This is a genomic window from Chryseobacterium sp. AC405b, from assembly GCF_979258685.1.
Map to the genome: position 1 here is coordinate 3,171,053 of NZ_OZ409877.1, position 360,431 is coordinate 3,531,483.

Genomic DNA, 360,431 nt, shown 5'->3' on the forward strand with positions numbered 1-360,431 from the left:
CATTTTGCTCCGAAAGACTTACGAGATAACTTTTGCAAGCGCCTGATATAGGGTCGTAGGTTTGGTAATGCTGGTAATTCAAAACATCGAAATCGGCTTCCAGTTCGCGATTCATTCTGATGAGAAGATTCAGGTTGAAAGATGATGTAATGCCTGTCTCATCATTATAGGCATTGAGAATTGTATGCGGGTTTTTTTTAAGGTCGAAACCAACCAGAAGAATATCGCCACGATTGAGTTTTCTCCTCAATTCTCTGCAGAAATGAGAGGACTCTTCCAAATCCATATTTCCGATATTTCCACCTAAAAAAAGAACTACTTTCCTTCTTTGCGATATGGTCATTGCCTTGTCCAGCATATCAAAATATTCGCCCTCTAAAGAAACGACCTCTAATTCTGGCAACTGTGTCGTAAATTTATGATTTATTTCCGAAAGAATATTTCCAGAAATATCGATTGGCATATAAGTGAAATCTATATTTTCTTTTGTCAGATATTCCAGCAGATAACGTGATTTCATTGCATCGCCTGCGCCTAATTCAATTAAGTCGAAAGGTGAATGATCAGAAATAATACTATCTGCCAACGCCTTGGTTTTATTTTTAAAAATATCCAGTTCACAATCGGTCAGATAATATTCAGGCATATTCATTATCTGTTGAAAAAGTTGGTCGCCCGCTTTATCGTAAAAATATTTTGATGACAATCGTTTCGAACTGCTTTTCAAACCATCGAGAACGTCTGAGAGAAAAATTTGTTTTGAATCTTTTTGTGTCTGAAACTCTGTTTCCACCTGTGAATTCATAAATATTGTTTTTTTGATTTTTAGAGAACTACAACTATCTTGCCGACACTAAAATTACTTCCTATAAAAGTATGAGCTTTTGCAATTTCATCTAATTTAAAGACTTTTAATTTCAGGATGAATATCTCCATTTTCAATTTGATTTAATAAAATCCTGAAAAATATTACAAAATTTTTATTTAAACAGATTACATCAACATCTAAACAAAGTTAAATAGTTCTAAAACGTCAAACAAGACGGTTGAAAATCAACAGTTTATTAGCTATTCAAAACATTTTTGCTAATTCTCATGCAAGATTTTCATAAAATCGGATTTATATAAATGAGTACTCAAAGAAAACGTTAAATAGCATAATGTAGAATAATGAAGAAATTAATAAGGATACAATTTTTTATGATCGCCTGGGTTGCTCTTTCAGGACTTTCTTTAATCTCATGCAATAATGACGGCTACGAATCTCCTGCCGTAAAACCGGAGGATGTCAACGGAAATTACAAAGCAAGACTTGTGACTTCGCAAGGAAATAAATACAATGAGAAAATGATAGATTTTACCGCTAAAGATACCGTCATTACTTTTAAGGATTTTCCTGTAAGAGAAGTTGTCAGAACGATTATTACAGATCCCGTAAAGGCAGACTCTGTTCTATCTAAAGTTGGAAAAATTCAATATCAACTTCACTTTACACCGAAGATCAATACAAGTCAGAATGTTGTAGAATTATCGTTTACACCTGAAAATCTGGTCTTTCAGATGCCAGTGGATGGTATGACCAAAAATGTAACTGTAAAAATGAAAGCTGTGCAGAAAGGTTTTTTTGTGGGGTACGATCATTCATTGAGATTTGGCTTTGTTGCAGATACAATAAATGTTGACGGAATAGATCTTAACCCGTATCAGCCTTTAAAGTATGATGTACCCATCAGTCTAAAAATTAAATAATTGTTGCCATAAATCAGGATAAGCCTCCATCCGGGGCTTTCCTATCTTTGTAGGATATTAAATTGATAGTCAGAAGGTGCATCACCGTTGATTAATGAAAAATAAAGAACAGAAATTGGCTGATCGCCTTGTAAAAAAGGAAGAAATGGCTTGGAAAGAGTTTTTCGAGGCTTATTCGGGCAATCTTACTTATATATGTTCCAGATACATCATTGACAAAGAAGATATTAATGATGTTTTACAAAACAGTTTTGTAAAGATGTTCAGTTCGATTTCTACATTCGAATATAGAGGTGAGGGTTCTTTGAAAGCGTGGATTACTAAAATTGTAGTCAATGAATCATTACAACAGATCAAAAAAAAGCTGAATTTCAAAGAAGTATTTGAAGATTTTGAAATTCTTAATGAAGAGAAAGACGAAGATTCAGATTTTGAAGAAATTTCCCAAAAGATAATCATGGAAATGATACGTGCTCTTCCGGACGGCTACAGAACGGTTTTCAATCTCTATGTTTTTGAGAAAAAAAGTCATAAAGAGATCGCAGATATTTTAAATATCGCAGAAAACTCATCAGCATCACAGTTTCACAGAGCGAAATCAATTCTCGCAAAAAAAATAAAAGAGTACAAATTATCTAAAATGGTACCGTATGGATAATTATTGGTTAAACAATCTGCGCAATAAAATGGAAAATCATACACAAGAGGTTCCTGATGACTTGTGGGAAGATATCAGATACAAACTCTTTGAAGAAAAAGAATCAAAAGCACCGATCATTCCTTTTCAGATGAACGATGATTTCAACGTAGAAAAAAATGGGATTAAAGATCATACCCGGAAAAATCTGTGGTATCGTGTCGGAGGTATTGCTGCTGCAATTTTGTTGTTTTTCACTCTTGGCAGATTCATGGATTTTAATGGCAAAAAAGAAAATTTAAAAACAGAAAAATTTGCTACTAAATCCGGAGAAAAATTCGGAGAAAAAATTTCTGATCCGCAAAAATTATCAACTGCTCGGGAAAGATATTCCAGTGATGATTTTTTAAGAAAAAAAACAGACGAAAGTTCATTTAATTTTGATCGGGAAAAAAAATCTAATCAATTCTTAGTCGATCATACTTTGACCAATGATGCCAGTTCTGCAACTTTTTTTTGGAAGAAAGAAGCTTTTGAAGTCCAAAAGGAATATGATGAAAAGATCGCCTGGCAGAATACGCAAAGTGCCTCACAGAAGCAGGAGCGGATTCCATTTAAAGATTTAAAACACACAGAGGAAGTACCAACTCATGAACTGCTAACAAAAGAAGAACAGGAATTAAAGAAAAAACTTCAGAACGAATCAGAGTCGAAGCTGGCAACCGATAGATCTAATAAAAAATGGATGGTGGGAGTACTTACTGGGAATACTTCTTCAAATTCTACAGATCAGTTTCCCGGATATGCAACTTTAAACGGAACTACCCTGAGTCTTCCCGAAATCTGGAGTGTAGGATTTGAAGACGATCCTCTGATGCAGATTCTTCTCGCCAATCAGGATAAAAAAGTAGATGCAAAAATTAAACATAAAGCACCAGTAACTTTTGGAGCTTCAGTATATCATAATATTGGAAAAAAATGGGGAATTGCAACAGGAATTAATTACACAAAGCTTTCAGCGGAGGTCGTATCAGGTAGCAATGACAACTATATCAGAAGTGAGCAGCAAATTCATTATCTGGGTCTTCCGGTGCAGATGAGTTATAATATGATTCAGAAAGGTGCATTCACAGGTTATGTTATAGGTGGAGGGGTTCTGGAAAAAGCAATTTCTTCCCAAATTAAAACCAGATATTTTGTAGATGGTATTTCAAAAGAAGAAACACTGGAAGAGACTGATGAGAAACCTGTACAAATTTCCGTCAATACCGCGTTAGGATTTCAGCTGAAAGTGCTAAAACATGTCGGTGTATATGCCGAACCCGGGATTGGTTACCACTTTAATGACAACAGCAATTTAAAAACTATTTATAAAGAAAAACCTGTGAATTTCAATCTGAGATTCGGAATCAGGGTATTGCTAGATTAAAACATCAAATCAAATATATTTATGAAAACAAGATTAATTTTTTGGAGTCTTTTATTGTTATGTGCTTTTAATATAAAAGCACAACAGTGTAATCCTATGATTACAAGTTCGAGGTTGGGAACGATGTTTCCTGATAAAGTAGTGTTTTGTAATTCGGAAAACGAAACGCTGTCTACCACACAAACTTACTCAACTTATCAATGGTATAAGCAAGAGTGGGATTGGCAGACACCTAATCCCAACCCTTGGGTCGCCATCCCCGGTGCGACAATGCAGACTCTTACAATCAATGGAAGCAGTGACGTGCTGTATTATTTTAAAGTACTGGTTACAGAAAATGGTTGTACTGCCGAAAGCGCTCCAATCATGGCAGACGGTTACGTATATGGACTTCCGTATATGATAATAAATCTTCAGCCGGGAACATATGAAGAAATAAATGGAGAATATAATGTATGTAATGGGGCTTCTGTCGAGCTAAATAATGGTTTTCCGCAGGTTTATGGAGATCATACCTGGTTCAAGTGTATTCCTGGAAGTAATCCTCCACAACCTACAGATGCCTGCATCATTCCCGGTGCAACAGGAGATTCTTATACTGCAACAGAATCAGGGCTGTATGGTTTTTATGCCTGCACAGAATACTGTCCAGACCAATGTGAAATGTTAGCAACATTTGCCTTTCTACAGCTGAATTTCGGAAATTGGAATTTCTGTCAAAACCTTTCTACCGGCGAAACTACTACGCAGGAAAATAATTTAAATGTTTATCCCAATCCTACTGCTCAATTTTTATATATCGGTAAAGAATCTCATAAGAAATATACTGAAGTATCAATTATCGATATGACCGGAAAGCTCATAAAGCAGAAAAAAGAACATCAATTTATCGAAGCTATCGACGTAAGCAGTCTTGTTCCGGGTACTTACATGATTGTATGTAAAAGCGCAGAAGGTAAAATGTTCAGAAACAAATTCATAAAAAAATAATGAACTGAAAAATCATAGTTAGTTTTTTTATACTTATTAAGAGAAGCCGGTAGATTTTTCTAACCGGCTTTTTTATATAATTTCAAAAAAAGTCTCTCTTCAAAGTTCAATAATGTTGTTGCTGAAGGTGTAAAAAGTGAATTGAATATCTTGTTCATTTCGTTTAACTTTTGAGATTTAAAATTAAACCTTAGCAAAAACTTATCACAAGATATTCAGTTGCTGAAATAGCTCCTGAAAAGGGTTTATCTGAATTCAGTGATCTTCTTAAACCTCTTTCAACTGGTCACTGAACAGGTCACTTTCAAATTGTCCTTTTAGTTCTCTTTGAACAGATATAAAACAAAAAAAGCTTTAAAACATATGTTTTAAAGCTTTTTGCACTACTATGATATTGTAGTTGCGATCCGGACGGGACTCGAACCCGCGACCTCCGCCGTGACAGGGCGGCATTCTAACCAGCTGAACTACCGGATCTTTTTAAGTGCTAAAATTTTAAAATGGAAAAGAATTTTAAAAACTAACTCTACTCATTTATTCAAGCTAATATATGTTTTAAATTACTGTGATAGTGAATTTCAAGACATTTGAAAAGCTTAATTTTAACTGGTGCAAATATATAGTTTTTTTTGGTTTTCACAAAATAAGTCATCTTTTTTACCCCTTATAACAACCTAAAATCCACATTTTCAGATACAAAAATTTTTAATTTAATGACTTTAAGATGCATAATAAATACCAAAATACCACGTCCAGATAATTAAAATTATCTGCATCGGAACCCGCTGTGTGTATAAATAATTCATTCCCGGACCAGAATAATCGCCTTTAAAAATGTTGACCTTTTTTTTAGATGAATTGACATTGGCTATAAAAACCAAAACATAAAAGATAATAAGTAAAACTGCTGTGAATTCACGTATTGAAGGAATCATTAAACCAATTCCGGCTGCAATTTCTAAAATTCCTGTAAAATATACCCAGAATAATTTGCCAGGAATAAAATCAGGAATCATCAAAGCCATTCCTTTTTGAAATTTAAAATGTGAAAAACCTGTAAAAACAATGAAAACAGCCATCCCTAAATTTCCGGCAAACAAGAAATCCCAATTTCCCTGAAAGATTTTACTTCCCAGTAATGCCAGAATGAATGTTATAAAAAGGATGCTTAATAATTTCATGAGTCAGGTAAATTTCCGCAGATTACAATTGCAAAATTATAATAAAATATAAGCTCTTTTCGCAATGTATGGTGTGAAATAATATTCAGAACTTATCAATTATTCTCAGCAAGATTTTTCACAACTTCTAAACCTTTTGTAAAACCATGATCAATGTGCTCCTGCCAGTCTTTGTCAACCTGCACTTCTGTATGAAGCTTTGTTTTTCCATCAAAATCGATCAGAAAATATTTTTCAAAACATCCGCTCCATTGCTTGATCTCCATACTTTCTGTATCTTCTACTCCATCTTTATCAACCATACCGAGATGTTTGAAGATGATTTGATCAGGTTCTTCTAAACTATCAATAGTAGATACCATTCCTGCGCCTTCTGGATTAAGAAAATACGTTTTACCATCTACTTTCCAGTCTGATTTCATTTGAGAGCCCGAACCAAAAAATTGTGTCCACTCGCTGTACGTTTCAGTTCCCCAAAGAATGTCCCATACTCTCTGTTTAGGAGCATTGATAATAATTTCGTGTGATAATGTTTCCATAATGTTGATTTTGTTGATTATATAAAAATCAATAAGATTTTATACTTGAATATTGGTATTTCACTACAGTTGATTTTCAGACAAATATTTAACATTCTGAAGTGCCTGAGGAAATTTTTCTTCAAAAAATACTTTAAATTCTTCTGAAGTTTTAATTTTTGCAGTTAATTTTGTGCCGTTTTCTGTATCTTCCAAAAGATAAGATTCTGTTGCATCTCCCCACTCCTGAGGAACTTCTACACCATCATAAATTTCTCCCAAATGCAGAAAAACCATCTCTTTATTGGGATCATTTTTAAGAACTTTGCTATACATTCCGTTGTTACTCGGGTCAAAAAATTTCATGATGCTTTCTTCTTCCCAGGTTCCCACGTAAAATGAACCTTTGGTGAAAGCAGAAGTCCATTGTCTGTAACTCATATCGTCCCAAAGAACCGTCCAGACTTTTTCTGATGGTGCATCAATCTGAATTTCGTATTGTAAAATTTCCATAGTTTTAATTTTAATGATTACATAAACTTAAAGTCAAAAAAATTGAGAATTTATTTTTAAAGCTTTAAGACCTGATTTTACATCAAACTGCAAGCCGAAAAATTTAAGAATGATAAGCCTGTTCCAAATCTTTAATGACGATTTTCTGCATTTTCATCATTGCCTGTACCACTTTTTGAGCTTTCACCAAATCAGCATCGCTCATCAATTCAATTAATTTTTTTGGGACGATCTGCCAACTCATTCCGAACTTATCTTTCAGCCAGCCGCACATACTTTCTCTGCCTCCGTTCTCCGTTAAAGAATTCCAGAGATGATCTGTTTCTTCCTGATTATCGGTCATAATGACCATAGAAATCCCTTCATTAAAATCAAATTGATGATCGTAAGAATTATCCATGCAGAAGAACGAATAATGATCAATCTCAAAGTGAGCGTGTTGTACATTATCAGGAATTTCATGACTTTCATTCCCTACACCTTCTCCGTATTTCAGCACGCTTTCTATTTTAGAATTCGGAAATATGTTGGTGTATAATTCCATCGCTTCTACAGCCTTTCCGTTATTTTGGTGAATAAACATCAAGGTCGGAATTATTCTTTGTTCGCCCTGTTTTTCACCCAGATAAAGCTGCCATGTCACACCAAACTGATCACGCACCCAACCGTATTTTTTACTCCATGGGTAAGAATCCAAAGGCATCAAAACAATTCCGCCATCTGATAACTGATCCCAATAATTCTGAACCTCATCTTCAGTTTCGCACATGATCATAAACGAAACCGAAGCATTTTTTTCAAACTGCGGACCGCCATTCAAAAGCATTAATTTTTGACCCAACAGCTCAATATTCATCACAACCGGTGTATCTGCCGTAATTTTTCCGTTAAATATTTTACAATAAAAATCTGCTGACTGTTTTGCGTCTTCGTTATACCAGAGACATGGAAAAATATTGTTATTCATGATTTTATTTTTTTAATGGAAACTCTTAATTGTTTTCCACGTATTTATGAAAGTTGTTGAGTATCGCATACCAACCGTCACGCTGCATTTCGGCGGAGTTTTGTTTTTCAGGATCAAATATTTCTGTTACTTTGGTGGTGCTTTCGTCAATTTTTTCAAAAATCACTTCTACGCTTCTGCCGTCTTCCAGATGATATTTAATCAATTCATTCTGAATAATTTCATCATAAATACCAATCAAATTAAACCCGAAACTTCCATCTTTTGCCTGCATTCTGTTATTGAATTTTCCACCGACTCTAAGATCATTTTCTGAAGATGGGCATTCCCAGCTTTCGTGAGCAAAATTCCATTGGGTAATGTGTTCCGGCTTATTAAAATAATCCCAGACCTTTTCTACCGGTGACAAAATCGTAATGTCTATTTTTATTTTATCCATAATTTTTTTATTTAATTGTGTAAAAGGAAGGGTAACCAAAACAGCTACCCTTGTATTCATTAAATATAAAACTATTTTATATATTCTTCATTATAATTCACCATCCAATAGACACCATATTTATCTTGGAAACTTCCAAAATAATCTCCCCAAAACTGATCTTCAAGGGGCATTTCTATGTTTCCTCCTTCAGAAAGTCCTTTGAAAAGTTTTTCTGCGTCTTCTCTGGAATCCGGGAAAATCGAAACGTAATTACTGTTTCCCACTGATAATGTCTGTCCGAATGAAGGAACAATATCAGAAGCCATCAAAAGATCACCACCAACCGGAAGTGCAATATGCATTACTCTGTTTTTTTCTTCATCTGATAAATTTTCTGTTCCCGGAGCATTGCCCATTTTGTGGATTTCGCCTACGAATTCTCCGCCAAAAACAGATTTATAAAATGTGAAAGCCTCTTCTGCTTTACCGTCAAAATTGAGGTATGGATTTAATTTTGCCATGATTTTTAGGTTTAGATTTAATTAATAATTTTTAAAGAATTTAGTATTTCATATTTTCATCAAAGTCATATTTCATGCCTTCATACCCTAGAATTCTGCGCATCAGACCGATCTGTCCGCATAGATAATCTTCACGACCGATGCACATCCCAACGAAGTTGAGCACATTTTCCGGGAAAAATTCAATGTTCATTCCCATCGGAAATGCTTTTTCCAATTCTTCATCAGAAACATTTAATAATTTCTCATAAACTAAAGGTGATATTTGATGAAAATTATCTTTCAGCTGTTGTAAAGTTGGATACGATAAGTTTTCATCCAAAGCTCTGCCCTGAAAGAAAAAATCTTTGAATTCAAATTCTTCGCTCAGACCGAGTACATTTCCTAAAGCATACCGCATATCGAGAAAATTTCCGACCATCCAGATAATGTGATTGGTTCTGCCTTCAATTCTCTTCAAAGCGTCATCTTCAGAAATTCCGTCAAGAACCATAAGAAAACTTTGGCTGTGCCCACGAAATGCGGGAATGATGATGTCTAATTTTTTTGATGTTGGTGTGTCCATAATTTTATATTTGAAAATTTAAAATCTAAGGCTGAGCAGGTAATTGAGAAATGTCGCCGTACATCACTTCCCACTGATGGCCATAAAGGTCTGCAAAAGCGCTTTGATACATCCATCCATGATCTCTTGTTTCGCTGTAGACAGAACCGCCGTTTTCAACTGCAGTTTGTACCATGGCATCCACTTCGTCACGACTTCCTACACCAATAGCGAGAAGCGTCTGTGTAGTATCATTCTTCGAGATAGCTCTGTTTGTAAAAGTCTGAAAAAACTCCTCCTGTAAAAACATTGTGTAAATATGGTCTTCTTTCATGACCACACAAATTGCTTTATCATCAGAGAATTGCTCGTTTATCTCAAATCCTAGCTTCGTCCAAAATTCTCTTGTTTTGTGAACATCTTTTACGTGAAGATTTACATAAATATCGGTGATCTGCATATTGTAATTTTTTTTAAGGTTAAACTTTTAACCAAAATTACTTCGTATATGCTATATTCAACTTGCCATAAGACAAGATTTAATCTTTCTTTGGATGCGAAACCAATTCTTTACGAATTCTGCTTAATGAAGTGTCTGTAATTCCCAGATAGGAAGCAATTTGTTTTAAAGGTGCAAACTGTATAACTTGTGGTTTTTGTTCTAAAAGTTGAAGATAACGTTTGGTGGCAGATAGCGTGAACATCTCTACAGAACGCTGTTTGTAAAGAAAAAGCTGTTGCGACATCCAGGCTCTTCCCCATTCTCTGAGGTTTGGAATTTTATGAAACAGCTCCTGAAAAACCTCAAAATCCATTTTCCAACATTCGCAATCGGTGATGCAGACGATGTTTTCCTGTGTTGGGATTCTTTGGAAGAGTGAAGATACTTCGATGATAATTTCATTTTCTGCAAAAAAGTTGGTGGTCACTTCGTTTCCGTTGAAATCATTGACAAACGAACGCGCCAAGCCTTTTTCCAGAATATAATATTCATTAGCTGTTTTGCTTTCACGAAGAATAATTTCTCCTTTTTGGAAAACAACTTTTTCATGAGCATTAATAATTTCATCCAGTTCTTCCTGAAAGAAAAATGGAAAATCGTAGTAAACTTCAAAGGATTTATTTTTCATCAATCACTGTTTTAAAAAATTTAAAATTAAATGATTTACGGGAATTGACGAAAAAAAATTTCTCTAAATTATCAATGAGTACAACTTAGCTTATAATTGTTTGTGAAAGTGTTTTGGAAAAGCGTCTTCAGGTTTCATTCTGACAACATTCAGCAGAAACCAGGACTTCAGAAAACCGTAACCATAAGAAAACATCTGAATATAAGTAGAAATAACAGCCATTCCTGCAATGGCTATATTCTTTGTAACCACCATCGCATGAATTAAAACCATAAATGTATACAACCCGTAAAATGCGAGAATAACCCCTCTTCCCAAAACAAAATATTCTATAAATCCTAAAATATATCCCAACAAAAACAGCGTAGGAAATGCAAATGAGATTTTTACATATTTCGGGTGTCTTTGATTCAGAATAGGTCTTGCACAACCAAACTGATAGACTTGTTTTGAAAACTTTCCAAAGTCTACACGGCGTTTGTGATAGACCGCAATATCATCAAAAAAAGCTGTTGTAAAGCCGTTTTCCCAAAGTGTCATCGACAAATCCGGATCTTCACCAATTCTCATTTCTGAAAAACCACCAACTTTCTCGAAAACCTCTTTTTTCACTCCCATATTAAAACTTCTGGGCTGAAACTTGGAAACCGCTTTTTTATTTCCTCTGATTCCTCCGGTTGTAAAAACAGAAGTCATCGAGTAGGAAATCGCTTTCTGCATCAGATTAAAACCTTTATGCGCCTTATCTGCACCTCCAAAAGCATCACAAGGAATCGTGAGAATATCTTTTTTTATGTTCTGAATATAATATTTCTCCACAATCACGTCGCTGTCTACAAAAACAAGCCAATCGTTCGAAGCTCTTTTTGAACCGTAATTTCTTGACAAACCGGGACCTGAATTTTCTTTCCTGAAATATTTAATATCTAAAATCCCGTCAAAACTATGAATGGTCGGTTTCAAATCGATGAGAGAACCATCATCTACAATAATGATTTCAAACGCTTTGTCAGTCTGAAAAGCGAGCGAATTAAGAAGTTCAAAAAGCTCGTCTCTTCGATTAAATATGGCAACGACAATGGAGATGGTAGGATTCAAATGGATTTTTTTTCAAAATTAATTATTCAGAAATGATTTCGCAAACAAGTTGTCATAATTAACATCAACCTTTGGAAAATGCCAAATATTCGGTGCAATATTTCAATATATTATTATGGGAAAATTAATGACAGCGATCAAAGAATTTACAATCATCTTTTTAGTTAAATATTAAATCCAATAACTAAAATATTCCCGATTTAAAATAAATCAGCAACAACACGGCAATCGAACATACAATGAAGGATCCACTAAACAACAGTAATTTAAAAAGACTTTTAAAGTAATAAAGTCCTGCATGAAAAAGTATAAAGAAAACAACAAAAGAAATAACAAATCCTAAGATTGCGCAGATAATCAAAGTCTGCGTGAAATTTTCTGATGGTAAAGGATCTTTAATAATGAAAAAAAATAGAATGGAAGTTAAAAAAATTAAACTTCCACTCCACATTTCTACTGTATATTTCGATTTTTTCTTAGACTTTTCTTTTTCATTAACAGATACTGAATCTGAACTGTTTCCTAAAAAACTCAACAGATCACCAATAAATCCTAAACCGTCAAAAAAGTCAAAAGGCATAATCTATTCTTCTTTATTCTCCAGTTTATGCAACTTCTTCGTTCCTTCATACATTTCATACTGCAAAAACCGGGTTTCCAGTTTTCCGTTGAAGAGTTTGATTTTTCTTGAAGGTCGCAATCCTATTTTCTTCGGGGCATCCAGATCTGAAGAAATCAGCCACGCCAAAGTGTTAGGATAATTCGTTTTGAACGTATCTCCTATCTTTTTGTAAAAATCATCATCATTAATCGAAATTCTCTCGTCATAAGGCGGATTGAAAACCATTAATAAAGGAAACATATCTTTTTTAGTATCAAAGAAATCTTCTCTTCTTACTTCGATGACGTCTTCCATTTCTGCAGATTCTACATTGGTTCTCGCAGCATCAAGCATTCTACCATCGATATCATAACCCACGATTTTTCCGTGAAATTCTCTGATTCTGTCTACGCGATGCTGTTTTATTGTTGCAAACAAATCTTCATCATAATTTTTCCAGTTTTGGAAAGCAAATCCTCTTCTGTACAATTGTGCAGGCAAATCCATCGCAATCATCGCAGCTTCAATTAATAGCGTTCCCGAACCGCACATCGGGTCAAGGAAATTTCCTTTTCCGTCCCAACCTGCCAGTTGCAGCATTCCGCTAGCTAAAACTTCGTTGATCGGTGCTTCACCCTGTTCTCTTCTGTAGCCTCTTTTGAATAATGCATCACCTGAAGAATCGAGAGAAATTGTTACCAATTCTCTGTCGATGTGAAGGTGAAATTTGATATTAGGAGATTTCGTTTCGATGTTGGGTCTCTTTCCATATTTATTCTGGAAATAATCTACAATCGCATCTTTCATTTTGAAAGTCATGAACTGAGAATGACTGAATCTTTCAGAATTCACCGTAGAATCTATGGCAAAAGTCTGATCGACATCCATGAACTGATCCCACTCAAATTTGAAGAGCCTGTCGTAATATTTTGTTTCGTTATACGCTTTAAACTCATCAATCGGAACCAGGATTTTCAAAGCTGTTCTTGCAGAATAATTGATTTTATAAAGAAAACCTAAATCTCCTTCGCAATTCACTGCACGATTTTTAAGTTCAACATTTCTTCCACCCAGTTTTTTGATCTCTTCACCCAAAACGGTTTCTAATCCGAAGAATGTTTTTATCTGAATTTTAATATTTTCTGTATCCATAAATTATAATTAAAAGATTTAACTATTTAAAAATGAAAGAATTACCATTTCAATTTCTCAATTAATTGAACTTTTCACTCTTTTAATATTTAAAATACTTTTCTTTCAACACCGCAAATTTAGTTATTTTTGCATTATGGAATGGTTTGAATCTTGGTTTGATACACCTTATTATCATTTGCTTTACAGTAACAGAGATTACACAGAAGCAGAAAACTTCATCACAAAACTCACTCAGGAGCTTCAGCTGCCTCAATCTTCAAAAATAATTGACCTCGCTTGCGGAAAAGGAAGACATTCTGTTTTTCTTAATAAATTGGGCTACGATGTGCTTGGTTTAGACCTTTCTCAACAAAGTATTGAGTTTGACAAACAGTTTGAAAATGAAAATCTGGCTTTCAAAGTGCATGATATGAGAAATCCTATCGATTCTCAACCTGTCAATGCGGTTTTTAATCTTTTTACGAGCTTTGGGTATTTTGATAACGAAGCTGATGACAGAAACGTTTTCCAGTCTGTTTACAATGTCTTAAAACCAGAAGGCTTTTTTGTTTTAGATTATCTGAACGAAGAATATGTAACCGGAAATTTAGTTCCGGAAACTACCGTTCAGAGAGAAGGAGTTGATTTTCATATTTCTAAAAAAATTGAAGGCAGACATATTATTAAAGATATTCGCTTTGAAATTGACGGAGAGTCTAAACATTTTTTCGAAAAAGTAAAACTTCATACCCTAGAAACTATCGAAAACTACGCTTCAGAATGTGGTTTTGAAAGAATAAAAATTTGGGGAGATTATCAGCTGAATGATTTTCAGAAAGAAATTTCGCCACGTTGCATCAATTTGTTTAAAAAGAAATAATGATTCTCATTCTATTAATTCTAAGCGTCATCACCGGAGTTTTTCTTGGAAAATTCTTTGGTAAAAAAGAGCAGTTTGCAAAAAACCTTTTGATTTTGAGTGCCGGTTTCCTGATTACCATTTGCTTAAATGAAGTTTTCCCGCTGGTTTATACGTCAGAAGTAAGTGAAAATTTAGGAATTTTCGTTATTGGTGGTGTTCTACTTCAAATGATTTTGGAAGCATTAACAAAAGGTTTTGAGCATGGGCATTTCCATCATCATAATGAAAGTGGTAATATTTTACCCGCCGCATTGATGGTCGGACTGTTTATTCATGCGTTTATCGAAGGAATTCCTTTGGCAAATGAAACGAATCCCTGGTCACCTTATCTTTTAGGAATTTTGTTTCACAATCTTCCTATTTCGTTTATTTTGGGAGCATTTTTGTTTAACAGATCGGGCTCAAAAGCATCGTATCCTTCTCTTTTAATTGTTGCATTGTTTGCTTTAGCTTCACCAATGGGAATGTTGCTCGGAAATTATTTCAATCCTGAATGGCAACCCTATTTTCTTGCGATTGTGGGTGGTATTTTCCTGCATATTTCATCCGTTATTATTTTTGAAAGCAATAAAAATCACAACATCAACTGGTCAAAGATTGGCTTGGTTATATTGGGGGTTTCGTTAGCTTTAATCATGCATTTATTTCATTCTCATCCTCACGATCATCATTGATATCAGGTTCAAATAAATAAACAAAGGCTTCGAAAATATTCGTAGCCTTTGTTTATTTAAGTAAAAATCTGATTAAAATTTCCAGCCTATTGTAAGGAAGAAATTGTTTCGGATATTTTTTACATCTGATACTACTGAAGATGGAGTGGTTACATCAAAATCTCCGGAGTAATATCCTGTATTGTAATTATCAAATTCATATCCCGCCAAAAACGGGTTTTTGTATTCTGAACTTACGTTTTGGTAAGCTGCATCAACATAAAACTTCCCGAAATCATATCCGATACCTGCACCAATTGTACTTCTGTCTCCTAAAATATAATTGCTGAAGCTGCTGTCGCCCACTGTACCTGCATTAGAAAATGCACTGATTGTTGTGGTATCAAAAGGACTTGATGCATAAGAATAACCTCCTCTCAATCTCAGAGATTTGATTCTGTACTCTGCCCCAACTTTTACTTCAGATAAATTTTTGTAGTTATCATTGAAAAAAGCGTTTAATTCAGTTTCTGCTGAACCTTGTACTTTATATCTTGGCTTTGTCAAACCTAAAGTGTAGTCAACATTTATCGCAAAGTTTTTGCTTGGAACAAATGCACCACTTAAGGTTGCTTTCATAGGAGATCTAAAGGTTCTGTCTTCTACAAAATTATCATAATAAATTCCATCTGCACCGTCATAATAGTCTCTATAAGCTCTGTCAATGGTTCACCAAGTAGGAGTCTCAATCGATGCACCCAATCTTAATTGATTGCTTACTTTACCAATTACCCCTAAACTTCCTGAGAATCCGCTTGAATTTTCAGAATAAGGAGTAAATTGTTTGTCGAAAGTAGTAACCGAATTATCTAAGTCTAATCCGAAAACTGCGCTGTCAAACTGCTCCATATCTACTCCATGCATATTAAGACTTGCACCAAAATATAATGAATTGTTATAATTTGCACCTACCCCAACATTAAATTTTGTTTGCGTTCCGTATCTGTTGTATGCATGACCTAAATACGACATATTTCCTACAACATTATTTCCACCCTGATCTACAAGATTTTTCGCAATAGAAACATTAGAGTTACCTGGTGATTCTACATAGTCTTCTATAGAAGTTGTCGAAATATTTGCTGCTACATTAATAAATTTCCAAGGCGTTTCTGTCATCAATTGGAATGTAGCGACACCGTTGACGTTTCCTATATTAACCTTGTCGATATTGTAATCAATAGAAGAACCCGCTAATGAAGCCGTATTTTTGTTATTAATTACAGACAGCGTTCCTGAAACATCACCTGCAATGGCAACTCCTATACCTGCAGGATTCGTCATCAGCGAAGTAGCGTCACCTCCTAAAGCTCCGTTTGAACCTACCATCGCATTAAACTTTGAAGATCCTACCATTGGAGTGTTTGAATATACATCCACGGAGTTTCTGATTACTGAAATATCCTGAGCCTGCACAAAAAATGCTGCAGAAATACTCATTATTACTAAAGATTTTTTTAACATTATTTTATTAATAGTTATTGAGTTTAATATTATCTACCTCCGGATCTGAAACCGCCGCCTCCGCCGCCTGATCTCATTCCACCACCGCCAGAAGATCCTCCAGATCTGAAACCGCCTCCGCTACTGCCAGAGTTATATCCTCCCGATCTGAAACCACCGTTATCACTTGGTCTTGATCCGCTGTCGTTTCTGTATCTTGGTTGAGACTGCTGTTGTTGTGGTCTGTAATTATAATTGGGTCTTTGCTGAGCATTTGGATTTCTCATACCAGATTGATTTCTAAAACCTCCATTGGTTGTTCCCTGACGGAAACCACCGTTTGAATTTCCTTGTCTGAAACCACCATTATTTCCTTGGCTATTTCTGAAACCAGAACCACTGTTGCCGTTTCTAAATCCGCTTGAATTAGATTTATTGATCCCTTTTGTACTGTTTACAAATCCTCCTCCGTTCGCTCCGCTTCTTCTGTAAGCTGGTCTGTAATAATTACCTCCCCAGTAGCCGTTTCCGTAACCCCAATTTCCAAAACCATATCCACCGCCCCAGTAAGGATTGTACATTCCCCAATAAGGTGAGTTCCATCCCATTCCCCAGTAAGGGTTAAATCCTCCCCATCCCCAAGAATTTCCCCAGCCGAATGACATTCCCATGCCCCATCCGCCGTTCCATCCCCAAGGCGAGCCCCATCCCCATGGTGAACCCCAACCCATTCCCCAACCCCAAGAGTTGTCATAGATGTTGGTTTCATTTCCTGCAAAATTACCCCAGTCAGAGTCTGTTGCATTGTTATTCACATTGCTCCATTCATTGTATCTGTTGTCGTATTCTTGAGAGTTGATCTGAGAATTTTCTACAATACTAGATTGTGGATAGTAATCGTAATAATCTCCTACTCTATTTCCCTGATCTCCGTTAATAATAACCCCTTCAGGAAGAGTATCTTTATTGGGATCATAATATACTCCGTCGGTCTCACTGTAACCGCCAACCTGGGCACCGCAAGACATTAATAATAAACCACTTGCAACTGCTAAAACCCCTCTGGATTTTAGAATTCCAAATAAATTTTTATATATATTTCTTTTCATGATAATGGATAAATTTTTAATTTAAATTATATTTGCATCTTGTACCAAAAATATACCAAATTATTGGTAACAAGCAACTATCAAAAATAGATTTTTATTTTTAGATTACAATAATATACAAAAGTTAAAATATTAAAAAAAAATTAATGGCAAAATTAACTTCAAGAAGCGAAGATTACAGCAAATGGTATAATGAGTTGGTAGTAAAAGCAGATTTGGCTGAAAACTCCGGCGTGAGAGGATCCATGGTTATCAAACCTTACGGATATGCAATCTGGGAGAAGATGCGTGACGAGATGGACAAAAGATTCAAGGAAACAGGTCACGTTAATGCTTATTTCCCGCTTTTTGTTCCGAAAAGTTTATTTGAAGCTGAAGAAAAAAACGCGGAAGGTTTTGCTAAAGAGTGTGCGATTGTTACCCACTACCGTTTAAAAAATGATCCGGATAATCCGGGGAAACTGATGGTTGATCCGGAGGCAAAATTAGAAGAAGAATTAATTGTGCGCCCAACTTCTGAAGCAATCATCTGGAATACATATAAAGGATGGATTCAGTCTTACAGAGATTTACCGATTTTGATCAATCAGTGGGCAAATGTTGTTCGTTGGGAAATGCGAACCCGTTTGTTTTTGAGGACTTCAGAATTTTTATGGCAGGAAGGTCACACTGCTCATGCTACAAAAGACGAAGCATTGGAAGAAGCGGAAAAAATGAATAATGTGTATGCAGATTTTGCAGAAAAATTCATGGCAATGCCGGTTGTAATGGGTGTAAAAACACCGTCTGAAAGATTTGCAGGAGCCGATGATACGTATTGCATTGAAGCTCTGATGCAGGATGGAAAAGCTCTTCAGGCAGGAACTTCTCATTTCCTGGGACAGAATTTCGCAAAAGCATTCGATGTGAAATTTACCAACAAAGAAGGGAAAATAGAACATGCCTGGGCGACATCATGGGGAACTTCAACCCGTTTGATGGGTGCTTTGATTATGACCCATTCCGATGATTTCGGTTTGGTTTTACCTCCTACTCTTGCTCCGATTCAAGTGGTGATTGTACCTATCTTTAAAGGTGAAGAACAATTAAATCAAATCAGCGAAGTCGCTTTAGAGATTCAGAATAAATTAAAAGCAAAAGGAATTTCCGTAAAATTTGATGATGATACCCATAACAAACCGGGTTGGAAATTTGCCGAATACGAATTAAAAGGTGTGCCTTTGAGAATTGCTATGGGACAGAGAGATTTAGAAAATAAATCCGTAGAAATTGCAAGAAGAGATAATCTTACGAAAGAAACCCGTCCGCTGGAAGGTTTAGATACATACATTGAAGATTTATTGAAAACCATTCAAAATGACCTGTATACTAAAGCCTTAAATTTCAGAAAGGAAAACATCACAAAAGTTGACTCGTATGAAGAATTTAAAAAGGTTTTAGAAGAAAAAGGAGGTTTTATCTATGCACATTGGGACGGAACTGATGAGGAAGAAGCGCAGATAAAAGAAGAAACCAAGGCTACAATCAGATGTATCCCGATGGATGATGACATTGAAGAAGGAATTTCTATGATTTCCGGAAAGCCATCTAAGAGACGTGTTTTATATGCGAAAGCCTATTAATACTTAACATAATATTATCAAATCTTCAAAAAATAGTTAATTTTTTGAAGATTTTTTTTAAAAAATCAACGTTTGGAGAGATTTTTGTTTAATTTTATAATACATTAATATCAAATAATACATTATGTCATTAAACATCATCGATTTAATTAAAGGACAGCTAGGTTCTGCATTAGTAACACAGGCTGCATCGCAATTGGGCGAAAGTGAATCCGGTATTTCAAAAGCTATCGGAGGTTTATTACCAGCAGTTGTTGGAGGATTGGCTAACAATTCAGACAATCCAGCTGTTCTGGATGCGATTTCAAATGCTCCTTCTCAAGGATTGCTTGGAAATCTAATGGGAACGATTACCAATAACTCTTGGGTTGCAGGTTTATTAACATCAATTTTTGGTGACAAACTAGGAGGTCTGGTTAATTCTATTGCAACTTATGCAGGAATCAGCAATAACTCGTCAGCTTCTTTACTTAATCTGGTAACTGGGGCAACAGTAGGTTCTGTAGGAAAATATGCAGCTGATAATAATCTTGATCAGTCAGGCATTTCAAGTTTACTGAATGATCAGAAAGGTATAGTTTCATCATTACTGCCTGCAGGTCTTTCTTTAGCATCTTTAAATGTAGGAGACTGGGCGAAAGGTTACAAGTTTGATAACGATAATGATACCATCAGAACCACACCAACAACACCGCTTCCTAACCCAACACATCACGAAGAAAAGAAAATTGAAGTAACAAAAAGTGTTGCAGATGGCGGAACTTTCCCCGACAGAGCGACCACTACATCGGACAGTGGATCTATATGGAAATGGCTTTTACCTTTGCTATTATTAATTGCTGCAGCATATTTTATATGGAAGCAGTGTGAGAAAAAAGAAACAACAACTACAACCACTGTTGCCGGTGATTCTTTAAATACTGTAAATGATTCATCATCAATGCAAAATGATACTGCAACAACAATGACAACAACAAAAGTTGATGAAAACATTGATCTGAACGGTACAGCATTGAAAGGTTACAAAGGAGGAATGGAAGATAATATGATTACTTTCTTGAAAAGCGGGTCGTATGCAAGTGCAGCTGACGATGCTGCTTTAAAAGATACTTGGTACAGTTTTGATCATGTGAACTTCAAAATAGGTTCTGCTACAGAATTAGAAGCTGGTTCTCAGGGTCAAATTGATAACTTGGTAGCAATTTTGAAAGCATTCCCGGATGCAAAAATCAAAATTGGTGGTTATACCGACAAAACCGGTGTTGAAGCAGACAATGTAAAACTTTCTACTGCAAGAGCAAACTTCATCAAAACTGCATTAACCAATGCTGGTGTTGGTACTCAGATTCTAGGAGCTGAAGGTTACGGAAGTAAATTTGCAACCGTTGATGCTTCTGCAACTAACGAAGAAAGAGCAGTTGACAGAAAAATGGCTGTAAGATTTACAAAATAATTTTATTTTTAAACATAATTTAAATCCCGGAATAATATTTCGGGATTTTTTATATGAATATCATCATCATTTCATTTATTTAATTACATTTGTTAGTCATTTCTAACAATTATGAATTTTAAACTTAATAGCGCTTGGCGAAAAGAGAAAACTTCAAACTCATTATCAGAAGTTTACTCATCTATAAAAATCCCCAGAAACGGTAGTTTTTGGAGGAAATATCTTGCATTTGCCGGACCCGGATTGATGGTCGCTGTAGGTTATATGGATCCCGGAAATTGGGCAACGGATATTGCCGGCGGTTCACAATTCGGTTATACTCTACTATCTGTAATATTAATATCGAATATCTTCGCAATGGTTTTACAGCATTTGTCTGTAAAATTAGGTATTGTTGCGGAGAGAGATCTTGCACAGGCGTGCAGAGATCATTTTAAACCTACTACAAATTTCATGTTGTGGATATTTTGTGAAATTGCCATTGCTGCCTGCGATCTTGCAGAAGTAATAGGTTCTGCAATTGCTTTAAATTTACTTTTTGGAATTCCTTTGACTTGGGGAATTGTGATTACAACTGTTGATGTCTTGATTATTTTATTGCTTCAGGCAAAAGGCTTCCGCTGGATAGAAAGTATTGTTGCAGGATTGATGTTTATCATTTTAGTGTGTTTTGGGTATGAAATTATTATTTCTAAACCTGAAATCAATGCCATTTTGGGAGGATTAATTCCTCAAAAAGAGATCATCACCAATCCCGCAATGCTCTACATTGGTATCGGAATTTTAGGAGCCACCGTCATGCCGCACAACTTATATCTTCACAGCAGCATCGTACAAACCAGAGATTACACCCGTGACAAAGAAGGAAAAAAAGAGGCTATAAAATTTGCAACTTTAGACAGCACAGTATCATTACTACTAGCGTTTTTCATTAATGCTGCTATTTTAATATTAGCTGCAGCAACTTTTCATACAACAGGAAATGAACATATTGCAGATATTCATGATGCGTACAAAATGCTGACTCCTATTTTAGGTGCATCGATGGCGAGTATTGCTTTTGCAGTTGCTCTTTTGGCATCCGGACAAAATTCTACATTAACGGGAACCCTTGCCGGGCAAATTGTAATGGAAGGTTTTTTAAACATCAGATTAAAACCCTGGTTGCGAAGACTGATTACAAGATTAATTGCCGTAATCCCTGCATTGATTGTGACCATTATATATGGTGAGAAAGGAACAACAGATCTTTTGGTTTTAAGTCAGGTAATTTTATCAATGCAGTTGAGTTTTGCAGTGGTTCCGCTGGTGATGTTTACAAGTGATAAAGCAAAAATGGGTGAGTTTGTCAATAAGCCCTTTTTGAAAACCTGTGTCTGGGTGATTACTTTTGTTATTATCATTCTCAATCTCTATCTTTTATATCAAACATTTTTCGGGGAATAGGTAGATGATAAATTAACCTTCTCTACACAAACCTGCCTAAATGTCCTGTTTTTTTTCTTTGGCAAAATCTTTGACAATCATGCTTTATAAAAAGTTATTGAAACATGGAAAATCAGGATATCAACGAAGAAAATATCAATAATCAAGAAGAAAACATCACTCAGGAAGAAGTTACAACAGAAGAAAATGTGACAGAAATTCCTACTGCAGAAGAACTTTTGGCAGTAGAAAAAGACCGTTATATCAGATTGTATGCTGAGTTTGAAAACTATAAAAAAAGAACTTCAAAAGAGAAGATGGAATTCTTCACCTATGCCAATCAGGAAATGATGGTTTCTATGTTGGGTGTTTTGGATGATTTTGAAAGAGCCTTAAAAGAAATTGGTAAAAATGGAAACGCTACAGACATTCAGGGTATTGAGCTGATCTATCAGAAATTCAAAAGTAAATTAACCGAGAAAGGTTTAAAAATAATGGAAGTAAGAGCGGGTGACAGTTTCAATGTAGATTATCACGAGGCAATTACTCAGATCCCTTCTCCTTCTGAAGATTTGAAAGGTAAAATTGTAGACGTTATAGAAACAGGATATACTTTAGGTGATAAAGTGATTCGTTTTGCAAAAGTTGTAACAGGAAATTAATTATCAGTAATGGGTAATAAGTAATTAATATTGCTCATTACCCATTGTTTATTACTTATAAATATATGTCAAAGAGAGATTATTACGAGGTTCTTGAGGTCAGCAAATCTGCGAGTGCCGACGAAATAAAGAAAGCATACAGAAAAATGGCGATCAAATATCACCCGGATAAAAACCCGGGAGATAAGGAAGCTGAAGATCAATTTAAAGAAGCTGCAGAAGCCTATGAAGTCCTGAGTGATGACCAAAAACGTGCAAGATACGACCAATATGGTCATGCAGGAGTGGGCGGTGGTGGCTATGGCGGAGGTGGTTTCGGCGGAGGCGGAATGAATATGGAAGACATCTTCAGCCAGTTCGGTGATATTTTCGGAGGTGGTTTTGGAGGATTTAGCGGTGGTGGCGGTCGTCAGCAGGTGAAAGGTTCTAATTTAAGAATCAGAATCAAGCTGAATCTTGAAGAAATGGTAAACGGAACTCAAAAAACTCTTAAAGTAAAAAAAATGAAGATGGCAGAAGGTGCCACTTCAAAAACCTGCCCTACCTGTAACGGAGCCGGAGTTCAGATGAAAGTGATGAACACAATGTTCGGACAGATGCAGACACAAACTACTTGTGGAACCTGTCAGGGAATCGGGAAAGTTGCCGATAAAATTCCTACAGGTGCAAACGCACAAGGTTTAATAAAAGATGAAGAGGAAATCTCAATCAACATTCCTGCAGGAGCGAGAGACGGCATCCAGCTGAATGTGAGAGGCAAAGGAAATGATGCGCCGTTTGGTGGAATTCCCGGAGACCTACTTGTAATTGTAGAAGAAGAAGTAGATCAGACTATCAAAAGAGAAGGAGACAATCTTCATCAGGAATTGTATATTTCTTTTGCAGAAGCAGCTCTGGGAACAAAAAAAGAAATTCCAACCGTTGGCGGAAAAGTAAAAATTACCGTTGATGCAGGAACTCAATCCGGAAAAATTTTAAGATTAGCCGGAAAAGGTTTGCCAAGTATCGACAGCTACGGTAAAGGTGATATGTTTATCCATATCAATGTATGGACTCCTCAGACACTGAATAAAGAGCAAAGAGATTTCTTTGAAAAGCAAATGTCTAGCGGTGACATGGTAGCAGAACCTTCAGGAAAAGAAAAAACTTTCTTTGACAAAGTGAAAGACTTATTCAACTAAAAAAGATAATAAAAGAGGCTTTATAAAAAAAGTCTCTTTTTTAGCTTCAATTTTTTATTTAATTTTATACCTTATTAAAAGGTAGCAATTCAAAATGAACTATCAACTTCACCTTCGCACACCAGATTCTAAAGCCAATCTTGTTTTTAACACGATAGTCTTTGATGCTTTCAAAGTAAATATTGTAGAAAGATACTACGGTCTTGTTCCTAAATCTTGCGACGTTTTATTCAAAGTCAGAACTTTAGATGATAAACTTATCAAAAGAAAAGACGGACATGTAAAAATCAGAATTAAAGACGAAGATTATAACACTTACAAAACTTTATTGAAAGTTTTGGGTTCTTACGAATACAAAAACAAACTTATCAGCAGAAATGATGCACAACAGGATTTTGTTCATTTTATTCTGAGGCTTGTTATTATGAATTATGATTTAAATTAAATTCTCTCTATTTTATTGAATACAAATTTTCGGGCAGTATAATTCATCAAATTAATAGTTTTTTTTGATGATTTTATTTTGTAGATGAATGCTGAAAATTAAAGTTTAAAGCAAATATTTGAATTTCTTATTGAGGTAAACCAAAGCAAAACTTAAAGGAATTAAAATTGCCAGAAAAATCAAAATCTGAAAAGATTGAATTTCCTTGTAAAAGGTTGACTTCATAATCAGCGGATGAACAACATATATTGCTGTGGATAGACTTGCCAAAATTTTTGAAGTAGTTTTGATGTATATTTTCTGGCAGTATAAAAACACCAGCGGACAGGCAAAAATCAAAGAAAATAAGATGTCTGTGCTTTCTGAACTGATTGTGTGATAATTAAAAATCGCTTCTGCAATAACACACAAAACAGACAAAATCATCCATAGAAATGGCTTTTTATATTTTGAGATATCAATTTCGTGCTTGTTAATCAAAAAGCCCATCGTTAAAAATGGAAAACATACGAAAAGGAAATTTCGGTAAAGCAGATAATCATTCAAAATGATATCATGATTTTGTTGAAAATAATGCAAATTTCCCAAAACCTGAATGATATAACCTGTCAAAAATAAAAAAAGAGTCAGTACAATCAATAGTGTAGAACTTTGATTTCTTAAAAAATAAAGAATAAAGCCTGAAAAAAAAGTTCCGATTAAATACCATAAATGATGATAACCAAATAGAACAGTCAGGAAAATCGGTTCGTTATCCTTCCAATACGACACATAAATAAGCATCCAGATTGCATAAAGCAAAAACGTTCTGAAAAGCCATTTTTTCAGCTTTTTTTTGTTGTCAATGTGAAAGAAATAAAATCCTGTAATAATTAAAAAAACGGGAACTGCGATTCTGAACAATCCGTTGACCAAGACGTAACTTAAAGTTGGATAAGAATCTTTCAAAAAATTCATGTGCAGGAACACGACAAAAAATGCCAGTACAATTTTTAAAACATCAATTGACAAATTTCTACCCATAATTAGTCAGTAACAATAAGAACTAAACATTCAATTTTCGCAAAATAAATAAAACTTTGCATTAAAAATCCTGCCGTGATCATTCAAAGCAGGATTTTCTATTAAGATATACCAATTATTTTTTTTTAGCTAATGAATATACTTTCTTTCCGCCGGTAATCAAAAACAAAGCAACTAATCCTCCAACTATACCGAAAATAATTTGTTTCAACGTTTCGTTCCATGTTGGAAGTGAGTGATGAAGATAATCAATGTTGTGATCAAAAATTCCGCCTGCTACCAAAATCAAAGCAATTGTACCGATCACTCCCAGAGCTTTTATTACAAAAGGAAGAGCTTTTACAAGTAGATGTCCCAATTTAGCAAAGAAACCTTTATCATTGCTTTTCTTAATTAACTTGAAGCCTGCATCATCCATTCTTACAATTAATGCTACAATTCCGTAAACTCCTACGGTAGCAATTATCGAGACTACCGAAACGGTAACAATTTCTACAAGCAACGGATTAAACTGTGATTTTAAAGCTTCGTAGCCATCTTTTGCTGCAGCCAATGAGATAATTACAATTTCAAGGGATAAAATAAAATCAGTGGTTACGGCCGATTTTACTTTAACTTTCTCAGCTTCTTCACCATTCTGAATCACATCGTCTGCTTCTTCAATTACTTCATGTCCCTTTTTTTCTCTGTGAAATAAAAATTCTACAATTTTCTCGACCCCTTCATAAGCCAGATAAAATCCACCAATAATCAGGATAATTTTTATCGCAGGCGAATACAGCCATTCTAGGAGGAAAACAAAAGGTACAATAATCAGCTTATTGATGAATGACCCTTTCATTATTTTCATTAATACAGGAATTTCTCTTGATGAAAGAAAACCAGTCGCTTTTTCTGCGTTTACCGCTAAGTCATCACCCAAAATACCTGCTGTTTTCTGAGTCGCAATTTTACTCGTAACCGCAACATCATCCATCAAAGCAGCGATATCATCTAAAATCGCAAAAAAACCAGAAGCCATATTGTTTTAATATTTTTAATTAATGCTAAGTCCTGCAAAAATATAGATTTAATTTGATTTTGAAGATAGTTTTTGAACAGTTCTTAATCATCCGGCGTTTCAAATGCTGAAAGGTTATTAAATTTTGCATTCATTTAGAGAGAAACTATTTTCTTCTTACCTTTACTCTATGAAAAAGCTGATTCTCAATTACCATTTCTTTGTTTTAGGATTGATAGGCTTTGTATTCAATTCTTGTAATTCTAAATTTCGGGTTTGGGTGGGAAATAAAGAACAAAAAATTTACAATTTAAATTACGGAGAACACAAACGCCAGAAAATGGATATTTTCCTTCCTGCAGATTATGCTGCTAATTCTCCTGTCGTTGTAATTCTCCATGGCGGTGCCTGGAAATACGGCAGAAAAGAGCACATGATTAAAATTCAGAAAATGCTTTTTGAAAACAATATTCCGAGCGTTAATATGAATTACCGTTTGGTTTCAAAACATTTAACTTACAGAGAGCAGCTTGAAGACATCAGTTTAGCAATTGAAAAGTTCAATTCTTTATCTGAAAAAGCAGAACTTTTTCCCAATAATTATATTCTTTTGGGCGAAAGCGCAGGCGGACATTTGGCATTGCTTTACGGTTATCAGAATTCAGACAAAATAAAAAAAATCATCTCCCTAAGTGAACCTACAGATTTTTATTCTCAGGAATATTTACATTCATTCTATTCAAAATATACATCGGGAACCGTTCAGAAAATGGTAGGAATACAATTTGACCGAAAGAATTTATCTGAAGAATTTAAAAAAGCCAGCCCTATTGCAAACATCACGAATGTTCCGACCCTATTATTTCAGGGGAATCAGGATTTTCTGGTTAATCAGAAGCAGGGTTTAGCATTAGATTCAGCATTAACTGCGTTGAATGTTCCGCACAAATTTGTTTTTATGGATAAAACAGGTCACGCTCCGAGATTTTTTAATAAGAAGAAAAGAGACAGCATCATTTACCCAAACATTCTCGACTGGATCAAAAAATAACCTGCTCAAGAAAGCAGGTTATATAATTTATTTAAAGTTAGTTATTTTTCTTTGTCGATCAAATCATCTAAAACCTCATCCTCCAATTTCGGGTTTTCTTTTGGAGCTCCAAGGACAAATTTAAGGATGACAGGAACTGTAGTTACCAGAACAATAATGATGATGATGAATTCAAGCTTTTCTTTCAGATTAATCCCAAATTGATCCATGAACAACTTATCTAAATAATGCCCTGCAAAGATCAAACTGAAAGACCAGAGTATACCACCAATGATATTATCTCGTAGAAATGCCTTTTTATCCATCTTCACGATACCGGCTACAATTGGCATAAACGTTCTTACCACAGGTAAAAATCTTGCCATAATTACAGCTAATGCACCATTTTTTTCAAAAAAATCATGAGCTTGGTATAAATATTTTTTCTTGAAAAGAAAAGTATCCTGTTTTTTATAAAGAGCAGGTCCTGTTTTGCTGCCAAACCAATATCCTACCTGGTTACCTACAATAGCAGCAATCGCCACAGCACTTGCCAAAAGAGTAGTGTCTAAAAAATCACTTCCTGTAGACCCAAAAGTCTGAGAAATAATATCTACCGCATAAATACCAGAAACAAAAAGCAAAGAATCTCCCGGAAGAAAAAACCCTACAAACAAACCTGTTTCGGCAAAAATGATAAACAATATAACCCAAAACCCACCCATATTGATATAGAATTCGGGGTTTAGTAAATCTCTCCAGCTATTGTAATCTTCCATAAGTAATGATGATGAACAAAAATAAGCTTAATAAAATTATGCTGAAAATATATTAGCATATTTTAACGAAAATTCAAACATGATATTTTATAGGTCGAGGTCATCATCAGAAACCGAAGTTCCGTCTGCCATTAAGAAGGCTTTAAGAAATGGGGTTAAATTTCCGTTCATTACACCGTCTACATCAGAAGTTTCGTGTCCGGAACGTACATCTTTTACCAATTTGTATGGGTGCATCACGTAATTTCTTATCTGACTTCCCCATTCGATTTTCATCTTTCCGGCTTCAATTTCGTTTCGGGCTTTCATTCTTTCTGCCAATTCCATTTCATACAAACGGGATTTCAAAAGCTGCATTGCTTTTTCTTTATTTTGTAGCTGAGAACGGCTTTCAGAATTTTCAATAATAATTCCGGAAGATGCGTGACGAAGACGAACAGCTGTTTCCACTTTGTTGACGTTCTGCCCTCCTGCCCCACTCGAACGCATGGTTTCAAAGGAAATATCGGCAGGATTGATATTGATTTCAATCGTATCATCAACCAAAGGATATACATAAACCGAAACAAAACTCGTATGCCTTTTCGCATTAGAATCAAACGGAGATATTCTTACCAAACGATGAACACCATTTTCCCCACGCAAATATCCGAAGGCAAATTCGCCGTCTATTTCCAGAGTTACCGTTTTTACACCTGCAACTTCACCTTCCTGAAAATTCAGTTCCCGTAGTTTATAACCTTGCTTTTCTGCCCACATCGTATACATTCTCATGAGCATTGCAGCCCAATCGCAAGATTCGGTTCCTCCTGCTCCTGCTGTGATTTGTAAGACAGCAGAAAGTTCGTCGCCCTCATTAGACAACATATTTTTAAACTCCAGATCTTCAATTTTTTCTACAAGAGCCGGAAAAGATTCGTCTAATTCTTTTTCAGAATCCGGATCTTCTTTAGCAAATTCCATTAAGACCTGAATATCTTCAAATCTTGTAAAAATTTCCTCATAATCATTCACCCACTTTTTCTTGGAGCGCATTTGCTTCATGAAAATTTCTGCTTCTTTGGGATTGTCCCAAAATTCCGGAGCAAGTGTTTTTTCTTCATCGTTTGCAATCTCAATTTTCTTTTTCTCGATTTGCAAAAATTTATATAAATCCTGAATCCTGGATTGGGTTTCTTTTATCTGGTCGTTGTTAATCAAAACTATAAAATTTGAGGTGTAAATTTACGGATAAATCATGAGTAAAGGTATTTTGAAATGGGTAATATTTAAAGCTGTAATTTCTTCAATACTCCAACGCTCAATCTATTTCACTTATACCTTATCTTCATCATTATGCTGAAAACCTATTTCTCTTCTTGGTATTTCCACAGCTTTGTAAGATTCTAATTCGGTTTTTAAAGCATGAATTCTCATCTGGAAATCATCTAAATTATTAACGATCACATCACTTAAAAACTGGGCAATCTGGTTGAGATATTCTTCAGTCAGTTTTGCTCCGGCATCCCGTAAAGCGCCGTTTAAAAGTGTTTCATCAATGATGAGTTTTTCGTTTTTAGTTTTGTCATAACGGTTTTTAATCCGTTTTTTTAAACTTTGGGTAAAATCAATTAGCATGGTATTGCTAAAAACTTTCATTTTAGAAGCAATTCCGCTCCAGAAAGGAATTTTATCAGCTTTGTTGTTTTTAAGAATCCTGAAAAGCAAAGAATCTTTATCTAGATTTCTGGTCATTGAATAGAGAATGATTTCCGACCGCTCCGCCGCATTGGGAGGAAAAACAGGTATTACGACATCAAATCTTCCGGGTGCCAGAATTTCTTCATCAATATCGGCGACTGAATTGGCTGAACCAACCATTAAAACATCCTCGCTTTCAAATTTTGATATATAATGAAGAATAACTTCCTGAGATTCTAGATTGCAGGTCGCAACATTTGTCTCAGCACTTCTCGCCATCATAATTTCATCAAAATCTTCCAAAAAAAGCAAAACTTTTTCTTCTTTCATCATTTTTAAAAGAAAATCATTAAAGTTGGTCTGATTTCCATCTACAAAAGAGGTTCCCAGATAATGTTTCTTGACTTCTTTAAATTGATAACTAATTATTTCCGCAATTTTGTTTGCCCAAAAAATCTTACCGCTTCCCGGAGGACACGATATAAAATGATTCCAACAGGTTTGTTGATACCCCAGTCTCTGATCTGTTGAGGATTTAAAAACGGTTCCAAAATGCTAGAAATATAAAAAAACAAATCTCTGTAACCTATAAAATCTCGCTGTTGCAGCCTGGTTTTATTTCCAAAATAATTATAGACAAATTGATAATTGCCTCCTAGCTTATTGTCAATGCCATAACTTGAAACCGAAGAACGGAAAAATCCGTTATCAAAAATATTGGATTGATCTTCCTCAATTGCCTTTTCAATTTTTTCTTTCGGCTGATTGATGGTTTCGGCTATCTGTTCGATAGTTTTATTTTCGTCTAAATCTTTCTCATATTGTTTCAAAAAATCCACATTTTCCCGGGCAAACTTTTCAAAATCTTGTTTCACTTCAAATTGAGTGGTGATACAATCAATAAGATCCAGATCAAAATCCTGAATAAACTGCTTGATAGCCTCTGCGGAAACATTCAATTCCTTTGCCAGTTCTATTAACTTCATAAATCATCTTTGAATCAAATGTAATAAAAAATATGATAGATTAATGGTTACTCGTTCTTTGTCGTTTGATGTTGGATAAAAATTTAGTTCTTATCAATAAACTTATTAACGTATTAACTTTCTAATAATATTTGAACTTCATTGTAACATTTTACGAAAAAGAGAAACCTATTGCATATAGAATTAAAAACATGGAAAAAGTTTTATCGGTCAAAAATCTGACTAAAAAATTCAAGAGAGTTGTTGTCAACAATATTTCCTTTGACGTAGAAAGAGGCAATGTATATGGACTTTCTCGGTCCCAACGGAAGCGGAAAATCAACTACTTTCGGAATGCTGCTTTCAACCATTAACCCTACAAGTGGCGACTGGTTTTGGTTTGGCAAAAAAGGAACTGATCCTGAAACACTGAAAAGAATAGGTGCCATCATTGAACAGCCGAATTTTTATCCTTATTTAAATGCCGAAACCAATCTTAAAATCGTTGCAGAAATAAAAGGAACACCGTTCTCAAGAATTGATGAAGTATTGCAAACCGTAAAACTTTTAGATAGAAAAAAAGACGCTTTTAAGACCTATTCTTTGGGTATGAAACAACGTTTGGCAATTGCTTCTGCTTTGCTGAATAATCCGGAAGTCTTGATTTTAGACGAGCCTACAAATGGTTTAGATCCTGAAGGAATCATTCAGATCAGAGAGATTATCGGGAGTATCGCAAAACAGGGAATCACCATCATCATTGCGAGTCACCTTTTGGATGAGATTGAAAAAATATGCAGCCACGTAATCGTTTTGAAAGAAGGAAATGCGATCTACTCCGGAAGAGTGAACGAAATAACGAATAACAAAGGATATTTTGAATTGAAAGCTGATAATAACACCGCATTGATGACTGTTCTGGAAGAACTTCAATGGTTCGGTTCTATCAATATTGACGGCGATGTTATCAAAGCACAGATACTTGAAGATGTATCTGTCTCTGCGTCTGCTCTAAATCAGAAATTATCAGAAAAAGGCATTTTCTTATCTCATCTTGCAAAAAGAAAACAATCGCTTGAAAATCAATTCCTTGAACTTGTAAAAAACACCAACTAATCATGATAAAATTATTAAAACTTGAATACTACAAGAACCTGAATTACACACCGTTTAAGGTTTTTACGATACTTTACTTTGCAATATTGGTAATTTTTTTACTAATTGGTTTGGTTGATATAAAACTTTTCGGAAATCCTATTAATTTAAAAGAACAGGGAATCTATAATTTTCCGGAAATCTGGAATTTCACCACATGGATAGTTGCTTTACTGAAGATTTTCTTAGGATTAATCATTGTATTCTCCATCTGTCAGGAATTCAGCAACAGAATGTTTAAACAGAATACGATAGATGGTTTAAGCAGAGAAGAATTTATCGGTTCAAAACTGATTACCATTACGATTTTTACGGTGATTTCCACTGTACTTGTTTTGGCAATTACAATGTTTTTAGGATTTCAATATTCTAAAGATACAGAATCATCAAAGGTTTATGCAGAAATATTTTTCATTGGAAATTACTTTTTAAAGCTGTTTACATTTTTCTGCTTCTTAATGTTTCTTTCTATTTTGTTGAGAAAATCAATCTTTGTATTTCTTGCGTTTTTTGTGCTTTGGGTAGGCGAATCGATTCTTGGAGGTATTGAAACCTATTCGAAAGTTAGCGGAATGCAGGGACCACAGAGAAATGAGATTCTTCAAAACGACTTTTTCTTCAGCAAACTTTTACCGTTGGAAAGTATGTCGAGTTTAATTCCAAACCCGATGATGAGACTTAATATGGCAAAAGCGATGGGTATGAAATATGAATTTACCTATCCTACGGAAAGCCTGATTGCCTGTATCGTTTGGTGTACAATTTTCATTCTGGGTTCTTATCTGATCTTGAAAAAGAGAGATTGGTAGTTTTTATTTCAAGATTTAACATTATTCAAATATAAAAGTGATTCATTTTTTGAGTCACTTTTTTTTATTTACATTTGAACCGATGGTTTCAGGAAAGAAAATATACTACGTTCCGGGATTGATAAGCGCATTATTGATTCCTGTTTTGTTTTGGTATTTGGGAAATCGGAAACTAAACGAACCTATTCCCAATATTATGGATTTTGGAATTCCGGCAAAATATGATCCTAAAGTTCCGGTTGATCAGCAAAATACACTTGAACATATCAGAAATTGGAACTATCAAAAAATAGAGGTAAAACCTAATGAAGCAAGAAGAAATTCTAAATTCTATATTTCAGAAATTAAAAAACTACAACGGGAAAACAAAAAAGAATCCGGAATTGAATTCATTTTAAATAAAGAAAATTCTTACGATGATTTTATTTCTTTAATTAATGATATGCATATTTCCAAACAGGAACATTACGGTCTTGACTTAGAAAAGACCGGTCATTTCTTTGTTGTCCATTATTATAAAAACTCCAATGCAAAGGAAATTGGATATGAATGTTTACTTTGTAACGATGTCATTCGTGATGAATATAAGCCAACATTTTTCGATGATACGAAATTTTTCATAAAGCAACTTCCTAAACAGGCTTTTTATTTAATTTTTGGCTTCTTAATCTTCCTAAACATTACTATGTTCAGCATCAAAGAAAGATTTTTAAACTAAAAAAGTTGCCTTTCGACAACTTTTCAATTTTATTTTTTCGCTTTTGGCGGGTTTGCTTTTCTCGCTTCTTCAAAAAGTCCCGGTTCGATATGACAGTAACCTCCCGGATTTGCGTTCAGATAATCCTGATGATAATCTTCCGCTTTATAGAAATTTTTCAAAGTTTCAACCTCTACGACAACCGGTTTAGAATAATTTTTGGCTAATTTTTCAACTTCTGCTTTTACAATTTTTTCTGTATTGGCATCCGTAAAATAAATTCCGCTGCGGTAATTATCTCCTACATCATTTCCCTGTCTGTTTAAAGTCGTGGGATCGATTGATTTAAAATAAAGTTCAATCAACAGTTTTAAATCTACCTCATCTGCATCGTACTTCACTTTTACCGCTTCCGCAAAACCTGTAGTATGGCTCACCACTTCTTCATACGTTGGATTTTTAGTTTTCCCGTTGGCATATCCTACTTCAGTTCCTACAACGCCTCTTACCTGCTGAAAAAGATGTTCGGTTCCCCAAAAACATCCGCCTGCAAAATAAACTTCTTTTACATTTCCTGCTTCCATAATTTTTTGATTTTCTTCTTTAGTTTCTGTTGGTTTTACTTTTTTAGAATCTCCGCAGCTTGCTGCAAAAACAGCAATTCCAAGAAACATTCCCAGTAATATGAATATGTTTTTCATTTTTTGTTTATTATGCTTAATCATTTTGTTGATATAATTTTTAGAACACTTAAGTTAGATGCAAATTTCACGCTAAAATTAAATTTGATTTAGTTTAATTTTCAACGATCAATTTCTTTAATATGATATACGAAAAAACGAATCAGAACGGTTTTAATTTAAAAGTTAATTGAAAAATTTTGATCTTTTTTTTCAAAGTTTGTCATTCCGGAGGAATCTAAACATTTGAATTTCACGGCGAGATTCCTGTGGAATGACAAAGATAACGCTGAACAACCAACTTAACTTCAGTAAAAACAATTCAAAACATCTATAAATTCCCAATAACAATATCTTACAATCACTTAAAAATATTAAATTTGCAACCTTATCAATTTTTTTGATATTAAAAGCTATAAAAAATGACTTCACAGGAAATACGCCAACAGTTTTTAGACTATTTTAAAAGTAAAAACCACCTTATAGTTCCTTCAGCGCCTATCGTGTTGAAAGACGATCCAACGCTGATGTTTTCCAACTCTGGAATGACACAGTTCAAAGATTTTTTCTTAGGATATAAAACTCCGACGGCGCCAAGAATTGCAGATACCCAAAAATGTTTAAGAGTTTCCGGAAAGCATAACGATTTGGATGATGTGGGTCGTGATACCTATCACCACACCATGTTTGAAATGTTGGGAAACTGGTCTTTTGGCGACTATTTCAAAAAAGAAGCCATTTCCTGGGCTTGGGAATTGTTGACGGAAGTCTACGGAATTCCAAAAGAAAATCTGTACGTAACCATTTTTGAAGGTGACGAAAAGGAAAATCTGGAAAGAGATACTGAAGCTTATGATCTTTGGAAGCAATTTGTTTCTGCAGACAGAATCATCAACGGAAACAAAAAAGATAACTTCTGGGAAATGGGTGCAAGCGGACCTTGCGAACCTTGCTCAGAAATCCATGTAGATTTGAGAACTCCCGAAGAAAAAGCTAAAATTTCCGGACTTGAACTAGTAAACAACGACCATCCTCAGGTTGTCGAAATCTGGAACCTGGTTTTCATGCAGTTCAACAGAAAGGCAGACGGATCACTGGAAAACCTTCCTGCAAGACACATCGATACAGGAATGGGATTCGAACGTCTTTGTATGGCTTTGCAACAGAAAGAATCGAATTATGATACTGATGTTTTCACGCCTCTGATTGCTAAAGTTGAAGAACTTTCAGGAAAAAAATATACAGGAATTTTAACGGACGAAAAAGATATTGCGATCCGCGTTGTAGTAGATCACATCAGAGCAGTTTCGTTTGCGATTGCTGACGGACAGTTACCTTCAAACGGCGGTGCAGGTTACGTAATCAGAAGAATTTTAAGAAGAGCAATCTCTTATTCTTATCGATTTTTAGATCGAAAAGAACCATTCCTTTTTGAATTGGTAGCTGTTCTTCAAAATCAAATGGGTACATTCTTCCCGGAATTGGAAAAGCAAGGAAAATTAGTCACTGAAGTCATCAAAAGTGAAGAAGAATCTTTTTTAAAAACTATTGAAACAGGTTTATTAAGAGTTGAAAAATTAATTCAGCAGACGATTTCAGAAAATTCTAAAGTTCTATCAAGTGTAGAAGTTTTTGAATTATATGATACCTACGGTTTCCCTGATGATTTGACGAGAATTATTGCCGAAGAAAAAGGTTTGACGATTGATGAAGCTGGTTTCGAAGCTGAAATGTTAAAACAAAAGCAACGATCTAAAAAAGATTCTGCTTCTAAAGTGTACGACTGGGTGGTTTTAGAAGAAAAGCCTGAAACTTTTGTTGGTTATGACCAAATCGAAGCGGAAACGTATATTACAAGATACAGAAAAGTAGAAAATAAAGACGGCGAATTTTATCAGGTGGTGTTGAGCAACTCCCCGTTCTATCCTGAAGGAGGAGGACAGATCGGTGATAAAGGTGTTTTGGAAAATGCGGTTGAAAGCTTTGAAGTTATTGAAACTAAAAAGGAAAACGGATTGATTATTTCGTTAATCAACGGACTTCCGAAAGATGCAGGAGCGGTTTTCTATGCAAAAGTCAATGCAAACGAAAGAAAAAATTCTCAGGCAAACCACTCTGTAACGCATTTATTGCACGAGGCTCTGAGAGAAGTTCTGGGAACTCACGTTGAGCAGAAAGGTTCATTCGTTGGTCCTGATTATCTGCGTTTTGACTTCTCGCATTTCAGTAAAATGACGGAAGAAGAGTTGGCTTTGATTGAAGAAAAAGTCAATGCAAAAATTAAAGAAAATATTGCTCTGCAAGAGTTTAGAAACATTCCGATTCAGGAAGCGATTGACAAAGGTGCGATGGCATTGTTTGGTGAAAAATATGGCGACAGCGTGAGAATGATCCAGTTTGGAACTTCAAAAGAATTGTGCGGTGGAACTCACGTACAACATACAAGCGAGATCGGTCATTTTAAAATCAACTCTGAAAGTTCTGCTGCGGCTGGAATCAGAAGAATTGAAGCCATTTCAGGAGACAAATCTGAAGAATATTTCAAGAATTTGGAAAAACAAGTTGCTGAACTTTCACATTTGTTAAAATCTAAAGATATTGTAAAATCAATTGAGAAATTAATGGATGAAAATTCAGCATTAAAATCTGAAGTTGAATCTCTGAAAAAAGAAAAAGCAAAAAGTGAAATCGGCGACTGGAAAACTTCTTACGAACATAAAGGCGACAAGCAGCTACTGGTAAAGAAAACTTCTCTGGATGCAGCTTCTGTGAAAGATATCGTATTTCAACTGAAGAAAGAAATTCCGACTTCTGTAACGATTGTTTTATCCGATTATGACGGAAAACCAATGATTACGGTTGGGATTTCTGATGATTTGGCGGCAAGTTATCAGGCAGGAACGATTATAAAAGATTTAGCAAAAGAAATCCAAGGCGGCGGTGGCGGAAACCCGGGTTTTGCCACAGCAGGCGGTAAAAATCTTGATGGCCTGGAAAATGCGTATCAGAAAGCTTTGAATATTTAATTCTTATTAACATATCACTACTTATGGTTCTGTAAGATTTTATTGTACGGAAGTAGTTTAAACAATCCCTTTCAAAACTGAAAGGGATTGTTTATGTTATAAGATTAATCCTCTTTTCACTTCTTAAGCCGAGATTAAATTTTAAAATTAAATAACACAAACACATATCTAAAGTTTATGTTTTTGATTATCTTTCCTGAAATATTATTTATGAAAAAACTACTTTTTATGGTAATGGCTTCAATGCTGTTAATGGCTTGTAAAACAAAAGAAGACAAGACCCAGGAATTTGTGGATATGTATAATCGGTCTTCGAGTATGATCACCAACAACAAAATTAAATCTACAAAAGCCACAACATCCAGTCCGGATTCGGTTAATATTTCCGTAGAGACTGATTACGAAGGCAGCGGAATGGAAAGCGATCTGGTAACAGCTGCTCTCCCCGATCTTATCGGACAGGCTATTAAAAGTGAAAAATTAGGTCAGGAACTTTTCGATAGCGGAGTAAAATTTAATCTAAAAGTATATGGTCTTAATTCTAAATTGATTTTAGATAAAACCATCGACAACAAAACCCTTGCGAAAGATGTTGATTTTAAATCTATAGCTAAAGGAAACCAACCAAACAATCAACAACTGAACAGTATTCTTGAATCATTCAACAAGAATCTTCCCGTTGAGGATCCTTCAACAGGAACAAAAATCACAAATATTAAAGCGGATGCTGATAATAATTTAGTGTACACCTGCGAAGTTCCTGATAGCTTTAAGAAGGCATTGGCAATTGAAGGAACAGAGGTAGCCATGAAAGAAGCGATGCTGAAATCTGGTCAGATCAGACAAGTGTTTTCACAGATTTCTGTTTTGGGAATCAATCATATCAAATATATCTATACTGATAAAAGCGGTAAAGTATTGAAAGAAATTACCATCACGAAGGAAGAAGCAATGTAATACAACTTTCATTTAACAACAATATAATTCCCGATAATGGACGGTTCCGAAGAGTTCAACACTTTTTAGACAGTTCATGATCGGGAATTTTGTTTATCAGAGCTTAATTGAACATAAACTTCACCTCAAAAACTTTATTACCCAAAGAAATATCAGTAATTTTGGGGCAGATTTTTTTCATGAAAAAAGGGCTTGTTTTTATGTTTCTGTTACTATTCATTTTTGGTTATTCACAATCAAAACTTACAGTAATAAACGAAGCCAAAGGCACTCCAATTTCTAATGCTATTATTTTATGTGACGGTAAAATTCTCGGTAAAACAGATCCTGACGGATTTTTAGAATTTAAATCTAAGTGTAAAAGTATTCAGATTTCTGCACCCAATTATTTCAAAGAGAGTGCATTGGTTGAAGATGAAATGACCGTTACTCTTATCCATACGTCATCAAAAACACAATCTATAGAAACCGTAATTCTTGAAGATAAAAGTGATCCGCAGGCATTAGAAGTTCTGAGAAAAGTAGATCAGCTTTTTAAAAGCAACTCGCCACAAAGCTTAGATTCTTACACCTACAAATCTTACGATAAGATCTCATTAGATATTGATCAGGACAGTATTTCAGCGTTCAACGAAGTTTTCAATGAGAATTTTAATCTATTCAAAAAGCAGAAAACAAAAGATTCTATCAATGATGTTTCGGCAAGGAGAATATTCTCGAAAAGCAAATTATTTCTTTGGGAAAGGGCTCAGGAATATTTGTACTCACAAAAATTTGGTGAAAAGGTAAATATTCTTGATAACCGGATTTCCGGATTGAAGCAGCCCATTTACGAACTGATTGCAATGCAGGGAAACAGGGATAAAATTCCAGACCAGATCAAGCCGGAGAATCGTGGTCTGTACAGATTTTATCTTACAGACACCATTGAAGTTGACGGGAGAAAAAACTTTGTCATCCGTTTTCGTGAGGCGAGCTATAAAAAATCGGTTAAAAGAAGAAAATTCAGCGGGTATCTTTACATTGATATTGATACCTATGGCATCAAAAAAATAGAAAGCATCAGCAAAGAAAAAAACGAAGGAAACATTACCAGTACATGGATATTTTTTGCCAACAAATGGTTTCTGAATGAAGAAACTGTAAAGCTGAGAATGAGCAGGATGATGATGAACAGTTCTGACGAATCAGCAGTAAATAATGAACACCATCAGAAAAGTCATAAGAAAAGCTTCGGAACATATGCTTATCTGAGCTCAAAATATTTTGATTATCAATCACCAATCACAGAAGACCCGAAAGATTTTAAAGGATATACTTTCACAGTAAAAAATGCTGACGGAAAAACACTGGAAAAATACCGTACAGATCCTTTGTCTGAAAGAGAAAAAAACACATATTTTGTTATTGACAGCTTGGGAAAAAAATACAATGTTGATCGTAAGGCAAGGATTTTAACAGGTCTGATTAACGGACAGATAAGAGTAAAAAGTTTTGATTTTGATATTGGTGAAGTGATCAATTACAATCTCTACGAAGGTTTTCGATTAGGTTTAAAAGTAAAACTCAATGAAAATTTTAATCCGTATTTTTCGCCCGATTATTATTTTGCGTATGGTTTGAATGACGATCAGTTAAAATACGGAATTGGGCTTGACATTAAAACGACACTTGATAAAAACTCTTTTTTCCGATTTGAATATTATGATGATGTAAATTCATCAGGAGAATTTTATCGCAGACTCTGGACGTTCAGAATGAGGATGATGAATTATGGTAACAATATCAATAATGACAAATATTACCGTTACGAAGGTGCTTCTTTATCTTATTTAAATGATGTTACCAATGGTTTGACCTTAGCTTTTGCCACACGAAGAAATACGGAAGAAGCAAAATTTGATTATAATTTCAGAAACAGTGGCGCAACCTTTGAAAACTTCAACACACTCGTCACCTTAAAATATTCTCCAAATTCTACCAACATTATGACACCGCAGGGAAAGTCTGTGGTTGATCAAAAATATCCTGAACTGTATCTTAATTTTGAACAAAGTTTCAAAGCTTTAGGCGGAGATTTTAATTATACCCGTTTTGATGCCCTTTTTGTGCAGGATTTTAAAACTCATTTAGGAACAACAGGAGTCAGATTATATGGTGGCTTGGTTTTGGGTGAGGCTCCTATCTGGAAACACTTTACGATGAACGGTCTTGCTTCGCCAAGTCGGGATCTTAATTTTAACTTAACCTCTTACCTTGGATTTGCTACCTTGGAAGGTGGAAAATTTTATAACGACAGATTTGTAGCCTACTATCTGACACATAAACTTCCATGGTATTTTAAAAGTATCGGACAAAATGTTTCAAGTTTTGATTTTGTTTTAAGAGGAACCATCGGAGATATGAAACACCCGGAATATCACGATTTCAGATTCAGAAAATTAGATCATCTGTATCAGGAAGTAGGTCTGGAATGGAACAATTTCCTTTCTTCATACTTTAATCTGGGCATATTTTACAGAGTCGGATATTACACAACCTACAGTTTTAAACAGAATTTTGCCTTTCAGTTTAAGCTTAAATTATTAGAATTTTAAAAATTGCCTTCTCAGAAGATGGCAAAAACTAGCAGAATTTTGTGACGGGGTTTAAAAAATGTTGTTAAATAATTAAAAAAATAAATCAATGAAAAAAATAGAAATAAAAGCAGAACAGTTTTTTGAATTATTAAGATTAAAAGACACTTCAATGTGGGTGATTTTCTCACAGATGATCGATGGGGAAGAAAAAGAAATGATCTTTTTAGACAACGAAGAAAAAATTTTATTCAATTACATTTTGCCCGGTAATCAGGAAAAACTGGAAGAAGACAGGATAAAATTTGCCAAAGAATTTGCAGAAAAACAAGCTCTTCTCAATTGACAAATCATTTGTATTAAGAATTTTTAACATCTACGGCACTTTTTTTGCCATAGCTGTTTGATTACACATTTTCAATAAAATGGAAAAGCTGTGTAGTCAAAAATCTAAAACCATTACTTAGTAGTTCTTTATGAAAAAATTATTTATTCTGCTGTTGTCATTCGGGTATATCAGCATTTTCTCGCAGTCGAAAATTATCATCAAAAATTCCGGAGACAATACGGCAGTTCCTAATGCTACAGTAACCTGCAACAATAAATTTGTCGGAAAAACTGATGCAGCAGGAATTCTCAATTTTAGAACAAAGTGTAAAAAAGTGGAAGTTTCTGCTAAAGGTTTTTATGAGGATGATGTGGTTGTTGATAAAGTAATGGAAGTTTTTCTAAGTAAAACCGATCCAAAAACCAGGAATATCGAAACGGTAATTTTAGAAGACAAAAGTGATCCAAGAGCTTTAGAAATTCTGAGAAAAATTAACGAAAATTACAAGCAGAATTCACCGCTAAGCTTAGATTCTTATTCTTTCAAATCGTACGAAAAAATCTCTTTAGATTTTGATGAAGACAGCATTAAAGCATACAACACTTACATTGCCAACCGAATTGACTCTTTAAAAAAACTTCCGCAGCAGCCCATGAAAGCTCAGGAAAGAAAAGATTCTCTGGAATCTGTAAACCTGATGAAACTGGTGGGTGAAAGTAAAATGTTCCTCTGGGAAAGAGCATCGCAAAGTTTATATTCAAAAAAGTACGGTGAAAAAACAAATATTCTAGACAATAAAATCGCAGGTTTAAAAGAGCCTATCTATGAACTGATGGCGTTCCGGTCTAACAGAAATGTAATTCCAAAAGAAATAAAAGAAGAAAACAGAAATCTTTACAGATTCTTTCTTACTGATTCAATTGAAATTGACGGCCGAAAAAACTATGTAATTCGCTTTCGTCAGGTTGATTATAAACAAGCGGTTAACAAAAGAAAATTTAACGGATACCTTTACGTTGACACAGAAACTTATGCTCTGAAAAAGATTGAAAGCAACAGCAAGATAAAAAGTGAAGGAAGCATTACCAGCATTTGGAAACCTGTTGAGAATAAATGGTTTTTGGTAAAAGAAAACTATAAAATAAAAATGGGTTCTACTTCTTTTGACACCGATGATAAATCAGATAAAGATAAAACCAAAGAAGAAAAAGAGGCCGATAAAAACAATAGACAGAAATTTGGAAGCTATGCTTTTGCTACTGCAGATTATTTCGATTTTAAAACTCCAATCGAGGAAAAACCTGAGGATTTCAGAGGATATACGATTGATGTAAAAAATTCAGACGGTAATTTGATTGATCAATACCGTACAGAAAATCTAACTGACCGTGAAGTTACCACGTATACCAAAATTGACAGTCTTAGCAGTAAATATAAGCTAGACCAAAAAGCGAAAGCATTGACGGGTCTTTTAAAAGGCAAAATAAGAGTCGGTATCGTAGATTTTGATTTGGCAAAAATCATTGGCTACAATAAATATGAGCATTTCCGTTTCGGAGCCGGAGCAAAACTGAACGAAAAATTCAACAGATACATTTCTCCCGATGCCTATTTTGCTTATGGTATTTATGATAAAAAAATCAAATACGGAGCCGGAGTTGACGTTCGTACGACTTTAGAAAAAAATTCATTCTTCAGAGTTGAGTACTTTAATGACGTAATGGCAGCCGGCCGATTCTCAGAAAATTTGTGGAACTTCAGAATGAAAATTATGAATTCCGGGGTTGCCTTGAATAATGAAGTTTTCTTTGGTTATGAAGGTTTTAAACTAAGTTACGAGAATGATATTACCAATGCTTTGACGATTAATGTTTCGGCAAAAAAAACTGAGGAAGAATCTAAATTTGCCTATAACTATAAAGGTTTGGGAAGTCAGTTTGATGTAACTTCATCTACAATTACACTGAAATATTCTCCCAATTCGAAAAATATCATGACTCCCACAGGAAAATACACCTATGAGCAGAGTCTTCCCGAAGTCTACTTAAATTACGAACAGGGGTTTAAAACTTTAGACGGAGATTTTAATTTCAGCAGATTTGATGCCTTGTTTGTTCATAATTTTAAAACCAAATTAGGGGTTACAGGAATCAGAGCTTACGGCGGAATCATCACCGGCGACGCTCCTATCTGGAAAAATTTCACCATGAATGGCTTAGGAAAAGGAAACGGCGGGCTTAATTTTAACTTAACTTCTTATCTTGGTTTTGCCACAATGGAAGGCGGAAAATATTATAATGATAAATTTGTAGGCGCTTATCTTACCCACAGACTTCCTTGGTATTTCAAAAGTTTCGGGAAGAATGTTTCAAGTTTTGATTTTATCTACCGAGGAACAATTGGTGATATGAAAAATCCGGAATTTCATCAGTTTGAATTTAAAAAACTAGATCATTTATACAACGAATTAGGATTGGAATGGAATAATTTCCTTTCATCACAATTTAACCTGGGATTTTTCTACAGAGTCGGACATTACAATACGCCGAAGTTTAAAGATAATTTTGCCATTCAGTTTAAACTGAAATTACTTGGCTTTTAAATATGAGAAATTACTAATGGGTAATGAATCAATGAAGATTGTTATTTAAAATTAAACCTCTCAAGATGTAATTCTGAGAGGTTTTTTTATGCTACATTTTATAATTTAAAAATTCATCAACAGTTTTCTTCGCTTCAGCAACATCATGTACACGCAGAATTTTCGCACCTTGCTTCAAAACCTTTATGTGCAGCTTTTGAGTTTCTTCATTAATATCCAAAGCAGATTTCCCTAAAGGCTTATATATAAATGATTTTCTCGAAATTCCTATCAGTAAAGGGAAATTTTCGAAACCCAAAAATTCCACTTCATGTATCATCTTCATCTGATCTTCCACTGTTTTCCCAAAACCAAATCCGGGATCCAAAATAATATCTTTGATTCCTTTTTTTAAAAGTTCATCTGTTTTCTTTGAAAAATATTGATTGACTGATAAGGTAATATCTGAAAAAGGAGTTTTCTCATGCATCGTTTCGTATGACGGATTGACGTGCATTAAAATATAAGGAAGTTTTGTTTCTGCAACTGCATCAAGCAATTCAGAATCAAATTGTCCGCCAGAAATATCGTTAACCATATCAACCCCTTCATTACAACCAAATTTCACTGTTTCAGCATAGAAAGTATCGAGTGAAATTAAAGCTTCAGGGAATTCTTTTTTTATTAAAGAAATTACATTTCCAAGTCGTCTGATTTCTTCGTTACTGGTCAAAAATTCGGCATTCGGACGTGTAGATTGCGCACCAATATCAATAATGGATGCTCCTTCATTCAATAATTTTTCGGTATGCTGAAGTGCAGATTTTTCATTATTAAATTTTCCGCCATCCGAAAAAGAATCCGGTGTAAGATTTAAAATCCCCATCATTCTGGGCGAACTTAAATCAACCAATCGTCCGTTACAGTTGATAGAGTGAGAATGTTTGAGTGTTTGAGTATTATATGATGAGCTTTTATTGGACATTGGAATTATGTATTGAAATTTATTTACAAAAATATGACAAAAAAGAATTGTAAGATTCGTAAAAAGTAAAACTCTATTTCACAAATCAAAACCTTACCACTTATAGACACTCTAACCTCAAACCCAAACTAAAACACAAAATTTTGTATATTTGAACTATTAAGAGAATGTATGTTAAAAACTTCAATACAGTTCGAGAAAATCATCAGTGAATGTCGTGATCTTTTCAGTAAAAAATTACAGGATTATGGTGCAGCTTGGAGGGTTTTGCGACCGAGCTCAATAACAGATCAAATTTATATAAAAGTCAACAGAATCCGCACGTTGCAGATGACGGATGTAAAAATGGTTGATGAAAGTGAAGAAGGTGAATTCATCGCTGTGGTCAACTACTCCATCATCGGATTGATACAATTAGAGAAAGGTCTTTCGAATGATTTTAACGAAAATAAAGAGGAAATTCTGCGTCTTTATGACAAATATGCCCACGAAGCCAAATCTTTGATGGAAAGAAAAAATCATGACTACGGCGAAGCCTGGAGAGATATGAGAATTTCATCTATAACCGATTTGATTTATCAGAAAGTTCTACGCACAAAACAAATAGAAGACAATCAAGGCGTTACCATCGTTTCAGAAGGTCTGGATGCCAATTATTTTGATATGCTGAATTACGCAGTGTTCTGCCTGATTAAATTCTCGGAAAAAGAAAACAACTTAGAACATCAAATTATTTAATATGATAAAAAGTTTATTACGTTGCATCATCGCTTTGATCTTCATCCTTTCAGGATTTGTAAAAGCGGTAGATTTAGTAGGTTTTTCATTTAAAATGGAAGAATATTTTTCACCTTCTGTTTTCAATATGCCGTTTTTTGAGAAATTCGCTTTGCTTTTTTCGATTATTGTTGTGGTTTTAGAACTCTGGTTAGGGTTTATGCTTTTGTTGAAATTCAAACTGAAATTCACACTTTCCGCATTGATTGCACTTTGTGTTTTCTTCGGATTTCTGACTTTTTATTCCGCATATTTTAATGTGGTGACAGATTGTGGATGTTTCGGAGATGCCATTAAATTTACACCCTGGGAAAGCTTTGTGAAAGATATTGTTCTGTTGATCGGACTTTTAATTCTGTTCATTTTATATCGTAAAGAATTCAACAGAAAAGATGATCTTACAGATAGACCTAAAAATAATAAATTCTTGTCACTTGCATTTGGACTTTTCTCAGGAATCATGATTTTCATTATGGCTCAGGGAATAATCAACGAGCCGATTATTGATTTCCGTGATTATAAGATAGGAACTGATCTGAAAGCTGAGAAAGAAAAAATCAGTAAAAATCCTTCAGAATATAAAACTTTTTATTCGCTGAAAAATTCAAAAACAGGAGAAGTTTTAAAAGTTAATCAGGATGATTATATCAACCAGACAAAATACTGGGAAGAAGGCTCGCTCTGGAAGATTGAGGAAGGAAAAAACGAGTCAAAATTAATTAAGGAAGGGTATAAATCTGAAATTGTAAAGTTTAAAATCGAAGATCCCACAGGAATTGATTTAACAGATAAGATCATCAATGCTCCGAAAGCAATTTTAGTTTTCGCTTATCATCCTCAAGACGTTTCTTCTGATTTACTCAAGAAAGTGGAAGCTAAAGTAAATACTGATAAAACCGCAGTTATATATGGAATTTCTACCATCCCGACGACATTTAAAACCATTAAAAATGCAATGATGGACGGAACTGCTATTAAAACTATTGCCAGAAGTAATCCTTTTGTTTTAATTTTGGAAAATGGAAAAATTGTAGACAAACAACCTGCAAAAAATTACGTTGATTAGTCAACTTTATACTAAACTTAAACATATTTAAATGCAAAAATCAAATAAATCAATCGCCGGCTATCACTTATTAATGATTCTTTCATCTGTGGACGGAGAATTTGCTCCCGAAGAAGGAATGTTGGTGCAGCAATATCTGGCTGACGAGTTTCCTTTTAAAATAAATTTAGATAACGAATTGGAAGCCATCGCATTGCTTCAGCCGGAAGAATGGAAAGACCATTTTGAATTTCACGGGCGTTGTTTCTTAGACGATTCTACAGAAGAAGAGCGTCTAAACTTTATTCAGTTTGCTAAAACACTGATTAAAGCTGATGATATTGTTACTGATGAGGAACATACTTTTTATATGCTTCTGAAAAATCTTTGGAATCTGGCTTAAACTTAAAAATATAACCATGAAGAAAATTCATTTAGGATTATTAGCTATGAGTATTTCTGCGACATTTCAATCTCAAAAATTCCCCGACTTAAAAGCACCTGTTGCAGAAAAAAAGGAACACATCAGAGAGATTCATTCAGATAAGGTAAACGATCCTTATTACTGGATGATCGACTATTTTAAAAAAGCAAAAGATTCTTCAAAAGTAGTTGATTATCTGAAGGCTGAAAATTCTTATTGGGAAGGAATGATGAAAGACACAGAGCCTTTCAGAGATCAGCTTTTTAAGGAAATGAAAGCCCGAATTAAAGAAAAAGATGAAACCGTTCCAACTTTTAAAAACGGTTATTATTACTACAGCCGCACAGAAACCGGAAAACAGTATTTTAAATATTGCAGAAAAAAAGGAAGTCTTACTGCTCCCGAAGAAGTTCTCCTGGATGTAGATCAAATGGCAGAAGGTCACGCCTACTATTCAGCATCAGGTTTCAGCATCAGTCCAGATAATACCCGATTGATTTTCGGAGTAGATGATGTTTCTAGAAGGCAGTACAAATTATTTTTAAAAGATCTTACAACAGGCAAGACGACAGATCTTGGTATTAAAAACACCACCGGCTCTGCAACATGGGCGAATGATAATAAAACAATTTTCTACACATCAAAAAATCCTGAAACACTTCTTACCGAGAAAATTTTCAGACACTTTTTAGGAACTGATGTATCAAAAGATGTTTTGGTGTACGAAGAAAAAGATAAAACTAATTACATTGGTGTCGGAAAATCTAAGAACGAAAAGTTCATTATGATCTATTCCGGAGCAACAACGTCTTCAGAAACAAGGTATCTGGATGCCAACAAACCGAACGAAACATTCAAAGTTTTTCAACCAAGAATGAAAGATGTTTTGTATGACGTTACTCCTTTAGAAGACCGTTTTTTAATTACAACCAATAAAGACGCTCTAAACTTTAAAGTCGTTGAAACACCTTTAGACAAAACAGGCGTTGAAAACTGGAAAGATTTTGTTTCCCACAGGAAAGATGTTTTGATGGAAGGGATCAGTGAGTTCAAAAATTATTTGGTTTTCAGTGAAAGACAAAACGGACTTTCACAATTGGTCATTTATGACAGAAAAACAGGTAAAAAAGATTTTCTGAAATTTGATGAACCTGCTTATACCGTTTATCCATCGGGTAATCCTGAATACAATACGGATAATTTCCGTTTTGGTTATACATCAATGGTTACTCCGAGCTCTCAGTTTGAGCAAAATTTAAAAACAGGCAAAAGAGTTTTACTGAAAGAGCAGGAAGTTTTAGGCGGTTACAACAAAGCAAATTACATCACAGAAAGACTTTTTGTAACTGCTAAAGACGGCACAAAAATTCCGATTTCCATTGTGTATAAAAAAGGGTATAAGAAAGATGGAAACAGTCCGCTTCTGCTATATGCTTACGGATCTTACGGAAATTCGATTGATGCCACTTTCAGCAGTACAAGACTAAGTCTTTTAGACAGAGGTTTTGCGTATGCTATTGCCCACATCCGTGGAGGTCAGGAAATGGGAAGACAGTGGTACGAAGATGGTAAAATGATGAAAAAGAAAAATACTTTTACAGATTTTATCGATGCCGGGGAATATTTAGTGAAAGAAAAATATACTTCACCAAAACATTTGTATGCTCAAGGAGGAAGTGCGGGTGGTTTGTTAATGGGAGCTATCGTGAACATGAAACCTGATTTATGGAATGGTATCATATCACAAGTTCCTTTTGTAGATGTTGTGAACACCATGATGGATGAAAGCATTCCGTTAACCACCAATGAGTACGACGAATGGGGAAATCCTAATAATAAAGATGCTTACTTTTATATGAAGTCTTATTCTCCGTATGAAAACATCGAAAAGAAAAACTACCCGAATATTTTGGTTACCACAGGTTTACACGATTCTCAGGTACAATATTTTGAACCTGCAAAATGGGTTGCAAAACTAAGAGATTTAAAAACCGACAAAAATATATTGTTATTAAAAACAGATATGGCTTACGGTCACGGCGGTGCTTCGGGAAGATTTGATTACCTCAAAGATACAGCCTTGGTGTATGCTTTTATGTTTAAATTGGAAGGAATTAATAAATAAAATAAACTATGAGAAGAAAAATAGTTGCAGGAAACTGGAAAATGAACAAAAATGTAATTGAAGCACAGCAGTTGATGATTCAGTTATTAGGTTATAAAAATGACAACAATACCAATTGTGAGGTTTGGATTGCGCCACCTTCATTATACTTAATGATGGCAAAAGACATCTTCGAAAAAAATGAGATCGGAGTTTTTTCTCAGGATATGAGCGAATTTGAAAGTGGTGCTTACACCGGTGAACTTTCTGTTGATATGCTGGAATCTATTGATGTAAACGGTTCATTAATCGGTCATTCTGAAAGAAGACAGTATCACGGTGAAAATGATGAGAGCTGCAACAAAAAAGTGAAATTAGCTTTAGATAAAGGTTTAATTCCTGTTTACTGTAATGGTGAAACGCTTGAACAAAGAAAAGCAGGACAACATTTAGACGTTGTAAAAACTCAGACCGAAACTGCACTTTTCACGCTTTCTGCTGAAGAAATCAAAAAGGTGGTAATTGCTTACGAACCAGTTTGGGCAATCGGAACAGGAGAAACGGCAAGTCCGGAACAGGCACAGGAAATTCACGCTCACATCAGAGGAATTATTGCTGAAAAATACGGACAGGAAGTTGCTGACGAAGTGTCAATACTTTACGGTGGTTCTGTAAAACCGGATAATGCCAAAGAAATTTTCTCTCAACCGGACATTGACGGTGGATTAATTGGTGGAGCTGCTTTGAAACTGGAAGATTTTTCTAAAATTATTGAAGGTTTTAATTCATAGGATTTGGCTAAAGCCAAAGGAATTAATCATAACAATATCGTTTTAAACCGGCTAAAGCCCGTTTGTATTGAAACAAAAAAACACGTCAATCGACGTGTTTTTCTTTATACTATTTCGAAAAAATTACTTCTTTTCTTTTGATCTCTGCAAAACTTCGTCTACCATTCCAAACTCTTTAGCTTCGGTAGAAGTCATCCAGTAATCTCTGTCAGACGCTTTTTCTACCCATTCGTAAGTCTGTCCGGAATGTTCAGAAATAATGTCGTACAATTCTTTTTTCAGCTTCAACATCTCTCTCAAGTTGATTTCCATATCAGAAGCCACACCTTGTGCACCTCCAGAAGGCTGGTGAATCATCACTCTAGAGTGCTTCAACGCAGAACGCTTTCCTTTCTCCCCTGCAACCAATAATACAGCTCCCATTGAAGCGGCAATACCTGTACAGATTGTTGCAACGTCTGGCTTAATAATCTGCATCGTGTCATAAATTCCTAAACCTGCATAAACACTTCCACCTGGAGAGTTAATGTAAATCTGAATATCTTTTGAAGGGTCTGCACTTTCTAAGAACAAAAGCTGAGCAGTAACAATATTGGCAACATGATCATCAATACCTGTTCCCAAAAAGATAATTCTATCCATCATCAGACGAGAAAAAACGTCCATCTGGGCTACGTTCATTCTTCTTTCTTCCATGATATAAGGAGTAAGATTGGTATGGACCATACATTCCCATATACTGATCGGTAACAAGACCACTGTTTCCTAAGTGTTTTACAGAGAAATCTCTGAATTCTTTTTTAATGTCCATATTTCTATTGGTATATTTTTAAATTAATTAAGATGTAATTTACAATTTTTATTCCTAAAATTTTATAGGACTTTTTGGCAGAATTACAATTCCAAGTTGAATGTAAAACACTTTACAAATTGTAACATTGTAGCTAAATTGCTACCTTTTCACATAAATTGCTTTTATCGGAGAGTATCCTAAAATCTCCGACAGTTGCATGGAAGCCTGCTTCAGCAAAGTTATTTTTTTGATGCTTTCAAAATATTTTGTTTCGTCATCTTTATTCAATTCAAGGTTTTTTGCAGTTTCTTTAATTAAATAATCGATGTATCTGAATTTATGAATCAAAATATCACCTTCCACCTGGCTGTTGATTTTATCGCCATAATTGGGCGGAAAAATATTTCTTGAGGCCCAGTTTTCCAAATCATTTAAAGGCATGATGGCATCCACTACTTTTGAAGTAATATTTTCATCCATAAATGTGACGAAAAAGTTTCCTTTTCTTAGTTCTTCATTCTGAATTCCTTCTTTGATGCTGTCGATGATAATTTTGTTGAGCTCAACCTGAAACTCATAATTTTCTTCTTCAAAATGATGAAGAATTTCTTCAATGACTGTAATATCGTATTTTTCGTGTGCTTCGTTTTCTCGCTGAAGAACAACATCTCCGAAATTTAACATTAGATTGACCAGATTATTTTCCTGTTTTAAAAGATCAAACATAATCGGATCTACTTGTTCTACACTATCAGGAACGATTTCCAGTTTAGGCTGAACATTTTCTTTCGGTGGAGTTCTCGGTGTCTGATTTTGAGTAATCTGCTTCTGAATATCCAGTTCATTAAATAGACTCTGCTCAGAAAGTCCGAATTTATTGGAAACTTCTTTCAGATAAACCTCTCTTTTCAGCGCATTTTGCACAAAACCAACAGACTTTACAATATTTCTGATGGCTTCTGCCTTTTTTATAGGATCGGTTCCTGCTTCTTTTAAAAGAATTTCAGCTTTAAAATCAATAAAATCAGTCGCTTCAGTTTCGATGAACTTTTCAACGTATTCCTGCGGATGTTTTCTTGCAAAAGAATCGGGGTCGTCACCTTCCGGGAAAAGCAAAACACGAATATTCATGCCTTCCGTCAGCAACATATCAATGCTTCGGAAACTCGCTTTAATTCCTGCGTTATCACCGTCAAAAAGAATGGTTACATTCTCCGTAAGTCTTTTAATTAACTTAATTTGTTCGTTCGTAAGAGAAGTTCCGGAACTCGCCACCACATTTTCAATTCCTGAAAGATGAAGCGAAATAACATCCATATAACCTTCTACCAAAAGACAGATATTTTTTCTCGAAATCGCCTGTTTACCTTGGTATAATCCATATAAAACATTTGATTTGTGATAAATCTCTGTTTCAGGAGAATTGAGATATTTAGCAGTTTTAATATTGTTTTTAAGGATTCTTGCGCCAAATCCTAAAACCCTTCCCGAAAAACTATGGATCGGGAACATTACCCGCTCCCGGAAACGGTCAATTCCTGCCGGAGAATTTTCAGGAAAAATAGACAGTCCCGATTTTTCTAAAATTTCTTTGGAATAGCCTTTCTCTAAAGCAAATTCTGTAAAAGCATTTTTCTTTTCGGGAGAATATCCTAACTGGAATTTTTTGATGATATCATCTTTCAGTTCACGCTCTCTGAAATATGACAGGCCAATCGATCTTCCTTCTTCATTTTCCCATAAAATATTTTGGAAATAGTCATTAGCAATCTCATGAATTTTATAGAGAATATCTCTTTCAGACTGGGCATTTTTTGCTTCTTCAGAAAATTCACGCTGGTCTTCTTCAATTTCGATTCCGTATTTTTTTGCGGCATGTCGCAGTGCTTCAGGATACGTGAAATTCTCTATTTCCATTAAAAAAGAAATCGCAGTTCCTCCTTTCCCTGTCGAGAAATCTTTCCAGATCTGTTTACTTGGGGAGACAACAAAACTCGGCGATTTTTCATCATGAAACGGACTCAGACCTTTGAAGTTGGATCCTGCTCTTTTCAACTGCACATATTCGCCCACAATCTCTTCTACCCGGATTGTGGAAAATATTTTATCGATCGTCTGCTTGGAAATCATCGTGTAAAATAAAATAAAATTCTAATACGTTACAAATATATGCATATACTGTATGTATTTGTAATGTTTGAGTATTTTTGCTAAAATTTTAAGATGAATATCAACATTACAAAATTAGACGACTGGCAAAAAGTTGTAGAAGAAATTCTTCCCCAACTTCAACATCCCATTTTATTATTAAAAGGAAATTTAGGAGCCGGAAAAACTACATTTACACAATTCTTACTTAAAAAATTAGGCAGTCAAGATGAAGTAAACTCTCCTACCTACTCTATTGTGAATGAATACAATACGTCCAAAGGAAAAGTCTATCATTTTGACCTTTACCGTCTGAAAAACATTGAGGAAGTTTTCGATATTGGCATTGAAGAATATCTTGACAACGCTTTTTTGTGCATCATAGAATGGCCGGAAGTTTACGAAGAAGAATTGTATGGACTAAAATATCACACGATGAGCATTCACAATAACGGTGAAAGCAGAGAAATCAGTTTCGAGTAAATATTATGTATCTTTGTTCGAAGAAATCGATTGTTTTTTAATTTTCTGTAAGTCATAATTGAATTTAAAATGAGTACCACAAATATTTTTACTCCTTTTTCCGAGGAAGAATTAATGCCAAAGGAGGAAAAGTTGGAAATTGTTAAAAAAGGCAAGCAATTCAGCATAGGAATCCCTAAAGAAACCTGTCTCAATGAAAGACGTACTTGTATAACGCCCGATGCAGTGCAGGTTTTGGTACAGCACGGTCATGAGATTATTGTAGAATCGGGTGCAGGACAAGGATCTTTTTTTACAGACCTTCAGTACTCAGAATCGGGAGCGATTATTACAAATGATCCGAAAGAAGCTTTCAGCCAGGATTTAATTTTAAAAGTCAATCCGCCTACAGAAGAAGAAATTGATTTTTTCAAACCCAATACATATCTCGTTTCTGCATTACAAATCAATTTGAGAGATAAAGAATACTTTTTCAAATTAGCAGAGAAAAAAATCAACGCCATTGCCTTTGAATTTATTGTTGATGAATACAAACAATTAGCTCTGGTACGTTTAATCGGAGAAATTGCAGGTACAGTTTCCATTTTATACGCTTCAGAATTATTAGCTCTTTCTAACGGATTAATGCTTGGCGGAATTACGGGAGTAAGACCCACAGAAGTTGTCGTTTTAGGTGCAGGAATCGTAGGTGAATTTGCTACAAAAGCCGCTATCGGTTTGGGAGCAAGTGTAAAAGTTTTCGACAACTCACTTTCTAAACTTAGAAGACTTCACACTTTGGTTGACAGCCGTGTTCCGACATCTATTATCGATCCTAAAGAATTAAGTAAAAGTCTGAGACGTGCCGATGTTGTCATTGGCGCCCTTCCAAGATTGAATATGCAGCCGATTGTTACCGAAGAAATGGTTTGCAAAATGAAGAAAGGGAGTGTCATCATTGATATTGCGATAGACAATGGAAAAGTGATTGAGACTTCAGAATTGACCACAATGGATGATCCTTATATCGTCAAACATGGCGTAATTCACTGCGGACTTCCGAATCTAACCTCAAAAATGCCGAGAACCACAACCAAAGCAATCTCAAATTTTTTCCTTTCATATATCTTAAACTATGATCTGGAAGGTGGTTTTGAAAATATGCTGATTCGCAAAAACGAAATGAAACAGAGTCTTTACATGTACAAAGGCAGACATACCAAAAAGGTGATCTGCGACCGTTTCGGACTTACTTATCATGACATCAATCTTTTAATTTTTTAGCAGAAACGCTAATCTTCACATGAAAAAAATTAAATTCTTTCTAATTGGTCTTATTCCGGGACTTGCTATTGTATTTTTTGTTCTCAATAAAAAAGGTGCAAGCTGCAGCGGATATTTACCGAACAGCCGTGTTATCGCCGAAACTCTTTCCAAAGATTTTAAATATTCCGATCAATTTAAAACTGAAATGACTGCTTTAAAAATGGACGAAAAATTCATAAAAGACAGCATCATTACGGAAGGAAAAGTAGATTTTGACCGAAGTCACGCTCAAAAAAAACCGTGTCCTGATTATCTTATTTCTTACCCGAAAGACCATCCGCGTTATGAAATTACCTTCGAAAAATGTGCGGAAGAAACACAGTTATTGAGCTTAAAGAAAATAAAATAAAAGATGGAGGGCAATTACTATATGATTCATGATTATCTGATCTTCATAGGGGTTTTTGCTATTTTTTTTCTGCTTGCTTTGTGTATCTATTTTTTCAGTAAAAATCAAAAACTGAAGAATGAAAATATAAAACTGTCTGAAACCAATCAATTGATAGAGCAGAAATTAAATGAGGTGCAGCTAGAGCATATCGGCACCAAATTAAATCCTCATCTTTTCAAAAATATTCTAAATTCTGTACAATCTCATGCGTACCAAACGTATGTGTCTCTGGATAAACTGTCAAACGTTCTGGATTATATTTTGTACGAAAGCAACAACAAATTCGTAAGTCCCAAAGAAGAATTTAACTTTGCTTTGAGCTTAATCGAAATTAATAAAATCAAGATCAATCCGCTTTTTGATTTCAGAATAAAATCTAAAATTGATAAGTCAGATGCAATTTATGAAGAAAAAGTTTTTGCCCCGTTGATTTCTGTTGACCTGATTGAAAATGCCTTTAAGCATACCGATTTCCTGGCTTCTGATTCTTTCATTGCGGTACATCTTGAATTGGAAAACAGAATTTTTACGATGAAAGTAAGCAACAAAGCATCCCTGAAAAATGTTTTGGAAAAAGAGAAAAGCGGCTTCGGAAGCCAGTCTCTGGATCAACGTTTAAAAATGATCTATAACAACTCCTACGATCTCAACAGAAGTTCGAAAAATGGTATCTTCACAGCAGAATTAAAAATAAATTTAGGTGAGTTCTACGATAAAATGCGTTATACTAGATGACGAATTACTGGCGATAAGCTATCTGAAGCTTCTGTGTGAGCAAATAGAAAACGTAGAAGTTATCAAGGCTTTTAACGATCCTAAAATTTTCCTGAGCGAAATAAATAACCTCGACTGCAACGTCTGCATTTTAGATATCGAAATGCCCGGAATGAATGGTCTTCAGGTGGCAGAATTACTCTCAGATTCAAAAAAAATCATCTTTACAACCGCTTACAAAGAATATGCTGCGGAAGCTTTTGACCTTAATGTGGTTGATTATGTGAGAAAACCTATTAAAAAAGAAAGACTCGTTCAGGCATTTGATAAAGTCAAAGAAATCAACGCCAATTTTCATAAAAAAGATTTTATCGAATGGAATACAAATATCGGTAAAACACTTATTTTCACAGAGCAGATTTCTTATATCAAAACTTCTGAAATTGACAGTCGTGACAAAGAAATCATCCTCAAAGATCATTCAACGATTGTTTTGAAAAATCTTAATTTCAAATCTCTTTTAGAAATGCTAACTCCAAATGATTTTGCCCAGATCAATAAAAAGGAGATTATAGCCATTTCGGCAATCAAAGCTTTTTCGACCAACGAAATTATTACAAATTTGTCTCTGGACGGAGAAAATTTTCTTAAACTTCAGATTGGTGACACGTATAAAACTCATCTGATGGAAATCTTCGGAAAGTAAATCTTTTAAAATATTACTTTTTTGCGCAGGAAAATTCATCTGAAATTAAAGCATCTGGTGTTGCAAATTCCACTTTATTACAAAAACAAAAACAATACAAAGAACGAAACCGGAAATTGGTTGTAGGATTGAGCTACAGCTTCAAATAGTTTCATTACATTATTCAAACTATTCATTACATTTAAATTTAAAAAGCATTTATCATCCAATATTTCTATGGAGATTTGCAATCTAAATAGGGAATCATGAATTTGGCTAAATACAGAAATATCATCTTTTACATCGTCACCATCGCAGTTTTTTCAAGCCTCATATATTGGTTTATGATACAGGGACAGACGCTGGAAGTGGGAGAAAACATCATTGTTAAAACACATAACGGTTCTTCCTGGGATAATTTTTCAGAATCATTCAAAACTAATCTTCATCATCCTTTGGCTCTTTTGCTGGCACAGATTGTCACCATCATTATGGCAGCAAGATTTTTGGGATGGATTTGCATTAAACTTAAGCAGCCCAGCGTAATTGGTGAAATGATCGCCGGTATTATTTTAGGACCTTCACTTTTGGGAATGTATTTCCCGGAATTTTCCGCTTTTCTTTTCCCTAAAGAATCATTAGGAAATCTTCAGTTTCTAAGTCAGATCGGGCTCATCTTATTCATGTACATTGTAGGAATGGAGCTCGATTTGAGTGTATTAAGAAAAAAAGCACACGATGCTGTGGTGATCAGTCATGCAAGTATCATCATTCCTTTTGCATTAGGAATTGGTCTTTCATACTTTGTCTATCGTGAATTTGCGCCAGACGGCGTTCAGTTTACTTCATTCGCTTTGTTCATCGCAATTGCGATGAGCATAACAGCATTTCCGGTTTTGGCGAGAATTGTTCAGGAGAGAAATCTCCAAAAAACAAAATTAGGAACTATTGTTATCACTTGCGCAGCAGCAGACGATATTACGGCGTGGTGTATTTTGGCAGCGGTGATTGCGATTGTAAAGGCCGGCTCATTTGCAAGTTCTATCTATGTGATTTTGATGGCAATAGGCTACGTATTTTTAATGATTAAAATCGTTAGACCTTTCCTGAAAAGAATAGGAGATCTACAGGCAGGAAAAAACACCATCAACAAACCGATGGTAGCTATTTTCTTTCTGACGTTGATTTTATCGGCATACGCGACAGAAGTTATCGGAATTCACGCTTTGTTCGGAGCATTTATGGCGGGAGCTATTATGCCGGAAAATGCAAAATTCAGAACATTGTTTATTGATAAAGTGGAAGATGTTGCTCTTGTATTATTATTGCCTCTTTTCTTTGTATTCACAGGACTTCGTACACAAATTGGTTTATTGAACGAAGGACATTTGTGGATGACGGCAGGTGCAATCATTTTGGTCGCTGTAGTGGGGAAATTTGCGGGAAGTGCCTTAACTGCGAAATTTCTCGGTATTAATTGGAAGGAAAGTCTGACCATTGGTGCCCTGATGAATACCAGAGGTTTAATGGAGCTTATTGTTTTAAATATAGGATATGATCTGGGTGTTTTAAGTCCTGAAATTTTTGCGATGATGGTAATAATGGCATTATTTACTACTTTTATGACAGGACCTGCTTTAGATCTCATTAATTATATGTTTAAATCTAAAAAAGACGAAGACAAAAATAACGAAGAAAATGACTCAAAATACCGCGTTTTGCTCTCATTTGACAATCCGGAATCCGGAAGTACCCTTCTGAAACTGGCAAACGATTTCACACACAAAATGAACGGCAACAAAAGCATTACCGCCATGAATATTGCTCCGGTTGACGAAATGCACACGTATGAAATGGAGGACTACGAAAATGAGCAATTTAAAAACGTCATAGAAACTTCAAATGATCTTCAGGTAGAAGTTAATACTCTTTTTAAGGCTTCTACAGACATTGAAAGTGACCTTACAAGCATCTCAAACAAAGGAAATTACGATTTGTTGCTTATCATGCTCGGTAAATCGATGTATGAAGGAAGCTTATTGGGAAGACTTTTAGGTTTCACCACAAAGATTATTAATCCTGAAAAATTACTGAATACGGTAAAAGGGAAAAGCAATATTTTCAACAGTTCGCCTTTTGACGATTTTACCCTGCAGATTTTAGATAAAACCAACATTCCTGTTGGAGTTTTGGTGGAAAAAGGTTTTACCTCAGCAGAAAAAGTATTTGTACCTATTTTTAATTTAAGCGACTTTTATCTGCTTGAATATGCGAAAAGACTGATTAATAACAACAATTCTCAGATTATTATTTTGGATGTTGCCGGACAGATCAGAAGTAATATTGAAGTGAAAGAACTCATTAGAAGTATCGAGCAGGTTGCGCCCAATCACATTACGTTGTATAACGAGAAGAAAATTGAGAAAGAATTTCTTGTCGGTCAGGATTTAATGCTTATCAGTAAAAAAAGCTGGCGTGGATTGATTGATTCAAAAAGTCTATGGCTTTCGGATATTCCTTCCACACTGATTATTAGCAATCCGTAATTGATGGATAGTGAATTACCTGCAAGTCAATTTCATTCGAAAGTAAATTTAATAGATGTATTTTAATTGACTATTCACCAGCAAAGCAAAATTCATCATTCACGTTTTAAATAAATTAAAAACACTATCTTCGCTTGGTGATTAACAAAAACGGAACATATTATTATAGAATTTTCAGCTCAGATTTGGGATAGAGATTCTTGTTACATAACTTCAAACCTCGTCCTCGGACGGGGTTTTTTATTTTTAAATTGAAAGAAAATGAAATTAAGCATTCTTGGTGTCGGATTGATTGGAGGCTCAATCGCATTAAAATTAAAAGAGAAAAAAATGGTAGATATCGTCTACGGAATCGATAACAACCAGGATCATTTAAATGAAGCATTTGATTTAAATATTATTGATGAAAAGATGGATTTAGAATCTGCAGTCAAAAATTCTGATCTCATCATCATCGCCATTCCTGTAGATGCTGCAAGAAAGATATTACCCAAAGTTTTAAATTTAATTACAGACACGCAAACAGTGATGGATGTTGGTTCTACTAAAGCAGAAATTGTAAACTCGGTAAAAAACCATCCGAAAAGAGAAAGATTTGTTGCTTTTCACCCGATGTGGGGAACGGAAAACAATGGTCCGAAATCTGCCATTGCCGAAAGTTTTTCCGCTAAAGCAGGAGTGATTTGTGATCGTGAAGATTCTGCTCAAGATGCTTTAGAATTGGTTCAAAATCTTGTAGAAAAATTAGATATGCATCTGATTTACATGAATGCTGAAGCGCACGATGTTCATACCGCTTATATTTCTCACATTTCTCACATCACATCTTATGCATTAGCCAATACGGTTTTGGAGAAAGAAAAAGAAGAAGAAACCATTTTTCAACTGGCAAGTTCAGGTTTTTCAAGCACAGTACGTCTGGCAAAATCTCACCCGGAAATGTGGGTTCCTATTTTTAAACAAAACAAAGAAAATGTCTTGGATGTTTTGAACGAACATATTTCTCAACTCAGAAAATTCAAATCTGCTCTGGAAAAAGAAAATTTTGAATATTTGGGTGAACTGATCGAAAATGCCAATAAAATAAGAGAAATTTTAGATAAGTAAAAAAGGAGTTGGTCTTTTGGTAAAAGCTCTATCTTTTATCAAAAACGTCCTGATGTTTTGAGTATAACAGCAGGACGTTTTTTACATCAAGTTTTAATTTTAAATTTAACATTCCGACACATTCACTGCAATTGCCAAACCACCTTCGGAAGTTTCCTTGAAACGGTCATTCATCGACAAAGCAGTTTCCCACATGGTTTGGATAACCTGGTCTAAACTTACTTTTGCTTTTGCGGGATTACTCTCAAGAGCGATATTGGCTGCTGTGATTGCTTTTATCGCACCCATCGTATTTCTTTCTATACAGGGAATCTGAACTAAACCTCTGATCGGATCACATGTTAAACCCAAATGATGTTCCATTGCGATTTCTGCCGCCATCAAAACCTGACCTACACTTCCACCCAGAATTTCCGTTAAGCCTGCCGCAGCCATTGCTGATGACACGCCAATCTCTGCCTGACAACCACCCATCGCTGCAGAAATTGTCGCATTTTTTTTAAATAAAGTACCTATTTCTCCTGCGACCAGTAAAAATCTTACAATATCATCATCACTTTTAAACGGAGTAAAAGCCTGTGCATACATTAAAACTGCAGGTATCACACCACTTGCTCCATTAGTTGGCGCAGTGATAATTCTTCCGAAACTAGCATTCTCTTCGTTTACAGCGAGCGCAAAACACGCAATCCATTTATTGATATTGGTGAAATTTTCTTCGGCGTCAACGACTTGTTGAAACCATTCGTCTTTATTCTTATAAATCTGTTCGCCCAGTAATTTTCGGTTCATTCCGGCTGCACGGCGTGTAACATTGAGCCCTCCCGGTAAAATACCTTCTTTATTAACTCCTTTATAAATGCATTCTTTGATGTTTTCCCAGATATTAAGAGCTTCCGATCTTGTTTCTTCCTGCGTTCTCCAGCTTTCTTCATTGATTAAAATTAAGTCTGAAATTTTATCAAAACCTAATTTCTCGCAATATTTTGAAATATCTGAACCGTGATGGCAAGGATATAAAGTGCGGACGCATTGTTTTTCTATAGAGTTTTTTTCCTGGCTTGCAATGAAACCACCACCAACGGAGTAGAAATCCTGAACCAGCTCTGTACCATCTTCGAAAACAGCTTTGAAGATCATTCCATTCGGGTGAAAGTCTAAAGACTGAGCCTTATTCAAAACCAAATGATGTCCGTAAACAAAAGGAATTTCTTTTTCTCCGCCTAAATTAAGAATCTGGCTTTCTTTGATGTGACTGACAATATCATCAATTTTTGAAGTATTGATTGTTTTAAAATCTTCCCCATTTAATCCCAACATTCCGGCGATATCTGTACCGTGACCGATTCCTGTTTTGGCAAGTGAACCAAAGAATTCCAAAAAAACTTCTTTTACTTCAGCAATTGATCTTTCTCTTTTTATAATTCTGATAAATGCCGAAGCTGCGTTCCAGGGTCCCATGGTGTGCGAACTGGAAGGACCAATTCCAACTTTGATAATCTCAAAAACCGATATAGATTCCATACGTAATTTTCCTTTTCATGAAACGCAAATATACAGGATAAATTCTAAAAAAATGAAGGATACGAAAGGCTTAATGTAGAGATAATCATGTTTACATTTTAAACACAGAATTGTTGCAGCCCGACCTGAGTGGAGCTCTTTTTTTGTCATTGCGATTGCTGAAAAGTTCTGGAGATTGCTTCACTTCGTTCGCAATGCCAAAAAAAAGCGGGAACGGAGGGCGGATAAAGCTGCCCCAATACAAATTGCTGATGATTTTATGACCATATTACCATTTCAGGCTTTCTTCATGCTGAGACATATCTAATCCCATATTCTCCGACTCTTCAGAAACACGAAGCGTAATAATGCGGTTGGTAATTTTGTACAAAAGTAATGAACCGAAAAATGTGAATACGGAAACCAAAACCAGAGCAATCATGTGGTGTGCAAAAACTCCTATTCCGCCGTGAAGCAAACTGGCATTTTCGCCATGTGCAAAAATAGCGGTGAGAATCATTCCCATAATTCCTCCTACTCCATGGCAGGCAAAAACATCCAGAGTATCATCGATTTTCTTTAAAGCTTTCCAGTTGAGCATGAGGTTAGAAACAATGGAAGCGACAAATCCTATAAACAGACTTTCCTGAATAGAAACAAATCCGCATGCAGGAGTGATTGCCACTAAACCAACGACAGCACCAATGCAGGCTCCTAAAGCAGAAACTTTTCTTCCGTTAATCCGATCAAAGAATATCCAGGTTATCATAGCGGAAGCTGAAGCAATTGTGGTGGTACCAAAAGCAATCGCAGCTGTGGCATTTGCACTTAAAGCTGAACCTGCATTAAAACCAAACCAACCAAACCAAAGCATTCCTGTTCCTAAAATAACATAAGGAATATTAGAAGGTTCATGATGCGGATTTTTTCTTCTTCCTAAAACAATTGCACCCGCCAAAGCAGCAAAACCTGCACTCATATGAACAACCGTACCGCCGGCAAAATCTTTAATCCTGAAAAATTTGTTTAAAAGACCTTCCGGATGCCAAACCATATGACAAAGCGGCGTATAAATGAAAAGACTGAAAAGTACCATGAATAAGAGATAGGAAATAAACCGAACGCGCTCAGCAAATGAACCCGTTATCAAAGCAGGCGTAATCACGGCAAATTTCATCTGAAACAAAGCAAATAAAATAAATGGAATGGTGGAAGCCATCGTTTTATGCGGATATACGCTCACATGATTAAAAAAAGGATAGGTAAACGGATTACCGATAATTCCGTAATGCTCGCCGTTTATTTCAAACCCTAAAGAATCTCCAAAAGACAGCGAAAAACCCACAACGATCCACAAGATAGATATCACACCTAATGCAATAAAGCTCTGCAACATTGTAGAAATCATATTTTTCTTGCCTACCATTCCGCCGTAAAAAAATGAAAGCCCGGGTGTCATAAGAAGAACGAGTCCCGCTGCGGCTAAAATCCAGGCGACATCAGCTCCCACGATATTTTCTTCACCCAAAAAATCCCCTGTATCTGGCAAATCGACACTTGGTTTCCAGAATAATCCGCCAATTGCTATTAAAGAAATTATTACAAATGAAATTTTCCATTTCAAGCCAACTTTCATATATTTTTATTTATAACCCCATCAAAATTATAAATAAATTTTTATAAAACAGTATTAAACACAAATAAACCCTAATTAATTTAGGGCTAATTTATATTTTTAAACAAAAATCTCATGTAACAGATTTGAAACTTCTTTGTGTTTTGTCGCCGGAAAAAGATGAGTACCTCCTTTAATGATGTAATTGGGTTTAGAATTTTTTATTGGAAAAACAATATCCCGATCACCTAAAATCTGAATAACATCTGGATTTTCTTCAAACTTCCACTCTGAAATTCTTTCGACTGACCACTTCAGATAATAAGGATCCCGTACCTGGAAATACTCAATAACTTTGGGATTTTTAGGATCAAAAAACTTTCTCAGCCTTGTATAAAAAACAGAAGTCTGATCATTAAAAAAACGAACAGGTAAATATTTTGGGATCTTTGTGACCTCGCCCATCTTGATCAAACGGGATTTTTCTCTGTCTGATTTGATGCTTCCCATGATTACAACTTTTTCAGCCGGTTTTAAGGTGTTTAATTCCTGCACCATAATTCCGCCAAAAGAATAACCCAAAAGATAAAAAGGTTCGGTTGTATCGATTTTCTCAGCCATTCTAGCTACGTAATCTGCAAAACTTTCATCTAAATCAGGAATCATCCAATCTATAAAAATGATTTCGTGCTGTTCAGGGAATTTCAGTTTCTCCAGAACCTTAAAATCTGCTCCCAAACCACTTACTACATATATTTTCATCTGTATTATAAATGCGTCAAGCTTTATTAAAGCCGATAAGCTTTAGTTTAAATAAATTTTAATCGCTATAAGTTCTAAAAAGATTTTTTACCAAATCCATTTCGCACTACTAAAATAAAAAAAATGGACAACTTAAAAAAAGCTGCCCATAATGATTTATGAAATTTTAACCTTATCTAGGTCTTTCGTTATCAATTTTCTGAGTAGATAATTTGAACTGAATATCCATCTCATCCTTAATGAAATAATCTTTCAGTGAACTCTGATAGAAAACCTTAAAATCTTTTCTGTTTAAAGAAAATCTGGAAGATTCAATTTCCACTGTGAATTGCGTTATATGAGCATTTGCAGGAAACGAAATCGTTTTTCTTACTCCTTTGATGGTAATATCACCAACGATGGTAGAATTGTACTCGCTGTTAGCCAAAGGAATTATTTTTTTCAAATGAAATTTAGCGGTAGGAAATTTTTTAACTTCAAAAAAAGTCGGTCCTTTCAGATCATTGGTTAATTTCACCTGATCAGCACCAGACAAATCTGCAACAACAAGACTTCTCATATCAATCACAAATTCACCGTCTACCAATACCGTCTTATCAAAAGTAAACTTTCCGCTTTTCAGTTTCAGGGTGCCGTAATGTGACGTTGGTACTGTTTTTACAACCTTGTGACCCCACCATTTGATCTCAGATGTAACGACTTTTGAAATTTTATCTCCTTTCTTTTGAGCAAATGCAAATGAAATGCTCGCACACATCATCACAAACAATAATAATCTTTTCATTCTTTTTTATTTACAATTCAACAAAAATAAAAAAAAGTGTAGAACTTCTACACTTTTAACAATATTTTTTTGATTAATTTATTTAGCGCTCACTTTTACAAGCATATCCACCTCATCTTTCACAAAAACATCTTTCATTGAAGATTTGTAAACCACATCAAATTTTTGTCTGTCGAAAGAGAATTTTTTAGACTCCAAATTTACAGTACCATTGGTATTGGTAATTTTTGCAGGGAAGGATACCGGATTTGTTTTTCCTTTCACCGTAAGATTTCCTGATACCAGACGATTGTAAACTTTATCGCTGTTTTTCTTCACAGAAGTTATTTTGAAACTTGCTGTCGGGAATTTTTCAACTTCGAAGAAATCTCCGTTTTTAAGATGACCGTTCAATTTTCCCTGATATTCTCCTGACAGATCCGTAGCGTTGATAGAGTTCATATCTAAAACGAAATCGCCTCCTACAACCTCATTTCCTTTCATGATGATGTTTCCTGATTTTACTTTTACAGTTCCGTCGTGAGAACTAGACTCTGTTTTAGCAACTTTATAACCCCACCAGTGAACATCAGATGTTACTACTTTTTTTGACTGTCCGAAAGCCAGACCACCAGCTAAAACCGCTAATAAAAACATTTTTTTCATGAATACAATTATTTTAATTATTATTTGCTGCAAATGTAATTATCTTATCTGTTAGTTGATCTTGATGTACATCAATAACACAAAATATTTTTATGAATGAAATCATTCAAAGAAAAAGCTCCGAATTTCTCCGGAGCTGTTTTTTATTCTTTATAATAAGCTGCATAGAGAGCAGCGCCGTCAATACTCGTACTATCCGTATTGATCAGATAAATAGGAATGTTCTTCAGCATGTCTTCCATTTTATCGCTTATTTTAAATTTTTCGTAAAATTTATCTTTATTGATGTAGCTTCTGATGATCTGCGGAATGTCTCCTGTGATCAATAAACCACCGGTCGCTTTTAGTTTTAACGTAAGATTGTTTGCCTCTCTTGCTAAAAATTCAATAAATGTATCCAATGCTATTCTGCAAATCATTGCATCTTCTTCTGCCGCTGCCTTGAAGATTTCTTCGGTGAAATTTCCGTTGGCTAATCTTTCTGATAGCCATTCCGGCTCAGGATGTCTTTTTACGTCTCTTAAGAATCTGTAAATATTAAAAAGTCCTGTTTTAGACAATACATTTTCCCAGCTTACAATTCCATAGATGTTATTTAAGAATTGATAAAACTCAACCTCAACATTTGTTCTTGGAGAAAATTCTGAATGACCGCCTTCTGTAGCAAAAGGTCTTAAATATTTTCCGTCAAAGAAATATCCGGCTTCCCCTAAACCATTTCCTGGAGCCAAAATCGCTACATTACCTTTTTCGAGATGACCACTGCTGTAAATAGCATCAAGATCACTGTCTTGTAAAAGAGCAATACCGTAAGCAGAAGCTTCCTGGTCGTTCAGCATAATGACATCTTCAAATCCGAATGTGTTTTTATATTCTTCAATATCAAAACTCCAGCCCAATCTTGCCGGGCTGCTTTTCCCGTTTAAAACTGGTCCCGGAACAGAAATTCCAAGACGTTTCACATTTTGTAGCTGCTCTTCATTGATAAACTGTGTAAGGATCTCAGAAAATGCAGAATATTCTTTAGTAGGATAATTTTTTTGAATTTTAGTTTCAATTCCACCGTTATCAGAAATATAATAAGCGATTGTAGTAACATCTTCACGTAGGTTTACACCAATGATCGAAACATTATCATTACTGTTGTTTTTTACTCCCGGTAAAAAAAGTGGAAATTTTGGATTTAAGTTCATAATCACTAATTTTATCAAATATAATAATTGTTTTGGTAATTCTTGCTAGGTAGAACAAAACCTTTTCAGAAAATCGAAAAGGTTTGGTTAATAACTAATTATATAGGTTTTAATTATTTTCCTAAAGGAATGTTGTAAGAAAATCCTGCTCCGATGCTTCCCACATTATAGTCCTGATTGGCTACATCACCATTACTTCCTGAGAATACTTTCTGATATTGAAGGAAGAAATTCCAGTCTTGATTGTGATATCCGATCTCCGGTTTTAAATAGAAACCACCATCTGGTCTGTCTGCTGTTGAGTTGTTTGCGACCTTGTCATCTCCCACTAAAAATCCGTAACCAAGATCTGCTCCGAAGTAGAAACCTGTCTGCTTAGGATAAATTCTGAATAGTGCTGCAACCGGGACTACACCCACATCATTATTATCATATCCGTTATTTTCTTTTCCAAAATAATGAGTATAACCTGTTGCAATACCCAAACCAAATCCCGGAGTGATCAGGTTTTGATACGCTACATCTACACCTACCGCTGCAGAAAGGTTATCAGAAGGAACAGCAATACCTGCAGTTGCCCCAACTTTAATCATGTTATTCATACTTACACTCTGTGCACTCACTAATCCTGCTGTTAAAATTCCTGCTCCTAAAATAGCTTGCTTAAACATTTTCATAACTCTGATTTTTATAATTTTACTAAATGTGGATGAGGAAAAATCATGCCAAAATAATTCACAAAACAGTTTTAAACCCTTATTAAATATGATAAATAAATGATTATCAGTATATTAAATTTGGTATTAATTAAATAGTTGTTTAACTTTATACAATATCCAATATTAAATTTCGTTTTAATCTGTCATTATTCTTTAACTTCTATTACATTTAGAGATCAAAAAAATAAAACAGAACGTATGGCAGCTTCTTCTCTGACTGAAAATAAACATCTCCTTTCAAGAGCCGGTTTCGGAATAGCAACCGAGCAAGTGAGAGATTTAAAAACAAGAGATAAAAAAATAATTTTAAAAGAATTATTCACAGAAGAAGTCTTTTCACCTATACAATATCAATCTCCGGATATTGAACCCATACCATATGATGATCCCAAAGCTAATGCAATGCAGAAAAGGGAAATTCAAAAAGTCAATCAGAAGCAAAATACAGAACTGAATCTCAATTTTCTGAAAAAAATGACGGAAAGCAAAGAACAGCTGAGAGAAAAAATGGCTTTTTTCTGGCACGGACATTTTGCCACGAGAATCAACAATCCCAAATTCAATCGGCAACTTCTCAATGTGATTCGTGAAAAGGCTTTAGGAAATTTCAAAGATTTATTGTTTGAAGTCAGTCGCTCTCCCGCAATGCTTAGCTTTCTGAATAATCAGCAAAATAAAAAAGATCATCCCAACGAAAATTTTGCCCGTGAAGTGATGGAACTTTTTACAATGGGAAGAGGAAATTATACCGAAAAAGATATTCGGGAAGCTGCAAGAGCATTTACAGGTTGGGGTTATGATAAGGAAGGGAATTTTAATGAAAGAAAAAAACTTCACGACACCGGTACAAAAACTTTTCTCGGGAAAACAGGAAACTTCACGGGTGATGATGTTTTAAATATTATTTTGGAACAAAAAGAAACAGCAGAATTTATCACGACAAAAATTTACACTTTTTTTGTGAATGAAAAACCGGATGCAACCATTATTAAAAAACTCAGCCAAAACTTTTATGAATCCGGGTACGACATCAAAAAACTGATGAACGATATTTTTTCCAGTTCGTGGTTTTATGACAGGAAAAATATCGGAAACAGAATAAAATCACCAACAGAACTTCTTGTCGGAATGATGCGAATTTTACCCATGGAAATTCAGAATCCTGAGAACATTACCGTTTATCAGAAACTTCTGGGACAAATGTTGCTTTATCCGCCCAATGTAGCAGGCTGGCCAAACGGAAAATCATGGATTGACAGTTCTACTCTGATGTTGCGACTTCAGATTCCGCAGATTTGGTTAGGTTTAAGACCAATGGAATATTCAGCAAAAGAAGATGACGACATGGATATGGGAATGAAATCCCGGGAAGCTTTAAATAAAAGTTTTAAAAATCCAAATATCACCATTGACTGGGCCAAAGTGGATCAGGTTCTGGATGGTAAAAAAGCTGAAGATTATTTGATTATCAATCCAGAATCTTTGGATATGAAGATCGTGAAACAGTTTTCTGACCAGAGTCTGAAAATGAATGTCATCAATCTGATGTCGACACCGGAATATCAATTGATGTAAAGCTCACTGTAAACTTTTAAACAAAATCATTATGATTATCAAAAGAAGAGAATTTTTAAAAATAAGTTCGTTAGCAACGGCTTCGTTATTTGTACCTAACTTTCTGCAGTCGATGACGTTGGACAATGCGCTGAATCCTAATCAGAAAATTTTAATTGTACTTCAGTTTACAGGTGGAAATGATGGCTTAAATACGATTATTCCTACTAAAAATGACATCTATTTTAAAGAAAGAAGCAATATTGCTGTTACAGATTCTTTAGCATTAAATGACGAAACAGGAATCAATCCGGCTCTGTCTTATTTTAAAGAATTACATGACAGTGGCGAACTATCATTGATGAATAATGTAGGGTATCCCAATCCTGATAAATCGCATTTCAGAAGTATGGATATTTGGCATTCTGCAAGCAAAAGCGACGAATTTCTGGAAACAGGATGGCTCGGAAGATTCCTGGATGAAGAATGTTATAAATGCGAACATCCAACGCAGGCTCTGGAAGTTGATGATATGTTGAGTCTGGCTTTAAAAGGTGAAAACAACAAAGCTTTTGCCTTTAAAGATCCTAAAAAATTATATCAGACCAGTCAGGAAAAATATTTTAAATCTCTTTATGAAAACGACCATCACCATGAGGAGGAAACAGTTTCTTATTTATACAAAACCTTAGGTTCAACGATCAATAATGCTGATTATATCTTTGAAAAAAGCAAGGCAAAAAAATCGACACAGGAATATCCTAATTCTAAGTTGGGCAAAGACTTTAAAACAGTTGCTTCATTGATTAAATCGGATATCAATACCCAGGTTTATTATCTTTCGATAGGAAGTTTTGACACCCACGTCAATCAAAATGAAAGACAGCAGAAATTGTTTGGAGAAATCAACGATGCTGTGAAATCTTTCGTTGCAGATATGAAAGCCAACGGATTGTTTAATGATATTTTACTGATGACTTTCTCAGAATTCGGAAGACGTGTTGCCCAAAACGCAAGCAAAGGGACTGATCACGGAACCGCCAACCAAATGTTTTTCATCAGTGGTGGATTAAAAAAGAAAGGTATTTTAAATGCCCTACCCGATTTGCAGAATTTAAATGAAGGAGATTTAATTTACACCGAAGATTTCAGAAAAGTCTACGCCACAATTCTCAAAAACTGGCTGAATGCCGATTCATCAAAAGTTTTGGGCTGGAAAAACGGGGTGTATGATTTCGTATAAAATGAAAAAGCCTTACACAGTGTAAGGCTAAATTATTAAAGTTGTTTTGTTAATGAGGCGAAGGAATCTGCTTATTAGGATCTTTCACTACATCTTTCTTTTCTGTAAATTTCTTGATCAGAAATTCGATAACCAGTGGCGCAACGAGCGTAAGTATTGTTTTAAAAAGTCTTGATCTCATACTATTTATTTTTCCTGATAATTACAATATCTGCGCCAAAATTTTTACTCCTAAAAAAATTACATTTTGAAGTCGTTCTGATAATTTGCATTGGCAATCCTCAGACTTTTGGCAATCCTTTGCTTTAACTTCCTGGGTGCTAAAACAGTTAAAAATTCTCCCATTCCCAGGATCATTCTTTCCAGTTCAAAATTGAGCTGCACACAAATTTTAAAAGTTGTGCCGTTTTCATCTTCACTCATAATCTCCTGAGAGTGATGAAATGGTTTTGTTTTTACATAAGGTGCGTGTTTTGAATTCACTACAAAAATAACATTTTGCGGTCGTTGGGTTTCAGAAACCGTTGCACCGATCACTTCTCCGAAATAACGGTCTGCATCAAAATCTTTATCAATATATTCACTGTTTTCATCGATCTTAATATCTTCCATTCGGTCCAGAGCCAGATTGAAAATCGCATTTTTGTACCAACAAATCAAAAACCAGCGATTGTTATATTCTTTCAATAATTGAGGATGAACCGTCAGAATATTTTCTTCTTTCGCTTTAAAACTTTTATAGGTAATTTTCAAAACCTTTTTATTTAAAACACTTTCGTACAAAATATCGATATGCTCCAGACCTTTCAGCCGTTCATTTTTATCTAAATGAATGATTGATTTTTGATTGGTTGAATGAATCGAGTCTTCCAGTTTCTGAATGACACCGTTCATGTCTTTAAACATTGAAAAATCTTTAAACTGCTTTAAAATCTGCACCGCATTATTCATTGCTTTGAGATCATTTTCGTTCACAGAAATCTGGTGAATGCTGTAATCCGGGTCGCTGTATCGGTAGTATTTTCTTTCATAAACTTCAATGGGAGCTTCATACCCGAATTTTTCACTGCGCATATTCTGCAGATCAAGCTGCACCGTTCTTTTGCTTACAAAAGATTCTTTGCCTTCAAATTCAAACAACGCTTCGGAACATTCTTCAATCAAATCTTCTAAAGTGTATTGCTTGTATTTATTTTTAAGGCATTTATCCAAAGTTTTATATCGTATAAGAGCATTTTTGTTGGATGACATAGCTAAAGGCAAAGATTAAGGCTGAATTTAAAACTAAAGCGACTGAAATTCCCATCCTCTGGAGGGGTGGCGAAAATTTAAAGAATTTTTGACGGGGTGGTTATAAAGAATAACACTTTGTCATTCTGTAGGAATCTCAACAATTAAGGAAAATACTATTTTCTCTTCAAAGCTTCCCCTTGAAAAGAAATTCCATCCCAGCCAAATTCTATAAAATTCCTGATATTCTGATGATCTGTTCCTTCGGGATTTTTCAAAACATCTTCCCGGTAAAAAGAGCCGAAAAGAGAAAGTGTATCTTCTTTTGACAAATCATTCAGCCTTCCAAAACTGAAAACTTTGCATGAACCGTTATTCTGATCTGCTTCGTTCACCATATTTCCGTTGGTGAATTTTGTCGGAGTAAAATCATAGTGCTCATCGATGTATGCAATAACATCGTTAAATTGAATCGTTTCAGAAGAAGTTTTTAATTGTTCTAACATTTTTTAAAATTTATCAAAAATAATTAAAATTAAATCATCTGCGCAAAAAGATTACGCAACAAGCCCATTACTTTGCATCATCAAATAACGAACAAATGAATACAACTAAAACAATCAACGGAAACGATTTAATCGAATTAGGATTCAGACCTGGAAAATGGTTTAATGAAGCAATACAATATATTAATGAAAATCAATTAGACGAAAATGATCTGGCAACTTATCTTGAACAGTTCAGATCACCGGATCCGATTCCACTACATGAAGAGCCTAAAGATTTTATCATCAACATCCGTCCGGAACATGACAATGAAATCGACAATGTAGAAAAAGTCATCAACACGATGAAAGTTTTAATGAAAACTCCAACATTAATCAATGGAGCCATTATGCCCGATGCGTGTCCTACAGGTCCCGAAGGTCACATTCCGGTTGGCGGAGTGGTCGTTGCGAAAAATGCAATTCATCCCGGATTTCATAGCGCAGATATCTGCTGTTCGGTCATGTTGACAGACTTTGGAAAAGCTGATCCTAAAGAAATTCTGGATGCCGCCCATTCTATCACCCATTTCGGATATGGAGGAAGACCGAGAGGTGAACAAATGGAAATGTCGCAGGAATTGATGGATGCTTTCAGAGACAATTTCTTTTTGAATGACGAACGATTAATCAGCATTGCAAGATCCCACATGGGAACTCAGGGCGATGGAAACCATTTTCTTTTTGTAGGAACTTCAAAAAACACAGGAAACACAATGATGGTGACGCACCACGGATCACGAGCTCCGGGAGCAGCTTTGTACGACAAAGGAATGAAAATTGCCAACCGTTTCAGAATGGAAATTTCCCCGGAAACTTTAAAAGAAAACGCATGGATTCCTTTTGAAACTGAAGAAGGAAAATCATATTGGGAAGCTTTGCAATTGATCAGAGCATGGACGAAGGAAAACCATGAAGCTATTCATAACGCAGTTTTAGAGAAATTAAAGATCGAAAAACAAAACAGATACTGGAACGAGCATAACTTCGTTTTCAAGGATGGAGATTTATTTTACCACGCAAAAGGAGCAACTCCGTTGGATGACAAATTTATGCCCGATATTACCGGACCAAGATTGATTCCGTTGAATATGGCAGAACCTGTTTTAATCGTTCAGGGGAAAACCAATGACAGAAACTTAGGTTTTGCGCCGCATGGAGCAGGAAGAAATTTCAGCAGAACACAGCATAAAAAATCATTGGCTCATAAAACCATTGAAGAAGTTTTTGAAGAAGAAACGCAAGGATTAGACATCCGTTTCTTTACAAACGACATTGATATTTCCGAACTTCCGACCGCTTATAAAAGTGCCAAAAACGTCAGAGCACAAATTGAAGAATACGGATTGTGCGAAGTCCTGGATGAAGTGATGCCTTATGGATGTATTATGGCGGGAGATGTGCAGAAAAATGCGCCCTGGAAGAGGAAGAAGTTTAATAAAAATTAGAACTAAAAACCGCTTGTCATGTGCAAGCGGTTTTTAATAATTTGACAAACATTATTTTCAAAATTTCTTGATTATTTCTTGATAAATTACTCATAAGATTTACAATTCATGCATGGTCATTTACTAACATAGTGGGATAATTCTTTAAAGGCTTCCTTATACAATTCTCTACGTTTAGACATCTCATATGGTATAATATAATTGGTTTTAATATACTTTTTAAAAAGTTCATTTAGAATATTTCCCTCTTTTGTGGTAAAGGACAAATTTGTAATCTCTTGAATAGAAGCTGCTCTATTCAAAAGGTTTTTATTAATATCATTTAATCCTGTTAATATTTTTGGATTGGTATGATTGTAATCATACATTGTATAAAGGACGTACTTCTGATTTTGATCAATTATATTAACATTATCTAAAACATATCTATTAAGTCTTTTAACTTTATCTTGAAATAACGATACATATTTATTTTTCTCCAGTAATATTAAGCCTCCACCAAGGGGAGCAACATTACCCTCTTGATAAGTAAGATTAATTTTAGTATTCAATTTAAAGTCAAATAAACACTTTTCATATCCTGAAATATCAACTTCAATTTGTTTATCATCACTAATGATTCGTATAAATTGAAAATCATCTTTTACGCCATTAATAAAATATTCTGAATCAATAATGAACCCCTCAGATCCAAATAAAAAATGAGGACTATGAATGATTTCGGGATCAGTAAAGGATTTGGTATTAATTTCTCTGAACAATAATTGAGCAATAAAATGCTTAGCAGTTTCTATCTTTAACTCATTTTCGAATGGAAATTCATCGCAATCAATATCATTTCTATCAAGTTTAACTGGAAATACACCCTCCTTATCAACAATAAGTAAACTTGGTTTCCGATCAATAAGCATTTGTTGATAGTATCCATAAGGAGAAGTTTGATAACTTTCTGGATATCTAAAACGACGGGAATTGTAATCTTCCATTATTATAATTCCATTGCAAGCAATTAAATTTGAATTTCTATTTCTAATTTTCAGATCATATGTCCAAGATACTTTTTCAAAGTCGCTTGTAGAAAAATCAAAAAATTGAATATTTTCTATAATATTTTTACGACTTACGCTTTCTTGATCTACAGAAAAGTTTGTTTTAGGTTCATCATACAAGTACCAATTGGTCCATTTTATAGAGTTATCTCGATAGTCCCATTTGTGATTAATAAGTTTATTTCTGTCCTCATTATTAATTACAACAGATATTTTAGTGCCAAAATCATCTTCTGAATTTCCTTTATTTATATTTATATATGGTGCATCAATAGTCGCTGCAAAAAAATGGTATTCGCTATTGTGAATATTCTTAGTCTCGACTTTAATTTCTTTACCTAGTAGAAAGGATGCTAAAACACCGATGCCAAATTTTCCATTACGATTTATTTTAGTTTTACCATCTTCATTAACAAATTGTTTCTTCCATTCCATACTTTTACGAAACGAATTCCCAACGTTTAAAAAATAATTAATAATTTCATCAGAAGACATACCTTTTCCATTATCCTCAATTTTAAAGATACTTTCATCATCATTTAACCTATCAATTGAAATTTCTATTTTTGGAAGATAATTATAATTCTTATTTTGATACTCAATCTCTTTCCTTTCGAAACATGCATCAATTGAATTTTGCAATAATTCGCGGACACCGAACGTTGGATTATCACCATATAGTGGAGCTACAAGCAATTTTGACAAATTGTTGTCGGCATTAAAAGTTATTTTTTTAGGTACATATTCTAGTTTACTTAGAAACTTTTTATTATCCAAATTTGATAAAATTCTTCTAAACTTTATCGATGGTTTGTTTTGAGGAATGAATCCGTAAACTTCACCTAAAACTGCCCAAGATTTATCTAATTCATTTTGTATATCTGCTATAAGCGTTTTGATTTTAACAAACATTTCACTATCATTCGGACTACAGTCTACATAAATACTTTCCTCATCCACATTATTGAAGTTTATTGAATTTACAGCTAAATGACTTTGATTTTCTAACTGTGATATTGGACTATTAAATGTTTTTAGTTTTAATAGATATGTATTAACACGAGAATTATCTATTTGTATATAGTCTGCAATTCTCAAGATGACCATCAAATAGATTATATTAACTCCATGTGGATTCCTCCAACTATCATGACCTATATCCATTAAGTAAGCAAAAGTGTCTCGAATATTCATACCATGACTTCTTGCCAATATTCCTGCTAACTCTTTCGTTTGTACATTTAATTTATCTGTCCCAAAATTAATAAGACCTTTCTCGCTTTTTAGACCTCCTAATGAAACTTCCTGAGCAAATCTACAATGATGTCTACGAATGAATTCTCCGATCAATTTTTTATCATAGCCCGTTAAATTATCTTTGTTATCAAGATTAGGATTTAAAAAAGGTATTGAGCTATCTCCAAAAACATTTTGTTTTTGTACACTACTAAATCTTTTTACTTCTGTTAAGTATTCATTCCATAACTGGATCCAAGTTTTATCATCTATAATATTGTTTTTACATTTATCATAGTCACCATTAAGCATACCTTTAAAAGTAGCTAACTCAACATGCATTCCTATATCATGTAAAACAATTGAAAGTATTAAAATTGAAATTTCAGTAGCTGTAATATTTTTAAAAGAATCAATAGAAATAATAAATTCTGCAGACTCTAAAACCTTTTCAATATGGTCAATACCATGATCTGTATATTCTTCAAAAAAATATAATTTATTATCTTTAAATATTGGTTCAAAAGAAGAAATAACATCTAGCACAACCGAATTAGCAATTTGATTTTTTGATAGGATATCTGTAAACTTGTCAGGTATTTTCATTAGAAATTTAATAATTTATAAATAAGCTAATCACATTTCATCTTTTGTCTTAAACTGTACACAAATATATCTATATTTCGCAACAATAATCATATTGATAAAGATTTATATATAATACCTCACTCATATCTTAGCATCATAGCACTCCAACAAAATCAGATTGCACCCATTAAATTTCCGTGTTATCTCCTCTCGCGCCAAAGAAAACAAACCTCAGTTTCCGAGCCGGGGTTTTATATTTGGAAAACTAATTTAAAAACACAAATATTATGTCAAGTGCCTCTGAAGTTGGACACGCTAAAAATGTAGCGAACCTTCAAAAATCACACAACAAGTTACCACTTACAATCTTTACAGTCATCCGGTAGAGCGTTCTAAAAGAATAATCTTATATCCGGAAATTATAAAACAAAAAACCGCTTCATCACTGAAGCGGTTTGTTTTTATGTATAGTGTAAAACTATCTGATGATTTTGATATTGATCGCAGAAAAACCTTTTGGTGATCTTTCTTTTTCGAAAGATACCTTGTTTCCTTTTTTAATGATATCCACACAGTTGTTACTGTGAAAGAATACATTTTCTTTAGAATTATCTTCTGTGATAAATCCGTACCCTTTGTCGCTGAAAAATGTAACGATACCAGACTTGATTGGATCTTCTTCCTGAATAGGAGCTGCACCCAACTGAATGTTATCCAAATTGATAGCCTCTGCATTAGAGTTATCAGGAGGTGTACTTGTTAACTGACCGTTTGCATCTACATACATGATCATATCATCAAGACTTTTCCCTTTGTCATTGGTGTTCTTTCGGTCCTCGCGACGTATCGCTTTTTCCTTTTGCTTCTGTAATTTTTTCTTAAAGTTTTCTTTTTTTGAGAAAGAATCCGCCATATATTATTGTATATTAATTGTTATTCTTGAGTTATTTTTCAATGATTTTATCTTATTTCACCTGATAAATACATCGAAAAGGTCGTACTGATTACTATGAAAAGATGATGTTAAAATCTCTTCGTAGTTTTACTGCATTAAGATAATAATTTTTTTTGAATTTAAAATCGTTATCAGGGATTTTTTTATTCCTAAACTTTCTTATCCTGAACAGAGATAAAAAGGTATTCTAAAATTGATCAGTAATGGTGATTCAAATTGCCTGCTCAAATATTATTTCTGAAATAAGTAAAATTGGCACTTGGAATAATGTAAACTGAGGAAAAATGAGTATTCTAAACTGTAAATAGTTATGAAAAGCAGAAACCTTCTTATTAATTATACTGCAAATATACGACAAATCCTCGAAATAATCATAATTATTTAAATTATTGATTTTCAGTTTTGTTTTCAAACAACCCTTCTTCAAATTTCATCTCGAAAGTCAATCGGGATTTTTCGAAAAAAACTTAAATTCTTTTCATTATTCAAATAGTTGCAGAAAACAAAAATCCCTCTTTTTGAGGGATTTAATATGATTAAGAATCAATTCTTAAGCTTCGTTCAAAGGTTTGTGTTCTCCCGGTTGGTCTCTGCCTTTAGGATTTACGTTCTCTTCATTTCTAGGTTTCGGAGCCGGTCTTTCTGGTCTTGGCAACAAAACTTTTCTTGAAAGCTTCATCTTTTTACGGTCATCATAACCCATAAATTTCACCTCAACTTCGTCACCTTCTTTATAAGGAACTTTATCCAGACGAGCCCATTCGATTTCAGAAATATGAAGTAATCCTTCAGTTCCTTTTGCAATCGCTACGAAAGCTCCGAAATCCATTACTTTCACTACTTTACCCTGGTAAACTTCACCTACAGTTGGTACAAAAGTGATCTCGTTGATTTTGGCAATCGCTTCGTTGATTTTATCTCTGCTCACACCAGAAATCTCTATTCTTCCGATTTCGCCAACTTCTTCAATTGCGATAACGGTGTCTGTATCTTTCTGCATCTGCTGAATGATTTTTCCTCCAGGTCCGATAATCGCACCGATGAAATCTTTAGAAATCTCCAGCATGACCATTTTCGGCGCGTGAGGTTTCACGTCTTCTCTTGGTGCAGAAATCGTTTCATTTAATTTATCAAGAATATGTAATCTTCCGTCTCTAGCCTGTAGAAGCGCTTTCTCCATAATTTCCATAGACAATCCCTGAACTTTAATGTCCATCTGGCAAGCCGTGATTCCGTCTGCAGTTCCGGTTACTTTAAAGTCCATATCTCCTAAGTGATCTTCATCACCCAAGATATCAGAAAGTACAGTGAATTTACCAGATTTTACATCAGTTACCAATCCCATTGCGATCCCGGAAACCGGTTTTTTGATTTGTACACCTGCATCCATCAATGCTAAAGTTCCTGCACAAACAGTTGCCATAGAAGATGAACCGTTTGATTCCAAAATATCAGAAACAATACGGATGGTGTAAGGATTTTCTTCCGGGATCATATTTGCCAAAGCTCTCTGAGCTAAGTTTCCGTGACCCACTTCTCTTCTTGAAGTTCCTCTCAAAGGACGAGCTTCACCCGTTGAGAACGGCGGGAAGTTATAATGTAAGAAGAATCTTTCGTCGTAGTTGACCATTACGCTGTCTACCATGTTCGCATCTTTTACTGAACCTAAAGTTACAGCAGTTAAAGATTGCGTTTCACCTCTTGTGAAAATGGCAGAACCGTGCGCTCCCGGTAAATAATCTATTTCGCTCCAGATCGGACGAATCGTTTGCGGATCACGACCATCAAGACGGATTTTATCATTCAAAATCATCTGACGCATCGCTTCTTTTTCCACATCGTGGAAATATACTTTTGCGAAAGGCGTTACTCTTTCTAATTCGTCTGCGTGTTCAACATACTGAGCTAAAAACTCAGCCAAAACAGCTTTGAATTTTTCGTGTCTTTCCTCTTTTCCTGAAGGAATTTTTGCTACCTCGTATACTTTATCGTATGTTTCTTTCCACACTTTCTCACGAATTGCTTCGTCGTGATTTTCGTGGCTGTATTCTCTTTTTGGTAAAGATTTGCCTACTTTTTCAGCCAATCTTTCCTGAGCTTCTACCTGTTTTTTGATTTCAACGTGAGCGAACTGGATTGCTTCAAGCATTTCTGCCTCAGAAATTTCTTTCATTTCACCTTCTACCATTACGATAGAATCTTTCGTTGCTCCTACCATAATATCAAGGTCGGCCAATTTAAGATCTGCGTAATTAGGATTAACTGATAATTTTCCGTCAATTCTTACTACTCTTACTTCAGACATTGGTCCGTTGAAAGGAATATCAGTGATTGCAATCGCTGCAGAAGCTGCAAGACCTGCCAAATCATCAGGAATTGAAACTCCGTCATAAGAAATTAATGAAATCATTACCTGAACTTCCGCATGGAAATCTTCCGGGAATAATGGTCTCAAAACTCTGTCTACCAAACGCATCGTCAGGATTTCCTGATCTGAAGGTCTGGCTTCTCTTCTGAAAAAGTTTCCGGGGATTTTTCCGCCTGCGTAGAATTTTTCTCTGTAATCTACTGTTAAGGGTAGAAAATCTACACCTTCTTTTGCTTCTTTGCTGGCAACAACAGTTGCTAAAAGCATTGTTCCGCCGATTTTTACGACTACAGAACCATCAGCTTGTTTTGCTAATTTTCCTGTTTCGATTGTGATCTCTCTGCCGTCTGCAAGAATGATCGTTTCTGTAATTGCTTGAGGTATACTCATAAATTGTTTTGTGTTGCACTCCGTATTGAGCGCTTTAATTATTATAATTTCGTCTAAAAATGTGGTGCAAATTTACTGTTTTTGTTTTAAATAGAATATTTAAAATTTCAGCGGAGAAAAATTGTAATTTAAAACGGACCATTATGTATTTTTCTTGTTGAATATCCTGTAACCGAGTCTCCATTCTATATAATCAGCTTTGTGAAACTTATAAGATCTCAAAGCAATTCCTAACAGTAAATTTCTCCCGACTGTATATTGGAACCCCACCCGCTGATAAAAAATAGTTTTATCATAGCGACGGTCGATTTCTTTTTTAAATAAATGAAATCCAGGCTGAAGCTGAATATCGAATTTTGAAATAGAAAGCCGGTAAGAAGGGAAAATATTGAGCAGAAGATTGTCTTTTTTAAATCTTTTTTCAGTTTGGATTGCTCCACTTTCGTCCTGATAAAACCTGTTATTATAATCTTCATCATACAACAGACCCACTCCTAATCCTAAAGAAGATTTGTACGTGATTTGCCTGTGGTAAACCGTTTCAATACCCCAATTTTGATAATATTCACCTTGGAATTTCTTGACCATATCTACATCAAAATCTGCAAAACCCGGATCTTTACCAATAAAAATAGCATGTCTCACTCCTCCGAAAACATTGACATCTAATGTTGAGTATTTATCAAAAGCAGACAAAGAATCTTTTTTGGGAATAAACCGTTCATTAAAATTATACGTCAGCGAAATTTTAGGAGAAAGAATATTCATTCCCTTATTGGGATGTTTTAAAGCACCATTTGAAAAGTGGTTAAAATTAAGACCCAGACCCAAATCAAAGTGTTTTCCCAAATAATATTTGTAACTCGCACCTAAGTTAATATAAATACTGACCGATGAACCTAAAGTCTGATTGAGATAACCTTTTTGCAGATCATAAGGATTCCAGCCAAATGCAAAGCCTGCGCTCGTTTCATAATTCCAGGAATGATTTGTAGCGCGCTTCATGGTTCCGCCGAATGTTCCGTAAACTGTAAACGGACTTCCCATATCGTTATTTCCCGGGAAATTTAAAGCCAAAATACCTCCGCCATAATATGGCAGACCAAATCTTTTGTGCCACTCTTTGCTTCCGTCTGTCTGTACGGTAAGTTCTGCAGAAGCACCGATTACCGTTCGATGATCCAGCGCCTTCAGATAATCATTTGTACCTAAAAATTTGCCTAACTGTAAACTGACCGTACCCTGAAGATTATTTTCAGAAATAGAATCCTGATCCTGAGAATATAAGAAGGATGGTATCAATATCAACAAATAGTAATAAAACTGTTTCAAATCTTTCAATTAAATTAAAAGAAGCAAAAGTAAATATTCTTGTCCGAAAACAGGTAAAAGTTAATAAGTCGATTGAAAATTTCTGATTATCAGAGCATAAAAAAAGCAACCTCTTGCGAAGTTGCTTCTTATTTTTTGGAAATCTTATAGATTATTTTCTTAAACCAAGTTCAGCAATAATTGCTCTATATCTTGTGATATCTTTGTTTTTAAGATAATCTAACAAACTTTTTCTCTTACCTACTAATTTCACCAAAGATCTTTCAGTAGCAAAGTCATGACGGTTAGTCTTCAAATGCTGAGATAAGTGGTTGATTCTGAAAGTAAAAAGTGCAACTTGTCCTTCAGCACTTCCTGTGTCTTGTGCAGATTTTCCATGTTTTGCGAAAATTTCTGCTTTTTTTTCTGTTGTTAAGTACATTCCAATATTGTTTAATGATTATTATGTAACGGGTGCAAAATTACAACTATTTTTCTACGCAGCAAAACATTATTGATGATGTTTATTAAACTGGATAGAAAAATATGTTAAAAATTTCTTAATAAAATTATGCCATTTCATTAAAAGACAGTACTTTTGCTGTGTTCAAAATCATGAAAAAAATCTTATTTTATACGCTTGTTTCTATTGTATTTATCGCAGGTATTTCTTCTGTAAAAGCACAGAAAACCCACCATCATGATAAAATAAAGAAAATCTTATATTTCAATCCCGAAGTAGAGCCTGATCTTGAAGAAATCAAAGAACCTACCAACCACGCATTTTTCAGTGCGGTTTCAGATAAAGTAAGTGCATTCAGAAAAAATAAAATGCTGAGATCTGAGGTTCAGATTTCTTACGACAGCATCGATTCTAAAACAATTGTTGAATACAGCAAAAACAACGATGCCGATTTTGTGATTGTTCCTAAAGTAAAATATTTCAAAGTAGGATTAGGAAAATATGTTTTTTCCAGCCAGGTTGTTGTAAGCATGAAACTCTTTGATGCAGAAGGCAATTTTATAGCATCTTCCGATTATGATACCTATCGTAAAAATATGCGTCTTTTGGGTTCAGCAGAGAATTCGATAAAAATCGGTACTAATGGTGCAATGAAAAGCATCATCAAAGAACTCAGGAAACAAAAGCCTTCTTCTGAAGCAGGTTTCTAAGCTTTAATAAATCCTTAAATTTACGTTATCGTTATTGTTTGTTGATATTTTGGATTATTTTTGCATATCCAAAAATTCAGGTTTTGAATCACACAGACGAGCTTACCTTCAACCCAGCAGATATTGCCGAAAGACTTAGCGAACTTCATGCTGATGAAAGGTTATTGGCATTTTTAAAAGTTCCGAAAGAATACAAAGCTGATGTTTTTTCTCATCTTGATCCTGATTTTCAGGAAGAAACCATCAGAAGTATCGGTAGTGAAGAGGTTTCAGAAATTCTGAATGCGATGACTCCCGATGACAGAACTGCCCTGTTTGAAGATTTTCCGGATGAATTAATTAAATATTCCATCAATCATCTGAATCCGCAGGAAAGAAGGATTGCATTAAAACTTCTGGGTTACGATTCTGATTCTATTGCGCGATTGATGACTCCTTATTACATTCAAATCAGGAAAGAATGGACGGTAAAAAGATGTCTTCAGCAGATCAAAAAAGTAGGAAAAAGAGTAGAAACCATCAATCATCTGTATGTAGTGGATGAGAGAAACCGCCTGATTGACGATTTGGCACTCGGAAGTTTATTATTGGTAGAAGATGACACATTAGTTTCTGATCTTACTGACGATCAATTTGTTGCCATTAAAACAACAACTTCCAAAGAAGCTGCTGTAACGTATTTTGAAAAATATGACCGCACTGCACTTCCGATTATCACCGAAGCCGGAGTTTTGGTGGGAATTGTAACCATCGATGACATTTTAGATCAAATTGAATCTCAAAACACCGAAGATATTCAGAAGTTTGGGGGTGTTGAAGCTTTGGATGATCCTTATATTCAGACGCACTGGTTTGAAATGATCAAAAAAAGAGGTCTTTGGCTGATTGTTTTGTTTTTCCTGCAATTGATCACCGCTTCTGTAATGGGATATTATGAAAACGAAATTGAAAAAGCAGTTGTACTTGCCCTTTTTATTCCATTAATTATATCAAGTGGCGGAAATTCCGGATCTCAGGCTGCTACTTTGATAATCCGTGCGATGGCGCTTCAGGAAATCACCATCAAAGACTGGTGGACTGTGATGAAAAAAGAATTATTAACAGGCGCTATTTTAGGTACTTTTCTTGGAGTCATCGGTTTTTTCAGAATTATGATTTGGCACGAGATGGGCTGGTTCGATTATGGTGACTATTGGTTCTTTATCGCACTCAGCGCAGGAATATCACTGTCTATGATCGTACTTTGGGGAACTTTATCGGGATCCATGGTTCCTTTTATTCTTAAAAAATTCAATCTTGACCCGGCAACTTCTTCTGCCCCGTTTGTTGCAACATTGGTTGATGTAACAGGTTTGATTATTTACTTTACGATTGCCGGACTTTTCTTAACCGGAAAACTTTTGTAATTTTAGAGAAAGTCTACAATCTAGTCATGAAAGTTATTTCTCTCGTTCCATCAATTACCGAAGCTTTATTTGATCTGGGATTAACCGAAAAAGAAGTCATCGGAAGAACAAAATTCTGCATTCATCCTGCAGATAAGGTAAAAAATATTGAAATCATCGGTGGTACAAAAAACTTGAATCTGGAGAAAATAAAAAGTCTTCATCCCGATATAATTTTAGCCAACAAAGAAGAAAATGTAAAAGAACAGGTTGAAACTTTAATGAAAGATTTCAAAGTGGTTGTGTATAATACGGAGACGATTGAAGACAATTACTATTTAGTTAAAAACTTAGGCCTGATGTTTAATGCAGAAGAAAAAGCCCAAATTTTTAATCTGAAAATATATGATGTTCTTAATCAATCGAAAATATATTCTAAAATAAAAGTTGCATATTTAATTTGGAAAAACCCTTACATGACGGTGGGTTCAGACACTTTTATTCATCATATTCTTAGTGAAATTGGTTTTGAAAATATTTTTAAAAATCAAACCCGTTATCCTGAAATTCAGGTTGAAGATTTAGCGGAAGCGGATGTGGTTATGCTTTCTTCAGAACCATTTCCTTTCAAAGAAAAACATATTGCAGAATTAAAAGAATTTTATCCTGACAAGAAGATGATGATTGTTGATGGTGAAGCTTTTTCGTGGTACGGAACGCATATTGCGAAGTGCGAAGATTATTTTAAGGAATTAATTGCTGAATTTAACCATTAAGTTTTGGCTAAAGCCAAATGATTTTTTAATTTTTAAACGGGCTAAAGCCCGTTTCTATCGATATTCAAGCACAAAAAAACTCCGATTTTCACCGGAGATTATATTTTTAAATTTAAATAAGATTACAAGATTTTTGAAACTTCATTACAAAGCCATTCCAGCAATTCTAAATCTTCTTTTGTAAAAGGATCAATCGTGTGAGAATCAATATCAATCTGACCAATATTTTCTCCATTTTTAAAAATCGGAACTACGATCTCAGCTTTTGTATCAATCGAACAGCTCAGATAATTATCCTGTAATTGCACGTCCGGAACAACGAAAGTTTCGTTTGAAACCGCAACCTGTCCACAAATTCCCTTTCCGTAAGGAATGATAATGTGATCTGTTTCTGCGCCAACGTACGGACCTAATTTCAGTTCGTCTTTATCTCCGTTTTTGAAATAGAAACCCGTCCAGTTGAAATAAGAAATTTCCTGATCCAGTAAATGGCAAACTTTCTCAAGTTTCTCATTGGTATTATGCTTTGGACTTTCAAGAATAAACGAAAGTCTTTTTTTTAATTCAGACATTTTAATTTGTTTTTAAGAAAATTGTTTTAGAGAAAGCTCCTGTTTATAACCGAACATTCCTCTTTCTTTTATCATTTCAGCAACACCTTCCGGTACCTGATTTTCCCAACCGCTTACGTTGCAGGCTATTTTTCTCAGTATCTCTCTCGAATAAATTTCCAAAAACTCCGGATCATAGTTTTTAATGTCTACAATACGGTTATTCAATTTGAAATATTTATACAATTCTTTCAGACTTTCTTCTACTTTAAGATTTTCAGAATTTAAAAGCTCATGAGTTTCAGGATCTTTGTAAGGATAAAGGTAAACTCTCATTCCATTTCGGAAGAATTTACCAAAAGCTTCCAAAATTCCTCCGGAAAGATCTTTATAATATTTCTCATCAAACACCATTAACATATTGTTTACTCCCATTGCAACGCCAATATCGCCATTGGTATAATGAGAGAAATAATCGATTAATCTGTAATATTCTGAGAAATTTGAAATGATTACCGTATAACCCAGTTTACCAAGAACGTCTACTCTATCTAAGAAATCACGCTCATCAATATCTCCGTCTGCACGCAGGTTTGAGATGGTAATTTCAATTAAAACCTCAGTTTCTTCTTGTGTACAGATGGCATCTTTCAGGAACATATCCATTCCGTTGCGCAGCATATCAATATTTACTCTCGTAACCGGTCTGAAACTTCCCCGTACAGCGAAAATGTTTTTTTTGTACAAAACATCCGCTGGAAGCATATTATTCCCTTGAGAATTAAAAATTACTGCATCCGTCATGTTATTTTTCACCAACTGCAAAGACATCAGTCTGTTATCAACGTAAGCGAAAGCCTGGACCGCTGAAATCGATCATATCAATTTCAAGATTGTCGGTAGCCACATCGTCATACAAAGATTCAATGAGTCTTCTGGGATTATCAAAATAAGTAAATGCTCCGAAAATAAGATTCACACCCAAATTACCAAGAGTTTCCTGCTGTAAAGTAGCGTCATTTTCTTTGAATTTTACATGAATGACAACTTCATTATAATCTTCATTTTCTTTTACCTGAAAACGGATTCCTACCCAGCCGTGACCTTTTAAAGTTTTGTCAAAATTAATGGTTGTTACGGTATTTGCGTAAGAAAAAAACTTCCTGTTTGGGCTGTTTTCTCTTGAAATCCTCTCTTCGATCAATGAAACTTCGTAGCGAAGCATTTTTCGAAGTCTGTTCTGGGTTACATATCTGTTTTTAACTTCTTTTCCGTAGATGGCATCACTAAAATCTTTGTCGTAAGCCGACATCGCCTTAGCGATCGTACCGGAAGCTCCTCCTGCTCTAAAAAAGTGTCGTACAGTTTCCTGTCCTGCTCCAATTTCTGCGAAAGTACCATAAATAGTAGGATCTAGATTAATTGTTAATGCTTTTTGTTTAGGAGTTAGTTTCTGATACATTAGGACATTAAATTTTTCGTAAATTTACCAAAATTAAACCAACCTCAAAACAAAATGAAGTTGAAATTTTTAGGAACCGGAACTTCTCAGGGTGTTCCCGTTATTGGTTGTACTTGTGAGGTTTGTATGTCCCAAAACTCAAAAGACAATCGTTTTAGAGCATCTGCAATGGTAACAACCGATGAAAATAAAAAAATTCTCATCGATTGCGGCCCCGATTTCCGTCTGCAAATGCTCATTAATAAAGAAAATCACATCGACATTGCACTTCTCACTCACGAGCACAACGATCATGTAATTGGTCTTGATGATATGCGGCCTTTGATTTTTAAAAGCGGAAAAAATATACCTCTTTACTGTAGCGAGAGAGTGGGAAATGAAGTAAGAAATCGTTTTCCGTATGCATTTGCTGATGAGCGTTATCCCGGAGCTCCTGCTTTTGATTTGCATACTATTGAAAATAATGCATTTGAAATTTTAGATATAAAAATCACTCCCATTGAGGTAACCCATTACAAAATTTCCGTTTTTGGATATAAATTTAAAAACTTAGCTTACATAACTGATGCCGGTTTTATTTCTGAACAGGAAAAAGAAAAGTTGTACAATCTGGATGTTCTTATTTTAAACTGCATTCGGAAATCTGATCCTCATCCTGCTCATTTTATATTGCCTGATGTGATTAAACTGTATGAAGAGTTAAAACCAAAAAAATTATTTTTAACACATTTGAGTCACCATTTTGGCTTACATGATGTTGAAGATAAGTTACTTCCCCACGGAATACACCTTGCCTACGATGGTTTGGAGATTAGTTTTTAATGAAAACTTAAAAAAAAGTTTTTGAACATTAAAAAAAGTTCTTATATTTGCACACCAATTTAAACGATGCCCAGTTGGCGGAATTGGTAGACGCGCTAGACTCAAACTCTAGTATCGAAAGATGTACCAGTTCGATTCTGGTACTGGGTACAAGACCGGAAAGAGGTGATAATTCACTTTCTTTCCGGTTTTTTTTAGCTCCTAACTCATAATCTGATAGATATAAGACAGCAAAACGTTGGGTACTACAAATAATGACTAGGATGGATACAGAGAAATTACATTTTCTAATCAGATTGAGGTTTTAAAAAATATTCCAAAAGAACAATATTTATTTTACGTCTTGTGCTCGTTAACTACGAACTGAATTGAGATAAGTAAGTTATTCCACATTCACTTCAACTTGTGTAATGCTTTAGGGAAAGTTTTTTAAGAATTTCCGCACTCTGCTCCGGTGTAATATCTCGTTGTGGCTCAGCCAGCATTTCGTATCCAACCATAAATTTTTTGATTTGTGCATTTCTCAGCAAAGGTGGATAAAAATGCATATGGAAATGCCATTCAGGATGCGGTTCTCCGTCTGTTGGCGACTGATGAATACCTGCAGAATAAGGAAATGAAATCTCAAAAAGATTATCGTATTTAGTGGTCAGATTTTTAATAATTTCGGATAAAGAAATTTTTTTAGAATCTGAAAATTGCGAGATATTTTCGGCTTTTCTTTTACTGACAATCATCGATTCATAAGGCCAAACTGCCCAGAATGGAACCAGCGCAACAAAATCTTCGTTCTCCAGAATAACTCTTTCATCAACCTCTAATTCTTTTTGAATGTAATCTTCCAGAAGTGAAGTTCCGTTTTTGTCAAAATATTTTTTTAGATTTTCCTGAGTCTTTAAAACAGTTGACGGAATGGAAGATTGTGCCCAGATTTGTCCGTGCGGATGCGGGTTGCTGCATCCCATAACACTTCCTTTATTTTCAAAAATCTGAACGTGGTTGATGTAATCCAAATTTCCAAGTTCTTCATATTGATTTTGCCAAACGTCCACAACTTTTTTAATGTCATCCACTTCCATCTGAGGTAAAGTGAGGCTGTGATTTTCCGAAAAACAGATTACACGGTTGATGCCTCTTTCAGGTTTTAAAGAAAAAAAATCCGAAGTTTCATCCTCAAATTCCACTTCATCTTTCATCAAAGAACCAAAGTCATTCTCGAAAACGAAAACACCTTCGTAATCAGGATTTCTTTCACCGTTCACCCGAATATTTCCGGAACATAAGTAGCAATTCGGATCGTGTGCAGGCAGTTTTTTTTCGACAACATCTTCGGTTTGTCCTTGCCAAGGCCGGTTCGAACGTTGAGGAGAAACCAAAATCCATTCATCCAAAAGCGGATTATATCTTCTGTGAGGATGTTTTTTTTGATTAAATTCCGAATTCATTTTGTTTGTATTCTCTAATTCCATCCGATATTTTTACTTTGTACACTTTCATTTCGATACCGAAAGATTCTTTATATTTTGTGCTGATATTTTCAATCACGGCATCCACATTTTCATCTTTTATCAGATTAATACTGCATCCGCCAAAACCTCCACCCATCATTCTTGCGCCCAGAACTCCGTTTTCTTTTAAAGTTTTCTCTACCATAAAATCGAGTTCGTCACAACTCACTTGAAATTCCGTTGAAAGTCCGGAATGAGTTTCGTTTAAAAGTTTGCCTAAATATTCCGCATCACCTTCCGATAAAGCTTTTGCAGCCTTCTCTACTCTTTTTATTTCTTTTAAAAGATAAAGGCATCTTTTGTAAGATGTCTCTCCTATTTCTGCTCTCACTTGATCCAACATTTCAATGGAGAAATCTCTGAATTTCTCAATTTCAGGAAATTTTTGCCACAATATTTTTTTACCGTTATCGACATCATTTCTTCGATCATTATAACCGGAAGTCAGGTGCGTATGCTTCACGCAACTGTCAAACAAAACCAGACTGTGACCTTCAAGATTAGCCTCAAAATACTGATGCTCGAGAGAATTGCAATCCAGCATTATCACCTGATGTTCTTTTCCGAAAACAGAGGCAAACTGATCCATAATGCCACACTTTACGCCGGCAAAAGTATGCTCTGCTTTCTGACCAATCAATGTCAGTTCTTTTTTGGTTAAATTTAAATCGAAAAGTTCATTGAGAATATAAGCAAATCCACATTCCAAAGCTGCTGATGACGACAAACCTGAACCCATCGGAATCGTACTGCTGAAAGCAATTTCCAAGCCTCCAATTTCCTTTCCAGATTCCTGAATAGCATTGAAAACACCTAACAAATAATTAGCCCACATTTGCTCAACCGGTGTCTGTTTCTGATTGATATTAAAACTGAAAGATTCATTAAAATCTTTGGCGTAAAATGTACAGATTTCAGAATCGTTCAACTTTTTTACTGCAAAACAAATATGTTTATCGATAGCAGCAGGAAGCACGAAACCATCGCTGTAATCAACGTGCTCACCGATGATATTGATTCTTCCGGGTGCCAGAAAAATCCGTTTCGGCTCCGATTCAAAAGCCGACCGAAAGGCTTCTTTCGTATAATTGATTAAATTCTCCTGCATAAAATCAACAAATTATTGGGATGAGAAGTTTAAGGTTAAAATTTTAATGAAAGTTACGCTTTTCTGTTCAGGTTACCGTCCTGCTCCATCGGAAAAACGATTCCTGAAAGACGTCTGATTCTATCTATAGTCTGCATCAGCAAAATACTGTCGGAGTGCGGAACAACCGTACTTTCAGTCATTCCGTTGAGCAGACAGTTGGTGACGTGGCGGGCTTCATATTGATACCCAAGACCTTCCTCTTTTTCTGTTTTAATAACCGTCTTTTTTCCATCAACATAATGCTGTAAAACCGAAGTTGAATCGTAAAAAGGGGTTGTTAGTTTTAATCTTCCAAGTGTTCCGGAAATTTCAATTTCGGTCCCTAAATTCGCTGAAATTGAAGAAAATAGGTTTGCCATTGCTCCGTCACTGTACTTAAAGATAACTGCACATTGCTCATCAATTCCCTGTTCTGTGGAATTGATACTTACATTGATTTCATCTGGTTTGCCTAAAATATCCAAAGCTGTGAATACATTATAAATCCCAATATCCATTAAAGATCCGCCGCCTAATTCAGGATTTAGCAAACGGGAATTTGGTTTTGCGTTCGCCTGAAATCCGAAATTTGCCAACACCACTTTGATTTCACCCAAACTTCCACTTTTCACAATTTCCATCATTTTCTGATAATGCGGAAGGAATTTCGTCCACAGAGCGTCCATCAAAAATAAATTTCTCTGACTGGCTAAATCTATCATTTCTAAAACCTGTTTTTCGTTCAGCGCCAATGGTTTTTCGCAGAGAACGGCTTTATCATTATTCAGGCAGAGTAAAGTGTTCGGATGATGGAGATTATTGGGTGTTGCAATGTAGACGATGTCAATTTCGTCACATTCTGCGAGTGCATCATAGCTTCCGAGACTTAACCGAATACCAAATTCTGTGGCAAAAACTTCTGCATTTTCAAGCGAACGGGATCCGACAGCGACCAGTTCGGCATTTTCTACAAACTGCAGGTCTGATGCAAACTTATGCGCAATTGTTCCCGTTCCCAGAATTCCCCAGCGTATTTTTTTCATATTCTTTTGATGAAAATTTGATATATGTAAAAAGTCTTTTTGTCATTCTGTAAGAATCTAATTTATTATTAAAAAGAGATTTAGATTCTTACAGAATGACAAAGACACTGCTTATTTTTTGGTTAATAGGTTCTTTATAAAATTTTTTAAACTCTATAACTATTTCCTTTTCATTACTTTCTTTACTGCTGCAACGATGTTATTGGCCGTTAAACCGTATTTTTCCATCAGTTGGTCAGGCGTTCCGCTTTCTCCGAAACTGTCGTTCACAGCAACATATTCTTGCGGCACAAGATGTTCCGTAATAAGAAGCTGCGCAACGCTGTCACCTAAACCGCCTAATCTGTTGTGTTCTTCAGCAGTTACAACGCAACCAGTTTTCTTTATAGATTTTAAAATCGCTTCAGAATCTAATGGTTTTATGGTGTGAATATTGATAATTTCTGCGTCAATTCCCTGCTCTTCCAAAATTTCTCCGGCCTTTATCGCTTCCCAGACCAGATGTCCGGTTGCGATAATCGAAACATCTTTTCCTTCGTTGACCATCCAGGCTTTACCGATTTCAAATGTTTGATTTCCGTCGGTGAAAACTGGAATTACCGGACGCCCGAATCTTAAATAAACCGGTCCGTCGTAATCTGCAATGGCGATGGTGGCGGCTTTGGTTTGGTTGTAATCACAGGTATTAATGACCGTCATTCCGGGAAGCATTTTCATCAAACCAATATCTTCCAGAATCTGATGTGTTGCGCCATCTTCGCCCAGTGTTAAACCGGCATGAGAAGCGCAAATCTTCACATTTTTCCCTGAATACGCCACCGACTGACGGATTTGGTCGTACACTCTTCCGGTAGAAAAGTTGGCGAACGTTCCGGTAAATGGAATTTTACCTTCGATCGCCAAACCTGCAGCGATGCCGATCATATTAGCTTCGGCAATTCCGATCTGGAAAAAACGTTCGGGTGCTTTTTCGATAAATTTTTCCATTTTCAGAGATCCGATAAGGTCGGCGCAAAGTGCTACAACATCTGGATTTTTATCTGCCAATTCTGCAAGACCGGCTCCGAAACCGCTTCGGGTGTCTTTTTTTTCTGTGTAAGTATATTTTTTCATTGATTAATGATTGATGGTTGAACGCAAAGTGCGCAAAGATTTTTTTTATCTTATTGAGAATATTTTTCGGTCGCAAAGTCACTTCTACAAGCTCAGTGTAAACTTCAACTCAGCAAAGAAATTTGATATTTGGACTTGATATTTAATTGATTTGTTTTAAACAGCGAATCGCTCGCAGCCCGGCTTGAGTGGAGCTCTTTTTGCAAATTTCGGCGGTGTGAAAAGCCATGGGGAATTTGCAAAAAAGCGGGAACGGAAGACGGATAAAGCTGCCTAAATTATTCTCAAATTAATAATCGCCCAAGGTTTCTTCAAGTTGGTTTAATGCTGTCTGGAGTTGCTCGTCATTCGGTGCTTTTCCATGCCACGCGTGGCTTCCCATCATATAATCTACGCCGTGACCCATCCCTGTTTTCAGGAGAATACAAATCGGTTGTCCCAGTCCGGTTAATGATTTTGCTTCGTCGAGAACGTTCAGAATTTCCTGCATATCGTTTCCATTTTCTACTTCCAGAACTTTCCAGCCGAAGGCTTCGAATTTGGTTTTCAGGTTGCCTAAAGAAAGGACTTTTGAAGTCGGACCGTCGATCTGCTGACCGTTGTAATCAATGGTCGCAATCAGGTTATCGACCTTGTTGTGAGAGGCGTACATTATGGCTTCCCAGTTCTGACCTTCCTGCAACTCACCGTCGCCGTGAAGTGTAAAAACCAGATTTTCATCATTATCTAACTTTTTTCCGACCGCGTGACCGATGGCTACTGACATTCCCTGACCCAAAGAGCCCGATGCAATGCGAATTCCCGGCAAACCCTCGTGCGTGGTTGGGTGGCCCTGAAGTCTGGAATTGAGTTTTCTGAAAGTGACCAGTTCGGACTTGTCAAAATAGCCTGCGTGCGCCAAAACGCTGTAAAAAACCGGCGAAATGTGACCGTTGGAAAGATAAAATACATCTTCGCCTTTGCCTTTCATATCAAAGCCTTCTTTCCTCTTCATCACATCAAAATACAGAGCGACAAGAAAATCTGCGCAACCAAGCGAACCGCCTGGATGACCTGACTGACACGAATGTACCATTCTTACAATATCCCGGCGAACCTGAGAAGCGATATGATTGAGTTTTGAAATATCGTGTTCCATAAATTACTGCATTTTTTGTGAATCTTTGATGAACTGCTCCAAACCAGAATCTGTCAACGGATGTTTTAACAGAGAAAGAATCGGCTGAATTGGACAAGTCACGACATCGGCACCAATTTTTGCGCAGTTGATGATGTGCATTGAGTGACGGACGGACGCTGCTAAAATTTCAGTTTCATACATATAATTGTCAAATATCAATCTGATTTCCTGAATTAGATTCAGACTGTCTGTTGAAATATCATCCAGTCTTCCAAGGAATGGTGAAACATAGGTTGCTCCGGCTTTTGCGGCTAAAAGTGCCTGTCCGGAAGAGAAAATCAGGGTACAGTTGGTTTTGATTCCTTTATCAGAAAAATATTTTAAGGCTTTGATACCGTCTTTGATCATCGGGATTTTCACAACGATATTGGGGTGAATCGCCGCCAAAATATCGCCTTCTGCAATCATTTCTTCGTAGGTTGTAGAAAGTACTTCTGCAGAAATATCACCGTCAACAATGTTGCAAATGTCTCTGTAATGTTGGATGATTGCTTCTTTTCCGCTGATTCCTTCTTTTGCCATTAGCGATGGATTGGTGGTAACGCCATCCAGAATTCCCAAATCGTTGGCTTCTCTTATCTGCTCTAAATTGGCAGTGTCAATAAAAAATTTCATAGGTTTTATATTTTAATTTTTATTTAAATGTTAAAACTACACTTAATTTATTTAGCCAACAACTTCCTGTCTTAAAAAGATTCAGAAAGTTATTGTTTAGTTTTTAAATTATTTATTTAATTGTGATGACCCATATTGAGTTTGATTTTCTTCAAATCTTCCAGGTTATGAACTGGTTTTTCAATGTCAGATGGGATCGGCTGTTTAGAAAAAGTCTGAAAATAAAGCAGACAGGCATCTTTCCACCAAACGGCATCTTCAGCCTGAATTTTAAGTTTAGACTGAACGTCTGTGAACCTTTCGTTATCAATATAAGGTTGAATCTTATCCCAGATTTTCTGATAATCTTTCACTCCGCGAACGCCCGAATCATATTTGTAACACAATTCTTCCCACATTGTTTTTCCATCTTTCATTTTATAATTCCAAGGAACATGATGGAACCAAAGAATAAGATTTTCAGGAGTCGTCTTAATGTTTCCGTAAATCTCGTTCAGTGGCGAAAAATATTGTGAAACAGCATTGCTTCCGGTTTTTGTTCTGTTGAAACCAAGTCCTTCTGCATTTGCCTGATGGTAATACACAGGTGACCAGTCGGGTCTTCCGCCTTTGTAGTCGCCCCAAGGTTCCGGGCCATAATGATGTCCTGATGCAAAAATATGATGGAGACCCAAAGGCATCATATAATCTACAGCAGTTTCACGGGAAGTGAGCATCATTCCTTTTATAGGATTCACAAATTTTTTATTATCCGTAAAAGTCATTTTGATCCACTCATCGGCAATCTGTTCTGACGTCAAATCGTGATTCCATGCCAGACGTCCGAAAGCGTACCAGTTCGCCTGTGCGAAGTGATGGCCTGTCCAGTTTTTATCTTCACCAATGTTGGCAACAGCAGAAATCGCAGTGAATTTTGCCGGTCTTAAAGTTCCGTCCGTGATTTTGGCAATCGTAGAACCTCTTCCGTCAGAATAAGTGTCGCTGTCTAAAGTCTCTTTAAATAAAGGTGCAAGAAATACGAGATGATTTGAGAAACCAAAATATTCCTGCGTAATCTGGAATTCAACCATTTCAGGTGTTTTCTTCAAAGCTCCAAACAATGGATTAAATGCTTCACGAGGCTGGAAATCAACAGGTCCGTTTTTAATCTGAACAATCACATTATCATTGAATTTCCCATCGAGTGGAACGAACTCCAGATAAGCTTGTTTCGCACGGTCTTCTTTGCTCGGGCTGTACACAAATGCTCTCCACATCACCATTCCACCGTAAGGTTTCAATACGTCTGCCATCATATTGGCACCGTCTGCGTGGGTTCTTCCGTAATCCTGTGGTTCAGGTTGACCTTCGGAATTGGCTTTCACCAAAAATCCACCGAAGTCAGGAATTATTTTATAAATTTCAGAAGCTTTGTCTTTCCACCATTTCTGAACATCTTTGTTTAATGGATCTGAGTTTTCCAATCCGCCTAAAACTTTTGGTGATGAGAAATTGACCGATAAATACACTTTGATTCCGTAAGGTCTGAAAATATCTGCCAGAACTTTTACTTTTTGAAGATAATCTTTACGGAGCATATTCGGAGAAGCATTCACATTGTTAAGAACGGTCGCATTAATCCCGATGGAGGCATTTGCTCTTGCATATTCTTCGTATCTGGGCGAAATTTCATTAGGTAAATCTTCCCATTTCCAAAGTGAATGTCCTGCATAACCACGCTCAATCGTCCCATCCAGATTATCCCAATGGTTGAGAATTCTGATATCGTAGGAAGGTTTTTCGGTGATATTTAAGTTAGTCAATGCAGATTTTGTCTGCTGTAACCGAAGAATATGATAAACCCCATACAGCAATCCCGTATCTTTTTCTGCAGAAATGATCAGTTTATTCTGAACCGATTTGATCGTGTAACCGCCTTTCAGATTTTTCAATGACTTGTCGGTTCGAAGCTCAATTTCCTGACCCTGCCAATGATTCATTAATTCTTTTTTGGCAATTTTTAAAGTCGGATTGTTGCTTTTCGAAATGATTTTATAGGCCGAAATTCCATTTTTTGCAGGGAATCGAAGCCAAAGCTGACTGCCGTCTTCCGCAAAAATAATAAGCGGAACCAGTAGAAATAATATGATGTACAATCGGAAATAGCGCATTAGATTTTCTTTTAATTTTATTTAAATAAGTTTTGGCTAAAGCCAAATTGTTTCTCTTCATCTTTAAACGGGCTAAAGCCCGTTTCTATTGATTTTAAATCGTTCCTTCGGGACTTTTTATAGATTATTCATTCAAACCTTCAATGGTTGTTATTTTACCATTTTCATCGTATTCAAGTTCTACTACCTTCATACTTCTGAGCCAGGTTTTTCCTTCGCTCGGAACAGAATCGTGGAAGAACAGGTACCAATTTCCTTTAAATTCAACAATGCTGTGATGGGTTGTCCAGCCCACAACAGGTGTAAGAATTTCTCCCTGGAAAGTAAATGGGCCATAAGGATTGTCGCCAATGGCATAACAGATGAGATGTGTATCTCCCGTTGAGTAAGAAAAATAATATTTGCCGTTGTATTTGTGCATCCAGGACGCTTCGAAAAAACGGTGCTTGTCGCTGTGAAGTAAAGGATTTCCGTTTTCGTCAAGAATTAAAACGTCTTTAGGCTCTTCTCCAAATTCCAACATATCATCGCTTAATAAAGCTACTTTTGAAGGAATTGCGGGCTCATTATCATTTGGAATTACTGCACACTCCAGTGCTTTGTTGTCTCTGTAACGCTGCAACTGTCCGCCCCAGATTCCTCCGAAATACATATAATGTTTGCCTTCATCCTCAAAAAGACAAGGGTCGATGCTGTAACTTCCCAACATCGGATGTTTTTCAGGAATGAAAGGTCCAGAAGGTTTATCGCTAACTGCAACACCGATTCTGAAGATGTCATTTTTATCTTTTAAAGGAAAATACATATAATATTTGCCATTTTTGAACGCCACATCACAATCCCACAACTGTCTTCCAGACCAGGGAATATCTTTTACCGAAAGTACAACGCCGTGGTCTGTCACTTCGCCATTTTCAACATCATCCAAAGAAAAAACGTGATAATCATTCATATCGAAATGATCGCCATTGTCATTTTCTTCAATGCCGCTTTCACGGTCGTGGGAAGGATAAATATAGATTTTACCTTCGAAAACGTGAACAGATGGGTCTGCCATATAATCTTTCGGGAAAAGGTATTTTGATTTGTTCATTTTATTATAGATGCTAGATTTTAGACTTATTATTCTTTTGTTAATTGAATGATTTTTTGTACCACAGGTTTTACCTGATTATTCCTGTCGAAAAGCAGCGGATAATCGGTTCTCCCTTTTACAGGGAAATCGTTTTTCCAGGATTGGGCATCGGTAGTTCCCCATAAAGTCACTCTTCTTATTTTGTCCTGATGTTTCAGGAATAATCTGAAAAAATCCAGATAGCGGTTTTCCCACTCTGTTTTTACATTCTCCGGAAGTCCGGCGGTGTAAGGATTCATTTTTGCTTCATATTCTACCTTATCGGAAACGTTGGCAGAAGTTCCCCACGGTGACGGAAGTGCGCTGATTTCCATTTCGGTAACATTTATTTTTACACCATTTGCTGCATAGTCAAGAATTGCTTTTTCATATTCGGCAAGAGTTGGTGTGTCAAGACCGACGTGGGTCTGCATTCCTACACCATCGATTCTGATTCCTCTGGATTTTAAAGTCTGAACCATTTTATTTACAGTTTTTACTTTTCCGGGATGCCATTCGTTGTAATCGTTGTAGTATAATTCTGCATTCGGATCTGCTTCCTGAGCGTACTGAAATGCCAATGGAATAAATTCTTCACCCAAAATCTCATAGAATTTACTTTTACGGTAAGTTCCGTCTTCCATAATGGCTTCGTTCACTACATCCCAACCTTTCACACGGTCTTTGTATCTTGTGACAACAGTGGTAATGTGACTTTTCATTCTCTGTTTTAAGACTTCGGCAGAAACATCTTTCCCTTCTTTGTCTACGAAAAACCATTTTGGTAACTGAGAATGCCAAATCAACGTATGACCGATGATGAACATTTTATTTTTTTCGCCGAACGCGACAAATTTATCAGCATCATCAAAAAAGAATTTCCCTTCTTCAGGTTGCAGAAACATTGATTTCATACAGTTTTCTGCAACAATTGAACTGAACTCATTTTTGATAATCTCTACGGACTTTACATCCGTTTCGTGAATCTGTGGAAGACTCATCGCGGTTCCGATGTAGAATTTGTTTTTGAATGCGCCTTTCAGAGAATCGTTGGAAGTTGTTGTGTTGGCTGTCTTGCAGGAGACGGTCAAGGTTAAAATTCCTAATAATGCGACTATTTTTTTCATAATTATTTTTTTTAGTTTAAACGCAAAGCGCGCAAAGATTTTTTTGACTACTATACTTTTTTTAAAGTTCACAAAGGCGTAAACTCAGCGAAGAAATACAAAAAATTCACATAAAGTTCATTTTTTAAGCCTTGTCAAGGTTTTTCGATTGCGAATCACTCACAGCCCGGCTTGAACGGAGCTCTTTTTGTGGAGCAAAGCGGAACAAAAAAGCGGGAGTGGAAGACGGAAAAGCTGCCCAAATTGTCACCAAAATCTTAGTCCTCCGTTTTTCTCCTTTCTTTAAGGTCGTGCTCGATTTCGATTTCTTTTTTCTTGTTGATTTCATAGAATATCAGCAATCCGCACGCTAAAAAGAATGGTATTGCCGGAAATATACTGACCAACATTTTGGCGCCGTCGGAAACCGTTTCGGGTTGTAAAACACTGACTGCGCCTTCAGAAGAAATGTAACCGTACTGACCGATAATGTATGCCACCAGCGAACTTCCGATGCTGAGACCGACCTTCAAACCGACCATCATTGCAGAGAAGATAATGGCTGTTGCACGCCTGTTGTTTTTCCATTCTGAATAGTCGGCAACGTCGGCAATCATCGCCCAAAGCAGCGGCGTTCCTATTCCGTAGAAGAAACCGTGCAGAATCTGTGATAAAAACATTAATCCAACCGATTTTGGCGGATAAAATATAAATGCCAACACAAATAATGTTGATATAAAAAGTGAAGTAATGAACGCATCTCTTTTGCCATATTTGTCTGCAAAACTTTTGGAGAAAGCGATTCCGACAATCATCATAATGATTCCACCCGCATTGAAGAGTCCAAAACCTGCGGAACGGGCATCTTCTCCGAAGAAATTCATCCCGATGGAATCAAAGAAACCGGTAATTGGTGATATAAACTGCTGAAGGGATGCTTCATCCACATAATTGTTGAAATAGTAAACGTATGAACCGCCTTTCATTGCCAGAGTAATGAAAATCAATGTGGTAACGCCTAAGATTATGATCCAGGGTTTATTATTTTTGAGGTCTTTTAAATCTGCACTTAAAGAAGATTCCTGTTCCGGTTTTGGAATCACTCTTTCTTTTGTGGTGAGAAATGTGATCAAAAGCATTACCGTTCCGATGACGGCAAGCCAGGTCATTACCACTTCGATCCCAACTGCTTTATCCCCGTGTCCGGCAGATAAAATAATAGGAAGCATAAATACCTGAACAAAAAACTGTGCAAACATCACAGCAACAAAACGATAGGAAGAAATACTGTTTCTCTCACTCATATCGCCGGTAATCACGCCGCTGAGCGCCGAATACGGTAAATTGTTTGCAGCGTACAGTAATAAAAGGATGGTGTAAGTCGCTGCTGCGTAAATCATTTTTCCTTTGTAAGAAAAATCGGGTGTACTGAATGCAAAGAGTGCCGCTGCTCCCAATGGAATGGCAGTGAGGAGAATCCACGGACGGAATTTCCCCCATTTTGTGCGGGTTCTGTCTGCCAAAGCCCCGATTAACGGATTGAAGACGAAACCTGCCAACAAACCGACAGTAAGGGTAATGATGGAGGCATCTTCCGGTTTCAGTCCGTAAATATCTGTGTAGAAATAAGCTAAATACGTCACCAAAGTCTGGAAAACCAGATTGGCGGCTAAATCTCCTAAACTGTAGCCGATTTTTTCAACGACAGATATTTTTTGAGATGAGTTGTTCATAAGGAATTAGATATTAGATGACAGACAAACAGATGATAGATTAAAATCTTCCTGCCTTTATTTTTATACGTTTAGTTTGATAATTATTCTGTTGTAAAAGGCGATGCGGGAAGTCCGGTTTTATTTTTGAGATTTCCGTCGGGATTGTCTGCCCAATCGTAGCGAACTGCAACCGGATTTTTTACAGAATCATTCCAGACAATGATTTTTTTACCTTCGATTTTTGCGGTTGCCCAAAACCATTTTCCATCTGAATTTTTAATAGCAAAGCTTTTCAGTTCTGAAACATTTTCTAAATCATCGGTTCCATTTTTAAAGGAAAGAATGATTTTGTTTTTCTCAATTTTCATCGACTGATAAACCGAGCCGTCTGCAATGATACTCTTTTTGTCAGCTACTTTCAAAGCCTGCAAAGCCAGTCTGTCTCCAACGGTTTTCTTGTTTAAAGGATGAATGTCATTCCACTCTCCGATGTCGATGATTACAGCCAATCCGGTATTTGGAACTTTTAGCGAAACCTGTCTTTGCTGGTCTCTGAGTTCTGCCCAATTACTTTCCACAGGTTCCGTCTTCGATTCCATAAAATTGGCCAGCTGTACGGTAAAGAATGGTAAATCTTTCCGGTTCCATTTGTTTCGCCAATCGGTAATCATCGTGGTCAGCAAATCACCGTATTCTTTGGGTTTTCCGGTATTGCTTTCACCCTGATACCAAAGTGCGCCCTTGATATTATAATTGATGAGCGGATTAATCATTGCATTGTACAGTCCGGTTGGTTTCCATCGGATAAAAGTGGTTCCGGGAGCCGTTTTTTCCATTTTTGCACCGATTTTATATTTCCATTCTGTTTTTAAATCGATTTTTTGTCCGTCAATTTCTAAGTAATAAGGCTTATCTGCAATGAACTGGCCTTTACCGCTTCCGTTGGAGATTCTTACAGCAATGATATTTTTACCCTCTTTCAAAACTCCAGAAGGAACGTCGTACCAACGTGGCGGATATTCATAAGTCACGTTTCCTACTTTTGTTCCGTTGATGTAGGTTACATCCGCATCTTTTATTCTTCCTAAGTTTAAAAAAGCAGCTTTTCCTGCCTGATTTTTATTTAAATTAATTTCCTTTCTGAGCCAAACTGAACCGTCAAATAAGCCTTCTTTATCTTCCCAAGAACCGGGAATTTGAATTGTTTTCCAGTCAGAATCATTTAGATCAAACTTTTCCCAATGTTTGTTTAATCCTATATCTCTTTGGTCGAGTTCTGCATACCACGCTTTGCTTAATGCCTGTTCGCTGGATTCAGTTGATTTAATTAAGTCATCATTTTGCCATTTCTTAGCCTCATCAAGGTATTCCGGATATTTTTTCAGAGAATTTTCATCCATCCAGGCCTGAATTGGAGAACCGCCCAAACTTGCATGGATAATTCCAACGGCCACATTATTTTTCTGACTTACTTCTTTTGCGAAAAAATATGCAACTCCCGAGAAATTAAGAATAGTCTGCGGATTTGTTGCTTCCCATTTTCCGCCATCAAGCTCAGTCTGAGGCGATTTAAAATTATATTTTTGAGGAACCGTATAAAATCTGATGTTCTGATTATTTGCATTTTTGATTTCATCGGCATAAAGCGGAGTCAGTCTGCGCATTGGCAATTCCATATTCGACTGTCCGGAAGCAAGATATACATCGCCGATAAGAATATCTTTCAGTATAATTTCATTGATGGTCATTGTGTAAGGTTCGCCTGCTTTTTGCTCAGGAATAACGATTTTCCAGTTTCCGGTCTCGTCGGCTGAAGTTTTATAATTTTTATTGAGGAATTTCACTTCCACTTTTTCGTTGGCATCGGCTTTTCCCCAAATGTTCAACTTTTGATCTCTCTGCAAAACCATTCCGTCTGAGACCAAAGCGGGAAGCTTAATTTTCGCATTCAACAAAGAAATGCACAGGGAGCCAACGAGTAAAATTAATATTTTAAAAAAAAGTTTATGTCTCATTTCAAATTTGATTCTGCAGTTATTTTTAGTTTTTATCCGGCATCTGATTCAGCATTCTCACTTCGATGATTTTCGGAGTCAATGATTTTTCACCTGAATTAAACCTGATGTTCAGGATTTCTTTACGGATTTCAGAATCAGGAATCGGAATAAGTAAAGTTTGTGGCGAGTTGCCCATTTTTCCTTCGAAATTTTTGGAATACGTTTTAATTCCGTTGATTTCTGCATTCAAAGTACGGTTGTTATTGGCATCAAAATACGTGATGTAAAGATATTTTGCATTCTTCTCCTTATTTTTCATCTGATAACTGAACCAGCCCTTTGCTTCACGGAAATGGCGGTCTTCCATATATCCGGTGCTGGAATCTTTGCTGTCAAAATTATGGTCAGATTCCGGTTGCTGCTCACCGAGTTGTATTTTATCATTCGTAATATTGTCAAGCTTTCGGATTTCCTGTTCTTCTTTGGCTTTCTGTTTCTGAATCATTTCTATTTTATCCTGAGTCGCCTGCGGAAAATAAATGATATACCGTTGCTGATGAATTTTGTAAAACGGAACCAATTTCAGTCCTTCAGCAAATTTATTCTGAGGATATAAACCTTTCAGTTTAAATGTTAAATCTTCACCATTCACGGTTTCCAAATGACTTAACACCAAATCTGAACTTCCCAAAATGGTAGGAATTTCATTAAGAGGAATTTGCGGTCCGTGCGCAATATGTCCGCCACGACTGTCATCAGCAAACATTCCGTCCTGATTTTCTGTTCCGTAAGTTGCGGCTAAAACAATCGGACCATATTTAAAGGCAAAATAATCTGATTTGTCAGGAAGCTGCTCTGCGGAAAGATGCATTGGTATTCTCAGTTCGATAACATCGCCTTTTTTCCATTTTTTATTTATATTAAAATAACCTTCGGCATCAACCGGAACATTTATATTTTTACCGTTCATTGAAATGGTAATTTCAGAAGTTTTTGCCCATTCCGGTGCTCTCAATTTTAAATTTAAATTGGACTGCGGAGTAACATCAAAGATCAGTTTTGTGGATGGATTTTCAGGGAAATTATTTTTCTGTCTCAAAACGACTTTCTTTTCAGACCATTTCAAAATGGACGGAATAAACAGATTGACATACAGATCATTATCGGTATGTGCATAAATCATTTCGCCATATTTGGCGTGATTTTCCATTCCCGAACCTACGCAGCACCAAAAGCTGGTTTCCGGCTGGGAATAAACCCGATAATGACCGGGACGCATCGGTGTAAAATAGACAAAGCCACCTCTACCAGGATTTTGCGTAGAAAGAATGTGGTTGTACAAAGCTTTTTCGTAATAATCTACGTATGTCGATTTTGGATTGGTAGCGTACAATTCCTTCGAAAGTTTGAGCATATTATACGTATTGCAGGTTTCGGGACCTTCGATGCTTTTAATCATTCCGCTGAAATCATTGATGGAATTAAAATGTTCGCTCACACTGTTTCCACCGATTACTGCAGAACGTTTTTGGGTAACATTTGCCCAGAAAAAATCTGCTGCATTGCTCCACTCTTTATTATGTTCTAAATCGGCAATTCTTTTAAAACCGATCACTTTCGGAATCTGTGTATTGGCGTGAATTCCGGTCAGTTTATCTTCATGAACCAACAACGGATTAAGGATTGCGAGGTGAGAAAAACGTCGGGCAAGCTTTAAATATTTTTCGTTTTTGGTAATGTCATAAACGTCGGCAAAAACTTCATTTAAACCGCCGTGTTCGCTCTTCAACATTTCCTGAATCTGATCATCAGAAAGTCCGGAAACTTCATCAGCCATCCAATCAGTAAGTTTGATGAGCATTTTTTTTGCTTTCTCACTGTCTGCGTACCAATAGGCATCTCGCAGACCCGAATAAATTTTGTGTATGTTATATAAAGGAACCCAACGATCGTTCAGTCCGAAAGTTGCAGCCCTGATATTACCGTCTGCAATTTCCTTCCATATCTTTTTACCGTTCGGAACGCCTGATAAATAGCCATTTCCTGAAAGATTCTGGCAACGTTCCAGCTCATCAATCATATAATCCAGACGTTGTTTGACTTTTGAATCGCCGGTTGAAGCGTACATCAAAGCCAAAGCAGAAATATAATGTCCGCCAACGTGGCCGTCCAATCCTGTATTTTCCCAGTTGGGGTAATTTTCTTTTTTAGGTTTTAGTCCTGCTTCTTTTAAATATGGAGCAAGCAAACGGTCAGCATCCATCGACATTATGTAATTTTCGTCAGTCTGCATTGCTTTGCTGAAAATACTTTCACTTAAGTGAACTTTATTAAGCGGGAAGTAGCTGAACTTTTTCTTCACCTGCGAAAAAGCAAGTGAGCTAAGGCTTACAAATATTACCAGCGAATTTTTGATCATTAATAAATGTTATTTCTACATTTATAAAAATAAAGGAAACTATTCACATTACAAAAGATTTTGAACTTGTAGCACGAATAATTTTTTAAACTACCGGTTAAGGTCCTAAAATTTAAAGTTCATCCGTCATATCTTATCATAAAATTTAGGATTACCTTATCATCATTTACAAAATTTCGCAAGATTTATTCTGCGTTTTAAAAATAGGAATCAGCACTTTTAATTGAATATCATAGATATATTATAGTACTTATCGTATAATAAACAACATAATTTAAAACACAAAAAAGTGAATACGATATTTCTTTTTAACATTTTTTTAACATTTCAATTCAGGTTTAGTAGTACATATTTAATTATTAAATGACAGAAACGTTAACAATTATGCCCCAAAATCTTCAATCATGTTACTAAATCTCCAAATTTCTCACATTTCCTATTTAAAGTGTAAGTATCACATTTAATAATTTTTCCCGCAATTAATCTACTAAAAGACTTAACTTTGTAGTAAAATATATTTTAACTGTGAAAGAATATCTAAGATATCCGAAACACTATGTGGCTGTAGACTGTATCATCTTTGGATTTGACGGTGAAAATCTGAAAATTCTTTTAGTGAAGCGGGATTTAGAGCCAAGAAAAGGCGAATGGTCGCTGATGGGTGGGTTTGTTGATGACAAAGAAAGTTCCGACGAGGCAGCCTCCCGTGTTTTATATAAATTAACAGGTTTGAAAGACATTTATCTTGAACAACTTAACACGTATACGGAGATAGATCGTGAGCCGACCGTCAGAATAATGTCTATATCATACTATGCTCTAATCAACATTGCCAAGAATATACATATCAATGAACAATACAGTGCTAAATGGTTTGATCTTAAAGAAATTCCGGAACTTATTTTTGATCACGATGCAATGGTTCGAGATGCTGTCTTGCGATTAAGAAGAAGAGCCACAACAAGACCCATTGGTTTTGAACTACTGCCTGAAAAATTTTCAATGAAAGATCTTCAGAATCTTTATGAAGCTATATTTGATGAAAAATATGATAAACGTAATTTCACTAACAAGATTAATGCATTAGATGTTTTAGTTAAAACCAGCGAAAAAGACAGGAGCTCATCTAAAAAAGGATCTTTTCTGTATACTTTTGATGAAGAAAAATACAACAGGAAAATCGCAGAAGGATTTATGTTTAAGATTTAAAAAGTTCCGGTAAATTTCATTTTGATTCCGATCTGGAAATTGGCTATAGTTTTAAAAATTTCGACTAATGTCACTTTCTGAATCTTCGTAAGTTCATCAATCTGAATATAATTATTGGGCTTAATTTTCTCAATTCTTATTTGATCAGATTGATTTTTTAATCTTAAAGACATTAGATAATAGTACGACTGATATAATTCGTTGTACTGAAGTTGTGTAAAAACATCCAACTCTTTCAATTTTTTCATCCGTTCACCAGTATTTTCAAGATCAAGTTGGTTTTTGAGAGAGTAAACTCTTATTAAATCAACAATGGTGGAGATCGCTGTTTTCACATCGAAAACCTCAGAATTCCCTACGGTCTGCGTTTTAATTCTTTTTAAAAAAGTAAGCGGCGGCTCATACTGCAATGCATTCTTTGCAATATGAGCAAAGAAAATCTGATTAGGCGAAACCAATTTTTGTCTGATAAACTCCTTCAAATCACTTACAATAAATTCATCACCGTATATCAGGCGAAAATCAAAAAATGTAGAAAATTTCATCGCATTTTCGGGCATACTTCTTTCGATCCATTCCTCATAGTTTCTTTTCCAGTGAGAAAGAGAATGAGTCCATTTCGGGTTGCTTGCCATAAAATTACCTTTACAGTATTCGAAACCAATCATATTGAGGTCGTCTGAAACTTTTCTAGCAAAATTTAAAAAATACTCCCTCACATAATCCCTATCTTTCTTAGCTTTATCCTCATAGATGATCCCGCTGTCCTGGTCTGTACTAAGAGTCTGCTCCTTTCTACCTTCACTGCCTGTAACAATGAAAGCAAATTTTGCCGGTGGCTTCCCTATCTGGTGAATAACTTTATCTATTACCTTACCTGTAATTGTATCAGCAATTGTAGTAATCACCTTGCTGGCAATTTCACCGTGAACTCCTCTTCCTAAAAGCTGACTAATTATAGCAGGAACCTGTTGCCATTTATTTTGAAATTCATCGAGACTTTCTGCAAGTTTGACCGACTGAATAAAGACAAGTGGACTTTGAGCCTGCTCGCTCAGTAACCGGTTTCTGCTTAAAAAACCGATGTATTCTCCCGCTTTTTGAACCAGCAGGTATCTTGACTTCGTTTGAAACATCAACAAAATGGCCTCGTATAAATATGAATTGCTGGAAATACTGACGATTGGATTATCCATCACATTTACAATAGCAGACTTCGGATCCAGACAGCTTGCAATCACATTATCCCGCAGCGTAATATCAGTAGCATAACCAACAATTTCATCTGTTTCAGCATTGCGTATAAATATACAGCTTACTTTATTTGATGCCATTATTTTGGCAGCCTCAAAAATTGGGGTATTCCCGTCGCATGAGACAATGTTTTTATAAGTAATTCCTTCTATTTTCCTTGAATACAATTGGTCTGCTGCAAAATAACTTTCTTCAAAGGTAGCAGGCGTTTTTACAAAATGTGAAAACTCATCATCGAGCATTTTTTTACCAAAATCTGAGGTAAAGAAGTGAAAAAAAACTTCGTAGCCTGTACATAATTCAGAAAACTCTTTTTTAGGTAAAGTATAAATCACAGTGCCTTTTTTGGCTATGGCCGATTTTAATGCTCGCACTCTGTTGAGAACAACTGAAATACCTCCGAAACAATAAGGTGAATGATGAGTCGTAATGCATCTCTTATTTTCTGACCTGTCGAAAAAAAAAGTTTCATATTCTCCTGAAAAAATAAGATCCACACCAGTCATTTCTGTGACTTCCTGACGGTATACCAAAGTTTCTTTTAAAAATTCTTTTCTGGTTAATGTTTCTGAAATTTCGATAAGAACTGTTTCAGGTAACACATTAAATGGTTCCGTAACCTTTAAAAGTGAAATAATTTTCTCATCCATAATAGTCATTCAATACTTGCAAAGTAAGATTATAAAATCTATACATAATAACTTAGAACTTCAATTTACAAATAATTTTCTGATGTATCTGGTCAAAACTTTCTTCTGCTATTTCTCCGCGTCTGTACATTTCGAAAAAACACTTGGAAGTCATTTCTGCGTCAATGAGTGCGTCATGAGAATTTTCCATTTTTGAATCAAACAGGAATTGATAAAGTTGAGGCAAACGCAAATACTTTATTGCGGGATTCAGGACGTACTTTTCGCTTTTCAGCATTGTGCAGTAAAATCGACTTTGATAAAAAGGATTTTCTAAACCGGCTCTGTAATAGTCGCAACTTAACGTATGAATATCAAATTCTGTAAAATGGCCGATAACTAGAGGTTGATATTGAACAATATCTTTTCTGAGCTTATTTAAAACAAATATCCGATCTCTCCCGTTTATGCTTAAAAACTCGTTTGTAATTCCATGAACCGTAAGAGACTGTGAACTGATTTTTAAATCTTCAATATCAATAAAGAAATTTTCTCTTTTTACTTCAATACGATTTTCATCAGTCAAAATCCATGCAAGCTGAACTGTGGAAGGCCAATTGTCTGTAGCAGAATAGGGCAGGTTCCACCGTTTTGGTATTCCGCTAGTTTCAGTGTCTATAAAAAGGAGATATTTTTTCAAGATATATTAATGAAAAATTATAATAAAAAAAGACAGAATGTCAACAGATGACATCCTGTCTTTTATATTATTTTAAACTACCAGAATTTAACATACAATGCAGTCAATAAAAGAATTGTAACTACGATCATCATTAACGTTCTGTTGTCCACTTTGAACATGGTTGCATCTATCTCAAACGCTTTTGGATTCACCTTCGGACCTGCTAAACTTATCATTACCATTACGGCAACCGTGATGAAGAATGACCATCCCATATTAATCAAAAACGGAATTTCTGTAATTGTTTTAACTACTCCACCTTCTAATTTTTCATAGGTGAAAGCGGTGTATAACCAAGTTTCTTTCCCGAAAATATCTACTGCAAAACTGTTGAAGAAAATGGCCATTAAAAAGCCAAGTAAAACTCCCACAAGAGCTGCTGTTCCTGTGGTTCTTTTCCAGAACATTCCCAAAAGGAACATTGCAAAAACTCCCGGACTGATAAAACCTGTATATTTTTGAATAAATGTGAAACCGCCTTCGCCGCCAATTCCCAGAACGTCCGTCCAGGTAAATGCCAGTGCCAAAGCCATTGCAATGATAATTGCCCATCTTCCGGTTCTTACCATTTCAATTTCTGTTGCATCTGCTTTCAGATATTTTTTATAGATATCTAAAGTAAATATTGTCGAAATACTGTTGACTTTACCTGCTAAAGATGCTACAATTGCCGCTGTAAGAGCTGCAACCGCAAGTCCTTTTAAACCTGACGGTAAAAATCCTAGAATGGCTGAATAGGCACCATCTTTTACTCCATTATAGCCTGGCAAATGTCCTTTTGTGTACAAAACATACGCTGCAATTCCTGGAAGCATAACGATAATCGGCATAAATAATTTCAGAAATCCTGCGAATAAAATACCAGTTCGGGCAGTTTTCAAATCTGCTCCTAAAGCTCGCTGAGTAATGTATTGATTACACCCCCAATAATTAAGATTTACAATCCACTGACCTGCAAAATACATCGCCAAACCTGGCAGAACCACGTATTTCTGAACACTTAGATTTTCCGGCATTGCCAATGTTGTTGTAGTAACTGTCGGCTTATCAAGCATTAATTTGAAATGTTGTGGTGCTTCACTCATCAAAGTCTGAAAACCTGCAAAAGCGTTTCCTACCGCTGCACCATTAATTCTCTGGTCAACAATCTGAAGCGCCATATAAACTGTGGCAAAACCTCCGATGATTAAAACAGCTACCTGAATCACATCCGTATAACCAATTACCTTCATACCTCCGAGACCGATTAATAAAGCCATCAGAAGTAATCCAATCATAATGATATGAAGATTATCTCCACCCAGTAAAGTATCAATTGCCAGAGCTCCCAAATAAAGAATCGAAGTAAGGTTTACAACTATATACAAAAACAGCCAGAAAACTGCCATTATCAGTGAAACCGACTTGTTGTAACGGGTTTCTAGAAATTGTGGCATCGTGTAAATCTTATTCTTAAGATAAATCGGAATAAACCAAACGGCAATAATAATCAATGCGATAGCAGCAATCCATTCGTAAGCCGCAACAGCAATTCCTACAAAAAAACCTTCGCCACTCATCCCAATAAACTGTTCCGCCGAAATATTGGAAGCTATTAAACTGGCTCCAATTGCCCACCAGGTAAGAGATCCTTCGGCCAGAAAATAATCTTTACTGCCTGTTGTTGCAGATTTTTTTCTGTTATAAATCCAAATTCCATAACCGGCTACTACCACAAAGTAAACCAGGAAAATGACAATATCAATAGTTGCTAAATTTCCCATAACTATTTTTTAACTGAAAATTTGTAAATCGTTTTTGTCTGATACTTTTGTCCCGGCTTCAGCTCCGTTGAAGGAAATGATGGTTGATTCGGGGAATCCGGAAAGTGCTGCGTTTCCAGGCAAAAACCGGTTCGGTATTCATTTTTTCCACTGGTTTTGGTATCAAATTTTCCATCCAAAAAATTTCCTGAATAGAACTGAACGCCAGGTTCGTCTGTTAAAACTTCCATCATCCTACCTGATTCAGGATGAAATACTTTTGCGATGCTTCTCATTCCGCTTCCATTCAGAATCCAGTTGTGGTCGTAGCCTCTTCCTTTTTTAAGCTGATCATCTTCTGAATTGATGTCTTTCCCGATTGGTTTTGAAACTGTAAAGTCAAAGGGAGTTCCTTTTACAGCTTTCTGTTCGCCTGTAGGAATCAATGATCCGTTTACAGGTAAGAATTTATCTGCATTGATCTGCAATTCGTGGTCGGTTACTGTTTTATTAAATTTCCCTGAAAGATTAAAGTAAGAATGTTGTGTAAGATTTACAACTGTTGCCTTATTTGTAGTTGCTTCGTAAGAAATTTCCAGAGAATTATCGTCAGTCAACGTGTACAAAACAGTAGCTGCTAATTTTCCGGGATATCCTTCTTCACCGTCTGCACTGGTATATGTGAGTTTCAACGTGGGGAATTTTGCATCTTTTACAGGTTCAACAGTCCAGAATTTAGTATGAAATCCTTCTTTACCGCCGTGTAAACTGTTTGTTCCGTCATTTTGATCGATGCTGTACGTTTTTCCTTCCAGAGTAAAGTTGGCATTAGCAATTCTGTTTCCGAAACGGCCAATTAAGGCTCCAAAATAATAGGAATTTCCAGTGAAATAATCTTCAGGCTTTGTGAAGCCTAAAACCACATCTTCATATTTTCCGTTTTTGTCGGGTGCAGTAAGTGATGTGATAATTCCTCCAAAATTGATGACTTCCGCCTTCATTCCGTTTTTGTTGGTCAGGGTATATTTTTTAATGGAATCGCCTTTCGCCGTCACCCCATAATCTGAAACCTGTATATTCTCCATATTCTCTTTTTGAGACTGATTATTATTTTCTTTTTTACTGCATCCGAAAATACTCAAAAGCGCAACAATAATCAGGTTATAACTTATTTTTTTCATAGTCTGAATGATTTGCAAGATTAACGATAATAAATTTCATTCCAGCGAAGTGTATTTTTGAAATCGCGGATTTTGGTATCTTCATCAATAACAAGAGATTCAATCCCTGCCATTTCTGCAAAATCTTCCAACATCTCTGCACTAATGTTCTCACTGTAACACGTGTGGTGCGCTCCACCCGCTAAAATCCACGCTTCAGCAGCAGTGAACAAATCCGGAAGCGGTTTCCAAAGGACTCTTGCTACAGGAAGTTTTGGTAATTCTTCAGTTATTTCCAATGCTTTTGTTTTGTTGATGAGTAGTCTGAAATGATTTCCGAAATCCATTAAAGCAGCATTGAGAGAATCGATATTTCCTCTTGAATTGAAAACCAAACGAACCGGGTCAGCTTTCCCGCCAATTCCCAGCGGATGGATTTCACAAGATGGTTTGTCTGTCGCCAAAACAGGGTCAACTTCCAGCATATGTGAACCTAAAACTGAAGGATTTGAAGGATTAAGATGATAAGTATAATCTTCCATAAAAGCATTTCCGCCTTCCAGACCTTGTCCCATTGTCTTCATTGCTCGAACCAAAGCTGCTGTTTTCCAGTCACCTTCCCCGGCAAATCCGTAACCTTTTTCCATTAATCTCTGAACAGCAATTCCAGGAAGTTGCTCCAGACCGTGAAGATCTTCAAAAGTATCTGAAAAACCTTTAAAGTTTCCATCTTTCAGAAATTTTTCTAAGCCTAATTCTATTCTTGCCGCCGCTTCCAGAGATTTTCTGTTACTTCCGCCTGAAAGAAGAGATTCGGCCATTTTATATGACGTTTCATATTCCTCCATCAAAGTTTTGATTTCGCCATCGCCAATAGAATTGACAACGCTAACCAAATCACCAATTCCCCAAGTATTTACTGAAAATCCAAATTTAGTTTCTGCTTCTACTTTGTCGCCATCTGTCACAGCAACATATCTCATATTATCCCCGAAACGAGCAAATTTTGCACCCTGCCAGTCGTCCCAACCTGCCGCTACACGAGACCAGTCGCCAATTTGTTTCTGAACTCTTTCGTCAGACCAATGACCAACCACCACTTTTCTGTTTTTGCGGAGACGGCTTACCATAAATCCGAATTCACGGTCACCGTGAGCAGCCTGATTCAAATTCATAAAATCCATATCCATCGTAGACCACGGAATATCCTGATTGAACTGCGTATGCAGATGCAGCATTGGTTTTTGCAAAGCCGTCAGTCCACGAATCCACATTTTTGCAGGTGAAAAGGTGTGCATCCAGGTTACAATTCCGATGCAGTCTTTTGCAAAATTGGCGGCTGTAAGTGTTTCGAAAATTTCTTCCGTCGTTTTTACGGTTGGTTTTAAAACCACTTTTACAGGAATTGATGAAGAAGCATTCAGGGCTTCGACAATTTTCTGTGAATGTTCGGCGACCTGAGCCAATGTTTCAGGTCCATATAAATGCTGACTTCCGGTGATGAACCAGATTTCTTTTGTATTGAGAGGTGTTAACATATTTTTAGTTGATGGTTGTTAGTTGTTTATTTGTTGATAGTTATTTATTGATAGTTTATTGTAATTTTTTATTATTCAAGTTCTTTACAATATTTAAATTGAGGTGCCAATTGCCAGAAGCCGTTTATTGACCGTAATAGGCGTCTTTGCCGTGTTTTCTTTCGTAATGTTTTTTGATGAGAGAATCTTTCAGACGGGGGGCATTTGGGTTGATTTGTCTGGTGCGATACGCCATTTCGGCAATCGTTTCGAGGACTTTGCTGTTGTAAACGGCTTTGTCCGCATTCTTTCCCCAAGTGAATGGTCCGTGATTTCCGATGAGAACCATCTCCACTTCTTCGTAAGACAGTTCTTTTTCTTTAAAGCAATCGAGAATCTGGATTCCGGTGTTGTATTCGTAATTTCCTTCGATTAAATCATCACGCATTGGTGGAGCGCAGGGAATATCTTTTGTTAAGTGGTCGGCGTGAGTAGTTCCGAAAATTGGAATATCCATCTGAGCCTGCGCCCAAGCGACAGAGTAAATGGCGTGGGTGTGAGAAATCCCACCAATATTTTCCCAGTTTTTGTAAAGGTAAGCGTGGGTTTTGGTGTCTGACGACGGTCTTAATTTTCCTTCAACCACATTAGCATCGTAATCTAAAATCACAATATCTTCTGGTTTTAAAAGTTCGTAAGGAACGCCGCTTGGCTTGATGGCAAAAATTCCTTTTTCACGGTCGACGGCACTTACATTTCCGAAAGTGTAAACGACCAGCTTCAAGGCATCGAGCTGCATATTGGCTTCATAACATTCTCTCTGGAGTTCTTTATAGATGCTCATTTTATTTTTATTAAATGATTGAAAGATTAAAATTATTTGACCGTTTCTAATTTTAGGTGTTAGTTTTTGGTTGATGGTTGTTGGTTTATTTGTTGTGAATATTTAACAGGTCGCTTCTACGAGGCTTGTATTATTTATCTATTGGTTTGCTATTAACAGAGGCACTTCTATGGAGCTGGCAAAAGCCTATTTGAATTTTCTATCAACTACAAACTGTCAACCGTCAACTTCTTCTTTGACTTGATATTATTTTCATTGAAATCAGCAAGAACCTGATATTGATTCATTAATTCTGCATATTTCTCTACGTTTTCTGTCTGTGGGAAATATTCGGCTTCGAAATCGGAACCCATTTTCTGACTTGCTTCCTGAACATTCGGGTAAATTCCTGCGGCAACGGCGGCATAAATTGCTGCTCCTAAAGCCGGAGCCTGATCGGAAGCGGCTACTACAATCGGCATATTCAGGACGTTTGCTAAGGTCTGCATTATGAAAGGTGATTTTCTGGCAACACCGCCAATTCCTATTACTTTTTCGATTTTCACGCCTTCTTCTTCGAAACGGTCGACAATTTTTTTGGAACCGAAACAAATGGCATTCACTAAAGCTTTAAAAATATGCGGAGCTTTTGTGCCGAGTGAAAGATTGCTGATCGCCGCTTTCAACTCCTGATTGGCATCGGGTGTTCTTCGGCCATTAATCCAGTCCAGAGCAATTGGAACGGCTTCGGATAGAGGAATTTTTTCTGCTTCCAAAGTGAGATTTCGGATGAGATTGTGTTCTATTTCTTCTTTTAGAAGTTGTTTTTGATTTTCATCAATGATATGGGATTTCATCAAAATATTTTGTGTCGGCCACAACAGAATATCTTTGTACCACGCCAATAAATCGCCGAACGCTGACTGACCAGCCTCCAAACCAATCAATCCCGGAATAACCGAACCATCTACCTGTCCGCAGATTCCTTTGACGGTTTTCTCTTGGATAATTTCATGTGGTGCTACCATAATATCGCAGGTGGAAGTTCCCATAATTCTGATGAGTGTATTTTCCTCGACTTTTGCTCCGACTGCTCCTGAGTGCGCATCAAAGGTTCCGACTGCAATCACGGTGTTGGTTGTTAATCCCAATTTTGCAGCCCACTCTTCGTTTAAATTCCCTGCAATCTCATCGGAAGTGTAAGTTTTATCGTACAATCTGTCACGAAGTTCGGCTAAAGACGGGTCTAATTGAGATAGAAAATCTTTGGAAGGCAATCCGTTCCACGACTCGTGCCACATTGCTTTGTGACCCGCTGCACAACGGCTTCTTTTGAAAGTCGCCAAATCCTGATGGTCGGAAAGAAGAAAAGTGATGTAATCACAATGCTCCATCCAGCTGTGAGCTGCATTTTTTACATTTTCATCAACTCTGTTGATGTGAAGAATTTTTGCCCAAAACCACTCAGAAGAATAGATTCCGCCTTCAAATTTGGTGTAATCTTCTCCGCCCCAGTTTCTTGCCAAATGGTTAATTTCTTCCGCTTCATCAATGGATGTATGATCTTTCCACAAAACCATCATCGAGTTCGAATTCTGTTCGAATCCGGGAGTCAGAGCCAGTGCAATTCCGTCTTTATTGACAGGAAGCGGTGATGAGCCGGTAGTATCAATACAGATGCTGACGATATGTTCCGGTACTACTCCACTTTCTTTTACAATGGTGGAAATGGTTTGTTCCAATCCTTCAATATGGTCCAACGGATGCTGGCGAAACTGATTGACTTCGGGCTTACAGAATTTTCCGTCTTTCCATCTCTGGTAGTAACTAACGGAAGTGGCGAGTTCTGCGCCGTTTTCTGTGTCAATCAAAACGGCACGAACGGAATCTGTTCCGTAGTCTAAGCCGATAACGTATTTTTTCATTAACGAAAGAGATTTATTCGATTATTGTAACAGTCAGCAAAGATTTGGCGGTAAGTTTTCGTAATACTTAAAGATATCTTCACATTTCTGCTTTTGAGATAAAACAAATATAAGATTCTATTTTAAATAAATGTAATATTTACACTTATTTTTAATATTTCCTTTATTGATGGTAGTTCTGCGCTATTTAATCTTTAAAACAACTAAAGAATTGGCCGGAATATCCACCGAAATTTTCCCCTTTTTTAATACCGTTGTTCCTTCAATAAGTTTAATATTTTCGGTTTGGAAATTATTTTCATCATTAAGAGCCGGAGCAGTCAGGATAATTTTGATCATCATACTGCCTGGCTTTATATTTTTCGGAGTGATTTCAACTGAAGTCTGCTGTGCATCTGAATTAACAATTTTGACGATGGTTTCACCGCTTTTACTGTCTTTTACTGCCGATGCGTAGAGATTATTCTGGCCAGTTAATGCTTTTCCGTTGTCCGAGATTTTAATTAAATCAGTTCCTTTATTGTTGGAAAATAATTTCTGAACATAGTAATTCGGAGTGGCATAAGATTTCAGATTATTAAACCAAATTAAATCCGGTGTCCATTGCCAACCGTCTGCGTGTGCCAAAAGCGGTGCGTAGGAAGTCATCGTAACGACGTCTGCATTTCTCTCCAAACCAGTCATAAAAGCGGCTTCCGAAAGCGCAGTCTGCCAGTTGTTTTTGTTGTCAGGTTTCACAACACCGACTGATTGTGCGGCATATTCTCCGGCAAAAACTTTTGGCCCTCTCCTATCGTATTTATCGTATCTGTCGGCGTTTTTTAAAAACCAATCGGGAGAATTGTAGTAATGTTCATCTACGATTTGTGCATTGAGTTTTTTGAGCTCTTTCCATCCGTATTCAAAGAATTCGCCGTCGGGCGACGGTCCGCTTCCTGAGATGATTTGGATATTCGGATATTTGTCGTGAATGGCTTTTTCAAAAACTTTGTACCGTTCAATATAATCTTCGCCCCACTGTTCGTTTCCAACGCCGATGTATTTCATATTAAATGGTTCGGGATGTCCCATTTCAGTACGTACTTTACCCCATTTTGTGTTCGAGTCTCCATTGGCAAATTCAATTAAATCTAAAGCATCCTGAACGTAAGGATTTAAATCTTCCATTTTCACCAGTTCTGCAGTATTGAACTGACACGCCATTCCGCAACTTAAAATTGGAAGAGGTTCTGCTCCCAGATCCTCCGAAAGCTGGAAATATTCATAAAAACCTAATCCGAAAGACTGCCAGTAATCCGGAGTAAGACGGTGGGCAAATCCGTTGTTCCATTTATTGATGAGATTTTCACGGTCTTCCACTTTTCCTACAGTTTTTTTCCATTGGTAGCGTTCTGCCAAAGTTCTTCCTTCAACAATACATCCTCCCGGAAAACGTAAAAATCCTGGTTGCAAATCATATAATTTCTGAACCAGATCTTTTCTTAAACCGCCTTTTCTTCCTTTCCAGGTATCCTGTGGGAAGAGCGAAATCATATCCATATTGACCACACCTTTTCCTGTAAATGTTATTTGTAATTTTGCTTTTTCAACCGTCGATTTTGGAGCGAAAACCAAACTGTATTTTTGCCATTCGGCGCCTTTAATAATTGTTGAAACGGTCGATATCACTTTCCCATTTTCATCAACTAAACTTGCATTGACTGCAGAGATGTTTCCTGAAATGTTGTTTAAATTAAAACTGAAATCATATTTTTCGCCCTGATGTAGCCCGATTCCCCTGAAACCTTCGTTGTCCAGAATATAATTTTTGTCATTGTAAACCGTGATTCTTGCGTAGTTTTTGTTGGTTTTAGACTTGTCTGTTATAATCGTCAGAAAACCTGAATCTAAATTAGGAGAAAGTGTTTTTGTATTTTGCTGTTTCCAACCCATCAACGATTCGTCAAATTCAAAACTTCTGTTTTTGATCAGTTCTGCATAAATTCCACCATCTGCTGCAAAATTGATGTCTTCGAAGAAAATCCCATACATCGTTGGCTGAATTTTGATGTTGGTGGAAGTTCCGTCTAAATCAAGAAAGTGCTTTGTGACATTACCTTTTTGAGCGGAAAAGAAGGCTAAGCTTAAAGAAAATGCGGTTGCGAATATTTTGGATTTTGTTTTCATTGATAGATTAATTTAGACGACATTTACTCTCGCAGATTTTTTTGATTTTGCAGATTTTAAATTCATAATTTGCGCTAAAAGGTTTTTATTAAATTTCAGAAGTTATTTAACCTGTAATTTGAAACTTTTTAAACCTGATTCATCCGAAGTTCCCCCGTAGAAAATCGTGTAATCTCCAGGTTTTGAAGCCAAATCATCAGCTTTTTCATCATAAAACTTGAATGACTCCTGAGAAATCGTGAGTTGGATGTTTTTTGTTTCATTTGATTTAATCAAAACCCTTTCAAAGGCTCTCAAAGTCTTTACAGGCGCGGTAGCATCATTGTTTCTTTTCACATAAACCTGCACTACTTCTTCACCGTCTCTTTTTGAAATGTTGGTAACCGGAATCGTAATCGTAAGATTTTCATTAGAATTGATGCTGTTTTTACTCAATTTTGCATCTCCGAAATTAAATTTTGAATAGCTCAACCCGTGGCCGAAAGCGTACAGAGGTTTTTCTTTCATATAACGGTAGGTTCTTCCCTGCATATCGTAGTTTTCAAAACCCTGATGTTTGCTTGTTTTCGATAAATTATTATCGAGCTGTTCCAGATTTTTATAAAATGTAACCGGCAGTTTTCCTGAAGGATTGTAATCTCCCGCCAAAACATCTGCAACAGCAGTTCCGCTGGCTTGTCCGCCATACCAGGCATTCAATAAAACGTCATAATTTTTTTCGTCCTGCTCCAAACCTAGAGAACTTCCTGTACACAATACAAAAACAACTGGTTTTCCGGTTTTTTTCAATTCTATCAACAGTTCACGCTGAACTTTCGGAAGTTCTATCGAAGTTTTATCGCCACCTTTAAAACCTTCCGCACTAACCAGCATTTCTTCGCCTTCAAGACTTGGAGAAAGCCCGCCTGCAAAAACTATAACATCAGCATCTTTTACTTTCTGTTTCAGCGCAACAAAATCGACCGGATCTTTTTTATAGACTTCAAAAACAATACTCACATACTTTCCTTTTTGGGAATGTCTGAGTTCGACCAGATATTCTTTTCCTTTCTGCACTTTCACAGGAAATTCTGAAGGATGTCTTGCATCGGGACCTTTTCTGGTCGCAATTTCTTTTCCGTCAACAGAAAGTGTGTAGACATCTGATGTAGCTGCGGAAAAAATGACCTCGCCGGTAAAATTACTTTTAAAAACTCCGGAAATTTTCGCAGATGTATTTTCTCTTGCAACGCCTGCAGCAAGCTGTGTTCCTCCAAAACTGTTGTACGTTATTGCAGTATTGTTAACCGAAGTATTGACTGGCTCACCTTTGAATTCATTATTGTTAAAGAATTCTACTTTCATTCCGTTCTGTCCGTTTTTCTGACTGATAAAATTCTGATAGAGGGAAGTTTTTGCGGTAGGATCAGCGACTTCACTTCCTTTTTCATAGATAATTTCAGCATTCGGAAATTTGGTTTTAATGCCATCTAAAATCGTGACTGTAGAAGAAGGTGTTCCGTTGTAATTTCCCAACTGCATTATTCCATCGTCTGCATTTGGGCCAACTACGGCGATTTTTTTTATATTTTTGTTTAAAGGCAGAATGTTCTTCTCATTTTTCATTAACACGATTGACTTTTGAGCCATTTTCAAAGCCTGTTTCTTATGTTCATCCGAATCTACCACCGAGTATGGAATTTGGTTCCAGTGAACTGAAGATTTTGGATCCAGCATTCCCAGTTCAAACCAGCCTTTCAAAATTCTGCGCATCGAAATATCGAGATCTTTTTCTGTGATTAATCCGTTGGCTAAAGATTTATTCAAATTATTGTAGGTGTCTCCGCATTCCAGATCTGTAGAATGTTTCAACGCATCTGCTGCGGTTGTTTTTTCATCAGGATGCGTTCCATGGTATTTTTCCTGATAGAAATCTGCCAGAGCCCAACAGTCGGAAACGACCATTCCGTCATACTTCCATTTTCCGCGGAGAATCTCTGTGAGCAAGGTATTGTTGGCGCAACACGGCTGTCCGTCGAAAGCGTTGTATGCGCACATCACTTCTCTCACATTTCCTTCCAAAACCAATGCTTTAAAGGCCGGAAGATAGGTTTCGTACAAATCTCTTTTGGAAACTTCCGCATTGTAAGAATGACGGTTCCACTCGGGACCGCTGTGAACGGCAAAATGTTTGGCGCAGGCGTGTGTTTTAAAATACTTCGGGTCATTTCCCTGCAAACCTTTTACGGCAGCAACACCAAGAACAGAGGTTAAATAGGGATCTTCTCCATACGTTTCCTGGCCTCTTCCCCATCTTGGATCACGGAAAATATTAATGTTTGGTGTCCAGAATGTCAATCCTTCATAACGTCCGGTTTTACTGGATTCGTCAAAAGATTTATTGTATTTTGCTCTGGCTTCATCAGAAATCATTTCAAAAGTTGTGAGATGTTCCGGAACATCCCAGGTTGCCGCCAAACCAATGGCTTGCGGAAAAACCGTTGCTGTTCCTGCCCTTGCAACGCCGTGAAGCGCCTCATTCCACCATCCATAACCTGGAATTTCAAGTCGTGGAACTGCTTTGGAATTATCCATCATCATTCCTATTTTTTCGTCAACCGATAATAATCCGAGAAGATTCTCGATTCTATGCTCGACAGGAAGTTTTGGATTTTGGAAAGGATATTTAAAAGTTTGCGCTGATGAGAAGGCACAGACAAATAATGACATACTGACGATTAGCTTTTTCATGAAATAAGTGAAACTTTTGATGTTAATTTTTGTAGATAATCAAATTTTATCTACATTCTTTGAAATATAAACAAAGATAAGATTCTTTTAATATAAATGTAAATTCAACACTTATTATTTTAATAATTGTTTGAAATCTCACAAAAAATAAAGCCATCAAACTAAATTGATGGCTTTGGAATTAACTTATTTAAGTATTACTGTTTGATAAAGTTCTGTGAAAGTATTTTAGTTCCTTTAGATGAAACTTCAATAAAGTAAACACCAGCAGAAAGTTCACTGATGTCGAGACGGTTTTTCCCCGCTGTCATTTTAAATCCGGATTTAATTAATCCACCTCTTAAATCGAAAATCTTTGCTGTTGCATCTGTTGCTTTTAATTCAACAAAAATTTCTGATTTTGCAGGATTTGGATATACTTTGATCTCTTCTTTCTGCAGCGCGTTATTCTGAACTGCCAATACAGAAAAATCTAAAGGAAGCATAGCTGCTGTATAAGTATTTTCTTCGGTAAGATAGGCACGGAACGGATTGATCATCGGCTCACTTCCCGAAACAACTTTATAAAATCCTGTAACACCGTTTTCTGTTTTTAATATATAACTGTTTGCAGGAACCTTGATGGTATGATATACTCCGTTCATCTGATTTACGGTAATTGCTTTCGGAGTAGAAACATTTCCTGTTCCTGTGAAAGTGATATTACCTGTTGCATTGATGAGAACCGGTGTGTTTGCAGGAATTATTCCGTTGGTAATCGTACTGCAAGAAATACTGGCAGCACCCGGAACCATTAAAAATGCATTAACTCCCGTTGGTACCGAAGCTTCGAAGGGCAAAAGTACTACTTCATAACCATTAAAAATTCTGCTGTAAGTAGCTGACGTGGCCGAAAAATTAAACGGAACCTGGAAATCTTTACCCTGATCAGACAGCGTAAGTGTGTTGCAAACTGTACCTGATACTACATTTGTATTGCTGTTGGGGACAGAACTGTTGACATAAAATAAGCTGTTCAGGTTTTGAGAACCACTCATCCAGCTAGATGATGAATTAATACCGGTAACCGTTCTAAAATCCAACGAAGTGTAATATTCATTTTCAAGTGCATCCATAAGATTGCTGTCTGTAGAAGTGTAGGCTGCATCGAACTTAGCGGCTCTTTCATTTCCTACATTAAAGTAAACATCTCCAAGGTTTAAATTTAAAATTGAACTGAAATTTCCGCTTCTTAAACCTATAATTCCTTTACATCCAAAAGGCAGTGTGGAACGGGAAAGATCAAAAACAAGATTGAAGCTTCCTGATCCTGGTGCCGGAAATGCAATACTGCCGTAGTTATGTGATCGAACCACGTTACTTTTATCTACATAATAAAGCGTTGTATTTGATGAAGACTGACTTAGATTTGTAGTGTAGCTCAGAACATTAATAATCAATTTGTTATAACGGTCATTTAATACCAAATACCCATTTGAATCTGTTGTATTTGCACTGATAAGGGGTGTCGAATTGTAGAAAGTAACCGTTGTACCTGATAACTGATATCCAATTCCAAAAGCTGGATTTGTAGTAGTCATCGTTTCGATTTTGTTGTAATGAACCTCAGTTCCCGTCATTGTTGAGACAGGTCTGTCTCCGCTTTTATTAAATACAAAAGTCATTACGCTTGAAGGAGCCACAGTAATCTGCGGTCTGAAAGTATCTGTTGTAAAGGCAAATGGAGCAGAAACCATATTTAAAGTTTGTGATGTGGTCGTACTGGTTCCGGAATTGGTATAGAACGGCAAGTCAGCTTTCAGATTGTACGAATTGGCAGATGAATTGATCACCACCAAAGTGATCTGATTTCCATCCTGTGAAATATAAGATGAACCTTCCAATGTCCCGTTAGATACTTCCCATTTGGCATCAATTCTTCTTTTACCAGTTGTAGTTTTTGCAAATTGCGATAAAATGTATCCTCTTTTTGTCAGTTCACCGGCAACAGTTCCGTTGGTACCGTCACCCATCATTCCGTAATATCTTTTTGATGCATAATGAACCCAGGCGTTGATGTTGCCAAGCATTGCATTGTTCACACTTCTTGCAAAAGTGAAACCGTCAATTGCCCAGCTAAAATCTCTTGCAGGAACGCTGGTATTTGAGTTCCAGTTGATCAGATATTCGGTCTGCCAGATTTGCTTGTTATTGTTTTGAAACTGCTTGTAAGCAGACTGCATGCTGCCATACTGATGACCTCCATACACCTCAAAATTGGCCATTGTTGCTGTATTCAGAAATGCATTGGCAAAATTATCGGTGAAACCGACACTTTCAGGAGCAATAACATTGCAGTTAATCAACTGACCGTAATCTCTCACAAAATTTGCGATCTGAGTTGGCGTCCAGATGCAACCAGCATATTGCGCCATTTCGTCGGGTTCATTTTGAATTGAAATATAATCAAGCGTTACTCCGTTTGTCGCAAGATAGGTTACGAAACTGTTCAGGTGTAAAGCATAATCCTGATAGTGTTCAGGTTTCAGATACCCAATTTGCTGTACACCATTGGCATCAGTAAAAACTGCATTCGAATTGTTATTGGTCTTCCATGCCGCCGGCATTGTCCATGGGCTTGCAAAAACAATAAGTCCCATCGATTTTGCCTGCTGTGCCGTAGCTAATGCTTGAGACCAGTTGGCAGGATCTTCCGGAATATACAGCCTCAACATGTTGTAACCCGCATCAGTAGCACCGGTTCCCCAAAGTTTCTGAATTTCTGCGGGCGTCATGTGATTGTAGGCAAACTGCGGACTGCAGACAAAACCTCCGAATCCTGTAATGTTCTGATAAGTAATGTTCTTATCAATCTTCACTTTTGCGGTCTGTGTACTCTGAGCATTGAAATACCCTGTAAATACAATACCGGTCATAGCAGCCAGTACTAAATTGACGATTTTTCTCATAATAATTTGATTTAAATTTGACATTCATTGAATTCAATATGTTATAATTGTTTTTTTGTGATATGGTTATAAATTTTTTATTTAACTTCTGAAAACTCACTTTCAGGTGCGCCCAAATAATTGGGCTTCATTCCGCCCGTATTGATTAAAATCTTCTCTAAAACAATTCCGGGTTCTAAAACTCTGAAACGTAACGTGTGTTTTCCGGGTTCTAAAATCTGATGCTTCGTAATTGATCTTATAATGTGCTCAGCTTGCCATCTTCCTAGTTCGCCTTTGTAATGACCGTTGAAGTTCATCGTTTGTGGCGATTGTCCGTCAAAAGAAATCTCGTAGCGGAGTCCTTTGTTGTGATTGAAATTTAAAGTTGGAGCTAATAATAACTGAACCTCAAACTCACCTTTAGACTCAAAATTAATATCGAATTCCAGATAGATATTTTCGTCAGATGTTGGATAGGCATTTTGTGGAAAAGTCGTTATTCCAGATTTAGTTTTTCCAAAATCAGGAATCACTTCCCAATGAATCTTGTCTGAATTGTTCATTCGGGCAAAATTTTCCGCTTCGATAGAAACATAACCGTCTTTCTCCTGAAACACTTTCTTTTTCGGAACATTTGCTTCAGAGACATAAATTACCTCAGGCATTATATTTTCCTTTCCGTCTGCCCAGCTTTTGTATCCTATTTTCATCTGATCCATCATATGCGTCCACTTTCCGCTGGCTATTTCATTGTTGTATTTATGGTCGAGGTATGAGTTTCTTTCGAAACATTCTTTCACTTTATCGGCATAATAATTAGCTTTAAGATCATTTTTAGCCGCCAATTGTTTGTTTTTAGCTACGGAATAATACATTTCGTACAAATTGCTGCAGGCATCTATTGGATAAAGCACAAGCTGATAATACGCATCCTGATATTCTGCCGGAATATGTTCTTTCAGACGCAATGCATCTACTACCAACGCTCTGTAATCATTCAGAACGTTTTCAAATTCATTGTAATTTTCGAGGCTGAATGTTTTGCTGTCCAGCGTTTCCGGCGTTACTCTGCGGTTGTATTTGGCATAAAGATTAATCATTCTGGCAATTTCCTTTGAATGTTTTTCGCCAAATTGCTGTGCAGACCATTTTTCAGTATATTCCAAAAGATTTTTAGAATTAAACTGTTTCGGGTTCCAGGCCATTTCTAAGAAAAAACTGATTGGAAATTCCATCGGTTTTAAATCGCCAACGTTAACCACCCAAACTTTATCTACTTTATGCTCGTAAGAAAGATTCATCTGTTCCCAAACTCTCTGAATGGGATTGATGTTGATCCATTTAGAATTTCTTGGTTCGCCCACGTAGTCAAAATGATAATACATTCCGTAACCGCCCTTGTGTAAAGGTTTTGAAAGATCCGGAAGCTTTCTCACATTGCCCCAGTTGTCATCACAAAACAGCAGAATAACATCATCCGGAACGCGCATTCCTTTGTCATAATAATCCTGAACTTCTTTATATAAAGCCCAAACCTGCGGCGTTTTATTCGAATTTCTACCTGTCACATTCTGAATAATTTTACGCTGATCTCTAACGATGTTTTCGAGCAAAGAAATATTGGTTCCTTCTCCCATCGCCTCATCGCCATCGCCACGCATTCCCACTGTCACAAGCTTTTCCCAGTTTTTGCTCCGTTCCAGTCCTGATTTCCAGAATTCCTGTAAAACTTTACCGTTTTTAGAATAATCCCAAACGTTCGGGAGATTATTTTTCTTGATATACCGGTGCCAATCGGTCTGCGCCAAAGCCATCGGTTCGTGGTGTGAAGTTCCCATTATGATTCCCATTTCGTTGGCTAATGATCCGCTCAAAGCATCATCGTCATAAAATGCTTTTCCCCACATTGCAGGCCACAGATAATTGGCTTTGGAACGAAGAAGCAGCTCAAACACTTTCTCGTAAAATTTAGAATTGATGCCGCCAAAAGTTGCTCTTGCCCATCCGCCAAGCGAAGGTTCTTCGTCATTCAGGAAAATTCCGCGGTATGCTACAGCCGGTTCTCCATCTGTATAAACTCCTTTTTTGAAATATAAATTTTCCTTTGCCACAACGGGAACATCTGCCCAGTAATGCCACGGCGAAACCCCAATCTGCTGAGAAACTTCATAAATCCCGTAGATCGTCCCTCTTTTATCACTTCCTGCAATGACAATAGCTTCGGAAACTCCGGGAAACGGATTGCTGATATTCTGAATAATATATTTCTCTTTTTTTCCTGCTAAAGATTTTCCGTCGATCTTTTTCTGTTTGATTAAATCATCAATAACCGATTTTGTTCCGACGGTTCCGATGATGATTAATGGAGAATTCATTGTGGAAATCTGATTTAAAAGCGTTGGCTGATTTCCTGTTACTTTCTGGAAATCTGACTGCAGATTTTTTACAGCTCTCATAATTCCATTGTCGATTCCTGAGTTGGTGAAAATGGAAAGTTGGACTGATTTTTCTTTTAAAACAATGTTTTCTGATTTTTTTTCTGTGCTGATGAATGGTTCTGTTGCAGTGATCTGCAGACAACATCCAAACAATGCGACAAGAAAAAATATTTTTATTCTATTCATATGTAAATATTTATTGTTGTTTAATGGTCATATGCAAACCTAACGAAGTGGTTCGACGAAGTCAATCGCATCATCTTCATTGGCGTTTGGGTTTCTAAATGGTAGCGATTTCATAATCTTTTATTTTATTAATACTGAAATCCTGCTGTTTTATGTCATTGAACCCTTTCAGGGTTCAGATTTTATCTAAATTTATTTTCCATAGGCTGCACCTACGGCTATTGATATTGAATCCTGCGGATTCTTCTATTGCAGCGAATCTCCCGCAGCCCGACCTGAGTGGAGCTCTTTTTGTGAGGAGGAACGACGAGCAAAAAAGCGGGAACGGAGGGCGGATTAAGCTGCCCAAAAAATATTTTAATTCCTCAAAACAAACCCTCCATTTGGCTGAATTTCTACGCTATAATCTCCTTTTGCATTAATCTTCACTTCTTTTTCAGATGAATTTCCCTGAGCATCGTCATTGATGAGTTTCACCATTTTACCGGCAAACATTGGGAGCTTAATTTTCAGTTTTTTCACCGTTTTTTCTGCATTGATTCCAGCAACAAACCATTGATTATGATGTCCTCTTGCGATCACAGAATATTTTCCGGGATAGCCATCGATGAAAACCGTTTCGTCCCAAAGCGTGGGAACTTCTTTCATAAAATCAATCTGGAATTTTTGAACATCCGAAAGATTATTCGGCATCACAGCAAACATCTGAATGGGATTCTGAAAAAGAACGGCCGTTGCCAGTTGAAATCCGTCTGTAGTATGTCTTTTATTCTTTTCCGTATTGGATTTTGTAAGGTATTTATTGAGGAAAGTTCCGCCAAATTCCATACTTCCGACCGTGTTGCGGATGACTGGATGCAAAGTGGCAAAAAACGCTTCCTGCTTGCGGACATCTTCTGAAAAATACAGCATTTCTGAGGCTAAAACAGCTTCACTGCCTGCATAATTCGGATACATCACCTCCCAACCTCTCGGCAAAGTAGCTCCGTGGAAAATAATGGTGAGCCCAAAATCATTGGCGTCAGAAAGAATATCTTCATACAGCCGCATCGTTTCCTGCTTGTCGCCACCGAAGAAATCAACTTTCAAACCCTTTACGCCAATTTCTTTGAGCCATTTCATTTCTTTTTTCCGTTCAACCGAACTGCTCATTTTGTTTCTCGGGCCCATCGGAGCGTCGTTGGCTGAACCGTTGGAATTGTACCAAAGCAAAACTCCTACATTTTTCAATTTCGCATATTGGATGAGCTCTTTCATCCTTTCTTTACCTATATTTTTATCCCAAAGCGCATCGATCAGAATGAATTCATAACCGAGTTTTTCTGCTAAATCAATAAATTTTGTCTGATCATCATAATTCATACTGTTGTCCTGCCAGAGAATCCAGCTCCAGGTAGATTTTCCGAACTGGTATTTTTGAGAAGGCTCATAAAGTTGGTCGACCACATCAAACGGAATGGTAGTTTCCACAATAGATTTCAGAGAATCGCCAATTGTTATGGTTCTCCAAGGCGTTTTTCCGGGAAGCGAAATGGATGCTCCTGTACTTCCAAAACCATTGTTTTCCGCCATATTAGGATAGGCAACTTGGTAAAGATTTTTATCTGAAGTGGTGTTAAGATGGGAAGCGCAGTACAAACTGTTCACGCCTGTTTCAGACAGTAAAATCCAACCATCGTTTCCAGTGTGAAACAGTCCGGGGAAAACGTAACCATAATCTGCTTTTGCTCCTAATTCTGCATCGGCTTTGTAACCACTTTCGTAGCTTGGCGCTGTTCGTGCAAAGCCTGTCATTGGCTTCATCATTGGTGAAAGGAAAGTTTTGGTCTGAGACGGAAATTTATATCCTGTAATTTCTGACTGTACCACAATGCTGAAACGTTCTTTCATTGGTTCAATATTATAGCGAAAAGCAATATTGTTATCACTTACCTGAAATTCTATGCCGAGGTCAAATTGGTCTGCGTTTTTAAAATTGACAGTCAGTACATTAGCATTATAGTCAACCTTTGATTTTTTGATTTTTTCGTTGGAATACGTTTTAGAAAAAACATCTTTTTTGCTGTTGATGAATTTTAAATTTTTAGAAAAATCAGATTCATTGGTGATTAAACCTAACGGCGATTTTTCCAGCATCGTTTTTCCCTGAAAAGTGACGGAGTACAAAGCAATTCCGTTCTCTGAAAAAACATTTAGTTTCAGTTTTCCATCGGGACTTGAAACTTCTGCAACCTGCGCTGACAAAGTGTTTAGAAAAAGAACACTTATAATGAATGATAGTTTTAAAATAAATTGATTCATAATTAATTATTTTCAAGAAATGTCCAGGAATCGAAAAACATAATATCTTTTTCTGCCTTTCCGTTAAACACAAAATACACATCGTGAACGCCACTGATTTTTTCCTTTAATTCAGCTTTCTCATTTTGCCATCGGTCGTCTCCACCAGTCAGCGGAACTTTTACCGTTGCAATTGTTTTTCCGTTCAGACTGCCTAAACGAACATCCATCGTCACTTCGCTGTTATGAGTGGTTCCTACTCTTGCAGAAAAGCCTGCCGCACCTTTTTTACCGAAATCAACATTTTTCACGGTCGTATAAGCACCGTTCTTTTTGGCTTTTATGAAGACGCCGGCTTCTTTATTCTGATATGATTTTACATTTTCCGACCACGCCATCATTTCTGCCTGATTGAAAGCGTAAGGATTGACCGTCGCAATGGCTTCTGTAATACCGTTGGTCATTTTGAATGGCGAAATGGAACCATCTTTGTTAAATTCCATTTCCTGGACGCTAACCGATCTTGTGAAACCGCTTCCACCCGGCAAAGCTCCGTTGTGGTAGAAAAAATAGGTTTTGCCTTTAAAATCAACTACTCCGGGATGATTGGTAAAAGATTTTCCTTCCGAAGGCATCACAATTCCGCCATATTTCCACGGACCTTGCGGATTTTTGCTGGTAGAATATCCTATGAATTCAGGAAGCGGACCGCCCGGCCAGAAAAGGTAATAGAGATTTTTACGTTTGTAAAGCCACGGTCCTTCTTCATATTTGGTCGGTCTTTCAGGGTTTTCTTTTCCGTCTCTTTTTCCGAAAGATTCTGCAGTCATCGGAACCTCAACAATATCGCCGGAATAGGAAATCATATCCTTATTCAGCTTTACATATTTCAGTTTTGGATTTCCCCAGTACAGATGAGCCTGTCCGTCATCATCCACGAAAATAGTCGGATCGATATCGCCCCATTCGCTCTGTACCAAAGGTTTTCCCAGCGGATCGTGAAAGGGCCGAACGGACTGTCGGCAACCGCAACGCCAATTGCGCCTTTATTATTGGTTTTCGAAATCATCGGCACGTACATAAAAAATTTGCCGTTCCTTTCTACACATTGCGCCGCCCACGCATCCCGCTTTGCCCAGTCGAAATCTTTGTAGGAAAGAATTGTCCCGTGATCGGTCCAGTTCACCATATCGTTGGTGGAATACACTTTCCAGTCGTTCATCGTAAACCAAGTGGAATCGTCTTCATCGTGCGTGGTATAAAGAAACAGCCTGTCATTATAAACCATTGGTGCGGGGTCTGCGGTGTAATTGGTTTGAATAATGGGATTCTGAGAAAATAACATTCCAGAATACCCTATTATACAGATATTTATGATTGATTTTATTGTTTTTTTCATATTTAATTTTTATTGAATACAAAGTGCACAAAGTTTTTTTAATTATGGATGTTTTTAGTTTCACAAAGCTGCTGAAGCTTATAGAAGTTCAGGATAAACCACCCCGTCAAAAAATCTTTGATTTTTTGCCACCCCTCCAATAGATGGGATTTTTTCCTTCTTACTCTACTTTTTCTGAAAACTCCAGTGGTCGAAATTGAAAAGCTTTCTTCCTGCCGTGATATTTTTTCCTTTAAATACAAAATAAATATCGTGGACACCGGAAACGGATTCTGCTAATTTTGAAGTCAGCGTTTTAAATTCTTCCCAACCGCCAGTTCGCAGAACTTCGATCTCAGCTATTTTATTTCCGTCTAATTTATCAAGTCTGACTTCTAAAATTCCGCCATCAAGTCCTGCTGCCACAGAAGCTGAGAATTCCGAAGCCCCTTTTCCAAAATCTACCGCACGAACTTTTAAATGACCTCCAACTCTGATATCAGAAACAAAAACGCCGTTTTTTTTGTTCTCGGATGTGCTGCATTTCTCCGACCAAGCCATTGTTTCCGCTTCGTTTCGTTGAAAAGGATTGAATGTTCCGACAGGATTTACGCCTTCTTTCGTCATTGAGATTGTAGGAATGGTTCCGTCGGCATTGTATTTAAATTCTTCAATGGAAGTCGATCTGCCATAACTTCCCGCACCGGGCAGCAAACCTGTGTGATAGAACAGATAGGATTTGCCTTTGAAATCAATGATTCCGCCGTGGTTGGTAAAGCTGTTGGTTGGCTGGTCTGTCATTATTTTTCCCTGATACTTCCAAGGACCAATAGGTGATGAGCTTGTTGAATAGGAAAGACATTCCGTGCGGTCTGTCATCCCTGCGTACATCAGATAATATTGATTTTTGCGCTTGTACAACCAAGGTCCTTCTACATAAACATCATTGAATTTTTCCTGTTTCTGCAAAACTTCCTCACTTTTTCCCGGACGTCTCAATCCTCCGAAAGCTTCCACCGATTGCGGAACTTCTGTAATTTTATCATCATAAGAAATCATATTTTTATTGAGCTTCACATAAAATAATTTACTGTTTCCCCAATAAAGATAGGCCTGTCCGTCGTCATCAATAAAAACGGTCGGGTCGATATTATCCCAGGTTCCCGTTGTCACCAAAGGTTTTCCCAAAGCATCTTTGAATGGGCCAGTCGGACTGTCAGAAACTGCAACGCCGATCGCCATATTGTTATCAACAGTCTGTGCACAGATGTACCAGTAAAATTTACCGTCACGCTGTACACATTGCGCTGCCCAAGCACGGTCGCGAGCCCAACTGAAAGATTCCAGAGAAATCGGAACGCCGTGATCGGTCCAGTTGACCATATCTTCGGATGAATGTACTCTCCATTTGGTCATATAATAAAAGTCATATCCCGGAATATCGTCGCCTGTGTAAACGTACATTTTATCTTTATAAACCATTGGCGCAGGATCTGGTGAAAAATGCGTCTGGATCACAGGATTCTGGGCAAAAGCATTTGCACTTAAACTGCAAAAAGCAAGACCGATTATTATTTTTATCTTTTTCATATTCAATTTATTGCATTAAAATTTTGACACAACAGCACGACCATCATATAGAATTTTTCTGCTGATTATTTTACCATTCAAACCGATTAAGCTGATATTGAAAGTTCTTTTTTCTGTAATTCCTTCATATAAACCTTTCCGTTCGGCAATTTTCAAAGTTTTGTTTTTTTCGTTCCAGGAAAATGGAATCAGACTATAATCTCCTTTTTCATAATTGTAATTATCGCCTTCATCTTCATAAAGTTCAAAAAAACCGTTTTGTCCGGCATATACTTTAATGGTCATTGTTTCATTTGATTTTTCGGAAGAATATTGCATTATCGGTCCGGAAGGAATGATAGAACCCGATTTGATGAACAGGGGAATTTTGTTTCCAGAAGCATCAGTGGTTATATTTTGTCCGCCATCATAACTTTTATCCGTCCAGAAGTCATACCACGAAGTTCCTTTTGGAAGATAGACTTGCCAGTTTTTTGCTTCAGGCATTGTGACAGGAGCAACCAAAATTGATTTTCCAAACATATACTGATATGCCTGTTTCACTGCTTTCGGATCATCTTTGAAATCCATTACCATCGGACGCATTATTGTAGAATTATTGTGAGAAACTTCCCAAGATTGAGAATAGATATAAGGCAATAACTGATACCGAAGATTAATCAATTCCCGCATTTCGTCTTCCACTTTATCACCATATTTCCAGGGTTCAGTTTCGGACTGGTAACCGTGAGTCCTGAAAATAGGACAAAAGACACCCCACTGAAACCAGCGCATTAAAATGTCGTGGTATTTTGGATCTGTATATTGAGAAGATCCGGGACGGAAAAAGCCACCGATATCGGTTGTCCAGTACGGCATTCCGGTTAAAGAATAATTAAGTCCGGCAACAATCTGTCTTTTGTAAGTATCCCAATCCCAGCCGATGTCTCCCGACCAGTTGATGGTTCCGTATCGCTGCTGACCCGGGAACGCAGACCGTGTTAAAATCACTACTCTTTTATCAGGATTTGTTTTCCTCTGTCCGTCATAAACCGCCTTGCTCACAAACAAAGGATAAGTTAATCTGTAAAATTCTCCGGCTCCGAAATAGGTTTTTTTGCCTGCCAACGCATCATTTTCCGGTTCTGTAGCGTCCATCCACCAGGAATCAACACCGAATTTAAAAAGGTTATCATTTAAAGCACTCCAATGAACGTTTTGTGTTTTTGGATTATAAATATCAATCCACGGACTGTCAGGAATATAAAGTCCTTCATAATCTTTCGCAACATCCGATTTTTTATCTAAATTTTCCCAAACAGATACTGAAAATTTTGAGTTTAACTGATGTAGTTCTTCAATAAACTTTTCAGGGTCCGGATAATGTTGTTCATCAAATTTCGGAACGCCCCATCCGTATTTTCCCCAATACTGCCAATCCTGAACGATAACATCCATTGGTAATTTTCTTTTTCTGAATTCTTTCACGGTCTCCACAAGATGCGAAGCCGAAGTATACCGTTCGCGGCACTGCCAATATCCAAAAGCCCATTTTGGAAGCATCGGAACCTCACCTGAAAGTTCTCTGTAAGCTTCTATTACTTCATCCGTATCATTTCCGGCAAAAAAAACATAATCCAGAGTTTTGCTGTTGGGGGAACGGAAGGTCGTCACATTCCTAGCCTCATTCCATTTCAAAACAGGTGTGTTTGAGGCTTTACAAACAACCTGAATCTGATGTTCACCTGCGGTTAAACGAATTTTTGTGCTAACAGCCGGAGGCAGCCAAAGGTTGGATTGGTCAATTACCGGTTTGCCGTCAATAACCAAAAGATGCCGGTTATCCATATCGCCCAGATCGAGCATAAAAGTATATTCGGAATCTTTATTTAAATATAATTTGCCTTTGTAAGAAGCCTGCTGCTGGGAAACTTTCACCGTTCCGCTGGTCGTGGTCACTTCTTTTTCTTCACCTTTGGAAGACGAATCTTTTTTCAGTTCCACATTATTGTCCGCCGGATTGAACCACGATAAGCCGTACTGATGCCACAAAATACCGTATCCTTTCGAAGAATAAAGGAAAGGCAACGAAATCTGGCTGTTCACCTGAATCAGTTTTCTGCTAATATTTTTCAGATTATAATGACCGTCCTGAAACTGACCCAACCCGAACAGATTTTCATCAGAAGTTGTTTCAAAACCTTGTTCTGCGATGTAGCAAGGCTCGGAAAAAACGGTGTTGTCGATTAATTTTCGACTGTTTATTGCTTCGGACAGCAACACTTTTCCTTTTTTATCAAGAAAGGTTAGCCTGGAAGTTTTTTTATTGAACAAAACCGTAACATTTCCGGATTTAAGCTTTAAAAAATCTTTATTTTCAGACCATTTGAATTTCGGAATTTCCAACTTGTTGACTAATACAAACTCACGTTCTTCTACCGGCAAGTCTTTTATCCATTGTATTCTCACAGCATTTTTATGAACAGGATTTAGTTTCAAAATACCTTCTGATAGTTTCACCGTCACACCATCTTTACTGACCGTATGATTAACGTAAGTTTGTCCGCTTCCCATCAAAGGAAACAGAATAAAAAGGCAAATGATCGTTTTCCAATTCATATTAAAAAATATTTAAAATGTGATTATTTATTTCCGATAAACTTATAATAAGCCACGCCGTGCGCTGCTATTTCCAATGGCAGATTATCATGTACGGTATTTAATTTTGTAATGTCTTTTTGTCTCCAAAGATCACGGATGATTTGTTTGCCCGATATTCCAAGTTTTGAAAAATCTGTATAATTCATAGTCACTTTTTCTCTTCCGAAATTGGCAAAAGCAACCGCTCTGGTTCCGTCTTCCATTTCTTTCACATAGATTTTAAGCTCGCCAATCGTCTGAAGGCAAACGCCCTGCTTCCCCAAAGCATCCTGATTCACTGCGATCACCTCATCATTCGTTAAAAGATTTAAGGTAAAATCGTCCAGTTTTTCAAGGTCGCAACCAATAAGAAGCGGCGCTGAAAATATGCTCCAAAGACTGATATGCAAATATTGCTCATCGGGTTTCAAACGGCTCTGGTGCGGATTTCCCCAACCGACAATGCCTACAACCAACATATCGGGATCGTTCCAATTACCAGGTTTTGCAAAAGTTGCTGATTTATCCTGTGCCAACGCAATATTTTTAACGCTCGCCCAGGTATCAGTAATGTCATTGGTAGTTCGCCACGATTGCGCATCGGTTTCATCGCCCCATTTCCAGACATCGCCCATTCCGTATTGGCAAAGGTTGTAGACGATATCTCTCGATTGCTGTTTCAAAAGACTGCCCATCAGTTTGAATGGTTTTACGCCTTTATCCAAATCGCCACCGCCGTTGAAAGCCAGTGACGGAACCTTGTTTGGGTCGTTATCGGGCAAACCGTCAATTACGCCGCCATAGCTGCACCAGTCGTATTTCAGGTAATCGACACCCCATTTCGCATAACTTTCTGCGTCCTGTTTTTCGTAACCGTAACTTCCGGCGCATCCACCGCAAGTCCACGGACCGGGCGAAGAATAGATTCCCATTTTCAAACCGTTTCCGTGAATGTAATCGCCTAGATTTTTCATATCCGGAAATTTGGAATTGGTTAAAATATAACCTTTGTCATCCCGCATTTTTCCTATAAATGAAGGATCTTTTCCGTCTCTGTTAAACTGCCACGAATCATCAACATTGATGTAATTCCAACCGTGATTCACCAGTCCAGATTTAATTAAAGCATCAGTTGCACGTTTTACTTTGTCAGCAGAAACCTCGTGTCCGAAACAGTTCCAGCTATTCCAACCCATTGTTGGTGTGAGTGCAATCCGGTCGCCGATTTCTATCTTTAATTTTTTTGAAGCAGAGCCTTTTGCATTTTTTGCATTCAAAATCACGTCATAGGTTCCCTTCGTATCAATTTTTCCGCTAATAATACCGGTTTCCGAATCGATCTTTAAGCCTTTCGGAAGATTTTTGGCCGAGAAAGTCATTGGTCTGTCCCCCGTAGCAGGAATTCTGAAAAGAAAAGGCGAGCCGGGACGAGTACCGTAAACACCTGCCGAATTAATTTTTGGTGTTGGAGCAGGTTTTGGCGTTAAAATATAAGGTTCCGAAGAAATTGGATTGAAAGTTTCCAAAGTTGTAACTCCGATGGTTTCAAATTTTGCGTTGACCCAATCTGCGTGGTCGTAATACGGACCGTTTCCGCCATCAGCAACGACTAATTCCAGTTGTTTCACACCTTCCAGCGAAACAGAAAGAGGTTTTGCCTTGTCGCCCAATTTCATCATACCGCTTGACCAGAGCTTTTTGTTGTCGCCATAAATCTCGAATTCTGCGGCTGGATTTTGTCCTTTTATTTCGTCGTCAATTCCTACCAAAGCTGAGAATTTTTGGACGTTACCATTTAATTTAATCAACAAAGAACTTTCGGCGTGCGTTCCGAAGCCTCTGTCGAAAGTTTCACCTGCAATCGTCAGTTTTTTTCCGTCAACAGAAGTATTGATTCCCGGTTTGCCGTGACCCTGCGTGGAAACACTGAGGTCGAGCTCATCCAGCCAAACGACATTCTGCGCATTTAACCAACATCCGGTGACAAAAAAACTTAAAATAAAAAGTTTAAATCTGTACATTTTTAAAATTTTAAGCGAAATAAGAAATTGTTTAAATTTTAAATAAACCGTTATTAAGAACCGAATTTCCACCAGTCAAAATAGAAAAGATCTTTGTTTCCTTTGAATACAAAGTATAAATCGTGCACACCTTTAATATTTTTTACAGGAGATTTAATGTTTTTAAAAAGATCACCTTCTGCTTTTCCCACAATCTCAACCGTTCCCACAAGTTTTCCATCCAGTGAATCGGTATGGATGTCTATAGTTCCCCCATTTATCGAAGCGACAGAAATTTCTAAAAATTGGGTTCCTTTGGAAAAATCAACACCCTGAATTTTGAGGTAATCGCCATTGTTAATCGATGACACAACCATACGGTCTGTAATTTTTTTGCCTGTGTCGTAGGGATTATTTCTTTCCCATTCGGTCATTTTTTCTGTTTTCAAGCCTTCACTGTAAGAAATGGTTTCAGCTTCAACTCTATTATAAGGATTCAGTGTTGCTATTCTTTTTACGCCTTCAGGATTCCAAAAAGGTAATTTTTGAATCGTGCCATCGGCATTGTAAACCAGTTCGCTCACACAGATGGAGCGGCGCTCGTAATGCTTGCTGACCGACTGTTTTCCAAGATTATAATTGAAACCGAAAACATACGATTTACCCTTAAAATCAATGATTCCCGGGTGATTTCCGTTGGAACGTTTGTCACTGTCCATAATCATTCCCTTGAATTCCCACGGACCGGTTGCCGACTTCCCCATCGCATAACCAATCCCTTCCGGACAGCAAGTTGAAGCATATGCCATATAATAATTTCCGTTTCGTTTCCAGACCCACGGACCTTCCTGATAATGAAATGGGTCAGCAAAATCTTTAACTTTGGCAATTGAAGGATCTTTCACCACAGGTCCATCCACAGAAATCATATCTTTATTGAGCTTTACGTACCATAAATTCGGATTTCCCCAATAGAGGTAAGCCTGACCATCATCATCTATCAGAACGGTGGGGTCGATATCATCACTCGAATTTTTAACCAATGGTTTGCCGATTGGATCTTTGAAAGTGACCGTACGGACTGTTGGCTACCAGAACACCGATTCCTCTCTGTCCGGGCATCGGGCAATACATATAAAATTTACCGTTTCTTTCTATGACTTGAGGAGCCCATGCTCCGTTTTCCGGATCGGTCCATTTGAAATCCTTGAGAGAAGCCACAACGCCGTGATCAGTCCAGTTGACCATATCGGTTGAAGTATAGAGCAACCAGTCTTTCATTTTGAATCCGAAAGCATCGTCTTCGTCATGACTCGTGTACAAAAAAACAGTATCCTTGTACACCATCGGTGCAGGATCAGCAGTAAATTTTGTCTGAATGATGGGATTTTGTGCAGAAAGCGATATTCCCGTCAGGACTAAGCTTACATTTAAAATATTTTTTAAAATCTCTTTCATAGAAGTATTTTATTGAATGGTTGTCGGATGAGCCTGATGTTCAGGTTAGTTGTTAACTGGACTTTGTCATTACTTAAAAAGCAACTGTGCAAACTGGTAGAGATTATTTCTCCAAACGGGCCAGGTATGACCACCGGGATATTCAGAATAGGAATATTTAATGCCCAATTCATCCAGTTTCTTCATCATTATCTGATTATTCTGATACGCAATATCATTTTCCCCGCCCATCGCAATCCAGAAATTTTTAATATTTGAATTGAATTTTGATGTATTGTCAGTTAAAAATTGATACTCATCATCCGCCACTTTCTGAAGAGTCGGCAACATCCATCCCGAACTGAAAACGCCCAAAGAAGAAAACATTTCCGAGTTCTGAATTCCTGTATAAAGCGTGTAGATTCCTCCCATTGAAAGTCCTGCCAAAGCTCTGTTTGACTCATCTTTTTTAACTCTGAAACCTGACTCTGTAAATGGAATCACAGATTCTTTCAGTTCTTTTTCAAACATCTGAAGATTTCTAACCCCAAAATTTCCGAATCCGGCAGGACCGATATTCGCATCCGGCATTATTAAAATCATTGGTTTTGCTTTGCCTTCTGCAATCAGATTATCAAGGATTAAATTGGCTTTTCCCTGAGTTGCCCAACCACTTTCATCCTCGCCGCCGCCGTGAAGAATGTATAGCACGGGATAACTTTCACTCACATTTTTGTCGTAGCCAGGCGGAGTGTAGATAAAAACTCTTCTCCACGAATTGGTCACTTTTGAAAAGAAATTCTGAATTCTGATATCACCGTGCGGAACGTCTTTTAATGCATAATAATTGTCGCCCGCAAAAGGAATTTCGATTCCGCTGGCAAATCCTCCCATTCCGTAAAATGATTTGCTTGATGGGTCTGCAATGGCAACATTATCAATCAGTAAAGAATAATAATGAAAACCTTCACTCAAAGAATCTGTGGTTGCTGTCCACGAACCATCCAATTCTTTTTTGAGGTCGTATTTTTTGCCTAAATCTATCTGAACTTTCTGCGCATCGGGAGCTTTCACTTTAAACATTGCTTTTCCATTGCGAAGAATTTGCGGAAACTGTGCATTTCTGATGTTGGATTCGGCTGGACTTCCAAACACGGTAAATTCAGAAAATTTAGTTTTGTCGACAGGTTTAAAAATTAATTGCGAAAAGATGTACAAATCGTTTTTCCAGACTTTGAAATCGTGACCGCCCGGTTCTATGTAAAATATGTGCGGAATTTTATTTTCTGCCAGATAATCGCTTGTTCTCTTGCTGAAAGGCATCAAACCGTCCTGATCGCCACAGGATATGAATATCAGTTTCAGTTTTTTAGCTTTTTGCGGATCCGGAAGCAACTGTTGAGGTTCTTTGGTGTTTGGAGCCGATGAAAAACCGCCAACCCAGGCGAATTTGTCGATATTTCCCAGTCCGAAATTCAGGGTTTGTCCGCCACCCATTGAAAGTCCTGCAATCGCCCGGTTTTCTCTGTCTTTTTTAACGGGATATTTTTTTTCGATAAAAGGAATAAGGTCGTTCAGCAAATCTTTTTCAAAAGTTGCGAAAGCTTCCACTTTATCTTTTGCCATAATATTTCCGGTGGCGCGGTCGTCTTTCATTGCTCTGCCGTTTGGTAAAACGACAATCATCGGCGCAAGTTTTCCCTGAGCGTAAAGATTGTCCAGAATAATTTGTGGCGTTCCGTTTTTGTACCATTCTTTTTCGTCACCGCCAATACCGTGAAGGAGATATAAAACTGGATATTGAGTCCCTTTTTTGAAACCTGGCGGCGTATAAATCAAAGCTTTTCTCTGAGTTCCTACCGTTTTTGATTCGTATCTAATAGTATCAATTTTCCCATGGGGAATTTCTTTCTTTTCAACATCAAAACCTTGTGGAGCCTGTTTTTCAAATGTTTGCCCAGAAGCAGACATTCCCGACAAGATAAAACCTAAAACCAATATCATTGACTTACTCATATTTTTTATTTGTATTTTTTACACTTATTAATTTAGATAAAAAAATAATATTCAACGGAACTATTTTTCTTCTTTTATTAATATAAAAATTTTTATTTTATGGTTGAAGAATCTATTATTCGAAAAAAATCAACATCTACAAAACCTCCTGTACTTTTCGTTGCATAATTGAAAATCGCAAATTTTGATCCCATAAACAATCTTCTGTAATCGAAAATCATTTTGTAATTCTTTGCCATTTCCGTCCAGTTTTTCTGATCGGTACTATATGAGAAATTTGCCAGATCTTTACCAAGATTAAAATCGGCATCAATACGGAGATAAATTTTATCTGAAGTTAGGAGAATGCGCTTTTTCTCTTTCTTTTTTAACATCCAAAATGGCTTTCGTTTTACTGTCAAGACTGACTTCATTGGTAGAAAAAGTCAAAAATTTCTGATTGCCTTCTTTTATAACCGATAATAATCCTGAATCACCATTAAATGCACTGAAACCTGTAACATCACCGTTTTTCATTCCTTTCAAATCTAACGCAACAACAGCACTTGATTTCGGACCGGTCATTCTTTGGGTGATTGTGTTTGGAGCCAAATAAATATTATCAACAATTCTATTGGTTTTCAGTCTCATAAATCCTTTTCTGTCGGATAAAGACCAGGCTTCATTCACAGGATTATGGTTCCATTGCCATTGGATTTTTAGTTTTTTATCTGAAAATTCATCACTTTCTACGATATTATTTTTCGGTTTAAACGGCGGAAGCGGAACCTCGCCATTTAAAGGAATCTTGCCATTATCTCCCAAAACAGGCCAGTCGTTTTCCCATTTTACAGGAATCAAAATCGGGACACGCCCAACTCCATTTCTGTCCTGAAAAATCAGCGAATACCAATTTCCGTTTTTATCATCAATTAAAGCGCCTTGTCCTGCATAAGAAAATCCGAGAAAATTGTCTTCCAGAATCACTTTTTTCTCGAAAGGTCCTGTAACTTTATTGGCTCTATACACTTCCTGACGGCGTTTTCCGTCTCTTGGCCAGGAGATCATCATCATATAATATTTTCCTTCTTTTTTAATGATCTGATTGCCTTCCAGAAGCCCGGTTTCTGAAGAATCTTTTTCAAAAACCACCGTTCCGTCGGGATTCCCGATGACTTCTTTAAAATCAGGACTTAGTTCAAAAACCTTGTTGGAAGTGAAAACATAAACCCTGTTATCATCATCGAAAAGCAACGAAGCATCGTGAAAATGTCTCGTTCTTGTAATCAGTTTCCAGTTTCCTTTTTCGGGATTGTCGGAAACATAAAAATAAGATTTGAAAGGCTCATCATTCGGGGAAAACAAAACGTAATATTTCCCTCTGTGGTAACGAATGGATGAAGCCCATTGTCCGCGACCGTAAACGGTTCCATTGACTAAATCGTATTTAGAATTGTCATTCAGGCTTTCAAAAACATAGCTTGCCATTTCCCAATGGACGAGATCTCTGGAATGCATCACCGGAGCGCCCGGCATCAGGTGCATAGTGGTGCTGATGAGATAAAAATCATCGCCATTTCTTGTGATCGATAAATCCGGAGCATCTGCCCAAATGATAGGATTTGTAAATGCTGTCGTCTGCTGTTTCTGAGGAGGATTTACCTGGGCCGAAAGGAAATTCAGCCCGATAAATCCAAAAAAAGAAACTATATAAAATGGTTTATTAATTTTCAAAATTTAAATATTTTGGTTGGTAATTTAATTCTTTAATCCAATTTTAAAAGATACTTCGATAAGCTTAGTGTGACATTGCTGATACTAACCGTTTTATTTTTAAGCGTTGCAAGCTCACCTGTCAAAACCTGCATTTGTATAGGTTTTGGCTAAAGCCAATTTGATTTTCTTTTTAATGAATGGGCTAAAGCCCATTGCTATTGATAATAATTTCTTTAATTCGGTACAATATCGTTAGATAACGTGCTGTATAAACCAATCAAGCTTCCTGTGAAACCTCCTGCAACATCGGTAGAAAGGATATCTCCGGAAACCGAACCGCCAAGATTTTTAAAGTTTTTACCGTCCAGAGAGTAATTGAAATTAAGGTCATCTTTTTCGCCCACTACCTGCAATTTAACCGACTTTGAAAGTGCAATCTTTTCGCTGGCAATCAGTTTTGATGCTCCTTTTTCTGTTCTTTCCAAAACGATGTAAAAGTCTTTGTTTTTTTTGGTAATTCCAAAGACGTAATTGAATCTTTCGCTTTGGTAGCAGGTGATTCCGGCTAATTCTTTTTCAGATTTAGGTTTGAAATCAAGTGTTACCGAAGTTTTGAAATCTTCGTGCTGTAATCTGTGGAATAATGCCGAAACAGGAGCCAAAGCTTTGATATTCGTTTCCATAGGATTCACCTTTACGCCATTTTTAGCAGCCGTGATGAAGTTTTCACGAGGTCCACGCATTGCAATCCATCGGAAATCAAGATTTTTGTCGGTCAGTTTATCATTGTACGTGAAGTTCCCGTTCGGGAAAAAACCATTTTGTCCGGTTTGATTTTTTACGCCTTCCGGCAGTTTTAATTTTGGTTTCATCGGAACTAAACCGTTTTCAAAAACAGGATACTTTCCGCTCCAGTCTACTGGAAGAATGAAAGTTTCTCTTCCGTGATTCACACGCCCTTTTTCGTTGGGACGAATGGCCAAAAATACGCCGTAATATTTTCCGTCAGGAGTTTCTACCAAATCCGCGTGACCCGCCCAATCTACTTTATCTTTTCGGTCTTTCGGGAAATACCGTTGTGTCAAAATTGGATTATTCGTTGCAGGAACAAAGGGACCTTTTGGAGAATCCGACATAAAAATAACTTCGCTGTGATTACCGCCAGTTCCGCCTTCTGCACACATCAGAAAATATTTTCCGTTCTTTTTATATAAGTGCGGACCTTCTATCCAGATTGGTTTTTGAGAAAGATCAACACCACCGTTTACAATAATTCTGTCTGAACCTGCAACAACCTGATCTTTTTCCAAATCATAATCCCACATTTTGATGACACGGTGACCATTGTACTGCTCAGTTCCTTTCGGAGGCGCATCATTGTGAACAATGTAGGCTTTACCATCGTCATCAAAGAAAATGGCAGGATCGATGCCGTCGAAATTCAGTTTCTGTACTTCACTCCAGCCTTTTGCTGGGTCTTTGGTTTTCACGACCATATTTCCAATTCCACCAGCAATCTGCGTGGTGATCATATAAAAAGTGTCGTTAAATTTGTTGTATTTGATGTCCGGAGCATATATTCCCTGAGAAACACCGCCTTTTTCTACTTTAAGCTGAGAAGGCCTGTCCAGAACGTGACCAACCTGCTTCCAGTTTACCAAATCTTTGGAAGTAAAAATCGGAACACCCGGAAACATTGAAAATGAAGAATTGACCAAATAATAATCGTCTCCTTTTCTGGTAATACTTGGGTCGGGATAACAACCCTGAAGAATCGGAGAGTAAAATTCGTTCTCTTTCAGTGGATTATTTGTGTATATTTTATCATTTCCACGGTAGGAAAAGTCTGAAAAAGTCTGTGCTGAAACGTTACTTAAAGAAAGTAAAGAAACTGCTGCCACCAAAGTGAGTTTATTTCTTAAAAAAATCGAATGCATTATTCTCTGTTTCATTGTTATATTTTTTAGATTATTATTTAATTTTTAATGTATAAGTTTTTCCTGCTTCTGTCGGAAAATCATAAGTGAATTTTTCTTTCATTTTCACTGGATTTAATTGTGCTTCCGACGAAATCAAAGGCTCTTTAATTCTCGGAATTTCAAAATATGAATTTTGATTATTTCCTGATGCCAACTTTAAAGTGTTTTTTCCTTTTAATTCTAATTCATTAGATGCACTGATTCTGCAGTTTCCACCCAGATTTGATTTGATGACAACTTCTTTAGTCTGACTATCTTTCCAAACAATACTGACTTCAAAACCGCCATACGTTTTCAGTCCGGAAATATTTCCATTTTTCCATTCGTCGGGAAGTGCGGGTAAAATGTCAATGCTCCCGTTTTGGGTCTGCAAAAGCATTTCGGTAATTCCGGAAGTACAGCCGAAATTTCCATCAATCTGAAACGGCGGATGCGCATCAAACAAATTCGGATAAGTCCCTCCTTTTTCGCCCCAACCGTCTTTTTCCACCAAAGTTAACTGGTCTTTTATTAATTTATTGGCGTGGTTTCCGTCTAACAATTTAGCCCAAAGATTGATCTTCCAGCCCATCGACCAGCCTGTGGAAACATCGCCACGATGAATTAAAACTGTTTTTGAAGCATCAAAAAGTTCAGGTGTTGTGACAGGATTAATCTGATTTCCCGGAAACAATCCATATAAATGCGAAACGTGTCTGTGATTGTCTTTCGGGTTGTCCCAGTCTTCCATCCATTCCTGCAACTGTCCGTAATGACCGATTTTCATTGGTGGTAATTTTGAAATGATATTGTTCCAAACCGGAATTTTATCTGAATCTACATTTAAAATTTGTGCTGCTTTTTTTGTTTTGCTGAACAGGTCAAACATCAACTGGTTATCCATCGTATTCCCTGCCGCCAAAGCACTTCCCTTGTTTCCCTGCGGAATATTTTCGGGAGACATAGACGGACTTACGACCAACCATTTGTGAGTAGGTTCTTCAATCAGGAAATCTTCATAGAACTGTGTCGCAGATTTCAGAACGGAATAAATGGATTTGAGATAATTTTTGTCTCCGCTGTATAAATATTTTTCCCAAAGATGCTGAGAAAGCCATGCGCTTCCCATTGGCCATTGTCCGGCGTTGGCAAAGTCTACTACCCCTGTAATTCTCCAGATATCTGTGTTGTGATGCGCTACCCAGCCTCGGCTTTTGTACATTATTTTTGCCGTTTCTGCTCCGGTTTCACTTAAATCTTTGATCATTTGAATCAACGGTTCGTGCATTTCCGATAGGTTGGTTTTTTCTGCAGGCCAATAATTCATTTCCGTATTGATGTTGATGGTGTATTTGCTGTCCCACGCCGGTTTGTTGGAATTATTCCAAATCCCTTGGAGATTCGCTGGCTGACCGCCCGGTTGCGATGATGAAATCAAGAGATAACGCCCGAACTGATAATACAATGAAACGAGTTCAGGATCGTAGGTATTTGCGAAATTCTTAACACGAATATCCGTTGGAAATTGTGAGGCAGGAGAAGTTCCGAGGTTGAAATCTACCCTTTTAAAATAATTCTGATAATCTTTGAGATGTTTTTTAATTAAAGTATTAAAATTTTTAGTTTCTGATTGTGAAATATATTTTTTGCTTTTTGAAACTTCATCCGTATTCAAAGTTTTGTAGTCTGTGAAATTGGTGGCGATTGAAATAAGAATCATTACTTCATCTGCATTGGCAATCGAAATTCTGCTTCCTGAAACTGAATTTTTTCCACCTTTGGTAATGAATTTCGCCAGCGTATTGAATTTCACCTGACCCTGAACGCCGTCTAATGTAGAAGAAAGTCCGTCCATTTGCAAGGTATTGGCATCAATCGCATTTGCATTTTTTTTGAGTTCACTGTTAAATCCCGCAGTGAAACTCAGCGCATTTTTTTTATCTGAACTCAGTTTTATCACAATGACCTGATCCGGAATTGACGCGAAAACTTCTCTTTTATAATGAATTCCGTTGGAAGAAAACTTGGTTGTTATGATTGCTTTTTCAATATCAAGTTCGCGGTAATAATCTTCGACATCGCCAAGATTATTAAAATCAAGATTTAAATCACCGATATTCTGAAATGCCGAACCGTGAAGTGTTTTCGCCGTTAAGCCTTTATTAGAAAGGATTTCCGCTCTTTTGTAATTTCCATTAAATAAATAATACCGGATAGAATCCAACAATTTTGGACCATCAGGATTGTCATTCCGGGAAGGACTGCCCGACCAAAAAGTTGCTTCGTTCATCTGAAGCTTTTCCTTGTAAGGATCTCCAAAAACCATTGCCGCCAATCTGCCGTTTCCAACAGGCAACGCTTCCACCCACTGTTTTGCAGGTTTGTCGTACCAAAGCTTATATTTCCCTCCCTTTTGAGCAAAGAAAAATCCGCTGATGAAAATATGGATGGTTAATATGCAATGCTTTAAGCTCATTTCACGTATTATTTTCTTTAATTTTAAATAGAAATTTCAGTCTTTTTCCTGTTGATCAACCAGATAATTCCCCAAGCTGCAATGTAAGAAACGCCGGCAATGAAAAATATAATGTTGTATCCGCCGTTGATGTTTCCAGCTTTTTTGAATGTGTCTAGGATAATTCCGATAAATAGGGGAAAAATAATGCCTGCGGCAGAACCCAACATTCCACCAAATCCGATCACAGAACTTACATAATTATTGGGTAATTTGTCGCCGACCGTCGTCATCAGATTGGCTCCCCAACCTTGATGAGCTGCGGTTGCAAAAGCAATGATAATGGTAATCAACCACATATTGTCTACATATTTTGAGAACATCACGGGAACTACCATCAATGCAAACAAGAGCATAGTCACACTTCTGGCTCTCCCGATTGCCCAGCCTTTTTTAATTAAAAATGAAGAAAGATAACCGCCGCCGATGCTTCCAATCGTAGTTCCGCTATAGATAATAATCAACGGGAGAGAAGGTTTAGTCATATCCATTTTAAATACGTCAGAAAAATAAGCAGGAAGCCAGAACATAAAGAAATACCAGATCGGGTCAGTCAGCATTTTCCCAATGGCAAAAGACCAGGTCACTTTGTATTTTAATATTTCGGACAATGGTACTTTGGACTGTTCCTGCGTTTTACCGTCCTGATCACTTTTGATGTACTGTAACTCTTCTTTGCTGAGTTTTTTTGTTTTTTCCGGAATGGTGTAGAATCTCCACCAAAGGACAATCCATAATAAACCTAATGCTCCAATCCAGACGAAAGTTTCCCGCCAACCGTAATGTCCTAAAATAAACGGCACAAGAAGCGGTGCTAAAATAGCTCCAACCGTTGCTCCGGAGTTAAAAATCCCCGTTGCTAATGCTCTTTCTTTTTTAGGAAACCATTCTGCAACAGATTTTATCGCTGCCGGAAAATTTCCTGCTTCGCTGATTCCCAATGTGCTTCTTGCAATCAAAAATCCAACGGTGCTTTTTACAAAACCGTGTCCAATAGAAGCGAGACTCCAGACAATGAGTGAAACGGCATAACCAATTTTGGTTCCTACTCTATCGATAAACCTTCCCATCGCAAGATATCCGATCGCATAAGTCGTCGTAAATGCCATCACGATATAGCTGTAATCTTTCTCGTCCCAGCTGAACTCTTTTTCAAGAACAGGTTTCAGCAAACCCATTACCTGACGGTCGAGGTAATTGATGGTAGTGGCGAGGAAAACCAATGACAGCATAAACCATCTGATATTGTGATTTTTAGGAGCCTGCATTTAGTTTTGATTAAGTTGTTGTAATAAATTCTGAACTTTTTCAGTTAACTGTTCAGCAGTAAAATCTGTTTTGATAAGCGAACTTCCCAATCCAACAGCAATTGCACCACCTTTCAACCATTCTGTAATGTCTTCAACATCAGCATTGATTCCTCCGGTCGGCATAAAATTCATTCCCGGAAAAACGGGCTGAATAGATTTGATATAAGTTTTGCCCAAAGCATCTGCGGGGAAAATTTTCACCAATCGAAGTCCGTTTTGAAAAGCCAAATTGACATCGGAAGGGGTGAAACAGCCCGGAATTAAAATAATATTTTTTTTAACAGAATGTTTCACAAGTTCTTCGTTAATGACAGGCGTAATAATGAAATCCGCTTTTGCATCGGCATAATCATCCATTTCTTTTATATTTTTCACGGTTCCGATTCCTAGTAAAAGTTCCGGAAATTCGAAGGCGGAAATTTCTTTAAGTTTAGTAAAATTCTCTAATGCCTCAATGCCTCTGTTGGTGTATTCTATCACACGAATTCCAGCTTCGTACAAAGCTTTTACGGTATTTTTTGAAACCTCGAATGATTCGTTATAAAACAACGGAATAATTTTCTGGTCTTTTATCTTTTGTAGTATTACATTCATAATTTTTCAATATTAATACTGTCATTAATGGTATCGCCTTTTACAAACAATTTTTTGAAAGCGACTTTCGTAGCATCTTCCAAAATTTGCTGAGAAGAATTTTCTTTTAAAGCCCCGTGAATCAAAGCTGCCATAAAAGAATCGCCGCTGCCTACTCTTTCTTCAATTTTGTTTGAATAATATTTCTCTGAAACCAAAAGCTTATCATCAGCAAATAAAGTCGCATAGTAATTGACTTCTTCACCGTTCGTAAACCGGAATGTATTGGCAACCAACTTTACATTAGGAAATTGTTTCTGAATTTCTAATGCTGATTTTTCTGACTGTTTTAAAAGGTTTTTATCATCAAAATTTCCATTTAACTCATATTCTATCGGAATGTTCAAAAACTGTTGGATTGACCAGATATTTCCCATCAAAACATTCACAAAAGGCATTAGTTTTTTGATTTTATCAAAAGGATTTCTGCCTTCCCAAAGTGATGCACGATAATTCAAATCGAGAGAAACCGTGATGTTTCTGGACGCCGCTTCTTTCATTAAATTCAGACATTTCTGGTAAGCATTTTCACTTAAGGCCGACGTAATTGTAGTTATATGAAGCCATTTTACTTCTGAAAAAATCTCATCAAAACTAAAACTGTTAAAATCAGATTCAGTAAAAACCGAAGGAAAGCGGTCATAAATCACTGACGTATTCTGCATATCACCTTCTGAAGAAAGATAAAATGTACCGATTCTTCCTTGGTTTTTCTCGGCAAGAATTTCGATTCCTTTATTTGTTAGCTGTAATTTTAATTGACTTCCTATAAAATTTTCAGGCAAAGCTGATAATAATTTTACCGGATTTTTCCATTGTGCAAGCGCATAAGCCACATTGTATTCTGCGCCTCCAACATAGATTTTCAAAGACTGATCATTTAACCAGTTTCCGTGCGCATCCGGAGCGAAATGCAGAAGCAATTCCCCGAAACAAAATATTTTATTGGAAGATGAATCTTGCATTATTAAAATTCAAAATAATTTTTAGTGTTATAATAACAAATGTCCTGAATGATTTTGCCGACCCATTCCTCATCATTGGGAAGCAATCCTCTTTCCATCTCGCTGGCGAACATATTGCACAAAAGTCTTCTGAAATATTCGTGTCTTGAGAATGACAATAGACTTCGGGAATCGGTTAACATTCCTACAAACGTGCTGATCAAACCAATGTTAGAAAGCGTATTCATCTGTTTTTTCATCCCGTCAAGCTGATCTAAAAACCACCAGGCGGCACCGAATTGTACTTTAGATTTGATTCCGCCCTCATTAAAATTTCCGGCAAGTGTCGCTAAAACCTCATTGAAAGTAGGATTAAGATTATAAATAATGGTTTTGGTAAGTTGTCCGCTTGAATTTAATTCATCCAAAAGCACGCTCAATCGTGGGGCAAAATATTGCTCGCTGATGGCATCATAACCAGCATTGATTCCGATTTTTTTCAGCATTTCGGAATTATTATTTCTGGTTGCGCCAACGTGGAACTGCTGCACCCAACCTTTTTCAGCGTACATTTTGCAAAGTTCCTTCAGCAGATAACCACATAACACTTCCGGATTGGAGAATGTTGGATTATTTCCCTTTAAAAATTCTGAGAATTCGGCCTCCAATTCCAGATTCCATTTTGTGGTATCAGGAAAATATTCGAAGCCGTGATCGGCAACTTTTGCCCCTGCTTCTGCAAAATAATTAATTCTTAATTGAAGCGCATTGAGTAAATCAGAAACTGACTGAATTGAGATTTCGCTAATATTCTCCAATTTTTTAATATCTGCAAGATATTTTTCAGGATTGATGATATTGATGTAAGAATCGGGACGAAAAGCAGGTAAAACCTGAGTCTCGAAACTGCTGCTTTTTAATTTTTTGTGACAGGAAAGATCATCAGAAGGGTCATCTGTGGTACACAAGGCTTCTACTTTGAAATTTTGAATGATGGACTGAGGCAAAAATTCAGAAGTCTGCAGAAGTTCAGTCATCTGATGATAAACTGAATCTGCATTTTTCGGGGAAAGGTATTCTTTGATTCCAAAAGGATTTTTAAGTTCCAGATGCGTCCAGTGAAACAATGGATTTCGAAGTGTAAAAGGTACGACTTCTGACCATTTCCTGAATTTTTCCAGATCTGGAGCCTGGCCGGAAATGAATTTTTCATCAATTCCGAAATTGCGCATTGCACGCCATTTATAATGATCGCCATCCAGCCAAATTGCTGTGGGAGAAAGGAAATTCTGATTAGAAGAGACAACATCTGGTTGCAGATGATTGTGGTAATCTATAATCGGCATTTCTTTCGCATAGCCAAAATACAGATTTTCAGCCTTTGCCGATTCCAGCAAAAATGATTCTCCGAAAACTTCTTTATTTCCTTTAAAAGTGATCATTGTTAAAAAAGATTGAAGATTTTGTCTTAGGTTAGATTTTTTAAAAACAAGACCTTATTGAAAGAAATCTGTAAGGTCTTGTAAACTATATGAAGAAAAATAATATGTATTTATACCCCACTGAAAGCACTGAAACCACCATCAATAGGAAGTAAAGCACCTGTAATAAAACTTGCGGCATCTGAACAGAGGAATTGTACAGCGCCGTTGAGTTCGTCTGAATTCCCAAATCGTCCCATTGGCGTCTTGGCAATGACTTTTTTGCTTCGATCAGTCAAAGAACCATCCGGATTCAATAAAATTGCTCGGTTTTGGTCTCCGATGAAAAATCCGGGAGCAATGGCATTGACACGAATTTTGTCTCCAAATTTTAAAGCGACATCCGAAGCCAGCCATTGCGTGAAATTTGTAATTGCTGATTTGGCTGCAGAATATCCTGCAACTCTTGTGATTGCGGAATATGCTGCCATTGATGAGATATTCACAATGCTTCCGCTTCCATGATCTGCCATTACTTTTCCGAAAACATAGCTTGGATAAACAGTTCCGTTGATATTGAGATCGGTCACCTCATTCCAGGCTTCCATTTTCAGATCAAAAAACGACTGGTCCTGAGACAATGTTGCGGCAGGGATATTTCCTCCTGCAATGTTGAGAAGAATATCTATCTGACCGTATTTTTCTATGATTTTTTTTGAAGCGGATTCAAGACTTTCAACATTCATTACGTTGGCTTCTACAGCAAAAGCCTCACCTCCGGATTCTGTGAGTTCTTTAACGCGAATATCAAGCGTTTCCTGATTTCTTCCTAAAGCAATTACTTTTGCTCCGGCTTCGATGAAACTTTTAGCCAGACTTCCGCCCAACACGCCTGAAGCCCCAGTAATGACGGCTACTTTATCTTTTATACTGAATATTTCGTTCATTGTAATGTAAATAATGATTGTGAGTCGATAAATGAACCTCTAAGTTCTATTTTAATTTATTTTACGTAAGAATTCACGGCTGCCATTACGCCTTCGATTTGTCCTAGGGCGAGCATTCTTCCTAAAAATGAATAGCCAGGATTGTAGCCTTTGTCGATATCATCAGTTAATAATCTTCCGTGATCTACACGCATTGGTAAATCCGGGTTTTCTTTTTCAAAAATTTTGATTACTTCGATTAATTGTCCTCTTCCTCCTAAATGATGAGCCTCAATAAAATCACCGTTCTCAAAGACATTGGTGCTTCTTAAATGGACAAATTTTGTTCGGTGAGCAAATTTCTGAGCCAATTTCGGAACATCATTCTGAAGGTTGGCGCTCAAAGAACCTGTGCAGAATGTAAGGCCATTGTGCGGATTGTCAACTTCATGTAAAATCCAGTCGATATCTTCTTCGTTGGTTACGATTCTTGGTAAACCCAATAATGCAAATGGCGGATCATCGGGATGTACGCACATTTGGATGTTCCACTTTCCACATACCGGCATTATTTTCTCCAGAAAATATTTCATATTCTGGCGAAGCTGATCTTTATTAATCCCATCATACAATGATAATAAGCTTTTGAATAGCTGTACCGGGTTTTTGTCTCCTTCCTTAATATTTCCGTTAACGAAACCTTGTGTTTTTACGATGACAGAATCTATCAAAGTGTTATTATCTTCTTCTGTCAGTGTATTCTTTAACTCTTCTACTTTTTGAAGAATATCTGAATTATAGTCGTTTTCTGCATCCTTTCTCTGCAGAATATGAATTTCAAAGTAGGCAAATTTGGCTTTATTAAAGTATAATGAGGACGAGCCGTCTTCCCATTGATAAAACAAATCTGTACGAGCCCAATCCAAAACCGGCATAAAGTTGTAACAAACTGTTGTTACGCCTGCCTTTCCAAGATTTTCGAGACTCTGAATGTAATTTTCTATTAACTGATCTCTGTTTTCGCCTCCATATTTTATGGCTTCACTTACTGCCAGACTTTCTACAACAGACCAGCGAAGTCCGAAACTTTCTATGTAATTTTTATAATCGCTAATTGCTTCCAACGACCACACTTCTCCGTTTGGCATATTGTGCAGCGCAGAAACAATGCCTTCTACTCCGATTTGACGAAGCATATTTAATTGAATTTTATCATTCTTCCCAAACCAACGCCATGTTTTTTCCATAATCTTTATTTTTTCTTAAAACAAAGCAGGTGCAGTAATCACACCTACTTTGTTGCTGTTAATAAGAATGTGTTATAAATTAATAACCAGGATTCTGGTATTTTGCTTTGATATCAGAAGATACTTCCATTGCATCCAACTGTCCCTGAGGAATTGGTCTCAGATAGTGGAATGGCTGTATTATTCTTGATACAGTTTGCGGAGTGTGATTTCCATAGTTAACACCTCCAATAGAATACGTTGCAGATTTTTGAGTCCAAGTCTGAGTTCTTACTAAATCGTACCATCTGTAACCTTCTCCATAATATTCTCTAGATCTTTCTGCTAAAAGATAATCTAAAGTTATGGTTGCAGGAGTAGCAGCAATCATTGCTGCGCTGTTGTCCTGCAATTTAGGAGCGTTTGCGCTAACACTGTATACCCATTTTCCAGCTCTTGCACGAAGCACATTAATTAAATCTCTTGCAGATTGTGATCCTGAAGCACCTTTAATTGCAGCTTCAGCAGCAAGAAAATAAAATTCTGAGAATTTAGCTATTACAAAAGGACGCGTTAAACTTGGGTTTGGATACCCTAAACCGTTACCATTATCTGTACGGTAAGTACCAATTTTCCAAACTCCCGGGTATACGATTCTGCTTACTCCGCTTGGTGCAACTACCCAGTCTGCTCTACCGGGCAATACTCCTGCTCCAACACCGCTTTGTCCGCCATTTGAAGGGTAAGTTGGTGTTTGAGAATCGTTATCAAGGAATGAAAGCACCGCATCCCCTGGTTGAATTGGTAAATTATTTGCGTTATACAAAGTTGATACAGTCGTTAGTCCTGTTCCCTCCTTATTCCAGTTTCCTCTATATGTCGTAACAAATGTACCGTCATAACGTGAGTCATTGGTTTTATCTGCAAAAGTATTTTTTAATAGTTCGATGGTTGGGGCCATACGTACCCAAGGTCTGCCTAAGGACTGCGTTGCTGCACGCTGAACTGAACTTGCGTTTGTAAAGGTTGTATTGGATAAGCTGCTTTTCAGGTTGGTATAATTAAAAGTAAACATCCAAGCTGCAAAATTGTTGGGAGACCACCCATCACCATAACTTGCCTGAATTACACCTTCATTAAAGTAAGCACTTGTTTCTGTATGATCAGCGTAAAGCATGCATTCCTTATTTCTATCATTGTCGCCTCTGTGAATATCGTAATATGTAGGCATAAGAGCATAAGGACCAGGCGCGTTGATTCCTTCTAAAGCTACATCGTAAGCTTTCTGAAAATAATATTGTGCATTATGACCAGCAGGATCTGTTCTTGGCGTTTCAGGATATGTTGGGATACTGTTGGGATTTTGTAACCACCATGCGTATGTTAAATATGCTTTGGAAAGAAATAATCTCGCAACATTTTTAGTAACACCACCTGTAACCCGCGGATTTGTAGGGAGGTTTTCAACAGCTTTGATTAAATCCGGAAAGATTGCTTTAGTGTACACCTCTGTAACTGTATTTCGGGTCGAGGTCGTTTTAGGATTAATGTTAAATTTCAACTCACCAGATCCTAAATCAAGAGGCACCCCTCCGTAAGTCTGTACTAATAAAAAATAGTTAAAAGAACGGAAAAATCTAGCCTCTGAAATCAAAGATTCGGCTATACCTGCTCCTGAACCATTTTCGATAATTCCATTTGCTGTATTGATGGATGGAAAAACAGATCCCCAGATCATACTCGTAGGAAATGTATTGGAATTGATACTTCCAGTTCCTCCTGTCATATCAAGATCCTTAAAATTGCCATCTGCACTCTGCGCCCAGGTGGCTTCATCGGTACCTGTCATATTTGCATTCAGGAAATATCCGTTGCCATAAAGCATTCTGGTTTGTCTGTATAAAGATGTAACTCCCTGAGAAATTCCTCTTTCTGTAGTAAAATCCTCAGGTGTATAGATACCTCGTGGCTGCTCATCCAGGATTTCGTTACAGCCAGTAGTGAACGTTAATGATGCTAAAAATAGAGCAGCAATAAATTTTTTATTTAAATTAAGCATAGTTTCTGATTTTAAAAAGTTAAATTTAATCCAATCATATAATTTCTGGTAGAAGGGTTATTTGTCCCTATAACCAACTGATTTGCTTTGTAAGAATTCACAGCCTGATTTTCATTTCCTCTTGAATTCGGCTCAGGATCCATTCCAGAATATCTGTAATATGGAGAACCAAATACAAATGGATTCTGAACTGTAACATACAATCGCAGATTACTTACCCCCAAATCATCAATTGCATTTTTATCAAAATTATAACCCAATGTTATTGTTCTGATTTTAACAAATGAACCATCAAACAGAGCAAGCGTAGATCCATATTTCGGGTTGTCTCCGCTCATTAATCCACCCGGTTTCGGGTTTCTTACATCGGTATTTTCGGGAGACCAGTAATCAACGTCTACGTTATTTCCTCTTCCGGTCAATCTGTTAAGATAACCTGATGAGCCATAAATTGTGCTGACTAACACCCCACCTTTTTGAAATGCACCTACAACACTCAAATCCAACCCTTTATACGCAAGTCTGGTATTAAAACCACCAATAAAATCTGGATTTGTATTGATAATTTGTCTGTCAGCCTCGCCAATTGGTCTTGAAGGTGTACCGTCGGCATTATAGCCTCCTGTGTAAAGAACTTTAATCATCCCAGGTGCAGCACCTGTCTGAGGCTCAAGAATATTTAAGTAAGGATCACCTTGCTGCCATAATCCTATATATTGATAATCATAGATTGCATTAATATTATATCCTACAAACCACAAGTTAGCTACATTTCTGTCCTGTCCTGAAGCAAGTGCAGTAATTTTATTTCTGTTTGCAGCTAAATTACCCCCAACTTCCCAGCTGAAACCGTCTGGATTGTTAAAAATAGTAGCATTAAGAGAAACTTCAACACCTTTATTCTGTGAAGCGCCCACATTTTCTGTCACCAATCCCAGACCACTGGATGCAGGAAGACCTTTGCCTAACAACAATCTTTCAGTATCGGTAATATAGTATTCTACAGTACCACTTATTCTTCTGTTAAATATTGTGAAATCAACACCGTAATTGTATGTTTTTGAAAATTCCCATCCTAATGATGCGTTTGGAGCTTCGCTTACAAAATTTCCTATGGCATTTCCACTTCCAAAATTATAAGGTGTTGTACTCAACCTTCCAAAAGTTGTGTAAGGAGCAATTGCCTGATTAGAGGTCTTTCCGTAACCCGCTCTCAACTTTAAAACATTAATAAATTTTGAATCGCGAAGAAAACTTTCATTAGCTACATTCCATCCTACTGAAACTGCAGGATAGGTATACCACTGATATCCTTTTGCTAAAACTGAAGACCCGTCCGATCTTAGTGTGGCTGTTAACATGTAACGGTTATCAAACTGATACATTGCTCTTCCCATAAACGACATAAGGCCTCTTCTGTAATATCCCTGGTTAGCTGGGTTTATAGTTATCTCGCCCTGAGCCTGCCCTAAGTTGAAATACTGAAAAGCATCGATCGGCACATCACGTGCTGCTATTGAAGAACTATTGAATCTTGTCTGCTCGGTGGAATAGAGACCTGTTGCGTTAATCTTGTGCTTACCAAAAGTTCTGTCATATGTGATTAGATTTTCAAGTACCCATTGTGTCGTCAAAGAATTTCCAATACTTGCAGAAGATTGCGTTGAAGCATTATAATTTAAAGCACCAGTACCCAAATAATATCCGCTGTTAGAATTTCTATAGGTAAGACCGACATTTAATCTATATTTTAAGCCTTCAACACTTGGTATTTTAATTTCTCCATACATATTATTGTAGGAACTGAATGCGTTGGTACGATCTGCATAAGCGTCTCCCAAATTTTCTAAGATTGATCTCGTCTGTAATGCCGTCTGATCAAGATTTGCAAATACAGTTCTCAGTCTCGGTGATCCGTCGGCAAGATATGGTGTGGTTAATGGTGAATATCCCAATGTTGGAGCTCCACTCACACTGTTAAAGTCATTAATTGAAAAATTTGAATTTGTAGAGAAACCCACTTTTAGCCAGTTATTAACCTCCTGATCCAAAGCTCCTCTGATTGAAAGCCTTTTATAACTCTGTAATGGCACTACTCCGTTTTGCTGGAAATACGATACGCCGAAGTTGTAACCACCTTTGTCTGTACCACCACTTACAGCAACATCATGATTCATCATAAGACCCAAACCATAAAACTGATCTTGCCAGTCTGTATTATTAGTATTTAACTCGTCCGAACCATTAACAACCATATTTGCATCTGCTCTCAGTTTTGCTAACTTCGGCCCATCCATCACGGGATATTTTGAAAATATACTTTGATATCCTGTGTAACCGTTGTAGGTAAATCTAGGCCTTTGACCTTTACCTCCTCTGTTTGTAGTCACGAGAATTACCCCATTCGCTCCACGAGATCCATAAATTGCTGTGGCTGAGGCATCTTTTAGCACATCAAGACTTTTAATATCTGAGGGACTTATATCTGCTAACGATCCTATAAATGGAATTCCGTCTAATACGATTAGAGGATCATTGGAGCCTGTAAGTGAACGTTCTCCTCTGATTCGAATCTGTTGCACGGCACCCGGTTTGGTTGAGGTTCTACCGATATCAACCCCTGGAAGACGGCCTTGTATTGCATCTGTTATATTTGCAGACGGAACTTCCTTTAAAGCATTTCCACTTAGAGAAGATACAGAACCTGTCACCGCTTCTTTTTTCTGAGTTCCGTACCCGATTACGATTACCTCCTCAATTTTTTTTTCTGTAGGAATGGTATCTTTATCAGTCTGAGAATAAACCAAGCTTGAAGGTAATAAGGTCATCGCAAAGAAAAGTGCTGCCTTATTGCTTTTACTTAAATAAAATAGGTTCATAATTATTATATTGTTTTTATATTAGGGTAACAAAAAATTAAATTTCCGCTTTTTAGATATACATATTTACTAAAGCTTCAAACAATTCCTGTTTACCGCTTTTCGGCTGAGGTTCACCGGTCTCGTAGGCAATCTTTCTTAAATCTTCCAAAGTAAGAGCACCATTTTCGAAAGCTTTACCATTTCCGCTGTCAAAAGACGAATATCTTTCTGTTCTCAGTTTCTTGTAATCTGAATTTTCAAGAATGTCGGCAGCCACAGATAATCCTTTTGCAAATGCATCCATTCCTGAAACATGTGCAATAAACAAATCATCGGCATCTATTGAATTACGACGGATTTTCGCATCGAAATTTACCCCTCCGGAACCTAAGCCACCGCCTTCAAGAATAACCAGCCACGCCTGTGCAAGATCAAAATAATCTACAGGAAACTGATCAGTATCCCACCCATTCTGATTGTCACCTCTGTTTGCATCAATACTTCCGAGCATTCCGGCATCAACAGCAACCTGCAATTCGTGCTCAAAAGTATGACCTGCCAAAGTTGCATGATTCACTTCAAGGTTCAATTTGAAATCTTTGTCTAATCCGTAATTTTTTAAAAATCCTATTACGGTTTCCGCATCGTAGTCATACTGATGTTTCGTAGGTTCCATCGGTTTCGGTTCAATTAAAAAAGTACCGTTAAAACCCTGCTGTCTTGCATAATCACGCGACATTGTAAGGAAACGGGCAAGATGTTCTTTTTCACGTTTCATATCGGTATTCAGCAAACTCATATAACCTTCTCTTCCTCCCCAGAATACATAATTTTCTCCTCCTAATGCGATAGTAGCATCAATTGAATTTTTCACTTGAGTTCCTGCACATGCTACCACATTAAAATTCGGGTTGGTAGAAGCTCCGTTCATATATCTTTCGTGAGTAAATACATTTGCAGTTCCCCATAAAAGCTTAATACCTGTTTCACTTTGTTTTTCTTTAGCATAATCAACTACTGTCTGTAAGTTCTTTTCATAATCTCTCCAGTTATCGGCGGGATCAACCAGGTCAATATCATGAAAACAATAGTAACCAAAGCCCATTTTTTGCATAAATTCGAATCCTGCATCCATTTTATATTTTGCTCTGGAAACTGCATCTGTTGATTTTGACCATGGATGGTGGATAGTAGGTTCGCCAAATGGATCACTTCCATCTGCACACAGGGTATGCCACCATGCCATTGCAAATCTCATCCATTCTTTCATCGGCTTGCCCATGATTATTTTATCTGCATCGTAATATCTGAATGCCAAAGGATTTCGGCTTTCCTTACCTTCAAATTTAATCTGATCTATTCCTGAAAAAAATTGTTTTGTTGAGTTTAAAACGTTCATATATGTTTGATTTTATTAATTGAAATTTTCGTTTAGATGTGGGAATTTCCTGCTCACTGATAATTTCTATGCAGTAAGTCTGTGTACTTTTAATATTTTTTTTGATTAAATAATCGCCTGAAGATGGTCTTGCCACCCGGAATAAGCCTCTAAATACTGATCGCGTTTTTCATGTTCAGGTTCTATGACTGCTATTTTTTCAAGTGATGCAAATGCTTCTGATGAATCTGAATAAAAACCTATTCCCATTCCAGCAGCTCTTGCTGCACCTACTGCACCATCAGTGTCATAAAGCTCGATTACCGCATTGCTCACGCTGGCAAGGGACTGCCTGAAAATTGAACTTAAAAACATATTGGCGTTACCAGCACGAATTACATTGATATTCATCCCGATCCCTCTCATAATATTCATGCCGTATTCGTAAGAAAAAACGATCGCTTCCTGTGCTGCTCTCAGAACATCTCCTTTGGAATGTATATTGAAATTGATCCCGTGAATTGAACATCTTGTATCTTTATTTTCCAAAACTCTTTCTGCACCGTTACCGAACGGAATAATGCTTAAACCTTTTGATCCGATTGGTGAAAGTGAGGCAAGCTCATTCATATCTCCATAAGAAGAAAGTGACGTTGCAAAATTATGTTTCAGCCAAGAGTTTAAAATACCTGTTCCATTAATGCAAAGTAAAACTCCTAATCTCATTTGCTCTTCGGAGTGATTAACGTGTGCAAAAGTATTCACCCTGGATAGTTTATCGTAGTCCAAGTGATCCAGTACTCCATAAACTACGCCCGAAGTTCCTGCTGTAGAAGCAATTTCTCCAGGATTAAAAACATTTAAAGACAAAGCATTATTAGGTTGGTCTCCTGCTCTATACGATATTGGGGTTCCTTCTTTTAAACCTAATTCCGCGGCAGCTGCTGCAGAAACAGTGGACTGAATACCAAAAGTAGGAACAATATCAGGGAAAAAGCTTTCAGAAATACCAAAATGCTCAGTGACATCTTTAGAAATGCAGTTATTTTTAAAATCCCAAAAAATTCCTTCAGAAAGCCCTTCAATCGTTATCCCGATCTCTCCCGACAGTTTCATTGCAATATAGTCTCCCGGCAACATTATTTTATCGATTTTCTCAAATATCTCAGGTTCATTTTCCTTCACCCATGCAAGTTTAGAAGCCGTAAAATTTCCCGGAGAATTTAACAGATGGGAAAGACATTTTTCAGCACCAATCTGCTTGAATGCTCTTTCGCCATATTCCACAGCACGGCTGTCGCACCAGATAATTGACGGTCTTAAAAGATTTTGATCTTTATCCACCAATATCAATCCGTGCATTTGCCATGTAATCCCAATACCTTTGATATCTTCAGCATTTATTCCTGCCTGATGCATCACAGACTCGTGTGCAAGCCTCAAATTGGTCCACCAGTCTGCCGGGTTTTGTTCTGCCCATCCGGCCTGAAGAGCAATAATCTTCATTTCTTTCTTTGGCGAAAAATCAGAAGCCACTACCTTTCCACTGGATGCCTCAACGAGACAAACTTTTACAGAAGAACTACCGATATCGTATCCTAATAAATACATACTAATGAAAATTATTTATTTAATTAATTTTGAATTATTTTTTTTGTAAGCTTTTCTGTCAAATTTGTAAAATCTTGCTGCACGGTGCGAAACGTTCTCTTCAATTTGATCCAGTGGTATAATGAAGTTAAATGACTGAACTTTTTTATGAAAGTTTTTTATATCAATATTCTTTTCACTCAAAGCACAATAGAGCTGATAGAATTGTCTTATCGTAAATTTTTTAGGTAACAGTTCAAAAATAATTTTAAAATCGAGGTCAATCCATCTTCTGATTTCCACGAGCGATTCTTGTATAATAACATTGTGATCAAATGGTAATGACGGTATTTTGCCGATAGGATGCCAATCAACATTGCTATACTTTGAACTGTTGATTTTATGATCAATCTTACAAAGTGACAGGTAAGCCACAGTAATGATTCTATCAATTTTATGGTGGTATTCTTTGTCCATCCATTTAATATCGTTTTGACTGCTTGCACGCTTGGGGTCGGCATAACATTTAAATTGCTTCAAAATCATTTTTTTGATCCCTGTAAGTTCATGTAAGACACGGCTTGCCGCATCATCAACATCTTCATCACTGAAAATTAAACTTCCGGGAAGTTTTTTCTGCAATTCAGAAGGTGAATCGTCAGAACGACGTTGTACCAGCAATATATTTAATTTGTTATCAGAATCGAATCCGAAAACAACGCAGTCTACTGAAACATATGTATGTATAAATTCTGGAGCCATTGATTAAATTAACATTTACGTAACATGACAAATATAAAAATTCAATCCATAAAAAAAAATAAAATTACATTATATATTAAATATCAAACGGTTACATAGCTACTTTTAATGATAAGAAATGTATTTATATGATGATAAGCTTATCATGATTTAAATGATAACAACGACTCAATTATCTTATATTAAACGTATTAAATGTTAATCACACACTTATTAAGTTAATTTTTGTTAATTTCAGGAATATGATAACGATACTGCTGGATCGTAACTATATTTATTGTCAATAAGTCAACAAACTTGAAATTTCAGTGCAAAAAAACTAAAAAATTCGAACATATTTTCACCAAAACCTGTCATTAATCATGAAAACATAATCTAATATTGAATTTTCTTTGATTATTAAGAGGTAATAAATGCATGATTATAGTCATAACATTTTTTTATCTTTTCTTTCTCTCCTTTAGATATGCGTTATGAAATAAATGTATATATTATCATATTAAATGCAGAATTGCGACCTTTACTTAAAATTTAACGATTGTAATTGTTTAATTAAAACATCTGTCAATTGTACATATTATCTCATTGACTACAGCATCTTTCTTAGTTCCCGATTAGAATTTTATAATTTATAAATCCATTTACATAAAAATGAGATTTTAACTCAGGCTGAGCATCCGTAAAAATCTATAGAATTGATTGATGTCTCCAAAAAATTTAATATATCAATGATTAAACTCGTTCAAGTAAATTAATTAAATTAACACAGCATTTGCAATTGAAACTTCATCATCACAATTTTAATACAACTATAAAAAATTTAAGTGTAGACACAATTAGAAAAATATCTTAAAGCAAGAACTGAAATTGACGATAAGACAGTTTTATTTATTTCGTCCTATTCAAGTCGTTTTAATGTGTGTTGAAAATTATTGATTTAAGCTTTGAAAAATGATCATCATTAACTTTAATACATTTACAAAAATATTGAGGGAGATTTATCTGTAAATCCACATCAGGACTGGTTTCTGAGATTGATCAATCATCGGATCAATCTCTCTCATCGCATTATTGGAAATGGTAGGACAACCCCATCCTTCCGGAGAACCTTTCGGATATACTTCTTCATCATTCATCTTTTCCCAGGAATGAAAAACGATAAATCTTTTTAAAGCATTGTTGTTTGTTTCTTCCAGACCGTGCATCAGATATTTTACGTTGATTCCCCAATCGCTCCTGCCTCTTTCGCCCAATTTATATTTCCCTAAAGCTGAAAGATGACTTCCGTCTTCATTGCTGAATGTGGGACTTTCTTTCGATTCATCCCGACTCCAGGAATTGCTTCCGCAGCCGTGGCCTACGAGATATTTTTTTGAAATTTTATTTTCCTTAAAATCCCATACCACAAAACGATTGATTCCGGAATGGAGACTCATATCTATCAAAATACAGAAATCGGTATTCATTTTTTTACTTTGGCAAAACTCCAGCGCTTCCTGTGCTTTCTTTTTTGTTTTGATTACATCTAAATGAGGCTTTTGTTCTTCAACAGTATTTTCGTTTTCAGAAAGAATGGTATCAAAAGAAATCTTCGACTCGTTTTTACAAGACGAAAAAATAAGAACTGAAAATAGTAAGTAAAATAACTTCATCTTACTGATAATGCAAGAAAATTCCGTAGTCGGTAGGTGTCCACCATGCTGCTTTTTGTCCGGCAGACTTCAGGGCATCGTTTGCCCAGGTATTGCAAGTATTCAGGAAACTATAGCTTCCCTGTGCATCATAAAATGCATCATTATCGCCGTAAACAGCTTTGGTAGGAATCAGTAGATAATTCCCATTGGTATCTTTATCAAATTTAGCATCAATAAATTTCACCAAATCCTGATATTGTTTTTTGCTGATCATAATTTTTTTGCAGTCAGAAGCCTCTGTCATAGTTTTGTAAAATGAAGTATGCATCGCAGATTCGCTCATCCAAAACGCCGCTTTCACAGCAGTAGAAAATTTAAGATCTGCCCAGGTTGGCGTATCAAGATAAAAACCTTTATCACCCCACCCGATTCCTATATAATTGTAATCAGTTCTTTTTGACTTCGTATTCGCAAAAGGGATTGTGGAACTCCAGTCATGAAGATCGTTTTTCACAGGCATCACAATGTCGGTATGCACTCCGTTTGTATAAATGTAAATGGGAATTTCCTTTTTTTCGCCATCATCTTTTGCTGAAACCTGAATAAACGGAAGTAAAAACCCTAAAAGAGCATACACTACTACTATTCCTACAAGGATTCCGATAGTTTTCAGGATAAAAATCAGTATAATTTTTGCGCTCATCTTTAAGATTTATATTAACAGAATTTAATTTTTAATTTTTCGTAAAAGTATTTGTTTTATTCCGAAATATCAGTAAATTTAGTCATCAAACACTCACAAATATGCACAAAAACACGAAATCTCAAAAAAGATTAAAAGTAAGAGTAAAAACAGCTCCTAAAAGAACTCAGAAAAAACGTTGATTTTCTTAAAGACCTTATCTTTTTGAAAGTCATTTTTTCTTTTGTAGAAAAGGCTTTTTTTAATTTTTACCATTTAAAAATTTTTTTCTTTAAAATTAATATTTTAAGGAATGATAAAAAACCCACTTTATTTTTGGAAAGCACAATTTCCGAACAGATATTTTCTCCTTTACACCTCACTTCAATTTCTCTGAAGATTGGTTCAAAAAATCAATATTTCTTTTTAGACCCGCAAATTTTGTTCGTTTGACCGGAGATTTTCTGAAAATTTCTGAGAATATTTCCTGAGTCAATTCTTTCCATTCTGTTTTTTTGAAATTTTTTAATGCTTCATTCGGTTTAAATTTAGCCTGAAGATTCGGTACAGAAAAACGATTCCACGGACAAACATCCTGACAAATATCGCAGCCAAAAATCCAGTCTTCCATTTTATCTTTAAAATAATACGGAATCTGATCTTTCAATTCAATAGTTGCATAAGAAATACATTTGCTTCCGTCCACTATTTTATCCGAAACAATGGCATCTGTAGGACAAGCGTCGATACATTTTGTGCAGCTTCCGCAATGATCTGTCGTCTCGTGATCCGCAACTAAATCCAGATCACAAATAATTTCGGCCAGAAAATAAAACGAACCGCTTTGTTTGGTGATTAAATTGGCATTTTTTCCTACCCATCCTATTCCTGATTTCTTTGCCCAACTTCGCTCTAAAATTGGTGCAGAATCTACAAAAACGCGAAAACCAAAATCGCCGATTTCCTTCTGCAATTCAGAAACCATATCACGAAGAATGTCTTTTATCACCTCATGATAATCTTCTGCGTAAGCATATTTTGAAATTTTAAAATTTTCAAATGTTGAAATTTTCTCTTCAGGAAAGTAATTGTAGGACAATGAAATCACAGATTTTGAGCCTTCTACCAAACGCCTCGGATCAAGCCTTTTATCGAAATGATTTTCCATGTATTTCATTTCGCCATGGTAGTTATTATTCAGCCATTTTTCTAAACTGCGGGCATCTTCTTCCAAAAAATCAGCCTTTGAAATTCCACAATTTTGAAAACCAAAACTTTTAGCTTTGGCTTTTATCAATTGAGAATGTTTTTCGGCAGCAGTATTCATGATTTTGCATTGCAAAACTAAGATTATTTTATAAATTTGTTGAGGTTTGAGGATGTAAAAAGATTCCCTTACTTTATCATTTAACACTAAATAATTTAGATTATGTCATTAGCAGAAGTTTTAAAATCAGGAAATTATCAATTAATCGACGTTCGCGAACCCATGGAACTGGAAATGGACGGAAATATAGAAGGTGCTCAGAATATCCCTTTGGGTGAAGTAGAAGACAGAAAAGAAGAGATTTTGTCAATCGACAAGCCAGTTGTTTTATTCTGCAGAAGTGGAAACAGAAGCGGAAAAGCTTTGGATTTTCTTGAATCTGAAGGTTTAAAAAATGGTTACAATGGCGGCGGATGGGCCGAGTTGAAAGCGCATTTAGGAGCAAATCAGGGAACTTTTTAAGTTCCTTTTTTTATATCTACCATATGAATTTAAAAGAAAGATTCTTTCAGCTATTTTTTCAGCTGAATCAGGATAACTCTCTTATTGAAATTCTGTGGAGTGAAATTGAGAGAAAATATTCTGAAAAAGGGAGACATTATCACAACCTGAACCATCTGGAAAATATGTTTTCTGAACTGGAATTGGTGAAAGATAAAATTGTAAACTTTAACAATATTTCGTTCTCAGTGTTCTATCATGATGTAATTTATGATGCAACTTCAAAATTTAATGAAGAGAAAAGTGCCGAATTTGCCAACCAAAAAATAGAAAAATTAGGTTTAAGCAAAGTGGATATTGAAGAAGTTTCGGAACAGATTTTAGCGACAAAATCACATCAGAAGTCTGAAAATAATGATATCAATTATTTATTAGATGCTGATTTGTCGGTTTTGGGGAAAGAACCTGAAACTTATTTAGATTACACCAAAAAAATCAGAAAAGAATATGCTGTTTATCCTGATTTTCTTTATAAACCAGGAAGGAAGAAAGTTTTACACCATTTTTTGGAACTTGAAAGTATTTTTAAAACTGAATATTTCAGATCTAAATATGAAGTTCAGGCGAGGAGAAATATAGAATCTGAAATCGGGCAACTATAAACTTTGGCTAAAGCCGATTAACCTTAAACTAATAAAAGCGGACTAAAGTCCGCTCCTACTGATAATTTTTTAATCTTTTGAAAATAAGAACCACCCGTCTAAATTTTCTTTGAAAATTTATCCACCCCTGCAGAGGAGGGGAATTTTTCAAATTTGCTCATTTGATATATTAAAATTTGGGCATTTTAGCTTCTTCAAACTCTTTTAAGAGATTCGAAAAAACCATTTCCACAGGAAGAATTTCATCAATTAAAGCTGAGACCTGACCAATTTCCAGTTCGCCTTCTTCCATATCGCCTTCAAACATTCCCTGTTTGGCTCTGGCTCTTCCTAAAGCTGCGACCAAAGATTCAGAATTTCTGCCAACATTATAGATAGCTTCCAGATCATTGAAAAATTTATTTTTAACCATTCTTACAGGAGCAAGTTCTTTTAAAGTCAGATGCGTATCACCTTCATTCAGTTCGGTAATTTTTTTCTTCCAGTTTTCGTGAGAGCTTGCTTCAACGGTTGCGGCAAAACGACTTCCGATCTGCACTCCGTCTGCACCCAAAATCATGGCAGCTTTCATCTGTGAACCTAATGCAATACCTCCAGCAGCAATTAAAGGTGTAGAGATATGTTTTTTCACATTGGGAATCAGACAGAAGGTTGTGGTTTCATCTCTTCCGTTGTGACCGCCTGCCTCAAATCCTTCAGCAACAATGGCGTCAACTCCTGCGTCTTCACACTTCATGGCAAATTTGGTAGATGACACTACGTGAGCAACTTTCAATCCTTCTTTTTGCAAGGTTTCTGTATAGGTTTTCGGACTTCCGGCAGATGTGAAAACAATTTTCACTTTTTCTTCTAAAATAATATTGATGATTTCTTCTAAATTGGGATATAATAAAGCGATATTGACCCCAAAAGGTTTGTCGGTAGCCTTCTTACATTTCTGAATGTTTTCGCGCAGAATATCGGGATACATGCTCGCAGAACCAATTAATCCCAATCCGCCACAGTTTGAAACAGCAGAAGCCAATTTCCATCCGGAATGCCAGATCATCCCGCCCTGAATGATGGGATACTGAATATTAAATAGTTCTGTAATTCTATTTCTGCTTTCCTGGATCTCGTGAAGTTTTTTTGCTGAATTGAAATCTATAAAATTGCTCATGCTGTAAAAATACTAAAAACACAGATTCTATGAGATATTCAAAAACATTTTTGCAAAAAAAACCTCCAGATTAGTCTGAAGGTTTTGATTTTATTTTTTGATGGATTCTTTTTTCCAGTTTCCTTTGAAAGCACAATCGTCATAACGACCATCGATGGATATAAAGGTTGTTGAAAGTTTTGAATTTACAAATTTCTCAACCATCTCTGCCTGTTTTTTTCGCAGCGCCATTTGTTTGATTCTGTCGTAATCCGTTTCTAAAGTAATCTGGTGTGCAGGAATTACATCTTCGATTTTCACAATCTTTACCACTTTTCTTTTTCTGTCATCTTCATCCTCAAAAGCAGCCGTAATATCTCCTTTATTTAAACCAGCCAATTCATAACTGATTGTTCCCGGAACACTTTCTCTTTCAATTTTATTTGAACCGTCACCACCAGGAATAACTCCTGCATTGAATTTTGTTCTTTTATCATCAGAGAATTTGAAAGAAGCATCTTTGAAAGTTATTTTTTCAGCTGTAATTAAACCTCTGATGCTGTCTAACTTCTTTTTTGCGGTTGCAATTTCTTCAGTGGTTGGTGTTGCCATCAGAAGAATGTGTCTTGCATCATAAGCTTTCCCTGATTTTTTCACCAACTGAATGATGTGATATCCAAATTCAGACTCAATAGGTTCAGAAATTTCTCCTTCCTGAAGATTTAAAGCTGCTGCTTCAAACGGTTTTACCATCTGACCTTTGAATACATTTTTCATCAAACCACCATTAGGAGCAGAACCCGGATCTTCAGAATAAATTCTTGCCTGGCTTTCAAAGCTTTCTCCGCCAACAATATCCTGTTTGATTTTCTTTAATTTATTGATCAACTCATCTTTGTGAGCTTCTGTCAATTTCGGATTCATTACGATTTGAGAAAGAGATACCTCATCTTTAATTTCAGGTAGCTGAGATTTGTACAAGTTATAAAAATCTGTTACTTCATTGGGTGTAACGTCAGCTTTTTCTGTAATTCTCTGATATTTTGCCTGACCGTAATAGGTATCTGTATCGATCTTCTCGATCGCATTCTTCATCTCATATCCGGTTCTGAATTTATAAGCCGTCAACATCGACTTCTCATCGGGAAACTGAGAAAGCAACTGGTTGTATTTTGCATTTGCCTGATCTTTAATTGCCGCAGAACGGTTCTCAATAAGCGTATCTTTTTTAGCTTCAAAAACAAGAAATTTGTTGTTGATCAGATTTTCCAGGAACTCACATTTGTCTGTTGTTCCGGCTCCTTGCTGCTTAGCATAATTCATCTGTTCTTCAACATCAGATTCCAGAACAATTTCATTGCCTATCACTGCCGCAATGCCGTCGATTAATTGACCCGGCCTTAGCTGAGCATTCGCTTTTGTTGAAAACAACAAAGTGAAAATCCCAAAAAGAAAAGCAATTTTTAATTTATTTATCATTGTACTATTTTAAACGAGTTGCAAATTTATAATTCTTAACGAATTACACTCAATTTTTTATTATAAATATTTCTTAAAAAGCCTGATTATCTACAGTTCGATATTAAAAGTCGTCAATTCTTTGAATTGATCTAATCTTGCCAACATATCTGCTTCTGTAATTTCCTCAAGTCTCTCGGTTCCGAATTTCTCTACAGTGAATGATGCCATCGCAGAACCTACGATCAATGCAGACTTCATGGTTTCAAAATCAAACTTACCTTTTTTAGCTAAATATGCTGCAAAACCACCTGCAAAAGTATCTCCTGCACCAGTCGGATCAAAAACCTCTTCTAGCGGAAGCGCCGGAATTGCAAATATTTTACCATCATGGAAAAGTATTGCACCATGCTCACCTTTTTTGATGATAACAAACTTTGGTCCCATAGTGTGAATCTTCTTCGCTGCTTTTACCAAAGAGTATTCTCCTGAAAGCTGTCTGGCTTCTTCATCATTGATGCTGATGACATCAGTTTTTGCAATCATATCTTTAAGAATATCCATCGCAGAATCCATCCAGAAATTCATGGTATCCAAAATAACCAATTTCGGACGCTGATTCATTTTTTCCAAAACTGATAACTGAACGCCAGGATGAAGATTTCCTAAAAGTAAAATCTCGGCATCCTGCATAGATTCAGGAATCTTCGGGTCGAAATTTTCAAGAACATTAACTTCTGTTGCTAACGTATCTCTTGTATTTAAATCATTATGATATTTTCCGGACCAGAAAAATGTTTTTCCTTCTTTTACAATTTCCAACCCTTCAATGTTGATATCTCTTTTTGTAAACATATCAAGATGCTCCTGCGGGAAATCTCCTCCCACCACAGAAACAATCCCGGATTTTACTCCCATCACTGATGCAGTAATCCCGATATACGTGGCAGCTCCTCCTAAAATTTTATCTGTTTTGCCAAAAGGCGTTTCTATTGCGTCGAATGCAACACTTCCTACAACTAAAAGTTTCATATGTATTTTATATTTTTTTTAAGGTCATATGCTATTGTATCAATGTCATATGTATTTTATATTTTATTTAAATCTTGCTGATAAGAGATTATGATCAATGTATTTCCAAGTATTAATTTTTCCATTCAAAAGTATCCAGCAAATGCATTAAATCTTTTTTAATGTAATCAACTGCCGGTGCAAGAGAATCTGGTTTTGGTCTTGTATCGAAATATAAATAGGCAGTTACAAAATGTTTTGTACTGTCTGTAGCGTAAAACTGAAGATTAGATGCTGTCTGACCTTTCAGTTCATAAAAATTTCCGTAAACTTTTCTTTCGGGATACTGAAAAGATTTGGCATCAATAGAACTCGCTTTTATGGTGTGTTCGTACACCATTTTTTCAGATTCTCTCACATGATCTGCAAAATCGCCGTTTACCGGAAAATAGGTTAAAAAAACTTTGGCTTTCATTTTCGGGTACGTCATGTAGTACCAACAAGGCTTTTTTGCATCAATAACTCTGGCAAAATCTGAGTATTCAAAGGTATATGAACAGTTTTTATCAAATTTCTGATATTTCGGTGTGGGATATTCTAATCTCAAATCACCGTAAGGTTTTGGCTGAGTCTCTTTCTCACAAGAAAATAAAAGCAGTGAAGCAAAAATAAAAATGACTTTTCTAATCATTTTGCAAAAATACAAATTACATTTTAGATTTTAGGGCACAAATTTCAGCATTTCAATGAGTTTTGAATCTTAGCTTAGTTTTTCTGTAAAGTTTTTATTTAACGTCTGATGTATCATTTAGCAAATGAACAGTTTATCCTTAAAGAATTCTGTAGGCTGTCTGATAACTTTGAATATAATTTTCTAAAGGTTTCGGAAAAGACCTTTCGTGAGAACGTTCAACATTGGTGATCATATAGTTATTTTCTACAGTAAAATTTTCCCATATCTCTTCTGAATCAACCTCAACATTAAAAATTTCTATGCTCAGGTTCTTGTGAGTCAATTTATGATGAACGGTTTTGGCACTCTTAATAAAAGGGATTAATTCATCAGAAATCTCAAGTGGAAATTCAAACAGTTTTTTCCAGATGAAATCATCTTTTCTCTGTTGAATTAAAAACTCTCCGTTTCTATGAACGAAATAGTATTTTAATCCTAAATCAGTCGCTTTTACTTTTTTAGTTTTAACAGGAAATTCTGAAATTTTATTTAATGAAAAAGCCAAACAGTCATCATTCAGCGGACACTCTCCACACAAAGGATTTCTTGGTTTACAGATTTCCGAACCTAAATCCATCATTGCCTGATTAAAATCTCCCACATTTTCCGGCATAATCAAATGTGCCAATTGTGAAAAATAACTGAAAGCTCTGGAATTTGAAACATCAAAATCATCTGCAAAAATTCTGCTTAAAACTCTGTAGAAATTACCATCCACTGCAGGCATTTTTCCATTAAAACAAATGCTTGAAACCGCTGCAGCTGTATATTTACCAACACCTTTCAGCTTTAAAATTTCTTCGTAATCAGAAGGGAAAACTCCGTGGTAATCATGAATGATTTGTTGTGCAGCTTTGTGAATATTAATTGCTCTCGAATAATATCCTAATCCTTTCCAATATAATAAAACCTCATTTTCTTCAGCATTAGCCAAAGTCTGGACATCAGGAAATCTTTTGATGAAATTATTGTAGTGATTTAAACCCTGAGCAATTCTTGTCTGTTGGAAAACAATCTCACAAATCCAGATTTTGTAGGGGTCTTTTGTATTTCTGAAAGGTAAATCTCTTGCATTTTTATCATACCACTTCAAAAGTTTAGTTCCGATATGAAGAAAGTCTGATGTTTTGTTTTTATTTTCCAAAAAGCCGTCTTATTTTACTTTCACAAAGATAATTTATTATTTGGCGTGTTTTGATTATTTTAAATAGTGAAAATGAAATTGCAATTGAAATTAAAAGTATCTGTAAAGTATCGCTCCTACGGAGCTCAGTTTATTTTGTTACTAAGTTTTTACAAACTTTCCGCTCCTACGGAGCTGTTTTTAAATGATTTTAAAATAAAAAAACCGATGCTTTACAACATCGGTTTCTGATATAATTTTAAAATGATTAATCCTGAATGTATTCAGCATCCCATTCGTTACCGTCATCACCTTTGTGACCATCCAGTTTAATTACAAAACTTTTTGTCGGGAAGTAAGGCGTTAAACGAATGTCTAACCAAACTCTGTCTTTATTTACTTTATCCTGTTCGAAACGAACGATTTTAAATTTCTCAATCAATTTATCTGCACCTTTAATACCATCTAAGAATGTCACAATCTGTTTTCTTAAATCGTCTTCATTTTTTGCATTCCAGTTTTCGAAGGCTCTTCTGTTTAGGAAATCTAATAAAACTTTGGTTACATAATCGAAAACGCGAACAACAGAATATGTCTGAAGACCAATATTATCTCCTGTAAATAAAGTTTTTGCAGAGAATGCCATGATTTTTCCATATTCATTTACCATCGGAACCAGACCCATTTTTTCTAACTGAGAAATTTCGCTTTTCTTCAATTCGAATTTCACTGCGTCAACTTCATTGATATTACCGTGTTTTTTACCTGCTGCAACCTGAGACATTAAAGTCTTATGAATTTTACCTGCTAATGAAGTTGAAGGCGGAAGTTCCACGTTTTCCTCTTCACCCACTTCTTCAGCTTTGCCACGACCAACTAACCAGTTACATGTCATGATGACATTACTTCTGTGCAATTCGCCGCCTGTGAGATTTGCCGAGTGAAATAAATCTACTACATCATCCGGTTTATCAAGATTGGCAAAATCGGTGACCATCATCACTTTGTTTTCATTACAGATTTTCGCCCACTTTTCAATTACTTTATTGGATCCCAAATATCCCGGAATCGCAAGGATTGAGTAATTATCTCTCAAATCTAAACGGTCATAATATTGTTTAAACTCTTCTGCAACAGCATCGATAAACAGAGGATTGTCTAAATCTGAAACCTGTTCCAAGGTAGCATTCACGATGCTTACGTTATCTACTTTATCTAATTCTGTATTTTTGTAAAATTGAGCAACCGTTCTGTAAGAAGTTTCCAGCTGTCGAACGGCATCAAGTGTATTTTTTAAATTTGTTTTTAAATTCTGATCTGCTGACTGTGCTTTTGCTTTGCACGTATCTGCCATTTTTTCTGCAGATTCGTTACTGCTTAAAAGCTCAACCCAAAGATTGATTTTCTGCAACAATTCTTTTCTTTCTTCGGTTTTATTAGCATCGTTTAAGAAGATTTCTTTTCTCGCTTTTCTGGTTGGGTTCATGTTGGCAATTCCGTCTACGACAGATTCTATAAAGCCAAAACCACCGATTTTATTTAATTCTTCAACGGGATTTCCTTTTGGTTTACCGTTTTGTTGCTGTTGATTATGTTGTTGGCTTTCTGCAGCCTGTAGTTTGCTATCCATAATATTGGTGTAGGTGTTTAATTATTTTTCCAGTTCTTGTGCGACATCCTTCAAAGCTTCAATAAAAGCAGCTCTTGTCTGCTCATTTTCGAGCATATTACGCAGAATTTTATTGGTTTTCAGCTGACGTACAATTTTATTGTACTGCTCCTGCTCCATGCTGAGCTGCTGAAGATAATCTGATTTCTGAACAAGAGTTTTGGGGGTAAAGTCTGCAAGATTCTGAAAACGGAATTCTTCTTCTACTACATTGCCATCTTCTGTTTCGTGCTGTACAGCAACAGAAGGCTGAAAATGCCTGAAAACATCATCCACGGTTTTTAATCCTGTAACAATTTCGGGAACATATGTTTCGTCGGTGGTAAGCTGGCTTACGATGAGCGATTTATTTTCCTGGATTTCCTGAATAGCTTCATTGGCGTCTACCTTGACTTCGTTACCGCCAACGCCATAATTAAACATTGCCATATTATTATTTTTTTGTGATTGTTGATTTTGGTTTGGATTAGCAAAATATTGACCAATCCAATGTTTAAATTTATAAAAAAACTGTAACATACAAAATTTTGCAGTGATTTTTATTCAAATAAAATAATATCATTACAGATAATGAAATACTGATTACTATTTTTTACTGTGACTAATCTATGGAAAATAAATAAAAAAACGCATCTATTGATGCGTTTTATATATTAAGGATTTGTTATATTTTACCAGATTTTAATTCTCTCACTTGGTGCCTTGTACAGCTTGTCACCAGGTTTTATATCAAAAGCTTTTATGAAAGAATCCTGATTGATCAGAGGTCCGAATGCTCTGAAATATCCCGGTGAATGCGAATCCGTTTTCACCTGATTCATCATATACTGATCCGTAGACTTGGTTCTCCACACTGTAGCCCAGCTCATAAAAAATCTCTGATCCTGATTAAATCCGCTGATTAATCCAGGATTTCCTTTGTCTTTAAGGTACATTTGAAGTGCATCGTAAGCTACAGCTACTCCGCCTAAGTCGCCAATATTTTCTCCACTTGTGAATTTACCGTTAATAAAACTTCCTTTTACGGGTTCGTAAGCATTGTATTGCGCCGCTAACTGACCCACTTTTGCGTCAAAATTCTTACGATCCTGCTCTGTCCACCAGTTATTCAAATTTCCGTCTCCGTCAAATCTTGAACCGCTGTCGTCGAAACCGTGAGAAATTTCATGACCGATTACCGCTCCAATACCACCAAAATTAACAGCTGCATCCGCTTTTGGATTATAAAAAGGCGGCTGAAGAATTGCGGCAGGGAAAACAATTTCGTTGTTTGAACCACTGTAATACGCATTCACTGTTTGAGGAGACATTCCCCACTCTGTTTTATCGACAGATTTTCCTACTTTTTCAAGACTTTTCTGATATTGCCAAGCAGAAACATTCTGTAAGTTCGAGTATAAGGTTGCGCCCTGAGCCGGAGCTTCTACTTTCAGCTTAGAATAATCTTTCCACTGATCCGGGTAAGCGATTTTCACAGTAAATTTAGAAAGTTTTTCCTGAGCTTTCACCTTGGTTTCAGCAGACATCCAGTCTATTTCATTGATATGGTTTTTGAATGATTTTAACAGGTAACCGATATACATTTCCATTTGCTGTTTAGATTCAGGTGTGAAGTATTCATCTACATACAATTTCCCGAAAGCTTCACCCAAAACACCATTCACTAAAGCCAAACCTCGTTTATCCATCGCACGTTGTTCTTTTTGACCCTGAAGATATTTAGAATAGAAATCGAAACGGATATTGTCTAAACTTTCACCCAAATTACTAGCGTTGCCATTTATTACATGATATTTAAGGTAATCTTTCAGCAACGGAAGGTTTTTCTGATTGATAAACTGATCCATATTCTGGTAATATTTCAGCTCACCAACAATCACTTTATCTGTATTTACACCTGCATCCTTAAGATATTTTGCAAGGTTTACATTTTTCACCAAGCCGGATAATTCAGAAACATTTTTAGGATTATATCTTAAATTGGCATCCCTGTTTTGCTCTAAAGTCAGTAGGTAATTTGCCAGTTGTTTTTCGAAATCAACAACATTCTTTGCTGAATTATCTGCATTTTTATAGCCTAAAACTCCAAACAATTGGGCAACATATTTTTGGTATTCCGATAAAGTTTTGGTGTTTGCTTCGTTCACTTTCTGATAATAATCTCTTCCTAAACCGAGATCCGGACCGCCAAGATAAACGGCGTTCATATTAGAATTTTTCATATCGGCACCAACTCTCCAGCCGTAGAAAGAATTGTCGCCCAATTTTGTGGCTTCCAAAAGATATTTTTGCAGATCGTTTACATTTTTGATTGCATCAATTTTTGTCAGATCTTTCTTTTATCGGCTTTATACCATCAGCATTTCTTTTACTGACATCCATAAAAGAAGCATACAGATTCTGGATCTTCTGACCTTCAGAACCATCTGCATATTTTTCGGTTAAAATCTTATTTAAAATACTTAAAGAAGCATCATCTACATTTTCTCTCAATGCATTGAAAGACCCCCAACTCGCTTTATCAGACGGAATCTGAGTGGTTTTTACCCAATTTCCGTTGACATAATTAAAGAAATCATCTTGTGGACGAACAGTGGTGTCCATATATGAAAGGTTGATTCCTTCTTCTTTTATTTCTTCCTTCACGGGTTCGGCAGTTGTTGTTACAGTTGTTTCAACTTTAGGAGTCTCCACAGTTTTTCTTGTTCCACAAGAGTTTAGAAACACAATACCTGAGAATGCAAGTGCTGCAATATTTAGTTTTTTCATTGAATTAATTTTGAATTGTAATCAGTTTGATCAAATATAAGAAATTATGTTAAATGAGTTTTCGTGATTATTTAATATTGCTCAATAATAATTGCTATTTTTATATGTAACTAAAAATTATAGCCTTTTCAAAGATGAATATCACCGTACCAGCAAAATCAATTCTATTGATCTTCATTTTATCCTTCCAATATACTTATTCACAGTCTTATAGCGAGAATTCAATGATTAGTAAAGATGAAAAAGATTATTTGAAAAAATTCGTTTATCCTTTACAATCTTATGAACCTGAAATAGGTTTTAAGGAAGATTCATTAGTTTTTAATCGATTTTTTTCTACTTCCAGGATTGTAGGATTGGGTGAGGCATCGCATGGTTCAAGCGAAATTTTTAAAATAAAAGATAAACTTACCCGATATATTTTACAGAAAAATAATGGCGGAGTTTTCTCAATTGAAGCAGCAATGCCGGAATCTTTCCTGATGAATGAGTACATAATCAAAGAAAACAGAACCGGAAAAGACTATTTAATGAATATCAAATCGTGGATTTATCAGACAGATGAAATTCTGCGTATGGTAGAATGGATGAAGGGGTACAACGATAGAAATAATCAAAAAATACAGTTCACAGGATTTGACATGATGAGTTACACAGGCTCTGTAGTTCAGCTTAAAATACTCATGGACAAATATCAAATTCCAACCCATAATTTAATGGGTTTGACCCAGAATATCTACAATTTCAGTCAATTAAAACTTAATCAAATTTCAGAAAAGAAGCGTATAAAAAATGAGGTTTTAGTAGACTTAAATAAAATAAAAGATTTCTCTTCATCGATTTCTGATCCGGAAGATAATTTATGGTTTCTACAATATATAACTCTTTTAGACCAATATATTAACAAAACCTACTCAGACAGAAATCTTTTTATGGCCAAAAATATTTTCTGGCTCAAAAATAAATACCCTGATTCGGCTTTTGTATTATGGGCACACAATGAACATTTAAAGAAAACGGAAGATGAGACAGGAAGATTTTTAAAGGAAAAATTTAATGATGATTACGTTGCCTGCGGAACATTTTTTTATGAAGGTTCTCATTCGGTATTCGATCTGGATGATGAAAAAATAAAACCCGTTTATCTGAAAAAAAATCCTGATAAATCATTTGAAGAACTGCTCAACACGTTTAATATTCCAATATTCATTTTAGACCTCAAAACGATCAAGAAAGAAAACAACAAGCTTGGAAAGGTTATTTTAAATAAAATTAATTATCGAACGATAGGTTCGGCGCAGAGTAAAAATGACTTCAAATCGGGAAATATTTCTCAAGATTTTGATTATATCATCTTTATCAAAAAATCTACAGCATCTATGGTTATTAAATAAAAAAAACCGCTCATTTCTGAACGGTTTCGATATTTTTTTACTGATTACCAGATTTTAATTCTGTCTTCCGGTTTTTTGTATAATTTGTCACCAGGTTTTACGTCAAAAGCTTTGTAGAAAGCATCAACATTAGTCAGCGGACCAAAACTTCTGAAATATCCAGGAGAGTGAGGATCTGTTTTCACTTGGTTTACCATATATTTCTCACTTGATAAAGTTCTCCAAACTGTTGCCCAGCTTAAGAAGAATCTCTGATCTTGTGTGTAACCGCTGATAACACCGGGATTTCCTTTATCTTTTAAATACATTTGCAATGCATCGTAAGCAATATTTACACCGCCTAAATCTGCAATGTTTTCACCGTTTGTGAAAGTACCGTTAACGAAGGTTCCTTTTACAGGTTCGTACTTATCATATTGAGCAGCAAGAGCTTTAGTTGCTTTTTCAAAGTTAGCTTTATCTTCAGGAGTCCACCAGTCTACCAAGTTTCCTTCTGCATCAAACTGAGCACCAGAATCGTCAAATCCGTGGCTGATCTCATGACCGATAACTGCACCAATTCCACCAAAATTCACCGCAGCATCAGCTTTAGGATTAAAGAAAGGAGGCTGAAGAATCGCAGCAGGGAAAACGATCTCGTTGTATACCGGATTGTAATATGCATTGACAGTCTGCGGAGTCATTCCCCATTCTGTTTTATCAACCGGTTTTCCGATTTTTGCCAAATCTTTATTGTACTGCCATTCTGCAATATTCTGAAGATTTGAGTATAGATTCCCACCTTTAGATTCCGGTGTGATATTTAATTTAGAATAATCTTTCCAAGTGTCCGGATAAGCAACTTTTACTGTAAATTTATTCAGCTTGGTCATCGCTTTTTCTTTCGTTGTTGAAGACATCCACGTCAATCCGTTGATATGAACTGCGAAACTTTTCTTTAAGTAATCAATCAATTCAACCATTTGAGCTTTTGCTTCTGCCGGGAAATATTTTTCAACATATAATTTACCGAAAGCTTCACCCAAAGAACCGTTGATCAACTCATACCCTCTTTTGTTTAAAGCTCTCTGCTCCTGCTGACCTCTCAAATATTTACCATAAAAAGCAAATTTTGTATCTCCTAATTTTTCGCTTAAATATGAAGCTCCACCGTTGATCATGTGAAATTTCAGATAATCTTTAATTACCGGAAGATTTTTTTCATTCACCAACTGATCGAAATTTTTGTAGTAACCCAGCTCACCGATAATCACTCTGTCTGTATTTACTCCAGCTTTTTTAAGATAAGCCGGAAGATCTACGTTTTTCACCAATGTCTTCAGCTCAGCGATTGTTTTCGGATTATACTGAAGTGTGTTATCACGACTTTGCTCATTAGTAAGTAAATTCTTAGCAATGCTTCTCTCGTAATCTAACACTCCTTTTGCAGCTGCGTCTGCATTTTTGTACCCTAATTCTTTCAACATAGAAGCAATATACTTTTGGTATTCTGCAAGAGCCTCTGTATTTTTTACATCTACTTTTTGGTAGTAATCTCTCCCCATTCCCAATGCAGCGTCACCAAGATAAACTGCATTCATATTAGAATCTTTCAAATCTGAGTAAACTCCCCAACTGTAAAATGTATTGTCGCCGTCTTTAGTAACAGAAGCTAAATAATTCTGTAAATCTGTAAGATTTTTGATCGCATCGATTTTATTGATGTTTGCCTGAATAGGTTTGATACCGTCTGCATTTCTTTTCTCCATATTCATATACGTCGCATACAAATCCTGGATTTTTTTTCCTTCACTTCCGTCTGCAAATTTATCTTTCAGAAGAGAATTTAAAATCGTCATCGAATTGTTGTCTGTATCATCTGCCAATTTGTTGAAACTTCCCCAAGTTGGTTTGTCAGAAGGTATTTTAGCGGTTTTCATCCAGGTTCCGCTCACATAATTATAGAAATCATCTTGTGGACGAACCGATTTATCCATCAGGCTGATGTCTAAACCTAGATCTGTTGCAGTAGCTATTTTTGTTGATTTTGTCTGTGCACTTAAGGTATTTTGTGAACAAACTCCAGCTAATAAAAACAAAGAAAGGGTTAATTTTTTCATATAGAAACTTTTTATTTTTTTAAAGATTACATTCAATCGCCTAATCTTCACTCTTTTTCTTCAGTAGAAAATATGGCGACTTCATTATAACTATTTATACAATAAGTATAATTAATTTAAAAATTGTTACGCTAAAGTTAATTTATTTTACGAATAGAGTTTTGATAGAATTTTCACCACGAAAGAATATAGTATTAATTGTATGCTGAACTTTTTATTTACGAATTAAAATCCCGACCAAATCCTGAATAATTTTCTGCGAAACAAAATAAATAAAATCTTTTCTTTCTAAATGAGGAAGATGCAGTTTGAACGTTTCAGATTCATTATTCACTTTTATCGTGTAATAAACCAAACCTACATCTTTGCCATCCTCCCCTTTTCCGGGACCTGCAACTCCTGTTGTGGATAAAGAAATATCGGTGTTAAATAAATTCTGGCAACCTTCTGCCATTTCTCCTGAAACCTCCTCGCTTACAACCGTAAATGTTTTTATTGTATTTTCAGATACATTCAGAATATCAATTTTCTTCTGAGTTTCGTAGGGGATAATTCCGCCGACAAAATATTTTGAACTTCCCGGATTTGAGGTCAACAATTGAGACAATCCTCCTCCTGTACAGCTTTCTGCAGTAGAAATTGTTAATCCTTTTTCGATTAAAATTTCACCTAATATTTTTTCAATTTTATCTTCTGTGGTGGCGATAATATTTTCACCAATGATGGGAAATAACTTTTGAATCTCATTTTCCAGCTGAATCTGCAAAACTTGATCATCTGTACCTGTTGCAGTAAGTCTCAACTTCACTCTTGTTCCTACCGGAAGATAAGACAAAGCGAGATTTTCCGGCAAAGCGAGTTCCCAATCTTCAATTTGGTCAGCCAGAATACTTTCGGGAATTCCCACCACGGAAACAATTCTTGTAGAAATATAATTGAGATTAAATTTATCTTTTAAATAAGGAATGATTTGATTTTTAATCAAAGGTTTTACTTCATAAGGAACGCCTGGTAAACTGAAAGACAATTTTCCGTCCTGCTCCATCATCATACACGGTGCGGTACCGTAATGGTTCTGAAAAACAGTTGATTTTGTTGGTACAAAAGCTTGTTCACGGTTTCTTTCTAAAATTTCTATGCGTCCTCGTCTTTGCATATAAGCTTTAAGATGTTCAAAAGTAGCTTCATCCAGAGCAATTTCATCATTAAAATATTCGGCTAAAGCTTTTTTGGTTTTATCATCTCTTGTTGGTCCCAAACCTCCTGTGGTAATGACTATATTTCCAATTTCGAAGGCAGATTTCAAAGTATTTTTAATAATTTCGATTTCATCTGAGATCGTGAAAATCTGTACAACCTTAATTCCGATATTTTTGAGTTCGGTGGCAATAAAATTTGAATTGGTGTCTATGGTATTTCCTGAAAGAATTTCGTCGCCAATGGTGACAAGAACTGCGTTTTGCATACGTTTAATTTTGAATAAAAATTCAATACAAATGACGTGAAAATCTCTGTAGTGTACAAAAGAAAATGATTTTTTATACCTTTGATTGGCAATGTCTACCACTATAATAAATATTATGACTAAATATGATGATGCTTCGTGGCATTATGGCGGAGATTTCCCCCAAGAACTTCCGAAAAAAAACAGCGCAACCCACACCGGAATGTTTCTCAACTGGTGTATTAATACCAATTTACATTCTGAAGAACTGAAAAATGACTGCGAAAATGAAATCGAAAGTTTAAAAAAACGTGAAATCACCGGTGCAGACTTTGTCATTGACGCTTTAGACGGAAAATTTTCTGAATATGATCTGAATGATTTGGGAAATAGTTTTGCCAAAGATTATTATGCAGATGAAACAGATTTTGGTAATAAATACAGTTCATTCGCAACAGATTATATCAATATTTTTGACAGTATAGCTGAAGAAAGCGATTTTGAATATGAAACTTTTTATCATATTGAAGACACTTATGCAAACTATGATATGATGGAACAGGTTATCGACCACCGCTTTAAGGAATGGAAGGAATATAAAGGTATCTAAAAGAGAAAGGCAAAATTCACAAGTGAATTTTGTCTTTTGTTTTAATTATGCTTTACCCAAATTAGTTCATTGGTATTAAAACCTAATTTTTGTGCTTTTGCTAAAAATCTTTCTCTGATGCTATTGGAAACTTCTTTGTTTCGGGATAAAATCCACATGTATTTTGTGCTGTTTCCTACAACCAAAGCATTTTGGTAATCATCATCAATATCAATCACATTATAACCAGCCCAAATCGGTTTGAAAAATGAAACTTTCAATCTCGCTTCAGATTGATCATTAACGAATCTTGCTTCACCGATTGATTCTTTCCATTCTTTTTTAACGTAATTATAGCCTCTGTTCTGAACTCTTATTGATCCATCAGGATTTAAAGAATAATTGGCTGTCACATTATCCATGTTTTTTTCAAATTTGAAATCAAAACGGGCAATTTCGTACCATTTTCCGAGATATTTATCTGAATTAAAATTTTTAACTGCCGTTGCTCCCTTCGGAATTCCTACCGAACACGAATTGACAATTAATAATCCGACAATACCTAAAGAAACTGCAGCAGCTATTTTCTGAAAAGTTTTCATAATGCTTTATTTGTATTTGGAAATTCAAAAATGATGCCTTACCTGGCTTTTGGCGAATTATAAAAAGCTACAAACGGATAAACCAACTATGAAAAAATTTTCAAAAACTGCTCTTTAAAACTGCCGGAAACTTCTATTTCAGTGTTATCAGACAACGTTGCCGTTCCGCTTTTGTGGTAAGATTTTACAAAATTGGTATTGATGATATGCGAACGGTGAACTCTCACAAAAGGATTTTCAAGCAAATCATCGAAATGTTTTAAGAATCTGCAAACCATTTTTTTTGAATGATCGGTAAGATAAACCTGAGTGAAATTTCCGTCTGCCTGAAGTCTTACAATATCTTCGGTCTTTACCACATCAAAACCCTGCAAAGTCGGGAGAATCAACTGTTGTTTTTCTGGTTTTAATTTTAAATTTTCAAGAAGAATTTTGTTACGGTTAAGCTCTTCATTCTTTTCTAAACTTTCTGCGACTTTATTGACCGCCAAAATTAACTCCTGAATATCAATCGGTTTGAGAATATAATAACTCGCAGATTTGTTTAAAGCCTGAAGAGAATAATGCGAAAATGCTGTGATAAAAATCGTTTCGTAAGAAAATTCTTTAGTAGCTTCCAGCACATCAAAAGCGTTCCCGAAAGGCATTTCAACATCCAAAAAAACCAACTGTGGCTGCAATTCTGCAATCAACGGAACGGCATCTTTGATATTTTCTGCCTCGCCTAAAATCTCAATTTGCGGACAGTATTTTGTGAGATAATTTCTTAAAACTTCTCTTGCAATTTTTTCGTCATCTACGATTACAGATTTTATTTTCATGAGTGTCAGGAATTAAGTTTTAATTTGCCGGAGTTAGTTTACAGTCATCCTTAAGAGATCTCAACATTATTTATAACTTATATTTAATTTCAACCAAAACACCATTTTCAGAATCTTTTACAGTACAAACAATATCTTTTTTGTACAAATCGTTGAGCAATCTGATTCTTTCCAAAGTATTCTTCATTCCACGGCCTTCACGGTTTTTCTGGTGAGTTGTTTTCTGTTTTTTACTTTCTTCAATACCAATTCCGTTGTCTTGTATGGTGATTTTTAAATACTGGTTTTCGTTTGTGAAATGAAGTTTCAAAAATCCTCTTTCTGTTCTGTAACGCAATCCGTGCCAGATTGCATTTTCTAAAAAAGGCTGAACCATCATTCCCGGAATCTGAAGATTTTGTTGGTTTATATTTTCATCAACCACAATTTCGTAATCAAATTTATCTGTAAAACGAGTTTTTTCCAAAGCCAGATAATTCTGAAGCAAATCAAGTTCCTGGTGAAACGGGATAAAGTCTTCAGCAGAATTTTCCATCACTCCACGCATCAGTTTAGAGAATTTTGTAAGATATTGATTGGCTTCCAGCTCATTATTGGTAGCGATAAAATGATTGACAGAATTTAAACTGTTAAAAATAAAATGCGGATTCATCTCACGCCTCAATGACTGTAAAGCAATTTTTTTATTTTTGATCTGAACTTTTTTCAACGTTCTGAAAATAAAAAATATTAAAACAGATAAAACTGCCAGTGCTGCAATCAGGCTGTAGTTGAAGATATTTTTCTTACGGATCAGCTCATCTTTCAGCTGTTTTTCTTTTTCAAGCTGTGAAATGCGCTGTTCGGTATCTTCCAGAATTTTATTATCAACCAGGCTTCGGTCTTTGGAAACCAAATCGGGCAACTGTCCCAGGAAGTCACGATACAACTGTACCGAAGCATCTGTATTTTGTGAAATTGAATACAGACTGTCGAGTTTTTTGACGCTTTTTTGCGCTTCCAAAGTGTGTCCTTTATTTAAAGCAATATCATAAGCATTTCTGAGTAAGATAATTGCTTCCTTCGGGTCATTTTTCTTAATATAAATCTCGGCAAGTTCCTGAATTTGCTCTACTTTTTTCTGCGAATTATCATTTACAAAGTCTTCTTTTAATACTGCTTTTTTGGCTTTAATAGCTTTATCAAAATTCTTATTTTCTACATAAAAATCTGTAAGTTTCTGGTTGATTGCCAACGCCTGTTGGGGTTCAATATCTTTCGAAATTTTGTAAGCATTATTGAAGTTTTCTTCAGCTTTAGGAATATTTTTTTGTTCTGCATTCACTTCTGCCATCTGGCTGTAACTGGCTGCAAGATTTTCTTTATTATTTTCTTTCTCACTGAGCTGAATATTGTTTTGAATGGCTTCAGCTCTGTCTTCTGCAACCGGTGATGAAAGTCTGGAAGCATCATTGGCATTTAAGACCTTTCTTGATTTTGAATATCCGATATTTGAAGCACTCTCGTAGTTTTTTACAGCTGATTTTAGTTTGTTCTGATTTTCCTGTGACTGAGCGAGTTTGCGGGTAACTTTTTCAAGGTTTTGCTTATCATTCAGCTTTTCATAAATGTTTTTAGACTTAATAAAATACTCTTCGCTTTTAGAGAAATTTCCGTTGTTGTAAAAAGTTTCTCCGATGTTGTAATAAGAATTGGCTTCGGCAGATTCATCTTTGTTATCGACTGCTTTTTTGAGTTTGGCGGTTTCTGCAACAACTTCCTGCGTAGTTCTGTTCTGTGAATACAAACTACTCACAGAAATCATCAGAATCAATACAAAAATCCGGATCCAATTCATCAAACAAATATATACATATAAAGTAGTATCCAAAAACTATTCACCAAGTGGAAAACGGGTTTTACCAAGTTTCGGAATAATCTTTAAGCTCTTAATGAATAAACAAAAAAACCTGCATTACTGCAGGTTTGTGATATAAAATTGTCAATTCAAAACAGATAATCCGTACTCAAAAAATTAGAATCATGATCTCTTACAATCGTATTCAAAAGATTTTTGTTGGACTCCGTAGACTTTGCAGCTACCAGTGATCTGATGGAGAACGAACGAAGCGCATCAAACACTGAAAGTGTACCTTCTGCGCTGTCTTTTCTTCCGGTAAAAGGAAAAACATCCGGACCACGTTGCGCCTGACAGTTGATATTTACACGGCTCACCAAGTTTACAAAAGGATCAATCAGTTTTGAAACTTCCTGTGCATCTTCACTGAAAATACTCACCTGCATTCCATGAGAAGCATTGACCTGATAATCGATCGGCTCTTCAATCGTTTCAAAAGGAACAACAGGAATAATTGGCCCGAACTGTTCTTCATGATACAGTTTCATATCACTGTTTACCGGATAAACGACGGCAGGAAATACAAAAGATTTCTCATTGTAACCCCCATTATCATTCAAAACTTTTGCGCCTTTTGACAACGCATCTTCGATACATTCACGAAGATATGGCGGTTTGTTGACTTCAGGAAGCGGTGTGATTTTCACATCTTTTTCCCACGGTAATCCGGGTTTTAATTCGGAAACGGCTTTGTTTAATTTAGCAGTAAATTCTTCAGCAACATCTTTTTGTACGAAGATTAATTTTAAAGCTGTACAACGCTGTCCGTTAAAAGAAAGCGCTCCGAGAATAATTTCGCTCACTGCAATATCAAGATTGGCATTTTTGGTTACAATCGCAGCATTTTTGGCATCTAAACTCAGAATAGCTCTCAATCTGTTGACTTTCGGGTGTAGTTTTTTCAGTCCGTTTGCAACTTTACTTGATCCGATGAATGCGAGAACATTTACTTTTCCGCTTTCCATAATCGGGGTGATAATTTCTGCACCTTTGCCGTATAGTGTATTTACTGTTCCCTTCGGAAAAGCTTCTTTGAAAGCATTTAATAATGGATAATGCGCTAAAACACCATGCTTGGGAAGTTTAAAAATAATCGTATTTCCCATAATCAACGCGGGAATCAATGTGGTGAAAATCTCGTTTAAAGGATAATTGAACGGTCCCATGCTCAAAACCACTCCAAGTGGTGCTCTCCTGATTTGTGCAATCGTTCCTTCCGCCTGCTGGAAACGGGATGATTCTCGATCCAGATCTTTTAACGCATCAATAGTTTGGTTGATGTAATCTACGGTACGGTCAAATTCTTTCGTAGAATCCGGCAAAGTTTTTCCGATTTCCCACATCAGTAATTTGATGATAAGATCACGTTCTTTAATCATCAGATATACAAACTTTTGCATACATTTGATGCGACCTTCCACAGACATGGTTGGCCATTCGCCAAGACCGTTATTGTAGGCTTTTACTGATGCATCAAGCACTTCCATCGCTTCCTGTTGACCGATGTTTGGGATGCTTCCCAGTAGTTTTCTTTCCAGACCATTTTCTGTACGAATGCAGACTGGCGAATAAATTTCGGTAACATCGCCTTTCCATTCTACCAATTCGCCATTTAACAAATAAACTCTCTGGTGAATTTCCTGAACTTTGTACTCTTCGGGGATTTCGTTTTCGCTTTTAAAAATTTCCTGAAATGATCGTGTATCTGCTGCGCTCATAAATTTTTTCTTTTTAATAATTGGAATTTGAAGTTTTAAAAGAATAAAGTTAGAGTTTAAGATCGACTTTCGGAATAGCAAACTTATTGATTTGCTCTATTTAAAAGGTTTTTGAATGAAATTTAATATGGTTTTATTGAAATTGGAAAACTTAGTGACTAATGAGTTTTTTTGTTATTCATTAATAGATTTGTAATTATCTTCTGGATCTTGGAAGTTTTGGAGAATTCTAATGATTTTCAAAACATCATTTTCAATAATATAAACAAGCGTATTATGCCTTGTTATAAGCATTTTTTGGTAATCTGTATCTTCATAATTTTGAAATATTGCAACGCCGTCTAAAATGATTTGCAAGCAGTTGTCAAATTTAGAATTGAAATCTTCCAGTACTTTGTCATTCCACCTTCTTAAAAGATAGTTTTCAATTTTATCCAGATCATCAAAGGCTTCCTTACTTAATTGAATTTCCATTTCTATAGTCTTCTAATCTTTTTCTGGAACGCTCTTTCACTTGGTCGTAGGTGTAAATTTTTCCGTTTTTAAAATCTTCTTCAGCTCTTACAAAAGATTCCAGAATTTCTTCTTTAGTTTCATTTCTCCATTCTTTAGGTTCAATGGTTTTTGAAATGACTAAAAGTTCTTCCGGTGTAAATCTTTTTTCTTTTAATTTCTTAAAAAAAGTAGGTTTTTTGATTCCTGATTTCTCTATAATATATGACATTTTGAAGGGAGAATTTTTAAGAATCTCATCAATATTGTTTTGTATTTCTATAAATTTTTCTATTTCTGCTATCATTATTTTATCTTTTTTGATATCATTTTATGAGACAAATATAATCATAATTTTCTTTTACCTATAAAAATGAATGTTAGATCACCTTAAAATTCTTGAAATATTGTTATTAAAAGCCGTCAGTTCGAGTAAAATTCTGAAAGAATAATTCTGCTTTAGTTTAAAACATTTTGTGGGGAATGCAGTTGCAGGAGGGTTGTTTTATAGGAGGTTGGGAGGTTTGTGTGCGGTGAGTTTGAATTGTGATGAACTGAGAACTTAAAAATTAACTGATAATTTCCATAAAATTAATTATTTGAGTTATCTTATATAAACTATTGAATAAAATATTATATTTACTCACATTAATTTAATCAAAAAACTAAAATACTAATAATTTCAAAAACTAATATAAACAATGGAAACAGATTTAAAACTAAAATTACAGCAACTACATGAAAGAGTTGATGCCCTAAAAGATCAAATAAATACAGAAGAAGCAACAAAAAATGCCTTTGTAATGCCATTTATCCAGATATTGGGATATGATATATTTAATCCGACTGAAGTTATTCCAGAACATATTTGTGATATCGGAACAAAAAAAGGTGAGAAAATAGATTATGTGATTAAAAAAGATAACGAACCAATTCTTATTATTGAGTGTAAGCATTGGAAAGAAAAAGTTGATGCACATAATTCTCAATTACACAGATATTATCATGTATCAAAATCAAAATTTGGAGTTCTAACAAATGGTCATGTATATAACTTTTATGCAGATTTAGAAAAGCCAAATATTATGGATGAAAAGCCATTCTTTACATTAGATTTATCAAATTTAAAAGATTCAAGTTTAAGAATACTGGAAAATTTTACTAAAAATGGGTATAATTTGGAACAGATTTTAGATTCTGCTGAAGATTTAAAATATATTAAAGCTATACGAAATGAGTTTGAAAAAGAATTACAAGAACCAACTGATGAAATGGTAAAACTATTGGTCAATAGATTTTTTGAAAAACCACTTATCGCATCTAGAATGGTTGCTTTTAAAGAGTATACCAAAAAAGCATTTTCAAATTCTATCAATGAATCAATTAATTTCAGATTGAAGAATGCATTAAATATTACTGAAACAGTTCCTTCCAAAACACAAGATCAAATCCCTTCGGTAGATAGTAATATTGAAACTGCTAAATTTATTACCACTGAAGAAGAGGTTGAAGGATCTCAGATTGTAAAAGCAATTTTAAGAGAAGTTTTATCATCACCCCGTATAGCTTTCAGAGATACACAATCTTATTTCGGAGTATTGCTTGATGACAATAACAGAAAACCAATTTGCCGATTGCATTTTAACTCGTCAAATAAATATATTGAGTTATTCAACAACGGTAAAGATAATGGCGAAAAAAAGCTTCTGGGTTCACTGGATGAAATTTATAATTACAAAGCGGAGATTCTCTCAACAGTAACAAATTATGAGTAGAAAACTTCATAAAAAACCTGCCTTACAGCAGGTTTTCTTATTTTCTACAAAAGTTATGAACTAAGGCAACCTTTTCAGAATTCTAAAGTCTTATTAATAAAGAGTGATGATAAAATCTTTCTCAGAAATTATTTTTCCATTCTTATGAGTTTAACCTTAAAATTCTTTGTCATGAAAAAAGCACTTTATATTCTGGTATTTTTACTCAGCTGTCAAATGTATTTTGCACAAAAAGATAAGATTGCATTTTTTGGAGGAATAGAATGGCAGCCAGCGATCCGGACATATCAACCTGCATTACACCTCAACGCAAGATCTTACATTAGTGACCGTGTTTCATTGGGAGGAGCATTGAGTTTTACCCGCGAAAAACATTCTGAAAATTTCGGGTATTTAGCCAACAGAACACGATCCAATCATATCATTCTTAATGTTCTGGCGCAAAACGACCTTGTTAATACGGAAAAGATTTTTTTCAGCACGTATCTTTCAACAGGGGTGTATTTTTTAAATCTTGTGAATCCCGACGAAAAAACTACTGAAATATCATACAGTGAAATTGACGGCATCTGGTTAGTAAATGAATACGAAGTTCCCCGAAGACTCAACCGTGATCTTTTTTACAGTATTCAGGGTGGAGTTGATTTTTCATTGAAATTAGGAACCATGACTAAGGAGAATATATCGGTGTATATTACCACACGAGCCGGTTATCAGTTCGTTTTCGGAAATGGAGATGTTGCCAACGGAAATCAGTTTACAAAACCTGTGGTTTCTCTTGGGGTAACTTTTAAGGGAAATAGATAGTCATCTTTTTAATACAAAAAACCTGCTTTTCGGCAGGTTTTTATATGTTCAGTCATTGCGAGCAAAGAGAAGCAATCCTTTCAAAATGGTAAACTAATTCAACAGATTGCTTCGTCATTCTTCCTCGCAATGACGGTGCTAAAACAAACTCTCATCCACAAAATTCGGCAGCGTCACTTTTAAATTCGGCTCTGCTTCCATTGCTCTTTTGATGGCGAAAACTGCGCCTTCATTTCTTGCCCAGCTTCTTCGGGAAATTCCGTTGTTGACGTCCCAGAAAAGCATAGATTTTAATCTTCTGTCGGCATCATCGCTTCCATCGAGCAACATCCCGAAACCACCGTTGATCACTTCTCCCCAACCAACGCCGCCTCCGTTGTGAATACTCACCCAAGTCGCCCCACGGAAACTGTCACCAATTACATTCTGGATCGCCATGTCAGCCGTAAATCTTGAACCGTCATAAATGTTGGAAGTCTCTCTGTACGGAGAATCCGTTCCCGAAACATCGTGATGGTCTCTTCCCAAAACTACCGCTCCGATTTCTCCGTTTTTAATAGCATTGTTGAAAGCTTCTGCAATTTTCATTCTTCCTTCTGCATCGGCGTATAGAATTCTCGCTTGCGAACCAACCACCAATTTATTTTCCTGAGCACCTTTAATCCAAGTGATATTGTCTTTCATCTGCTGTTGAATTTCTTCGGGTGACGATTTAATCATTTCCTCCAAAACCTGACAGGCAATTTCATCTGTTTTCTGTAAATCTTCCGGTTTTCCGCTTGCGCAAACCCAACGGAACGGCCCGAAACCATAATCAAAACACATCGGTCCCATAATATCCTGAACATAAGATGCGTATCTGAATTCTCTCCCAATCGTCGGATTGTCTGACATGACATCGGCTCCGGCTCTTGAAGCTTCGAGTAAAAAGGCATTTCCGTAATCGAAGAAATACGTTCCTTTTTCGGTGTGTTTATTGATGGCTGCAGCGTGTCTTTTCAACGTTTCCTGCACTTTTTCCTTGAATAATTCAGGATTTTCTGCCATCATCGTATTGGATTCCTCAAAGGTTTGTCCGGCCGGATAATAACCTCCCGCCCAAGGATTGTGAAGCGAAGTCTGATCTGAACCGATATCGATTCGTAAATTTTCTTCATCAAACTTCTCCCAAACCTCAACGATATTTCCAAGATAAGCTAACGAAACTGCTTCTTTGTTTTCCTGTGCTTTTCTCACTCTTTCTACCAGCTCATCCAGATTTTCGTGGATTTCATTCACCCATTTTTGTTCGTGACGAATCTTTGTAATTTTAGGATTCACTTCTGCACAAACTGTAACGCAACCTGCAATATTTCCTGCCTTGGGCTGCGCTCCGGACATTCCGCCTAAACCCGAGGTAACGAATAATCCGCCTTTCGGTTCTTTATTTATTTTTCTGAAAGCATTCAAAACCGTAATGGTCGTTCCGTGAACAATTCCCTGCGGACCGATGTACATATAACTTCCTGCGGTCATTTGTCCATACTGAGAAACACCCAATGCATTGAATTTTTCCCAATCATCCGGTTTGGAATAATTGGGGATCATCATTCCATTCGTCACTACAACTCTCGGAGCATCTTTGTGAGAAGGAAACAATCCCATCGGATGACCGGAATACATGGTCAACGTTTGTTCGTCGGTCATTTCTGACAGATATTTCATGGTCAGAAGATATTGAGCCCAGTTTGAAAATACCGCACCATTTCCACCGTAAGTAATCAATTCGTGCGGATGTTGAGCCACCGCATAATCCAGGTTGTTCTGGATCATCAGCATGATTGCTTTTGCCTGTTCAGATTTTCCGGGATATTCTGCAATATCTCTTGCTTTCATCTCGTAATCCGGACGAAAGCGATACATGTAAATTCTGCCGTATTTTTCCAATTCCTCTTTAAATTCCGGCAACAATTCTGCATGAAACTGAGGTTCGAAATAACGCAAAGCATTCTTTAAGGCTAATATTTTCTCTTCTTCCGTTAAAATTTCTTTACGTTTCGGAGCATGATTGATATTATTATCGTATGGTTTGGACTGAGGTAATTCTGCGGGAATTCCCTGCTGTATCTGTTGTTGGAAAGTCATTTATAGTTGAGTATTACTGGTTGATTGTTGTTGGCTTTTTTGTGGTTTTAAAGATATTCAAATTAGAAAATTCCTGCAACTCAAATGAGAAAATATACCTGGTGATGAATTTCATTCTTGACGCAGAGCCTTCCATAACATGAATTCCCCTCCTCTGGAGGGGTGGATAAATTTTCCTTAAAAATTTAGACGGGGTAGTTTATAAATAAAGAATAATAAAATCTTGAAGTTTGATTCCGTTTTTAAACCACCCCGTCAAAAATTCCTTTGGAATTTTCGCCACCCCTCCAGAGGAGGGGAATTTTTGTGCTGCTGATAATTAATTTAAACATAAAAAACCTCACTGAAATCAATGAGGTTTTGTTGTCAATTATTTAAGATTAATTAGTGTTTTTTACGAGAATCCATCCGGTAAATGATCTTCCATCCGGAAGCGTGATTACATACCAATAACTTGAGGTCGGGATTGGTCTTCCGGCGATGGTTCCGTCCCAGATGATTTGAGTATTCGTATTTTGCTCGAAAATCAGATATTGATATCTGTCAAATACCTTTACATTGGTCATTTTAGTTCCGAATACATGAAGATTCTTGACAATCCATTTATCATTCACACCGTCACCATTTGGTGTGATTGCATTTTTAATATCTAAAATCACTCCATCCTGTTTGATGATACATTTACCTTCCACATATTTCACATAGAACGTGGTAATTCCGGTAGGTAAATTGTAGAAAACATTACTTGACTGCCATGTGATTCCGTCTATAGAATACAAAATCGGTTGTGAACCTGTAGCCGTGACGGTGAAGCTATTTCCACTGGCAACAAGCTGCTGAATAACCGGAACATCATAATATTTCGCCTCAAAAGTTACCGTATAAGTACAGCCGTTATCTGACGTAACAGTTAAAGAATAATTTCCAACCATATTTCCTGTAACTGTATTGGTGTTTGAAACTACTTGCCCTGAAGGATTTGTCCATACATAACTTATGATGATATGCCCTTCAACTTTTACGGTATGGGTGAAGCTTTCTCCCGGACAGAAATATTGTGTCGGAATTTCAAATATCGGTACTTTCTTTAAAGAAATTTTGATCGTGCTCACTTCAGCACAGAACCCAGGAACACTCACTTTTACATAAATGATATTCGAACCTGAATTTTGGTTAAAAGAATAACTTCCCGGATTGGCAATAACATTGGTTCCCGCATTTAAATCTGACAGAGACGGATAATATGAAAACACCACGTTACTGCCAGAATACATCTGTTGTTGAAACTGAGTCAGATTTACATTTTCAATTCCGTCATTACCATTATCACAGACGTTATTTAAATTAAACGGTCCTGCATTCTGAAGCACAACTTTATTTCCGATCGTAAAATTGATTATGGCAATATCATCACAACCAGGAATATTCTGAATTTTCACCCAAATCTGAGTCGGGAAAGGCTGAGCCGTAAAATTAGCAGGATTTGCAATTGCATTTACTCCATTTTGAGCATCCTGCAGATTCAGATAAAAACTGAATGTATTGATCTGATTTGGGATATCAACATATAAATTGGTGTAATTCAAAAGGTTTACTTCATAGGTTCCGTCTAAATTATCGTCACAAATTATGATGGATGAGTTGATCGCTTTTGGAGGAAAATAGGTGTTTAACTGAATGGATGCTACAGAAAAGCAACCTGTCGTAGTTGACTGAAATCTTACCCAAACCTGTAATGTAGAAACATTTGCCGTAAAAGAACTGCCAATCTGATTCGCTGAATTTCCTGCATTTGCTTCGGCTGATGTGAGATAATACGAAATGTTCATATCAGAAAGCGCATAGGTATTCTGAGCTGGTAAAAACAGTTGTGGAACCGCATCATTCAACTGAAAATTTTCGCTTAAGTTAAAATCTTCATCACACTTGTTCAAAACAGCATTTGACAATACAACTGCAGGTAAAAACGTCATTTGAATATTCAGCTGAGACACTGAGAAACATTCGCTATTATTAAATTTTACTTTTACAAAAACCGTAGCACTTCCCTGCACCGGAAATTGTGCCGGATTGGTGATTTCACCTGAAAACGTATGAGTAGCGGGATCATAAGCTGTGTAATAAGTAAAAGCAACATTTGATGATCCGTTATAAATCTGTGGTTGCGAAAGGGTAAGGTTATAATTTTCTACCCCATCATTATTGTTATCACAGATATTATTTAATGAAACATTTACAGTAGAATTCACGGCTGGAGTGGAAACCAGCGAGAAGTTTACCGGATAAATCTGGGAGCAGTTATAAGAGGTAATTTTTACAAAAACCTGAGTATTTCCGGAGATTGTGGCATTCGTCACAGGATTATTTCCTGACTGAGCATCCGAAAGATTCAGATAAAATAAAACACTTGCATTCTGGCTACCGATTATCGCACCGGAAAATGGTGTGAGCAAAGCGTTTTCTGAATTATCATTATTAAAATCACAAATACTGAAATTTGACGAAACGATCACCGGATGAACCAAATTAACATTGATGGCTCTTATGGTATAACATTCATTCGACTGTTCAAAACGAATATAATAGGTCTGTGTTACAAAATTACCGTTGGTCGTTATGGTCTGGTTGGGAGCAATAGGATTATTCTCCAGTTCTGCATCACCATACGTTGCATAAAACGCTGTGACCGGAACTGTAGCGGGTTGTATAAGCATATTGGCAGAAAGCGTCTGCAAATTAAAACTCACATCTTCGGTCCCGTTGAAACAGATGTATTCATTTTTTTCATTGGCTTTAATCTGCGTAAAAGTTACATTCATGTTCACAGAAATTACTGTAAAACATCCTCCCGGAATTTGCACTCTGATAAAAACTGTTTGTAACCCATCCTTGATGGTTCCGAGCAATGGACCTGTTCCGCTAAATGCTCCAGCAAAAGTACTATAGGTCGTAAAAACTGCTCCCGGTTGAGTGGAAATTAAAGGTCCAAGGTTCAATGCAAAATCAAAAGGCTCTAAATTATTATCATTGATATCACACACCGTGTACGAATAAATACCAATAGAATTGGCATTAACACCCGGTTTGAAAAGGAAATTCAAAGGTCCTAAAACATACACACAATTTGCTTCCTGTAATCTAACCCAAATTTTTGTAGTAGACGTAATATTAGCAGTTACGATAGCATTGTTATTATTCTGAGCATCATTTTGGGTTGCATGATACGTAATTCCGGTAGTTCCCGGTGCAAGAATCAGGTTGTTTAATAAAGTCAGATCATACGAATTTTCAACACCGTCATTATTCGTATCACAAAGCGAAATAATATCTGTAATCAGATTTTTACTTAAAAAATTAAGGGTAAGAACGGCAACTCTAAAACAACCCGGAACATTCGGATTCTGAATTCTTACATAAAATATTGAATTAGAAGTCAAACTATAATTTGATGGTAATGCATTCTGGTTGGTCTGTGCATCCTGCAACGTGGAATGATAGGTAAAATTGAAGTTGGCAGGGTTTTGTGAGGTTACATTTGGTTTAAAATCATTCAGGTTAATATTGATCGGAGCATTTCCGCAAAAATTCTGGCTGTAATTTTTTGCAACAGGATAACTTGCATCAAAACTAAGGATAAAATCGTCTGTAAAATTAAGAAAACTGCTTCCACAAACATTAAATTTAACTGTTGCGGTGTATGTTTCATTTTGGGTCGGGCAAATATTGGTTTGTACACCGTTTGCTACAACCTGCCCTGCAGAATTAGTCCAGGCAACTTCCGGCTGAATGGCATTTCCTGTTGGGGTAAACTTGTAAGCTTCCTGCAACGACTCCCAATTTCCTGTATTTCTTGAAGGTGGAGAATAGCCTAAAGTGCCGTCATTATTCATGATTCCTATCAAAGCATTTTCAAATTTTCTCGTTGCGCAAGGGGTCAGTTTTTTATCAACAAAAACTTCAACAATATTGGTGGTCTCATGCAGGACAATCTGTGATGAAGAACGGTCTGTACAGCCTGCTACTCTACCGTCATAAAAATTAATGACAAATTTTCTGTAGGGTACAGTTCCTACCGTAGAATAATAAATTTCTGAACTGTCACCATTTGCAAAAACCATATCATGATAAACCCCGAAGATTGAATTTTTAGGAAGACTCGGGTTTGGGTTTTGCCAGAAAACATTGGGATAATTAATATTTCCGAGCTGAGCGAGATCAAAAGTAACCATCCCGTTTGAGCCAACAACAAGAGCATTAAAATTCTGATTAAAAAAACAAAAAGAAAACGGGAGATCCAATTTTACGGCAAACAAGTCATCAAAGCTCGCATTGAGAGATGTACCTTGATTGAGAGGAATTGCAGGATTATAAACTTCCGGAGTCACTGCATATGTGTTTGTCTCTTTTAATACAGGAAATTCCACATGAAGTTGAAGACAGCCACTGGCATCAAGATCATTAGTACAGGTTACATGATAGTTTTCATTACCTGCAGCATCTTTAATCTTTACCTGAATTGGATTTTGAGAAAAGACTGATACAAAGATTACTAAAAATATAATGGATAGATATTTTTTCATATTGGACAGATTTGCAATTAACATACAATTAAACAATAATCGTTTATTGTTTAACACTTAACAAAAGTAAAATATTTTTAATGTTAAATCAACAATATAAAATATTTATTTACTATAATTTAATATATATTAACGAAAAAAAACCATCTCATAGAGACAGTTTTATTTTTTTATTAAAATTATGTATTTTATTCTATAATATCATCATTATCTTCCTCATTTTCATCCTCATCTTCACTTAAATTATAAAAATCATTTTCCTCATCCGGCAGCTGACTGGTTATCTGCTCAAAATTATCGTCATCTTCAGCACCGGGAACATCTAATCCGAAAGGCATTCCGTCATTAACGTGATCAGGATTCATAATTGGATTCCCATCGCCGTCTAAAGGGATATGCTCTTCTTTGTTAAAAATATCTTCGCCCGGATTGTAATCCATCTCTGCAAGTTTTCTTTGTTGCTCTTCAGCATTGTCTTGTGTGCTCATAATCATATTTTTTAGTGTTGCTGTAATTATGTCAAAAATGATTCCAACCTATCTTTTAATTTTTATAAACTTCGGGATTAGCACAGTGAGGCATTTTTTCATCTTTAGAGAAAGCGATGATATTTTCAGCGGCTAATTTTGCCATCCCGTTTCTGGCTTCAATAGTTGCCGAGCCGATATGCGGCAAAATACAAACATTTGAAAGTTTCAGAATAGGATCATCTACTTCAATCGGCTCCGGATTTGTGACATCCAAACCAGCTCCCCAGATTTTTTCTGAAATCAAGGCATTATACAAATCTTTCTGATTATGAAAACCGCCTCTTGCTGTATTGATAAAGATTGCATTTGGTTTCATTTTTTCGAAAACAGATTGATTAAAAAGCTCTGAATGTTCCTCAGTAAAATTAGCATGAATACTTAAAACATCTGATTCACTCACCAATTCTTCAAACGAAACATATTTTGCTCCAAGTTCTTTTTCAGCTTCATCATGATGACTTCTGTTATGATAAATAATATTCATATCAAAAGCTTTTTTACATTTTTCAGCCATCTCAAAACCGATTCTTCCCAACCCGAAAACACCCAGAGTTTTTCCGTATAACTCCTGACCTAATTCGTGAAGCGGATCAAACTCTCCCCAATTTCCATCTTTTACCTTTTGTAAATAATAACCTGCTCTTCTGGCAACAGATTGCATCAGGAGAAATGCGACATCTGAAGTTGCTCTGCTTAATACTTCCGGTGTATTTCCTACAGGAATATTTCTCTGAATCGCTTCCTGGATGTCAACATGATCAAAACCTACTGAATACAATGCAATCGCTTTTACATTAGGAAATTCTTCAAAAAATTCTTTATCGTATTTATTTTGTCCAACGTTAAGAATTACGTCTGTATTTTTACAATATTTCAGCCATTCTTCCTGAACTAATTCAGGGTTTTCTGAAACGGTTACTTCTAATCCTGCTTCTTTCAGCATGGTAATTCCTATTTGGGGAATTCTTTTATTGATGAAAACTTTCATGTGATGGGTTGATGTATTAGGTGATTATTTAAAAACAAAAAACCTCACAACTTTTACAAGTGAGGTTTCTATTATTTATTTTTAAATCTTTAATTTCATTTAAACTGAAGTTCAATTTTCGTTCCGAAAATATCATTTCAGTCTGATTAGCTCACCCTTTCTTTTTACAATATTTTTATAATCCCACTGAATTTCTACTGATTTTTTCAGCCATCTTTTTATATCCTCTTCATCAATTTCACTTTTATCATTGAAAAACACCGAAGCATCCTGAAATTTCCCTCCTTCTACATTCAGTTTTTCTTCATAAAAAGATTTTCCGCTCCAAAACATAAGGCGGATTCCTTTTTTCTGCTTACTGTACCCAACAATCGGGTTTCCGTCTAAAAACCAAACGGGATGAGCGTGCCAGATTTTATTTTCTGCACCGCTTATTTCACCATCAATTATTGCAGAAAGCAATACGCAGATTTCTTTATCTGAATCTGAATGTAAATTGTTATAATCGAGGATTTCCGGATTGATCATGATTTATTGGTTTGTATTATTTAACATCGGAACAAATTTGTATGCACCGAACTCTTCTTTTTCAATTTCTGTAGGTGAGACTTTAGTAAATCTAAATAAAACCTGCTCGTCTGTGGGTCCCAAAGGAATCACCATTTTTCCGCCAACTTTTAATTGTTTTAATAATTCGATAGGTAAAACTGCCGCTCCACAAGTCACAATAATTTTATCGAAAGGGGCGAAAGTCGGCAATCCCGCAAAACCGTCTCCAAAACTCTGAAACTTCGGGTGCAAATGCAGTTCTCTGAATTTTTTCTTCGAATAATCAAACAAATCTTTCTGTCTTTCAACTGTATATACCAATCCTTTCATTGCCAGTAAAACGGCAGTTTGATAACCACAGCCGGTTCCAATTTCAAGCACTTTTTCGCCTGCTTTCAATTGCAGAAGTTCAGACTGCTCGGCAACCGTTGAAGGATGCGAAATCGTCTGATGTGCCAAAATAGGAAATGCACGGTCTTCATAAGCAAAATCTTCAAAAATACTTTCTATAAAAAGATGTCTCGGAACTTCATTCATCGCCGAAAGTACATTTTCGTCTGAGATACCGATTCTCTGACGAAGATATTCAACCAAAATTTTTCTTTTTCCTTTATGTGCGAATGAATCCTGCATTATTATTGAGTAATTTTTAGAGTCTTGATAATAGAGTTCTCACAAAAATAGCAAAACAATCGCTATTGATCAACCTAAAACCTATCATCTGTTTCCGAATACCTAAAATTACTATATTTACAAAAATTAAAAACTATGTTGAAAGCAGGTTTGGTGGGAGCCGGACATTTGGGAAAAATACATTTACGACTTCTGAATCAGTCTGATAAATACGAACTTATAGGTTTCCATGATAAAGATGCGGAAAACGGTAAAAAACTGGAAGCCGAATTTGGTTACAAATATTTTGAAAATCTGGAAGAGTTGCTGAGTAAGATTGAAATGCTGGATATTGTGACTCCAACGCTTTATCATTACGATTATGCTTTGAAAGCCATTGAAAAAGGTCTTCACTTTTTTATTGAAAAACCAATTACGCAAACGCTTCAACAGGCAGAAGAAATTCTTTACAAATGCCGTGAATTTGGGATAAAAGCACAAGTAGGACACGTTGAAAGATACAATCCGGCTTTTATTGGGGCAAAAGATTATATTCAGAATCCGATGTTTATTGAAATTCACCGTTTGGCAGAATTTAATCCGCGCGGAACAGACGTTTCTGTAGTTTTGGATTTAATGATACATGATCTGGATATTTTATTAAGTGTTGTAAAATCTAAAGTGAAAAACATCCATGCAAGCGGCGTTTGTGTGGTAAGTAAAAGTCCGGATATTGCCAATGCAAGAATCGAGTTTGAAAATGGATGTGTTGCTAATCTTACGACGTCAAGAATCTCTATGAAAGCGATGAGAAAAAGCAGATTTTTCCAGAAAGATGCTTATGTTTCTGTAGATTTCTTAGAGAAAAAAGCAGAAGTGATCAGGATGAAAGATGCTCCGGAAAATCCTACTCCGTTTGACATGATTATCGAAAATGCGGAAGGTGAGAAAAATCAGATTTTATTTGAATATCCAAATATTCAGCCTAATAATGCGATTTTAGACGAGCTTAATTCTTTTGCAGAGGCCATTTTAGAAGACAAAAACGTTGAAGTTTCTTTGGAAGACGGGACTGAAGCGTTGAAAGTTGCTTTGGAGATCATGAAATTAATCAGCTGATTCATTATAATTTAGAGTAGCAATTCAATCTTATGTAAAATAAATTCTTCTTTGATATTCAGAGAAGAATTTTTATTTTTAATTTAATAATATTTAAATACATTTGTGTTTACATTAAAAATTCAACCTTAAAAATCCCCTTAATATTTAAAATATAAAACCTATGAAAAAAGTAATTCTAACGTCTGCACTTTTATTGTCTCAATTTGGGACATCACAATTACTAAAGACTGAAGGAAAAAAGATTGTTAATGATAAAGGTGAAAATATTCAGTTAAGAGGGTTAGGACTTGGAGGCTGGATGTTACAGGAAGGCTATATGCTGAAAACTGCAGATTTTGCCGGGCCTCAATTTAAAATTAAAGAAAAAATTGCAGAACTGATTGGTCAGGAAGGAATGGAAAATTTCTACAAAGCATATCTCAGAAACGGAGTTACGAAAGCCGATATTGATTTTTTGGCAAAGTCAGGGTTCAATTCTGTAAGACTTCCCATGCACTATAATCTCTATACTTTACCCATTGAAAAAGAACCGGTAAAAGGTCAGAATACATGGCTGGAAGAAGGTTTTAAAATGACTGATGATTTATTGAAATGGTGTAAAGATAATAAGATATATTTGATTCTGGATCTCCACGCTGCTCCAGGTGGACAGGGAAATGATGCCAATATTTCTGACAATGACAAGTCTAAACCGTCACTTTGGGACAACGAAGAAAATCAGAAAAAAACCATTGCTCTTTGGAAGAAACTAGCAGAAAGATACAAAGATGAGCCATGGATTGGTGGTTATGATTTAATCAACGAACCGAATATCAACTTCACCGGAAAGAACCCGAACGGAACCGATGAAATGTCTAATGCTCCGCTTTGGAAATTGCAGAAAGAAATTACACAGACCATTCGTGAAGTCGACAAAAAACATATTATTTTTCTTGAAGGAAACGGGTGGGGAAATAATTATAACGGACTGATCCCGATTTGGGATAACAATATGGCATTCAGTTTCCACAAATATTGGAATTACAATAATGATGAAACATTACAATTTGCTTTAAACCTCAGAGAAAAATCCAATATGCCAATCTGGTTGGGCGAAACAGGGGAAAATTCAAACGTCTGGTTTACAGAATTAATCCAGCTTCTGGATCAGCATAATATCGGTTACGCCTTTTGGCCAATGAAAAAAATCGACAATATTGCAGGAGTAACCAATGTAAAAATCAGCCCTGAATATCAAAAACTTTTAGACTACTGGAAAAACGGAGGCGAAAAACCCTCAAAAGAATTTGCTGCAAAAGCACTGATGAATATCGCTGAGAATTATAAATTCAGCAAGGTCGAAATAAAAAATGATGTTATTGATGCGATGTTCAGACAAACAACTGATGCATCAACAAAACCATTCAAAAATCATCAGATTCCGGGGAAAATCTATGCAACAGATTATGATTTGGGCAGAATAGGTTCTGCTTATCAGGATAAAGATTTCATTAATCTTTGGGTGAGTGATCCCGCAAAAAGATCAGAATGGAATTCTGGAAATCAGTTCAGAAATGACGGTGTTGATATTTATAAAACAAAAGATAACCAATATTATGTTGGAAAAACAGAAAGTGGAGAATGGCTTCAGTATACCATCAATTCAAAAACAGATAAAGCCTATAGTTTAAACATACAATATGCAAACAGTAAAGACGGAAAAATCAGGATTGAAGATACCTCAGGAAAGCAATTAGCAACACTATCGTTAAAGTCCACAGGAGGAAATGAAAATTGGAAAACCGCTTCTACAAAAGGAATTAATTTAAAAAAAGGTGAAAATAAAATCAGGATTTATTTCGAAAACGATGGTATTAACATCAATTCTTTTGAATTGAAATAAATACTTTAAATGTGAACTCGATTTATTTTTCTAAAACTCATATCACACCTTGCAGAATTTAAATTATTTTAAGTATTTTTCCTGAAAAATTAATATTACATGGAAACAAAATCTCCTTTTGAACAATTTGATGAATTAAGAATCAGTAATGCCGGAAAACTTTTTCTTAAAGAAGCTGCAAAATGGACTGCTTTTTTAGCAATTCTAGGTTATATCGGTATTGGTTTTATGGTGCTTGCAGCTATTTTTATGCTGATTTCCGGAGCTTCTATGAGCTCTTACAACAGCATGCTACCAATGGGCGGAGGAGCTTTTTTTGCGCTTTTCTATTTAATTTTTGCGGCACTGTATTTCATCCCTATCAATTATCTTTATAAATTCAGCTCAAATATGAAATTTGCTATCGAAGCAAATAATCAGGCAAATCTTACAAAATCTTTTGAATATTTAAAATCTCATTACAAGTTTATCGGGATTCTGACGATCATAGTCTTTGGTATTTATATTCTGATATTCTTAGGTATAATGATTATGGGTATGGGCAGGATGGTGTAAATTTAACCTTTAAAATAATTCAAAATCCTTCTCTTTCCAGAAGGATTTTTTAAACGCTTAATATGAAAAAAACAGGACTTATTTTTCTTTTGATTTCAATCTTCAGTTTTGGTCAAAAATTGAACTTACATAATAAAATCAATGTAATTCTTTTCAATAAAAAAGCAACTGTCGGAGTCTCGGTTTTAGGCTTTGAAAACAACTTTATTTATAATAGAAATGCAGACAGAAAACTTCCTATGCAGAGTGTTTTTAAATTTCATATTGCAGCAGCAGTTCTTGATTTTGTTGATCAGGGAAAACTTTCATTAGACCAAAAAATTTACCTTGACAAATCTGATTTGCTTGAAAACACCTGGTCTCCGCTTCGGGATCAATATCCCAACGGTGGCGTTGAGGTTCCTTTGAGTGAAATTCTGGAATTTACTGTTGCCAAAAGTGATAACAATGGCTGTGATATTATGCTGAAATTGCTGGGTGGAACGAAAACTGTTCAGAAATTTATGGATTCTAAAGGGATAAAAGGATTTAAAATCAAATACAATGAAGCAGAAATGCACAAAGACTGGAAAGTACAGTATGAAAATTACAGCACAACACAATCTGCCGTAGATGTTTTAAAAAAATTCTATGACGGAAAATTGCTTGCTAAAAAATCAACAGATTATCTGATGAAAGTAATGCTCTCGACATCCACAGGAAAAAACAAATTGGTAGAGCAGCTTCCAAAAAACACACCCGTAGCCAGAAAAACGGGAGCTTCAGGTAAAAACGATGCGGGATTGACGGGTGCAGAAAACGAAATTGCCATTGTAACCTTACCCAACGGAAAACATTACGCAATTGCCGTATTTGTAAGCAATTCCACAGAATCTGATGCAGTAAACTGTAAAATAATCTCAGACATTTCGAAAGCAGTTTGGGATGATTTTAATAAGTAAATTTTAAAGCTTATTTTTAGGCTATGAAATCACATAACTGAATTCTTCATCAACAATACATTCATCTATGAAAAATATAATTTCAATACTCCTTTTATTCTGCAGCACTTTTCTTCTGGCTCAGAAAAATGATCATTACCTGCAGGTAAGTTATTCAAGCATTTGTTGCGGAACACCCTCAACTGCGCCGGTTATGAGCTATATTTCACAGTTTCAAAAAAAGAACAAAACAAAAACTCTTGAAGTTCTTCAACAACCGGGATTAGGAAGAGAAGGTGAATTTAACCTGTACATCGGACTTGATCCCCTTTCAAAAACTCAAAAAACCAGTTTTATAAAAGGACTTAAGACAGCTATTGCTTCACAAAATACCAAAAGAAACCAAGGCAGTGACGGAATGGTGAATGTGGATTCTTCGATTCTCGTTACCAAAGCAAAATTGTCGTCAATTAAAAACCTGACTGTTTATAAATATAATTTAATTAAATAATAAAAATGATCAAAAACATTGTAGTTATCGGAGCCGGAACCATGGGAAATGGTATTGCACACACCTTCGCACAAAGCGGTTATAGTGTACATTTAGTAGATGTTTCTCAGGATGCTCTCGACAAAGGAGTGAAAACCATTACCACCAACCTTGACAGAATAATTGCAAAGGGAAACCTTACTGAAGAACAAAAAACAGAAACTTTAGGCAACATAAAAACTTTTACCGAGCTGAAAGATGCTGTAACCAATGCAGATTTAGTGGTAGAAGCGGCAACAGAAAATCAAGACCTGAAGCTGAAAATATTTGCTCAGATGGATGAGTTTGCACCTGAGAACTGTATTTTATCTACAAATACTTCTTCAATTTCTATTACCAGAATTGCTGCAGCCACCAAAAGAGCAGATAAAGTGATCGGAATGCATTTTATGAATCCTGTTCCGATTATGAAACTGGTTGAGATCATCAAAGGCTACTCTACTTCAAAAGAAACTTTTGATACTATTTATGAAATGAGTAAAAATCTGGGTAAAGTTCCTGTTGAAGTAAACGATTATCCGGGATTTGTTGCCAATAGAATTTTGATGCCCATGATCAACGAATCCATCGAAACGCTTTATAACGGCGTTGCAGGAGTGGAAGAAATTGACACTGTTATGAAATTAGGCATGGCTCATCCGATGGGACCTCTTCAGTTAGCCGATTTTATTGGTTTGGATGTTTGTCTGGCGATTTTAAATGTAATGCACGATGGTTTTAAAAATCCAAAATATGCTCCAAATCCATTGTTGGTCAACATGGTTATGGCAGGAAAATTAGGCGTAAAGTCAGGAGAAGGTTTTTACGATTATTCTGAAAGTAAAAAAGCTGAAAAAGTAGCAAAAATGTTTTCAAAATAAACTTGTCTGCGTTTGAGTTATAAATTTGAAAAACCCATGCAATCTATCAGATAATGTCTTCAAACTTAATAAGATTTAAAGAAAAACACATCCAAATAACAATGGTCATCATCACTTTAATGATGACCATTTTACGTTTTTTATTGAATGAAAAAGGTCGTGTGAATCCCGATTCTATACGTTTTTTAAGATTTGCTCATGTTTTTCCGGAAATAGATAATACGACAACTCCGGCAGGATATCCTTTGAGTATAAAGTTTTTTACTTTTCTGGGAACTGATGAATTTTGGAGCAGCAAAATTGTTGGGATTTTAGGATTTCTTTTGATCATTTTTATCACATGGAAGCAAAAATTTTATTTCAGAGAATCGGTCATCGTATGTTCTCTTTTCAGCTTCTTGTCGATATTTTCATTTACAATGAGTGAAGCGCTCATATTGCCTTTCGTTGTGATATTTTTATTTGCATCTCATTTGGTTTTGACAGAAAAATTATCAAAATGGAAAGGGATATTTTATCTCTCCCTTTTGCTCATTATTCTCTACAATATCCGCTACAGTTCTCTATTCATCATCGGTGCGACTGGTTTGTTCGGGTTGGTTTTCTGGAAGAAAAGATACAGTTCAGTATTTATTATTTCCGGAACTTTAGGTTTTGCATTTGTCGTTTTATTTAAATTTTTCTACATAGATTATTTCAACGAAAATTATATAAAAGACTCACTCATTATCGGCTTATATCCTACTTCTAAACTGTTGACTGAATTCTTTCAGGGATTATCCACTACTTTTAATCCATTCATTCATATTTCAGATCCTAACGGCGGAAAAATTAATTACGCAATTTATGGAATCGGATTTTTAAACATACTGATGATCGTTTATATTTTTATCAAATATAAATTATCAGAAACTGAAATCTTTTACATATTCATTGGAATTTGCGGAATTGTATGTTCTTATTTTGTACAATATTTCTATCCCGTAAATCCCTTGGATTATAGATTATTAGCACCATTCATTATCGGATTATGGCTGATCTATTTTAGTAAATTATTTAACATTTTCGGTGAAAAAGTTTATCTGATCGGAATTTTGAGTCTCTGCTCAGGAGCACTTTTTACATGGTTATCCACAGGAAATTATCTTGAAAACAGAAAAATAGTTACCGAATATCTAAAGAAGGAAAAGCTGTATAACATTCCGCTAAAATTCTATGTGATCGAAGAAAAAAATTTAGAAAAAGTACAGATTGCAGAGCTCATCAGCACCGTAAATTCTAATATAACACTGACTTCTAAACCTTCAGATACTTTACAAAAAACGACCCTGACAAAGCATAAAGTTTTACAAAAAATTAAAATTGACAAGAACAAATACCAATAATTTTATTTATCTTTGAGAAAGTTTAAACATTAAAAAAATGAAATTACCAAAGTTTTTATTAGCAGACAATTCGGAATTTCCTGAAGATTTATTTGTAGTTCATACAGAATATCCAAGATTCATATTGAATGTTGAGGAAGAAGAAGTTGAGTGGTTGGATGATTTAGAAGGCGACGATGAAGAAACCATGGCAGATGAGGCTACAAAAGTAGTGGAAGCGGCGTTCAAATGGTGTGATGAAGAGTTGGCAAAATACGACGACGAAGAGGACGAAGAATAAGAATTTTTTACTCATAAAAAAAGGAACTCAATTTTGAGTTCCTTTTTTTATTTTATTCAGCTTTATTAAATTTCAATAATAAAAGATTATCCTGATACAATTCTAAAGTATTTCCGGAAACCACATATTTATTTACTTTCCCCATCATACTCATGAAATTCTGCTCTACACTCATATTCTCACAAGCCATTTTGGTAGAACCCAATTGAGATGCTGTAAAAGTTCCTGAAGCAGCATCTGTAGATAATGTTCCGAAATAACTGTTGCATCCTCCGTTTCCGTTTACTTTCGCTCCATCAATATTCAACGTTGGTGTTTTACCTTTCACATTATCCGCTAAAGTCCATTTTGTATTGGCAATTGATGGCTGAGATTTCCCCACTTTTGAAGCAGTAGTATTTGACATTGTTCCGCACGATGCCAAAACTGCAACCGTACACAAACTTAAAAAGATCTTTTTCATTTTAGATTTCATTTTTAAAAGAAGAATTTAACATCCGTTTTATTCTGCTTTTCTGATTTAAACCAAATTTACGGAAATTATATTATTAAAAAATATTTTTAATAAATATCCAATAAAAAAACGAACCGAAGCCCGTTTTATGTTCATATAAATGATTTATGTAACAATAAATTTAAGATCTCAGTTCAGCATTGAATTCTTTCTGAAAAGATTTAATCAAAGAATCCATTACTGCAGAAATTTCCTTTTCTTCCAGTGTTTTTTCCTCATTTAATAATTCAAAACTCATCGCATAAGACTTTTTGCCTTCAGGAAGATTTTTGCCTTCATAAACATCAAATAAATTGATATTTTTGATGAATGGAGATTTGTTCTTCTTTGCCGTATGATACAATTCCTGATACGTGATATTTTTGTCTATCAACAACGCCAAATCTCTTCTTATTTTGTTGAATTTCGGAATATCATTAAATTTCAACTCTTTATTGAAACGTAATTTCTGAGCTAATTCCAATTCGATTTCCGCATAGAAACAATCTTGCTCAATATCAAAATCTTTCAGCATCTGAGGGGCAACTTTCCCGATTCTTACTAACGTTTCACCTTCAGATTCGTATGCTAAAGCATCAGAAAACCTGTCATCAGACAAGGCAACTTCTTTGTAGTTAACAGATAATTTTTCTAATAAAACTTTTACAAATGCTTTTAAGTTGTAGAAATCTGTTGTAGATTTTGGCTGTAACCAGTTTTCAGAAACATTTCTTCCGCTTACTAAAATAGCCAATTGCTTTCTTTCTTCGTACTTCTCTTTTTTATGGTAAATCTTTCCAAATTCGAAGAATTTGATATCCTGATTTTTTCTGTTGATGTTATAGATTGCATTCTGTAAAAGTCCTTCCAATAAAGACTTTCTCATGAATGCCAAATCATTGCTTAACGGATTCAACAATTTTACGGCGTCAGTTTCATCTTTAACCGAAGTTAATGAGTTGTTCATTACTTCATTGAAACCTAAGCCCTGCAATGTTCTCGCCCAATTGTTTTCCAGCTCGTCCTGATCCTTTGCATTCAATTTCACAGGCGTGAAAGAAATCTTTTGCGGAGCTTCAATTTTATTGTATCCGTAAATTCTTAAAATCTCTTCAATGACATCGATTTCTCTTGTCACATCAGCTCGGTAAGCAGGAACTGAAATCTCAAAACCATTCTGAATTTCATTAAGAACCTGAATTTCAAGTGCTTTTAAAATCTCTTTTACTTTCTCTCTGTGGATTTTCGTTCCTAAAATCTGCTCGATTTTCGAGAATCTGATGATGACATAATTATCTTCAATTTTCTTAGGATATTCTTCCAAAAGATCTCCAACCAATTGTCCTTCAGCTAAATCCTGAATCATTTTGATCGCATGAGTAATGGCAGTTCTCGTAATATTAGGATCTACTCCTCTTTCAAATCTGAAAGAAGCATCGGTATTCAGACCGTGAGCTTTAGCTGCTTTTCTTACTGCAACCGGATTAAAATAAGCACTTTCCAGGAAAATAGTTTTTGTTTCGCCTGAAACTCCGGAATTCGCACCTCCAAAAACTCCGGCGATACACATAGGATTGTCTTGTCCATCCTTAATAATGATTTCAGAACCGTTCAGCGTTCTTTCAACGCCATCTAAAGTCGTGAATTTTGTTCCTTCAGCAACAGTTCCTACTTTCACTTTTTTGTCTGCAATTTTATCGGCATCAAAAGCGTGAAGCGGCTGACCAAAACCGTGAAGAATATAGTTGGTAATATCTACAATATTGTTAATCGGGCTCAAGCCTATGGCTTTCAATCTGTCTTTCAACCAAGATGGAGATTCTGAAACTTTTACATTTTCAATGACCGCTCCGATATATCTTGGCGTTAATTCAGCATCTTCAACCTCTAATGTAAATTCGTGTGTACCTTCATTATTTAAAGTTACAGAAGCTATTTTTTCAAAGTCACCTTTCTGCTGATTAGTGGAAAGAAAAGCGTACAAATCTCTGGCAACACCATAATGAGACATTGCATCGGTTCTGTTTGGGGTTAAACCAATTTCAAAAACTTCGTCATTTGTTAATTCAAAATAATCTGAAAAATTCTTTCCAACTTCATATTTGGTTTCATCCAGAATCATAATTCCGCCGTGATCGTCACTTAATCCCAATTCGTCTTCAGCGCAGATCATTCCTTGCGAAACTTCACCTCTTATTTTAGCTTCCTTGATTTCAAAAAAGTTTCCGGTTTTATCATAGATTTTTGTACCAACAACAGCAACGGGAACAGTTTGTCCTGCTTCAACATTCGGAGCACCACAAACGATATTCAAAATTTTTCCGTTTCCAACGTCTACGGTGGTTTTATTTAATTTATCGGCATTCGGATGCTTTTCGCAGGTTAAAACTTTCCCTACCACTACACCTTCCAGACTCCCTTTGATGCTTTCAAATTTTTCTATTCCTTCTACCTCAAGACCTATGTCTGTAAGAAACTCTCCTATTCTTTCAGATTTCAGCTCTGTTTTGATATAATCTTTCAGCCAGTTATTTGATATTTTCATCCTTTAATTTTGAAAATTTATTTTGAATTTTTTCAAGTTACAAATGTCGTGTTTTTTTGAGAAACAGAGAAATTTTTAACCTTTCAACTGAGTTTAAAAAACAAAAAAGAGGCTGAAAAACAACCTCTTTTAATATTTATTTAAATTAAATATTATAATCCGATTACCGGCATTGATAACATTAAGATATTTTCATTTTCTTCAAGACCGTCAAGAGGTTCGATGATTCCCGGTCTGTTTGGCTGAGACATTTTCATTGTAATATCGTCTGCACTTAAAATACCCAACATTTCTGTCAGAAATTTAGAACTGAATCCGATATTGATATCTTCACCGTTATAGTCACAAGGAATTTGCATATCTGCTTTGTTTGCATATTCTGTATCTTCTGCATGAAGATGTAGAATGTTTGCAGATAATTTAAATCTAACCTGATTTGTTGATTTATTAGACATAATAGAAGCTCTTCTGATTGCTCCTAGCAACAAATTTCTGTTGATCGTCAAAACATTCGGGTTTTCCTTAGGAATTACTGCCGTATAATTTGGGTATTTTCCATCAATTAATCTACAAATCCAGATATGTTTACCAAAAGTAAACTTAGCCATATTCTCATTGAAGTCGATTGTGATGTCTTCATTTGAACTTGCCAAAATATTTTTAAAAATATTCAACGGTTTTTTAGGCATGATGAATTCCATTGGCTCTGCATTCATCAAATCTGTTCTTTTATACACGACCAATCTGTGAGAATCTGTGGAAACAAAGTTGGTTTCGTTTTCTCCAAACTGGAATAGAACTCCCGTCATTACAGGACGAAGTGAATCATTGCTTGTAGCAAAAAGTGTGTTGGTTAAAGCTTCGGATAAAACTCCTGCAGGCATGGTTACGCTTTGTGCAGCATCAAATTCCGGAAGCTCAGGATAATCGTCTGCATTGTCTAGTGCAACGGCGAAATTATCTTTCTCATCTAAAATCTCCAACTGACTCCCTGTACCTTCTGCGTTGTCTTTTACAACAAGCGTAAGAGGCTGTTCACCATATGTTTTAATAAAATCCTGAAAAATTTTAGCAGGAACAGCAAATTTGCCCGCATCATCAGACTTCACCTCCAAAGAAGTTATTAAAGTTGTTTCGCCATCAGAAGCTGTAATGGTCAAATCATTTTGATTAAGGTCAAAAAGATAATTTTCTAAAATCGGTCTCGATTGAGAGCTTGATATTACGCCACTTACAGTTTGCAATGCTTTCTGAAGTTCACCACTTGAAATAATAAATTTCATAGATTTAAAAATAAGTTTTTACAAATATAACAAATAGAAAACAGATAGAAAAGAATAATAGAGCGAGTTATTAACAACTATCAAAAAAGAATTTTATTTTTCGTGAAATTATTTATTCCGACTATCTTTGCCGAACATCTTTTTAAAATGAGAAAACCTCCTGTTTATAAAAGTTTCATGAACGCTTTTCGTGGTATTTTCATGATGCTGAAATCTGAAAGAAATTTCCAGATTGAGGTGGTAGCTTTACTGGTAAATGTTTTTTTAATTTTTTATTTAAATCTTTCCAGCATTGATACTGTTTTGGTTTTAACGGTTTCTATTGGAGTTTTAAGTGCTGAAATTTTCAACACAGCAATCGAGAAGATTTGCGACATTATTCAACCGGAATTTGATAAAAGAATTGGATTTATCAAGGATATTTCTGCAGGAGCCGTCACTTTGATTGCTATAACATCTATCGTTGTGGGAGTTTTTGTATATTGGAAATACATTAGGCTGATTTTTTAAAAACAAACTTACTCCAAAACCAAGATAATATTTTTGTGTGACTGTATGATTTCGATTAAAATATCAAACAAAGTTTGTCCTTTTCCAGCAATCAATTCATCCAATTTTTGCTGAATGAGCTCTATGTTGAAAGGTTTCCCTTGCTTTACTTTATTTTCGTAAAATTCATTCGTCGCTTCAAATCCTAAATCTTTTCTAGATTTTTGAGAATCTTTCCAAATAATTTCTCCTTGAAACCCGTAAAGGATATCGTCAAAACCATCTAAAGTTCCAACTTTCCAATCGGTATCTTTCATCAAAACATTCGAAACTTCTTCGTAAAATCCTGATAAATCAGAAAAATGGCTGCCATTGATGACAGCCATTTCATTGTTATTTTTATTTGAAGTATTCAACTCCGTTTTTGAATATGTTGTGGTAATTTGCAGTGGGGATGTTTTTCATCAAGCCTTCGGCAAAACGTTCCGGATGTCCCATTCTGCCATAGATTTTTCCATCAGGACTCGTTATTCCTTCAATTCCGAACAAAGAATTATTTGGATTGAATGGCATTCCGTGAGCGATGTTTCCATCTAAATCCAGATATTGAGTAGCAATCTGTCCGTTTTCATATAACTTCTGGATTTCTTCTTCCGAAGCCATAAAACGACCTTCACCGTGAGAAATAGGAATGGTGAAAACCTGATCTTTCATTCCTTTTAACCAAGGTGATTCGTCATTCAGCACTTTTACATTAACCATCTGAGAAATATGTCTTCTGATCGCATTGTGAGCTAAAGTAGGAGAATTTTCATCCAAATCTTTGATTCTTCCGTAAGGCAGCAAACCTGACTTTACCAACGCCTGGAAACCGTTACAAATCCCGATGATCATTCCGTCTCTGTCGAGCAATTCGTGAACGGCATTTCTCATCTTCTCATTCTTCAAGACATTCACGATAAACTTAGCAGAACCGTCCGGTTCATCACCTGCGGAAAACCCTCCTGAGAATGCTAAAATCTGTGACTGTTTAATTTCTTTCACCCATGCATCGATGCTTTCGTCAAGCAAATGATGATTGATATTGATTAACGGCAAACTGCTTACCAATGCACCTTCTTTTTGGAAAGCATTGAGTGTATCATATTCACAGTTTGTTCCCGGGAAAACAGGTGCAAAAACTCTTGGCTGAGCAATTCCGTGTTTTTTAATAGTGATATTTCTTGGGTTGATTGAGTTCAGTTCTGAATCCAATTCAACGGTTATTTTTTCTTTTTCAATGGTTGAAAAAAGATTTTCAAATGTTTTGGTATTTGCTTCAAGTAATTTTTCAATTTCGAAACTCAAATTATTGATTTTCAAAATATCATGATCTTTAACTTCACCAATTAATTGAAGATCAACAGAGCTTAATTCTTCAGTAGCTTCGATGATTAAGCTACCAATATTTTTAGTTAATAAAGTTTTTTCATCAACTGTAATTTCAGCTCCCAATCTGTTCCCGAAACTCATTTTTGCCAGCGCAACAGCAACCCCGCCTTCTTTCATTGTCTTTACAGAAACAATTTTTCCGGCTTTTATATTTTCGAAAATCAATTCAAAAACAGCTTTCAGATTTTCATAATTTGGAAGTCCGTTTTCCTGAGGAATATGATTGAAGAAATACAGTTTATTTCCAGCCTGTTTAAATTCTGGGGAGATCACATTTTTCTTTTCTCCATTAGCACAAGCAAACGAAATCAATGTTGGCGGAACATTCAGATCCTGATACGTTCCACTCATCGAATCCTTACCTCCGATAGCGGCTAAACCAAGGTTCATCTGAGCATCATAAGCTCCCAAAAGAGAAGCCAAAGGTTTGCCCCATTTTTCAGGGTTCTGACCTAATTTCTCAAAATATTCCTGAAAACTTAACCTGATATTTTTGTGATCGCCACCCATTGCTACGATTTTCGCTACGCTTTCAACCACTGCATAAGAAGCTCCTAAAAGTGAGTTTTGCTTTGAAATTTCCGCATCAAATCCCCAACTTGCGAAAGAAACCGTTTCAATATTTTTCGCTCCTAAAATTGGTAATGTCTGAGCACTTCCTTCCATTAAAGTCTGCTGATATTTTCCCCCTAAAGGCATCGCAACCGTAGTCGCACCAATGGATGAATCAAACATTTCCAATAGACCTTTTTGAGAAGCAACGTTTTTATCAGCTAAGATTTTCAAGAAATTTTCTTCGTTAAAAGTCTGAGTTTCTTCATTCACTTCATTAAGATGGGTAATCTTAACTTCCTGGCTTTTAGAACAGCCATTGGTATCAAGAAATTCTCTTGAAAGATCAACAATTTTATCACCTTTCCAGAACATCTGCATTCTTCCGGAATCTGTCACTTTTGCAACTTCCACAGCTACAATGTTTTCAGTTTCACAGAATTTAATGAACTGCTCTTTATCTTTTGGCTCAACTACAACCGCCATTCTTTCCTGAGATTCAGAAATAGCAAGCTCGGTTCCGTTCAGACCTTCATATTTTAATGGCAAAACATCCAGATTAACTTCCAAAGAATCAGCGATTTCACCAATGGCGACAGAAACTCCACCAGCTCCGAAATCGTTTGATTTTTTAATCAGTCTGGTCACTTCAGGATTTCTGAATAATCTCTGGATTTTACGTTCTTCAACGGCATTTCCTTTCTGAACTTCAGAACTCATCGTGTGGATAGAGGTTTCGTCCTGTTCTTTTGAACTTCCGCTTGCTCCGCCAACACCATCACGACCTGTTGCACCTCCTAAAATAATAATAGAATCCCCTGTTGAAGGTTTTTCACGTCTTACCCAATCCACAGGAACAGCACCGGTAACGAAACCTACTTCCATTCTTTTTGCCTTGTAACCTTCATCATAGATTTCGGAAACCATTGTAGTTGCCAAACCGATTTGGTTACCGTAAGAAGAATATCCGTTTGCCGCCTGTTTTGTGATGGTTTTTTGAGGCAATTTCCCCGGTAATGTTTGATCTACAGGTTCCAAAACATCAGCAGCACCCGTTAATCTCATCGCCTGAAAAACGTAAGAACGTCCGGACAAAGGATCTCTGATTGCTCCGCCTAAACAAGTAGAAGCACCACCAAAAGGTTCAATTTCCGTCGGGTGATTGTGGGTTTCATTTTTGAATAATAAATACCACGGCTCTTTTTTACCATCATATTCAGCTTCGATCTGGATGGTACAAGCGTTAATTTCATCTGAAACCACCAAGTTCTCCAGATTGCCTGTCTTGTGGAAATATCTTCCGCAAACAGTCGCCAAATCCATTAAGGAAATTGGTTTCAATTCGCGTCCTAAGAATTTTCTTTTTTCGATATAATCATTGAAAATAGTTTCCAATGTATGTTTAAACTGTCCTTCAAACTCAATATTTGACAATTCTGTCTCAAACGTTGTATGACGGCAGTGATCACTCCAATACGTGTCCAAAACTTTAAGTTCCGTTTCTGTAGGATTTCTCTGTTCGGTTTTAAAATATTCCTGAATAAATTTTAAATCGTCTAACCCCAATGCAAAACCGTGAGAATTATAAAAGCTGGTAAGCTCTTCAGTTGTATAGCTAATAAAGTTATCGTGAATTAAAACTTTAGAAGGAGTTTCATCAGCAGGAATATTTAAAATGGTTAAATCTTTTTCCTGAGATTCAACCTTATTGATGAGAAGATCTTTGATTTTCGCCAAATCAGATTCAGAAACTCCTTCAAATTCGATGAGCTTACCGCTTCTTACTTTAGACTTCTCATTTTCAGTTAGCAGAGCAATACATTGCTGTGCAGAATCTGCACGTTGGTCGTATTGTCCAGGTAAAAATTCCATTGCAAAACAGATTCCTTTGCCCGGATTTTCTTCGTGCAAAATGTCGGTAACCGGATCTACGAAAGTGCTGTTGACCACCTTTTCGAATTCACCATTATTCAAATTGAAAATATCGTACACATTGTACACTTTCACATTTTTGACCGACGAAACCACCGCTTTTACTTCATCAAAAATTTTTGGACTTTCTACATCGAAAATTCCTCTCTTTTCTACGAAAATTCTTTTGTTTTGAGACATTAGATGTCAGTTTTATTTAGATTTATTTTTCTTATAAAGACAGCATTCCTAAGAAATGCGTATTTATAGCGATATATTTTCTACACAGATTTTATTCCTACGGAATATTATTTATTTAAAGTTTCAAATAAAATATGCAGCCCAAAGACTGCATAAAATTTACACTTTAAGATCAGCTTTTAATCCTATCAAATCTTTATTTGCATCCAGAATTGGCTGCACTTCATTGGCGATGAATTCCTCCGTTTGAATGGGTGCAAAACCAATAAAGTTTTTAGGATCCAAAACTTCCATTAATTTTGATTTATCAAGCTTTAAAGAATGATCATTTAAGATTCTTTCGATCAGATCGTTTTCTTTACCTTTCTTCTTTCACCTGTTTAGAAGCTTCCATCGAGTGAAGTCTGATTACTTCGTGGATTTCCTGACGGTCGCCACCAGCTTTCACTTCTTCCATAATGATGTATTCTGTCGCCATAAAAGGAAGTTCTTCTTCTATATGTTTATTGATTCTGTTCGGATATACGACGATACCGTTCATGATATTATTCCAAATCAATAGAATTGCATCAACAGCCAGAAATGCCTGTGGAATTGTCAATCTCTTGTTTGCAGAATCGTCCAATGTTCTTTCAAACCATTGTGTAGAAGCAACCATTGCGGAACTTGTCGTCAAAGACATGACGTATTTTGCCAAAGCCCCGATTCTTTCGCTTCTCATTGGATTACGCTTGTAAGCCATTGCTGATGAACCGATTTGGTTTTTTTCGAATGGTTCTTCAACTTCTTTAAGATTTTGAAGAAGACGTAAATCGTTTGTAAATTTATGGGCAGATTGAGCGATGTTTCCTAATAAAGCCACCACTTTTGCATCGATTTTTCTGTCATAAGTCTGTCCGGAAACTCCGAAAACTTTTTCGAAACCGAATCTTTTTGATAATTCTTTATCTAAATGTTTAACTTTAGAATAATCTCCGTTGAAAAGTTCTAAGAAACTTGCAGCCGTTCCGGTAGTTCCTTTTACCCCTCTGAATCTTAATGTTTCTAAAAAGAAATCAAGCTCTTCGATGTCCAAAACCAAACTCTGTAACCAAAGTGTCGCTCTTTTTCCAACGGTTGTTAACTGAGCGGGTTGGAAGTGAGTGAATCCTAAAGTCGGTAAATCTTTATATTGAATAGAAAAATCAGCAAGATTTTTCATTACGTTGACTAATTTTTTCTTTAGAATTAATAGTCCGTCACGGATTTGAATTAAATCTGTGTTGTCTCCTACAAACGCCGAAGTCGCTCCTAAATGGATAATTCCTTTTGCTGAAGGCGCCACATCACCATATGTGTGAACGTGAGCCATTACATCGTGGCGAAATTTCTTCTCGTACTCTGCTGCTTTATCATAATCGATGTTTTCGGCATTGGCTTTCAACTCTGCAATCTGCTCGTCTGTGATGTCAAGACCAAGGTCTTTTTCAATTTCAGCCAAAGCGATCCAAAGCTTTCTCCATGTACGGAATTTGTTGTTATGAGAAAAGTTAAATAACATTTCTTCACTGGAATAGCGCTCTTCCAATGGATTTTTGTAGGAATTCATTTCTTTCATATACTTTTTAGATGCACAAAAATACGGATTTTGATTGAGAGAGAAAAATTGTGTGACCGGTTTTAGATTTTACTCAAAATATGACAGTTTACTTCAATTTAGATTTTAATGTTGTTATTTCATCGGCATTTGCAAAAGCACCACCATCTGTAATCGCAGAAGAATGGAAATATTCTGCTTTGGTAAATTCCCTGAGTTCTTCAACATTTGTGGAACGCAGACCGCCGCCTACAAGAATTTCAATTCTTCCGTTTGATAATTCTACCAGTTTTTTCAAATTTTCTTTTCCTTCTGAAACGTTGGGCTTCTGACCGGAAGTCAGAATCGTTTTAAAGCCACATTCTATGACTTTTTCTAAGGTTATTTCTAAATCTTTTGTACGATCGAAAGCTCTGTGAAATGTACATGGATAGGGTTTTGCCAATTCAACCAATTCTTTATTTTGTTGTGCGTTAACCTCATCATTTTCGTTTAAAATTCCAAAAACGAAACCGTCAACTTTTAAAGTTTTTAATTGAATTAAATCTGATTTCATCTGTCCAAATTCTTCATCAGAATACGTAAAATTTCCACCACGCGGACGAATCATCACAAAAATTGGGATATTTATTTTTTCTCTAAGTTCTTTCGTAATGTTAAAATCCGGGGTTGTTCCTCCTTCGCTAAGTCCGTCACAAAGTTCTATTCTGTCGGCTCCGTTTTCGAAGGCTATAATGGCTGATTCTTGATTAAAGCAAGCGATTTCTATTTTTGACATTGTAATACTGATTATAATTTTGAGATATGTTTTCTTGGATTTTTTATTTAGTGCAAATTAATAATTCCTAAAAATCATGCGTGTGCTTTTCTTAATTTAGTGATACTTAAAATTATAAGGCCTAAAATTCCCAAAACGAAATATCCTTCCGCCACCTGAAGCTGAATTTCCGGTTTGATGATTGCGACAATTCCGTAGCTGATTGCTGATGTGATGATGAACGCTACTCCACCTGTTAAGCCCCCTGCAACACCTGCAGAATTTGGAAATCTTCCGATGCAGTACGCAAAATAATTATTAAAAATGAAACCTGCCGTCACATGAATAACGAATGCAAATGCGACTAAAGTGTAAATATTATTCAGAAAGAAAGAGCAGAAAATCATCATTAAAATTAAAAAGATCTGAATAAAATTAGCATAACGAATTTTGGGTAAAAATGCTTTTTCAATGAGAGCTTTTCCTAAAAAGCCACCGGTCATCCATGCAAAACCAAGAATCAAGGAGACGTAACCGGCAACCACCTCAGAATACCCCATTTTATGTTCGATGATGAACGCGCCGCAGAGATTAAAGAAAATTACCATTGCATAACTTACTCCGCACATCAACATTCCGTAGAAAAAATCTTTGGTTCTGAACATCAAATCGTATTCTTTGAGTACTGCATTAAATTGGAAAGGCTTTTTAACTTTTAAGGTTTCACCTGAAAATATTAATTCTAAAATCAATAATATTAAGCTGTAGCCTGCTAAAACATAAAAATTAGATTGCCATCCGAATAATTTCTGAAGATAACCACCAATAAATGGTGCAATGATAGGCCCGACTGACCAAACAATGGTCATGATACTTAAATAGTGTTTTCGTTTTTCGCCATCATATACATCAACAAAAAATGCCCGCTTCGAAACGACTGCAAATCCTGATAAAATACCCTGTAAAACACGCATAGCATAAATCACCATAATATCTTTGGTAAGAGCAGTTATCAGAAAACTCACTACAAACAACGCTAAAGAAATCGCTGAAACTCTAAACCTCCCGAATGAATCTACAACACTACCAGCAAAAAACTGGGTAAGACCATAACTGATTAAAAATATAGAAAGCGTAAGCTGAATGCTGCTCTCCGGCTGATGCAGTTCTGTAGCCATACTCGGCATAGAAGGTAAGTAAATATCTGTTGCCAGACCCGACATCGGAATTACGGCAAAGGCCAATATGGTAGCAATAAACTGATTTTTTGACTGAAGAATTTTCATGGTAAGTATGCCCATCTACAGGCTGATTTTATCTTTGCAAAGGTAAAATGATAACTTAATATAAAAAACAAAAAATGACTGAACTTTCGAACAATCATTTCATTTTAATAATATTTATACGGATATGAGTTTACTTATTTTTATGGGCTTTACCATTTGATTTGTAGTTTTTAGACTTTTTCTCCATGTGCTTATATCTTTTATCGTTGTTTTTATTACGATTGTAGACTGCTACAGGATTTTTTCCTTTGTAATATTTAGTTTTAAATTTTACATATTTGTCACGTCCCATGATTCTTTCCAACTCAGAATAACGATCTATAGTCCATCTGTCAGGATTATTTGCATATACTCTATTCCAACCGTTATAATCATTATATCTGCTATTCAGAGCGTTCAGCTGATTGGCTTGTGTTGTTGAAAGTAACAAATCGGAAACTACTGTTTGCCAATTAACGTCTGTTACACTTCTTCTATAATCGTTGTAGTAATCTGACTGCGCATATCCCAAACTAAATGTTCCGATGAATAATGCTGTTATTAATATTTTTTTCATTTTTTCACTTTTAAAGATTTCTTACTTATACAGTTTCAATATTAATGCCAAATCAAAAACAGATGTCCGAAAAACTTGTTAGAGTAATTAAATGTGTGGTAATTTTTTAAAACATTTCATAAAATTTCAGGCTTATAGTGGTGATTTTATTATGATGAACTTCAATATATTTAATTATTGATTTTTCAATTTTTAATAAATATAAATTATATTAAAAACAATATAACACAATCATCTTATTATTATAATTCGTAATTTTAGAATTGATAATATCACATCTATATAAAAACTCAAAAATTATGGAGAATATAAAATTTGAAATATCACCTTATCAGGACGAACTGCAGATATTATTAGATGATAAAAAAGCGGGTTATATGTCGATTTCTATTGACGGAAGACTGCTTAATGTTTACTACACCAAAATTGATAAAGATTTTGAAGGTCACGGATATGCCAAGCTCTTATTGGATAGATTGGTTAGTTATGCCGAAGAAAAAGATTTAATGATCGACCCGGAATGCGATTTTGTAAGACAGCAACTGGAAAATCATCCTAAACGATATAAAGGAATCTGGCACGATTAACTACTCCCACCAGATTGGAAAATGGTTATTGCTTTTATTTAAATCTAAAATTTCCCCGATTCTTGGTGTGAGAATCTGTAAGTTTTTTTCTTTTCCTAAACTCGTTACTTTTTGAAGTGGCTCATTCCAAGGATGAAGAGCCAAAGCAAATTTCCCTGAGTGAACAGGAATAATATTTTTCGCCTGAATATCTATACTTGCCTGAATAACGTCTTCCGGCAATGCGTGAATGTATTTCCAGGCGGGATTGTATTGTCCGTTTTCCATAATTGCATAGTCGAATGGTCCGTATTTTTCACCAATCATTTTAAAATGCGTGTCATAGCCACTATCACCACCAAGAAATATTTTTTTTGTCGGAGTTTCCAGCACATAAGAAGTCCACAATGTATTATTTCTATGGAATTTTCTTCCAGAAAAATGTCTTGCCGGCGTAAAAGTGATCTTAATATCATTTTTAAGCTCAAGTGAAGCACCCCACTCTTCTTCAATCAACTGATTTTCATTGTAGTCCCATCTTTCAAAATGTGCTCCGACTCCCAAAGGCATGATTACTTTTTCAACTTTTGATCTGATTGCTTTGACAGTGGGATAATCTAAATGGTCATAATGATCATGCGTAATTACGAGATAATCAATATCAGGAATATCTTCCGGTTTAAATAAATCTGAACCAGCAAAAGCTTTATTAAAAAACCTGAAGGGTGAGCCGTAACTGCTTAGAACCGGATCTATCAAAAAAGAAACTCCGTCAGATTGTATAAAATAAGAAGAATGTCCCATCCAAATAAATACATCTTCGTTTTTCGGAAGATTTTTTAAATCAGTGTGAATTGCAGGAACCTTGTAATGAGGTTTGAGAAAAGGATCTTTTTTACCAAAAAGAAAATCAAACATCACTTTGGGCATGCTGTATCCTTCCGCTAATGATGGTGTTAAGCTCAAATTCTGAAACTGTTTATTTGTATAATGTTCAGACTGAAGCATTCTTTCCAGACGTTTTCCATTGGGTTCTGCACCAAAAACCTGTTGTGAAGTTATGATGAATGTGAGCGCAACAATTAGTGCAATAATGAAGATAAAATAAATCATTTTTTAATAGTATGTAATTTCAAATGTATCAATTTCTGCACGTTTTATGGTGACCTGATTTTAATATGACGATTAGCATTAAACATTACTTTTTTTTAATTAATTTTTTTAATAATTAATTAAAAAAATAAGTCAATTAAAATATAGAATTAGATTGGATAAAAAGTAAATTCCAAAGAAATAAAGTCTGTAAATTGCGGGAAGATGAAACATTTATTTAAATCTCTAAAAATTATTATAGCTCTGATCATCTTTTGGTTTTTAGCTCACACGATTTACATCTTCACTGATGGATTGTCTGATAGTGGTAAAAATGCGGACATTGCTGTAATCCTTGGAAGTAAAGTAAACGATGACGGAACATTGTCTGAAAGGCTTAAACAGCGTCTGGAAACCGGAATTGAACTTTACAGAAATCATCGTATCAAAAAAATTCTTGTTAGTGGAGGTTTAGGTAAAGAAGGATTTTTTGAAGGTTCTAAAATGAAGGAATATCTGATCAAAAGTGAAATTCCTGATTCTGTAATTTTAGTTGATAACCATGGAGATAACACCAGATTAACCGTCGAAAATACTTTAAAATTCCAGAAGAAATATAAATTTAACCACATCCTCGTTGTTTCACAATATTTTCATGTGACGCGGACAAAAAAACTTTTTAAAGATCAGGGTTTTGAAAATGTGAAAAGTGCAGCTCCGAGATATTTCGAATGGCGGGATTTGTATTCTATCATGAGAGAATTTCCAGCGTATTATACGCAGTGATTTTGGGAGGTTCGGCGAGCCAAAGGCTCGCCGAACCTCCCAAAATCAAACTCAAAATTTATTTTTTAAGCTCAATCAAAAGATTTTCAATCTGCTGAACATATTTTCCATAAAAAATTCTGTACCAGTATTTTCCGAGTAAATAAAGTCCGAAAAGTCCCACTGCAAGCATAGAAATAATCGTTGTTGCCGTTTGCAAATTGCTTAAAGGTTTGCGGTGAGGAATAAATTCGATTACAATAATCAGTTCACACACCAAAAATGGTATGAAAGAGAGTATAAACGAAAGATAATACTGTTTATTCAGATCAAACTGATACATTAAATCCTTCAGAGAATCATACGTTTTCAGCATGGGGCTGCCAATATCTTTGTATAGTTTAAAAAACTTACTAAAGAAAAATGACACGACAATTAGCATTGAAAACAGCAATACGGTCAAATAAAACTTAAATTTAAACGGGGCTTCCGGAACGGAAATCCAGACAAGAGCGAACCCAAAAATGAGTATTGCTATTGTTGACCAAAATTCCATTCTCATATTTTTTCTGATTTTCTCTAGCGGAAGATTGATTTTATTTTTATGTTCGATGCTGATTTCGGGTGTTTCGTCTGAAACATCGTCATTCCATGTATTTTTGAGATCATCTATATTCATTGTCTTGATTTTAAAAATTGCTCATTATTTTGAGTTTAAGATATCTTTCAGTTTGTTTTTGGCGCGGTTCATTTTCACCCGTACATTTCCTTCAGAAATTCCCATTTGATCAGCGATTTCTCTGCCCGAAAAATCTTCCAGATAGTAGAACATAAAAGCCTTATCAATAGGATTTAATTGATTGATGGCTTTGTACATATCAGAAAGTTTTTCTTCCTTTTCGTGATCGTACTCATCCTGAACAATTTTATAATCTGTAAAATCTTCGTTGTTGATAAAGCTTCTTTTCTTTTCCGATTTTAAGAAAACGATTGCCGTATTCAAAGCGATCCTGTACAGCCAGGTAGAAAATTCACTTTCTCCTCTGAAACCTGAATATGCTTTCCAGACCTGATAAGTTATTTCCTGAAAAAGATCATCGCGGTCGTTTTTATCATCCATATACATTTTAGAAATCTTAAAAATGATTCCTTTATGTTTTTCGATTTTATGTAAAAATTCCTGTTCTGAGGTCATGGTTTCAACTCTATAGAGTTAGTAGTAATTCAGAAAAATTGTTACAGTTAAATTTAAAAATATTGCTGACTATTTTGCTAAATCTATGTAAGCATATTGAAAATAGATTGACATTTTTGAAATATTTTTTTCACCAAGTGAAAATTATACTCCACCAAGTAGACTGCAAATCCGGTTCAGGAGAAGACTAAGTTTGCCCTATAATTTAAAACTTAATTATCATGAAAAGTATTTCAATTTTAAACAAATCAATAAGTACCGTTTTCTTTTTACTAATTTCATTATTCACTTTCACCAAAGCTCAAATGTCCGGAAACCGTGTTTACAGAGAACAAAACTCTTATAATGAGATCACCAGCTATTTTCCTGAGTCTAAACATTTTTATGCGACAGATTCTACCTTAACAATCACTGCTAGTGTTTTGCTTAATCAGAAAGCAGATCGGTTTAAAATTACTTTAGGATTAAACGAAGAGGCAGATACTTCAAAAAGAGCAATTGAAAACATCAACTTACGAATCGGAAATTTTCTTAAAAAACTTCTTTCATTAGGAATAAAAAAAGAAGATGTATATGTAGATTTTATATCTCAAACGAAGGTTTATGATTTTAATGTTGAAAATAATCAAAAAATTGTGAGTCAGAAAATTAAAGGATTTGAGATTAAGAAAAACATCATAATCAATACGAACAATCATGCGAAAATTGAAAAAATTATTTATGAAGCATCTGATTTTCAAATCTATGATGTTATTAAAATTGATTACTTCAACAACAATATTGAAGACATTCACCAAAATCTCCTTAAAGAAGCTCATGCAATTATCAACAGGAAAAAAGATGATTATTTTGGAAGATTTCATCGTGAACTGATCGGAACTCCAATTGCCAACTCCAATTTTTCTTATGTATTCCCAAATACTCAATATCAGCAATATACAGCTTATGAAAGTTCAGATTTTGACGTTGTACGAGGAAACTACAACAATGATTCTTATATAAAAAAGCTCGAAAGAAAGGGTAAAACTTTTTATTATGAAGGGGTAAAATATTCTGGTTATGACAAGGTTATCAACGATGAAAATCCAGAAATCGGAATTCAGTATATGATCAATCTGAGTGTAAAATACGACTTTAAGAAAAACAGATAAATCTCACCAAGTGAAAACCACAATTCACCAAGTCTGCCCAATTTCAGTTTTAAATCTGGCTAATTTTACTTTAGAATTTAAAACAGGAAATTATGAAATCGCCTTCGTTTGAAAACACAAATACTCATAAAGAAGAAGCGATAACATATGACAAATAAAGAACAATAAATAATTACATATGAAACTGAAACATCTTTTATTAGTCGGAGTCTTTGCAGCAGGAAGTTTAATGAATGCGCAGGAAGTAAAGAAAAATGCAATTGAAGTAACCGGAGTTGCGGAAATGGAAATAGAACCAGATGAAATCATCTTCAACATCGGAATCAAAGCCGATAACAAAAATCAACTGGCAGAATACGAAAAACTCTTATTTGAAACTCTAAAAAATGATGGCGTAAAAAATGAGGACATCAAATTTCAGTCGATGAATCAGAATTTGTACTCAAAAACTGTCAAATTCACCAAAAGTTTTCAGTTTAAAGCAAGTGCTAAAACTAATGTGAACAAGCTCTTCGAGGATCTTAACCAAAAATGGGTAGGCAATCTGAATATTGCTGAAATTAAAAATACAAAAATTGCAGATTTCAGAAAAACAGTTAAGATCAATGCTCTGAAAGCAGCCAAAGAAAAAGCAGATTATCTTTTGGAAAGTATCGGTAAAAAAGTTGGAAACCCCATCGAAATTATTGAGATCGAAGATTACATGAGTGATTCTGTTCTTCCGGTTGCCTACAGAAGCAAAGTGGCCAATGTACAGATGGAAGCTGCAGAACAAAGTGCAGATTATTCTTTTAATAACATTGAAAACATCAAGCTGAAATACAGCATTAAAACTAAATACGAAATCCTTTAAAATCTTAGAATCATGACAACTTTTAAAATCTTAACATTAGCAATCGGTGCTGCATCTTTTTTAAATTTCAGCAACCCTTCAGACATCCGTTGCAGCAATAAAACCAACAACAGAGAAGTTGTAGAAAGTAATATTTCTTCTCCCCCACAAATGATGGTTTCTAAAGATAATAAAATTCAGGTAGCGTTGCTTCTGGATACGTCAAATAGTATGGACGGGTTAATTGACCAGGCAAAATCAAGACTTTGGAATATCGTAAATACTTTAACGACTTTAAAGTATAACGGACAAGCTCCTCAAGTTGAAATTGCGCTTTACGAATACGGAAATGACGGTTTAATAGATGAAAATTTCATCAGACAGGTGACTCCGCTGACGCAGGATTTAGATTTAATTTCTGAAAAACTCTTTTCCCTGCGAACCAACGGCGGAAGCGAATATTGCGGTGCAGTCATACGTGATGCCTCGATGAAACTGAATTGGGATGGAAACGAAAAAAGCATGAAACTGATTTATATTGCAGGCAATGAAGCATTTGACCAAGGAAAAACCAATTATAAAGATGTGATTTCTAAAGCGAAAAGTAAAAACATTTATACAAATACTATTTTCTGCGGAAGCCGTGATGAAGGAATTCAAACCTTCTGGCAAAACGGAGCCAGCCTGGGAAATGGGAAATTCTTTAATATTGATAGTGACCGAAAAGTCATTTATATTGAAACGCCTTATGATGTGAAAATATCTCAATATAATTCTAAACTGAATGATACATATATTTCTTACGGAAATCGCGGTTCTGAAATGAAAAGCAAACAGACTGCACAAGATTCTAATGCAGAAATGCAGTCGGCTTCCAATGCTGTTGAAAGAGCAGTTAGTAAATCAAAGAAAAATGCCTACAAAAATGACCATTGGGATTTGGTGGATAAGGTTGAAAAAGACAAAAGTTACATTTCATCAATCAGAGAAGAGGAATTGCCCTCTGAGCTAAAAGGGAAAAGTAAAGATGAAATTAACAGAATAGTTGCTCAAAAATCTGCAGACCGGGAAAAAATTCAGAAAGAAATTGAAATTCTAGCCAAACAGAGACAAACCTACATTGATGCTGAAATGAAAAAACGTGGAAGTTCTGAAGGTGACGACTTAGGAAAAGCGATTGAAAAATCTATTTTGGAATTGGGTACGAAAAACGGTTATAGTTTTTAGCTTGAGTCTTAACGAGTTTGAGTGTTAATATTGTTTATGAGTTTCGTGGGGTTCGGCTTTGCCGAACCCCACGAAACATTTTAACTCATCATTTAAACTTAAAATCTACAGTAAAATTATCTTCCAAATTTAAAATATTCAGTGAGTTGATGTTTTTTATTTTTCATAAAATCAGAGGTCATTTCCATTCCGGTGACAGAAAAAGTAATTCCGTTTCCGCCAAAACCCAGAACAAAATAAGAGTTTTTAAACTGATCATGAGTTCCGATATATGGAAGTCCGTCTTTGGTTTCTCCAAAAGTTCCTGCCCAGACAAAATCTGTGTAAAAATGATAGTCAGGCTTTATTCTTTTTAGATTTTTGAGAATTTCCTTTTCTTTTTTGTTGAGTAAAGCATCCCGCTTCTCGGGATCTGAAAAATCTTCATCGCCGCCGCCGATCAGAAGTCGCCCATCATCAGTTGATCTCATATAAATATAGGGATCATCAGTATTCCAGACGAGAGTATTTTCAATATTTTTAAATTTTTCATGATCGATCTCAGAAACGATGGCAAATGTGCTTTTGAGATCAACAAAATGTTCTTTAATCATTGTTTTACTTTCGTAACCTACACAATAAATAATCTTTTTTGCTTTTATACTAGAGCCTTCTTTCGTTAAAGCCAGGTTGTGATCTCGAAGATATTTGACCGATTTCATTTCTGTTTTATCAAAAATTTTCAGTCCTTTTTTTTCATTAAACTTTAATAATTCATGGGCAAACTTAAAGGCATCGATGCTTGCGCCTTGCTTAGACAAAATAGCACCATACGTATTTTGAAGCCCAAATCTTTCTTCTACCTCTTCGGGTCCAAGCCACGAAACATCAAATCCGGCTTTTTTTCTTGCATCGTATTCTTTCTCAAGCCAGACTGCATCTTTCTTCTTTGAAGCAAAATATAAAGATTGTTTTCTTTTAAAACCGGATCTCGCCTTTATCTCTTTCGTAAGTTTTTCAAGATTGTCAATCGATTTTGAGCAGGCTTTATAACTTTCTACCGCACCTTTTTCGCCAATCATTTCAATCAATTCATAAAGCGGAGTATCAATTTCGTATTGCAACATCGAGGTCGTTGCCGAGGTGCTTCCATTACAGATTTCACGTTTATCAATTAAGATTGTCTGGTATCCGTCTTTTATCATTTGATGGGCAATGAGACTTCCTGTGATTCCTCCGCCGATGATGAGAACATCACATTCTTCATCAGATTTCAGGGAAGGATAAGAAGAAACAAGTCCGTTTTTCAAAAGCCAGAAAGGTTCGTTAGATTTCAAGTCCATAGAAAATATTTTTCAAATCATTATCAATAATTGCGCCTTTCGTAGCACGATTCTATAATTATGGTTTAATTATTGATAAATTAAATCACCAAATCATTTAAAAATAAAAATATGATCACAATCATTAATGACGCTCCCGAAAATGTAGCAGCTTTTAATGCTACAGGCGAAGTTACCAAAGAAGATTTCGAAAATTTAGTCATTCCTCATGTTAAAAATAAAGTAGAACAATTTGAAGAATTGAATTATCTCTTGTACCTAGATACAGATTTAAGCAATTTTACTATGGGAGCTTGGTTGCAGGATGCACTTTTAGGTATAAAAAATCTTTCGAAATGGAACCGGGCAGCAATTGTAACAGACAAAGAAGGCGTTCAAAATTTCACGGATATTTTCAGTGTCCTGATGCCGGGAGAATTTAAATCTTTCCCGAAAGAGAATCTTTACAACGCCTTATACTGGTGTCAAAACGGTAATGAGGTTGAAGAATAAATATTTCTTTTTTTTTAATGTAATATTGATGCAAAAAATCAATTTTATTTAAGTAGAAAAAACAAGATTCAAACTGAACTAAAAATAAATCGCTCCAAAATTGAAGCGATTTATTTTTTAATGAATATGTTTTTCTGCGTGATAAGAACTTCTTACAAGAGGCGAACTTTCAACGTGTCTAAAGCCTAAGTTTCTGGCAAAATCTCCAAATTCATCAAACTCTTCAGGAGTGATAAATTTTTTAACAGGTAAATGTTTCTTGCTGGGTTGCAGATATTGCCCCATCGTAATAATGTCAACATTTGCATTTCTGATGTCTTCAATCGTCTGAAAAACCTCATCTTTATTTTCACCTAAACCAAGCATCAAACCTGTTTTTATTCTTCTTTGCCCTGCTTCTTTTAAATATCTCAAAACTTCAAGACTTCTTTCATATTTTGCCTGAATTCTAACTTCTCTGGTCAAACGTTTTACAGTTTCCATATTGTGAGAGATCACTTCCGGAGATACATTGACCATTCTGTCGAGATGTTTTGTCAATCCCTGGAAGTCGGGAATCAAGGTTTCCATTGTGGTTCCCGGCGAAATTCTTCGCACTGCATTTACCGTTTCACCCCAAAGAATGGAACCCATATCTTTTAAATCGTCACGGTCAACCGAAGTCAGAACTGCGTGCTTGATTTTCATTAATTTAATAGAGCGTGCAACCTTTTCCGGTTCGTCCCAGTTTACATCCATTGGTTTTCCGGTTTTTACACCACAAAAACCGCAGCTTCTGGTACAGATATTTCCCAAAATCATGAAGGTCGCCGTGCCTTCTCCCCAACATTCACCCATATTCGGGCAACTTCCGCTTTGGCAGATCGTGTTTAATTTATATTTATCAACCAAAGTTCTGAGTTCTCTGTAATTTTTTCCTGTGGGAAGTTTTACACGAATCCATTTTGGCTTTTGAACGGTAGTTTCTTGAACTAAATTCTCCATTTATCTCTAAAATTGACTTCAAAGTTAAGGAATTTTTTATCGAAACAATCAAAGACAGGCATTGATGAAAATGATAATTAAACTCCGATTATCTCAATCCTGTAGTCTTTGTGGGCAAAATGTAAACAGATTTTGAGGCAGTAATGAATAATACATTATTTTTTTCTCCTCCAAAAGTCACATTTCCAGTCCAGTCTTCCGGAATTTTAATGTGATTAATTTTTTCTCCATTTTTGTTAAAAACCGTCACTCCATCTCCGGTAAGATAAAGGTTTTGGTCTTTGTCAAGGGTCATTCCGTCTGAACCCATTTCACAAAAAAGTTTCTTTGCTGAAAGTTTTCCGTCTCCTAAAATATCGTAAACATATGTTTTTCCGGCATCAATATCAGAAACGTAAAGCTTGTTTAAATCAATGCTTCCAATGATTCCGTTGGGTTGGGTGAAGGTTTCCAATTTTGAAATTTTGCCATCTTTATGTCTGTAATACAAATTTTTCTCAGGAATTTCTATTTTGAAATTTTCCCAGTAATCTCTTTTGTATAAAGGATCTGTAAAGTAAATCCCGCCATTTCCATCGAGCCAGAGATCGTTGGGACCATTGAGTCTTTTCCCTTCAAAACCTCTAGATAAAACCTCGACTGATCTGTCTTTGCTAATCTTCCAGATTTCACCCTCATTATCTGAACAGGTAATCAGATGATCGTTTTCGTCAAAATAAGTTCCGTTGGCTCTTCCTGTTTTATCCAAAAAAAGTTCTACTTTATTAGTTTTCCAGTTCCAGATATAAATTTTATCATTAGGCTGATCGGTAAAGTAAACATTCCCTTCTTTATCGGTTGCAGGACCTTCTGTAAACGTGAATTGATCTGAAACTAGTTGAGGTTCGGTATTTTCAAACATAACATTGTAATTTGATGATTTGCAACTGAGAAATGCCAAAACCAAACCAACAAGACCCGCATTTAATATCTTTTTCATTCTTTTAAATTTCAAGCTGACAATTTACGATTTGGGAAGTAGTTTAAAAAATAATTATCTTTGAATTTTCAGGATCAGCTACAATGAAGACAAATTTACCCGACAAACTGTATTATTCGATAGGAGAAGTTGCCAAAGCTTTCGACGTAAATGCTTCATTGATAAGATATTGGGAACAGGAATTTCCGATCATCAAACCTAAAAAAAACAAAAAAGGCAATCGCTACTTCACACCGGAAGACATCAAAAACCTGAAAATCATTTATCATTTGGTAAAAGAAAAAGGATATACGCTTGACGGAGCCAGAATTGCGCTCACCACCAACTCTAAAATTTCTGAAACGGTCACTCTAATTGACCGACTGGAATTTGTAAAAGCAGAACTGCTTAAACTGAAGGATTCTTTGGTTGAAAAAGACTCTGAATAATCAATTTAAAATGATAAAAATCGAACGGAAATACCTTCTTATCATGATTGGCATTACTATAACACTCCTGATTATGGGTATTATTTTTGAAGCCAATACTATTGTAATGAGTGCTTTGATTGGATTATCAGCAGGTTCTTTTGTACAGCTCTTCATTCATCATAATAGAAAAAACTAGAATTATTTTTTTACTTTAATCATTTTATAATTAAATTTTATTTTTAATTTTACTAAATGATGAAAAAAAATTATTACCAAAAGATGGCATTTCTTGGAATGCTTTTGCTGACGCTTCTTGCGTTTCAAAAATATACAGACAAAACTGATGAACCTTTTCCTGAAGTCACTTTTATTTCTGAAAACTTACCGATAGAATCTCTTTCCGAATTTGATCCAAACGATTTAGACGAAAATCAATGGCAAAAACTCGGATTCTCTGAAAAGCAAACTGCAACCATCTTAAAATACAAGAAAATAGTTGGTGGTAAATTTCTTTCTAAAGAACAAATCAAAAAATGTTATGCAATTTCAGAAGAAAAATTTTTGCAGTTTGAAACCTTTATTTTACTCCCGGCAACCAACTTTGAAGCTAAAGAAAATTTTAATTTTAAAAGTTATGACAAAAAATCTCTGAATGTTTCAAAGAAATTTAATCCGGATCAATTGTCACAAAAAGATTGGGAAAACATGGGTTTTTCCGGAAAACAGGCTGCCGCAATTCTGAAATATAAAAATTATCTCGGTGGAAGTTTTGTAAGCAAAGAAAAATTCAAAGAATGCTTTATCATTAATGAAGAAAATTATGCGAAACTCGAACCTTATTTAATTCTTCCTTCAAAAACTCCTGCAGATTTTAATGCTTATGCAGGGAAATCCAATTCGTTTAAAACTAAAACTCCGCAAACTACCTTTGATCCAAACATTTTGGATGTGAAAGGTTGGATGGCTTTAGGATTTTCAGAAAAACAGGCAAATGTGATTGTTAATTATCGTGACAGAAACCTGAAAGGAAGTTTCAAAAATTTAGAAGATATAAAAAACTGTTTTGTTATTTCAGCAGAAAAGTTTGATGAACTAAAGCCGTTTATCAGATTGAATGCTTCTACAATGGCAAAAAAAACCGAGGATAAAAAACCGGAATTCACACAGGAAAAAACTGATTTTTCAAAAATTGATATGAACTCCATCACTTTTAAACAGCTTTTGGAGTTTGGTCTGGATGAAAAAAGTGCAGGTTCAATGATTGGTTTCAGAAAAAAACTGGGCGGTTTTATGACAAAAGAACAAATATTAGAAACTTATAATATTGATAAAGAATTAGTTCAGAAACTTTTGAGTATTTCTCCACTTGACAATTCTAAAGTTCAGCGGTATACTTTGGTTGATGCTCCTGAAGAGTGGCTGAAAAACCATCCTTATTTCAAATATTCTGCTGATAAAATTATTTTTTACAGACTTAGTAATCCTGATGACAAAAAAATCTGGAAGTTTATAAAAACCAAGCCCGAATATGAGGCGAGAATGAGACTGTATTTGAAGTAGTTGATGGTTGCTGGTTGTTGGTTGTTGGTAAAAGTACTCTTTATAATACAGTCGCCAATTCGGGGGAAAGTGAAATGACTCCTTCAATACTACTATCAGTGGTGTCAGAAGTCTTTATAATTTTGAGATTTCTTAATGACAATAAGTATTTCAGAAATTGCCGTAATAAAACTACATTGAATACAATAATTAATTATATTTGACACAACAAAAACACATTTATGGAAAACGAAAACTTCGACCCTTCTATATTCGGCACTTCCCGTTCTTTTCAAGACTGGCTTCACGACAAAACCAACTCTATGGTTTATTGTCTTTTGACCATAGACGGAAAAGAATTTCTGAGAAAAAACAGCTATGAAGTAGAGCTTCACCAGAAAACCAATGACCACGATACCTTTACCATTACCGTTCCGGATGATGCTTTAGACACATTCAAAGGGTATGTAATGGAAAATTCCAGAAAACTACTCGGAAAAGAAATAGGAATTACCTATTGGCGTTTTGGCGAATCCCGCTATTATTTTAGAGGCATCATCGGGAAAATCCGCAACAAAAAAGACGAAGGTGGCGGTTACGGAGATTTGCACATTACAGGATTTGCACCAAGCATTTTGTTAGAAAGTGGAAAAGACTGTCAAAGCTTTGAAGACAAAACACTGGAACAGATCATCAAGCAAATTAACGAAGAATATCCAGCAGAAGCACAGGTAGAGATTTCTTCCAATCACCTTAATGCTTACAACAAAAAAGCCCTTCCTTACACCGTTCAATACAAAGAATCTGATTATCAGTTTATCCGGAGACTCGCCATTCGTCACGGAGAATATTTGTATTACAACGGTGAAAAACTGGTCTTTGGAGGTCAGGTACAGCCTGTTTTGAAGCTTAGGGAAAATATGGACCTGATCGATGTTGAATTTGAGATGCAGATGCAGGCGCAGGAATTTACCTTCACAGGGTATGATTCGCAGAGCGGAGCGAGGATAGAAAAACACAGCAATGGTGTACAAAGCGAGTTCAAAGAAAGTCCTTTTCAGGCAATTGCAGTAATTGCTTCCCAAACCATTTTTAATAAAAAACCAAAAATGCACTTCAACCATACCGGAATCCAAAACCGGTCAGAAGGGCAATTGGCAGAAGCTGTCCGGTTGGAAAAAGAAAAGCGGGAGAACCTGATGCAGGTCAGAGGCAGAAGCAAAACTCCCGAACTGAAAATAGGCGGGAGAGCCCAGCTTTCGGATATCAACGGTAAAGCAATGGAAACCTACCGGATTATAGAAATCAAGCACGTTTATGAGCCGGGTGACTATTACAACGAGTTTGTCGGAATCCCCGATTTATTCAATGCCTCCCCTTACATCGATACCGAAGCCGTACCGAAAGGCGAAGAGCAGTCTGCAAGAGTAATGGACAACAACGACCCGATGGGAATGGGAAGAGTGCGGGTACAATTTCCGTGGCAGGAAGATAAAGGACAAAAAAACCCGTGGATCAGACTGATACAACCCCACTCAGGATCAGGCAAAGGTTTTCATTTTATCCCGGAGATTGGCGAGGAAGTTCTGGTAAGCCATGAATCCCAGAATGCAGAGAAACCTTTTGTGATGGGAACGCATTATAATGGGAGTGAAACGAGTTCTTACCACACTTCTGGCAATGATAAGAAAGTAATTCACACAAGATCTGGAACCAAGATCATTCTGAATGATGCAGAAGGTTCTGTTTTCATTGAAGATCCGAGTGGGAATACGTATTTGATGGATGGACAGGGAAATATTAATGTGAATGCACCCAATGACATGACTTTTACTGCCGGAAAAAATATGAACATTAATGTTGGTCAAAATATGACTACTACTGTCGGGATGAATAAATCTAGCAGCATTGGTATGAATAATACTCAAACTGTGGGAATGATGAAAATGACTTCTGTTGTCGGGGACGCAAGTATGTTTATTACTGGAAAACTAACAGAAATAATTGAGGGTGATGTACATAGTGAAACTAAGAAAGGAAAAACGGTAGTTAATAATGATGCTGGTGTAGAGACATCAAGTAACTCATCTATTACAAAACATGCCCAAAACGAGGTTCAGAATAACAGTGGTGAAAAAAGTAAATCTCACTAAAAACTATTTTTTATGAGCAGAATACGGATCATTGGAGGAAAGCTAACCGAAATAGTAGAAGGAGATTACAATATATATTCTACATCTGATATTGTTTATAACTCTGCAACAGAAATAAAAGAAACCGGCGTAGAAAAAGGAATAAGCTATAGCTCGCCAAAGCATGCTCCGGGTATAGAACTTCCTGCAAAATGTGTAGTCTATTTCAGACCAAAGAATAATTGGAAAGGTGAAGACTATGGTTTTGACTGGATGCGTCTTGGTGAAACCACCACTTTTGGAGACACCTATTATGAGGATATAATTGCTGAGCAATATAAGGATTCTACTTTCAATATATTAGAAGCAGATCAGAATGAATACGGGGGTTATTTTAAAACATCATCAAATATGTTTGCAAAATTGAGAAACGAATATGGAGTATACAGTATTCCTTGGAAGAAAAAAAAGGATAAAACTCCGGAAGATTATTTTTGCTCGTGGCTTTCTTTATATCCTACAAAAATTAAGGATAAAACGGGTAACGTAATAGCTTCGGGTTTTAGTAATACGAAAGCTTTGCTTAGCCTAATTGTAGAAGTGAATACAGAACCTGAAACATTAAAGTTTAAAGAAAATCCTCACTTTGCTATAACTCCCATGGAAATTACTGCTAAGTCCAAAGAAAAACATGATCTCAAAGATTATGTAACGATAGAATGTCTGGAAGAGTTTTCTACAGATCAGGCAATTGAGGTGTATGCAATTTCTAAAGATAAAGATGGAAAAGAAATTGAACAGTTAGCCGGAAAACTAAATGTATGGGCAAATGATGCTACGAAAAGGAAAAAATCGAAGGTGTTGCTTGTTAGTATAGATACAGATATTAATGGGAAAACTTCTGGTAATTCAAGCGGTCAGAAAGAATTGTTTGAAAAATATTTGAATCAGGCATTGATACAAGTAGATATTGAAACCTATTCTTTAGATTTATCCTCAGATACCAATCTGCAACCGGGTGGAAAATATGTGGACGGCTCAAAAATACTGGCATATTATGAGGATGAAAGCCTAATTCCTGCTGCTCATGCTCCGGGATACCTTAATCTTGTTTTCTACCTTAATGGTAAACTAAAAGGAGATTTAAAGGCAAAAGGAGAAAATGAATATAAATACAGCAAACATTTTGTAGCTTTCTATTTAGGAGAAAAGGGTTGTGAGAAAAGAAAATCAGGGGCTTATAAAGGGCTTAATGGGTACGCCATATCCGATTTTGTAGTTCTCTTTTCAGGAAAAAGTAACGAAACTCCCGCCCATGAATTTCTTCATACTAAAGGGATTCCTCATAGTTTCACCAACTCTGTTGCAGATTCTAATGCCGAATATACTTATATTTATGGAATGACTGAAAATGTTATGGATTATTCTCATAATTTAGGGAAGGGCAGATACAGTCTCTGGAAATGGCAATGGCAAAAAGCAAACTCAAAAATAATCAACATATGAAAAAATATTATTTTTTAATTATATTGATATTAAATATTTCGTGTAACGCTCAAAAAAATAGACTAATGATTTCTCAAATCGATAATAAATTTGAAAAGTTTGATTCAGTAAGATACAATAGTATTAATCGCAATAATTCTAATATAGTATCAATAAAACTAGAAAATGGGACATATATTGAAATGATTAGAGTTAAATCTGGTTCAGCATATTATGAAACTCCAAAAGATTCATATTTTAAGATTGTTAAAGATTATTTTATTTCTGGGAATATTAAATATAAGGGAATAGCTTCAAATGTTTGGGGGGGATTAAAAAAAGGCGTTTGGTACGAATTTGACGAGCAAGGCAATTTGGTAAAAGAAATCGACTATGACAAGCCTTTCAAGTTTACATTTGAGGATATTTTGATGTTCTGTGAAACAGAAAATATTGAAGTAAAAAAAGGACCCATTTCCCAAAACGGTTGGCACAACACCATTTCCAGAAAAATAGAGAATGATAAGCCTATTTGGAAGATAGAACGTTTAAAACGTCCAGATTTGGTAGAAATTATTACTTTGGATGGTATTACAGGAAAGGTTATAAAAAGAGAAACAGAAGAGTATCTTAATAATTGATTTAGGCTGTTTTTTAGTTATAAGCCATGAATCCCAGAATGCAGAGAAACCTTTTGTGATGGGAACGCATTATAATGGTTCTGAAACCAGTTCGTACCATACAAGCGGAAATGACAAGAAAGTAATCCACACACGAAGCGGAACTAAAATTATTCTGAATGATGCGGAAGGAAGTGTTTTCATTGAAGATCCGAGTGGAAATACGTATTTGATGGATGGACAGGGAAATATCAATGTGAATGCGCCTAAAAACTTTACATTAAATGCAGGAGAAAACATTACTATGACAGCCGGAATGAATATGATCACTACTGTAGGAATGAACAAATCCGACAGCATTGGGATGAACAATAGCGAAACTGTAGGAATGATGAAAATGACTTCTGTGTTGGCGATGCGAGTATGTTCATTACTGGAAAACTCACAGAAATAATTAAGGGTGATGTGCATACTGAGACTAAAAAAGAACGAAATGAAATAAGTGAAGGTAAAATAATTTCACAAAGTTCGGGAACTCATGAACATCATTCTGATAAAAGTGTGAAAAATAATAGTTCAGAAAAAGGAAATAATTTTTAAAATTAAAATTATGAGTAGAACTAGGATTGTAAAAGGTAACATTACTAAGATAACAGGAGGAAATTATAAAGTTTATTCTAAAGAAGATATTGAAAATATTGGTTCTAAAGTTATACAGGTTGGGAAAGAAGGAGGGGTCATATATGGAGAACCGGAAAAACCCAATGGGCATGATAAGAAAACATGTAATTATGAACCTATTCCAATAGGTAAAGGAACATGTGATTATTATGTAGACCGTTTCAAAAATTTTATGAAGCGACACCCGGATTGCTTGCATACTCCTCCTGTATATTATTATGGTTAGTCTTAGAAATGTAAAGGACAAAGGAAAATTATCCGAATATGAAAAATCTATAATACGTCTAAAAGTTTTAGCTAAAATGCGACTTAGCATATTTGGAGATGTTGATGGACACATGGAAATAGAGGCTGCTGAAAGACAAAGGCTAAAGAAGGATAATGTGCTTCCACAATATGTAAAAGGTAATAAAACTGTAATTCCTTCACCTTACGGAAGTTACGGCTATAAATATTGTTCAGCATTTACTGACGAATTGATGCCAAAGCTTACTGATGCAGGAAAAGATTGGCTAAAAAAAGCAAAACTAAAGCTACAAGATTATATGGAGCAGGGAGTTGTAAATAAAAATTATATTTCTATTTATAATAAATCATATAATATTAAAAATGGCTTAACCCAAGCTAATGGAGTTACTCCTATCAAACCTCCAAAAAAAATGAGTATATTTTATACAAACATAGAACTTAATAACTCTAAATTTCAATTATTTGCCTTTGCCACTCACCCAGATGCATATAATCCATATGAAATGTCAAAGCTTCCTGTTCAAGATTTAATACGTATTCTTTTGACTCCGGAGATGAAAGAGTGGATGGGAGCAGAAACTTGGGAACAGGCATGGATTATGGCAAAAAATATGGATTATGGAAGTGTAACTAATTCTTCGTGGGAACAATTGAAAAAAGATACCAAAGAAATAGTAGAAGGAACAAAAAATAATTTTAAAAATTACTGGGATGAAATTTTTAAATAGAATAGTATCACTATGTATACTTATTTTCGCTGTAAATGTAAATTCTTGTCAAACTCATAAAGAATCAAAAATGGAATGGAAAATAATAGATTTTAATAAAATACAGGGAGAAAAACCTTTTAACACTTATTTTGATGCATTAAATAGGTATGAGTTTAATCAAATAATAACCTACAATAAAGATATTTTTTTTCTGTTGGGGGATGATAGTGGAGAAAACCCAGATAATAAAAATTCTGTAATATATAGAAGTTTAGATTTCGGGAAAACTTTTTATAAAATAACTTTAGGTAAAGGGACAATATCTGAAGGATATTTTGCAGGGAAAAATTTATTTGTAGTATTAAAAGACCGGAATTTTGTTGATGGGGCAAATAAAATATCTTCTTCTCTTTTTTTATCCAAAGACTTTGGAAAAAGTTGGAAAAAAGTTAAAGACTTTGATAATGAAGATTTATATGATATGAATTTCTATTCAGAAAAAGATGGGATAATCTGTCTCTATAAGGACAAATCAAAATATTTATATACAAATGATGAAGGAAAAAGTTGGGAAGAGTTTAATCTTCAATCGGAGCAATTTGATTTAGGGTACGTTTTTCAATCTGAAAATATTATTTTATTTGTTGAAAATAATAATCTTATCGAATACAATATGAAATTGAATGAAAAAAAAGTTATGACAAAAATCCCTGTTCCCGAAGAAATGAAAATAGAAACTTTAACAAAAGATGCTAAAACAGGAGCTACATATGTGAGTTTAGTAAGTAAAGATTTAGAAAAAAATAAGATATCGATATATTATATTGATAAAAAGGAATTAGTCAATCTTCCTGATGGGTATTATGTTACAACATATGGTGATTTCTATTTTGCAGAGCTATATGGAACGCCATATTCAAGCTATATTTGGAGTGAAGACAGAGGGAAAACTTGGCACAAAGAAAAATTAGAAAATTTTTTTATTGTTCCAAGACCTATAGGCTATTCTGGTAAAGGATACATATACATGTTAGCAGCAATGTTTAAAGGTAGCCAGGAAGAAAGAGGGGCAAGATTAGTTATAGGATGTCCAAAAACAGATTAAAATAGTAGTATGGAGCTTATTCTTTTTTGATACAAAAGTTTAATACTCTATTTTAATCTCATCCCCGAGCTCAACGAAGAAGTCTTAGTCGATTTTGAATCCCAAAATGCAGAAAAGCCTTTTATTGCACGCACGCACTACAACGGCAGCGAAACAAGCGGTTATCACACCGAGGAAACGATCTAAAAGTAATAAGAACCCGAAGCGAAACTAAAATTATTTTGAATGATGCGCAAGGAAGTGTTTTCATTGAAGACCCGAGTGGGAATACGTATTTGATGGAGCTGGAAATATTAATGTGAATGCGCCGAAGAAGAAATAAAATTATGAGTGGATATGTTGCCTACTCTCCTGCTTAAATTTGAAAAATAGAATTGTAAAGTTTTTCATTTAGTTGACACATATAAAAATAATAACTTATAAAAGTCTTATTTACAACCACTTAAATAACTTTAATAATTCGTACGGAATGACAAGTGTATATTAATAATTGATTACGAATTCAGATCAATTATAAATTCGGGTGAAAGAGAAATTACTCCTTCAGTAATACTTTCCGGGTGTGTAGTAAAGCCCTTTAGCTTTGAAGTTTTTCCTTTTAAAACTAAATCTAAAAGTTGTTTTTCTGATAGTTTTTTACCAAATATTTCAAACGGAATTTTGAAGCCGCAGTTTTTGTAATCCGAACATCCAATTGCGGTTTTTCCTTTGATTAATTGATGTGTTTTGCACTTCGGACACTGAGTTTCCTCCCAGGTCTGCAATTCTTTTTTAACGCCAGGTTCTCTTTTTTTCTTTTCAATGATTTCCGATTCTTCGTAAAGAGTGAAAACTTTTGCTTTACCCGAAATAACTTTTTTGGTCAATTCTGTAACCATCTCTATAAGTTCTTCTTTGAACTGATTGGCTTCATATTCCCCACTTTCAATTTTGCGTAGCTTTAATTCCCATTCACCTGTTAATTCAGGACTTTTCAGTACTTCATCTTCAATCGTATCAATCAGCTGCATTCCGGTTGGTGTAGCAACCAGATTTTTCTTCTTTCTTTCAATATATTTTCTTTTGAAAAGTGTTTCGATAATATTCGCTCGTGTTGAAGGTCTTCCGATTCCGTTATTCTTCAGCATTTCACGAAGTTCTTCATCATCGACCTGTTTTCCTGCGGTTTCCATGGCACGAAGTAAAGTTGCTTCGGTGTAAGGTTTTGGCGGTGTCGTTTTTCCCTGATGAATCATAGGTTCGTGAGGTCCGGTTTCGCCAACTTTAAATTCAGGAATCGTCTGTTCCTCTTCCTTATCTTTTTCTTTATCCGTCGGTTCTTCTTTGGTATCTTTTGCATAAACAACTCTCCAACCCGGTTCGAGAATCTGTCTTCCGCTTGTTTTAAACGGAATCGTTCCTACCTGAGCTTCTACCAATGTATTTGAAATTTTACATTCCGGATAAAAAACAGCGATAAAACGCTTTGCTATCAAATCATAAATCAGCTTTTCTTCTCGGACAAGACTTTGTGTGGGCGGAATTTCAGTCGGGATAATCGCATGGTGATCAGTCACTTTTGCATCATCAAAAACCGCTTTAGACTTTGGAATTGGCTGTTCCAGCAAAGGCGAAATCAAATCTTTATAAATAACCATGCTTTGCAAAATTCCTCCGATTTTCGGGTACAGACTTTCAGATAAATAGGTGGTATCAACACGCGGATAAGTGACGTGCTTTTTCTCATACAGGTTCTGAATATATTTTAAGGTATGGTCTGCAGAATATCCGAACTTTTTATTGGCTTCCACCTGAAGTCCGGTCAGATCAAACAATCGGGGATTTTTCTCCTTGCCTTCTTTAATTTCAAATGAAAGAATTTCAAAGGGATTAACTTTTAAATATTCCAAACCTTTTTCGGCACGTTCAAGCGTTTTTAAACGGTCAATGGCTGCGTTGAAAATGACGTCACGGTATTTTGTTTTCAGTTCCCAATATTCCTCAGTTGAGAATGCATCAATTTCTTTCTGACGCTGAACGAGCATCGCTAAAGTGGGAGTCTGTACTCTTCCGATGGAAAGTACAGCTTTATTTCCTCCAAATTTTTTGGTGAAAAGTCGGGTTGCATTAATTCCCAGCAACCAGTCTCCTATTGCTCTTGCATTTCCTGCCAAATAAAGATTTTTGTAATCTTCGGCAGGTTTTAATTTTTCAAAACCTTCTTTTATTGCTTCTTCGGTAAGAGATGAGATCCACAAACGCTGCACCGGTTTGTCGCATTTTGCTTTCTGCAAAACCCAACGCTGAATGAGTTCTCCCTCCTGTCCGGCATCCCCGCAATTGATGACTTCATCGCATTCTGCAACCAGTCTTTCAATCACTTTAAACTGATTTTCAACCCCTTTATTTGGAATTAATTTGATTCCGAAATTTTTTGGAATAATCGGCAGCAAAAACAGATTCCAGGATTTGTATTGCGGACCGTAATCGTGCGGTTCTTTGAGGGTACAAAGATGTCCGAACGTCCATGTCACACAGTAGCCGTTCCCTTCCATATAGCCCTGTTTAGGCATGGTTGCACCCAATACTTTGGCAATATCTCTGGCAACACTTGGTTTTTCGGCAATACAAAGTTTCATGAATAGTCGGGTTATTGAAAGGGGGTGCAAAAATCGGGAATTTTTTTGGAATTATAGAATGGGATTTTAGAAAAGATTTTGTTTACACATTTTTATCATTGCCTGTGTATTTACCATGAATGATTTTACTAAAATTAACAATATTATAACTTCATTTCTTCAAAACCTAAAAATAATATCACAAAAAAAATCCGTCTCAAAATATGCTAGACGGATTTCCTCTAATTTTATGAAGTATTGAATAAAAACTATTTTTTAATAAATTTTAATTGATTTTTATCACCATTTTCATCAACAGTCTGTACGATGTATACACCTTTTGGTAACAAAGAAACATTGATATTTTTAATATCACTTCCACCAATTGTCATCACATTTTTTCCGTCAAAGCTATAGATTGTAGCATTCTTTATTTTTTTTGTTGATTTGATGCTGATATTAAGTTCTGTAGGATTTGGATAAATTGAAAAAGTAGAATTATCTAAAATAAAATCGTTTGTACCTAATACCGTATTCTCGAAATCAAACTTTGTAAGATATATGTAACTTATAGAATGGGGTGTCACTTCTGGTGATACAGTTGACGTACTATCAAAGTCTGTTACCTGTGAACTACTACCTACTGCCAAAAATTTAGTTGAAGTAAGATTTTGTATTAATGAATTGATTTGTGCGCTATTTCCTTGAATTAGATAGATTTTAGAAAAAGTAAGATTAGAATCTAGTTTTAGATAAAACGCATCTTCTACATTAGAATAAGTTGTATAATTATTACCTCCTAATGTTATTATATTTCTAAATGAACCAGAAACATAAATATTATTATTCTCATCTACCAAAATATCAGTGATATAGTCTGCGTTACTGGCTGTTCCTGGTATTACCATCGATGTAATATAATTTCCGGCTGTAGTAAATTTGGAAATGTATGCATGTATGCCACCTGCATAAGTAAAACTATTTACACCTGCTGAAGGATCTAAATCTACTGTTCCTCCGAAATAGCCACCAACAAAAATATTATTATCTTTTAAAATTATTTTATTCAAAGAATCGGTCGAGCTACCACCATATGATGCACCCCAGACATAATTTCCATTAGGAGTGTATTTAGCAACAAAAGCATTATGAGAACCAGCACAAGTTTTTATATCTGTGACAGTAGGATCTGGGTTTAAGTCAATAGTTCCACTGTAACGTCCTACAGCATAAATATTGTCACTGCCGTCCAGAGCAATACTATTTATTTGAGAATCTAAACCCGCTAAAGTTTTTACCCAAACAAAATCTCCATTCGCAGTTAATTTTAGAATAAAAGCATTCAAACTGTACGGACTCTGTGATGTCATTTCTACAGTTCCTGAATTAGGATCAAAATCTAAATACCTATATTCACCTGCTAATATAACGTTACCTGCAGAATCTATTTTTATAGAGTACACCTCATCATTGGAAGTACCTGAAGGAGAACTTAATTGTTTTGCCCAAAGAAAATCACCTGCCGGATTCAGTTTTACAATAAAAATATCCTTATTTTCTGCTGGTGAAGGCACCGATAATGTATAAACACCAGGTCCCGGATCTGCGTCTAACCCGTTAATTGCACCCGAACCTGAAAAAAAACCAGTTACATAGATATTGCCCGCAGCATCAATTGCTGTATCCACAACACTTTCAGCAGAGCCCCCACCAAATTGTTTTATCCATTGGATTGCTCCGGTTGTAGGAGACAAAGAGATTACGATTCCGTCTTGATATCCACCTTTGAAAGTGATAGGAAAACTTCCTGTAATATTGTATCCGATAAAACCAGAAAGTAGAAGTTTATCAGCACTTTTCGTTAAATTTTGCGGCCTATTGGTCGCTTGAAATCCAATAATTTCAGTTCCGTAATAATTCTGTGCATTAAATAAAGTAAGAGAAATTATTGACACTAATAAAGCTATTTTTTTCATTTATATATATTTGTTGCTTTGGTAAATATAAAGAAAATCATCTATAAAATTGTTCAGTGAAATCTTACGTCTTCGACATCCACAAATAATTCACTAATTTCAATTTTAACCCACTGTATTTCTTTCAAAGTTTACATCACCTGTTAAAAACAATATCCCAATTATCAAAAGATAAATCGGTAAAGCCAAATTCCTGATGCAAATCGCTGATGATCTGGATTTTCATTTTTTAAAAGTAATTTAATAAAGACAGAAATAATATTTAATTTAAAAAATAAATACCTAAAAATCAAAAGCTTAAATACAAACCCTTAAAAAGTCTACTAAAAAAGTAGACTAATAAAAATATATGTTTTATATTTGCACCCGTAATCAGGTTTGGAAATGAAAATGAAAACAAAATTCAGATACAATTCTATGAAGAAGATCAACATCATGCACATGATGATGTATTGCTGTATGCCTTTATATATGAATTTTAGTGGATGACCTTACTTTTATTATGACATATATTTTAAAGGCTTTACCACGTTGTAAAGCCTTTTTTATTTAAAAAAAAACAAGTGAAAAAACAATATGAAAACAACTGATTTTAAAAACAAATGGCTGGTTCCCGTAGCCTTCGCCAACATCTATATCATTTGGGGAATTACTTTTCTCGCCATCTCGTTCGGACTGAAAGGATTTCCGCCCTTTATACTTTCGGGATTCAGATTCTTTGCTGCCGGAATTTTACTCATCGGCTATTTAACAGCAAAAGGTGAGAAAGCCAATTCACTGAAAAACTGGTGGAAAAATGCAGTCACAGGTATTCTGATTCTGACTGGAGGAACCGGTCTTGTCGCATGGGGCGAACAATATGTTACTGCATCCGAAGCTGCCATCGCTATTGCAACCGGACCATTTTGGTTCATCGCCATCGATAAAAAGAACTGGAGCTATTATTTTTCAGACAAATTTATCCCAATCGGATTGCTACTGGGTTTTGCCGGTCTGATTTTATTTTTAAACGGAAGCGTAAATACTCACACTGCAAATGTGGATTCTTCTCTTAGAATTATTGCATTTATTGTTCTCGCATTAAGTTCGATAGCCTGGGTTTTGGGATCCTTATATTCCAAGAAAAATCCGGCAGATCATTCAACCTTTATGAATATTGCACAACAGCTTATTGTGGCAGGTCTTGCATCATTCCTGATTGCACTTTTCAGAAATGAATGGACGGATTTTTCCATCACAGCAGTTCCGGTTTCGGCCTGGCTGGGTTTACTGTTTTTAATTTTCTTCGGATCAATCATCGCATACATCTCATACATCTGGCTTTTATCGGTAAAACCTGCTGCCATCGTGAGTACGCATACTTATATCAACCCGATCGTTACCGTTATTGCAGGTTTTATTATTGCGAATCAAACAATTAACGGAAATCAGCTGTATGGTTTACTCATTATTCTGATTGGAGTTCTTTTAACGAACGTCACCAAATATTTTAAACTTTCTAAACGGTCAAAAGCAAAGATCAGAAAAACTGTGAGACAGATTAACAGAATCAACAGACCTTATCAACCTATGTAATCAAATAATAATGATAGAAATTAAAAACATTTCAAAAACATTTCATCAGAAGAAACAGTCTTTTAAAGCTTTGAATGATGTGAGCCTTACTATTGAACAGGGTGATATTGTAGGAATCATCGGATTTTCCGGAGCAGGAAAAAGTACTTTGATAAGAACGGTTAACCTTCTGGAAAGACCAGATCAGGGACAAATCATCATCAACGGAACAGATTTCACAAAATTAAGCTCAAAACAACTGGCAAAAGAGCGTAAAAAAATCGGGATGATTTTTCAGCATTTCAATCTGCTTTCTTCAAGGACGGTGTTCGAAAATGTAGCGCTTCCTTTGGAACTAGATCAGCTTAAAAAAGATCAGATCCGAGAGAAAGTTAATGAACTTTTAAAAATTGTAGGACTTGAAGACAAAGCGAATGAATATCCTAAAAGTCTTTCGGGCGGACAAAAACAGAGGGTTGCCATTGCCAGAGCTTTAGCCAATGATCCTTACTTACTGCTTTGCGATGAAGCAACGAGTGCGCTCGATCCGGCTACCACGAAATCTATTCTCGAACTTTTAAAAGACATTAATAAACGCCTGGGAATCACAATTTTATTGATTACCCACGAAATGGATGTCATCAAAACCATCTGCAATCACGTTTCCGTCATCGACACAGGAAAACTGGTCGTTAAAGGAACTTTACAGGAAATCGTCTCAAACAGAGAACATCCAATTATCAAACAATTTATAAACTCAGGAAACATGACAATACCTTTTGAACTTAACAAAACACTTCAGAAAGAGCCGCGGGAAGGCTTGTTTCCTTTAATTGAAGTTGAACTTAATGAAGATATCAGCGTTGAAAAGCTGCTTTCGAAAATATATGATGAATATAAAATTCCTTATCAGCTTCTGAAAGCCGATGTAGAATATTTGGGAAGTGCCAATTTCGGTACACTGCTACTCCATTTGAAAGGAAAATCAGATGAAAATCAGAAAGCAATCTACTATTTTAATCAGAATAAAATTCAAAATACACTTAGAGGATATGCTTAGCGAAACTACAATTTCTCTTTTGTCTAAAGGGCTTTGGGAAACTATTTTTATGACTTTTGCTTCAGGTTTTTTCGGATTTGTTCTGGGCTTACCTGTCGGAATTTTTCTGTTTTTAACGAAAAAAAGTCAACTTTTAGAAAATGGTATTTACAATAGAATTTTATCTGTTCTAGTCAATATTTTCAGGTCGATACCCTTTATCATTTTGATTGTGTGGATGATTCCTTTTACAAGATTATTGGTGGGAACTTCAATTGGTGTGAATGCAGCTTTAGTGCCTTTGAGTATTGGTGCAGCTCCGTTTATCGCAAGATTAGTTGAGAACAGTCTGATTGAGATTCCTCAAGGCTTGATTGAGACTGCACGAGCTTTGGGAGCGAGTCCTTTTCAAATTATCAGAAAGGTTTTATTGCCTGAAGCTCTTCCATCTCTGATTAACAATGCGAGTATTACGCTCATCACTTTAGTAGGGTATTCAGCCATGGGCGGCGCAGTTGGTGCCGGTGGATTGGGACAGATTGGATATCAATATGGATACATCGGTTATGATGCTTTGATTATGAATCTGGTTCTAAGTTTACTCGTGGCTTTGGTCTTTATTATTCAGTTTTCAGGAGATCGACTGGCAAAGAGGTATGATCACAGATAAGTTTAGATAGTATATAGTTAGAAAATAATTTTACAATGAAAAAAATAAAAATTTTAGGTATTGCAGCAGGTTTACTTTTATTAAATGCATGCAATTCTCCAAAAAAAGAAGATCCGAATTACATTAAAGTAGGAATCACGTCAGGTCCCGAACAGGAAATTGCAGAAACTGCAAAAAAAGTAGCCAAAGAAAAATACAATCTTGAGGTTGAGCTTGTCTCTTTTAATGACTATGTTATTCCGAACGAAGCGCTTAATAATGGTGATATTGATGCCAATGCTTTTCAGCATGTACCTTATTTAGAAGAGCAGTCAAAACAGCGAGGCTATAAATTGGCGGTTATAGGAAATACTTTTGTTTATCCAATCGTAGCGTATTCAAAAAAAATAAAAAATATTTCACAACTTCAAAATGGAAGTACGATTGTTATTCCCAATGACCCTACAAACGGTGGAAGATCGTTACTCCTGCTTCAAAAAAATAGTCTGCTAAAACTAAAAGAAGGAATCGGGCTACTGCCCAAAGTAACCGATATTACCGAAAACCCGAAACAGTTGAAAATTTTAGAAATTGAAGCTCCTCAATTGCCCAGAGTTTTGGATGACAAAGAAGTTGTGATTGCTATCATCAATAATAATTTTGCAGCACAAGCCGGATTAGATGCCAATCAATTTGGAATTTTCAAAGAAGATAAAAATTCACCTTACATGAATGTAATTGTTTCAAGAGAAGATCATAAAAATGATGAGAAAGTAAAAAACTTTGTAAAAGCTTATCAGTCTGAAGAAGTGGCAAAGAAAGCTGAAGAAATTTTCAAAGGCGGAGCAGTGAAAGGATTTTGATGAGTGACGGAATGGATTATTGTTAAAATAAGTAATTTATCATTAAAATCATTTTCTCAATTTGAGATAATAAATATTTTGCCTATTTTTGTTATCAATCAATAAAAAGGTTTTTATGTTAAAGAAAACTGCCATTGTGGGTTTATTTTCACTTATATCTGCTTACTCTATGGCTCAAAATACAGCTTTACCCATTTATCTGGATGAATCAAAACCCGTAGAACTTCGTGTTCAGGACGCACTTTCCAGGATGACTCTGGAAGAAAAAGTGGCAATGCTTCACGCACAGTCAAAATTCAGTTCGCCCGGAGTTCCGAGATTGGGAATTCCTGAATTCTGGACGACAGACGGTCCTCACGGTGTTCGCCCTGAAGTAATGTGGGACGAGTGGAACCAGGCTGGCTGGACGAATGATTCTGTAATTGCTTATCCTGCGTTAACTGCTTTATCCGCAACATGGAATAAAAAAATGTCATGGAATTACGGTAAAGCTTTAGGTGAAGAAGCACGGTACAGAAAAAAAGATATTCTTCTGGGACCGGGAGTCAACATTTACAGAACTCCTCTTAACGGAAGAAACTTTGAGTATATGGGTGAAGATCCTTATTTAACCTCAAAGATGGTAGTTCCTTATATCAAAGGCGTTCAGTCTAACGGAGTTGCGACAAGCGTAAAACATTATGCGCTCAATAATCAGGAAATGTTTCGTCATACCAGTAACGTCAATATTGATGACAGAACTTTGTATGAAATTTACCTGCCGCCTTTCAAAGCTGCTGTTACAGAAGGAGATTCCTGGACGATTATGGGTGCGTATGATATGTACAAAGGGCAGTATGCAAGTCAAAACCAATATCTGTTGAATGATATTCTTAAAAAAGAATGGGGTTACAAAGGGGTTGTAGTTTCAGATTGGGGTGCGGTAAATAATACTGAACAAGCCATTCACAACGGATTAGATCTTGAATTTGGAAGCTGGACCAATGGTCTTTCGGCAGGAACAAAAAATGCCTATGACAATTATTATTTAGCAAAACCCTATTTAGATTTAATTAAAGCAGGGAAAGTAGGTACAGAAGAATTGGATGACAAGGTTACCCGACTGTTGAATTTAGCGTACAAAACTACCATGAATACAAAGAAGCCTTTCGGGAACGTGGCTTCTGAAGAACACAAAGCTGTAGCAAAAGAAATCGGTGAAGAAGGAATTGTTCTCCTGAAGAATCAGGGAAATATCCTCCCGATTGATATTAATAAAGCTAAGAAGATTGCCGTAATTGGTGAAAATGCCATCAAAATCATGACTGTCGGCGGAGGATCTTCTTCATTAAAAGTAAAATACGAAACTTTACCTTTAGACGGAATTAAAGCAAGATTCGGTAAACAGAGTGATGTGCAGTTTGCAAGAGGTTATGTAGGCGACATTGGCGGAGAATACAACGGTGTGCAATCTGGTCAGGATCTTAAAGACACTCGTTCTGCAGAAGAATTACTGAATGAAGCTGTAGAACTGGCAAAAAAATCTGATTACGTAATTTTTGTGGGCGGATTAAACAAAAGTGACTTTCAGGACAGTGAAGGAAACGACAGAAAAAGCTACGGATTGCCTTACAATCAAGATAACCTGATTGCTGCTTTGGCAAAAGCCAATAAAAACTTTGCAGTTGTGCTGGTTTCCGGAAATGCCGTTGCAATGCCCTGGATTAAAGACGTTCCAACTGTTCTTCAATCATGGTATTTAGGTTCTGAAGCAGGAAACTCAATCGCCTCTATTTTGGCAGGAGATGCAAATCCTTCCGGTAAACTACCTTTCACATTCCCTATAAAACTGGAAGATAATTCTGCTCATAAATTGGGAGAATATCCCGGTAATAAGGAAGAATTGGCTGCAGGAAAAGGAAAAGATCAGAAAAACCCGATCAATATCACTTATAACGAGGGAATTTTTGTAGGTTATCGTTGGCATGACACTCAGAAAATCAAACCTTTATTCAGTTTCGGACATGGTTTAAGCTACACCTCTTTTGAGTTTGGAAAAGCAAAAGCTGATAAAACAACGATTAGTCAGAATGACCAAATTACATTTACGGTAAGTGTTAAAAATACAGGTAAAAAAGCCGGAGCAGAAGTTGTTCAGTTATACATTAATGATGTAAAATCATCAGTACCGCGTCCTGCAAAAGAGTTGAAAGGGTTTGAAAAAGTTTTCTTAAATCCCGGAGAAGAAAAAGAAGTAAACATCACCATCGATAAATCTGCTTTAAGTTTCTTTGATGCTGATAAACATGAATGGGTCGCAGAGCCCGGTGATTTTGAAGCATTGATCGGAAATTCTTCTGATGCAATTAAAACAAAAGTAAAATTTAAATTAAACTAAATAATAACAAAGCCTGAGAAATAACTCAGGCTTTTATTTTATAAAAGATGACCGCCAAATACTAAGAGCTGATTAATTAATAGAGAAATCTATTTTTGAACCCACCCCTCCTGTATGGGGTAGTAATTCTTTGATCTTTTCGATTAAATCATCCATGTCAAATGGTTTAGGGATAAAATCTGTAGCTCCGGCATTTCCGGCAATATTACTGCCGTCAACGCTTGCAGAAAGAACAATCACCGGAAGATTTTGAAATTCTTCTGTAGCACGTAATGCTTTTAGGACCTGATCTCCGGAAAGGACAGGCATCCATAAATCTAACAAAAGAAGATCTGGCGACTGTGTTCTTATTTCTTTAATTAGATTGGTGCTGTTGATTTCGGTAAAAACATCAAAACCTTCTGATTCCAGCAGCATTTGCAAAACATCTAATATACCTTGGTCATCATCGCAGACCATTATTTTTCTATTGTCCATTGTTATCAACTTTCATTATTGGTAAAGTGAAGCTAAAGGTAGATCCTTTGCCAATTTCACTTTCCACCCAAAGCGTTCCTTTGTGATTGGCTATGATCTCATGTGAGATGTATAATCCAATGCCTAAGCCCGGAAATTTTTTCTGAATATCTCTTGCTCTGAAAAATCTTTCAAATATTTTCACTTTATCCTGCGGACTGATTCCCATTCCATAGTCAGTGACGGAAACTTTTACAAAGTCTCCCACTTTATTTACATACACTTCCACCTTATCTGAACCGGGGGAATATTTAATAGCATTGGAAATTAAATTATTGATCACCTGAGAAATCTGCAGTTCGTCACCCAAAATCAGAACTTCAGTTTCATCATGAAGCGAAATTTTATAATCAGGAGTTGCTAAAGCCAAATTCTCAACCGTATCCCGAATAGTTTTATTAATATCAAACGGTTCATTATGCAATTCTATATTGCCTGATTGTATTTTTGAAGTATCTAAAAGTTCTGTAATCAAATTATTCAGCCGATCTACATAAGTTCCTACTTTATCAAGTGTAGATAAAAATTTAGTAGATGCTCCTTCAGGCGGCATCCTTTGAAGAAGCTGAACAAGACCTTTTATAGTTGTAAGCGGAGTTTTTAATTCGTGACTGGCTATTGAAAGAAAATCATCTTTACGTCGGTCAATTTCTTTTTTTTCTGTAATATCTTCTATAGCAATCAAAATCCGGTCTTTATATTGACCCTCAAACTCTATACGATAAGCATTAAGAAGCATTATTTTCTTTCCGATGTGCGGAAAATCATGTTCAACCTCAAAATCAATAACCGGGTTGTTGGTTGGTAAAATTTTCAGTAAAAGCTCTTTCAACTGATCAATATCCCATTGATGATTTCCTAGTTCAAAAAGAGGAGTTCCTACTGTATCCTCCGAAGTAACTTTAAAGGTATTTAAAAAATGGCTGTTGGCACTTAATACTTTGTAATCTGCATCTAAAACCAACAGACTTTCTCTTACGGTTTGTATAATACTCGAAAGAAAAATCTCATTATCCTGCAATTGCTTCGTTCTTTCCTGAATTCTTTTTTCAACAGAAGCTTTTTCTTCTCTCAACTCATGTTCAGATTTTTTACGGTTTGTAATATCATTCTGAACACCTATGAAATGAGTAACTTCACCCTTCTCATTTTTAACCGGAGAAACAAATAATTCGTTCCAGAAAAGTCTACCTTTTTTATTGTAGTTTCTGATTTCAACCCGACATTCTGTGCCATTTATTAAACTTTTTTTAATTGCCTCTCTTTCAGATTGTGCTCTGTCCTGCGATTGCAGAAAACGGCAATTGTGTCCGATGATCTCATTATGTTTATAACCTGTAAGAGTTTCAAAAGCTTTATTGCAGTAAATGATTGGATTATCAGGCTGCATATTGTCGGTAATGATAATACCGGAATTTGCAGAATCAAGGGCTTTTAAATAGATATCAAGATGATTACCTAATTTGCTTTTCGGGTCGGATAAAGAGTGATTTGATTTTTCCAATTTTTTGTTGTTTTTAATAACAATATATTTTGCATTTCACATACCATACATCCATGATTCACAAGCTTCATAATGTATTGATTATCGTTAACCAAAAAGTATGCCCATACCATAAAACTTCATTATATTTTTTTGAGTTAGGATTTACTTATGGAATAATTAATAGTTGAACGGTAAAAAGAATTTTAAAAGATTAATACAGCAGTTAAGTTTAAACAGTACAAGATTCTAAAAATTGCAGAACAAAACTAAAACTCAAATTAGAAAATTATAAAACAAAAAAAAGCTGCTTCTTGCGAAGCAGCTTTCTTTTACGATATATATCGATTATGCTAGTCTTACATTAACTGCATTTAATCCTTTTTCGCTTTTTTCTACGTCAAAAACCACTTTATCATTCTCACGAATCATTTTAGTGTTTAATCCTGAAGAATGTACAAAAATGTCTTGTCCACCTTCTGATGGAGAAATAAATCCGAAACCTTTTGTTTCGTTAAAAAATTTAACTGTGCCTTGTTGCATTGTATTGGTATTAAAATTGTTTTATTATTAAGTGTCTAATTCCAGATTAGACTTGTATTTCTTTTTAAGAGACCGCTGAATAAACAGATGTTTTTCTTATATCCACCCCGTCATCTATGATCTTCTCTGCGAAGGTAGTGACTTCTGGTGAGATAACCGACGAAAATATAATATTTTGTCTTTTTACCGGAAGTTTACTAATCAGCTTTTTAAGATCATTCATATTATTCTTCAATAATATCTCCATATCATCTATGATTAAGATTTCAATTTTTGACAAACTGATATGTCTCTGATCATCAAGTTGCATCAGCTTTTCCGGGGTAGCAATCAAAACATCTAATCTTCTTCTTAGAGAAGAAAGCTGTGTACCGTTTAAAATTCCTTCATGTACAGAAAGCTGTGATAATGGCAGATATTTGGTATAAATTTTAAAATTATCCTCAATCTCCAATGCAGTCTCTTTATTGGGAGTCAGCACCAGAACTCTCGTCTCATTATGATCCGGATTGTTCTTTTTGAGTGCCTGCAAAACGGGCATTGTAAAAGAGGTCAATCTTTCTGTTCCGCGGGCAATACAGCATAAAACATCTTTACCATTTAAGATTTGCGGAATAATTCTGGTCTGCAATTCTGTAGGCTTCGGACATCCTGCTTCTGTAGCGGCACGAACGATAGGATTGATTAAGTTTAAATTCTTAAAACTCATAGTATTTTTTTGCCGGGTGACGGCTTTCCTGGGTTAAAATAACTTTCGGAAACGTAATTAAATGGTATTTAGGGAATTATAATTTTGGGAACTCAATATAGAAACTGAAGTTTCTTTTCGAAGAATATTTTCTGGATATTACTTTATAACTGAGTTATTACAATCAATAACTCTGATGCAATTTAAATACTTCTTCCACATTATTATTTGCGGAGCAGTTTTCTGGTATTTATCTCACAGTACAAAGATGAAGGATTATCTGACATAAATGCTTACATAAATAAATATTGGATTTACATAAATCACACATTACTTATAAATCCTCAAGGTTTTTTTGCCTTTTGAGTTTTAGATTTTTGTAAAAAGATGGTGAAAGACCTGTTATTTTTTTAAACTGGTAAGAAAGATGCGCAACGCTGCTGTAGTTAAGTTTATAAGCGATTTCGGTGAGATTAAGTTCGTTATATAGCAAAAGTTCTTTTACTTTTTCTATTTTATTAATGATGATAAAATGCTGTATGGTATATCCGTTCACCTCAGAAAACACATTAGATAAATAAGTGTAGTCGTACCCTAATTTTTTACTTAAATATTCTGAATAATTTTCTTTTGGTTGTTCTTCAGCATTATGAATCATTTCTGTTATTGTATTTTTAATTTTTTCAATTAAAATACTTTTTTATCATCTAATAATTCAAGTCCGATATGCGCTAATTTTTTTCTGAAAATTTCCAGTTGCTCCGTAGAAATTTCACCTGGGAAATCTACTGTTCCGAGATTGACAACAGCATTTTTGAAGTCAAGCTGTTCGGTAACTTCCTGCACCATCATTTTACATCGCAGACTGACCATATATTTAATGTAAATTCTCATACAGTTTTGTTTTTTCCGGCAATCTGAATCAATATTACAATAAAATGATGACCCTTGACGAATAAGTAAGTTACAAAATTTAGTCTGATATTTAGCATTTAGTTATAGATTGGTAATTTTGTCAAAAAAAATCTCCGCAAACAAAGCTTGTGGAGATCTATTATTTTTAAAATATTGAGCTTAAACTAAAGACAGCCAATTGCTGTTTTCTGAATAGTCATCCAAAGGTTTCAAATCCTGATGGTGGTTCATCGAAGCAAGAAGTGAAACAATTTCCTGTCTTGTCATCTCCACAGAATTATCAACTAATTTTTGATTGAATCCTGCATTGCTTAATTCCAACAAATCATTAACCGTAATGATTCTTGCAACCACTTTACCCAGATCAATCATTTTTCTCTGAGAAATCGCTGTATTGATTGTAACATCTAAGTTTTGAGTATATAATTTTGCGGCATTTTCACTCAATACATTCTGTTGAAGATATTCACCTACATTTTCTATTTTCTTCTTTTTCATATCTTTTAAAATTCCTTCTGAAATCTGCGTGTACAACATTTCGTTAGAACCTTCAAAAATTTGAAATGGACGGCTGTCCATAATTCCTCTACCGCCAATATGGCTCAATCGATATCCTTTTCCACCACTCAACTGTACAAGAATCTGAGCGGCTTCCTGCATCATATCTGTTACCAATGCTTTCATAGAATTTGCATGAACACCGTCTGATGAAAGGTTATTTTCAATTCCGCTGATTTTAGAACTTTTTGCACACATCGCCGAACACAATGTAAAAAAAGACTCTAATCTCGTCAGTTGATATTGTACCTGATCCAGTGCATACAAATTTGAATTTCCGACAATTCTATTTCTTGTGTGATCCAAAGCTTCATCCAGCATTCTTTTCAGGAAGCCCATTCCCATTCCCGGGAATTGAAATCTGCTTCTGTGAAGAATATCCAGCATCATTTTTAATCCTGTAGATTCAGGAATCAGCTTATTGGCTTGCGGAACTTTGATGTCAACTTTATTAAGCCCATAAGGAATCATGTATAACCCCGGATTATCATAATATTCTAAAACCTCTATATTTTGCTCTCTCTGATGGGTATCTGCGATGAAAAAATCTACATCTCTTGAAAGATTTCCATCTGCGTTTGCATTTCTTGAGGTAATCAGCCAGTAATTAGCTAAACCTGTTAAACCCTGCCAGTGTTTTGTCCCTTTTATTTCGTAAAAATCTCCTTTCAACTCATTCTGAGTTTTCATATTTAATGCATCACTTCCAAAATCCGGTTCCGTAATCATCAAACCTCCCATTGCACCATGCTCTAAAAAGTGCTGAAATATATTTCCTTTAATAGATTCGTTCCCATATTTAGCTAAAGGCTCCAAAAACAACGCAATATTGATTCCGAAAGTTAATGATAACGCAAGCGATTCATAAGAAGCGGCTGATAAAATCCCCAAACATTCCTTTACTTTCAATCCACGACCTCCAAATTCAGACGGTACGGCAACCGAAAGCGGTTTAAGATTCATGATTTCTTTCCACACATTGGGCGGAAGACCTCTTGAAAGACTTAGCTTATCGATGTTTTCTTTCTGAAAAAGATGGTGAAGTGAAGTTTTGAAATGATCAAGAAATTCAGGATAAGATTGTCCTGATAACTTGTTTGAAGATTCAGTCATAAAAAATAAAAATATATGCTGTCTGCCATTGATACAGCGGGATTGTTACATGGAGCGAATGGCACGATTTGTTGTTTAAATCAGATGCTCCACCTTATTTGCGACTAAGATACAAAATTTCAATCAGCTGTAAAACTACAACCGAATAAATTGATGTATTATTAACTTAACATTATGATTATTGCGTAAATCTCAACTATTACCTGATATTTATCAGTTATAATGAAATAGAAACGAATTTAACATAACAATTCTATATTTGGTGGAATAAGTTCGATTGATCTTTATATTATTTTTTTCTGTATAAAAAATAACAAGTCAGTAAAGTTAGATTGACAAGCACAGCAAAGGCGTTTGAAAGAATAATGGGCAATTCGTTTTGAATAATACCGTACCAAACCCAAAGTGAAAGTCCGGAGATTAAAACTAAAATCATTACCAATGAAAGATCTTCTACATTTTTTTCTTTTATCACCTTGATTACCTGAGGAATCATAGAAACAGAGGTAAGAAAACCTGCTATTATACCCAAAATATTTACATCCATAATTTAAATATAAGTAATGAATTAATAAACGGTTATGATCTTAATCACAACCGCTTATTAATATTGCTACTTTCTAGTGATGTCTTATTCCTCTCTGATGATAATCAACATTTTGAGGTTTTGCCTGATAGTTTTTTGAAAACTTATCGTTATTTAAAGAGTTCAAAGAATTTGTAGGATGTACATCTTCAAATTCTAAATGATCAAAATGAACGACTTTTCCGTTTCTGTATGCTTTGCCTTCAGAATTACGATAAATCTGGTTTTCTTTATACGTGTTTCCATCCGGTGCAGTATAGATTTTTGGTCTTTGGCTTAATTTCTTTCTTCTTTGATTGAGAAGTAGCGCAGTTCCTCCTGCTATCAATGCTAAGGCTATTTTTACTTTATTATTCATAATGGTTGATTTATTATTAAATAAACAAAACACCTGCCATTGCAACGAGATTAAAAAGTTTTCTTTATTAATAACAATTTGAGCAACTTTGGTCTTATAATTGGATATTAACCGCCAACGTAAATCACTAAAAATAATTCATTATGGCAACTAAAACTGCAACATCTAAAAAAACAGCAGCTCCTGCAAAAACTACTGCAGCTAAAAAAACAACCTCAAAATCAGCAGCTAAAGTTCCTGCTAAAAACGATGCCGCTTCAGATTTGAGAGACTTTTTTGAAGATGCCCTGAAAGATATTTACTGGGCTGAAAAAGCTTTGACAAAAGCACTTCCTAAAATGGAAAAAAATGCTTCACATCCAGATCTAAAAAGAGCTATTTCTTCACATTTGGCGGAAACTGAAGTTCACATTACAAGATTGGAAGAATGTTTCAAATCTTTAGGACTAAAACCTGAAGCTAAAAAATGTGATGCCATGCAAGGGCTTTTAGATGAGGGCAAAGGTATTATGGAAGAAACTAAAGAAGGTGCAATTCGCGATGTAGGAATTATTGCAGCTTCTCAAAAGGTGGAACATTATGAAATCGCAACGTACGGAAGCTTAGCAGCATACGCTAAAGTTTTAAATGAAAAAAAATGTTTAAGTAACTTTTTGGCAACTCTAAAAGAAAGAGAAAAATTGTGATAAGCTTTTGACAACAATCGCAGATACTGCATTGAACAGCAAAGCGAAATAATTTTATTTCAAAATTTTAAGATAAAAAATTCCTCAATTTTCATTGAGGAATTTTTTTTAAGATAAAGTTGATCATATTATACTTTCAGTTTTTAATTATTGAGTATCAGAAGATTATTCAATTCACTTTTAAAACAGCCCAATATAAATTCTGCATAATATAACTGTGCATTTAATGCCTGAGTTTTTGGATGAAGCTCGAGCTTTTTGGATAAAATAATTTCACCTTTATAAGCAATCGAATAATGTGCAAATACGCTGTAGGTAGAGTTTCTAACAGGAGTACAATATCCTGTAGTGGCAATCGACCAGTCGCTTTCAAAGAGTTTGGCGACATTTAGAGCCATCGTTTCTGCAATATTCTCAGAAACGCAGTCGCAGTTTTCTGCCTCTTTTTTATCTACATTCAGCAACCTGACTTTCTCTGGTAGTGTATAAGCGGTTATACCTCCTTTATAAAACATTGAGGCATTTGGCATCTGCGAAAAAGCAAGCTGAAGCATTCCGGAAGTTACGCTTTCAGCGATGGAAATGGTTTCGTTGTTGGTGATCAGACATTCGCTGATATATTCCAGTATTTTTTTTTGAAATTCCATAATAGTAAAATTTTTCTTGATTTAAATTTTAGCTTTACAAAAAGTATTATTTCCAGGGATCTAATACAACCTTTACACAACCATCTTCTTTTTTATCGAAAATCTCGTAGCCTTTTGCAACTTCGTCCAGTGAAAGTCGGTGTGTAATAATATCATCAAGTTTTACCTGTCCGGTTTCTACATATTTCATTAATTTATCAATGATTGCGTGTACCGGTGACTGGCCTGCTTTTAAGGTAATTCCTTTATCAAACATTTGCCCGACTCTGAAATTATCATAATTCATTGGATAAACTCCCAAAATAGAAACAAAGCCGCCACGTCTGACTCCACTCATGCATGCATCTAAAACTTTGATCGAACCTTTCTCAAAATTAACGACCGCTTTTGCTTTATCAATTAAATTTCTATCCGGCTCAAAACCTACTGCATCAATACAAACATCCGCACCTCTGCCATCGGTCATGTCTCTAATCTGTTCTACAGTCTGATCTGCATCTTTCCATAAAATGGTTTCACAACCTGTCAGTCTTTTGATTTGATCTAATCTGTATTGAAGTGTATCAATTACGATTACTTTTTTTGCATTGTGAAGAATCGCACTTTTAGCAGCCATAGAACCAACGGGTCCTGCACCAAAAATAGCCACTGTTTCACCGCCTTTCAAATCTGCCCACATTACTCCGGTGTATCCTGTAGGAAAAATATCTGTTAAAAATAATGCCTGATCATCTGTAAGACTATCAGAAACTTTTCTGGAACCGAAATTTGCGTAAGGAACACGTACATATTGAGCCTGTCCGCCGTTGTAACCGCCGTAAAGATCAGTGTATCCGAACATTCCGCCTCCTTTTTCTGTTAAAATACCACCTTCAGGGCCGTAATGATCCGGGTTTGAATTTTCACAGCCTCCGGGAAGATCATGATTACAGAAATAGCATCCTCCACAAGCAATCGGGAAAGGTACAACTACCCTGTCTCCTACCTTTAAATGGGTGATATTTTTACCTACATCTTCGATAATCCCCATAAACTCATGCCCCATAACCATGGGACGAGCCTGAGGAATTCCGCCGGAATACATATGAAGATCACTTCCACAAATTGCTGTTGAAGTAACTTTCAAAATAATATCATTCTGATCTTCAATTTTGGGATCATCTATAGTGTCGCAAGTAATCTTGCCGGGTGCGTGAAAAACTGCTGCCTTCATAAATATAATTTGGTTTTGGTGTATAAAAAATTTATTTAATTTATTAAGCTTGGTAAAATGTTTTTATCTATCTTATTAAAGTTGAGATAATTTTTATGTTTGATTGCTTATAAATTCTTTTGTAAAGTCTTCCCACTGTATTTTGCTACCTCCAAAAATTCCTCCGCTTGCAACGAAAAAATTTCTCAGAGCATTCAACAGACCAACTTTTTTGGTGTTTGGAATTTCATTTCTTCCATGAATACTGAACTGTATCGTTTTATCTTTTTTAGCAAGAATAAATGTGTTGGTCGCATCTTCTTTATAAAAGTGAGCAATACTCCCTTTTGCACTTTCAGGAGATGAATGTGGTTTCATCTGCAAGAGAAGAACTTTTAGCTCTGTTTGTTCGATGGGATCAATCTTATTGATTACCACCCAGTCATACCCGTTTCCCAGTTTGTTTTCCGGAGCAGGCATTTTTATTTTTACAAAATCATTCAATTTTGCAACTGCTGATTTTTCGTTTTCTCTCCGATACAGGTAAAACTCAGTCGGATTTTTCTTTGCGCTTACTTTCCAGTTATTAATTTCTAAAAGTTTTCCTGATAACTTCCGGAATTGATCAAATGCTTCCATTTCGGAGTTGCAGATTACAAATGATGCTGCATCATTTTCAGAGCCTACAGTATTAATAGGCAGCAAATGCTGTATATCTATTTTATAATTCATACATTAAAAATTGGATGCGTAATGGGTAAAATTCAGTCTTGTAAGTGTTCTATTTTATTAAGATAACCCTTAATATAACGTATCTTAATTTTCTAAAAGCCGTTAGAAAAATCAAAAATTGTTAAAGACAATTTGAAAGAATTTTACATTATTCTAAAATTCATTAATAAACTTTGAAAGTTATCTTAAAGTGGTTACTATGTAGTTATACTAAATCAGCAACGGGAAGATTTTGAGATCATATTTTGGTATTTGGTGTTATCAAATATATAAATTAATATGAATCTTATTTTATGACTTGAATCACATGAATTCTAAGTAATATAAAAGCTGCGCTATTATAATAGCACAGCTTTTAATAAATATTTCTAAGAAGTTCTTCGCTCTAAGTTTTCAAACTTATTATAAGAAGCTCTTAAATGATGAAGCTGATCCTGAATGACTTGTGAACTTTTAGTACACAAATCTCCGCTATCCAAAGCATCTTCATAAGCCTTAATTGCTGCTTGTTCTCCAAAAACTACATTTTCTAAAGTTGTTTCATCTTTATTTCCAGAGAAGGAATTTTTAATATCAATCCATGTTCTGTGGATGGCTCCGGCTGCGGTCGTTGTATTTTCTGCTTCTCCGCCACGTTCTGTGATAAGTTGCACAAGGTCTGATTTCATTTTCTGAGAATTTTCAACCATTTGGTCATAATCAGATTTTAGTGAGGAATAGGAATCCCAAACTTTATCTTCTACTTTCGAAAATCCTTCAATTCTGTCATTGGTAATTTGTAGTAAATCGTTTAGAACCGATACTGTTTTTTCTGTACTCATAATATTATATGTTTGATTGGTGTACGATTATATTTACAATATCTATGCCTTAATTTAAATTTATTTCGTTAATGATTATATTATTAAAACATAAAAACCAGATACTTAATTACCTTATTAACAGACAAAAGAAGATATTTATAATAATTTCTTATGTAAAACCAAAAGTATTTTGCAAAATTTTTAATAAATAATTTATTTTTTTAAATTATATAAATTATGAATTTTAATATTAACTTAGTCGTAAACTAAATATATAATAATGGCAGAGATCAATTTTGAAAAACAAAATTTCGTCCCAACAGATGATAATGGCTATCAATTGGAATACAATAAATCGGAGATCGGTGAAGGAAGTAATCTTATTGTCGAAAAGAAAAATGATGAAGGCAGTTATGAAGTGATTCAAATTCCGATCAAAAGATTTAAAGAAAGTATTTTCATCGTTGTGACAGAACCGTTTGACGGAAGACTCATTTTTGAATAAATAAATATCCCCATTTCAACTTAAGAAAAGGGGATTATTTATAGAATGATTATACTTAAATTATCGGAGATTTTTCTTTTAAATAAGTTTCGTACAAATCTTTTCGCCTGTCATTAAGAATCTGTACAGAGCCGTGGTAATGAAGATCTTTTAATAAATTTAAATCTACATCTACAATAAGTGTCATTTCTGTATTTGGTGTTGCCTCTCCTTTTACTGCATTCGATGGAAAGGCAAAATCTGAAGGCGTAAATACAGCAGCCTGACCAAACTGAATATCCATATTATTCACACCCGGTAAATTTCCTACACAACCCGCAATTGCTACGTAACATTCATTTTCTATGGCTCTTGCTGCGGCGCAGTGTCGTACTCTCATATATGCGTTTTGAGTATCTGTAAGATATGGCACAAAAAGAATTTTCATTCCCTGATCTGCCAAGAGTCTCGGTAATTCCGGAAATTCTACGTCGTAGCAAATCACTAAACCAATTTTACCGCAATCTGTATCAAAAACTTTGATCTCATTTCCACCTTTCATTCCATAATACTTTCTTTCATTTGGTGTAATATGAATTTTTCTGTACTCGTCAATACGACCGTCCCGATGCAACAAATAGCTTACATTATATAAATCATGGTTTTCAAAAACAGGCATACTTCCTGAAATGATATTTACATTGTAACTGATTGCCAATTCAGATATTTTAGATTTAATCTGATCTGTAATTTTTGCAAGCTCAATCATACTGTCACGTTCAGAAAGATTATTGAACGGGGCAAGCAAAGGTGTATTAAACAATTCCGGGAACAGTACAAAATCTGATTTGTAGTCACCCATTACATTTACAAAAAACTCCACCTGCTCATAAAATGCGTTGATGTCTTTGAAATGTCTCATCTGCCATTGTACCAAACCTAAACGAATGGTACTATCCTGCATGGTATTGGGTTTTTTGCTGTAATAAATGTTATTCCACTGTAGCAGAACAGCATTTTCCCTTGAAGCTTCATCTTCCGGTAGATATTTTTTCAGAACTCTTATAGGTAAAAAATTGTTTGACAGCTGAAAAGAAAGTACAGGATCATAGATTTCCTTATCTCGTACTCTTCTGATGTATTCTCTAGGAGAAATCTCATGGCTGTATTTATGATAATCCGGAATTCTACCACCTAAGATAATTGATTTTAAATTCAATTGTTCACACAATTCTTTACGAGCATCATAAAGCCTTCTTCCCAATCTCAATTCACGGTATACCGGATCAACAAAAATTTCTATTCCATACAGAACATTCCCGGTTGATGAATGGGTATTGAATGTGTAATTTCCTGTAATGTCACTATATGTATGTTCATCATCGAACTCTTCATAATTAACAACTATCGAAAGAGCAACTGCCGCAATTTTACCATCAACTGTAATACAGATCTGACCTGCCTCAAAGATTTTCGTAAGTTTTGCTATACTTTTTTTAGACCAGACATATTCAGACATTTTTGGGTATGCACGTCGCATAGCCGAAACTAATTCTTCGTAATCATCAATATTAAGTGTTCTTGTATCTATCTGCATATAATTATTTTGATTAAAGTTAAGGAAATTTACTACAACGGATTACAGAAGACTTTGAATATAGATAAAGAAAATATTAAAATTTTACATTTAAAAAGTAAGTTTCAGCTGCTTCTAAAAAAACAGAATCAACTTTAGTAATAGAATTATAAATCTTTCAACATTAGTTGATTATTACTGTAAATTGTTGAAAAATAAATATTTACAACCTTGTTAGCTTGTCTGAATTTATAAATTAATACGTAAATATTTATAAATGCGCCCTACATCATCTTGCAAAACACTTTAGAAGGTTATACTTTAGCACTATAATAATTGAGCGACATATTAAAATTTGTTTATCAAAATTAACATTCACCATCATCACAATAAAATATATTGTTTCATCACTTAGTTTCTATTAGTAGTATGCCAGGATTTTACAATCCTGGCATCTACTTTTTATACATTTAAGAGATTTGAAATTATGATGATTGATTAGATATCATTCTCTACTTCCTTGATTCTTTTTTTAATAAAATCCACAGGACGTATTCCGTTAATTTCGAGGAATATATTTGAAAAACTCTGTCTGTTACTAAAACCTGATGCAGAAGCCACATGCTCAATAGAATATTTTCGCCACTCTTTATCATGATAAATTTTTTGAGTGGCATAATTAATTCTCAATACATTAATATATACACTGAAATTACTTCCTTTATATTCATTGATAACCTGAGAAAGATATGATGTATTGGTTTTGAAATATTCTGCCAGCTTTTTGAGGGTAAGACCTCTTTCAAGAAAACCTTCATTAGCTTCAAAATCGCTGATATCCTTGAGTAGTTTTTCAACAATATTCTGATCTAGTTTGACATTTTTACTAACATCAAATGTTAGCGTTTCTACTACCGGTTCAGAAGACTTTTCATTTTCGATTTTAAGCAAAAGTTCATTATATTTTTCCTGAATCTGTTTCTGCATTCTGTTTCTGTAAAACATTATGCAGCCTAGCAAAATGATAATGATTGCGCAAATCAGCAATAAGACAAAACCATAAGAATTGGTTTTTTCTAAATTTTCTTTAACCTCTAAAAGCTGCTTTGTGTCATAATCTTTGTAGATACGAGTGGAAAGATATTTGAAATCGGATGCAATTACACTATCAACCTTTAAAAGCTGATTGGTATAATATAGCTCATTTTCAGGACTATTCTGTTTCTTGTAGTAATTGATGAGTTCTTCATAATTACTTCTCAACTCTGGTAATATAAACTGATGTTTATTAAAAATAGAGTCTACTTTTTTGTAATTTTCTACACCCAGTTCCCGCTTTCCAACATTGGTATAACTTTTACCTTTATAAAAATATACATATGAAGCCCAAGTAAAATCGTTTACCTTAAGAAGACCCGGGAGTGATAATTCAAAATTATTAATAGCTTCTGTATATTTTTTCCTGGAAAAATCTAAAACACCTTTACTTTTCTTAAAATAACTGTCTTCTAAGCTGAAATCTTTACTTTTAGGAGTTGCTGCTTCTGCGAGATTTAATAATTTTTGTACTTCATCACTCTTTCCTAAAGCCTGATAACATATAATTGCTTGATGAAGAGAGTTAAGATACCCTTTTTTATTATTATAGATTACATTTTCATGAAAATCACCATTCGCATTAATTTCAAAATAAGCAATACATTCCTTAAAAATCTCCAATGCTTCATCATAATAACCCAGATAACTCTTGATTACCCCTATATGATAAAGATTCTGATACTTTAAAAATTCATTTTTAGAATCTTTCAGATATTCATAAGCAGTAAGATATTCATTAAGAGCAAGCTGAAATTTTCTATAATTGAAATAATAAATAGCACCTTTACTTAAATAAGCATCCCCTATGAGATCATTATTACCAGACGTTTTTGCTGAAGCTACAGCACTGTCTGCGTATTGTATTTTATGATCTTTAGAAAATAAAATTGCATCCTTATATGCCTGAAAAAGTTCTGAATAATTATTCTCTGATTTTGCTTTTTTGATATATTGATCTAAATAAATAAATGCCTTTTCATCATTTTCTTCATATCCCCAATATTTTTTTCTGAACCCAGAATAAATATCCTGCGCAAATAAAAATGACACCATCAAGCAGAACCATACTGAAAGTATTCTTTTTACCATTGAATATTTATCTGTGAAAATCATAGCCAAAAATAAGCAAATTCATCTATTATTACAATCTTCTCAATAAATAAAAATAATAAGATTCGTATATTGATAAAAAATTGAATTTTAGAGATGTATAAAACGATATGCGTAAATATTTATAAATTTTTACAGAGATACATATAAAAAGATTTGATATAATGTTGCAAAATGAGAGATACATCAATATATTTGTATCGTAAAATAAACCAACCCAAAAACTTTAAATATTACCCACATGGTACAAAAATATTTCTTAATCGCAGTTTTTCTAATGAGCATTTGTATAGTATCTTGTCGACAAGATGATGAATTGCAATCAGAAAAGCCAGAGTCTGTAGAATTTTCTCTCAAAGAAGCATCAGAAGAAGAGGATAACCCATCTACTTACAGCAAAGACGATTCTATAATTGTTGTCATCACACCTACAGATCCTCCTAAAAATGGAACACACTGGAGAATCAGGCAAGATTCTATTATTGTCGGAGCTCCTGATAATCCTTAAAATTTAAACAAATTAAAAACTAAATATTTACCAATAGATTAACGACTTATATATAAAAGAGCAGAATTATTAATAGTTCTGCTCTTTTATTTTAAGAAATAACTTACACTTTACAAGAAATCAACGAAGCAAATAAAATACAGTTATTACGAGATAAGGCTTATATTGATCAATAGCAAAAACTTACCATAAAGCAGAGTTTCATAAACTCCTTAAAATCTGTAAATATTTAACAGAATTGAAGAGATTTAATTACCATAGAAAAAATATTAAATTATATCTTTGAGCTATAAATATTCTTCATAATGACTTTTATAAACAAAGCAATTTATTTTTCGGTATTCTGTATTTTCTCTCTTTCGTTATTTTCTGCACAGAACAAAGTTCCTTTTGGTGTTGTAAAAGCTGAAGAAGGCTACGCAATGGTAAGAGTACATAAAGAAGATTATAGAAAAATCGTTGATAAAATAAGGATGAAGAGAGGTGACGTTTTCGTTTATGTAAAGCCCGCACCCGGAGAAACTGAATGGATATGGATTCAATATCCCGAAAAAGCTGAAATAGAAAAACCTTTTGTAAGATACGACAGTCTTAACAAAGAAGGTATGGTAAATAAAAACAGAATTGCATTTATTGATCAGCTGCCACATTTCACACCTTCAAAATCAAAAAACGGAAAATCCTTAATCTTTACTGATAACAGTAATTCGAAAATACCTGCTGCACAAAGAAGCAAAGTCATAATTGATATATATCCCTCTAATGCAGGTTTCCGCAAACAGGTAAAAGATCCAGATGGAAATATCACAACTATCGACAAAGTAAAACCATGGGGAATTGATAAAGAATTACCAACCGGGATGACCGAAATCAAATCAATCAGAGTGCAGCAACCCGGAAGAGGTTCTGTTTTCGTAAGAGAAGCGATTAAAAACATGTTCCAACCTACGATGGATTTTGAAAACATCGGAGTTACTTCTATTGACGATGATCACATATTTCTTTACATGATCAATGGTTCAGGAGCAAACAGATATACTACGCTTTGGACCATAAAAGAAGGGAAAGTAATCAGCCAGATTATTTTAAAAAATCCTGAATAATTCGTCTATTTATCATTATTTTTGTATTTGAAAAGAATTTGGCTTTTCAGGAAATTGGTTCTGCCTAACCGCAGATGAAAAGGGAATCGTGTGAAAATCACGAACTGTCGCGCAACTGTAAGTATCTGTAGTTTTTATCAAAATCCACTGTGCAAAAGGTATGGGAAGGAGATAGAGATGGTACAAGTCAGGAGACCTGCCTATTTTTTTAAACAAAAAAACTTTCGCGATTTGAAGTTTATTGATCTTATGGCATATTCAGGGAAATTCTATGTTCCTGAACGGTTTGCTTGCTTCAATATATTTCATTTTCGCTTTAATTAATAATGAAATATGACTACAGAAGAAAGAATTGAAACTTCCGAGACCCGAATTTTTAAAGCGGTTTTTCCTAACACAACCAATCATTACGACACCCTTTTCGGTGGTACTGCCATGCAATTGATGGATGAAGTTGCATTTATTACAGCAACACGTTTCGCAAGAAAACGAGTGGTAACCGTAAGCAGCGATAAAATTGATTTCAAAAAGCCTATTCCCGCAGGAACGATTGTTGAGTTAATTGGAAAAGTTTCACACGTCGGAAAAACAAGTATGAAAGTGAATGTTGAAATTTACACCGAGCAAATGTATTCCTATGAAAGAGAGAGGGCAATTGTGGGGGATTTTACTTTTGTAGCGATTGATGAATTTAAAAAACCAATCCGAATACTATAATTTTTAAGAGGTTTCGGCGGGCCAAAGGCCCGCCGAAACCTTAAAATATTTGCTACCTTTTAGTATATTTTTTTCTTCATTTTTTGAAAATAAATTAAGAAATCCATAAGTTAAGTACTCTGACTATTTCCCAACCTGTCGAAGTTTTTTTTAGTATAAAACCATTGCCATGACCATATACTCCTTCCGAATAATAATTTACTTCTATATAGGCAGTTTGATTATTTTTTGAAAAGAAGGGCTTTGAAAATTCTAAATATGCATAAAAAACATTATTCTTCCTGTCTTGAATAATTTCTAACATAGTGGAATTTCTATATTTCTTTTTAATTATATCACTTAATTCTGATATTTTATTATTTTCATATTGTATAACAAAATTTTTATAGTCAGAACTATTTAAAAATTTAACTTCATCAGTATAAGGTGTGCCATCATATCCGATGTGCAAAAAGATATTCTCAAATTCTTTTTCATTTGTGTTTTTAAAATCTGTTGATGATTTCATAAAAGAACTGACTAATCTATTTTTATTTAAAATATTTCCCCCAGCTTGAAATTTAAAATCAGGTTCACTATTATCAATAATTTCTTCAATAATCAAATCTGTATTATTACTATAACACCTTATATTTTTGCTGCTGCAGCTCATAATTATTTCAGCAATTATTAAGAAAAAGAATAGTTTCATCAAAATTCATTTTATGCTAAGTTATAAAAAGATTTTACACAAATTTTTGAAAGTGTGTAGTTATTTTCACTTTGATGATATTGCAGATCTTCTGCCGTAATCTTGTCAGCATAACTTTTTTAAGCAATACAACAATCAGAACACCAAAATTTTCAGAAGTAATTTAAAATTTTAAAGAAATCATTTCAAAACTTTTTCCGTTTCAAGATTTTTAGTCATTAAAAACTGAAAAGCCTCGCCCATTTCGTCAGAAGCTCTGCTTATTGCATTTTCGAGAATATTTCTTACCTGTTTTTCGGTTACCGCAGCTTCTGTCCAACTTTTTCCTGAAGTATGAGAATTGAGAATGAAAGGCATTATTCTATCTATGGCGCAGGCAAAAATTGCATCAGGAGTTTGCTCTTCTTCAAATTCTAACCAAAGATTAAAAAATTCTGAGCGTAATGGTTCATCAAGAATTCCGAAAATATTTTGAGCAGAAAGTTTTTCTCTTTCAAATTTCCCTGCCATTGCTACTTCATCAAAGAGAAAGGTGTCACCAGCCTCAATTTCTACCAGATCATGAATAGAAAGCATTCTGATCACTCTCAGCAAGTCAATATCTGCACTGTTTTTGGCATACGGAAAAAGAATTTGAGCAAGAATAATAATTTGCCAGGAATGTTCTGCCGTATTTTCTCTCCTTGAGTCGTCTGCATTGTAGTTTCTTCTTTGCACATTTTTTAGAGCATCAACGGCGATAATAAAATCAATTTCTTTTTGAATTTTCATTTAACAAAAATAAGATTTATCATTAAAATCCTGATTTTAAAAGGAGATTTGAATAAAAAAAGTTTTATAAAATTTAAAAATTAAAATTTATTTAACTGGATATCAGTATATTAAATAATTAATTAAAATAATTTCACTACTTTGTATTGCATATTACCATTTTAATTACATATCTTTGTAATGTAGAATCGGAGAAGGTTTAACTAACTAGAAATCTAAACCGGTTTTATATAACTCAAAACAAAACTTATTAAAGATGAATACTGAAAATACCAAAGCGCAAATGCGAAAAGGGATTCTGGAATTCTGTATTTTAAGTCTTATCAACAATCGCGAAATGTATGTTTCGGATTTAATAGATGAACTGAAAAAAGGAAAACTGGATGTTGTGGAAGGAACCCTCTACCCTCTTTTAACAAGACTAAAAAACGGAGAATTTCTTTCGTACAGATGGGAAGAATCTACAGGAGGACCACCAAGAAAATACTATCAGATCACAGAAAAAGGCAGCACTTTTTTAACCGAACTGCAAAATACCTGGAAAGAATTGACAGATTCTGTCAACCAAATCACTCAAAAAATTTAAAAAAACAAAGCTATGAACAAGACACTCTCAATAGGACTCGCAGGTTTTTCTTTCACAATAGAAGAACACGCATATATAAAGCTCAGCGATTATCTTAACGCATTGAGAAGCTCATTGGAAGCTTCTGAAGCAGACGAGGTAATGCACGACATAGAAATCAGAATGGTTGAAATCTTCAGAGATACGTTAGGAAAACGGGAAGTAATCAACGATAGTGATGTAGAAAGAGTAATTGCTCAGATCGGTTCTCCGGAAAAAATAGAAGAACAGGAAGAAGCTTATTACTCTGAAAAAAATACCAACTCAAACAAAAATAACTTCTCAGGAAATACATACACTGACAAAAAACAACTGTTCCGTGATCCTGAAAGACAAAAAATCGCAGGAGTTTGCGCAGGTTTGGCTCACTATGTAGGGATGGATATTACTGCAATGAGAGCCATCTGGTTAGGAATCTTCGTTCTTGGGATTTTTACAGCAGCAATTTCCTCATCATTAATAGGTTTACTCTATATAATCTTATGGATTGTTTTGCCAAGAGCAGAAACAGCAGCAGATTTTTTGAAAATGAAGGGAAAACCTATGAATTTTGATAATCTTAAAAATGAATCTAACAAGCTGGTTCAGTTTGCCAACGAATCTACACAAAGAGTCGGTGAGATCTATATCGAGAATAAACCGTATATCAACAATGCAGGAAGCGGTATCTGGAATGTAATCCGTTATTTCTTAGGAGGAATTTTTGCGCTCATGTCATTCGGTTGTCTTATCGGTGTATTTGTAGTTTTTGGTTTCATGGGAAATGACAGCTTCCCTCCTATCAACGAAATGGATTTCTATTTTGACAACGACGGAATGAAATATGTCCTGATGATTATGATTGTTTTAGGAAGTTTAATTCCTGCACTCCTATTCGGATTGTTGAGCATGAAATTAATTTCACCAAAAACAAAACTGAGAAATACAGGCTGGGTACTCGGAGCATTGATCCTCTCTTTAATCGCTGTTTCTACTTATTTTGGAATCAGCATGGCAAAAAAAGATATGTTCTTCAAAGGTTATAAAGAAGATACAGAAGAAGTAGCAATTCCTACAACTTCAGACAGCATTTATGTTGATGTAAAACAGATTTCAGTGCCTCAAAACTTTAAAGGTTATGATGACGATTTGTACTCAGATAAAATAAACGTATTTGAAAAAGACTGGATTGACGTTGAGGTTACTAGAAAAGCAAATATTCAGACCCCTTATTTAATAATCAAAAAAGAGGCAAAAGGATATAATGTTCCATTGAATGTGATTGTACCTGTTGAAATCGTTGGCAATAAAGTGATACTTCCGAATTACATTAAATACCCTTACGATCATCGTTTCAGAGATTACAGCATCAATTACGAGTTGGTAATTCCACAAAATGCAGTGGTAATTCCTTTGAAAAAAGATCAAATCAATTTTGACGGAGACACAGACGGAAACGGAATCAACGACAATGAAGAAGAAGATAATGAGGATAAAACAGGAAATATTTCTATAGAAAAAAACAAAATATCGATCAACGGTTCTACAATAGAATACAGCGATAACGACAGAGACAGCGTCATCATCAACGGAAAGAAATATCAAAAAGACGAAGCTGAGAAAATAATGGATACAATGAAGATGAACATTGATAAAGTAAAAGACGTTGATATTAAAATAAAAGACGGTAAAAAAGAATTTTCTATTAAAACCAAATAATTAAACTTGAGAGAGTGGCTGAAGGTGTGGATGAATAACAACAGTTTGAAACCCACACTCTTCTACTCTCAAAGAAATACAAAAAACTTTCAATAATTAGTGGTTTATATCTCAAATTATTCTTATATTCGTAACAAATTAACCAACACAAAAAAACATCAGACCATGGTACAACTAGTTTTAGAAATTGCAGTAAAAATCGCAGATTTAATCAGCGGATTATTTTAAGAGCCATAATATTTCAATATATTTGTAAAGTATAACCACACAATGGTTATACTTTTTCGTTTTAAATTTACATCATGAAAAAGCTAATAGGCAAATTATTATTAAAAATGCTGGGTTGGAAAGTCGTTCTTCAGGGCGATGTCAACAGTCTCAACCGTTGCATTCTTGTTGTAGCTCCCCACACTCATAACATGGAATATCTTTTGGGAAACCTTGCCTATTGGACTTTAGGAAAACCTTTAAAAATCATTATCAAAGATGCGCATACCAAAGCTTGGTACGGATCTGTAGTGAGAGGTTTGGGAGGAATCGGCATAGACAGAAGTCAGAAAAATGACCTGATCAATTTTGTGGCAAACGAATTTAAGAAGGATGATTTCAGTCTTGTAATTACTCCGGAAGGTACCAGAAGCTGGGTTCCAAAGTGGAGAAAGGGTTTTTACCACATGGCTTTAGCAGCAAAAGTTCCTATCGTTTTAGCGGCTGGAGATTTTAAAAGAAATATTGTTTACTTAGGTTACACAATTCCGTATGAAAGATTAGAAACTGCTTCTTTTCTTGAAATCATGGAAGAAATTCAAAATTATTACATCCAATATGACATCGGACCAAAAATTCCTTCAAACTGGAATCCGAATATCATAGGAAATGATGAAGTTAGAAGTTAGAAGTTAGAAGTTAGAAGTTAGAAGTTAGAAGTTAGAAGTTAGAAGTAAAATTACTCATTACCATACATCATGTACACAGAAGGCAAAACAAAAGAAGAAATTTTAGAATTTATAAACAATTGGGGAGAAGATACTTTTGCAAAAACTCTTGATATACAATTTATAGACATTGATCTGGAAAATGAAACTCTAACCGCTACCATGCCTGTTTCACCAAAAATTCACCAGCCATTCGGCATTATGCATGGCGGAGCAAGCTGTGTTCTGGCAGAAACGATGGGATCAAGCCTTTCTAATATTTTTATTGACGGAAGTAAAAATTTCGGAGTGGGAACCAATATCAATTCCAATCACTTACGAAGCAAAAAAGACGGAATCGTCACCGCAGTTGCAAGATTCATCAGAAAAGGGAAGACGATGCACGTTTCTGAAATAGAAATCCGGGATGAGAAAGGTCAGTTGATCAATCACACGACGATGACCAATAATATTATCAGTAAATAATATTTGAAAAATCAATGATTTACTTCAAATTTCCATTTAACGAAAAGCTCTATTCTATAGACAAAAATTCAGCTAAAAAAACAGTTATCTTCAAGTCTTTTGACCAATCTCAAACTGTTGATTTCAATGGAAACATTATTGAGGTGAACAAAATAAAAGAAACGTTTTCCAGCATTATCCTAAAGAAAGACGAAACAAATTTTTCACCAGAAACTCATGATGAATATTTAGAAAAACTTCAAAACGTCATTGATGTTATCACAGAGAATGAACTTCCGAAATTGGTACTTTCACGAAGAAAAATTGTAAAAGATTTTAATGAAATTAATTTACTAGAAAGCTTTGAAAATTTATGTAAAGCTTATCCCAATGCATTTAGATATATTTTCATTAAAGATGAACACTCCTGGATAGGTGCTTTTTCTGAAGTTTTAGGTAAATTTAATAAATCTACTCACGAGTTTGAAACAATGAGCTTAGCAGGAACCATTCCGGTGTCTGAAAGCTGGACTGATAAAGAAATAGAAGAACAGAAACCTGTATCATCATACATTAGAAATGTTCTTGAAAAATTCAGTTCAAATTCTGAAATTTATGAGTCGGAGACTTACGATCACATTTCAGGAAACATCAAGCATTTAAAGACCGATTTCAGATTGAGAATAAATCCCGATGATCTTGATTCTATCATCAATGAACTTCATCCAACACCCGCTGTTTGCGGAATCCCGAAAGATTTTTGTAAAGAAAAAATTCTGCAGCTTGAAAAATTTCCAAGAGAATTGTACGCCGGGTTTATCAGAATTGAAACTGAAGATTTCATCCAGTATTTCGTGAATTTACGCTGTGCAAAATTATACAGCGATGCAGTACATCTTTTCGTAGGAGGAGGAATTACCGTTCAAAGCAACCCGGAAAAGGAATGGAGAGAAACTGAACTGAAGTCTGAAGCAGTTCTGAAAAACCTATCTTTTAAAAATTAATACACATTTAATAAATTTCAAGCAATAATCTTCTTGTCATTTCGCAGGAATTTTTTGCATTCATTACCTGCAGAGATTTTTCCAGAATGACAAACATGATGTTGATTACAATTGATTATATGATAGCGTATGTTCATAAAAAATTACAATCTCTAAACATAAAAAATCCTCTCTCAGAAACTGAAAGAGGATTTGTATTTATATAAGAAAAGATTATTTCTTTCCAATTTTACTCCATGTATTCATGATGAAAAGTAAAAACAATCCGACAACACCACAGATAATTGAAATTACATATTTCATGTTATCTTCTGACGAAATCTCAGAATGCCAATCTATTGCGTAAATATTAATTGCAATAATTACAATGAAAACGATTAAAAATACTTTATAAAACTTCTGCATGACTTAAAAATTAATATAATTCTGCACCAACTGTGCAAAGTTTGCTGTAAATAATTTAATGGAAATTGCCAAAAGGATGATCCCGAAAACTTTCTGAAGAATTGACAATGTCGCCTCTCCCATTTTCTTTTCTAACCAAGGAGCTGATTTCAGCACCAAATATACGAAAATTGTATTGAGAATAATCCCCAGAATGATATTGATGTCATGAAATTCTGCACGCAAAGACAAAGTAGTCGTCAAGGTTCCTGCACCTGCAACCAAAGGAAACGCAATGGGAACAATTGATGCAGCTTTAGCTTCTGTGGTTTTATTGATTTCAATTCCTAAAATCATTTCTAAGGCGATGATAAAAATGACAAACGCTCCTGCAATCGCAAATGAATTAACATCTACCCCAATAAATTTTAAGATTTTATTTCCTACGAAAAGAAAAACAATCATGATCAAACCGGCTGTGACTGATGCTCTCTTGGCTTCAATCTGTCCGAATTTCTGCTTTAAGCTTACAATAATCGGGATCGATCCGATGATATCTATAACCGCAAAAAGAACCATAAAACACGTTACTGTTTCTTTAAAAGAAAAGTCTTGAAGAACTTCCATTATTCAATAATTATTAATTTCGCAAAAATACGAATAAAAAATGATTATTTACTAATCTGAGAGTAGAGATTGATTATATCTTTCAAAAGTTCACCAATTCCTTCTTGTGATTTTACAGGAGTATATTTTTCGATTTGAATTCTCTGAGACAAATTTCTGTATTCTTCCGCTACAGAACTTCCATTCTGCTTCTCAAGGAATTGTCTGAAATCATCTTTAGAAACCTGATGATATTGATTTCTGACTTCAGAATCCAACTCCTCAACTGTTATGAAAAACTGATTAAAATTTTGATCATCCTTTAAGTTTTCCAGATATGTAAAATAATCTCCTATATCAGTTTTAAAGTTTTCTCTGATTTCTCTTTCAGTTTCTGCAACAGAACCTAATGGTTTTGGAGCTGTTGTTTCTTTAATTATAATACGTTTTTTTTGCCAATTTTTAAACAATAAATAAGCAATAAATAAAGCTGAAAGAATTCCGACATTGATTAAAAGAACCTCCCAATTGAATCGTTTTTTTTCTTTTACTTTGAAAGTTGTAGTCTTGAGAACCGGACTGTTTACGGTTTCCAACAATGTATTTGTATATTCATTAACTTTTTCAACTGTTGTACGGGCTTCAAGAACCTGTTCGTGAGAAAATGCTGTAAGACTTAAAATTTCCTGGCCAAGATCTACATATTCTTTTTCTGCAGGATTAAAGAAAGCAAATTCTTCAGTTTTGATATTAAGTATACCTGATTTATTCGGAATTAAAACATAATTTGCCAAAATGTATCCTTTCATCCCCTCTATTCCTGCGCTGACTCTTGAGGTAATTTTAGGAGCAAAAACTTCATAATCCGGCGAACTTTCTATTTTTGGCAACTGCATATCTGCCAAATTACCTTCTCCTGAAACTTTAAGAATCACAGTAACTGGCTTTTTAGCCTCAATTTTTTCTTTAGACTCATGATAGATATCAACTTTGAAATTTCCGACAGCATTTTTAAAAGATTCCGGTGAACCTTCAGGAAGCTTCTTAACATTAAGTTTGACTTTGTTAGAAGTGATTTTATTTTTGCTGGTGTAAGAATTTACCGAAGCTAAAACCGGTGGCACCTCAACATATCCCGACTCATTAGGAAAAACAATGAACATCGCTAAAATCTGCGAAGGCATATTACCATAACCGGAAGGATCAATAGCAGATTTATGATAATTCACAGCGTGTATATTCATATTTTCCTGCTCAGGAAAATGTAGATTTTTTACTTTTCGAAGATTATCTATATTTTTAGAATAAACCCTTAAAACCGCAACAGTAGCTTGATTCTGATATACCTCTTTATCCTCAATTTCCATATTGAGATACACATCATTATCAGCATTTCTTGCAACAGGCTTTTTTTCAATATCACGGATAAAAATATCGAATGGCTCAGTTTTATAAATTTTATTATTTATAGTTACCAATACAGAACCAATTCTAATCTTCCCTTTCTGCTTTGGCTCTAAAGCAATTCTTGTAATATATTGATCTACTGCAACATTAGATTCCGGATCTCTGACAGCCTGGCTGAAAGATCCGTTTCCGATCATATTAAATTTAGATAAATCTGGTAATCTCAATTGACTTTGCTGTACCAAATCATCACCATTTAACTCTAAAATGATCGTAAGATTGACAATATCTTTTCCGTTGTAATCACTTTTATCAGGTTTCATGGTAAGTTCAACCTGTCCGTAAGTAATTACGGACACAAAAGTTAACAGTATATGGATCAATTTTTGTTTCATCACCAATCTTTTTCGTTGCTTTGTGGCATCGAATAAGTGTTTTTATTTAAAATTCTTTTGGCAGTTTCTTTTTCTTTTTCACCAACTTTATTCAGGATCGCATTTTCAAGATCTTTAGGCATTTTCCCCTGATTATTTTTATTCTTGTCCGGTTGATTGCCTTCAGGACTGTCGCCTTCATTTTTCTCACCTTCTCCTTTATCTTTAGAATCGCCTTTTTGATCTTTATCTTTTTGCTGATCTTCGCCTCCGCCTCCTTTACCAGACTTCTCGTCTTTATTTTTCTTCTGCTGATTTTCTTTTTCCTTTAGTTTAGCAATTTCGAAATTTTTTCTTGTTGCTTCATTGTAAGGATCCTGCTTCAGCGATTGCTTATAAAAATCAGCCGCCTTCTCAGGCTGATTCATCTGCATATAAGTATTTCCCAGGTTGTGCAAAGCCGCAGCTTTATCCGGAATGGTTTGGGAAAGGCTTTGTGCTTTTTCAAACTCTGTTTTTGCCTCTTCGTATTTTTTACTTTTATACAAAGCATTCCCTAAATTATAGTGCGCAGTAAATTCTTTCTCATTAGATTTTACAGCTTCCATGTATTTTGAAGATGCTCCTTCGTAATCTTTGCCGTTGAATTTCTGATTACCTTCATAAACCAAATTCTTATAGCTCTTCTGTCCAAACAACGTGCCTGAGAATGGGAAAAGTACAATTAACGATAAAAATAAAATTTTAGTATTCATCTATTGCAAAATTATTCCTTTATATGTTAAGAAACAGTCTGTTATTTGTTAAAGTTGGGTTAAAGTATTCACAGAAATAAGATTCTAACAAAAGCAAATTAAATATTGAAATCTCTTTTGGGATTAAACAGAAAAATAATCACAAAGAAAAATATACAAATTGCCAAAAAATACTGATAATAATGATTGGCATTTTGAGATTTTACCAAAGTCGCAGTGGAAGAAGTTTTTTTATTTAAAGCTTCAAGAATTCTCTGTGGAGCTTCATCAATATTATTTCCGTCAATATATGTTCCGCCGGTTGACTCCGCCATTTTCTGAAGTGCTTCGATCTGTCTTTTAGAAATCACCGTTTGCCCGTTCATATCACTTTTATAGCCCATCAACTGCCCGAATTCATATTCCGGAACAGGTGCTCCTTCATCAGAGCCAATTCCGACTGAGGTTACAACGATTCCTTCTCTGTTGGCAAGTTTTATGGCAGCATTATCGTTTCCCTCATTATCTTCACCATCACTTAACAAAACTATTTTTCTTGAACTTTTATTGATATCTTTAAATTTATCAACAGCGGTTTCCATTGCTTTCAAAAAATCGGTTCCCTGAATTTTAATTGAATTGGTTTCAATGCCTCCTATGTACGTTTCTGCAGAATTATAATCAGTTGTCAACGGCATAATTGAAGTGGCCTGACCCGCAAAAATAATAATTCCCACTTTATCATTTTTTAGTTTCTGCATGGTCTGAATCATCAGATTTTTTCCTTCCGTCAAACGGTTTGGCGTAATATCTTCTGCATTCATCGAGTTAGAAACATCCAACATGAAAATAACATTATTGAACTTTTGATTGGTCGTCACCTCTTCAGAACCACTCAGTAAATCAATGATTGAAAAAATCAAAAACAAAGTTGCTAAAAAATAAAGGGTCGGAAAAACTTTAATAAATCCCGATTTCTTTTCAAATAAAGCTTCGTGAAAACGATTATCTGCAAAAATTTCTCTCTTATTTTTTTTCCATTTTAAATATCTGACCAGAAAAAAAGATAAAAGAGGCAAGAGCAACAGCAATAATAAGTACCAATAATTTCCTAAATACAATTCCATCAGCTTAAAAATTTATATAATACCCATCTCAATAACGCATCAAAAAACAACATTCCCAAAGCTATCCAAAGGAAAATTTTGAAATATTCCTCATAATTATATAGCTTTGAAATTTTCACATCAGATTTTTCAAGCTGGTTAATTTCACTGTAAACCTCTTCCAGACTACTGTTTGAGGTAGCACGAAAATATTTCCCGCCTGTATCCTGTGCAATTTCTCTTAAAACCGGCTCATCGATCTGTACCTGAGTTTCAGTAAAAACCAAATCTCCAAAAATATCAACTTCGGTTGGCATAAGAGCAATACCGTTTGTTCCCACACCGATTGAATACACTTTGATATCATTACTTCTCGCCAGTTCTGCAGCGATCTGAGGCGGAATTGCATTCTCAACATTACTTACACCATCTGTCATCAAAATAATGATTTTACTCTTTGCCTTGCTGGTTCGAAGATGGTTTACTGCGACGGAAAGTCCCTCTCCAATGGCTGTTCCGGGATAGAGTTCCGTTGTATTGAGATTTTTAAGTTCATCAATGACAACCTGATGATCAGACGTTACGGGAACTTTTGTAAAAGCTTCCGAAGCATAAGTAACCACTCCAATTCGGTCATTCGGACGTTTTTCAACAAACTGAATGGCTATTTCTTTCAATGCTGTAAGTCGATCCGGCGAAAGATCTTTTGATAACATACTCAATGAAACATCTATCGCAAACATGATATCAACGCCTTTGGTTTCGTCCCGATCCTGAGAAATAGTAAATGTTCTCGGTCTTGCCATTGCTATGAAAAGACATGAGAGAATAATATATTTTGACATTTTAAGTAAGAACAAAACAGGCAGAATTCCACTGCTCTCATTCATATTCTGAACGGTGGGAACTTTTATTCCTTTCAGTTTTTTCCTGCTAATGTCTTTGATCAATAACGGAATAAACAAAATAAAGAGAAATAAAAACCACGGACTGTAGAATTCGAAATTAAACATCTTTTCTCAGGTTTTCAAATTCTATATCCTTTGATGATCTTTTCACAAAGTCTCTGATTTCGCTAAAATCTTTTTCCATCATCTGCTGATCTGGGAAGGTTTTGGCAAATTTTACCAAATCACCTCTAAAAAAAACATCTTCCACAATTTTCTCGTTATCCTGAGAAATGGTGTTGTTGTTTTTCATCAGCTGAACCAAATCATCGGTCAACAAAACATCCGCAGGAATTTTATATTGTTTTGCAATGAATTTTCTTGAAATATCGATTAATTCCACATAAAATGAACGGTAATTTCCTTCTTCAATGTATTTTTTATTTTTTAATGAATCCAATTCTTTCAAAGTCTGATTGGTTGCGACAACCGGAGAATCTTTAGATTTTCTCCCATATTTAATAAACATAATGACTGCAATAATTAATGCAATTACCGCTAATGCCGCCAAAATATACCATTTGTAAAGCTCCCAATAATCTGTGACATCTAACTTAACATCTTTATTGCTCATGATGTCGTTAATCGGGTCACCTTTTTGGGCGGTGTTTATTACCTCAATTTCGTAAGGAATCGTTTTTAAAATCTTATCTCCTACTTTGAATTCAAGCTCTGGAATGGTGTAAGTTCCTTCTTCATAAACAGAAAATTCAATATTTCTTTGGTAAGAATTGGGTTGAATTCCTATACTGTCTTTAATTTCTTCAAAATGAAAAGGAAGCAATTTGTCTTTTGGTGCAGCGGTAATTTCCTGATTATTCAGATTATCAATCTTTACAGTGAAACGATTGACTTCGCCAAGAGCCAGAGTTTTCTTTTCAAGATTCGAGGAAAGTATCTGTGAAAAAGCATTTGCACAGATTAAAAATGATAAGAGTAATATTAATTTTTTCAACTTTAAATAATAAATTTTGGCTAAAGCCTTTTTACATTCTTCATACAAAGCGGACTAAAGTCCGCTCCTATTGAATATTTATTTCTTCTGAAAATAATGATACAATAATTTTGAATAATCATCGCCGGTATTGATATTCATAAAGCTTGCCGAACTGTTGGCAAAATCTTCTTCCAGGGTTTTTAATTTTTGTTTCTGAGCTTCAGCAAAGGTATATCTCCATCTTGCGTTTGATGTATTAACCCAAATTTCTTTTCCGGTTTCGACATCATTTAAAAGAGTGTAACCAACATCCGGAATTTCATTGTCTTTTTCGTCAAAAATTCTCATTCCTAAAAGTTGGTGTTTTTTTGAAGCAACACGAAGCATTTTAGAATCATAAGCATCTCCGAAATCTGAAAGCAAAAATACGAGTGATTTTCGCTTAAAAATTCCCATCATGTATTCAAAAGCTTTGTCAATCTTAGAAACCGAAGGAATGTAATCTGCCGTTAAAATATTACTGATGATTGACAAAATATGCTTCCTTCCTTTTTGTGGCGGAATGACTTTATACACTTTATCTGCAAATAAGATCAACCCTACTTTATCATTATTTCCAGCTGCAGAAAACCCTAAACTTGCAGCAATTTCTGCAACGTATTCTCTTTTTAACTGATTTTTTGTTCCGTAATCCATTGAAGCAGAAATGTCAACCAGAATCATCATCGTCAGTTCACGCTCTTCTTCCATTACTTTCACAAACGGTTCACGGAAACGTGCGGTCTTATTCCAGTCTATTCTGCGGATTTCATCACCAAACTGATAAGGTCGAACTTCAGAAAACGTCATACCCTGTCCTTTAAAAGCGCTGTGATATTGTCCCATCAAAGAAGCTTCCGTCTTCTTTCGAGTACGGATTTCTATTTGCTTTACTTTTTTTATGATGTCTTTCGTTTGTAACATCTACTCATAATTTTCTAATTCTGTTGATAAATTCTTCTTAAATTCTTCAAGATTAACAACAAAGCCAGTTTTGTTATTCATTGGGAAAACATTTATCAAATAATTATTATCCAAAATAAAATGGAAAATTTCCTCTTCAAATTCTTCTTTTAAAATTTTCCCATTCTTTGCTTAAATTTAACTTTGCGAATTCTTTATGGGACCATACAGGAAACATATATTTATTATCTGTTTCAGAAATTGCAAAGTTTCCTTCCAAACTTTTTAATGTGTATAATATTTCAAAATCAGCAATCTTTTTAATAAAATAAGTATATCTCTCAAATGGCTGTAAATTTGAAACAGTTTCAATTTCTTTTACGTGCATAACTTAATTTAAGGAGCCTGTATCTTAGCTAAAATCCTATTCACAATTTCTTCAGAAGTAATCTCTTCGGCTTCGGCTTCGAAAGTCAACCCGATTCTATGTCTTAAGACATCTTTTGCCAATTCTTTTACGTCTTCAGGAATTACAAATGCTCTTCCTCTCAAAAATGCATAAGCTCTGGATGCAATTGCTAAGTTGATGGATGCTCTTGGTGAAGCTCCAAAACTGATATAATTTTTCAGTTCAGAAAGACCGTATTTTTCTGGAAAACGGGTTGCAAAAACCATATCGAGAATATATTTTTCAATTTTTTCGTCCAGATAAATCTGGTTAACAATTGATTTTGCCTCTACTATATTGTGTAAAGAAATAACGGGCTTCACTTCTGGTTGGTGCGAAGTAGAAACCATTCTCATTACTTTTCTTTCGTCTTCAAATTCAGGATAATCAATCTTACATTTCAGCATAAAACGGTCGCTTTGAGCTTCTGGTAAAAGATAAGTTCCTTCCTGATCGATCGGATTTTGAGTTGCCAAAACTAAAAATGGCTTCGGTAATGGCATTGTCTCGTCACCAATGGTCACCTGCTTTTCCTGCATCACTTCAAGAAGAGCCGACTGTACTTTTGCAGGAGCTCTGTTAATTTCATCTGCAAGCACGAAATTGGCGAAGACCTGGACCTCTTTTTATAGAAAAATCGTTTTCTTTAATATTATAAATCATCGTCCCGACAACATCTGCAGGGAGTAGATCGGGAGTAAACTGTATTCTGGAAAAATCACCATGTACAGCTTGTGCCAAGGTTTTTATCGCCAATGTTTTTGCCAGCCCGGGAACACCTTCCAGTAAAACGTGACCATTACCTAAAAGCCCAACCAAAAGTCGGTCGATCATGTATTCTTGTCCGATGATTACTTTGTTGATTTCCTGCCTCAAAAGTGAAAAGAAATAATTCTGTTCTCTTACTTTTTCTGTGAGTTGACGAATGTCTTCTGCTTGATATGAATCTGACATAGTTTAAATTAAAATAATTGGTAAATTTCTGATAAATATTTGCACTAATCCAACACAATGAATGCCATTATTGAGTTAAAATTTGTTAAATATTCCTGAGGTGATAACAAATTCGGAATTGTATAAATCATAAATTAGATTTGCTATAATTATAAAATCATAAAAAATACATAAATTTTCTTCTAAACCCATCCTCAAAAATTGTCATTTACAGTTTATTAAACTATTTTTGGAGATTAAATTTCGCAAAATGAATTATCATTTTCAAGCTCACAGACAGGTAAGGAAAAACCTTTTGGATATCTTGCAGGAAACTTCTCACGAAGACCTTATATTAATCCCAGATGGTTTTAATAATAATCTGTACTGGAATATTGCACATACCGTTGCTACACAGCAGCTTCTGCATTATTACCTCAGCGGAAATCCGTTCAGAATTGATAAATACTGGATCGAAACATACAAAAAAGGTACAATGCCCAATCTGAATGTACAGAAGTCTGAAGTGGAAGATCTGGAATTTCTTTTAACTGAAACTTCAAAAATTTTGATGAAAGATTATGACAGCGATTTTTTTGCTGACTATACACCTTACACCACAAGTTTCGGGATGGATCTGAAAAGTATTCAGGATGCAATTATTTTTAACAACATCCACGAAAGTTTGCATTACGGATATGCAATGGCATTGAAAAGAGCAATTGTAGGAGAAAAGTTTTAAAAGAGCCCTGCAAGAAGTTTTGAACAACTAAGTTTATTCATTAAAATATAATATAAAATTTTGGAAGATTTTCAACATAAAAACTCAAAACCTGAATTCAGAAATTCAGAACCGAATAAAAAAGACGATTTTATTTTTGGGCTACGTCCCGTATTAGAAGCTATTGAAGCAGGGAAAACCATTGACAAAATATTTGTACAAAATGCTTTGCAGGGAGAAATTTTTGCAGAACTGAAAGCTGTTTTAGCAAAATATAAAATACGTCCCAATTACGTTCCGGTTGAAAAACTAAACCGTTTTACAAGAAAAAACCATCAAGGTGTGGTGGCGTTTATTTCCGATGTGCCTTTCCACAAAATAGAAAATATCATTCCTGAATTATTTGAAGAAGGAAAAGTACCATTTATACTCATTTTAGACAGATTAACTGATGTCAGAAACTTCGGCGCCATCTGCAGAACAGCAGAATGTGTGGGAATTCATGCAGTTGTAATTCCGGAAAAAGGTGGAGCACCCATTAATTCTGATGCGATAAAAACTTCTGCAGGAGCAATGTATAATATCAAAATTTGCAAAGAAAACAATTTGGCTCATGTTGTAGATTATCTACAGCAAAGCGGAATTTCTGTTTTTTCGGCAACAGAAAAAGCGCAAAAGCTTATTTACGATGTTAATTTTACAGAACCTTGCGCAATCGTGATGGGAAATGAAGAAACCGGTATTTCAAAAGAAGTTCTTCATCATTCGGACGAAAAAATCAAACTTCCGATAGAAGGAAAAACTCAGTCACTTAACGTTTCTGTAGCTTGTGGAGCAATTCTTTACGAGGCGATGAGACAAAAACTAGTGAAAATTAATTAATCAAACTTTAAAATTCAATGAAAAATATAGCAGCAATAGCGTTGATCTCTTTAGCCATTATTTCTTGTAAAAAAGAAACCGCAACGATCACAAAAATTGATCCTAAAACCGGGAAAACAATTACCGTTGAAGTTCCGGCAGATTCTGTTTCTGAAGTAAAAGAAAACCCGGCAATCAAAGATTCTCTGGGGGTTTTTACACAAACATTTAAGCTTGAAAAAGGAAAAACATATCCTTTAACAACGTACCAGAGAGATGTAAAAACAATGACCGATCCACAGGGAAAAACATTGAACGGAACAAGCGAATCTACAGACGAAATGAGCTTTACCGTAAATGATGTGAAAAATGGAGTTTATGATATCACCATTAATCTGATTGGAAAAAGAAATTCTCAAAGTGCAGATGGAAAAACCATTGTTGTAGATACCAAACAGGCAATTCCTAAAGAAGATAATCTGAAAATGATCTGGAATGTAAACCGTGCTTTGACCGGTAACAAACTGAATATGAAAATGGACAGCAAAGGAAATGTGATTTCTATTACCGGTTTTGATGCGATCTACACAAAAATTTCAAATGCACTGGGAACGCTTATAAAAGATGCCAACCAAAAAGCAAGTGCCGTCGCAGGTCTGAAACAAAGCTTTAACGAAAAAGTTTTAAAAGATCAGTTTGCAAAAAACCTAACAATTCTGCCTAAAAAAGGAGTGAAAATCGGTGAAAAATGGACAACAAGCGAAAGTGCTGACGAAAGCGGTAAGTTTAAAGTTGTTTCTAATTACGTACTGAAAAGTGTAGGAAACGGAACTGCTGAAATTTCTATAACAGGAGGAATTCCTAAAAAAGAAGAGAAAAAATCTCAAGGCGAAATGACACACACCATGAGCAGCGAACTGGCTCAAAACGGTACCATCAAATTTGACCAAAATACAGGCTGGATTACCAATCAGAATATTACCGTGAAAACGACTCAGGTTGAAACAATTTCAGATGGAAAGCAGTCGCAGTCGATGAAGAGTGTTTCGAATTCTTCTGTAATGGTGAATCCTGCAGCGAAATAATTTTGAGAGTTTAAGAATTCGATTTTTTAGGTTTGAAACAGAAAATCTTGAATATTAAACATTGAATATTAAATAATTGATTATTATGAAATTCCTTTTTGAGTTAATACTCGGTACTATTATTATTTTTTTTGTGTGGAATATTTTAAAAAGAATTTTCTTCAAATCTTTTTACAAGTACACCGGCTTTAAACCTAATAATAATCCGCAGCAAGACATAAAAAACTCAGACAAGAATATTGAAAAAAAGGTAAAATGGGACGCAGAAACTGTGGACTATGAAGAAGTGAAAGATAAAAATAACGTGAAACATTAAATTTCAATTTAATATTCTTCAACTGATACTTCTTAATTTAATATCTACTTATAACCAAAATGGCGAAAAATAAAAACCTGATTTATATTGCAATTTCCATCGTTGCATTCTTAGTTTTAGCATTTTTATACTCCACTCCTGTATTTACCGGGAAGCAGCTTTTCCAGCATGATATCGTTCAGTACCGAGGCGGTGCAAAAGAACTTATTGATTACAGAGACAGTTACGACAAAGAAACGTATTGGAGTGATTCTATGTTTGGAGGAATGCCTACTTACCAGATGGGAAGCCGTTTTGAAGGTGATATTATTAAAAAATTAGACAGTTATCTCAATATTCTTCCAAGACCTGTCAATTATCTCTTTCTTATTATTTTCAGGATTTTTTCTTTTAGGAATGGTCGCTGTAAGAAATTGGAAATATGCACTTTTGGGAGCCACATTTTTTGGTCTTTCAACCTATTTTTACATCATTATTGCAGCCGGACACAACGGAAAAGTGAACACTATTGAATATTTTGCTCCACTTTTAGCCGGGATTTTATTGGTTTATATTCGAAAAAAATATGTTTGGGGTTTTATCGTCACTACCCTTTTCTTCGGATTACAGGTCGCAGCCAATCATCCTCAAATGACATATTATCTGTTTCTGGGATTAGGCTTTTTATTTTTATCTGAATTAATCAGAGCCATTCAAAAGAAAACTCCGATGAAACATTTCCTGATTTCTTCAGGAATTATTGCAGGTGCTTTAGCTATTGGAGTTGGGATGAACTCTCAGCGAATCATGGCAAATTCTGAATATATCAAAGAAACCGTAAGAGGAAAACAGATTTTAAACACAGAAAATCACACCGCAGGAAATTCTGGTATGGATAAAGAAAGTATCCTCATGTGGAGCTACGGCAAACTTGAAACTTTAAACCTTTTCATCCCAAGATTAATGGGAGGTGGAAGTCAGGAGCCTGAAGGAAAAGAAATGATGGAACAGGTACAGCAACTGGTACAGGATAACGTTACTTCACAGGCTGAGTATGACAGAATTTCTAAAGGATTTGGCAGTATTACTTATTGGGGCGACCAGCCGGGAACTTCCGGACCGGCTTATCAGGGAGCCATTGTATGTTTCTTAGCACTTTTGGGATTCTTTTTTGCCTGGAAAAAATACCGTTACTGGATTCTCGGAGCCACGATACTGACCATTTTGTTAGCTTGGGGAAGCAACTTTATGCCGCTTTCAGATTTCTTTATCGATTATGTTCCTTTTTACAGTAAGTTCAGAGCACCATCTTCTATTTTGGTTGTGGTGGAGCTATTATTCCCATTAATTGCCATCATCGGATTGTACAGATTTTATACTGATTCAACTTTAGAAGAAAATTATAAAAAGAAAATTCTTACCTATGTAAGTGGCGGAGTATTAGGTTTAACATTATTATTTATTCTTTTTGGAAAATCTTTGTTAGGATTCCATACAGAGAACGAAAAAACCTATTTACCACCTTTTTTATTAGATTATTTATCCGAAGAAAGATTCAAATTATTCAGAATTGATGCCATCAAGGCATTGCTTTATGTAGGAATCACGGCAGCGGTTTTATTCTTTAGCCTAAAACAAAAAATCAATCAAAATATTGCATTAATCATCATTGGTGCTGTAAGTTTATTTGATTTGTGGACGGTTAACAAACGTTATCTGAATGACGAAAATTATGTCGATAAAATCTTTGCCGAAAATCCTTTCCAGACAGAAGGTTCAGATTATTTAGCCGAAAAAGTGGGCGACAATCCTAATTTACAATCTATATTAGCAAGTATTCCGGTAAACAAAACTTTGGAAACGATTGCTGAAAAAGACAAAAAACATTACAGAGTTTACAATCAGGTTTTGGGTGTAACAAGTGAGACCAATACATCGTATTTTAAATCGTCAATCGGTGGATATCATGCAGTGAGATTGAGACGTTATGATGATTTACTGAATGAATATATTTCAAATGCAGACAGCGTAAAAACACCTAGAATCCTCAATTTACTGAATACAAAATACATGGTTTTCGGAAATCCTCAAGAACCGCAGGTCGTTCCTAATCCTAATGCGAATGGAAATGCATGGTTTGTGAGTGATTTGAAATTTGTAAATACTCCGGACGAAGAAATCAAATCTGTTGGAAATATTGATTCTAAGAAAACGGCGGTTATCAATGCTTCTGATAAAGCATATTTCAATAATAAACAGGTTCAGGCAGATTCTACAGCTTCAATTAATTTAACGAAATATGAAGCCAACGAACTGGAATTCCAATCTCAATCAAAAACTCCGCAATTAGCAGTCTTTTCAGAAATTTATTATCCTCATGGCTGGAAAATGTTTGTTGACGAAAAAGAAGTTCCGTACATCAAAGCAGATTACTTATTGCGTGCTGTACACGTTCCTGCCGGAAAACATACGATCAGAATGGTTTTTGAACCGGAAGTTATTGCCACAGGAAAATGGATTTCTTTATTATGTTTCGGATTGTTTATCGTGCTAAGTGGTTTGGGAATTTATTTTATTTACCGCAAAAGAGACAAACAAGAAATTTTGGTTGAAGAAAAAATTTAGCATTCTGTCATTCTGAACGTAACGAGGGAAGAATGATGACTTTTGAGATTAAAATGGAATCAAAAAAAATCCTTATCATCACCTATTACTGGCCACCTGCAGGTGAACCTGGAGTTCAGCGATGGTTGAAATTTGCAAAATACTTACCGGAATTTGGCTGGAAACCTATCATTTTCACTCCTGAAAATCCGAGTTATCCTTTGATTGATGAAAGCTTAATGAAAGACGTTCCTGAAGATTTAGAAATCATCAAAACTAAAATTTGGGAGCCTTATCAGTTGGCTGAAAAACTCAATAAAAGCAATAAAAAATTCAAAGCGGGACAGTTTGATGTAGGAAATAACCAAAGCTGGAAATCAAAACTATCAATTTGGGTTCGTGGAAATTTTTTCATTCCCGACGCAAGAGTTTTTTGGGTACATCCTTCCGTGAAATTTTTAGCAAAATATTTAGAGGAAAATAAAATAGATATCGTTGTCACTTCTGGACCTCCACATTCAATGCATTTGATTGGTTTAAACTTAAAAAAACAATTCCCGAATCTCAAATGGATTGCAGATTTTCGTGATCCCTGGACTGAGATTTCTTACTACAAACATTTAAAACTAACCAATAAATCCGACAAAAAGCACCGTCATTTGGAAAGTGAAGTTTTCAAAAACGCAGATATTACATTAGCAACAAGCTATACCGATGCAGAAAATTTCAGAAACAACGGAGCCAACGCAGTTTGTATTACCAATGGTTTTGATGAGTCTGACTCTTCAAAAACCCTCAAACTCTCAAACTCTCAAACCCAACAAGATAAATTCACATTGAGCTATATCGGCGTTCTGGAGCAACTCAGAAATCCGGAAAACCTTTGGAATGCACTTGATCATTTAGTGATAACCAATGCAGATTTTGCTGATAATTTCAGATTGAAATTTGTTGGGAGAATTGATGATAAAATTTTGGAGTCGTTAGAAAATTCAAGTCTGAAAAATCATATTGATCATCTTGGTTATCTTTCGCATGACAAGGCAATTGATGAGATGACAAATTCTTCGATGCTGCTGATTACCAACTTCCCGAATGAATCTTCGAAAGGAATTATTCCCGGGAAAATATTTGAATATTTAGCGACAGGGAAACAGATTATTTCTTTCGGTTCCAGACGAAGCTGATGTTTCAAAAATTTTAGATGAAACAAAAGCCGGGAAGCATTTCGGTTATCAAGATTCTGAATCTATTAAAGATTTTATTCTGGAGAAATTTGAGCTTTGGAAAAATGACAATCTTTTGGAAAACACCGGCAATATTACAAAGTTTTCGAGAAGAAATCTCACAAAACAATTGGCTGAAATATTATAACTAAATTGTCCACTGATCGTTGATGACAGCCACCAAATAGTATTTTCCTTCAAACTGTTCGAATACAAAACGGAGCGTTTTCCAGTCCATTTCACCGTATTGTTCTGTACCTTTTACAAAGTTTTCTGTAAAATTTGTACTCGGATATATCTCTTTCAAATTGTTGAGCGAATTTCCACCGCCCTGAAATTCATTTAGAGAAAAATTTGATTTATTGAAATTTTTTACAAAAACCCAGTTATTCACATATTCGTTGAGCGTTGCTTTATATACATCTCCCGAACCGTCTTTTTTTCCCCAGGTAAAAATAGTTTTTGTAGGTTGGTATTTCTCAAAATCGCTCTTGTAAAATTGCTTATCGCCTTTAGGATCAACAAAAGCATACATCGAAAATCTTACTCCTTTTCCAGGATGAATGAAATCTGCAAATGTTTTGTAATCTTTATTTTTTAAAGCCAGAAGAATTTCGTCATTCATTATTCTTAAATCTTCTTTCTTATCGGCTGAATTTTCAGGAATTTTTTTTTCGGAAACTGCATTATTAATTACAGAATCACTTTTCACAGGTTCTGATTGAAGTTCATTTTTTTTACAGCCAAAAGAAATTAGTAATATAATTGAAAGAAAAATTTTCTTCATCTTTAAAAGAATTAGATTAAAAATGACCAAAACTGATGCCATAAAATTGACTAAATTTGTTGTATGGAAATTCTGGATATTCTTATCATCGGAGCCGGACCAATTGGTTTAAACTGCGCTCTCGAAGCAAAGAAAAACAACCTCAAGTATGTAATCATCGAAAAGGGAACGATTGTCAATTCGCTATACCATTATCCTTTGTACATGAAGTTTTTCTCGACTGCGGAAAAACTTGAAATAAATGAAATTCCGTTTATTTCTACCGCTCCAAAACCCGGGAGACAGGAAGCTTTGGAATATTACCAAGGAGTTGCAAGACAGAAAAACCTGAATATCAACTTATACGAAAAGGTTTTACAAGTTGTTAAAAATAAAGATCTTTTTGAAATTGAAACTTCAAAAGCAAAATATCAGTCGAAAAACGTCATTATCTCTACAGGTTTCTATGACATCCCGAATCTGATGAATATTCCCGGAGAAAATTTGGAAAAGGTAAAACATTATTACACAGAACCTTATCCTTATGCAAGACAGAAAATTATAGTTGTAGGTTCTAGTAATTCTTCTGTTGATGCCGCTCTGGAAACATACCGAAAAGGTGCAGATGTTACGATGCTTATCCGTCATTCTGAGATTTCAGAGAATGTAAAATATTGGGTAAAACCAGATATCGAAAACAGAATTGCTGAAGGAAGCATAAAAGCTCATTTTAAATCTGAATTGATAGAAATTAAAGAAAACTCCGTTATTTTTAAAGATGAAAATGGTGAAATTCAGGAAATTGAAAATGATTTTGTTTTGGCAATGACCGGATATCTTCCAGATTTTGATTTTCTTAAAAATTCAGGAATTGATCTTCAGGGAGAATGTTTAAATCCCGTTTACAATGCGGAAACTATGGAAACTAACATTCCGAATTTGTATCTGGCAGGCGTAGTTTGCGGAGGAAAAGACACGCATCTTTGGTTCATTGAAAACTCCAGAATTCATGCGGAGATGATTATTGGAAATATTTTTTTAAAGCAGAAATAGACTGATAAATATCTTACATTTGACCATTCCATTATTCACATGAAAAAACTCATCCTCTTCACATTCATAGCTACCTTATATTCTGTTCATACTTTTGCTCAGTCAGACAGCATTCAAAATTATGTTACTGAGGCATTGAATATTATGAAAAACAAATCTGTCAATAAGTCTAAACTCAAATGGGACGATATATTTAATAAAACATTAACAGATGCTTCCAAAGCTAAAACTATTAAAGAAACCTATCCAAGCATCAAAAATGCTTTAGGCTCTTTAAATGATTCTCACTCCAATTTTTATCCAGAAGAAATGGTAAGAGCGTACACTTTGGGGTATAAAGCAACCGGGCAAGAATTTCCGGTTATCAAAAGCGAATTGCTGGAAAACCAATACGCTTACATCAGTTTGCCAGATATTGGCTCGTTCAATAAAGGCGATTGGAATTTATATATCAACACTTTTTACGAAAAAGTAAATGACTTACAAAAGCATAACCCGAGAGGATGGATTATTGATTTGCGAGGAAATTTCGGGGGAATGCTTTATCCGATGTATGCTGCAATTTCTCCTTTTCTGGATAGTAAAAATGTGGTGGGCACAAAAGATGCTGAGGGAGCAATCGAATACTACAACTATAAAAACGGTAAATTTTATGAAGGTTCAACTGCAACCCAACTATTTCAACTGACACAAAAAGAGCCAAAAGTCGTAAAAAAACCTATTGCTATCTTGGTTAATAAGGTTACCGGAAGTTCTGCAGAATTTGTCACTGCAGCATTTGTAGGTCAAAAAAATATAAAAATTATCGGCACAAACACTCAGGGTTTAACATCAGGAAATCAGGAATACAAATTATCGGACGGTTCTTTTCTTGTGCTTACCATCGGGAACATTGTTGACAGAACGGGGAAGGAATATGCTATAATTGGTGAAGGAATTTTTCCTGATATCAAAATCGAAAAATCAACTGACGAAACTAAAACCAATGAAGTTTATTTGAAAAAAACATTCGAATTTATTAATGGTAAAAAGAAAGATTAAAAATCAAACTTTGCGCCCAAAACAAAATTCCTTTTTGCAGCAGGATTGTAATAACGGTTTCCGAAAGCGTTGATGTCAAAGCCTAAAACGTAATCGGTATTGTATACATTCTGAATTTGCAAAAATACATTCAATCTTGTTTTATCAATATCAAAAGGATATCTGAACTGAATATTCCCAATCAAATTAGAATCTGACCAAACTGTATTTGCATCATTCAAAGGCATTTTTGAAGTGTAAAAATGAGAATAATCAACGGAGAGTTTATTGAAGAAAGTAAAATTGAGCAAACTGTTAATCGTTGTTTTTGGAACTCCTGTTACATCATTTCCTGAAAAATCAGTTGCTCCCTGCTGATAATTTTCAAATTTAAATTCATAAAAACTTCCTGAAAATCTGAACTTAAAATTGCTTAAAAAATTATTTTTTAGATTGAAATTTTTAGACTCTAAAAGAACTTCTATACCTTTTTGAACAGTTGCACCGGAATTCACAAAAAATTCCTGTCCGCGTTCATTTTGTCTTCTGACAATGGCATCTTTCATTCGGAAATCGAAATAACTGGCTTCGACAAATAGTACATTTCCAAACTGTTTTCTTACTCCGATCTCTTTATTCCAGCCATATTCGGGAACAAGATTTAAATTAAATTCCTGGTTTGATGAACGAATTTCTTCATTGGTAGGAGCAGAATTTCCTTTACCAATTTTCCCTCTGACTGAAAAACCTTTTCCTATAAGATAAGTGACTCCAAAGTTTGGAAGCAACTGATCTTTAAATTTTGTTTTCCCGTTTTGAGAAGTCGGAAAAAGTCTTTCCCACTCGTAAGAATTAGAATTTAAACTTAAGGAAATATCTGAAAACAGTTTTTCGTTGAAATTCAGTTTTTGAGAAACAAAATAAAATCCTGAATTATTTTTAAGCTCATCAAAATTCTGAGGCTTTCCTTCAACTCCTTTATTGTTATCAAAATTTTTAATGAAAATATGATTGGTTCCGCCTTCAAAACCGAACCTCCATTCTGCGGAAATATTTTCCCAGTCTTGTTGATAATTCAGATGAGTTCTTAATGCAAAATTGCTTTCAAAACGGTTCTCAAAATTGGTAATAAAAGGATTTTCGAAATCAACGTAAGAACCCTGAACTAAAACAAAATGCGAAAGATTTGGAATGATTGTAAACTCATGAGAAATTCCTGCTAAAACCATTTTGTTACGAATTCCTGCATCCTGTTCTTTTGCGCCGGGAAGAGTTGCTGTTTTTGGCCGGGCCTGCTGTCTATTGAGCTGCATTTGCTCTAAAGTTAACCCTCCCGGAGTCTGATAGTCTATTTCAGAAAGTAGAAGCATGGCTTTCAGTTCAGCATTTTTTGAATATTGAAAATTATCTTTTATGAAAATCTGTTTTCTTTCAACCGCAGATTGTTCACGGTAAGAATCGGTTCGGTAATAATTCTGGAAAAGCTGAAAAAAATGCTTTCCGGATTGCTTTGAGAAATTTAAACTTTCATTAAAAGTTCCATAACTTCCGACAGAAAGATTACCAGAAATTTTTTCTGAATTTTCCGTCTGCAGTAAAACTGTTCCACCTGTTGCAGCTCCAAAATCACCACTTTCCGGACCTTTGAAAATTTCCATTCTGTTGATGAGTTCGGGAGAAATCAGGTTAAAATATGTATTTCCCGAAGCATCGGAAAGAATAAAATCATCAATATATACTTTTACATTTCGCACTCCGAATGGTGATCGTAATGAGCTTCCACGAACAGCAATTCTATAACTTCCCGGTGAACGCTCTTCCATTCTTGCACCTGCAATCTGATTGATAGCTTCCAGCAGTCTTTCCGGTGGATTCTGATTCAGTAAATTTTCAGAAACCACAGAAACTGATTTTGTTGAAGTAATAAAAGAGGTCAGTTTTTTGTAGGCATCAATTTGTATCTCGGAAATTAAAGTAGCCGAATCTTTTTTCTGAGAAAACACTAATGAGCCGCAAAAAGTAAGCGCTAAAAAATAAAATTTGGTCATAAAACATTTTGTACACTTGCATTAGCAAATATTATACAGTTCTTGTATATTCATATTAATTTCTAAGTTTTAATTTAAAACATAAAAAGCTACAGAAGATCTGCAGCTTTATGACTAAACATTTTTATCTTTCAATAACCAGGGAACAATAAAATAAAAACCAGTCGCAATCATGGTTGCCAGAATTCCGGTTCCAATCCACAAAGTATTAAACCCGAATTTCTCAGCGATTAAAGTTCCTAAATAAGGCGTGATGATAAATGCTATTGAAAAGGAAATTCCATTCAAACCCATGTATGCTCCTTTATTATTTTTTCCAGAACGCAATGCAGTAATGGTTGACATGAAAGGTAATGCCCAGATTTCACCGGCAGACAAGAGACTCATTGAAATGACTAGAGTCATGATGCTATGATCGAAACCGAGCATGGCGTAAGAAATTCCACAAATAAATGTTCCTAAAAACATCGTGCGAGCCAAGGAAAAATACTTTTCTGCTATTTGCACCAATCCCATTTCTAGCAGGACAACCAAAAAACCGCTGTATCCTAAAATATATCCGATATTTTGTTGGCTTAAATGTGCCGTATCTTTATAAAATATCGTTAATGTACTGAATAACTGAAAAAAGCAGATTGAAAACAACATACAGAATATGCAGTAAATCAAGAATTTACCATCCTGGTAAGGCGAGTTTTCTTTTTTAATTTCGATTATCTCTTTTACTTTTTTAGCTTTTATTTTTGCTAATTTATTTCTTGTTGAAAAAAACCAGATGTATAACAAACCCGCCAACAAAGCACCTAAAGCATTGCTGTAAAACAAAAATTTATAAGAAATTGCAGATAAAATTCCACCTAAAGCCGGACCGATTGAAAATCCTAAATTCACCGCCATTCGGTTGAGTGAAAATGCTCTTGTAATATTTTCGGGCTTTGCATATTTAGTAATTGCCACAGAATTTGCCGGGCGAAATGAATCGCTTACGATGCTCTGCAGTAAAATAATGAATGCAACTCCGGCTTCCGTTTTAAAAAGTGGAATTAAACAAAACAATGGTACGCTCAATAATAAACTGAGATACTGAACTTTGTATTCTCCGATTCTATCCGTTATGAATCCGCCCAACCAGGAACCGATGACAGAACCGATTCCGAAAAAGCTTAAGACAATCCCTGTATTTTCTATACTGAATTTAAGATGTGCAGTCATGTAAACTCCCAAAAACGGAAGTACCATTGAGCCGGAACGGTTGATGAGCATTACCAATGCCAACATCCAGCTTTCTTTAGACAGTCCTTTGTAGGAACTTGTATATATTCGTATGAGTTTCACGATTTTTCTTTTAATTAATAAATTTTAAACAAAAAAAACAGGGCTTAAAAAATTAAGCCCTGTTTCATTTATATTGATATAAATAAATTTTACTCCGGCTTATAAGAGTCTTTTAAAGTCACCGTTCTATTGAATACAAAATTTGTATCCGTAGAATCCTGATCTTTTGTAAAATATCCAATTCTTTGGAATTGAAGCGGTTCGCCCACTGCAACATCCTTCAAACTTGGCTCAGCAAATCCCTGAACGGTAGAAACAGAATTTGGATTGATAAAATTTAAAAAATCCACATCTTTCTCAGCATCAGGCTGTTCCACAGTAAATAAATTATCATAAATTCTGACATCAACAGGAATAGCATGTGATGCAGAAACCCAATGAAGTGTTCCTTTTACTTTTCTCAAACTTTCTTCTGTACCGCTTCCTGACTTAGATTTTTCGTCATATGAAGCATAGATGGTTGTGATTTCTCCGTTTTCATCCTTCTCCACTCTTTCAGCTTTGATGATGTAAGCAGATTTTAAACGGACTTCACCGCCCAATTTTAATCTGAAGAATTTTTTATTGGCTTCTTCCTGAAAATCTTCACGTTCGATATATAATTCTCTTGAGAACGGAACTTCTCTTGTTCCGGCATTTTCCTGCTCAGGATTGTTCTCAGTCTCTAACCATTCTTCTTGTCCTTCAGGATAATTTTCAATGACCAATTTTACAGGATCAACGACTGCCATGACACGTTTTGCAACTTTATTTAAATCTTCACGCACGCAGAAATCCAATAACTGAATAGAGATTAAATTTTCCCTTTTAGCAACACCTACTTTCTCAATAAAGTTCTTGATAGAAGTTGGTGTATACCCTTTTCTTCTCATTCCGGAAATCGTAGGCATTCTAGGATCATCCCAACCGTTGACTACATTTTCAGCGACCAGCCTCTGTAGTTTTCTTTTGGAAGTAATCATATAAGAGACATTCATCCTTGCGAATTCTCTTTGCTTGTTTTTAACCTTACCCTCTTCGTACACCTGGTCTAAATACCAATTGTAAAGCGGTCTGTGGTTTTCAAACTCTAAAGAACATAATGAATGCGAAATTTGTTCGATATAATCAGATTCACCATGCGCCCAATCGTACATCGGATAAATTTTCCAATCTGTACCGGTTCTGTGGTGTGGCTTGTTTAAAATCCTGTACATTACGGGATCACGCATATTCATATTCGGCGAAACCATATCGATTTTTGCACGAAGAGACATTGAACCACTTTCAAACTCACCGTTTTTCATCTTTTCGAATAACTCTAAAGATTCTTCAGCAGGACGGTTTCTGAAAGGAGATTCCACTCCAGGTTCTGCCGGATTTTTTCTTTGCTCGGTAATCGTTTGTGATGGCTGCTCGTCTACATAAGCTTTCCCTTCTTTAATCAACTGAACTGCCCAATCGTAAAGTTGCTGGAAGTAATCAGATGCATACAACACTTTATCCCATTTGAAACCCAACCATTCAACATCTTTCATGATAGAATCTACAAACTCCTGCTCTTCTTTCTCAGGATTTGTATCGTCAAAACGAAGGTTTACGGGAGCATTGTATTTTTCGCCCAAACCAAAGTTGATGCAGATCGCTTTTGTATGACCTACATGCAGATAACCATTGGGTTCCGGCGGAAAACGAAAACGGATCTGATCTTTTCTCATACCGTTTGCCAAATCATCTTCTATAATTTGCTCAATAAAATTGAGTGATTTTTTTTCTTCTTCCATTAGACTAAAACTTACGCTGCTGCATGATGTATACAGCAATTGGCAAATTTATGAAAATTTAAGGTTTAAAAAAAGTGATATTTTTAATACAGAATTCATACAAATTAGAAAATTTATACCGAACTTTATTCGATCAAACTACTAATCATGGCTGTCTTTATTCTAAGCAACCGCAAAATTGTACGTCATAAGGGAGAAAACATAGATTCTTTTTCCAATGACGAATACTCAATCCCAAATTTCAGGATTGCAAAATGCAATTTTGACAATTTCACAGAACTTACTGCCCAATCAAAAAAAAAAAAAAGACTACTCTAATAGAAAAATTTTAGATTATCAATTGTTTTCTGAACCTGAAAAACAAGGCTATGAAGAAGTTTTGGAGGTTTTGCTGAATGAGAAAGGTTTGAAAAATTCAAGTTTAACCGCAAATAATCTTGGCGGAACTCAAAGAATGTTTTATGAGCTTTACAAAAATATGTCTTCTAAAAAACATAGAAGCGATGTTTTGATTTTTATACATGGTTATGCATACACTTTTGATGATGAACTGAAAGCTATTCTTGATTTAAAAAAATTATTTATTGATAACAACAAATCTCCTGTTGAACATATTTTGTTTGTAAGCTGGCCGGCTTCCAGCAGTCTTATGCCCATGACATACTTTGACGATAAAGCCGCAAGCATCAATTCGGGAACTTCATTGGTGAGGTTGTTTTATTTTTACACGCAGTTTTTAAAAGATATTTTTTCACACAAAGATTTAGCACCTTGTCATCAGCATATTCATCTGATGGCTCACTCGCTGGGAAACCGTGTGCTTCAGAGTATGTTATACAGCCTGAAAAAAGAAAATATTCTGAGAGTAATTGACCAGGTTTTACTGTTAAATGCAGACGTTTCTTATAAGGTTTTTGATGATACTGAAGATTCTTTTAATAAACTTCCTTTGCTGGCAAACAGAGTTTCGATTTATTTAAACAGAAAAGATGCAATATTAGGGATTTCCCAATTCACCAAAAATATTCTTACGCCAAGGTTAGGAAAAAACGGACCTTCCAGTATTGAGAATTTTAAAGACATTGTTTCTATCGTTGACTGTACTTTTATTGAAAATGATCTCAAAAATTCCTTCAAATTTGAGTTTGGAAATCATTGGGATTATCTCTCAAGTTCGCATGCGCAGAATGATATTTTTCAGACATTAAATGGTGTTGACAGAAATCTCATTACCAACAGAATTAAAAATAACGACTATACTTTTACAATTGATTAACAGCATTTTAAAAATAAAAATTAAACTTCAATATAAAATGGTACAAAATTTGTACAGACTTCAAAGACTTAATTCAATCCATAAAAAATTATTACAATGAAAAAAGTTAAAAGAACGTTTTCTGATATCTTAGAATATATCAAGAGAGCAATGTTTATCAAAGATGTGATTTAGTCACAAGTATACACAAAAACTATTTATTATTGATCAAAAATTACTTTATCTTAAAAAACAACCGGTCACCTTTTAATTCTAAATCACTTTCAAAATTATTGGTGAAAAGACCTCCTGTTCCCAAACCCTGAGGCATAAGATTGTTTTTTTCAAATGTATACTGAGAAATCGCATTCAACCCTATATTACTTTCTAACGCAGAAGTTACCCACCACTTTATATTTTTTTGCCCAGCTAGAGATATCCACTCATCAGAACCTGAAAAACCGCCTACTAAAGAAGGTTTCAAGATAATATACTGAGGGTTTATCGTTTCTAAAAGTTTTTTCTTTTCATTTAATTCAACGATGCCGATTAACTCTTCATCTAAAGCGATGGCAGTTGGGGTTTCAGCACACAATTCTGCCATATTGTTCCAGTTGCCGGCTTTTATAGGCTGCTCAATGGAGTGGATATTTAAGTCAGCCAATTGCCTTAAAACAATTTTAGCTTCTGCCGTTGAAAATCCGCCGTTGGCATCAACACGCAGTTCTAATTTTTCTTTGGAAAATTTTAGTCTTAATTTTTGGAGAATCTCATGTTCAGTTTTCCAATCGACCCCGATTTTTAATTTAATACAGTGAAAACCCTGTTCAAGCTTATCCTGAATCTGCTCCTCCATAAAATTAATATCACCCATCCAAATCAACCCATTAATCAGGATTGAGGTTTTACCTTCTGTAAACTCACCCGGGAAATATAATTTTCCGCCATGTTTCAGATTTAAAACAGCTTGCTCATATCCAAACCAAATGGAAGGAAATTCTTTTAATTCTTGTTTTAAAAATTCAAAATCACAATTGATATTTTCACAAAGCCATTGTAATTTTTCTTCATAATCAGCCCGGTCATCATAACTCAACCCTCTGAATAGTGCACACTCTCCTATTCCTTTTTTTCCGTCATCGGAAATTTCAAGAATAAATGTTTCCTTTTCATGCAAAACGCCGCGAGATGTTCCACTCGGGCGTTTGAATTTTAATAAATATCTAAAATATTCTGCTGTCATTTATTTTACGCTGTCAATTCGCATAAATTCTTCGGCCTTTTCTACCATATCCACACTTCCTGCGAAGAAAGGTATTCTTTGGTGAAGCTCGGTAGGCTCAACTTCCATGATTCTTCTGAAACCGTCTGTCGCCTTTCCACCAGCTTGTTCTGCCAAAAATGCCATCGGATTACATTCATATAATAATCTCAATTTACCGTTGGGTGACTGACCGTAAGATGGATAAATGTAAATTCCGCCTTTCAGCATATTTCTATGAAAATCAGCAACCAACGAACCAATATATCTTGAAGTATAAGGACGGTCGCCTTCTTCCATCTGGCAATATTTCAGGTAATTTTTAACGCCCTGAGGAAATTTGATATAATTTCCTTCATTAATTGAATAAATTTTACCTGTTCTTGGGAAAGTCATGTTAGGATGAGACAGATAATAAGTTCCTAGAGAAGGATCTAAGGTAAATCCGTTTACACCGTTTCCTGTTGTGTAGACGATCATCGTTGACGAACCGTAGATCACATATCCTGCAGCGATCTGGTTGATTCCTTTTTGCAGGAAATCTTCTAATTGCACTGGTGTTCCCGGCTCTGTAACTCTCCTATAGATTGAGAAAATAGTTCCTACAGAAACATTTACATCAATGTTTGAGGATCCGTCTAAAGGATCGATCAATACTACATATTTACTTAAATGACCGTTTTCACCACATTTGATGTCAATAAAATCGTCATTTTCTTCTGAAGCAATACCGCAGACAACTTCTCTCTGAGAAAGTGCAGTAATAAAAATATCATTAGCAATCACATCAAGCTTTTGCTGCTCTTCACCCTGAATATTCTGATTACCTGCAGCACCTGTGATATCTACAATACCGGCTTTGTTAACCTCTCTGTTTACGACTTTGGATGCCAATCTTATCGCACTTAGAAGACGTGAAAATTCCCCAGTGGAATACTGAAAATCTTCCTGTTTATCAATTAAAAATTCTCCTAAGGTCTGTAATGGTTGATCTGACATTTTACAATTTTTACTTTACCGCCAAATTTCGTAAAATTTATGATAACATAAAGAATTTTCTTTTACAAATGTTTATTGTTTGATTATCAATATATTAAACTCAAAATCACAACATTTAAAAGAATTATGCAGTAATTATTAATCACCGAATTGTGCTATTTCATATCTCATCGTAAATTTATAATTTTGACGTTTCTTAAAATTTTATTTATCTAACAATTTTATTTTTAATATTTAATGAAAATTTTCAAGTTTGGTGGAGCTTCGGTGAAAGATGCCGAAAGTGTAAAAAATGTGTCTATGGTTTTGAAAAGCCAAGGATTTGATGAGTGTCTGCTTGTCATCTCAGCTATGGGTAAAACGACCAATGAGCTGGAAAAAGTAGTAGAACTTTATTTCAGAAAAGATGACTATCAAACGGAAATTGAAAAGATAAAACAGAAACATATCGAAATAGCTAAAGGGCTTTTTCAAAATCATCATGTGGTTTTTGACGAGATTAATCTTTTTTTTGATGACATTGTTTCATTTTTAAGAAGAAATAAATCTCCTAATTATAATTTTGTATATGATCAGGTTGTAAGCTGTGGCGAAATGATTTCTACTAAAATCGTAAGTGAATATCTTAACGACATTCAGTTTACCAATCAGTGGCTGGATGCCAGAGATTATATTAAAACGGACGATTCTTACAGAGATGGTGTGGTCAACTGGCAAAAAACTGAAGAGTTTATTACCAATCTAAATCCTTCAGTATGCTATGTAACCCAAGGGTTTATTGGCTCTGATGACAATAATTTTACTGTTACATTGGGAAGAGAGGGCTCAGATTATTCTGCTGCAATTTTTGCATATTGTCTGAATGCAACAGCGATGACTATCTGGAAAGACGTTCCGGGAGTAATGACAGGTGATCCGAGAAAATTTGAAAATGTAACATTGCTTTCAAATATTTCTTATGAAGAAGCCATTGAGATGGCTTATTATGGTGCGAGTGTGATTCACCCTAAAACATTGCAGCCTTTACAGCAAAAAAATATTCCTTTTTACGTAAAATCTTTTGTAGACCCCACAAAAGGAGGAACAAAAGTGGGTGCTTCGGATCAAAATCAAAGTGAAGAATCTTATATTTTAAAAGAAAATCAAACTTTACTGAAAATTTCCACAAGAGATTTTTCCTTTATTGCAGAAGATCACATGAGTTTGGTTTTCGGATATTTATCAAAATATAAAATCAAGGTTTCTCTGATGCAGAATTCTGCGATCTCTCTTGCTCTTTGTCTGGAAGATAAATTTCAAAAAATAGACGAACTAAACGAAGAACTTCAAAAAGTTTTTAAAACCGATGTGGTAAAAAATGTATCTTTATTTACAGTAAGAAATGCAAAAATGGAGAACATCGGAAAATTTTACCAGGAAAAAAGTGTATTATTGGAGCAGATTGCAAAAAACACACTACAAATGGTAACACAATAAAAATAATATCGACTAAAAACACATGAGTTTAATTTCGAAAAACGATCTAATCAACGCTTCCGGCTTACATAAAATAGGATTTCTAAAAAATCCTGTGGCATCTGCTGTTATGAGCATTGCAAAAATAAATGAAGTCAACAGACTTTACGATAAGCTGAAAGATAAAGAAGGTAAAGATTTTTTCGATTCTTTCGTAAGAGAAAGGAATTTAAGCTATGTGGCGTTCGAAGAAGACTTAGCAAAAATACCGAAAACCGGTCCTTTTATATTGGTTTCTAATCATCCGCTGGGTGCAATCGACGGAATTTTAATGTGTAAAATTCTCTCAGAAGTGCGTCCGGATTTCAAGGTAATGGGAAATTTTCTGTTAGAAAAAATCAAACCGATGGAACCTTATGTGATTGCTGTAAATCCTTTCGAAGGAAGAAAGGAAGTAAGAAACAGCGCTACAGGAATGCGTGAAACTTTAAAACATCTTGAAAATGGAGGCTGCGTAGGAATTTTTCCGGCGGGAGAAGTTTCAAACAAAAACAATCCTTACGGAGAAATTCTGGACAGAGAGTGGGAGAAACCTGCTTTGAAGCTTATAAAAATGGCAAAAGTTCCGGTTATTCCTATGTATTTTCATGCAAAAAACAGCACTTTATTTTATCAGGTAGCCAAGATTCATCCTAATTTACAAACGATTATGCTTCCTGCAGAAATGATGAATGACCGTGAAAAACCAATCCGTATCAGAATAGGGAAACTCATTACGGTAAAGGCGATGGATGAGATGGAAAATATTGAGGAATTGGGAGAATTTCTGAAACGTAAGGTTTACATGATGAAATCTTACTATGAAAAAAGAAAATCTATTGCACAGGTAATCAATCTTAAAAATTTATCGTTAAAATTTCAGCTTTTAAGAGAAGAAAACATCGTTCAGAATATCATCGACGAAACTCCCAAAGAAAGACTTAATAAAAGATATTTCTAAGCTTCGCGGCACCGACAAAATGCTTTTCAGCAACGGTAATTACGAGATCTATTTCACATCATACGAGGAAATACCTTCTGTAATGAGAGAAATCGGGAGACAAAGAGAACTTACCTTTCGTGCGGTTGGTGAAGGAAGTAATTTGCCATTTGACCTTGATGAATACGACAAACACTACCACCATTTATTTTTGTGGGATAATGCTGCCGAAAAACTTGCCGGAGCTTACAGAATGGCTTTAGGTAAGGATGTCATGAAAAAGTTCGGAATTAAGGGCTTTTACACAAGTTCTCTTTTTGAATTTGAGCAGGATATTCATCCGTTTTTCAAAAAGGTAATCGAAATGGGACGTGCTTATATCTGTGAAGAATATCAGCAAAAACCACTTCCTTTATTTCTTTTGTGGCGTGGAATTGTGCATGTATGTTTAAGAAATCCTGACCATAAATTTCTGATGGGAGGCGTAAGTATTTCTAATAAATTCTCAGAATTTTCGAAATCTCTGATGATTGAGTTTATGCGTTCAAATTACTACGATTCTGCAGTTGCTCAATATATTACACCGCGAAATGATTTTAAAGTAAAACTAAGAGACCGTGACAAACATCTTTTCTTGGATGAAATGGAATCTGATTTAAATAAATTAGACAAAATCATTGATGATCTTGAACCAGAACTAAGAATGCCGGTTTTGATTAAAAAATACATCAAGCAAAATGCAAAAGTAATTGCCTTTAATGTTGACCCCAATTTTAACGATGCGATTGACGGACTGATGTACATCAGAATCAGTGATCTTCCTGAAAGCACGATCAAGCCTGTTTTAGAAGAAATGAGCGAGCAAATAAGAAAAGAACAGGAAAATAATCAGGCTGAAAATCAGTAACTTTTAATTTAATGTTAAAAAATTTTGATTAATACTTGCTTCATATATCAAAACTTCCTACTTTTGCATCACTTTAAAACTACGAAGTAAATCATAACAATAATACAATGGTTTCTTAGCTCAGTTGGTAGAGCAATGGATTGAAAATCCATGTGTCCCTGGTTCGATTCCTGGAGAAACCACAAACCGCCTTGAAAAAGGCGGTTTTTTATTCAAATCTGAATATATTTTGTATTTAAAATGTATTACAAAAAGAATTAAATTACCAATAATATTGGTTTCTTAGCTCAGTTGGTAGAGCAATGGATTGAAAATCCATGTGTCCCTGGTTCGATTCCTGGAGAAACCACAAACCGCCTACTCAGGCGGTTTTTTTTGTTTTGATTCAAATATTTCTGACAATTCTAAATTACTTCAAATTGAAGTTTTACATTAGCAAAATGAAAATCCTGATCATAGAAGACGAAACAGAATTGGCTGAAAGTATTGCAGAATATCTTTCTGAGGAAAAATATCTGTGTGAGTTTGCAGTTACTTTTCGCGAAGCAATGTACAAAGTGGAGACGTTTCAATATGATTGTATTGTTCTCGATATTATGCTTCCCGACGGAAACGGACTCAAAATTCTTGAAGAATTAAAAAGTCAGAATAAACAGGATGGCGTCATTATTGTATCGGCAAAAAATGCATTAGACGATAAAATAAATGGCTTACAAATGGGTGCGGATGATTATCTTACGAAGCCTTTCCATTTGTCTGAATTAATGGCAAGAATCTATTCTATTATTCGCAGAAAACAGTTTGGAAACTCAAATACAGTAAAACAGAATGAACTGGAGATTGATCTTTTAGCTAAAACTGTGAAAATAAATGACGGAATTATTTCGCTCACTAAAAAAGAATTTGATCTGCTGATTTATTTTATCGGAAATAAGAATAAAGTGATTTCTAAAAGTATTTTGGCAGAATATCTGTCCGGCGATTTTGCAGACATGCTGGATAACCACGATTTTGTATACGCACATGTGAAAAATTTAAAGAAAAAACTGTATGATGCAGGATGCGAACACTACATAAAAACAGTGTATGGAACAGGATACAAATGGGTTTCCTCAATAGAAACGCTATAATTTAATAAAACAGATTATCATTTAATTCCTCATTGATTTGAAACCATTATTAAACAAAACCACAAAGCCATTTCTAATTTATGTTCTGATCATTCTGATCATCAGCATTCCTGTTTATTTTATCGTTGTAGACACGATCTGGAAGAATGAACTTGATGAACATAATAAAACGATTGCTCAAAAAACAGCATTCGAGTTTAATCATCTTAAACTTTCTGATGAAGAGCTTGCAAAAAGCATCACACTTTGGAAGAAAATTCAGCCGGAAACCGATATACAAGAAGTCCAGGTCGATCCATTAAAAAAAGATATTTATTCAACAATCGAAAAGCCCAAACTATTTTCTTCAGAACCAGAAATTGAGAGGTACAGAAGTCTCAAAACAGTCGTTTACATCAATAGTAAACCTTATATTTTTACGGTGGAAACCAATATTGAAGAATCTGAGGAAACGATTGCTGCTATTACTGTAATTACCACTTTTTTCTTTATTGTGCTCGTTTTGGGACTTCTTGTGTTAAACAAAAAATTGTCTGAATCATTATGGAAGCCATTTAGAATTACATTAGGAAAACTTAAAAATTTTAATTTAAATTCCCAAAATACCATTGAATTTGAGAAAACTGATACTACAGAATTCGAAGAGCTCCATCAGTCTTTACGTAAACTCATTGATCACAATATTCTGACCTATCAAACTCAAAAAGAGTTTACTGAAAATGCTTCCCACGAATTACAAACTCCGTTGGCTATTCTTAAAAATAAAATTGATCTCCTTCTTCAAGACAAAGATCTGACTGAAAAACAGTATCAAATTGTGGAAGAAATGAATAAAGCACTGATAAGAAGTTCAAGAATCAATAAAAATCTTCTTTTGCTGGCCAAAATAGATAACAATCAGTTTGACATCAGTGAAAAGATAAACATTACCGTACTCATAAGGCAAAGTTTAAGACTATTAGAAGATCATTTTCAGCAAAAAAATATTTCGCTGACATCAGATATTGATTCAAGAATCAACGTCAGTGGAAATAGCGGAGTAACTGAAGTTCTCATCAACAATTTACTGATTAATGCAATTCGTCACACTGATTTTGATGGCTCTGTTTCTGTAAAACTCAACCATTTAAGCTTAGAAATTACAAATTCCGGATCAGAGAAATTAAATACTGATTTCCTGTTTAAAAGATTTTCGAGACTGTCTGCAGGGCATAAAGGAAGCGGTTTGGGCTTGGCTATTATTAAACAGATCTGTAAATTTCAAAATTGGAACATTAAATATCAATTTGAAAACCGCAGCCATATTTTTATTGTTTATTTTTAATTTTTTTTAAATTCAAAATTTCTTCTAAATTGAATTGTTGATTTGCTCTTTAAAGAGTAAATAATGAATTCAATAACGATCTCAAAACTATACCAAAAAATTTTTAACAGCAGGTTTTCAGCATTATTTAGTGTTTTGGGACTGTATCTCGCTCTATCATTTTTAATACGATTGGTTTTTCTCTTATGGTCGGCAAAAGATGTAGACTGTAGTCCGTTTTCTATTTTGAGAGCATTTTTTACAGGATTTTTTTATGATCTTACCGTTGTAAGCTTTCTTTTGCTGTTGTATACATTGTATCTTTTGATCTTTCCGAAACGTTGGGTCGGTTCTTTGTTTGACACGTTTTTTACTTATTTCTATTTAACAGTCGTTTTTATTGTAATCTATTTCAGTCTTTTGGCAGAGATCCCCTTTTGGGACGAGTTTGAAGTACGGTTTAATTTTATTGCTGTCGATTATCTTATTTATACTTACGAAGTTGTAGAAAACATTAATCAGACATATCCTATACCTTTAATTGCAGCCGTTTTGGTAGGATTGGTTGTATTGACCTTCTTTTGTTTCAAAAAGTTGGATATTTTCAAAAAAACCTTTTCAGATAAAAGCCCATTCCGCTCAAGATTATTTTACGGAATTCCTGTTTTGGTTGTAGCAGTCGTTTTAGGATCAATAATGACAAACAAACAGGCTGACTTCAGCAATAATTTAATCATCAATGAAGTGGGGAAAAACGGAGCTTTTTTTTTATATCAGCTTATGAATCAAATGAATTGGATTATGCAACTTTTTATCCCAAACTTCCTGAAAAAGAAGTATATACCGTTCTGAAAGATCACCTTTTACAGGAAAATCAAACCTTTACATCAAAAAGCTATGACGATATTTCCCGATCAACAGTCGGACAGCAAGAACGAAGACCCAATATTATCGTTATTGCGATTGAAAGTTTCAGTGCAGATTTTTTAAAAGAGTTCGGAAATAAAGATCATCTTACGCCTAATTATGATCAATTATCTGACGAAAGTATTTTCTTTACCAATCTTTACGCAACAGGAACCAGAACCGTTCGCGGAATGGAAGCTTTAACGTTGTCTGTACCTCCTACTCCTGGAAACAGTATTGTAAGAAGACCCGATAACCAGAATTTGTTTTCGGTTTCAACAATCGCAAAAACAAAAAAATATCAACCTTATTTTATTTACGGCGGCGATGGTTATTTTGATAATATGAATAATTTTTTCGGAGGACAAGGTTTTGACATCGTAGACAGAAACAGAGGAAACCCTTTATCTGACGAGATTAAAACCAAAAGATATGAGATCAAAGACAATGAAGTAAGTTTTGAAAATGCCTGGGGAATCTGTGATGAAGATCTTTACAGACAATCTGTAAAATATGCAGACAAAAGCTTCAATGAAAAGAAGCCATTTTTCCAGTTTGTGATGACGACTTCCAATCATAAACCCTTCACCTTCCCAGAAGGAAAAATTGATCTTCCACAAGGCGACAGAAATGCCGCCGTAAAGTACACCGATTATGCATTAGGAAAATTTATTGAAAGCGCAAAAACAAAACCCTGGTTTGCAAATACCGTTTTTGTTATTGTTGCAGATCACTGTGCAAGCAGCGCCGGAAAATGGGAAATCAATATTGCAAAACACCATATTCCTGCAATTATTTATAATCTTCCTGAGCAAAAACCTGAAAAAATAAATCGTCTGACCTCACAAATTGATCTGATGCCCACTCTATTCGGTTATCTCGGATGGAATTACAAGAGCAGTCTATATGGAAAAGATATCAACCAGACCAAAATTAGAGATGACCGAGCTTTCATTGGTAATTATCGTACATTAGGACTGTTGCATAACAATTTATTTACTCAGATTGATGATCGGGCACGAGTAAAACAGTTTACCGTTTCCGGAACCGAGCAGTCTTTATCTGAAGTCAATTTTAAAAACAACGATCTGATTTCTGAAACCATTGCGTACTATCAATCAGCCAGCGAAAGATTCAAAAATGGAAAGATGAAAGTAAAATAAATTATTCTTACAAAACTCCTTAATTTTATCTACTTGAATTGAAATTTGATATTTAAATACATCTTAATGCCAAAATATACATCCATAAAAAGTTTATTATCCGGTTTTTTTCTTTTACTCGCCGGCTTACAGAATATCAGCGCACAAGACAGTTTAATTATTGAAAATATGCAAGATAGCACAAAAATAATTCAATTGCATTCTGAAGATAAAACACACCATTTCAGTTATAAAAAATTGATCATCCCAACAGTTTTTATTTCTTATGGTGTTGCAAGTTTAAGTATTGATGGTTTGAAAAAGCTAAATTATTCAACGCAATACGAAATCAGTGAACATCAACCGGATCAAAATAAATTAGATAATTTCACAAAATTTGCACCTGCCGCAATTGTTTACGGGTTAAATGCTTTTGGGGTGAAAGGAAAACATCATTTTAAAGACATAAGTATTATCTACGGAACTTCGTTACTGATCACTTCAGCGATCACACTTCCTCTGAAGCACGTTACACAAGAAGAAAGACCAGACCGGTCAAATAAAATGTCTTTTCCTTCGAGTCATACTGCAATCGCTTTTGCATCTGCCCAGTTGATGTACAGAGAGTATCATGAAAACAACTTTTTACTCGGAATTTCAGGTTATTCTTTCGCAGTTTTCACCGGAATTTACCGAATGCTGAATAATAAGCATTGGCTGGGAGACGTTGTTGCAGGTGCAGGTTTCGGAATTTTATCTACAGAAGTCGCGTATTGGCTGTATCCTAAAATCAATTATCTTTTGGGCGGAAAAAAAGAAAATCAAACGATGGTTATGCCTTATTATCAAAAAGGAAATGTGGGAATCGGCTTGGTGAAAATTTTTTAACACCTAAATTAAATTCAATTTTGGGTTAAAAGTTTTTATTTATTTTTATATCCAGCTATTTATAATAATACATATAACCACTGAGCGTTTTTAGTGATAGAGCGTTAATTTGCGACACCAAAAATAATTGTACTTCTTTTTGAGAATCAACTTTAGTTATTACCTGATTAAATTCATCGAAGGTGACATTAGGCGCTTTCATATCAGCAATTACAATGCTTTCCACTTCAGATTGACTTAAAGGTTTTTGCTAAAAAGAAACAATACTAACACTAAAGTAATAAATAGGGAAGTTATAAAAACTGAAGCTGTTTAAAAAAATTTAAAATTACATCTAAACTATTCTGACTTAAAATAAGCTGCCAGAAAAATGAATAATAATCTGAAAAATTATTTGTCTCCTGGAGAAACCAGAAATTAAACAATTTCTAACAAAGCATTTAAATTGTTTAAGGACTAAGCCTTTTAGAAATTTCTAAAACCTACAATCTCCGCCACTATCACTTAATCCTCTATTTATTGTTGAAATTAAACAACTGTTTTCTAATAGTAGATTTACTACACAAAATCGCAGAACTACTACAAATTTTAAAATAATTGATTAAAATTTCATTTGTTAAAAAATCCCGATCTATCTTTGAACTACAAATCAATCACTTATAAAATATTAACAAATTAAAATTTACAAATCATGGCAGACAATTCAAGAGGAATCTTAAAATTCAACGGTAGCGAAGGACAAAAATTATTAAAGCTTAATTACAGCGTATCCAGATCTACGGATGTTTCTGGGAGAGTCGCTTCAGATCCTTCCAATGCACTGATCAAACTCACCATTGAGGCAACAGAGAAATCTGATATTCTTGAGTCTTTACTCAATGGTAAATACAAGCCAACTTCAGGCGAAATCACTTTCAACAAATCTCATGAGGAAGGTACATTAATCACTTTAAACTGGGAAAATGGGTATGTTATTCAGCACGAAGTTGATTTTGACGCAGTAGACGAGAACTCTATGTTGATTAGCTTCATTGTAAGCGCAGAGAAGATCAACTATGGTAATTCTGCGTATGAGGGTATTTGGCCAACGACTTAAAAATCGTAGAATAATCACAAAAAATCATACTTACAGAATAGCATACTTTTAATAAAGTACGCTGTTCTGTTAGTTTGTTTAGTTAAAATATCGTCCTATAACCATAGGTTAATATTTTATCAGGATCATTAGATCAAATCTCATGTGAGAATATAAACCAATTCACAAATAGAAAAATGCAATGTCTAAGGATCATAAACCTACAAACCCGAAGACTCCTGCCAATATAAAGGATTCTGCCTCGTTAAAGAATTTAAAAGATACTGCAACCACTCAAGCCTTTAATCAAGCGGGAGGAAAATTTCAAAAGGCAGATCAGAATTTTTCAAAAGCTCAATCTATAGCAGGAACTTCTCAAAATGTTTCAGGAATGTTGATGAATCAATTTATACAAACCAACAATCCTATAACATCTGATGATAAGCTATGGGCAAATCAACCCACTTCAAAAATACTGAATGCAAATGCAATCCCAACCAGCCAGATTTTAGGAATTAACAGGGTTGTGAAACTTGATATCATTATTGAAGGAAAACAATTACAGCATTTTAAGCATTTCAGACTCAATCAAAGTGCCGTAAAACACCATAATTTTAGTCTGACTTTATCTCATGACACATTAGGAAGCTCTGAAAACCACCATTTAGAAGAAGCTCAAAACTTTTTAGGGAAAAGACTAACGGTTGTTTTCAAATATAAAGATGTAACTGATGGAACCTGAGAGAAACTTCGTAGGTGTCATCACACAAGTAGGCTTCAGTCAGGAGAAAGGAAGTTTGGGAAATATCGTCTTGACGGGCTACAGCCCAACCATACTTTTAGATGCTGCTCCACATATTCAAAGTTTCGGCGGTGCTCAGGAAATCAGCCTAAACAGCATTGCTTACCAGGTAATTAAAGAAGGTCTAGGCAATAGTAAATTTGACTTCAGAGTTGATGCAAAACATGGCAACGTTTCATACAGTTCACAGTATGAAGAGACGCATTATAACTATTTGGCAAGAACTGCAGAAGCTTATGGCGAACAGTTTTTCTATGATGGTGAAGTTCTTCACTTCGGAAATCTCCCGCCCCAGGAAAAGCCTGTAAAACTTGTGTACGGAAGTAGTGTAAATGATGTAAACATCACCATGAAAGCAGATCACGTGAACCCGACATTCTACGGATACAACAGTAGTAAAAACGAAAAACTCACCACCGGAAGTTCAAAAATAAATCACGTTTCGGATATAGCTAGAAGAGCTTACGAAATTTCAGAAAAAACCTTTACCACTCCATCCTTAAGAGTTGCTCCTATAAAAGCCTCTTCATTTATGGATATTGATGCTTCTCAAAAAGGTGCAGCCGGAAGCAAAGCATCGAGCATATTTGTCACCTCAGGTACAACAACAGTACCGTTTTTATATCCAGGATGTGCAGCTGACATTGAGATGCGTATATCTGATACGAACCAAACTTCATATTTTACGAAACTTTTAATTACAGAAGTCAGTCACGAAGTAGATACCAGAGGATATTATACGGGTAGCTTTGAAGCAATAGCAGCAGATTGTGGATATATTCCGCGTCCTGAATTTGATATTCCGAGAGCTGATGCACAGTTTGCAAAAGTTATTTCAAATACAGATCCATTAAACCAGGGAAGAGTTCAGGTAAAGTTTGATTGGCAAACCAACCAGGAAACGACAGAATTTATCAGAGTCATGACTCCAGATGCTGGAAGTAGTGATAAGGTCAATAAAAACAGAGGTTTTATGGCAGTTCCTGAAATTGGCGATCAGGTAATCGTCAATTTCGTTCATCAGCATCCTGACCGTCCATTTGTTATGGGAGGAATGTTTCATGGAGGAATTGGAGGTGGTGGCGGAGCAGATAATAATATCAAAAGCTTAAGTAGTAGAAGTGGTAATAAACTCGAATTGAATGACGGGGCAGGTTCTGTATTTCTTACTGATCAAGGTGGCGCAAATATGAAATTTGACGGAGCAGGAAATGCTATCACAAATGCAAATAATGACAAAACCGTAACCGTTGGAAATAATAATACCGTCAACGCAGGAAGCACTAGTGCCATTAATGTAGGAGGCTCTAAAGATGCACCACCACAATCACTCTTAAAAATGGATGCAGGCGGAAATATTACCCTCGATGGTAAAACCAGCATTACTTTTAAGGTAGGCGGAAATAAAATTGTTATAGATGCCAACGGAATTTCCGGAACGGTGGCTAAAGGAAATATTAGCTTTGATTCTAAAGCGGGTACGTTTACGATTCAAAGTAAAGGTTTAATGACTGCCAAAACCGATGCAGAACTGAAAATCAACAGTAAGACCTCTAAAATAGCATCAACCGGAGCAACGAATATTACTGGTGCAGACGTTGAAATTAACAAAGGATAAAATGTGGGATACTGAAGATCAGATAGTAAGTTCCAGAAATTTCATTCTTCTTCGTGAGGAAAGAAGCCAGTTTCAAGGGTTAAGAAATGAAAATTTTGTAGAAATTCATCTGAAGGCAACTTCGTACAAAAATGAAAATGATGCTTACAGATTTTCTGTTGAAATTACTTCATTTAAACAAAGCAATGCAAATGGAATGTTTAAATGGGTAGGCGATTTGAATGAGCTTCGTGAAAAAATTGTTTTTTCTCTTGATCAAAACGGACAACTTGGAAAAATTCATAATCTTGAAGATATTCAAATGAAATGGCAGGATTTAAAGCCAAAAATTTATCTCAGGCATAAAGATGAACGATATAAGGGTCTTTTAATATCCGGAGTTGAAGATTTGTTACAGGATGAGGAACGGCTGGTTGCGGCATTGCGAAATTCTATGCCCTATCTATTGTTATTTCCTGGAATTCACAACAAGGAATTTAAAAAAAATGAGGCAGTAAAGGGATCCCGGGAAATACCCAATTTCATTGCTGCCAAAAACATCCCGATCATTACGAATGAGGTTCTTTCAGAAACAGAAGATGGGAAATATGAAATTAATGTTACAGGAGAAATAGACGAAGAAAAATTTGAGCAAAATAAAGTAACAGCAATGCTCAGGATTCTCAAAAATCGCCCTCGTGTTCCCACTATGGTAGAGCTGAAGTATACAGAAAGATATCTTTTGGAAGATTGGCCATGGAGCTCACAAAGTATGTGCATGTATTTGGTGCAGATACCGGGTTCTCTCTATTATGAAGAAAAAAATATTCTCAAAATGATGAGCATATGAGTTATTTATTAGAAGATATTGTATTTCAGAATGATCGCTACTATTTATTGTTTTCAGAAGAAAAAGCAAAAGAATTGGTTGATTTTTCAGAAGAAAAATACATTATTACTGAGCAAGAGTGTATTGGAAAGTTTTACCATTGTGAGATTTCACAAATTTTAAAATTTCCAAATAAAATTGTTTTAGAAACGAAAGAAAATCTAAACAATGCTGAAAATAAATTCAGAAGAAGTAAAATTGTTAAGATAGCCACCTCCATATAACCTAATATTATGGCAAAAAAATATGTGCCAGAAGGAGCTTTTACGGCTTGTAACAAAGGTACAAGTCCTTCTACCCTCAGAGTAAGCAACAATAAAAATACTACTATCTATAGTGTTCCTATGGCTACAGAATTAGATTTTCTTCCTTTTTTCAACCTGAAACCTATGGGGTTTTGTTCCAGTCCGATGAAATGGATGACCGGAATTACATGCCTTCCAACTGTGACAGGATGGCAACAGCCAAAAGATGGAGTAAAAATCAATGGCAGCAGAATGCTTTTGGAAGATTCCTATTGTGATTGTATATTTGGAGGGAAAATTAACCTCTTTTTCGACAGGGTCGCAGCAGTGGATTTTGGTCTTGGAGAGGGAAAAATGCCGTCGGAATATATTAAAGAAGGTTTTGACTGGCTGGAGCAGAAAAATACAGAATCGCGTGAAGCCCGGGACAGCTTTCTGCCCGACTGGATGAAACCCGTAACCGGAGTAACAGACTGGATGAATGATTTGGGAAGCGGTTTGGTAGAAGGAGCTGTAAATGGTGTCGTAGGTTTGGGCGAAACGCTCTATCAGGTGGGGCAAGATCCCGTAGGAACCGCTGAAGCTTTAGGCGGAATGATTGAAGACGGATACAACGCCACTGTTGATGGTGTGAGCAGTGCCTACGATTGGGCAAGCAAAGGCGAAAACTGGAACAATGCCGCAGAAGGAGCATGGAATTGGGCAAGTGACGGACAGAATTGGGCAGATGCAGGGAGCGCCGCCTGGGAAGGAACAAAAGATGCAGCAGGTTGGGTAGCAGATAATCCAAGGAAAATAGGAACTACTGTTGGCGAGTTTATTCCCGATGCTGCCGCAGCAGCTTTTAGTGGTGGATCTTCTTTAGCCCTCACAGGTGCAAAAGTTGCAGGAAAAGAAGCACTTGAAGAAGCAGGAGAAAGAATAGTGAGAGAAGGTCTGGAAGAAGCCGGTGAACGCGCTGCCCGAGAAGGAGGTGAAGCCCTTGCCACAAGAACAGGTCGGGAACTTATAGAATCTTTGGGAGATGATGCAGGAGATATTGCAAGAGTTATTACAAGAAGTGCAGACGATATACAGGACGATTTATTGCGACAGGTAAATGATGGAGAAATTGAACTCAATACAACAGCAAGAAAAGGAAACTTTGGCGAAATGGCAACAGATAGAGCTTTGATGGACGAAGGATTTGAACCTTTACATCAAAGATTGACTGATATTGATGCCGCAACTCATCAGGGAATTGACGGTGTATATAAACATCCGGGGCCGCCACCACGATATATTGTTGTCGATGCTAAATATGGACAGGCCGGATTGAATACTTTAAGTGACGGAACAAGACAAATGTCTGATCCTTGGATACAAGACAGGCTGGCTAATACTGTTTCGAGACAGGAAATGCGTAACATTACGCAATCGGGTTACGAAAGAGTAGTGGCAAAAGTAGATGCTAATGGTAATATTACCTATAGAAAAGTAGATGCAAATGGTTATATAATAAGAGGAAATGCAGGAAATTGGCCATAAATAATAAATATGAAAAATAATATGAGAACAAAATTTAAAAACGCAGAGTATTTTCAAAACTATATTACATTAAATAATGAAGACATTGAATTTTTTGATGATGGCTTAAAGTCTGGAGCCACCAAAGAAGATCGAGTTCCAGCAGTCAACCGACAGATTTTTACAACAAGTATTCATACTTTAATTGCAAAATATTCTGTCGATTCTCCTTTATATGAAATTAAAAATGATTTTCCTGAAGTAATTAGCAGATTAGAAAAAGGATGGCAGAATGAAGGTAAGAAAATTCATTTTGATAATTATATATTAATGCTTTGGATGCTTTCATTAGGAATTTTGTTAGATATTAATGAAAGTGATTTCAGAAAAATTGTTGATGTTTTAGACAGCAGCAGCCAAAGTGATTATTTATTTGATACTCTCATTGCATCAAAATTATCCGATAGAAAAATAAATTCCGAAATATTATATCCTGCAGAATTTGGGTTTTTGAAAAATCTTTCTGAAAACAAGGATTTGGCTGCATTAAAAGATTATCTAGACAATAGTTGGTATAAAAAAATGAAATCTGCCTATTGGTTTGATAACGATAAAAATAAAAATGATGTATTCTTTGGCTATTGGAGTTTTGAAACGGCAGCATTCATCAAAATTTTAGGATTAGATGATACTTCACTGAAAGACCAGCCCTATTATCCTCACGATTTACTACATGGGAAAGATTAAATCATGGAAACATACCTAAAAATACTTGAAATCATAACTACCGATCAGGATTATGTGAAAAATGCATTCGATAGATTAAAAGACTTGGCAGAAAATCCGGAAAATTATGAAGACGCATTTTTCAGATTACCAAGCCCAGATCATGATTTGCTTTGGCTTCAGTTGATCGATGACTTAATCGAAAATAACTATGCATTTGAAGCAGACTGGAAAGAAGATTATACGGAGGTTAAAACACAAATTGAAAATTTATTTCAGAAAAAAGGAATTTTACAAACCATAGAAAACGATAGCGATTTGTTTGATTTGGAAGCAGAAGATTATTTTCCAAGAATAAATCAATTACTATCCGAAACTAACTTTTTACTTGTCTGTCTTGATATTGACAGTGATTCTTATGTCACTGCTTTAATAGACAAAAATAAATTTCCAATACTGCAATCTTTAGACGAAAGAATAAAATTATATTAAAACAAACCGTTTTTAAGCGGTTTATATGATACATTTTTTTAATTTCAACATACATTAACGGGTGATTAATTGCTGTCAATGTGGAAGTTTCTCTTTTCATCAACATACCATCTTTCGAAGTTGTAGAGCTTATTTTAATTTTTTTTAACAATTCAGATAAATCAATTTTAAGTATCTTCGCTTATTAAATTTGAATTGAAAATGAAAAATATTATCTCAGGATTATTTATTTTTATTACCATATTTAGTTTTGCTCAGGATGAAATTCTATTTCAGGATATTCCTTTTAAAGATCTTATTGCCAAAGCTAAAAAAGAAAACAAACTCGTTTTTATTGACGCATACGCCGCTTGGTGCGGTCCATGCAAAATGATGGAAAAAAATGTTTTTACCAAAAAATCTGTAGGAGATTTTTACAATAAAAACTTCATCAATGCAAGAATTGATATGGAAAAAGGTGAAGGACGAGAAGTTGCCCAGAAATTTGGCGTTCGCTCCTATCCTACTTACTTATTTCTGAATGGCGACGGAGAGCTGGTTTCACAAAATTACGGATACATGGAAGAAGGTATTTTCCTGGCAATGGCCCAAGATATCAATTCTCCCAACAACAAAAAAGGTTCTCTGAAAGAACGTTTTGCAAAAGGAGAAAAAGATCGTGATTTTCTTATCAACATCATGAAGCTCAATTCAAGCTCTGACTATGAATTTGCAAAACAGGCATCCGAAAGATACTTTGAAAACAGAAAAAAAACAGATGAATTTACAAAAGAAGATATTGGATACCTTTTGTACTTCTTAAAATCTACAGAAGATGCAAACTACAAAACATTTGTCGCTAAAAAATCTGAAATTATAAAACATTTACCTGAAGAAAACTATAAAGAATTTGATAATCAGTTGCTTTTAGCCAAAGTTGTGCAAGAATCTGTTGATGACAAAACTAAAACAATTAATGACGCTTATTTTATGAAAACCGCCGAACCTTTGGTTGGAAAAGAAGCTGCAATTACCAAACTAAATCAAACTAAACTCGCCTATTACGAACAGAATGCTAACTTTCAGGAATATGAAAAATCGGCATTGGAATATTATAAAAATGCAGATGCGTTCGAACCCAATGAACTTCTGAAAGCAGCATGGATTTTCTCTGACAATATTCAAAACAAATCATCATTAAAAAAAGCTGCAGAATGGGCAGAAAAATCCGTGATGCGAGGCGAAACATCTGAAAACACATATATTTTAGCGAAAATTTACTATAATTTAGGAAATAAAGATCTGGCAAAAAACTTTGCAGAATTATCTAAGAGCATTGCAGAAAAATCTGGAAAAGATGCCAACTTAGCAACAGAATTATTAAGTAAAATCAAATAAAAACACAAATTTTGAAATCTAAAATTTTTATTGCAGCATTAACTTTATCTTCAATAGTATATGTGAATGCTCAACAAAATCAAATTCAGGAAAAAAAACCTGAAAATGAAAAAAAATTATATCTGAAAGGAAATGCTCTATTGATTCCCATCGGTATTATTAATGCCGGATTAGAATATCAGCTTAGCAATAAATTTACTTTACAGGGCGATGTTTTGATCTCTCCCTGGAAATCTTTTGCAGGACATGAAGCTCAGATTTATATGGGAACTATTGAAGGCAGATACTATTTTAAAGAAGCTTTCAAAGGATGGCATTTTGGAGGGAACATTTCTGCAGGAGCATATATCATACAAAAACCTAATTATTGGAATGACAATGTTTACGTAGATGTTCAGCTAGGAACACCAAGCCAATACATCAACTCTCAGCTTTATCAGAAAGGATTTTCTTTTTTGTTTGGCGTAGAGGGTGGTTATCAGTTCAGACTTGCTGATAACTGGAATATGGATATCTTTGCCGGCATTGGAAATTCTCAGGATTTTTATAAAGGATATGTGCGCGGAACCGGACAAAGATACGACAGCGCAGACGGTTATAACAGAAGCGGAGAATGGCTGCCTTATCGTGGCGGCGTCATGATCTCTTACAGATTAAAATAATATGAAATTACTAGGAAGAAACCACATCATTATATCGGCAATCACCTTTGCGATTCTTTTTTTGATGAATTACGTAGGAAATCAAGAAGCCGATAAATTAGAACGTGCACTGATGACCGCTTTTGCAGGGGTTATCGGTTTATCAATCGGACTTTTTATTTTAAATAAAGGGAAAAACGATAAAAATCCACCACAGAATTTTGATTAAAAAAATCAATTCATTAATAAATCTTAATCTTCATAAATTACATATTTGCTTCTGATTTTTGAGAATTTTTCGAGATCAGATTTCCAGGACTCTTTTATTTCTTTTTCAGATTTGCCCGCAACTATTTGTTTTCTCAGCTCATCGCTTCCTGCTAAAGTATCAAAGAAAAGATTCTTCAGAAAGAAATCCTGTTGAGGATTTTTGTAATTTTTGTAAGCTTTGATAAGCCATTCTAAATTGAGTTCTCTTAAATCTTTTGAGTAATCAGAAAGATTTTCACCGTAACATAATTTCCCGTTTAAAAAAGGATCTTTCGCTCCAAAATTGGGTTTTGGAGTAAACTGGTAAGATAAATTTTTCGTCCAGGGCGAACCATACACCTGAAACGGAATATCAGTACCTCTTCCCACAGAAACCTGCGTTCCTTCAAAAAAACATAGACTTGGATATAAATTGATTGATCGATCATTGGGCAAGTTGGGAGAAGGTTTATCTAACATTGGATACCGCTGTTTTTTATGATACTTCTGCATTGGGATCAAAGTATATTTTGCCTCTACTCCATTTTTCAGCCACTTTTCACCATTGACCATTTTTCCATATTCCCCGATTGTTAAACCGTATATAACAGGAACTTCATGCATTCCTACAAAGCTTTCCCATTTCTTTTTCAAAACCGGTCCGTCAATATAACCATCATGTGGATTGGGTCTGTCCAAAACTAAAATTTCAACATTATTCTCTGCTCCTGCTTCCATTAAATAAGTTAAAGTTGAAATATAAGTATAAAATCGAACGCCAACATCCTGAATATCAAACAAAACAAGATCTAAACCTTTTAGCTGTTCTGGTTTCGGTTTTTTGTTGTTTCCGTAAAGAGAAATGATAGAAATTCCAGTTTTCACATCTACTCCGTTTTTTACTTTTTCTCCTGCATCTGCTTCACCTCTGAACCCGTGTTCAGGAGCGAAAATTGTTTTGATTTTAATACCATTTTTCACCAGATAATCTACTACATGAGTTTTATCTTTCATCAAACCGGTTTGGTTGGTAACAATGCCTATGGTTTTACCTTTTAACAAGGGTAAATACAATTCAGGTCGATCTGCTCCGGTCTTAAAACAATCCTGCTCTTGAGTCTGAGAATAATATGGACTGAATACTCCTAAAAAAATTAGGCAAATAAGAAGTAAAGTTTTAATTTTGAAATCTAAATTCATAAGCTTGAAATTTCCTTTATATTTCTCTAGAAAAATAGCGTTTTCCAAAGATAACAAAAATAACCTTTCACGGGTGATCATCTTCATCGGAAGGCTGTCGGTTGCCTTAGGAATCATTGTTTCTTTAATTACCGTATCCACAGGTTTTGGTTCAAAAAAAGCAATTAAAGAGAGATTGGCAGATTTCAGCGGACATATCACTGTAAAGTCTACCCGCTCAAACTCTTCTTATAACAGTTCTGTACTCGACAGTCAGGGTTTAAATATTAAAAAACTCAAAGAACTCAATGATGTAGAAAGTGTGCAGAAATACGCTATGGTTACAGGAATCATGCGTAATGAACACAGTTTTGCCGGAATTATTTTTAAAGGTGTAGGTAAAGATTTTGATAGTTTACGATTTAAAAAATTTCTTATTGCCGGAAAAACCCCGCAGATAACAGAAGATGGGTACAATAACGGAATAACAATATCAGAAAAAATTGCCGGCGATCTCCATCTGAAAGTTAACGACAGCATCGTTACCGTTTTTGCAAAAGAAGACCAGAAACAGATCTACAGAAAATTTCAGGTTGTTGGAATTTATAAAACTGACATTAAAATGATTGACGATCAGTTTGTAATTGGCGATATCAATCATGTAAAGAAAATTCAGGACATGAAGCCTGAAGACATCGGCGGACTAGATATTTTCTTTAAAAATGTGAACGACATAGAAAAAGATTTTTCTGAAGTTGAACAATTAATAGGATATAAAAATTACGCAGAAAAAGCGACAGATAAATTCCCTCAAATCAATGACTGGATCAGTATTTTTGATACCAATATTGCATTGATTATTTCCATCATGCTGATTGTGGTGATCATCAACATCATTATGGTTCTGCTCATTTTGATTATTGAACGAACCAATTCTATCGGTCTACTGAAAACTTTAGGAGCAACCAATGCCCAAATCAGAGCTACTTTTATCAATTACACATTGATTATTATGGTTCCCGGGTTGCTTTACGGAAACGCAATTGGTTTAGGACTTTTATTGATTCAGAAGTTTTTTGGAATCATTAAATTAAATCCTGAAAACTATTATGTAAGCACCGTTCCCGTGGATTTGAATCCCATTGCCATTTTTTCAATCTCTGCAGGAATTTTATTCATTTCCGGATTGGCTTTAATCATTCCAAGTTATCTGATCAGCAAAATCTCTCCTGTAAAATCTATCAAGTATAGTTAAATGTAAATGGACAATTGGCAATTGTGAATTTTACAAATTGTATGTAAAATTTAATTTCTAGATATTCATATCCGTTTTTAAATAAAATGAAGTGGTTTTTCATTTCACTTATCTTTCAATAGCATATATTCGTAATGAAGAATTCCCCTCCTCTGGAGGGGTGGCGAAAATTCCAAGAGAATTTTTGACGGGGTGGTTTTCTACACTTAACCTCCGGTTTATTAATTGAACCCATTTTCCTAGCCCTGATTGCAGCGACATCCTTTTGTGGAGCAATGCGGAACAAAAGATACAGCGAAAAGCAGGAATTGCTCCAAAAAAAAGTCAGTCATTCCATGCTGTTATTATTGAAATCTTATCAGTCAATTACTTTTGAACTCAATGGAAAGCCGTATCTTTGCCCCGCAGAAAAAAATCAAGTATGAAATACGCAGAAAATATTCTCGAAACTATAGGAAATACACCACTTGTAAAGATTAACAAAGTTTTGGGAGAAGATTTTCCCGCATTGGTTTTGGCTAAAGTGGAAACTTTCAACCCCGGAAATTCCGTTAAGGACAGAATGGCCGTGAAAATGATTGAAGATGCCGAAAAAGACGGAAGACTGAAGCCAGGCGGAACAATTATAGAAGGTACATCCGGAAATACAGGAATGGGACTGGCTCTTGCAGCAATTATTAAAGGCTACAAATGTATTTTTGTTACCAACGCAAAACAGTCGAAGGAGAAATGCGACATTCTTCGTGCCGTAGGTGCTGAAGTAATCGTTTGTCCTACAGATGTAAAACCTACAGATCCTCGTTCTTATTATTCTGTTTCTAAAAGACTGGCTGCTGAAACAGAAAACGGATGGTATGTAAACCAATACGATAATTTGTCTAACAGAGCGGCTCACTACGAATCTACAGCCCCTGAAATCTGGGAACAGACCGAAGGAAAACTGACTCACTTTTTAGTAGGAGCAGGAACGGGAGGAACTATTACCGGTTGTGGAATGTATTTCAAAGAGAGAAATCCAAACATTAAAATTATTGGTGTAGACACTTATGGATCCATCCTTAAGGAATATCACGAGACAGGTGAGCTGCATTACGATCACGCATATTCTTATATTACTGAAGGAATTGGTGAAGACATCATTCCTGAAAATTATGATATGTCGGTTATCGATCATTTCGAAAAAGTAACCGATAAAGACGGTGCAATTTACGCTAGAAAACTGGCAAAAGAAGAAGGAATTTTCTGCGGATATTCTGCAGGAAGTGCGATGGCTTCTTTGGTTCAGATGAAAGATCAGTTTACAAAAGATGATGTCATTGTGGTTTTATTGCATGATCACGGCTCAAGATATGTAGGGAAAATCTACAACGATGAGTGGATGAAAGAAATGGGTTGGCTAGATTAATCAATCTTCTTTATAAAACAAAACTCAGAGCATAACTCTGAGTTTTTTTATTGCTTGATATTTTTCTCTACAGCTTCTTTCAGTGCTTCGTAATCTGAAATATTCATCGATTTTTTTGGGAACATATAGTTGTATTTTCCTTCTAGTGAAATGAAGTTATCTTTGATTTCAGAGGAAGTAAATTCTGTCCACAAGCAGGTTTCTTTCTGATTGTTGAGATTGACAGTAAAAATTTTATTATTAAATTTAATCTGATAAATTTCAGGATTTTCAAGTGTTTTTAAATAGACAATCACTTCCTTTCTCCATCTGGAAACTTTGTTGATTGCCAAAGAAAGGAAAACTGCACAAAGCAGAAAAAGGAAACTTACAAAATAAATAATCCCAAATTTTTCTTTGCTTAAATCATCTTTAAAAAAGAATAAAATCACCAAAATCAATCCGATAACTATGGTAGTCACCGTTTTTCCTTTTGTACTGGGTGACAGAAATAAACTTCCCTGATCTCCGCTGAAATATACTTCTTCGAAGTCTTTCCTGTTTACGTTTAGATGAATGATTTTATCCTGATTCATTTTCTATACAATATTTCCCAAAAGTAAAGAATTAAAAACTAAAGTGCCCAAGATTCTCTTAAAAAATAAATCTATCTTTGATAAAAATCAGCAAAATGAAATCTCCATCAGTGATTGGGAAACAAGCTATCTATCATCGATTTTATTTAAAAAAATAAAAGAATCGGAGATAAACACTGGGAAAATATGCGATACCATACGAAATTAAAAAAAACAATAAATATCTACATATGAAAGAGGTACTTAAAAACTACTCAGGAATTCTGTTTTTACTTCTAGGAATCACCGTTGGAAGCATTATAGGCATTGTAGCTCCGGAGATTGTAGAATACATAAAACCTTTAGGCGATATTTTTCTGAACCTGCTTTTTGTAAGCGTAGTTCCTCTGGTATTTTTTGCCGTTTCCAATTCTATTTCTTCTCTTGAACAGGAATCTAAGTTTGGTAAAATCATGTTGACCATGTCTTTTACCTTTTTATTATTTATTCTTATTGCTGCTATTTTCACCATCGGAATGGTTTATTTATTCCCTGTATCATCAATTTCCGGAAGCTCCGAAATTATTGCAGAAAGTACAAAAGAAGAAAATTGGGGCGACCGAATTGTCAGCTTTTTCACAGTAGGTGAATTTACCGAATTGTTTTCGAGAAAAAATATGCTCGCTCTTTTAATTTTTGCTTTTCTTACCGGTTTTGCAGCCAGAAAATCAGGGGAAAACGGGAAACCTTTCAGAGTTTTTATCGCTTCCGGATATGAGGTGATGAAAGAACTGCTTTTAATGATCATGAAAATTGCACCCATTGGTTTGGGAGCTTATTTTGCGTATCAGGTTGCAACTCTAGGACCTCAGCTTTTCGGATTTTATGCTAAACCCCTCGGATTATATTACATCGCCGGAATCATTTACTTCTTTGTGTTTTTTTCACTTTATGCTTTTATGGCAAACGGACAGAACGGATTCAGAAGCTTCTGGAAAAATGCCATTCTTCCAACATTGACCGCTTTGAGCACCTGTAGCAGCTTTGCAACAATGCCTACCAACTTGTTAGCTGCCTCAAAAATAGGTATTCCGAGTTCTATTGCCAATCTGGTGATTCCTATCGGAACGACTTTACATAAAAATGGGTCGTCAATGTCATCAATTATTAAAATTTATGTTGCGTTTCAGATTATCGGACGAGATTTTTTCGAACCGTCAAATCTTTTATTAGCATTGGGAATTACTGTTTTTGTAAGCATCGTTGCAGGTGGAATTCCGAATGGTGGTTATATCGGTGAAATGCTGATGATTTCCGTTTATCAATTACCTCAAGAAGCCATTCCTGCGGTGATTATTATCGGAACTTTGGTGGATCCTTTAGCAACGGTTTTAAATGCTGTTGGTGATATCGTAGCAGCGATGTTTGTGAATCGGTTTGTGAAGGTTTGAGTGATCTAACAAGTATATTTTTGCTGTCAGCTTTTAAGTCGTCATTTACTCAATCGAAATACATAATTGCATTACTGTAATATGCAATGCCAAACTGAATGAAGTAATGGATAACAAAAAAGCACCTCTTTGCAGAGATGCTTTGAAAAAAATATAATAACTTTTATTATTTGAAACTTTCAATCGATTTATTGATGGTGTCAATTTGCGGGTTGATGCTTGAAACTTTTGAAGGGTTCTGTTTCAGAAGTTCCATTTTTTTACTTAAACCATCTTTCAGCATTTGCGTGATCATCATTTTTACCTGAGGATTTTCTCCCATCTGTCCTTTTGCCTGACCCAAAATCTTCGTAATGCTTTCGGTTGCTTTTAAGTTGTCAGAAGTCATAATCCAGTTATAGCCTTCTTCAGCTACTTTCCCCAATTCAGGATTTTGGAATTTGATAAACGGATAAAATGCTGCTACAGAAGCAATATTTGCCATCTGAGAAGTCACTTTGTTCTTTACAATGACTGGTAACATTTGGGTCAGCATTTCTTCAGAAGCACCTTCCAAATCAATCTTATCAGCCAACATATTTGCTTTTGAAGGATCAATTGCCAAAACCGCTGCCAAAGAATTTCCCTTTACAGAATTGGAAACCGCTCCTACACCTTTTTCAAAGACAGGAAGGTATTTTTTGTCCTTTGTTTTCGCCAAAGCTGCAATAGCTGCACCCTGAACCAATGTTTTAGGATCGTTTGAAGCCAATTTTTCAACATCAGCTCCCAAAGCTTTCAACTGGTCAGCATTGGATAAATCCATTAATTCCAATGCTTTTTCTCTCACTCTGAAGTAAGGATCTTTTAAAGCCGCAGACAATAATTTTGTCGCCGCAGGATTTTTTCCTACCTGATCTTTAATTGCAGTTAAAGCATTGTATCTGCTTTTAAATTCTTTAGACCCTGTAAACTGCATGAGATTCTGCTCAGGCGTTTTTGTATCGGTAATATCGGCAACCAAAATTCCGTCTGCATTGATATTCACCAGATCAGGATTTTTTGAAACATCAAAACTGAAAGTATTTTTTGCAGTTGCATTCACCCAAACCTGCTGTCTTTTTGGTTTTCCGTTGTCATAAACATCGATGGTTAATGGAAATTCGAACGGCAATTCCTGAGACTGATTGACAACAACGGTCACTTGTTTTTTCACAGGCTCAAAAGTGTAAGAATAATTCAGCTTTGGATGTCCGCTTCCGAAATACCATTGATTAAAGAACCAGTTTAAATCTCTTCCTGAAACTTTCTCGAACGATAATCTTAGTTGATGAGCTTCTGCATTTTTATATTCATACGTTTTCAGGTAATCAGTCATTCCGACAAAAAATGCTTCGTCTCCTAAATAATTTCTCAGCATGTGAAGAATTCCGCCACCTTTTTGATAGGTTACCAAATCGAAAACATCTTCGCGAGAAGCATAATCAAATCTTACCAAATCTTTTTTGAAGTCTGAAGGATTGTGAATGTAATGATTAACGTCTTCCATCTGGTGATAATCTGCCTGATCTTTTCCGTACTTATATTCGTTCCAAAGATATTCTGAATAGTTGGCAAAAGATTCGTTAACCGTTAAATTACTCCAGCTTTCTGAAGTGACCAAATCTCCAAACCAATGATGGAACAATTCGTGAGCGATGGTATCTTCCCATTTATTTTCATCAATCAACTGACCCGGTTTTTGCAAAATATCACTACTATGAAGTGTTGCCGTGGTGTTTTCCATTGCTCCACTCACATAATCTCTGCCCGAAATCTGAGCATATTTTGACCATGGATATTCGTAACCTAATTTTTTAGAGAAAAACTCAATCATTTCCGGAGTATTTCCGTAGATCTGTTTTGCGTAAGGTTCATATTCTTTCTCGATGTAATAATCAACGGCAATGTTTTTCCATTTATCTTTTACAACGGCATATTCACCAACTCCCATGAAAAAAAGATATGTTGAGTGTCTTTTATCCATCACCCAATGGTCTGTTCTTAAGCCATTTGCTTCTTTTTGAGAATCTTTAAGAAGACCGTTTGAAAGAGTAACATATTTATCAGGAACCGTCATATAAATTTCCTGAGTTGTTTTCTGAATTGATTTATCGATAGTGGGAAACCATGCTGAAGAAGACTCAGTTTCTCCCTGTGTCCAGATCTGTGTAGGCTTGTCAGGATCTTGTCCTTGCGCATTCACAAAATACAAACCTTTGGCATCGCTTATTGCCATGCTTCCTTCCTGTTTCACTTCATTCGGACGAGCGGTATACTTGATGTAAACTGTATAATCCTGATTTTTCTGATAGGTTTTATCTAAAGTAATTTTTAAAACATCATTTTTGTAATCATATTTTAAAGGAGATTTTTTTCCGCTGTTGTCTAAAGCAACTTCGTGAATCAACATTCCTTTTGCATCCAAAATCAGTTCGTTTGTCGCATAAAAATAAGGCGAGGCTGTTAACCACTCTTCCCCATTCATCTGCTCTTTCTGATAATCGAAACTGACTTTGAGCTTGGTATGTTTCAGTTCAGTAAGTTTTGTAGAGGTGGCTCTGTAAATCTTTTCTCTACCCGAAGTTTCGGTTTGTGCAGATACATTTCCGGAAAATAAAGCTCCCAATATGGCAATAGATAAAATGACTTTCTTCATTTCTTTCTTCTTATTTTTTAGTATTATTTTTTGTAATGATTTCGAAAATATCATTCACCAAAGTTTCGTAATCGCCTTTTTTTAGCTGCTCTTTGGTTTTGGCGAAAGCTTTTTTCAATTCGCTTTCCGGGTTTTCCTCATCGATGATTTCAACCGAGCTTACCCCTTTCAGTTGAAGAATTGCATTTTGAAGTAACTCGATATCGACCTTTTCTTCAGTATTTATTTTTAAATATTTCATTTATTGTTTTTTGAAAATTGTTGTATGACCACCTTGCGAAAAATCCATGGTGTTTTTTGTGACATCAAATTTAATTTTAATTCCTGCTATATCAAATTCAAATTCTGTTTCAGATGTTGCCTTTAGATTAAATGCGCCCTGACCTGTCGCCTGACCTTTCAAAATTCCGCCATCCACGAAAATTTTAATATCAAGCGGAAAACCGTCTGCTTTGTACAAACCTTCATATTGTTTTAGGATATTTTCGCTAACAGAAATTTCTTTAAAATCGGGCATTTTAAAATCACTTCCAATTGCCGTCTGAAACATATTTTTTAGAACAACCTGACTATCAACGGTTGACTGATTGGTCACCAAACTCATTGCGATTTTAGCCTCTGGGAAATAATATAACTCAGATTGAAAGCCATCGATTAATCCATTATGACCATACCCTGAATATTTTCCAAAATCTTTTTTGATCAAACCATATCCGTAACCATCTACAAAAACTTTCATTTGCTGAAGGCTCTTTTTCGAGATCAATTGACCATTGTCAAGAGCAATAATAAATTTCAGAAGTTCGGTGGGTGTTGAAACAATATTCCCGGCTCCTATCGGAACGCTCATATCGGTTTCCGGCAATGCATAATAAATCCCGACAAACTGATATGATTTTGCCTGATTTTTAGAAGTGTTAATTTTTTCTCCGACTTGTGTTAAAGATAGTTTTAAAGGTTTTGCAATTTTTTCCTGAATAAGCTGAGCGTAAGATTTTTTATACACTTTTTCCAAAATCAAACCCAACAGAATATAGTTTGAATTGCTGTAAACAAACTTACTTCCGGGAACAAAATCACTGGCATGTTTTTTTATCACAGACACCAGCTGCTCTTGTGTCTGAGGCTTTGTGTACATATTTACAAACTCAGCATCTTCGGTTATGTCATGTACTCCGCTTCTGTGCTGTAAAAGGTTTTCGACAGTTATTTGATCCGCATTGATAATTTCTGGATAATAATCTGACAGTTTCTGATTTAAAGAAAGTTTTTTTTCTTCCGCTGCTTTCATCACCAATACTGCTGTAAAAGTTTTAGAAATGGATCCTACACGGTATTGTGTATTCATATTGGCTTTCTGCTGTTTTTCAGCGTCAGAAAACCCAACTACTTTTAAAAATGAAGGAGTATTATTGTCTGCAAAAGCAAAACTTCCCATCACTTTATGATGTGCGTTTAAGGAATCTAGATAGTTGCTCAATTTTTCTCTGACATTATTTTGAGAAAAAACAATCGAAGAAGCACTTAAAGCTAAAAAAACAAAAATCTTTTTAATCATACTGGATTTTTAATGATATGTTACTAAAATTCAGAAATAGTTACAAAAAAAGTGAAGTTTTTAACCTCACTTTTCTATTATTTATTAAAGAGTTTCTGAATATTTTCAGGATTACCTTTTGAAGGAAGAAATAATAAAATTTCTACACAATCTTTTTTTACTTCAAAATACACCTTAACCTGTTTCTTTCCCAACAATGCAAATCGTAATTGATTATCTAAATCTATAGTCTGATATGAAATTAAATTATCATTAAATGACTCAATCAATTTTTCCAGATCCATATTAAATGCCCTAATTTGCTTTTGAGTCCATCGTGCATTTAAAAAATCTATAATATCTTTAAGACTTTCAATCGCAGTATTGGAAAATAATATTTTCATTACTTTTTAAAAATGGAATGTATTAATTCTCCGGAATATTCTTCATATTCTCCATTTTTAATTTGATTACGGCTTTTTTCAATTATTTTCTTAAATTCATCAGAATTCTCAATTTCTCTCCATGAATCATTATCATCATTTTCGGAAAACTCAAGACTCGTAATACCTTTTATTTGCAATAAAAGTTTTTTGATGAAAGGAACATCTGCGTATTCGTTTAAACTGATTTTAATTTCCATGATTCCTGAATTTAAATCAAAGTTAATAAAATTATTAATAAAATTTTAAATTGCTACCGGAGCTTTAATTCCGGGATGCGGATCATAATTTTCTAAGGTAAAATCTTCAAAATTAAAATCAAAAATATCTCTTATTTCAGGATTCAATTTCATTGTTGGCAATGGTCTCGGATCTCTCGAAAGCTGTCTGTCGACCTGCTCAAAATGATTATTATAAATGTGAACATCCCCAAAGCTGTGAACATAATCTCCCACCTCAAGATCACAAACCTGTGCAACCATCATCAACAGCAAAGCGTAGCTAGCAATATTAAAAGGAACTCCCAAAAATACGTCTGCACTTCTCTGATACAATTGTAAAGATAATTTACCATCTGCAACATAAAACTGAAATAGAGCATGACACGGCGCTAAAGCCATATTGGGAATTTCGGCCACATTCCAGGCGGAAACAATCAATCTTCGAGAATCGGGATTTTTTTTAATCTGATCAATTACTTCAGAAATCTGGTCAACCACTTTATTATCGGCACCGTTCCAGCTTCTCCACTGCGCTCCGTAAACAGCTAACCTAAATCTCCGTTTTCATCTGCCCATTCATCCCAAATACTTACTCCGTTATCATTCAGATATTTTACGTTGGTATCACCTTTCAAAAACCAAAGCAATTCATAAATGATCGATTTCAAATGCACTTTTTTGGTCGTCACCATCGGAAAACCTTTAGACAGATCATATCTCAGCTGATACCCGAAAACACTTCTCGTTCCAGTTCCTGTACGGTCAGTTTTGTCTGTTCCGTTTTGTTTAATATGTTGTAAAAGGTCTAAGTAGTTTTGCATTTTGAAAAGCTTTTCTGAAGTTTCAAATTTAAGAAATTTACACTCAATAATATCATATTTATGACATTCGCTTTCTATAAAATAAAAAACGGACTAAAGTCCGTTCTTATTAATATTATATTTTTAAACTCATTATTCTTCCCATGCAATCGGAACATATACAGTAACATATCCATCTTCATCAACCTGCGTATCAGAAACAGTTCCCGACACAGTTCCATAGCCTACCCAACCTCCTTGTCCCTGCTGAGCCGAAAACTCATAAGTTCCTGCAGGCAATCCATCAAAATATTGTGGCACCGACTGAAAACCACTTCCGCCATAAGTATAATACACATCACCTGTTACCGTATTGGTAGCAACAAAGCCTCCCAAGTCATAATTGCCTGAAAGTATTTTTGTTCCATTTTGCGATAACAGACCAAAACGAATATCGTAAGTCTGCGTTTTAGCTGTTTGAGATTCTTTGGAATTCTGAGTCTGGAAATTTTCCTGATTCATAGAATCATCATCTGATGAACATGAAATAACGACTGCTGTAAACCCTGTAAGAAGCAGAGTTTTGAAAATTAATTTTTTCATAATAAAATTTTTAGTTTGGTTATTTCAAAATTAAGTAATTATCATTAATTGAATAAAAACTAAAAATTAACTAAAAGAAAATTTTACTATTGAGATTTTTACCAAATCTTCTCAATAGTTTGCGAAACATTAGTAATGACGAGCTTTTCTCCTGACTGTTTTCCAAACATTGCTTTTGCTAAAGGTGATTCATTTGAAATCGTCATGATCTTTTTATCTTCAAAAACAACTTCACCTGTAGAAACCGAAATATAAAATAATCCTCTATCCGTTTTTACCAAAGCTCCGTTCTGAACTTTTATACAAGTTTCTGTATTTAATTTCTGTAAAAAATTCTGTTGATTCAACGTTTCATTCAGCTGTCTTTGAATGTTGTTAATTTCCTGTTGCAACATTTCTCGTCCGGTTTCATATTTGTCCCCCATCGAACTTTTGGTATCGTTGCTCGAAGCACGAGTCTCGTTGATTAAATTTTCGAAAGTTTCAATTTTTGCTGAAATTTTATCTTTTAAAATATGGAGTATTTTTTCTTTATTCATTTTTGGAAATATCGTTGAATTATAAATAAAATTAGGGTTTAAAAATTAAGATAGAAGAAGCAATATAAAAATTAAATTTTGGCTAAAGCCAACTGATCATTGTAAGCCGAAAGCGGGCTAAAGCCCGCTCCTATTGATCCTTCAAATATTTTTGGTCATTTATATTTTATTTTTCAAAAACAGCAAAATCTGAAACTTTAAAATCAAAATCTTTATCTTTGTTGAAATCTCTTTTTGTACCCTCAAAAACATTTTTGAAAGTTCCTGTCAAGTTTTCATCCTGAATATTAAAATTCACAGGCTCTTTTGAAAAATTCAATACCACCAAAACCTCATCTTTTCCGTTTTTTCTGATGTATGCCAAAATTTTGTCATTGGCTGTCGTGTCGAGGATATATGTTGAAACAGAAGAATCTCCGCCTCGTAAAGCTGGATTTGAAGATTTCAAATTGAGTAAAGTCTTATAAAAATCTGCCATTTCATATTTCCCGTTCCAATCGATAACATCCTTTTCGAAAAACTCTAATCTTTTCATATTCGGAAGTTCCTGACCGGAATACAAAAGCGGAATCCCGTTCCAGGTTGCAGAAAAAACTGCCATTGGTTTTGTGATATCTCCGTATTTCTCGAATTCTGTTCCGTTCCATGAATTTTCATCATGATTGGTTGTGAACCATGCTCTCATTGAAGAATCTCCAATTGCCGAATATTTTTTCAGAAGATCAACCAGTTCACTGATGGGTTCATTTTTCTTGTAATAATCGGCTGATTTGTGCATCCATTTCCATGAATAACTTGCATCGAAAACTTTTCCGTAGTCGGGATTTTCAAGCTCATCAAATTCTCCTATGAAGAAAAGCGGCTTTATTTTTTCAACTTCGGGTCTGGCCTGCTGCCAGAAATCGACCTCAACCCATGAAGCCAAATCGCATCTAAAACCGTCAATATTTGTCTCTTTTATCCAGAATTTCATGGCATCAATCATTGCTTTTCTCATCTCCTGATTTTTGTAATCGAGCTCAATGATGTCATCCATTCCTGAAGCTTTGTGGAAACTTCCGTCGGAATCTTTTAAATAAAATTCGGGATGAGTTTTCGTCCAGATATGATCCCAACCTGTATGATTGGCAACCCAATCGATGATTACTTTAAATCCCAATCGGTGTGCTTCGTTCACCATATGTTTAAATTCATCCATCGTTCCGAATTCAGGGTTGATTGATGTGTAGTCTGAAGCAGCATATTGACTTCCCAGACTCCCTTTTTTATTGAGTTGTGCAATGGGAGTGACAGGCATAAACCAAAGGGTTTTCACGCCCATATTTTTAAGCCGTGGCATTTCTTTTTCGAAAGCTTTAAAAGTTCCTTCTTTCGTATATTGTCTTAAGTTGACTTCATAAATATTGGTAGTATGTTTCCATTCTGTAGGTAAATCCATATCTTTTCTAATGTTTTGGGTCGTACAAGACAGAAGTCCTAAACCGACAATTGCGAGTAAAATAGCTTTTCTCATATTTTTTGTTTTAACAAAAATAGGAATTTGCAGATTCAAAAATGAATTGTAATCTTTAATTTTACTTTATTAACATTTTTTAGAACAAATTTCTATGAAACTGACTTTATTAGCCCCGGTAGAAACGGTACCCCACAGCAAGCGGTTGATAAAGCTTTGGCGCGAGGAGTATAGTGGATGACGGGAAAAAGCTCCTAATTGGGTTAGAGGGTGTGAGTTTGAGTTTGAGAGTTGGAAAGTTTGAGGGTAAGAGAGTTTGGGGGTTTGAGTGGAGATATGATGATTTTCAATAAAAAACCCTGAAAACTTAATTTCAGGGCGGTATATTTTTTAAACTCTATCGTCGTCGCTGTCATCTTCATCATCGAAGACATCATCGTTGTAGTCATCTTCTTCATCATCATCAAAACTGTCGTCTTCATCTACAAATGCTGTACCTCCGCCGAAGTCGTCTTCAAAACCAAAATCATCATCAATTAACGGCAATGCTGATTTTTTATTTTTTGAACCGGAACCGCTTCCGCTTTTACTTGGCGCTTTCAAAGGAGCATTTCCGAATCTGTAAACTGTGATTGGATAATTTACACCTTTTGTTTCTTCTATTACCTCTACCAGTTCGCAGAAAAACTCCCACAGGTCTAGCAAACCATACTGAAACTGTGCTTTATCACCTGTAGCTTCAAATGCCTCATCGATGTAAACGTCTGACATAATCTCACCGTCCCCTTCATCACTCATATCTTCCAACGGAACACTTTTCACAATGGTGCCATCATTTTCCAGGAGATTAAAAGTAGAAAGCTCATCACCACTAAGGTTAAAGGCACTTTTTATTCCTAAATGAAGATTCCAGAGGGTCTGTTTTCCTTTAATTTCAACATCACGGAAAATATCTTCTTTTGTATCTAATATTACACGGATTTTGTAAACCATATCATTATTCCAATTTCTTATTTACCTTATTTTTACTGATCAATTTCTGTTGCAAATATATAATAAATGAGATTTTAGAAAAGAATATTTAATGATTTTTTAGAATTTTTTTTTGCTTACATTTTGTCGGTCTATTTGCTTTTTTCGAGCATAAAACTGAATTTGGTGCCCTCAAGATACACACTTTCTACCGTAATATTTTCGTTATGAGCTTCTAATATGTGTTTTACAATAGCCAGACCCAGACCAGAACCTCCCTGTCTCCTGCTTCGGCTTGTTTCTACACGGTAAAAACGCTCGAAGATTCTCGGCAGAAGCTCTTCTTTAATTCCCATTCCGTTGTCGATCACTTCTATGAGGACTTTATTTCTGAGAACGCTGGTTTTAACGACAACTTTCGCTTCCTGCCTGTTGGCATAATGTATTGCGTTTGAGATAAGGTTGATAAAAACCTGAGATATTTTTTGTTTGTCTGCTTCTACGAAAATCTGACTGTGTAAAGTCTGAAGCTGTAAAACGGTATTATTTTTCTCTGCTTCAAGATCAAGAAGGTCGAAGATTTCTTTAACGAGGATATTAATATCAAATTTTGAAACGGTAACGTCTATTTCTCCTGCCTCGAGCCTGTTGATCATGTCCAGATCAGTAACAATAGCAATCAGTCTTTCGACAGAAATACCAATTCTTTCGAGATATTTATCTCTGATGTTAAGATTCTCCACTCCACCCTCGCTTAAGGTTTCCACATATCCCTGGATTGAAAAAAGCGGGGTTTTAAGCTCGTGAGAAACATTCCCGATGTATTCTTTACGGTAGCTTTCCATCTTTTTCATCACTTCCATCTCGGTAACCTTCTGCTGGTTGAAATCTGAAAATCTCTCACCTAATTCCTTTAAAGTGATGTTTTCCTGATTATCATGAACAATCTCTTCCGGCAAAATTTTGGAAATATTTCTTACCTGTTTTTTGGCATAGTAACTGAAAAGCAATTCGAGAACCACATAATTGACCACAAACATGATCAGTACAGATAATATAAAGCCTATTTTGAAGAAGGAATTTTGATCGTACCGTTCATTAAGTGCATCAAAAATGATCACCAAAACAAGCATCACCAGTGTCAACAGACATGATGAGATGAAACTAAGTCTGTAAAATCTCAATTTTACAAATATTTAAGGGTTATAAGTAAAGATAGTTTTTTTGAATTAAACAATCAGTTTATATCCAATTCCTTTTAAAGTCTGAATAGTATTGATTCCTAATTTTTCTCTCAGTCTTCTGATGTGTACATCAATTGTTCTTTCGCCCACGATGACATCATTACCCCAAACTCTTTCTAAAATTTCTTCTCTTTTGAAAACTTTTTCAGTGTTTGAAGCTAAAAGATACAGCAAATCAAATTCTTTTTTTGGCAGTAAAAACTGTTGTCCGCTTTTTGAAACTCTGAAGTTGTCTTTATCTATTACCAGATCTCCAACTTCTATCAATTTAGCATTATCAGAAACCTGAGAAGTCAACTGTAACAGAGCATTTACTTTCGAAATTAAAATTTTCGGTTTGATAAGTTTGACGATGTAATCGTTTGCGCCTGCCTGAAAGCCTGCCAACTGAGAAAATTCTTCGCTTCGTGCAGAAAGGAAAACGATCAGACTTTTTTGAAGTTCTTTTATTTTGCGTAATTCCTGACAAGTTTCGATACCATCTTTTTCCGGCATCATGACATCTAATAAGATAAGATCCGGGATAATCTCTTTGGCTTTATCAATCCCTTCATTACCGTTTGTGGCAGTAAATACGTCATAGCCTTCTTTTTCTAAATTGTATGAAAGAATTTCAAGAATATCCAGTTCATCATCAATTAATAGAATCTTTTTTTGGTTCATTTTCAATTTTTACAATTCAAAGTTAGCAAAATTTGGTCAACATGGCTGATAATAAATTTCCATTCACATAAACTTAATATTAAAGCACATTTCGTAATATTTAGTTAAGAATAATTTAAAACTAACTAAACCAATTTCGATCCATTTGTTTTATTTCTTTGCACCGAAAGTAATTAGTAAAAAAGAAATGAATTTTAGAAAACTGAGTATCGCTGTTTTGTTCCTTACAACATCCGGAACTTTATTTTACGCTCAAGAGAAAAATGACACCGTAAAAAAAGAAAAAAAAATCGAGGGTGTTCTCATCCAAGGTACAACAAAAAAGGGAGCTGAAGCAAACATTATAAGTGTACAGAGAAAATCTGTTGAAGTAATTGAACGTGTTGGTTCTGTACAGCTTGAAAAACAAGGTGTAGGTGACGTTTCTGTAGCAGTAACTAAGGCAACAGGTTCACAAAAGCAAGAAGGTAGCGGACAAATTTTCATCCGTGGTCTTGGTGATCGTAATAACTCTACAACCATTAATGGACTTCAGGTTCCATCAAACGATCCGTTATATAAGAATATTGATCTAAGTATCATTAAAACTGATATGATCGATTTTGTAGGTTTGGAAAAAGTATACAACCCTAAACTTTGGGGAGATATGTCTGGAGCTAATGTGGATATTGTCACTAAAGTATACACTGGAAAACCTTATTTTAAGGTAAATTTAGGATCTTCTGTTAATTTTAATGCTATTCAGAAGAACAATTATTTCTTACAAGACGGGCCAAGTTATTTTGGTTTTGCAAAAATAGATCAGCCTTCTAAGAATGCAATTGTAAATAAAGGGTATGTTTTTAAAACATCATGGAGAAATCAGGAAGTTAACAATCCTTTTAATTCTGCTTTAAATTTTGACTTCGGAACTAATTTTAAAATCGGTGACCAAGGAAAATTAAGCATCTTCGGATATGGAGGTTTTGATAACAGTTATGAATATTTCACAGGTACAACAGGTGGAGCTTATGATGGACAAGATAATCCTTTGAGAATTTATAATAATGCAGAAGAATTTAAATATACAACCAATACGACCGGTATTGTGAATGTAAATTACAGAATCAATCCTAACCATAACATTAATCTCTCATCTAATTATATCCATACTAGCGAGCAAAAACTTGGTAATTATTCCGGATACAACAGAGATTATTATGATAATGATCCTTCACAAGAAAGATTTATAACTCAACAGAGAAGAGCTACATATCGTATAAATGATTTAATTGCAAATCAGTTGAGAGGTGAGCATACACTATCTGAGCCTTTGAAAATTTCTTGGAATATCGGTTATAATAGATTAGACAGTAAAAGACCAGACAGACAGGATAATGTTACTGTTTTTGATAAAGTACAGAACTACAGCTTTTTTGCAAGTTCCAATCCTGGAGCAAACAACAGATATTATGATCAGTTATTGGAAAACGATTTTGTAGGTGATTTACATGCAGATTATAAACTAGGCGAAAAAGCTAAAATCACATTGGGATATAGCGGAAGATACAAAGACAGTGATTTTAAAGCAACACAATATAATTTCAGAATTTTACCTGCTCAAGGAACTTATTTTGTAGATCCTAACAATTATGATTCTTTCTTTAATCTTGGAAATTATCAGACAGGTGCTTTCTTTGATATCGTTACATTCCGAGGCGATATTAAATTCAGTCCAGAGACTGCTTTGCTTCCACAAACATTTACATCTGAAATGACCAATAATGCAGGATATATAAATGTAGATTATAAGTTTACTGAAAAGTTTACAGCACAGCTAGGTGTAAGATATGAAAATCTGATGCAGAAATTAACATATAATACTGCAATCCTTCAAGGTAAAGTAAACAGAGATTATAATAAAATCTTACCTGCGTTCAATTTAAAATATAGTTTAAACGACCAACATAATTTAAGATTAGCAGGATCTAAAACTTACACAACACCATTATTACTTGAAACGGCACCTTTTGAATATGTAGATGTTGACGAAAGCACGATTGGTAATGTCTCAAATTATCCTTCAGATAATTACAACGTAGATTTGAAATGGGAATGGTTTCCTAAAAAAAGTGAGTTGATTTCACTAACTGCATTTGCAAAATATATTCAAAATCCTTTAGCGAGAACTACAATTAACTCTTCATCCAACTCAGTCTCTTTCATGAATGTGGGTGATACCGGTAGAGTTTTCGGTTTAGAAGCAGAAGTAAGAAAAGATATCTACGATTCCGGAAAAACCAAATTCTATACTTTCGTAAATGGAACATATCTTAACACTGAGCAGGATCTTGACAATGAGAAAATAACAAAAGAAAATCAGGGATCAGGATTCTCTGCATCATTCATTAAAGATAAAGACAAATTACAGGGAGCTTCAGAATTTTTAGCGAATGCGAACCTAGGTGTTGAGCACAAATGGGGTGATAAAAACACAATGGATTTTGTAGTATCATACTCTTATATTTCAGATAATATCTATGCATTAGGTTTTCAAAACAGAGGAAATATGGTAGATAAGGCATTCAGTACATTAGATGCGACCCTGAAATTTAAGCTTAGTAGCGGAATAGGATTTTCCCTTTCGGGTCGAAATTTAATCAACCCTTACTTTCAGAGAGTTCAAGAAAATCCACTTACAGGAAGTGAACTTATAGCCAGAAAATATAAAAGAGGAACAGGCATTGGTGCAAGCGTTTCTTATGAATTCTAAACGTCTATAAATTAAAATAAATTAAAAAATAAAATGAAAAAGAACACTTTAAAATTATTAGCGGCTGTATTCGTAATGTCAACGACAGCTGTAGTATTTCACTCTTGTAGTGATAATGACGATGAAGAAATCATCACTGCAACAGGTATCGCTTCAGATCCTAATAACTTCAAAGGAGAAGTAAAGTCTGGTGAAACTGTAACATTAGATCCTACAAAATTATATAAACTGACAGGAGCTGTAGCAGTAAAAGCTGGTGGAACATTAGTAATTCCTGCAGGAACAAGAATTGAAGCTACAGGAGGTACTTCCGCTTATATTACGGTAGAACAAGATGGTAAAATCTTTGCTAACGGTACTGCTAGTTCTCCAGTTGTGTTTACTTCACCTAATCCTACACCAGGAAGCTGGGGAGGTTTGGTAATCTGTGGTAAAGCACCTATCAACAAAGGTACAACAGCTACTGCTGAAGTTGGTAACGCTACTTACGGAGGTACAAATGTTGCAGATAATTCAGGAATCTTAAAATATGTAAGAATTGAATATGCTGGTGCTATCTTTACTGCTGATAAGGAATTCAACGGTTTATCTCTTTTCGCAGTTGGTAATGGTACTACAATCGACAACGTTTCTATGATCAACGGATCTGATGACGGTATTGAATTTTTTGGCGGAACTGTAAATGTATCGAACATTGTTTCATTCGCTAACGAAGATGATGCTTTTGACTGGACTGAAGGTTGGAACGGTACTGCAACTAATGTTTATACAAAAAGAAGAGCAAACGGTGTTGGAAACAGAGGTATAGAAGCTGACAACAACTCTAATGATAATGACGCAAACCCAAGATCAAACCCAACCATCAAAAACGCAACTTTCATCGGTGGAACTGCAGGTGAGGCTGATGGTATGAAATTGAGAGTAGGTACTTATGGTACTTTTGACAATATCGTTTTATCTAACTGGACTACAGGAATCAATTTAGAAAACAACGCTTCAGTTTCTTACTTTAATGGTACAAATAAGATTACCAATATTAAGTTTGATGCTGTAACAAATAAAGCTTCTGCAAAAGGAAACGATCCTGATGGATCAGGACCATTATCAGGCACCTTCAATTACTGTTTTAGCAAATACTTTTACAGAAAACACTGCTGCTACTGGTGCAGGAAGTGGTACAGCTACGCCAACTTGGGCTTCAGGATGGGCTGGATTATAGATTTCAAGTAATTACATTCATATTAACATTAGAAATCCCTCAGGAAAATTTCCTGAGGGATTCTTCTATTTCTTCAAAAGTATTTTGAAAAGTTATTTATATTCATCTGTAGATTTTATTTACATAAAACATAGTAATCATCTCCCGAAGTTCCGTTGTAATAATTTTGTAGCATAAATTATTTGTTTTTTGCAATATAAACCCACCGCAATTGCGATGGGTTTACTATTTGCTCAAAGTTGCTTTGCGTAACGGGAGCTTGTAGCAAACACCATCATCAGCTGTCGTAATAATTCGTCATTAGCATATTCTCCTATGACTGTTTGGATGAATTTCAAGATAAATCTCTGCTTGTTTGTTGTCTACAAATCTAAGTCAACAATTCCAAAAATATCAACAACTTTTTTTAAACAAAGAACTAGCTCTCTAACGAAACCTTTCATTTCCATAACTTTTAAATATTACTCTAACTGTAGTAAATTAGATTTTTTCCAATCTTAGCCGAATTATTTCATTGATTAACAGAGGAATTACATTTCTTGCCATAGCTATAAAGTCTAAATCTTCAGTTTTAATTTGCACAAATTCAATATCGTAGTCTCTATCATTTTCACTTCCTGTCATAATAAAACTTGAACCGGAATCAAAATCTCGTCCTTCAACGTAAGAAGTCCATGGAGATTTCGTTGCTTTATTGCATAATTCAAGAATATCTTTTAATTCTAACTCGGTCATATTTTTATTATTTTAAAGGATTTTTAATTACAGGACTAAATAGTCCTTCTGCTTGTTGTGCTGTTATTCCAGATAAAGTAGAATGAAAAGGATTATTTTTAGTAGGAGAAGCAACAACTTTTCCTCCTATTTTTTCTATTGCGCTTACTGTTGTTGTTCCAATTTTTCCATTAGGTATTCCAACAGATAATTCACTAATTGATAACCCTGGTACACTATTTACTGAAACTCCATTGAGTAAACCATCCGCATCAACTACTACACCCGAACCATTCTCAAATTGGCATGCTAGACATGTTCCACCCCTAACTACTTTAGCATCAGACCCCGCACCAATTACGTTACTCATCTGCCCCTTAGACAATGCTTTTAGACCTTGCTTTGTCTCCGCTTCTGCAAGTTCCTTGGTTGCTATTTTCAAACTACCCTCTACAAGTTCTGTTCCAATAGTTTTGACCCCAACTTTAAACAAAGAACCTGCCCCAGGAGCCGCTATATCAATTCCTAGAGATACAACACCGATCCCCGCTTGAACCCAATTACCATCCCTTACCCCTTCATAAATATCAAGTGTACCGCCTATGTAAGGTAACGCACCAACACTCATTCTTCCTGCATCACCCAATGTAAAGCCACTGGAGGTATTTTGGCTTGGTGACTTCCCTTGAATTACAACCTCTTGAATTCCTTGTGTTACTGCTATACCAAAATACCCTGCATTTGTATGTACTTGTGGAGCACCATCATATCCTCCCGGTAAATTACCAAAACTTGCAGGTGATACACTTGTATCACCATCATTTAATAAATCAGCTTCTAAGCCTTCGATTTCTCTGGCATCTGTCACTCTGTTTTCAGAAAAATTATAATGTGACTGGTATGCATATACCTCACTCAGAGGGTCCACATTAAAGAATCTTCCCACATCAGGCATATAGTTTCTCCATTTAAAACTGTACCAGCCGTTCTCCTGTAATTCTTGACCTTGGTATTTATACTGATATGCATTGCCCGTTGTAATCGTGTAGTTATGCAATAAGCCAAAAGGGTAATAATTATTTACTGATGCTACTTCTCCAGGTGTCCAAATATCATAACATGCCATATTACCGCCACCCATATCCTGGCAATGCTGTACATTCATATCTCTAGGTTGCAAAACTCCATCTTCATTCGTATCCGAATAACTTAATCTTACGTTGCCAATTTGATCTGTGTAATTATAAACATAGGAATTTGTTGTAAAATCATAATACCCTTCAGATGTGGGAACGAATTGTAATCCATTGGTTATAGGTGTAGGAAGACCACTATAATACTTATACTGAAAACCATCTATATATTCGGTGGTATTGCTACCTTGAGTTGTGCTGAATGTTTTGGAAATTTTTACACCATCTGCCCTGTAAACGTTAGAAACTATATTTTGGATCTTCCCCGGTACACCAACTATTAAATTCGGAAGATCAAGAAAATTGTAAATAATCGATTCAATTTTTTTATCCTTATGGGATTTCATATTACCATTATCATCATATGTAATGATGCTGTGATTGGCAAAATATGGATAACCATTACTGTTACCTATTTGATTTTCTGTTACTTTTGTGAGTCTATTGCCGTCATAATCGTAACTTAAATTATCTATTTTCAATGCAGTTGTATTACCTGCTAAAACATCTGCAGATCTTTCCAATCTTAAAATATTTCCGTTAAGATCATAATCCATCTTTTCGAAATATTCTTTTGCTGTTTCCAATCCCGCTTTTTGATAAAATCCTGCAGATAGCCTATTGATACGATCATAAGAATAACCATATCTTTTTAGCGGTTCATTATCTTCTGTTAATGTTTTCCAAGATACTTCAGCAATATTACCATTGTATTTTGGCTTTACTCTCAGATTTTGAAAGTCTGAATTTGGAATTTCTAATCCTTCAACGATATTATAATTAATTTTATAGCCAAACAAATCAGTACCTAAGTTTGCAGGATCATTGATGTGGGTCATCCATCCGCGAATGTTGTAGGCATAATCTATTGTTTGAAGTGGAGGCATTAGCATATTTGCTCCTCCTACCTTTTTAGTTTTTAGCTGTGAGAGTTCATTGTATTCGTAGCGCGCCAAAATTTCCTCTGCATCACTATCAACCTGATGTTTATGAACTAACAATCTATTTTGGTTATCATAAGTGAATGTTTCTGTAATTACTCTCTCAGTATCTGTATCTAATCTTTTATGCCTTGTAATTGTCAGTTTAGGAGTTCCTGTGAAATCAAGTTCATATTCTGTTTTAGTGTACCCACCTAAATGGTTAATTAGATGAGATCCTATAGCTCTACCTTTCTTATCGTACCAGATATAGTTTCTAGACCAATTATCATCTTCAATATTTTTCACATAAGAAGCAGTAGGAAAACTTTTGGTACTAATATTTGAGTTTTGAGCATCTTGTGGCAATACATTTTGTCCTAACACCTGGGTAGGAATTGACGGAGTTCCTGTAGGATAGATGTCGTAATAATTAACCGACAATACAGTTTCTATATTGAAGAAATATCCATTGCTGTAATAAATCTGCATTCCGTTTTTAGTGAAACCTCCTGCATCTTTGTTTTCTATAATCACCAAATTTCCTGCCTGATTCTGCATACTTTCTCTGCTTCCACCTGGTAAGATGCCTGTATAAATTACTCTGCCAAACGAATCATATTTGGTGATGAACCATTTACCCTGTTGGTTTAGGTTCGTATCCTGGGTTAAAATAAGTCTGTCAGCTTTATCATACACCATATATTCCCAACCTTTTCCGGGAAGCTTTTTTTCTATTAATCTATTTTTATTATCATAAAGATATTGATAACATAAATTATTTAATATTGTTGGTGTTAATGCGGATAAGATAGACGCTAAAGGCGGAATGACATAAGCTATATGATCATTACTATCATACGCATAATAAGTATCTAAATTCCTTGCTCCATCGTTCTTCCTTATCAGTATAATATGACCATACAGATCTTTAAATATTATTTTCTCGTTATTATCTTCATCTTTTACGCTAAATTTATAAAGTCTATTTTCATCATATAAAGTTATTGATGAGAGAACAGTTTGATAAATTTGGTTAGTATTATCCCATGTTGTTGTAACCTGATATTTCTTCACTTGGTCATCTGTAGAATTGGCATCATAACCATATTTTATAGTATGCCCAGAACTTATTTTCCATTCTTCTCCCTCATGTGCAGATTGAAATATTCTGCTTAAAGGTGATGATTCAAGTTCATTTTCTGAAAATGGGTTTGTGACTCCGTAATATGAATTAACTGTATTTTCTGTAACAACAGTTTGAATACCGGCATTAGAAGTCTGAGCAGGAACGGGTAAATAGTCTTTTGTTTTTCTGCCGAACTGATCGTAAACTATCGGCACCACCATGTCTTGTCCCAATGGTGTTGACTTTATGGATATGACCTGTTTAGGTCTACCTAAACCGTCTAAATACTGTACACTTTCTAATTGCTTCTGTACAGGATCTGAAGGATCTGTTAAATGGGTCTTTTTATAAACATAGTTATCAGTATTCGTAAGATTCTGAGAAACAAAGCAATTAAAAAACAGCCCTAATAAAATAAACAATATTTTTTTCATCGTTTTTAGTCTTTATAATTATACTTGTATTCCTCTATCACTTTTCCATTAACATCCATCACTTTTTCAAGTTTATTTTGAGCATCATACTTATATGATTCTCTAATTCCATCGGAGTTGGTAAGACTTGTAATTCCAATAAGCGGGTTATAAGTATAAGTTGTAATATAAAAGTTTTTAAAAGCTATATTTTTTCTTAAATCATCTAATTGTGCAATTAGGATGTTTTCAGATGCATCATCTACATCAGTATCAGAAGCATCTTGTAAAGTTGTTAAATTGATGTTTGAATCAACATAGTTGTAGGTAGCTCCCACTATTTTTGCTATGGGTTGTGATCTGTTATAACCATAAATAATTGTTGTTGGCAAACCTGACTCATCGGTATATTGCAATAAACGACCGTGAGCATCATAGAGGTCATATGTTACTTTCTTATTAACAAATGAATCTTCCCCATATCCTGCCATACCTGTCTTTATATTTCGTGTTGATATAGGAAGAACCAGATTATTGGTTGCGGAGTTCTTTCCATAAATAGTCTCATTTCTTGCGATAGGCTGTTGCTGCTCATTGTACTTTGTAACTGACAAAGGAATGCCTACCATATTCTTTTCAACCAAACGCTCAATAAGAGGATCAGAAGTGTCCATATCTACAGCATACTGGAATTTTGTCGTTTTATATTTTGATAAATCATATTTGTTTGGGTATTCTTCTATTTTTTCAATCAGAGAATAGCTTAAATCTAAAGGACTTTGATAATAATACATTTTAAGTGACTCTATTTTTCTGCCGTCTTTGAAAAATTCCGTTGTGGTTTCTTTATCTAAAACTTTATCCGTGTAATTAATTAGGTATGGACTAACTTTTGAGTTGCACATTAAACAACCAGGTTGGGGAATCGGCCAAATGCCTACACCGTTAAATGGATGAGCACTTCCATAAGAATACCAATTCGACGTAAATATATCATATTCAACGCCTCTTGAATTAAGGATTGTTAATTTTTTATATTGATAGCTTTTTTCTAATATTATTTTCTGATTGGAGTCATAATAAGCCTTATATTTTAATTGTCCACGATCATATGAATTATCAATTTTTCTAGAAATTTTATTAAAAGGTCTTAGTCCTGGTAAATAATCGTCAGGAGAATCATTAAAATCGTAAAATGTGTACTTTGTATATCCATCATTGGACTTCTCAAATACTGTGCTGTATGCAACGTTAGAATTGAAGAAATCAGATTTACGTTTAATCCCATTGGCCGAAGAAGTACCACCTGAATCATAAGTGACTTCTGGCGAGCTATTAGTAGCCGGTACGTATACATTATGTCTGTCAAAAAATAATGGTTCATGCAGTAGTATTCCAGATGAAATATTGTTATCCATCTCATCAAAAGTATTATTATAAAAAAATTCCCTTTCTTTTCCTTCACTAATAATTTTTTTAATTCTTAATCCGCCCCCACCATTTGGAAAAATTTCTGTTAATGCTGTATTAATTATAGACTTTTGATTAGTTACCCTAGTTCTAAAAGAATGAGGTTCAAATACAAAATTGGTTGCTCCCCCCGTAGGCCATACAATTTTATTCAGTGAGCCATTTAATAACTTTGAAGTTACTGTTCCTCTGGTACTGTACTTATTATTTTCAAAATTTTGCCAAAAGGCATATCTTCCTGAAAATGAAACCGATGTAGGTTGCCCATTGGAATATCCCCACATATCTGTTTTTTCTGATAAATAACCGGGTAAATTAAAGGGCTCATTATAATAAAATGTATAATTCTCGTCATCATTTTTAATGATTTTGTTTAAAAATGCTCTTGGAAAAGAATTTGCATATTGAAAAGCAATTGTATTTACCAATTTACTAAGAAAGTTTACTTTGATTTCCTTTAAAACATATCTGTTATGAATAAAAGTATTTGAACTGGGAATTTCATCTGTTGAAAGACCACCATCTTCAAAAATATAGGTAGATGGAAAATAATTATTGTATCTGGTATTTTCAGGTAGAAATAATGCGTTATTAGAATTTGTATATTTAATATTATCATTTATTTGGTATTCAAAAGATATATTTTCACCATTATTTGATGTGATTTTTTTTAAATATGAAGGCTTATAAAAATATCCACTTGCCTTATATAATCGAAACCATTGAGTGTACACTTGTGAATCTGCTACTGAAAAACCTGTAGAGTTATATTGTGCTTCTACAGATGAAGAAATATCAAATCTAGAATCACAAAATAAATTTTCTAAAAAGTATTCCCCTGTTTTGTACTCAAAATTAAACAAGAGAATCCCATTAGGATCAATTACCTTTTTTAAATTCCATTTCATTACATAAGGCCAAGCATATTTTGAATCGTAATAACCACCCAAATTGATCTCCATACTTTTAACATCATTATCTCCAAAAACATATTGAAACCCTTTATCATCAATCAAGGTTAATTTGCCTATCGATTTTCTTTTATAATCCCTAGACATAGGCACTGGGGTACCAGCAGAGTGCTTAGTTATTCCTTCTACGGGATTGATTAAGTCCGTATTTTCATTGTAGTCAACAACTTTTAAATTGTCCTTAGAAGATACTTTCCATTTTCCGTCCTCTCCCATAAAAAAATACCCGCTTTTACCGAAAAAACTAAAATTAAAAATATCCGGTTCCGTATCCCATTTAAATGCGCTTCCAATTTCAGCATACGATAAAATATCATACGTCGGGTTATTATTATAAGTGCTATAGCTCATCCTACTTACCATATGCCTGAGGTATTCTGGGGTACTCCAATAATTAGGAGTTAAAAGTTTTTTAACATGAAAAAAACCTCTTTCATAAGGCTCGAGGGACCCTCCCAAAGGAAGAGGTGCATTTGTCGTATTTAATTCGGGATGATAAACGGATTTGTGTGATAGTTCATCGAACCACATTCCATTAATTTTTCTGGTAATAGATCCTCCTGCATTCAGATACCAATTTTGTCCAACTATTCCGGAAAGATTATTTACCAGCACGCCTGTTGCATCATAATTTAAGCCTATGTCTAAAGACAAATCTCCTCCTTGTATTTTTTGTACAGGGATATTGATATTTACATTTCCCGAATACAAATCCACATCAAATTTTTCACCATAAGTTACATTGTTGCTTTCATTGACATTTGATTCTGTGCTTCCTGCCGCTCCATTATTACCTCCTTGGGCATTACATAATGATATGATTATGATACTAACTAATAGATATAATTTTTTCTTTCTCATCTTCTTACTTTTTAATAATTTTGGAATTAGCCAATTGATTTGTATCCGTTTTTATCGTCACCAGATACGCTCCCTGAATCAAATTCTGCGTATTGATCTTGGTCACTTTATTTTTGGTTTTCAGAGTTTGCAGCTGTCTTCCTCCCATATCATAAAGAGTAATATCAGCTTCTTTAAAATCAAAACCTATCTCCACATAACAATAATCTGAAACAGGATTCGGATAGATCTTCATGTCTAATTTTTCAATCAGCTGATCCAATTGTTTATCTCCCAGCTTTACAATCTTCCAGTTCTCTTTTCCGAGTTCCTCAGCACTTGTTCCCGCTAATACAATCGAGCCGTCTCTGTTTAATTTGATGTCAGACAAACGTTCCTCTTTCTTTCTCGATTCTCCTTTTACGTGCTTTCTCCACTGTTCGTTTCCGTTCTGATCGAGGTACAACATCCAGAAGGTTTCGTCATCCGCTTCAATTCTGCCTTCCGCCTGTGTGTAACCGCCCAGTAAAATACCTTTGGTTAAATCTTTATTCTTTTCTCTTTCATCTTTCTTCTGAATCACATTCATCCCCATCAGAACATCCCTGTTTTTAAAATTATAGGATTTCTGCCAAAGTTCGTCTCCTCTTTCGTTTAAAGAAATCAACCAGATATCGGTTCCTTCTTCAATTCCTGTTGTCTTATTTCCTGATCTTTCTGAACGGCTTTCACCACCTACAAGAAATCCTGTAGAAGTCATTGCCAAAGTTCTCAAGTGATCATCACCCTTTCCTCCAAAGTTCTTTTCCCATTCTACTTTTCCTTCTTTATTCAGCTTCACAATCCAAAAATCTCCTTCACCAAAATTTTCGGTTTTCTTGGAACCACCAACAGTACTTCTTGAATAAATGCCTAATAATGCACCACCGTCAATCGTAGGAATCATCTTTTCTACTTCATCCAGTCCCTTGCCGCCTAAAATGATTTGTGACAATTCTTTTCCGTTTTTATCGAGTTTGGAGACGATCACGTCTTTTGAACCATACCCTTTCGAAGCATTCTGAACATTTCCTGCAACAAAAAATCCGAAATCTGTAGTCTGAATCACTGCTTTCGCTTCCTCATCAGAAGCTGATCCCAAGGTTTTCTGCCACAGCTCGTCTCCGAATTCGTTGATTCTGATCAGCCAGATGTCACTGCCACCTTTTGCATTGTCTTTTTTGTCTAATCCTGCATTGGAGTACGAAGTTCCTGCCAGCAAAAAACCGCCTTCCTGTGTGGCAACAGTGGCAGAAAGGAAGTCATGGTTTTGTCCCGAGAAATATTTTTCCCAGACTTCATCACCCTGTTGATTGAGTTTTACCAAGTGAAAATCGTAACCGTTGTTTTGTTTGTTTTCGGAAGTCAGTTTCTTTGCCTGAATGGAGCTTCCTGTAATTAAATATTGCTGATCGATCGTAGTGGTCACCTGAGAAAGAAAATCCTGAGTGGAGGATTTAATGTCTTTCTGCCATACCACATCCTGAGCTTGTAGTACACCAGTTGTGCACATAATAAATACACTCATGTAGAGTTGTTTCATGATTTGGTTATTGATTAAAACTTTGTAAATCTAACTTTTTTGATTTACATATTTCTATTATTAATTAAATTTAATACTTGCTTTTTCATGTTATTTTGGAAAGGTCATTAAAAAATTTAAAACTTTTCTTAAGCTGAATTAATATATAATTAGTTTTATCATATCTAATTGAAAAATCCCTCAGGAAAATTTCCTGAGGGATTTTGTTTTTATTAAAAAAAGATAAGATCTTACCTTCTCCTCTAAATCTAAATTAAGAATATTCAAATTTCCTTACCGCTTCCAAAGTCATATCAATCTCTTTCTCTTTTATGGCATCGCTTATAAAATAGGTTTCGTAACCACTTGGTGGCAGATAAATTCCATTTTTAAGCAATTGATGGAAAAAGTTATTGAAGAGTGAATGATTTGCCTGCTGCGCCTCATCAAAATTAGAAACTCTGTTGATGTGGAAAAACACCGACATCATTGATCCTTTTCTGTTGATTTTATGTGCGATTCCTTTTTCATTTAAAATTTTTCCGATTTCAAAATCTAAAGTTTCTGTAGTTTTGCTTAATCTTTCGAAGAAATTTTCATCATTTTTAATCAACTGCAAAGTCTTCAAACCTGCTCTCATTGCCAAAGGATTTCCGCTTAAAGTTCCCGCCTGGTAAACACCTCCTTTTGGAGCCAAATGATCCATAATTTCGTTTCTTCCGGCAAAAGCTCCAACTGGCAAGCCACCTCCGATTACTTTTCCGTAGGTTACCAAATCTGCTTTTACGTTGTAGAGTTCCTGCGCACCACCAAAAGCCAATCTGAAACCCGTCATGACTTCATCAAAAATCAATAACGCTCCGTTTTCGTCACAGATTTTTCTTAAGTTTTGCAAGAAATTATTTTCCGGTAAAACGCATCCCATATTTCCTGCAACAGGTTCTATAATAACCGCAGCAATCTCACCTTGATTATGTCTGAACAAATCCTGAACCTGCTCAAAATCATTGTATCTCGCTAACAAAGTATCTTTTGCTGTTCCGGCAGTTACTCCTGGAGAATTTGGATTTCCAAAAGTTGCAGCACCACTCCCCGCCTTGATCAAAAATGAATCTGAATGACCATGATAACAGCCTTCAAATTTTACAATTTTATCTCTACCTGTAAAGCCTCTCGCCAATCTCACTGCACTCATACACGCTTCTGTTCCCGAAGAAACCATTCTGATCTGGTCAACATTCGGTACATTTTCTGTGATGAATTTTGCGATTTCTGTTTCCAGCTCGGTGGGTGCACCAAAAGAAAAACCTTTTTCTGCCTGAATTTTTAATTCCTCTAAAACTTCTGGATGTGTATGTCCTAAAATGGCAGGTCCCAGGAATTGATGTAATCGACATATGTATTGTCATCCGCATCAGTTAAATAAGCACCCTGAGCAGATTTCATAAAAACCGGCACTCCGCCCACCGATTTAAAGGCACGAACCGGAGAATTTACACCTCCCGGAATATATTTGTAAGCTTCTTCAAATAAGGCTGAACTTCTTTGGTATTTCATTTATTTTAATAGTTGGTGGTTGATAGTTTTTGGTTTTTGGTTGATCGTCTGGATTGAAAGCTTTACACTAATAACCATCAACTAAAATCAAGAACAAAATTAATTTCTGGGTTTTTTGTCAATAAGATAGATGAGCTGTCCGGCAGAAGGTTTTTGCCCTTCATCCATTCTGTTTTTTGCATAAAGTTTGTTAAGCTTCACTCCGAATTTTTGAGCGATATCGTGCATATCTTCACCAAATTCTGCTTTATAAGTAGGAGTATTTCCTTCAGAATTTTTTGATTCTAAAAAGACAATATCATCTTTTTTCAGAACATCAGACTGCAGATCATTCCATTTTATCAATTTGCTGTCGCTGATTTTAAATTTATTGGCAATCAACTGAATATTGGTATCAGCAGGAATCACTACATATTTCAGACCACCATTCGGATGGCTTTTGATAATGATAGAATTAAGGATTTCAGCATTGGTTTTGATGCGCTCTACTCTTTTTTGCTGTTGAGCGTAAGAAGTAGCTTTGTAAGGAACTTTTACCGTTACCGGTACCATTGCCTTTTTTTCTTTTTTTGCGGGTTCCAAACGAGCCATGAAACTTTGGTCGTCTTTAAGAGCAGGATATTTTTTAAGAATTGCATAGGGAACTTCGGTAGATTTTACCTCATCAAATTCATACAATTTGTACTTTTCAATTTTACCAATCAAAATCGAAGCATAACGGGGATTGGTTGCGTAACCCGCTTTTTTAAGACCATGAGCCCAGGCTTTGTAGTCTTTCATATCCAGATTGAAGAGATTGGTGTAGTATTTTCTTGTTGCCAAAAATATGGAGTGATCTTCGTAAGACTGTTTCGGGTCATCATACACACGGAAACACTCATTGGGAGCATCATCGGTATGTTTCATGGTTTTACCCGTCCAGTCTTCTTTACATTTTATTCCAAAATGATTTTTACCTTCTAGTGCCAAGCGGCTTTGTCCGCCACCTGTTTCCAAAAGCCCTTGTGCAAGTGTGATTGATGCGGGAATTTTGTGTTTTTCCATTTCTTCAACCGCATATTGCGCAAATTTCTGAATGTATTGATCTTCTGTAGCCCAGGTCTGAGCTGAGAATTTTGATAAAACTAAAAGGCTTATGAGTAAGAAAAGTCTTTTCATGTTTTTATTTTTTTAGAACTATTTAATGAACACCTCAAATATACGTGGTGTATCATCAATTTTATAGGATTAAATTTCTATTTTGTTTTTCCAGAAGCCTATTGGCTCCTTCTATTCCCTGCAATCCACCCGTATGAAAGCATAATATTTTGCTGTTTTCGGGAAAATAATCTTCATCTATCATTTCAAAAACTTTTCGCATCATTTTTCCTGTATAAATTGGATCTAGAGGAATCTCGTACTTCACCTTAAAATCATTGATAAAACGGATATTTTCATCATTTATTTTACCATAACCACCATAAGCAGCATCGGTCAAATGAAAATTTCTCTTAGAGGTTAATTCTGAAATCCTGCTTTCCAAAGAGGTATCTTCAACGACTTTGAAACCTAAAACTTTCTGATTTTCCTCGCAAAACTCTGAAATTCCTGCAACAGTACCTCCGGTTCCGACTGCGGTGCAAAGATAATCAAAATCTTTTGTATCGTTATTCAGCATCATTTTTATTCCTTCAACGGCATTTTGATTGGTTCCGCCTTCGGGAATAATCAAAGCATCGGGGAATTCCTGCTGCAAAAATTCTGTCAGCTTTTCTTTATGCCGGTATTCTTCACGGGTAACGAATTTCAGATTCATTCCGTTTCTTCTGGATGAAACTAAAGTGGGATTGTCTTTCCATTTTTTTTCAAGCTCCTCACCACGGATAATTCCCACTGTCTGAATTTCTGATAATTTTCCAACCGTCGAAACTGCCAGAATATGATTGGAATATGCGCCACCAAATGTAATGATTAAAGGATTTTCAGGTCGGTTATCAAGATAATTATTGATGTTGTAAAAAAGCTTCCAATATTTATTTCCTGAGATTTGAGGGTGGATGAGATCTTCTCTTTTGATAAAAAGTCGCACTTTCTTATTAATATGAATTTCCTGTATGGGAATAGATTTTTCCGGCAGTCTTAACAGCATTTTCTCGTTTTAAATGATTTGAATTATTGCTTAAATTTCACAAACTTCTCCCCTTTAAGAATTTATGATCTGAAATATTTTCTGAAACTCCACAATTTTCTTTTTTTAAGATAATTTAAATCTTGTTCCATGGCATACGCTTCTCGTTCAAAAGAGATTGCACGATACGCTTGATAACCGTTTTTCAGCTTAAAAAAATGATAATAATATTCTGCAACATAAGCAATATAAAAAAAGACAATCAATAACTCCAGTTGTTGTCTCAAATGAATTTTTTCATGATTAATTAAGACTCTATTCTTCTTATCTTCAGGTTTTTTAATGAAAATAAAAGGATAAAGCGTAATGCCATTTATTTTTGTATTTTTGAGAAGCTTTTGGCACACAATTATCATGATAACAAATATAAAGTTTTGATTTAACTTATGGCAAATTTTGACATCAAAGAGCATGAAGACTTTTACTATAATGAGCAAGGTTACAAGGTTTTTACTGAAAAATTTCACCTGAAACGTGGATATTGCTGTAAAAGCGGATGCAGACACTGCCCTTTCGGATACGATAAAAAGACAGACACATTTATAAAAATCATTAAAAAAAATTAATAAAATGAAAAAATATATTTTTATTTTACTGGCAGCGACTTTAGGTTTATCTTCTTGCAGTCCCTTCAAGGTACGTTCTGATTATGCAGAAACTGCAAATTTCACTTCTTATAAAACTTATAAAATAAGAATTGACGACCTAAAACTGAATGACATTGACAAAGACAGAGTATTGAATGAATTGTCTAAACAACTACAGACAAAAGGTTTACAATCCGGAGAAAATCCTGATTTGATCGTTAATGTAAAAGCTAATCACAAGAAAGTTACTGATATCAACACCACAAATCCTGGCGGAATGTGGGGATGGGGTGGCGGTTTCGGATGGGGAATCGGCATGAACAGAACGTGGACGAGCAATTACAACGAAGGAGCTATCATCATAGATTTGATAGATTCTAAAACAAACAAACTGGTTTGGCAGGGTATCGGAAGCGGAATTTCCGTGGACAGACCCAATGCAAAGCAGAAACAAATTCCTCAGATCGTAGCTGAAATTATGGCAAACTATCCTCCGGGAATGAAGAAATAACATTCTTAAAATCAATAAAATATAAAGTCAATACATTTTTGTGTTGACTTTTTTTGTTTTAAAATCCCGCTTAAAAATCACTGACTTCTAATCTTACAAAAATTTAATATACTTATTGAGCAGGAATTCATTTTGAATTTAATTAAAATGTATTTTTACGTTAACCAAATATATTTTTATGAAAAAACTATTGATCTGCTTCATACTTTCTCAATTTGCTTCCGCACAAGCACCTTCGGGATATTATTCTTCTGCAAACGGACTCTCGGGTGCATCTTTAAAAACCGCATTGAGCTCTATCATCACCAATGGTCATCAGGACAAAGGTTACAGTGGATTGTGGACTGCATACAAAACAACCGATATCGACAAAAATTATGAAAATGACGGTTCTATCTTAGACATTTACTCGGAAAGACCATCTTCATCTGATCCTTATAAATATACTCCTGTCAGTAACCAATGCGGCACGTATTCTACTGAAGGAAACTGCTATAATCGTGAACACATCATTCCTCAGAGCTTCTTCAATGAAGCTTCACCAATGAGAAATGACATTCACTTTGTAAGAGCAACCGACGGAAAAGTAAATGGAATGCGTTCTAATTATCCTTTCGGGAAAGTAGGAAGTACGACTTTCACATCTCAAAACGGATCAAAATTAGGAAGTTCATCTTCTTCAGGATTTTCAGGGACGGTTTTTGAGCCGATTGACGAATTTAAAGGAGATGTTGCAAGAATGGTTTTCTATTTTGTGACCAGATATCAAAACCAATTATCAGGATTTTCTTCAGGAAATATGATTGGTACTTCTGCTTTTCCGGGATTACAGACCTGGGAACTGAATGTTTTACTGGCTTGGCATAATCAAGATCCGGTTTCTCAGGCGGAAATTAACAGAAATAATGCTTCTTATACTTTTCAGGGAAACAGAAATCCGTTTATCGACAATCCGAATTATGTAAATCAGATTTGGGGATCACAGACTCCGACACAAGATACACAAGCTCCTACCATTGTAACAAATCTCAGTATTCCGGCAAAAACAGCCAACAGTATTTCATTAACCTGGAATGCATCAACAGACAATGTAGCGGTAACTTCATATGATGTGTATATGAACGGAAGTTTCAAGTCTAATGTAACTTCAACATCTACAACAATTACAGGTCTAAATCCTTCAACGACCTACAGCTTTTATGTGAAAGCTAAAGATGCAGCAGGAAATGCTTCAGCAAACAGCTCAACAGTTTCTGCAACCACAAATGCAGGAACTACAACTCCTACAAACTGTGTGAATGAAACATTTGAAACAATTCCCACTGCAAGTGCATCATCTTACACCACAAAAACATGGACAAACGCAGGAATTACCTGGACAGCAACCGACTCCAGAAGCGATCAGACCATTTCCAATAAAGCAATTACGGTAAGGAGCGGTTCGTTAAAATCAAGCAGTTTCAGTAATGGAATTAATTCCTTAACCGTAACAACCCAGCTGAAATTCACCGGAAGCAACGGAAGTTTTAATGTTCTGGTAAATGGCGTGAATGTAGGAACAGTTCCTTACAGTACAGCGGCGGCTACCACTACAATTAACAATATCAACGTTTCAGGAAATGTAATTGTGACTTTGGTTAATAATTCATCAAGCAACAGAGTGGCAATTGATAATTTAAGCTGGACTTGTTCAGGAACAGCAGCCAGGCAAAATGTAACTAATACAGAAAATATTCAAACTGAAAAACTGCAGATTTATCCAAACCCTATTCTCAATCAGGAAATTTTTGTAAAAGGATCAACTGATAATATTAAAAAAGCTGAAATCTATAATCTTCAAGGGAAGGTACTACAGACAATTGATCAGCCATTCAGAAATGGAAAATCAATCAAAACCGGAAGTCTTGAACAAGGAATTTATATTTTAAAACTAAATGAATCAAGCTTGAAATTTATCGTAAAATAGAAATATTTAAATTCATAAAAAGAAAGACTTCTCTGTTACAGGGAAGTCTTTCTTAAGTTTAATCACGCAAAAATTATTTAGAGTTGTGGCTTCCTTCTTTTACAGATCGAGAAAGAATTTTATTTTTCTTCAATAAAAAATCAGGCATCAGATCTGTCGGAAGATAGAAAATACTTTCACCATTGGTTTGAAGCTCTTCTTCAATTTCAGGATTCCAGATTAGAATGTCATTTACATCAATTTTTAATTCTTCAGCAATGATTTTCAGATTAAATCCTGCATTGATTTCGGTTTCGGATAAAGATGACCCTTCTTTCAGTCCTGATCTTGCATCAAAAACCTTCTTCATTCTTGAAGTGTTATAATTGGTCAAAACACTGTTCAATTCTCCAGTTGCAAAACAGGCGTTCAGATATTTTTTAACATGATTGATGGTTTCTGCCGGTAAATATTTAGAGAAAATATGATACTGAGAAGAGTTTGCAGATTGCATTGCCTTTGCAATATTACCTTCACCACAATTGTAGGCAGCAACTACGGTCACCCAATTATTATATTTTTTGTACAGATTTCCCAACGAAACTACTGCCACTTTTGTACTTCTGTACAGGTCATTTCGACGGTCTTCTGTGAGCCCGTATTGGTTGGCATGAGATGTCATAAACTGCCAAACACCAACTGCTCCTGCGTGAGATGTAATATTTCTGTCAAAATGCGATTCGATCAGAGCTAAATTTCTCAAATGCTTCGGAAGCCCTTTTTTTGCGAGAGAATTTTCTATGAACTGAACAATTTCTTTGTTTGAATTGATAATGTTTTTATATTTTTTTACACTGCTTTCCGAAGTATCTGTTGCAGAAAGATATTGTGCAGAAGCCATTTCAAAAGAAACAAAAACTGCTGTCGCCAAAATTATTTTACTGAAATAAATTTTCATTTTGAGTTTCTTACATTAAAATCAGAATATCTGCATACAATTCGACATTCTGATTTTTAGTTTAAATGAATATTAGTCGACTTTCCAACTGATTTTTTCCTCAGATTGATTCCAGTCTACCGTAAGGGTTTGCCCGGATTTTACTTCTTCTCTCACGATCATTTTAGAAATTGGTCGTGCCAACTGAGATCTTATGACCCCGGAAATCTGTCTTGCTCCATACTTGCTGCTGAAACCTCCTAAAGCTAAATTTTTCACAGCCTCATCGGTGATAGAAAGCGTCATTCCCAATCTTTGGAGAGACTTATGAAGTGATTTTAGCTGAATATTAAAAATTCTTTCTGCAATAGATTCTGTAATGGGTGCAAAAGGGATAATTTCTGTAATTCTCGCTAAAAATTCCGGTCTGAATCTTCCCGATTGTGACATGATCTGCATGAGTGATGATGATTCGGGAACTTTTCCTTCTTCAAACTGCCTTACAATTTCTTCACTTCCGATATTTGAAGTAAATAAAATCAAAGCATTGCTGAAATCTCCTTCTTTGCCTAATTTATCATGTACTTTTCCTTCATCCATGATTTGTAAAAAGACATCAAAAACAGAATGATGCGCTTTTTCAATTTCATCAAATAAAACTACGGTGTAAGGTTGCTGACGAATCTTATTCACCAACATTCCGCCTTCTTCATACCCGACATATCCGGGAGGCGCACCATACAGTAATGCCGCAGAATGTTCTTCTTTAAATTCTGACATATCAAAACGAACCATCGCTTTTTCATCATTAAAAAGCAATTCTGCCATTGATTTTGCAAGTTCTGTTTTCCCTGTTCCTGTTGGTCCGAGAAGGAAAAATGATCCGATTGGCTGTCCCGGTTTGTTTAATCCGCTTCGGTTTTCTACAATAGCATCAGAAAGCACTTTCAATGCGTGATCCTGACCGACAACTCTGTTCAATAAAAGAGATTCCATATTCAAAAGTTTCTCTTTTTCCTGTGCCTGAAGCTTCCCGATTGGTATATTGGTTTTTGCTGCCATCACTGCCGCAAGTTCAAGTTTGCCTACTTTTTCTCTCTTTACCGAAGCGTGTTCTATTAATTCTGTAAAAGTATCTTCAATCACTTTCTGAAGATGCTCAATAGGCATTGAATTATCAATCTGTGGCTGCTCTCTCAGAGAACCCCACAAAATCGGGCTGATTTTATCTCTGAGTAAGTTGTAATTCCAGATTAATTCGTCGGCTTTATCTTTTTCATCCAGAAATTCTTCTTTCAGAATATTCTCATAATTTTCTTTCCAGTCCTGGAGTTCCTTTTCAGAAAGTTCATCAAGCATTTTAATTGCAGCCATGGTTCTGTCTAGCAAATCAATTGCGGCATCGGGTAATTTTTTACCTTTTGCATATCTTTTTGCCAACCGAACGCATTCAGGCAAAGCAGCCTTATCAACTTCAATAGCGTGATGTTTTTTGTAACCTTCCAAAAGAACATCGATCATTTTTACACAGGTCTGTTCGTCCGGCTCATTCACTGTAAGAACTTCAAAACGTCTGTTGAAAGCCTGTTCTGGTTCAATTATTTTTCTGTATTCTTCCTGAGTGGTGGCTCCGATGACGGTAATTTCTCCTCTTGCCAATTCAGGTTTAAGGATATTTCCAATATTTCCGATGCTTCCTTTAGGATCTAAAAGCGTATGAATTTCATCAATAAATAAAATTGCTTTTTCGATTTTCTTGCATTCATTGATGACTTTTTTCAGACGGTCTTCAATTTCACCTTTGTAAGAAGTTCCGGCTAATAATGCTCCGGTATCCAATTCTAAAAGGGTTGCATTTTTAAGCATTTCAGGAACATTTCCTTTAATAATTTCTGTGGCAAAACCTTCTACCAAAGCTGTTTTACCAACACCCGGCTCACCGATGATAATTACATTCGGTTTTGTTCTCCGGCAAAGAATTTCGACCAACATTCTCAGTTCTTTATCACGACCAATAATGTTTTCTAAAGTTCCCTGTCTTGCCTGTGTAGTTCTGTCTATGCAATAACTTTTGATGGAAGGAAAAGAATTGTCTGAATAGTCTGATCCATTCGAAAAAAGTGAGGAAATTTCATTATTTTCAAAAGAAGCGTAAGGGGTATCTTTTCGATATAAATTAAATATTTCGTGCTCTCTGAGCGGAAGAGATTTGAGTTGCTGTAAAGTAAAAGCAACCTGCGGTTTTACGATAGCCGTCAAAATACAGATCGGGGTAATTTCATCTAAACCTAATTTCAGCCTGATGTCATCGGCTTCTTCTAAAATCTGATCTACAAACTCGCCTTCACCAACTTCTGCAGGTAAATGGGTGGTTTTGGGATAATCTTCGATACGAACATCTGCCCATTCGTAGAAATATCCGGGATCTTTGTCTATATTTTTTAAAAATTCATTAAGCCCGATATCTTTGTGCATTAAAGCCTGAAGAATGTGCGGACCGCCATAAGTTGCATTGTAATTTTCTCTGGCAATGGACTGCGCTATGTGAAAAAGCTGTTTTACGGTTTCGTTGGTGACTAATACTCCCATTTATTTTTCAATATTAATATTTGTGGTGATGTTTTATTTTGGTGTAACTAAAATAAGTTTTTTCTGATGATCAGGAAAATTATATGGAGTGTTTATTTTGTTAACAGATAAAAATTTACTGATAAAAATAAATGTTGATTATTTGATTATAAGGGTTTCAGATTCATTAAACTGTTTTCCGTCTATTTTAAAATTGATAATAAACGGCTTACTGGAAGATGAAAAGGGGGAAAGACCTTTTTTCCTGTCTACGGGTTTTTCTTCAATAGATGTAATGAAATGCTGTTCCTTTCCAATATTTATTTTTATGGTATCTTCTTTAGTAACTGATTTTCCTCCATGATAAAACTTAATTGCTGCGGTAACAGGAGCTGATGAAGAGGTTACAAACTTCCCGCTGTCAATCTTTACACCTTTCTGAATGACAAATATTTTTCCGCTTAAAACATCACCTTCCTTTTTATCCGGAAAAGTAAATGAATAATCAAATTCATTTAATATGACTGGTTTTGGCACATATTTTTGTGCGCATCCCAAACAGCTGAAAAGCAGTATTGTTAGCAAAAAATATTTATTTGTATTTAATGTATCCATAAAAATTTGTATTAAAAACGATAGATCTGAATTTTTTTGAATTATACTCTCTAGCCCAACAATAGTATGAAAAAGTATAGGTACTCGCTTCTGTATCAATGGATAATCCACCGTTGTATACGATCCAGTGATAATTGGTAAGTGCGCCAAACACACTCATGCTGTCATTAAGCATATCAGAATCAATTAAGAGGATGATTTTCCATCCTGCGTTAAAATCTTTTTCAAGATTTTCTAATGTTTCAGCATAATTAAAACCTGTAATGAAGTGTGTTTCATCTACAACTTCCGTAGCTCCATGTAGTTCTGAAGCTGCCTTTACCATATAAGACGGCCAATTGATCGCATCCCAATCTTCACCATCTTTTCCTGTATAACTTTTGTTATCAGAACTTCGTGTGCCTACCAGAGAAACCCAATCTGACTGCGGTATCAAGGTTCCGCTATCAAAATGCGGATAATCACTGTTTTCTGCATTGGGCTTCATTTCGAAAATATCTTCATTTGGCTCTAATAAAAAATTATTAATCTTCCCTGCTCCGGTTCTGAAAAAATTTTTGTAAATCTGATAATACCCATCCGGATTGCCTTTTGCATAAACATACAATATTGCCGCAGTTCCGCAGAGAGAAGTGGCACTTTGGTCAATTGATTTAGGAGTATTTTTCCGTGTCTGTAGCTCATTTTTAATAATTGTACCGTCAAACCATCTGAATCTGTTGTGCATAAATATTGGAAATTTTCCCTCAGAATCAGCATTTTCTATGAATGCCTGTACTTCCATATCACTTCCGCAACATTCATTTGCAGAGAATCTTAAATTTAATTCAGCTCCGCGGCAGTCTTTATTCAGCAAAATATTTTCTTCTGTCTGTCCTGTTTCGGGATTTGTATATTTTAATTTCCATCGTATATTATTCGGATTTTTTGGTTCGCCGTTCGTATATTCTTTGATTTTGAATCTATAGGTTTTATTATACAGAACTCCTTTTTTTATGCTTGTACCTGATCCGTCGTTTGCAGAACCATCATCAAGTTCATCAAGACATTCTATCGTTTTTACTTTGGTATCTTCTACTGTAGTTCTGTCCTT

296 protein-coding genes, 4 tRNA genes, 15 pseudogenes and 1 riboswitch (1 of these 316 cut by a window edge) are annotated in these 360,431 nt (G+C 35.3%); of the genes and pseudogenes, 124 read left to right on the forward strand and 191 right to left on the reverse strand.

The annotated features are described in order from the left end of the window. Positions 1-805, reverse strand: the 5' portion of a protein-coding gene (locus tag ACZZZA_RS15145; protein ID WP_463433144.1) for an L-histidine N(alpha)-methyltransferase. It extends 179 nt beyond the left edge of the window; only the first 805 of its 984 coding nucleotides appear in the window; the start codon lies at positions 803-805; the stop codon falls past the left edge of the window. 365 nt (positions 806-1,170) lie between these two features. Here ACZZZA_RS15145 and ACZZZA_RS15150 point away from each other — a divergent pair, with 365 nt between their 5' ends. The 4 genes from ACZZZA_RS15150 (at position 1,171) to ACZZZA_RS15165 (ending at position 4,805) form a co-directional block, all read left to right on the forward strand. Further along, positions 1,171-1,749: a DUF4840 domain-containing protein gene (locus ACZZZA_RS15150; protein ID WP_463433146.1), complete on the forward strand. Its 579-nt coding sequence runs from the start codon at positions 1,171-1,173 to the stop codon at positions 1,747-1,749. Between the two features lie 94 nt (positions 1,750-1,843). Further along, entirely contained in the window at positions 1,844-2,407 is a 564-nt protein-coding gene (locus tag ACZZZA_RS15155; RefSeq protein ID WP_463433148.1) for an RNA polymerase sigma factor, read from the forward strand. 28 nt (positions 2,408-2,435) lie between these two features. Then, complete coding sequence (locus ACZZZA_RS15160; RefSeq protein ID WP_463433149.1) at positions 2,436-3,815, forward strand: porin family protein; 1,380 nt, start codon at positions 2,436-2,438, stop codon at positions 3,813-3,815. A 21-nt stretch (positions 3,816-3,836) separates the two neighbouring features. Then, entirely contained in the window at positions 3,837-4,805 is a 969-nt protein-coding gene (locus tag ACZZZA_RS15165) for a T9SS type A sorting domain-containing protein (protein ID WP_463433150.1), read from the forward strand. Positions 4,806-5,208: 403 nt separating this feature from the next. Here ACZZZA_RS15165 and ACZZZA_RS15170 read toward each other — a convergent pair. The 13 genes from ACZZZA_RS15170 to ACZZZA_RS15230 all read right to left on the reverse strand — a co-directional run bounded on the left by ACZZZA_RS15170 (position 5,209) and on the right by ACZZZA_RS15230 (position 13,451). Continuing rightward, a tRNA-Asp gene (locus tag ACZZZA_RS15170) sits at positions 5,209-5,282 on the reverse strand. A 242-nt stretch (positions 5,283-5,524) separates the two neighbouring features. Beyond that, positions 5,525-5,986 (reverse strand): DoxX family protein, encoded by a 462-nt coding sequence (locus ACZZZA_RS15175; RefSeq protein WP_463433152.1) that lies wholly within the window; start codon positions 5,984-5,986, stop codon positions 5,525-5,527. Positions 5,987-6,081: 95 nt separating this feature from the next. Beyond that, entirely contained in the window at positions 6,082-6,525 is a 444-nt protein-coding gene (locus ACZZZA_RS15180; protein ID WP_463433154.1) for an SRPBCC family protein, read from the reverse strand. Positions 6,526-6,588: 63 nt separating this feature from the next. Then, positions 6,589-7,017 (reverse strand): SRPBCC domain-containing protein, encoded by a 429-nt coding sequence (locus ACZZZA_RS15185; protein ID WP_463433156.1) that lies wholly within the window; start codon positions 7,015-7,017, stop codon positions 6,589-6,591. 103 nt (positions 7,018-7,120) lie between these two features. Next, entirely contained in the window at positions 7,121-7,984 is an 864-nt protein-coding gene (locus tag ACZZZA_RS15190; RefSeq protein WP_463433158.1) for a VOC family protein, read from the reverse strand. 25 nt (positions 7,985-8,009) lie between these two features. After that, positions 8,010-8,423: an SRPBCC family protein gene (locus ACZZZA_RS15195; RefSeq protein ID WP_463433797.1), complete on the reverse strand. Its 414-nt coding sequence runs from the start codon at positions 8,421-8,423 to the stop codon at positions 8,010-8,012. Positions 8,424-8,494: 71 nt separating this feature from the next. After that, complete coding sequence (locus ACZZZA_RS15200; protein ID WP_463433160.1) at positions 8,495-8,926, reverse strand: VOC family protein; 432 nt, start codon at positions 8,924-8,926, stop codon at positions 8,495-8,497. A 40-nt stretch (positions 8,927-8,966) separates the two neighbouring features. Further along, positions 8,967-9,491, reverse strand: a complete 525-nt coding sequence (locus ACZZZA_RS15205; RefSeq protein ID WP_463433162.1) for a DinB family protein — start codon at positions 9,489-9,491, stop codon at positions 8,967-8,969. Positions 9,492-9,516: 25 nt separating this feature from the next. Next, a complete protein-coding gene (locus ACZZZA_RS15210) occupies positions 9,517-9,930 on the reverse strand; it encodes a VOC family protein (protein ID WP_463433164.1) in 414 nt (137 codons plus the stop codon). 79 nt (positions 9,931-10,009) lie between these two features. Further along, positions 10,010-10,600 carry a Crp/Fnr family transcriptional regulator gene (locus ACZZZA_RS15215; RefSeq protein ID WP_463433166.1) on the reverse strand — a complete coding sequence of 197 codons (591 nt, stop codon included), beginning with the start codon at positions 10,598-10,600 and terminating at the stop codon, positions 10,010-10,012. A 90-nt stretch (positions 10,601-10,690) separates the two neighbouring features. Continuing rightward, positions 10,691-11,698: a glycosyltransferase family 2 protein gene (locus tag ACZZZA_RS15220; RefSeq protein WP_463433168.1), complete on the reverse strand. Its 1,008-nt coding sequence runs from the start codon at positions 11,696-11,698 to the stop codon at positions 10,691-10,693. Positions 11,699-11,882: 184 nt separating this feature from the next. Further along, the gene (locus ACZZZA_RS15225; RefSeq protein WP_463433170.1) at positions 11,883-12,278 is read right to left on the reverse strand and encodes a branched-chain amino acid ABC transporter substrate-binding protein; all 396 of its coding nucleotides are present in this window, start codon (positions 12,276-12,278) and stop codon (positions 11,883-11,885) included. Positions 12,279-12,281: 3 nt separating this feature from the next. Then, the gene (locus ACZZZA_RS15230; protein WP_463433172.1) at positions 12,282-13,451 is read right to left on the reverse strand and encodes a THUMP domain-containing class I SAM-dependent RNA methyltransferase; all 1,170 of its coding nucleotides are present in this window, start codon (positions 13,449-13,451) and stop codon (positions 12,282-12,284) included. 136 nt (positions 13,452-13,587) lie between these two features. Between ACZZZA_RS15230 and ACZZZA_RS15235 the strand changes: the two genes are divergently transcribed. Beyond that, entirely contained in the window at positions 13,588-14,313 is a 726-nt protein-coding gene (locus tag ACZZZA_RS15235) for a class I SAM-dependent DNA methyltransferase (RefSeq protein ID WP_463433174.1), read from the forward strand. Then, positions 14,313-15,029, forward strand: coding sequence for a ZIP family metal transporter (locus ACZZZA_RS15240; RefSeq protein WP_463433176.1), 717 nt, complete (start codon positions 14,313-14,315; stop codon positions 15,027-15,029). Before ACZZZA_RS15235 ends, ACZZZA_RS15240 begins: the two co-directional genes overlap by 1 nt. A 72-nt stretch (positions 15,030-15,101) precedes the next feature. On the opposite strand, the gene ACZZZA_RS15245 is transcribed toward ACZZZA_RS15240, so the two are convergent. The 3 genes from ACZZZA_RS15245 to ACZZZA_RS15255 form a co-directional block, all read right to left on the reverse strand. Further along, entirely contained in the window at positions 15,102-15,647 is a 546-nt protein-coding gene (locus ACZZZA_RS15245; RefSeq protein WP_463433178.1) for a hypothetical protein, read from the reverse strand. Positions 15,648-15,737: 90 nt separating this feature from the next. Then, the gene (locus ACZZZA_RS15250) at positions 15,738-16,508 is read right to left on the reverse strand and encodes a hypothetical protein (RefSeq protein WP_463433180.1); all 771 of its coding nucleotides are present in this window, start codon (positions 16,506-16,508) and stop codon (positions 15,738-15,740) included. Positions 16,509-16,561: 53 nt separating this feature from the next. Next, complete coding sequence (locus tag ACZZZA_RS15255) at positions 16,562-17,620, reverse strand: prolyl-tRNA synthetase (RefSeq protein ID WP_463433182.1); 1,059 nt, start codon at positions 17,618-17,620, stop codon at positions 16,562-16,564. A 146-nt stretch (positions 17,621-17,766) separates the two neighbouring features. Between ACZZZA_RS15255 and proS the strand changes: the two genes are divergently transcribed. The 6 genes from proS (at position 17,767) to ACZZZA_RS15285 (ending at position 24,408) form a co-directional block, all read left to right on the forward strand. Then, positions 17,767-19,242 (forward strand): proline--tRNA ligase, encoded by a 1,476-nt coding sequence (proS, locus tag ACZZZA_RS15260; RefSeq protein ID WP_463433184.1) that lies wholly within the window; start codon positions 17,767-17,769, stop codon positions 19,240-19,242. A 124-nt stretch (positions 19,243-19,366) separates the two neighbouring features. Further along, entirely contained in the window at positions 19,367-20,695 is a 1,329-nt protein-coding gene (locus ACZZZA_RS15265) for an OmpA family protein (RefSeq protein ID WP_463433186.1), read from the forward strand. Positions 20,696-20,806: 111 nt separating this feature from the next. Beyond that, on the forward strand, positions 20,807-22,141 hold the full coding sequence (locus tag ACZZZA_RS15270; RefSeq protein WP_463433188.1) for an Nramp family divalent metal transporter: 1,335 nt from the start codon (positions 20,807-20,809) through the stop codon (positions 22,139-22,141). Between the two features lie 104 nt (positions 22,142-22,245). After that, positions 22,246-22,782 (forward strand): nucleotide exchange factor GrpE, encoded by a 537-nt coding sequence (locus ACZZZA_RS15275; protein ID WP_463433190.1) that lies wholly within the window; start codon positions 22,246-22,248, stop codon positions 22,780-22,782. A 65-nt stretch (positions 22,783-22,847) separates the two neighbouring features. Beyond that, positions 22,848-23,963 (forward strand): molecular chaperone DnaJ, encoded by a 1,116-nt coding sequence (gene dnaJ, locus ACZZZA_RS15280; protein ID WP_463433191.1) that lies wholly within the window; start codon positions 22,848-22,850, stop codon positions 23,961-23,963. Positions 23,964-24,057: 94 nt separating this feature from the next. Next, positions 24,058-24,408, forward strand: a complete 351-nt coding sequence (locus tag ACZZZA_RS15285) for a prevent-host-death protein (protein ID WP_463433193.1) — start codon at positions 24,058-24,060, stop codon at positions 24,406-24,408. 105 nt (positions 24,409-24,513) lie between these two features. On the opposite strand, the gene ACZZZA_RS15290 is transcribed toward ACZZZA_RS15285, so the two are convergent. Together ACZZZA_RS15290 and ACZZZA_RS15295 are read right to left on the reverse strand one after the other, a co-directional pair. Next, positions 24,514-25,431, reverse strand: coding sequence for an acyltransferase family protein (locus ACZZZA_RS15290; protein ID WP_463433195.1), 918 nt, complete (start codon positions 25,429-25,431; stop codon positions 24,514-24,516). A 115-nt stretch (positions 25,432-25,546) separates the two neighbouring features. Next, complete coding sequence (locus tag ACZZZA_RS15295; protein ID WP_463433197.1) at positions 25,547-26,452, reverse strand: DUF808 family protein; 906 nt, start codon at positions 26,450-26,452, stop codon at positions 25,547-25,549. Positions 26,453-26,621: 169 nt separating this feature from the next. Between ACZZZA_RS15295 and ACZZZA_RS15300 the strand changes: the two genes are divergently transcribed. Next, complete coding sequence (locus ACZZZA_RS15300) at positions 26,622-27,482, forward strand: alpha/beta hydrolase (protein WP_463433199.1); 861 nt, start codon at positions 26,622-26,624, stop codon at positions 27,480-27,482. Positions 27,483-27,523: 41 nt separating this feature from the next. On the opposite strand, the gene ACZZZA_RS15305 is transcribed toward ACZZZA_RS15300, so the two are convergent. The 4 genes from ACZZZA_RS15305 to ACZZZA_RS15320 all read right to left on the reverse strand — a co-directional run bounded on the left by ACZZZA_RS15305 (position 27,524) and on the right by ACZZZA_RS15320 (position 30,906). Continuing rightward, the gene (locus tag ACZZZA_RS15305) at positions 27,524-28,240 is read right to left on the reverse strand and encodes a DedA family protein (RefSeq protein ID WP_463433201.1); all 717 of its coding nucleotides are present in this window, start codon (positions 28,238-28,240) and stop codon (positions 27,524-27,526) included. An 87-nt stretch (positions 28,241-28,327) separates the two neighbouring features. Next, positions 28,328-29,440, reverse strand: a complete 1,113-nt coding sequence (prfB, locus tag ACZZZA_RS15310; protein WP_463433203.1) for a peptide chain release factor 2 — start codon at positions 29,438-29,440, stop codon at positions 28,328-28,330. Between the two features lie 114 nt (positions 29,441-29,554). After that, entirely contained in the window at positions 29,555-30,436 is an 882-nt protein-coding gene (locus ACZZZA_RS15315) for an AAA family ATPase (protein ID WP_463433799.1), read from the reverse strand. Beyond that, positions 30,346-30,906 carry a hypothetical protein gene (locus tag ACZZZA_RS15320; RefSeq protein ID WP_463433205.1) on the reverse strand — a complete coding sequence of 187 codons (561 nt, stop codon included), beginning with the start codon at positions 30,904-30,906 and terminating at the stop codon, positions 30,346-30,348. The genes ACZZZA_RS15315 and ACZZZA_RS15320 overlap by 91 nt, the downstream gene beginning before the upstream one ends. 191 nt (positions 30,907-31,097) lie before the next feature. Between ACZZZA_RS15320 and ACZZZA_RS15325 the strand changes: the two are divergent. The 3 genes and pseudogenes from ACZZZA_RS15325 (at position 31,098) to ACZZZA_RS15335 (ending at position 33,567) form a co-directional block, all read left to right on the forward strand. Continuing rightward, positions 31,098-32,001 (forward strand): annotated as a pseudogene (locus tag ACZZZA_RS15325) (ABC transporter ATP-binding protein). A 2-nt stretch (positions 32,002-32,003) separates the two neighbouring features. Next, the gene (locus tag ACZZZA_RS15330; protein WP_463433207.1) at positions 32,004-32,849 is read left to right on the forward strand and encodes an ABC transporter permease; all 846 of its coding nucleotides are present in this window, start codon (positions 32,004-32,006) and stop codon (positions 32,847-32,849) included. A 49-nt stretch (positions 32,850-32,898) separates the two neighbouring features. Then, positions 32,899-33,567, forward strand: a complete 669-nt coding sequence (locus ACZZZA_RS15335; protein ID WP_463433209.1) for a hypothetical protein — start codon at positions 32,899-32,901, stop codon at positions 33,565-33,567. Positions 33,568-33,608: 41 nt separating this feature from the next. Here the strand turns inward: ACZZZA_RS15335 and msrA are convergent. Further along, positions 33,609-34,130: pseudogene (gene msrA / locus ACZZZA_RS15340) on the reverse strand (peptide-methionine (S)-S-oxide reductase MsrA); the annotation flags it as partial. A 518-nt stretch (positions 34,131-34,648) separates the two neighbouring features. On the opposite strand from msrA, the gene alaS reads away from it, so the two are divergent. From alaS to ACZZZA_RS15365, 5 genes are all read left to right on the forward strand, one after another. After that, positions 34,649-37,252: an alanine--tRNA ligase gene (alaS, locus tag ACZZZA_RS15345; protein ID WP_463433211.1), complete on the forward strand. Its 2,604-nt coding sequence runs from the start codon at positions 34,649-34,651 to the stop codon at positions 37,250-37,252. 210 nt (positions 37,253-37,462) lie between these two features. Beyond that, complete coding sequence (locus ACZZZA_RS15350) at positions 37,463-38,209, forward strand: hypothetical protein (protein WP_463433213.1); 747 nt, start codon at positions 37,463-37,465, stop codon at positions 38,207-38,209. Positions 38,210-38,388: 179 nt separating this feature from the next. Next, positions 38,389-40,806, forward strand: coding sequence for a hypothetical protein (locus tag ACZZZA_RS15355; RefSeq protein ID WP_463433215.1), 2,418 nt, complete (start codon positions 38,389-38,391; stop codon positions 40,804-40,806). Between the two features lie 88 nt (positions 40,807-40,894). Then, on the forward strand, positions 40,895-41,131 hold the full coding sequence (locus ACZZZA_RS15360) for a hypothetical protein (protein WP_463433217.1): 237 nt from the start codon (positions 40,895-40,897) through the stop codon (positions 41,129-41,131). A gap of 130 nt (positions 41,132-41,261) precedes the next feature. Further along, a complete protein-coding gene (locus tag ACZZZA_RS15365; RefSeq protein WP_463433219.1) occupies positions 41,262-43,715 on the forward strand; it encodes a hypothetical protein in 2,454 nt (817 codons plus the stop codon). A gap of 91 nt (positions 43,716-43,806) precedes the next feature. On the opposite strand, the gene folP is transcribed toward ACZZZA_RS15365, so the two are convergent. After that, on the reverse strand, positions 43,807-44,679 hold the full coding sequence (gene folP / locus ACZZZA_RS15370) for a dihydropteroate synthase (protein ID WP_463433221.1): 873 nt from the start codon (positions 44,677-44,679) through the stop codon (positions 43,807-43,809). Positions 44,680-44,850: 171 nt separating this feature from the next. Between folP and ACZZZA_RS15375 the strand changes: the two genes are divergently transcribed. Genes ACZZZA_RS15375 through tpiA form a run of 5 tightly spaced genes read left to right on the forward strand, consistent with a single transcriptional unit; the run spans position 44,851 to position 49,820 of the window. After that, complete coding sequence (locus ACZZZA_RS15375; protein ID WP_463433223.1) at positions 44,851-45,417, forward strand: DUF1599 domain-containing protein; 567 nt, start codon at positions 44,851-44,853, stop codon at positions 45,415-45,417. 1 nt (position 45,418) lies between these two features. Further along, positions 45,419-46,522, forward strand: coding sequence for a BT_3928 family protein (locus ACZZZA_RS15380; protein WP_463433225.1), 1,104 nt, complete (start codon positions 45,419-45,421; stop codon positions 46,520-46,522). A 31-nt stretch (positions 46,523-46,553) separates the two neighbouring features. Beyond that, the gene (locus ACZZZA_RS15385; protein ID WP_463433227.1) at positions 46,554-46,904 is read left to right on the forward strand and encodes a tellurite resistance TerB family protein; all 351 of its coding nucleotides are present in this window, start codon (positions 46,554-46,556) and stop codon (positions 46,902-46,904) included. Positions 46,905-46,920: 16 nt separating this feature from the next. Further along, a complete protein-coding gene (locus ACZZZA_RS15390) occupies positions 46,921-49,050 on the forward strand; it encodes a S9 family peptidase (protein ID WP_463433229.1) in 2,130 nt (709 codons plus the stop codon). An 8-nt stretch (positions 49,051-49,058) separates the two neighbouring features. Beyond that, positions 49,059-49,820 (forward strand): triose-phosphate isomerase, encoded by a 762-nt coding sequence (tpiA, locus tag ACZZZA_RS15395; protein ID WP_463433231.1) that lies wholly within the window; start codon positions 49,059-49,061, stop codon positions 49,818-49,820. Between the two features lie 123 nt (positions 49,821-49,943). Here tpiA and clpP read toward each other — a convergent pair. Beyond that, a pseudogene (gene clpP / locus ACZZZA_RS15400) lies at positions 49,944-50,631 on the reverse strand (ATP-dependent Clp endopeptidase proteolytic subunit ClpP). Positions 50,632-50,772: 141 nt separating this feature from the next. Then, entirely contained in the window at positions 50,773-52,743 is a 1,971-nt protein-coding gene (gene dnaG, locus ACZZZA_RS15405) for a DNA primase (protein WP_463433233.1), read from the reverse strand. A gap of 93 nt (positions 52,744-52,836) precedes the next feature. On the opposite strand from dnaG, the gene tsaE reads away from it, so the two are divergent. The 7 genes from tsaE to ACZZZA_RS15440 all read left to right on the forward strand — a co-directional run bounded on the left by tsaE (position 52,837) and on the right by ACZZZA_RS15440 (position 59,992). Continuing rightward, positions 52,837-53,244 (forward strand): tRNA (adenosine(37)-N6)-threonylcarbamoyltransferase complex ATPase subunit type 1 TsaE, encoded by a 408-nt coding sequence (tsaE, locus tag ACZZZA_RS15410; protein ID WP_463433235.1) that lies wholly within the window; start codon positions 52,837-52,839, stop codon positions 53,242-53,244. A 69-nt stretch (positions 53,245-53,313) separates the two neighbouring features. Next, positions 53,314-54,507: an alanine dehydrogenase gene (locus ACZZZA_RS15415; protein ID WP_463433237.1), complete on the forward strand. Its 1,194-nt coding sequence runs from the start codon at positions 53,314-53,316 to the stop codon at positions 54,505-54,507. A gap of 19 nt (positions 54,508-54,526) precedes the next feature. Next, complete coding sequence (locus ACZZZA_RS15420) at positions 54,527-54,898, forward strand: hypothetical protein (protein ID WP_463433239.1); 372 nt, start codon at positions 54,527-54,529, stop codon at positions 54,896-54,898. Between the two features lie 3 nt (positions 54,899-54,901). Continuing rightward, positions 54,902-55,675 carry a histidine kinase gene (locus ACZZZA_RS15425; protein ID WP_463433241.1) on the forward strand — a complete coding sequence of 258 codons (774 nt, stop codon included), beginning with the start codon at positions 54,902-54,904 and terminating at the stop codon, positions 55,673-55,675. Beyond that, a complete protein-coding gene (locus tag ACZZZA_RS15430; protein ID WP_463433243.1) occupies positions 55,641-56,360 on the forward strand; it encodes a LytR/AlgR family response regulator transcription factor in 720 nt (239 codons plus the stop codon). Before ACZZZA_RS15425 ends, ACZZZA_RS15430 begins: the two co-directional genes overlap by 35 nt. Before the next feature lie 245 nt (positions 56,361-56,605). After that, entirely contained in the window at positions 56,606-58,885 is a 2,280-nt protein-coding gene (locus tag ACZZZA_RS15435; protein WP_463433245.1) for a cation:proton antiporter, read from the forward strand. A 261-nt stretch (positions 58,886-59,146) separates the two neighbouring features. Further along, positions 59,147-59,992, forward strand: coding sequence for a prephenate dehydrogenase (locus ACZZZA_RS15440; RefSeq protein WP_463433247.1), 846 nt, complete (start codon positions 59,147-59,149; stop codon positions 59,990-59,992). Between the two features lie 105 nt (positions 59,993-60,097). On the opposite strand, the gene ACZZZA_RS15445 is transcribed toward ACZZZA_RS15440, so the two are convergent. The 7 genes from ACZZZA_RS15445 to ACZZZA_RS15475 all read right to left on the reverse strand — a co-directional run bounded on the left by ACZZZA_RS15445 (position 60,098) and on the right by ACZZZA_RS15475 (position 67,171). Beyond that, on the reverse strand, positions 60,098-61,516 hold the full coding sequence (locus ACZZZA_RS15445) for an L-serine ammonia-lyase (RefSeq protein ID WP_463433249.1): 1,419 nt from the start codon (positions 61,514-61,516) through the stop codon (positions 60,098-60,100). 268 nt (positions 61,517-61,784) lie between these two features. Next, positions 61,785-63,131, reverse strand: coding sequence for an ammonium transporter (locus tag ACZZZA_RS15450; RefSeq protein ID WP_463433251.1), 1,347 nt, complete (start codon positions 63,129-63,131; stop codon positions 61,785-61,787). A gap of 99 nt (positions 63,132-63,230) precedes the next feature. Continuing rightward, positions 63,231-63,872 carry an alpha/beta hydrolase gene (locus tag ACZZZA_RS15455; protein WP_463433253.1) on the reverse strand — a complete coding sequence of 214 codons (642 nt, stop codon included), beginning with the start codon at positions 63,870-63,872 and terminating at the stop codon, positions 63,231-63,233. A 172-nt stretch (positions 63,873-64,044) separates the two neighbouring features. After that, positions 64,045-64,656: a YceI family protein gene (locus ACZZZA_RS15460; protein WP_463433255.1), complete on the reverse strand. Its 612-nt coding sequence runs from the start codon at positions 64,654-64,656 to the stop codon at positions 64,045-64,047. 78 nt (positions 64,657-64,734) lie between these two features. Further along, a complete protein-coding gene (locus ACZZZA_RS15465; protein ID WP_463433257.1) occupies positions 64,735-65,301 on the reverse strand; it encodes a YceI family protein in 567 nt (188 codons plus the stop codon). Between the two features lie 143 nt (positions 65,302-65,444). After that, positions 65,445-66,494 (reverse strand): glucokinase, encoded by a 1,050-nt coding sequence (locus ACZZZA_RS15470; protein WP_463433259.1) that lies wholly within the window; start codon positions 66,492-66,494, stop codon positions 65,445-65,447. A 113-nt stretch (positions 66,495-66,607) separates the two neighbouring features. Further along, positions 66,608-67,171 carry a hypothetical protein gene (locus ACZZZA_RS15475; RefSeq protein ID WP_463433261.1) on the reverse strand — a complete coding sequence of 188 codons (564 nt, stop codon included), beginning with the start codon at positions 67,169-67,171 and terminating at the stop codon, positions 66,608-66,610. A 240-nt stretch (positions 67,172-67,411) separates the two neighbouring features. Between ACZZZA_RS15475 and ACZZZA_RS15480 the strand changes: the two genes are divergently transcribed. Then, positions 67,412-68,788: a DUF1800 domain-containing protein gene (locus tag ACZZZA_RS15480; protein WP_463433263.1), complete on the forward strand. Its 1,377-nt coding sequence runs from the start codon at positions 67,412-67,414 to the stop codon at positions 68,786-68,788. A 31-nt stretch (positions 68,789-68,819) separates the two neighbouring features. After that, positions 68,820-70,010: a DUF1501 domain-containing protein gene (locus ACZZZA_RS15485; RefSeq protein ID WP_463433265.1), complete on the forward strand. Its 1,191-nt coding sequence runs from the start codon at positions 68,820-68,822 to the stop codon at positions 70,008-70,010. A 49-nt stretch (positions 70,011-70,059) separates the two neighbouring features. On the opposite strand, the gene ACZZZA_RS15490 is transcribed toward ACZZZA_RS15485, so the two are convergent. From ACZZZA_RS15490 to ACZZZA_RS15500, 3 genes are all read right to left on the reverse strand, one after another. Then, positions 70,060-70,191: a hypothetical protein gene (locus ACZZZA_RS15490; RefSeq protein ID WP_463433267.1), complete on the reverse strand. Its 132-nt coding sequence runs from the start codon at positions 70,189-70,191 to the stop codon at positions 70,060-70,062. A gap of 59 nt (positions 70,192-70,250) precedes the next feature. Further along, positions 70,251-71,261, reverse strand: a complete 1,011-nt coding sequence (locus ACZZZA_RS15495; RefSeq protein ID WP_463433269.1) for a helix-turn-helix transcriptional regulator — start codon at positions 71,259-71,261, stop codon at positions 70,251-70,253. A 155-nt stretch (positions 71,262-71,416) separates the two neighbouring features. Beyond that, positions 71,417-71,746, reverse strand: a complete 330-nt coding sequence (locus ACZZZA_RS15500) for a HopJ type III effector protein (RefSeq protein ID WP_463433271.1) — start codon at positions 71,744-71,746, stop codon at positions 71,417-71,419. Positions 71,747-71,841: 95 nt separating this feature from the next. Here ACZZZA_RS15500 and ACZZZA_RS15505 point away from each other — a divergent pair, with 95 nt between their 5' ends. Continuing rightward, positions 71,842-73,233 carry an RtcB family protein gene (locus ACZZZA_RS15505; RefSeq protein ID WP_463433273.1) on the forward strand — a complete coding sequence of 464 codons (1,392 nt, stop codon included), beginning with the start codon at positions 71,842-71,844 and terminating at the stop codon, positions 73,231-73,233. A gap of 116 nt (positions 73,234-73,349) precedes the next feature. Here ACZZZA_RS15505 and ACZZZA_RS15510 read toward each other — a convergent pair whose 3' ends face one another. The 5 genes from ACZZZA_RS15510 to rpsO all read right to left on the reverse strand — a co-directional run bounded on the left by ACZZZA_RS15510 (position 73,350) and on the right by rpsO (position 81,572). Then, a complete protein-coding gene (locus tag ACZZZA_RS15510) occupies positions 73,350-76,124 on the reverse strand; it encodes an HD domain-containing protein (protein WP_463433275.1) in 2,775 nt (924 codons plus the stop codon). 460 nt (positions 76,125-76,584) lie between these two features. Further along, on the reverse strand, positions 76,585-77,019 hold the full coding sequence (locus tag ACZZZA_RS15515; protein ID WP_219969579.1) for a cold-shock protein: 435 nt from the start codon (positions 77,017-77,019) through the stop codon (positions 76,585-76,587). 592 nt (positions 77,020-77,611) lie between these two features. Continuing rightward, positions 77,612-79,819 carry a polyribonucleotide nucleotidyltransferase gene (locus tag ACZZZA_RS15520; RefSeq protein WP_463433279.1) on the reverse strand — a complete coding sequence of 736 codons (2,208 nt, stop codon included), beginning with the start codon at positions 79,817-79,819 and terminating at the stop codon, positions 77,612-77,614. A gap of 141 nt (positions 79,820-79,960) precedes the next feature. Next, positions 79,961-81,151 carry an acyloxyacyl hydrolase gene (locus ACZZZA_RS15525; RefSeq protein ID WP_463433281.1) on the reverse strand — a complete coding sequence of 397 codons (1,191 nt, stop codon included), beginning with the start codon at positions 81,149-81,151 and terminating at the stop codon, positions 79,961-79,963. Positions 81,152-81,302: 151 nt separating this feature from the next. After that, a complete protein-coding gene (gene rpsO, locus ACZZZA_RS15530; protein ID WP_463433283.1) occupies positions 81,303-81,572 on the reverse strand; it encodes a 30S ribosomal protein S15 in 270 nt (89 codons plus the stop codon). 173 nt (positions 81,573-81,745) lie between these two features. Here rpsO and ACZZZA_RS15535 point away from each other — a divergent pair, with 173 nt between their 5' ends. The 3 genes from ACZZZA_RS15535 to ACZZZA_RS15545 all read left to right on the forward strand — a co-directional run bounded on the left by ACZZZA_RS15535 (position 81,746) and on the right by ACZZZA_RS15545 (position 84,464). After that, positions 81,746-82,303 carry a pyruvate decarboxylase gene (locus ACZZZA_RS15535; protein WP_463433285.1) on the forward strand — a complete coding sequence of 186 codons (558 nt, stop codon included), beginning with the start codon at positions 81,746-81,748 and terminating at the stop codon, positions 82,301-82,303. An 83-nt stretch (positions 82,304-82,386) separates the two neighbouring features. Beyond that, positions 82,387-83,709, forward strand: a complete 1,323-nt coding sequence (mgtE, locus tag ACZZZA_RS15540) for a magnesium transporter (protein WP_463433287.1) — start codon at positions 82,387-82,389, stop codon at positions 83,707-83,709. Positions 83,710-83,735: 26 nt separating this feature from the next. Next, entirely contained in the window at positions 83,736-84,464 is a 729-nt protein-coding gene (locus ACZZZA_RS15545; RefSeq protein WP_463433289.1) for an ABC transporter substrate-binding protein, read from the forward strand. Between the two features lie 122 nt (positions 84,465-84,586). On the opposite strand, the gene ACZZZA_RS15550 is transcribed toward ACZZZA_RS15545, so the two are convergent. Together ACZZZA_RS15550 and ACZZZA_RS15555 are read right to left on the reverse strand one after the other, a co-directional pair. Then, the gene (locus ACZZZA_RS15550; RefSeq protein ID WP_463433291.1) at positions 84,587-85,036 is read right to left on the reverse strand and encodes a GAF domain-containing protein; all 450 of its coding nucleotides are present in this window, start codon (positions 85,034-85,036) and stop codon (positions 84,587-84,589) included. Positions 85,037-85,048: 12 nt separating this feature from the next. Then, positions 85,049-86,477 (reverse strand): annotated as a pseudogene (locus ACZZZA_RS15555) (TonB-dependent receptor). Positions 86,478-86,531: 54 nt separating this feature from the next. Between ACZZZA_RS15555 and ACZZZA_RS15560 the strand changes: the two are divergent. Both ACZZZA_RS15560 and ACZZZA_RS15565 read left to right on the forward strand, forming a co-directional pair. Further along, a complete protein-coding gene (locus tag ACZZZA_RS15560) occupies positions 86,532-87,299 on the forward strand; it encodes an MBL fold metallo-hydrolase (protein ID WP_463433293.1) in 768 nt (255 codons plus the stop codon). A gap of 68 nt (positions 87,300-87,367) precedes the next feature. Next, positions 87,368-87,449, forward strand: a tRNA-Leu gene (locus ACZZZA_RS15565). A gap of 248 nt (positions 87,450-87,697) precedes the next feature. Here the strand turns inward: ACZZZA_RS15565 and ACZZZA_RS15570 are convergent. The 12 genes from ACZZZA_RS15570 to ACZZZA_RS15625 form a co-directional block, all read right to left on the reverse strand. Further along, positions 87,698-88,744 carry a UDP-glucose--hexose-1-phosphate uridylyltransferase gene (locus ACZZZA_RS15570; protein WP_463433295.1) on the reverse strand — a complete coding sequence of 349 codons (1,047 nt, stop codon included), beginning with the start codon at positions 88,742-88,744 and terminating at the stop codon, positions 87,698-87,700. Continuing rightward, positions 88,728-89,915: a galactokinase gene (gene galK / locus ACZZZA_RS15575; protein ID WP_463433297.1), complete on the reverse strand. Its 1,188-nt coding sequence runs from the start codon at positions 89,913-89,915 to the stop codon at positions 88,728-88,730. Before galK ends, ACZZZA_RS15570 begins: the two co-directional genes overlap by 17 nt. A 53-nt stretch (positions 89,916-89,968) precedes the next feature. Then, positions 89,969-90,979, reverse strand: coding sequence for a Gfo/Idh/MocA family protein (locus ACZZZA_RS15580; RefSeq protein ID WP_463433299.1), 1,011 nt, complete (start codon positions 90,977-90,979; stop codon positions 89,969-89,971). A gap of 159 nt (positions 90,980-91,138) precedes the next feature. Further along, positions 91,139-92,092, reverse strand: a complete 954-nt coding sequence (locus tag ACZZZA_RS15585) for a transketolase family protein (protein ID WP_463433301.1) — start codon at positions 92,090-92,092, stop codon at positions 91,139-91,141. Between the two features lie 289 nt (positions 92,093-92,381). Next, on the reverse strand, positions 92,382-93,230 hold the full coding sequence (locus tag ACZZZA_RS15590) for a transketolase (protein WP_463433303.1): 849 nt from the start codon (positions 93,228-93,230) through the stop codon (positions 92,382-92,384). A 3-nt stretch (positions 93,231-93,233) separates the two neighbouring features. Then, positions 93,234-93,887, reverse strand: coding sequence for a fructose-6-phosphate aldolase (gene fsa / locus ACZZZA_RS15595; protein WP_463433305.1), 654 nt, complete (start codon positions 93,885-93,887; stop codon positions 93,234-93,236). 116 nt (positions 93,888-94,003) lie between these two features. After that, positions 94,004-96,037 (reverse strand): alpha-glucuronidase, encoded by a 2,034-nt coding sequence (locus ACZZZA_RS15600; protein WP_463433307.1) that lies wholly within the window; start codon positions 96,035-96,037, stop codon positions 94,004-94,006. A gap of 124 nt (positions 96,038-96,161) precedes the next feature. Beyond that, positions 96,162-97,130: a glycoside hydrolase family 43 protein gene (locus tag ACZZZA_RS15605; protein ID WP_463433309.1), complete on the reverse strand. Its 969-nt coding sequence runs from the start codon at positions 97,128-97,130 to the stop codon at positions 96,162-96,164. Positions 97,131-97,159: 29 nt separating this feature from the next. Next, positions 97,160-98,278: an endo-1,4-beta-xylanase gene (locus ACZZZA_RS15610; RefSeq protein ID WP_463433310.1), complete on the reverse strand. Its 1,119-nt coding sequence runs from the start codon at positions 98,276-98,278 to the stop codon at positions 97,160-97,162. 257 nt (positions 98,279-98,535) lie between these two features. After that, positions 98,536-99,990: an MFS transporter gene (locus ACZZZA_RS15615; RefSeq protein ID WP_463433311.1), complete on the reverse strand. Its 1,455-nt coding sequence runs from the start codon at positions 99,988-99,990 to the stop codon at positions 98,536-98,538. 83 nt (positions 99,991-100,073) lie between these two features. Then, complete coding sequence (locus tag ACZZZA_RS15620; RefSeq protein ID WP_463433312.1) at positions 100,074-101,987, reverse strand: sialate O-acetylesterase; 1,914 nt, start codon at positions 101,985-101,987, stop codon at positions 100,074-100,076. Between the two features lie 25 nt (positions 101,988-102,012). Then, positions 102,013-104,388 (reverse strand): beta-L-arabinofuranosidase domain-containing protein, encoded by a 2,376-nt coding sequence (locus ACZZZA_RS15625; protein ID WP_463433314.1) that lies wholly within the window; start codon positions 104,386-104,388, stop codon positions 102,013-102,015. A 525-nt stretch (positions 104,389-104,913) separates the two neighbouring features. Between ACZZZA_RS15625 and ACZZZA_RS15630 the strand changes: the two genes are divergently transcribed. Further along, on the forward strand, positions 104,914-105,597 hold the full coding sequence (locus ACZZZA_RS15630; RefSeq protein WP_463433316.1) for an NUDIX hydrolase: 684 nt from the start codon (positions 104,914-104,916) through the stop codon (positions 105,595-105,597). On the opposite strand, the gene ACZZZA_RS15635 is transcribed toward ACZZZA_RS15630, so the two are convergent. The 38 genes and pseudogenes from ACZZZA_RS15635 to queG form a co-directional block, all read right to left on the reverse strand. Further along, positions 105,594-107,501, reverse strand: a complete 1,908-nt coding sequence (locus tag ACZZZA_RS15635; protein WP_463433318.1) for a DUF294 nucleotidyltransferase-like domain-containing protein — start codon at positions 107,499-107,501, stop codon at positions 105,594-105,596. The two genes, ACZZZA_RS15630 and ACZZZA_RS15635, sit on opposite strands and share 4 nt — an antisense overlap. Positions 107,502-107,553: 52 nt before the next feature. Next, positions 107,554-108,180 (reverse strand): 3'-5' exonuclease, encoded by a 627-nt coding sequence (locus ACZZZA_RS15640; protein ID WP_463433320.1) that lies wholly within the window; start codon positions 108,178-108,180, stop codon positions 107,554-107,556. Between the two features lie 77 nt (positions 108,181-108,257). Further along, positions 108,258-109,985, reverse strand: coding sequence for a sodium:solute symporter family transporter (locus ACZZZA_RS15645; RefSeq protein WP_463433322.1), 1,728 nt, complete (start codon positions 109,983-109,985; stop codon positions 108,258-108,260). A gap of 2 nt (positions 109,986-109,987) precedes the next feature. After that, positions 109,988-111,145, reverse strand: a complete 1,158-nt coding sequence (locus tag ACZZZA_RS15650) for an aldose epimerase family protein (protein ID WP_463433324.1) — start codon at positions 111,143-111,145, stop codon at positions 109,988-109,990. A gap of 20 nt (positions 111,146-111,165) precedes the next feature. After that, a complete protein-coding gene (gene araA, locus ACZZZA_RS15655; protein ID WP_463433326.1) occupies positions 111,166-112,662 on the reverse strand; it encodes an L-arabinose isomerase in 1,497 nt (498 codons plus the stop codon). A 124-nt stretch (positions 112,663-112,786) separates the two neighbouring features. After that, positions 112,787-113,485, reverse strand: a complete 699-nt coding sequence (locus ACZZZA_RS15660) for an L-ribulose-5-phosphate 4-epimerase (RefSeq protein WP_463433328.1) — start codon at positions 113,483-113,485, stop codon at positions 112,787-112,789. 206 nt (positions 113,486-113,691) lie between these two features. Beyond that, positions 113,692-115,389: a ribulokinase gene (locus ACZZZA_RS15665; protein ID WP_463433330.1), complete on the reverse strand. Its 1,698-nt coding sequence runs from the start codon at positions 115,387-115,389 to the stop codon at positions 113,692-113,694. 183 nt (positions 115,390-115,572) lie between these two features. After that, complete coding sequence (locus tag ACZZZA_RS15670; protein WP_463433332.1) at positions 115,573-117,555, reverse strand: alpha-L-arabinofuranosidase C-terminal domain-containing protein; 1,983 nt, start codon at positions 117,553-117,555, stop codon at positions 115,573-115,575. A 102-nt stretch (positions 117,556-117,657) separates the two neighbouring features. After that, positions 117,658-120,285, reverse strand: coding sequence for a glycoside hydrolase family 3 C-terminal domain-containing protein (locus ACZZZA_RS15675; protein WP_463433334.1), 2,628 nt, complete (start codon positions 120,283-120,285; stop codon positions 117,658-117,660). 197 nt (positions 120,286-120,482) lie between these two features. After that, positions 120,483-123,233 carry a T9SS type A sorting domain-containing protein gene (locus tag ACZZZA_RS15680; RefSeq protein WP_463433336.1) on the reverse strand — a complete coding sequence of 917 codons (2,751 nt, stop codon included), beginning with the start codon at positions 123,231-123,233 and terminating at the stop codon, positions 120,483-120,485. A 77-nt stretch (positions 123,234-123,310) separates the two neighbouring features. Continuing rightward, on the reverse strand, positions 123,311-125,839 hold the full coding sequence (locus tag ACZZZA_RS15685; protein WP_463433338.1) for a glycosyl hydrolase 115 family protein: 2,529 nt from the start codon (positions 125,837-125,839) through the stop codon (positions 123,311-123,313). 357 nt (positions 125,840-126,196) lie between these two features. Then, positions 126,197-128,140 carry a glycoside hydrolase family 97 protein gene (locus ACZZZA_RS15690; protein ID WP_463433340.1) on the reverse strand — a complete coding sequence of 648 codons (1,944 nt, stop codon included), beginning with the start codon at positions 128,138-128,140 and terminating at the stop codon, positions 126,197-126,199. Between the two features lie 2 nt (positions 128,141-128,142). Next, on the reverse strand, positions 128,143-128,622 hold the full coding sequence (locus ACZZZA_RS15695; protein WP_463433801.1) for a carbohydrate-binding protein: 480 nt from the start codon (positions 128,620-128,622) through the stop codon (positions 128,143-128,145). Between the two features lie 36 nt (positions 128,623-128,658). After that, positions 128,659-129,518 (reverse strand): annotated as a pseudogene (locus ACZZZA_RS15700) (glycoside hydrolase family 43 protein); the annotation flags it as partial. A gap of 165 nt (positions 129,519-129,683) precedes the next feature. Then, positions 129,684-131,087, reverse strand: coding sequence for a glycoside hydrolase family 43 protein (locus ACZZZA_RS15705; RefSeq protein ID WP_463433342.1), 1,404 nt, complete (start codon positions 131,085-131,087; stop codon positions 129,684-129,686). Between the two features lie 15 nt (positions 131,088-131,102). Beyond that, positions 131,103-133,685 (reverse strand): glycoside hydrolase family 31 protein, encoded by a 2,583-nt coding sequence (locus tag ACZZZA_RS15710; protein ID WP_463433344.1) that lies wholly within the window; start codon positions 133,683-133,685, stop codon positions 131,103-131,105. A 23-nt stretch (positions 133,686-133,708) separates the two neighbouring features. After that, positions 133,709-135,727 carry an NPCBM/NEW2 domain-containing protein gene (locus tag ACZZZA_RS15715; protein WP_463433346.1) on the reverse strand — a complete coding sequence of 673 codons (2,019 nt, stop codon included), beginning with the start codon at positions 135,725-135,727 and terminating at the stop codon, positions 133,709-133,711. Between the two features lie 53 nt (positions 135,728-135,780). Next, positions 135,781-136,749 (reverse strand): family 43 glycosylhydrolase, encoded by a 969-nt coding sequence (locus ACZZZA_RS15720; protein ID WP_463433348.1) that lies wholly within the window; start codon positions 136,747-136,749, stop codon positions 135,781-135,783. Then, positions 136,742-137,164: a family 43 glycosylhydrolase gene (locus ACZZZA_RS15725; protein ID WP_463433350.1), complete on the reverse strand. Its 423-nt coding sequence runs from the start codon at positions 137,162-137,164 to the stop codon at positions 136,742-136,744. The genes ACZZZA_RS15720 and ACZZZA_RS15725 overlap by 8 nt, the downstream gene beginning before the upstream one ends. Positions 137,165-137,233: 69 nt before the next feature. Next, complete coding sequence (locus tag ACZZZA_RS15730) at positions 137,234-139,159, reverse strand: alpha/beta hydrolase-fold protein (RefSeq protein ID WP_463433352.1); 1,926 nt, start codon at positions 139,157-139,159, stop codon at positions 137,234-137,236. Positions 139,160-139,251: 92 nt separating this feature from the next. Then, complete coding sequence (locus tag ACZZZA_RS15735; protein ID WP_463433354.1) at positions 139,252-139,533, reverse strand: beta-xylosidase family glycoside hydrolase; 282 nt, start codon at positions 139,531-139,533, stop codon at positions 139,252-139,254. Then, positions 139,487-140,872, reverse strand: coding sequence for a glycoside hydrolase family 43 protein (locus tag ACZZZA_RS15740; RefSeq protein WP_463433356.1), 1,386 nt, complete (start codon positions 140,870-140,872; stop codon positions 139,487-139,489). Before ACZZZA_RS15740 ends, ACZZZA_RS15735 begins: the two co-directional genes overlap by 47 nt. 215 nt (positions 140,873-141,087) lie before the next feature. Next, positions 141,088-142,806 (reverse strand): glycoside hydrolase family 43 protein, encoded by a 1,719-nt coding sequence (locus ACZZZA_RS15745; RefSeq protein WP_463433358.1) that lies wholly within the window; start codon positions 142,804-142,806, stop codon positions 141,088-141,090. Between the two features lie 19 nt (positions 142,807-142,825). Next, entirely contained in the window at positions 142,826-145,288 is a 2,463-nt protein-coding gene (locus ACZZZA_RS15750; protein WP_463433360.1) for a glycoside hydrolase family 95 protein, read from the reverse strand. A 23-nt stretch (positions 145,289-145,311) separates the two neighbouring features. After that, a complete protein-coding gene (locus tag ACZZZA_RS15755) occupies positions 145,312-146,595 on the reverse strand; it encodes an MFS transporter (protein ID WP_463433362.1) in 1,284 nt (427 codons plus the stop codon). Next, a complete protein-coding gene (locus ACZZZA_RS15760) occupies positions 146,596-147,231 on the reverse strand; it encodes a bifunctional 4-hydroxy-2-oxoglutarate aldolase/2-dehydro-3-deoxy-phosphogluconate aldolase (RefSeq protein ID WP_463433364.1) in 636 nt (211 codons plus the stop codon). Continuing rightward, complete coding sequence (locus tag ACZZZA_RS15765; RefSeq protein WP_463433366.1) at positions 147,228-148,235, reverse strand: PfkB family carbohydrate kinase; 1,008 nt, start codon at positions 148,233-148,235, stop codon at positions 147,228-147,230. Before ACZZZA_RS15765 ends, ACZZZA_RS15760 begins: the two co-directional genes overlap by 4 nt. A 2-nt stretch (positions 148,236-148,237) precedes the next feature. Beyond that, the gene (gene uxaC, locus ACZZZA_RS15770) at positions 148,238-149,656 is read right to left on the reverse strand and encodes a glucuronate isomerase (RefSeq protein WP_463433368.1); all 1,419 of its coding nucleotides are present in this window, start codon (positions 149,654-149,656) and stop codon (positions 148,238-148,240) included. Positions 149,657-149,766: 110 nt separating this feature from the next. Continuing rightward, complete coding sequence (locus ACZZZA_RS15775; RefSeq protein ID WP_463433370.1) at positions 149,767-150,582, reverse strand: SDR family oxidoreductase; 816 nt, start codon at positions 150,580-150,582, stop codon at positions 149,767-149,769. A 56-nt stretch (positions 150,583-150,638) separates the two neighbouring features. Beyond that, positions 150,639-151,808 carry a mannonate dehydratase gene (gene uxuA / locus ACZZZA_RS15780; protein ID WP_463433371.1) on the reverse strand — a complete coding sequence of 390 codons (1,170 nt, stop codon included), beginning with the start codon at positions 151,806-151,808 and terminating at the stop codon, positions 150,639-150,641. A gap of 79 nt (positions 151,809-151,887) precedes the next feature. Then, the gene (locus ACZZZA_RS15785) at positions 151,888-153,846 is read right to left on the reverse strand and encodes a RagB/SusD family nutrient uptake outer membrane protein (RefSeq protein WP_463433373.1); all 1,959 of its coding nucleotides are present in this window, start codon (positions 153,844-153,846) and stop codon (positions 151,888-151,890) included. A gap of 11 nt (positions 153,847-153,857) precedes the next feature. Next, complete coding sequence (locus tag ACZZZA_RS15790) at positions 153,858-156,725, reverse strand: SusC/RagA family TonB-linked outer membrane protein (RefSeq protein ID WP_463433375.1); 2,868 nt, start codon at positions 156,723-156,725, stop codon at positions 153,858-153,860. Between the two features lie 52 nt (positions 156,726-156,777). Continuing rightward, a complete protein-coding gene (xylA, locus tag ACZZZA_RS15795; RefSeq protein ID WP_463433377.1) occupies positions 156,778-158,106 on the reverse strand; it encodes a xylose isomerase in 1,329 nt (442 codons plus the stop codon). Between the two features lie 105 nt (positions 158,107-158,211). Next, on the reverse strand, positions 158,212-159,696 hold the full coding sequence (locus tag ACZZZA_RS15800; RefSeq protein ID WP_463433379.1) for a xylulokinase: 1,485 nt from the start codon (positions 159,694-159,696) through the stop codon (positions 158,212-158,214). Between the two features lie 15 nt (positions 159,697-159,711). Continuing rightward, on the reverse strand, positions 159,712-160,437 hold the full coding sequence (locus ACZZZA_RS15805) for an NrtR DNA-binding winged helix domain-containing protein (RefSeq protein WP_463433381.1): 726 nt from the start codon (positions 160,435-160,437) through the stop codon (positions 159,712-159,714). Between the two features lie 998 nt (positions 160,438-161,435). Then, positions 161,436-162,089 (reverse strand): murein L,D-transpeptidase catalytic domain-containing protein, encoded by a 654-nt coding sequence (locus ACZZZA_RS15810; RefSeq protein WP_463433383.1) that lies wholly within the window; start codon positions 162,087-162,089, stop codon positions 161,436-161,438. Between the two features lies 1 nt (position 162,090). Further along, the gene (locus ACZZZA_RS15815; RefSeq protein WP_463433385.1) at positions 162,091-162,774 is read right to left on the reverse strand and encodes a TIGR02117 family protein; all 684 of its coding nucleotides are present in this window, start codon (positions 162,772-162,774) and stop codon (positions 162,091-162,093) included. Positions 162,775-163,132: 358 nt separating this feature from the next. Further along, complete coding sequence (queG, locus tag ACZZZA_RS15820) at positions 163,133-164,080, reverse strand: tRNA epoxyqueuosine(34) reductase QueG (protein WP_463433387.1); 948 nt, start codon at positions 164,078-164,080, stop codon at positions 163,133-163,135. Between the two features lie 102 nt (positions 164,081-164,182). Between queG and ACZZZA_RS15825 the strand changes: the two genes are divergently transcribed. Beyond that, a complete protein-coding gene (locus ACZZZA_RS15825; RefSeq protein ID WP_463433389.1) occupies positions 164,183-164,482 on the forward strand; it encodes a rhodanese-like domain-containing protein in 300 nt (99 codons plus the stop codon). Positions 164,483-164,505: 23 nt separating this feature from the next. Beyond that, positions 164,506-165,123 carry an HD domain-containing protein gene (locus ACZZZA_RS15830; RefSeq protein ID WP_463433391.1) on the forward strand — a complete coding sequence of 206 codons (618 nt, stop codon included), beginning with the start codon at positions 164,506-164,508 and terminating at the stop codon, positions 165,121-165,123. 169 nt (positions 165,124-165,292) lie between these two features. Here the strand turns inward: ACZZZA_RS15830 and ACZZZA_RS15835 are convergent, their stop codons facing one another. From ACZZZA_RS15835 to mutY, 5 genes are all read right to left on the reverse strand, one after another. Beyond that, positions 165,293-166,282, reverse strand: coding sequence for an NAD(P)H-dependent flavin oxidoreductase (locus tag ACZZZA_RS15835; RefSeq protein ID WP_463433393.1), 990 nt, complete (start codon positions 166,280-166,282; stop codon positions 165,293-165,295). A gap of 90 nt (positions 166,283-166,372) precedes the next feature. Continuing rightward, on the reverse strand, positions 166,373-167,740 hold the full coding sequence (locus tag ACZZZA_RS15840; protein ID WP_463433395.1) for a peptidylprolyl isomerase: 1,368 nt from the start codon (positions 167,738-167,740) through the stop codon (positions 166,373-166,375). 90 nt (positions 167,741-167,830) lie between these two features. Beyond that, positions 167,831-168,751 (reverse strand): PfkB family carbohydrate kinase, encoded by a 921-nt coding sequence (locus ACZZZA_RS15845; RefSeq protein WP_463433397.1) that lies wholly within the window; start codon positions 168,749-168,751, stop codon positions 167,831-167,833. A 112-nt stretch (positions 168,752-168,863) separates the two neighbouring features. After that, positions 168,864-169,421 carry a gliding motility lipoprotein GldD gene (gldD, locus tag ACZZZA_RS15850; protein WP_463433399.1) on the reverse strand — a complete coding sequence of 186 codons (558 nt, stop codon included), beginning with the start codon at positions 169,419-169,421 and terminating at the stop codon, positions 168,864-168,866. A gap of 139 nt (positions 169,422-169,560) precedes the next feature. Further along, positions 169,561-170,607 carry an A/G-specific adenine glycosylase gene (gene mutY, locus ACZZZA_RS15855; RefSeq protein ID WP_463433401.1) on the reverse strand — a complete coding sequence of 349 codons (1,047 nt, stop codon included), beginning with the start codon at positions 170,605-170,607 and terminating at the stop codon, positions 169,561-169,563. 72 nt (positions 170,608-170,679) lie between these two features. Between mutY and ACZZZA_RS15860 the strand changes: the two genes are divergently transcribed. Further along, a complete protein-coding gene (locus ACZZZA_RS15860) occupies positions 170,680-170,838 on the forward strand; it encodes a hypothetical protein (RefSeq protein WP_463433403.1) in 159 nt (52 codons plus the stop codon). Between the two features lie 16 nt (positions 170,839-170,854). Here ACZZZA_RS15860 and ACZZZA_RS15865 read toward each other — a convergent pair whose 3' ends face one another. From ACZZZA_RS15865 to ACZZZA_RS15875, 3 genes and pseudogenes are all read right to left on the reverse strand, one after another. Next, positions 170,855-172,216: a DUF5458 family protein gene (locus tag ACZZZA_RS15865; RefSeq protein ID WP_463433405.1), complete on the reverse strand. Its 1,362-nt coding sequence runs from the start codon at positions 172,214-172,216 to the stop codon at positions 170,855-170,857. 21 nt (positions 172,217-172,237) lie between these two features. Then, positions 172,238-172,774, reverse strand: coding sequence for a type VI secretion system contractile sheath small subunit (locus ACZZZA_RS15870; RefSeq protein WP_463433407.1), 537 nt, complete (start codon positions 172,772-172,774; stop codon positions 172,238-172,240). Between the two features lie 152 nt (positions 172,775-172,926). Then, positions 172,927-175,024: pseudogene (locus ACZZZA_RS15875) on the reverse strand (M13 family metallopeptidase). Between the two features lie 224 nt (positions 175,025-175,248). Between ACZZZA_RS15875 and ACZZZA_RS15880 the strand changes: the two are divergent. Further along, complete coding sequence (locus ACZZZA_RS15880) at positions 175,249-176,418, forward strand: erythromycin esterase family protein (protein WP_463433409.1); 1,170 nt, start codon at positions 175,249-175,251, stop codon at positions 176,416-176,418. A 44-nt stretch (positions 176,419-176,462) separates the two neighbouring features. On the opposite strand, the gene ACZZZA_RS15885 is transcribed toward ACZZZA_RS15880, so the two are convergent. Together ACZZZA_RS15885 and ACZZZA_RS15890 are read right to left on the reverse strand one after the other, a co-directional pair. Then, entirely contained in the window at positions 176,463-178,517 is a 2,055-nt protein-coding gene (locus ACZZZA_RS15885) for a M13 family metallopeptidase (RefSeq protein ID WP_463433411.1), read from the reverse strand. A gap of 214 nt (positions 178,518-178,731) precedes the next feature. Continuing rightward, on the reverse strand, positions 178,732-179,982 hold the full coding sequence (locus ACZZZA_RS15890; protein ID WP_463433413.1) for a CinA family nicotinamide mononucleotide deamidase-related protein: 1,251 nt from the start codon (positions 179,980-179,982) through the stop codon (positions 178,732-178,734). A 115-nt stretch (positions 179,983-180,097) separates the two neighbouring features. Between ACZZZA_RS15890 and ACZZZA_RS15895 the strand changes: the two genes are divergently transcribed. Continuing rightward, complete coding sequence (locus ACZZZA_RS15895) at positions 180,098-180,571, forward strand: DUF7832 domain-containing protein (protein WP_463433415.1); 474 nt, start codon at positions 180,098-180,100, stop codon at positions 180,569-180,571. Positions 180,572-180,612: 41 nt separating this feature from the next. Here ACZZZA_RS15895 and ACZZZA_RS15900 read toward each other — a convergent pair whose 3' ends face one another. The 6 genes from ACZZZA_RS15900 to ACZZZA_RS15925 form a co-directional block, all read right to left on the reverse strand. Continuing rightward, entirely contained in the window at positions 180,613-181,152 is a 540-nt protein-coding gene (locus ACZZZA_RS15900) for a lipocalin family protein (protein ID WP_463433417.1), read from the reverse strand. Positions 181,153-181,238: 86 nt separating this feature from the next. Continuing rightward, positions 181,239-181,973, reverse strand: a complete 735-nt coding sequence (locus ACZZZA_RS15905) for a LytR/AlgR family response regulator transcription factor (RefSeq protein WP_463433419.1) — start codon at positions 181,971-181,973, stop codon at positions 181,239-181,241. 70 nt (positions 181,974-182,043) lie between these two features. Continuing rightward, entirely contained in the window at positions 182,044-183,810 is a 1,767-nt protein-coding gene (locus ACZZZA_RS15910; protein ID WP_463433421.1) for a tetratricopeptide repeat-containing sensor histidine kinase, read from the reverse strand. A 149-nt stretch (positions 183,811-183,959) separates the two neighbouring features. Further along, entirely contained in the window at positions 183,960-185,588 is a 1,629-nt protein-coding gene (locus ACZZZA_RS15915; protein ID WP_463433423.1) for an NADP-dependent glyceraldehyde-3-phosphate dehydrogenase, read from the reverse strand. Between the two features lie 174 nt (positions 185,589-185,762). Beyond that, complete coding sequence (locus tag ACZZZA_RS15920; RefSeq protein ID WP_463433425.1) at positions 185,763-186,062, reverse strand: type II toxin-antitoxin system RelE/ParE family toxin; 300 nt, start codon at positions 186,060-186,062, stop codon at positions 185,763-185,765. Beyond that, complete coding sequence (locus tag ACZZZA_RS15925) at positions 186,043-186,387, reverse strand: hypothetical protein (protein WP_463433426.1); 345 nt, start codon at positions 186,385-186,387, stop codon at positions 186,043-186,045. Before ACZZZA_RS15925 ends, ACZZZA_RS15920 begins: the two co-directional genes overlap by 20 nt. A 394-nt stretch (positions 186,388-186,781) precedes the next feature. On the opposite strand from ACZZZA_RS15925, the gene ACZZZA_RS15930 reads away from it, so the two are divergent. Continuing rightward, positions 186,782-187,855 carry a type I restriction endonuclease gene (locus ACZZZA_RS15930; protein ID WP_463433428.1) on the forward strand — a complete coding sequence of 358 codons (1,074 nt, stop codon included), beginning with the start codon at positions 186,782-186,784 and terminating at the stop codon, positions 187,853-187,855. Between the two features lie 171 nt (positions 187,856-188,026). Continuing rightward, positions 188,027-188,662: a hypothetical protein gene (locus ACZZZA_RS15935; protein WP_463433429.1), complete on the forward strand. Its 636-nt coding sequence runs from the start codon at positions 188,027-188,029 to the stop codon at positions 188,660-188,662. 138 nt (positions 188,663-188,800) lie between these two features. Here the strand turns inward: ACZZZA_RS15935 and ACZZZA_RS15940 are convergent, their stop codons facing one another. The 6 genes from ACZZZA_RS15940 to ACZZZA_RS15965 form a co-directional block, all read right to left on the reverse strand. Then, a complete protein-coding gene (locus ACZZZA_RS15940) occupies positions 188,801-190,786 on the reverse strand; it encodes a urocanate hydratase (protein ID WP_463433430.1) in 1,986 nt (661 codons plus the stop codon). Between the two features lie 380 nt (positions 190,787-191,166). Then, on the reverse strand, positions 191,167-195,366 hold the full coding sequence (locus tag ACZZZA_RS15945; protein ID WP_463433432.1) for a T9SS type B sorting domain-containing protein: 4,200 nt from the start codon (positions 195,364-195,366) through the stop codon (positions 191,167-191,169). Positions 195,367-195,554: 188 nt separating this feature from the next. Beyond that, positions 195,555-195,854 carry a hypothetical protein gene (locus tag ACZZZA_RS15950; protein WP_463433434.1) on the reverse strand — a complete coding sequence of 100 codons (300 nt, stop codon included), beginning with the start codon at positions 195,852-195,854 and terminating at the stop codon, positions 195,555-195,557. Between the two features lie 55 nt (positions 195,855-195,909). Then, positions 195,910-196,884, reverse strand: coding sequence for a 2-hydroxyacid dehydrogenase (locus ACZZZA_RS15955; RefSeq protein WP_463433436.1), 975 nt, complete (start codon positions 196,882-196,884; stop codon positions 195,910-195,912). Between the two features lie 132 nt (positions 196,885-197,016). Continuing rightward, a complete protein-coding gene (locus ACZZZA_RS15960; protein WP_463433438.1) occupies positions 197,017-197,412 on the reverse strand; it encodes a DUF1801 domain-containing protein in 396 nt (131 codons plus the stop codon). A gap of 3 nt (positions 197,413-197,415) precedes the next feature. Further along, positions 197,416-198,066, reverse strand: a complete 651-nt coding sequence (locus ACZZZA_RS15965) for a protein-L-isoaspartate(D-aspartate) O-methyltransferase (protein ID WP_463433440.1) — start codon at positions 198,064-198,066, stop codon at positions 197,416-197,418. A gap of 135 nt (positions 198,067-198,201) precedes the next feature. Here ACZZZA_RS15965 and ACZZZA_RS15970 point away from each other — a divergent pair, with 135 nt between their 5' ends. From ACZZZA_RS15970 to ACZZZA_RS16005, 8 genes are all read left to right on the forward strand, one after another. Continuing rightward, positions 198,202-199,164, forward strand: coding sequence for a Gfo/Idh/MocA family protein (locus ACZZZA_RS15970; protein WP_463433442.1), 963 nt, complete (start codon positions 198,202-198,204; stop codon positions 199,162-199,164). A 163-nt stretch (positions 199,165-199,327) separates the two neighbouring features. Next, the gene (locus ACZZZA_RS15975; protein WP_463433444.1) at positions 199,328-201,049 is read left to right on the forward strand and encodes a cellulase family glycosylhydrolase; all 1,722 of its coding nucleotides are present in this window, start codon (positions 199,328-199,330) and stop codon (positions 201,047-201,049) included. Positions 201,050-201,148: 99 nt separating this feature from the next. Continuing rightward, positions 201,149-201,604: a hypothetical protein gene (locus ACZZZA_RS15980; protein ID WP_463433446.1), complete on the forward strand. Its 456-nt coding sequence runs from the start codon at positions 201,149-201,151 to the stop codon at positions 201,602-201,604. Positions 201,605-201,666: 62 nt separating this feature from the next. Continuing rightward, the gene (gene bla-A / locus ACZZZA_RS15985) at positions 201,667-202,545 is read left to right on the forward strand and encodes a CGA/CIA family class A beta-lactamase (RefSeq protein WP_463433448.1); all 879 of its coding nucleotides are present in this window, start codon (positions 201,667-201,669) and stop codon (positions 202,543-202,545) included. Between the two features lie 67 nt (positions 202,546-202,612). After that, entirely contained in the window at positions 202,613-203,035 is a 423-nt protein-coding gene (locus tag ACZZZA_RS15990; protein WP_463433450.1) for a hypothetical protein, read from the forward strand. An 8-nt stretch (positions 203,036-203,043) separates the two neighbouring features. After that, entirely contained in the window at positions 203,044-203,934 is an 891-nt protein-coding gene (locus ACZZZA_RS15995) for a 3-hydroxybutyryl-CoA dehydrogenase (protein ID WP_463433803.1), read from the forward strand. 53 nt (positions 203,935-203,987) lie between these two features. Continuing rightward, entirely contained in the window at positions 203,988-205,319 is a 1,332-nt protein-coding gene (locus ACZZZA_RS16000; RefSeq protein ID WP_463433452.1) for a hypothetical protein, read from the forward strand. A 37-nt stretch (positions 205,320-205,356) separates the two neighbouring features. Next, the gene (locus ACZZZA_RS16005) at positions 205,357-205,599 is read left to right on the forward strand and encodes a hypothetical protein (RefSeq protein ID WP_129536633.1); all 243 of its coding nucleotides are present in this window, start codon (positions 205,357-205,359) and stop codon (positions 205,597-205,599) included. A 52-nt stretch (positions 205,600-205,651) separates the two neighbouring features. Here the strand turns inward: ACZZZA_RS16005 and ACZZZA_RS16010 are convergent, their stop codons facing one another. The 3 genes from ACZZZA_RS16010 to dnaN all read right to left on the reverse strand — a co-directional run bounded on the left by ACZZZA_RS16010 (position 205,652) and on the right by dnaN (position 209,920). Further along, on the reverse strand, positions 205,652-206,062 hold the full coding sequence (locus ACZZZA_RS16010; RefSeq protein WP_463433455.1) for an META domain-containing protein: 411 nt from the start codon (positions 206,060-206,062) through the stop codon (positions 205,652-205,654). Between the two features lie 172 nt (positions 206,063-206,234). Then, positions 206,235-208,637 (reverse strand): phenylalanine--tRNA ligase subunit beta, encoded by a 2,403-nt coding sequence (gene pheT / locus ACZZZA_RS16015; RefSeq protein WP_463433457.1) that lies wholly within the window; start codon positions 208,635-208,637, stop codon positions 206,235-206,237. A gap of 152 nt (positions 208,638-208,789) precedes the next feature. After that, complete coding sequence (gene dnaN, locus ACZZZA_RS16020) at positions 208,790-209,920, reverse strand: DNA polymerase III subunit beta (RefSeq protein WP_463433459.1); 1,131 nt, start codon at positions 209,918-209,920, stop codon at positions 208,790-208,792. A gap of 147 nt (positions 209,921-210,067) precedes the next feature. Here dnaN and ACZZZA_RS16025 point away from each other — a divergent pair, with 147 nt between their 5' ends. Further along, the gene (locus ACZZZA_RS16025) at positions 210,068-210,430 is read left to right on the forward strand and encodes a diacylglycerol kinase family protein (RefSeq protein WP_463433461.1); all 363 of its coding nucleotides are present in this window, start codon (positions 210,068-210,070) and stop codon (positions 210,428-210,430) included. 8 nt (positions 210,431-210,438) lie between these two features. On the opposite strand, the gene ACZZZA_RS16030 is transcribed toward ACZZZA_RS16025, so the two are convergent. From ACZZZA_RS16030 to ACZZZA_RS16055, 6 genes and pseudogenes are all read right to left on the reverse strand, one after another. Next, complete coding sequence (locus tag ACZZZA_RS16030; protein WP_463433463.1) at positions 210,439-210,795, reverse strand: barstar family protein; 357 nt, start codon at positions 210,793-210,795, stop codon at positions 210,439-210,441. Between the two features lie 13 nt (positions 210,796-210,808). Then, positions 210,809-214,504: a phosphoribosylformylglycinamidine synthase gene (locus ACZZZA_RS16035; protein WP_463433465.1), complete on the reverse strand. Its 3,696-nt coding sequence runs from the start codon at positions 214,502-214,504 to the stop codon at positions 210,809-210,811. Positions 214,505-214,663: 159 nt separating this feature from the next. Then, positions 214,664-216,092, reverse strand: a pseudogene (gene purB, locus ACZZZA_RS16040) (adenylosuccinate lyase). A 97-nt stretch (positions 216,093-216,189) separates the two neighbouring features. Then, the gene (locus tag ACZZZA_RS16045) at positions 216,190-216,858 is read right to left on the reverse strand and encodes a copper homeostasis protein CutC (RefSeq protein ID WP_463433467.1); all 669 of its coding nucleotides are present in this window, start codon (positions 216,856-216,858) and stop codon (positions 216,190-216,192) included. 74 nt (positions 216,859-216,932) lie between these two features. Continuing rightward, entirely contained in the window at positions 216,933-218,138 is a 1,206-nt protein-coding gene (locus ACZZZA_RS16050) for an MFS transporter (RefSeq protein WP_463433469.1), read from the reverse strand. A 115-nt stretch (positions 218,139-218,253) separates the two neighbouring features. Continuing rightward, positions 218,254-218,679 (reverse strand): hypothetical protein, encoded by a 426-nt coding sequence (locus ACZZZA_RS16055; protein WP_463433471.1) that lies wholly within the window; start codon positions 218,677-218,679, stop codon positions 218,254-218,256. A gap of 299 nt (positions 218,680-218,978) precedes the next feature. Here ACZZZA_RS16055 and ACZZZA_RS16060 point away from each other — a divergent pair, with 299 nt between their 5' ends. Then, positions 218,979-219,266 carry a GNAT family N-acetyltransferase gene (locus ACZZZA_RS16060; protein ID WP_463433473.1) on the forward strand — a complete coding sequence of 96 codons (288 nt, stop codon included), beginning with the start codon at positions 218,979-218,981 and terminating at the stop codon, positions 219,264-219,266. Here the strand turns inward: ACZZZA_RS16060 and ACZZZA_RS16065 are convergent, their stop codons facing one another. Beyond that, a complete protein-coding gene (locus ACZZZA_RS16065) occupies positions 219,267-220,358 on the reverse strand; it encodes an MBL fold metallo-hydrolase (RefSeq protein WP_463433475.1) in 1,092 nt (363 codons plus the stop codon). 204 nt (positions 220,359-220,562) lie between these two features. On the opposite strand from ACZZZA_RS16065, the gene ACZZZA_RS16070 reads away from it, so the two are divergent. After that, complete coding sequence (locus ACZZZA_RS16070; protein WP_463433477.1) at positions 220,563-221,123, forward strand: YdcF family protein; 561 nt, start codon at positions 220,563-220,565, stop codon at positions 221,121-221,123. Positions 221,124-221,181: 58 nt separating this feature from the next. Here the strand turns inward: ACZZZA_RS16070 and ACZZZA_RS16075 are convergent, their stop codons facing one another. Together ACZZZA_RS16075 and ACZZZA_RS16080 are read right to left on the reverse strand one after the other, a co-directional pair. Then, complete coding sequence (locus ACZZZA_RS16075) at positions 221,182-221,781, reverse strand: hypothetical protein (RefSeq protein ID WP_463433479.1); 600 nt, start codon at positions 221,779-221,781, stop codon at positions 221,182-221,184. A 24-nt stretch (positions 221,782-221,805) separates the two neighbouring features. After that, positions 221,806-222,297, reverse strand: coding sequence for an RNA polymerase sigma factor (locus ACZZZA_RS16080; RefSeq protein ID WP_463433481.1), 492 nt, complete (start codon positions 222,295-222,297; stop codon positions 221,806-221,808). Positions 222,298-222,518: 221 nt separating this feature from the next. Here ACZZZA_RS16080 and ACZZZA_RS16085 point away from each other — a divergent pair, with 221 nt between their 5' ends. From ACZZZA_RS16085 to ACZZZA_RS16095, 3 genes are all read left to right on the forward strand, one after another. Next, positions 222,519-223,448 carry an SIMPL domain-containing protein gene (locus ACZZZA_RS16085; protein ID WP_463433482.1) on the forward strand — a complete coding sequence of 310 codons (930 nt, stop codon included), beginning with the start codon at positions 222,519-222,521 and terminating at the stop codon, positions 223,446-223,448. Positions 223,449-223,626: 178 nt separating this feature from the next. Beyond that, a complete protein-coding gene (locus ACZZZA_RS16090) occupies positions 223,627-224,301 on the forward strand; it encodes an SIMPL domain-containing protein (protein WP_463433484.1) in 675 nt (224 codons plus the stop codon). A gap of 12 nt (positions 224,302-224,313) precedes the next feature. Beyond that, a complete protein-coding gene (locus tag ACZZZA_RS16095) occupies positions 224,314-225,507 on the forward strand; it encodes a vWA domain-containing protein (RefSeq protein ID WP_463433486.1) in 1,194 nt (397 codons plus the stop codon). A gap of 116 nt (positions 225,508-225,623) precedes the next feature. On the opposite strand, the gene ACZZZA_RS16100 is transcribed toward ACZZZA_RS16095, so the two are convergent. Next, positions 225,624-226,829, reverse strand: a complete 1,206-nt coding sequence (locus ACZZZA_RS16100; RefSeq protein ID WP_463433488.1) for an NAD(P)/FAD-dependent oxidoreductase — start codon at positions 226,827-226,829, stop codon at positions 225,624-225,626. A 111-nt stretch (positions 226,830-226,940) separates the two neighbouring features. On the opposite strand from ACZZZA_RS16100, the gene ACZZZA_RS16105 reads away from it, so the two are divergent. Further along, a complete protein-coding gene (locus ACZZZA_RS16105) occupies positions 226,941-227,321 on the forward strand; it encodes a SpoIIAA family protein (RefSeq protein ID WP_463433490.1) in 381 nt (126 codons plus the stop codon). Positions 227,322-227,438: 117 nt separating this feature from the next. Here the strand turns inward: ACZZZA_RS16105 and lipA are convergent, their stop codons facing one another. Continuing rightward, positions 227,439-228,305, reverse strand: a complete 867-nt coding sequence (gene lipA / locus ACZZZA_RS16110; RefSeq protein ID WP_463433492.1) for a lipoyl synthase — start codon at positions 228,303-228,305, stop codon at positions 227,439-227,441. A gap of 88 nt (positions 228,306-228,393) precedes the next feature. Then, positions 228,394-229,284: an SMP-30/gluconolactonase/LRE family protein gene (locus ACZZZA_RS16115; RefSeq protein WP_463433494.1), complete on the reverse strand. Its 891-nt coding sequence runs from the start codon at positions 229,282-229,284 to the stop codon at positions 228,394-228,396. Between the two features lie 83 nt (positions 229,285-229,367). Here ACZZZA_RS16115 and ACZZZA_RS16120 point away from each other — a divergent pair, with 83 nt between their 5' ends. From ACZZZA_RS16120 to ACZZZA_RS16160, 9 genes are all read left to right on the forward strand, one after another. Continuing rightward, positions 229,368-229,712, forward strand: coding sequence for a MerR family transcriptional regulator (locus ACZZZA_RS16120; protein WP_034757421.1), 345 nt, complete (start codon positions 229,368-229,370; stop codon positions 229,710-229,712). Positions 229,713-229,946: 234 nt separating this feature from the next. Continuing rightward, positions 229,947-231,254 (forward strand): helix-hairpin-helix domain-containing protein, encoded by a 1,308-nt coding sequence (locus ACZZZA_RS16125; protein WP_463433497.1) that lies wholly within the window; start codon positions 229,947-229,949, stop codon positions 231,252-231,254. A gap of 221 nt (positions 231,255-231,475) precedes the next feature. Next, positions 231,476-233,386 carry a type VI secretion system Vgr family protein gene (locus tag ACZZZA_RS16130; RefSeq protein ID WP_463433499.1) on the forward strand — a complete coding sequence of 637 codons (1,911 nt, stop codon included), beginning with the start codon at positions 231,476-231,478 and terminating at the stop codon, positions 233,384-233,386. Positions 233,387-233,398: 12 nt separating this feature from the next. Continuing rightward, a complete protein-coding gene (locus ACZZZA_RS16135; protein ID WP_463433501.1) occupies positions 233,399-234,871 on the forward strand; it encodes a zinc metalloprotease in 1,473 nt (490 codons plus the stop codon). Positions 234,872-234,936: 65 nt separating this feature from the next. Then, positions 234,937-235,491 (forward strand): hypothetical protein, encoded by a 555-nt coding sequence (locus ACZZZA_RS16140; protein WP_463433503.1) that lies wholly within the window; start codon positions 234,937-234,939, stop codon positions 235,489-235,491. Between the two features lie 58 nt (positions 235,492-235,549). Further along, positions 235,550-235,924 carry a hypothetical protein gene (locus ACZZZA_RS16145; protein ID WP_463433505.1) on the forward strand — a complete coding sequence of 125 codons (375 nt, stop codon included), beginning with the start codon at positions 235,550-235,552 and terminating at the stop codon, positions 235,922-235,924. Between the two features lie 156 nt (positions 235,925-236,080). Beyond that, positions 236,081-236,377, forward strand: a complete 297-nt coding sequence (locus tag ACZZZA_RS16150) for a hypothetical protein (protein WP_463433507.1) — start codon at positions 236,081-236,083, stop codon at positions 236,375-236,377. Then, entirely contained in the window at positions 236,370-237,128 is a 759-nt protein-coding gene (locus tag ACZZZA_RS16155; protein ID WP_463433509.1) for a hypothetical protein, read from the forward strand. The genes ACZZZA_RS16150 and ACZZZA_RS16155 overlap by 8 nt, the downstream gene beginning before the upstream one ends. Before the next feature lie 70 nt (positions 237,129-237,198). Next, positions 237,199-238,215, forward strand: a complete 1,017-nt coding sequence (locus tag ACZZZA_RS16160) for a WD40/YVTN/BNR-like repeat-containing protein (RefSeq protein WP_463433511.1) — start codon at positions 237,199-237,201, stop codon at positions 238,213-238,215. A gap of 494 nt (positions 238,216-238,709) precedes the next feature. Here ACZZZA_RS16160 and ACZZZA_RS16165 read toward each other — a convergent pair whose 3' ends face one another. Together ACZZZA_RS16165 and ACZZZA_RS16170 are read right to left on the reverse strand one after the other, a co-directional pair. Next, on the reverse strand, positions 238,710-240,833 hold the full coding sequence (locus ACZZZA_RS16165) for a type IA DNA topoisomerase (RefSeq protein WP_463433513.1): 2,124 nt from the start codon (positions 240,831-240,833) through the stop codon (positions 238,710-238,712). Positions 240,834-241,081: 248 nt separating this feature from the next. Continuing rightward, positions 241,082-242,788 carry a T9SS type A sorting domain-containing protein gene (locus tag ACZZZA_RS16170; RefSeq protein ID WP_463433515.1) on the reverse strand — a complete coding sequence of 569 codons (1,707 nt, stop codon included), beginning with the start codon at positions 242,786-242,788 and terminating at the stop codon, positions 241,082-241,084. 576 nt (positions 242,789-243,364) lie between these two features. Here ACZZZA_RS16170 and ACZZZA_RS16175 point away from each other — a divergent pair. The 5 genes from ACZZZA_RS16175 (at position 243,365) to ACZZZA_RS16195 (ending at position 249,270) form a co-directional block, all read left to right on the forward strand. Continuing rightward, complete coding sequence (locus tag ACZZZA_RS16175) at positions 243,365-244,363, forward strand: EamA family transporter (RefSeq protein WP_463433517.1); 999 nt, start codon at positions 243,365-243,367, stop codon at positions 244,361-244,363. Positions 244,364-244,373: 10 nt separating this feature from the next. After that, on the forward strand, positions 244,374-245,402 hold the full coding sequence (locus ACZZZA_RS16180; protein WP_463433519.1) for a methionine ABC transporter ATP-binding protein: 1,029 nt from the start codon (positions 244,374-244,376) through the stop codon (positions 245,400-245,402). Then, positions 245,395-246,051, forward strand: a complete 657-nt coding sequence (metI, locus tag ACZZZA_RS16185) for a methionine ABC transporter permease MetI (protein WP_463433521.1) — start codon at positions 245,395-245,397, stop codon at positions 246,049-246,051. Before ACZZZA_RS16180 ends, metI begins: the two co-directional genes overlap by 8 nt. A gap of 35 nt (positions 246,052-246,086) precedes the next feature. Further along, positions 246,087-246,893, forward strand: a complete 807-nt coding sequence (gene metQ, locus ACZZZA_RS16190) for a methionine ABC transporter substrate-binding lipoprotein MetQ (protein ID WP_463433523.1) — start codon at positions 246,087-246,089, stop codon at positions 246,891-246,893. A gap of 115 nt (positions 246,894-247,008) precedes the next feature. Beyond that, positions 247,009-249,270: a glycoside hydrolase family 3 C-terminal domain-containing protein gene (locus tag ACZZZA_RS16195; RefSeq protein ID WP_463433525.1), complete on the forward strand. Its 2,262-nt coding sequence runs from the start codon at positions 247,009-247,011 to the stop codon at positions 249,268-249,270. Positions 249,271-249,342: 72 nt separating this feature from the next. Here ACZZZA_RS16195 and ACZZZA_RS16200 read toward each other — a convergent pair whose 3' ends face one another. The 8 genes and pseudogenes from ACZZZA_RS16200 to ACZZZA_RS16235 form a co-directional block, all read right to left on the reverse strand. Then, a complete protein-coding gene (locus tag ACZZZA_RS16200) occupies positions 249,343-249,747 on the reverse strand; it encodes a response regulator (RefSeq protein WP_463433527.1) in 405 nt (134 codons plus the stop codon). Then, the gene (locus ACZZZA_RS16205; protein ID WP_463433529.1) at positions 249,737-251,290 is read right to left on the reverse strand and encodes a PAS domain-containing sensor histidine kinase; all 1,554 of its coding nucleotides are present in this window, start codon (positions 251,288-251,290) and stop codon (positions 249,737-249,739) included. The genes ACZZZA_RS16200 and ACZZZA_RS16205 overlap by 11 nt, the downstream gene beginning before the upstream one ends. A gap of 327 nt (positions 251,291-251,617) precedes the next feature. Then, positions 251,618-251,812 (reverse strand): cold-shock protein, encoded by a 195-nt coding sequence (locus ACZZZA_RS16210; RefSeq protein WP_314497930.1) that lies wholly within the window; start codon positions 251,810-251,812, stop codon positions 251,618-251,620. Positions 251,813-251,876: 64 nt separating this feature from the next. After that, a complete protein-coding gene (locus ACZZZA_RS16215; RefSeq protein WP_463433531.1) occupies positions 251,877-252,521 on the reverse strand; it encodes a DEAD/DEAH box helicase in 645 nt (214 codons plus the stop codon). Positions 252,522-252,834: 313 nt separating this feature from the next. Beyond that, positions 252,835-253,394, reverse strand: a pseudogene (locus ACZZZA_RS16220) (helix-turn-helix domain-containing protein). Positions 253,395-253,574: 180 nt separating this feature from the next. Then, a complete protein-coding gene (locus tag ACZZZA_RS16225) occupies positions 253,575-255,086 on the reverse strand; it encodes an acyl-CoA dehydrogenase family protein (protein ID WP_463433533.1) in 1,512 nt (503 codons plus the stop codon). 289 nt (positions 255,087-255,375) lie between these two features. Further along, entirely contained in the window at positions 255,376-255,633 is a 258-nt protein-coding gene (locus ACZZZA_RS16230; RefSeq protein ID WP_463433535.1) for a SemiSWEET transporter, read from the reverse strand. 73 nt (positions 255,634-255,706) lie between these two features. Then, positions 255,707-256,030 carry a hypothetical protein gene (locus tag ACZZZA_RS16235; protein ID WP_463433537.1) on the reverse strand — a complete coding sequence of 108 codons (324 nt, stop codon included), beginning with the start codon at positions 256,028-256,030 and terminating at the stop codon, positions 255,707-255,709. 143 nt (positions 256,031-256,173) lie between these two features. Here ACZZZA_RS16235 and ACZZZA_RS16240 point away from each other — a divergent pair, with 143 nt between their 5' ends. Beyond that, on the forward strand, positions 256,174-256,716 hold the full coding sequence (locus ACZZZA_RS16240; protein ID WP_463433539.1) for a YciE/YciF ferroxidase family protein: 543 nt from the start codon (positions 256,174-256,176) through the stop codon (positions 256,714-256,716). Between the two features lie 143 nt (positions 256,717-256,859). On the opposite strand, the gene ACZZZA_RS16245 is transcribed toward ACZZZA_RS16240, so the two are convergent. The 4 genes from ACZZZA_RS16245 to ACZZZA_RS16260 form a co-directional block, all read right to left on the reverse strand. After that, positions 256,860-257,363, reverse strand: a complete 504-nt coding sequence (locus ACZZZA_RS16245; RefSeq protein ID WP_463433541.1) for a CinA family protein — start codon at positions 257,361-257,363, stop codon at positions 256,860-256,862. Positions 257,364-257,409: 46 nt separating this feature from the next. After that, positions 257,410-258,576, reverse strand: coding sequence for a zinc-dependent alcohol dehydrogenase (locus ACZZZA_RS16250; protein ID WP_463433543.1), 1,167 nt, complete (start codon positions 258,574-258,576; stop codon positions 257,410-257,412). Positions 258,577-258,669: 93 nt separating this feature from the next. Beyond that, a complete protein-coding gene (locus ACZZZA_RS16255; protein ID WP_463433545.1) occupies positions 258,670-259,287 on the reverse strand; it encodes a hypothetical protein in 618 nt (205 codons plus the stop codon). Between the two features lie 368 nt (positions 259,288-259,655). Then, positions 259,656-260,108 (reverse strand): ferritin-like domain-containing protein, encoded by a 453-nt coding sequence (locus ACZZZA_RS16260; RefSeq protein ID WP_463433547.1) that lies wholly within the window; start codon positions 260,106-260,108, stop codon positions 259,656-259,658. A gap of 262 nt (positions 260,109-260,370) precedes the next feature. On the opposite strand from ACZZZA_RS16260, the gene ACZZZA_RS16265 reads away from it, so the two are divergent. After that, complete coding sequence (locus tag ACZZZA_RS16265) at positions 260,371-260,595, forward strand: glutathione synthase (RefSeq protein ID WP_463433549.1); 225 nt, start codon at positions 260,371-260,373, stop codon at positions 260,593-260,595. A gap of 55 nt (positions 260,596-260,650) precedes the next feature. Here the strand turns inward: ACZZZA_RS16265 and ACZZZA_RS16270 are convergent, their stop codons facing one another. Both ACZZZA_RS16270 and ACZZZA_RS16275 read right to left on the reverse strand, forming a co-directional pair. Continuing rightward, positions 260,651-262,171: a nitrilase-related carbon-nitrogen hydrolase gene (locus ACZZZA_RS16270; RefSeq protein WP_463433551.1), complete on the reverse strand. Its 1,521-nt coding sequence runs from the start codon at positions 262,169-262,171 to the stop codon at positions 260,651-260,653. Positions 262,172-262,648: 477 nt separating this feature from the next. Further along, positions 262,649-264,337: a helix-turn-helix domain-containing protein gene (locus ACZZZA_RS16275; protein ID WP_463433552.1), complete on the reverse strand. Its 1,689-nt coding sequence runs from the start codon at positions 264,335-264,337 to the stop codon at positions 262,649-262,651. Positions 264,338-264,599: 262 nt separating this feature from the next. Between ACZZZA_RS16275 and ACZZZA_RS16280 the strand changes: the two genes are divergently transcribed. The 3 genes from ACZZZA_RS16280 (at position 264,600) to ACZZZA_RS16290 (ending at position 266,686) form a co-directional block, all read left to right on the forward strand. Next, complete coding sequence (locus tag ACZZZA_RS16280; protein ID WP_463433553.1) at positions 264,600-264,866, forward strand: hypothetical protein; 267 nt, start codon at positions 264,600-264,602, stop codon at positions 264,864-264,866. Between the two features lie 305 nt (positions 264,867-265,171). Further along, positions 265,172-265,969, forward strand: coding sequence for a hypothetical protein (locus ACZZZA_RS16285; protein WP_463433555.1), 798 nt, complete (start codon positions 265,172-265,174; stop codon positions 265,967-265,969). 38 nt (positions 265,970-266,007) lie between these two features. After that, positions 266,008-266,187: riboswitch (cobalamin riboswitch) on the forward strand. A 115-nt stretch (positions 266,188-266,302) separates the two neighbouring features. Beyond that, positions 266,303-266,686 carry an acyl-CoA thioesterase gene (locus ACZZZA_RS16290; RefSeq protein ID WP_463433557.1) on the forward strand — a complete coding sequence of 128 codons (384 nt, stop codon included), beginning with the start codon at positions 266,303-266,305 and terminating at the stop codon, positions 266,684-266,686. Positions 266,687-266,780: 94 nt separating this feature from the next. On the opposite strand, the gene ACZZZA_RS16295 is transcribed toward ACZZZA_RS16290, so the two are convergent. Together ACZZZA_RS16295 and ACZZZA_RS16300 are read right to left on the reverse strand one after the other, a co-directional pair. Continuing rightward, positions 266,781-267,377 carry a hypothetical protein gene (locus ACZZZA_RS16295; RefSeq protein ID WP_463433559.1) on the reverse strand — a complete coding sequence of 199 codons (597 nt, stop codon included), beginning with the start codon at positions 267,375-267,377 and terminating at the stop codon, positions 266,781-266,783. A gap of 180 nt (positions 267,378-267,557) precedes the next feature. Next, positions 267,558-268,148 carry an HD domain-containing protein gene (locus ACZZZA_RS16300; protein WP_463433561.1) on the reverse strand — a complete coding sequence of 197 codons (591 nt, stop codon included), beginning with the start codon at positions 268,146-268,148 and terminating at the stop codon, positions 267,558-267,560. 256 nt (positions 268,149-268,404) lie between these two features. On the opposite strand from ACZZZA_RS16300, the gene ACZZZA_RS16305 reads away from it, so the two are divergent. The 5 genes from ACZZZA_RS16305 to ACZZZA_RS16325 all read left to right on the forward strand — a co-directional run bounded on the left by ACZZZA_RS16305 (position 268,405) and on the right by ACZZZA_RS16325 (position 272,854). After that, positions 268,405-268,734 (forward strand): PadR family transcriptional regulator, encoded by a 330-nt coding sequence (locus tag ACZZZA_RS16305; protein ID WP_463433563.1) that lies wholly within the window; start codon positions 268,405-268,407, stop codon positions 268,732-268,734. Between the two features lie 12 nt (positions 268,735-268,746). Next, positions 268,747-270,471, forward strand: a complete 1,725-nt coding sequence (locus tag ACZZZA_RS16310) for a PspC domain-containing protein (RefSeq protein ID WP_463433565.1) — start codon at positions 268,747-268,749, stop codon at positions 270,469-270,471. A gap of 302 nt (positions 270,472-270,773) precedes the next feature. Next, positions 270,774-271,367, forward strand: coding sequence for a 1-acyl-sn-glycerol-3-phosphate acyltransferase (locus ACZZZA_RS16315; protein ID WP_463433567.1), 594 nt, complete (start codon positions 270,774-270,776; stop codon positions 271,365-271,367). 69 nt (positions 271,368-271,436) lie between these two features. After that, the gene (locus ACZZZA_RS16320) at positions 271,437-271,871 is read left to right on the forward strand and encodes a PaaI family thioesterase (RefSeq protein ID WP_463433569.1); all 435 of its coding nucleotides are present in this window, start codon (positions 271,437-271,439) and stop codon (positions 271,869-271,871) included. A gap of 14 nt (positions 271,872-271,885) precedes the next feature. Further along, positions 271,886-272,854, forward strand: coding sequence for a chorismate-binding protein (locus tag ACZZZA_RS16325; protein WP_463433571.1), 969 nt, complete (start codon positions 271,886-271,888; stop codon positions 272,852-272,854). A 213-nt stretch (positions 272,855-273,067) separates the two neighbouring features. On the opposite strand, the gene ACZZZA_RS16330 is transcribed toward ACZZZA_RS16325, so the two are convergent. The 10 genes and pseudogenes from ACZZZA_RS16330 to ACZZZA_RS16375 all read right to left on the reverse strand — a co-directional run bounded on the left by ACZZZA_RS16330 (position 273,068) and on the right by ACZZZA_RS16375 (position 281,693). Then, positions 273,068-273,259 (reverse strand): hypothetical protein, encoded by a 192-nt coding sequence (locus tag ACZZZA_RS16330; protein ID WP_463433573.1) that lies wholly within the window; start codon positions 273,257-273,259, stop codon positions 273,068-273,070. A gap of 3 nt (positions 273,260-273,262) precedes the next feature. Then, on the reverse strand, positions 273,263-273,865 hold the full coding sequence (locus ACZZZA_RS16335; protein WP_463433575.1) for a MarC family protein: 603 nt from the start codon (positions 273,863-273,865) through the stop codon (positions 273,263-273,265). Positions 273,866-273,909: 44 nt separating this feature from the next. After that, on the reverse strand, positions 273,910-275,646 hold the full coding sequence (locus ACZZZA_RS16340) for a BatD family protein (protein ID WP_463433577.1): 1,737 nt from the start codon (positions 275,644-275,646) through the stop codon (positions 273,910-273,912). Then, entirely contained in the window at positions 275,646-276,380 is a 735-nt protein-coding gene (locus tag ACZZZA_RS16345) for a tetratricopeptide repeat protein (RefSeq protein WP_463433579.1), read from the reverse strand. Before ACZZZA_RS16345 ends, ACZZZA_RS16340 begins: the two co-directional genes overlap by 1 nt. Before the next feature lie 98 nt (positions 276,381-276,478). Further along, on the reverse strand, positions 276,479-277,486 hold the full coding sequence (locus ACZZZA_RS16350; RefSeq protein ID WP_463433581.1) for a vWA domain-containing protein: 1,008 nt from the start codon (positions 277,484-277,486) through the stop codon (positions 276,479-276,481). Then, positions 277,486-278,478: a vWA domain-containing protein gene (locus ACZZZA_RS16355; RefSeq protein WP_463433583.1), complete on the reverse strand. Its 993-nt coding sequence runs from the start codon at positions 278,476-278,478 to the stop codon at positions 277,486-277,488. Before ACZZZA_RS16355 ends, ACZZZA_RS16350 begins: the two co-directional genes overlap by 1 nt. Beyond that, positions 278,471-279,367 (reverse strand): BatD family protein, encoded by an 897-nt coding sequence (locus ACZZZA_RS16360; RefSeq protein WP_463433585.1) that lies wholly within the window; start codon positions 279,365-279,367, stop codon positions 278,471-278,473. The genes ACZZZA_RS16355 and ACZZZA_RS16360 overlap by 8 nt, the downstream gene beginning before the upstream one ends. Positions 279,368-279,445: 78 nt before the next feature. Continuing rightward, the gene (locus ACZZZA_RS16365; RefSeq protein ID WP_463433587.1) at positions 279,446-280,312 is read right to left on the reverse strand and encodes a DUF58 domain-containing protein; all 867 of its coding nucleotides are present in this window, start codon (positions 280,310-280,312) and stop codon (positions 279,446-279,448) included. A 136-nt stretch (positions 280,313-280,448) separates the two neighbouring features. After that, positions 280,449-280,679, reverse strand: a complete 231-nt coding sequence (locus ACZZZA_RS16370) for a DUF2750 domain-containing protein (RefSeq protein ID WP_463433589.1) — start codon at positions 280,677-280,679, stop codon at positions 280,449-280,451. A gap of 8 nt (positions 280,680-280,687) precedes the next feature. Beyond that, positions 280,688-281,693, reverse strand: a pseudogene (locus tag ACZZZA_RS16375) (AAA family ATPase). A gap of 250 nt (positions 281,694-281,943) precedes the next feature. On the opposite strand from ACZZZA_RS16375, the gene ACZZZA_RS16380 reads away from it, so the two are divergent. The 6 genes and pseudogenes from ACZZZA_RS16380 to ACZZZA_RS16405 all read left to right on the forward strand — a co-directional run bounded on the left by ACZZZA_RS16380 (position 281,944) and on the right by ACZZZA_RS16405 (position 288,612). Beyond that, positions 281,944-282,414, forward strand: coding sequence for a DinB family protein (locus ACZZZA_RS16380; RefSeq protein ID WP_463433591.1), 471 nt, complete (start codon positions 281,944-281,946; stop codon positions 282,412-282,414). A 60-nt stretch (positions 282,415-282,474) separates the two neighbouring features. Further along, positions 282,475-283,275 (forward strand): 23S rRNA (guanosine(2251)-2'-O)-methyltransferase RlmB, encoded by an 801-nt coding sequence (gene rlmB / locus ACZZZA_RS16385; protein ID WP_463433593.1) that lies wholly within the window; start codon positions 282,475-282,477, stop codon positions 283,273-283,275. Between the two features lie 17 nt (positions 283,276-283,292). Next, positions 283,293-284,339, forward strand: coding sequence for a DUF6263 family protein (locus ACZZZA_RS16390; protein ID WP_463433595.1), 1,047 nt, complete (start codon positions 283,293-283,295; stop codon positions 284,337-284,339). 85 nt (positions 284,340-284,424) lie between these two features. Beyond that, the gene (locus tag ACZZZA_RS16395; protein WP_463433597.1) at positions 284,425-284,655 is read left to right on the forward strand and encodes a hypothetical protein; all 231 of its coding nucleotides are present in this window, start codon (positions 284,425-284,427) and stop codon (positions 284,653-284,655) included. A gap of 59 nt (positions 284,656-284,714) precedes the next feature. Then, positions 284,715-287,259 (forward strand): annotated as a pseudogene (locus ACZZZA_RS16400) (YfhO family protein). 53 nt (positions 287,260-287,312) lie between these two features. Further along, positions 287,313-288,612: pseudogene (locus ACZZZA_RS16405) on the forward strand (glycosyltransferase family protein). Here ACZZZA_RS16405 and ACZZZA_RS16410 read toward each other — a convergent pair. Next, positions 288,613-289,251, reverse strand: coding sequence for a hypothetical protein (locus ACZZZA_RS16410; protein ID WP_463433599.1), 639 nt, complete (start codon positions 289,249-289,251; stop codon positions 288,613-288,615). A gap of 63 nt (positions 289,252-289,314) precedes the next feature. Between ACZZZA_RS16410 and ACZZZA_RS16415 the strand changes: the two genes are divergently transcribed. Both ACZZZA_RS16415 and ACZZZA_RS16420 read left to right on the forward strand, forming a co-directional pair. After that, positions 289,315-290,283: a YpdA family putative bacillithiol disulfide reductase gene (locus ACZZZA_RS16415; RefSeq protein ID WP_463433601.1), complete on the forward strand. Its 969-nt coding sequence runs from the start codon at positions 289,315-289,317 to the stop codon at positions 290,281-290,283. Between the two features lie 39 nt (positions 290,284-290,322). Further along, on the forward strand, positions 290,323-291,324 hold the full coding sequence (locus ACZZZA_RS16420; RefSeq protein WP_463433603.1) for a S41 family peptidase: 1,002 nt from the start codon (positions 290,323-290,325) through the stop codon (positions 291,322-291,324). Here ACZZZA_RS16420 and ACZZZA_RS16425 read toward each other — a convergent pair. The 3 genes from ACZZZA_RS16425 to ACZZZA_RS16435 all read right to left on the reverse strand — a co-directional run bounded on the left by ACZZZA_RS16425 (position 291,321) and on the right by ACZZZA_RS16435 (position 296,449). Next, complete coding sequence (locus ACZZZA_RS16425; protein WP_463433605.1) at positions 291,321-293,351, reverse strand: TonB-dependent receptor; 2,031 nt, start codon at positions 293,349-293,351, stop codon at positions 291,321-291,323. The two genes, ACZZZA_RS16420 and ACZZZA_RS16425, sit on opposite strands and share 4 nt — an antisense overlap. Positions 293,352-293,465: 114 nt before the next feature. Next, positions 293,466-294,629 (reverse strand): MFS transporter, encoded by a 1,164-nt coding sequence (locus tag ACZZZA_RS16430; RefSeq protein ID WP_463433805.1) that lies wholly within the window; start codon positions 294,627-294,629, stop codon positions 293,466-293,468. A gap of 146 nt (positions 294,630-294,775) precedes the next feature. Continuing rightward, a complete protein-coding gene (locus ACZZZA_RS16435) occupies positions 294,776-296,449 on the reverse strand; it encodes a glutamine--tRNA ligase/YqeY domain fusion protein (RefSeq protein ID WP_463433607.1) in 1,674 nt (557 codons plus the stop codon). 217 nt (positions 296,450-296,666) lie between these two features. On the opposite strand from ACZZZA_RS16435, the gene ACZZZA_RS16440 reads away from it, so the two are divergent. Next, positions 296,667-297,725: an alpha/beta hydrolase gene (locus tag ACZZZA_RS16440; protein WP_463433609.1), complete on the forward strand. Its 1,059-nt coding sequence runs from the start codon at positions 296,667-296,669 to the stop codon at positions 297,723-297,725. Positions 297,726-297,939: 214 nt separating this feature from the next. Here ACZZZA_RS16440 and ACZZZA_RS16445 read toward each other — a convergent pair whose 3' ends face one another. Together ACZZZA_RS16445 and fbp are read right to left on the reverse strand one after the other, a co-directional pair. Continuing rightward, a complete protein-coding gene (locus tag ACZZZA_RS16445; protein WP_463433611.1) occupies positions 297,940-298,947 on the reverse strand; it encodes an o-succinylbenzoate synthase in 1,008 nt (335 codons plus the stop codon). Beyond that, positions 298,948-299,964: a class 1 fructose-bisphosphatase gene (gene fbp / locus ACZZZA_RS16450; protein WP_066674943.1), complete on the reverse strand. Its 1,017-nt coding sequence runs from the start codon at positions 299,962-299,964 to the stop codon at positions 298,948-298,950. Between the two features lie 237 nt (positions 299,965-300,201). On the opposite strand from fbp, the gene ACZZZA_RS16455 reads away from it, so the two are divergent. From ACZZZA_RS16455 to ACZZZA_RS16545, 19 genes and pseudogenes are all read left to right on the forward strand, one after another. Next, on the forward strand, positions 300,202-301,440 hold the full coding sequence (locus ACZZZA_RS16455) for an aspartate kinase (RefSeq protein WP_463433615.1): 1,239 nt from the start codon (positions 300,202-300,204) through the stop codon (positions 301,438-301,440). Positions 301,441-301,462: 22 nt separating this feature from the next. After that, a pseudogene (locus ACZZZA_RS16460) lies at positions 301,463-303,305 on the forward strand (lysophospholipid acyltransferase family protein). A gap of 109 nt (positions 303,306-303,414) precedes the next feature. Continuing rightward, positions 303,415-303,487 (forward strand) — tRNA-Phe (locus tag ACZZZA_RS16465). Positions 303,488-303,581: 94 nt separating this feature from the next. Further along, positions 303,582-303,654, forward strand: a tRNA-Phe gene (locus tag ACZZZA_RS16470). Positions 303,655-303,745: 91 nt separating this feature from the next. After that, a complete protein-coding gene (locus ACZZZA_RS16475; protein WP_463433617.1) occupies positions 303,746-304,435 on the forward strand; it encodes a response regulator transcription factor in 690 nt (229 codons plus the stop codon). 37 nt (positions 304,436-304,472) lie between these two features. Then, on the forward strand, positions 304,473-305,759 hold the full coding sequence (locus ACZZZA_RS16480) for a sensor histidine kinase (protein WP_463433619.1): 1,287 nt from the start codon (positions 304,473-304,475) through the stop codon (positions 305,757-305,759). A gap of 63 nt (positions 305,760-305,822) precedes the next feature. Further along, positions 305,823-306,590: a hypothetical protein gene (locus ACZZZA_RS16485; protein WP_463433621.1), complete on the forward strand. Its 768-nt coding sequence runs from the start codon at positions 305,823-305,825 to the stop codon at positions 306,588-306,590. After that, a complete protein-coding gene (locus ACZZZA_RS16490; protein WP_463433623.1) occupies positions 306,533-307,807 on the forward strand; it encodes an LTA synthase family protein in 1,275 nt (424 codons plus the stop codon). The genes ACZZZA_RS16485 and ACZZZA_RS16490 overlap by 58 nt, the downstream gene beginning before the upstream one ends. Before the next feature lie 66 nt (positions 307,808-307,873). Then, positions 307,874-308,674 carry a phosphatase PAP2 family protein gene (locus ACZZZA_RS16495; RefSeq protein ID WP_463433625.1) on the forward strand — a complete coding sequence of 267 codons (801 nt, stop codon included), beginning with the start codon at positions 307,874-307,876 and terminating at the stop codon, positions 308,672-308,674. A gap of 691 nt (positions 308,675-309,365) precedes the next feature. Beyond that, positions 309,366-309,770 (forward strand): type VI secretion system tube protein TssD, encoded by a 405-nt coding sequence (gene tssD, locus ACZZZA_RS16500; RefSeq protein ID WP_463433627.1) that lies wholly within the window; start codon positions 309,366-309,368, stop codon positions 309,768-309,770. 376 nt (positions 309,771-310,146) lie between these two features. Continuing rightward, positions 310,147-312,169 (forward strand): annotated as a pseudogene (locus ACZZZA_RS16505) (type VI secretion system Vgr family protein). A 1-nt stretch (position 312,170) separates the two neighbouring features. Continuing rightward, positions 312,171-312,998, forward strand: a complete 828-nt coding sequence (locus ACZZZA_RS16510; RefSeq protein WP_463433629.1) for a hypothetical protein — start codon at positions 312,171-312,173, stop codon at positions 312,996-312,998. Then, complete coding sequence (locus ACZZZA_RS16515) at positions 312,995-313,261, forward strand: hypothetical protein (protein ID WP_463433631.1); 267 nt, start codon at positions 312,995-312,997, stop codon at positions 313,259-313,261. Before ACZZZA_RS16510 ends, ACZZZA_RS16515 begins: the two co-directional genes overlap by 4 nt. A gap of 9 nt (positions 313,262-313,270) precedes the next feature. Beyond that, complete coding sequence (locus tag ACZZZA_RS16520; protein ID WP_463433633.1) at positions 313,271-314,809, forward strand: PAAR-like protein; 1,539 nt, start codon at positions 313,271-313,273, stop codon at positions 314,807-314,809. Positions 314,810-314,818: 9 nt separating this feature from the next. After that, positions 314,819-315,535: a PoNe immunity protein domain-containing protein gene (locus ACZZZA_RS16525; protein ID WP_463433635.1), complete on the forward strand. Its 717-nt coding sequence runs from the start codon at positions 314,819-314,821 to the stop codon at positions 315,533-315,535. Between the two features lie 3 nt (positions 315,536-315,538). Beyond that, positions 315,539-316,006: a DUF6630 family protein gene (locus tag ACZZZA_RS16530; RefSeq protein ID WP_463433637.1), complete on the forward strand. Its 468-nt coding sequence runs from the start codon at positions 315,539-315,541 to the stop codon at positions 316,004-316,006. 201 nt (positions 316,007-316,207) lie between these two features. Then, on the forward strand, positions 316,208-317,383 hold the full coding sequence (locus ACZZZA_RS16535) for a thioredoxin family protein (RefSeq protein ID WP_463433639.1): 1,176 nt from the start codon (positions 316,208-316,210) through the stop codon (positions 317,381-317,383). Positions 317,384-317,394: 11 nt separating this feature from the next. Continuing rightward, a complete protein-coding gene (locus tag ACZZZA_RS16540) occupies positions 317,395-318,045 on the forward strand; it encodes a DUF3575 domain-containing protein (protein ID WP_463433641.1) in 651 nt (216 codons plus the stop codon). A 1-nt stretch (position 318,046) separates the two neighbouring features. Then, complete coding sequence (locus ACZZZA_RS16545) at positions 318,047-318,253, forward strand: hypothetical protein (RefSeq protein WP_463433643.1); 207 nt, start codon at positions 318,047-318,049, stop codon at positions 318,251-318,253. 23 nt (positions 318,254-318,276) lie between these two features. On the opposite strand, the gene ACZZZA_RS16550 is transcribed toward ACZZZA_RS16545, so the two are convergent. Continuing rightward, a complete protein-coding gene (locus ACZZZA_RS16550) occupies positions 318,277-319,473 on the reverse strand; it encodes an exo-beta-N-acetylmuramidase NamZ family protein (RefSeq protein ID WP_463433645.1) in 1,197 nt (398 codons plus the stop codon). 4 nt (positions 319,474-319,477) lie between these two features. Here ACZZZA_RS16550 and ACZZZA_RS16555 point away from each other — a divergent pair, with 4 nt between their 5' ends. Together ACZZZA_RS16555 and ACZZZA_RS16560 are read left to right on the forward strand one after the other, a co-directional pair. Beyond that, a complete protein-coding gene (locus ACZZZA_RS16555) occupies positions 319,478-320,707 on the forward strand; it encodes an ABC transporter permease (protein WP_463433647.1) in 1,230 nt (409 codons plus the stop codon). Positions 320,708-321,128: 421 nt separating this feature from the next. Beyond that, on the forward strand, positions 321,129-322,112 hold the full coding sequence (locus ACZZZA_RS16560; RefSeq protein ID WP_463433649.1) for a PLP-dependent cysteine synthase family protein: 984 nt from the start codon (positions 321,129-321,131) through the stop codon (positions 322,110-322,112). Between the two features lie 47 nt (positions 322,113-322,159). Here the strand turns inward: ACZZZA_RS16560 and ACZZZA_RS16565 are convergent, their stop codons facing one another. Next, positions 322,160-322,687, reverse strand: coding sequence for a hypothetical protein (locus ACZZZA_RS16565; RefSeq protein WP_463433651.1), 528 nt, complete (start codon positions 322,685-322,687; stop codon positions 322,160-322,162). Between the two features lie 230 nt (positions 322,688-322,917). Here ACZZZA_RS16565 and ACZZZA_RS16570 point away from each other — a divergent pair, with 230 nt between their 5' ends. Next, complete coding sequence (locus ACZZZA_RS16570) at positions 322,918-324,117, forward strand: dicarboxylate/amino acid:cation symporter (RefSeq protein ID WP_463433653.1); 1,200 nt, start codon at positions 322,918-322,920, stop codon at positions 324,115-324,117. A 166-nt stretch (positions 324,118-324,283) separates the two neighbouring features. Here the strand turns inward: ACZZZA_RS16570 and ACZZZA_RS16575 are convergent, their stop codons facing one another. The 12 genes and pseudogenes from ACZZZA_RS16575 to ACZZZA_RS16630 all read right to left on the reverse strand — a co-directional run bounded on the left by ACZZZA_RS16575 (position 324,284) and on the right by ACZZZA_RS16630 (position 335,269). Continuing rightward, positions 324,284-326,794 (reverse strand): M1 family metallopeptidase, encoded by a 2,511-nt coding sequence (locus ACZZZA_RS16575; protein WP_463433655.1) that lies wholly within the window; start codon positions 326,792-326,794, stop codon positions 324,284-324,286. A gap of 10 nt (positions 326,795-326,804) precedes the next feature. Then, a complete protein-coding gene (locus ACZZZA_RS16580; RefSeq protein WP_463433657.1) occupies positions 326,805-327,035 on the reverse strand; it encodes a hypothetical protein in 231 nt (76 codons plus the stop codon). Continuing rightward, entirely contained in the window at positions 327,036-328,352 is a 1,317-nt protein-coding gene (locus ACZZZA_RS16585) for a serine hydrolase domain-containing protein (RefSeq protein ID WP_463433659.1), read from the reverse strand. Between the two features lie 77 nt (positions 328,353-328,429). Then, a complete protein-coding gene (locus tag ACZZZA_RS16590) occupies positions 328,430-328,735 on the reverse strand; it encodes a type II toxin-antitoxin system RelE/ParE family toxin (protein WP_463433661.1) in 306 nt (101 codons plus the stop codon). After that, a complete protein-coding gene (locus ACZZZA_RS16595; RefSeq protein WP_463433663.1) occupies positions 328,735-328,974 on the reverse strand; it encodes a hypothetical protein in 240 nt (79 codons plus the stop codon). Before ACZZZA_RS16595 ends, ACZZZA_RS16590 begins: the two co-directional genes overlap by 1 nt. Before the next feature lie 45 nt (positions 328,975-329,019). Then, positions 329,020-329,816 (reverse strand): annotated as a pseudogene (locus ACZZZA_RS16600) (thymidylate synthase). A 132-nt stretch (positions 329,817-329,948) separates the two neighbouring features. Continuing rightward, entirely contained in the window at positions 329,949-330,398 is a 450-nt protein-coding gene (locus ACZZZA_RS16605; RefSeq protein WP_463433665.1) for a hypothetical protein, read from the reverse strand. Between the two features lie 98 nt (positions 330,399-330,496). Beyond that, positions 330,497-330,937 carry a hypothetical protein gene (locus tag ACZZZA_RS16610; RefSeq protein ID WP_463433667.1) on the reverse strand — a complete coding sequence of 147 codons (441 nt, stop codon included), beginning with the start codon at positions 330,935-330,937 and terminating at the stop codon, positions 330,497-330,499. 166 nt (positions 330,938-331,103) lie between these two features. Beyond that, a complete protein-coding gene (locus tag ACZZZA_RS16615) occupies positions 331,104-332,450 on the reverse strand; it encodes an alpha-amylase family glycosyl hydrolase (protein WP_463433669.1) in 1,347 nt (448 codons plus the stop codon). Between the two features lie 330 nt (positions 332,451-332,780). After that, positions 332,781-333,383 (reverse strand): IS1096 element passenger TnpR family protein, encoded by a 603-nt coding sequence (locus tag ACZZZA_RS16620; RefSeq protein WP_463433671.1) that lies wholly within the window; start codon positions 333,381-333,383, stop codon positions 332,781-332,783. 131 nt (positions 333,384-333,514) lie between these two features. Beyond that, positions 333,515-334,546 carry a sensor histidine kinase gene (locus ACZZZA_RS16625; protein WP_463433673.1) on the reverse strand — a complete coding sequence of 344 codons (1,032 nt, stop codon included), beginning with the start codon at positions 334,544-334,546 and terminating at the stop codon, positions 333,515-333,517. Positions 334,547-334,591: 45 nt separating this feature from the next. After that, entirely contained in the window at positions 334,592-335,269 is a 678-nt protein-coding gene (locus ACZZZA_RS16630) for a response regulator (RefSeq protein ID WP_463433675.1), read from the reverse strand. Between the two features lie 187 nt (positions 335,270-335,456). Here ACZZZA_RS16630 and ACZZZA_RS16635 point away from each other — a divergent pair, with 187 nt between their 5' ends. Next, positions 335,457-338,021 carry a TonB-dependent receptor domain-containing protein gene (locus ACZZZA_RS16635; protein ID WP_463433677.1) on the forward strand — a complete coding sequence of 855 codons (2,565 nt, stop codon included), beginning with the start codon at positions 335,457-335,459 and terminating at the stop codon, positions 338,019-338,021. Between the two features lie 33 nt (positions 338,022-338,054). Further along, a complete protein-coding gene (locus ACZZZA_RS16640; RefSeq protein ID WP_463433678.1) occupies positions 338,055-339,251 on the forward strand; it encodes a hypothetical protein in 1,197 nt (398 codons plus the stop codon). A gap of 469 nt (positions 339,252-339,720) precedes the next feature. On the opposite strand, the gene ACZZZA_RS16645 is transcribed toward ACZZZA_RS16640, so the two are convergent. The 8 genes and pseudogenes from ACZZZA_RS16645 to ACZZZA_RS16680 form a co-directional block, all read right to left on the reverse strand. Then, positions 339,721-339,975 carry a hypothetical protein gene (locus tag ACZZZA_RS16645; protein WP_463433679.1) on the reverse strand — a complete coding sequence of 85 codons (255 nt, stop codon included), beginning with the start codon at positions 339,973-339,975 and terminating at the stop codon, positions 339,721-339,723. A 7-nt stretch (positions 339,976-339,982) separates the two neighbouring features. Beyond that, the gene (locus tag ACZZZA_RS16650; RefSeq protein ID WP_463433680.1) at positions 339,983-343,630 is read right to left on the reverse strand and encodes a DUF6443 domain-containing protein; all 3,648 of its coding nucleotides are present in this window, start codon (positions 343,628-343,630) and stop codon (positions 339,983-339,985) included. Positions 343,631-343,635: 5 nt separating this feature from the next. Continuing rightward, positions 343,636-346,911 (reverse strand): hypothetical protein, encoded by a 3,276-nt coding sequence (locus ACZZZA_RS16655; protein WP_463433682.1) that lies wholly within the window; start codon positions 346,909-346,911, stop codon positions 343,636-343,638. A 4-nt stretch (positions 346,912-346,915) separates the two neighbouring features. Beyond that, positions 346,916-348,472: a T9SS type A sorting domain-containing protein gene (locus ACZZZA_RS16660; protein ID WP_463433684.1), complete on the reverse strand. Its 1,557-nt coding sequence runs from the start codon at positions 348,470-348,472 to the stop codon at positions 346,916-346,918. 253 nt (positions 348,473-348,725) lie between these two features. Next, a pseudogene (gene hemL / locus ACZZZA_RS16665) lies at positions 348,726-350,008 on the reverse strand (glutamate-1-semialdehyde 2,1-aminomutase). 99 nt (positions 350,009-350,107) lie between these two features. Further along, complete coding sequence (locus tag ACZZZA_RS16670; RefSeq protein WP_463433686.1) at positions 350,108-351,166, reverse strand: glycoside hydrolase family 73 protein; 1,059 nt, start codon at positions 351,164-351,166, stop codon at positions 350,108-350,110. 61 nt (positions 351,167-351,227) lie between these two features. After that, on the reverse strand, positions 351,228-352,136 hold the full coding sequence (locus tag ACZZZA_RS16675; RefSeq protein ID WP_463433688.1) for a 1-aminocyclopropane-1-carboxylate deaminase/D-cysteine desulfhydrase: 909 nt from the start codon (positions 352,134-352,136) through the stop codon (positions 351,228-351,230). Between the two features lie 62 nt (positions 352,137-352,198). Then, positions 352,199-352,531, reverse strand: a complete 333-nt coding sequence (locus ACZZZA_RS16680; RefSeq protein WP_463433690.1) for a hypothetical protein — start codon at positions 352,529-352,531, stop codon at positions 352,199-352,201. A 30-nt stretch (positions 352,532-352,561) separates the two neighbouring features. On the opposite strand from ACZZZA_RS16680, the gene ACZZZA_RS16685 reads away from it, so the two are divergent. The 3 genes from ACZZZA_RS16685 to ACZZZA_RS16695 all read left to right on the forward strand — a co-directional run bounded on the left by ACZZZA_RS16685 (position 352,562) and on the right by ACZZZA_RS16695 (position 355,239). Next, a complete protein-coding gene (locus ACZZZA_RS16685; protein WP_463433692.1) occupies positions 352,562-352,741 on the forward strand; it encodes a DUF5522 domain-containing protein in 180 nt (59 codons plus the stop codon). Positions 352,742-352,745: 4 nt separating this feature from the next. Further along, complete coding sequence (locus ACZZZA_RS16690) at positions 352,746-353,273, forward strand: DUF4136 domain-containing protein (RefSeq protein ID WP_463433694.1); 528 nt, start codon at positions 352,746-352,748, stop codon at positions 353,271-353,273. A 178-nt stretch (positions 353,274-353,451) separates the two neighbouring features. Beyond that, positions 353,452-355,239 (forward strand): endonuclease, encoded by a 1,788-nt coding sequence (locus ACZZZA_RS16695; RefSeq protein WP_463433696.1) that lies wholly within the window; start codon positions 353,452-353,454, stop codon positions 355,237-355,239. Between the two features lie 73 nt (positions 355,240-355,312). Here the strand turns inward: ACZZZA_RS16695 and ACZZZA_RS16700 are convergent, their stop codons facing one another. The 4 genes from ACZZZA_RS16700 to ACZZZA_RS16715 all read right to left on the reverse strand — a co-directional run. Then, positions 355,313-356,176: a lytic transglycosylase domain-containing protein gene (locus tag ACZZZA_RS16700; RefSeq protein ID WP_463433698.1), complete on the reverse strand. Its 864-nt coding sequence runs from the start codon at positions 356,174-356,176 to the stop codon at positions 355,313-355,315. Positions 356,177-356,248: 72 nt separating this feature from the next. After that, a complete protein-coding gene (locus ACZZZA_RS16705) occupies positions 356,249-358,744 on the reverse strand; it encodes an ATP-dependent Clp protease ATP-binding subunit (protein WP_463433700.1) in 2,496 nt (831 codons plus the stop codon). A 138-nt stretch (positions 358,745-358,882) separates the two neighbouring features. Continuing rightward, positions 358,883-359,308, reverse strand: coding sequence for a hypothetical protein (locus tag ACZZZA_RS16710; protein ID WP_463433702.1), 426 nt, complete (start codon positions 359,306-359,308; stop codon positions 358,883-358,885). Between the two features lie 7 nt (positions 359,309-359,315). After that, positions 359,316-360,431 (reverse strand): hypothetical protein (locus tag ACZZZA_RS16715; RefSeq protein ID WP_463433704.1); only part of this gene is annotated, 1,116 nt, incomplete at its 5' end.

Excerpts from the sequence above, each read along its gene's own strand:
- ACZZZA_RS15660 (WP_463433328.1), bottom strand. The coding sequence starts at position 113,485 with ATGAGCATCTATAAAGAACTCCAGAGAGAATGTTATGAAGCCAATATG.
- ACZZZA_RS15790 (WP_463433375.1), bottom strand. The coding sequence starts at position 156,725 with ATGAACCTATTTTATTTAAGTAAAAGCAATAAGGCAGCACTTTTCTTT.
- ACZZZA_RS16660 (WP_463433684.1), bottom strand. The coding sequence starts at position 348,472 with ATGAAACAACTCTACATGAGTGTATTTATTATGTGCACAACTGGTGTA.
- ACZZZA_RS15150 (WP_463433146.1), top strand. The coding sequence starts at position 1,171 with ATGAAGAAATTAATAAGGATACAATTTTTTATGATCGCCTGGGTTGCT.
- ACZZZA_RS16680 (WP_463433690.1), bottom strand. The coding sequence starts at position 352,531 with ATGATAATTGTGTGCCAAAAGCTTCTCAAAAATACAAAAATAAATGGC.
- ACZZZA_RS15935 (WP_463433429.1), top strand. The coding sequence starts at position 188,027 with ATGAAAAAAGCACTTTATATTCTGGTATTTTTACTCAGCTGTCAAATG.
- ACZZZA_RS15940 (WP_463433430.1), bottom strand. The coding sequence starts at position 190,786 with ATGACTTTCCAACAACAGATACAGCAGGGAATTCCCGCAGAATTACCT.
- pheT (WP_463433457.1), bottom strand. The coding sequence starts at position 208,637 with ATGAAAATATCAAATAACTGGCTGAAAGATTATATCAAAACAGAGCTG.
- ACZZZA_RS15180 (WP_463433154.1), bottom strand. The coding sequence starts at position 6,525 with ATGGAAACATTATCACACGAAATTATTATCAATGCTCCTAAACAGAGA.
- ACZZZA_RS15360 (WP_463433217.1), top strand. The coding sequence starts at position 40,895 with ATGAAAAAAATAGAAATAAAAGCAGAACAGTTTTTTGAATTATTAAGA.
- ACZZZA_RS16210 (WP_314497930.1), bottom strand. The coding sequence starts at position 251,812 with ATGCAACAAGGCACAGTTAAATTTTTTAACGAAACAAAAGGTTTCGGA.
- ACZZZA_RS16530 (WP_463433637.1), top strand. The coding sequence starts at position 315,539 with ATGGAAACATACCTAAAAATACTTGAAATCATAACTACCGATCAGGAT.
- ACZZZA_RS15250 (WP_463433180.1), bottom strand. The coding sequence starts at position 16,508 with ATGAGTATTTCTGCAGCATTTTTTGTGCAGGCTCAGGATATTTCAGTA.
- ACZZZA_RS15870 (WP_463433407.1), bottom strand. The coding sequence starts at position 172,774 with ATGTTACAGTTTTTTTATAAATTTAAACATTGGATTGGTCAATATTTT.
- ACZZZA_RS16420 (WP_463433603.1), top strand. The coding sequence starts at position 290,323 with ATGAAAAAACTCATCCTCTTCACATTCATAGCTACCTTATATTCTGTT.
- ACZZZA_RS15945 (WP_463433432.1), bottom strand. The coding sequence starts at position 195,366 with ATGAAAAAATATCTATCCATTATATTTTTAGTAATCTTTGTATCAGTC.
- ACZZZA_RS16250 (WP_463433543.1), bottom strand. The coding sequence starts at position 258,576 with ATGAAGGCAGCAGTTTTTCACGCACCCGGCAAGATTACTTGCGACACT.
- ACZZZA_RS15830 (WP_463433391.1), top strand. The coding sequence starts at position 164,506 with ATGAATTTAAAAGAAAGATTCTTTCAGCTATTTTTTCAGCTGAATCAG.
- ACZZZA_RS16315 (WP_463433567.1), top strand. The coding sequence starts at position 270,774 with ATGAAAAAGCTAATAGGCAAATTATTATTAAAAATGCTGGGTTGGAAA.
- ACZZZA_RS16705 (WP_463433700.1), bottom strand. The coding sequence starts at position 358,744 with ATGGGAGTATTAGTCACCAACGAAACCGTAAAACAGCTTTTTCACATA.
- ACZZZA_RS16700 (WP_463433698.1), bottom strand. The coding sequence starts at position 356,176 with ATGAAAATTTATTTCAGTAAAATAATTTTGGCGACAGCAGTTTTTGTT.
- ACZZZA_RS15355 (WP_463433215.1), top strand. The coding sequence starts at position 38,389 with ATGAAAAAAGGGCTTGTTTTTATGTTTCTGTTACTATTCATTTTTGGT.
- ACZZZA_RS15645 (WP_463433322.1), bottom strand. The coding sequence starts at position 109,985 with ATGGGAAATTTAGCAACTATTGATATTGTCATTTTCCTGGTTTACTTT.
- ACZZZA_RS16345 (WP_463433579.1), bottom strand. The coding sequence starts at position 276,380 with ATGAATACTAAAATTTTATTTTTATCGTTAATTGTACTTTTCCCATTC.
- ACZZZA_RS16350 (WP_463433581.1), bottom strand. The coding sequence starts at position 277,486 with ATGGAATTGTATTTAGGAAATTATTGGTACTTATTATTGCTGTTGCTC.
- ACZZZA_RS15965 (WP_463433440.1), bottom strand. The coding sequence starts at position 198,066 with ATGCAGGATTCATTCGCACATAAAGGAAAAAGAAAAATTTTGGTTGAA.
- ACZZZA_RS16135 (WP_463433501.1), top strand. The coding sequence starts at position 233,399 with ATGAGCAGAATACGGATCATTGGAGGAAAGCTAACCGAAATAGTAGAA.
- ACZZZA_RS15745 (WP_463433358.1), bottom strand. The coding sequence starts at position 142,806 with ATGAAACAGAGAATAATGCATTCGATTTTTTTAAGAAATAAACTCACT.
- ACZZZA_RS15665 (WP_463433330.1), bottom strand. The coding sequence starts at position 115,389 with ATGAAAAAATACGTTATCGGCTTAGACTACGGAACAGATTCCGTTCGT.
- ACZZZA_RS16435 (WP_463433607.1), bottom strand. The coding sequence starts at position 296,449 with ATGGAAGAAGAAAAAAAATCACTCAATTTTATTGAGCAAATTATAGAA.
- ACZZZA_RS16640 (WP_463433678.1), top strand. The coding sequence starts at position 338,055 with ATGAAAAAGAACACTTTAAAATTATTAGCGGCTGTATTCGTAATGTCA.
- folP (WP_463433221.1), bottom strand. The coding sequence starts at position 44,679 with ATGTCCAATAAAAGCTCATCATATAATACTCAAACACTCAAACATTCT.
- ACZZZA_RS16650 (WP_463433680.1), bottom strand. The coding sequence starts at position 343,630 with ATGAAAAAAATATTGTTTATTTTATTAGGGCTGTTTTTTAATTGCTTT.
- ACZZZA_RS15950 (WP_463433434.1), bottom strand. The coding sequence starts at position 195,854 with ATGAGCACACAAGACAATGCTGAAGAGCAACAAAGAAAACTTGCAGAG.
- ACZZZA_RS16535 (WP_463433639.1), top strand. The coding sequence starts at position 316,208 with ATGAAAAATATTATCTCAGGATTATTTATTTTTATTACCATATTTAGT.
- ACZZZA_RS15650 (WP_463433324.1), bottom strand. The coding sequence starts at position 111,145 with ATGAAAAAAATAAGTTATAACCTGATTATTGTTGCGCTTTTGAGTATT.
- ACZZZA_RS16690 (WP_463433694.1), top strand. The coding sequence starts at position 352,746 with ATGAAAAAATATATTTTTATTTTACTGGCAGCGACTTTAGGTTTATCT.
- ACZZZA_RS15350 (WP_463433213.1), top strand. The coding sequence starts at position 37,463 with ATGAAAAAACTACTTTTTATGGTAATGGCTTCAATGCTGTTAATGGCT.
- ACZZZA_RS15590 (WP_463433303.1), bottom strand. The coding sequence starts at position 93,230 with ATGGAACACGATATTTCAAAACTCAATCATATCGCTTCTCAGGTTCGC.
- ACZZZA_RS16645 (WP_463433679.1), bottom strand. The coding sequence starts at position 339,975 with ATGACCGAGTTAGAATTAAAAGATATTCTTGAATTATGCAATAAAGCA.
- ACZZZA_RS16380 (WP_463433591.1), top strand. The coding sequence starts at position 281,944 with ATGAATTATCATTTTCAAGCTCACAGACAGGTAAGGAAAAACCTTTTG.
- ACZZZA_RS15300 (WP_463433199.1), top strand. The coding sequence starts at position 26,622 with ATGAAAAAGCTGATTCTCAATTACCATTTCTTTGTTTTAGGATTGATA.
- ACZZZA_RS16325 (WP_463433571.1), top strand. The coding sequence starts at position 271,886 with ATGATTTACTTCAAATTTCCATTTAACGAAAAGCTCTATTCTATAGAC.
- ACZZZA_RS16520 (WP_463433633.1), top strand. The coding sequence starts at position 313,271 with ATGGCAAAAAAATATGTGCCAGAAGGAGCTTTTACGGCTTGTAACAAA.
- ACZZZA_RS15185 (WP_463433156.1), bottom strand. The coding sequence starts at position 7,017 with ATGGAAATTTTACAATACGAAATTCAGATTGATGCACCATCAGAAAAA.
- ACZZZA_RS16150 (WP_463433507.1), top strand. The coding sequence starts at position 236,081 with ATGAGTAGAACTAGGATTGTAAAAGGTAACATTACTAAGATAACAGGA.
- ACZZZA_RS15500 (WP_463433271.1), bottom strand. The coding sequence starts at position 71,746 with ATGTTAGAACAATTAAAAACTTCTTCTGAAACGATTCAATTTAACGAT.
- ACZZZA_RS15380 (WP_463433225.1), top strand. The coding sequence starts at position 45,419 with ATGATAAAAAGTTTATTACGTTGCATCATCGCTTTGATCTTCATCCTT.
- ACZZZA_RS15295 (WP_463433197.1), bottom strand. The coding sequence starts at position 26,452 with ATGGCTTCTGGTTTTTTTGCGATTTTAGATGATATCGCTGCTTTGATG.
- ACZZZA_RS16260 (WP_463433547.1), bottom strand. The coding sequence starts at position 260,108 with ATGAGTACAGAAAAAACAGTATCGGTTCTAAACGATTTACTACAAATT.
- ACZZZA_RS16495 (WP_463433625.1), top strand. The coding sequence starts at position 307,874 with ATGCCAAAATATACATCCATAAAAAGTTTATTATCCGGTTTTTTTCTT.
- ACZZZA_RS16145 (WP_463433505.1), top strand. The coding sequence starts at position 235,550 with ATGGGAACGCATTATAATGGTTCTGAAACCAGTTCGTACCATACAAGC.
- ACZZZA_RS15490 (WP_463433267.1), bottom strand. The coding sequence starts at position 70,191 with ATGAGATCAAGACTTTTTAAAACAATACTTACGCTCGTTGCGCCACTG.
- proS (WP_463433184.1), top strand. The coding sequence starts at position 17,767 with ATGGCAAAATTAACTTCAAGAAGCGAAGATTACAGCAAATGGTATAAT.
- ACZZZA_RS16130 (WP_463433499.1), top strand. The coding sequence starts at position 231,476 with ATGGAAAACGAAAACTTCGACCCTTCTATATTCGGCACTTCCCGTTCT.
- ACZZZA_RS15905 (WP_463433419.1), bottom strand. The coding sequence starts at position 181,973 with ATGAAAATAAAATCTGTAATCGTAGATGACGAAAAAATTGCAAGAGAA.
- ACZZZA_RS15670 (WP_463433332.1), bottom strand. The coding sequence starts at position 117,555 with ATGAAAACAAAATCCAAAATATTCGCAACCGCATTTTCTTTAAGCTTA.
- ACZZZA_RS15775 (WP_463433370.1), bottom strand. The coding sequence starts at position 150,582 with ATGAACGAAATATTCAGTATAAAAGATAAAGTAGCCGTCATTACTGGG.
- ACZZZA_RS16225 (WP_463433533.1), bottom strand. The coding sequence starts at position 255,086 with ATGACTGAATCTTCAAACAAGTTATCAGGACAATCTTATCCTGAATTT.
- ACZZZA_RS15730 (WP_463433352.1), bottom strand. The coding sequence starts at position 139,159 with ATGAGTAAGTCAATGATATTGGTTTTAGGTTTTATCTTGTCGGGAATG.
- ACZZZA_RS15285 (WP_463433193.1), top strand. The coding sequence starts at position 24,058 with ATGAACTATCAACTTCACCTTCGCACACCAGATTCTAAAGCCAATCTT.
- ACZZZA_RS16070 (WP_463433477.1), top strand. The coding sequence starts at position 220,563 with ATGAAACATTTATTTAAATCTCTAAAAATTATTATAGCTCTGATCATC.
- ACZZZA_RS15450 (WP_463433251.1), bottom strand. The coding sequence starts at position 63,131 with ATGAAAGTTGGCTTGAAATGGAAAATTTCATTTGTAATAATTTCTTTA.
- ACZZZA_RS15190 (WP_463433158.1), bottom strand. The coding sequence starts at position 7,984 with ATGAATAACAATATTTTTCCATGTCTCTGGTATAACGAAGACGCAAAA.
- ACZZZA_RS16165 (WP_463433513.1), bottom strand. The coding sequence starts at position 240,833 with ATGAAACTTTGTATTGCCGAAAAACCAAGTGTTGCCAGAGATATTGCC.
- ACZZZA_RS15515 (WP_219969579.1), bottom strand. The coding sequence starts at position 77,019 with ATGGCGGATTCTTTCTCAAAAAAAGAAAACTTTAAGAAAAAATTACAG.
- uxaC (WP_463433368.1), bottom strand. The coding sequence starts at position 149,656 with ATGATCACTTTTAAAGGAAATAAAGAAGTTTTCGGAGAATCATTTTTG.
- ACZZZA_RS16240 (WP_463433539.1), top strand. The coding sequence starts at position 256,174 with ATGGCAACTAAAACTGCAACATCTAAAAAAACAGCAGCTCCTGCAAAA.
- ACZZZA_RS16085 (WP_463433482.1), top strand. The coding sequence starts at position 222,519 with ATGAAAAGTATTTCAATTTTAAACAAATCAATAAGTACCGTTTTCTTT.
- ACZZZA_RS15610 (WP_463433310.1), bottom strand. The coding sequence starts at position 98,278 with ATGAAAAAAATAGTCGCATTATTAGGAATTTTAACCTTGACCGTCTCC.
- queG (WP_463433387.1), bottom strand. The coding sequence starts at position 164,080 with ATGAATACTGCTGCCGAAAAACATTCTCAATTGATAAAAGCCAAAGCT.
- ACZZZA_RS15900 (WP_463433417.1), bottom strand. The coding sequence starts at position 181,152 with ATGAAAACTTTTCAGAAAATAGCTGCTGCAGTTTCTTTAGGTATTGTC.
- ACZZZA_RS16035 (WP_463433465.1), bottom strand. The coding sequence starts at position 214,504 with ATGTCTCAAAACAAAAGAATTTTCGTAGAAAAGAGAGGAATTTTCGAT.
- ACZZZA_RS15865 (WP_463433405.1), bottom strand. The coding sequence starts at position 172,216 with ATGGATAGCAAACTACAGGCTGCAGAAAGCCAACAACATAATCAACAG.
- ACZZZA_RS16410 (WP_463433599.1), bottom strand. The coding sequence starts at position 289,251 with ATGAAGAAAATTTTTCTTTCAATTATATTACTAATTTCTTTTGGCTGT.
- ACZZZA_RS16355 (WP_463433583.1), bottom strand. The coding sequence starts at position 278,478 with ATGTTTAATTTCGAATTCTACAGTCCGTGGTTTTTATTTCTCTTTATT.
- ACZZZA_RS15420 (WP_463433239.1), top strand. The coding sequence starts at position 54,527 with ATGAAAAAAATTAAATTCTTTCTAATTGGTCTTATTCCGGGACTTGCT.
- ACZZZA_RS16080 (WP_463433481.1), bottom strand. The coding sequence starts at position 222,297 with ATGACCTCAGAACAGGAATTTTTACATAAAATCGAAAAACATAAAGGA.
- ACZZZA_RS16605 (WP_463433665.1), bottom strand. The coding sequence starts at position 330,398 with ATGAAAAAATTAATTTTCAAAACTCTGCTTCTTACAGGGTTTACAGCA.
- ACZZZA_RS15860 (WP_463433403.1), top strand. The coding sequence starts at position 170,680 with ATGAAATTGCAATTGAAATTAAAAGTATCTGTAAAGTATCGCTCCTAC.
- ACZZZA_RS16265 (WP_463433549.1), top strand. The coding sequence starts at position 260,371 with ATGGCAGAGATCAATTTTGAAAAACAAAATTTCGTCCCAACAGATGAT.
- ACZZZA_RS16155 (WP_463433509.1), top strand. The coding sequence starts at position 236,370 with ATGGTTAGTCTTAGAAATGTAAAGGACAAAGGAAAATTATCCGAATAT.
- ACZZZA_RS16415 (WP_463433601.1), top strand. The coding sequence starts at position 289,315 with ATGGAAATTCTGGATATTCTTATCATCGGAGCCGGACCAATTGGTTTA.
- metQ (WP_463433523.1), top strand. The coding sequence starts at position 246,087 with ATGAAAAAAATAAAAATTTTAGGTATTGCAGCAGGTTTACTTTTATTA.
- ACZZZA_RS16095 (WP_463433486.1), top strand. The coding sequence starts at position 224,314 with ATGACAACTTTTAAAATCTTAACATTAGCAATCGGTGCTGCATCTTTT.
- ACZZZA_RS16140 (WP_463433503.1), top strand. The coding sequence starts at position 234,937 with ATGATTTCTCAAATCGATAATAAATTTGAAAAGTTTGATTCAGTAAGA.
- rpsO (WP_463433283.1), bottom strand. The coding sequence starts at position 81,572 with ATGTACTTAACAACAGAAAAAAAAGCAGAAATTTTCGCAAAACATGGA.
- ACZZZA_RS15175 (WP_463433152.1), bottom strand. The coding sequence starts at position 5,986 with ATGAAATTATTAAGCATCCTTTTTATAACATTCATTCTGGCATTACTG.
- ACZZZA_RS15690 (WP_463433340.1), bottom strand. The coding sequence starts at position 128,140 with ATGAATCAATTTATTTTAAAACTATCATTCATTATAAGTGTTCTTTTT.
- ACZZZA_RS15385 (WP_463433227.1), top strand. The coding sequence starts at position 46,554 with ATGCAAAAATCAAATAAATCAATCGCCGGCTATCACTTATTAATGATT.
- ACZZZA_RS15200 (WP_463433160.1), bottom strand. The coding sequence starts at position 8,926 with ATGGCAAAATTAAATCCATACCTCAATTTTGACGGTAAAGCAGAAGAG.
- ACZZZA_RS16475 (WP_463433617.1), top strand. The coding sequence starts at position 303,746 with ATGAAAATCCTGATCATAGAAGACGAAACAGAATTGGCTGAAAGTATT.
- ACZZZA_RS15890 (WP_463433413.1), bottom strand. The coding sequence starts at position 179,982 with ATGCAAAACGCAGTTCTTGTCACCATTGGCGACGAAATTCTTTCAGGA.
- ACZZZA_RS16175 (WP_463433517.1), top strand. The coding sequence starts at position 243,365 with ATGAAAACAACTGATTTTAAAAACAAATGGCTGGTTCCCGTAGCCTTC.
- ACZZZA_RS15885 (WP_463433411.1), bottom strand. The coding sequence starts at position 178,517 with ATGAAAAAATTAACCCTTTCTTTGTTTTTATTAGCTGGAGTTTGTTCA.
- ACZZZA_RS15495 (WP_463433269.1), bottom strand. The coding sequence starts at position 71,261 with ATGTCATCCAACAAAAATGCTCTTATACGATATAAAACTTTGGATAAA.
- ACZZZA_RS16615 (WP_463433669.1), bottom strand. The coding sequence starts at position 332,450 with ATGAGAAAAGCTATTTTACTCGCAATTGTCGGTTTAGGACTTCTGTCT.
- dnaN (WP_463433459.1), bottom strand. The coding sequence starts at position 209,920 with ATGAAATTTATTATTTCAAGTGGTGAACTTCAGAAAGCATTGCAAACT.
- ACZZZA_RS15570 (WP_463433295.1), bottom strand. The coding sequence starts at position 88,744 with ATGAATTCGGAATTTAATCAAAAAAAACATCCTCACAGAAGATATAAT.
- ACZZZA_RS15845 (WP_463433397.1), bottom strand. The coding sequence starts at position 168,751 with ATGAAACTTTTAGTTGTAGGAAGTGTTGCATTCGACGCAATAGAAACG.
- ACZZZA_RS15320 (WP_463433205.1), bottom strand. The coding sequence starts at position 30,906 with ATGAAGTTAATAGAACTGGCAAAGGAATTGAATGTTTCCGCAGAGGCT.
- ACZZZA_RS16590 (WP_463433661.1), bottom strand. The coding sequence starts at position 328,735 with ATGAAAATATTATTTTCCAATACTGCGATTGAAAGTCTTAAAGATATT.
- ACZZZA_RS16670 (WP_463433686.1), bottom strand. The coding sequence starts at position 351,166 with ATGAAAAGACTTTTCTTACTCATAAGCCTTTTAGTTTTATCAAAATTC.
- ACZZZA_RS16230 (WP_463433535.1), bottom strand. The coding sequence starts at position 255,633 with ATGGATGTAAATATTTTGGGTATAATAGCAGGTTTTCTTACCTCTGTT.
- ACZZZA_RS15455 (WP_463433253.1), bottom strand. The coding sequence starts at position 63,872 with ATGAAAATATATGTAGTAAGTGGTTTGGGAGCAGATTTTAAGGTTCTG.
- ACZZZA_RS15585 (WP_463433301.1), bottom strand. The coding sequence starts at position 92,092 with ATGAAAAAATATACTTACACAGAAAAAAAAGACACCCGAAGCGGTTTC.
- ACZZZA_RS15245 (WP_463433178.1), bottom strand. The coding sequence starts at position 15,647 with ATGAAAGCAACCTTAAGTGGTGCATTTGTTCCAAGCAAAAACTTTGCG.
- ACZZZA_RS16285 (WP_463433555.1), top strand. The coding sequence starts at position 265,172 with ATGACTTTTATAAACAAAGCAATTTATTTTTCGGTATTCTGTATTTTC.
- ACZZZA_RS15240 (WP_463433176.1), top strand. The coding sequence starts at position 14,313 with ATGATTCTCATTCTATTAATTCTAAGCGTCATCACCGGAGTTTTTCTT.
- ACZZZA_RS16620 (WP_463433671.1), bottom strand. The coding sequence starts at position 333,383 with ATGGTTTACAAAATCCGTGTAATATTAGATACAAAAGAAGATATTTTC.
- ACZZZA_RS15635 (WP_463433318.1), bottom strand. The coding sequence starts at position 107,501 with ATGGATGAGAAAATTATTTCACTTTTAAAGGTTACGGAACCATTTAAT.
- ACZZZA_RS16655 (WP_463433682.1), bottom strand. The coding sequence starts at position 346,911 with ATGAGAAAGAAAAAATTATATCTATTAGTTAGTATCATAATCATATCA.
- lipA (WP_463433492.1), bottom strand. The coding sequence starts at position 228,305 with ATGGAGAATTTAGTTCAAGAAACTACCGTTCAAAAGCCAAAATGGATT.
- tsaE (WP_463433235.1), top strand. The coding sequence starts at position 52,837 with ATGAATATCAACATTACAAAATTAGACGACTGGCAAAAAGTTGTAGAA.
- ACZZZA_RS15925 (WP_463433426.1), bottom strand. The coding sequence starts at position 186,387 with ATGATAGCAGAAATAGAAAAATTTATAGAAATACAAAACAATATTGAT.
- ACZZZA_RS16125 (WP_463433497.1), top strand. The coding sequence starts at position 229,947 with ATGATGAAAAAAAATTATTACCAAAAGATGGCATTTCTTGGAATGCTT.
- ACZZZA_RS15760 (WP_463433364.1), bottom strand. The coding sequence starts at position 147,231 with ATGAATGTAATACTACAAAAGATAAAAGACCAGAAAATTATTCCGTTG.
- ACZZZA_RS16455 (WP_463433615.1), top strand. The coding sequence starts at position 300,202 with ATGAAAATTTTCAAGTTTGGTGGAGCTTCGGTGAAAGATGCCGAAAGT.
- ACZZZA_RS15505 (WP_463433273.1), top strand. The coding sequence starts at position 71,842 with ATGAATACAACTAAAACAATCAACGGAAACGATTTAATCGAATTAGGA.
- ACZZZA_RS16515 (WP_463433631.1), top strand. The coding sequence starts at position 312,995 with ATGAGTTATTTATTAGAAGATATTGTATTTCAGAATGATCGCTACTAT.
- ACZZZA_RS16630 (WP_463433675.1), bottom strand. The coding sequence starts at position 335,269 with ATGAACCAAAAAAAGATTCTATTAATTGATGATGAACTGGATATTCTT.
- ACZZZA_RS15810 (WP_463433383.1), bottom strand. The coding sequence starts at position 162,089 with ATGAAGTTATTTTACTTACTATTTTCAGTTCTTATTTTTTCGTCTTGT.
- ACZZZA_RS16545 (WP_463433643.1), top strand. The coding sequence starts at position 318,047 with ATGAAATTACTAGGAAGAAACCACATCATTATATCGGCAATCACCTTT.
- ACZZZA_RS15210 (WP_463433164.1), bottom strand. The coding sequence starts at position 9,930 with ATGCAGATCACCGATATTTATGTAAATCTTCACGTAAAAGATGTTCAC.
- tssD (WP_463433627.1), top strand. The coding sequence starts at position 309,366 with ATGGCAGACAATTCAAGAGGAATCTTAAAATTCAACGGTAGCGAAGGA.
- ACZZZA_RS16305 (WP_463433563.1), top strand. The coding sequence starts at position 268,405 with ATGAATACTGAAAATACCAAAGCGCAAATGCGAAAAGGGATTCTGGAA.
- ACZZZA_RS15960 (WP_463433438.1), bottom strand. The coding sequence starts at position 197,412 with ATGATCAATCCGGAAATCCTCGATTATAACAATTTACATTCAGATTCA.
- ACZZZA_RS16065 (WP_463433475.1), bottom strand. The coding sequence starts at position 220,358 with ATGATTTATTTTATCTTCATTATTGCACTAATTGTTGCGCTCACATTC.
- ACZZZA_RS15305 (WP_463433201.1), bottom strand. The coding sequence starts at position 28,240 with ATGGAAGATTACAATAGCTGGAGAGATTTACTAAACCCCGAATTCTAT.
- ACZZZA_RS16560 (WP_463433649.1), top strand. The coding sequence starts at position 321,129 with ATGAAATACGCAGAAAATATTCTCGAAACTATAGGAAATACACCACTT.
- ACZZZA_RS15415 (WP_463433237.1), top strand. The coding sequence starts at position 53,314 with ATGAGTACCACAAATATTTTTACTCCTTTTTCCGAGGAAGAATTAATG.
- ACZZZA_RS16635 (WP_463433677.1), top strand. The coding sequence starts at position 335,457 with ATGAATTTTAGAAAACTGAGTATCGCTGTTTTGTTCCTTACAACATCC.
- fbp (WP_066674943.1), bottom strand. The coding sequence starts at position 299,964 with ATGTCAGATCAACCATTACAGACCTTAGGAGAATTTTTAATTGATAAA.
- ACZZZA_RS15735 (WP_463433354.1), bottom strand. The coding sequence starts at position 139,533 with ATGTTAAAAAAGAAAGAGAAAAAGCGCATTCTCCTAACTTCAGATAAA.
- ACZZZA_RS15825 (WP_463433389.1), top strand. The coding sequence starts at position 164,183 with ATGTCATTAGCAGAAGTTTTAAAATCAGGAAATTATCAATTAATCGAC.
- ACZZZA_RS15625 (WP_463433314.1), bottom strand. The coding sequence starts at position 104,388 with ATGATCAAAAATTCGCTGGTAATATTTGTAAGCCTTAGCTCACTTGCT.
- ACZZZA_RS15475 (WP_463433261.1), bottom strand. The coding sequence starts at position 67,171 with ATGAAAATGTTTAAGCAAGCTATTTTAGGAGCAGGAATTTTAACAGCA.
- ACZZZA_RS16580 (WP_463433657.1), bottom strand. The coding sequence starts at position 327,035 with ATGAAATATTTAAAAATAAATACTGAAGAAAAGGTCGATATCGAGTTA.
- ACZZZA_RS16195 (WP_463433525.1), top strand. The coding sequence starts at position 247,009 with ATGTTAAAGAAAACTGCCATTGTGGGTTTATTTTCACTTATATCTGCT.
- ACZZZA_RS15725 (WP_463433350.1), bottom strand. The coding sequence starts at position 137,164 with ATGAAAGAGATTTTAAAAAATATTTTAAATGTAAGCTTAGTCCTGACG.
- ACZZZA_RS15605 (WP_463433309.1), bottom strand. The coding sequence starts at position 97,130 with ATGAACAAATCAAAATACCTTTTCCCGAAAGATTATATGGCAGACCCA.
- ACZZZA_RS16100 (WP_463433488.1), bottom strand. The coding sequence starts at position 226,829 with ATGGACTTGAAATCTAACGAACCTTTCTGGCTTTTGAAAAACGGACTT.
- ACZZZA_RS15290 (WP_463433195.1), bottom strand. The coding sequence starts at position 25,431 with ATGGGTAGAAATTTGTCAATTGATGTTTTAAAAATTGTACTGGCATTT.
- ACZZZA_RS16610 (WP_463433667.1), bottom strand. The coding sequence starts at position 330,937 with ATGAATAAAGAAAAAATACTCCATATTTTAAAAGATAAAATTTCAGCA.
- ACZZZA_RS16025 (WP_463433461.1), top strand. The coding sequence starts at position 210,068 with ATGAGAAAACCTCCTGTTTATAAAAGTTTCATGAACGCTTTTCGTGGT.
- ACZZZA_RS15230 (WP_463433172.1), bottom strand. The coding sequence starts at position 13,451 with ATGGATACAGAAAATATTAAAATTCAGATAAAAACATTCTTCGGATTA.
- ACZZZA_RS16675 (WP_463433688.1), bottom strand. The coding sequence starts at position 352,136 with ATGCTGTTAAGACTGCCGGAAAAATCTATTCCCATACAGGAAATTCAT.
- ACZZZA_RS16370 (WP_463433589.1), bottom strand. The coding sequence starts at position 280,679 with ATGCACGTAAAAGAAATTGAAACTGTTTCAAATTTACAGCCATTTGAG.
- ACZZZA_RS15600 (WP_463433307.1), bottom strand. The coding sequence starts at position 96,037 with ATGCGCTATTTCCGATTGTACATCATATTATTTCTACTGGTTCCGCTT.
- ACZZZA_RS15330 (WP_463433207.1), top strand. The coding sequence starts at position 32,004 with ATGATAAAATTATTAAAACTTGAATACTACAAGAACCTGAATTACACA.
- ACZZZA_RS15195 (WP_463433797.1), bottom strand. The coding sequence starts at position 8,423 with ATGGATAAAATAAAAATAGACATTACGATTTTGTCACCGGTAGAAAAG.
- ACZZZA_RS15445 (WP_463433249.1), bottom strand. The coding sequence starts at position 61,516 with ATGGAATCTATATCGGTTTTTGAGATTATCAAAGTTGGAATTGGTCCT.
- ACZZZA_RS16235 (WP_463433537.1), bottom strand. The coding sequence starts at position 256,030 with ATGAATAATAAAGTAAAAATAGCCTTAGCATTGATAGCAGGAGGAACT.
- ACZZZA_RS15815 (WP_463433385.1), bottom strand. The coding sequence starts at position 162,774 with ATGAGCGCAAAAATTATACTGATTTTTATCCTGAAAACTATCGGAATC.
- ACZZZA_RS16010 (WP_463433455.1), bottom strand. The coding sequence starts at position 206,062 with ATGAAAAAGATCTTTTTAAGTTTGTGTACGGTTGCAGTTTTGGCATCG.
- ACZZZA_RS16390 (WP_463433595.1), top strand. The coding sequence starts at position 283,293 with ATGAAAAATATAGCAGCAATAGCGTTGATCTCTTTAGCCATTATTTCT.
- ACZZZA_RS15560 (WP_463433293.1), top strand. The coding sequence starts at position 86,532 with ATGAAGTTGAAATTTTTAGGAACCGGAACTTCTCAGGGTGTTCCCGTT.
- ACZZZA_RS15390 (WP_463433229.1), top strand. The coding sequence starts at position 46,921 with ATGAAGAAAATTCATTTAGGATTATTAGCTATGAGTATTTCTGCGACA.
- ACZZZA_RS16060 (WP_463433473.1), top strand. The coding sequence starts at position 218,979 with ATGGAGAATATAAAATTTGAAATATCACCTTATCAGGACGAACTGCAG.
- ACZZZA_RS15365 (WP_463433219.1), top strand. The coding sequence starts at position 41,262 with ATGAAAAAATTATTTATTCTGCTGTTGTCATTCGGGTATATCAGCATT.
- ACZZZA_RS15375 (WP_463433223.1), top strand. The coding sequence starts at position 44,851 with ATGTTAAAAACTTCAATACAGTTCGAGAAAATCATCAGTGAATGTCGT.
- ACZZZA_RS16200 (WP_463433527.1), bottom strand. The coding sequence starts at position 249,747 with ATGGACAATAGAAAAATAATGGTCTGCGATGATGACCAAGGTATATTA.
- ACZZZA_RS16270 (WP_463433551.1), bottom strand. The coding sequence starts at position 262,171 with ATGCAGATAGATACAAGAACACTTAATATTGATGATTACGAAGAATTA.
- fsa (WP_463433305.1), bottom strand. The coding sequence starts at position 93,887 with ATGAAATTTTTTATTGACACTGCCAATTTAGAGCAGATAAGAGAAGCC.
- ACZZZA_RS15715 (WP_463433346.1), bottom strand. The coding sequence starts at position 135,727 with ATGTACAGATTTAAACTTTTTATTTTAAGTTTTTTTGTCACCGGATGT.
- ACZZZA_RS15680 (WP_463433336.1), bottom strand. The coding sequence starts at position 123,233 with ATGAGAAAAATCGTCAATTTAGTACTGGCTGCTATGACCGGTATTGTA.
- araA (WP_463433326.1), bottom strand. The coding sequence starts at position 112,662 with ATGTTAACACCTCTCAATACAAAAGAAATCTGGTTCATCACCGGAAGT.
- ACZZZA_RS16320 (WP_463433569.1), top strand. The coding sequence starts at position 271,437 with ATGTACACAGAAGGCAAAACAAAAGAAGAAATTTTAGAATTTATAAAC.
- ACZZZA_RS15980 (WP_463433446.1), top strand. The coding sequence starts at position 201,149 with ATGGAAACAAAATCTCCTTTTGAACAATTTGATGAATTAAGAATCAGT.
- ACZZZA_RS16030 (WP_463433463.1), bottom strand. The coding sequence starts at position 210,795 with ATGGCTGTCATCAATGGCAGCCATTTTTCTGATTTATCAGGATTTTAC.
- ACZZZA_RS15275 (WP_463433190.1), top strand. The coding sequence starts at position 22,246 with ATGGAAAATCAGGATATCAACGAAGAAAATATCAATAATCAAGAAGAA.
- ACZZZA_RS16055 (WP_463433471.1), bottom strand. The coding sequence starts at position 218,679 with ATGAAAAAAATATTAATAACAGCATTATTCATCGGAACATTTAGTTTG.
- ACZZZA_RS16275 (WP_463433552.1), bottom strand. The coding sequence starts at position 264,337 with ATGGTAAAAAGAATACTTTCAGTATGGTTCTGCTTGATGGTGTCATTT.
- ACZZZA_RS16005 (WP_129536633.1), top strand. The coding sequence starts at position 205,357 with ATGAAATTACCAAAGTTTTTATTAGCAGACAATTCGGAATTTCCTGAA.
- ACZZZA_RS16290 (WP_463433557.1), top strand. The coding sequence starts at position 266,303 with ATGACTACAGAAGAAAGAATTGAAACTTCCGAGACCCGAATTTTTAAA.
- ACZZZA_RS15160 (WP_463433149.1), top strand. The coding sequence starts at position 2,436 with ATGGAAAATCATACACAAGAGGTTCCTGATGACTTGTGGGAAGATATC.
- ACZZZA_RS15975 (WP_463433444.1), top strand. The coding sequence starts at position 199,328 with ATGAAAAAAGTAATTCTAACGTCTGCACTTTTATTGTCTCAATTTGGG.
- ACZZZA_RS15580 (WP_463433299.1), bottom strand. The coding sequence starts at position 90,979 with ATGAAAAAAATACGCTGGGGAATTCTGGGAACGGGAACAATTGCGCAT.
- ACZZZA_RS16215 (WP_463433531.1), bottom strand. The coding sequence starts at position 252,521 with ATGAGTTTTAAGAATTTAAACTTAATCAATCCTATCGTTCGTGCCGCT.
- ACZZZA_RS16695 (WP_463433696.1), top strand. The coding sequence starts at position 353,452 with ATGAAAAAACTATTGATCTGCTTCATACTTTCTCAATTTGCTTCCGCA.
- gldD (WP_463433399.1), bottom strand. The coding sequence starts at position 169,421 with ATGATTAGAAAAGTCATTTTTATTTTTGCTTCACTGCTTTTATTTTCT.
- ACZZZA_RS15425 (WP_463433241.1), top strand. The coding sequence starts at position 54,902 with ATGGAGGGCAATTACTATATGATTCATGATTATCTGATCTTCATAGGG.
- ACZZZA_RS15910 (WP_463433421.1), bottom strand. The coding sequence starts at position 183,810 with ATGAATTGGATCCGGATTTTTGTATTGATTCTGATGATTTCTGTGAGT.
- ACZZZA_RS15895 (WP_463433415.1), top strand. The coding sequence starts at position 180,098 with ATGACTAAATATGATGATGCTTCGTGGCATTATGGCGGAGATTTCCCC.
- ACZZZA_RS16430 (WP_463433805.1), bottom strand. The coding sequence starts at position 294,629 with ATGTTGGCATTGGTAATGCTCATCAACCGTTCCGGCTCAATGGTACTT.
- ACZZZA_RS15695 (WP_463433801.1), bottom strand. The coding sequence starts at position 128,622 with ATGGAATTTAACAAAGATGGTTCCATTTCGCCATTCAAAATGACCAAC.
- ACZZZA_RS16045 (WP_463433467.1), bottom strand. The coding sequence starts at position 216,858 with ATGTCAAAAATAGAAATCGCTTGCTTTAATCAAGAATCAGCCATTATA.
- ACZZZA_RS16335 (WP_463433575.1), bottom strand. The coding sequence starts at position 273,865 with ATGGAAGTTCTTCAAGACTTTTCTTTTAAAGAAACAGTAACGTGTTTT.
- ACZZZA_RS15930 (WP_463433428.1), top strand. The coding sequence starts at position 186,782 with ATGGAAACAGATTTAAAACTAAAATTACAGCAACTACATGAAAGAGTT.
- ACZZZA_RS15765 (WP_463433366.1), bottom strand. The coding sequence starts at position 148,235 with ATGCAAGATTCATCTTCCAATAAAATATTTTGTTTCGGGGAATTGCTT.
- ACZZZA_RS15805 (WP_463433381.1), bottom strand. The coding sequence starts at position 160,437 with ATGGCTCCAGAATTTATACATACATATGTTTCAGTAGACTGCGTTGTT.
- ACZZZA_RS16280 (WP_463433553.1), top strand. The coding sequence starts at position 264,600 with ATGGTACAAAAATATTTCTTAATCGCAGTTTTTCTAATGAGCATTTGT.
- ACZZZA_RS15800 (WP_463433379.1), bottom strand. The coding sequence starts at position 159,696 with ATGTATTTATTAGGATACGATATCGGTAGTTCTTCTGTAAAAGTTTGT.
- uxuA (WP_463433371.1), bottom strand. The coding sequence starts at position 151,808 with ATGGAAAAAACATGGCGTTGGTTTGGGAAGAATGATAAAATTCAATTA.
- ACZZZA_RS15460 (WP_463433255.1), bottom strand. The coding sequence starts at position 64,656 with ATGAAAAGATTATTATTGTTTGTGATGATGTGTGCGAGCATTTCATTT.
- ACZZZA_RS16160 (WP_463433511.1), top strand. The coding sequence starts at position 237,199 with ATGGAATGGAAAATAATAGATTTTAATAAAATACAGGGAGAAAAACCT.
- ACZZZA_RS16525 (WP_463433635.1), top strand. The coding sequence starts at position 314,819 with ATGAAAAATAATATGAGAACAAAATTTAAAAACGCAGAGTATTTTCAA.
- ACZZZA_RS15520 (WP_463433279.1), bottom strand. The coding sequence starts at position 79,819 with ATGAGTATACCTCAAGCAATTACAGAAACGATCATTCTTGCAGACGGC.
- ACZZZA_RS15710 (WP_463433344.1), bottom strand. The coding sequence starts at position 133,685 with ATGAATTGGAAAACGATCATTTGCCTTTTTATTCTGTTTCCTTTGATG.
- ACZZZA_RS16595 (WP_463433663.1), bottom strand. The coding sequence starts at position 328,974 with ATGGAAATTAAAATCAGTTTAAACGAATACGCAGATGTTCCTTTCATC.
- ACZZZA_RS16445 (WP_463433611.1), bottom strand. The coding sequence starts at position 298,947 with ATGACAGCAGAATATTTTAGATATTTATTAAAATTCAAACGCCCGAGT.
- ACZZZA_RS15165 (WP_463433150.1), top strand. The coding sequence starts at position 3,837 with ATGAAAACAAGATTAATTTTTTGGAGTCTTTTATTGTTATGTGCTTTT.
- ACZZZA_RS15510 (WP_463433275.1), bottom strand. The coding sequence starts at position 76,124 with ATGAAAATACCTGACAAGTTTACAGATATCCTATCAAAAAATCAAATT.
- ACZZZA_RS15915 (WP_463433423.1), bottom strand. The coding sequence starts at position 185,588 with ATGAGCGCAGCAGATACACGATCATTTCAGGAAATTTTTAAAAGCGAA.
- ACZZZA_RS15840 (WP_463433395.1), bottom strand. The coding sequence starts at position 167,740 with ATGATAAATAAATTAAAAATTGCTTTTCTTTTTGGGATTTTCACTTTG.
- ACZZZA_RS16565 (WP_463433651.1), bottom strand. The coding sequence starts at position 322,687 with ATGAATCAGGATAAAATCATTCATCTAAACGTAAACAGGAAAGACTTC.
- ACZZZA_RS15685 (WP_463433338.1), bottom strand. The coding sequence starts at position 125,839 with ATGAATAGAATAAAAATATTTTTTCTTGTCGCATTGTTTGGATGTTGT.
- ACZZZA_RS16255 (WP_463433545.1), bottom strand. The coding sequence starts at position 259,287 with ATGAATTATAAAATAGATATACAGCATTTGCTGCCTATTAATACTGTA.
- ACZZZA_RS16300 (WP_463433561.1), bottom strand. The coding sequence starts at position 268,148 with ATGAAAATTCAAAAAGAAATTGATTTTATTATCGCCGTTGATGCTCTA.
- tpiA (WP_463433231.1), top strand. The coding sequence starts at position 49,059 with ATGAGAAGAAAAATAGTTGCAGGAAACTGGAAAATGAACAAAAATGTA.
- ACZZZA_RS16120 (WP_034757421.1), top strand. The coding sequence starts at position 229,368 with ATGAAGACAAATTTACCCGACAAACTGTATTATTCGATAGGAGAAGTT.
- ACZZZA_RS16090 (WP_463433484.1), top strand. The coding sequence starts at position 223,627 with ATGAAACTGAAACATCTTTTATTAGTCGGAGTCTTTGCAGCAGGAAGT.
- ACZZZA_RS16550 (WP_463433645.1), bottom strand. The coding sequence starts at position 319,473 with ATGAATTTAGATTTCAAAATTAAAACTTTACTTCTTATTTGCCTAATT.
- ACZZZA_RS16000 (WP_463433452.1), top strand. The coding sequence starts at position 203,988 with ATGTCTTCAAACTTAATAAGATTTAAAGAAAAACACATCCAAATAACA.
- ACZZZA_RS15205 (WP_463433162.1), bottom strand. The coding sequence starts at position 9,491 with ATGGACACACCAACATCAAAAAAATTAGACATCATCATTCCCGCATTT.
- ACZZZA_RS15265 (WP_463433186.1), top strand. The coding sequence starts at position 19,367 with ATGTCATTAAACATCATCGATTTAATTAAAGGACAGCTAGGTTCTGCA.
- ACZZZA_RS16585 (WP_463433659.1), bottom strand. The coding sequence starts at position 328,352 with ATGATTAAAAAGATTTTTGTTTTTTTAGCTTTAAGTGCTTCTTCGATT.
- ACZZZA_RS16170 (WP_463433515.1), bottom strand. The coding sequence starts at position 242,788 with ATGAAAAAAATAGCTTTATTAGTGTCAATAATTTCTCTTACTTTATTT.
- ACZZZA_RS16245 (WP_463433541.1), bottom strand. The coding sequence starts at position 257,363 with ATGGAATTTCAAAAAAAAATACTGGAATATATCAGCGAATGTCTGATC.
- ACZZZA_RS15235 (WP_463433174.1), top strand. The coding sequence starts at position 13,588 with ATGGAATGGTTTGAATCTTGGTTTGATACACCTTATTATCATTTGCTT.
- ACZZZA_RS15750 (WP_463433360.1), bottom strand. The coding sequence starts at position 145,288 with ATGAGCTTAAAGCATTGCATATTAACCATCCATATTTTCATCAGCGGA.
- ACZZZA_RS16485 (WP_463433621.1), top strand. The coding sequence starts at position 305,823 with ATGAATTCAATAACGATCTCAAAACTATACCAAAAAATTTTTAACAGC.
- ACZZZA_RS15215 (WP_463433166.1), bottom strand. The coding sequence starts at position 10,600 with ATGAAAAATAAATCCTTTGAAGTTTACTACGATTTTCCATTTTTCTTT.
- ACZZZA_RS16440 (WP_463433609.1), top strand. The coding sequence starts at position 296,667 with ATGACGAATACTCAATCCCAAATTTCAGGATTGCAAAATGCAATTTTG.
- ACZZZA_RS15705 (WP_463433342.1), bottom strand. The coding sequence starts at position 131,087 with ATGAAAAAGATAAAAATAATAATCGGTCTTGCTTTTTGCAGTTTAAGT.
- dnaJ (WP_463433191.1), top strand. The coding sequence starts at position 22,848 with ATGTCAAAGAGAGATTATTACGAGGTTCTTGAGGTCAGCAAATCTGCG.
- ACZZZA_RS16395 (WP_463433597.1), top strand. The coding sequence starts at position 284,425 with ATGAAATTCCTTTTTGAGTTAATACTCGGTACTATTATTATTTTTTTT.
- xylA (WP_463433377.1), bottom strand. The coding sequence starts at position 158,106 with ATGAACGTTTTAAACTCAACAAAACAATTTTTTTCAGGAATAGATCAG.
- galK (WP_463433297.1), bottom strand. The coding sequence starts at position 89,915 with ATGCAGGAGAATTTAATCAATTATACGAAAGAAGCCTTTCGGTCGGCT.
- ACZZZA_RS16075 (WP_463433479.1), bottom strand. The coding sequence starts at position 221,781 with ATGAATATAGATGATCTCAAAAATACATGGAATGACGATGTTTCAGAC.
- ACZZZA_RS16050 (WP_463433469.1), bottom strand. The coding sequence starts at position 218,138 with ATGGGCATACTTACCATGAAAATTCTTCAGTCAAAAAATCAGTTTATT.
- ACZZZA_RS16105 (WP_463433490.1), top strand. The coding sequence starts at position 226,941 with ATGATCACAATCATTAATGACGCTCCCGAAAATGTAGCAGCTTTTAAT.
- ACZZZA_RS15465 (WP_463433257.1), bottom strand. The coding sequence starts at position 65,301 with ATGAAAAAAATGTTTTTATTAGCGGTTTTAGCTGGTGGTCTGGCTTTC.
- bla-A (WP_463433448.1), top strand. The coding sequence starts at position 201,667 with ATGAAAAAAACAGGACTTATTTTTCTTTTGATTTCAATCTTCAGTTTT.
- ACZZZA_RS15440 (WP_463433247.1), top strand. The coding sequence starts at position 59,147 with ATGAAATTAAGCATTCTTGGTGTCGGATTGATTGGAGGCTCAATCGCA.
- ACZZZA_RS15675 (WP_463433334.1), bottom strand. The coding sequence starts at position 120,285 with ATGAAAAAGCTAATCGTCAGTATGTCATTATTTGTCTGTGCCTTCTCA.
- ACZZZA_RS16340 (WP_463433577.1), bottom strand. The coding sequence starts at position 275,646 with ATGAAACAAAAATTGATCCATATACTGTTAACTTTTGTGTCCGTAATT.
- ACZZZA_RS16570 (WP_463433653.1), top strand. The coding sequence starts at position 322,918 with ATGAAAGAGGTACTTAAAAACTACTCAGGAATTCTGTTTTTACTTCTA.
- metI (WP_463433521.1), top strand. The coding sequence starts at position 245,395 with ATGCTTAGCGAAACTACAATTTCTCTTTTGTCTAAAGGGCTTTGGGAA.
- ACZZZA_RS15270 (WP_463433188.1), top strand. The coding sequence starts at position 20,807 with ATGAATTTTAAACTTAATAGCGCTTGGCGAAAAGAGAAAACTTCAAAC.
- ACZZZA_RS15880 (WP_463433409.1), top strand. The coding sequence starts at position 175,249 with ATGATTAGTAAAGATGAAAAAGATTATTTGAAAAAATTCGTTTATCCT.
- ACZZZA_RS16425 (WP_463433605.1), bottom strand. The coding sequence starts at position 293,351 with ATGACCAAATTTTATTTTTTAGCGCTTACTTTTTGCGGCTCATTAGTG.
- ACZZZA_RS15225 (WP_463433170.1), bottom strand. The coding sequence starts at position 12,278 with ATGCCTTTTGACTTTTTTGACGGTTTAGGATTTATTGGTGATCTGTTG.
- ACZZZA_RS16510 (WP_463433629.1), top strand. The coding sequence starts at position 312,171 with ATGTGGGATACTGAAGATCAGATAGTAAGTTCCAGAAATTTCATTCTT.
- ACZZZA_RS15535 (WP_463433285.1), top strand. The coding sequence starts at position 81,746 with ATGAAAAAAATCTTATTTTATACGCTTGTTTCTATTGTATTTATCGCA.
- ACZZZA_RS15435 (WP_463433245.1), top strand. The coding sequence starts at position 56,606 with ATGAATTTGGCTAAATACAGAAATATCATCTTTTACATCGTCACCATC.
- ACZZZA_RS16295 (WP_463433559.1), bottom strand. The coding sequence starts at position 267,377 with ATGAAACTATTCTTTTTCTTAATAATTGCTGAAATAATTATGAGCTGC.
- ACZZZA_RS15620 (WP_463433312.1), bottom strand. The coding sequence starts at position 101,987 with ATGAGACATAAACTTTTTTTTAAAATATTAATTTTACTCGTTGGCTCC.
- alaS (WP_463433211.1), top strand. The coding sequence starts at position 34,649 with ATGACTTCACAGGAAATACGCCAACAGTTTTTAGACTATTTTAAAAGT.
- ACZZZA_RS16330 (WP_463433573.1), bottom strand. The coding sequence starts at position 273,259 with ATGCAGAAGTTTTATAAAGTATTTTTAATCGTTTTCATTGTAATTATT.
- ACZZZA_RS15545 (WP_463433289.1), top strand. The coding sequence starts at position 83,736 with ATGAAAGTTATTTCTCTCGTTCCATCAATTACCGAAGCTTTATTTGAT.
- ACZZZA_RS15480 (WP_463433263.1), top strand. The coding sequence starts at position 67,412 with ATGGCAGCTTCTTCTCTGACTGAAAATAAACATCTCCTTTCAAGAGCC.
- ACZZZA_RS16310 (WP_463433565.1), top strand. The coding sequence starts at position 268,747 with ATGAACAAGACACTCTCAATAGGACTCGCAGGTTTTTCTTTCACAATA.
- ACZZZA_RS15970 (WP_463433442.1), top strand. The coding sequence starts at position 198,202 with ATGTTGAAAGCAGGTTTGGTGGGAGCCGGACATTTGGGAAAAATACAT.
- ACZZZA_RS15485 (WP_463433265.1), top strand. The coding sequence starts at position 68,820 with ATGATTATCAAAAGAAGAGAATTTTTAAAAATAAGTTCGTTAGCAACG.
- dnaG (WP_463433233.1), bottom strand. The coding sequence starts at position 52,743 with ATGATTTCCAAGCAGACGATCGATAAAATATTTTCCACAATCCGGGTA.
- ACZZZA_RS16685 (WP_463433692.1), top strand. The coding sequence starts at position 352,562 with ATGGCAAATTTTGACATCAAAGAGCATGAAGACTTTTACTATAATGAG.
- ACZZZA_RS15920 (WP_463433425.1), bottom strand. The coding sequence starts at position 186,062 with ATGGAAATTCAATTAAGTAAGGAAGCCTTTGATGATCTGGATAAAATT.
- ACZZZA_RS16115 (WP_463433494.1), bottom strand. The coding sequence starts at position 229,284 with ATGAAAAAGATATTAAATGCGGGTCTTGTTGGTTTGGTTTTGGCATTT.
- ACZZZA_RS16365 (WP_463433587.1), bottom strand. The coding sequence starts at position 280,312 with ATGTTACAAACGAAAGACATCATAAAAAAAGTAAAGCAAATAGAAATC.
- ACZZZA_RS16180 (WP_463433519.1), top strand. The coding sequence starts at position 244,374 with ATGATAGAAATTAAAAACATTTCAAAAACATTTCATCAGAAGAAACAG.
- ACZZZA_RS15155 (WP_463433148.1), top strand. The coding sequence starts at position 1,844 with ATGAAAAATAAAGAACAGAAATTGGCTGATCGCCTTGTAAAAAAGGAA.
- ACZZZA_RS15990 (WP_463433450.1), top strand. The coding sequence starts at position 202,613 with ATGAAAAATATAATTTCAATACTCCTTTTATTCTGCAGCACTTTTCTT.
- ACZZZA_RS15470 (WP_463433259.1), bottom strand. The coding sequence starts at position 66,494 with ATGAACTTAAATCCAAAATTTCCACTTTTTTTACCGGGAGTAAAAAAC.
- ACZZZA_RS15835 (WP_463433393.1), bottom strand. The coding sequence starts at position 166,282 with ATGAGCAATTTTATAGATTTCAATTCAGCAAAAAAACTTCACGAGATC.
- ACZZZA_RS15255 (WP_463433182.1), bottom strand. The coding sequence starts at position 17,620 with ATGAAAAGAAATATATATAAAAATTTATTTGGAATTCTAAAATCCAGA.
- ACZZZA_RS15550 (WP_463433291.1), bottom strand. The coding sequence starts at position 85,036 with ATGTCTGAATTAAAAAAAAGACTTTCGTTTATTCTTGAAAGTCCAAAG.
- ACZZZA_RS15785 (WP_463433373.1), bottom strand. The coding sequence starts at position 153,846 with ATGCTTAATTTAAATAAAAAATTTATTGCTGCTCTATTTTTAGCATCA.
- ACZZZA_RS16575 (WP_463433655.1), bottom strand. The coding sequence starts at position 326,794 with ATGAAGAAAGTCATTTTATCTATTGCCATATTGGGAGCTTTATTTTCC.
- ACZZZA_RS15955 (WP_463433436.1), bottom strand. The coding sequence starts at position 196,884 with ATGAAAGTTTTCATCAATAAAAGAATTCCCCAAATAGGAATTACCATG.
- ACZZZA_RS15615 (WP_463433311.1), bottom strand. The coding sequence starts at position 99,990 with ATGAACAACTCATCTCAAAAAATATCTGTCGTTGAAAAAATCGGCTAC.
- ACZZZA_RS15755 (WP_463433362.1), bottom strand. The coding sequence starts at position 146,595 with ATGCAGGCTCCTAAAAATCACAATATCAGATGGTTTATGCTGTCATTG.